Here is a 455,677-nt window from a genome sequence, read left to right as displayed (position 1 = left end):
TTTGGTCAGGTACGCCCAGAACTGCTTCGACACCTCGAACTGGGTGTTGATGTGCACGGCTTTCTTGATGTCGATGGAGCCGTCGCCAGCCTGCGGCGTGTAGTTCAGCTCACACAGCCCGGCGTGGCCGGTGCCGGCGTTGTTCCACGGGTTGGAACTCTCCGCGGCACCCGAATCCATCAGCTCAACGACTTCCAGCTTGAGGCCGGGGTCGAGCTCTTTGAGCAATACGGCCAGGGTGGCACTCATGATGCCGGCCCCTACCAGTACTACGTCGACTGCTTCGTTATGCGCCATTTAACGCGTCTCCAAAATCTGCAGCACCAAATTGACGGCATGGCTGCCAGGAGTGACGGGGCGGTTCACGTGTTGCCCCAGGTTACCCATGGCCAGGATCGCCATGTCCGTTTCGCAATTCTTTGCAACTTCAGCACACGCTTCCTGCCAGGCTAATCTGCCTATGAACGCATTCATGGGCGCCTGTGGCAATTCGACTTATGGTCAAAGCGTGCGATTTGTGCAATCAATCCGTAGCGGACAGGCTCAAGCTCCGGTGTTTGAGGAGTACTCGGTCCTGTGTGGTTGGGCTGTTCCAGACGCTGATGGTGCTTGTACAAACGCCAAACTATTCATTTGCTCGCCACACTCTTGTGAAGTTGTGAAAACCCGTTTTTTCACGCTCTTTTGAAGACGTGAACCTCAAAAAAGGGCTGCCCCAGCCTGGCACCTGGCCCGTAAACCCCTGCCGACACGCGGCAAGACGGGCAAACAACTCAAGTGGCCGAGCGCAATGGCAGCTCTGGCAGATTCGGTAAAGAGGGGTGGTTTGCAAAGAAAACAGCAAGCGCGCCAGCTTCACTCGATCTGTGTGGGCGGCTCTCTGTGGGCGATTGGGGGGTTAATACCGAGGCATTAACGATGCTGCGAGGCCCGATCAGGAGACGTCCTTATAATCGGGGGGAGATTGTAGCGAAGAACGCCAGGGAAATGGGCGTGTTTTGTGACTTTTATTAGGGCGTTCAGGAAGCCAGTGCGTGCCGCGAGTGCGTGTGGGCAACCCGTGGGCTGATTCGGGCGTTCATTGGCAGTGGGCGGTGCATCCAGCCCAGATGTGTTTCCGAGACTTCCACCCAGCCCTCGCCCACGGGTGGCAGGCTGCACTGCTTGAACGCCACGCAATGGCCATTGGCATCGAGCCGTGCGTAGTGGCGATGGCGGGGGTGGGACATGAACAATGATTTAAGAAGGCGCATGGCTTTGTACCTGTTACGTTACATGCTTGAAGGTTGCCAGTGTGCCATGACAGTGGAGTGACGAAATTATGCGAAATTGTAATTTCAGCCCGCCTTCAGCTGCCGTTCAGGATGGCTGGTGAGTGGCCCACATGCGCCGTTATACTGGCGGCCTGTTTGCACCTAGTCCTGGAGAAATGAGTATGTTGCAACGCCTGTTGTTCGGTTTGATCACTGTGACCAGTTTGACCCTGGTTGGCTGCGCCAACAGCCCGCAACAACTCAGCCCGCAACCTAAAGTCACGGCGCAACTGGCGCCTGTCGGCCACGGCCAGCCGGTATCGGTGCGCGTGGTAGATGGTCGTCCTTCGCCAACCCTGGGTTCCCGTGGTGGTCTGTACCCTGAGACCGCGCTGATTTCGGTACAAGGCCAGGACGTGCTGCCCAAGCTGCAAGCCCAGGCTGAAGCCGCCGTGCGCCTGCTGGGCTTCACCCCGGCCAACTCGCCGGGCGCGCCGCAGTTGACCATCACCCTGGCTGAGCTCAAGTACCAGTCGCCCAAAGAAGGCCTGTATGTGACGGAAGCCTCCATCGGCGCGACCTTCAAGTCCGACGTCAGCGCTGGCACACGCCGCTACAGTGGCCGCTACGGCGCGTCCCTGAACCAGCGCTTCGGTATGTCGCCGAACCAGGAAACCAACACCAAGCTGGTCAGCGACGTGTTGAGTGATGCCCTGACGCGCTTGTTCAAAGACCCGAGCATCGGTTCGCTTCTCAACGCGCAGTAACCGTCAGGCGGGCGCGCAACGCCCCGATCGCCGGGCTCAGCAATGAGCCCGGTTTTTTTATGCCTGTAGCCTTCATGCAGCCGTTTCGACATAAAAGTCCAGCACACTCACGCCAGTGAGCAGGTCCAGCTCCGGCAGGTCGGCATGTTGGTGCCCGCCGAGCGCGCAATACACCAGCCAGTGGCGGTCCTGGACGTTGAATGCGAGGCCGCCGACCAGCGCTTCCTGTTCATCGTTCTGGGCCATCAGGTACAGCCGATCCTGGTTTTGTGCGTGCAGCATGACAAGCTCCCAAGCGTTCGAAGGGCAACAGAGTGGCTTGTTAAGGTGACGTTCAGGTGACGCTGTAAATTACTGGATACATTAACCGTACATGGGGGACGGAACGTTTCAGCGGCAGGAGGCCAATATCATTCAGGTTTGTATCTGAATTGATACCAAGACACTCGTCTACCGAGGTTTGCGATGGCGCTGCCCGCACTGCTGATCAATGCTGTGGCTTTATTGGTGGCCTGCCCGGGTGCAGCGCTGCTGTTCATTACCCGCCTGCGCGAGCAGCGAGCGCTGGCCGACCTGACCGCCCAAAGCGAAGACCGCGCGATCGACCAACCGATGTTGTTTCTGGATGTGCGTACCGAACGGTCGCATCGCCTGGCTTACCGCGTCGGGTTTGCCTGCCTCGGCCTGGCGCTGGCCGTGTCCTGGCTCAGCACCCACCTCTAAAACCACCGAAAGACCAATGTGGGAGCTGGCTTGCCCGCGATAGCAGTGTGCCAGTCGATAGATTCGGTTCTGACACGCCGCCATCGCGGGCAAGCCCGCTTGTGTCTTGATCTGGGAATAAACTCTGAGGTGAGAGGGGTGGATGGCAAGCTGTGAGTCCGCGGTGCTAGAAGCACGAGTGGGAGCAAAGCTGCCATCCACCTTTCCACTCTGGCCGACAAGCCCGAACAGTTGGACGAGCACCACTCGAATCACAAGCGTGGGCATAGCCAGAGCACTCTCACTCCTGAGTGTAAGAGGGTTTTGCCATGATTTCCTGGGTCGGCATCGATATCTCTAAATTAAACCTTGTTGTCTGGGTTCAACCTCAGAAAGAAGGCTTCGAGATTCCAAACACATCTGAAGGCTTTGTTGAGCTGATCAAACGATTGAGCTGCTATGAGGTTGGCCGGGTATTGCTGGAGGCCACGGGAGGCTACGAGCGCCAGGTCATGGCGGCACTGCAACAGACGAATTTCCAAGTGCTCCGAATCAATCCTCGTCGGGCCAGAGCCTTCGCGGTGGCCATGGGCAAAAATGCCAAGACCGACCCGATTGATGCGGCAGTTCTGGCTGATTTTGCCGAAGTGCTGCATGGGTCTCACGAAAAGGTCATTTCTCCTGAGCGCGAAGCTCTGCGCGAACTGATCCAATTACGTGAGCACTTCGTTCAGCAGCGCGACGACAATAAGCGTCGACTTCAGCAGGCTCAGTTGCCAACCGTTGTCAGCGCTACCAAAGATCATATTCGCTACCTGCAAGCGCAGATCAAAGCCCTGGAAAAACACCTCGTTCAGGGCATGTTTGATTTGGATGCAGAAAAGGCCAGGCGACTCATGTCTGTGAAGGGGATTGGCAAAGTCGCGGCCGCCAGTTTGCTGGTTTACTTGCCGGAGTTGGGCGAGTTGGATCGCAGAGAAGTGGCGGCGTTAGCAGGCATAGCCCCTTACAACGACGACAGCGGAAACCACAATGGAAAACGGCAGATATACGGAGGAAGAACCCGTGTCAGGCATGCGTTATACATGTCGAGTTGGGTTGTTATCCGCTTTCAAGCAGACTTTAAAACGCGCTACGAGGCTCTAAGGGAGCGAGGCAAGAGCGCGAAAGTCGCGCTCATCGCCTGCATGCGGATACTGCTGATCAGACTAAATGCCATGCTGCGAGACGGTACAGAATGGCGCTGACGGACGGTGGGTTAAGACAGTTGCTCCCACATTTTGGTTTGGTATTTACAGAGGAATCCCGGCCTTGACCCGGTATTGATTCCTCACCGGCGTCGCATACTGCGTCACCAAGTACGGCCGGTGTTCCACCGGGCATTCATTCAAGCGCCGCTCCCACTCCGCTTTGGCCTTGGCCAGCTCATCGGCCGGGAACACCTCGGCTGCCGCCGGCACCTGCAATTGCGGGTCGGCGTCGCTCCACTGCGCATACGCCAGGTAATGCACCGGGAACAGGCGATAACCGCCGAGAATCTGGCGGTCCATTTCTACGGCCAACAGTTTGGTGTCTTCAAAGCGTTCGGTGATCGGCGGTGCGAAGTTCACGTGCACGCGGCCCTTGTAGCCGGTAATGCCCAGCGCAATGCTCACATCGTCTTCACCTGGCGCCTTGCTGTAGGTGCCGGTGGTGGCGCGGATATAAAGCTCGCGGGCCTTGGCGCTGTCGCATGGGTCGTATTCATAGCTGATCGACACCGGCGTCAGGTTCAGCGACTGGATCACCTCTGCAAACGGCTCGTCCTTGCGGCTGACGTGGAACATCTTGAGGATCGCCGACTCGGTGCGATCATCCCCGTCCTTGGCCCGCCCTTCGGCCTGGGCGATCCAGATCGACTGGCAGTCGTTGCGGATCGAATGGTTGATATAGGCCGACAGCAGGTTATACGCCGCCATCTTCTCCTTTCGCCCGGTGATCGAGCGGTGCACGATAAAGCTCTTGTTCAGGCGCATCAGGTCGCTGACAAACGGCTTTTGCAGCAGGTTGTCGCCGATGGCGATGCGTGGCGTCGGCAGGCCGGCGTGGTACACGGCATAGTTGACGAAGGCCGGGTCCATCACGATATCGCGGTGGTTGGCCAGAAACAGATAGGCGGTGCCGGACTTGAGCTGCTCGACGCCGGTATAAGTCACGCCGTCGGTCGCCCGATCTATGGTGTGATCGACGTAGTACTCGACTTTGTCCTGCAGCGTGGCCACGGTGGTGACGCCGGCAAATTCACGGCGCAGTTTGCGGGCGATCATCGGCTTGAGCAGCCAGCCCAGGGCGCCGGCAAAGCGCGGGAAGCGAAAGTGAGTCAGGATGTCCAGAAAGGCCTTGTCACTGAACAGGCGCGCCAGCACGGCCGGGACTTCGCTGTCGTTGTAAGGTCGGATGGTATCGAATTCGCCCATCATGCTCTCTTGTTAGAAACGGCTAGGGTAAGTAAAGGAAATATCAGGGTGCGGCCGCAATATTGGCTCTGCCGTGAATAGCCCTGTAAATAGACCGGCGATTATACGCACAAGTCACCTGGGAGACCGCGATGGAAGAGGAGTCGTACGAATGTCCTTATTGTGGAGAGGTGGTCACGGCGTTGCTGGACCTGTCGGGAGGCGATCAGCAATATATAGAGGATTGCCCGGTGTGCTGCCGGCCGATTACTTTCGAGCTACAGGTGCATGATGACGAATGGATGCTGAACGTGCGCAGCGAAAACGAGTAACAGGTACACCCCATGCAGCGAATCTACGAACCGGAAAACCTGATGGAGGGCGAGCTGCTGCAACAGATGCTTGCCAGTGAAGGCATCGAGGCGCACCTGGTGGGGCGCCATTTGCTGGGTGGGACCGGCGAGTTGCCGATCTTCGGCCTGTTGGGCCTGGAAGTCGACAACGACCAGGCCGCCTACGCCCGCGAATTGATTACGGCCTATAACGGCGCGCAACCCATGCCCGGCGATGAACCCGACAGCTTCCCCGACGTGTTGGTCTGTTAGGCTGTCGGTCGGTTTACCCCAAGAGTCGTGTTGCCCCATGTGTGGACGTTATGCCCTGTTTCGCTGGAACCCTTCCTTTGCTGCCTTGCCGGGCTTCCCGGCCGACCAGCAGGCCCAGTGGAACATCTCCCCGAATGATTCGGTGCTGATCCAGCGCCTGAGCGAAGGCCAGCGCACCCTGGCCCGTGCGCGCTGGGGCCTCACGCCACCGTGGCTCACCGACCTTTCGCGCACGCCAGCCCACGCGCGCGCCGAAACCCTGGCCGAACAACCGATGTTTCGCGAAGCCTTGCGTCAGCGCCGCTGTTTGCTGCCGGCCAACGGTTTCTACGAATGGCGCGGCACCCAGCGCAAACGCCCGTATTGGCTGACGCCGGGTGAAGGCTCGACACTGTTTTTTGCGGCGATCTGGGAGGCTTATCCGGTGCAGGAGCAGGTGTGGCTGAGTACGGCGGTGGTGACCCAGGCCGCGCAGAGTCAGCGGCGGCCGTTGATTCTGGATGCGGCAGGGCAAGAGGCGTGGTTGAATCCTGAGACGCCGCTGCACGTGTTGCAGGGCTTGTTGGCCAGCGAGCCTGCCGCGTTGCGCGAGCGGGTGTTGGCCAATATGGTCAATGATCCGAAGTTGAATGGGCCGGAGTGTCTGACCCCAGGTTGAGGTTGGCTTTGCTGGCCTCATCGCAGGCAAGCCAGCTCCCACATTTGAATTTGTGAATACATTCAACATGTGGGAGCTGGCTTGCCTGCGATAGCAGCCTTAAAACCTACGAAAACCTTAAACCTTGAACTGATTGATCAATCGCCGCTGCTGCTCCGCCAACTTGGTCAGATCCGCACTCGCTGCGCTGGACTCATCCGCACCGCCCGCCACCTCATTGGCCACCTGGCCGATATTGATCACATTGCGATTGATGTCCTCGGCCACGGCGCTCTGCTCTTCGGCCGCGCTGGCGATTTGCGTGTTCATGTCGTTGATCACCGACACCGCCTGGGTAATGGTCTCCAGCGCTTCGGCCGCTTTCGCCGCGTGCTGCACGCTTTCGTCGGTACGGTTCTGGCTGTCTTCCATCACCCGCACCACATCCCGCGTGCCTTGTTGCAGCTGCTGGATCATGGTCTGGATTTCTTCGGTGGCCTTCTGGGTTTTCTGCGCCAGGTTGCGCACCTCATCGGCCACCACCGCAAAGCCACGCCCTTGCTCACCGGCGCGGGCCGCTTCGATGGCGGCGTTGAGCGCCAACAGGTTGGTCTGCTCGGCAATCCCGCGAATCGCCGTGAGGATCGCGTTGATATTTTCGCTGTCCTTGGCCAGGGTTTGCACCACACCGACCGCCTTGCCGATTTCTTCAGCCAGCGCGCCGATGGAAGTGGACGTGTCGCGCACAATACGCATGCCTTGGCTTGCGGCCTGGTCGGCATGGCTGGCGGCTTGCGCGGCCTGGGTGGCGTTGCGTGCCACGTCTTGCGCAGTGGCGGTCATTTCGTGCACAGCGGTGGCCACCTGGTCGATCTCGACCATTTGTTTATGCACGCCCTGGTTGGTGCGAATCGCGATGTCGGCGGTGTGTTCTGACGAGTCGCTGACCTTCTGCACCGAACTCACCACCTGAGTGATCATGCCCTGCAACTTGATCAGGAAGGTATTAAAGCCGTTGGCAATCGCGCCCAGCTCATCGGCGCGATCACTGGTGAGGCGGCGGGTAAGGTCGCCTTCGCCCTGGGCGATATCGTTGAGCATGGCCACCATTTGCTTGAGCGGGCGGGCGATGCCATGGCCCACCAGCCAGATCACCAGCAAACCGATACCGGCGATCAACAGGCCGACCATGGCCATGCCGAAGGTGTCGGTCTTGCGCTGGGCTTGCAGGTCGCTTTGCAGCTTCTGCGAGTCGGCCATTACCGCACTCAGCGGCAGTTGCAGCATCAAGGTCCAGCGCGCTTCGGCCTGACCGATGTTGAAGGGCAGGAACAGCTCGATATGCCCGTGCTCCTTGTCGATGTCGTAGCGCACTTCGCCGACTTTCAACTGGCCGAGGTTGGCCAGCTCGTTGCTGTCGAGCAGGTCGCTGGCTTTTTCGCCAAGCTTGCTGGCGTCCTTGGTATAGGCCACCAGGCGACCGTTGCTGGAGATCAGCGCCAGTTCGCCGGCGCCGTTGTACAGGTTCTGGTCGGCGCGGGTGAGCATGTCCTGGATGAAGTTCACCGACAGGTCGGCGCCGACGATGCCCTGGAACGTGCCGTCGACCATGATCGGTTCGATAAACGAGGCGAGCATCACCATCGCATTCCCGACTTTATAAGGCGCCGGGTCGATGGCGCAGGGCTTCTTGCTCTCTTTGGAGCACAGGTAGTACTCACTGGCGCGCACGCCGGTGGACAGGATCTTCTGATCGTTGACGTCAGCGAGCTTATCCAGGCCCAGGCTGCCATCGGCGTTGCGGTACCACCACGGCAGGAAACGGCCGTCGGTGCCCATGCCGACAATCGTGGTGTTCACGTAGGCAGCGTCGTTATGGTCGATGGCATTGGGCTCCCAGCCGATGTAGGCGCCGAGGATTTTCGGGTTGCGCACCACGGTTTCATGCAGCAGGTTGATCAATTGCTCGCGGCCGACCTGCAGCGCGGGTTCGCCCTTGGCGTCTTTCATCGCCAGCAGGGCATTGGCGGTGGCCAGGCCTTTGGCGGTCACCAGTGGTGCCTCCAGTTCGCGCTGAATCAGCGTGGCCTGGGTTTGCGCCAAAGCGGTGAGGCGCTGCTCGATGATCTGCTCAAATTGCGCCTGGGTTCGCTCCTGCACCAGCTCCTGGGTGCGGGCACCGGCAAACACTGCATAGAGCACCAGCACTGCGACCACACTCAGCACGATGGCCCCGGTCAATGCGGCGACAGAAAACTGAATCGACTTGAATTTCATGGAGGCTCCAGGCGCAGGGCAGGTGGGCTGCCTTTTTGTATCGGCCATGGGCACTGGAGGCTTAAGGCTTGGCGGGCGAAATAGTGCGAGATGTCGCAAACGGGCAGTTCGCCGCCGCTGTGGGGGTGTGGGATGTATCTGAAAGTTAGTGGTTACACGTCGTGTGTATCTGGCGCAGATACACATGACCGCCTAGGATACGCGCCAGGATTTCAGGGAGAGCGTCATGAAAAAGTCATTGGTGGTAAGTGTACTCAGTGCAGCGATGCTGCTGGCCGGTTGCCAGGTGGTCAACACCACCAGTGGCGGTGCCGTTGGCGTTGAGCGCAAGCAATATATGTACAGCCTGTTGTCGAGTCAGGAAGTCGACCAGATGTATGCCCAGTCCTATCAAAAGACCTTGGGCGAGGCGAGCAGCAAAGGTGTCGTCGACAAGACGAGTGCCAACGCCAAGCGCGTGCAAGCGATTGCCAAGCGTTTGATCGTGCAAGTACCGGCGTTCCGCCCGGACGCGGCGCAGTGGCAATGGGAAGTGAACCTGATCAAAAGCGACGAGATCAACGCTAACTGCGGGCCAGGCGGCAAGATATTCGTATACAGCGCGCTGATCGACGACCTCAAATTGACCGATGACGAGTTGGCGGCGGTGATGGGGCATGAAATCGCCCACGCCTTGCGCGAGCACAGTCGTGAGGCCATGTCCAAAGCGTACGGTATCGAAATGGCCAAGCAGGGCGCCTCAGCCTTGTTGGGGTTGGGCCAAGACAGTATGGCGATTGGTGATGCTGCCGTTAAATACGGCCTGACGTTGCCCAACAGTCGCGGCAACGAGAATGAAGCCGACTTGATCGGCCTGGAGCTTTCGGCCCGCGCCGGCTACAACCCGAATGCCGCGATCACCTTGTGGAACAAGATGGCCAAGGCTTCCCAGGGCGGGACGCCCGAGTTCATGAGCACTCACCCGGCCTCCGACAGCCGAATCGCCTCGTTGCAGGCGGCGATTCCGAAGGTGATGCCGCTGTACCAGCAGGCCAAAAAGTCCTGAGTTAACGCGGTCCAGTGTGGGAGCCGGGCTTGCCCGCGATGCAGGCGACTCGGTTTGTAAGGTGTACCGAGGTGATGCCATCGCAGGCAAGCCAGCTCCCACAGGTTTACATCGGGTTTAGATCCAGCCGCTGCTTTGCATGGCCTTGTACACCGCCACCACCGCCAGGACGAAAAACGCCGTAGCCGCCAGTCGACGAATCAAAGTCAGCGGCAGTTTTTCCGCCGCAAAATTCCCCGCCAATACCACCGGCACGTTGGCAATCAGCATGCCCAGCGTGGTGCCGATAATCACCAGCCACAACTCCGGGTACTGCGCCGCCAGCATCACCGTGGCGATCTGGGTCTTGTCACCGATTTCTGCGAGGAAGAACGCAATCAGCGTGGTCAGGAACGGCCCGAACTTGCGCGTGGTACTGGCTTCGTCATCGTCGAGTTTGTCCGGCACCAAAGTCCACAGCGCGGTGGCACAGAAGCTCGCTGCGAGGATCCAGTGCAACACCGCATCCGAGAAGAAACTGCCGAACCAGGCCCCCACGGCACCGGCGGCCGCATGGTTGGCCAGGGTCGCGGCGACAATGCCGGCGATGATCGGCCAGGGTTTGCGAAAGCGTGCGGCAAGGATGAGCGCGAGCAGTTGCGTCTTGTCGCCGATTTCGGCCAAGGCAACGATTGCGGTAGGAACGAGTAATGAATCCAGCATCAGGTAGGTTTCCAGGGGCGGGCCGACACGGCTATGACACGTACAGCCTTCCCGCCCCGGGTAAGGTGTGCGTGTCATAGGTCTTGTCAAACCCCGGTCCGTCTGTGCGGACTCCTGGGTCGCATACGCCATGGTCTGTTGACCAAGTATGTTGACGTATGCCGGACGAGCATGGCGCTCGTGGGAGACTACTCCCCTAGGACGGAGCGGATTCTGCCTAGGCAAAACCCATTCGGCAAGCGTTCTTTTTCAAATCGCCCTCAGCCGCGTTTGGCACGGTAAATGCGAAAACCATTGCCCTCGGCCTTGATCGCACACACGCCCAGGTGCTCTTCGATCAATGGTTGATACTTGAGGAAACTGTTGGCGACCAAGCGAAGTTCGCCACCTTTTGCCAGGTGTTTCGCCGCTTTTCGCAGCAGGTTTTCCGTAGCGAAATAATCCGTATGTACACCGACATGGAACGGCGGGTTGCTTAAAATCGCGTTCAAACCCATCGGCGCGGCGTCGATACCGTCACCGGTCAACACCTCGGCTTCCAGACCGTTGGCCGCCAGAGTCAGGCGGCTGCTGGCGGCGGCGAAGGCGTCCACATCGAGCATCGTCACGCTGTTATGCGGGTAACGGCGCTTGACCGCCGCCCCGAGCACGCCGGCGCCGCAACCAAAGTCGAGCAGATGCCCGCTCGGTAGCTTATCCAGGTGCTCCAGCAGCAGCTCGGTGCCGCGATCCAGGCGACCATGGCTGAACACGCCGGGCAGGCTCACCACCTTCAGCGGCCCTTCGGCCAGCGGCACCTCGAAGACTTGCGCCAGGCTTTCCAGCTCGACCGCTTGCGGGGCGTTGGCCACGGTGACTTGCCACAGCTGGCAATGCCGCGCGTTGTCGAGCTTGCGCGGCTTGCCGTACGGAATCATCTGCTTGGCGGCACTTTCGATGCCGCCCTTTTTCTCCCCGACCAAAAACAGCTCGGCACCGGGCAAGCGTGCGGCCACGGCGTTGAGCAGGTAGTCGGTGAGGTCTTTGGATTTTGGAAGGAAAATCACTGCCGCATCAAACCCGCGTTCGGGCACGTTCACGCCGAACTGGCTGCGCTCGGGAAAGCGCGCATCCAGTGCGGCCTGATCGCCGGCATGCCAGCTCCAGCCGTGGGCATTGGGCAGTCGGCCGAGCAAGTCGTCAGCGGGCAAACCTACCAGCAGCAGGTTGCCTTGAAAAAGTTCGGCCTGACGAAGCAGTACTTCACTGCGCGGATCCATAGTCTGCTCCTTGAAAAGGGGCGCAGTTTATCAACTGACGACGCGCAGCGGGGCACCGCTGAAAAAGCCTCGGGCGTTTTCGGCCAGTTGGCCAACGATACGCTGGCGCGCTTCGCGACTGCCCCAGGCGTTGTGCGGGGTGACGATCAAGCGGGGAATGTCGCCGGCCAGCAACGGGTTGCCATTCACGGGTGGTTCCACGCTCAGCACGTCGGTGGCCGCGCCGCCCAAATGGCCGCTGCGCAAGGCATCTGCCAGCGCCTGCTCGTTGATCAAACCACCACGCGCGGTGTTGACGATAAACGCGCCCGGCTTGAGCAGTGCCAGTTCACGGGTGCCGATAAAGTCGCGAGTGTGTTCATTGAGCGGGCAGTGCAAGGTCAGCGCGTCGACCTGTGCGAGCAGCTCATCCAGCGGCACGCGGTCGGCGCGGGCAGGGCGCCCGGGAATGGCGCCGAGCACCACGCGCATGCCAAAAGCTTCGGCCAGGCGTGCCACCGCGCCGCCCAGTTCACCATGGCCGAGCAGGCCGAGGGTTTTGCCTTCCAGCTCGACAATCGGGTAGTCCAGCAGGCAGAACTGCTTGGCCTGTTGCCATTTGCCTGCCGTTACATCCTGTTGATAGTCCTTCAGACGCGTCGCCAGGTTGAGCAGCAGCATGATCGTGTGTTGCGCCACCGATGGCGTGCCGTAGCCGTGGCAATTACTCACGGTAATGCCGTGTGCGCGGGCGGCGTCGAGGTCGATGTTGTTGGTGCCGGTGGCCGACACCAGGATCAGCTTGAGCTCAGGGCAGGCCGCCAGGGTTTGCGCGTTGAGGGGGATCTTGTTACTGATCACCACCTGAGCGCCTTGCACGCGTTCAAGCACATTTTGTGGCGTGGTGTCGGTGAACAGCTGCAAATCACTGAAGCTGTTGCGCAGCTCGCTGAGGTCGAGGTCGCCCAGGTCCAGGGACGGGTGATCAAGGAAGACGGCGCGGCGATTGTTCATTCTCAACTGTACCTTTTGCGACGAGGTTCGAAGGCGTAATCTGCCGAGCCTATCAGATGAAATAATCAGTTACTTAATGGAGTGAGCATGTACGTCGCCGAGTTTTTGACCGTAGCCCTGATTCACTTGTTGGCAGTGGCCAGCCCCGGCCCGGATTTCGCCGTGGTGGTGCGTGAAAGTGTTACCCATGGCCGTCGCGCCGGCACCTGGACTGCGCTGGGCGTGGGCTCGGCGATTTTCCTGCACGTGGGGTACTCGCTGCTCGGCATCGGCTTGATCGTGTCGCAGTCCATTGTGCTGTTCAACGCGCTGAAGTGGGCCGCCGCTGCGTACCTGCTGTACATCGGCTTCAAGGCTTTGCGCGCGCAGCCGGCCAAGCCGCCCGCCGAGGGCGAGTTGCACCGTGAAGTCGGCGAGCGCACCCCACGCGGGGCGTTTACCGCAGGGTTTGTCACCAATGGTTTGAACCCGAAGGCCACGCTGTTCTTCCTGTCGCTGTTCACGGTGGTGATCAACCCGCACACGCCACTGGCGATCCAGGCCGGTTATGGCGTGTACCTGGCAGTGGCGACGGCGTTGTGGTTCTGCCTGGTGGCCATGCTGTTCAGCCAGCAGCGCGTGCGCGCCGGGTTTGCGCGGATGGGGCATTGGTTCGACCGGACCATGGGCGCGGTGCTGATTGCCATTGGTGTGAAGTTGGCGTTTACCAGCATGAAATAAACCCACACGGGTAACACACGGCCACTGTGGGAGCCGGGCTTGCCCGCGATGCAGGCGCCTCGGTGTATCAGTTGCACCGAGGCGACGCTATCGCAGGCAAGCCAGCTCCCACAGGGAATCGCTATAAGGCTCCAGTAGTGGCGCAAAGCTAGCATTCATTGGTCGCTGCAAATCATTCCTTTGGCTGATTTGGCTGAAACATTAGCGCTCTACAGTGCAGGTCTTAGCCAAGACCGTGCAGTCAGATAAGGGATTCGTATGTTGCAGACCCGTGTTATCCCGCCCGCCGAAGGCGCTTACCAATACCCGTTGTTGATCAAACGCCTGTTGATGTCCGGGGCGCGTTACGAGAAGACCCGGGAAATCATCTACCGCGACAAGCTGCGTTACACCTACCCGACCCTGATCGAGCGGGTCGCGCGCCTGGCCAATGTGCTGACCCAAGCCGGGGTCAAGGCCGGTGACACCGTGGCAGTGATGGACTGGGACAGCCACCGTTACCTGGAGTGCATGTTCGCCATCCCGATGATCGGCGCGGTGATCCACACCATCAACGTGCGCCTGTCGCCGGAACAGATTCTCTACACCATGAATCACGCCGAGGACCGCTTTGTGCTGGTCAACAGCGAGTTCGTGGGGCTCTACCAGGCGATTGCCGGGCACCTGACCACCGTCGACAAGACCTTGCTGCTCACCGACGCTGACGCCAAGACTGCCGAGTTGCCGAACCTGGTCGGCGAGTACGAAACCCTGCTGGCGGCCGCCAGCCCCAAGTACGACTTCCAGGACTTCGACGAAAACTCCGTCGCCACCACCTTCTACACCACCGGCACCACCGGCAACCCCAAGGGTGTGTACTTCACCCATCGCCAGTTGGTGCTGCACACCATGGGCGTGGCCACCATCATGGGCAGTGTCGACAGCGTGCGCCTGCTGGGCACCAACGACGTGTACATGCCGATCACACCGATGTTCCACGTCCACGCCTGGGGCTTGCCGTATGTGGCAACCATGCTCGGTTTGAAGCAGGTCTACCCCGGCCGTTACGACCCGGAATACCTGGTGGAGCTGTGGCGCAAAGAAAAGGTCACCTTCTCCCACTGTGTGCCGACCATCCTGCAAATGGTGCTCAACGCCAAGGCCGCCCAAAACGTGGATTTTGGCGGCTGGAAAATCGTCATCGGCGGCAGCGCGCTCAACCGCACGTTGTATGAAGCGTCCAAGGCGCGGGGCATTCAGCTGACTGCCGCGTATGGCATGTCCGAAACCGGGCCGCTGGTGTCCTGCGCCCATCTCAACGAAGAGTTGATGGCCGGCACCGAAGACGAGCGCACCACCTACCGCATCAAGGCCGGCGTGCCCGGGCCGTTGGTGGAAGCGGCAATTATCGACGGCGACGGCAACTTTTTGCCCGCCGACGGCGAGTCCCAGGGTGAACTGGTGCTGCGTGCGCCGTGGCTCAGTGAAGGTTATTTCAATGAACCGCAAAAGGGCGCCGAACTGTGGGAAGGCGGCTGGATGCACACCGGTGACGTGGCCACCCTGGACGCGTTTGGCGTGATCGATATTCGCGACCGCATCAAGGACGTGATCAAGACCGGCGGCGAGTGGATTTCGTCATTGGCCCTCGAAGATCTGGTCAGCCGTCACCCGGCGGTACGCGAAGTAGCGGTGGTGGGCATCGCCGACCCGCAATGGGGCGAGCGCCCGTTTGCGTTGCTGGTGGTGCGTGATGGCCATGTGATAGGTGCCCGAGAGCTTAAGGAGCACCTCAAGCCGTTCGTGGAGTTGGGGCACTTGAGCAAGTGGGCGATTCCAAGCCAGATCGCCGTTGTTACTGAAATTCCCAAGACCAGTGTCGGCAAACTCGACAAAAAACGTATCCGCGTTGACATCATCGAGTGGCAGGCCAACAACAGTACGTTCCTGTCCACGCTCTGACCCCCTTCGCCGCGCCCGTTCGGGCGCGGCAATGCTCTAACTCGCGGCTTCACTTGTGATTTCAGAATTTTCAGCCATCCTTCCCCCGCCGGCCTTCGTCGGCGTGGCGAAAGGGTTGTGGCAGACAGGTTGGTGATGCAAATCACACTTTAGAGGGATCAAGCGCTACCCCCTGCTGGCTATAGTCCCACTCAGAGTTTTTCACGGATGTTGCGCTGCGGGCCATGGGGGCCCGGTTGCCGTTCGGCATTGGGATCGTTGTATTCCGGCCGTTACATGCATCCAGAAGAAAGAACTCACTGCCATAACAATAATGCACATGGAGTAGCGTCGATGACCTCAGTAAACCAGTTCTGGCGCCGGGCAAGACTGCCCCTGGCCGTCAGTCTCGCTTCTACGCTCGCCGGGCCCGCATTCGGCGTCAGTTTCAACATCGGTGAAATCGAAGGCAGCTTCGACTCATCCCTGTCGGTGGGGGCGAGCTGGTCGACTGCCGGTCGCAATAAAGACCTGATCGGTGCCAACAACGGTGGCAGGGGGTTGTCGCAGACCTCCGATGACGGCCACTTGAACTTCGACAAGGGCGACTCCTTCTCGAAGATCTTCAAGGGTATCCATGACCTTGAGTTGAAATATGGCGACACCGGCATCTTTGTGCGTGGCAAGTACTGGTATGACTTCGCGCTGCAAAACGAAGACCTGGACTTCAAGAACGTCAGCAACAACAACCGCAAAGAGGGCGCCAAGTCTTCCGGTGGGCAGATCCTCGATGCCTTCATCTACCACAACTACACCATCGCCGATCAGCCGGGTAACGTGCGGTTTGGCAAGCAGGTGGTGAGCTGGGGTGAAAGCACCTTCATTGGTGGCGGTATCAACTCCATTAACCCGATCGACGTGTCCGCGTTCCGTCGTCCGGGCGCCGAGATCAAGGAAGGCTTGATTCCGGTCAACATGTTCTACGTCTCGCAGACGCTGACCGATAACCTCTCGGCCGAAGCGTTTTATCAGCTGGAGTGGGACCAGACCGTCACCGACAACTGCGGCACATTCTTCTCCCAGCCGGACGTCATCTCGGATGGTTGCAGCAATAACCTGCGGGTGCTGAACAAGCGCTCCACCATCCCTGGCGCGGCCTTGCCCACCCTTAACGCCCTGGGCGTGGACGTGAACAACGAAGGTGTGCTGGTACGTCGCGGCGGTGACCGTGATGCACGCGACAGCGGCCAGTTCGGCGTGGCCATGCACTACAACTTCGAGCCGCTGGACACGGAGTTCGGTGCGTACTTCATGAACTATCACAGCCGTGCGCCGATCTTCAGCGCCACCGGCGCGCCAAACTCGGCCTACACCCGTCCGTTGGGGCCGCTGGCGGCTTTGCGTCCGTTGATCGTGGCAGGCAGCTCCCAGTACTTTGTTGAGTACCCGGAAGATATCCGCCTCTACGGCTTGAGCTTCTCCACCACGCTGCCTACCGGCACCGCCTGGAGTGGTGAATTGAGCTACCGGCCAAACGCGCCGGTGCAACTGAGCACCACCGATATCCTGTACGCGGGCGTCACGCCGATTCCGGGCTTTGGCAATGCATCGGTGCTCAAGGGCACACCGGGCCAGGACCTGCACGGCTACAACCGTAAGGAAGTGACCCAGTTCCAGACCACCTTCACGCACTTCTTCGACCAGGTCATGGGCGCTTCTCGCCTGACAACCGTGGGCGAAATCGGCGTGACCCATGTGGGCGGCCTGGAGAGCAAAAACCAGGCACGTTATGGCCGTGATCCGGTCTTCGGCCCTGGCACGCTACCCGGCGGCTTCTGTAATGCGCTTAACAATTCGACAGCCAACGGCGCAGGCCTGCCCAATGCGTCCGGCCTGAACACCAATTGCAACAACGACGGCTACACCACCGCCACGTCCTGGGGTTATCGCGCCCGGGCCATTTGGGAATACCCGGATGTGTTTGCCGGTGTGAACCTCAAGCCCAACGTGGCCTGGTCCCATGACGTCAAAGGTTATTCGCCTGGCCCTGGCGGCAACTTTGAAGAAGGTCGCAAGGCCGTCAGCCTGGGTGTGGATGCCGAGTACCAGAACACCTACACCGTCAGCCTCAACTACACCAACTTCTTTGGTGGCAAGTTCACCACCGTGGATGACCGTGACTTCATCGCGCTGAGCGCCGGCGTGAACTTCTAAGCACAACCTCTTTAAGCAGTCTGTTTTCAGGAAGAACCAGAACATGAAAATAACTAAAAGTCTGTTGCACGTGGGTGTGCTTGGGCTGTCGATCCTGGCGAGCAACGTCATGGCGGCAGTCTCGGCGGATGAAGCCGCCAAGTTGGGCACGACCCTGACGCCGATGGGCGCTGAAATGGCCGGTAACGCGGCCGGCACCATTCCTAAATGGTCGCCGCTGCCTACCAATGCCGGCGCCGTGGATGCCCGTGGCTTCCTGGCCAACCCGTATGCCAGCGAACAGCCGCAGTTCACCATCACCGCGCAGAACGTCGAGCAGTACAAAGACAAGTTGGCGCCGGGGCAGTACGCGATGTTCAAGCGCTACCCTGACACCTTCAAGATGCCGGTCTACCCGACCCATCGCGGCGCTACCGTGCCGGCCGATGTGTTTGCCTCGATCAAGAAGAACGCCACCAGCACCAACCTGGTGTCCGGCGGCAACGGCCTGGAAAACTTCGAAACCGCGATTCCGTTCCCGATTCCGAAAAGCGGCGTGGAAGTTATCTGGAACCACATCACCCGCTATCGCGGTGGCAGCGTGACCCGCCTGGTAACCCAGGCCACGCCGCAAACCAATGGCTCGTTCAGCCTGGTGTACTTCCGCGATCAGTTCGTGTTCCGCGACAAAATGAAGGACTACGACCCGAAAAACCCGGGCAACGTGCTGTTCTACTTCAAGCAGCAAGTCACCGCACCGGCGCGTCTGGCCGGTGGCGTGCTGCTGGTGCACGAAACCCTGGACCAGGTGAAAGAGCCGCGTTCGGCGTGGGTCTACAACGCCGGCCAGCGCCGTGTGCGCCGGGCGCCGCAAGTGTCCTATGACGGGCCAGGTACCGCCGCCGATGGCCTGCGTACCTCCGACAACCTCGACATGTACAACGGTGCCCCGGATCGCTACGACTGGAAGCTCGAAGGCAAGAAAGAAATCTACATTGCCTCCAACAGCTACAAGATCGACGATCCGAAGCTCAAGTACGCCGACATCATCAAGGCCGGCCACATCAACCAGGACCTGGCCCGCTACGAGCTGCGCCGCGTCTGGCACGTGGTTGCGACCCTGAAGGAAGGCCAGCGCCACATCTATGCCAAGCGTGATTTCTTCATCGACGAAGACACCTGGCAAGCGGCGGTCATCGACCACTATGACGGTCGTGGCCAACTGTGGCGCGTCGCCGAAGCCCATGCCGAGAACTACTACGACAAGCAAGTGCCGTGGTACGCCATCGAAACCCTCTACGACCTGCAGTCCGGCCGCTACCTGGCCCTGGGCATGAAGAACGAAGAGAAACAGGCCTATGACTTCGGTTTCACCGCTTCCACCGCAGACTTCTCCCCGGCGGCCTTGCGCCAGGATGGGGTTCGCTAAGCTGCTTTAACTGAGGCCGCACCCTCAGCGTGAAGCCCCGACTGGTTCGGGGCTTTTTTATGTGGGGATATTTTTTGTCGCAGTTCTTTTTCAGGCAAATGCCGCAAAGATCTACAAACCCGCCGCTTTTACCGCTAGTCTGCGGACATCTGCAATGCCGACAACAGCCTTCTACAAGAGCCCGGCGATGACTGATCTGTCCCGAATCCAAGGGCCTGCGAGCGCGGTGATTCCGACCCTGGAAGCGCGTTTCTACAGGCCACCGCTGCCTGACGGCTACGTGCTGCGCCCTCGCCTGTGCGAACGCCTGAGTGCTGGCCTTGCGGGACGACTGTTGCTGGTAAGCGCCCCGGCCGGGTTCGGCAAGAGTTCGTTGGCGGTGGAGTTTTGTCAGAGTCTGCCGGCGCATTGGCAAAGCCTGTGGCTGGGCCTGAGCCCACGGGATAACGACCCCGGCCGCTTCCTTGAGCGCTTGCTCGACGGCTTGCAGCAATACTTCCCGCAACTCGGCGCCCAATCCCTGGGCCTGCTGAAAATGCGTCAGCGTCACCAACCCTTTGCCTTTGAAGAATGGCTCGACGGCTTGCTCGACGAGCTGACGTTGCACCTGTCCACACATGCGCCCTTGCTGCTGGTGCTGGATGACTACCATCTGGCCCAAGGCCCGGTGCTGGATCGCTGCCTGCAATTTTTCCTCAATCATTTACCCGATGGGCTGCTGGTTTTGGTCACCAGCCGCCAGCGCCCGGACTGGCACCTGGCGCGGCTGCGACTCTCGCGCCACCTGCTGGAGCTGCACGAACAAGACCTGCGCCTGACCCACGACGAATCGCTGGCCGTACTCGATAGGCACAGCAGCTCGTTGCGCGGCGAAGCCCTCGACAACCTGATTCGTCGCAGCGAGGGCTGGGTGGCTGGCCTGCGCTTCTGGTTGCTGGCCCTTTCCGAAGCTGGCAATGAAGCCGCGTTGCCGCAACATTTGCACGGTGGCGAAGGGCTGATCCGCGACTACTTGCTCGAAGAAGTCATTGATTGCCTGCCAGCAGAAGTTCAAGCCTTCCTCTACGACACTGCGCCTCAGGATCGTTTTTGCAGTGAGCTGTGCGACGCCGTGCGCGAAGCCCACGACAGCGCGCACATCCTCGGTTATTTACAGGCCCACCAAGTGTTTCTGGTGCCGCTCGATGAGCAGGGCCACTGGTATCGCTACCACCATCTGTTTTCCGACCTGCTGCGTACCCGCCGTGCGAGCAGTGCCACCGTGCCGATTGCCAGCCTGCACCTGCGTGCCTGCCGCTGGTTCAACACCCAGGGCTTGATCGATGAAGCGGTGGAACAGGCGTTGCGCGCCGGCCACCTGGATGTGGCGGCGAACCTGGTGCAGAACCTGTCGGAGGAGCAACTGCTGGCCGAACAGAACGTCGGCATGCTGCTGCGCTGGAAGATGGACTTGCCCGACAGCCTGCTGATCAGCACGCCGCGTTTGATCGTGCTCTACAGTTGGGCATTGGGGCTGGCCTGCCAACTGGATGCGGCCGAAGAACTGTCTGGCTACCTCAGCCGCTTCCTGCCGGCACCGTCGGCCACTGCGCAAAAGTCGATGCTGGCACAGTGGCTGGCGCTGAGCGGGATTATCGCTCGAGGCCGAGGCGATCGTGAGTCGACCCTGCGCTACTGCAGCGAGGCGTTGGAAAGCTTGCCGCAAAAACGTTACGGCCAGCGCCTGATGTGCCTGTCGACCCTCTCAAACCTGGCAATCGTCGATGCCGACCTGTGGCGTGCCCGTGGCCTGAATCGTGAATCCCTGGAGCTGGCGCAGCGCGTCGGTAACCCGCTGTTCGAGGCGTTGGCCCATTACGATCGCGCGCGGGTGTTGCAGGCGCGGGGCGAAATCCTGCGTTCCCTGGACGAAGTGCGCCAGGGGCTGCAACGTCTGCATGGCTTGGCGCCGCAGCGGCTGTACGCGGTGCGCGCGCGGTTGTCGCTGTACGAGGGCTATCTGCTGCTGGTGCGCTATCAGCCCGAGGCCGGCCTTGTACGTTTACGCGCGGGTCTGAACGAAGCCCGCGCCTGCCGGGATATCAGCGTGCTGATCGGGCATTGTGTAATTGCCAGCTTTGAAGGGCGCCGTGGGGACTTTCCCACAGCGTTTGCCGAGCTTGCCGAAGCTGAGCGCTTGATGCACATCTGGGATGTGCCGCCGATCTACTACCTGGCGATGATCACCCTGATCAAATGCGAGCTGTGGCTGGCTCAAGGCCGCACTGACTTGGCAGATGCCTGGTTGACCCGGCTGGGGCAAACCTACAACGGTGAACACGCAGCAGCAGCGCCGGAATTTCACCCGCACTTGCCACAACATATCGAGCTGCAACAGGCTGCGCTGGACGCCACCCGTCATCAGCCGGCCGCCGCGTTGCAACGCCTCGAGGAGCTGGCTCAGCAAGCGCATAACAGTGGGCGGCAAATGATTGCCCTAATGGCCCTGACCCAGCAGGTGCAGTTGCTGCTGGAGTGTGGGCAGCAAGACCAGGCCCGGCAAGTATTGGCTCGCGCCCTTGAGGCGGGCGCCGGTGGGGCGTTGCAACCCTTTCAGCGGCTGCTGGAGAGTTATCCGGACTGGATGCGTGAGCAGCTTGGCCGGGAGGCTCATGGCTTGCTGAACCAGAGTTTGTTGGCGCTGTTGCCGGTTGTAGCTGACGCCCAAGTACCGTCCGGCCAGGAAACCCTCAGCGTCCGCGAACTGGCGGTGCTGCAACTGATCGCCCAGGGGTGTTCGAACCAGGAAATCAGCAATCAGTTGTTTATCTCCCTGCACACGGTGAAAACCCACGCCAGCCATATCAACAGCAAACTGGGTGTAGAGCGCCGGACTCAAGCGGTGGCCCGTGCCAAGTCGATGGGGCTGCTGGCCTGATAATGGGCCAGCTTTCCTGTAGAAGCTGGTGTGTGTGGGAGCTGGCTTATGTGGGAGCTGGCTTGCCTGCGATGCAGGCACCTCGGTCTATCAGTCAAACTTAGGTGATGCTATCGCAGGCAAGCCAGCTCCCACACTGGTCTGACTGTCTCGCTACGGCGCAGTCGGGCACGCTTTCAGCGACGTGTCGGCGGTTTTGCTGACCAAGGCCGCGAAGCGCTTGAGGTTGTTCTGATGCGCCACCACCAGGTCATCAATGCTCGGGCCTGCGGGTGTCTGCAAGGTGGTGCGGCAAGTCAGCGGTGCGGCATCTCCCCCGCTTGTGGACCGCAGGCGCCAGCGCACATCGAGCAGCGCGTATTGGCCCGGCGCCGAGTCAAATCGCTGCACTTCAACGCGCAACGACAGGGGCTGCCGGGCGTGACTGTTGGCCAATTGATCCACCAGCGCGCTTTTCAGCTCATCGGCCAGGGTTGCGGCCCACCATTGGGTTTCCAGGATCGCCACGCCACTGTCGCCCTGGCGAATCACGATTTGTGCGCGGTCGACCTGAGGCGGCACGCTGATGCTTTCAATGCGGATATCGCTGGCCTGTGCCTGAGTGCTGTTATTCCAGTGCACCGGGGTGAGAGTGTGGAACGCAATCGGCTCACTGCGACAGGCCGCGAGCAACACCAGCGCGGCGACCAAGGTGATTTTCAGGGGAAAGCTCATGGCGGCTCCAATGGTCATTTGCGCGGTGGCCCTTGCAGGTCTGTTGGTGCGGCGCTGTCGGGGCGACCGCGAATCAGCGATTCCGGATGCCGGCCCAGGTAGTCCGACAGTTCGCGCAAGGAGCGCGACATACGCGCCAGTTCATCCAGGGTCTGGGTCAGTTGTTCACGCTGCGGCGAGTCTTCGGCCAGGGTTGAGTTGGCCGACTGCAAGGTCTTGCTCACGTCGCCCAGGGTGCTCTGCACGCCAGGCAGGGTCTTGGCGTTGAGCTGGGCAAGGCTTTTGCGCAGCTCAACCAGGCTGCCGTCGAGGTTGCCGGCGATGCGCTCCATCGGCAGTTGGTTGACCTTGTTGACGATGCCTTCGAGTTTCTCCTGCAACTGTTCCAGATTGCCGGGGATGGTCGGAATGTTGACCGGGCGCAGGTTCGGGTCAAACGTGACTTTGTCGGCTTTCGGGAAAAAATCCAGGGCGATGTACAGCTGGCCGGTCAGCAGGTTGCCGCTGCGGGCCTGAGCGCGCAGGCCGTTTTCGATAAAGGTGCCGATCAGGCGCACGCCGCCTGCTTCATCGTTAGGGTCATGGTTGGTGGCCTTGAGCAGCTTGGTGTTGGCTTCGCCGAGCAATTGCGGGTAAATCACGATGCCGACGTTGATCGGGAAACTGCGTTTTTTGGCATCGAAGTCCAGGTTGATCGACACCACTTTGCCGAACTCGACACCAAGAAATTCCACCGGCGCGCCGACCTTGAGCCCACGCAATGCCTGATCAAAACGCAGCGCCATGTATTGCCCTTGACCGTTGGGCGGGGCGAGGGCGCTTTGCTGGTCGTCGAACAGTTCATAGGGGTGATCTTCGCTGGCCGGTTTGTCGTTGGGGCTGTAGGGCGGTGCCTGGAATGCGATGCCGCCGGCCAACATCGATGACAAGGACTCGGTTTTCAGTGCGAAACCATTGGCGCCGACGCTCAGGTCAATACCGCTGGCATTCCAGAATCGCGTGTTTTCGGTGACGTACACATCATTGGGCGCATGCACAAAGACCTCGATCTTCACGCCCTTGCCATCGTCATCCAGCTCGTAGGCCACCACCTGGCCCACCGGGATCTTGCGGTAGTACACCGGCGAGCCGATATCCAGGGAGCCCAGGCCCTGGGTATGCAACGTGAAGCGTTTGCCCGGCTCGCCATAGGTGATAGGCGGCGGGTTTTCCAGGCCCTTGAACTGTTTGGCGCGGGTATCGGATTGGCCGATATCGGCACCGATATAGTCACCGGACAGCAGGGTATCGATGCCCGACACGCCACCGGCACCGATGCGTGGGCGCACCACCCAGAACTTGGAGTCTTCACGGGTGAAGCTTTCCGCCTGCTTGGCCAACTTGATGGTGGCGTTGACGCTTTTCTGGTCATCGCTCAAGGCCACATCCGAGACTTGGCCGATCACCACGTTGCGGTATTTGACTTCGGTTTTATTGGCGACCAGGCCGTTGCCGGTCTTGAAGTTGAGGACGATGACCGGCCCCTGTTGCAGCACGCTGTGTACCACCAGCGAGATGCCCACCAGCACCGCCACGATCGGCACGATCCACACCAGCGAAACGCTGAAGCGCCGCGTCTTGATCGCCGGTGAGCCGGCGGGGGTGTCAGTGTTGCGTGAACTCATCCGAGATCTCCTCGTTGTGTGGGTTTTCCCAGATCAGGCGCGGGTCGAAACTCATCGCCGCGAGCATGGTGAACACCACCACCAGACCAAAAAACAAAATGCCCAGGCGCGGCTCGATGGTGCCCAGCGCCTGGAACTTCACCAGCGCGGCCACCAGCGCGACCACAATCACATCGAGCATGGACCAGTAGCCGATCAGCTCCACAAACCGAAACAGCTTCGAGCGCTCCTTGCGCGCCCACTGGCTGTTGCGCTGCACGGTGACCAGCAACAGGGTCAGCGAGAGAAACTTGATGCCCGGCACCGCAATGCTGGCAATGAAGATGATCAGGGCAATGTCCCAGGCACCATGCTGCCAGAACTCCAGCACGCCGCTCATGATGGTGCTGTCCGCGCCGGAACCAAGCAGGGTGGTGTTCATCACCGGCAATAAATTCGCCGGGATATAAAACGCCAGTGCCGTGAGCATGTAGGCCCAGGTGCGGGTCAGCGAGTGGAGTTTGCGCCGATGCAGCGGCGCGCCGCAGCGTTCACACGCGCTGGGTTCGTCGCGCATGTCGCACGGCTGGCCGCAGGTATGGCACAGGCACAGGTTGAGTTCACGGGCGGTCGGTGGTGAGTTCATACGGCGTCCCACAAGTCGCGTACGTCACGCCCGGCGATGCGAATCAGCAGCAAGGCGAGGGCGGCGAGGGCGAACAGGCCGGTGCCGGGGATCACGTCGAGCATGCCGGCCAGCTTGAACACCGCGACCATGGCGCCCAGCAGGCAGACTTCGAGCATGCTCCACGGCCTCAGGGCTTCCAGCCAGCGCATGCACAGTTTGAACGCTGGCGAGCGCTTGCCGGCCAGGGCGAAACTCAGCACCCACATCAGCAAGAGCAACTGAAACACCGGCGCGATGATGATCGAGATCGCCGCCACCAGCGCAATAAAAGTGATCGGCCCCAGGCTCAGTGCGATCACCGAGTCCCACAGGGTCGCGCTGTTTTTCAAGCCTTTGAGGCTGATGCTCATCACCGGATAGAAATTGGCAAAGGTCCACAACACGGCTGCGGTAACGGTGAGCGCGAGGCGCTGTTGCACCGACAAACCGTTGTAGCGCTGCAACACGCCCGCGCAACGGGTGCACAGGGCTTTTTGATGTTTGGCGAGCGTGACCTTTTCGTACACGCAATCGCAGTGTTCGCAGATGATCCGAGGATTGGCCATACGTCTTGCTCCAAATGCGACGCTGCGGTGCGGGTTCCATGGCGCTGGAGTAGCTTAGTAGCCTAGACGCGCATCAGGCGTGGCCCAGTAAAAAGTGTTTGATAGTCGTTGCGTAAGGTTGCCAGCGAGTACTTTCGATTTCGTAGAGGAAGTATTCATTACGGTCGTCCTCATCCCACGATGCCAACTCTTCAATATCCTGATCCTTGATCTTCCGATAGCTGCGCACGGCATTGGCCCGGGCGCCAATCAATGCTCCATTGTCCAGGCCGAATACACGAATGGTCTCTGCTGCACGATGCTGCTCTTCAGCATTCAGTGAGCTGCGTGCACGCACCTCACCGGAGGAGTGGAAATAGAGGTAGAACTCAGGGTCATGCTCGTCCGGTTTGACGAGCTGGTCAGCATCATAGTGGGGGGCCGAGCGTCGGTCTTTATAGTGCCCGCAATGTTCGTCGGCTCCGCAGGCGAGGAAAAAATTACTCCATTCAAACGTCAACTCTGGGTAGCCATTAGGGTGCTTTTGGCTTTTTCGACGAAAATGTTCGATGTGGCCTTCGTGGTAAATAGCACTTTCGCAATAGGCACAACGCACACCGTATTCGGCCGCCTCTGCGGTGGTGATGCCGGGAATACCCTGTAACTGAACCAAGGCAAAACGCAGCTGTTTTTTACAAGCACCGCGAAAGTCATCCCAAGTTTGGGTGTGATAGTCGTATTCCGCCAAGCAGGCTGGGGCGTTGATAGAGGCGCGATCCAGTTTGAGCATGACGATCAGTCCTTCGTGTTCAAATGTTTGCGCAACTTGAATGTTTGAAAGCGAATGAGCCTGTCAGACTCGAGCATGACAAGGTTTCTTGGACCGTAGAAATCCAGCAGCTTTGAGCGTAGGGCGCAGCCGTCGGCGTCTTCATGGGTGCCGTTTTCAATTTTTGCGGTGTAGTCGGCCAGCCATTGCGCCTCCTCTACCGGTGGAATCGGGTTCACACCCATTACGTCGTTGAGTGCGACTGCGCTTTCAACGCCTTTGACTTCTTGCGATGGGCATACGGCCTGCCACTGTCCTTGAGCGTTTTGGTAAACAATTCGAGTGTTTTCGCGTTTTACAGTTGAGAGAACCTGAGGGCTGTGGGTGCTCACGATGAACTGTATTTTAGGAAACGCGCTGCGCAAGCTGGCAATGACACGTTGCTGCCAAGCGGGGTGCAGGTGCAGGTCGACTTCGTCAATCAATACGATGCCGGTCGTCTCACGCGGTGCTCTTTCTTTGAGGTGCCCATTAAGTCGAGCGCAGCGTAATGCCAGATCAGCTACCAATGTAATCATGGCGCGCACACCATCACTGAGCAAGCTGAGTGGCAGGGCCGCGTGATCTGGGTGCGACATGGACAACCCTTCAAATGTCAGGCTGTAATGGAAGTCGCTCCAGCCCTCTTCGGCCATCACGTTGTTTACGGCATCTCTGATGCCTTGCAAGCGGGGTTCCAAGTTGGAGTGCTCGTAACCAGGCTGCTGTTTTTGTTGCAGGGCTGCCAGTGTGGCTTTCCTCATCCATTCCTGTAGTTGAGCAAATGTAGAGAACACAGAGAGGCAATCTTCATAACCGGCGGTACGACTTTCAGTCAGTACCGCTTTACTCGATACATTTTTATGGCTTACCCACAGTCGCCTGGAACTGTAGTAGCGCACGATCGGAAGTGAAACCTCTGAAGTGTTTCGCAGCATCGTCTGAAGCGCTCGCCCCCATGCCGCCAGTGGTTCGGCTTCGCGGGTGGTCGTGCGACTTTTCGGGCCATTTAAGGCCCGCTGCCAATGCACTTCTGGATCGCCCAACTGGGCGTTGATAACAACAGGAAATTGTTGCTCGCTCTCGAAGCCCCCGCCAACTCTTACATAACGCGCATCGGTGCGCTCAATATGCTTGGATACGCCCTGATCAAATGCGCCAACGAAAGGTCCTAGAGCAGCCACGATAGCCTCTAGAACGGATGTCTTGCCTTGACCGTTGCGCGCCGCGATCACCGTCAGTTCGGGATCGAAGCTGATTTCGAATTCGTCAAAGCGGCGGTAGTTTTTCAGGCTTAGCTTTGTGAGATTCATAGGCTCTCTTCTGACTGAACAACGCGGCCCTGGCAGTTCTTGCAGCGCATCAATAATGGCTGTCCTGCGAGCGCGAAACTAATAGACGAGCATACTAACAGTGCTACACACCTGTGTGGGGGCGCTGAGATTCTCAATGCGCTTCGTCTTATAATGGCCTGCTAAAAAATGATTTTAATCAAAGGAATCTATATGGACGCCCCAGGGATTGCGTTGATCCGCGAAACCTTCCCCGTCGGCCCTTTGCAGTGCAACTGCACCATCATTGGCGATCCGATCAGCAAAAAAGCCATAGTGGTCGACCCGGGCGGCAATCACGAGCTGATCCTGGCGCGCCTCGATGCGCTGGGCCTCAAGGTGGTGAGCATTATCCACACCCACGCCCACTTGGATCACTTCCTGGCGTCCGGCCAGTTGAAAGAGAAGACCGGCGCCACGCTGCATTTGCACAAAGAAGACCAATTTCTTTGGGATAACCTGGAAATGCAATGCCAGATGTTTCGTGTGCCCTACACGCCGGTGCCGTCGCCGGACCGCTGGCTGGAGGACGATGAGGAGTTGGCGTGTGGTTGTGGGGTGGCGCTGCATACGCCGGGGCACACACCGGGTTCGATGAGCTTCTGGTTTGCCGATGCCAAGCTGCTGATCGCCGGCGATACCTTGTTCAAGCGCGGCGTGGGGCGTACCGACCTGTGGGGTGGCGACCAGGCGACTATCGTGCGCTCGATCAAGCAGCGGTTGTACACCCTGGATGAGGGCGCGACCGTGGTGACAGGGCATGGGCCGGACACCTGTTTGGGTGATGAGATGCGCGAGAACCCGTTTGTGCGGGCTTGAGGGTACGCCTGGAAATAATTCCTGGGCGGGGGCTGTTCTCTCTCAAGCACCGCAGTAGCAAAAAACGCAGGTCGCATTCAGCCTGCGTCTGCTACGGTTTCCCTGGCGGTGATAGGGGCCAGTATTTTGTTCTGGCTCGGGACGTGGCCACGGAATTTTTACCGTTTGTCGCGTTCCAAACTCCGCACAGGTCGATTGCCAATGTCCTCTGCACCACAGAATGCAAAAGTAGGAGCTCCCTTCATGTTCACTCCGCGTCGTCTGCTTGTTGTCGCTACCGCTGTAGCCCTGTTGTCCGGCTGCGCTTCACCTAATCCTTATGGCGGCAGCCAGGGACAGGCCAGCAACGGTTCCGAAGGGGGTATCAGCAAAACCGCCAAATACGGCGGCCTGGGTGCTCTGGCCGGTGCGCTGGCGGGTGCTGCCATCGACCATAACAACCGTGGCAAGGGCGCACTGATCGGTGGTGCTATTGCAGGCCTGGGCGCCGCCGGTTATGGCTACTACGCCGACCAGCAGGAAAAGAAACTGCGCGAAAGCATGGCCAACACCGGTGTTGAAGTGCAGCGCCAGGGTGACCAGATCAAGTTGATCATGCCGGGTAACATTACCTTCGCGACCAACTCCGACGCCATCGCCAGCAGTTTTTACCAGCCGCTCAACAACCTGGCCAACTCCCTCAAGCAGTTCAACCAGAACACCATCCAGATTGTCGGCTACACCGACAGCACGGGCAGCCGCCAGTTGAACATGGACCTGTCCCAGCGTCGTGCCCAGAGCGTGGCCAACTACCTGACCTCTCAAGGCGTCAGCCCGACCAACCTGAGCGCCCGCGGTGCCGGCCCGGATAACCCGATTGCCAGCAACGCCGATGTGAATGGCCGTGCCCAGAACCGTCGTGTAGAAGTTAACCTCGGCCCGATCCCCGGCCAGCAATACGGCCAGCCTGGTCAACAGCAGCAACAACAGGCGCCGCAGCAGAACAACCAGTTCCAGGGCAACCCGTACCAGCAATACCAGTAAACCCTGGGCAATAAAAGGGCGCCGTGCAGTCAATGCACGGCGCCCTTTTTTGTGGCTGGCGATTACATCAGTCGATGTATTCGAACACTTTCACGATCTTCTGCACGCCGGACACGCCCTGTACCAGGTTGGCGGCACGGGTGGCTTCTGCCTGGGTCAGCAGGCCCATCATGTAGACGATGCCATTATCGGTGACGATCTTGATGCGCGAGCCGGGTACACCGCTGTCGGTGAGCATCTGCGCCTTGATCTTGGTGGTCAGCAGCGCATCGTTGCTGATGGCCAGCAGGGTGATCGGGTCCATGACCTGCAGCTCGTTGTGGACCTTCTTGACCCGCTGGACCGTCGAGGCGGCTTGTTCGGCCTGGGCCTTGAGGTCGGCACGCGGCGTCTGCCCGGCCAGCAGTACCACGCCGTTGAAGCTGGTGACCACAATGCGCGAGGCGCCGTTGCCCAGGTCGGTAGCGGCCTTGGCGACGTTGACCTTGACCTTGGTTTCGATCAGCGAATCGTCGATGGTGCTGCCAAAAGTGCGTGTGCCCCGGTCATCCTGAATGGGTGTGTCACGTGTCGCAGTGATTGCCGTGCTGCACCCGCTGATGGCGAGGCACAGCGTAATGGCCAAAAGGCTGAGGCGGTTAACGGTCATTCTTCACTCCCGAACAGTTGGCTGTCGATCAGATCGCACAGGCAGTGGATCGCCAGCAGGTGGACTTCTTGAATGCGTGCAGTGACGTTGGCCGGGACACGGATCTCCACGTCCTCAGGCAATAACAGTGAGGCCATGCCGCCGCCGTCGCGCCCGGTCAAGGCTACGACAATCATTTCGCGGTCATGTGCGGCCTGGATCGCTTGAATAATGTTCGCCGAGTTGCCGCTGGTAGAAATAGCCAGCAACACATCGCCGGGTTGGCCCAGGGCGCGGATCTGCTTGGAGAAGATTTCGTTGTAGCTGTAGTCGTTGGCGATCGAAGTGATCGTCGACGAGTCGGTGGTCAGCGCGATGGCCGGCAGGCTCGGGCGTTCGCGCTCGAAGCGGTTGAGCAGCTCGGAGGAAAAGTGCTGGGCATCACCGGCCGAACCGCCGTTGCCGCACGAAAGCATCTTGCCCTCGTTGAGCAAGGCATTGACCATGACCTGACTGGCTTGCTCGATGTGCGGTGCAAGTACGTCCATCGCCTGTTGCTTGGTGTCGATGCTGGCCTGGAAAAGCTGGCGAATTCGGGATTGCATGTCCATCTGTGTGACCTTAAGTAGCGCGGCTGTTTGGCACAGAAATGTGCAGCCCGCAAAGCAAAGAGCAAAAGTGTGTGGTGAAGATATCCGGGCAATCAGCTGTCGAAGGCATTCTTGAGCCAGTTCAAATCAGCTGGGCCTGCCGGTGTGCTTTCCATGGCAACCACATCGAAACGGCAGGGGCTGTCAGCCCAGCGATGCTCTTTTTGCAGGAAAAACTGCGCGGCGAGTATCAGCTTCTGACGCTTGCGCCCATCGATACTGGCGAGCGCGCCACCCCATTGTGCGTGTTTTCTGTAGCGGACTTCGACGAATACTACTGTATCGCCGTCAAGCATGACCAGATCAAGCTCACCGCGTTTACATAACCAGTTCTGCGCCAGAAGGCGCAGACCCTGTTGTTGCAGATAGTTCAGAGCTTGCAGTTCGGCGTCCTTGCCGCTTTGTGCGCTGGACCGCTCGAGCATCAGCGCGGGGTGTCCGGCAGGCGTTGAATCTCGCCGCCGACGAACTTCGCCCATGGCATCTGGCGGTCAACACGCTGGTAGGCGCCGATACCCAGGTTGCCCGACAGGCCGTCAACGCGAGTGTCCGGCAGTGCCTTGAGTTGGCCCAGGCGCGGTGCCAGGCGGTAGGCGTCCACGCCCATCGCATACAGGCGGCCAAGGCTGCCATTGGCCTGTGGCCATTGCGCGGCAACCTGGTTGCGCAGCGGGTCGGTGGTGTTGAGCAGCCACGGGGTTTCGCAGAACATCACGTTGGTCATGTCCAGGTACTGGTTTTTGTCGCCGCTGGCGCTGAACACGTGGGACGTCGCATACACAGGCACATCACCGGCGTACTGGAAGTTAAGTGTCGGTTTGATCTGCTGGGCCAGTTGCGGCGTCACAGCCAGGAAGATGAACTCGATGTCCTGGCGGCGCGAAGGTTGCGCGGCGACGTCGGTGCCGACGGTGCTTTGCAGGCTCTTGGCGCGGCCTTCGCTTTTACGCAGTTGGAACAGGTCAGCAATCTGCTGGGCGAGGGCCACCGGCTGATCGACGTACTCAACGCCAACCACGGTGCCGCCGTTGGCTTCCCAGTCCTGACGGAAGGCTTTATAGACGCGCTCACCCCATTCGCCACGCGGCACCATGGCGGCGGCGCGGTGCAGGCCGTCGGCACGGGCGCGACGCGAGACTTCGCGGGCTTCGTCTTCAGCGGCCAGGCCGAACTGGAACAGTTGCGGCGGGTTTTCGTTAAGTTCGCTGTAGTTCAGGCCCAGGGTGGTGATCGGCAATTGCCCGCGGGAGGCGAGCTGCTTGACCAGTGGTTTCTCCAGCGGGCCGACTACCAGTTGCACGCCGGCAGCCTGGGCCTTGGCGTAGAAGTCGTCGAGGGAGGTCAGGCGCGAGCTGTCATAGAACTCGATCACCGGCGGCTTCTGCCCGGCTTGTTCAGCCTGGAAGTGCGCCGCCATGAAGCCTTCACGCAGCGCCTTGCCGACCGCCGCCAAAGGGCCTTCCTGCGGCAGCAGCAACGCGATTTTGGTCAACGGCTGGCTGGCCAGCTCCTTGAGCTTGGTCAGCGGGGTCGGCAGGTTGACTGCCGCCGGGTGGCCTGGGTTCTGCGCGCGCCAGGTATCAATGGCGGCTTGCTGTTGTTCCAGGGTGCCGGCGCCTTTGATTGCCTGGGCCAGGGTGATCCAGCCGTCGAGGGTCGGGTTGCCGCTGGCTTGCAGTTGCTCTGCAGGCAGCGCGGCGACCAGCGCCCAGATGGCTTCGTGGTTGCTCTTGGCGGCATCACCCGTCAGCAACGGGGCCATGGCCACCCGCTCACGCGCGGCAGCCATAGTCTGGCCATCGGCTTCATAGGCGCGAGCATGCACGGTGCCGGTACGGATCTGCTGGTCAGTCGGCAGCTCCTTCAGGCTTTGCAGGCTGGGGTGGTTCAGGGCGGCCAGAGCCGCTTTGGGTTGGTTGCGCGCCATGGCCAGTTCCGCGGCCAGGGTGCTGGCAAAGACTTGTGCGGCCGGCTTCAGGACATCCAGGGGCACCTGCGCAAGAATCTGCGACGAGCGGCCAGGGTTGTTCTGGTGGTAGGCCAGGTCTGCCGCACTCAGGCGCAGCATCGCGGCCTTTTCTGGCGTACTGGCCTTGGTGGCCTGTTCGAGCAGTTGCTCGATACTGGCATCCGGGGTCCGGGGGAGGTCGCCAAGGCTGGACGAGGGCGAGCTGGCGCACGCGGCCAGTAAGGCAGCGAGGCAGAGGGCGGAGAGCAGCCGCAGGCAAGCGATCATGTAAGTGTTCCTGATACCGATCAAATTAGCGTGGAATTGTACCCAAGCACTGGCCCAGGCGCGATGTTACTGGCGTGAAACCATCGATTTAGGTCGTGTAAATGTTGCGAGCCGGCATCGATGGCCGACCTCGAGGGCATATTATCGGGGCGCCTACGCGCTACAATGCGACTTTTCCTTACCATCGAGGTGTGCGTTTTGACTGCTCCAGGTCCTTTGAATTCCACTGCAGGCTCGCTTTTTGTCGTGGCGACGCCCATTGGCAACCTGGACGACATCAGTGCTCGGGCGCTGAAAGTGTTGCGTGACGTAAAATTGATCGCGGCGGAAGACACGCGGCACTCCCAGCGTTTGATGCAGCATTTTGGCATCAGCACGCCATTAGCCGCGTGCCATGAGCATAACGAGCGAGAAGAAGGCAGCCGTTTTATCACGCGCTTGCTGGCGGGTGACGATGTGGCGTTGATCTCGGATGCCGGCACTCCGTTGATTTCCGACCCTGGCTATCACCTGGTTCGCCAGGCGCGTGCCGCTGGTATCAATGTAGTGCCAGTTCCGGGAGCGTGCGCGCTGATTGCGGCATTATCGGCCGCCGGGTTGCCGTCGGACCGTTTTATCTTCGAAGGTTTCCTGCCCGCCAAGGCGGTTGGGCGCCGTGCGCGACTGCAAGCGTTAAAGGAAGAGCCGCGTACGTTGATCTTTTACGAGGCGCCGCACCGCATTCTCGAGTGCTTGCAGGACATGGAGCTGGTGTTCGGCGGCGAACGCCTGGCGCTGTTGGCTCGGGAGCTGACCAAAACCTTCGAGACCCTCAAAGGTTTGCCGTTGGAAGAACTGCGTGCGTTCGTTGAGGGCGACAGCAACCAGCAGCGCGGTGAGTGCGTGGTGCTGGTGGCCGGCTGGACCGCACCGGAAAATGAAGATGCGGTGGGCAGCGAGGCTATGCGCATCCTGGATCTGCTGCTTAAGGAAATGCCCCTGAAGCGTGCGGCAGCCCTGGCGGCTGAAATTACCGGCTTGCGTAAGAACGTGCTGTATCAAGTCGCGCTGGATAAGCAGAAAGCCGAATAGTTCCGGGGTTACGCCGGTATCCCGTCCGAACGTGATGGCATTGCTGCACTTTTAATACTTGTCCTCAAGCCGTCGTGCCGTTAACCTGCGCGGCGGAGAGTCGATTGGACAGTCGCTGCCCTCTATGAAAATTAGGGGGGGGAGGAAAGTCCGGGCTCCATAGGGCGAAGTGCCAGGTAATGCCTGGGAGGCGTGAGCCTACGGAAAGTGCCACAGAAAATAACCGCCTAAGCACTTCGGTGCCGGTAAGGGTGAAAAGGTGCGGTAAGAGCGCACCGCACGACTGGCAACAGTTCGTGGCTAGGTAAACCCCACTTGGAGCAAGACCAAATAGGGTCCCAAGGCGTGGCCCGCGCTGGGACCGGGTAGGTTGCTAAAGATGTCCAGTGATGGCCATCGTAGACGAATGACTGTTCAAGACAGAACCCGGCTTACAGATCGACTCTCCACCTTTTTTCCTTCTGCCCGAATCTCGTGCAGAAAACCGGTAGTAACGCAAGAATCCCTCCCTGCCAAATCATTGGCAGATGCATCTTCGTAATACCAAAAAAATCTTACTCTTAATAAATTACTTTAACTTTAAGCCGTAGCTCCATGAGCTATTTGCGGTTGCTGAGTCAAAAACATCGCCAAACTCGCGTTTCTCCTCCTTTTACGTTCCTAAATCTCCGTTCTGTAAGGCTTTTCCTTGAATCCGCGCCTTGACGGTGTGGTGGGCGCATTCCTATAGTGTGCGCAAGTGGCGGAAAGTGGCACAAAGTGGGTTTTTTGAACGTAAAACGCTAAAATTTGGAGAAGCGCATCTGTGTTTCGCGGAGCTAACGCTATCAGTCTCGATGCAAAAGGCCGTCTCGCCATGCCGAGCCGGTATCGTGACGAGCTCATTTCGCGAAGTTCAGGCCAGTTAATCATCACGATTGACGCCGTTGACCCTTGTTTGTGTGTTTACCCCCTCGATGAGTGGGAGTTGATCGAAACCAAGTTGCGCGCTCTGCCTTCATTGCGTGAAGAAAACCGCCGCCTGCAGCGTCTGCTGATCGGTAATGCCGTCGACCTTGAACTCGATGGCAGTGGTCGTTTCCTGGTGCCGCCGCGCTTGCGCGAGTACGCCAAGCTGGATAAGCGCGCAATGCTGGTGGGCCAGCTGAACAAGTTCCAATTGTGGGACGAAGATGCCTGGGATGCTGTTTCTGCAGCAGACCTGGCTGCTATTCAACAACCGGGCGCTATGCCTGATGAACTGCGTGATTTGATCCTGTGACTATTGATAGCGGCTTTAACCACATCACCGTACTGCTTGACGAAGCCGTTGAGGCTCTCGCCGTACGCGCGGATGGCTGCTATGTGGATGGCACCTTCGGCAGGGGCGGGCACAGCCGGTTGTTACTCAGCCAGCTCGGCTCCGACGGTAAACTCCTCGGGTTCGACAAAGACCCTCAAGCGATTGCCACCGGGCAAGCGCTAGCGGCCGAAGACGGCCGCTTTGTCGTTGTGCAGCGCAGCTTTGCCGAGCTGGGTGCCGAAGTCGCCGAGCGCGGCATGGCAGGTAAGGTAGCCGGGGTTTTGCTCGACTTGGGCGTATCTTCGCCACAGCTTGACGACCCCGAGCGCGGCTTCAGTTTCATGAACGACGGCCCTCTCGACATGCGCATGGACCCGACTCGTGGCATCAGCGCTGCGCAGTTCATCGCCACTGCGCCCCATGAAGAAATTACCCGCGTGTTCAAGGAATACGGCGAAGAACGCTTCGCCGGCCGCATGGCCCGTGCCGTGGTTGAGCGCCGTGAAATCCAGCCGTTCGAGCGCACCGCCGACCTGGCTGAAGTGCTCAAGGTCGCAAACCCTGCGTGGGAAAAGGGCAAGAACCCGGCAACCCGTGCGTTCCAGGGTTTGCGCATTCACGTCAATAACGAACTGGGCGATCTGGAAGCCGGCCTCGAAGCCGCACTGGATGCCTTGGAAGTGGGTGGTCGCCTGGTGGTGATCAGCTTCCACTCCCTGGAAGACCGCATCGTCAAACTGTTCATGCGTCGTCTGGTCAAGGGCGAGTCCGATAACCTGCCGCGCAACCTGCCGGTGCGTTTCGAAGCCTTTGTGCCGAAAATCAAAATCCATGGCAAAGCGCAGTTCGCCTCCGAAGCCGAACTCAAGGCCAACCCACGTTCCCGTAGCGCCGTTATGCGCGTCGCGGAGAAGCTGCGGTGAGCAAGCTTTTCGCCAAGCCCCTCCCGGGCGGCAGCTTCTTTATGTTGCTGTTGTTTGTCGGCGTGCTGGTGTCCGCAATTGCGGTGTCTTACAGCGCCCACTACAACCGTCAATTGCTTAACACCCTGTACGGGGAATTGAGCGTGCGTGACAAAGCGCAGGCGGAATGGGGCCGGTTGATCCTTGAGCAAAGCACCTGGACGGCCCATAGCCGTATTGAAGTGCTGGCCACCGAACAGCTGAAAATGCACATTCCTGGTGCGGCCGAAGTGCGGATGGTGGCGCCATGATGAAACTTGAAGGTGCACTTTACCCGTGGCGCTTTCGCCTGATGCTCGGCATCTTGGCTTTGATGGCTGGCGCGATTGCATGGCGGATTATCGATCTGCAAGTGATCGACCGCGACTTCCTGATCGGCGAGGGTAATGCCCGTAGCCTGCGGCATATCCCGATTCCTGCGCACCGCGGCCTGATCACCGACCGTAACGGCGAACCTCTGGCCGTGAGTACGCCGGTGACCACCCTGTGGGCCAATGCCAAGGAGCTGCAAACCGCCAAGGACAAATGGCCTGAGCTGGCTGCCGCGCTGGGCCAGGACCCTAAAGCCTTGAGCGAGCGTCTGGAAGCCCAGGCCAACAAGGAATTCATCTATCTGGTGCGTGGGCTGACGCCTGAGCAGGGCCAGCAAGTGCTCGACCTTAAAGTCCCCGGTGTCTATGGCATCGAGGAGTTTCGTCGTTTCTACCCGGCGGGTGAAACCACCGCGCATATGGTTGGCTTTACCGACATTGATGACCACGGCCGTGAAGGTGTGGAGCTGGCCTACGACGAATGGCTGGCCGGCGTGCCCGGCAAACGGCAGGTCATCAAGGATCGACGCGGCAGACTGATTAAAGATGTCCAGGTGACCAAAAACGCCAAGGCCGGTAAGCCCTTGGCGTTGTCGATTGACCTGCGTCTGCAGTACCTGGCCAACCGCGAGCTGCGTAACGCGATCATCGAGAACGGCGCCAAGGCCGGTAGCCTGGTGATCATGGACGTCAAGACCGGCGAGATCCTCGCCATGGTCAACCAGCCGACCTACAACCCGAACAACCGTCGCAACCTGCAACCGGCGATGATGCGTAACCGCGCCATGATCGACGTGTTCGAGCCGGGTTCGACCATGAAAGCCATTTCCATGAGTGCCGCCCTGGAAACCGGGCGCTGGAAGCCGAGCGACAAGGTCGAGGTTTACCCAGGCACCTTGCAGTTGGGCAAATACACCATTCGTGACGTGTCCCGCAGCGAAGGGCCGGTGTTGGATTTGACAGGCATCCTGATCAACTCCAGTAACGTCGGCATGAGTAAGGTCGCCTTCGATATCGGCGGCGAAACCATCTATCACCTGGCGCAAAAAATCGGCTTGGGCCAACCCACCGGCCTGGATTTCCCAGGCGAGCGCGTGGGCAACCTGCCGAACTACCGCGACTGGAAAAAAGCCGAGACTGCCACGCTCTCCTACGGCTACGGCCTGTCGGTAACCGCGATCCAGCTGGCCCATGCTTTCTCTGTATTGGCCAATAATGGCCGTATGGTTCCACTGAGCTTGATCCACGTCGACGAAGCGCCGAAAGCCACCCAGGTAATCCCGGAAAAAGTCGCCAAGACCATACAAGGCATGCTGCAACAAGTGATCGAAGCCCCGCGCGGTGTGTTCCGGGCACAGGTGCCGGCTTATCACGTGGCCGGCAAGTCCGGTACTGCACGTAAAACCTCGGTCGGCACCAAGGGCTACGCCGAAAACTCTTACCGCTCGCTGTTCGCCGGCTTCGGTCCGATGAGCGATCCGCGCTACGCCATCGTCGTAGTGATTGATGAACCGAGCAAGGCCGGCTACTTCGGTGGCCTGGTGTCGGCTCCGGTATTCAGCAAAGTGATGTCCGGCACCCTGCGCCTGATGAATATTACGCCGGACAACCTGCCGCCGACTCAACAAGCGAACGCAGGACCACCGGCCGCAGCTGTCAAAGCCAATGGAGGGCGCGGCTGATGTCTCTTAGCCTGAACAAGATTTTTGCCCACGCCGGACGCGATCTGCTGATTCGTGAATTGAGCCTGGACAGCCGTAATGTACGCGCCGGTGATCTGTTCCTGGCGGTGCCCGGCGGCAAGCTCGATGGCCGTGCACATATCGCCGATGCCCTGCAACGAGGCGCGGCCGCCGTGGCTTATGAAGTGGAAGGCGCCACCGTGCTGCCGATCACCGACGTGCCCTTGATTCCGGTCAAGGGCCTGGCCGCGCAACTGTCGGACATCGCCGGGCGTTTTTATGGTGACCCGAGCCGTCAGTTGAACCTGATCGGTGTGACTGGCACCAATGGCAAGACCAGCGTGACCCAATTGGTTGCGCAGGCACTCGACCTGCTGGGCCAGCATTGCGGCATTGTCGGTACCCTGGGCACGGGTTTTTACGGTGCGCTGCAAAGCGGCCTGCACACCACGCCGAACCCGATCGCCGTGCAAGCGACCCTGGCCGACCTGAAAAAGGCCGGTGCCAAGGCGGTTGCCATGGAAGTGTCATCCCACGGTCTGGACCAGGGCCGTGTGACTGCCTTGGCGTTTGACGTGGCGGTAATGACCAACCTGTCTCGCGACCACCTCGACTACCACGGCACCATGGAGGCGTACGCCGCCGCCAAGGCCAAGCTGTTCGCCTGGAATGACCTGAAGTGCCGGGTGGTAAACCTGGATGACGCATTCGGCCGCCAACTGGCTGCCGAAGACAGCGAAGCACGCCTGATCACCTACAGCCTGGAAGATTCCAGCGCGTATCTGTATTGCCGTGAAGCCCAATTTAATGACGAAGGCGTGCTCGCCACGCTGATCACGCCCCAGGGCGAACACCACTTGCGCAGCACCTTGCTTGGGCGTTTCAACCTGAGCAACGTGCTCGCGGCTGTTGGCGCATTGCTTGGCCTGGATTACGCCCTGGACGAAATCCTGCGCGTGCTGCCCAAACTCGAAGGCCCGGCCGGCCGTATGCAGCGTTTGGGTGGCGGCTCTCAGCCACTGGTGGTGGTCGATTACGCCCACACGCCGGACGCGCTGGAAAAAGTCCTCGAAGCCCTGCGCCCACACGCCAAGGGCAAATTGCTCTGCCTGTTCGGCTGCGGCGGTGACCGTGATCGCGGCAAGCGCCCGCTGATGGCTGAAATCGTCGAGCGCCTGGCCGATGGCGTGCTCGTGACCGACGACAACCCACGCAGCGAAGACCCGAACCAGATTTTCGACGACATCCGTGTCGGCTTTAAAGACGCCACCAAGGCCACCTTCGTTGCCGGTCGCGGCGCCGCCATTGCCCAGCTGATCGCCAGCGCCAGTGCTGAGGACGTGGTGGTACTGGCTGGTAAAGGTCACGAGGACTACCAGGAAATCAACGGCGAACGCCATGCCTTCTCCGATCTGGTCGAGGCTGATCACGCCCTGACTGCCTGGGAGGTCGCCCATGCTTAAAGCGATGAAGTTCAGCGAACTGACCCAGGCCTTGTCGGCCCGTGTAGTGTCGAGCGATTGCAGCTTCGACGGCGTCAGTATCGACAGTCGCAACATCAAGCCGGGGCAACTGTTTATTGCACTGGCCGGCCCACGTTTCGATGGGCACGACTACCTGAACGAAGTAGCCGCCAAAGGTGCCGTGGGTGCCTTGGTGCAGCGTGAAGTCACGGACTCGACGCTGCCGCAATTGCTGGTCGCCGATACCCGCCTGGCCCTCGGGCTGTTGGGCGCGCTGAACCGCGCCGCATTTGATAAGCCCGTTGCCGCCATCACTGGCTCCAGCGGCAAAACCACGGTCAAGGAACTGCTTGCCGGCGTGCTGCGCACACGCGGGCCGGTGCTCGCCACCCGTGGCAACCTGAACAATGATTTCGGCGCTCCATTGACCCTGCTCGAACTGGCCCCGGAACACACCGCGGCGGTAATCGAGCTGGGCGCTTCGCGCGTCGGCGAAATTGCTTACACCGTGGCGCTGACCAAGCCTCACGTGGCAATTATCAACAATGCCGGCACCGCCCACGTGGGCGAGTTCGGTGGCCCGGAAAAAATCGTCGAAGCCAAGGGCGAAATCCTCGAAGGCCTCGATGCCTCGGGCACCGCAGTATTGAACCTTGACGACAAAGCCTTCGAGACCTGGCGTGTGCGCGCCGCCGGTCGCAAGGTGCTGACGTTTGCCGTGCTCAACGCGGCGGCTGATTTCCACGCAGCCGACATCACCGTCGACGCCCGTGGTTGCCCGTCCTTCACCTTGCACACACCGCAAGGCAGCGAGCACGTGCAACTGAACCTGCTGGGCAACCATAACGTCGCCAATGCCTTGGCCGCCGCCGCTGCCGCCTCCGCCCTGGGCGTATCACTGTTCGGTATCGCCACCGGCCTGGGCGCGGTGCAGCCAGTCAAAGGCCGCACCGTGGCACAACTGGCGACCAATGGCATGCGTGTGATTGATGACACCTACAACGCCAACCAGTCCTCCGTCTGCGCCGCTATTGACCTGCTTAAAAGCTTCGCCGGGCGCAAGGTGCTGGTGCTGGGCGATATCGCCGAATTGGGCGACTGGGCCGAGCAGTCCCACCGTGAAGTCGGCGCCTACGCGAGCGGTAAAGTCGACGCGCTTTACGCCGTTGGCCCGAACATGGCCCACGCCGTTGACGCCTTCGGCCTCGGTGCGCGGCATTTCGCTACCCAGGCCGAGCTGATCCAGGCACTGGTGGCGGCTGAACACGACAAACACACAACCATTTTGATCAAGGGATCGCGCAGCGCGGTGATGGAAAACGTCGTCGCGGCCTTGTGTGGCTCAAGTACGGAGAAACATTAATGCTGCTGCTGCTGGCTGAGTATCTGCAACAGTTCCACAAAGGCTTCGCGGTCTTTCAGTACCTGACCCTGCGCGGGATCCTGGGTGTGCTGACTGCGCTGTCTTTGTCGCTGTTCCTGGGGCCGTGGATGATCCGCACCCTGCAGAACCTGCAAATTGGTCAATCGGTTCGTAATGACGGCCCGCAGTCGCACCTGTCCAAATCCGGCACCCCGACCATGGGCGGTGCGCTGATCCTGTCTTCCATCGGCATCAGCACCTTGCTGTGGGCCGACCTGCATAACCGCTACGTCTGGACGGTGCTGCTGGTGACCCTGTTGTTCGGCGCGATCGGCTGGGTCGATGACTACCGCAAAGTGATCGAGAAAAACTCCAAGGGTTTGCCCAGCCGCTGGAAGTACTTCTGGCAGTCGGTGTTTGGCCTTGGCGCCGCGATCTTCCTGTACATGACCGCGCCAAGCGCCGTCGAAACCACCTTGATCATTCCGATGCTCAAGGACGCCAGCATTCCACTGGGCGTTGGCTTTGTGGTGCTGACCTACTTCGTGATCGTCGGCTCCAGCAACGCGGTGAACCTGACTGATGGCCTCGACGGTCTGGCAATCATGCCGACCGTGATGGTCGGCGGTGCGCTCGGTATCTTCTGCTACCTGTCGGGTAACGTGAAATTCGCTGAATACCTGCTGATCCCGTATGTGCCGGGCGCAGGTGAGTTGATCGTGTTCTGCGGCGCCCTGATCGGTGCCGGCCTGGGCTTCCTGTGGTTCAACACCTATCCCGCACAAGTCTTCATGGGCGACGTCGGCGCGCTGGCGCTGGGCGCAGCCTTGGGCACCATCGCGGTGATCGTCCGCCAGGAAATCGTGTTGTTCATCATGGGCGGTGTGTTCGTGATGGAAACCCTGTCGGTGGTCATCCAGGTGGCCTCCTTCAAATTGACCGGGCGCCGCGTGTTCCGTATGGCGCCGATTCACCACCACTTTGAACTCAAGGGCTGGCCAGAGCCGCGTGTGATTGTCCGTTTCTGGATCATCACCGTGATTCTGGTACTGGTCGGCCTTGCCACCCTGAAACTGAGGTAGAAACGAGTGTCCCTGATCGCTTCAGACCACTTCCGCATCGTTGTCGGCCTCGGCAAGAGCGGCATGTCCCTGGTTCGCTTCCTGGCGAACCGGGGCACGTCGTTTGCCGTGGCCGATACGCGGGAAAATCCACCGGAGCTGGTCACGCTGCGCCGTGACTACCCGCACGTGGAAGTGCGTTGTGGCGAGCTGGATGTCGAGTTTCTGTGCCGTGCCGACGAGCTCTACGTGAGCCCCGGCCTGGCCTTGGCGACACCGGCCCTGCAAGCGGCAGCGGCGCGTGGCGTGAAGCTGTCCGGCGACATCGACCTGTTTGCGCGCTATGCGAAGGCACCGATCGTGGCCATCAGCGGCTCCAACGCGAAAAGCACCGTGACCACCCTGGTCGGCGAGATGGCGGCTGCGGCCGGCAAGCGCGTGGCCGTGGGCGGTAACCTCGGCACGCCAGCGCTGGACCTGCTCAGCGACGACATCGAGTTGTACGTGATGGAACTATCGAGCTTCCAGCTCGAAACCACCCACGATCTGGGGGCTGAAGTCGCCACCGTGTTGAACGTGAGTGAAGACCACATGGACCGCTACAGCGGCCTGCCGGCGTACCACCTGGCCAAGCACCGGATTTTCCGTGGTGCCAGGCAATTTGTGGTCAACCGCCAAGATGCCCTGAGCCGTCCGCTGATGGGCGAAGGCATGCCCTGCTGGACCTTTGGCCTGGGCAAACCGGATTTCAAAGCCTTCGGCATTCGCGAAGAGAACGGCGAGAAATACCTGGCCTTCGAATTCCAGAACCTGATGCCGGTACGTGAATTGAAAATCCGTGGCGCGCACAACCAATCCAATGCATTGGCGGCCCTGGCGTTGGGTCACGCCGTCGGCCTGCCATTTGATGCGATGCTGTCGAGCCTGCGCACCTTCGGCGGCCTCGAGCATCGCTGCCAGTGGGTGCGCGACCTCAATGGCGTGAGCTACTACAACGATTCCAAGGCCACCAACGTGGGTGCCGCACTGGCTGCCATCGAAGGGCTCGGCGCTGATATCGACGGCAAGCTTGTGCTGATCGCCGGTGGCGACGGCAAGGGTGCCGACTTCAAAGACCTTAAAGGCCCGGTGGCTGCACATTGCCGCGCCGTGGTGCTGATCGGCCGTGACTCGGACTTGATCGCCGCCGCGTTGGGCGACGCAGTACCGCAGGTACGCGCCACCTCGCTGGACGATGCGATTGCCCAATGCAAAGCCCTGGCCCAGCCGGGGGATGCGGTGTTGCTGTCGCCGGCGTGCGCCAGTTTCGACATGTTCAAGAACTACGAAGAGCGCGGCCAGCTGTTCGCACGCGCCGTGGAGGCCTTGGCATGAATTTCAGAAATATTATCAAGCCGTACCCATCGCCGATCATCACCGGTCGCGGTATCGACCTCGACTTCCCGATGCTCGCCGGCTGCCTGGCGCTGCTGGGCCTGGGGTTGGTCATGATCACTTCGGCGTCCTCGGAAGTGGCCGCAGTGCAGTCGGGCAACACCCTGTACATGATGATCCGTCACCTGGTGTACCTGGTGATCGGTCTCGGCGCCTGCATCGTCACCATGATGATCCCCATCGCTACCTGGCAGCGCCTGGGTTGGCTGATGCTGATCGGCGCGTTTGGTTTGTTGATCATGGTGATCCTGCCCGGCATCGGCCGTGAGGTGAACGGTTCGATGCGCTGGATCGGCTTCGGCGCGTTTAACGTGCAGCCGTCGGAAATCGCCAAGGTGTTCGTGGTGATCTACCTCGCCGGTTACCTGGTCCGTCGCCAGAAAGAAGTACGCGAAAGCTGGATGGGCTTCTTCAAGCCGTTCATCGTGCTGCTGCCCATGGCTGGCCTGTTGCTGATGGAGCCCGACTTCGGTGCCACCGTCGTAATGATGGGCGCGGCGGCGGCGATGCTGTTTCTCGGCGGTGTGGGCTTGTTCCGGTTCGCCATGATGGTGGTGCTGGCGGTGGTCGCGGTTTACCTGCTGGTGGAAGCACAACCGTACCGTATGGCGCGCCTGATTACCTTTACCGACCCCTGGTCCGATCAGTTCGGCTCCGGCTACCAGTTGACCCAGGCGCTGATCGCCTTTGGTCGCGGCGGATGGCTGGGTGTTGGGCTGGGCAATAGCGTGCAGAAGCAGTTTTACCTGCCGGAAGCGCATACCGACTTCGTGTTCTCCGTGCTGGCCGAAGAACTCGGTGCCGTGGGTTCGCTGTGCACCGTTGCACTGTTCATGTTCGTCTGCGTACGGGCGCTTTACATCGGTCTTTGGGCCGAGAAAGCCAAGCAGTTTTTCGCAGCTTATGTCGCCTACGGCTTGGCGTTTTTGTGGATTGGTCAGGTGCTGATCAACATCGGGGTAAACATCGGTCGCTTGCCGACCAAGGGTTTGACCCTGCCGTTTCTCAGCTACGGCGGCAGCTCGTTGGTCATCTGCTGCGTGTGCCTGGGCTTGCTGCTGCGCATCGAGTGGGAGAGTCGCACCCACCTGGGCAGCGAAGAGATGGAATTCAGCGAGAGCGATTTTGCCGAGGAGCCGGACCATGGGCGCTAACGTGCTGATCATGGCAGGCGGCACCGGGGGCCATGTGTTCCCGGCCCTGGCTTGCGCGCGCGAATTCCAGAACCGTGGCTACACCGTGCATTGGCTCGGTACGCCACGTGGCATCGAAAACGAATTGGTCCCGAATGCCGGCTTGCCGCTGCACTTGATCAACGTCACTGGTTTGCGTGGCAAGGGTAAGTTGTCCCTGCTCAAGGCGCCGTTCGTGTTGCTCAAGGCGGTGTGGCAGGCGCGCAAAGTGATTCGTGAGTTGAAGCCGGTGTGCGTGCTGGGCTTTGGTGGTTATGTGACTGGCCCTGGTGGTGTGGCCGCCAAGCTCGCTGGCGTACCGGTGATCGTGCACGAACAGAACGCCGTTGCCGGTACTGCCAACCGCCTGTTGGTGCCGTTGGCCAGCCGAGTGTGCGAGGCGTTCCCGAAGACCTTTGGCGCCTCGGACAAGTTGCGTACCACCGGCAACCCGGTGCGCACCGAACTGTTCATGGCCATTGCCCGTCAGGCGCTGGAGGGCCGTAAGCCACACTTGCTGATCCTGGGCGGAAGCCTGGGCGCGGAGCCGTTGAACAAATTGCTGCCCGAAGCCTTGGCGCTGCTGCCCGTGGACCTGCGTCCCGAAGTGTTCCACCAGGCCGGTAAAAACCACGATGAAATCACCGCTGCCCGCTATCGCGAGGCCGGTGTCGAGGCGAACGTACAGCCTTTTATCAAAGACATGGCCCATGCCTATGGCTGGGCCGACCTGGTGGTCTGTCGCGCTGGTGCGCTGACCGTCAGTGAATTGGCCGCCGCCGGTCTGCCGTCCTTGCTGGTGCCTTTGCCCCACGCCATCGACGATCACCAGACCCGCAACGCCGAATATTTGGCCGGGGAGGGCGCTGCCTTCCTGCTGCCGCAAAGAACGACTGGCGCCGCCGATTTGGCCGCACGCCTGACCGAGGTTTTGATGCAACCGGAACGACTCAACAGCATGGCGAGCACCGCAAGCCGCCTGGCTAAACCTGACGCAACCCGCACCGTGGTCGATATCTGCCTGGAGGTGGCCCATGGTTGAGAATCAGAAAGCCATGCCGCAGCCCGAAATGCGCCGCATCCGTCGTATCCACTTCGTCGGCATCGGCGGCGTGGGCATGTGCGGGATTGCCGAAGTGCTGCTGAACCTGGGTTATCAGGTATCCGGCTCGGACTTGAAAGAGTCGCCGGTGACCGATCGCCTGAAAACCTTCGGCGCACAGATCTTTATCGGCCACCGCGCCGAGAACGCCGCCGAGGCTGACGTGCTGGTAGTGTCCAGCGCCGTGAACACCTCCAACCCGGAAGTGGCCACCGCCCTTGAGCGCCGTATTCCAGTGGTGCCGCGCGCCGAGATGCTGGCCGAGCTGATGCGCTATCGCCACGGTATCGCCGTGGCCGGTACACACGGCAAAACCACCACCACCAGCTTGATCGCCTCGGTGTTCGCCGCCGGTGGCCTGGACCCGACCTTCGTGATTGGTGGTCGCCTGAATGCAGCCGGCACCAATGCCCAGCTCGGCACCAGCCGTTACCTGATCGCCGAAGCCGATGAAAGTGATGCGAGCTTCCTGCACCTGCAGCCGCTGGTCGCTGTGGTGACCAACATCGACGAAGACCACATGGCCACCTACGACGGTGACTTCAACAAGTTGAAGAAAACCTTCGTCGAGTTCCTGCACAACCTGCCGTTCTACGGTTTGGCCGTGGTGTGCCTGGACGATCCGGTGGTGCGTGAGATTCTGCCATCGGTCAAACGCCCAACCGTGACCTACGGCTTCAGCGAAGACGCCGACGTGCGCGCGATCAATGTGCGCCAGGAAGGCATGCAAACCTTCTTCACCGTGCTGCGCCCTGACCGCGAGCCGTTGGACGTATCGGTGAACATGCCGGGCAACCACAACGTATTGAACTCGCTGGCGACCATTTGCATTGCTTCCGATGAAGGCGTCAGCGATGAAGCCATCGTCGAAGGCCTGTCGCGCTTTGCCGGTGTCGGCCGGCGCTTCCAGGTCTACGGTCAACTGCCGGTAGAAGGCGGCGACGTGATGCTGGTGGACGACTACGGTCACCACCCAACTGAAGTTGCAGCCGTTATTAAAGCCGTGCGCGGTGGCTGGCCGGAGCGCCGTCTGGTGATGGTTTACCAGCCGCATCGCTACAGCCGCACCCGCGACCTGTACGACGACTTTGTGAATGTATTGGCCGATGCCAACGTGCTGCTGCTGATGGAAGTCTACCCGGCCGGTGAAGAGCCGATTCCGGGCGCCGACAGCCGCAAGCTGTGCAACAGCATCCGTCAGCGTGGCCAGTTGGACCCAATCTACATCGAGCGCGGTGTGGACCTGGCGCCGATCGTCAAGCCGCTGCTGCGTGCCGGTGACATCCTGCTGTGCCAGGGCGCCGGTGATATCGGTGGCCTTGCGCCCAAGCTGCTCGCCAGCCCGCTGTTTGCGGCTGCAAAGGGGAAGTCGAAATGATCACGCATTACGACACCCTGTTCTCGACCATCACGCCTGCCGACTTCGGCCGCGTAGCGGTATTGTTCGGCGGCAAGAGCGCTGAGCGCGAAGTCTCGCTCAAGTCCGGCAATGCTGTACTGGAAGCGCTGCAAAGCGCCGGCGTAAACGCATTCGGTATCGATGTGGGCGATGATTTCCTTGCCCGCTTGCAGGCCGAGAAGATCGACCGTGCCTTCATCATCCTGCACGGCCGTGGCGGTGAAGACGGCAGCATGCAAGGCTTGCTCGAGTGCGCTGGCATCCCTTACACCGGCAGCGGAATCCTCGCTTCGGCACTGGCCATGGACAAGTTGCGCACCAAGCAGGTGTGGCACAGCCTGGGTATTCCAACCCCACGTCACAGCGTGCTGTGCAGCGAAGACGATTGTATTTCTGCAGCCAAGGAACTGGGCCTGCCTTTGATCGTCAAACCTGCCCATGAAGGCTCCAGTATCGGCATGGCCAAAGTGAACTCGGCCGCCGAATTGATCGACGCATGGAAAGCGGCAAGTACCTACGATTCGCAAGTGTTGGTGGAACAGTGGATCCAGGGTCCCGAGTACACCATCGCCACCCTGCGTGGCCAGGTATTGCCACCTATCGCATTGGGCACGCCCCACACCTTTTACGACTACGACGCCAAGTACGTGGCTTCCGATACTCAGTACCGGATCCCGTGTGGCCTCGACGCAACCAAGGAACAGGAATTGATGGACCTCACGGCGAAAGCCTGTGAGGCACTGGGTATCGCCGGTTGGGCGCGGGCAGACGTGATGCAGGATGACCAAGGGAATTTCTGGTTCCTTGAAGTCAACACCGCTCCCGGCATGACCGACCACAGCCTGGTACCTATGGCAGCCCGTGCTGCCGGTCTGGACTTCCAGCAGTTAGTGCTGGCGATCCTGGCCGCAAGCATTGAGCCAAGAGGCTAACCCCATGAACGGCGCATCGCTTCGTCATCAGCAACCTCCAGTGCCCAGCCGCAAGCCGGTGCCTCGAGGTGCCAGCCGAATGGTGGCTAAAGAGCCGATGTCGGCGCGCCTGCCGAAAGCCAACTTTGGTTTTCTTAAAGCGCTGTTCTGGCCGGTGTTGCTGGTGGCGTTGGGCTTCGGCACTTACGAGGGCGCACAACGCTTGTTGCCGTATGCCGACCGGCCGATCACCAAGATCAGCGTGCAGGGCGACTTGAGCTACATCAGCCAGCAAGCGGTACAGCAGCGCATCGGCCCGTACCTGGCGGCGAGCTTCTTTACCATCGACCTGGCGGGTATGCGCGCAGAACTGGAACAGATGCCGTGGATCGCTCACGCCGAAGTCCGCCGTGTATGGCCGGACCAGGTGACGATCCGTCTGGAAGAACAACTGCCCGTGGCCCGTTGGGGTGATGGCGCGCTGTTGAACAACCAGGGCCAGGCGTTTGCGCCGCGTGAAGTGGCCAACTATGAGCACCTGCCGCAGCTGTTCGGGCCGCAGCGGGCGCAGCAACAAGTGATGCAGCAGTACCAGGCGCTGAGCCAGATGCTGCGGCCATTGGGTTTCTCCATCGCACGCCTGGAATTGCGTGAGCGGGGCAGCTGGTTTTTGACCACCGGGGCAGGCAGTTCCGGCCCGGGCATCGAGTTGTTGCTGGGACGCGACCGCTTGGTGGAAAAGATGCGCCGCTTTATTGCCATCTATGACAAGACCTTGAAAGAACAGATTACGAACATTGCGAGCGTCGACCTGCGTTACGCCAACGGCCTGGCCGTCGGCTGGCGTGAACCAGCTGCGCCGACGACAGCCAAACCCGCTGTCGCGAAGAATTAAGAAGAGGCAGGACCCATGGCAAACGTGCAAAGCGGAAAAATGATCGTCGGTCTCGATATCGGCACCTCCAAGGTGGTGGCGCTGGTCGGCGAGGTCGGGGAAGACGGTGTGATCGAAATCGTCGGTATCGGCACGCATCCGTCCCGGGGCCTGAAGAAGGGCGTGGTGGTGAACATCGAGTCCACCGTGCAGTCGATCCAGCGCGCCATTGAAGAAGCGCAGCTGATGGCCGGTTGCCGGATTCACTCGGCGTTCGTCGGCGTGGCCGGCAACCATATCCGTAGCCTGAATTCCCACGGCATCGTGGCGATCCGTGATCGTGAAGTCAGCTCTGCCGACCTTGAACGCGTACTCGACGCCGCCCAGGCCGTGGCGATCCCGGCTGACCAGCGCGTGCTGCACACCTTGCCGCAGGACTACGTGATCGATAACCAGGAAGGCGTACGTGAGCCGCTGGGCATGTCGGGCGTGCGCCTGGAAGCCAAGGTTCACGTGGTGACCTGTGCCGTCAACGCCGCACAGAACATTGAAAAATGCGTGCGCCGCTGCGGCCTGGAAATCGACGACATCATTCTTGAGCAGTTGGCCTCGGCCTACTCAGTACTCACCGACGACGAAAAAGAGCTGGGCGTGTGCCTGGTCGACATCGGCGGTGGCACCACCGACATCGCGATCTTCACCGAAGGTGCGATCCGTCACACCGCCGTGATCCCGATTGCGGGCGACCAGGTCACCAACGACATCGCCATGGCGTTGCGTACACCGACCCAGTACGCCGAAGAAATCAAGATCCGCTACGCCTGCGCCCTGGCCAAACTGGCCGGTGCCGGTGAAACCATCAAGGTGCCGAGCGTGGGCGACCGTCCACCGCGCGAACTGTCGCGCCAGGCCCTGGCCGAAGTGGTCGAACCACGCTACGACGAGCTGTTCACCCTGATCCAGGCTGAACTGCGCCGCAGCGGCTACGAAGATTTGATCCCGGCCGGCATCGTGCTGACCGGTGGCACCTCGAAGATGGAAGGCGCGGTCGAACTGGCCGAGGAAATCTTCCATATGCCAGTGCGCCTGGGCGTGCCCCATGGCGTCAAAGGCCTGGGCGACGTGGTGCGCAACCCGATTTATTCCACCGGCGTGGGCTTGCTGTTGTACGGGCTGCAAAAGCAGACCGACGGCATTTCCCTGTCGGGCCCGAGCATCCGTGACAGCTACCGTGGCGGCGACGATGAAGCCAAAGCGCCGTTGTTCGAGCGGTTGCAGGCTTGGGTAAAAGGCAATTTCTAAAGATTTACCGCAACACCGCAGTAAGTAGTAGGCGAAAAAACTAGAGAAAACGAAAGGAGAGGGAACATGTTCGAACTCGTAGACAACATCCCCGCAAGCCCGGTTATCAAAGTAATCGGTGTTGGCGGTGGCGGCGGCAACGCTGTCAATCACATGGTCAAGAGCAACATTGAAGGCGTTGAATTCATCTGCGCCAACACTGATGCCCAGGCGCTGAAAAGCATCGGCGCGCGGACCATCCTGCAATTGGGCACAGCCGTGACCAAGGGCCTCGGCGCTGGCGCCAACCCGGAAGTCGGCCGTCAAGCCGCGCTGGAAGACCGCGAGCGTATTGCTGAAGTGCTGCAAGGCACCAACATGGTGTTCATCACCACCGGCATGGGCGGCGGTACCGGTACCGGTGCTGCTCCGATCATTGCCGAAGTGGCCAAGGAAATGGGGATTCTGACCGTTGCTGTCGTGACGCGTCCGTTCCCGTTCGAAGGTCGCAAGCGTATGCAGATCGCTGACGAAGGTATCCGTCTGCTGTCTGAAAGCGTCGACTCGTTGATCACCATCCCCAACGAGAAGCTGCTGACCATCCTGGGCAAGGACGCAAGCCTGCTGTCCGCATTTGCCAAGGCTGACGATGTACTGGCCGGGGCCGTTCGCGGTATCTCCGACATCATCAAGCGCCCAGGCATGATCAACGTCGACTTTGCCGACGTGCGTACCGTGATGAGCGAAATGGGCATGGCGATGATGGGCACTGGCTGCGCCAGCGGTCCGAACCGTGCACGCGAAGCCACTGAAGCGGCGATCCGCAACCCGTTGCTCGAAGACGTGAACCTGCAAGGTGCACGCGGCATCCTGGTGAACATCACCGCCGGTCCTGACCTGTCCCTGGGTGAGTACTCCGACGTGGGTAGCATCATCGAAGCCTTCGCTTCCGAGCACGCGATGGTCAAAGTCGGTACCGTTATCGACCCGGACATGCGCGACGAACTGCACGTGACCGTGGTTGCCACCGGCCTGGGCGCAAAAATCGAGAAGCCTGTAAAGGTCATCGACAATACCGTTCACACCGGCCACAACAGCCACGCCAGCCAGCAAGCTGCCGCTCCAGCGCCTGCGCGCCAGGAACTGCCGTCTGTGAACTATCGTGACCTGGACCGTCCGACCGTGATGCGCAACCAGGCTCAGGCCGGTGCTGCGGCGTCCCGTAGCCCGAATCCGCAAGATGACCTGGACTACCTGGACATCCCGGCATTCCTGCGTCGTCAGGCCGATTAATGGAATGTATCAGGGCTATGAAGGTGATTGGTGTTCAGCAAAGGTCTGGTCTGTTATTATCGCCAGCCTTTGTTGATACCAGTTCGCAATTTGCGCTGAAGCGGTCCAAGCCATGATTAAACAACGCACCCTGAAGAATATTATCCGTGCCACAGGTGTAGGTCTGCACTCCGGGGAGAAGGTATACCTGACCCTCAAGCCCGCACCTGTCGACACCGGCATCGTGTTTGTTCGTGCCGACCTGGACCCTGTGGTGCAGATTCCTGCTCGCGCGGAAAATGTTGGCGAAACCACGATGTCGACCACGTTGGTCAACGGTGACGTCAAAGTGGACACGGTGGAGCACTTGCTCTCGGCCATGGCTGGCCTGGGCATCGATAACGCCTACGTCGAGCTCTCCGCGTCCGAAGTCCCCATCATGGATGGCAGCGCTGGACCCTTCGTATTCTTGATTCAATCTGCCGGCCTGGAAGAACAGGACGCAGCCAAGAAGTTCATTCGCATTCTGCGGGAAGTGACAGTAGAAGACGGCGACAAGCGCGCCACCTTCGTCCCGTTCGAAGGCTTTAAAGTGAGCTTTGAGATCGATTTCGATCACCCGGTATTCCGTGACCGCACCCAAAGTGCAAGCGTGGATTTTTCCAGCACTTCGTTCGTAAAAGAAGTCAGCCGCGCCCGTACCTTTGGTTTCATGAGTGACATCGAGTACCTGCGCAAGCACAACCTCGCACTCGGCGGCAGCGTTGAAAACGCCATTGTGGTCGACGCGGATGGTGTACTGAACGAAGACGGCCTTCGCTATGAAGACGAATTCGTGAAGCACAAGATCCTCGATGCAATCGGTGACCTCTACCTGCTGGGCAATAGCCTGATAGGCGAGTTCAAAGGCTTCAAGTCGGGCCACGCCCTTAACAACCAGCTGCTGCGCAAGTTGATTGAGCAGACAGACGCTTGGGAAGTCGTGACCTTCGAAGATGCCAGCACCGCACCGATCTCTTACATGCGTCCCGTTGCGGCGGTGTAAGTAACAACTCTCTTTCTTTAGTTTTGAAAGGCCACCTTCGGGTGGCCTTTTTTTATGCCGATCGTTCCCACGCTCCGCGTGGGAATGCAGCCCTGGACGCTCCGCGTCCCGAAGCCTGACGCAGAGCGTCAGAAGAGGCATTCCCACGCGGAGCGTGGGAACGATCACCTAGCGGGCCGCAGCCTCCACAATGCGGTTGCGCCCGGTGTGCTTGGCCTCATACAGCGCCTGATCAGCATTGAGCAGCAAGTCCTCAAGTGCCATGCGGCTGCGCTTTTGCCAGGTGCTCATGCCGATACTCACTGTAATAGGCCCGTCGGCACCGGCCACCCGTGGCAAATGCTCGACGCTGCTGCGGATATGTTCGGCAATCAACCAGGCACCCTTGGCGTCGGTATGGGGCAGCACCACTGCAAACTCTTCGCCACCGTAGCGCGCTGCCAGGTCAGCCGGGCGGCGGATGTTGTCTTCGATCACTTGGGCAACCGCGCGCAATGCCTCATCGCCGCCGTGATGGCCATGCAGGTCGTTGAAGGCCTTGAAGTGATCCACGTCGATCATCAGCAGGCTCAGCGGCTCGGTTGAGCGTTGTGCGCGGTCCCATTCCAGGCGCAGGCGCTGGTCCAGGGTACGGCGGTTGGCAAGGCCGGTGAGGGCGTCGGTGGCTGCCAGTTCTGACAGCACTTGTTCGGCACGATGACGGCGACGCAGTTCCTTGCTCAGCATCCAGGTCAGCCACAACAGGCCGATGCACAACACGCCCGTGGCCATGCTGACCAGCCACGCGGCACGCCGCCATGGGGCAAAGATTTCATCGCTGGACAACGCCACCGCGACAATTAAGGGCAAGCTGCCCACATTCGAGAAACTATAGAGCCGTGGCTGGTTGTCGACGCTGGAGACGCCCCGAAAGCTGCCATCGCGTTCACGCAGCATGCGCGCGACATTGGGGCGCTGGCTCAAGTCCTTGTCGATCATGTCCACTTCCAGCAGCGGTTGTTGCGCCAGCAGGATGCCTTGGTGGTTGATCAGGTTGATGGTGCCGTTGCTTCCGATGTTCAGGCCGCTGAACAACTGTTGGAAGTACGACAGGCGCATCGAGGCCACCGCCACGCCCAGGAAGCGCCCGTCCGGCGATGACACGCGGCGGCTGAATGCGATGCGCCACTGGTCATCACACACGCAACGGGCCAGGAATGGGCGGCTGATATACAGCCCCAGGTCGGGGTTTCTGCGGTGTGCCTGAAAATAGTCGCGATCAGCGAAGTTACCGATCTTGGGGGTGAGCAGCGAGGAGTCGGCGATCACTTCACCACTGGGGTCCAGCAGCAGAATGTCGCCCTTGAAGGGTGCAGCGGCAGAGCGATCGAACAGCACCAGATGGCGGATACTGGCGGACACACCCTGCAGGTCGCTGCGTTCGGTGGCGGCGATCAGGCCCTTGAGGGCCATGTCATAGAGTTCGACGTTACGCAGCACATCGGCGTCGATCAGTTGGGTGATGTTATTGGCGGTGCGCTTGGCGGTCTGCAAGGTGTTGGCATGTTCGCGAATCAGCAGCGCGGTGACGATCGCCACGATCACAAAGACCGTCAGGCAACTGCCCAGAATCAACAAGCGTTCCGGGCGACGGGTGGGTCGGTTGAGACTTGGGCTCATCGGGCGTACTTCTGCTTCGAGGATGCCAATAGCGTAGTAGGCAAACGCAGGTTTGGTGGGAGCTGGCTTGCCTGCGATGCAGACACCTCGGTACATCTATAACACCGCAGCGATGCTATCGCAGGCAAGCCAGCTCCCACACAAGCCAGCTCCCACATCAGCTATTCATCGTCTGGCAGATTTATGCCTAAAACACGTTGATCGGGTAATCCACAATCACGCGATATTCATCCACATCCCGGTCCACCGCCGAGTAGCCATTGCCACCGCGATTGGTTGCCCATTGCAGGCGCACGGCCAGGTCCTTGGCTTTGCCGCCTTGCACCACGTACTTCACGTCGATGTCGCGTTCCCAGTGCTTGGCGTCTTTGCCGTCGGCGCTGTACCAGGCGCTGTAGCCGCGGCTGTTGGGGTCGACCTTGGTCAGGTCGGTCTTGCCGCTGATATACGACACGGCGGACGTCAGCCCGGGCATGCCGAGGCCTGCAAAGTCGTAGGCGTACTTGAGCTTCCACGAGCGCTCGTTGGGGCCGTTGAAGTCCGAGTATTGCTGGGAATTGTCCAGGTACACGCTGTCGCCCTGGGTGATGTAGTCGAACGGCGTGTTGCCGTTGACCCGCTGGTACGCGGCGGTGACGCTGTGGTGACCAACACCTACGGTGAAATGCAGGCTGTAGGTGTTGTTGTCGATGCTGCCGAGCAACGACTGGCCGGTGTCCTGGGTGTGGTAGTAGTGCAGGCCTGGGTTGAGGCTGACAAGATCGTTCAGCGCGTAGGTGTAGTCCAGGTCGTAGTAGTACTGGTGCCATACATCCTTGAGTTCGGAGGCGTACAGGTTGCTGGTCAGGCCCGGGACGCCGCTGAAGGACACACCGGCCCAGTTCAGGTGCTGGCTGTCGGCGTTGGCGGGCAGGGTGCCGTAGCTGGTGCCGATGCGTCGGTGGCCGCTCTGGTTGTAGAGTTTGGTAAAGCTGGCCTGGCCACCTTCGAACATCCAGCCATCGAAGCTGTGGTTGGCCAGGCTCACACCCCGGAACGTCTGCGGCAACATGCGGGTCATGCCGCCGGCGATCACCGGGTTGTTGAGGAACAGGTCGCCGGCTTTGAGTTCGGTGTCGAAGGCGCGCATTTTCAAGGTGCCACCGGCGGTGGAGAACGAGCCAGGCGCTTTGCCGTTGCCGCTGCCGTAAGGGAGGATGCTGGAACCGTCAGTGCCACCGCCGCCGTCGAGCTTGAGGCCGAGCATGGCATTGAGGTCCAGGCCAAAGCCGACGGTGCCTTGGGTGTAGCCGGATTCGAATGTGCCGATGAAACCCTGGCCCCATTCTTTGCTGTCATCGGTGTGAGTGTCGCGGCGGTCGCGGTTCATGTAGTAGTTGCGGGTGTTGATCTTCAGGCTTGAGCCTTCGACGAAACCGTCAGCGGGGGTCGAGTCTGCCGCGTGGGCAAGGGGGACGATCGTTGCTGCAATCGCGAGGAATAACGGGGTGAACGTCAGCGAGTTCTTCACCGGTTTAGCTCCTTTGGTCAATCGAAAACGGCCAATGTCGTGGGGGTGTGCCTGGCCTTTTTTTACGGCAAAAAAAAGCCGCTGAAGTCAGCGGCTTTAAACAGATTCCCAGTGTAGAGCCCTGGAAATAAGTCGAGGGAAATTCGGGTGAGCGGGAAGCTGCCTTGCCGTCGCGCTCATCGGTGCGTCAAAGTAACGCAGGTGAGCGGTGCGATATAGAGTGTAACAAGATAATGACTGTTGCCCAAACCGCAACAGTCAGACCCTTGAGATCCAGTGGGGAAGCTGGCTAAGTGGGATCTGGCTTGTGTGGGAGCTGGCCCACACTGGATCGATGTGTTCTGGTGAGTCAGACCGGCAAGGTAATGCCAAAAGTATTGCCACCGCCCTCACTGCGCACAAACACATCACCGCCGTGCATCAATGCAATCGCTTTGACGATCGCCAGCCCCAGCCCATGATTTGCGCCGCTGTTACTGCGCGACGCGTCCACCCGGTAGAAGCGTTCAAACAAGCGCGGCAAATGCTCACGGGCGATCTCATCGCCGGGGTTGGTCACCCCGATCGCCACCCACTGCTCCTGCACCTCAATGCTCACTTCGATGATCTGCCCCGGCGCAGTGTGCTGCACCGCATTGCTCAGCAGGTTGATCAGCGCGCGGCGCAGGTGGGCTTTTTCGATGTGCACCAAGGCATCTCCGTGTACGCGCACTTTGACTTGGGCGTCCTCGAGGATGAAGTCCAGGTAGTCGAGGGTGGTGGCGACTTCATCGGCCAGGGAGCTTTCGATCAGTTTGGTGGCCTTGCTGCCCTGGTCGGCGCTGGCCAGGAACAGCATGTCATTGATGATCGAGCGCAGGCGTTCCAGCTCTTCGAGGTTCGATTGCAGCACCTCGAAGTAATGCTCGGCCGAACGACCACGGGTGAGCGCCACTTGGGTCTGGCCGATCAGGTTGGTCAGCGGCGAGCGCAGTTCGTGGGCCACATCGGCATTGAACGACTCCAGGCGCGAATACGCCTGTTCCACCCGATCCAGGGTGGAGTTGAATGAGTTGACGAACTGGCTCAGCTCCGGCGGCAAGGGCGACAACTGCAGGCGCCCGGAGAGTTTGGGCGGTGCGAGTTTTTGCGCTTCATCCGAAAGTTTGCCCAGCGGCTTGAGGCCGATACGCGAGACCCAAAAGCCCAACAGTGCCGCCAGTGCCACACCGACACAGGCCAGGCCGATCAAGGCCATCAACAGATGGTGCTGAGTGGCGCGGAAGTTCTCGGTGTCGATGGCGATCATAAAGCGCAGCGGCGGGCGTTGATCCTTGGCCGCGAACTGGCTGAGCAACACCTTGAACGGGTATTCATGCCCAGGCAGGCGCAAGTCGCGTTTGCCGGTCGGCCCTTGGGCGAATGCGCGGATCTGCGCGTCGGGGTTGCCGTATTCGTAGCTCGGGTCGCTGCTCACCACCCAGAAGCGAATGCGCGGGTCTTCTTCGCCGAGCAACTTCAACTTGGCGGTGATTTTTGCCCAGTGGTCCGGTGTGCCGAAGCGGTTCACCGAGGATTCCAGCACGCTGTAGCGCGCATCCAGTTCGGCGCCCGGCAACAAGCCCAGGCCGCGATCCACTTGCTGGTACAGCGCGCCGCCGATCAACACGAAGATCAGCAGCGCCACCAACGTGAACATGCCACTCAGGCGCAGGGCGATGGAGTTAGCCGACACTTCTGCTCTCCAGCACATACCCCATGCCACGAATGGTGTGCAGCAACTTGTGTTCGAACGGCCCGTCGAGCTTGGCGCGCAGACGCTTGATCGCCACTTCCACCACATTGGCGTCGCTGTCGAAATTGATGTCCCAGACCATTTCCGCAATCGCGGTCTTGGACAGGATTTCACCCTGGCGCCGTGCCAATACGCTGAGCAGCGAGAACTCTTTGGCGGTCAGGTCCAGGCGCAGGCCGTTGCGGCTGGCCTTGCGGCTGATCAGGTCGATCCACAGGTCGGCCACGGTGACTTGCACCGGCTCATGCCCGCCACTGCGGCGGGTCAGCGCTTGCAGGCGCGCCACCAGTTCGAGGAACGAAAACGGTTTGCCCAAATAATCATCGGCGCCTTCACGCAAGCCACGGATGCGGTCTTCCACACGCTCGCGAGCGGTGAGCATGATCACCGGCGTCTGCTTGCGTGCCCGCAGTGCGCGCAACACACCAAAGCCGTCGAGGCCGGGCAGCATCACGTCGAGTACTATCACCGCGTAATCGTTCTCCAGCGCCAGGTGCAAGCCCTCGATGCCTTCGCGCGCCACATCGACGGTGTAGCCTTGCTCCGTCAGGCCGCGGTGCAGGTAGTCCGCAGTTTTCTCTTCATCTTCAATAATCAGGACGCGCATGACCCCGCCTTTAGTGTGTGGTCGCCAGCGCCAGCGCTGGTTTGGGCCTGTGGAAAAACTTCTCAAGGTACAAGTATATGACCGGTGTGGTGAACAGCGTCAGCGCCTGGCTCACCAACAGGCCGCCGACCACCGCGATCCCCAGCGGCTGGCGCAGTTCGGCGCCTGGCCCGGAGCCCAGCATCAACGGCACGGCGCCGAGCAGGGCGGCGAGGGTGGTCATGATGATCGGCCGGAACCGGGTGACGCAGGCTTCATAAATCGCCTCCTCAGGTGGCAGCCCGCGCACGCGCTGGGCCTCCAGGGCAAAGTCGATCATCAGGATGCCGTTTTTCTTGACGATACCGATCAGCAGCACCAGCCCGATCAAGGCCATGATCGAAAAGTCCTGGCCCAGCAACCACAGCATGATCAACGCGCCCAAGCCCGCCGAGGGCAAGGTGGAGATGATCGTCAGCGGGTGCACGAAGCTCTCATACAGCACGCCCAAAATAATATAGACCGCCACCAGCGCCGCCAGGATCAGCCACGGTTGGCTGGCCAAAGAGCTTTGGAACGCCTGGGCCGCACCCTGGAAGGTGCCGATCAGGGTGGTCGGCATGCCGATTTCGTTTTTGGCCTGGTTGAGCATGATCACCGCATCACCCAATGCCACGCCGGGTGCCAGGTTGAACGACAGGTTGGCGGCCGGGAACATGCCGTCATGGCTGATGGACAACGGCCCCACGCTGGGTGGGTCGACCTTGGCCAGTGCCGACAGCGGCACCATCTCGTTGGTCAACGGTGAGCGCAGGTAAAAGTAGTTCAGGCTTTCGGCCTTGCCGCGCTGTTGAGTGTCGAGTTCCAGCACCACCTGGTACTGGTTGATCTCGGTCTGGAACTCGTTGATCTGGCGCTGGCCGAACGCGTCATACAGCGCCTGGTCGACATCGGTAGCGGTGAGGCCAAAGCGCGCCGCCGCCTGGCGGTCGATGCTTATGTGAGTGATGCTGCCGCCCAGTTGCAAGTCGTTGGACAGGTCGCGAAAGGCCGGGTTGGCGCGTAGTTTTTCGGTGAGGCGTTGGGTCCAGGTATTGAGCGTCGCGCCGTCGTTGCTCTTGAGCACATATTGATACTGGGCGCGGCTTGGGCCGGAACTCAAGTTGATGTCCTGGCCGGCGCGCAGGTACAAGACGATGCCCGGCACCTTGGCCAGTTTGGGGCGGATGCGGTCAATGAACTGGCTGGCGGATACATCGCGATCACCGCGGTCCTTCAAGGCGATCCAGAAACGGCCGTTGGCGATGGTCTGGTTGCTGCCGGTCACGCCCACCGAGTGGGAAAACGCGGCCACTGCCGGGTCGTCCTTGACGATCTCGGCCAGCGCCTTGTGCTTGGCGACCATGTCCGGGTACGACACGTCGGCCGCCGCTTCGCTGGTGCCGAGTACAAAGCCGGTGTCCTGCACCGGGAAGAAACCCTTGGGGATAAACACGTAGCCGACCACGGCCAACGCGAGGGTCAGCATAAAGATCGCTGCCATGCTGCGTTGATGCGCCAGCGCACGGCGCAGGTTGCGTGCGTAGCTGGCGAGCAGGCGCTCGCTGAAGCCCGGTTTGTCATGGGCATGATGAGTCGGCGCGCGCATGAACAGCGCGGCCAGGGTCGGCGCCAAAGTCAGCGAAACCACCACCGAAATCAGGATGGTCGAGGTGGCCGTCAGCGCAAACTCCTTGAACAGCCGCCCGACCACACCGCCCATGAACAACAGCGGAATAAACGCCGCCACCAGCGAGAAGCTGATGGACACCACGGTAAAGCCGATCTCGCCCGAGCCCTTGATTGCCGCCTCGCGTTTATCCAGGCCCGCCTCCAGGTGACGGTGAATGTTCTCCACCACCACGATGGCATCGTCGACCACAAAGCCCACGGCGATCACGATCGCCACCAGCGTCAGGTTATTCAAGCTGAAGCCCAGCACATACATCAGCGCGAAACTGGCGATCAGCGACACGCCGAGTACGCTGGACACAATCAGCGTCGCCGACAATTGGCGCAGGAACAGCGCCATCACCGCCACCACCAGCAGGATGGCGATCAGCAGGGTCACTTCTACTTCATGCAAGGACGCGCGGATGGTCTTGGTGCGGTCGGTCAACACGCTGACCTGCACCGAGGCGGGCAGCATGCCTTCCAGGCGCGGCAGTTCGGCTTGAATGCGGTCCACGGTCTCGACAATGTTGGCGCCGGGCTGGCGCGAAATCACCAGGTTGACCCCGGGCGTGTCACCGGACCAGGCCTGTACGTAGGCGTTTTCCGAACCGTTGATGACTTTGGCGACATCACGCAGCTGCACCGGCGCGCCGTTCTTGTAGGAGACGATCAGTTGGCCGTATTCCTCGGGGTGAAACAGCTGGTCGTTGGTCGATAGCGTCGACACGCTGTTCTTGCCGTAAATCGCACCTTTGGCCAGGTTCAGGCTGGACTGCTGGATGGCCAGGCGCACATCGGCGAGGGTCAGGCCGATGGCCGCGAGTTTGTCCGGTGAAGCCTGTACGCGAATCGCCGGGCGTTGCTGCCCGGTGATATTGATCTGGCCAACGCCGTCAATCTGGCTGATCTGCCGCGCCAGCAAGGTTTCTACATAGTCGCTCAGCTCGGTGCTGGGCATGCTGTCGGAGCTGACGCTGAGGATCAGCACCGGGCTGTCGGCCGGGTTGACCTTCTTCCAGGTCGGCAGGCTCGGCATGTCGCTGGGCAGCTTGCCGGAGGCGGTGTTGATCGCCGCCTGCACTTCCTGCGCGGCGGTGTCGATGCTTTTGTTCAGGGTGAATTGCAGGGTCAGCAGGCTTGAACCCAAGGCGCTGCTGGAGGTCATCTGGGTCATGCCAGGGATGGCGCTGAATTGCACCTCCAAGGGCGTGGCCACGGATGAGGCCATGGTGTCCGGGCTGGCGCCGGGCAAGGTGGCGGTGACCTGGATGGTCGGGAACTCCGCTTCCGGCAGCGGCGCCACAGCCAGGCGCGGGAAGGCAATCAGCCCCAGCAACACCAGCGCAAAGGTCAGCAACAGGGTGGCAACCGGATGGTCGACGCACCAGGCGGACGGGGAACGGCTGCCGCTCATGGTTGCACCTTGGTCTGGGCGGTCTGGATCACTTGTGGTGGCTCTTTGAGCACCTCGATTTGCGCACCGGCCTTGAGCCGCGACTGGCCGTCGCTGACCAGCACATCACCGGCTTGCACGCCCTTGATGATGGTCACGTCGCTGTCCTGATACGCCACCTGCACCGGCACAACCTCAACCTTGTCACCGTTGACGCGGTACACAAAATGCGCGTCGAGCCCACGTTGCACCACGGTCGGTGGCACCACCAGCGCGTTCTTGTCGAGGGCGGTCTGGATCTTGATAGTCACCAGTTGCCCCGGCCACAGACGCTGCGAAGCGTTGTTGAATTCAGCCTTGGCGCGCAGGGTGCCGGTGGTGGAGCTGATCTGGTTGTCGATCAGGCTCAGGTGGCCTTCGCCGAGCAGGTCGCCGGTCTGGCCGTCGGTGTCGGCGCCCATGTAGGCATCGACGCTGGCTTGGGTGGGCGCGGCGATCAAGCCTTGCAGGGTCGGCAACATTTGTTGCGGCAACGAGAACTCCACGGCGATCGGGTCGATTTGCGTCACAGAGAACAAGCCTTGAGTATCACTCATGCGCAGGAAGTTGCCTTCATCCACGGTGCGAATGCCGACACGGCCAGTCACCGGCGAGCGAATCTGGGTGTAGGAAAGCTGTACCAGGGCCGAATCAATGGCGGCCTGATTACCTTGCGCCGTGGCCTTGAGCTGGTTGACCAGGGCTTGCTGTTGGTCATAGGTCTGCTTGGATACGCCGTCGTCGACGCTCAGCTCTTTGTAGCGCTTGAGGTTCACCAACGCCACTTGCAACTGCGCCTGGCTTTCGCCCAACTGCGCCTTGGCCTGATCAAGGCTCGCGCGGATCGAGCGGTCATCGATGGTCGCCAGCAGGTCACCGGCCTTGACCAATTGGCCCTCCTTGACCAGCAGCTTGGTGAGGATGCCGTCGATTTGCGGGCGGATCACCACGCTGTGCAGCGACAGCACCGAGCCGATACCGCTGACAAATAGAGGAATGTCCTGCTGTGTGACGCTCACCACTCGCACCGGGATAGCGGTGGACACCGCCAGTTTGGTTTTCGCCGGTCGGTTGAAGGCCCAGGCTGCAACTGCCACGACCACCAGGGCAGCCACGATCAGGGCGGTTTTTCGTTGAATGTGCATGGGAGGACGCCGTAGGCGCAGTTGCAAGTTTAAAGTTGCAAGCTGCAAGTTAAAGTCTGGATCACTGCTTTATAGTCCTGTGACCCGGTCAGTATCGTGACGGCTAACTGACAGCCATGACAGCTAACGCTCTTAACTTGCCGCTTGAAGCTTACCGCTCGCAGCTCCGGCCCCGCTATACTCTTACTTTTACACCTATAAGCAGCGCCGGAGCCCTTATGCCTTCCCCGACACAACCCCCTGTTGACGCGGCCGACCTCGTCGATCCGGCCGACGCTCAAAGCGTTGAAAAAGCCGAGATCCCGGCGTTCAAGTTTCCGTTCAAGCCGGGTGAACTGGCTGGGGCCAAAAACGCCGCCCAGCCTTGGTACAAGAATGGCGCCAAGAACGGCCACACCAAGTCGCCAGGCATGGCGCCGCCGGGCACTCGCCGCTCGATGGGTAAACGCTGAGAATAGAACGACCAGCGTTTTATCAGGTGCGGACTACAACACCTGCTGACATTTCCGATTGAAGACCCGCGACCGTTTCTAGAAAGCTTGCACAGCCTTGATTCCATCCCGACCGTTCAGATCGGGCGGGTGGCCAAGGCTGGTCTTTCTGGAAAAGGATGTTTCCCGTGGCTCTGATACCCCTGTGTGCAGCACTTGCCCTTTTGCTGTCGATCGACGCCGTGGCCGACGATGATCAACCCCGGCGCGAAATCCGCTTCGCTGTTGCCGCGCAGTTTCCGCCCTTTCAGAGTCGTAGCCCGCAAGGTCAATTGGTGGGCTTGAACATCGACTTGGGCAATGCCCTGTGTACACAGTTGAATGTGCGCTGCACCTGGGTCGACCAGGTGTTTGTCGAAGACTTCCCGGCCCTCGAAGCCCGGCAGTTCGATGCGATCATGGGCATTGCCGCCACCTCGGGGCGGCGGCGGTGGGTAGGGTTCACCGATAATCTCTACCCTTTTACCACGCGTTTGGTGGCCCGTAAGGCGTCCGGCCTGTTACCCGACGCACGCTCGCTCAAGGGTAAGCGTGTCGGTGTGCTGCTGGGCAGCAATCGCGAAGCCTTTGCGCGGTCGCAGTGGGCACCGGCGGGCGTCATCATCAAAAGTTTCTGGCTCAATGACGAACTGGCCCGCAGTCTGGTAGCCGGCAAGATTGATGCGACGCTGCAAGGCACTGTGGAAATTCGCAGTGCACTGCTCGACACCCCGGTTGGCCAGGATTTCGACTTCATGGGGCCGCCCTTGTCCGGTGAACTCTTAGGCAATGGCATTGCCATTGCTGTGCGCAAGTTTGACTCCACTTTGCGCAACGACCTCAATCACGCGCTTGAGCAACTGATGCACAACGGTGAATACCAGCGGATTCTGGCGCCTTATCACTTGGATGAGCCGCCCTCCACTCAATGATGGCCAATTAATTGCGGCACGTGAGCAGGCCCCGTGTTTTGCAAGCCATGGCCAACAGGCGGGCCTACCCGTTCAACTGTGGGAGCTGGCTTGCCTGCGATGGCATCACTTCGGTGTACCTGGTGTGCCGAGTTGCCCGCATCGCAGGCAAGCCAGCTCCCACATCCACACTGGCCGCATCGAGCCTAAGCCGCCCTCAACGAGATAAACGCATAGTTGGCCGGCACCTCAGTGGCAATCTGCGCCCCCGCATCCAGCACCTGCTCGGCGATGTCCATGCCGGAGACGTGAAACACCCACTCATTAGCCACCGATGGTTGCTCAATCGCCAACTCAATCGCCTGCGCAAAGGCAGCCATATCCGGCAAATACGCGGTAAACCCATCGCCCTTGAGCGCCGTGGTACGAATACCCAGCAAGGCGCACACGGCCTCCTTGGTCTGCACATCGTCACGGTCGGCCTGGCGTGAGCGGCGGATCAGCTCAGCCAGTTCTGCATCCATCAACTCACCGCCGACGATCAGCGCCGGCCCCTGTTCCCAGGATTCTGGCGGGCAATCCTTGGCGGCGGGGTTCAATGGGATATGCGGGTTGATTTCCATCGGGTAGATGCGACACACCAGTGGGCGACGCTCATAGATGCCACAACGGTTGTCTTCGTCAAGATTGCGGCAACGCCCGGCGTTGTAGGCGGCAAAGGTGATTGCCACAAACGCCTCGGTATTGCCGCTCGGCACTACCACTGAACGGCGTTCGGCATGCTCGCGTTGTTGCACCGGCAAGCCCAGGCCGGTGCCAAGAAAGCCCTCCACCAGCACGATGACGTTACCACCGTCAGCCGCCCAACTGCGGGCTTCTTCGAGGGTCAGGGGAACGTGATGGTCGCTGCAGCATTTGCCGCAACCCACGCAGGAAAAGTGAGTATTCATGGAGGATCTGTCACCAGGCAAGGTCAGAGGGCACTCTTGAACGGTGACGGGTTTTTGCCTCTATTCACTGTTCAGACTCAGTGGAAGCAAGTTATGCGCCAGTGCCGGTCAATCCTCGGGTAGCTGGTCGCGCAGCACAAACACCATGCCGGCACTTTCATACAACTGCCGGGCGCGTTGGTTGGTTTCCAGCACCTTCAGGTCCACATAGGGCTCGCCGCGTTGCTTGAACACATGGAAGGTATGCAGCAACAAGGCACGCCCCAGCCCCTGGCCTTGGGCGCACGGATGGATCGAGAGGTTCTTGATAAACGCGCTGGTCCAGCACTGAGCCACGCCAAGAATGCCGTCTGCGTTACTGGCCACCAGGCATAGCGTGGGGTCGAACTCGGCGTCGGTGACGAACTGCCGGCGCCATTCTGCCAGACTGGGGACACGGCCGCCGCCCTGTTCCTGGGTCATGCGCAATACGGCGTGGATGGCCGGGGCCAGCTCATCGCGGTAATGATCCAGCCGGGTATTGGCCGGCCACTGCGGTGCTGGCAGGCTGGTAGTAAGGTCGCGGCGCAGCAGTTGGAAATACTCCGCCACCGCTTACAGGCCTTTTTGCGCCACAGTTTGCGCGGCAACCACCAGGCATTTGGTCAGCTCGGGCGACGAGAACTTGGTGAGCACCGCGTCGGCACCGGCCAGGCGGGCCTTCTCGCTGTTCATCGCGCTGTCCAGGGAGGTGTGCAGCAGCACGTAAAGCTCCTGGAAGTCCGGGGTTTCGCGCAGGGTGCGGGTGAGGGCGTAACCGTCCATTTCGGACATCTCGATGTCCGACACCACCACGTTGATCTGCTCGACCGTGCCTTGCAGCTCCAGCAGCACATCAATGGCTTCCTTGGCACTGCGCGCGGTGTGGCACGTCAGGCCGAGGTTGCGCAGGGTGTGTACCGATTGCTGCAGAGCCACCTGGCTGTCGTCCACCACCAGGATTCGCGCGTTGCCGAGCACTTCGGCTTCTTCCATGGTCAAGTCGGTCGGCGCCGCTTCAACGGGGGCCGGGGCAATGCCGTGGATGACCTTTTCGATATCCAGCACCTGCACCAGGCCGCCTTCGACCTGAGTCACGCCGGTGATAAACGAGCGATTGCCGCCGGAGCCATAGGGCGGCGGGCGGATGTCGGTGGTCAGGCAATGCACAATCTTGCTCACCGCCTGCACATGCAGGCCCTGCTTGGAACGGCTGACATCGGTGACGATCAGGCAGCCGCCGTTCGGATCTTGCAGCGGCATCTCACCGAGGGCGCGGCTCAGGTCGATCACCGACAGCGAGGCACCGCGCAGGGTGGCGATGCCTTTAACGTGCGGGTGCGACTCCGGCAGCTTGGTCAGCGGCGGGCAGGGGATGATTTCACTGACTTTGAGCAGGTTGATGGCCATCAGCTTGCCGCTGCGCAAGGTAAAGAGCAGAAGCGAGAGTGAATCTGCGCGGGCTTTGGTGGTGGACATAAAAACCTTCTGTGGATCAGGGATGACGATCTATGGAAGGTTATCGACTTGGGGGAGCCAGGCTTTAACCGGATTTTGTGTCGGGCTGGGCTTGTGTGGGAGCTGGCTTGCCTGCGATGCAGGCACCTCGGTCTACCAGTTGCACTGAGGTGATGCCATCGCAGGCAAGCCAGCTCCCACACAAAACCCATCCCATATGAGATCGGCGTCAGCCCTTCCAGACTTGCGGGTTGACCAGATCCTGCGGACGTTGCCCCAGCAAGGCGCTGCGCAGGTTGTCCAGGGCGCGATTGGCCATGGCTTCACGGGTTTCATGGGTGGCCGAGCCGATATGCGGCAGGGTCACCGCATTGCTCAGTTGGAACAGCGGCGATTCGGCCAGCGGCTCTTGCTCATACACATCCAGCCCGGCGCCACGGATTTTCTGGGTTTGCAGCGCCTCAATCAGCGCCGGTTCATCCACCACCGGCCCACGGGAAATATTGATCAGGATCGCACTGGACTTCATCAGCCCCAATTCGCGGGTGCTGATCAAGTGGCGGGTCTTGTCGCTCAACGGCACCACCAGGCAGACAAAATCCGCCTCGGCCAGCAACTGGTCCAGGCTGCGCAACTGCGCGCCCAGCTCTTGCTCCAGCTGGGTCTTGCGGCTGTTGCCGCTGTACAGAATCGGCATATTGAAGCCCAGGCGCCCGCGCCGGGCCACGGCTGCGCCGATATTGCCCATGCCCACTATGCCGAGGGTCTTGCCGTGTACATCGCAGCCAAACAGCGGCGCGCCAACGCTGGCTTTCCACTGGCCGGCCTTGGTCCAGGCATCCAGTTCGGCCACACGGCGCGCACTGCTCATCAGCAGGGCGAAGGCCAGGTCGGCGGTGCTTTCGGTGAGTACGTCCGGGGTGTTGGTGAGCATGATCCCGCGCTCGTTGAAGTACGGCACGTCGTAGTTGTCGTAACCCACCGACACGCTGGACACCACTTCCAGCTTGCTCGCGCCTTCCAGCTGCGCACGCCCCAGCTTGCGGCCTACGCCAATCAGGCCATGGGCGTGGGGCAGGGCTTCATTGAATTGAGCATTAATGTCACCCAGCTTGGGGTTTGGCGCGATGACCTCGAAGTCCTGTTGCAGGCGTTCGATCATTTGCGGGGTGACACGGCTGAAGGCGAGGACAGTCTTTTTCATTGCAGAACTCCGCTCAAAATGTGGGAGCTGGCTTGCCTGCGATGCTGGCGCCTCGGTGTATCAGCAGTACCGAGGCGATGCTATCGCAGGCAAGCCAGCTCCCACAGTAAATGGATGGTGTTTGTGGGTCCGTATTCCAAAATCAGTTCGCCAGGCGTGTGCCGCCCAGGCTGCCACTCAACTCATACGCCACCAACTCCGCCTGATGCGCCGCCAGAATCTCCGGCAACGACCCTCTAAGGTATTCCACCCAGGTCTTGATCTTCGCATCCAGATACTGGCGCGAGGGGTAGATGGCATACAGGTTCAGCTCCTGCGAGCGGTAGTTGGGCATCACCCGCACCAGCGTGCCGTTACGCAAACCCTCAATAGCCGCATACACCGGAAGCAGGCCGACGCCCATGCCGCTGGTGATCGCGGTTTTCATCGCATCAGCCGAGTTGACCAGGAACGGCGAAGTGTTGATCGCCACGCTTTCCTGGCCTTCGGGGCCGTTGAAGGTCCATTTGTCCAGCTGGATCACCGGGCTGACCAGGCGCAGGCAGGCGTGGTTGAGCAAATCCTGGGGCCGCTGTGCGCAACCTTTGGCCTTGACGTAATCCGGCGAGGCACACGCGATGCTGTAGGTGATGCCCAGGCGCTGGGACACAAAACCCGAATCCGGCAGTTCACTGGCCAACACGATGGACACGTCGTAACCTTCGTCGAGCAGGTCCGGCACGCGGTTGGCCAGGGTCAGGTCGAAGGTCACGTCGGGGTGGGTGCGACGGTAACGGGCAATTGCGTCAATCACGAAATGCTGGCCGATACCGGTCATGGTATGCACTTTCAGCTGCCCGGCGGGGCGTGCGTGGGCGTCGCTGGCTTCGGCCTCGGCTTCCTCGACATAAGCCAGGATCTGCTCACAACGCAGCAAATAGCGCTTGCCGGCCTCGGTCAGCGCGATGCGGCGAGTGGTGCGGTTGAGCAAGCGGGTTTGCAGATGGGCCTCAAGGTTGGAGACCGCGCGCGAAACGTTGGCGGTGGTGGTGTCCAGTTGCACGGCGGCGGCGGTGAAGCTGCCGGCCTCGGCCACGCAACTGAAGGCGCGCATATTTTGCAAAGTGTCCATGGAGTGTTCTCAAGGGAGATAGCAAATTGTGACAGAAAGTTACGCCGTCCAGTGATCCCTACCAACGGATTATCGCCTGAACGGTAACAAAGATTCACAGGAATGCCAGCTTATCGTTCCCCATGGCGCCCCCTAGAATTGCGCCACCTTCCCCGCCTCACCACCTCAGGAATTCGTTCGCCGTGCCGCGTCGCATCAGCAGAGAGCTGAAGGCTCTCATCAACAGAGCGCTGAAGGCTCTCAGTGTTTTGGCCTTATCGTTAGCAATCAGCGGCTGCATCGGAACCGGAGGAATCGCCCCCCAAGGCCAAGCCTTCAACGCCAATACCCTGGCCACCGACGCCGCCATCCAGAGCGCCGCGCAGGACGCCCACTGGCCCACCACACAATGGTGGCAAGCCTATGGCGACATGCAACTCAACCGCTGGGTCGACCTCGCCACGCAAAACAGCCCGAACATGGCCATGGCCGCCGCGCGGGTGCGGGAAGCGCGGGCCATGGCCGGGATCGCCGAGTCGGCTGAGTCGTTGCAGATCAACAGTGACAACACGCTCAAACGCCACAACTGGCCGAAAGATCAGTTCTACGGGCCGGGCGAATTGAGCGGTGCCAATACCTGGGACAACACCGCGTCCCTGGGCCTGAGCTACGCCCTCGACCTGTGGGGCCGCGAAAGCAATGCCAGCGAACGCGCCGTCGACCTGGCGCATATGAGCGCTGCCGAAGCGCGTCAGGCCCAGCTCGAATTGCAGAACAATGTGGTGCGCGCCTATATCCAGCTGTCGTTGCACTTCGCCAACCGCGATATCGTCGCCGCCACCCTGGCCCAGCAACAGCAGATCCTCGACCTGGCCAATAAGCGCCTGAATGCCGGCATCGGCACGCATTTCGATGTGAGCCAGGCCGAAACGCCCTTGCCCGAAACCCATCGCCAGCTCGACGCACTCGACGAAGAAATCGCCCTGAGCCGCAACCAGCTCGCGGCATTGGCCGGTAAAGGCCCAGGCGCAGGCGCGCAACTGCAACGCCCGAGTTTGTCCTTGGCCGCGCCGCTGAAGCTGCCCTCAAGCCTGCCCGCGCAATTGCTCGGCCAACGCCCGGATGTGGTTGCCAGTCGCTGGCAGGTCGCCGCCCAGGCGCGCGGTATTGATGTGGCGCACGCCGGTTTCTACCCCAACGTCGATCTGGTCGGCAGCCTCGGCTATATGGCCACCGGCGGCACGATGCTGGGGTTTCTCAGCGGGCAGAAATTCAACTACACCGTCGGCCCGGCGATCAGCCTGCCGATCTTCGACGGCGGTCGTTTGCGTGGGCAGTTGGGCGAAGCCAGCGCCGGTTATGACATCGCCGTGGCCAAGTACAACCAGACGCTGGTCAACGCGCTCAAGGGCATCAGCGACCAGTTGATCCGCCGCGAATCCATGGACAAGCAAGCCACCTTTGCCGCGCAGTCGGTGGCTTCGGCGCAGAAAACCTACGACATCGCCATGATCGCCTACCAGCGCGGCCTCACCGATTACCTCAATGTGCTCAACGCTCAGACCTTGTTGTTTCGCCAGCAACAGATCGAACAACAGGTGCAGGCCGCGCGCCTGAGTGCGCATGCCGAACTGGTCACGGCCCTGGGTGGCGGGCTCGGCGCCGGTAACGACGTACCACCGGACGCCAAGACACTGCCGAGCAAAACCCCGGCGGCGCTCGCCGTGTTTGATCACTGAGTAGACTGTAATGACTCCCTTGCCTGCCCCGCTGCGCTGGTTGCACTCCCTTGAGTGGCGCCGTGGTTTTTTCGACTGGGCACGCAGCGACGGCGTGACCTGGGTGTATATCTTCAAGGTGCTGATCGCTGCGTTCCTGACGTTGTGGCTGGCCATGCGCCTGGAGTTGCCGCAACCGCGCACGGCGATGATCACCGTATTTATCGTGATGCAACCGCAGAGCGGCCAGGTGTTTGCCAAGAGTTTCTATCGCTTCCTCGGCACCTTGGCGGGCTCGGCGGTGATGGTCTTGTTGATTGCCTTGTTTGCGCAGAACACCGAATTGTTCCTGGGCGCGTTGGCGATCTGGGTGGGCATCTGCACCGCTGGCGCCACGCGTAATCGCAACTTTCGCGCCTACGGGTTTGTACTGGCCGGCTATACGGCGGCGATGGTTGGTTTGCCGGCGCTGACAAACCCGGACGGCGCGTTTATGGCAGCGGTATGGCGCGTGCTGGAAATTTCCCTGGGGATTTTATGCTCCACCGTGGTCAGCGCCGCGATCCTGCCGCAAACCTCCAGCGCGGCGATGCGCAACGCCCTGTACCAGCGCTTTGGTGTGTTCGCGCTGTTCGTCACCGACGGCCTGCGTGGGCGCAGCCAGCGCGAAGGTTTCGAGGCCAGCAACGTGCGTTTTATCGCCGAAGCCGTGGGCCTGGAAGGGCTGCGCAGCGTCACCGTGTTTGAAGACCCGCACATGCGTCGGCGCAATGGTCGACTCAGCCGCCTCAACAGCGAATTCATGAGCATCACCACGCGCTTCAACGCCCTGCACCAGTTGCTCGAACGGTTACGTGCGCACGCGGCTGATCATGTGGTGGCTGCGATCAAGCCCGGCCTGCAAGGCCTTGCCGAAGTGCTCGACGGCTTCTCCGGTCGGGCGCTCACCAGCCCCGACGCCGAACGGCTGGTCAACCAACTCAGCGCCTACAAAGACGAGCTTCCCGCCACGGTGCGTGCCCTGCGTGCAAGCTTTCAGGAAGCCAACCCAAGCGAAGCTGAACAGCTGGATTTTCATACCGCCTACGAGCTGCTTTATCGCTTTGTCGATGACTTGCACAACTACGCGCTGACCCACGCTTCCCTGGCCGACCACAGCCATGAGCGCGAGCAGTGGAACGAGACCTTTATCCCCAAGACCAACTGGCTGGCCTGCGCGGCTTCGGGTATTCGTGCGTCGTTCATCCTCATTGTGCTCGGCAGCTACTGGGTGGCCACCGCCTGGCCCAGCGGCGCAACCATGACGCTGATTGCCGCCGCCACCGTCGGCCTGTCCGCCGCTACGCCCAACCCCAAGCGCATGGCCTTTCAAATGGCCTGCGGCACCTTGATCGGCGCACTGGTTGGCTTTGTCGAAATGTTCTTCGTGTTCCCCTGGATCGACGGCTTCCCGCTGCTGTGCGTGATGCTCGCGCCGGTGATCATCTTCGGCTCGTTCCTGGCCTCACGCCCGCAATACGCCGGGGTAGGGGTAGGCCTGTTGATCTTTTTCAGCACCGGCTCGGTGCCGGACAACCTCACGGTCTACAACCCCTACACCTTTATCAACGACTACATCGCCATGATCATCGGCATGCTGGTGTGCGCGGCGGCGGGGGCGATCATTCTGCCGCCCAACAGCCGTTGGTTGTGGCGCCGTTTGGAGCAGGACCTGCGCGAGCAGGTTGTGTATGCGATCAGCGGCAAGCTCAAGGGCCTGGCCTCGAGTTTTGAAAGCCGCACCCGCGATTTGCTGCACCAGGCCTACGGCCTCGCCGTTGGCCAGCCGCAGGTGCAGCGTGATTTGCTGCGCTGGATGTTCGTGGTGCTGGAGGTCGGCCACGCGATCATCGAACTGCGCAAGGAACAGGCGATTTTGCCGGTGCACCCGGCGTATGCCCAATCCCAGCCGTGGCGTCAGGCGATCCGCGTGATGGGGCGCTCGCTGGTGCGGCTGTTTTTGCAACCGAGCGCGAACAATCTGGAGCGTGGACTGGTGGCTGTCGACCATGCGATCAGCCGTGTGCAGGCCACCGACGAACCCTTCGCCCCGCATTTTGATACCTCGGCGCTGCGCCGGGTGAAAAGCTACCTGCACTTTATCCGCACCTCGCTGCTAGACCCGCAATCGCCATTGGCTGCTCTCAAAGGAGCCCCGCATGCCCCGTGAAATCGCCTTCCATGGCCTGTACATGCCGACCATGACCCTGTTGTTTTTTATCGCCGCAGGGTTGGCCTGGGCGTTGGACCGCTTCCTGGCCGGGTTCGACCTCTACCGTTTTTTCTGGCACCCGGCGCTGCTGCGCCTGAGCCTGTTCGTTTGCTTGTTCGGCGCGCTCGCGCTGACCGTCTACCGTTGAGAATGCCCCGATGAAAAAGTTTTTCAGCCTGCTCGCGACCTTGCTGGTATTGGCATTGGCGATCTGGATTGGCCGCACGTTGTGGGTGCACTACATGCAAACGCCGTGGACCCGCGATGGCCGCGTGCGCGCCGACATCATCAATGTGGCGGCCGACGTTACGGGCGAAGTGGTGGATGTACCGGTGCGTGACAACCAGTTGGTGAAGAAGGGCGACCTGCTGATGCAGATCGACCCCGAGCACTACCGCATTGCCGTCAAACAGGCGCAGTCGCTGGTGGCTTCGCGCAAAGCCACCTGGGAGATGCGCAAGGTCAACGCCCACCGCCGTGCCGACCTCGACGCGCTGGTGATCTCCAGGGAAAATCGCGACGACGCCAGCAACATCGCCGACTCGGCGTTGGCCGATTACCAGCATGCGTTGGCGCAACTGGAAGCCGCTGAACTTAACTTGAAACGTACGCAGGTGGTGGCGGCAGTGGACGGTTATGTCACCAACCTCAATGTGCACCGTGGCGACTATGCGCGTATTGGCGAGGCCAAGATGGCCGTGGTCGATATGAACTCGTTCTGGGTCTACGGCTTCTTCGAAGAGACCAAGCTGCCCCATGTGAAGGTGGGCGACAAAGCCGATATGCAACTGATGAGCGGCGAGACGCTCAAGGGCCACGTGGAAAGCATCTCGCGGGGTATCTACGACCGCGACAACCCCGAGAGCCGTGAGCTGATAGCGGATGTGAATCCGACCTTCAACTGGGTGCGCCTGGCCCAGCGGGTGCCGGTGCGGATTCACATCGATGAAGTGCCCGACGGCGTGCTGCTGGCGGCGGGGATCACCTGCACGGTGATCGTCAACCCAACGCAACATTAAACTGTGGGAGCTGGCTTGCCTGCGATAGCGCACTGTCAGTTGACCTGTTTTCAGCTGACCCACCGCCATCGCAGGCAAGCCAGCTCCCACAGTTTTGGCTGTGTTATGCCTTGATGAAGGTTTCATGCAGATGGCGCCACAGCAGCGCGCCGCTGGCCTGTTTTTCGAATACCACGGTGGCGCGGCGGTCAGTCTGGGTGCCGCTGTCATCAATCTGGTGTTCGCGGTAAGTCACCGTGGCGCCGCGCGCGTGCCGGTCGATCCCGGCCATTTCGCTCAAGGTGATCTTCAACCCCGGGCGCATACCGCCCAGGCGCGTGAACAACGCTTTAACCCCGGCTGTATTCACTCTCGTGCCGGTGGCGGGTGCGACCATACTGAAATCGGGTGAAAAGCGCGCAAGCAAGGTTTCCAGGGTGCCTTCAGGCGCAACCCCGGCAAACCATTGCTCGATCTCGACGTGGGTCTGGATCACTTCTTCAAAAAAATCGTTGTAATCAATCATGGCTGGGCTCGCTGGCAGGGTGAAGCAGCGTGCGGACTCTGGACGTATCCAGGCGCAACACGGCAAAAAGGGGCAGCAGTGTCAGGGCTGCGGCTATCGTGAAGGTTATGACGAAGGAATCCAAGGCCGACAACAACGCACTGAGGGCGGCAGCGCCCAGGCAGAAGCTGACTTGTCGGTTGATGTTCCACAGCGCACTGGCGTGGCCCATGCGCTCGGCGGGTATGTCGAGAAACGCCAAGGTCTGCGCCGTGCTGCTGCACAGGCTGCCGCCCAGGCCCATCAACGCGTAGGCCAGAATAATTACGGCCGGTTCGGGTTTTGTCAGCAGCAGGATGCCGATGCATTGCAGGGCCATGCCCGCCAGCAGCAAGGGTTTTGGGCCGTAGCGGTTGAAGCGTTTTTTGCTCAGGAAAATCGCCAGTGCCGACGCCAGCGCCCACGGCAACATCAGCGCGCCGGTGTGTGTCGCGTCGTAGCCCAGGCCTCGCAGGTAGAGAATAGCGATCAGGCTGGTGCCGATAAATATGCCGGGGATGAACAGATAGACCAACATCGCCACGCGCAGCATCGGGCTGCGGATCTGTTTGAAAATACTGCCCACATCCAGGGCCGGGCGCACCGTTACAGGTGCATCAGGTTTTATCCACAGCAGTGCCAGCAGCAATGTGAGCAACGCCAGCGGCAGGTTGGCGTAGAAGATCCAGCGCCATGACACACTGTCGACGATCAGCCCGCCCAAAGCCGGCGACAATGCCGGTACCAGCAGCGCCACCGACATCACGCTGGCTGTCAATTGGCTGCGTTCTGCCGCTGGATAGTGCCGGTAAGCCATGGCCTGGCCCACGGGGATCAGCAAGCCACCGCCCAAACCTTGCAACGCCCGCCAGCCAATCAGCGTTTCGATGGAACCCGCCTGGCCAACCATCACCGAGGCGCCCGCGAACAACAGCAGGCTCGCCGCGATCAGCGTCCGTTCGCCCATGATCGCCGCCAGCCACACACTTAACGGAATGATCACGGTCAGCCCGAGTACGTAGGCGTTGCTGATCCACGCCAATTGCGTGACCGAGGCGTGCAGTTCGCGGGCGATGTCCGGGTAGGCGACGGTGGCGACAAACATGTTCACCAGGTCCAGGGCAAAGCCGAGTAAAAAGATCCAGGCGACTTTCGAGCGGTAGTTCATAAACGCGATCCTGCGAGTGAAGCGGGCAGGGTAGGTCGCAAGCAGCGTTTGGGATACGGTGATTTGACTGTTAGTTTGTCAAAAATATTTTGACAAAGGAGCGCGCGGCCAATGGTCAGCCTGGACCGATTCGACACCTTCAAGGCCGTGGTCGAGGCCGGCTCGCTCACCGCCGCCGCCGATCGGCTGGGCCAGACCCGCGCCGTGGTCAGCTTCAACCTCAAGCGCCTTGAGGCAGAACTGGGCGTGACCCTGTTAACTCGCAGCACCCGCCAGTTGGCACTGACGGATGCCGGTGAGCGCTTTTACCTGCGTTGCACGCGCATGCTGGAAGAAGCCCGGCTGGCGGTGGAAGAAGCCCGCTCCGAACATGCGCAACTCAAAGGCACCTTACGCATCACCACCACGGTGGAATACGCGTTGGCAGTCGTTGCTCCTGCGGTGGAGGCTTTTCGGCGCCTGCACCCGGACTTGAACATTCACTTATCCACATCCTCCACCCATGCTGATTTGATCTCCGAGCGCTTTGACGTGGCGATTCGGTTGGGGCGACTGCTCGACTCCAATCACCGGGCGGTGCAGCTGTCGACCTTTGAGGTGTTTGCTGTCGCCGCGCCTGAGTTTGCCCTGGTGCAAACCCTGGATGCGTTGGAGCGCGTGCCCAAGTTAGGCCATGGCCGTTTGACGGAGCTGAGCCTGACCGACCCGGCCGGCGGCGAGCATCAATACCGTTCCGGCCCTGCGGCACTGGTGGCCGACAGTGCGTCGGTTCTCCAGACCTTCGCCGTGCGTGGGCATGGTGTGGCGGTACTGCCGCAATGGCTGGTGCAGGGTGATCTGGACGCGGGGCGGTTGGTGCGCTTGCTGGCGGACCATCGCTTCGCGCCGCAAGGGATTTACGCCATGTACCCGGATACACGGCATTTGCCGCTGAAGGTGCGGGCGTTTATTGATTTTATGAAGGGCTAGAGTGAGCCAGAGAGTCCGAACCGCTTCTTCAGGACTTTCTCCAGCAACCCTTTTGGCAACAGCGCCGCCATCAACGGCAACGCTCGGCTGCCATTGCCCGCACGCAACATCCGTGGCGGTGTTGGATGTTGCACAGCCTTGAGCACTTGAGCTGCAAATTGCTCGGCCGAAGTCGGGTTGCCCTGCGAGGCCTGGGAGCGTGCACGAATACCTTCGCGCACCGGCCACCAGGGCGAATGTTCGTTGATCAGCAGCTCGGCCTGGGCGCCGGCGTTTTTCGCGAAACTTGTGTCGATGGCTCCTGGCTGCACTTCCATCACCCGAATAGCAAACGGCGCCAGTTCCATACGCAATGCATCGCTCAAGGCATGCACCGCGGCTTTCGATGCGCAGTACGCACCCGCAAACGGCGTGACCAGCACACCCGAAACGCTGCCGATATTCACCACCAGCCCTTTACTGCGCCGCAGCGCGGGAAACAGTGCCTGGGTGACGCCGACGATGGAAAACACATTGGTCTCGAACTGTCGCTGCATGGCTTTGGTGCCGCCGTCGAGCAGCGGCCCCATGGCGCCGTAGCCGGCATTGTTGATCAACACGTCCAGTTCGCCGAGCTGTTCGGCCAGGCGCTGCAGCGCCGCACTGTCGTTGACGTCCAGTAGCACGGCATTGAAGCCGGCAGCAGCGAGAGCGGCGACGTCCGCTTCGCGACGGGCGCTGGCCCACACGTCGAAACCGGCGGATTTAAATGCGTCAGCCAGGGCGCGGCCAATGCCACTGGAGCAACCGGTGATGAGTACGTTGGGCATGGATCAATCCTTTGTCAGTCCGAGAAACTGCCTTGCAGGTGCTCGGCGCGAAATTCCAGGGTTTGCGGGCGGTAGCCGGGGCGCAGCGGCGGCGTGGGTAAACAGTCGTCCCAGGTGGCGCCGGCCTGTAATTCGCCGGGGCCGCGGTAGCGCGGCGCAGCATAAACGTTATCGGCCAGGTTCACTGTGTCCCCCGGCGCATACGCTGCGAGGCGCCAGCGCAATTCAGTGAGCGGCACGTCATTGCCGTTGATCAGCACCAGTTTCAACGGTCGGTCGGCCGGGCATTCCTGTGGCGCGTAGCTGATGCGCAGTTCCAGGCGTGCCAGTTGCGACGCTTCGCGGCTGTCCAGCCACACCACCCAGATGGCGACAAAACCCAGGCCGACGGCGGCGGCCAGCGATACCGGCAAGGCTTTGGCGGGGTAGCGCAGCAGCAGGATCAGCCAGGTGATGATCAGTAGAACGCCGAAGAACATGGAGACCACCTCGAATAGGGAACCAGCATCCTAACTTAAGCGTAGGTGGGATTGGGTAGCTTGAGATAAGTGTTGATTGGTCGGGCGCCATCGCAGGCAAGCCAGCTCCCACAGTTGGAATGCATTCCCCTGTGGGAGCTGGCTTGCCTGCGAAGACTTACTTACTGAGTAGAAGAGTCTGCCTGCAAGCCCTCGATGGAGGCCTCAACCAAAGCCAGTCCTGTTTCAGCCAATTGCAGGCTGGCCCAGTGCATGTTCGATGGGAATGCCGGGTTGTACGCAAAAAAGAGGTTCTTCACTGCGGTCGCTGGGGCCGAAGGGGGTGGGGCGGGTGGTTTGTTTGGACATGGTGGATCTCCTGATGAAAATGGGATCCTATGAGTTCGCGAGGCCGTCAAACCTCATCACGAATGAGTCGTGACAGGCGCGAGGATAGGCAGGATGGAGACAAGGGTCAATGCTGGCGGGATGCTTTCGGACGCCATCGCAGGCAAGCCAGCTCCCACATTCGACTGCATTCCAAGGGCATACCCGGTCCAACTGTGGGAGCTGGCTTGCCTGCGATGAGGCCCTTACGGTCACTGCAAAACCCAAGAAAAAGCCCCCACCCAGCCCACTGCGGATAGGGGACGCAACGGGCTGGATGAGGGCTTCTTGTACGACCGTGTTACTGCGCGATAGTTTTCACCGAAACGCCACGTTCAACCGGCGTCGAGCGACCGTAGATATCTTCAAAGCGCTCGATATCGTCTTCGCCCAGGTAGCTGCCCGATTGCACTTCGATGATCTCCAACGGGATCTTGCCCGGGTTACGCAGGCGGTGCACCGAGGCGATCGGGATGTAGGTGGACTGGTTCTCGCAGAGCAGGAACACGTTGTCGTCACAGGTGACTTCGGCCGTGCCGCTGACCACGATCCAGTGTTCGGCGCGGTGGTGGTGCATCTGCAGCGACAGGCACGCGCCCGGCTTGACCGAGATGTGCTTGACCTGGAAGCGCCCACCCATGTCCACCGAGTCGTAGGAACCCCACGGGCGGTAGACTTCGCAGTGGTTCTGGGTTTCGCTGCGGCCCTGGTCGTTGAGGGTGGAGACCATCTGCTTGACGCCCTGGACCTTGTCCTTGTGGGCAATCATCATCGCGTCCTTGGTTTCCACCACCACGATATTGTCCAGGCCGATCACCGACACCAGCTTGCCGTTGCCGTGGATCATGCAGTTGCGGCTGTCCTGGATCACCACGTCGCCTTTACTGACGTTGCCATTGACGTCTTTGTCATTGACCGCCCACAACGAGGCCCAGCAACCCACGTCGCTCCAACCGGCACTCAACGGCACCACGCAGGCGCGTTGGGTTTTTTCCATCACCGCGTAGTCGATGGAGTTGTCCGGGCAGCAGGCGAAGGTAGATTCGTCGAAGGTCACGGTGTCGGCATCCTGCTCGCTGCGCTCCAGGGTCAGCACACAGGTGTCGTAGATGTCCGGGTCGTGTTTTTTCAGCTCTTCGAGGAAGCGGCTGGCGCGGAACAGGAACATGCCGCTGTTCCAGAAGTAGCCGCCGCTTTTGACGAACTCGACGGCGCGTTTTTCATCGGGTTTTTCCACGAACTGTTGCACGCGGCTGACGCCTTCGGGCAGCAGCGAATCGTTGCTGGACTTGATGTAGCCGTAACCGGTTTCCGGGCGGGTTGCCGGCACGCCGAACAGCACCATCTCGCCACGCTCGGCCGCCACGGTGGCCAGGGCCAGGGCGCGTTGCAGGGCTTTCTGGTCGTCGATCACGTGGTCGGCGGGCAGCACCAGCATCAGCTCGTCGCGGCCTTCGTTGACCAGCATCATCGCAGTCAGGGCCACGGCCGGCGCGGTGTTGCGGCCGAACGGCTCCATCAGGATGCGTTGGCATTCGAGCTTACGCGTGCTCAGTTGCTCGTTGACGATGAAGCGGTGGTCCTTGTTGCAGACCACGATCGGGGCGTCCATGCCTTCGAACACCAGGCGCTCCAGGGTTTGCTGGAACAGTGTGTGTTCGCCGGTCAAGGCCAGGAATTGCTTGGGGAACTGTTTGCGGGAAAGCGGCCAAAGACGTGAGCCGCTACCACCGGAAAGGATTACTGGGATCATGGGTGTTTCTCCTTGAATCGATTTGGGTCAGAGCTACGAAGGTTTGTCGTTTCACTCTTGTTTTTGTCTCGGTCCGAATTGACTCCAGGGCCCTTGTTGGAACTGGGCTTGTGTGGGAGCTGGCTTGCCTGCGATAGCGGTGTTGGATTCACCACCGCCATCGCGGGCAAGCCCGGCTCCCACAGGGCCCTGTTTCCACAAGGGGAGTGGGTCAATTCGAGAAATTAATCAGCGGGTCGACACGGGGCGCTTGACCCACACTGGCGAAATGCTCGAGCCGGAACCGGTCACATACAGCACCGCCGCTTCACCGCGTTCCAAAGCCACCGGCTTCACATCGCCGACTTTCTTGTCACCGTCATATAACGCCAGGCTGACTTTCACCGGGTTGATTTCGCGCTCGCCACGGCCCTTGGCAGCCACCGACTTGACCACGTCGGTCTTGCCGTCGGCGGTTTTCAGGGTCAGGGCCTTGTCGCTGAGGTTCTGCACACGCACCAGGGATTTCTGCTTGTTCTTGAACGGCGGCTCTTCGATCAGCTGTGGCTGGCCGCTGCCGCTGTTAACCAGGGTGTAGTAGTGATCGGCCGCGAGCTTGACCGGTACGGTCTGGCTGCCGACCTTGGCGCTGTAGTCGCCGCCGGGCATGAAGCTGAAGTCACTGCTGGCCAGCGGCGCAACGTCGCTCAGGTTGGTGGCGCCGACGGTGGCGCTGACTTCCTGGTTCGATGCGTTGTAGATCCGCACGAAGCTGGAGCCTTTTGGTGCCGTCGGGCCGTACAGGGCGGCGTCGCCCCCGGCGAAGGCGGACATCGATACGAAGCTCAAGCCGGCAGCGATGGCCAGGGTCTTGGCGAGACGACGCGGAGTAGTAGTGAAAGTCATGTGAGTTACCTCTCTTTCAGTTTTGCGCCCGGTCGGGCGTCTCGGATTTTTGAGTGTTCAAAGCCATGTTCTGTTGGCGCGAACCGGCTTGTTTAAGCTGCGCAACCCACTGCGGGTCGGCATCACCGATTTCGTTGTTGACGGGCAGATAACGTTCCGGAAACTCCCAGATCAGCACTTGGGGCGGGCTGTTCTTGAAGTCATCGCTTTTCAGGTAGCTGAGCATCGGCAGGATCGGGCCGTGGCCGTCTTCGGAGTAGTTGATGACGTCGCTGTGCAAGGCTTGCTTGAGCGCGCCGACGAAGTTCCAGTTGGGGTTGGCGCTGTAGCTGGTGCCCACCAGTGCTACCGGCGTTTCACTGTCGGCAAACAGGGCGTCGTCGCCTTTGTTTTCCGCCAGGTGCGTGACGCGTTTTTGCAGCGGCTCTTTAGGCGGCATCAGGTTTTCAAACAGTGGGTCCAGCGGCAGGAACAGGCGCAGGTCGCCTTTGTGCGGTTCGGTTTTTTCGGCTTCGGTGACAAAGCGCTGTGGCTCGCCGCTCAACGGCGTCTTGTCGGCAATGGTCTTGGCCAATTGTTTGGCAGCGATTTCCGCACCGTCCGGGGTCCAGTGGGTATCGGTGCGCAGGAACACTTGCGTGCCGCCCAGCTTGGCCTGTTGCAGCGGGCCAAGCAGGTCAGGGGCGATGATCTTGTCGGCCGCCACACGGGCGTGGAAGTCCTCGTACAGGTTGGCGTGGATGCTCGCCGGTTTCACTTTACCCAGGTGTTCCGGGTACAAGCGCACCTTGGCCGGCACGATCGCCATCACCAGTTGGATGCCCTGGGCCTTGAGTTTTTGGCGCACGCCTTCGACCAGCGCGTAGTTGCCTTGCAGGTTCTGGTCTTCGTTGACGATGGGGTTGAATTCCTCGTCGCTGTACAACCAGTGGTCGCGGCCCAGCACCACGCCGGGGCGGCCTTCATTGAACAGCTTGTAGTCCAGCGCCGCCCAGAGGTTGGTGCCCAGGCGCTTGATCGGGAACTCATCGTCGTAGTGGGTCTCGACGGCCTTGGTCCAGCGGCCGTTGAGCACGGTGGCGTCGGCGTTGGTGCTGAAGCCGAAGAAGCTGCGCAGCGACCAGGCGCCCAGGGCCAGCAGCACCAGCAGGAACAGCGTGATATAGAGGACGCGAAATGAACGGGTCATGGTCGGCTCCCTCAAAATTGGAAGTAAAGGAACGGCGAGAAGCTCTGCGCCGACAGTTTCAGAATCGAGGCCACGAACAGCAGCAGCACGGTGGCGCGCATGGCGTAGCGTGGCCAGTCAGCGGTCCAGTAGGCCGGTTGCACGGCGGCGTCCTGGCCCACGCTGAAACCGGGCTGGTGGATGCTGCCTGGGTTGTCGCCCGGTACTGCCTTGATCAGGCTCGGGTCGGCGGGTTTGGCTTTTTCGGCAGGGCGATTGTTGTAGAAATCGCGCAGGCCAAAGAACGCCAGTGTTGCGTAGGCCACCACCAGGGTTGCCACTTGCAGGCCAGTGAGGCTGGCGCGGTTGAGTTCCGACAGCGACCACTCGCCAAAGCTGAACATCGCACCGTACATACGCCCGGCGACGTGCAGGTTTTCGGCGCGGAAGATCACCCAGCCCATCACCACCAGCAGGAAGGTGAAGGCCCAGCGCAGCAGATTGAAACTGCGTGGCGCGGTATTCAGGCCGATGGCTTTTTCAATCGCCAGCCACATACCGTGCCAGGCGCCCCACACGATGTAGGTGATGTTTGCGCCGTGCCACAGGCCACCGAGCAGCATGGTCAGGAACAGGTTGCGGTAGGTGATCAGCGTGCCTTTACGGTTGCCGCCCAGGGTGATGTACAGGTAGTCACGCAGCCAAGTGGACAGGCTGATGTGCCAGCGCCGCCAGAACTCGGTGATCGACTGGCTGATGTACGGCTGCTTGAAGTTCTCCATGAAGCGGAAACCCATCATCAAGCCCAGACCGATGGCCATGTCGCTGTAGCCGGAGAAGTCGAAGTACAGCTGCGCGGTGTAAGCCAGCGCGCCGAGCCAGGCATCGCCCGTGGTCGGGTTTTGCAGGGCGAAGCAATGGTCGGCCACCACCGCCAGGGTGTCGGCGATGAAGACTTTCTTGATGAAACCCTGCATGAACCGCGTGCAGCCCTCGGAGAACTTGTCGAGGGTGTGGGTGCGGTTGTTGAACTGGTCGGCCAGGTCACGAAAGCGCAACACGGGACCTGCAATCAGGTGCGGGAAGATCGCCACGAACGCCGCGAAGTCGATCAGGTTGCGGGTTGCCGGGGTATCGCCACGGTACACGTCGATGATGTAGCTGATGGACTCGAAGATGTAGAACGAGATCCCGATCGGCAACAGCACGTGGGTGAGGATAAACGGCTCCAGGCCCGCCGACTTCATCATCACATTGATGCTGTCGACGCCGAAGTTGGCGTACTTGAAGTAGCCGAGGATGCACAGGTCGACAGCCACGCCGAGCAACAGCCAGCGCTGCGCTGGTTTGGTGCGCACGCCGGCGGCACCGACCTTGAGGCCGATCCAGTAATTCCACAGCGTCACGGCGGCGAACAGCGCCAGGAAGTCCACTCGCCACCAGGCGTAGAACACGTAGCTGGCAATCAGCAGCAGCAGATTGCGATAGCGTTGCCCGCTCAAGTAGTACAAGCCGAGAAAGATCGGCAAGAACAAAAACAGGAACACATTGGACGAGAAAACCATCCCGATCTCTCCATGTTTAACCAACAGTCAAGGGCCAACGGCCCCCCCAAACCCCCCCACCCAATTTGGGGGAGGGCTGTATTGCAATTTCACTGAAGGAACCTGGTTAATTGTGGGAGCTGGCTTGCCTGCGATTGCTTTGTGTCAGTCGACATCAATGTTGAATGTCAGACCGCTATCGCAGGCAAGCCAGCTCCCACCCTTGGACCGAGTCCAACCATCAGGAACCTTTGTTGCCTTTTTCGTGCGTCGGGTCGTAGACCTTGGTCAGGTCACCGCCGAGGCGGAAGGTCTTGAACGGCTGCATGCCGTGCTTGCGCTCGATCACCTCCGGCGCGCAGGTGTAGAGGGTGCAGAAGGGTTCAAGCCAGGCAAATTTCATGTCCTCCTTGAGGTCCTTCATGTCCTGCTCTTTGCCGTTCTTCTTCTCGAAGATGTCCGGGTCTTTAACCCCGGCCAGCACCTTGTCGCCCAGGCGTTTGAGCGCGCCGTTATTTTCCTGGCGCAGGTCCACACCGTTGACCAGCGCAAAGCTGGCGATCATCGACAGCGGCGGCAGCGCGTAGTTGTGGTACGCCAAGGCGCGTTGCTGGCGCTTCAGTTCGTTGGGCAAGAACCCTTGGGCGTCCACCTGATTGGCGCCGACCTTGTATTCCTTCACCGCCCAATCAAACAGGTCGCGACGGTTGGTGGCGATGGACGTGGCCATCACCGACCACGCGGCCCAGTAGGAGTGGTTGTTGGTTTTATCCAACGGCAGGTTGTCCCAGTCGCTGACGACTTGATCGGCGAGCTTGTTGAACCAGGCTTCGATCAACTGCGACTCCTGCTGATGGTTGGCCAGCGGGTGCGAGTCGGAGAACTTCAGGCGCACATAGGCCGACGCCATGCTGCCCAGCGCCCATTTGCGCATGGACTTGCCGGTGTGGTTGAAGTCCTTGGACATCAACGCATCCGCTTTGGCCCAGCTCGTAAGCCAGTTGAGTGTGCATTCCAGCTGCTCCGGGCGGCCGTCGCGCATAAACTGCATCACGCGTTTGCTGGTGTCTTTTTCCAGCTTGGTGATGTCGGCAGTGCTGTCACGAAAGGCTTTTTCCGATCGCACATTCAGGGTGGCGCGGGCCTTGTCCGAGCCTTCGTACTTGCTGCGAAATTGCAGCGAGCCGGTGTACGGCGCCGGCATGGCGTCGCAGTCATTCTTGAAGTCGCCGGTCTTGAATGCTTCCACCGGGGCGAAATAGCCTTGAGGTGGACGCAGTGGTGCGGCGGCGTTTACTACACCTGCGAACATCGCCAGGCCCAGCAGCGTTGGAATCAATAATTTCTGCATAAGTAACCTCACTTCCCAAGCTGGGCGGTCTGTTGACCGCTCGCCGGGAACACGTTGCGTGTGCAAATTTTCGCTTCGACTTTCTGCGCGGCAGTGCCCGCTTCGGGGCCTTGCACTTCCACGGCCAGCAAGTTCTGCGAGGCCCAGTCTTCATCGGTGCGCAGTTCAAAGGCGAAACGCCCGTCTGTATCGGATGTTTCGGGTTTCTCGATCTTGATGTCCTCGTGGCGCCCGTTCATGTACCAGAGGATGGCTTGCAAGGTTTTCACCGACGGGTCGGCGAAGCGGATATCGACCTGATGGTTGGCGTTGCGCAGGTCTTTGTTCGAGCTGTTGACCATCAACTCGTTCTTGCCGGGTTTGAGCGTGGTGCTGGCGCTCATTTGCGCAGGCTTGCCTTCGCAGCCGTTGTCGAGCAGCGCCATCATCTGGCGGTAAATGGTTTCCTGGTCGAGGCGGTACAGCGGCGAGAATTCCCAGATAAGGATTTTCGGCGGCGTCTTCTGGAACTCGTCGCTGCCCAGGTACTGGATCATCGAACCTTCCAGGCCGCCGCCGGGGAAGGCGACGTTAAGGATGTCGGCACCGATTTCCTGCTCCAGGAAGCCGGCGAAGTTGTAGTTCTTGCCGCTGTGGCTGGTGCCCACCAGGGTGATCTGCGGGTTACCCGAATCGCCGAACAAGTCTCCATCACCGGCTTCGCCTTTAGGCTCGGTGGTGAACTGGTCCATGTACTGGATCGCGTAGCTGGTGCCGCACAGTTGCCCGGCCATGTTGTGCAGGGTGCCGGTCTTGCCCATGCGCCCGGAGCGTTTGGTTTCGAACTCGCGCTTGGGAATATCGGCAAACTCGGGCATGGCCCGCACTTTGGCGCCGACGATTTTTGCCGTGCGTTGGGCGCCGTATGGCGTCCAGTGCTGGTCACCACGGAAGTAGAAGTCGTGGGCCGGCAGTTCATCGGGCAACTGTTCGTTGGTCAGCGGCGACAGGTCCGGCACCACATAACCCATCTTGGCAAAGCGGCCGAGCATGCTTTTGTAATTGCCCAGCGCCTTGTCAAAATTGAACGCGGCTTTTTCCTCAGGGTTGAGCTTGTTGCGATTCACCAGGCCACGGGTCGGCTGATAGACCACCACCAGTTCCACGCCCTTGGCCTTGAACGCATCGTGCAGCTGCTGCATGCGTTTGTAGCCGGCGGGGCTGGTGTCGAATTCGGTGCGCAAATCTTCCTGGGTACGGAACAGCCAGTCGCCCTGGGCTTGCACCAGGGTGGTGAAGTTCTGCTGGTAGCGCGTGGTGTAGTTCTTCGCGTCATGGGCGGCCGGGCACAGGCTGCAGCACGGCTCGGCAGTGAAGGTCGGTGCCTTGATTTCATCGGCGCGCACGCCCTGGCTGGCCGCCAGCAGGCCGAGGGTCAGACCCGAGAGGCTCAGCAGTTTGATCATGTGTGGGTGCATAAGGGTCATCCTCAGTCCTGCATTTGGGTCTGGCGTTCGACAGGGTCGATCAGCACGGCTTTCTGCTGGCGCACCAGCAGGTCGAGAATCTCTTCCTGGCGATCGCCCAGCACACCGGCAAAGCTGATGCCGCTGGATTTGGTCGGCGCCAGCATCGACACGCGGTACAGCTCGATGCTCAATGGCGAATCAATCGACAGCGGCCCGCTGCCGTTGCCGGCCAGCTCGCCGCCGACCACGATCAGCGAGACTTTCGCGTCAAACGGGTCGAGGGCGATGTCGCGGTCGGTGTCGGTCAAATCCTTGATGTGCCCGTACACGCCGGTCAGCCCGTTGGCCATGGCGGAGTTCTCGTACAGGCGAATGTTCACGCTGTTACGCACGCGGATGCCGTGGCGACGGTTGGCGATGACCTTGTTGCCCCACAACAGGTTGTCGCCGCTCTCATAGAGGGTGATGCCGTCGGTGTGGTTGCGGTAGATCTCGTTGTCGGCGATCAGGTTGTTGACGCTGTTACGGTCGATCACCAGGCCCGAGAGCTTGTTGTCGTAGCTGCGGTTGTTGAAGATGAAGCTGTCGTTGACCTCACGGGAAATAATGATCCCGTGCTTCTTCTTGGTGCCGTAGACGGTGTTGTCAGCAATGATCAGACCGTGGGAACGGTCGTGCGGGTCGATGCCGTAGACGATGTTGTCTTTGTAGGTGTTGCCCTTGATCACAAAGCCCGTGGTCTCGTAGCAATAGAAGCCGTACCACATGTCCGAGAACTCGGAATCGATGATCCAGCCGGTCGGTTCCGCACGCTTGAGCACCTTGGCCATGTTCGGCGTGTACTGGGAAATACTCACGCCGTACGACTTACTGTTGGCGTAGCCGAAGCTGGCCATCTTGGTCTTGGAGATGTAGGTTTCGGTGCCGCCCCAGGCCAGCAGGAACGGGCGGAACTCCTTGGGCGACTTGAACAGCGCCGGGCCGTTGGTCTTTTCGTCCCAGCCGGTGATTTTGGTGTCACGTACAAACAGCTGGCCGTCGTTGATCAGGAATGAACCGGCTTGCTGGGACAGGCGCAGCTCCTGGGTCTGCTTGTCGATGTCGAGGATGCCTTTGCGCCCGACCACAATCGGCAGCTTGGCCAGAAACACCCCCGGCGAGGTTTCACTGAGGTACTGCTTGGGCACTTTACCGAGCAGGTCCTTGAGGTTCAGGTAGCCGTCGTCGACAAAGATCGCCTGGGGAATGCCGTGCTGGCGTACCACCCATTCGGCCATCTTGTTATCGCCGCCGATAAAGTCCTTGAGCGCGTCTTCCTGCATCATGCGGCGGATGCTGACTTTGCCCGGTTTGCTGCGCACGATCTTCTTTTCCATCGCCGCTGCGGTGTAGCCAGTCAGGTCGGGCAGCGCAGGCTTGGGCAGTTCCAGCGGCGCGGTGGGCGGGCTGGAAATGGTGTAGGTCTTGGCCTGTTGCAGTTCCTTGGCGATGGTCGGCGCCTTGGCCGCCGTATCGGCAAACGCTGTGGCGCTGGCCATCAGCATTGCCGCGACGAGTAGGCTTTGAGCATTCATTGCGCAGGCTCCCATCAGAATTTCCAGATCACGTCGACAAACGCGCGGTGCATGTACGAGTCAACCTGGCTGCCATAGGCATCGCCCGGCTTGAACACGCCTGCACGAAAGCGCACCAGTGCGGACGGCTCGTCGATTGACTGGCTGAGGGCGGCCGGCAACAGGCCCTTTTTGAAGTACTTGGTGACCACCAGGTCCATCTCCTGACCCAGGTCTTTTTTGCCGTCTTCCAGCGGTAACGAGGTGCTGGACAGGATCGCGCCGGTCACGTCGTCGGTGTTGTTCTGCACCGCATCGATGCCGTTGCTGCCCACCGGCTTGTTGCCGTCGACGCGCCAGAATTTGTGATAAACCAGGCTGGCGTCGTAGTCCTCGCGCAGCTGCCAGGAACCGAACAGGCTCATGGACTGCATGTTGTTCATCTCGCCGCGAAACGCTTCGCCAAAGCGATGCACGCGTGACTGGGTGCCGGTCCAGTTCGAACGGTTGCTTTGCAGGCCGTTCTGCTCGTACTCGGCGCTGGCACGGGAATAGGCCGCACCGACCTGCCACTGCGGGTCAAGGCGCAGGCGCACGCCGATGTCAGTGGCCCAGCCATTCACGTCGTCGCTGCGCTTGGCCTGGGTTGGGCGGGTGCCGTCGGCGTTGAGGGCGTTGACCGTGTCGCGGTTGCCTTTCATGCCGGTGACGCTGGCCCAGTAGTTGACGGTGTTGGTGTTGCGCCAGTTGTAGGCGTCGCTGTTGGCTTCGATGCCGAGCCAGGTCAGGTCGCCGTTTTCGCGCTTGTCCAACGAGTCGGTCGCCACGCCCGGTTCCGGGTAGTCGAGCTTACCGTTGTCATGGGTGTGGTGGGCGCGCAAGCCGATCCACTGGCCTGGGGTCCACTGGTAGGCGGCGTCGGCGTAGAGGTGCTGGCGGTCCTTGTCCTTGGGCGACAGTTCCTTGAGGTCGGTGCGGTATTCGCTGAAGCGTTCGGCGACGCCGACATTGGCCTTGAGCAGGGTGGTATCGAAGGTCCAGTTCAGCGCTTCGATATTGGTGTCGCGCCATTGGCCGTCGTCATTGCGCAGGCGTTGGCGACCCAGCTTGAGCAGCTCGCCCGGGTAAGGCGTGAAACCGCTGTAGCCGACCCAGAACTCGCGCATGGCCAGGTAGTTTTTCTTGGACTTGCGGTCGTTGTTGGTGGTTTGCTGATTTTCGTCATCGGCCGATTGTTGCAAGGGGTCGGTCTCGATGATGTCACTCGACACGACCGCCTGCCCCATGGCGTAGGCGCTCCACGCGCCGCTTTCGCCGTAGACCCACGGGCGCAGGTCGAGGCCGATGCCGTTCACATCGCCACCTTTTTGCGTGCCAAGGTCGCGGTCATCTTCGGACTGTGCGGTGGCTTTGACTTCCAGGCCGAAGTTCTTGGCTTCGGTGAGCGCGGCCAGGGTCGGGCACGACCACAGCAGGGCGAAGGTCAGGCCGATACCGGCCTTGACGAATGGGTTGAGCTTCATAGGGATTCCTCGCCGTCTTCTTCTTGCAGGGCGTGCAGTTGCAGCGTGCTCTGGGCCAGGGTGCCGCGCGTGGCCAGTTCCTGTTGCACCAGGCGTTGGCCTTCGGCGCGTTGTTCTGGCGTGAGCGGGGCTTCGAGCTGCGTGGCCAGGTCATTGGCCTCTGGCGTGTCCTGGGCTTTGGCCAATTGGCTGAAGACATAGGCGTTCAATGGGTCGGGCTTGGTGCCCTTGCCCTGGGAGAACAATTGCGCGATGGCGAAGTCGGCGCTGTTCTGGCCGTTGCGTGCAGCGGTCAGCAGGTGGTCGAGGGCTTTTTGCGAGTAGACCTTGCCCAGGTAGCCACGGCGGTAGATCTGGCCGAGGTAGTAATCGGCGGCGACTTCACGGCCCACGGCTTTCTCGAAATGCGCTTCGGCGGCCTTGGCGTCTGCCGGCACCCATTTGCCTTCGTAGTAGAGCTTGCCCAGCAACAGCTCGGCGCGCGGTTGGTCGGCGGCGCGGCCGTTGTCCAGGTACTTCATCATCTGGTCGACGTCGCCCAGTTCGGGGAAGTCGTAGAGCAGTTGCGCCAGGCTGACCCAGGAGGCCGGGTAGCCGGGGGCGATTTTTTCCAGCAGCGCCTGGGCGGTTTTTTCATCCGGCTGGCCGAGGGTCGCGTCACCCAATACGCGGGCCACGCTGTCGACACGCTGGGCGGTGACGGTGCCACGGGCGTAGCCGGCTTCGAGCTGCTTGAGCAGTTCGGCCTGTTTTTCCGGCTCGGCTTTTTTCTGGTAGACCGTGGCCAGTTCGACGTAGCAGATATCGGTGGTGTTCAGCGCCGCCTTGCAGATGCGCTCCACATCATCCAGGTGCTGGTCGTAGGTGCCCTGGGTGCGGTACAGCAGCACTTGGGCCAGGCCGGCTTCCGGATAACCCGCCGCTTGCCATTTGCTGATTTGCTGTTGGGCGTTCACGTTGGGGAAGCTGTGCGGGTATTGCAGGTACAGCATCGCCAGCGGGATCAGGGTGTTGCCTTCGCCATTGGCAAAGGCTTTTTTCAACAGGCCTTCGGCTTCGTGCTGTTCGGCTTCGGTAGCGCCGGGTTTGGCCACCAGCAGGCGACCCAGGCGGGCCTGGGCGCGCGGCGAGGTATCGGCGGCTGCGCGGTAGGTGGCCTCGGCCTGGCGGATCTGCTCGGGGTCGCGGGTGGTCACCTGGATATCCGCCAGGCCGACTTGAGCCTCGCTGTAACCCAGGTCTGCCAGCTGCTGATAGTTCTGCTGGGCGGTGACCGTGTCGCCACGTTTGAGCGCTTCGTTGGCCAGGCGCTGGTCGGGCAGGCCGGCGCAACCGGCGAGGCTGACCGCCAGTGCCAATGTGCAGAATGCAGAGGCGAAGTGCGACCCGCTCTGTGTGGGAGCTGGCTTGCCTGCGATGCGGGCAACTCGGTCTTTCAGGTGCACCGAGTCGATCCCATCGCGGGCAAGCCCGACTCCCACAGTGCTCTGTGTTGTGCTTGAAATAGGGTTCACAGGCATGTCCTCCGCTTACAGACCGTGAGCCATGGCTTTATCGATCAGCCAGTTCAGCGAAGGGCCGCGGTCGCTGGTGACTTCCACTGGGCGCCCGGCATAGGTGCTGTCCAGCGGCGCGTCCGGCTTGATCTGCACGCGAATGTCTGAGGACAAGTCGGCGCTGTTCAGGCTGGTGCTGCTGACAATGGTGCCGGTACGGATCTGTTCTTCGTCGGCGACCTGGAAGTTCACCTGGGTACCTGGGCGCACGTCAGCGAACTGGCGATAGGTAAAGCGCGCTTCCACATTGGCCTGGCTGCCGCGTGGCACCAGTTGGAAGATCACATCGCCCTTGCTGGCGTACTGGCCGTCAGCGACCAATTGCTGGGCGACCACGCAATCGCACGGCGAGGTCAGGGTGCCGGTCATTTGCTTGCCGAACAGCTCTTCAACCTTGGCCGGTTGCAGCTGGTCTTCGTCCAGATGGCCCTTGAGCACATCGAGCATGCTGGTGCTGAACGTTGCCAGTGGCGCACCTTTGGCTGCAACCGCGTCGCCTTTGAGCAGGCTCTGCACAGTGCCGTCGCGCGGCATGGTCACGTTCATGCCGGGCACGCTGACAAGGCCGGCCTGGGCGTGGCTGACGAAGTACATGCCGTACACCGACTTGAACACAAAACCGAACGCGGCGAGGCCGACAATGAAGATCCCGGCGCTGAACACCACCGCGCGCAAGCGACCGAACGCGGTCATGCCGCTGCCGCCGTCCTTGACCTTGCGCGCCTTGGTGAAGTTGTCGCGTTGCAGGGTGGCCAGCACGTCGCCCATGGTCACGATGTCGCCGGACAGGTGCGAAGTGATCAGATGTCGCAGGGTGGAAATATCCTGGGCGTCGAGGTTCTGGAACTGGCAACCGGTGCGGCCGCTCTGGCGGTCGTAGGAGCGAATCTGCAGCTCTACATCCATCGCCAGACCGAGGTTATCGATCACGAACTGCAGGCGGCCCTTGTGCACTTCACCGACGGTCAGCGGCTGGGTGGCGGTGAACGCCAGGCCACCGGCGGACAGGTCGATCACCCGTGCTTCGGTCTGGGTACGGTCGGTGTTGAAGAAGCGCAGCTTGGCCGGGATTTTGACCCGGGCATGTTGGCGCTGGGCTTCGGATTCGTGGACAACGTTGGCGTTTACTGGGCTGTTCATATGTTCGATTTCCTAGTTAATTCAGGCTTGGCTGGGTCAGACCATCATCAGCAACACGGCGACGAAAATGCTGCCGGCGGAGAAGGTCATGGTCCGAGACGACCAGGTGTTGAACCAACGTTGAAAGCTGGCCAAATCGCGGGTCAGTTTGGTGTCCTGGCGGGTCCAGGACTGTTGATCAAGGCGGAAGAACACGTAGATCTTCACCAGCGCGCCCATGATCTGGTTGTAATAGAGAATCACCGGGTAAGCCGGGCCGATCTTGTGGCCGGAGCACGACAGCAGCAGGGTCAGGATCAGGCGGGTGATACCGATCCACAGCAGGTACGCGAGGATGAACGCGCCGCCGTATTTGAAGGTGGCGATGATCGCCACGGTCAGGCCGAGCAGGGAGGTCCACATCGATACGCGCTGGTCGAACAACACGATGCTGGTGAACAGGCCCAACCGACGCATACCCAGGCCCAGGGCGCGGGAGTTCTGGCGCAGGTTGTTGCCGTACCAGCGGAACATCAGCTTGCGGCTGGCCTTGATAAAGCTCTTTTCCGGCGGGTGTTCCACGGTGTGGATTGCGGCGTCCGGCACGTAGAAGGTGTCGTAGCCCAGGCGCATCAGGCTGAACCAGCTCGACTTGTCATCGCCGGTCAAAAACTTGAAGCGGCCCAGGCGCCAGTGTTGCAGCGAGTCGCTTTCCACGTCGGCGATAAAGCCGGGGTCGGTCACCACGTTGGCGCGGAACACCGACATACGCCCGGTCATGGTCAGCACGCGCTTGGACAGGGCCATGGAGCACATGTTGATGTGGCGTTGGGCGAAGCGCAGCTTGTGCCATTCGCTCATGATGTAGCCGCCGCGTACTTCGCAGAATTCGTTGGTGGTCAGGCCACCGACATTGCCAAACAGCTGGAACCACGGCACGGTCTTGCGCACTACACCTTCGGCGAGCACGGTGTCGCCGTCGATCACCGCTACCACGGCGCGGTCATCCGGCAGGTGGCGCGAGATAGCGCGGAAACCGAAGGCCAGGCCGTCGCGTTTGCCGGTGCCGGCGATGCGCACGAAGTCGAGCTTTACGCGCTCCGGCGGGTTCATGCGTTCCCACAGGCTTTTCACCAGCAGCTCATCGGACATCTCCACCAGCGAGCACACCACAGTGGTCGGGAAGCCGCATTCGATGGCCTCGCGAATCACCGAGCTGTAGACCTGCGCGGTGGTCAGCGCGTCGATACGGAAGCTGGTGACCATTAGGAACACATGGGACGGGTCGGCCGCCTTGCCCAGCTTGCGCACCTTGCGGCGCAAGTGCGGGTAGACCACGTACAGGAACAGCATGCCGCGAAAGAAATGCGTAGCACCCATCGAGTAGCGCCAGATGCCGACGGCGCCAATCAGGAAAATAAAATTCTTCGACTGCGAGTCGAACGTACTGGCTGGCAGAGCCAGAGCTAGAAGCGCTAAAAGCGTCAGAAAAAGTAGCCAGCCAGCAGCTTGGTTTAGCCTTTGCATAGTTGCATCCGTCACAGAGAAGTAGGGCTGCAAGCTGCAAGCTACAAGCCTCAAAATCAGCGCTTTTAACTTGCCGCTTGCCGCTTAAAACTTACTGCTGCCCCTTACCAGCAAATGCCTTCGGTGCGGCCGGTCGTACTGGTGGCCTTGGACATGAAGCCCACCAGGTCGATGACTTGCTTGCCGTGCGGTGCGTTCTGCGCCAGGGCACGGAATTTCTCGTCACGGTTGCCGAGGATGATCACGTCGGAGTTGTTGATCACGTCGTCGAAGTCGGAATTGAGCAGCGACGACACATGCGGGATCTTGCCTTCGATGTAGTCCTTGTTCGCGCCGTGGACACGGGCGTATTCGACGTTGCTGTCGTAGATGCTCAGGTCAAAACCCTTGCCGATCAGCATTTCCGCCAGTTCGACCAGCGGGCTTTCGCGCAGGTCGTCGGTGCCGGCCTTGAAGCTCAGGCCCAGCAGGGCGACTTTGCGTTTGTCATGGCCGGCGACGATGTCGAAGGCGTTCTGTACCTGGGACTCGTTGCTGCGCATCAGCGAGTTGAGCAGCGGCGCTTCCACATCCAGCGAGCCTGCGCGGTAGGTGAGGGCGCGCACGTCTTTGGGCAGGCACGAGCCGCCGAACGCGAAGCCTGGGCGCATGTAGTACTGGGACAGGTTGAGGGTCTTGTCCTGGCACACCACTTCCATCACTTCACGGCCATCGACGCCGACGGCCTTGGCGATGTTGCCGATCTCGTTGGCGAAGGTGACCTTGGTGGCGTGCCACACGTTGCAGGTGTACTTGATCATCTCGGCGACGGCGATGTCCTTGCGGATGATCGGTGCATCGAGTTCTTCGTACAGCGACTGCAGGACATCGCCGGAGGCTTTGTCGAATTCGCCGATGACGGTCATCGGTGGCAAGTCGTAGTCGGCGATGGCCGTGGATTCACGCAGGAACTCAGGGTTCACCGCCACGCCGAAGTCGACACCGGCTTTTTTGCCGGAGCAGTCTTCCAGGATCGGGATCACCACATTGGCTACGGTGCCCGGCAATACGGTGCTGCGCACCACGATGGTGTGACGGGTGGTTTTGTCACGCAGGACAAAACCGATCTCGCGGCATACCGCTTCGATGTAGTTGAGTTCCAGGTCGCCGTTTTTCTTGCTCGGCGTGCCCACGCAAATCATCGACAGGTCGGTATCGCGGATGGCGTCGGCGAAGTTGGTAGTGCCGCGCAGTCGACCGTTTGCGATGCCTTGGCTCAACAGTTCGCCCAGACCCGGTTCAACGATCGGCGATTTACCCGCGTTGATCAGGTCGATCTTATCCTTGGAGATGTCTACGCCGACCACTTCATGGCCACGGGCAGACAGGCAACCGGCACAGACTGCGCCAACGTAACCCAAACCAAATATGCTGATGCGCATCGCAATTACCTCGTTGTTTAATACAGGCCATTAGATGGCTGGAGTTCATGTTTGCAAGCGTCACTGATGCCGCGAAAGTTGGGCGAATAGACGCCGACTTACCGCGTGCAGGCATGTTTAATGACGAGTGACTAAAAAGTGCACCCAAGGTGTGCGCAACGTGGCCTTGTTATTGGAGCTTGCCCTGAAATGCAGCCGGCCTTCCTGGGAGAAGGGCCTGGCGTCAGTGCCGCAGGGCCTTGATAGAGGCTGATAGCCTTTAAATATCAATGCCTTGGGTTGTATCACTGACCCATTAGGGGAAGCTTGGCCTTGGCCTTATAGTGCGTGGCAATTCATCCTTGTCGCCGCTATCAACTAATTAATTGGCAATATGACTCCTGAGTCAAAGTTGAAATATGACAACTTTGCTACTTCCGTGGGTTGGTCATGTAAGTCATCTCTTACAGCAACAGAGAATTTCGTTACCGGTGGTATGAGCGGTGCTTTAGGGTGAAGTTCCTGGCCGCTCATCCTGTTTCCGGAAATTTCTTGAAATATTAGAAAAGATGGCACTGGTACTATATTGATAGCACTTGCTATTTGGGCGAGTGGATATGGGGAGTTGAAGAGAGGGGATAGTTTTGTGCCACTAGTGTTTGAAAAAAGTGGTGCCACTACGAAAAAAAATGACGAATGTCGAGTGAAAGATTCGTTAGGAATCTGCCTGCGGATTTTTTGACGTCAAGTAAATGACTTTTCCGGCGTGGAATGCAGACAAAACTGTGGGAGCTGGCTTGTCGGGTCGCCGCATCGCTGCGATAGCGGTGGATCAGTCAGTATTTCTTTACCTGACACTCCGCCATCGCAGGCGAGCCAGCTCCCACAGTTCGAGTGCGGAGTGAGAGCGGGCGCTATTCCGGTGCGTGATCGCGCAGGAACACCAAATTATCCGGCTTGGACTGCTCCGCATTGAAGCGATAACCCTGCACATCAAACTGCTTCAGTTTGGCAGGATCATTGATGCGTTCTTCAATCACAAAACGGCTCATCATGCCCCGCGCCTTTTTGGCGTAGAAGCTGATGATCTTGTACTGGCCGTTCTTCAGGTCCTTGAACTCGGTGTTGATGATCCGTGCGTTCAGAGCCGTGCGCTTGACCGCCGAGAAGTACTCGTTGGAGGCCAGGTTGAGCAGCACGTCGTCGCCTTGATCGGCCAGCGCTTCATTGAGCCATTCGCTGATGCGCGTGCCCCAGAATGCGTAGAGGTCTTTGCCGCGGGCGTTGGGCAGTTTGGTGCCCATCTCCAGGCGGTACGGCATCATCAGGTCCAGCGGGCGCAGCAGGCCGTAGAGGCCCGAGAGCATGCGCAGGTGGTCCTGGGCGTAGCTGAAGTCGGCATCGCTGAAGGTTTCGGCATTCAGGCCGGTGTAGACGTCGCCCTTGAACGCCAGCAGCGCCTGCTTGGCGTTGGCCGGCGTGAAGGCCGGGGTCCAGCTGCCGAAACGGGCGGCATTGAGGCCGCCGATTTTGTCGGAGACGTGCATCAACTCGCTGATTTGCGCCGGGCTCAATTCGCGCAATTGTTCGATCAGTTCCTGGGAGTGGTCGAGGTATTGCGGTTGAGTGAAGCGTGGGGTTGCCGGCTTTGACTCGAAGTCGAGGGTTTTGGCGGGGGAAATCACCATCAGCATGAAGTTGGCTCCTGTAATCGTGGCAGGGATTCTAGGGGGTTGAGTGGTTTGACTCCACCTATGATGGCGATAGGCACGATCCGCTATGATGGGCGGTAACTCTGGAGAGGGAGACCCTGCGTGCGCCTAGCACTATTATTGTCAGCCTGCTTACTGTGCCTGAACGCCAGCGCCGCGCCGGTGGATGTCGCCAGCCTGGACCGTGGCATCTGGCCCGAAAAGCTCAGCAGCCCGGCGCTGTTCGATGTCGCTTCGCGCGCTGAAATCCTGATGTTCGCCCATAGCCTGCTGGCCAGCGAAAACCAGGATGAGGCCGCCCTCAAGCAGCGTCTTGGTCTGAAAAATATCAACCTCGCCGCCATCGACGACCTGCGTCGCCAGCTCTGGCAGCGCCTGCTGGAAAACTACACGGCGGCCCAGCAGAGCTGCGAAGAGGACGCCTCGTTCTGCTACCTGGTGGAAAACATGGACGATCTGCGCGAGCAGGCCGGCAAGTTCCAGGTCAGCGATAACTCCTTCTATATAGGCTGGGCCGGGCCTAGCCATAACTTCCATGAACGCTACCTGGAGGAGCTGTTGCGCAAAGCCGCGCTGTTCCCGCAGATCAGCAGCGAAGTGCTGCGCTTTGGTGACCACGAACGCAATGGCGACGAGTTCAACGACCGTCTGTTCCTGCTGACCTTCGACGGCGGCCCGGCGCCGGTCAGCGGCAATACCGACTGGCTCACCGACTACCTGCGCAAGCAGAAGATGAACGCCATGTTCTTTGCCCTTGGCAGCAGTTTGCAAACCCGTGTGGAGCGCAGTTCCAGCAGTGACGTGCAGGCCTTGTACCAAGGCCAGTGCGTGGGCACCCAGGGTTGGCAATACCGCTCCCACAGCCATTGGGTCGAGTGGCAAAGCTCGATTACGCGCAGCGCTGCGCTGGTGCAGAACCTGATGCCGGAAAACTACGTTCCGCTGTTTCGCCCGCCCTATGGCCAGCGCCGTGCCGACAGCCAGGGTTTCTTCCAATCCCAGGGTTTGCAGGTGGCGTTGTGGGACATCGACTCCCAGGACGAACCGGGCAAACTCAAGGCCGATGAGTCGGCGCAACGGGTGCTGACGTTGATGCTGCTGTGGCGCAAAGGCGTGATCGTGTTTCACGACACCCAGGACAAGGCGCGGGTGGCATTGCCGATGTTATTGCAGGCAACGGCGCAAAGTGGCTTGGGGTGGCAGGACTGCCGGGAGGCATTTCGCTGAAGTGCCCGGCCCTGTTAGGGATGGGGGAATTCAGGGGTGATTTTGTGCGACATTTCGATGCAGGCGGACTTCCGACTTTAACGGGGTCACTGGCACTCGGCTAGTGCTATTCGTCATCCTGAAAAATAAACTTCAAAAAAGCGTCAAAGTGCTTTTTCCTGTCATGGGTTTTGCGGTATTACGAAGTCAGATCGCCGAACCCTGCAACACAGGTGGCGTCTTCCAAGACTCCTCATGTGGGCACTGCACTTGACGTCACTCAGGTGCAGTCGGTGGTCGAATCGAGGCGCAGCACCGCCCAGGTATTGCGTCGAATGGCTCCCACAAAGGTGACCGAGTATGGATGATCATGGACGTAACCCTTCTTCCGACCAGCCAATCCTTTATGTGCTTGATACCAACGTATTGATCCACGATCCAAACGCACTGCTTAACTTCGAAGAACACCACGTCGCCATCCCGATGATCGTGCTTGAGGAGCTCGACAAACTCAAAAGCGGGCACCACAGCGTGGCTGCCGAATGCCGCCAGGCGATCCGCCTGATCGACAAGACCCTGGGCGAAGCCTCACCCGAGGACGTTGAAGTCGGCGTGCCGATCCAGCGCGGCAAAAGCGGGCCGAAGGGCTTGCTGTCGATTCTGATGAGCAAGCGCAGCGAGCCCAACAGCCTGCTGCCGGAAAACCTCAACGACAACAAAATCATCAACCAATTGATCGACCTGCACGCGCGCGACAAGGACCTGCGCCTGGTGCTGGTGACCAAAGACATCAATATGCGCCTCAAGGCACGAGCGTGTGGGATCGCTGCCGAGGACTACAGTACCGACCAGCTCGTCGACGACGTGTCGATGCTGTCGCGGGGTTATCACACCGTGACCGGTTCCTTCTGGGATCTGGTCAGCAAGGTCGAAACCCGTCAGGACCATGGCCGTACCTGGCACCAGGTGCAGTTGATCGACAACCTGCCGGCCGTGCACATCAATGAATTCATCATCGACGAACAGGGTTTTGTGGGCTGGATCAAAGAGATCCAGGTCGACAAGCTGCTGATCCTCGACCTGCATCAGGAACCCCTGTTGCACCAGGAAGCCTGGGGCCTGAAACCGCGTGACATCTACCAGAGCCTGGCGCTGTATGCGCTGCTCGACCCGGACATTCACCTGGTCAACCTGACCGGCGCTGCAGGCTCGGGGAAAACCATCCTCGCGCTGGCGGCCGCCATTGAGCAAACCATGGTGACCAAGCGTTATCGCCGCATCATCGCCACCCGCAGCGTGCAGGGCCTGGACCAGGAGATCGGCTTTCTGCCCGGCACCGAAGCGGAAAAAATGGAGCCGTGGCTGGGGGCGATCACCGACAACCTCGAAGCCTTGCACATGGATGACGAAAACACCCATGGCAGCGTCGACTACATCCTCAGCAAAGTGCCGTTGCAGTTCAAATCCCTCAATTACATCCGAGGTCGCAGCTTCCAGCAGAGCCTGATTTTGATCGATGAATGCCAGAACCTCACGCCGCACCAGATGAAAACCATCATCACCCGTGCCGGCGCCGGTTCCAAAGTGGTGTGCCTGGGCAACCTGGCACAGATCGACACCCCTTACCTGTCCGCGACCAGCTCCGGGCTGACCTACCTGACGGAACGCTTTAAAGACTTCCCGAACGGCGTGCACATCGCGCTGCAAGGGGTGCCACGTTCGATTCTGGCCGAGTACGCCGAATCCCATCTGTAATCGCCCGTGCTGTAGTTAGTGGCTAAATGCCACAAAACACCCCGGATTTCTCGCGAAGTCCGGGGTTTTTGTTATGGGCGACATTTGTCTTCGTTAATGCGTCCTGGGTGCTTGTAGGCTTTGTAATTATTTTGTTACATTTTTTATCGCCGAAAACTATAAGAAAACCGCGTAACCCCGTCGAAACGCGATTGCTTTGATTCGACGATTTATTCAAGACCCGGCGTTGGTCTTGTGCGTGATCCTGCCTATTACAAAAAGCCCGATACATCGCTCATTGACGAAGCACATATCCAAAGGGAAAGGAAAATGGACGCAGCAGGTAATGGCTTCACTTTGTCGCAAAAACGCAAGCGCGCTACAGGCTCCAAATCGATACCCCTTACACCCATCGCACTCGGCTTGGCCTTATGGCTGGGCCAGGGCTCCATGGCCTGGGCCGATGACGCCAACCCCTACACGTCGCCAGTGCTGGAGTCGGCCTTCAGAAAAGCCGTTGCCTCGTTTGGCCCCAACACCGATGTGTATAAAAACCTGCGGTTCGCCTACGCCGATATCGTCGACCTGGCCGCCAAGGACTTTGCCGCACAGTCCGGCAAGTTCGATTCGGCCCTCAAGCAAAACTACGAACTGCAACCGGAAAACCTCACCATCGGCGCCATGCTCGGCGATACCAAACGCCCGCTGGACTACGCCTCGCGCCTGGATTACTACCGCAGCCGGCTGTTCAGCAACAGCGGGCGCTATACCACCAATATTCTCGACTTCTCCAAGGCCATTATCGCCAACCTGCCGGCGGCCAAGCCCTACACCTACGTAGAGCCTGGCGTGAGCAGCAACCTCAACGCGCAACTGAATGCCGGCCAATCCTGGGCTGGCGCCACCCGTGACTGGAGCGCCAACGCGCAAACCTGGAAAACCCCCGAAGCCCAGGTCAACTCCGGCCTGGACCGCACCAACGCGTATTACGCCTATGCCCTGGGCATGACCGGCAAGGGCGTGAACGTCGGCGTGCTCGACTCAGGCATCCTCACTGAACACTTCGAGTTCCAGGGCAAGAATGCCCAGGGCCAGGACCGAGTGCAGGCAGTGACCTCCACTGGCGAGTACTACGCCACCCACCCGCGTTACATTCATGACACGCCGGACGGCCAGTTCCAAAAAGGCGAGCACTTCAGTATTTCCGGCGAGTACGACCCGAAGATCAATGACGGTCACGGCACGGAGATGTCCGGCGTACTGGGCGCCAGCCGCAACGGCACCGGCATGCATGGCATTGCGTTTGATGCGAATATTTTTGTCGCCAATACCGGCGGCACCGATGACAACCGTTTCCAGGGCTCCAATGACCTGGACTACAACGCGTTCATGGCCAGCTACAACGCGCTGGCGGCGAAGAACGTCTCGATCGTCAACCAGAGCTGGGGTCAGAATTCGCGCAATGATGTGGAAAACCACTTCGGCAACGTAGGCGACAGCGCGGCCGATAATTTGCGCGACATGACCGCTGCCTATCGCCCGTTCTGGGACAAGGCCCACGCCGGGCAAAAGACCTGGATGGACGCGATGGCTGACGCCGCGCGGCAAAACACCTTTATCCAGATTATCTCGGCGGGCAACGACAGCCACGGCGCCAACCCGGACACCAACGCCAACCTGCCGTTTTTCAAGCCGGATATCGAGAGCAAATTCCTCTCGATCACCGGCTACGACGAGACCAGCGCTCAGGTCTACAACCGCTGCGGCACGTCGAAGTGGTGGTGCGTGATGGGCGTTTCAGGCATCCCGTCCACCGGACCCGAAGGGGAAATTATCCCCAACGCCAACGGCACCTCTGCGGCTGCGCCGAGCGTTTCCGGGGCGCTTGCGCTGGTGATTCAACGCTTCCCTTACATGACCGCCAGCCAGGCGCGGGATGTGTTGCTGACCACCTCCAGCCTGCAAGCGCCGGACGGTCCCGATACGCCGGTGGGCGACCTGACCGGTGGCCGCACCTACGACAACCTGCAGCCGGTGCACGACGCCGCGCCAGGCACGCCGCAAGTGCCGGGCGTGGTCAGCGGTTGGGGCTTGCCCAACCTGCAAAAAGCCATGCAAGGGCCGGGGCAGTTCCTCGGCTCGGTGGCGGTGGCCTTGCCGGGTGGTACACGCGATATCTGGGCCAACCCGATTTCCGATGAGGCAATCCGCGCCCGCCGTGTAGAAGACACCGCCGAACAAGCCACCTGGGCTGCCACCAAGCAACAGAAGGGCTGGGTCAACGGCTTGCCCGCCAATGCCTCTGACGATGACCAGTTTGAATATGAAATCGGCCACGCCCGGGAACAGGCGACGCTGGCACGCGGCAAGGATTTGCTCACCGGCACGACCTACGTCGGCAGCCTGGCCAAGTCCGGCGACGGCGAACTGGTGCTCGAGGGCCAGAACACCTATTCGGGCAGCACCTGGGTACGCGGCGGCAAGCTGTCGGTAGACGGCTCGTTGACCTCCGCGGTGACCGTGGATGGCAGCGCGGTAGGCACCCGCAATGCGGATAACGGCGTGATGACCACGTTGGGCGGCACACTGGCCGGTAACGGCACGGTGGGTGCCTTGACCGTGAACACAGGCGGGCGCGTGGCGCCGGGCCATTCGATCGGCACGCTGCACACCGGCGACGTGACCTTCAACCCTGGTTCGGTGTATGCCGTGGAGGTCGGCCCGAACGGGCGAAGCGACCAGATTCAGAGCAGCGGCGTCGCCACCCTCAACGGTGGTGTGGTGACCGTGTCCCTGGAAAACAGCCCGAACCTGCTGTCGGCCACTGAGGCCCGTAGCCTGGTGGGCCAGCAGTTCAACATCCTGACGGCCAGCCAGGGCATCAACGGCCAGTTTGCAGCGATCACGCCCAACTACCTGTTTATCGGCACTCAGCTGAGCTATCAGCCGAACCAACTGAGCCTGGCGGTGGCGCGTAACCAGACGACGTTTGCCAGCATCGCGCAAACCCGCAATGAACGCGCCGTGGCGACGGCGGCCGAAGCCTTGGGCGCAGGCAGCCCGGTGTATGAAAGCCTGCTGGCTTCAGATTCGGCAGCTCAGGCACAGGCCGCATTCAAGCAACTCTCGGGGCAACTGCACTCGGACGTGGCCGCAGCGCAAATGGCGGACAGCCGTTACATTCGTGAAGCGGTCAACGGCCGTCTGCAACAGGCTCAGGCGCTGGACTCCAGCGCGCAGATCGACACTCACGACAACGGCGGCTGGGTACAGCTGCTGGGCGGTCGCAATAACGTCAGCGGTGACAACAACGCCAGCGGCTACTCCTCGTCTACCAGTGGCGTGCTGCTGGGCCTGGACACCGAGGTCGGCGACGGCTGGCGTGTGGGCGCCGCCACCGGCTACACCCAAAGCCACCTCAATGGCGAGTCGGCATCGGCAGACAGCGACAACTATCACCTGTCGATCTACGGCGGTAAACGCTTCGACACCATCGCCCTGCGCATGGGCGGTGCCACCACCTGGCATCGTATCGACAGCTCGCGCCGCGTGGCGTACGCCAACCAGTCGGACTACGACAAAGCTGACTACAACGCGCGCACCGACCAAGTGTTTGCCGAGATCGGTTACACCCAATGGAACCAGTTCGAACCCTTCGCCAACCTGACCTACCTGAACTACCAGAGCGATTCGTTCAAGGAAAAAGGCGGCGCCGCAGCCTTGCATGCCAGCAAGCAAAGCCAGGACGCCACGCTTTCCACCTTGGGCCTGCGCGCACATACCCAACTGCCGGTCAGCTCGACCTCGGCGGTAACGTTGCGCGGTGAGCTGGGCTGGGAGCATCAGTTTGGCGACACCGATCGCGACGCCTCGCTGAAGTTTGCCGGCAGCGACAACGCCTTTGCGGTCAATAGTGTGCCGGTGGCCCGCGATGGCGCGGTGATCAAGGCCAGTGCGGAAATGGCCCTGACCAAGGACACGCTGGTGTCGTTGAACTACAGCGGTTTGCTGTCCAATCGGGGTAACAACAACGGGATCAACGCCGGGTTTACTTTCCGGTTCTAACGGCCGATACCCTGTGGCGAGGGAGCTTGCTCCCGTTGGACTGCGAAGCAGTCCCATGCTCTTAAAGTAAAGAGCAGGGGCCGCTTCGCAGCCCAGCGGGAGCAAGCTCCCTCGCCACAGATGTTCTTCTTCAAGGATAAACAGCCCTGCGCAAAATTGACTCACAGGTTTACAATTGCCGCTCCTGATCAGGAGTATCCCTGTGCTGACTCATCTCGATTCCCAAGGTCGCGCCCACATGGTCGACGTCACTGACAAAGCCGTGACGTTCCGTGAAGCCGTGGCCGAAGCGCGGGTGCGCATGCTGCCCGAAACCCTGAAAATGATTGTCGACGGCGCCCACCCCAAGGGCGACGTGTTTGCCGTGGCTCGCATCGCCGGGATCCAGGCGGCGAAAAAAACCAGCGACCTGATCCCGTTGTGCCATCCGCTGATGCTGACCGGCGTCAAGGTTGAACTGCGCGCCGACGGTGTGGACGCTGTGCATATCCTCGCGCGCTGCAAACTCAGCGGCCAGACTGGCGTGGAGATGGAAGCGCTCACCGCCGCCAGCGTCGCCGCGCTGACGATCTACGACATGTGCAAGGCCGTGGACCGTGGCATGACCATCGAAAGTATTCGCCTGCTGGAAAAGCTTGGCGGCAAAAGCGGGCATTTCAAGGCGGACCAGGCATGAGCATCAACGTATTGTTTTTTGCGCGTTACGCCGAAGCGACAGGCTTCGATTCGCTGGAGATGGAAGGCGAGTTCGCTACCGTCGATGCGGTGCGACTGGCGTTGGCGGCAGACCCTGAGTTTGCGGTGCTCAACGAGAGCAGCCTGATGTGTGCGCGCAACGAGGAGCTGTGCAGCCTCGACGAGCCGGTGCAGGCCGGTGATGACGTGGCGTTTTTTCCGCCCGTGACCGGAGGATGAGCATGGCCATTCGTGTACAGGCCGAGGCATTTGACCCCGGCGCAGAGGTCAACGCCATGCACGCCGCCAATGTTGGCGTGGGCGCGGTGGTGAGTTTTGTCGGCTATGTGCGCGACTTTAATGAGGGGCGCGACGTGTCGGGGATGTTCCTTGAACATTACCCCGGCATGACCGAAAAAGCCCTGGCCAAGATCACCGTGGAAGCCGGGCAGCGCTGGCCGTTGCTCAAGCTGGAAGTGCTGCACCGGATCGGCGCGTTGGAGCCGGGCGAGCCGATTGTGTTTGTTGCGGCAGCCAGCGCGCATCGCCAGGCGGCGTTTGATGCCTGTGCGTTTGTGATGGATTACTTGAAGACGCGGGCGCCGTTCTGGAAGAAGGAAAACACGCCTGAGGGGCCACGTTGGGTGGAAGGGCGGGGCAGTGATCACGCGGCGGCGGAGCGTTGGAAGTGAGCATCTGCTGAAGATCGATGGAGATCCAAATGTGGGAGCTGGGCTTGTGTGGGAGCTGGCTTGCCTGCGATACAGGCACCTCGGTTTTTCCGTTGCACCGAGGAGATGCTATCGCAGGCAAGCCAGCTCCCACACAAGCCAGCTCCTACACAAGCCAGCCCCCACATCTCCTACTGCATTTCAGCTATTAAGGGCGTTTGCGTTCCACAGCCCGCAGCAAATGCGTCGGCGGCGTTTCGCAGCTGATCTTACGACCCAGCAACGTCTCAATCGACGGCAGCTGGTACGAGTCATCTTCCCCCGCAAAGCTGATCGAAACACCCGCCGCCCCGGCACGGCCAGTACGGCCAATGCGGTGCACGTAGTCGTCCGGTACTTCCGGCAGGGTGAAGTTGATCACGTGGCTGATGCCGTCGATGTGAATGCCGCGCCCGGCCACGTCGGTGGCCACCAGCACGCGGATCTTGCCTTCGCGGAAACCTTCCAGGGTCTTGATACGCTTGTGCTGCGGCACATCGCCGGACAGTTGCGCGGCATTGACGCCATCGCGCACCAGGCGTTCTTCGATGCGGCGTACTTCGTCCTTGCGGTTGGCGAACACCATCACGCGCTCCCAACCGTTGTCGTTGACCAGGTTGTAGAGCAGTTTGTACTTGTCGGCCCCGGCCACGGCATAGATGTGTTGCTCAACGTTTTCGCTGGCAACGTTCAGCGCTTCGATCTCGACGATGGACGGGTCGGTGGTCCACTGCTTGGCGAGGTTCATCACGTCTTCGGTGAAGGTCGCAGAGAACAGCAGGGTCTGGCGCTCGTTTTTCGGCGGGGTCTGGCGAATGATCTGGCGCACTTGCGGGATAAAGCCCATGTCGAGCATGCGGTCGGCTTCGTCCAGCACCATCACTTCAACCATGTCCAAATGCACGTCGCCGCGCTGGTTGAAGTCGAGCAGGCGGCCTGGCGTGGCCACCAGGATGTCGCAGTGACGGGCTTCGAGGTGCTTGAGCTGCTTGTCGAAGTCCATGCCGCCCACGAACGTCATGACGTTGAGGCCGGTGTACTTGGTCAGGTCGGCGGCGTCCTTGGCGATCTGTACCACCAGCTCGCGGGTCGGGGCGATGATCAGTGCACGCGGCTCACCCATGTAGCGTTCTTTGGGCGGTGGCGTTTGCAGCAGCTGGGTGATGATCGAGATCAGGAACGCGGCGGTCTTGCCGGTGCCGGTCTGCGCGCGGCCGATGGCGTCTTTGCCGGCGAGGGTGAAGCCCAACACCTGCGCCTGGATCGGCGTGCAGTACGGGAAGCCCAGGTCCTGGATGGCATGCATCAGTTCCGGGGCCAGTTTGAAGTCATGGAAGCGGGTCTTGCCTTCCTGGGGTTCAACCACGAAGTCTTCGAGTTTCCACGGGGTCACGGGCGGCTTCGGTGCACGTTCACGACGGGGCGCTTTCGGCGCCGGCGCGGGGGCTGCCTCGACAGGTTGGGCCTGTTCGGGCGCGGTCACCTTTGGCTTCTGCGGCTGTGCGGCAGGTGCGGTCCGGCCGGGCTGTTGGCCGTCATTGCGGCTGCCGGAGGAGGGCACAGGAGCACTGGGAACTGGCGCGAGCGGCTCAGCCTCGCTTTTGCCGAACATCTTCTTAAGTGCTTTGAGCACGGTGATCTCATTAATTGGTTAAGGAATGTACGCCGGCCAGTGTAATGCAAGAAACGGGCGCGGCGTAGTGCGTCTGTCATACGGCTACATAAACTGTGGTTTTCAGCCCAGCCGGGCGGTCAACCAGGCACCGATATCGGCGATCTCTTGAGGTAACACTTCGTGACCCATTGGGTATTCCTGCCATGTCACGGTGACACCACGGCTGTTTAAATGCTCGTAGGCGCTGCGGCCCATGGCGTTCTGCACCACGTCGTCGTATTGGCCGTGCAGGCACAGCGTTGGAATGCGCTGCTGGCTGGCGGACAACTCCAGCTCATCCCCGAAGGTCGGTGCATAAGTCGAGAGGGCGATTACGCCACCCAACGGTCCCTGCCATTTAAGGAAGGCGGTGTGGAAAACCACGGCGCCGCCCTGGGAAAAACCGGCGAGGAAAATTCGCGAAGCGTCTATTCCGGTTCTCTTCTGTTCTTCGATCAAATCCGTGACCATTTTGGCCGAGGCTTCCAGCTCTTCCAGGCTGATCGAGCGAGCCGGGCTCATGGCCTTGATGTCGTACCAACTCGGCATCTCGTAACCGCCATTTATGGTTACCGGACGTGTCGGTGCCTGGGGCAAAACGAAGCGGGTGCTCAACAGGCTTTCCTGCAACGCTTCGGCCACCGGCAAAAAATCGTAGCGATCGGCACCCAGGCCATGCAACCAGATAACGCAGGCGTCTGCGGGCTTGGCGGGCTGAAGAATCAAGGGTTCGGTCATATCTGCTCCATATATGTGCGTGCGCTCCGATTGGGTGCGTCGGAACGGTGCGCGACGGGTTGATCTGTTAAGAGAATGTCGCAACGTTGAATGTTTTTCTATTGACCAAGGGCTGAAACGACTCAGCCACCACTCTGGTACGCGCCTTGCTATGTGTAGGTCGATGTCAGAACTATCTTGGGACGGTAACACTATCAGTGACTGCCGCTTGTGGGATAGCAACTGGAATTACCGCGAAAACCTCATGCCGCTTGACCCTAAAAAAAGCCAACACGGGTTGATATCGCCTCATAAGGGTGCGCTGGGGTTTTAGCTCCGACACAACAAGAGCAACTGGAGGTTTGAATGAAGGTATTGAAATCCACCCTGGCCATCGTTTCCGCGGCTGCTGTACTGGGTGTCAGTGGTTTTGCCCAAGCTGGCGCCACCCTGGACGCCGTGCAGAAGAAAGGCTTTGTGCAATGTGGCGTGAGTGATGGCTTGCCGGGTTTCTCGGTGCCGGATGCCAGCGGCAAGATCCTCGGGATCGACGCTGACGTTTGCCGCGCTGTGGCCGCTGCCGTGTTCGGTGACGCAACCAAGGTCAAATTCAGCCAGTTGAACGCCAAGGAGCGTTTCACCGCGCTGCAGTCCGGCGAAGTCGACGTACTGTCGCGCAACACCACCATGACCAGTTCGCGCGATGCGGGCATGGGCCTGAAATTCCCAGGCTTCATCACCTACTACGACGGTGTTGGCTTCCTGGTGAACAACAAGCTGGGTGTTAAAAGCGCCAAGGAACTGGACGGTGCAACCATCTGCATCCAGGCCGGTACCACCACTGAGCTGAACGTTTCCGACTACTTCCGCGCCAACAACCTCAAATACACGCCGATCACCTTCGACACCTCCGATGAAAGCGCCAAGTCGCTGGAATCCGGTCGTTGCGACGTGCTGACCTCGGACAAATCCCAGCTCTACGCACAGCGCAGCAAGCTGGCTTCGCCGAAGGACTACGTGGTTCTGCCGGAAACCATCTCCAAAGAACCACTGGGCCCGGTCGTGCGTAACGGCGACGACGAGTGGCTGGCCATTGTGCGCTGGGTTGGCTACGCCATGCTCAACGCTGAAGAAGCTGGCATCACTTCGAAAAACGTTGAAGCTGAAGCCAAGTCCACCAAGAACCCGGACGTTGCGCGTCTGCTCGGTGCTGATGGCGAATACGGCAAAGACCTGAAAGTGAAAAAAGATTGGGTTGTACAGATCGTCAAGCAAGTCGGTAACTACGGTGAAGTGTTCGAGCGCAACCTGGGCAAGAGCACCCCACTGGAAATCGACCGTGGCCTGAACGCACTGTGGACCAACGGTGGCATTCAATACGCACCCCCTGTGCGCTGATCGCTGATGGTTCTATCACCCGGTGGGCCAACCACCGGGTGATGTTCTGTTCCATTCTTTGCGGGGCACTTCATGCAAAATCAAATCGGCGCACCCAAGCAGAAGCTCAGCTTCAGCGACCCTAAAGTGCGTGCGTGGCTCTTCCAGATCATCACGATTGTGGCGGTGGTCGCGCTGGGCTGGTACCTCTTCAACAATACGCAGACCAACCTTCAACACCGGGGTATCACCTCGGGTTTCGACTTTCTTGAGCGCAGTGCCGGCTTCGGTATCGCTCAGCATCTGATCGACTACACCGAATCGGACAGCTATGCCCGCGTCTTCGTGATCGGGCTGCTTAATACCTTGCTGGTGACTGTGATCGGTGTGGTCCTGGCGACTATCCTTGGCTTCATCATTGGCGTGGCGCGCTTGTCGCCCAACTGGATGATCAACAAGCTGGCGACGGTGTATGTGGAAGTGTTCCGCAACATTCCGCCGCTGCTGCAAATCCTGTTCTGGTACTTCGCGGTATTCCTGACCATGCCGGGGCCGCGCAACAGCCATAATTTCGGTGACACGTTCTTCGTCAGCAGCCGTGGCTTGAACATGCCGGCGGCGATTGCTGCCGATGGGTTCTGGCCGTTTGTGGCCAGTGTGGTGGTTGCCATTGTGGCAATCGTGCTGATGGCGCGCTGGGCCAACAAACGCTTTGAGGCCACCGGCGTACCGTTCCATAAGTTCTGGGCGGGCCTGGCGTTGTTTATTGTGATCCCGACATTGTGTGCCTTGGTCTTCGGCGCGCCGCTGCACTGGGAAATGCCCAAGCTTTCAGGTTTCAACTTCGTCGGCGGCTGGGTATTGATCCCTGAACTGCTGGCGTTGACCCTGGCGCTGACCGTGTACACGGCGGCGTTTATTGCCGAGATCGTGCGTTCGGGCATCAAGTCCGTCAGCCACGGCCAGACCGAAGCCGCACGTTCCCTAGGCCTGCGCCCTGGGCCAACGCTGCGCAAGGTCATCATCCCGCAAGCCCTGCGGGTGATCATTCCGCCGCTGACCAGCCAATACCTGAACCTGGCGAAAAACTCGTCGTTGGCCGCCGGTATCGGTTACCCGGAAATGGTTTCGCTGTTTGCCGGCACGGTGCTCAACCAGACCGGCCAGGCCATCGAAGTCATTGCCATCACCATGAGCGTGTACCTGGCGATCAGCATCAGCATTTCCCTGCTGATGAACTGGTACAACAAGCGCATTGCGCTGATCGAGCGGTGAGGAAACGCACATGAGTTCGCATACTTTCAAACCCGATATGCCGCCGCCGAACAAAGTCTTCGGACCGATGGCCTGGATGCGCGCCAACCTGTTTTCCAGCTGGCTCAACACCTTGCTGACGCTGTTGGCGTTCTATCTGATTTACCTGATCGTGCCGCCCATCCTGCACTGGGCCATCCTGGATGCCAACTGGGTCGGGACCACGCGCGCCGATTGCACCAAAGAGGGCGCCTGCTGGGTGTTTATCCAACAGCGCTTCGGGCAGTTCATGTATGGCTACTACCCCGGCGACCTGCGCTGGCGCGTGGACCTGACCGTGTGGCTGGCTATCGTGGGCGTGGCGCCGTTGTTCATCTCGCGGTTTCAACGCAAGGCTGTGTATGGCCTGGGTTTCCTGGTGCTGTACCCGATCATCGCCTACTGCCTGCTGCACGGTGGGGTTCTGGGCCTGACCAACGTGGCCACCAGCCAATGGGGCGGCTTGATGTTGACCCTGGTGATCGCCACTGTTGGTATCGCTGGCGCCTTGCCGTTGGGCATTGTGCTGGCGCTGGGGCGACGCTCGAACATGCCGGCGATTCGGGTGGTCTGCGTGACCTTCATCGAGTTCTGGCGCGGCGTGCCGTTGATCACCGTGCTGTTCATGTCCTCGGTGATGCTGCCGCTGTTCCTGCCTGAAGGCATGGGCATCGACAAGCTGTTGCGCGCATTGATCGGCGTGATCCTGTTCCAGTCGGCCTACGTGGCTGAAGTAGTGCGCGGTGGCTTGCAGGCGATTCCCAAGGGTCAGTACGAAGCGGCTGCGGCGATGGGCCTGGGTTACTGGCGCAGCATGGGCCTGGTGATTCTGCCGCAAGCCCTGAAGCTGGTGATCCCTGGCATCGTCAACACGTTTATCGCGTTGTTCAAGGACACCAGCCTTGTGATCATCATCGGCCTGTTCGACCTGCTCAACAGCGTCAAGCAAGCCGCTGCCGACCCTAAATGGTTGGGCATGGCCACTGAAGGCTACGTGTTCGCCGCCCTGGTGTTCTGGATTTTCTGTTTTGGTATGTCGCGCTATTCCATTCATTTGGAACACAAGCTCGACACAGGCCACAAGCGTTAGGAGTTGTTGTTATGAGCGAAGCGATCAAACAGCCTGTGAGCCCTGAAGGCATTATCCAGATGCAGGGCGTCAACAAGTGGTACGGCCAGTTCCACGTGTTGAAAGACATCAACCTCAACGTCAAGCAGGGCGAGCGTATCGTGCTGTGCGGCCCGTCGGGTTCGGGCAAGTCCACCACCATCCGCTGCCTCAACCGCCTGGAAGAACACCAGCAGGGCCGCATCGTGGTCGATGGTGTGGAACTGACCAACGACCTCAAGCAGATCGAAGCGATCCGCCGTGAAGTCGGCATGGTGTTCCAGCACTTCAACCTGTTCCCACACCTGACCATCCTGCAGAACTGCACGCTGGCGCCGATGTGGGTGCGCAAGATGCCCAAGCGCAAGGCCGAAGAAATTGCCATGCATTACCTTGAGCGCGTGCGCATTCCGGAGCAGGCGCACAAGTTTCCGGGGCAACTGTCCGGCGGCCAGCAACAGCGTGTGGCCATCGCCCGTGCCCTGTGCATGAAACCGAAAATCATGCTGTTCGACGAGCCGACTTCGGCACTCGACCCGGAAATGGTCAAGGAAGTGCTCGACACCATGATCGGCCTGGCCGAAGACGGCATGACCATGTTGTGCGTCACCCACGAAATGGGCTTTGCGCGCACCGTGGCCAACCGCGTGATCTTCATGGACAAGGGCGAGATCGTGGAACAGGCGGCGCCCAATGACTTCTTCGACAACCCGCAGAATGATCGGACCAAGTTGTTCTTGAGCCAGATTCTGCATTGATCGAAGCTTGAACCCATAAACCCAGCCTGCAGGCTGCATAACCTTTGGCGAACACAAACCAATGTGGGAGCTGGCTTGCCTGCGATAGCGGTACAGCAGTGCGTACATCTGCTGCTGACCCACCGCCATCGCGGGCAAGCCCGGCTCCCACATTTGATCGCCATTGCTCTGCAGAACACCCATAAAAAGCCTGCTGGTGCCGGGTTTATTTTTGCCTGTTCAAGACGCTTTGAGGGCTTCTTGTGTTTGGTTATGGGTCGTGCAAGTAAAGGCGTTGCGCAGGTCTGCGCCTTCGGCCAGCTCTTTGGCGTCGGCGAGCAAATGCGGGTAACGGTCCAGCAGGCGCATCAACACCATCAACGGTTTGGGCGGCGTTATTTCTCCGCGTTCGTAACGTGAGAATGCGTTGTGCCCGCCACCGGACAACAACTGCACGGTTTCTTTTTGCGTGAGGTGCAGCTTGCGGCGGATACGCTTGAGTTCGGCGCCCATCATCCGTCGCGCGGCGTGCAGCAGGTCATCACTTGCCTTGGCATGGCGTTCGCTGCTGTCGGGGTCATACATGCCGTCTTCGCACAGTTGGCACTCCCAGCCGGACAGGTCCTCAATGTGCTGTTCCATGCCTTTGATGCGCAGGGTTTCACTGCGGCCCTCAAAACGCACCATGGCGTCGGGGGCACCGCATATGAAGCAATGTTGGGTGTTCATAGGTTCATCCCTTTGAAGGAGATCACCGGTGGGTTACCGCCGGAGCAGTAAGTGACCTTGATGTAAATCTCCAGACCGTGTGAATGGATGTGGTAGACGTCCTGCCAGACGCGGTGATCGGCATAGGTGGTCATCGACTTGTACAGCATCCTGTTCTGTAGTTTGAAAACGACCGCCTGCATCTCGCTGATGTCGAGGTCGAGTTGCTTTCCCGCCTCCTTGGCTGCACGGGTGAATGCTTTTGCACCCAGTCGCCTGACATCCGCCTTGATCACGGCCAGATCGTAGTGAGGTGTGTACTTTTCCATAAGACACCTGAGTCCAATAATTACCCTTAAAGGGTAATTTTACCAATCGAAAATACTGCTCCTTTTGCTGCCTATGAACCCTAGTGCGTTGCCTTTGTGGGCAAGTCTGAATAGGCTGTAGGAAAATTCATCCTATGATTGGACGAAAGTGCAAAACTCATGACAGACATCGCCCCCCTGATCAAACGCTCCCTGGTCGATCAAGCGTTGGAGCAACTGCGCTGGCGTATAACTGAAGGCAAATGGGCCATCGGTGAGCGCCTGCCCACCGAGCCGGAGTTGTCCGCCGAGCTGGGCATCAGCCGCAATACCGTGCGTGAGGCCATGCGTGTGTTGGCGTTCTCGGGTCTGATCGAAATCCGCCAGGGCGACGGCAGTTACTTGCGCTCGATGACCGACCCGTTGGGGACGATGCGCGCACTGTCCCACTGCACGTTGGCGCAGGCGCAGGAGACGCGGCAGATTCTCGAAGTGGAGGCCATCGGCCTGGCGGCGTTGCGTCGTACCGAGGACGATCTCGAAGGGTTGCGTGAAGCCCTTGAGCGCAGCGGCGAGTTGTACCACGGTGACCTGGAGGCCTATATCAGCGCCGACCTGGTGTTCCACAAGCGCCTGGTGGATGCAGCGCACAACCCGGCGCTGAGCGAGCTGTACCAGTATTTCTCCAGCATTGTCGGCGCCCAGTTGCGTCAGACCCTGAACATCTCACCACGTCGCCAGGCGGTATTCGACCTGCATATCGCCTTGCTCGACGCGGTGGAAAACCAAGACCCCGAATGTGCCAAATCCCTCTGCCGGCAGTTGATCAATGAACCTTGAAGCCAAACGTACGACTGAACTCGAAGAACTGTTGATTGACGCCGAAGCCGATGACGAAGCCGTCCAGCAGGCCCCTCCGTTGGTGGCTCGCCCGTGGCTCCTGCTGCTGGGCCTGGTGCTGGTGGCATTGAACCTGCGCCCGGCGCTGTCGAGCATGGCGCCATTGCTGGCAGAAGTGTCCAGCAGCCTGGGGTTGTCCGCTGCCAAGGCGGGCTTGCTGACTACCTTGCCGGTGTTGTGCCTGGGCCTGTTCGCGCCCACTGCGCCGATCCTGGCCAGGCGTTTTGGCGCTGAGCGCGTGGTGCTGGGGATTCTGCTCACCCTGGCTGGCGGCATCATCCTGCGCAGTTCGTTCGGTGAAGTGGGGTTGTTCGCGGGCAGCCTGATCGCTGGCGCGAGCATCGGCATCATCGGTGTATTGCTACCGGGTATCGTCAAGCGTGATTTTGCCAGGCAGGCGGGCGCCATGACTGGCGTCTACACCATGGCATTGTGTCTGGGCGCCGCGTTGGCAGCCGGGGCCACGGTGCCCCTGAGTCAGTACTTCGCAGACAGCTGGGCCGTCGGACTGGGGTTCTGGGTTATCCCGGCGTTGCTGGCGGCGTTGTTCTGGTTGCCGCAAGTCGGACCAAAGCACGGCGCCCATCAGGTGGCTTACCGGGTCAAGGGCTTGCTGCGTGACCCACTGGCTTGGCAGGTGACTTTGTACATGGGCCTGCAATCGTCCCTGGCTTACATTGTGTTTGGCTGGTTGCCGTCAATCCTCATTGGCCGGGGGCTCAGCGCCACCGAGGCAGGGTTGGCGTTGTCCGGTTCCATCATCGTGCAACTGCTCAGTTCCCTGGCCGCACCGTGGCTGGCCACCCGCGGCAAGGACCAGCGCCTGGCGATTGTGGTGGTGATGCTGCTGACCCTTGGCGGCCTGTTCGGTTGCCTGTATGCGCCGCTGGATGGCTTGTGGGGTTGGGCGATTCTGCTCGGCCTGGGGCAGGGCGGCACCTTCAGCCTGGCGCTGACCCTGATCGTGCTGCGCTCGCGTGATTCCCATGTCGCCGCCAACCTGTCGAGCATGGCCCAGGGCATTGGCTACACCCTGGCGTCGATGGGGCCGTTTGCGGTCGGCCTGGTGCATGACTGGACCGGCGGCTGGTCGGCCATCGGCTGGATCTTCGGCGTGATCGGCCTGGGCGCGATTGTCGCGGGCCTGGGCGCCGGACGTGCGCGCTACGTTCAAGTGACCAGCGAGAAGCTCTAGAGGTACACCACCTCCAGGGTGGCCGAGCCATCGAGTGGGGTTTCCACACTCAAGTCGAGGTTCTGCCGGGCGTTGATTACGGTTTGCACCGTCACGGCGCCCACCAGGGTGCCGATGGCCGTGGGCCCGCTGACGCTGCCCTCGACCTCGGTAAAACCCAGGTAGCTTCGCGAGCCGATGTCGATAGGGTTGAGGTTGGACGTGCGCCACGCCAGGCCGCCGGTGGTGGACTCGGTGCCGAAGATCTGCGCGGTGTTGCTGGCTTGGGTCTGGCGCGGGTCGAAGGTCATGGAGTAAACCCCCAGGCGGTTGCCGCTGATATCAAACCCCAGCCCGTAGTAAATCTCACTGTTGACCATGGCCGAGCCGTCGCGGTTGTCGCGCATGCGCAGGGCATAGCGGGTAGGGCCGTTGCAGGCGATGCCTATACGCAGGGTCTGCACGGGCAGGCGCGTGGCGGTCGCCAGGTTCAAGTCTTGCTGGGCGATCTTGCCGTAGTCGATCAAGGCGCCGCCGGGGAATTGCGGCAAACAGGCGGCGGGCGTGATCAGGCCTTTGACGCTCAAGTCCACTGCCGAGGCAGCCAGTACCGAGGGGGCGCAGGCCAGTAACAGCAAGCTGTAAAGGACGTGGGTTTTCATGGGGCGGACTCCTTGCAGTGACGGGTTAGGGGTAGATGATTTCAAGGGTGCCGGAACCGTTGATATGAACCACATCGCGCAGATCCAGGCTTTGCATGGGCGCCAGGTAAGTCTTGATGCGCAGGGTGCCGGTCAGGGTCTGGATGGCGACCGGGCCGGTGGTGACACCGGTCTTGTCGGTAAACCCGAGGATGCTGTTGGCGGCCATCGGGATCTGGCGTGCGGTGGAGCTGCTCCACGCCACGCCATTGCTGGTGGAGTCGGTGCGGTACAGCGTGGGGAAGGTATCGGCGCTGAACTCCGCCGGGTCGATGGTCAGGTAAAAACGCCCGATCTTGTTGCGACTGGCGTCCAGGTCCAGGCCGTAAGCGGTTTCATCGGTGCCGCCGGTGGCCGAACCGTCGCGGTTGTCTTTCATGCGCAGGGCAAAGGGGATCGGCGCGTCGCAGGTCACGCTCAGGCGCAGGGTGCGGGTGGGCAGCGGCGATTCGTTGGTGGCACTCAAGTCCTTGGCGTACAAGGTGCCGTAGTCCACCACGCCGTGGTCCGACAGCGAGGGCAGGCAGGCGATGGGCGCAAAGTGCGCGCGCAGCGTCAGTTCCCGGTAACGCCCGTGCTTTGCACCGTACAAGGTTCCGGTGGTTTCCCAGGTGGTGGCATCGCGCACTTGTGTGGCGGCGATATCGGCCCAGGCGCGCAACGTCAGTTGCAGCGACAGGGTTTTACCCGTAGCCACCGTACCCTGTTCGACCGGTGCTATGCCGTGGCCGGGGCGCCACTCCAGCACGTTGCCATTGGTAACGGGCGCCAGGCCGGCGGCGGGCAGCAAACCCAGTTCTACGCTGCGGCCGTCGAGCACTGCGTTGCCGACTTCGATGGCATAACTGCCGTGCTCGGTAAATTGCAGGCGTTGCGGGTTGGCGGCCAGGGCACGGTAGAACAGGCTGAGGTCTTCAGCTTGCGGGCAATTGACGGTCACGCTCAGGCGCCGTTCGCCCAGCAGGCGTTGCGCCGCGCTGTCGTTTTGAGCCAGGCGGCTCATCACGCCGAAATCCACCAGCGGTTCGCTGACGTTGAGTTGGCATTCTTCCAAGGCCTGGGCAGTGCCGGCTACGCCGACCAGCAGCCACAGGCACAGTTGACGCATATAAGTTGTGATGGGCATGGCGGTCATCCTCAAGGCAGGTTGCAACGTGCGGGAGCGGTTTCGAAGTACACCGCCGGGTCGGCTTTTTCCGGCAGTTCGTAGCGCAACTCGCAACGCCCGCTTTGCGGCGTGGTGATCCACAACGTCGGCTGTTCCAGCACATTGGGCAGAAACACCTGGCTGCCGTCCTGCACCAAGGTGACGAATTCGCCACTGGCAGTGCTGACGGAGGCGCCCGCAGGCAGCGGCGCGCCCTGGTCGTTGCTGACGGTAAGCAGCACTCGACGGGTCAGGCCGACGCCAAATTCGACGCGGTCCACCGCGCCACGCCCGGCCGAGATCATCGCCAGGCCGTTATTGATATCGGCATTGCGCGGCAGTGAGCGTGTCTGCACTTCAACCGGGCTGCGCCCGTATGCGGCAACTTGCGGCACTACGGCCTGGCCCTGCCAGTCGGTCCACACCGGGCCGCTGGGGGTACTGAGCTTAATGCCGCTCATGTCGCCGACCGACACCACGGCAAAGGTGTCGCGCACCGGGTAGGGCGAAAAGGTCACGCCGTCGCCGTGCAGCACCACACCGCCACGAGCGCCGCCCTGGTAGCTCGAACGCTCGGCGTCGGAGCGGCTGTAGCTGAAATCGAGCTGGCTGTAGCGCGGCAGTGCCGAGACGCCTACGGAGGTTTCCACCTGATGGTCACTGCTGTCGTGTTCGGCGCTGACGCGGTAGCTGAGTTGGTCGTCGATCTGTTCGGTCAGGCCCAGGCCGGTACGGTTTTCACCGCCGGAATTGCGCACCCAGCTGCGTAGCCTGCGGCTTTCGCCCAGCGGTACGCTGATGTTGAGATAGACGGCGTTGTCTCGCTGCTCGCGGCCGCCCATTTGCCACTCGGCACTGGCCGACAACGACACGGCGCCGATACTGGTACCCCAGGACGCCAGCGCGCGGCTGCTGCTGTCACCGGCAAAGTTGGACGAGCGCGAAACCCCGGCACTGAAGGCGCCCAGCAGCGGATGCGACCAACCCAGGTTGAGGCTTTGCTGGTCGCGATAGCGGGAGTTGCGACGGCTGTCATTACTCTCATGGCTGTGGTCGCGCTCATAGGTGCTTTCTTCGAGTTCGCGGTAGCCGATGCTGCGCCAGGAGTTGGCGGCGCTGACCGACCACTGTTCACTCAAGCGCTGGGACCATGACAGGTCGGTCTGTACACCCGAGACTTTTTCCCAGCCCTGGGTGTTGGACAGTTGGGTTGACAGCTGGATCTGGCTGTCAAGCCACGGCAACCAGCCCAGGCTGGCGCCTACCGAACGGTATTCACTGGCGGCCAGCACGCCACTCCCCAGTGTCAGTTGCGGGTGCAAGGCGCCGGTCCAGCCGGCACTCACCACCCAAGGATCATTACCCTCGGCGTCACCCACATTGCGTACTCGGCCTGCGGCCACGGAGTAGCCCGGAGCCGGCAACCCGAGGCCAAGCATGGCGGCGGGCACGGTGAAACGTCGCTCACCGCCAACACTTTCCTTGACCGTGACTTCGACATCCGAGCGCGTGTTCAACCGACGTACATCGTTCAAGGTGAAAGGCCCGGCAGGCACCACGGTGGAGTGAATCAGTGCTCCGTTCTGACGTACTTCCACTTGCGCCGGGCTGTTGGCGATACCTTGGATCTGCGCGCCCTGACCCTGTTCTTGAAGTGCATGTTCGGTCAGCACCTGCACGCCGGTGATCTGCGCACCGGAGAGCACCGGGTTGTAGAGGTTGATCTGCCCGGCCTGCAGCACCGCCTGGTGGCTGGCGAAGGTGCGTTGCGCGTAGGCCTCCAGATGCGTACTGCGCGACAGGCCATCCTGCCAGGTCTGCACCTGGCGGCTGCGCACGATCCAGTCGCCGGCGTTGAACCCGACTTCGGTATTGGCCGAGCCAAAGCGGCTGGCGTCATCGCCGAAGCGGTTGTAAAAACCGCTGAGGTCATAGTTGAGCAGCCCGGCAAAACCGCCGGTTTCATACCCTGAAATATCCTGCTGCACGGGCCGCAGGGCTTCGGTGGGCACCACCAGTGACACCGTCAGTGTCGCCGGGTCCGGCTCCACCAGGGTTTGTGGATACTGCGCGAGAAAATCCCGGCAGCCTGGCGTCTCGCTGGGCGTCACCAGGTCAGCGGCGTCCAGCAAGGCGCGGTCCAGGCACAGGTTGCCCTGTTGATCGAAGGTCAGATCCTGTCGGCCACGGCGTTGGCCGTTGACCCGCAGGTTAACGGTGTGCCGCCCGGCAGCGAAGCGCGGTGCCGCCAGCAACAGGCTGGCCAGCTGTGGGTCAATGCCACGCTGATGCAAGGTCTGGGCGTCGAAGCCAACCGGGCTGGAATCGTCGGCCCAAGCCTTGTCGGGCACGAGGGCACACAGTAACAACACCAGCGGCAAGGTCTGGCAGACGGGGGTATCGGACACGGCTTCGCCGTCACGGTAACTCAATACTGTTTTCACGCAAGGTACTCGAGTAGTGAGTGCACTGGCCCCCGTTGTGTCGGGGATTCCAGGCGCTCTGGTGACGGTCAATAAGCCGTCACTTCGTTATCCAGGTGCCGGTCTGTCACGACACCTGTGGTTGTCAGTCAGAGGGTGATAGGGGCGTCGTAGGCCTTGACCGCAAACCCATACACCGTGGCCGGCTGTAGACGCACCGTTCTGGCCTGGCCACCGCTGGCCGGTACGCTCAAAGCTTCGCCCGGCAGCACATAGGTACGCGGCAGCATTGCCCTGCCGTCACCGGGCAACAGCAACAGCTCCTGTGCAAGGCGCACCACATAAGGCGTGTCGTTGCGCACCTGTAACTGGCCGTCGCGCAGCGTCCAGGTCAGGTCGGTCCAAGGGGTGCGGTTCGGCGCAAGGCCCTTGGGGTGCACGATCACGGGCAGGTTCTGGCGCACGGTCACGCCCACACGGGCGTGACCGGCGGCGGTGGCGGCGCGACCTTGGGGCATACCTTCGAACACTGCCCGTTTAAGCCGCTGGGTCAGCAACGGCTTCTGGTTTTGCAGAATGAAGCGCACCAGCTGGGTTTTGGACGCTTCTACCCGTGACAGCGGCGGTGTCACCACCAACAGCGGCTCGGTGTCTTCAGGAATGTCCTGCAAGGTCACATGCAGCAGCGCGAGCTGGCTGTCGGTATTGGTCACCGACACCGCCGCTTCGCCTTCGGCTTCATGCACGATCACCACGGAGGTGTCCGGGACCATGCCGTCGGCTTTGACTTGATTGCCAAGGATCAGCAGCAGGGCGACAAGGCCTACCACGGTGTTTGAGAATGACGTCGTCATGATGGGGTTTCCATTAGGCCAAAAGGGGGGCGGTCAGAGGTAGCGCAGGTCCAGGACAACGGCGCCGTCGAGCGGGACTTCCTGGTCCAGGGTCAGGTACTGCGAAAAATTGATGGCGGTGCTCACCTGAACCTGGACGGTCAACTGGCCGATGAAATCCGGTTGGCGGTCCCCGACTGGCGCAAAGGCCATATGCGCGCGTGGGTAGGCGTTGGGCTCCTGTGACCAGGTTTCGCCGTTGTCGTTGGACGCCAATACCTGCATGGGCTGCGCATCGCCCACTGCGTTGCGATAGGACAACGCCACGGATCCCAGGCGCTCCTCTGGGACGTGGATGTTCCTGCCCAGCCCGTAGAAATAATCGGGTGCCGACGAGGAGTCGGCACGATTATCAATACCTACCAGCGCAAACAACATGGGCCTGGCGCACTGCACGCGCAGATCGAGCATCTGGATAGGCAGCACGGTGAATTCGTCGGCGTTGAGGCTATGGGAAGGAATCTTGCCGTGATCGACGGTGCCTTCATTAGTCAGCTCGACATGGCAGGCGTCCGGCGTTATCCGGCCGGTTACCGTGAGGTCGACGATCGACGCCGCGTGGGCGTTGACTAAGGTGGCCAGGCAGAGCAGCGCAGCCACGCAACGGCCAACGGTGTTCAGTACCGGCACAGGTAGGCGCAGCCCATGCCCGGCGGTAGTCAAGGGATGGGCGGCCATGGGTTACAGGTACTTCACTTCAACGGTGGCCGAGCCATCGATGGTTACCTCATTGCTGAGGTCCAAGTTGGCGGCGGCATTGATGATAGTAAGCACTTCCAGATCGACGCTCAGGTTTTGGATCGGCAGCGGCTGGGTGTCGTCGCTCATCGACGCTGCCGCCATGAACATGTTCGGCTCCCAGAATTTTTCGGGGGCCCAGGTTTTGCCCTGGTCCAGCGATGCGATGGGTTGAACGGTCACGCCGTCGGCAACCATGCCGCGCCAGGTGAGGGAGAAGTGGCCCAGCTTCTGGGTTTCGTTGATAAAGCCCAGGCCGAAGTCCGTGGTTAGACCTGAGGCTGCGCGGTTATCGATGGGGTGCAGAGCAAACTGGATCGGCGCGTCACAGTCGACGGTCATCGACAGGGTATGCACGCCAATCGCGGTGCCCCAGTTCGGGTTCAGGTCCTTGGCAGACACTTTGCCGTGGTCGATCATGCCACCGCCGGACAGGCTGGGCGTACAGGCGCTGGGCACAATCAGGCCTTTGACGGTCAGGTCGACGCTGGAGGCGGCAAAAGCAGTGGCCGAACTGAGCAGCAGTGTGCTGACGGCCAGGGTGGTCAAGCGAGTGTTCATCGAGAGGTTCCTTAGAGGTAATTGACTTGCACGGTTGCGTGACCGTCGATAGGCACATCGTCGGTCAGCGTCAGGCTGCTGGCGGGCGCAATGTGGGTGATCAGGCGTATCTCGGCGTCCAGTTCCTGGATCGCAATCGGCACCACGCCGTCGTTGTCGGCGACCGCCGTCAACACGGTATGGCTGAGCATCACTGAAGGCATCCAGGTGACGCCGCCATCCCGTGAGGTGATGGTGCGCACCGGTACGCCGTCGGCCACCGGCTGGTAGAGACCAAGCCCGGCATCGCCGAGTTTTTCATCGCTGGGGGTCAGGCCCAGGCCGTGCCAACTGAAGTGGCTGGCGGTGGTGCCGGCGCGGTTGTCGATGGTGTTCAAGGTAAAAAACGTCGGCCCTTCGCAGCGCACGCTCAAGAGCATGGTTTCTCTGGGCAGGTCGGTGTAGGTATCAGCATTGAGGTCCTTGACCGACACCTTGCCGAAGTCGACATTGCCGCCGCCGGAAACCACTGGCGCGCAGGCGCTGGGCGTGATGATGCCCTTGACGGTAAGGTCCAGGCTGCTGGCGGCCAGCGTGAGAGACGAGGTGCCCAACAACAGGGCGGCCAGGGGCGCCGCTCTTAAGTAAGTCATCGTTTAAACCTTCCTTAGTAAGAGGATGAGGGGTTACAGGTACATCACTTCCAACGTGGCGGAGCCATCGACAGGTTGTTCCTGGGTCAATGTCAGGCCACTGGAAGGGGCGATAGTGGGGTGAACCACCAGATTGCTGGTCAGTGCCTTGATCGCGATGGGCGCCCAGGTGCCACTTGCGTTGTTGCCGAAGGCGGCGAGCCTGCCGCGCATCCAGATGGAGTCCTCACTGTTTTCGCTCCAGGTGGCGCCGTTGTCACGGGAGGCCAGCTTGCTGACCGGCAGGTTGTCGGCGAGGTAGTTGGTGATAATGATCACGTAGTCGCCGACCCGCTCTGTTTCGTTGATGAACCCCAGGCCATACGAGTAATCGTTGGGGCTGCTGGCTGAGCCGGCGCGGTTATCCACACCATTGAGTGCAAACAGCGTGGCGGCCTCGCAGCTGAGGTTGAATGGCAAGGTAGTGGGCGGCAACGGAGTAGCCTGGTTTTCTTGCAGGTCCTTGGCGGCGATCTTTCCGTAGTCGGCAACACCGCCTTGGGCCAGTGTCGGGGTGCAGGCGCTGGGTGTGATCAGCCCCTTGACTGTCAGGTCCACACTGCTGGCGGCGAACACTGACGAGGCGCTTGTGAGCAACAGCGCAGCGCTGAGCAGGGACAGCGAGGTCTTCATTTCAAAGGTCTCCATTTACAGGTACATGACTTCAAACGTTGTGGAGCCGTCCAGCGCCACTTCGTTGGCCAGGCTCAAGCCGTTGGCAGGCGCAACGGCGGTGTGCACGGTGATGTCCATGAGCGCGTCCTGCACGGGGTGCGGGGCCCAGCCGGAATCGCCACGGCTGCCCAGGGCCACCAACATATCGTCTTGTACGGGGTCCTCTGGATAGAGCGGCGCCCAGTCGCGCTGTTCGTACTGGTAGAGCAAGGTCGAAGGCGTTTCGGCGACGGGGTTGCTGAACATCAGTTGATACCCGCCGAGCTTTTCTGTGCCGTTGGCCAGACCCAGGCCGTAAGCGCCAAAGGTTGAAGAACCGGCTCGATTGTCGATGGGGTTGATGGCAAACAGCGTCGCCGCCTCGCAGTTCACGCTCAACTGCAATGTCTGGTCCTCAAGCCAGGTGTGGCTGTCGGGGTTCAGGTCTTTTGCTGCGATTTTTCCGTAGTCCACGGCGCCCGGCAGGTTGGGAGTGCAGGCGCTGGGGGTGATCAAACCCTTGACGGTCAGGTCCACGGAACTGGCGGCGAAGGCGGATGAGGTAATGGCGAGCAACAGCGCGCTGCTCAACAGGGGCAGGCAGGTCTTCATTTGGGAAATATCCATTTACAGGTACTTCATTTCAAAGGTCGCAGAGCCGTCGATTGCCACTTCGCTGGTCAAGGTCAGGTTTCTTGCCGGTGCAATTGAGGTGTACAGCGTCATGTCCATGATCGCGTCTTTTATCGGGTGGGGTGCCCAACCGCTGTCGCCCCGGCTGCCCAGCGCCACCAGATCGTTGGGAGCGATGGCGTCATCTGCAAGGATCTCCGTCCATAGGCCCGCGGAGTTGAACATCGCAATCAGGGTGGAGGGCGTTTCGGCGGTGGGGTTGGTGAACGCCAGCTGATATACGCCGAGCTTCTGGTTTCCGTTGATCAAACCCAGGCCAAAGGCGGCGCCGTGAGCGGCGGAACCGGCTCGATTGTCGAGGGGGTGGATTGCAAACAGTGTCGCCGCGTCGCAATTGACGCTCAGTTGCAGGGTCTTTCTCTCAAGCGGCGTATAGCTGTCTAGATTCAGGTCTTTTGCCGCGATTTTTCCATAATCGACGTCACCTGGCAGGTTGGGTGTGCAGGCGCTGGGCGTGATGATGCCCTTGACGCTGAGGTCGACGCTGCTGGCGGCGAACACCGATGAGTTCATGGCGAGCAGCAGGGCACTGCTCAGCAGGGATACAGAGATCTTCATTTCATTTGTTCCATTACAGGCTGGCAGATTGAGGCGCGTGCGGGGCCACGCCCGACCCGGTATGAACGGGTGGTTGGCCAAGCGGCGGTCTCGGTGTTTATTGGCTGTTGCCTGGGAGTGGCAAGCCGACCCTCTTTGGGGTGGGCACAATTTAGCGAGGGGGGCGAGCAGGGGAAATACAACTAATACGACATTGGCAGGGCGGTGTGAAGGCGATGATTCAGGGGGGATTTTCGTAGTTGTTGTATGGGCTTTGGTTAACTCAAAAGGTTATTTGTTTTCGGCCGATAGCATTCAGAAGAATGCGTCGACCATTGCTGCATGATAGGCCTCAAGAGCTATTGCATCAGTGCTGCGGATTGCTGCTGGATCAATAGTTGCGATAGAGGTACTGATGGGTTCGCTGGTAGGTTCCACAGCAGGAGCGAGCCACAACCTGAAGCCGCCAACCCTTCCCCCGTTTCATTGGCGGCAGTTGAGTGTGCTGGTTGTGGATGATCATTCTGCCTACCGCCTGTTGTTGGGTGGTTTGTTGCAGAAACTGGGGCTGGGGCACGAGACGGCCGCCGACGGCTACCTCGGGCTGGTGGCCTTTACCACCCGACCCTTCGACCTGGTAATCAGCGATTGCCAGATGCCCTTCATGGACGGGTACAGCATGGCCCGCGCCATTCGCCAGCATGAGTGCGATACCGGGATGAGGCGAGTGCCGATCATTGCCTTGACCGCTAACCTGCAAAATGACAGTCCCAAGCGTTGCCGCGATGCCGGCATGGATGCCTGGTTGCTCAAACCCTTGACCCTTGAACAATTGCATGCGGTGTTGGTGCGCTGGTTGCCTGGCGTGGATGATCGGTATGTCGAACAGGCGGCCATTGTACCGCTCGCCGGCTGGCCAACGCGTGCCACGTTGGTCGCGACGTTTGGCAGCGAGCCTGTCGTCGATCAATTGTTGGAAACCCTGCTGTTCGAGGCGTGGGAGGACCATCGTTTGTTACGCCATGCCTGTGCGACGTTGAACGCATCATTGACGGCTGAACGCCTGCATCGCTTGGTGGGCAGCCTGGTGTTTTTGGGCGGCACCGGCCTTGAACCCATGGCGGTGAGGCTGATTGAGCAGGTCCGGTCCCAGGGCGTTGCTGCGCACAAGGTGCAATTGGAGTTGTTCCTGGCTCGGTTGTACGTCTATCTCGAGTACCTGTCCGATGTCTGAGGAGTGGTGTTTTCACTGAGCGTTTGCAATCCGACGATCTAGTTTTGGCTGTAGGTTTTTTCCTGTTGTTATGTAGGCAAAAAAATGTGAACGAGTGAACATTGGGGTTGGCTGTAAGCGGCTGTTTGTTAGCGGTTGTTGATGAGCGCCAGCGGGGGTATTTTGCGCGGATTCAAGTTGCCATCATTCGTGGGAATTTATGCTTCGAGTAATTATTGCTGACGATCACCCCATTGTTCGTATCGGGCAGAAAGTCGTGATTGAGGCGCATGGCCGCTGCAAAGTGGTCGCGGAGGCCGATGGACCCGATCAATTGCTCGACGTGTTAAGTACGACGCCGTGCGACTTGCTCATCACCGACTTCGCCATGCCCGGCGGTCAGCAGGCCGATGGCTACGGGCTGTTGAGCCTGCTGCACCGCCAGTATCCGAAGTTGCCGGTGATTCTGGTGACCATGTTCGCCAGCGTCGCCACCCTGCGCGCTTCCTTCGCCCATGGTGCCAAGGCAGTGGTGGCTAAAAGTGCTTCGGCCAAGGAGCTGCCCCTGGCGATCAAGGCCGTGTGTGCCGGCCAGACGTTCGCCAGTGAATCCCTGCGGGTGCAAATGGTCGAGGCGGGCACGGGCGATCAGTCCCAGGAGCCGCAATTATCCGGCAAGGAGCGCGAGGTGGTGCGCATGTTGGCCAGCGGCATGACCGTCAGCGAGATCGCGGCACAGGTCAATCGCAGTATTTCCACGATCAGCAAGCAGAAAAGCACGGCCATGCAACGGCTGAGTATTTCCACCGATGTTGACCTGTTCGCCTATGCTCGCAGTGTTGGGATGGTGCCGTAGGCTCATCATTTGCGTGGCGAATGTCAGTAGCCAGCGCAGTGTGGGCAGCTTATCGTGCGCCTATTCTTTCGACGCCTGCGGAGCCTGCCCATGAGTGATGCCCATAACGCCCTGATCACCGAGTTCTACAGTGCTTTCCAGCGCCTGGACGCCGAAGCCATGGCCGCCTGCTACACCGACGACGTGGTGTTCAGCGACCCGGCCTTTGGTGAGTTGCGCGGGCGCGACGCCGGGGACATGTGGCGCATGCTCACCACGCGGGCCAAGGATTTCTCCCTGACCTTCGACCATGTGCGCAGTGATGACAGCACGGGCAGCGCGCACTGGGTGGCGACTTACCTGTTCAGCGCCACCGGTAATACGGTAGTCAACGATATCGGTGCGCGGTTTGTGTTTCGCGATGGCAAAATCTGCGCGCACCACGACCACTTCGACCTGTGGCGTTGGTCGCGCCAGGCGTTGGGCTTGAAGGGCTTGCTGCTGGGCTGGTCGCCGGCATTGAAGAACGCTGTGCGTGCCCAGGCGCTTAAAGGCTTGAAGGCATTTCAGGCCGGTCGTTGATAAGATTGGTGTTCTTTTGGTTTGCAGCAATCGTCCCGTGACTGATCTTCCTGAACCCAAACCCTGGTTCGTCTACCTGGTGCGTGCCGCCAATGGTTCACTCTATTGCGGCATCAGCAACGATCCGGTGCGTCGCTTTGCTTCCCACCAGAGCGGCAAGGGCGCGCGGTTCTTCCTGTCCAGCCCGGCCGTGGCACTGGTGTACACCGAGCAGTGTGCTTCCAAGGGCGAGGCGCTGCGTCAGGAGCGGCTGATCAAAAAACTCAAGAAAAGCGCCAAGGAATGCCTGGCGGCGAGCGGCTCATTGATTTGACTGATGGGTTCCCATCGTCCCCACGCACGGTTTTGCAGGCTAAGCTGGCGGCTCACCTATCGAGCGGAGCCTGGCATGTCTGAGTTGATCCTGCACCATTACCCGACCTCACCCTTTGCAGAAAAAGCCAGGCTGCTGCTGGGTTTCAAGGGGTTGTCCTGGCACTCCGTACACATATCACCCGTCATGCCCAAACCCGACTTGACAGCCTTGACCGGCGGCTACCGGAAAACCCCGGTACTGCAAGTCGGCGCCGATATCTATTGCGACACTGCCCTGATCGCCCGTCGCCTTGAGCAGGAAACGTCCTCGCCGGCGCTGTTCCCGCTGGGCCAGGAAATGATCACGCAGACGTTCGCCACCTGGGCCGACAGCGTTGTGTTCGCCCATGCCGTCAGCCTGGTATTCCAGCCGGAGTCAGTGGCGGTGCGCTTTGGCAAATTGGCGCCGGAAGCGATCAAGGCGTTTATCGCTGACCGTGCCGCATTGTTCAGTGGCGGCACGGCCAGCAAGCTCCCGGCCGAGCTGGCCAAGCACCAATGGCCGGCGATCATGGCGCGTCTGGAGTTCCAGCTGCAGCACGCGCCGGGAGACTTTCTGTTCGGTGAACCGTCGATTGCCGACTTTGCCTTGGCCCACCCGATGTGGTTCCTCAAAGCCACTCCCGTGACGGCTCCATTGGTGGATGCTTATCCGGCCGTCTTGGCTTGGCTGGCGCGCGTGCTGGGTTTTGGTCACGGCAGTGCGAGTCAAATGACGGCGGAGCAAGCATTGGCGATCGCCCGTAATGCCACGCCTGCGGCATTGCCGGATGACGAGTTCGAGGACTTGAATGGTTTCAAGGCGGGTCAGTCGGTAACGATTGCGGCCATTGATTACGGGGTTGATCCCGTTGCCGGTGAACTGCTGTTTGCCGGGCGTGAAGAGCTGATCCTGCGCCGTACCGACGAACGGGCGGGCACCGTGCACGTGCACTTCCCACGCATGGGTTTCCGCATTCAGGCGCAATAAATAAAAATTTCTGTAAACAAAGGTGAGGTAAATCGCCCGCCCATCCGTGTAGTGCATGAAACTGCGAGCTATTCGCATTAACAGCGTTTTCTACACGGGTTATCACAGCATGAAGTCGACGGCGGGCGGTTGGGTAAAACAGTGGCTGGGAGCCTCGGTATTGGCGGCATCAGGCCTGGCGTTGCTGCCTCTGGCGATTGCGCAGGCGCAGGCGCAACAAAGCGCCCAGTTCAATTTTGCCCTGGCAGCCAAGCCGCTGCCCCAGGCGCTGAGCGATTTCAGCCGGGTCACCGGCATCAGCGTGATCTACACCGACGAAGCGCCCTATGGCCTTAGCGCCCCGGCTGTCAGCGGGCAGATGAGTGCCACCCAGGCCCTGCAACGGCTGCTCGGCAACTCAGGCTTTACCTTCCGCCAGATCGACGCCCGCACTCTGGCGCTTGAGCCTGTGCCCACCGACGGCGCAGTCAACCTGGGCGCCACCACCATCAGCGGCGCGAGCCAAGCCCAGGACACCACCAGCTATCAGCCCCCGCCCACCAGTTCGGTGATGCGCTCCCACGGCCTGCTGCTGGAAACCCCGCAAACCGTCAACGTCGTGCCGGCCCAAGTGCTGCGTGACCAACAGCCGCGCAACCTGGATGACGCCCTGGGCAATATCAGTGGCATCACCCAGGCCAACACCCTCGGCAGCACCCAGGACGCGGTGATGCTGCGCGGTTTTGGTGACAACCGTAACGGCTCGATCATGAAGGACGGTATGCCCGTGGTGCAGGGCCGGGCGCTGAATGCCACCGCCGAGCGCGTCGAAGTGCTCAAAGGCCCGTCGTCTTTGCTGTATGGCATCCAGGACCCGGGCGGCGTGGTCAATATCGTCAGCAAGAAGCCCGAGCTGGTGCAGTCCACCTCGTTGACCGCGCGCGGCTCGACCTTTGGTGACGGCAAGAACGGCAGCGGCGGCAACCTCGACACCACCGGCCCGATTGGTGACAGCGGCCTGGCCTATCGCCTGATCGTCGACCACGAAGACGAAGATTACTGGCGCAACTTCGGCACCCACCGCGAAACGTTGGTGGCGCCGTCGCTGGCCTGGTACGGCGACACCACCCAAGTGGTGTTCGCCTATGAGCACCGCGAATTCCTCTCGCCGTTCGACCGTGGCACCGCCATCGACCCCAAGACCAACCACCCGTTGAACATCCCCGCGACCCGTCGGCTGGATGAGCCGTTCAACAATATGCAAGGCCGCTCCGACCTGTATCGCCTGGAAGTCGACCACGACTTGAACGACGACTGGAAAGCGCACTTCGGCTACAGCTGGAACCGCGAGACCTACGACGCCAGCCAGGTGCGCGTAGTCAAGGTCAACACCAACGGCACCCTGACCCGCAGCATGGACGGCACCCAGGGTGCGCTGACCACCGACCGCTTCGCCACCACCAGCCTGGAAGGCAAGGTCAATGTCGGCGGCATGCAGCACGACCTGGTGTTCGGGCTCGACGACGAGTACCGCAAGATCTACCGTGCCGACCTGATTCGCCAGGCGCCGCGTGGTGTCTTCAACTATAACGATCCGGTGTACGGCAACGAAGTCGCGGGCACCAAAGTCAGCGCGCCGGACAGCAACCAGACCGACCTGCTGCGCAGCGATTCGCTGTTCTTCCAGGACGCCATCCACCTCAATGACCAGTGGATTCTGGTCGGCGGTGCGCGCTACCAGATGTACGACCAATACGCCGGCAAGGGCGTGCCGTTCACCGCCAACACCGATGGCAACGGCCAGAAGTGGGTGCCGCGTGCCGGCCTGGTGTATCGCTACACCGATCAACTGTCGTTCTACGGCAGCTACACCGAGTCGTTCAAACCCAACTCCACCATCGCGCCGTTGGCGAACAAAAGCGTATTGGATGGCAGCCTGGAACCGGAGCAGTCCAAAGCCTGGGAGCTGGGCACCAAACTCGACATACCGGGGCGTATAACCGCCAGTGCGGCGCTGTTCAATATCGAAAAACGCAACGTGCTGGTGCAGGTCGGTGACGGTTTGGCAGCGGTCTACAGCGTGGCGGGCAAAGTGCGTTCCCGTGGCCTTGAGCTGGACGCCAGCGGCCAGTTGACCGACAACTGGAGCCTGATCGGCAGCTATGCCTACACCGATGCCGAGGTGATTGAAGACCCGACGCTTAAGGGCAATCGCCTGCAAAACGTTGCGAAAAACACCGCTTCGTTGTCGGCCGTGTATGACTTCGGCAGCATCTTTGGTGGTGACCAGCTGCGTGTGGGTGCCGGTGCCCGTTACGTGGGCGAGCGGGCCGGGGACGCGGCCAACAGCTTCGAGCTGCCGAGCTACACCGTGGCCGATGCGTTTGCCAGCTACGACACCAAAATCGACGGGCAGAAGGTCAAGTTCCAGCTCAACGTGAAGAACCTGTTTGATCGCACCTACTACACCTCGTCGGTGAACACGCAGTTTGTGTCCATCGGCGATGCGCGGCAGGTGTCGGTTTCCAGCACGCTGCAGTTTTAAGGCAAGCGACCTCTTGTGGCGAGGGAGCTTGTTGTGGCGAGCGGGCTTGCCCCGCGTTGGGCTGCGTAGCGGCCCCAAAACCTGGCACAGCGTGAAGCCTGAAAAAATGCGGTGGGCTTACTAGGGGCCGCTACGCAGCCCAACGCGGGGCAAGCCCGCTCGCCACAACAGCCCAGCTCCCACAACAGCCCCGATCCCACCACAGCCACACTCGCCACAACGGCAATGAGCTGGTAGCGTTGCCGCCACTGAAGGCTTTGCGGGAAAACGGTACTGATGCAGTTGGGTCGATGGATACACACCAGCGCGATGCTGGTGGGCTTGAGTTTGTTACTGGGCGGTTGCGCCACGCCTTCCAAGACGGCCACCGGGCACAGCCTCGACCAGTTGCTGGCCGACCCGGCGCTGCACGGCGCCTCGGTCTCGCTGATGGTGCGGGACGCCAACAGTGGCGCCACGCTGTATCAGCACAACCCGCGCACGCGGCTGGTGCCGGCTTCCAACCTCAAACTGCTGACCACGGCCGCGGCCATGGATGTGCTTGGGCCGCAGTACCGTTTCGCCACGCAACTGCTGAGCAACGGCATTCGCCAGGGCGACCGCTTGACCGGCAACCTGTACCTGCGCGGCCTGGGTGACCCGACCATTCAGTTCGCCGATTACCAGGCGTTGGCGGCGCAGTTGGCCAGCCAGGGCGTGCGTCAGGTGCAGGGCGACCTGGTGTTTGACGACACTTGGTTTGACGCCGAGCGGCTGGGCGTCGACTGGTCCCATGACGATGAAACCACCTACTACGGCGCACAGATTTCGGCGCTGACCGTGTCGCCCAATACCGATTTCGATGCTGGCAGCGTGCTGGTCACCGCCAAGGCGCCAGCGCGGGCCGGGCAGCCTGTGAGTGTCGACATCTTCCCGCCGACCAACTACCTGCAACTGAGCAACCGCGCTATCAGCGGGCCGGGCAACACCTACGGGATCAACCGTCGCCATGGCACCAACCTGCTGCAGCTCAGTGGGGCCGTGGCGCCGGGGCGACAGAGCGAGCAACTGGTAAGTGTCTGGGAGCCAACGCAACTGGTGGCCAACCTGTTCGAGCAAGCGCTGGCGCAGCAAGGCATCACAGTGCTTGGCCGTCGAGTGATGGGCGGTGCCAGCCCGGTTGCGGTGACGGTACTGGCCGAGCACAAGTCGGCGCCGTTGCAGGAATTGATTACGCCGCTGCTCAAACTTTCGAACAACAACATGTCCGAAGCCTTGCTCAAGGCGATGGGCCGCCAGACGGCCAACAGCGGCACGGCGGCGGCGGGTGCGGTGGCAGTGGCCGGGTTTCTCAAGCGCCAGGGGCTGGATACGGCGACATTGAGCCAGGTCGATGGTTCGGGGCTGTCGCGGCGTAACCTGGTGTCGTCGCAAAACCTCACCGACCTGCTGCTGGCCGCGAGTAAACAGCCGTGGTTCAACGCCTGGTACAACGCGTTGCCGATTGCCGGCAACACCGACCGCATGACCGGCGGCAGCCTGCGGTATCGCCTGCGCGGCACACCGGCCGAGAACAACCTGCATGCCAAGACCGGCTCCATGGGCGGCGTGTCGTCCTTGAGCGGTTACATCACCGATAGCAAGGGGCGCAAGCTGGTGTTCTCGATGCTGAGCAACAACTACGTGGTGGGTGGCGCGCAGGTCAAAGCCGTGGAAAACCGCGTGGCGCTGGCTTTGTCAGGCTGGGACGAGTGATTCAGGGCTGATAGCCCATGCGCCAACTTACGGCCCGAGTCGCCGCCAGCAAGTGCTGCGCCGCCGGGCCGTCTTCATCGGCATGGAACAGTGAGGTGGGGCCGACCACGGTCATCACCGCCGCGACGTGCCCAACCGCATTGAACACCGGCGCCGACAACGCATCGACGCCGGGCATCAGCAAACCATGCACGAAGTGCAGGCCCCGGCGGCGAATCTGTTCACAGGCGCTGGCGTAAGCCTCGTCGTCCGCCAGGGCATGGGCAGTCCCGGCCTGAATCTCGCGTTCGCGCAATTCCACGGTTTCCCGCGACGGTAAATAGGCGCTGAACACCAGCCCGGTGGACGAGCTGAGCAGCGGCAGCACCGAACCCAGCTGCGTCACCACGGTGACGGCGCGCACCGCCGGCTCGATCTGCACCACGGTCGCGCCCTGGTTGCCCCACACCGCCAAAAAGCAGGTTTCATTCAATTCATCGCGCAGTTCTGCCAGCGGCATTGCGCCGACTTTCAACACATCCATGCTGCCCAGCGCTGCCAAGCCCACGCGCAAGGCCTCGCGACCCAAGCCGTAATGGTTGGTGGCGGCGTTCTGCTCGGCGAAGCCCGAGGCGATCAGTGCCTGCAAATAGCGGTGGACCTTGCTCGCCGGCATCTGCACATGGTCGGCCAGGCGCGACAGCGAAGTGGCCGGGGACAGCTCGGCCAGCGCCTTGAGGATATCGGTGCCCACTTCGGCCGAGCGGACTTTCTGTTTACCGGTGTCGCGGGGCTTTTCCATGGAGGGGCGAGAATCCGAGAGATGAATGGGCGTCTTTATAGCTTGACGGTCGATAGTGATCAAATTACGTTATGCGTAACTGGATTACGATAAAAACAACTTCCGCACAGAGGATGATCCATGAACCTCGAATACCTGTCGGGCTTCGGCAATGAATTCGCCAGCGAAGCCCTGCCCGGCGCGCTGCCCGTCGGCCAGAACTCCCCGCAAAAAGCCCCCTACGGCCTGTACACCGAACTGTTCTCCGGCACCGCCTTTACCATGGCGCGCAGCGAAGCCCGCCGCACCTGGCTGTACCGCATTCAGCCATCAGCCAACCACCCGGCGTTTATCAAGCTGGAACGGCAATTGGCCGGTGGGCCGTTGGGCGCGGTGACGCCGAATCGCTTGCGCTGGAACCCGCTGGATAGTCCAAGTGAGCCGACCGACTTTGTCGACGGCCTTGTAGGCATGGTCGCTAACTCCGGGTCGGAAAAACCCTCAGGCATCAGCATCTACAACTACCGCGCCAACCGTTCCATGGAGCGGGTGTTCTTCAACGCCGATGGCGAACTGTTGATCGTCCCCGAGCAGGGCCGTCTGCGTATCGCCACCGAATTGGGGGTGCTGAACGTTGAACCACTGGAAATCGTGGTGCTGCCTCGTGGTTTGAAGTTTCGCATCGAACTGTTGGATGCGCAGGCTCGCGGCTATGTCGCGGAAAACCATGGTGCGCCACTGCGCCTGCCAGACCTTGGGCCGATCGGCAGTAACGGCCTGGCTAACCCGCGTGACTTCCTCACGCCGGTTGCCCACTACGAAGACAGCAAAAAGCCGACCACGCTGGTGCAGAAATTCCTCGGCGAACTCTGGGCCTGCGAACTGGACCATTCGCCGTTGAACGTAGTCGCCTGGCACGGCAATAACGTGCCGTACAAGTACGACCTGCGCCGCTTCAACACCCTCGGCACGGTGAGTTTCGATCACCCGGACCCGTCGATTTTCACCGTATTAACCTCGCCCACCAGTGTGCACGGCTTGGCCAACCTAGACTTCGTGATCTTCCCGCCGCGCTGGATGGTGGCCGAGAACACCTTCCGTCCGCCGTGGTTCCATCGCAACCTGATGAACGAATACATGGGCCTGATCCAGGGCGCCTACGACGCCAAGGCCGAGGGTTTCCTGCCGGGTGGCGCGTCGCTGCACAGCTGCATGAGCGCCCATGGCCCGGACGGCGAGACCTGCACCAAAGCCATCAACGTGGACCTGGCGCCGCACAAGATCGATAACACCATGGCCTTCATGTTTGAGACCAGCCAGGTGCTGCGCCCGACACAGTTCGCCCTTGAGTGCCCACAACTGCAACCTTCCTACGATGCGTGTTGGGCTTCGCTGCCCGCCACCTTCAACCCGAACCGGAGATAACCCATGACTCAGCCAACACTTGCCCGCAGCTGGGTAGCCTCCGCCAACGGCCACCGCGATTTCCCCTTGCAGAACCTGCCGCTGGGCGTGTTCAGCATCAATGGCTCGGCGCCGCGCAGTGGCGTGGCGATTGGCGATTCGATTCTCGACCTGCACGCCGCGCTGGATGAGTTCGAAGGTGAAGCACGGCGTGCCGTTGAAGCCACTGCCGGTGGTCAACTGAACGCGTTTTTTGAACTCGGCCGTGGCCCGCGCGTAGCCTTGCGCGAGCGCCTGCTGGAGCTACTCGCCGAAGGCAGCAAGCTGCACACCCGTGAGGCGCAGGTGCTGCACCGCGCGGCTGATTGCCAGATGCATCTGCCGGCAAAAATCAGTGATTACACCGACTTTTATGTGGGCATCGAACACGCGCAAAACGTCGGCAAACTGTTCCGTCCCGACAACCCGTTGCTGCCCAACTACAAGTACGTGCCGATTGGCTATCACGGCCGCGCCTCGACCATTCGCCCCTCGGGCACGGACGTACGTCGGCCTAAAGGCCAGACGCTGCCGGCCGGCCACACCGAGCCCACCTTCGGCCCGTGCGCGCGCCTGGATTATGAGTTGGAACTGGGCATCTGGATCGGCCAGGGCAATGCCATGGGCGACTCGATTGCCATTGGCGACGCCGCCGAGCATATCGCCGGTTTCTGCCTGCTCAACGACTGGTCGGCGCGGGATATCCAGGCCTGGGAATACCAGCCGCTCGGCCCGTTCCTGTCGAAAAGCTTCATCACCAGCATTTCGCCGTGGGTGGTCACCGCCGAAGCCCTGGAGCCGTTTCGCAAAGCCCAGCCGGCGCGCCCCGAAGGTGACCCGCAGCCGCTGCCTTACCTGCTGGACACGCGTGACCAGGCCGCTGGCGGTTTCGACATCGAACTGGAAGTGCTGCTGACCACCGCCGCGATGCGCGAGCAAAACTTGCCGGAACACCGCCTGACCCTGAGCAACACCCAGCACATGTACTGGACCGTAGCGCAAATGGTTGCTCACCACAGCGTCAATGGCTGCCAGTTGCAGGCCGGTGACCTGTTTGGTTCGGGCACTTTGTCCGGGCCGCAGCCGGGGCAGTTCGGCAGCCTGCTGGAAATTACCGAAGGCGGCAAAAAGCCGATTGAACTGGCCTCCGGCGAGGTGCGCAAGTTCCTTGAAGATGGTGACGAAATCATCCTGCGCGCCCGTTGCAGCCGTGAGGGGTTTGCCTCCATCGGTTTCGGCGAATGCCGTGGCACTGTGATCGCAGCACGCTAAGAGGGCAGGGCGATGGAACTCTATACCTACTACCGTTCTACGGCGTCGTACCGGGTGCGTATCGCCCTGGCACTCAAGGGGCTGGACTTTACCGCCGTGCCGGTGAACCTGCTGGTGCCGCCGGGCGGTGCGAATCGCCAGCCGGCTTACCTGGCGATCAACCCGCAGGGCCGCGTGCCGGCGCTGCGTACCGATGAGGGTGAACTGTTGATTCAATCACCGGCAATCATTGAGTACCTGGAAGAGTGTTATCCACAGGCGCCGCTACTCTCCAAGGACTTGGCGACCCGCGCCCATGAGCGCGCGGTGGCGTCGATCATTGGCTGCGATATACATCCGCTGCACAACTCCAGCACGCAAAACCTGCTGCGCAAATGGGGGCATGACGAGGCGCAAGTGCTCGAGTGGATCGGGCATTGGATCAGCCAGGGCCTGGGCGCGGTGGAGCAGTTGATTGGGGATGAAGGCTTTTGTTTTGGTGACCAGCCGGGGATCGCGGATGCGTTTCTGATCCCGCAGTTGTACGCGGCTGAGCGTTTCAAGGTGCCGTTGGGCGCGTACCCACACATTGGACGCGTGGCGGCGCTGGCGGCGCAGCATCCGGCATTTGTGCAAGCGCATCCGGCCAACCAACCCGACACACCCTAAATCAATGTGGGAGCTGGCTTGCCTGCGATAGCGGTCTATCAGTTGATCATTCACTGGCTGACACACCGTCATCGCAGGCAAGCCAGCTCCCACAGTTTGATCCGCGTCATCCTTATAAAAATAACAGGTACCTTGCGATGCACAATCAGATTGCCAGCTTTCGCGCGGCACTCGACGCCCGTCCGGTGTCGCGCTACCAGTGGTTGATTCTCCTGTTGCTGGCGTTGCTGCTGGTAACCGACGGCTATGACGCCCAGGTGCTGGGCTACGTAGTGCCGGCATTGGCCAAGGATTGGGGGCTGGAAAAAGCCGCGTTCGGCCCGGTATTCAGCGCCAACCTGTTGGGCCTGACCCTGGGTTCGTTATTGGTAACGCCGCTGGCCGACCGCTTTGGTGTGCGCCGTATCCTGCTCGCCTGCGTGCTGATCTACGCGAGCCTCACCGTGCTGATGGTGTTCGCCAACTCCCTGACCACACTGATGGCCGCGCGGTTTATCTGCGGCATTGGCATGGGCGGCGCGATGCCCAGCGCCATGGCGTTGATGTCGGAATATTCCCCGCCGCGCATGCGCACCTTGATGGTGACCCTGGCCGCCTGCGGCTTCTCGTTCGGTGGCGCGGCGGGTGGGTTTGTAGCCGCAGGTTTTATCGAAGGCTACGGCTGGCAGGCGGTGTTTCTGGCAGGCGGGGTGACGCCGTTGCTGCTGTTCCCCTTCCTGGTGTGGTTGCTGCCGGAATCCTTGCCGCGTTTGCTGCGGGATGCGCCGCCGTATGCGCGACTGCATAAGGTTACGGCGCGCATGCTGCCCGACTGGCAGCCGCCGCTGGCGAGCGAGGCAGAGAATCTTCAGGAGCAGGGCAGCAAACTCACAGTGGTGGAGCTGTTTCGCAACGGCTACGCGCGTCCGACCATACTGATTTGGGCCACTTTTTTTGTCAGCCTGATCCTGCTGTATTTCATGATCAGCTGGCTGCCGACGCTGTTGCTGGAAAGCGGCCTGACGTTGAAGCAAGCGAACCTTGTGACCTCGATGTTCCTGTTTGCCGGCACTTTGGGCGCCATCGGCATGGCCTGGTTTGCCGACCGCCTGAAAAGCAAAGTGCGGCTGCTATCCGGCGTGCTGGCGGCGGCTGCGGTGTGCACGATTTTGCTCGGGCTGAACCACGACAACCCGCGTTATCTGGTGGCCTGCGTGTTCGCGGCCGGCTTCTGCATTATTGGTGGGCAACTGACCCTCAACGCCTTCGCCAGCAACTTCTATCCGGCGCATGTGCGTGCTACCGGCACTGGCTGGGCGTTGGGCGTGGGGCGCTTTGGTTCAATCCTGGGGCCGTTGTTTGGCGGCATGTTGCTGGCGATGCATATTCCGGTGGAGCAGATTTTCTTCTTCTGCGCGATTCCGGCGGTGATTGCGGCGCTGCTGATCATTCAAGTGCGCTCGCCTGGCTCCAACGCGCCGCAGGGCCCGTTGCACATCGATATCCTCAAGGCGCCGGCCAATCATTGATTCAACGCAGATCAAATGTGGGAGCTGGCTTGTTGTGGCGAGCGGGCTTGCCCCGCGTTGGGCTGCGAAGCGGCCCCAAAACCTGCCACTGCGGTGTGTCTGGAGAAATGCGGTGACTGTCTTGGGGCTGCTGCGCAGCCCAACGCGGGGCAAGCCCGCTCGCCACAATAAATCCTGATCGCCAAAAATAAGTATGTCAGTGCACCACGGTGTTAGGCGGCAAATGCCCCAGCCGCTCGGTCAGGCGCAGGCGCTGGATCGGGTCTTCGCTGAGCAGCAGTGCGTGTTCGAGGTCAAAGCGCTCGGCGCTCGGGCAGTCCAGGCGCTGGTAAAGGCTGGCCCGCGCCAGGTAATCCGCAGCGCTGGCGTTGCCCAACTCCAGCACGCGCTCGGCATCAATCAGGGCCGACAGCGGGTGGTCATTGGCCAGGTGCAGTTGGCGCAGGTTACGTGACAGCCGTTGCAGTATCGCGCGCGGTTCGGCGGTGAGCAGGTGCTCGGCCTGCAACTTGAGGTTTGGCCCGTACTGGCGGTGCAACAGCTCGCGGCAGTCGTTGGGGTACAGGCGCCGGCCGCCGCAGGGGTCCAAGAGGTGGTCGGCACCGGGCACTCGCAGCAGGAAATGGCCGGGGAAATTAACCCCCACCATGGGGATATCCAGGCGCCGCGCCAGCTCCAGCGCGATCAGGCCCATGGCCAAGGGCTGGCCGCGTTTGCGCTGCAGCACCTTGTCGAGCAGCGCGGCGGCGGGGCGCAGCGGTGTGGAGTCATCCTGGGCAAACCCCAAGTCATTCATGCGCCGCAGCAACGGCTGGCCGAGCTCATCCGCTGGCAGCATGGGCATACCGACGCTGACCTGTTGTTGCAGCAAGGTCAGGTCTTGCAGGATCAGCACGGGTTGCACGCTCGGATCGTGTTCAGCCGCCATCCACAACGCAGCTTCAAACAGCGCAGGCGGTGAGCGGTCCAGGCAGGCGAAAAAGGCTTTGCGGGGATTCATTGCATTCTCCGGCGGATGCCCACGTTTTAGCCTTGCTGTGAATTTTCGTCCAGTAACTTAAGAAATGTCCTGCGTGCTTATGTCGTGATGCCTACGAAACCTGGCGGCTTATTCCAGCGTGATTCAGCAGTTTTCTACCGCAAGCCTATACTGGGGCCTCTACCAGAAGTGATTCGGGAGCCTGACGATGTTTGCGCTTATGCACAGCACCCGCCTTGAATCGCTGCACCTGAGCATCGACCCGGTCACCGGGTTGAAGGCCGTCATCGCCATCCACAGCAGCCGCCTCGGCCCTGCCTTGGGCGGTTGCCGTTATCTTGCTTACCCCGACGATGAAAGTGCCGTAGCCGATGCCGCGCGCCTGGCCCAAGGCATGAGCTACAAAGCCGCCCTGGCCGGCTTGCCGGTGGGCGGTGGCACGGCGGTGATTATCCGCCCCGTGCACGTGGAAAGCCGCGCCGCGCTGTTTGAAGCGTTTGGCCGTTGCATTGAAAAACTCGACGGCCGTTTTGTGACCTCGATCGACAGCGGCACCAGCGTTGCCGACATGGACTGCATCGCCCAACACACCCGTTTTGTCACCAGCACCACGGCCGCCGGCGACCCGGCACCGCATGCCGCCATGGGCGTGTTCACCGGCATCCGCACCACTGCCATGGCGCGCCTGGGCAGCGATAACCTCGAAGGTTTGCGCGTCGCGATCCAGGGCCTGGGCAATGTCGGTTATGCCCTGGCCGAACAGCTGCACGCGGCGGGCGCCGAACTGTTGGTCAGCGACATCGATCACGGCAAGGTGCAATTGGCCATGGAGCAGTTGGGCGCACACCCTATCGCCAACGATGCGTTGCTCAGCACACCCTGTGACATCCTGGCGCCGTGCGGTGTGGGCGCGGTGTTCAATCGCCACACGGTCGGCCAATTGCGCTGCGCTGCCGTGGCGGGCTCCGCCAGCGCGCAACTGAGCAGCCTGGACATCGCCGACCAGTTAGAGGGACGCGGCATCCTCTACGCCCCGGACTACGTGATCAACTCCGGCGGCCTGATCTACGTCGCCCTCAAACACGCCGGCACCGAGCTGCCAGGTATCACCGCGCACCTGTCAAATATCGGCACACGCCTCACCGAGATCTTTGCCCACGCCCAGGCCGAAAAACGCTCCCCTGCACGGGTGGCCGATGAACTGGCCGAGCGCCTGCTCTATAAATAATCCAGGCATTAAAAAGGCCCTGAATCAATGATTCAGGGCCTGTTCAATTCGGGCTTTACTCTGCCGCCGGGTTCAGCAACTCGGACAATGCATCCGGCTGGCTCTTGAACGCCTTGGCAAACACATCGCGATTCTTCGCCATGTAGATCCCGGCTTCTTCCACCTGCTGCTCGCTCAGGGACGGCACGGCTTTTTGCAACACTTCTGCCAGCAACTCAGCGAGTTCAAGCATCTTGTCATGACGATCAGCTTCGGCTTTATCCATGAACAAACGCTCCAGATCTCGGCTGCTGCGGTATACCACTTCGACGGCCATTCACCACCTCACATGCCTTCACGATAGTTGTCTTATGCGACTACTGTATTCATATACAGTAAAAAGGGTAAGCCAAACCACGGGGTTTGGGTAGCAGTTTTTTAATGTAGCCGGTAAATAGGGGTTTGCAGTGCCTCATGTCACCCCGCCATCATCTTATACCTGCCGCTGGCCTTTTTTCTGCATGCAGAACAACCGTCACGTCTAACCCGCAATATCCGGTCGAATCGACCTAAGGAAGCTTCATCGTGAAAATTAACTGGGCCGAAAAGCTGCGTCAGCAAGTCCATGGGCTGGCCGAGTCGCTGGGCAATCTGTTTGTCGAGACGTTCCACTACCTGGCGTTGTTCGCCATTGGTGCGGTGACGGCCTGGGCGGCGGTGATGGAGTTTCTGGGGATGCTGGAGACGGGGCACATCAAGATCGATGACATCTTGCTGCTGTTCATCTACCTGGAATTGGGCGCAATGGTCGGGATTTATTTCAAGACCAACCACATGCCCGTGCGCTTCCTGATCTACGTGGCAATCACCGCGCTGACGCGCCTGCTGATCTCCAACGTGTCGCACCACAACCCGCCGGACATCGGCATCATCTACCTGTGCGGCGGCATTCTGTTGCTGGCGTTCTCGATTCTGGTGGTGCGCTACGCCTCGTCGGCGTTCCCGTCGGTGAAGGTCGAAGGCCCGCGTCGCAAGGGCGAGGCGAGCCTGGAAACCGAGAAGGGCGAGCTTTAAAGCCCGACGCTGAAGGGCAAGGTGCGGGCGGGCGGTGGCTGCAATAATTTGTGGCTGTCGCCGTCCGTCATCACCGCCAGAATCTCCATGGCGCTGTGGCCCTGTTCGATGGCGATGCCGAACTGAATGCTTTGCACCAGGCGCTTGAGTCGTTGCGGGTCGTTGCGTTGTTCGGCGCTGATCATGCGTTTGGCCACCACGCCCGTCTCGTCCGAGAGGGTGAGCATGATGCTGCCGTCGAGCCGTTGGATGCTCAGGTTGACGCGGTAGGTGGGCGTGAAGGTGTCAGTGATGATCTGAAAAGGATTGTCCATGGTGCGTTACCGCCTGATAAGAACATGCAGTCATTGACGACCGGTGCCTGGTTTAGTTCGCGTTGCCTGACCACCGGCCACTCCGTCGCTGAGGTTTCACAAGGTCCGTTTGCCTCGGTAGCTGTAGAGCAAGGGGCGTGCCGTATAGCGCTCTACCAGGCGCTGCAATGCCCATGTGGGAGCGGGCTTGCCCGCGATTGCGGTGTATCAGCAGAATAATTTCTGACTGACAGACCGTTATCGCGGGCAAGCCCGCTCCCACAGGGGATGTGGGTTGTGTTCGATTTCAGGGCAAAACCGAAAAAACGATCGCAGACAGCGCAATCAACCCGATCAGCACCACAAACACATTCGACACCTGACCCGAATACTGGCGCAGAGATGGCACGCGGCGGATCGCGTACATTGGCATCAGGAACAACAGGCACGCGATGATCGGCCCGCCCAGGGTTTCGATCATGCCCAGGATGCTCGGGTTGAAGGTCGCCACGGCCCAGCAGGTCAGGACCATGAACAGTGCGGTGCAGCGTTCCAGCCCTTTGGACGACATCGAGCGGTTGCGCCCACGCAGGGATTTGACGATCAAGCCCTGGAAGCCTTCGCTGGCGCCGATGTAGTGGCCGAGAAAGGACTTGGTGATGGCCACCAGCGCGATCAACGGCGCGGCGTAAGCAATCACTGGCGTCTGGAAGTGGTTCGCGAGGTACGACAGGATCGAAATGTTCTGCGCCTTGGCAGCCGCCAGGTCAGCCGGCGACAGGGCCAGTACGCAGCTGAAGCAGAAGAACATCACCGTCAGCACCATCATGCCGTGGGCGGTGGCGAGGATGCCGCTGCTTTTGCGTTCGGCTTGTGGGCCGTAGACGCGCTTCTGGTCAACGGCAAAGGCGGAAATGATCGGCGAATGGTTGAAGGAGAACACCATCACCGGGATCGCCAGCCACAGGGTCTTGAAGAACAGCGGCAACGGCATGCCTTCGCTGGCGGAAGCGAAGAACGCGCCGTTCCAGTTGGGGATCAGGCTCACGGCCAGCAACAGCAGGGCGGCGACGAAGGGGTAAACCAGCACGCTCATGGCTTTGACGATCACGCCCTGGCCGCTGCGCACAATGGCCATCAGGCCGAGGATCAACACCAGCGACAGAATCGCCCGAGGCGGCGGGGCCATGTGCAGTTGGTGTTCCATGAAGCTGCTGAGGGTGTTGGTCAGCGCCACGCTGTACACCAGCAGGATCGGGAAAATCGCGAAAAAGTACAGCAGCGTGATCAACTTGCCCGCGCCCACGCCGAAGTGTTCTTCGACCACTTCGGTGATATCACCGGATTTGCCCGACAGCACAAAGCGCGTCAGCCCACGGTGAGCGAAGAAGGTCATGGGGAAGGCCAGCAACGCCAGCACGATCAGCGGCCAGAAACCGCCAACGCCGGCGTTGATCGGCAGGAACAAGGTGCCCGCGCCAATGGCCGTGCCGTAGAGGCCGAGCATCCAGGTGGTGTCGTGTTTGGTCCAGCCGGTGGTTACGGTGTTATCTAAAACGTTATCTACAGCAACAGCAGGGTTTTCAGCGGCAGGTGTACGTACATCAGTCATCGATATTGCCTCGTTATTATTTTTGCGCGGGCTCACGTAGGGGGCGGGTAGAAGTGCTCCGATCAGCACTCCACCCAGCTGACCGCCAGGCCGCCCCGTGAAGTTTCTTTGTATTTGTCATGCATATCGGCGCCGGTATCGCGCATGGTGCGGATGACCCGGTCCAGGGAAATAAAGTGTTTGCCGTCACCGCGCAGGGCCATTTGCGTGGCGTTGATCGCCTTGACCGCCGCGATGGCGTTGCGCTCGATGCACGGCACTTGCACCAGGCCGCCGACCGGGTCGCAGGTCAGGCCGAGGTTGTGTTCCAGGCCGATTTCGGCAGCGTTTTCCAATTGCTCCGGTGTGGCGCCGAGGATGTCGGCCAAGCCGGCAGCGGCCATGGCGCAGGCCGAGCCGACTTCGCCCTGGCAGCCGACTTCGGCACCGGAGATCGAAGCGTTCTTCTTGCAGAGAATGCCCACGGCAGCGGCTGCCAGGAAGAAATTGACCACATCGTCATCCGACGCATCGGCGTTGAACTTCATGTAGTAATGCAGCACGGCCGGGATGATCCCTGCTGCGCCGTTGGTCGGCGCGGTGACCATGCGCCCACCGGCGGCGTTTTCTTCGTTGACGGCGAGGGCGAACAGGTTGACCCATTCCATGGCCGACAAGGTGGAAGTGATCACGTTGGGTTTGCCGATTTCCAACAGGCTGCGGTGCAATTTCGCCGCCCGGCGCGGCACGTCCAGGCCGCCTGGCAAGATGCCTTCATCGCGCAGGCCTTGCTCCACGCACTCGCGCATCACCGACCAGATATGCAGCAGGCCACTGCGGATTTCGTCATCGCTGCGCCACGCGCGTTCATTGGCCATCATCAGCTCGGAAACCCGCAGGCCGTGCTTGTTGCACAAGGCCAGCAGTTCGACGGCGCTGGAAAAGTCGTAGGGCAATTCAACATCGCTGGTAGGCGCGATGCCCGAGGCTGCTTCAGCCGCTTCGATGATGAAACCGCCGCCTACCGAATAATAGGTTTGTTCGCTCAGCAGGCCGTTTTCGCCATAGGCGTGCAGGGACATGGCGTTGGGATGGTAGGGCAGGCTCTCATCGAGCAGCAGGAGGTCGGTGTGCCAGTTGAAGGCAATGTCCTGCGAGCCTGCGAGCAGCAATCGGCCGGATTCGCGCAATTGCTGAATACGCGCATTGATCGAGGTGGGGTCGACCTTGTCTGGCCATTCGCCCATCAGCCCCATCACGGTGGCGCGGTCGGTGGCATGGCCCACGCCAGTGGCGGACAGCGAACCGTACAGGCGCACTTCGATACGTCGCGTTTCACTGAGCAAATGCTGGTCGGTCAGGGCTTGGGCGAAGGTCGCCGCTGCGCGCATCGGGCCGACGGTATGGGAGCTGGACGGGCCGATGCCCACTTTGAATAGATCGAAAACACTGATAGCCATGCTAAAGCCTTACAAGCAATGGAGTAGAAATCGCTGCCATGTTTTGTAGAGCAGGCGGAATTGGCGCGATACTGAGCCTCTGGATCGGCACTGACCAACGAATTATCCTAAGACACCCTTTAGCAGGACTAAACGCTATGACTCGCCCTCTCCATGGCCAGACCTATGTCTGGCTGCACGTGTTTTCTTGCGCCGCGCGGCATTTGTCGTTCACCCGCTGCGCCGAAGAACTGCACATCACGCCGGGGGCGGTGAGCCAGCAAATTCGCCAGTTGGAAGAGCGCCTGGGCTTTCGGCTGTTTCATCGGCGCGCCCGTGGCGTGGAGTTGAGTGCCGAAGGGCAGAGGCTGGCGGCGACGGTGGGCGAGGCTTACGGCAGCATCGATGCGGAGTTGCAGCGGCTGGACGCGGGGATGATCAGCGGTACGTTGCGATTGCGTTCAATCCCGTCGTTTCTCGGCAAATGGCTGACCCCACGTTTGCCGCGTCTGCAGCAGCGCTTCCCGGATATCCAACTGCGCATGGTCGCCGAAGACAGCAGCATCGCCCTGCACGAGGGCGACTTCGACCTGGCCATCGACTTGAACGACGGCAGCTACCCCGGCCTGTTATCCACAGCCCTGCTCGATGAACAGATCTTTCCGGTGTGCGCGCCGAGCCTGCTGCGCGGGAGGCCGCCGCTGCATGGCCCGGCGGACCTGGTGCATTTCCCGCTGTTGCACGACATCACCGCGTGGCGTGGGAGTTATGAATACGCCGAGTGGGAGTTTTACCTGAATGCTATCGGCTACCACGACGCCGACGTGCGGCGCGGCCACACCTTCAACCGCAACCACCTGACCATCGAGGCGGCTATCGCGGGTATGGGCGTGGCGATTGCGCGGCGTACCTTGCTCAACGATGAGCTGGAGCGCGGCACCTTGATCGTGCCCTTTGGCCTGGCTGTGCCCAACCACAAACGTTATGTGCTGCTGTATGCACCGGGCGCGTTGAGCCACCCGGGTGTGCGTGCGGTGCATGACTGGCTGGTAGAGGAAGCAGGGATTTTTCGCGGATTGCACCCGTTGGGAGAGGGGCAATTGTAAGGTTCGCTGAGCGTAAGAAGATGTAACCAACTCCCCACCCTAACAGCGTTTTTGTTCGTCGTCAGGGTTAATTTGTAATGTGGGATTTATCTTTGCAAAGGGGTTGAAATGTTCTTCTGACTGCTCAATTGTGTAATCAAGAGGTCATGGTTTCACCACCCCGGTGTCGCAGTTGTGACCTCTCGCGAGCTAGCTGAAATAAGGGAAGAACTATGCAAATCCAAGTCAATAGCGATAACCATATTGAAAGCAGCATCCGACTGGAGGAGTGGGTACGTACTACCATTGAGAGCACGCTCGAACGTTATGAGGAAGACCTGACCCGCGTTGAGGTCTATCTGAAAGATGAAAACGGCGATAAGCCCGGCCCCCACGATCTGAGTTGCCGTCTGGAAGCACGGCCAAAGGGCCATCAACCACTGTCGGTCCTGCATAAGGCCGATACGCTGGAACAGGCGATCGATGGCGCCGCCACCAAGCTTGAGCATGCGCTGGAACATCTGTACGGCAAACTGCGCGGCAAACCACGCGCCGCAGGGCAGAGCCTGCCTGATACCAAGGCTGACGAGGCCGAGCTGGAAGAGGAATTTCTGGAAAACGAACAGGCTGCGCTTAACAGCTGATAGCTGAGTGTTTTTTCAACCCCAATAAACGGGCCTGCATCTGCAGGCCCGTTTTCGTTTAGCGGCGCTGCTGGAAGAAGTACCGGCTCAAGCCTGCCAATCCGCAAGCACCGAGGCCGGCAAAGAGCATGGCCCAGCCGGCGCCATGGCGCAGCGCGGCCTGGGCTTGCGCAGGTTCCAGTCCTGCTATATCCAGCTTGCCTGCTGCAATGTTCTGGCTGATGGTGGGCCAATCCAACGCCGTGGTGGCAGGCAGCAGGCTGGAAAGGTGATGGCCGATGCCCAGCAGCAGCACCAGCCCCATCAAGGCGATGTTCAGCGCCAGCGTGATCAGCCGCGCGCTGAGGTCGATACCCGAGGCCATGCCTGCGCGGTCGGCCGAGACGGCTCCGGTGGTGGTGTTGGTGGTCGGTGAGTTGGTCAGCGCCAGTCCCACGCCTGCTAACACACAGCTCAACAGCACTAAGACGATACTCGGTTGCTGCGCCGCATTGATCGCCGCCATGGCGATAAAACCTGCGCCCATCAAACCCAGGCCCAGCGGGATAATACGTTCGGCGCCGAAGCGCAGGGCCAGGCGTTCAGCCAGCGGCGGCACCAGCAAGGTCGGCAGCGTGTAGGCCAGCAAGGCCGCGCCGGTGGTCAGCGTGTCGTAGCCCAGGCCGGCCTGGAAGTAGAGCGGCAGGTAGATCATGAAGGGCCAGAAACTGAAATTCATGCCGATCGACCCCATCAGCGCGCCGTTGAAGCGCTGGATGCGCAACACCGAGAAATCGAACATCGGGTGCGCGCTGCGTCGCTCAACCACGATGAACAGCAACAGCCCGACCAGCGACAAACCGGCCCAGCCAAGCATCGCCGGGCTGCCGAAGCCGTTTTCGCTGCCCTGAGTAATGAAATACACCAGGGCGAACACCGACAGCGTCAAGGTCAGCATGCCGGCGATATCCAGCCGATGGCCGGCCGGGTCGCGGGATTCCTGCACACTGATGCGCAGCAGCAGCAAGGTCAGCAGCGTAAGCGGCACATGCACCAGGAACACCCAACGCCAGTCCGCGACTGCCAGAATCAAAGCGCCGACCATCGGCCCGAAGCCCAGGCCCACGCCTGCGATCACGCCCCATACTGCGAAGGCGCGCGCGCGTGCCGCCGGTTCGCGGAACTGGTGCGACAGAATGGCGAACTGGCAGATCATCATCGCCCCGGCGCCTATGCCTTGCACAAAGCGCGCGGCGATCAGTGTGGAAGCCTCATTGGCCAGCCCGCAGGCCAGCGAAGCCAATCCAAACAGCCACAGGCACAACACCAGCATGCGCCGCCGTCCAAAGCGGTCGGCCAGGGTGCCGGCGGCCATCAAGACGCTGGTGCAGGCCAGGGTGTAGGCGTTCATGATCCATTGCGCATCCTGAAAACCGGTGCCCAACTGCTGTTCCAGGGTTGGCAGGATGACCGGCACGCTGGAGATCTCCAGGCCGAACATCAATGCCACAAGGCACACGGCGGTGAGTGCCAGGCCATCTCTGGCGGTGCGCGGGGCACTGACGGCGGATACGGCGGCGGCGGGCGGCATGGGATATTCCTTTTGCTTGGGGGAGAGCGCTATTCTCGCGGGAGCAGAATTCTTTATTCGTGATAAGTTTTCCTTTGATAAGGGAATTAAGGGCGACAATTAAGCATGGCCACTCCGCGTTTTGATGGTGTTGAGCTCTTTCTGCAAGTCGTCGAGAGCGGCAACCTGACCGAGGCTGCCGAACGACTGAACCTTACGCGTTCGGCCGTGGGTAAAGGCCTGGCGCGCCTCGAAGCGCGCTTGGGCACTCGCCTGTTGCAGCGCTCCACCCGCCGCCAGCGTCTGACTGAGGATGGGCAGGCGTACTACGAACATTGTTTGCGTGCGCTGGCAGAGCTGGAAGCTGCCGAATCGGTGTTGGAGAGCGGCCGGCAACAGCCACGCGGGCGTTTAAGGGCGAGCTTGCCTTTGGCTTTCGGCCATCATTACGCGGCGCCAGCGTTGTGGGGGTTGATGGACCGTTACCCGGCGTTGGAGATCGAGATCTCGTTCTCTGACCGGCTGATCGATCTCGCACAGGAAGGCTTCGACGTGGCCGTGCGTATTGGTCCGCTGCCGGACACTGACCGCCTGAGTGCGCGTCGCCTGGGCGAACAGTCTGTTGGGCTGGCAGCTTCGCCGGCCTATTTGCAGCGGGTCGGGCCTATCGACTCTATCGATGACCTCGCCGCCCACCGAGGCATTGCCTACCGCTGCAATACCTCGCAGCGCCCCGGTGTGCCTTCGCTGTTGATGCTCGACGACCTCCAGGCCGTGGCCGATGCCGCGATTGCGGGCGTGGGCCTGGCCTGGTTGCCGAGCTGGTTGATTGCGCATTACGTGCTGCGCGGGCAACTGGAAGCGGTACTGCCAAGCCACCGCGACCAGCCTGCGCCGATCCACGTGATCTGGCCGACGGCCGCACACATGCCAGCCAAGACGCGCTGCGCCATCGACGCCTTGGTGGCCGGCACCCCGAGTTGCCTGGCAGGCAGTTAGAGTCGGCCAATGCAGATCTAAACGACAATGCCGATCCCCTGTGGGAGCTGTCGAGCTTTAGCGAGGCTGCGAAAGCGGTGGGGCAGGCAACTTATGTGTCGCCCGTGCCGCCGCCTTCGCAGCCTCGCTGGGGCTCGACAGCTCCCACATTGGATCTTTGTCGCTGGCGGGATTTGTGTATGACGCGATGGCCCTATGAACTGAGCTCTAACCGACACAGCCGATCCCCTGTGGGAGCTGTCGAGCTTTAGCGAGGCTGCGAAAGCGGTGGGTCAGGCAGCTTATGTTTCGCCAGTGCCGCCGCCTTCGCAGCCTCGCTGGGGCTCGACAGCTCCCACATTGGATCTTTGTCGCTGGCGGGATTTGTGTATGACGCGATGGCCCTATGAACTGAGCTCTAACCGACACAGCCGATCCCCTGTGGGAGCTGTCGAGCTTTAGCGAGGCTGCGAAAGCGGTGGGTCAGGCAACTTATACTTCGCCAATGCCGCCGCCTTCGCAGCCTCGCTGGGGCTCGACAGCTCCCACATTGGATCTTTGTCACTGGGGGGATTTGCGCATGCCTCGATGGCCCTGCGAACTGAGATCTAACCAACACAGCCGATCCCCTGTAGGAGCTGTCGAGCTTTAGCGAGGCTGCGAAAGCGGTGGGTCAGGCAGCTTATGTTTTGCCAGTGCCGCCGCCTTCGCAGCCTCGCCGGGGCTCGACAGCTCCCACATTGGATCTTTGTCGCTGGCGGGATTTGTGTATGACGCGATGGCCCTACGAACTGAGATCTAACCAACACAGCCGATCCCCTGTGGGAGCTGTCGAGCTTTAGCGAGGCTGCGAAAGCGGTGGGTCAGGCAGCTTATGTTTTGCCAGTGCCGCCGCCTTCGCAGCCTCGCCGGTACCTAAAACGCGATGGAGGTCTGCACGTACACCGTGCGCGGCTCGCCTACATATTTGCCTTTGTTGTTGTCGTCGAACGAGCGCGTGAAGTACTGCTTGTTGAAGATGTTTTTCACTCCGACCGCCACGTTCAAGTCCGACAGTTGCGGGCCGAAGTCATACGCTGCGCGGCTGCTGAACAGCATATAGCCGGGGATACGCCCGTTGGCGCCGTCGGCAGTTTCGGCCTGGGTGTTGGCGTTGTCGGCGAACTGGCTGCTCTGGTAGCTGCTGTCCACATTGAGTTTCCAGCGGCCTTCGGTGTAACCCACGCCCAGCGTGCCTTTGTGCTTGGACGAGAAGGGCACGCGGTTGCCTTTGTTCGGGCCGTCTTCGCGGATGGTCGCGTCCACATAGGCGTAGGTGGCGTACACGTCAAAGCCCGCGAGCGCGGGGCTCAAGCCGTCGAGGGCGTAGTTGATGCTCGACTCGACGCCCTGGTGGCGCGTTTCGCCACGGGCGATCACGGTGTCGTTGGTCTGGTTGCTGTCGTACTGGTTGTCGAAGTTGATCAGGAACGCGCCGATCTCCGCACGCAGGCTGCCGTTGTCGTAGCGCGTGCCGAGTTCCCAGGTGCGGGCTTTTTCCGGTTTTACTTCGCCGCTGCTCACACGGTTGGGCATCTGGCTGTATTGCACGCTGCCGAACGAACCTTCGGTGTTGGCGTAGAGGTTCCAGTCTTCGGTGAGGTGATAGAGCAGGTTCAACGCCGGCAGCGCGGTGTTGTAGTCGCCTTTGTATTTGACGTTGCTCAAGTTGTTGGTCTGCTGGGACTCGATCATCTCGTAGCGCACGCCCGGGGTGATGGTCCACTTGCCGATATCAATGCGGTCGTCGATGAAGAACGCATTGGCTTCGGTGGCGCCACGGGTGTCGCGGTCGTTGCGGCTGTTGGTGTTGGGCAGTTGCTGGTTGGCGCTGATCGGCGTGCGGTAGCGCATCTCATGGCCGGCTTCGCTGATGTAGCGGTAGCCAACGCCCACTTCATGGCTGGTAGGGCCAAGATCGAAGCCTTGGGCGAAGCGCGTTTCCAGGCCACGTACCCAGTATTCGCGCGGAGACAACGAGAGGAAGTTGCCCTGGTCCAGGTAGCCATTACGCAAGGTGGTGGTGAAGAAGGTGTTGGCAGTGAATTCGCGGCGGTCTTCCTGGTAACGGTAACCGGCGTTGAACATTGTGCGGCGGCCCCAGAACTTGTCGTAAGGGCGGGTGGATTGGTACGGGTCAGCCTTGTAGTCCTTGACGTTCAAGCCGCCGGGCATATCGGCCTGGCCTTCGTAGTACTGCGCCATGGCGTTGAAGCTGTTGGCGTCGTCCAGCTGGTATTTGCCCTTGAGGATCAGGTCGTCGATGCGCGTGTTGCTGTTTTCGCGCCAGTCGCCGCCACGCGTGCCGGAGTACAGGATCGCACCACCCAAACAGTTATCCGCGGTGCCGCCAGCCAGCAGGTTACCGGTGGTCTTGAAGCCGTCATGGCTGGAGGACGGGCTGGTCTCGGTCTGCAAACCGCCTTTGACGGTCGGCGCATCCGGGATTGCACGGGTCACGAAGTTGACGATGCCGCCGACGTTCTGCGGGCCGTAGCGCACGGCACCGCCACCGCGAACCACGTCTACGGCGTCCATGTTGCCCATGCTGATCGGCGCGAAGGACAACTGCGGCTGGCCATAGGGCGCGAACGGCACCGGAATGCCGTCCATCAACACGGTGGAGCGCGAGGCCAGGCGCGGGTTGAGGCCACGAATACCAAAGTTAAGCGCCATGTCATGGCTGCCGGTGCCGTTGTTTTCCGGGGCGTTGACGCCGGGGATGCGGTTGAGCACATCGCGGGCCTGGGTGGCACCTTGGCGTTCGAACTCTTCGCGGCGGATCACATCACGGGCGCCAGGGTGCTCGAACACATTGGTTTGCGCCGCATCGCCAAGCCAGTTACCGACCACGCTGGAGGTTTGCAGCTCCACGGTCGCAGCCGCACTGGCCGGTTGCAGGCTGTAGGCCTTGTCGCCCTCGGCGCGGGCTTGCAGGCCGGTGCCTTCCAGCAGTTTTTGCAGGCCTTCGTCGGCGCTGTAATTGCCCGACAAACCACGGCTCTGCAGGCCGGCCGTGACTTGCGAACCGAACGAAATCAGCACGCCAGCTTCGCGACCAAATTGATTCAGCGCCGCTTCCAGCGAGGCCGGTGCGATGTGATACGGCTTGGCCTCGGCCGCCACCACCTGAGGCAGTACGGTAAAACTGAGGCTGGCGCCCAGTAACAGTTGGCGCAAGGTGCGGGCGAGAGGGGTCGGCTGCTGGGGCATGACGTGCGGTCCTGAGAAGGAAGGATCAAGGTGGCTTTCCTTCTCTGTCACGCGAGGTGTGGAAAACGGCTCACTGTTATTGAAAATAATTTTTCAGGCGCGGGCCTGAACGGTCACCCAGTAACGGGTAAAGCGCCGCACTTTGACCGGCAGGCTGACTTCCAACAGGTCGAGAATGCGCTCGCTGTCATCCAATGGATAACTGCCGGACAACAGCAGGTTGGCCACTTGCGGGTCACAGTTGAGCTGGCCCCGGCGATAACGGCCAAGCTCTGTGAGGAAATCTTCCAGGCGCATATGCGCCGCCACCAGCATGCCTTCGGCCCAGGCGCCGCTGTTGGCGTCGTTCGGGCGCGGCGTGTCCCAGCCTTTGCGGGTGAAATTGACCTGGCGCGCGGCCTCGACGGTCAACGGCAAACCGCTGTAGCTGTTGGGCATGACCTCAACATTCCCTTCAAACACCGCCAGTTGGGTATGGTCGTTGAACTGGCGTACGTTCAGCCGGGCCGCCTGGCTGCTGAGCAAACCCTGGCCGGTGAGTACGCGCAGTGGTGTATCACCTGTGCGTGCAGTCAGCAGGATCTCGCCTTCAAGCAAGCGGATCAGGCGCTGCTGCCGATCAAAATGCACATCCACCGCACTGCCGGTATTGAGCTGCAACTGGCTGCCATCGGCCAATTGCACCTTGCGTCGTTGGCCCACAGGGCTTCGGTAGTCGGCGCTCAAGGGCGGCAAAATATGCTGTTGGCGCAAGCCCCATGCGGCGGCTGAACCCGCGCCGAGAATCAGCAACAGCTTCAGGGCCTGGCGTCGGCTACTCGATTGCGGCGCGTTCAGCGCTGCGTGAGCGAGAGGCGAGGGCATGCCACGCAGGCGCTGGTTGACGCGTTGGATATGGTCCCATGCGCGCTGATGTTCACTGTGGGCATTCAGCCAGTGCTGCCACGCCGCTTGCTGGCGCGGGTTAAGCGCACCTTGCTGCATTTTCATCAGCCAGTGCACAGCCTGTTCCGCAACCTGGGTAGAAAAGTTCATAGGGCGAAGTAGCAGCGCATCGCTGCTTTATTCAGATGGCGTTTGACCGTGGCAATGGAGATGCCCAGTTCGGCGCCGATTTGCGCGTAGGTCAGGCCGTCGAGCTGGGCCAGCAGGAAGGCGCGCTTGACCTGCACGGGCAGGCCGTCGAGCAGTTGGTCCAGCTCCACCAGCGTTTGCAGGATGATGGCGCGGTCTTCTTCCGAGGGCGCCACGTGTTCGGGCATCTGCGCGAGGGCATCGAGGTAGGCGCGCTCCAGGTCCTGGCGGCGGTAGAAGTTGAACAGCACACGTTTGGCCACGGTGGTGAGGAAGGCGCGTGGCTCGATCAGCGTGGGGGCTTCGCGGGCCGTGAGCACTCGGATGAAGGTGTCTTGCGCCAGGTCCGCCGCGCTTTGCGGGCAGCCGAGTTTGCGTCGCAACCAGCCGGTAAGCCAGAGGTGATGGTCGTGGTACAGGACTTCGACGGTGTTGGACGGCTGCAACGCGTTCACTCCGAAAGTATCAATGCACTTTAGAGAACAAGAATTGTTCGCATTGTAAGGGGCGTGATACGCGTTCGGCAATCCATGCGGGCAGGTGATTCATCCGTTCTCTTTTGCTTATGAGAATATTTATCATTAATATTGCGCGCTGATGAATCTGGCGTCTCCCCGATGAAAAGCAAACCCTCACTGGCCGTCTCTTACCGCCTCGCCGTCACCTCGCGTGCATTGGCCGCTGTGGTCGGCGGCTATCTGATGGCGTCCTTGGCGGCCGTGTGTATGGCGCTGTGGATGCCCACCTCGCGCGCCGACGCGGTGATCACCGGGATGATGAGTTCGTTTGTGTTCTATCTGCTGGCCGTCATCTGGTGCTTCGCCTGCCGCACAGCCTCGCGCGCCTGGTTTGGCGTGATGCTGCCGAGCGCGTTATTTGCCACCCTGGCGGGCGTGGGTTTTTGGATGGCACGCACATGAAAGAGGGCTTTCGCCAGGCGATGGCCTGGTTGCACACCTGGGCCGGCCTGATCTTCGGCTGGCTGCTGTTTGCGATTTTTCTGACCGGCACCCTGGCCTATTTCAAGGACGAAATTACCCACTGGATGCAGCCCGAAGTGCAGGCCCATCCGCTGGACGCGGCGCGCAGCCTCGCCGCCGCGCAAACCTATCTGCAGCAACAGGCGCCCAACGCCGCGCGCTGGTTTATCACCCTGCCCAACAGCCGTGACCCTGGCCTGTCGGTGATGTGGCAAGACAAGATCGACCCCGGCAAACGCGGCAACTTTATCCAGAAAGTCCTCGACCCTGTCAGCGCTCAACCGGTCCAGGCTCGCGAAAGCATGGGCGGCGATTTCTTCTACCGCTTCCACTTCCAGCTGCAAATGCCTTACCCATGGGGCCGCTGGCTGTCGACGATCGCCGCGATGGTGATGTTCGTCGCGCTGATCACCGGGATCATCACCCACAAGAAAATCTTCAAGGACTTCTTCACCTTCCGCCCACGCAAGGGCCAGCGCTCCTGGCTCGACGGGCATAACGCGGTGGGCGTACTGGTGCTGCCGTTTCACCTGATGATCACCTACAGCAGCCTGGTGATCTTCATGAACATGGTGATGCCTGCGCCGATCCTTGCCTCGTATGGCGACGACAGCCGTGCGTTCTTTAATGAAGTGTTCCCCAATACCAACAATGCGCCGGCGCTCGGCCAGCCGGGTAAGTTGCTGCCATTACTGCCGATGTACGAGCAGGCGCGCACGCAATGGGCCGGTGGGCATGTGGGCCGTTTGGTGGTTAACAACCCTGGCGATGTGAACGCGTCGGTCAATGTGGTGCGCGCCGGCTCCGACCGTGTGGTACATGATTTTGGCAGCAGCGTGTCATTCAGCGGCACCACCGGCGAGTTGCTGCGGGTCAGTGGCGAACAATCGCTGCCGGCGGCGATTGGCGGCAGTTTCTATGGCCTGCACATGGGCCATTTCGCCGGCCCGGTGCTGCGCTGGCTGTACTTTATCTGCGGTCTGGCGGGCACGGCGATGATCGGCACCGGCCTGGTGATCTGGCTGGGCAAGCGCCAGCTCAAGCACGCTAAAACCGGGGCGATGCCGTTTGAACTGCGGCTGGTGGAAGTGCTCAACATCGCCAGCATGTCTGGCTTGATGATCGCCATCGCGGCGTTTTTCTGGGCCAACCGCCTGTTGCCGATCAGCTTCGCCGAGCGTTCCGATTGGGAAATACAAACATTCTTTATCGCCTGGGGCCTGAGCCTGCTGCACGCCGTATTGCGCCGTGGTCGCCAGGCTTGGGTCGAGCAACTGAGCTTCGCTGCGCTGCTGTTTGTGGCGATCCCTCTGCTCAACGCACTGACCACCTCGCAGCACTTGGGTACGTCATTGGCCAACGGTGACTGGGCCATGGCCGGCTTCGACCTGACCTGCCTGGCCAGCGGCCTGTTCCTCACCTGGGCGGCGTGGAAGATGCAACACCGCACGCAACCCAAGGCCGAACGTGTGCGGGCAATGACGCTCAAGCAGGAGGCGCACTGAATGCTGCTCGCCCTGTTGATGTGCTACGCCGGGTTTACCGCGTTGTGCCTGGCCACCGACCGCCATCACGGCGAGTTGCTGCACAGCAAGCCGTCGCCCGCGCGGCGCTCAAGCCTGCGCATGGCCGGTTGGTTGTTGCTGGGCGTGTCGATCTGGCCCGCCGTCGCCGCTTCAGGTTGGGCTCAAGGGTTGGTGGAGTGGTGCGCGGTGTTGATGCTCAGCGCGCTGCTGCTGGTGTTGCTGTTGCCGTATCGGCCAAGGCTGGTCTTGATTCTGGCGGGCGCCGGCCTGCTGGTCAGCCCTGTGGCGGCCTTCGCCTTATGCTGAGCCAGTGATGATGATCAGCACGCCACCCGAATCCCAGGACAGCCCGCACACCGATGCGGCCGGTGGACGTGCGCATTTTTTGCAGGTGTTTTTGTCCCAGCGTTCGCAAATGGAAGCCTTGGTCAGCCGCCGGGTGGGGTGCCGCGCCACGGCGGCTGATTTGGTACAGGATTTATTCCTGCGGTTCTGGCGCCGCCCGTTGGTGCAGGTCGAAGAACTCAGCACTTACTTGCTGCGCTGCGCCGGCAACATTGCCATCGACCATTTGCGCAGCGAAGGCGCCCGCGTGCGCAGCAGCGAAGGCTGGCTGCCGGAGCAACAGGACAATCAGGGCTGCGAACCCCAGGCGGCACTCGAAGCGGGCAATGATCTGCGCCATGTCGAAGCCGCCTTGCGCAGCCTGCCGGAGCGCACGCGGCAGATTTTTTTGCTCAACCGTATTCATGGCCGCAAGTACGCCGAAATCGCCAAGGCCATGGGCTTGTCCCAAAGCGCAGTGGAAAAACATATGATGCGTGCCCTTGAAGCCTGCAAGGCCAGCCTTCGCGAACCATCGCCCCCACGCACGCCAGGGAAAGCACCGTGAACGTCACCCCCACGCCCGCCCAGGAGCAGGCCGCACTCGACTGGCTGAGCCTGTTACACGACCAGCCCAGCAGTGGCGACCAGGCCACCTTCAGCCGCTGGTTGCGGGCCGATCCTGCCCACGTCGAGGCTTATTCCCAGGCCCAGGTGCTGTGGGAGTTAAGCGAAGTACCGGCGCGCACACTGGCGGGCGAAGACGCCCTGGCCTTGCAGGGTTACCTCAACGCGATGAACACCTCGAAACGTTCGCGCGGCGTTCGCTGGTCCGGCGCCTTGGCCATGGCCGCGTGCCTGCTGGTGATGGTGTCGATGGGCGCCGGGTGGCAGCCGTCGCGTTGGGTTGATGACTTCGGCGCCGATTACGTGACCGCACCGGGGGAAGTGAAGACCGTGACCCTGGCCGACCAGTCCCAAGTGACCCTGGATGCCGACAGCGCCATCGCCGTGGATTTCAGCCACGGTGAGCGGCATATCCAGCTGCGTCGCGGTGCCGGTTTTTTTAGCGTGACCCACACCGGCCAGTCCTTTGTGGTCGAGGCCGGCAGTGGTGAAGCGCGGGTGTTGGGCACACAGTTCGAAGTGCGCCTGCAACCGGCGGGCGCGCAAGTGACGGTGTTGTCCGGTCGGGTTGGCGTGACGCCATCCTGGCAAGGCCAACAGCAAATTCTGACCGCAGGCCAGCAAGTGGCTTACGCCGACGGCGTGGTCGAAGCGATGCACGCGGTCGACAGTGAATCCCGCCTGGCCTGGCGTGACGGTTGGCTCAATTACTACAAAGCGCCGTTGGCTGACGTGGTCGAGGACCTGAGTCGTTACTATCCGGGGCGCATTCTGTTGCTGAACGACGAGATGGGCGCCAAGCGTGTCAGTGGCAGCTTTCCGAGCAAGGACCCAGTGGCGGTTTTAAATGCCCTGCAGGCGGTGCTGGGTTTTGAACAGCACACACTATTAGGCCGAATGATTGTGTTGCGTTAGACACGAACGGTTTGCTGGCCACCTTCTTTTACAACTGTTTCCCTCGCGATCATTTCCTGCCGGCAGTTACAGGCCAGGTATCACGCTGCCTGTAGATCCTTCACTTAACCTTCATCGCAATTGCCAAAACCTGTCACCAAACCGTTACACGTGCCAAGGATGATCCTCGGATTCCTGAGCAGATGGTCAGGAAGGCTGGCGTCGCCGTTCACCCGGTTCTGACAGCCAGTACCGCCCTCCATAACAACAGATAGATGCACGTAAGGGATCTACTTGTGAAGATCAACACACTCTCTGCCCTGCTGTTTGCATCGGGCCTAGGTAGCTTTGCGCCATTGGTTTTGGCAGACACCACGCAGGACGTTGGTTCGGTAGACATCGCGGGTAAACAGACCCTCGGCAACGGCCATATGATCCGCGAAGAAAGTGCCAAGGCGCGGTCGACGGTGACCAAGGAAGCCATGGACCAGATGTCGTCGACTGCCAACGCCATCGACAAGCTCAAATACACGCCGGGCATCAACGTTTCCAGTGATGACGCCAGTGGCACCAGCGGCACCAACTTCACCATGCGCGGCATGAACTCCGACCAGATCGGGGTTTCTGTCGACGGCGTGCCGATCAACGATTCGGGCAACTACAGCGTCTACTCCAACCAATTGGGCGACCCGGAAAACCTTGCGGAAGTATTCGCAACCCAGGGATCTTCGGAAGCAGACGGCCCGCACATCGGTTCCAGTGGCGGCAACATCGGCATGATCACGATTCGGCCGACCAAAGAGGCCGGATTGTTCGCCAAGCAGATCGTCGGCGCCAACGACTTGCGCAAGACGTTCGTGCGGGTCAATACCGGCGATTTCGGCGGCCTCAAGACCTGGGTCTCGGCGTCGCACCTGGAAGGCGACAAGTGGCGTGGCAAAGGCACCCTGCGCAGCGACAAGGTCGAGTGGAGCAGCCTGTTCGAAGACGGCAGCGGCAACTCCACACTGGCCACGATCAAGTACAACAACCAGGAAAACTACAACTACAACTCCTTGAGCAAGTCGCAGTTCGACACGGATGGGCGGCGCAAGGACTACTCGGAAACCCCGGTGTACAAATCCGGTTTGCTGTCGTCTTCCTACAAGCTCAATCGCAACCCCTTCGAAAGCGTCAACGCCACGCTCACCCAGCGCTGGCAGTTGCAGGACAACCTGGCGCTGACGGTCACGCCCTATTACTACTGGGCTAACGGTGGCAGTTTCAGCGGCCAGACCGCATCGAACCTGGGGCCGAAGTCCGACAAGGCTGGCAACTACGACCTGAGCAACCTCAAATCGCTCAACTACTACCGCCCTTCGTGGACCGAAACCTGGCGCCCAGGCGTTACCGCCAAAATGAAATGGGACATCAACGAAGAACACAGCCTGGACTACGGCTACTGGTATGAGCGCGCACGCCAGCGCCAGAGCCAGCCGTTTATCGGCATCAACGGCGAAGGCGCACCCGATGACGTGTGGGGCGACTACAACGGCGGCGGCCAGGTGGTCGACAAGAACGGCGCGACGGTACAAGGCCGTCATTACTACACCGTCACGCCGGCGCAGAAGCTCTGGGTGCAGGACAGCTGGCAAGCCACGCCAGACCTGAGTTTTGTCGGCGGCGTGGCCTATCAGTACGTCGAGCGTGACGGCAACAACCTGGGCAGCCTCTACGACAAGCCGGAAAAACGTAACACCCGTTACCACCAGTTCCTGCCGAACTTCAGCGCCAAGTACCAGATCGACGAGAGCAACCAGGCGTTCTACAACGTCACCCGCAACATGCGCACACCGCCGAACTACGTGCTGTACAACAAAGGCGATTCGGTAAGCCTCAAGCCTGAGTTGAGCTGGAACCAGGAACTGGGCTGGCGCTTCACCGAAGACGATGTGGCGCTGAGCGCGACGCTGTTCTACATCAGCTTCAAGGACCGCCAGTTGTCGACCACCGACCTCAACGGCGACTACGCGGTAATCAACGTCGGCAAAGTCGACAACAAAGGCCTGGAGCTGGAGTGGAGCGGGCTGTTGCCGCATCACTTCAACTACTACGCGTCCTACACCTACACCCAGTCTGAACAGAAAGACAATCTGCTCAGCAAGAACGTGTTGTTGCCCACCGCCGGCAAGCAGCTGGCCAACGTGCCGGAAAACATGTTCAACCTGGTGTTTGGCTACGACGACTCGCGCTTCTACGGCAACGTTGCCGGCAAATACGTAGGCAGTTTCTACGGCGATTTGACCAACGACGAAAAAATCTCCGGGCGTACCGTGGTCGACCTCAACGCGGGTATCTATTTGCCGGTGGACAAGAAAGTCATCAAATCCGCGACCCTGCGGCTGTCGATGCTTAACGTCTTCGACAAGGAATACCTGAGCTCGGCACGCACCGTGTCGTTTAACTCGGCGCCGGTAAAAGGCCTGGCGCCAAGTACGGCGTATTACAACGTGGGTGAAGAGCGCACGGCGATGGTGTCGCTGGAAGCCAACTTCTAAAGACGCTGCAGAACTGAATGTGGGAGCTCGCTTATGTGGGAGCTGGCTTTTTGTGGGAGCTGGCTTGCCTGCGATGCAGGCAACTCGGTCTGTCAGTTACTGCGCGGTGATGCTATCGCAGGCAAGCCAGCTCCCACACAAGCCAGCTCCCACACAAGCCAGCTCCCACAAAAGCCAGCTCTCCTACAAACCAGCTCCCACACAAGCGGGATGCTGCAACGGTGGGGTTATTTCAAGGCAGCCATGATCGCATCCGGGTTGTAATCGCGAATGAGCGTGCCATTGACCTCCACAAACGGAATCCCGCCGCCGCCCAGCGCCTCATACGCCTTGCGCGCCTGGGCATCCTTCTCGATATCGAACGCCTGGTACGGCACACCTTTCTGATCCAGAAAGCGCCGGATCTGCTTGCAGTAGCCGCACCACTCGGTGGAGTAGAGCACCACGCGCGCTGAGGCGCGTACCTGCTCCGAAACCACCTGCGAGGGGTTGAACAGCCGCTCGATCTTGCCCCAGTGCTGAATCACCACCACCACCAGCAATACCAACAGGACTTTCTTGAGTACCCCGCCCAGCATCAGTTACGGCGCTTGAGCTGGTCGGTCAGTTGGGTCGGCAGGCCCTTGATGATCAAGGTGCCGGCGGCTTCGTCGTACTCGATCTTGTCACCCAACAGGTGCGCCTCAAAGCTGATGGACAAGCCTTCGGCGCGGCCGGTGAAGCGGCGGAACTGGTTGAGGGTGCGCTTGTCGGCCGGAATTTCCGGCGACAGGCCGTAGTCCTTGTTGCGGATATGGTCGTAGAACGCTTTTGGCCGATCTTCATCGATCAAGCCCGACAGCTCTTCCAGGCCCATCGGCTCGCCGAGCTTGGCCTGGCTGCTCGCGTAGTCCACCAGGGTTTTGGTCTTTTCGCGGGCGGATTCGTCCGGCAGGTCTTCGCTTTCAACAAAGTCACTGAAGGCCTTGAGCAGGGTGCGGGTCTCGCCCGGGCCGTCGACGCCCTCCTGGCAGCCGATAAAGTCGCGGAAGTACTCCGAAACCTTCTTGCCGTTCTTGCCCTTGATAAACGAGATGTACTGTTTGGACTGTTTGTTGTTCTGCCACTCGGAGACGTTGATGCGCGCCGCCAGGTGCAACTGGCCAAGGTCCAGGTGCCGCGACGGGGTCACGTCCAGCTCATCGGTCACTGCCACGCCTTCGCTGTGGTGCAGCAGGGCGATGGCCAGGTAATCGGTCATGCCTTGTTGATAGTGGGCAAACAGCACGTGGCCGCCGGTGGAGAGGTTGGATTCCTCCATCAGCTTTTGCAGGTGCTCGACCGCCGTGCGGCTGAAGGTGGTGAAATCCTGGCCACCGTCGAAATACTCCTTCAACCAGCCGCTGAACGGGTGCGCGCCGGATTCGGCATGGAAGAAACCCCAGGCCTTGCCTTGTTTGGCGTTGTAGCTCTCGTTGAGGTCGGCCAGCATGTTCTCGATGGCGGCCGATTCGGACAACTCAGAATCGCGGGCATGCAGAACTGCAGGTGTGCCGTCGGGTTTTTTGTCGATCAAGTGAACAATGCAATGACGGATCGGCATAGGCTTCTCGGCTGGTTGAAGGGGAGCGGTGGGCCTCCCCCAAAAGTCGCCCAGTGTACCGCACCCATTGGCCAAGACGCGCCTGCAAGGCGGTTTTGGACGACCTCCGACGGCCCATATGCCTTTTTTTCACGGTTTAGAGCGATAAAGCTGACCAAATGGGTATGTTGAGGCGGATATTTCCCCGTCTCTGTGCTAGTTTTGCCCCGTCTTACGCCAAGTCTCGGCGTTAAGCGTGCATTCAGCATCTGTCAGGTCGAACCAATCCCCGTTTCAAGCATCTATAACCCCGATCTCCGTGGTTATGGCCGGGGGTGCCAGGCCATGACGGTCGGGCTCGACGGCTGACACTGCACTCTGCAATCCATATGAATTTGATAGGGAAGGAACACCACAATGGCTATTACTAAAGACCAACTGATCGCTGACCTGGCTGAAGCAGTAGACGCACCGAAAACTACCGTGCGCGCTCTGCTGGACCAACTGAGCCAAGTTGTTGCTGATCAGCTGGAAAACGGCGGCGAAATCACTCTGCCAGGCGTTGGCAAACTGAAAGTGACCGAGCGTCCAGCCCGTACTGGCCGTAACCCTTCGACTGGCGCTGCCATCGAAATCGCTGCCAAAAAAGTTATCAAGCTGGTTGTGGCCAAAGGCCTGACCGACGCTGTTAACAAGTAAGACGCAGCAAAAAAAACCGTGCCTCGGAGCGATCCGGGCACGGTTTTTTGTTGCCTGCGATTTGTGATGTGCTTTGTGTGGCGAGGGAGCTTGCTCCCGCTGGACCGGGCTGGCGCTCCAGTGCTAAGCGCTCCCAGGATTTTGGGGCCGCTGCGCAGCCCAGCGGGAGCAAGCTCCCTCGCCACAATGATTCAGTCGCGAACCCAGCGCTGGCGCCAGATCTGCTGCTCGTTCTTGGTCTGGAACGTCCAGGCCACAAAACGGCTTTGCTTCTGGCCCTGGGACATCTCCACCACCTGGCTTTCCAGCACGCCGGCTTTTTTCAGGGCTGTCTCGATCGCGGGCAAGTTCGACGCTTTTGACACCAGCGTGCTGAACCACAGCACCTTGTGGGCAAAGTGCGCGCTCTCGGCGATCAGCTGCGTCACAAAACGCGCTTCGCCGCCTTCACACCACAGCTCCGCCGATTGACCGCCGAAGTTCAGCACCGGCAGCTTGCGCTTGGGATCGGCCTTGCCCAGGGCGCGCCATTTGCGCTCGCTGCCCTTGGTGGCTTCGTCCATGGACGCGTGGAAGGGCGGGTTGCACATGGTCAGGTCAAAACGCTCGCCCGGCTCCAGCAGGCCCAGCAGGATCTGTTTGGGGTTGGGTTGCTGGCGCAACTGGATGACCTTGCTCAGGTCATTGGACTGCACGATGGCCTTGGCGGCGGCCACAGCGATTGGGTCGACCTCGGAGCCGAGGAAATTCCAGCGGTACTCCATATAGCCGATCAGCGGGTAGACGCAGTTGGCGCCCATGCCGATGTCCAGCACTTTGACGATGGAGCCGCGCGGAATCTTGCCGTCGTTGACGCTGGCCAGCAGGTCGGCGAGGAAGTGCACGTAGTCGGCACGCCCCGGCACCGGCGGGCAGAGGTAATCCTGCGGGATATCCCAATGCTGGATGCCATAGAACGACTTGAGCAGTGCCCGGTTGAACACCCGCACCGCGTCCGGGCTGGCGAAGTCGATGCTCTCTTTGCCATACGGGTTGATGATCACGAACTTCGCCAGTTCCGGCGTGGTCTTGATCAGCGCCGGGAAGTCGTAACGGCCTGTGTGGCGATTGCGCGGGTGCAGGGTGGCCTCTTTGCGCGGCGCGACGGGCTTGGCCGGGGCTGCGGTTTTAGGCTTCTTGCGCGGTGGTTTGGGTGTGCTGGGGGCGGTCATGTTGATTCTGGTGTTGGCTCAAAGTGGTGGGCATTGTCACACATTCCTGACTGAAAACAGGAATATCTATCTTTTGGGGGAGTAACCTGGATGTGCGTGTAATCGTAATTATAACGTGACGACTTATTCTTTAATGATTAGTTGACCTGTTACTTCTGACAGTAGATTGATGGTTTTTCAGTGTGTTAGTTTTTTATTGAAATATCAGGTTGGCCTCAATCTACTTAAGGTGATAACACAATGAATAAGCACTTTTCTGTAATTTTAGTTGGATCGATGTTGCTGGCGATGAATGCGTGGGCGGCTGAGGAGTCTCCTTCGGAGAATACGATGAATGGTAAAGCCGCCGGGACTATTATTGTAGAGTCAGACGGCGCATCTGTGTTTAGGGTCAGTGATGGCGACTTTGCCGATCCGCTCACTATTGGAGTGGCTGGGTCTTTGCTCCGAGAAGGTAAAAACCTCTATATCGAAAACAAAGGTTCAAAGGCGACTAATATTAATATCCAGAATACGACACTTACTTCTCCGCTGAATCTTCCAGCGGAGTCAAATGTCCAGTTTACTGTTACCTCTGGGAAATGGGTTTCTAAGGGGGTCAGGGCGAATGAGAAAGTGGGCGCTCCGGGTACAGGCCAGGTAACTGTTCCGCCTGTATCGAAATAATACACAGCCCTCCAGCTGCTGCTCGCTCGTGGCAAGTTGATAGTTGCCATATTGATCAAAAAGCGCCCATAAAAAAGAGACCTGAGAAGGTCTCTTTTTTACATGGTTTCCAGCTTACAGACTGGAGATCCACACATGTGCTCGGCCAGCTTACCCAACGCCCGCTCAGCCTCGGCCAACTTGGCGGGTTCCTTCTCGATCACTTCAGCCGGCGCATTGTCCAAAAACGCCGAGTTGGACAGCTTGCCGTCCACTTGCTGCACGGCCAAGCTCGTACAAAGAGCATGGCAAAGACATAGTGATCGGCAGTGTGCTACGCGGGTTTGAGTATGCGAAAGCGCAAGTCAGAGCCAAGGTTGAGCATCCGTTTCGGGTGATCAAGCGCCAGTTTGGCTATACGAAAGTGCGCTTTCGTGGTCTGACGAAAAACAGTGCTCAGCAGACGACGTTGTTCGCCTTGTCGAACTTGTGGATGGTGCGAAAACGATTGTTGAATACTGGAGAGGTGCGCCTGTAATGCGGGCTAATCGCCCAGAAACAGCGCGACTTAGAGGAAAATCATGAATTAAGAAGTGGAAAGGTCTAATGATTCGACCGAATCAGCGCTTTTTGAACCTCACGCAAAGAGGGGATCAAAAAACGGTGGGTACTTCAGACCTTCCTTAGGGGGTGCACTTTCAACTTGGTGGCGGCGTGTATCAGGCCGATGCCGGCTCCCGAGTGCATCGGGAGCGCGGTGTTAGCGAGGTCTCCATCGTGAGTAGGAGATGTTGCTTGGTTAAACTCGATTAGCCAATGAGGCGTCCATGTCCAGTACGAACATGCGCCATTTTGAATGTCTTATTCTTTTGATTTCTGCGACGCCAACGAAATCCCGAATAGGACCCCGGCAAAACGAGCCGTATATTTTTTTGTAGTTCTGCGCTTGAAGTGACGTGATCAATTCGCTGAGCGGTATCTGACCCTTTGGGCGAATAATATCGATACTATGGGTCGCTGCTAATTGTTTCATTACTTTGTCCAGGTCTTGCGGCGTTTTGAGAATATCGTTGGTTACCATGTCTTTAGGCTTGAACTCGGTCAAGATATAGTCGGGTGCTAATTTGGGGTTAAGTGAATTGTGTGCTTTGCTTATATAGTTTCCATTCAGCCTTCCCGAAAGATGCTGTATCAATCGGCTATCATCTGTCGCAATTGACGCGCCTTTAGGTGCGAAAAAATGAAGGTCCACTCCTGATGGAAGAGCGAATCGGAACTTCTCGGCACGCGACGCTCCGTGGCTGTAAATATACGCTTTAGTAGCGTTCGGACCTCCGCTGTAAAGCTCATATGAAGCGGGTCCATTGTGAAAACCAAGACTCCGTGTCTTAACGGTCAGCGTTTCAACGCCCATCTGGCCTTTGGCTATGCTGCTGTGTTGATACGCGAGACTGGTTTCCCTGGCTGCCCCCTTTGCCCCTGCTCTTGCAGCGCGCAAAGCTAGCCCGGCGCCTGCGCCTGCTTCGAGCAGACCGGTCCCGAGTGCAGCCCAACCTAATGCTTCTGAGAGGTCAGGGTCACTTTCTCGTAGTGCCGCAGAGGCGATACCAAAGCCCGCGGACACAGTAGCTAAACCTACCGCTGCTACCGTCCACCCTATTGAAGCACCGCCGGTAAAGGGTGCCAGTGCGATACCGACTACGCCGATCCCCACAGCGGCTACAACCGGGTTTTCGATCGCTGGCGCGTGGGTAATGACAGAGTATTGGTTCAAGACCTCCGCGAACCCAGAGGGGTCACTTTTATTGACCGGGTCGTTGCTGCAATACCGATATCGATTTGATCCACCTGCACCAAACGGACTGATAGGGTCAGGAGCGTCAAAGCTTTGTTTCGCGGGATTGTAGACTCTCGCTCCGTTCCCCAGAGGATAATTACCGGTAACGCTGTCCATGGGGTGGCCGTTAAACCCAACCCACGAGCGCTGATCGATGGTATGAGGGCGATAGCCGTATGGCGTGTAAACAAAGTATGAAATTGAATTGGTAGACAGGTCGTAACTGGCAATCACCGAGCCTTTGATGTCTTTTACCTCGAAACTGCGGCTTGTTGTTGGCATGTTGCTGTCTTGGTTGATACTCTGCTGCAGCAATAAGCAGGAAGTACTCTGGTTCATCAAAATAGAAGTGCGGTAGCTAAAAACTCCATTGCTGCTAAATACACCTTTCCGAGCGTATTGGAAGTCATCTTTATAATAGTACTGGTCGTAGTGGCCCGTACCTGAGCACCCAGCGAGTCGGCCAATGTTGTCGTAATGGTAGTCGAAAAGTTGTTGTGCGTCACGGTGAACGGTTAATTGACCCTGGATATTGTAAGTGAGTGGGAAGCCGTCTTTGTTTATTAAATAACCAAGGCTGTCATATTTATAAGAATGGGTTTGTTGAGTCGTACCTCTCTGAAGTGTAGTGGATTGAGGTTGGCAGGGGTCTGCAGCCCCAAATGTGTATTTATCGATAAACGTACTGCCATTGCTTGTCACGGTACATTGAATCAGGTTGCCGGCCATGTCGTATATAAAATCCTGTCGGTCAATCACATAGCGGTCAGGCGTGGAGGGTTTATGGGGGCCGCTGCACAGATAGGTTTCGAGTTGCCCTCTGAAATCGTAACGGTACTCTTCCTTGCGCAACAGTGATGCATCTTGCAGTATTTCCATTTCAGCGATTAAAGAGGTGGTATACGTTGTTTTTAATGTAAGGGGTGGAAAACCTGTGGCATTGAATTGACGTTGAATTTCTTGACCGGATGCGTTGTAAGTGTACGCAGTCGTCATGGTCTTACCATGGGTTAGATCATTCAATGTTTCGGATTCCAGTCTACCTAGCGGGCCATATATAAAGTCTACGGTCAGCGTTGCGCTGGCGCTGTTCAGTAGACGGCCTTGGGTGTCGTAAGTGTATTGAGTGCTGTTACCGAACGCATCAGTTGATCGCAGTAAGAGGCCTTGAATGGAGTATTCGTATCTTGCTTGAGAGGTAGTTGAATCACTACCTCGGTTAATGCCTCCGGTAATGGTTTCAGTAAGGGTACGGGTTTGCGCGTCCCAAGCATTGCTCAGCTGAATGCGAGTAGATGAGGTGTTCGTTGCGCTGGGTTGAGTATCTGCTTTGCCCCAATTCCCGCTGCCGATATAGGCATAGTTCACTTTAGTGCCGCCGAGTACGGTAGCCGTCACGCGGCTCAGGCCATCTACTGTCTGGGTGCCCAGTGAAACTGTTTGGCCGCTGGATTCCAGCTTGGCAGCTGTCGCTACGGGTGCTTGGATATGGGCAGGAAAGTCATTAATCGTTGTGATACCGGCGGTTTCCATACGGCTTACGCGACCAAAAGCGTCGTAATTACGGTGAATCGCATATGCCTCGCTTGAAGCCTCGGTGGTCAGACGACCTAGGGCGTTGTAGCGATACGTCTGTGAGCTCACGAACTTACCATTGGCATGAAGATACGACTCGTGGCGTTGTTCTCCACCGGGTTCGTCGAATACCTGTATGGTGCGCCCGCCCGTTTCACTGCCTTGTGCTACCCAGGTTGAGGTCTTGCGGTTGACCGGGTCGTACGAAAAATTCTCGGTCTCACCACTCGCGGCCCACTTGATTTCTGAGAGCTGCCCCCAGCGGTCATAGCTGAAGTTACGTGTTTGCGGGGGCAATTGCGTTTTATTGGCGGTGTAGTCGAATTGTGTCGTGGACGCCTCTCGACCTTGGGCGTCGTAAGTTATTTCGTATAACTTCAGCCATGAACCATCAGTGTGTAGCCACTCGTTTCGGATGGGGCGGCCCAACGTATCAAATACGTCTCTGCTTTGTTCTCCGAACGGGCTGGTACGCGTTACTTGAGTTTCGGTGCCAGCGTCTACGTAGGTGAAAGTGGTCGTGCCTTTGAGCTCGGGCTCGCCGGCATATACGGTTTGTTGGATTATACGGCGCTGCGCGTCGTATTCATAAAGGGTCGTATTGTCTTGGGCATCAATGTGGGCCTTAAGCAAGCCGGTGAGCGTTTGAATGACTTGAGTTCCGGTGACTGCAGGTGCAGTGCCCGCGGTCACATAAGTGGTTGTAGTGAGTTGATTGTTGGAAAGCCCGTAGCCGATCGCAGTACTGACTACAGAGCCCGGAACGACCTTGCCGGCGGCGTCAAGGATAGATTGTGTGCTGTTCAATAACCGCCCATGGTGAGGTGAATTAATGTCAGTATCATAAGTATTCTCTTCAAGCACCATGTTGCCGTTCGCCCATGATGAGAGCCTGCCATTGGCATCCCCAACCGGGTTATAGATTGTCAATTTTTTCGAAGGTTTGAGGGTTGGACCTTTTACCAGGGCGTCTTTGACCGGCAGCCCATCGTAACTGTAGAAGGTCCACTGCAAGTCAGTCCGTTGGCCGTTGTTCAGGGTATAGACCTTTTCGGATTCGACGTGAACCTTGAAGTAATTTGGGTCGCCAGGGCAACGAATGGCCACCGGGAGGTTGAAGGTCTGTTGACCGTTACTGGTGACGTAAGGCGAAATAACCTTTTGGCGCAGCTCACGTGTACCCCAGGTCAACCCGGCTTTACCGAACAGCAGGTATCCCCAGCCGATAGGGTTTGCGTAATCACCTATGCCCGCAATAACACTCAAAGGCGTTGTGGGAGTGTTAACTCTTTCTGTTTTGACGAGTATGTCTTCTTCCAACATTCCCCGATAATAAGTCCACTCCGTTGTTACGCCGTTTTCTGTCTTTGAAATGATGTTGCCTAAGGTGTCCATTGTGATAACGACGACTTCCGTGCGAGCGGTCAGGTCGGGGTTGGTGTAGGTCGTGCTAGTGGTGCTTTCCATACGGTCTGGGAGGGGGTCATTAGCGGCACCCGTGAGGACCGTCCCTCCGTTTTTCAGGGTTCTACTTAACTCAACGGTTTTCAATAATAAGCCATCTACCCAAGTTGTTTCTTTTGTCGGTAGGCGGTTGGTCGAAAACTGATATTCAGTTTTTTTATTGCCTATCTCCGTTACTGAGGTGATTTGGTTGCCTTTTGAGGTGGTGTAAATATATTGAGTGTTTTGTATGATGGTCGCGTTGTTGTCGGTAATAAGGTGGTTGGAAACTTTGCCGTTCTGATAACTAATTGCCTCCGTGAGTCCGCTGCTGTGTTTTATTTTGCTGATAGAGCCGGTGTACTCGAACGCTGTCGTGTCTATCTGGTTGCTCTGCCGTACTGTACTCAACAAGCCCTTGGTAAATTGAAAATCCATCGTGTAATTGTCGTTGGTTCCTGGCCATACATCGAAAGTGACCTGCATTATGCTGCCGAGCATGGTGTAATCAACGGTCAATAGGGTTCCTGACTCGTCGGATACTGACTGTAGGCGTGGGAGCCACCGGTTCTTGAGTGAGTTGGTTTCTTTAATCAAATCCCATTGGAGGTAAATTTTATGCCCAGAGGGTGAACTTATTGTAGTTGGAAGGTAATAGCCTTCATATATTAGTATTAGCGGGTTGGATGAGGGGGCTCGGAATTTGGTAAGACGTTCTTGTTGTCCACTTTTATGTGTGAATTTAAGTTGCTCGCCATCCCGGCTGATAACGACGTGGGGTAAGGCAATATCGCTTTTTCCGTCCCATGTCCAACTGGCTCCGTTCTCTAAGTAAATTTTGCCGAAATTGTTGCTCAGATTTTTTGGTAGAAGGTCTTCGTAAAAATAAGCATGGTTAAATCGGATACTACAATTTTCGAGGTAGTGGGTGCCGCGGCCCGACGTGTGGTAAACCTTCAGATCCAAAGTCGGGCCCAACCCATTATTTCCAACTAATTCAGCTATCGGGATAAATGTGCAAAATGCGCCCGAAAAGGGGTCGACCCCATGAATATTCGGGCTACCTTCGTCAACGACACTTTGTTTAACAGCTGTCGAATTAGCCATCTGGAAACTCCTTAAAAAGTAGGCTGCCTCCGTGCTTCAAAATGATGCACGGCAGAGAGCTTTGTTTCAGAGTAATGCCGCTTTCCAGTGGGTTGATACTGTCAATGTTGACAGTTTTTTATAACTTTTCGCGCTTAAGTGTCTCCATAGTTAGACCAGTTAATTTTGCGCAAAAAAAGAGACCCGAAGGTCTCTCTTTTTATTCCAGCATTGACTTACAAGCTGGCAATCCGACTGCGTTGCTCCGCCAACTTGCCCTGAGCCTGTTCAGCTTCAGCCAACTTGGCGCGCTCCTTATCGATCACCTCCGCCGGCGCCTTGTCGACGAACGCCGCGTTGGACAGCTTGCCGCCCACTCGCTGCACTTCGCCTTGCAGGCGCAGGATTTCCTTATCGAGACGGGCCAATTCCGCGCCTTTGTCGATCAGGCCGGCCATCGGCACCAGCACTTCCATCTCGCCGACCAGCGCGGTCGCGGACAGCGGTGCTTCGGCGCCGTCAGCCAATACCGTGATCGACTCCAGCTTCGCCAGCTTCTTGAGCAGTGCGTCGTTCTCGCTGAGGCGACGCTGATCTTCGCTGCTGGCGTTCTTCACAAACACTGCCAACGGCTTGCCCGGCCCGATGTTCATTTCGGCACGGATGTTACGCGTGCCCATCATCAGGGTCTTGAGCCATTCGATATCACTTTCGGCCGCTTCATCGATGCGCGCTTCATTGGCCACCGGCCAAGGTTGCAGCATGATGGTCTTGCCTTCGATACCGGCCAGCGGCGCGATGCGCTGCCAGATCTCTTCGGTGATGAACGGCATGAACGGGTGCGCCAGACGCAGCGCCACTTCGAGTACGCGCACCAGGGTGCGGCGGGTGCCGCGCTGGCGTTCGATCGGCGAGTTTTCGTCCCACAGTACCGGCTTGGACAGTTCCAGGTACCAGTCGCAATACTGGTTCCAGATGAACTCGTACAAGGCCTGGGCGGCGAGGTCGAAACGGAACTGGTCGAGCTGGCGGGTAACTTCGGCTTCGGTGCGCTGCAGCTGCGAGATGATCCAGCGATCAGCCAGGCTCAGCTCATAGGCTTCGCCGTTCTGGCCGCAGTCTTCGCCTTTATCCAGCACGTAACGTGCAGCGTTCCAGATCTTGTTGCAGAAGTTGCGATAGCCTTCGACGCGGCCCATGTCGAACTTGATGTCGCGACCGGTGGACGCCAGCGAGCAGAACGTGAAACGCAGGGCGTCGGTGCCGTAGCTGGCAATGCCATCGGCAAACTCGTCGCGGGTCTGCTTCTCGATCTTTTTGGCCAGTTTTGGCTGCATCAGGCCCGAGGTGCGTTTCTGCACCAGGGTTTCCAGGTCGATGCCGTCGATGATGTCCAGCGGGTCCAGGACGTTGCCTTTGGACTTGGACATCTTCTGGCCCTGGCCATCACGCACCAGGCCGTGCACGTACACGGTCTTGAACGGTACTTGCGGGGTGCCGTCCTCGTTCTTCACCAGGTGCATGGTCAGCATGATCATCCGGGCAACCCAGAAGAAAATAATGTCGAAGCCGGTCACCAGTACATCGGTGGAGTGGAATTTCTTCAGGAACTCGGTCTGCTGCGGCCAGCCCAGGGTGGAGAAGGTCCACAGGCCGGAGCTGAACCAGGTGTCCAGTACGTCGTTGTCCTGTTGCAGCGCAACGTCCGGGCCGAGGTTGTGCTTGGCGCGCACTTCGGCTTCGTCGCGGCCTACATAGACTTTGCCCGACTCGTCGTACCAGGCCGGAATGCGATGGCCCCACCACAGTTGACGGCTGATGCACCAATCCTGGATATCGCGCATCCACGAGAAGTACATGTTTTCGTACTGTTTAGGCACGAACTGGATGCGGCCGTCTTCCACGGCAGCAATCGCAGGCTCGGCCAGCGGTTTGGTGGACACGTACCACTGGTCGGTCAGCCACGGCTCGATGATGGTGCCGGAACGGTCGCCCTTCGGCACTTTGAGGCCGTGGTCGTCAACGCTCACCAGCAAGCCGGCAGCGTCAAAGGCGGCCACGATCTGCTTGCGCGCTTCGAAACGGTCGAGGCCGGCGTATTCGGCCGGGATCTTGCCGTCGATGCTATCGTTCAGCGTGCCGTCCAGATTGAACACCTGACAGGCCGGCAATACGGCGGCGTTTTTGTCGAAGATGTTCAACAGCGGCAGGTTGTGGCGCTTGCCGACTTCGTAGTCGTTGAAATCGTGGGCCGGGGTGATTTTCACGCAGCCGGTGCCGAATTCAGGGTCGCAGTAGTCGTCCGCGATGATCGGGATACGACGGCCGACCAATGGCAGCTCGACGAATTTGCCGATCAGTGCCTGGTAGCGTTCATCGTTCGGGTTAACCGCCACGGCGGCGTCTCCGAGCATGGTTTCCGGACGGGTAGTGGCGACGATCAGGTAGTCGTTGCCCTCAGCGGTCTTGGCGCCATCGGCCAGCGGGTACTTGAGGTTCCACAGGAAGCCTTTCTCGTCGTGGTTTTCCACTTCGAGGTCGGAAATGGCCGTGTGCAACTTGGTGTCCCAGTTGACCAGGCGCTTGCCGCGGTAGATCAGGCCGTCTTCGTGCAGGCGCACGAAGGCTTCTTTCACCGATTCCGACAGGCCGTCGTCCATGGTGAAGCGCTCGCGGCTCCAGTCCACAGACGAACCCAGGCGACGGATCTGACGGCTGATATTGCCGCCGGACTGGTCTTTCCACTCCCAGATCTTCTCCAGGAATTTTTCGCGACCCAGGTCGTGACGGTTTTGGCCGGTGGCTTCGAGCTGGCGTTCCACCAGCATCTGCGTGGCGATACCGGCGTGGTCGGTGCCCGGTTGCCACAGGGTGTTACGGCCCTGCATGCGGCGGAAACGGATCAACGCATCCATGATCGCATTGTTGAAGCCATGGCCCATGTGCAGGCTGCCAGTGACGTTCGGTGGCGGAATCATGATGGTGTAGGACTCGCCCGCACCTTGCGGGGCGAAATAGTTCTCGGACTCCCAAGTGTTGTACCAGGAAGTTTCAATGGCGTGCGGCTGGTAGGTCTTATCCATGCGCGGCGGGACCCTATTGGCATTTATTCAGGAAAAGCCGGGAAGTATAGCGGGGATGAGCCAGCGCGCGTAGGGCGAGGTGATGGGCGATGTAAAAAACTGCATCACCCAGTTGAACTCGATGTGGTTTACATAGGCTGGCACTATGTTTTTGAGCGGGGGTAATTGTTACGTAAGCCCATTCTGGCAATACGCTGCCGTTCAGACCGCTTTAGCCCCGTGAAATGGGCGCTTGGTCGCTGGTATCGCACGCTGAGTCATTGCGCTTCGCGCGTCACCAGGTACCGTGCGACCAGACTGGTTTATGTCTTGCTCATGGTCAGGGTAACTGCTGTCCAGCCAGACATCAGAGCACCGTTGGCATTGAATTCCGCCAGGGACAGCGGCGTCGAGCTGGAGTAGATGTCCTGACTCAGTTGCAGTTGCCAATCACCGTTGCTGTCAGCTTGAGGTTTGCCAAACAACACGCTGCCGCCTTCAAGATAAACGTAGACGATGGCATTGGGCGCCGCTTTGCCGGTCAGCAAGGGGCGCAGTGAGTTGACGGTGGTGGGGCTGGTGAGTTGAGGCGCGCTGCCCGGCGGCAGGGCGTTGCCAGAACCAGATAGTGCGATGTTAAGCGTATGGGCCGTATCGGCCGATAGCCTAGCGGATTGACTGAACTGGCCGAACTTCAACGTGACCTGGCCAGGAGCAAGATCTTGAGGAAATGGGTAGGTCCAGTTGCCGTTGGCGTCGGCATAACAATCGCCGTAGTAGACGTTGACGGCATCATTGTGTACACCAATCCTGGCGTTGGGCGCGGCTTTGCCGGTGAATGTTGGTCGGACTGTCTGGACGGAGCTGTTGTTGGCCGGGCTGTTGATGACAGGTGGGGTGCCATCGGCCATGGCGCCGCCCCCAGTGCTCATGGTCAGGGTAACTGCTGTCCAGCCAGACATCAGAGCACCGTTGGCATTGAATTCCGCCAGGGACAGCGGCGTCGAGCTGGAGTAGATGTCCTGACTCAGTTGCAGTTGCCAATCACCGTTGCTGTCAGCTTGAGGTTTGCCAAACAACACGCTGCCGCCTTCAAGATAAACATAGACGATGGCATTGGGCGCGGCTTTGCCGGTCAGCAAGGGGCGCAGTGAGTTGACGGTGGTGGGGCTGGTGAGTTGAGGCGCGCTGCCGGAAGGCAAGGCGTTACTGGTGGGTGCAGCGCTCATGGTCAGGGTAACGGCTGTCCAGCCAGACATCAGAGCACCGTTGGCATTGAACTCCGCCAGGGCCAGTGGCGTCGAGCTGGAGTAGATGTCCTGACTCAGTTGCAGTTGCCAATCACCGTTGCTGTCAGCTTGAGGTTTGCCAAACAACACGCTGCCGCCTTCAAGATAAACGTAGACGATGGCATTGGGCGCCGCTTTGCCGGTCAGTAAGGGACGCAGTGAGTTGACGGTGGTGGGGCTGGTGAGTTGAGGCGCGCTGCCCGGCGGCAGGGCGTTGCCAGAACCAGATAGTGCGATGTTAAGCGTATGGGCCGTATCGGCCGATAGCCTAGCGGATTGACTGAACTGGCCGAACTTCAACGTGACCTGGCCAGGAGCAAGATCTTGAGGAAATGGGTAGGTCCAGTTGCCGTTGGCGTCGGCATAACAATCGCCGTAGTAGACGTTGACGGCATCATTGTGTACACCAATCCTGGCGTTGGGCGCGGCTTTGCCGGTGAATGTTGGTCGGACTGTCTGGACGGAGCTGTTGTTGGCCGGGCTGTTGATGACAGGTGGGGTGCCATCGGCCATGGCGCCGCCCCCAGTGCTCATGGTCAGGGTAACTGCTGTCCAGCCAGACATCAGAGCACCGTTGGCATTGAATTCCGCCAGGGACAGCGGCGTCGAGCTGGAGTAGATGTCCTGACTCAGTTGCAGTTGCCAATCACCGTTGCTGTCAGCTTGAGGTTTGCCAAACAACACGCTGCCGCCTTCAAGATAAACGTAGACGATGGCATTGGGCGCCGCTTTGCCGGTCAGTAAGGGACGCAGTGAGTTGACGGTGGTGGGGCTGGTGAGTTGAGGCGCGCTGCCGGAAGGCAAGGCGTTACTGGTGGGTGCAGCGCTCATGGTCAGGGTAACGGCTGTCCAGCCAGACATCAGAGCACCGTTGGCATTGAACTCCGCCAGGGCCAGTGGCGTCGAGCTGGAGTAGATGTCCTGACTCAGTTGCAGTTGCCAATCACCGTTGCTGTCAGCTTGAGGTTTGCCAAACAACACGCTGCCGCCTTCAAGATAAACGTAGACGATGGCATTGGGCGCCGCTTTGCCGGTCAGTAAGGGACGCAGTGAGTTGACGGTGGTGGGGCTGGTGAGTTGAGGCGCGCTGCCCGGCGGCAGGGCGTTGCCAGAACCAGATAGTGCGATGTTAAGCGTATGGGCCGTATCGGCCGATAGCCTAGCGGATTGACTGAACTGGCCGAACTTCAACGTGACCTGGCCAGGAGCAAGATCTTGAGGAAATGGGTAGGTCCAGTTGCCGTTGGCGTCGGCATAACAATCGCCGTAGTAGACGTTGACGGCATCATTGTGTACACCAATCCTGGCGTTGGGCGCGGCTTTGCCGGTGAATGTTGGTCGGACTGTCTGGACGGAGCTGTTGTTGGCCGGGCTGTTGATGACAGGTGGGGTGCCATCGGCCATGGCGCCGCCCCCAGTGCTCATGGTCAGGGTAACTGCTGTCCAGCCAGACATCAGAGCACCGTTGGCATTGAATTCCGCCAGGGACAGCGGCGTCGAGCTGGAGTAGATGTCCTGACTCAGTTGCAGTTGCCAATCACCGTTGCTGTCAGCTTGAGGTTTGCCAAACAACACGCTGCCGCCTTCAAGATAAACATAGACGATGGCATTGGGCGCGGCTTTGCCGGTCAGCAAGGGGCGCAGTGAGTTGACGGTGGTGGGGCTGGTGAGTTGAGGCGCGCTGCCCGGCGGCAGGGCGTTGCCAGAACCAGATAGTGCGATGTTAAGCGTATGGGCCGTATCGGCCGATAGCCTAGCGGATTGACTGAACTGGCCGAACTTCAACGTGACCTGGCCAGGAGCAAGATCTTGAGGAAATGGGTAGGTCCAGTTGCCGTTGGCGTCGGCATAACAATCGCCGTAGTAGACGTTGACGGCATCATTGTGTACACCAATCCTGGCGTTGGGCGCGGCTTTGCCGGTGAATGTTGGTCGGACTGTCTGGACGGAGCTGTTGTTGGCCGGGCTGTTGATGACAGGTGGGGTGCCATCGGCCATGGCGCCGCCCCCAGTGCTCATGGTCAGGGTAACTGCTGTCCAGCCAGACATCAGAGCACCGTTGGCATTGAATTCCGCCAGGGACAGCGGCGTCGAGCTGGAGTAGATGTCCTGACTCAGTTGCAGTTGCCAATCACCGTTGCTGTCAGCTTGAGGTTTGCCAAACAACACGCTGCCGCCTTCAAGATAAACGTAGACGATGGCATTGGGCGCCGCTTTGCCGGTCAGTAAGGGACGCAGTGAGTTGACGGTGGTGGGGCTGGTGAGTTGAGGCGCGCTGCCCGGCGGCAGGGCGTTGCCAGAACCAGATAGTGCGATGTTAAGCGTATGGGCCGTATCGGCCGATAGCCTAGCGGATTGACTGAACTGGCCGAACTTCAACGTGACCTGGCCAGGAGCAAGATCTTGAGGAAATGGGTAGGTCCAGTTGCCGTTGGCGTCGGCATAACAATCGCCGTAGTAGACGTTGACGGCATCATTGTGTACACCAATCCTGGCGTTGGGCGCGGCTTTGCCGGTGAATGTTGGTCGGACTGTCTGGACGGAGCTGTTGTTGGCCGGGCTGTTGATGACAGGTGGGGTGCCATCGGCCATGGCGCCGCCCCCAGTGCTCATGGTCAGGGTAACTGCTGTCCAGCCAGACATCAGAGCACCGTTGGCATTGAATTCCGCCAGGGACAGCGGCGTCGAGCTGGAGTAGATGTCCTGACTCAGTTGCAGTTGCCAATCACCGTTGCTGTCAGCTTGAGGTTTGCCAAACAACACGCTGCCGCCTTCAAGATAAACGTAGACGATGGCATTGGGCGCCGCTTTGCCGGTCAGTAAGGGACGCAGTGAGTTGACGGTGGTGGGGCTGGTGAGTTGAGGAGGGCTGCCGGAAGGCAAGGCGTTACTGGTGGGTGCAGTGCTCATGGTCAGGGTAACTGCTGTCCAGCCAGACATCAGAGCACCGTTGGCATTGAATTCCGCCAGGGACAGCGGCGTCGAGCTGGAGTAGATGTCCTGACTCAGTTGCAGTTGCCAATCACCGTTGCTGTCAGCTTGAGGTTTGCCAAACAACACGCTGCCGCCTTCAAGATAAACGTAGACGATGGCATTGGGCGCCGCTTTGCCGGTCAGTAAGGGACGCAGTGAGTTGACGGTGGTGGGGCTGGTGAGTTGAGGCGCGCTGCCCGGCGGCAGGGCGTTGCCAGAACCAGATAGTGCGATGTTAAGCGTATGGGCCGTATCGGCCGATAGCCTAGCGGATTGACTGAACTGGCCGAACTTCAACGTGACCTGGCCAGGAGCAAGATCTTGAGGAAATGGGTAGGTCCAGTTGCCGTTGGCGTCGGCATAACAATCGCCGTAGTAGACGTTGACGGCATCATTGTGCACACCAATCCTGGCGTTGGGCGCGGCTTTGCCGGTGAATGTTGGTCGGAGTGCCTGGACGGAGCTGTTGTTGGCCGGGCTGTTGATGACAGGTGGGGTGCCATCGGCCATGGCGCCGCCCCCAGTGCTCGTCAATAAAACCGTCAACTGCACACCCACCCAAGACGATAAGGCTTTGCCCTCGGCATCTTTCGCGATTAGAGCAAGGTCTACCCAGTTATTGGCATCAACGACAAGGTCAGTAGTCGGCGTGGCTTCCCAATAGCCATTACTGTCCGCACCCACTGAAGCGTAGTAAACGCTGCCACCCGAATGGGCAATCACGACCGTCGCATTCGGTGGAGCCGTCCCTGTAAGCCATGGACGAAGGGAGTCAACGATAGTCAGGCTGGTGAGAACGGGGGAGTTATCTGACTCGGAGGGGCCGTTTCCTGCCATTGGAGAAGGGTCGCCAACGTGAAAGGCAAGATTGGGTGCATACCCTTGGCTCAGGTCGTAATAGGCGGAGACAGAATAGGGGCCCAAAGGTAGCGCTATATCGGATTGAGTCAGCCAGTTACCGTTTTCATCGACGGTTGTTTGTGCAACGACTAGACCGGTATTTGATTGGCATATGGTGACAGGCTGGCCTGGAATTCCTTCGCCGAAGAAAATCGGGAATTGCGCAGGTGTCCATTCGGTAATTGGATAAAATTGAGTAGGAACGCCCATCATCTAAATCTCCGACAAGGAATAATTTCAGATGAGCTTTGTCCAAAATCGCTGGTGCATCTACTGTTAGAAATACCAGTTACGACAGGTGGTCATGTCATGATGTGAGTGGATGCATGCCCTCCTTGGCACCGACCGCATCGCGACATAGGCATTCTGGACAGGCATCCTGGCTCAGGACTGGTATTGGCTGAGCAACCGCTCCATCCGCGCATCCATCCGCCGTTTGATCTCGGCTTCAATATGCGGAGCAAAGTCGTCGATCACATCCTGCATGATCAGTTGCGCGGCGGCACGCAGTTCATTGTCCAGGTGCAGCAGCAACGCGTCGGGGGCTTTTTCTGCGGCGGGTGCCGGTTCGGCAGCGGGGGCTGGTGTGACAGGTTCAGGTGCGGCAGGTTTGCCACCGACCATGTCGAACAACAGCGGAATCTGTACCTCGCCCTCGACCGATTCGGTCAGCAGCGGCGGTTGCAACTCATCATCACCGAGCAATTGACGGATCGACTCCAGGTCGTCCAGCAAGTGGTCGTCTTTTTTCAGCGGGTTTGGAGTGTCCATCGTGTGCTCAAAGTCGTTGTAGCCGGTGATCTTGCAGAGGATAGCCCTGTTCGCGGTAGAAACGGAAACTCTCCCGCGCGGCCTGACGAATAGCCGGGTCTTCGACCACCACTTCCGCCACGCGGGCAAAAGCCTTGGCAAAGGCCGGTACTTTCAGGTCGAGGTTCACCAGCAGGTCTTGGTGATCGCCGCAGTTGTCGCCCAAACCCAGCACAATCAGGCCTTCGGGTTCGGACTCGGCGGGGCCGTGGGGCACGAAGCTTTCGCCCTTGAAGCGCCACAGGCGGGCGTCAAGGTCTTCACGCTGAGCGGCATCGCTGCAATGCAGGTAGATGCGGTGGCCCATGCGCCAGGCTTTTTCGGTAAGTTTGCAGGCAAAGTCCAGGCGCGCAGAGGGATCGGCGCTGGGCAATATATAGAAGTCGACTTGGGTCATTGCGGTTCCTGAGACCGGGGCGCCGTGAAGGCCGCCCCGGAATCTTCAGTTTCAGGCTTTGGCGCGATCCAGCAGGTACTGGGTCAACAGAGGAACCGGACGGCCACTGGCGCCCTTGTCCTTGCCGCCGCTGGTCCAGGCCGTGCCGGCGATGTCCAGGTGCGCCCAGTTGAAGTTCTTGGCGAAGCGCGACAGGAAGCAGGCGGCGGTGATGGTGCCGGCTTTTGGGCCGCCGATGTTGGCGATGTCGGCGAACGGGCTGTCCAGTTGTTCCTGGTACTCGTCGAACAGCGGCAGTTGCCAGGCGCGGTCGTCGGCAGCCTTGCCGGCGCTGAGCAGTTGCTCGATCAACTCGTCGTTGTTACCCAGCAGGCCCGAGGTGTGAGCGCCCAGGGCGACCACGCAGGCACCGGTCAGGGTGGCAATGTCGATCACGGCCTGTGGCTTGAAGCGTTCGGCGTAGGTGAGGGCATCGCACAGCACCAGACGGCCTTCGGCGTCGGTGTTGAGGATCTCGACAGTCTGGCCGCTCATGGTGGTGACGATGTCGCCCGGGCGTGCAGCACCACCGCTCGGCATGTTCTCGGCGCAGGCCAGGATGCACACCAGGTTGATCGGCAGCTTGAGTTCCAGCACGGCACGCAGGGTGCCGAACACGCTGGCGGCGCCGCCCATGTCGTATTTCATTTCGTCCATGCCGGCGCCCGGCTTGAGGCTGATGCCGCCGGTGTCGAAGGTGATGCCTTTGCCGACCAGCGCGTAAGGCTTCTCGGACTTCTTGCCGCCGTTGTATTGCATCACGATCAGGCGTGGCGGCTGGTCGCTGCCCTGGCCCACGGCATAGAACGAGCCCATGCCCAGTTCCTTGATCTTCTTCTCGTCCAGCACTTCAACCTTCAGGCCCTTGAACTCCTTGCCCAGCGCCTTGGCTTGTTCGCCCAGGTAGGTTGGGTGGCAGATGTTCGGCGGCAGGTTGCCCAGGTCACGGGTAAACGACATGCCGTTGGCGATGGCGGTGGCGTGGGTGACGGCGCGCTCGACTTCAGCCTGGGCGGCTTTGATGGTCAGCAGGGTGATTTTCTTGATGGCGCGCGGTTCGGCCTTCTGGCTCTTGAACTGGTCGAAGACGTAACCGCCGTCCACCAGGCTTTCGGCCAGCAGGCGGGTCTTGCCGTAGCTGTCGCGGCCTTTTACTACGATTTCATCGAGGGCCAGCGCCGCATCGGTGCCGCCCAGGCCTTTAAGAGTGGTGAGGATACCGCTGATGATTTTGCGGAACGGGCGGTCGCCCAGTTCGGCGTCCTTGCCCACGCCCACCAGCAATACACGGTCGGCTTTGAGGTTGGGCAGGCTTTGCAGCAGCAGGCTTTGGCCGACTTTGCCGGCCAGGTCGCCGCGCTTGAGGACCGCGCTGATGGCGCCGCCGCTCAGTTCGTCCAGTTGCTTGGCGGCGACGCCGAGCTTGCGCCCTTCGCCGACGGCGACCACGAGGGTGGCGGTTTTCAACGTTTCGGGGCTAACGCTTTTTACAACCAATTCCATTTTCGGGTCCCTTATTTAAGGTCTGTGAGCCTGGCGTCTGTACGCAGGCTTTGATGCTTGGCAGCTTTGTAAACCGCCCGCGACAAAGGCCGCAGTTTGAACCTCGCCAGAGCAGCCTGACAACCCTTGCAGCACGCTTTGTGCGCGCGTATGAGCAAGCACCGTGACAGGCGCGGTCAATCACAGGATAATGCGCAATCTTTTTAGCCGGCCCGTGCATGTGGGTCGACTCGGTATGCTTGCTTGTTTGGCCGCCTTAGCCTGACAACCCTGGAGTGTCTGGTTTGATCGTCTTCCGTTATCTGTCCCGCGAAGTCCTGTTGACCCTGAGTGCCGTGAGTGCGGTATTGCTGGTCATCACCATGAGTGGTCGTTTCGTCAAATTCCTCGCTCAGGCGGCCTCGGGCGCCCTGGATCCGGGCTCGTTGTTCCTGATCATGGGCTTTCGCCTGCCGGGTTTTTTGCAGCTGATCCTGCCGCTTGGCCTGTTTCTCGGCATCCTGCTGGCTTATGGCCGGCTTTACCTTGAAAGTGAAATGACCGTGCTTTCGGCCACCGGCATGAGCCAGCAGCGTCTGCTGGCCATGACCATGGTGCCGGCCACCGGCGTTGCGCTGGTGGTGGCCTGGTTGAGCATGAGCCTGGCGCCCCAGGGCGCCATGCAGTTCCAGCTGCTGCTGAACAAGCAGGACGCGATGACCGAGTTCGATACCCTGGAGCCCGGGCGCTTCCAGGCGCTCAACGACGGCACGCGGGTCACCTATACCGAAACCATGACCGACGACCGCTCTAACCTTGGCGGTGTGTTCATCTCGCAGAAAAACCTCGGCCTGAACCAGAAGGACCGCGGTATTTCGATTCTGGTAGCCAACAGCGGGCGCCAGGAAATACGCCCTGACGGTAACCGCTACCTGATCCTGGAAAATGGCTACCGCTACGACGGCAGCCCTGGGCTGGCGGAATACCGGGCGGTCAAATACGACACTTATGGCGTAATGCTGGCCAAGCCTGACATCAGTGAAGAGGTCACCGACCGCGATGCACTGCCGACGCTATCGCTGATCGGTAATCCCGAGCTGCGCTCCGTTGCCGAGCTGCAATGGCGACTCTCCCTGCCGCTGCTGGTGTTCATCGTGACGTTGATGGCGGTGCCGCTGTCGCGCGTCAACCCGCGCCAGGGCCGCTTCCTCAAGCTGTTGCCGGCGATCCTTTTGTACATGGCTTACCTGACCATCCTGATTTCCGCCCGTGGCTCCCTGGAGAAGGGCAAGCTGTCGCCAACCCTGGGCCTGTGGTGGGTGCACGGGATCTTCCTGGTGATCGGCCTGGGGCTGCTCTACTGGGAACCTATCCGTTTGAAAATGAAGAGCCGTCGTGGCCTGAAGGAGTTGGCTCGTGGCTAAGCTCGACCGCTACATTGGTAGCAGCGTACTGATCGCCATCCTGGCGGTATTGGGCATCATCCTTGGCCTGGCTTGCCTGTTTGCCTTTATTGATGAAGTGGGCAACGTCACCGACACCTATACCGTCACCCACGTATTGAGCTACGTGGCGCTGACCGCACCGCGTCGCCTCTACGACATGATGCCGATGGCGGCGCTGATCGGCTGCCTGATCGGCCTGGGCAGCCTGGCCAGCAGCAGCGAATTGACCATTATGCGAGCGGCGGGCGTTTCCATCGGCCGCATCGTCTGGGCCGTCATGAAACCCATGCTGTTGCTGATGGCGTGCAGTGTGCTGATCGGCGAGTACGTAGCACCACCGACCGAAGCCACGGCCCAGGCCAATCGAGCCCTGGCCCAGGGTTCGGGGGATGCGCAGAGCGCCAAGCACGGCCTGTGGCACCGCCAGGGTGATGAGTTTATTCACATCAACGCCGTGCAACCGGGCGGTTTGCTGGTGGGTGTGACGCGTTATACGTTCGACAAAGAGCGGCATATGCTGACCTCCAGTTTCTCCAAGCGTGCGCAGTACGACGAGGGGAAATGGGAGCTGTACGATGTCACCACGACGTATTTCCGTAATGTGGGGCAGGGCATCAAGGCCTACACCGAAGTGATCAATGTGCCGTCTGAACAGTGGGACATTGCCCTGAAGCCGGAACTGCTCAATACCGTGGTCATGATCCCGGAAAGCCTGCCGATCTCCGGTTTGTGGAGTTACATCCACTACCTCAAGGATCAGGGCCTGAACAATGGCCGTTACTGGTTGGCATTTTGGGTCAAGGTGTTGCAGCCGCTGGTCACCGCCGCGCTGGTGCTGATGGCTATTTCGTTCATCTTCGGCCCGCTGCGTTCGGTAACGCTCGGCCAGCGTGTGTTTACCGGCGTGCTGGTGGGCTTTACCTTCCGCATCGCCCAGGACCTGCTTGGCCCGTCGAGCCTGGTATTCGGTTTCTCGCCGCTGTTTGCGGTGCTGGTACCGACGGCGGTCTGCGCCGTGGCCGGGTTCTGGCTGTTGCGCCGGGCCGGTTGATACCGCGCTTATGCACAAAAAATGCCCCGCTCATATGACCGGGGCATTTTTGTTCTGGTCAGCAAAGATGACGCCCGGCCCGAGCATCAGGTACAATTCCCGGCTATTTTTCAGCGGGCAATCTGCCTGCAGCCTTTTTGAGTGTTGATCCGTGAGTGATTTGAGTCATATCCGCAATTTCTCCATCATCGCCCACATTGACCATGGTAAGTCGACGCTGGCCGATCGATTCATCCAGATGTGCGGCGGCCTTGCCGAGCGTGAAATGGAAGCCCAGGTCCTGGACTCCATGGACCTCGAGCGCGAGCGCGGCATCACCATCAAGGCCCACAGCGTTACCCTGTACTACACCGCAAAAGACGGTATCAAGTACCAGCTGAACTTCATTGACACCCCTGGCCACGTTGACTTCACCTACGAAGTCAGCCGTTCGCTGGCCGCCTGTGAAGGTGCCTTGCTGGTGGTCGATGCCGGCCAGGGTGTTGAAGCCCAGTCCGTGGCCAACTGCTACACCGCGATCGAGCAGGGCCTTGAGGTCATGCCGGTACTGAACAAGATCGACCTGCCCCAGGCCGATCCTGACCGCGTTAAAGAAGAAATCGAAAAAATCATCGGCATTGACGCCACCGACGCCGTCGAGTGCAGCGCCAAGACCGGCCTGGGCGTTGACGAAGTGCTCGAGCGCCTGGTCAAGACCATTCCTGCGCCTACCGGCAACTACGAAGATCCGCTGCAAGCGTTGATCATCGACTCCTGGTTCGACAACTACCTGGGCGTTGTTTCCCTGGTACGCGTGCGCCACGGCCGTGTGAAGAAGGGCGACAAGATCCTGGTCAAATCCACCGGCAAGATCCACCTGGTGGACAGCGTCGGTGTATTCAACCCGAAACACACCGCCACCACCGACCTCAAAGCCGGTGAAGTGGGCTTCATCATCGCCGGTATCAAGGACATTCACGGTGCGCCAGTGGGTGACACCCTGACCTTGAGCTCCACCCCTGACGTCGACGTGCTGCCGGGCTTCAAACGCATCCAGCCGCAGGTTTACGCCGGCCTGTTCCCGGTCAGCTCCGACGACTTCGAAGACTTCCGCGAAGCGCTGCAGAAGCTGACCCTCAACGACTCGTCGTTGCAGTACACCCCGGAAAGCTCCGACGCCCTGGGCTTCGGCTTCCGCTGCGGGTTCCTGGGCATGCTGCACATGGAGATCATCCAGGAGCGCCTCGAGCGCGAATACGACCTGGACCTGATCACCACGGCGCCGACGGTTATTTTTGAGCTGGCGCTGAAAACCGGTGAAACGATTTACGTCGACAACCCGTCCAAGCTTCCGGATCTGTCCTCCATCGAAGACATGCGCGAGCCGATCGTGCGGGCCAATATCCTGGTTCCGCAAGAGCACTTGGGCAACGTTATTACCCTGTGTATCGAAAAACGTGGCGTGCAGCACGACATGTTGTTCCTCGGTACCCAGGTGCAAGTGACCTACGATTTGCCGATGAACGAAGTGGTTCTGGACTTCTTCGACCGTCTCAAATCCACCAGTCGCGGCTATGCTTCGCTGGATTACCATTTCGACCGTTACCAATCGGCTAATCTGGTGAAACTGGATGTGCTGATCAACGGCGACAAGGTGGATGCACTGGCGCTGATCGTGCACAAGGACAACGCGCACTACAAAGGTCGCCAGTTGACCGAAAAGATGAAAGAACTGATTCCGCGCCAGATGTTCGATGTCGCGATCCAGGCCGCCATTGGCGGGCAGATCATTGCACGGACCTCCGTCAAGGCACTCAGAAAGAACGTACTGGCCAAATGCTACGGCGGTGACGTAAGCCGTAAGCGCAAGCTGCTTGAGAAGCAAAAGGCCGGTAAGAAACGCATGAAGCAAGTGGGCAACGTGGAAATTCCACAAGAAGCCTTCCTTGCAGTGCTCAGGTTGGATAGTTAGGTCCTATGTCACTAAATTTCCCGCTGTTGCTGGTCATCGCCGTTGCCGTTTGCGGTCTCCTGGCGTTGCTCGATCTGGTGTTCTTCGCCCCGCGTCGGCGGGCGGCGATCGCCTCGTATCAGGGCAGCGTCAGCCAGCCCGATGCGGTGGCAATCGAGAAACTGAACAAAGAGCCTTTGCTGGTTGAATACGGCAAGTCGTTCTTCCCGGTGTTGTTCATCGTGCTGGTGCTGCGTTCGTTCCTGGTGGAGCCGTTTCAGATCCCTTCGGGGTCGATGAAACCTACCCTGGACGTGGGCGACTTCATCCTGGTGAACAAGTTCTCCTACGGGATCCGCCTGCCGGTGCTCGACAAGAAAGTCATCCCGGTCGGTGACCCGCAGCGCGGCGATGTGATGGTGTTTCGCTACCCAAGCGACCCGAACGTCAACTACATCAAGCGTGTCGTGGGCCTGCCGGGCGACGTGATTCGCTACACCAGCGACAAGCGCCTGTTCGTCAATGGTGAGTCGGTAGCCGAGAAGTTGATCGGCACCGAGCCGAACACCCTGGGCAGCGCTGAGCTGTATCAGGAAAAACTCGGCGCAGTAGAGCACCAGATCCGCAAGGAAATGAGCCGCTATCGCTCGCCGCCCGACACCGAATGGAAAGTGCCGGCCGGGCACTACTTCATGATGGGCGACAACCGTGACAACTCCAACGACAGCCGGTATTGGGATGACCCTAATATCCCCAAGGACCTGCTGGGCATGGTTCCCGACGAGAACATTGTCGGCAAGGCCTTTGCGGTCTGGATGAGCTGGCCGGAACCCAAGCTCAGCCACCTGCCGAACTTCTCGCGGGTCGGGCTGATCAAGTAATACAGGCGGCGCTGTGAACACAGCGCCGAATGCTTTTCTGGGGTTGGGACAATTATTGGCCCAACTCCTTGCTGTACCAATCAGGATTTGAATTTGAACACTGCGTCAATCGTCGATGGCCGCCGGTGCCACCAAACAGAAATGGGTAAACCGTGAGCGTTTCTCTAAGCCGTCTCGAGCGCCAGCTCGGCTACACCTTCAAGGACCAGGAATTGATGGTCCTTGCCCTCACACACCGCAGCTTTGCAGGGCGCAATAACGAGCGCCTGGAATTCCTCGGTGATGCCATCCTCAACTTTGCCGCCGGTGAGGCGCTGTTCGAGCGTTTCCCGCAAGCGCGCGAGGGCCAGCTGTCACGCCTGCGTGCACGCCTGGTAAAAGGCGAGACCCTGGCCGTGCTGGCCCGTGGTTTCGGCCTGGGCGAGTACCTGCGCCTGGGGTCCGGCGAGCTGAAAAGCGGCGGCTTTCGCCGCGAGTCGATCCTGGCCGATGCCCTCGAAGCGTTGATCGGTGCGATCTACCTGGATGCAGGCATGGAGACCGCCAAGGAGCGCGTAGTCGCCTGGCTGGCGTCGGAGATCGAGAGCCTGACGCTGGTCGACACCAACAAAGATCCCAAGACCCGCCTGCAGGAATACCTGCAGTCGCGTGGTTGCGAACTGCCACGTTACGAAGTGGTGGATATCCAGGGTGAACCCCATTGCCGCGTGTTCTTCGTGGAATGTGAAATCACCTTATTGAATGAAAAAAGCCGAGGTCAGGGTGTGAGCCGTCGTATTGCCGAACAGGTAGCGGCCGCTGCAGCACTGATTGCCCTGGGCGTGGAGAATGGCCATGACTGATTCAACCGCAACACGCTGTGGCTATGTTGCCATCGTCGGCCGCCCGAACGTGGGCAAGTCCACGCTGCTGAACCACATCCTCGGCCAGAAGCTGGCGATCACCTCGCGCAAGCCGCAGACCACCCGCCACAACATGCTGGGCATCAAGACCGAAGGCAATGTGCAAGCGGTCTACGTCGACACCCCAGGCATGCACAAAGGTGGCGAGAAGGCGCTGAACCGCTACATGAACAAAACCGCTTCGGCGGCGTTGAAAGACGTCGACGTGGTGATCTTCGTGGTCGACCGCACCAAGTGGACCGACGAAGACCAAATGGTTCTGGAGCGCGTGCAGTACGTCACTGGCCCGTTGATCGTCGCGCTGAACAAGACCGACCGCATCGAAGACAAGGCTGAGCTGATGCCGCACCTCAGCTGGCTGCAGGAGCAACTGCCGAACGCCCAGATCATCCCGATCTCGGCCCAGCACGGCCACAACCTCGACGCTCTGGAACGTGTGATCGCCGAGCACCTGCCGGAGAACGAGCACTTCTTCCCGGAAGACCAGATCACCGACCGCAGCAGCCGTTTCCTGGCCGCTGAACTGGTACGCGAGAAAATCATGCGCCAGATGGGCGCCGAGCTGCCGTACCAGATCACCGTCGAAATCGAAGAGTTCAAGCAGCAGGGCAAAACCCTGCATATCCACGCGTTGATCCTCGTTGAACGTGACGGCCAGAAGAAAATCATCATTGGCGACAAGGGCGAGCGCATCAAACGCATCGGCACCGAAGCGCGCAAGGATATGGAATTGCTGTTTGATTCCAAGATCATGCTTAACCTGTGGGTGAAGGTTAAAGGTGGTTGGTCCGATGATGAGCGCGCGCTGCGTTCCCTGGGCTACGGCGACCTGTAACACCCCGCAGTATCTCTGTGGGAGCGGGCTTGTGTGGGAGCTGGCTTGCCTGCGATAGCATCACCTCGGTGCAACTGAATGACCGAGGTGCCTGCATCGCGGGCAAGCCCGCTCCCACATTGGTTTGTCGCTGTTCTTAAGTTCTGCGAAGAGACTTGCATGTCCCAAACCCCACCCCCCAGCCAACTCGCCTACGTCCTGCACAGCCGCGCCTACCGCGAGACCAGCGCTTTGGTGGATTTCCTCACGCCCCAAGGCCGCTTGCGCGCGGTGTTGCGCAGTGCGCGGGGCAAAGCGGGTACGTTGGCACGGCCGTTTGTGGCGCTGGACGTGGAGTTTCGTGGCAAGGGCGAGCTGAAAAACGTCGGCCGCCTGGAAAGCGTCGGCACCTCGGCCTGGCTCAATGGCGAAGCGCTGTTCAGTGGCCTCTACCTAAACGAACTGTTGATCCGCCTGCTGCCCGCCGAAGACCCGCACCCCGCCGTCTTCGATCACTACGCTGCCACGCTGGTGGCCCTGGCCGAAGGTCGCCCGCTGGAGCCGCTGCTGCGCGCCTTCGAATGGCGCCTGCTCGATGACTTGGGCTACGGCTTCGAACTGAGCAATGACCTGCACGGCGACCCCATCGCCGCCGACGGTATGTACCGCCTGCAAGTCGACGCCGGCCTTGAGCGCGTATACCTGCTGCAACCGGGCCTGTTCCAGGGCACCGAGCTGTTGGCCATGAGCGAAGCGGACTGGACCGCGCCTGGCGCCTTGTCCGCCGCCAAGCGCCTGATGCGCCAGGCGCTGGCCGTGCATTTGGGCGGGCGCCCGCTGGTCAGTCGCGAGTTGTTTCGAAAGCCCTGACAAGCCCGTGTATGCTGTGCAGCGTTTCTTTCCCTTTTCAGGAGCGCTTCCGTGACCACCAGCAATCGCATTCTTCTTGGCGTCAACATCGACCACGTCGCCACCCTGCGCCAGGCCCGGGGCACCCGTTACCCCGACCCGGTCAAGGCCGCGCTGGACGCCGAAGAAGCGGGTGCCGACGGCATCACCGTGCACCTGCGCGAAGACCGCCGCCACATCCAGGAGCGCGATGTACTGGTGCTCAAGGACGTGCTGCAAACCCGCATGAACTTCGAGATGGGCGTCACCGAAGAAATGATGGCGTTCGCCGAGCGCATCCGCCCGGCGCATATCTGCCTGGTGCCGGAAACCCGCCAGGAACTCACCACCGAAGGCGGCCTCGATGTGGCCGGCCAGGAAGCGCGGATCAAGGCGGCGGTGGAGCGCCTGTCGAAGATCGGCAGCGAAGTGTCACTGTTCATCGACGCCGACGAGCGCCAGATCGAAGCGTCGCGTCGCGTCGGCGCGCCGGCGATCGAACTGCACACCGGCCGTTACGCCGATGCCACCACGCCCACCGAAGTGGCTGAGGAACTGCAGCGCATCATCGACGGCGTCAAGTGCGGCCTCAACGAAGGCCTGATCGTCAACGCCGGCCATGGCTTGCACTACCACAACGTCGAAGCCGTGGCCGCGATCAAGGGCATCAACGAGCTGAACATCGGCCATGCGCTGGTGGCGCATGCGCTGTTCGTCGGTTTCAAAGGCGCGGTTGCCGAAATGAAAGCCCTGATTCTGGCGGCTGCCAAGCACTGATCAGACACTGGAAATCTCCTGTGGAGCGGGCTTGTGTGGGAGCTGGCTTGTGTGGGAGCCGGGCTTGCCCGCGATGCAGGCGCCTCGGTTTTTCAGTTTTACCGAGGTGATGCTATCGCAGGCAAGCCAGCTCCCACACAAGCCAGCTCCCACAGGAAATCTTCAGAGTCTTCATCGGCGTTTTCGCCATGCGGCAATGCGAAGCCTTACTGTTTAGCCGATGCAGGTGTATCGTATCTGCCCTTTGCGGGCCTCTGGCCTGCGGCAGATACGTGAGGTTGTTGTGTCCCGATCCTTTTCCCGTCGACAAATCCTGGGTGGCCTGGCAGGCCTGGCCGTCGTGGGCGTCGGTGCCGGTGGCGCCTATCGCTACTGGCTGGGGAAAGTCGCCGAGGCCAACGTGGGCCACGATTACGAGCTGATTGCCGCACCGTTGGACGTGGAACTGGTGCCCGGCCACAAGACCGAAGCCTGGGCGTTCGGCCCCTCGGCGCCAGGCACCGAGTTGCGTGTGCGCCAAGGCGAGTGGCTGCGGGTACGTTTTATCAACCACCTGCCGGTCGCCACCACCATTCACTGGCACGGCATCCGCCTGCCGCTGGAAATGGACGGCGTGCCCTACGTCTCGCAACTGCCGGTACTGCCCGGTGAATATTTCGACTACAAATTCCGCGTGCCCGATGCCGGCAGCTACTGGTATCACCCCCATGTGAACAGCAGCGAAGAACTCGGCCGTGGCCTGGTCGGCCCGCTGATTGTCGAAGAGCGCGAGCCCACCGGTTTCAAACACGAATGCACCTTGAGCCTGAAAAGCTGGCACGTGGACGAAGAGGGCGCCTTTGTCGCCTTCAGCGTGCCCCGTGAAGCGGCGCGTGGTGGCACGGCCGGGCGGTTGTCGACCATCAATGGCGTGCCCCAGGCGGTGATCGATCTGCCTGCCGGGCAGATCACCCGCGTGCGCTTGCTCAACCTCGACAACACCCTGACGTATCGCCTCAACATCCCCGACGTTGAAGCGCAGATCTACGCACTGGATGGCAACCCCATCGAGCCGCGCCCGTTGGGCAAGGAATACTGGCTGGGCCCGGGCATGCGCATTTGCCTGGCGATCAAGGCGCCACCGGCGGGTCAAGAGCTGTCGATCCGTAACGGCCCGGTGCGTCTCGGCACTTTCCGTTCAGTTGCCAATACCGACGCGCCGAGCGAATGGCCGCCAGCACTGCCCGCCAACCCGATTGCCGAGCCGGACCTGGCCAATGCCGAGAAACTCAACTTCAATTTCGAGTGGGTCGGCAGCGTGTCGGTGGATGACGGCAAACCGCCGAGCCTGTGGCAGATCAACGGCAAGGCCTGGGACATCACCGACAAGACCTGCGCCGACCGCCCGATTGCCAGGCTTGAGAAGGGCAAGAGCTACATTTTTGAATTGAAGAACATGACCCAGTACCAGCACCCGATTCACCTGCACGGCATGAGCTTCAAGGTGATCGCCTCGAACCGCCACAAGGTGATTCCGTATTTCACCGACACCTACCTGCTGGGCAAGAACGAGCGTGCGCGCGTGGCGTTGGTGGCCGATAACCCAGGCGTGTGGATGTTTCACTGCCACGTGATCGACCATATGGAAACCGGCCTGATGGCCGCCATCGAGGTGGCGTGATGCGCCAGATTCGCCCCGCAGCGATTATCGACCGCAGCCGCGACCAGCACTTCATGCGTGAGGCTCTGGCCCTTGCCGCCCAGGGCGCGGCACTTGGCGAAGTGCCCGTGGGCGCGGTGCTGGTGCAAGGCGGTGAAATCATCGGCCGTGGCTTTAACTGCCCGATCAGCGGCAACGACCCCAGCGCCCATGCCGAGATGGTCGCCATTCGCGCCGCTGCGCAGGCGATCAGCAACTACCGGCTGGTGGGCAGCACGCTGTACGTGACGCTGGAGCCGTGCAGCATGTGCGCTGGTTTGATTGTGCATTCGCGTATCGCGCGGGTGGTGTACGGCGCGCTGGAGCCCAAGGCCGGGATTGTGCAAAGCCAGGGGCAGTTTTTTACCCAGGGCTTTCTCAACCATCGGGTGCTGTATGAAGGCGGGGTGTTGGCCGAGGAATGCGGCACGGTACTGAGTGAATTCTTCAAGGCCCGCAGAGCCAAGCCCACACTCTAAAGAACACCGAGGAGCCAATGTGGGAGCTGGCTTGCCTGCGATAGCGGTGTATCAGTCACTGATGAGTTGTCGGGCTGGCCGCCATCGCAGGCAAGCCAGCTCCCACATTTTGATCCCCATTTAGTCAGGGAAATCAGTGTTTATTTCTTGGCGATAATCACCGCCCGCATCGGCGCCGGCAGCCCTTCGATGGTCTTGCTGTGATCATCCGGGTCCAGGAAATCACTCAGCGACTGATACTTCATCCACTCGGTGCCGCGTTGTTCTTCAACCGTGGTCACACTCACATCCACACAACGCACTTCACTGAAACCCGCGCGGCGCAGCCACAGCATCAGTGCCGGCACCGACGGCAGGAACCACACGTTGCGCATTTGCGCATAACGGTCTTCCGGCACCAGCACCTGCTGCTGATCGCCTTCGACGACCAGGGTTTCCAGGACCAACTCGCCGCCTTTGACCAAGGTGTCCTTGAGCGCCAGCAAGTGCTCAATGGGCGAACGACGATGGTAGAACACGCCCATGGAAAACACCGTGTCGAAGCCTTCCAGGTTCGACGGCAGGTCTTCAAACGGGAACGGCAAGTGCCAGGCCTTTGGCTCGTTCAGGTAGCGCTGCACGGCCTGGAACTGGCAGAAGAACAGCCAGTTCGGGTCCACGCCAATGACGCTGTCGGCCCCCGCGCCGAGCATGCGCCACATGTAATAGCCGTTGCCGCAGCCCACATCGAGGATGCGCTTGCCCTTCAAGTCCAGGTGCGGTGCAACCCGCGACCACTTCCAGTCTGAACGCCACTCGGTGTCCACATGCACGCCAAACAGGTTGAACGGGCCTTTGCGCCATGGGCTCAGGCCCATCAGCGCGGTGTGCATTTGCGCGCGGGTGGCGTCGTCGCAATCGGTATCAAGCGTCAGGCCATTGAGCAAATCGACTTCGCTGGGCTGGATCTGCGGCAGTGCGTCCAGCGCACTTTGCCAGCGCTCCAGGTCGCCATGGCCCTTTTCCATTTTGCTGTCGAGCTGCGCTTGCAGGCCCTGGGCCCATACGGCCAGAGGAGTACCGACCAAGTGGCGGGCGAGGGGGGACAAATCAATCATGGCAAGGCAATCAACGAGGCAAAGTTAAGACACTGGAACCACGGCACGACTTTCGAGAACCCGGCCGCCAGCAGGCGTTCGCGGTGTTCTTCGAGGCTGTCGGGCTTCATGACGTTTTCGATGGCGCTGCGCTTCTGGGCAATTTCCAGTTCGCTGTAGCCGTTGGCGCGTTTGAACGCGATATGCAGGTCGGTGAGCAATGCGTGTTCTTCGGGATCGTTGAAACGCAGCTTTTCCGAAAGGATCAACGCCCCGCCTGGCAGCAGCGACTGGCGGATACGCCCGAGTAACGCCAGGCGTTGGTCAGGCGCGATAAATTGCAGGGTGAAGTTCAACGCCACCACCGAAGCAGGCTTAAATTGCAGCGCGAGAATGTCGCCCTCAACCACCTCAACCGGCAGCAACTCCTGGAACATCGAGTCCTGACCGTTGAGGTATTCGCGGCAGCGCTCGACCATGGCGGCGGAGTTATCCACTGCAATCACCCGGCAGCCGTCGGTGCGCACGTGGCGACGCAAGGCTTGGGTCACAGCGCCTAGGGACGAACCGAGGTCGTAAAGCACGCTGCCCGGCTGGGCAAATTGCGCCGCAAGCACGCCGAGGTTCTCGACGATGGTCGGGTAACCCGGCACCGAGCGCTTGATCATGTCCGGGAACACCCGCACCACGTCCTCGTTAAAGGCGAAGTCCGGCACCTGGGGCAGGGGCTGGGCGAATAGGCGATCGGGTTCTTTGCTCACGGTTGTTCCGGCGACGAGGGGGGAAAGGCCGGCATTTTAGCCAAGTTGGCCCTCATGTGCGCGGGTTGTCTGATGGAAAGCCGAAGCGGTAATACCCCACTGACCCAGCCAATAGGTGGTGATCAGCAAATACGGTGCCGCATCGAAGGCCAACACAAACCGGTTGATGCCGATCAGCGTGTCGGAAAACACAAACGACACCGCCCCCGCTGCCGCAAGCCATGCCGAGCGTTTGGGCACTTCACTGCCCAGCCGTGCGAGCGCACGCCAAAGCATGGCACTGATCACCAGGGCGTAAACCACCACTGGAATCAGCAAGTCGCCGAGGCCGTGGGAAATCAAAATACTCAGCAGGATTGCCCCCACACCCAGCGCCAATACCAATGGCAACACCGCCAGGCGGCGGCAATCGCTGAAATAGGCTTTCAGATACGCCAGGTGCGCAAACAGGAACGCGCCGAGGCCAAAGATAAACAGGTCGCCCGGCCAAGCGAGCAGCACATCACCGACCAGGGAAAAAATCAGCCCCAGGCTGATCCAGCGTCGATAGTCAGTGGGCGGCGCATCATGCAGCCAGCCCAGCAGTGCCAGCACCGGCAGTGGTTTGACCAGCAGGCACAACAAGGTGGCGTGGGTGGTCAGGCCGTAGATAAAGGTGCCGGCGCCCATCAGCGCAAGGATCAGCCATGGCATATCAGTTCACCGTAATGGCGCAGTCGAAGGTTTCGGCCGGTTCGGCTTCCGGCTCCCAGGGTTGCTGGGATGTCAGGCGCAAACGGCCCTGGCCGGCTGCGAAGGCCTGGAAGCGCCAGGTGGAGTGGCCACCGCCGCCGATCACACCGGATTCCGCGCTGCTGTAGACCTCCGGGCTCAAGGCACGCAGCACACCGCCGGCGGAATCCTGGATGGCCCAGCGGTAGCCGGTGGTGGGGTTGCTCAGCAGGGTGAGGATCAGGTTTTGTCCGGTTTTAAGCTGCAGCGGGCAGGCGCTCTGGTTGTCCACTGTGACGTTTTGCTTGGGGGCACTGGCGCATCCGGCCAGCAGGGCAAGGCTCAAGGGGAGAAGCAGGCGGGCAGCGGTCATGGAGGCTCCGTTGTGTGGCGACGAAGGGCGAGCATAACCGAAGATGAGACAAGGTGTGACAAGCAGACAGTGACAGAAACCTTTGTGGCGAGGGAGCTTGCTCCCGCTGGCCGCGAAGCGGCCCCGGCTTTGTTGGGACTGCTGCGCAGTCCAGCGGGAGCAAGCTCCCTCGCCACAGGGTTGGAGTGAAATTTAGAAGAGCACCTTCGCCACATCCGCAAAGCGCTTGGCAAAGTGTACCGTCATGCCTTCCTTCAGGTACTCCGGCAACTCCTCAAAGCTCCCGCGATTCGGCTCCGGCAAGATCAGCTCGTGAATCTTCTGGCGGCGCGCCGCAATCACCTTCTCGCGCACGCCGCCAATCGGCAGCACATGCCCGGTCAAGGTCAGCTCGCCGGTCATGGCCACACCTTTTTTCGGCGGCTGGTTGCGTGCCAGCGACAGCAGCGCACTGGCCATGGTGACACCCGCGCTCGGGCCGTCTTTTGGTGTGGCGCCTTCCGGCACGTGCAGGTGTACGAAGGCTTCATCGAAGAACTTCGGATCGCCGCCAAACGACTTCAGGTTCGAGCTGATGTAGCTGTAGGCGATCTCGGCGGACTCTTTCATCACTTCACCCAACTGCCCGGTGAGTTTGAAGCCGCGATTGAGCGTGTGGATGCGCGTCGCCTCAATCGGCAAGGTCGCGCCGCCCATGCTGGTCCAGGCCAGGCCAGTGATCACACCAGTGCCCGACAGCACTTGCTCGTTGCGGAACACCGGCATGCCCAATGAGCTTTCCAGGTCCTTGTTGCCGATCTTGATCACCGAGTTCGGCTCATCCAGCAACTTGACCACGGCCTTGCGCACCAGTTTGCCCAGCTGTTTCTCCAACTGGCGCACCCCGGCTTCCCGCGCATAACCGTCGATCAACGCACGCAGGGCGCCGTCGCTGATGCTCAGGCTGGTTTTCGCCACGCCGGCTTTTTCCAGCTGCTTGGGCCACAGGTGACGCTTGGCGATGGCGACTTTTTCTTCGGTGATATAGCCCGACAGGCGAATCACTTCCATACGGTCCAGCAACGGGCCGGGGATCGAGTCCAGGGTGTTAGCGGTACACACGAACAGCACTTTGGACAGGTCCAGGCGCAGGTCCAGGTAGTGATCGAGGAATTCGACGTTCTGCTCAGGGTCGAGGGTTTCCAGCAGCGCAGACGCCGGGTCGCCCTGGAAGCTCTGGCCCATCTTGTCGATCTCGTCGAGCATGATCACCGGGTTCATCACTTCCACATCTTTAAGCGCCTGCACCAGCTTGCCCGGCAGGGCGCCGATGTAGGTGCGGCGATGGCCCTTGATCTCGGCCTCGTCGCGCATGCCGCCAACGCTGAACCGATAGAACGGCCTGCCCAGGGATTCGGCGATGGATTTACCCACACTGGTCTTGCCCACGCCCGGCGGGCCGACCAGCAGCACGATGGAACCGGCGACTTCGCCTTTGTAAGCACCGACCGCGAGGAATTCAAGGATGCGACTTTTGATGTCGTCCAGGCCTGCATGGTGCTTATCCAGCACTTTGCGCGCGTGTTTCAGGTCGAGCTTGTCCTCGCCATATACGCCCCACGGCACGGAAGTGGCCCAGTCCAGGTAGTTGCGTGTGACCGCGTATTCCGGCGAACCGGTTTCCAGGATCGACAGCTTGTTCATCTCTTCGCCGATGCGTTTTTGCGCCTGGGCCGGCAGCACTTTGCCCACCAGGCGTTGCTCGAACTGTTCGACGTCAGCGCTGCGGTCATCTTTGGTCAAGCCCAACTCTTGCTGGATGACCTTGAGTTGTTCCTTGAGGAAGAACTCGCGCTGATGCTCACCGATCTTGCGGTTTACCTCGGCGGAGATTTCCTTCTGCAGGCGCGCGACTTCAACTTCCTTGCGCAGCATTGGCAATACTTTTTCCATGCGCTTGAGCATGGGGACGCAGTCGAGCACTTCCTGCAACTCGTTACCGGTTGCCGAGGTCAACGCGGCGGCGAAGTCGGTGAGCGGCGAGGGGTCGTTGGGGCTGAAGCGGTTGAGGTAGTTCTTCAACTCTTCGCTGTACAGCGGGTTGAGTGGCAGCAGTTCCTTGATCGCATTGATCAGCGCCATGCCGTAGGCCTTGACCTCGTCGGTAGGCTGGGTGGGCTGGTGCGGGTATTCGACTTCCACCAGGTATGGCGGGCGATGGTGCTTGAGCCAGGTCTTGATGCGCACGCGGGTCAGGCCCTGGGCGACGAACTGCAGCTTGCCGTTCTCGCGGCTGGCGTGGTGCACCTTCACCAGCGTGCCGTACAGCGGCAGGCTGGAGGTGTCGAAGTGGCGCGGGTCTTCGGGTGGTGTGTCCATGAAAAACAGCGCAAGCGAGTGGTGGTCGGATTTGCTCACCAGCTCCAGGGTTTCGGCCCACGGATCTTCGTTGACGATGACCGGCAATACCTGCGCCGGGAAGAACGGCCGGTTGTGGATCGGGATGATATAGACCTTGTCCGGCAGGTTTTGCCCAGGCAGGGCCAGGCCGGTGTTGGACGAGGTTTCGTGCTCAGCGTTTTCGGGGTCGGCGTAATCGTTCAGGTCGATGTCCGGGAATTCTTGCTGGTCGCTCATGGGGCACCTGCATAAGGAAGTATGCAGGTTAGATGGGGCGGGGTAGCGGTGGTTTCAATGGTGGGCGTGAGATAGCAACATATTGCATGAAATTTCTAAAACGACGCTGAGTCCATGTGGGAGCTGGCTTGCCTGCGATAGCGGTGTGCCAGTTGATACATCGGGTGACTGATACACCGCCATCGCAGGCAAGCCAGCTCCCACATGTCAGACCGAGTGGCGTCAGCTGATTTTGTGCAGGTAAGCCGGCAGCGGCTGCTCCGGTAACACCGACAGCACCTTCAGGCGCTGCAACATCCGCTGCCGCGCCCGCTGCAAATGCTCGCGCAAATTCAGCGCTGCCGCATCAAATGCCCCATGCAGCAACAACTCCAGAATCAAGCGATGTTCGGCGAGCATGGCGGGATCTGCGCCGATTCCCAGTAAACGGTAAAAAATACGACTGATGATCATCGGGCTTTGGCCCTGGCGGATCAGCGCGGCGATCTTGCGGTTTTGCAGGCCGGCCAGGCAGCGTTGGTGCAAGTCCTCTTCGATCTGTTCGATGGTTTCCAGGCTGCAGTGTGGGCTTTGCTGGGCATCCAGCACGCGCTGCAACATCGCTTCGAGCATCTCGCGGTCCAGGTTCGGCGCGCTCTGGCGCAGCGCTTCGGGTTCCAGGCAGGCGCGTAGTTCGTAGTCTTCGGTGACTTCCCGCGCGGTCAACGGCCCGGCCAGCCACTGGGAGTAGGGTTCTTTTTCCACCAGGCCACGGTCGCGCAGGCGCATCAGCGCTTCACGCACCACCGCGCGGCTGACGCTGTAGTGGTCAGCGGCGGCTTGCTCGTCCAGGCGGTAGTGGCCAAAAGCGATACACGTGGACAGCGCCGCGCCGATTTCCTCGACGATCCGCTCACCCAGCGGCCGCGTATCCACCAACTCAGCTTCGCCATCAAGGCCCAGGTGCGCATGGCTCAGGGGCAAGCGCAGCGGCTCCATGACCAGGCCTTTGGGGTTGATCAAGTAACCTCGGCCATTGAAACGGCAGATCAAGCCCTCGTCATGCAGCAGGTCCAAAGCCTTGCGGACTGGAACGCGGCTGGTGCCGAACAGCTCGGCCAGCGGCGCTTCCAGCAACACCAGCCCGTGGCGCGCAGTGCCGTTAACGATCGCATCACGCAACAGTTGGTGAATCATCGCGTAACGGGAGGCCGAGGCGGACACTGCTTTCATCGTGTTCTCTTGGGCGTGTAGGAAATTGGTCAGGGATTCTCTCATAGATGCACCTGTCACTCTGCGCTACAGCGGTGGCACTTTTTTGGGGCCGCCAAGAGAGAAACGTTACTTTTTGCACCAAAATGTATTTATTAACAAAAGATACATTATTTCAATTCGAGCTAGGCTCAGCACGTGCGCCGATATTTTTTGCAGCCTGAAAAACCATCTATCTCGCTGGTGTTGACGTTATGGCTTAGGAACACCACAACACGTCCAAAGAGACTGGCACGAAATCTGCCTTTGTAAAACGTACATTTTATTAATATGTACGTTTTGTGAGGGTCATCTTGATGTCAGACGCCACCTCAATGGCCCAAGCGTTCGCCAGCGGTCGCAACGACCCGGTGCAGGCACTGGAGCAGGCACTCGTCCACGCGAGCATGGCGCCCAGTGTCTTTATTTCCCTGACCGCCGAGCGCGCACGCCGTGAGGCCGAGGCTGCCGCCGCGCGCTGGCGTGCCGGGCAGCCTTTGAGCGCATTCGATGGCGTGCCACTGGCCTGGAAAGATTTGTTCGACGTGGCCGGCAGCATCACCACCGCAGGCGCCGCCTATCGCCGCAAGGCTGCGCCGGCCTTGGTCGATGCGCCCAGTGTCGGGCTGTTGTGCCGCGCCGGAATGGTCAGCCTGGGCAAGACCAATCTCAGTGAACTGGCGTATTCCGGCCTGGGCCTGAACCCGCATTTCGGCACGCCCCATAACCCCAATGGCAGCGATCAACCGCGCATTCCCGGCGGCTCGTCGTCGGGCTCGGCGGTCGCTGTGGCGGCGGGGATCGTGCCCATCGCCATGGGCACCGACACTGCCGGCTCGATCCGCATCCCCGCAGCGCTCAATGGTGTGGTGGGCTACCGCAGCAGCTGTCGGCGCTACAGCCGTGACGGTGTATTCCCGCTGGCGCACACCCTCGACAGCCTCGGCCCGCTGACCCGCAGCGTGCGCGATGCGCTGGCCATCGACGACCTGCTCAACGGCCGCACGCAACAGCACGTCGCCCGTAGTCTCAAGGGCCAGCACTTCGTCCTTGAGCAGGGCACGTTGGAAGACATCGAGCCCGCCGTGCGCAATAACCTGCTGCGCGCGGTGGACCAGCTCAAGGCTGCCGGTGCGCTGATCGAGGTGCGCGCGTCAGCCACCTTCCAGGCCACCCTCAACCTGATCAAGCAGGACGGCTGGCTCGGCTCATTCGAAGCCTTCGCCCTGCACGAAAACTTGTTGGACAGCAGCGATGCCGAGCAACTCGACCCGCGTGTACGCCGTCGCCTGGAGGCCGCGCGTGAATTGCCTGCCAGCCAATTACTGCACCTGATCGACGCGCGTCGCCGCTTGCAACTCCAACTGGTCGATGAACTCGACGGTGCCGTTCTCATTACCCCGACCGTCGCCCATGTCGCCCCGGCCCTTGCACCGCTGCAAGCCGATGACGAGCTGTTCGTCAAAACCAACCTCGCCACCCTGCGCCTGACCATGCCCGGCAGTTTGCTCGACATGCCTGGCGTCAGCCTGCCCAGCGGCCGTGATGCCCTGGGTTTACCCACCGGCCTGCTGCTCAGCGCCCCAAGCGGCGAAGACGCACGTCTGCTCAGGGCCGCACTGTCGGTCGAAACCACCCTGAATTTTTAAGGAGACATACCATGGCTAAAGACATTCTCTGTGCATTTGGCGTCGACGTAGACGCCGTCGCCGGCTGGCTCGGCTCCTACGGCGGTGAAGACTCGCCGGACGACATCTCCCGCGGCTTGTTCGCAGGTGAAATTGGCGCGCCGCGCCTGCTCAAACTGTTCGAACGCTACGGCCTGCGCACCACCTGGTTTATTCCCGGTCACTCAATGGAAACCTTCCCCGAGCAGATGAAAGCGGTGGCCGACGCCGGCCACGAAATCGGCGTGCACGGCTACAGCCACGAAAACCCGATCGCGATGACCGCCGAGCAGGAAGAAATCGTCCTCGATAAGTCGATCGAGCTGATCACCCAGGTCACCGGCAAGCGCCCGACCGGTTATGTCGCACCCTGGTGGGAATTCAGCAAGGTCACTAACGAGTTGCTGCTGAAAAAAGGCATCAAGTACGACCACAGCCTGATGCACAACGACTTCCATCCGTACTACGTGCGCAAGGGCGACAGCTGGACCAAGATCGATTACAGCCAGCACCCGGATACCTGGATGAAACCTTTGGTGCGCGGCGAAGAAACCGACCTGGTGGAAATCCCGGCCAACTGGTACCTCGACGACCTGCCGCCGATGATGTTCATCAAAAAAGCCCCCAACAGCCACGGCTTCGTCAACCCGCGCCACCTGGAAGAGATGTGGCGCGACCAGTTCGACTGGGTTTACCGCGAACACGAACACGCGGTGTTCACCATGACCATCCACCCCGACGTGTCCGGCCGCCCGCAAGTGCTGTTGATGCTCGAGCGCCTGATCGAACACATCCAGAGCCATGCCGGCGTGCGCTTCGTCACCTTCGACGAAATCGCCGACGACTTTATCCGCCGCCAACCGCGTACCTGATCTGAGTCATCCGTTACCTGTGGTTCAGGTTCCACCTTGGCTAGTCGGCATTTGCCCCAACCCTGCGAGGCGCGATTTATGTCCATCTACAACAAGCTTGACCTGACTGGCTGGAAACCCCGGCAACTGACGTCGCAAGAGGTGCGCTTTGCCACCTGGATCGCGTTTTTCGCCTGGGTGTTTGCGGTGTATGACTTCATCCTCTTCGGCACCTTGCTGCCGGAGATCGGCCGGCATTTTGGCTGGGGTGAAGTGGAGCAAGCTGAAATCGCAACATGGGTGGCGGTGGGCACAGCGGTGGTCGCCTTTGCGATTGGCCCGGTAGTGGACAAGTTGGGCCGGCGCAAAGGCATTATTTTTACCGTGGCAGGTTCCGCGCTGTGCTCGGCACTTACCGCGATTGGCGGTGCGTGGGGCAAGTCACCGCTGATTCTGATTCGTTCGCTGGGCGGCCTGGGCTATGCCGAGGAAACCGTCAACGCCACGTACCTGAGCGAACTGTATGGCGCCTCGGAAGACCCACGACTGACCAAGCGCCGCGGGTTTATCTACAGCCTGGTGCAGGGCGGCTGGCCGGTGGGCGCGTTGATCGCTGCCGGGTTGACCGCGCTGTTGCTGCCGATTATCGGCTGGCAGGGGTGTTTCATTTTTGCAGCGATCCCGGCCGTCGTGATCGCGATCATGGCGCGCAAGCTAAAGGAGAGCCCGCAGTTCCAGATCCATCAGCGCATCAGCGAACTGCGTAAAAGCGGCGCGGTAAAAGAAGCGCAAAACGTCGCTGTGACTTACGGCGTCGACTACGACGAACACAGCAAGGCTGGCCTTAAAGCTGCCTTCCGTGGTCCGGCACGGCGCGCCACGCTGGTGATCGGCGCCGCGTTGTTGCTCAACTGGGCAGCGATTCAGGTGTTCAGCGTGCTCGGCACCTCGGTGATCGTCAGCGTGCACCATATTTCGTTCGAGAACTCGCTGATCATCCTCGTGCTGTCGAACCTGGTGGGTTACTGCGGCTACCTGACCCACGGCTGGATGGGCGACAAGATCGGCCGCCGCAACGTGATCGGCCTGGGCTGGATGCTCGGTGGCCTGGCATTTGCCGGGATGCTGTTTGGCCCAAGCAATATGCCGATGGTGGTGGGGCTGTACAGCCTGGGCCTGTTCTTCCTGATCGGGCCGTACTCGGCGGCGTTGTTCTTTATCAGCGAGAGTTTCCCGACCAGCATCCGTGCCACCGGCGGCGCGATCATCCATGCCATGGGGCCGATTGGTGCAGTGGTCGCAGGGTTTGGCGCCACCCAGGTGTTGTCCGCCGGCAGTGACTGGCAGACCGCCGCGCTGTGGTTCGGCGCGCTGCCGTGCTTCTTGTCCGGTGCGCTGATGTTTGCCGCACGCCATGTGCGTCCGGAAACCGTTCAGTAAGGAGTGTTAGATGAGCCGTAAAGTTGCCTTGATTACCGGTGCCGCCAGCGGCATCGGCCAAGCCCTCGCCGTGGCGTATGCGCGCAGCGGCGTGGCGGTGGTCGGCGGGTATTTCCCGGCCGATCCCCATGACCCGCATACCACCGTGGCCCTGGTGAAAGAAGCCGGAGGCGAATGCCTGATGTTGCCGCTGGACGTGGGCAATAGTGCCTCGGTAGACGCCCTGGCCGAGGCCGCCGTGCAGCACTTCGGCCGCCTCGATTATGCCGTGGCCAACGCCGGTTTGCTGCGCCGCGCGCCGTTGCTGGAGATGACCGATGAGCTGTGGGACGAGATGCTCAATATCGACCTGACGGGAGTGATGCGCACCTTCCGCGCTGCAAGCCGGCACATGAAAGAGGGCGGCGCGCTGGTGGCGATTTCATCGATTGCCGGCGGTGTGTATGGCTGGCAGGAACACAGCCATTACGCGGCGGCAAAAGCCGGCGTGCCGGGGTTGTGCCGTTCGCTGGCGGTGGAGTTGGCGGCGTTGGGGATTCGTTGCAATGCGGTGATTCCGGGGTTGATCGAGACGCCGCAGTCGTTGGATGCGAAGAATTCTTTGGGGCCGGAAGGCTTGGCCAAGGCCGCCCGGGCAATTCCGTTGGGCCGGGTAGGGCGGGCGGATGAGGTGGCGTCGCTGGTGCAGTTTTTGACCAGTGAGGCGTCGAGCTACCTCACAGGCCAAAGCATCGTCATCGACGGTGGTTTAACTGTGCGCTGGCCCGACTGACGGTACTCGATCTAAACATGTGGGAGCTGGCTTGCCTGCTCCCACAGGAGACCGTGTTTGCCTTAGGAGATTTGTGTATGTCTCAATTGAACAACCGCCGCGCCGTGATCACCGGCGCCGGCAGCGGCATCGGTGCCGCCATCGCCCGTGCCTACGCCGCTGAAGGCGCACGCTTGCTGCTGGCCGACCGTAACGCCGCCAGCCTCGCCGAAACCGCGATCACCTGCCGCAACCTCGGCGCCGAGGTGGTCGAGTGCCTGGCCGATGTCGGCAGCGTTGAAGGCGCCCAGGCCAGTGTCGACCGCTGCGTCGAGCACTTCGGCGGCATCGATATTCTGGTCAACAATGCCGGCATGCTCACCCAGGCACGCTGCGTCGACCTTTCCATCGAGATGTGGAACGACATGCTGCGCGTCGACCTCACCAGTGTATTTGTCGCCAGTCAGCGCGCCTTGCCGCACATGCTGGCGCAGCGTTGGGGCCGCATCATCAATGTGGCCTCGCAACTGGGTATCAAGGGCGGCGCCGAGTTGACCCACTACGCCGCGGCCAAGGCTGGGGTGATCGGCTTCACCAAATCCCTGGCGCTGGAAGTGGCCAAGGACAACGTGCTGGTCAATGCCATTGCGCCCGGCCCGATCGAGACGCCGTTGGTGGGCGGCATCAGCGAAGACTGGAAACGCGCCAAAGCTGCCGAGTTGCCCCTGGGCCGCTTTGGCCTGGCCGATGAAGTGGCGCCGACCGCTGTACTGCTTGCCAGCGAGCCGGGAGGCAACCTGTTTGTCGGCCAGACACTCGGCCCGAATTCCGGCGATGTCATGCCATGAGTGAGGTGTAAGCATGTGCGGACTCTGCGGCTTGCTCGGCGAAGACCTGCACTGGAGCAACCCCTTGGGCGATGAACTGCCCAGGCGCCGTGAGCGTCTGCGCCGGATTGCGGCGATCAATCAAGTGCTGGCGGTGTTCCGACTCAAGGTCGAAGACTTCCAGGGCGCGTCCTACCTGTTGTTGGGCGCGACCGGCAAACAGGCATTGGCCAGTGGCCTGGATCAACTGTGGCAGGCGGCGGAGACCATGCTCGGGCGCCCGCTGGACCCGCTGGACCCGCGTTTGCTCGATCATCTGGAGTTGTCATGAGCATCGCCCTTAATGTCATCACCGGCTTTCTCGGCAGCGGTAAAACCACCTTGCTCAAGCGTTTGCTGCAAGGCGAAAGCCTCGGTGATACCGCCCTCTTGATCAATGAATTCGGTGATATCGGCATCGACCATCTGTTGGTGGAAGAGGTCGCGCCAGACACCGTGTTGCTGCCCAGCGGCTGTGTGTGCTGCTCGATTCGCGGCGAGTTGAAAGACGCGCTGCTTGGCCTGTTGCAACGCCGTGAACGCGGTGAGATCCCGGCGTTCAAGCGCGTGATCCTGGAAACCACCGGCCTGGCCGACCCGGCGCCGATCCTCGCCACCCTGAATAACGATGTGCAACTGCGTGGGCGTTTTCATATTGGCCTGGTGATCACCTTGGTGGATGCCAGCCACGCCCAATTGCAAGAGCGCCTGCACCCGGAATGGCTGGCCCAGGTGGCGGCGGCGGATCGTTTGCTGCTGAGCAAAACCGACCTGGCCGGCGATTGCTCCGCGCTACGGGCGCACTTGCGGGCATTGAATGCCGGCACGCCAATCCTCGATACCCATGCGGTTCACAGCGGCGACCAACTGTTGCTCGGTGAGGGGTTGCGCAGCGCCGAGCCTTCGGTTGAAGTCAGCCGCTGGCAACTGCACCGCACCACCACGGCGAGCCACGGCGCTGCCCAAGTCTGCTGCCTGACCTTTGAGCAGCCGCTGGATTGGGTGGGCTTCGGGGTGTGGTTGTCGATGCTGTTAAGATGCCACGGCGAACGAATCCTTCGCGTCAAAGGACTGCTTAACGTGAACGCAAGCTCGGCCCCCATTGTTATCCATGGCGTGCAGCATTGCCTGCATACTCCGGTGCATTTGCCTGCATGGCCAGGCACCGACCGCCAGTCACGCCTGGTGTTTATCCTGCGCGGTCTCGACCCGGCGTTGTTGCAGCGCTCCTTTGATGTGTTCTCACGGCGGTTCGCGGCATGATCACATTGCGTGTCCTCGGTACTTCCGTGACCTTGCTGGAATGCCTGCGCGTGCGCGCCGAGCAAGAGCTGGGCATTCGCCTGGTGTACCAGGTACACGATGTGGAGCAGGCCCAGCGCATTGCGGTGATGCAACCCGAGAGTTACGACCTGTACGACCAGTGGTTTCACAACGTCGACTTCGTATGGCCGGCGCGGGCGATCCAGCCCATCGACACACGGCGTATTGCGTTGTGGCATGAGATCAATGACCTGCCCAAGCGCGGCCGGCTGTCGGCCAGCGACCGCCTGGGCAGCGGCAGCGTGCCCAGTGAGCGCCTGTTCGTGCAGCACGACGGCAGCCTCGGCAGCACGGTGACCGAGCGCATCAGCATGCTGCCGCTGACCCACAACGCCGATAGTTTTGCCTACCGCCCCGAGCGTTTGCCCGATGGCTTCAGCCACGGCAATGAAAGCTGGGGCTGGCTGCTCGACCCGGCCTGGCGCGCGCGTACCGCGTTGCAAAGTGACGCGGCGATTGGCGCGCTGGATGCCGCGCTGGCCGTGCAAGGCGCGGGGCTGGCGCAGTTCAAGGACATCGGCAATATGAGCATCGAAGAGATCGATGTGCTGGCCGACATCCTGGTGCGCAAGCAGAAGGAAGGGCACTTCGCCGCGTTCTGGTCCGATGATGAAGAAGCCGCGCAGTTGATGCTCAGCCCAAGCATCGATATCCAGAGCCTGTGGTCGCCGACCTTGATGCGCCTGCACCGTGCGGGGGTGAAGTACCGGTTGGCGGTGCCGCGTGAAGGCTATCGCGCCTGGTTTGGCGGCTTGTCGTTGTCACGCCATGCCCAAGGCCCGGTGTTGGATGCGGCGTATGCCTATCTCAATTGGTGGTTGTCCGGCTGGCCGGGCGCGGTGATGGCGCGCCAGGGTTACTACATCGGCAACCCGGCGCGCACCCGCGACCATTTGAGCAGCGCCGAGTGGGATTACTGGTACGCGGGCCTTCCGGCCCGCGAGGAGTTGCCGGGCAGCGATGGGTTGCCGTTGATCGACATCGGTGACGTGCGCGATGGCGGTTCCTACGAGCAACGCATGGGGCATATCGCGGTGTGGAACTCGGTGATGGATGAGCACAACTACTTGGTGCGCCGTTGGGGGGACTTTATGCGCGCGCGCAGCGTTTAAGCCGGATATTTCCCACGCTCCGCGTGGGAGTGCCTTCCCGGACGCTACGCACGCCTTTACCGCCAATAAAATGACATTCAAGTCCCCGCTCCAATTGGGTGTACTTATCCCAAGTCCCAGCTAATCTGCTAAAACCAAATATTCAGTTTAAATGGATGTTTTTTTGACGCCAGATCAGCTTCGTCAGGGATGCGTATGACCAAGGAACCCAGTGGCACAGAGAGGCGAACGCGGCCGCAGGGTTCGGCCATGCAGTGGCGCCACACGTTCCAGACCCGTATCGCCGGGGTGCTGGCGCTGTTGTTGCTGGTGGTGGTGGCGGCCACTTACTTTGCAGTCAAGGCTGCTACCACTCGTGCCGTGGAGAACCAGGCCCAGGTTCAGCTCAGTACCGGCATCCAGGTCTTTGAGCGCCTGTTGGACCTGCGCGGGCGTCGCCTGCAATACGGCCTGGACTGGCTGACGGCGGACGGCCCTTTCAAACAGGCAGTGATCGACGCCAAGGCTGATTCGATCCTGACTGCGCTGCGCCGGCATGGCACCGGTATCCACTCCACCGAGGTGTTTGTCCTCGACCTGGATGGCAAGGTGATGATCAGCACCTTGCCGGTGTTGGTACAGGGCGCGGTGTTTCCTTATGAGCAGGCCTTGCGCCATGCGCGGCGCAGTGGCCAGCAAATGTTCATCGTCGCCATGGACGGGCAGCCGTATTTGCTGGTGCAGGATGAAGTACTCGACCCGGAGCCCATTGCCCGCGTGGTCATGGGTTTCCCCATGGACAAGTTGTTCGCCAATGAATTGCGCTCCATGAGCAACCTTGAAGTGTCGTTCCTTGGTGAGCAGGACGGCCTTGTCGGCCAGTTGTTCAGCACCCAGCCTGAAGCCTATCAAGACACCGTCATCAGCCTGATGCGCGAAAGCCCTCCCAACCCTGAGGCGCAGATCAATGTGTTTCACGGGCAACGTGCACTGAGCCAGGTGCTGCCGCTGGCCAATACCGGCGATGGCGATCAAGTACGCGTGTTGCTGCAAAGCCCGCTGGACCATGCGCTGGAATCCTTTGCGCCGCTGGACCGGCAGTTCCTCGGGATTGCCCTGGCGGTGCTGCTGGTGTCATTGGCGGCGGCGTTGTTGCTGGCGCGCCGTGTGTCGCGCCCGCTCACTGCCTTGGTGGAGGCCGCTGAACGCATTGGCGCCGGTGACTACCGCACGCCAGTGCGGGTGCGCAGTCATGACGAATTCGGCTTGCTGGCCCGTGCCTTCAACGCCATGCAAAGCGGCATCGCCGTGCGCGAGCGGCAACTGGCGCATAACGCCTTGCATGATCCGCTCACCGGCTTACCCAACCGCGCCTTGGCTATGGAGCGCCTGGGCAGTGCGATCAGTGCGCGGCGGCCAGTTGTGTTGCTGTACGTGGGGATCGAAAACTACCGGGTGATCAACGAAGGGTTTGGCCCTCAGGGCGTCGAAGAAATGCTGCGTGAAGCCAGCCGGTGTTTGTCCATGAGCCTGTTGGCCAGCGACACCGCGGCGCGCATCGCCGGCAGTGAGTTTCTGCTGTTGCTGGAAAACACCGAGATCGACCGCGCCGTGGCCCGCGCCGATCGCCTTTACGGGCTGCTTACCGAACCCCAGCGTATCGGCAATGACGAAGTGCGCCATGAAGTCAGCATCGGCATCGCCGCGTACCCCACCGACGGCCAACAGGTCGAAGAGTTGATCAGCCGCGCGGCCATTGCCCGGCATGATGCGGCGAGCCTGCCGGGGCATTTGCAGATCTACCAGCAAGACCGCGACCTTGCACACCAGCGCCAGATCACCCTGATCCGCGACCTGCGCCGGGCGGTGGTCGAGGGCGAATTGTTCCTGTGTTACCAGCCCAAGCTCGACCTCAGGCACGGCCATGTGCGTCAGGCAGAAGCCTTGCTGCGCTGGCAGCATCCGACCCTTGGGCAGGTGTCGCCCACCGAATTCATTCCATTGGCCGAGCGCACCGGCAGCATGGGCAGCCTGACCTTGTGGGCAATCGAGGAAGCCATCCGCCAAATGGCCGAGTGGGCGCAACGGGGTTTGCACCTGCAACTCTCGGTCAATATCTCGGTGGATGATTTGGCTGATGATGACTTGGCCATACGCGTCACCGCCTTGTTGATGCAGTACAAGGTCTCGGCCGACCAACTGATTTTCGAGATCACCGAAAGCGCGATCATGCATAACCCGCAACAGGCCCTCAGTGTGCTGGAGCAACTGCGTGGCTGCGGCATCAGCCTGTCGGTGGATGACTTCGGCACAGGCTATTCATCGCTGGCGCAATTGCAGCGTTTGCCGGTGCAGGAATTGAAGATCGACCAGTCGTTTATCCGCAACCTCGACAGCGCCAGTGGCGACGGTGTGATCGTGCGTTCGACCATTGAAATGAGCCACAACCTGGGGCTCAAGGTGGTGGCAGAGGGCGTGGAGTTTGAGCCCAGCCTGAAGTTGCTCAGGCAGTGGAAGTGCGACACGGCGCAGGGGTACTTGATCAGTCGGCCGTTGAATGCCATGGCATTTGAAATGTGGATGCGGCGCGAGCGGATGGTGTTGTAAATCGTGATCTCCAGGCATTCCTGTGGGAGCTGGCTTGCCTGCGATGGCGGTTGGGCAGACGACCTGAGTGTTGAAGCCGTACTCGGTCAAAATGGTTTCCAGCAGGGCATAAAAAAGGCGGCTACCCATCAGGTAGCCGCCTTTGTTTTACCGCCGGTTCAGCTTAATCCGGCAGTTTGAACGCCATCACATAGTCACCCTGTTTGGTGCCCAGCGAGCCGTGACCGCCGGCCATGACCAGCACGTACTGCTTGCCGTCCTTGCCGGTGTAAGTCATCGGTGTGGTCTGCGCGCCTGCAGGCAGGCGGCCTTCCCACAGTTGCTTGCCGTTTTTCACGTCATAGGCACGCAGGTACTGGTCGAGGGTGCCGCTGAGGAACGCGACGCCACCGGCGGTGGTGAACGTACCGCCCAGGCTAGGCACGCCCATGGTCAGCGGGATCGGAACCGGCGAGCTGTCGCGCACGGTGCCGTTCTTGTGCATCCAGATGGTCTGGTGGTTGGTCAGATCGACCGCCGCCACATAACCCCACGCTGGCGCCTGGCACGGCAGGCCCAAAGGCGACAGCAGTGCTTCGAGGATCACGCCATACGGCGCGCCTTTGTTCGGCTGCACACCTTCGGTTTCGCTGACGCGTGGGCCTTGCTTGGCAATTTCGGCCGCCGGGATCAGTTTCGATTTGAACGCCATGTAGCTTGGGTTCACGAAAGCGATCTGGCGAACCGGGTCAACCGAGATACCGCCCCAGTCGAACACGCCGAAGTTACCCGGGTAAACGATCGAGCCTTGCAGCGATGGCGGGGTGAATGGGCCGTCGTAGCGCATGGATTTGAAATCGATGCGGCACAGCATCTGGTCAAACGGCGTCACGCCCCACATGTCGCGTTCTTTCAGCGGCGGCGGCATGAAGTTGAGGTCGGACTTCGGCTGGGTCGGCGAGGTGTGATCACCGGCCACTGCGCCTTGCGGTACAGGGATTTCGTTGATCGGCACCACCGGCTTGCCGTTGCTGCGGTCCAGCACGTAGATGCTGCCTTGCTTGGTCGAGGCCATGACTGCTGGCTTGACGCCGTCAGCGGTCTTGATGTCGATCAGCGAAGGCTGGCCGCCCACGTCCATGTCCCAAAGGTCATGGTGAGTGAACTGGAAGGTCCACTTCACGTGGCCGCTGTCGATGTCCAGAGCGGTCAGGCCGGCGCTGTATTTTTCCGAGTCTTCGGTACGGTCGCCGCCGTATTGGTCAGGCATCTGGTTGCCCATCGGCAGGTAGAGCATGCCGAGTTTTTCATCGACGCTGAACATGGACCACATGTTCGGCGAGTTGCGGGTGTAAGTCTTGCCCTCGGCCAACGGCGTGGTGTCGTCCGGGTTGCCGCTGTCCCAGTTCCACACCAGTTTGCCGGTGTGTACGTCGAACGCGCGGATCACGCCGCTAGGCTCGTCGGTGGAGACGTTGTCGGTCACGTGACCGCCGATCACGACCAGGTTCTTGGTCACGGCCGGTGGCGAGGTGGAGTAGTAACCGCCTGGGGCGAAGCTGCCGATGTTGGCACGCAGGTCGACCTGGCCTTTGTCACCGAAGTCTTCGCACATCTTGCCGGTGTCGGCGTTCAGGGCGATCAGACGGGTGTCGGCAGTCGGCACGAAGATGCGTTTAGGGCAGACAGCGCTGACAGGTGCAGTGCTGGCGCTGCCGGTAGGGCTTTGCGCGGAAGCGTAGACGGTGTCATCGTGATACGACACGCCACGGCAGGTCATGTGCGCCCAACCTTTGAAGTTCGCGGCACCCTGGCTGCTGATCTTCGGGTCGAAACGCCAGATTTCCTTGCCGGTGTCCGGGTCCAGGGCAATCACCTGGCTGTGCGGCGTGCACACATAGAGCATGCCGTTGACTTTCAGCGGGGTGTTTTCTGCGGTGGTTTCACCGGGATCGCCTGGGCCAGGGATGTCACCGGTGCGATAGGTCCACGCCGGCACCAGCTTGTGGGCGTTTTCCGGGGTGATCTGCGCCAGAGGCGAGTAACGATCACCGAAGGCCGAGCGGCCATAGGAATTCCAGTCGCCATCGGCCTGGGCCGGTGCAGTGCTGGCCATGCCAGGCGCGGCGTCGCGGTCCAGTTGGCCGGTCTTGACCATCTCACCCGGGTTGGTGAATTGGCTGGCCAGGGCGGCAGCGCCCGCCAGCACCACGGCTACGCTCAGCGCGCCAGTGCCCAGCGGCGCAGGTTGACCACGCAGCAACGGACGGCGAAACCACGGCAGCAGCAGGACGATGCCCAAGGCGAACAGCAGGGCCAGGCGCGGCACCAATTGCCACCAGTCCAGGCCGACTTCCCACAGTGCCCACACGGTACTGGCGAACAGCACCAGTGCGTACAGGCCCAGCGCTGCGCGGCGGGTGGCCAGCAGCAACACGCCGGTGAGGGCGATGCCGATACCGGCCAGCAGGTAGTACAGCGACCCGCCGAGCATGCTCAGCTTGACGCCGCCAGCCAGCAAGGCCAGCCCCATGATCAGCAGCAAGACGCCTAGCAGCCTGGGCAGCAGGCGGCTTGGGCTTGAAGCACCATCAGTGCTCATAGTGTGTTTCTCCGTGACGTTGGAATTATGTAACCCCGTGCTTCACTGTAGATGACGATTCGGCGCGGGCTTGGTTCAGCGTTAAATTGGGTTTTTCTGGGGATAAGTCGGTTATCCACAGGCGGGCGATTGAACCCCACGCGCGGGTCGGTTTAAGACAGCGCTGTCTTTAAGGCAGGGAATATTCGGCAAGATGGGATCGACCGCAGGCGTGAAACGTTTCAGTTTGTTGCGGCAAGGATAAAGCGCCTTCTCATTTTGAGAAAGCGTAATTAGAGAGATGCATCATTTCAGATCTGGTAACAGTGACAGAACGTCGCTGCAAGAATGCTTGTAGCGGCTAGTGTCTGTGGGAGCTGGCTCGCCTGCGATAGCAGTTGTGGCGAGCAGGCTTGTCCTGCGTTGGGGCGCGAAGCGGCCCCGGTAAAGGCACTGTAACTTTCCTGAAGGAACTCAGCGTCTGGGTCTGGGGGCTGCTTCGCAACCCAACGCAGGACAAGCCTGCTCGCCACAGGAGAAATTGGCAGCCTTAAAAAGTGTGTAGATACCTATGGCTATCGCGGGCAAGCCCGGCTCCCACAGAAGCCGGCTGCCACAGGGGATTTGCGCTGCTGTTTAGAAGGTGGTGCGCACGCCGAACTGCACGCTGCGCCCAGGCGCCGGGGCGATATCGCGCAGGATCGAACTGGCATAGCGCACGGTCTGGTTGGTGAGGTTTTCGCCATTGACGAACGCCAACCACTGGCTGCCACCCACATTGAAGTGATAACCGGCGCTGGCGCCCAAGGTGGTGTAGCCGTCGGTGCCGCTTTCGTTATCCGGCACACGCCCTTGGCCTGCGGCGTGTTCCACGTCGATCCGCGCCTGCCAGCGGTCCAGTTCCCACAGTAAGCCGCTGTTCAAGCGCAGAGGCGCAATACGCGGCAAGGCTTCGCCCGTGTCCAGGTTGGTGGCGCGGGTGTAATCGCCCGACAGCTCCAGGGCGAACTTGCCGTAGGCGCTTTCGCCCAACTTCCAGTGATCCTGGGCTTCGAAGCCGGCGAAACGTGCGCGTACACCGGAATATTTGTATTCCGGGATACCGCCCGCGTCTTCTTCGCCTTCATCGTTCAGCGTGCGCCCTGTGCCCAGTAAACCGATGTAGTTGGAGAAGCGACTATAGAACACGCCGAAACTGCCTTTGTGCGTGCCGTTGTCAAAGCGCAGTGCCAGGTCGCTGGACACGGCTTTCTCTTTCTTCAGGTTGGCGTCACCCAACTCGTAAGTGCCGGTGGCGACGTGGGCGCCGTTGGCGTACAGCTCGTAGAAAGTCGGTGCGCGCTCGGTGTAGCCCAGTGTCGCGGCCAGCGACCAGACCGGCGTGAGGCTGTATACCGCGCCGGACGACAGGCTGCCGGCGGTAAAGTCATTGGATTTATCGGCACCGGCAAAGCGCGCATTGCCCTTGGCATTCGGGTCGACATTGGTGTGTTCCACACGCCCGCCAAGGCTGAGCTTGAGACGCTCGGTGGCCTGCATCTCTTCGAGAATAAACAGCGCGCCGGCGTTGGTGTCGGTCTGCGGTACAAAGGCCTCTTCACCCAGTGCCGAGAACTCATTGCGCGTCACTTGGGCGCCGACCACACCCTCGAACGGGCCGAGCGGCTGGTGGCGCGCTTCAACGCGGGCTTCATAGCCCTTGTTCTTGAAGATCGTGCCGGTTTCGCCGCCTTCGATTTCACGGTGTTCGTAATCGGTGTAGCCCGCGTCGAGTTTTACCGAGGTGAACGGGCCTTGCAGGTTGCGGATCTCGGACGCAAAGGCGTAGTGATCCTGCTTCATGCGGATGCGCACATCTTGCTCGGCGGGTGAACCGTAGTTGCTGTCATAGTTGCTGTAGGACAGCCCGGCATAACCGTCGTCCCAGGTGTAGGAACCGCCGACCGCGCCGCCATCCTGACGCCCGTCGCTGTTGCCCAGTCGACCATTTTTGCCAGGGCCATCCTCGGTCTCCGGGGCATGGCGGCTGCGGGCCTGGCCTGGGATTTTGAGGTCGTTGAATTCCCGCGCGTTCGCGTCCAGGTGCAAGGCGAAGGTGCCGTTGCCGGCTTCCAGTTTACCGGCGCTGCTGCGGGTGGTGTCGGCGCCGCCGTAGCGCAGTTCACCGGCACCGTGGATGCCTTCGATGGCTTCTGTGGGAATACGGTTGTCGAAGGTGTTGACCACACCACCGATGGCGCTGCCGCCGTAGAGCAAGGCTGCCGGGCCACGTACGATTTCGATGCGGTCGACGTTGATCGGGTCCAGGGGCACGGCGTGGTCATAGGACAGCGACGAGGCATCCAGTGCACCCACGCCGTTGCGCAGGATGCGAATGCGGTCGCCATCCTGGCCACGAATGATCGGGCGGCTGGCGCCTGGGCCAAAGTACGACGACGACACGCCTGGCTGCTTATTCAGGGTTTCGCCGAGGCTGCCTTTTTGTTGCAGGGTCAGGTCATCGCCTTCCAGCACCGTGGTGGGCGAGGCGAGTTGTTCGCTGCCCAAGGGGTTGCCGGTAATGACTTGGGGTTGCAGTTCCAGGGCGTGGGCTTCGGAGCCGATCAACAGGGCGGCGGCAAGCGGGGTCAAGCGCCACAGAGTAGAGAGGGACATCAAACATTCCTTGGTAAAAGGCACAGAAAAGAGAAGGCTTAAAACGGTATCGATTTTGATAAGTATCGTTACAATATAACATCACTTTTTTGCCTGAAAAGGGGAACTTTTTTCCAGGGGCTATATTCAATGCAGTGCTTCCACCTCTACGCCCCGTCGGCTAAGGTGCGCGGCTGTGTTTCCTCTTTTTGCAAAAGGCCTGGCATGACCGCGACAAGCAACGACCCACTTCACGGCGTGACCCTGCAGCACGTGCTCACCACTTTGGTGGAACACTACGAATGGAGCGGTCTGGCCGAACGCATTGATGTGCGCTGTTTCAAGAGCGACCCAAGCATCAAGTCGAGCCTGACCTTCCTGCGCAAAACGCCGTGGGCGCGGGAGAAAGTCGAAGGTTTGTACGTCAAGCTGATGCGTACCAAACGCCCGCTGGATTGAGGCCATGAAGCGGTATGTGGCCACGGCGGCGCTGGCTGGCTGGACAGGGCTGGCGATTCAGCAGTACTTGATTTTCTATTCGCGCTGGGAGGCCGGCGCGAGCCTGTTGGGCGGGCTGATCAACTTTTTCAGTTTCTTCACGGTGCTGACCAACACCCTGGTGGTCGTGGTGTTGAGCTATGCACTGGTCAATCGCGAGTCGGCGGCAAAACGTTTCTTCCTGGCGCCCGCTGTCAGTAGCGGTATTGCCGCGAGCATCGTGGTCGTGAGCCTGGCCTACAACCTGTTGCTCCGACATTTGTGGAGCCCCACCGGCTTTCAATTTATCGCCGACGAGTTGTTGCACGACGTGATGCCGCTGCTGTTCGTGATCTATTGGTGGCGGTGTGTGCCCAAGGGCACGTTGCACTTCAAGCACATTGGCGGGTGGGTGATTTACCCGCTGGTGTACTTCGGCTATGTGCTGCTGCGCGGGCATTTGCTGGGGCAGTATCAGTACCCGTTCATCGATGTGGACAGCCTCGGTTATCCACAGGTGTTTGTGAATGCCGGGGGGATTTTGGCGGGGTTTGTTGGGATTGCGTTGGCGATGGTGGGGTTGGACAAAATCTTGAAGACACCGGCGAACTAATGTGGGAGCTGGCTTGCCTGCGATTCAGGCACCTCGGTACATCAGGTACACCGAGTTGCTGTCATCGCAGGCAAGCCAGCTCCCACAGTTGAATCGCGTCAGTTTTTATTCTTCTTCGCTGCCTTCCGCACGCCAGTATCCCACGGCCTTGAGGAACGCCTCATTGACCTGGTGCGTGTCCAGCAACACGCGGCGCAGCTGGCGCGACAGTTTGGTTTCCGTCGCGACAAAGCTGTACAGCGAACCGCCCGGCAGGGTCAGGTTGCGCACCGTCTCAAGCAGGTCGTCCTGGCCGCGCACCACCCAAACCACCTGCACATCGGCGGCACTGTTCAGTGGTTGCTGTTCCGCCGCGTTGGCGATTTCAATCACCGCCAGCACCTTGCGCCCGGCCGGCAATTCTTCCAGGCGACGGGCGATGGCCGGGATCGCGGTTTCATCACCAATCAGCAAATAGCTGTCGAAGATGTCCGGCACGATCATCGAGCCGCGCGGCCCGCCGATGTACAGGTGCTGGCCAACCTGCACCTGTTCGGCCCAGGTAGAGGCTGGGCCATCGCCGTGCAGCACGAAGTCGATATCCAGCTCGCCGATGCTCAGGTCGAAGCGCCGTGGCGTGTAGTCGCGCATGGCCGGTTGCGGGCCGTCGCCCTTGATGTTGAAGGTCGGGCTTTCCAGCGCAGCCTGTTCGGCGGCGTTCTGGGGGAACAGCAGCTTGATGTGGTCGTCACTGCCCAGGCTGATAAAACCGGCCAGTTCCGGCCCGCCCAAGGTGACGCGGCGCATGCGTGGGGTGATGTCGACCACACGCAGCACTTGCAGTCGGCGGCGTTTGATTTCGTGGGTAACGCGATGGATAGCTTGAGTATTCATTGGTCTTTCCCGTCGGCAATGGCTTGCGCGGTGCCGTTGAGCAGCGCCGCGACACGAACGATTTCTTCCGGGCTCCAGCGCCCGTGGTGCGAATGCAAGGCGTGGCGCAGGTTATGCACCGCCTCGTGAATCTCGGGTGGGCGGTCGTGGCCACGCAGCGAGCGCTTGCTGACATCAATGCGCATGCGCACGCCTTCCAGGGCAACGGCTTGCTCGCTTAAGAAGAGACGACCGGCGTCGGTGATTGTGTAGCGTTTTTTTCCATTCTCGGCGTCGCCGCTGATCAACTCGCTCTCTTCCAGAAAGGTCAGCGTGGGGTAGATCACACCGGGGCTGGGGCTGTAGGCGCCGTCGAACAGGCTTTCGATCTGGCGGATCAGGTCATAGCCATGGCAGGGCTGCTCGGCGATCAAGGCCGGTAGCAGCAACTTCAGGTCGCCAGGGGCAAATACCCGAGGGCCGCGCCCGCCGCGTTTTTCAAACTCGCTGCGATATTCGTGTCGCATCTGCAGGCTCTCCGTCACGTCAAGATATAACTTAAGATACAACTTAAGATATATCTTAAATTGACGGTAGCCCGAAACGACCAACGGTCATGATCAGTGCTGACATGCGCTCTGACTGCCGCCTTGCAGGTAAGGCGTCAAGATCGGCGCCATGCCTTTGAGCACCTGCACCGGCAGCGCCGAGGTGAATTTGAAGTTTTGCGCCGAACTGCCTGGCACAAAGGCGGTGAGGGTGCCGAAGTAGCGCTCGCCGATGTAGAACACGAACGTGGCGGTGCGGTTGATCGCTTTGGAGCTGATCACTCGGCCGCCGGCGCCCATCGCTTCGATGCGGTTGTCGCCGGTGCCGGTCTTGCCGCCCATGGCCATCGGCGTGCCGTCGGCCTGCACGAAACTGCCGGAAACACGCTTGGCCGTGCCCGCGTCCACCACTTGCGATAACGCGCCGCGCAGCGCGGTAGCGACCTCGGACGGCATCACTCGTTTACCCGCATCGGGCGTGTTGACCACGCGGGTTTCGTACGGCGTATCGGCGGCAAAGTGGAGACTGTCGATGCGCAGCACTTTGCCGCGCACGCCGTCGTTGAGGATGATGCCCATCAGTTCGGCGAGCGCGGCGGGGCGATCGCCCGAGCTGCCAATCGCGGTGGCCAGCGACGGCACCAAGTGGTCGAACGGGTAACCCACCGCCTGCCAGCGCTGGTGAATATCCAGGAACGCCTCGACCTCCAGTATGGTGCGAATACGACTGTCGCGCGCGCTTTGGTGACGGCTCTTGAACAGCCAGCTGTAGACCTCCTGGCGTTCAAATTGGCTGGCCTTGACCACTTCGCTGAAGGTCGCGTCGGGGTGGTTGAGCAGGTAACCGAGCAACCACAGGTCCAGTGGGTGGACCTTGGCGATGTAGCCCTGGTCGGGCAAATCATAGCGGCCCGGGCCGTAGTCGGTGTACAGGCGTTGCAGGCGTTCGTCGGTGAGTTTGTCGCTGGTTTTGGCATTCACCAGATGTGAACGCACGAAGCGATTAAAGGTGTCCTGGTCGGCCTCGGGGAACAGGTAGCGATGCACAGCCGCCATACGGATCGCCGTGGGGTGCAGCCCGTCAAGAAAGGTCTCAAGGCGCGCCTGGGTGTCTTTTTTCTGGTACTTCTTCCAGAACTTGAGCAGGAAGGTGGTGCCTTCGCGATCAGCGAATTGGGCCAGGTATTCCTGGCGCCGTGGGTCGTTATCGTCCTTGAGCAATTGCGCACTGTTGTTGGGGCCTGCGTAAGTAACGTAGCGCTCCAGGTCACGCATCAGCCGGATAAATGGCAGGTTGATCGACTCGCGCAAGGCGTCTCGCAGCGACGGGCTGCGGCCATTGTCCTGGTTGCGGAAGTTGTGGAAGTGGTGCATGCCGCCGCCGGTGAAAAAGCCTTCGTTGGGGTTGGCCGAGTAAGTCCGGTCGAGGGCGGCATCGAGCATGTTGGCCAGGGACTTATCGGGATTCTGGATCAGGTAATCGACCGCCCACCGGCTGATGCGGTCCTGCTCGGCAATCTCGGTTTTTTTCAACGCGGCGGGTGTTTGCGCCGCGTAGCGATCATGCAGCTCGCTGATGATTTGCAGGTAAGTGGTGAGCACTCGCAGCTTGGCAGTGGAGCCCAGCTCCAGCTTGCTGCCCTCATTGATGTCGAAGGGCTGGTCGGTGTTGTCGGTTTGCACGCGCACCCGCGAGCCATCCGGGGTCAGTTCGAACAGGGTGAAGCTGTAGCGCACCTGGGGCGTGCTGGCGGGCGTGAGCAGGCGTTCGCCGAGCAGGCCCATTTTGCCGGCGAAGGCGGGGTCGGCCAGTTGCTTGAGGTAGTCGGTGGCCTGGCTTTGCAGCTCGGCTTGCAGGGTGCTGGTGGCCGACAGGTCCAGGCGGTCGAGGTCGTACAGCGGCCGGTTGAGCAGGTCGGCGAGACGGCTGCGGGCAACGCTGATGCCCTTGTTGGTGTCGATGGGTTGCACGGTCGGCTGTTGCTGCCAGTCGCGGTAAGTGACGTGGGATGCCAGGGCGGCCTTGAGCAACGGCGGGTCGATCACGGCGTTCTGCGCCAGCAGGCGCAGGTGGCTGTCGGTGAGTTGCGCCAGTTCATCGCGGCCGTTGGCCAGGTAATGAGACGGCCGGCGTTGGGCGATCATCAGCGACAGCACCTGGCGCAAAGCCAGGCCACGTTGCGCCACATGGACCGCATCATTTTCAGTGCCGCTAAGGGCCAGGTTCACCTGCTTGAAGTCAGCGCCGTACCACACGCGCAAACCCTCGGCCATGCCATGCACTTCGCCATGCCCCGGCACGGCGGACAGCGGCACGCTGTTGAGGTAGTCGCGCACGATATTCTGGCGTGCCACCTGGGTGTCAGGCCCAGGCTGGTAGGCGCGCACACCGGCGGACAGCATCTGGCGCAGTTTTTCACTGCCGGACAAGGTCAGGCCGTCGGGCGAATGCCGGTATTTTTCCAGCTGGGTGGCCAGGGTACTGCCGCCGGCACTCTGACCGGGCAGGTGCAATACCTTCGCGACTTGCGACCAGGCCGCCATGGCAAAGCGCGGCCAGTCCACCGCCGGGTTGGCCTGGGGCTGGGCAGGGTCGAGCAGGTCACGGTTCTCGATGAACAACAGGCTGTGGACCACCAGCGGCGGGATGGCGGCAAAACTTGAGTACAGCTGCTGCGGGTACTCGAACTGGTACAGGGGCAAGGCGCGACAGTCGGTGATCGAAAGGCCGGCCTGGATTTTCTCCGGGTAAGGCACGAAGAGACCGTGGCCGGCGTAGCTCATTAGCGCTGGCGAAAACTGCACCTGGGACTGGATCACATAACCGCGCTTGAGCAGGCGCGGCAAAAAGGTGCCGAGGTCGCTGTAGCCCAAGCGGCGATCGAACGGGCCGGCGCCGGGGTAAACCATTGCCTGGCTGGGGCCGGGTTCCAGCCGGTAGGTGAGGTCGTGGGCCAGCCGGCTCAGTTGCCGGGCTTGCAGTGCGGATGTGCGTATCTCTTTGGCGGCGGCGAACCCCAGCGCAATCACCACCATCAACACAATCAGCCAGAACAGGCGACGTATGTAACGGGGCCTGGGTTTATTTTTGGGTAAAGGCGCTGGGTCCGAACTGCCTTGTAATTTCGCAGCCTTGGTCGATTCGGTTTGCCACAGTGCGCCCATAGTCGATTGATCCTGCACGCAGATTGATCGGACTTGCCTGAAGCTTAGTCGCTGGGCGACAGGTGTGAGGGAATTGTGGTTGGGTAGTCGGAATCTTCTTGGATGGCGTGTGAATGCAGGGTGGGTTGCGACGTTTTGTCGCTCAGCGCAGGTAATATGCTCCTGTAAAGTGGCTTTTTAGCCGGGTCTTTCACTGAATTGCATGGTTTTTATAGTGAAAGACCCTGGTCCCGGCTTTTTATACTGCACGTCCCGCTGATCTTGCCCGGCAAGAAGGGCCCGTCCATGAGGCGGCCCCGGTTTCAACAAGGGCACAGGCTTACCGGCCTGGCCCCGGAAACTCGACGGACAATCCAATAACAAAATGAGGTTGTTTCCCTATGCCTGTCGGCAAACCACTGCCCCCTGGCGAGACCGCTCAAGGCGGCCCGCTCAAACGTGAACTGGGTGAACGACACATCCGTTTGATGGCGCTCGGCGCCTGCATCGGTGTGGGCCTGTTCCTCGGTTCGGCCAAGGCCATCGAGATGGCCGGCCCGGCAATCATGCTCTCCTACATCATCGGCGGCCTGGCCATTCTGGTGATCATGCGCGCCCTTGGTGAGATGGCCGTGCACAACCCGGTAGCCGGCTCGTTCAGCCGTTATGCCCAGGATTACCTCGGCCCGTTGGCGGGCTTTCTCACAGGTTGGAACTATTGGTTCCTGTGGCTGGTGACCTGTGTCGCGGAAATCACCGCCGTGGCGGTGTACATGGGTGTCTGGTTCCCCGACACGCCGCGCTGGATCTGGGCCCTGGCGGCGCTGATCAGCATGGGCACGATCAACCTGATCGCCGTCAAAGCCTTTGGTGAGTTCGAGTTCTGGTTTGCGCTGATCAAGATCGTCACGATTATTGCCATGGTGATCGGCGGCGTCGGCATCATTGCATTCGGCTTCGGTAACGACGGTGTGGCCTTGGGTATTTCCAACCTGTGGGCTCACGGCGGCTTCATGCCCAATGGCGTGCAGGGCGTGTTGATGTCCTTGCAGATGGTGATGTTCGCCTACCTGGGCGTCGAGATGATCGGCCTGACCGCCGGTGAAGCACGCAACCCGCAGAAGACTATTCCAAGCGCCATCGGCTCGGTGTTCTGGCGCATCCTGCTGTTCTACGTCGGTGCGCTGTTCGTGATCCTGTCGATCTACCCGTGGAACGAAATCGGCACCCAGGGCAGCCCGTTCGTGATGACCTTTGAACGTTTGGGCATCAAGACCGCCGCAGGCATCATCAATTTCGTGGTGATCACCGCCGCGCTGTCGTCCTGCAACGGCGGCATCTTCAGCACCGGGCGCATGCTCTACAGCCTGGCGCAGAACGGCCAGGCGCCGGCGGCTTTCGGCACCACCTCCAGCAATGGCGTACCGCGCAAGGCGCTGCTGCTGTCGATCTTTGCCCTGCTGCTGGGCGTGTTGCTCAACTACCTGGTACCTGACCAGGTATTTGTCTGGGTAACCTCCATCGCCACCTTCGGCGCGATCTGGACCTGGCTGATGATCCTGCTGGCCCAGCTCAAGTTCCGCAAAGGCCTGAGCCCGGCCGAAGCGGCGGGCCTCAAATACCGCATGTGGCTGTACCCGGTCAGTTCCTATCTGGCGCTGGCGTTCCTGGTGTTGGTGGTGGGCCTGATGGCGTACTTCCCGGATACGCGGGTGGCGCTGTATGTGGGGCCTGCGTTTCTGGTGCTGCTGACCGTGCTGTATTACGTGTTCAAGTTGCAGCCGACCAATGCGGCGGCACGCTCCGTAGCCTGACGGCCTGGCGCACAACAAAAAGCCCCTTGATCGGGGCTTTTTGTTTTCAGGCGGCGGCCATGCGTGTCGATTGGTCCAGCCGTTTGTTGAACTCCAGCCAGGCGCCCAACATCGCCATCAAGCCAGCGCCCACAAGCGCGGTAAAAATTTGCATGGCAAAGGCATCGCCGGCCATGGCGTTGACCATGTCCGCCAACGGCGCCAACAACACGCCAAGGCAGAACACTTCCAGCGAAAAGCGGCCCATCCGGCAGGTCTGCTGTGCCAGCCAGTTTTGCGTCCAGGCACGCCCCGGCAACAGTTTGGCGGTGACATAGGCCAAGGCCAAAAAATGCAGCAGACGCACCGGCGACAGGTCGGTCTTGCTGATCGGGTACAACAGTTCGCTGAGCGCGTGCGGCATCAGTGCGTCATGCACCTCGGGCCAGCGCCAGCCGATCGTGATCACGCCGGCCATCAATGCGTAGGTCGCGGCCATCATAAATAACGGCTGCCGCAGCAGTGGCCGATTGTTCTGCGCGCGGGGTTGTTGCCCATGAATCGCCGCCGCGCCACCCAGCACGAACAGGAACTGCCAGGTAACCGGGTTGAAGTACCACACCCCGTCGGCAATCGCGGCCAGGTTCCAACCCAGGTGTGGCGCCAGCAGGTACACCGCCATCGACCCCGCCACCACCCACCCGGTTTTGCGCAAGAGCCACGGCAACACCAGCGGCAGGCCGGCCAGCAGCACGATATACAAGGGCAACGGGTCCATCAGGTTGGGCTTGAAGCGCAGCAGCAATTCATCCACCAACGCTTGCTGTGGTTGGGTGACAAAGTGCGTCAGGCCCATCTCCTGCACCAGATCGCGGGTTTCCACATGGCTGTTGGCGAAGAACACGATGCCCATCAGCATCGCCAGCAAGAAAATATGCACCACGTAAAGCACCCAGGTGCGCCGCAGGATCTTCAGGCAGGCCATCCAGTAGCCTTCGCGTTGCAAGACCTTGCCATAGGCCAGCACTGAGGCATAACCGGCAAGAAATACAAACACTTCAGCGGCATCGCTGAAACCGATATTGCGCAGGGTGATCTGGCCGAGTGGGTTGTGGGGGACGTGATCCCAGAAAATGAAGATCAACGCCAAGCCCCGAAAAAAATCGATGCGCGGGTCGCGTCCGTTCAGCATGGCAGCGGGCTCTTGAACAGGGGTTTAAGTCATGACAGGCGAATGCGCGTGTTGTCACACGCCGCACGTCGGGCGCGCGCAGGTTGGCGGTATTTGTAAGCAATTGCAAAGGCTGGGTATTACTGAATGTCTCTATACATCGATGATGACCAACGTGCCCCGGCTGCCGGGGCTTACAGCATGGGGAGTGCCGGCTTCTACGAGGTACATCTGGCCGGCAGCAACGCGTATTTGCTCGGTGCCAATGCTCAGGCACAACTGGCCGCTGACTACCAATAACCCCTCGTTGTAATCATGGGTTTCCTCTTTATAAGCTTGGTCATCCATACGCAACACCTTGATCCGCGCTGGGCCGACCTGGCCCAGGCGTGCGGATTTCCAGCTGTCGGGCAGTTGCGCCGCAATGGCGCTGAAGTCGAGTAACGGCATGTGAGGCTCCTTGTTTCAACGATGCCGTCGGTGGTCCGGTTCAGCAGGGAGTGGGTGTTTTCAGAACGCGTCCATCAGCAAGACACGACAGGGCTTGGCCTGGTACTCGTTGATTTTCGGCACCAGCCGGGTGAAGTGTTCGGTCTGGCAATGAGCGTCCAGCGCCGCCTGGTCGGGCCACTGCTCGATAAAGATGAAGTGCCCCGGGTCTTTTTGATCGATAAACAGATCGTAGGCGATGCACAGTGGTTCCTGGCGGGTTTTCTCCACCAGTTCGGTGTACCACGGGCGCACGGTGTCCAAGTGTTCAGGCTGGATAAAATCTTCAGCGATGACTTTCAACATGGCAGGCATTCCTTACGCAGCGGCGACTTCCTGCGGCTCAAAACTGTCCGCCCGTGCCATTTGCCACATGCGCGAATAGAACTCGCCGTTCACCTCGCCGGTGAGCAACTCGCCGGGCTTGAGGAACACATGCAGCTGCGAGAACAGTTTGATCTCGGTTGCCGACATGCGCCGTACCAAATGCTTGGCCGACAACTGCGACGGATGATCCAGGCCGGCCGCAGCGAGCATTTCCGCCAAGGCGTGCAGCGTGTTGCGGTGGAAGTTGAACACGCGCTGGGCTTTGTCGGGCACCACCAGCGCACGCTGGCGCAGCGGGTCTTGGGTGGCGACGCCCGTCGGGCATTTGTTGGTGTGGCAGCTTTGCGACTGGATGCAGCCGATGGCGAACATAAAGCCGCGCGCCGAGTTGGCCCAGTCGGCGCCGATGGCCAGCACGCTGGCGATATCGAAGGCGCTGACGATTTTGCCGCTGGCGCCCAGCTTGATCTTGTCGCGCAGGTTCAGGCCCACCAGGGTGTTATGCACAAACAGCAGGCCTTCACGCAGCGGCACGCCGATATGGTCGGTGAACTCCACCGGCGCGGCGCCGGTGCCGCCTTCCTTGCCGTCGACCACGATAAAGTCCGGGAGGATGCCGGTCTCGAGCATGGCCTTGGCGATGCCCATGAACTCCCACGGGTGGCCGAGGCAGAACTTGAAACCCACCGGTTTGCCGCCGGACAGTTCACGCAATTGCGCGATGAACTGCATCATCTCGATCGGTGTGGAAAACGCGCTGTGGCGCGATGGCGAGATGCAGTCTTCGCCCATCATGATGCCGCGTGTCTCAGCAATTTCCTGGGTGACTTTGTGCTTGGGCAGAATCCCGCCATGGCCGGGTTTGGCACCCTGGCTCATTTTGATTTCGATCATGCGCACTTGCGGGTTCTGTGCCTGTACGGCAAAGCGCTCCGGGTCGAAACGGCCGTCGCTGGTGCGGCAGCCAAAGTAACCGCTGCCCAGTTCCCAAGTCAGGTCGCCGCCGTTTTCGCGGTGGTAGGGGCTGATGCTGCCTTCGCCGGTGTCATGGGCAAAGTTGCCGAGCTTGGCGCCTTGGTTCAACGCGCGAATCGCATTGGCGCTCAGCGAGCCGAAGCTCATCGCCGAGATGTTGAAGACCGAGGCCGAGTAAGGTTGCGTGCACTGCGGGCCGCCGACCATCACGCGAAAGGCGCTGGGGTCGCTGAGCGGCGCCGGTCGCATGGAGTGGCCGATAAACTCGAAGCCCGACTGGTACACGTCGATCAGGGTACCGAACGGCTTGTCGGCGGTTTCGTTTTTGGCGCGCGAGTAAACCAGCGAGCGCTGAGCCCGGGAGAAGGGCAGGGCGTCGCTGTCGGATTCGAGCAGGTACTGGCGGATCTCCGGGCGAATGGCTTCCACCAGGTAACGGATATTGCCCAGGATCGGGTAGTTGCGGCGCACCGCGTGGGGGCTTTGCAGCAGGTCGAAAACGCCGATCAGGCTGAGGATGCCGGTGACCACGGTGATAGGCCACAGCCATTCATGTTCGATAAACGGAAGGCTGGCGAGGGTGAAAATGACGCACACGGCAAAGAAGGCGTAACGGCTTAGCAACGACAGGCTCATACGGTTTTTCCTCAGGTTCAACTCTATAGGTCGATCGGGCATTCTGCGCCTGTACGGAAACCATAGACAACCTGTGGGAATAATCAGTTTGGCTGCACCTGTGGGACAGACTGGCCCGGAATAGACAACTGGCGGCTATCGGTGACGTCGAATTGCGCCTGTTGGGTGGCGGTCGAGTCGGCCCCGACGAAGACGGTAAAGGTGCCCGCTTCGACCACTGGCGAGAGGTTCATATCCAGCAAGGCGAAGTCCTCTTGATCGAGGGTGAAAGTCACGCTCTGCGCCTCGCCGGGGGCCAGGTGCACTTTGCTAAACCCGCGCAGCTGTCGGACCGGGCGGGTCACACTGGCGACGTCATCGCGCAGGTACAACTGGGCGATTTCATCGCCGGCACGCTTGCCGGTGTTGGTGACGGTGACCTCGACGGTCAGGGTTTGGGTGGACTCAAGCCGGGTGCTACTCAGTTTGGGCGTTGAGTAGCTGAACGTCGTGTAGCTCAAGCCGAAGCCAAATGGATAGGCTGGCGTGTCATTGATGTCCATGTAGTTGGAGCGATAGCCGGACGGCGAACCGTCGATATTGCTGTTGGGGCGGCCAGTATTTTTGTGTGCGTAGTAAAGGGGGACCTGCCCGATGCTGCGTGGGAAGGTGATCGGCAATTTGCCGCTGGGGTTGACATCGCCAAACAACACATCCGCCACGGCATGCCCCATTTCGCTGCCGAGAAACCAGGTTTCAAGCAATGCAGGCGCCTGTTGAAGGGGCTGCGTGAACACCAATGGGCGGCCGTTCATCAGGATGACTACCACGGGTCTTCCGGTGTCCAGAAGCGCGCGCAATAGCGCATCCTGGCCGCCGGGCAAGCCAAGTTCGGCGCGGCTCTGACCTTCGCCGCTGTACTCGGCATTTTCGCCCAGTACGGCGACCACTACGTCGACGTCGCGGGCGGCTTTTTCGGCGGCTGCGATACCTTGGGTGTCGGCGCTGCTGGGGGAGGCGCCGGGCAGGTAGGTTACGTCGGTGTCGGTGGAGACGGCGTTCTGTATGCCTTGCAGGACTGTTACCGCGCCGATGGGGGTGCCTGGCCAGGACGCCGGGCCGAGCGTGGCGGCGGCATCTTTGGCCAGGCTGCCGACCACCAGCAACCGGCGCAGTTTCTTTGACAGAGGCAGTAATTGACCGCTGTTTTTCAACAATACGATAGACTTTTGCCCCGCCTCACGGGCCAAAGCACGATGCTGCGGTATATTCGCGCTATTGGCTTCGCGGATCGGGTCACTGTAGCGGTAAGGGTCTTCAAACAGTCCCAGGCGCTGCTTGGCCTTGAGTACGCGGCGCACGGCTTCATCCACGTCTGCCATTGAAACCTGGCCGTTGCGTAGGAGCGTCGGCAGGTGTTGCCGGTAAGTCTGGCTGGCCATTTCAATATTGATGCCAGCGTTAAAGCTTAACCATGCCGCATCCGATGGGGTGCGGGCGATGCCGTGCTGAATCAGTTCCTCTACGGCGGAGTAATCGCTGACGATAATACCGGTGAAGCCCAACTTCTGACGCAACAGCCCTGTCAGTAGGGCCTTGTTGCTGTTCATGGGCGTGGCGGCGACCTCGTTGAAGGCGGGCATGATTGCGTCAACGCCCGCGGCTACGGCCGCCTGGAAAGGGGGCAGGTAGACCTCCATCAAGGTTCGTTCCGACAGATCGGCGACGTTGTAATCCCGCCCGCCCTCGCCAGCCCCATAGGCAACAAAGTGTTTAGCGGTAGCCATCATGTACGAGTTGTCAGGCCGGCCTGAGCCGTGAAAACCGCGCACCCGCGCAGCCGCCAGGATCGAGCCGAGAAACGGGTCTTCACCAGCACCCTCCACCACGCGTCCCCAACGTGGGTCACGCGCTATGTCGACTACGGGAGCGTAGGTCCAGTGCACACCGCTGGCGGTGGCTTCAACAGCTAACGCGCGGGCACTTCGTTGCGTCAGTTGAGCGTCCCAGGCCGCAGCCTCCGCCAGTGGCACCGGGAACACGGTGCGAAAGCCATGAATGACATCGAGGGTAAACAACAGCGGTATATGTAAGCGCGAACCTTGTACCGCCTGTTTTTGCAGCTGGCGAGTCAGGTCGGCACCGTAGGCTCCGATGACAGAACCGACGGTTATCGTTGGCCGTTCTTCCAAGCCGTTTTGATCAACGACAGTGCCGGTCGGTGTTTCCTTGATGCCGAGCAGGCTGAGTTGGGCGACTTTTTCCTCCGGCGTCATTTGCGCCAGTAGGCGTTCGACAACATCATCCTGGGCGGTTGCTGCCAAGGCCAAAAAGCTCAGTAATAGCATCAAGAGGCGAGTAGACATGGGTATCAACGCTGGCCGAAATATGCACATAAGTGTTCAGCGCGCAGGCAAACCCAGCTACTGTCAGAAATAACAGTTCATCAACGGTTTCAGACAAACGGTCAGGCGTTTTGCGCCTGAAGAAAGATCGAGAACAGCTCCGACTGGGATTTGATCCCCAGCTTGCTGTACATGTGTTTCTTATGGACTTTTACGGTTTCAACAGAGATTTCCAGCTTGCGGGCGATCTCCTTGCTGGAGCAACCGCTGAGCATCAAACGGCCTACGTCCAGCTCACGGGCGGTGAGTTGTGCGCCCCAGCCATCATTTTGAATCGGCGGTTGCGGCGCGCTCACCTGGTTCAGTTCATGGGGCAGGCGCTGGCGCAGCAGGCTCACCACCCACGGCTGGATCAGTGACAGCAGGGCAATTTGCTGTGGGTCAAAACGCTGTTTCGAACCCAGCGACAGGCACAGGGTGCGCCCGTCCGGCAGGTGGTAATTGAACTGTATTTCATCGGCCACCACGTTCAGGCGAAAGTAGCGCTGGTAGTACTCGGTCAGCTCGAAATGCTCCGGCGCCACGTCTGCCAGGCGCAACAGGCCGGTGCGCGCGTGTTCGCGGCTGGCGATGTAGAACGGGTCGAGCAGGTACAGGCCGTTGAGGTAGTCCTGGAACAGAGGGTCCGGCGTGCCATCGGCGCCCGGGGATTCGGCGAACACCAGCGGGCGGTGCTGACTGCTGAACAGCAAGGCCACCCAACTGTCGGACGGCACGTATTGGTCCAACAGCCGCACAAGCTGGGTCCAGAAATTGGGCTGGTCCAGGGCGTCTATCATTTGCCCCACCGAACGGTGCCAGGCGATGTCTTGCAGCGTCATGCTCATCAATCTACCCCTATCGGGTTACCTCGGCCGCGTAATTCCCTGGCCGGTGTTGGCTGCGCATACTGCGACACGGATAAAGAACAAGGAATACCCATGAAGGTCGAATTTGCCCAATTGGCAGGCCGCGATAACGGTACAGCTTACAACCTTGAGCGCGCCTTGGCGGCCATAGCTGCGTGCGCCGCCGACACGCAACTGATCGTCTTCCCGGAAACCCACCTGATGGGCTTCCCGTCGGCCGAGACCGTCGCCACTATCGCCGAGCCGGTAGACGGCCCCACCGTACAAGCGGTTATCCAGGCGGCCCGTGCGCGCAATATCGCCGTGGTCATCGGCATGGCCGAACACGACGGTGGCCAGTTCTATAACACCACCTTGCTGATCACCCCCGAGGGCATCGCCCTGCGTTATCGCAAGACGCATCTGTGGGCTTCGGATCGCGGCGTGTTCACCGCTGGTGATCGTTACGCCACATGCCTGTGGAACGGCGTGCGCGTCGGCCTGCTGATTTGCTACGACATCGAGTTCCCGGAAACCGCCCGCGCCCTGGCGCAACTGGGTGCCGAACTGCTGATCGTCACCAACGGCAACATGGACCCTTACGGCCCCACGCACCGCACCGCGATCATGGCCCGCGCCCAGGAAAACCAGGCGTTTGCGCTGATGGTCAACCGGGTCGAAGAGGGCGACGACGACCTGTTGTTCGCCGGTGGCAGCGCCCTGGTGGACCCGATCGGCACCTTGCTGTTTGAAGCGGGGCGTGAGGAAGGGCAATTCACCGTCGAGCTGGATCTTGACCAATTGGTGGCGGCTCGCAAGGACTACCGCTACCTGGATGACCAGCGCTTGAAATTGCCCGGCGAGGTGATTGAGCGCAGCGATGGGACGCGCGAATTGCTGATCCCCCACGTTTAAGACTGGCCCCTAGTGGCGAGGGAGCTTGCTGTGGCGAGCGGGCTTGCCCCGCGTTGGGGCGCGAAGCGGCCCCAAACCCTGCGACCGTGATTTAACTGGGAAAAAGCGTTGGCTTTATTGGGGATGCTACGCAGCCCAACGCGGGGCAAGCCCGCTCGCCACAAAAAAGCCTTCTACACAAAAGCGACATCATTCATAAAAATAGTTTGCGCTTCACCGACTTCAGTTCTGCCATAAATCTAATAAATCAGCGGAGAATCGCTCATGGCTCGTTTGCAACGCACCCTGTCGTTAGGGTCGGTGGTGCTGTTTGGCATCGCCTATATGACGCCGATCATTGTGCTCGGCACCTTCGGCATCCTCGCGCAATCCACCGGCGGTATGGTCCCGGCCGCGTACCTGGCGGCCCTGGTGGCGATGTTCTTTACCGCCATGAGCTACGGGCGCATGGCCTCGGCATTCCCGGTGGCCGGTTCCGCCTACAGCTATGTGCGCAAGGCCATCAGCCCCAAGCTGGGCTTTATCGCCGGTTGGGCGGTGTTGCTCGACTACCTGTTCTTGCCCATGGCCATCTGGCTGATCGGCGCTGCGTACCTGCATTCGGCGTTCCCGGCGGTGCCGCAGTGGGTGTGGGTGCTGGCCTTTATCGGTATCACCACGGCAATCAATATCATCGGGTTGAAGCTCGCCAACGGCATCAACGCGCTGCTGATGCTGGTGCAATTTCTGGTGCTGATCGCATTCGTCGCGCTGTGCATCCACTACATCGGCGGTGACGCGAGCAAGCCACTGTGGACGCTTGCCCCGTTCTTCAACGGCCAGATGCACATGCCATTGATCATGAGCGGCGCGGCCATCGCCTGTTATTCGTTCCTGGGCTTTGACGCGGTCAGTACCCTCACCGAAGAAACCCGCGACCCACGCCGCACCATCCCACGGGCGATCATGCTGATCACCTTGATCGGCGGGCTGATCTTCGTCGGTGTGTCGTACTTCGTGCAGATCGCGCACCCGTCGTTTGAGTTTGCCGATGTGGACTCGGCGGCCTATGAGATTGCCCGCAACGTGGGCGGTGACCTGTTTGTGTCGATCTTCCTGATCGGCCTGATCGTCGGCCAGTTCGCCTCGGGGCTGTCGGCCCAGGCCAGCGGTTCGCGGCTGTTGTTTGCCATGGGCCGTGACGGTGTGTTGCCCAAGTCGTTCTTCGGCACCTTGCATGCGCGCTTCGGCACGCCGGTCAACAGCATCCTGTTGTGTGCGGTGGTGGCCTTGCTGGCGTTGAAGCTCGACGTGACCACCTCAACTTCGTTCATCAACTTCGGTGCGTTCCTGGCGTTCAGCCTGGTGAACCTGTCGGTGATCTTTCACTACTGGATCGGCGCCAAACAGCGCGGTGTGCGTGAGCTGATCCTGTTCCTGGTATTCCCGACCATCGGCTTGCTCGCGGACGTGTGGCTGATGGTCAGCCTTGATCACCTGGCGATTTACCTGGGCGCGGTGTGGTTGGCGATTGGCCTGGTGTACCTGGGCTTTCTCACACGCGGTTTCTCGAAACAACCCCCGGAAATAGACTTCCAGGAAGCGGCATAGAAGCAGTCGGCCTATTCTTATTGCAATCGGTTCTCGTTTGGGTGCATGATTTGTGTTACTGTATAACACTTGAGTTGCACCCATACGCCCCGGAGGCCTTATGAAAGCTGGTATCCATCCCGACTACCGCACTGTGCTGTTCCACGACACCGCCGCAGACGCGTTCTTCCTGATCGGCTCCACCGCCGACAGCGACCGCACCCATACACACAGTGACGGCAACACTTACCCGTATATCCCGCTTGATGTGTCCAGCGCCTCGCACCCGATCTACACCGGCCAGCAGCGCAAGACCCAGGTCGAAGGCCGGATCGCCGGCTTCAACAAGCGTTTCGCTTCGTTTGGGTCGAGCCCAAAAAAGGCGGATGCATAACCCCGACTCGGCGGCGTGCCCTACGCCGCCGTTTGCCGAATCGGCAGCACCACCCGAAAGGTTGTGCCCTTGCCCAACTCACTGCTGACCGAGATTGAGCCCTGGTGTTTCTTGACGATGCCGTAGGAGAGTGACAACCCCAGGCCAGTGCCTTCGCCGACGGGTTTGGTGGTGAAAAAGGGGTCGAAAATCTTCTGCACGGTTTCCGGCGCAATGCCACAGCCGTCGTCCGCCACTTCCAGCCAGATGTTCTCACCTTCCACGCCGTTGCTGATGGTAATGGTCCCGCGTTCCGGGCCCATGGCTTGTGCGGCATTGATTACCAGATTCATCACCACTTGATTGAGCTGCGACGCCAGGCACTCTATGTCCGGCAGCGGCATGTAGTGCTTGACCACATCAGCCCTGTACTTCAGTTCGCTGGCGACGATGTTCAGCGTCGAATCAATGCCTTGTTGCAGATTGGTGAATTGCCAGGTCTGGTCGTTGTCCACCCGCGAAAAATTTTTCAGGTCTTTGACGATTTGCACCACGCGGCCAATGCCATCCTTGGATTCGCGGATCAGGATCGGGATGTCCTCCTTGAGAAAGTCCAGCTCCAACGTCGTGCGCAAAGCCTTTAGCTGGTCGCGCTGTGGTTGCGAAGCGATTATTTCCTCGCTGTGTCGATAAGCTTCAAGCATCTGTTGCAGCTGGTTGAAGTAGCCATCGAGGGTGCTGAGGTTGGACGAAATGAAGCCTACCGGGTTGTTGATCTCATGGGCGACACCAGCGGCAAGCTGACCCAGCGACGCGAGCTTTTCCGACTGCACCAGCTGGCTTTCCAAGTGCTTGCGCTCGTCGATTTCCAGTTGCAGCGCCTGGGTACGTTGTTCCACCAGCTGTTCCAGATGGGAGGTTTGCATGGCGGCGCGACGGGCCATGTCCCACTTGTTGGCCAAGGTGTTGGCCATTTGCTGGACCTCAATGTTGTCGAAGGGTTTTTTCAGGATCAGCAAGCGGTCATGGGCGTGCAGGCGAAAGAGCAGGTCCTCCCAGGAGTAATCCGAGTACGCGGTGCACACCACCACTTGCAGGTCGGGGTCGACCTTCCACAATGCCTCGATGGTCTTCGCACCGTCCCAGCCCTGGGGCATGCGCATGTCCACAAAAGCCAGCGCATAGGGCCGTTGTTCTGCCATGGCCGTGGTCAGCAAGCCCAGGCCTTCTTCGCCGCCGTACGCCGAATGCAGGTCAAATACCTGAGCCTGAGGCGTGGCGGCGGCGCCGAACAGCGCTGACTCCAGGTCGTCCAGTGCAGGGTTGGCGGCCACGCTCGGCATCAGAATCTTGCGAAAGTCTTCATGAATTGACGGTGTGTCATCAATCAACAGAATGCGCCGGTTGGGAGTCTGGTTCATGGGGCAGTTCCGGCAAGGGTAAGAGGAATCGTCAAGGTGAACACTGCGCCAAGGCCTGGCCCATCGCTGTGGGCGCTGAGTTGGCCGTGCATTTCCACAGCGGCCAGGGCGCAGCTGTGCAGGCCGAAGCCGTGGCCTTCTTTGCGCGTGGTGAAGCCGTGGGTGAATATCCGGGTCATGTTCTCGGCGGGTATGCCCTCGCCATCGTCCCTTACACTGATTTTCAGCGTCTCTTCAGCCGCCGGTTGCACGGTCAGGGTCATTTGCCGTGGCCGGTCACTGAGGTTGGACATGGCGTACTTGGCGTTGCTGATCAGGTTGACCATGATCAGCAATAGCCGGTGTTTGTCGCCCAGAATCTCCGGTACTTGCGCGTACTCCTTGACCACCGTGACGTGATGACGGCTCAAAGCGCCGGCGTTCATGCGCAGGGCGTCTTCCATCAACGCGCTGATGTTGACGGGTTCGAGCAGTGTGGAGGCGCCGGCATAGGATTGCTGGGTCGAGACGATGTCCTTGATGTGGTCAACGCTTTTGCTCAGTTGCGTCAGTTCCTCGCTCATGTCTTGCTGTTCGACTGCAATCGCTTCGACCAATTGGTTCAGGTAGCCCGGCAGCAACTTGCCCTTTTCATCCTCGCTGAGGAAGGTGCCCAGGTCGCCCTGATGCGCGTTGATCAATTGCATGGCTTTGCCCAGGCCCTGGGCCTTGCTGTTGCGCAATTTGCGCCCCACCAGGTCGGCGGAAATGTTCACACTGTTGAGCACGTTGCCGACGTTGTGCAGCACGTTCGTGGCGATTTCCGCCATGCCCGCCTGGCGGGCGCTGTCCATCAGCTCGCTCTGGGCGTCCTTGAGCTGTTGCGTGCGCCGCTCCACCCTTTGTTCCAGGGTTTCGTTGGCGGCCTGCAAGGCACGATTGATCCGGTTGATCTCGGCGAAACTGCGCAACAGGCGTACCGCCAGGTACAGCAGCAACACCACCAGCAAGGTTGAGAAAATCAACAGGTAGCGGTGGTATTGATGATCAATGAGGTCGGCCGCCTGCTGGTCCTGGTTGAGGTGGGTGGTCAAGTCATCCAGGCGCTCGGCCACGGGCACTGCGGCAATTCGTTCGAGGAGGCTGTTGACCACCGGTTGCTCGCGCAGGATCAGCGAAATGTGGTTGCTGAGGATCTCGACCGGGGCCTGGAACTCAATGGGCAGGCGTTCCTTGTTAATTTCCAGTTTGCCCAGGCCCACCAGAATATCGGCGGCGCGGTCGTCGCTGGTGACCTGGGCGAACTCCAGGCTGCTGAGCAGCAGGTCGTAGGTGTCGGTGGCCACGCTTTGCAGTTGCAGCCGCCCTCCATCGTCAACACGATTGAACTGGGCCTGGATATCGTCTTCAGCGGTCGGCAGAAATGCCAGCGAGTTGCGCAGCACCGCATTGTGGGATTTGAACCGGTCTACCAGCCGCGCCTTTTCCTGGATGGCGGTTTCATACGCTAGCTGGATGGTGCGCCAACGGGGCAGGTCGACGCTGTTGTGGTAGGTGCTGCGGCTGCTAAGTTCGGCCCATATACGCGTCATTTCGGTGAGCGGTGTCACCAGCGGATCGTAGTTGTGGGTAATCGCAATCCGGGCCTTGAGCACTTCGCTGTCCCATTGTGCGTTGAGTTGCTGGAGCTGGCGGATCAGGTCCCGTGACTGGGTGTAGCTGGCTGTTTGGTCGCGGGAGGACATGAGGTACAAAAAGACCAGGGTCGAGGCCAGCAGCAGGGTCATCAACCCCAGCAACAGCTGACTGATACGGCGGCGGGACAGGCTCGGCAGTCGGCTCATAACGGCTTGCCCGCCCATTGGCCAGTCAGGGTCTTGAGAAACAGGATGATCAGGTCCTTGTCTTCCTGGGTCGGAGTGCGCCCCAGCTGATACTTGAACATCACGTCCACAGCCTCTTCCAGGCTCTTGGCCGAAGCGTCGTGAAAGTAGGGCGCGGTGACCGCCACATTACGCAGGCTGGGCACCTTGAACACATAGCGGTCCTCTTCATCCTTGGTCAACAGGTAACGCCCCAGGTCCGACTCGACCGGGTTGCCGCGGTCCTTGAAGTAGTCAGCCATCACGCCGAATTTTTGAAACATGTTGCCGCCGATGTTCACACCCTGGTGGCAGGCTATACAGCCGTAATCTTTGAAACGCTGGTAGCCGTACTTTTCCTTGAGGGTCAGGATCTCCGTATTGCCCTTCAAGTATTGGTCAAACCGTGAGTCGGGCGTGAGCAGCGTGCGCTCATAGGTGGCCAGGGCGTTTTGCACATTGGCTGCGGTGACCCCATCGGGATAGGTCCGCTGGAATGCGTTCTGGTAGGCGGGCACGGCGGCGAGGTTCTGCACCACGGTTTTCCAGTCGCTGCCCATTTCTGCCGTGCTGGTGACCACGTGTTCGACTTGCGCCTCCAGCGTGTCGACACGACCATTCCAGAATTGTTTGAAATTCAGGCTGGCGTTGAACACCGATGGGGTGTTGACCTCTACCGGTTTGCCGTCAAAACCGATCGAAAACGGCTTGTCGTCGGCGCCGCCGGACGCCAGGCGATGGCAACTGGCGCAGGACAGGGTGTTGTTGGCTGACAGGCGCGGCTCATTGAACAGTTGCCGGCCCAGTTCGACTTTGGCCGGGTCCAGCGTCGGCACGTCCGGCAAGGGTTTGAGTGCCTCGTCCAGCGGTGCGGCTGCCAGTGGCAGACTCGCGCCTAACCATAAGGTGAAAATGAGCCCTTGGGTTGATACTTCGCTCAAGCGAGCACTCCTTGCAATCGGCTATTGATCGGGCATCAGGGCAGGGTGACCGGCTTGCATCAACTGCGCAAAATCCTTTGGGGGTACGGCTTTGCTGAATAGAAAACCCTGGCCTTCTTCGCACCGCTGAGCTTGCAGGAAGTTCAGTTGTTCGATCGTCTCCACGCCTTCGGCAATGATGCTCATGTTCAGACTTTTGCCCATGCCGATGATAGCGCTGATCAGTTGCGCGTCCTGGCTATTTACGCTCATGCCGCGTACGAAAGATTGGTCGATTTTCAGCACGTCGATGGAAAAGCGCCGCAGGTAGCTGAGGCTGGAATAACCGGTGCCGAAGTCATCCAGGGCCAGACGCACGCCCATGGCCTTGATGGTGTTCAAGGTGGTGACGGTGTCGTCGACATTCTGCATCAACACGCTTTCGGTGATTTCCAACTCCAATTGGGCAGGCGGCAGGCCGGTCTGTGTGAGTATCTCGGCCAGGTTGTCGGTAAAGTCCCGCTGGCGAAAGTCGATGGCCGAGACGTTCACCGAGATGCACAACGGGCTCAAGCCCATGGCGCGCCAGGCTTGCCCTTGCTCGCAGGCCCGGCGCAGCACCCACTGGGTCAAGGGCACTATCAGCCCACTGTCTTCGGCCACCGGAATGAACTCAGACGGACTGACCCATCCGGAGCGCGGCGCAAACCAACGTATCAAGGCTTCGGCACCGACGATTTTGCCGGTTTTCAATTCCAGTTTCGGTTGGTAGTGCAGCACGAACTCGTCACGCTCCAGGGCCTGGCGGATCGCGCTTTCCAGGCCTTGCTGGTGTTGCGCGCGCAGGTTCATGGTCTCGGTATAAAAGCTGAAGTCACCCGGGCCGCGCTCCTTGCTGGTGTGCATGGCGGTTTCGGCATGTTTGATCAGTTCCACCGCCGTGCTGCTGTCATTGGGGTAAATACTGATGCCCAGGCTGGCGGTGACGCTCAGGTCGTGCCCGGCGACGTGGCGGGTTGTGCGCACGGCCGTGAGCAACTTTTGCGCAATATGCTGGGTTTGTTGCGGGTGCTGGATATCGTTGAGCAGAATCACAAACTCGTCGGCCCCGTAGCGAAACACTGAATCCGAGTCTCGCACCGTCGCCACCAGGCTCTGGCTGACCTGCTGGAGCACCTCGTCGCCCGCCGGATACCCCAAGGCATTGTTGATGCGCTTGAAGCGGTCGAGCCCGATAAATATCACCGCCAGTTGTGTGTCATGCCGTCGGCCCAAGGCGATGGCCTGGGTCAGGCGGTCACCCAGCAACGTGCTGTTGGGCAACTGCGTGAGTGCGTCGTATTGCAACAGGTGCGACACTTTGAGCAGTTCCTGCACGCGTTCTTCAATGGTGCGCTCCAGGCCCAGTACCTTGAGGGCGAGGTCTTGGGCGAGCTGCCATTTCCAGGTCAGGGCGCTGGCCATCTGGCGGATTTCCAGGTGGTCAAAGGGTTTTTTCAGGATCAGTAGCTGGTCGTTGTACTTCAATCGCGCTTCGATGGCCTCAAAGGAGTAATCGGAGTAGGCGGTGCACAGGGCAATCTGCAGGTTGGGGTCGACGTTCCACAACTGTTCGATGGTGTGCAGGCCATCCCAGCCGGGCGGCATGCGCATGTCGATAAACACCATGGCGTAGGGCGCACCGTCCGCCAGGGCTTTGTTCACCAGGGCAAGGGCCTCCTGGCCCTGATAGGCCGAATCCAGCAAAAACGCCTGGCGCACCGGCGCCGCGGTGCCGAACAGGGCTTCTTCAGGCTGTCCAGTGAGGGGGCATCGTTGGGATTGGCGCACAGAATCTTGCGGAAATCTTCGTGGATAGAGGCGGTGTCATCCACGATCAGAATGCGTCGGTTGGCCCGCCCTGAATCCGGGTTCATGGCGCACTCTGCATTGGCAACAGGGTTGATGGCATAACACTTCCTTCCTTGGTTTGACATCCGGGAGGAGTACGTACCGGTTGAGACAGCATAGTTGAGTTCCCTTGAAATCGACGGCAAGTTGGCGTCAAATCAGCGGCGTGGCTGCGTGCATCAAGCGCAGAAACGCGGCGGGATACCAGGGTTCAATTTAGCTCTATTACGTTTATTTTTAAGGCGCAGTAACCATGGATGAACAGCTTGCGACCCCACCCACGATTCTGCTGGTTGATGATGAAGAATCGATCCTCAACAGCCTGCGCCGCCTGTTGCGCGGCCAACCCTTCAATGTCGTACTCGCCGGCAGCGGCGCCCAGGCCCTGGAGATCATGGCGGCCCAGCCCATCGACCTGGTGATGAGCGACGCGCGCATGCCCGGCATGGACGGCGCGCAGTTGCTGGCTGAAGTCCACCGGCTGTACCCGGCCACCAGCCGCATCCTGTTGACCGGCTATGCTGACCTTGCGACGATCATCAAGGCGATCAACGAAGGGCAGATTCACCGTTACATCAGCAAACCCTGGAATGACGAAGAACTGCCGCTGGTGTTGCGCCAGGCCCTGGAGCATCAGCGCCTGGAGCGCCTGGCCCATGAGCAGAACGATCAGCTCAAGGTGTTGAACGCCAACCTGGAAAAGCGCGTGGCAGCCCGTACCAGCGAGCTGCAACAGACCGCCGACATGCTCGATCTGGCCTACGAAGAGCTCAAGCGCAGCTACGTGACCGGTACCGAAGTGTTTTCGCTGTTGGCCAACCTGCGCTTGCCCAAGGACAAACAGACCAACCGCGCCTTGATCGAACTGATCCGGGTCTACTGCGCGGCCCAGTCCATCGACGAAGCCAGCACCCGCGACCTGACCATGGCCGCTGCGCTGTACAACATTGGCAAGCTGAGCTGGAGCGACAGCATGATGGTTGCGCCGTCGGACAAGCTGCACAGCACCGACCGTGGTCTGTATCGCGAGTACCCGACCCAGAGCGAATCGCTGCTGATGACCCTGGAACCGATGAAGGATGCGGCGCGGATCATTCGCCACCACCAGGAGCGTTGGGACGGTACAGGGTTTCCCGATCACCTCAAGGGCGATGCGATCCCGCCCGGCTCGCGCTTGCTTAAACTGGCAGTGGACTTCATCGAACTGCAAAAAGGCTTGATCCTTGAACGGCATCTGAACAGCGACGAAGCGTTGCTGTATATCCGCAAGTACGCCGGTCGCCTTTACGATCCGGAGCTGGTGGAAGACTTCGTGCAGGCCTGCGCGGCCTTCCTCAGCGATGTGACCTTGGGCGACCCCAGCGTCAAGGTCCTCTCCACCCGAGAGCTGGAAGCCGGCATGGTGCTGGCCCGCAACCTCAATGCCGATAACGGCATGCTGTTGCTTAACGCCGGCAAGGTGTTGAATCTGCCGCTGGTGGACAAGCTGATTGCGTTCGAGGCGATGGAAGGCGCGAAATACAGCGTATTTATCAAACAACCTGAAGAGACACCGATCCTTTCATGAGCATTTCCACTATTCGAATCGCCGCCGCCCTGCTGATCGGCAGCGACGGTCAAACCCTGCTGGTACGCAAACGTGGCACCCAGGCGTTCATGCAGCCCGGCGGCAAGATCGACGCCGGTGAGCAACCCGCCGAGGCGCTGGCCCGTGAGCTGTACGAAGAACTGAACCTGTGTATCAAACCGAGTGATGCCGTGTACTTGGGCCACTTCTCGGCGCCTGCCGCCAACGAACCGGGTTTTACGGTGCACGCCGAGTTGTTCCAGGTGCACATCGATGTGCCGGTAGCGCCCGCTGCCGAGATTGAAGAAGTGCGCTGGATCGACCCGGCCGGTGACGGCGGCTTGCAACTGGCGCCTTTAACGCGGGATTTGATCCTGCCGTTTTACCGAAAGTCGCTCACCGCATGCTGATTCGCCCACTGGGTGCCCACGACGCCGAGGCATATCGAGCGCTGATGCTTGAGGCCTACGGCGCCTATCCGCAAGCGTTTACCTCCAGCGTCGCCGAGCGCGCGCGGATGCCTATGAGTTGGTGGGAAAAGCGCCTGGACAATCCGTTGGACCGGGTACTCGGCGCGTTCGCGGCTGACACCTTGGCCGGGATTGTCGGCCTGGCCTTCGAACCCCGGGAAAAGGCCCGGCACAAAGTCACGCTGTTCGGCATGTTCGTGACCGAGGCTTATCAGCGCAAGGGCCTGGGCCGTGAGTTGCTGGAGGCGGCGCTCGATGCCGCGCGACGCCAGCCCGGCGTCAAACTGATCCAACTGACCGTCACCGCCGGCAACGACGCAGCCTTCGCGCTGTACCAGCGCTGCGGTTTTATTCAATACGGCCTGGAGCCGTTGGCGGTGCGGGTGGGGATCGAGTATTTCGACAAGGTCCACATGTGGCGTGAACTCAAAGGCGACTGAAGTTCCATAGGGGAACCATAGTTCTGTGTGGGAGCTGGCTGCGATAGCATCAACTCTGTGTACCTGACACACCGAGGTGTCTGCATCGCAGGCAAGCCAGCTCCCACATTAGAGTCCTCATTGTGTTCACCTTGGTGCGTGATTAACGCACGGCGCTGACTCCATCCAAGGTCGAAAACGACGTGTCTTTCGCCGTCAGCAAGAAGTCGCGCATATACGGCGCATCCAGCATGTCCGCACGGATCCCCGCATACAACGTCGCGAACAAGCCTTTTTCGCCCAAACGCTTGGCCTTCACATACCCACGCGCGCTGTATTCATGCAGCGCCCAATGGGGCATGCCGCACACGCCACGGCCGCTGGCGACCAATTGCATCATCATCACCGTCAGCTCCGAGGTGCGCACCTGGGCCGGCTCCACGTCGGCCGGTTCCAGGAAGCGCGTGAAAATGTCCAGGCGGTCGCGCTCAACCGGGTAGGTGATCAGGGTTTCGCTGAGCAAGTCTTGCGGCACGATGTACGACTTGTTCGCCAGCGCATGCTGGTTGGCCACGGCCAACATGGCTTCGTAGGTAAACAAGGGCACATAGGTGATGCCCGGCAGTTCCAGCGGGTCGGAGGTCACCACCAGGTCCAGGTCGCCACGGGCCAGGGCTGGCAGCGGCGCGAAGGCAAAGCCTGAGGCCAGGTCCAGTTCGACTTCCGGCCAGGCATCGCGGAACTGGTCGATGGTCGGCATCAGCCACTGGAAGCAGCTGTGGCATTCGATCGCCATGTGCAAGCGCCCGGCGGTGCCACCGGCCAAACGCGCAATGTCACGCTCGGCGCCGCGCAACAAGGGCAGGGTGGCATCGGCCAGTTGCAGCAGGCGCAAGCCGGCGCTGGTAAAGCGCAACGGTTTGGTTTTGCGCACGAACAGCGGCATGCCCAGGCGCTCTTCCAGTTCTTTGAATTGGTGGGACAGCGCCGATTGCGTCAGGTGCAGGCGTTCGGCGGCTTCGACCAGGCTGTCGGCTTCGCGCAACGCGTGCAGGGTCTTGAGGTGGCGGATTTCGAGCACGGGCGCTCCATGAAGATAATTTGTGATGATTAGATATATCGTGAGTTTGCCTCATGTTACCCGTCATGTCGACCATGACCGTTGGGCGCACTTCATCAAACTGTCACGCAACTGTGGCAGCGCGCTTGTACAAACTTCATCAGACTCGCGCTCTACTGGGGTTCTGCGTTTCGGTGTTTTTCATGCGCGTGTTGTTTTTATTGGCCGCTCTAGTGTTCGGCCTGCCGTCTTTTGCGGCTTCTCGATGTGATGTCAATGTCCCGACCCAAACGGTCGACCTGGAAAAAGTCAGCATCGCCTATCAGAGCATCGGCCGAGCGTCGGACCCGGCGTTGCTGTTGGTCATGGGCCTGGGCGGGCAGTTGATCCACTGGCCGGATGAAGTGGTGGTGGCCTTGTGTGAACAGGGTTTTCGCGTGATCCGCTACGACAACCGTGACGTTGGTTTGTCCACCTGGCGCCAGGCTCCCGCCAGCGCCAACCTGACGTTCGAAGTGCTGCGCTACAAGCTCGGTTTGCCGGTGGCGGCGCCGTACACGCTGACCGACATGGCCGACGATGCATTGGGCTTGATGGACGCGCTGCAGATCCAGCAATTCCACGTGCTGGGCGCGAGTATGGGCGGCATGATCGCCCAGCACCTGGCAGCCATGGCGCCGCAGCGGGTCGAAAGCCTGACGCTGGTGATGACCAGTTCCGGCGCCGAAGGCCTGCCGGCGCCCAATGCGGCGTTGGTGCAGTTGCTGTCGCGGCGCAGCGCGCCGAACCGTGAAGTGGCGTTGGAGCAACAAGCCGATTTGCTCGCAGCCCTGGGCAGCCCCAACGTGAAAGATGATCGCCAGGCGCTGCTGCACCAGGCCGCGCTGTCCTACGACCGCGCCTTCAACCCGGACGGCGTGAAGCGTCAGATCATGGCGATTTTGGCTGAGCCGAGCCGCGTTCCTTTGCTTAACCAATTGCGCGTGCCGACCCTGGTGGTGCACGGCACCGCCGACCCGTTGTTGCCGGTGATGCACGGCGTACACCTGGCCGCGCATATTCAGGGCAGCCAGCTGAAGCTCATACCGGGCATGGCCCACCGCTTCCAGGAAGCCTTCAAGGCACCGCTGCTGACGGCTGTGTTGCCGTATCTGAAAGCCCATCGCGAAGATGCCGCGCATTGGGCGCAGATTGATCTGGGCGAGCCTTCGAAGGTGCTGTGAAGTTGGTGTATGGTGCAACCTTTATGGCGCACATTAATGCCAGCGAGGTTGCCTACCATGAGTACTCCCCTGAAAATCGATTTCGTCAGCGACGTGTCTTGCCCCTGGTGCATCATCGGCCTGCGCGGCCTGACCGAAGCCCTCGACCAACTGGGTAGCGAGGTGCAGGCCGAGATTCATTTCCAGCCGTTTGAGCTGAACCCGAAGATGCCGGCCGAAGGGCAGAACATCGTCGAGCACATCACCGAAAAGTACGGCTCCACCGCCGAGCAATCCCAGGCCAACCGTGAGCGTATCCGCGACATGGGCGCGGCGCTGGGCTTTGCCTTTCGCACGGACGGGCACAGCCGTATCTACAACACCTTCGATGCGCACCGGTTGCTGCATTGGGCGGGGCTTGAAGGGTTGCAGTACAACCTCAAGGAAGCGCTGTTCAAGGCGTATTTCAGTGATGGGCAAGACCCGTCCGACCACGCGACGCTGGCGATCATCGCCGAAAGTGTTGGGTTGGATATCAAGCGTGCGGCTGAAATTCTGGCGTCTGACGAGTACGCTGCTGAAGTCCGTGAGCAGGAAGAATTGTGGATTACACGCGGTGTGACTTCAGTACCCACCATCGTGTTCAACGACCAGTACGCGGTCAGCGGTGGGCAGCCGGCTGAAGCCTTTGTCGGGGCTATTCGTCAGATCATCCAGGAAGCCAAGGCCTGATGATCGTTCCCTTGCTCTGCGTGGGAACGCCGCCCCGGACGCTCCGCGTCCTGCCCTTGAAGTTATGACGCAGAGCGTCACAGGATGCGTCAGTCGAACTTGTAGCTGATCGCCGTCTGGACCTGGCCCTGGTTTACCTTGCCGGTTTCCTTGACGATGGTGCTGTTCGCCGCCGACCCCACCAGGCGAGTCCAACTGGCGCTGGTCAACAGTGACCAGTGGCTGTCCAGTGGGAATTCGAAGCTCTCGGTCAGCGTCAGGTTCTGAAAGCCTGCGCTGGCGTTATAGGTGCGGATGCCGGACGCAACGGACTCTTTATCATCAACGCCAAAAAACGCCTGGGTCTGGCGCGCATCAGCAAAATGCGCCATCAAGCCAGTGCTGCCGATAATACCGCCGCCCAGCGGGTAGCCCAACTCGCCGCCCAGTTTGCCGAGCACGCCACTTTGGTCACGCGAGCCGCCGACGGCTTGGCCAACCTGGGCGTATACGCGCCAGAACTCGGCCGGTGAGTACTGGACGAACCCCCCGACTTCGGCCATGTCCGGCACATCCCGCAAGCCACGCAGTGAACCGTTGGCCGTGCGGCCCGGCAGGTAATTGATATACGGGCCTGCGGTGAAACCGTTGGTATTGAGTGCGCTCCAGGTCAGGCCGTCGTCGGTGCCCAGGCTCACATTGCCCCAATCCAGATCGAAATAAGGAATCGGCCGGGTTTCGTAGCGGCTGCCTGTCGGGTCATGGGGCTCATAGCTGACGCCCGCGCCGACTTCGCCGGTAATACCTTCGGCCAATACCGAGCTGGAAAAGCTCCACAGCCCCAGCAAACCGGCGAATACAGCAGAAGTAACCTTGAACATGGAGCGTTTCCTTATCTGAACCTGCGCGCATTCACGCGCGAAGAGCGTCCCTGAGGCAAGCACTCATCTTGTTTGTAGCAAGCTACAAAAATTGTAGCTCCTGCGACACAAATCACCCTGTTTATCGACCAAAACCCCAGCCCCGCTGGGCTTTGGCCAGTTGGCACAGTCTCTGCAATACCTCTGGCACAAGCGCACAGAGCGCTCCTCTTCCAGGTAAACGCAATGATCCAGTGGCATATCGTGTGCGACTTCGACGGGACCATCACCCCCACCGACGTCATCGACAACGTCCTCCAGCGCTTCGCCGGCCCTGAGTGGGAAACCATCGAACAGGAATGGCTGGATGGGCATATCGGTTCCCGCGAATGCCTGAGCCGTCAACTGGCGCTGATCAAGGCCACCCCGGCTGAACTGCTGGCGTATTTCGACAGCGTTGAAATCGACCCGGACTTCCCGGACTTTGTCGATCACGTCATGGGCCTGGGCGCGACCATCGAAGTGGTCAGCGACGGCATCGAGCAAGGCATCGCGCGCATTCTGTCGCGCAACTACGTGACCTTGCTGCCGATCCTCGCCAACCGCCTGCGCCAGGTCGACCAGAGCAGCTGGCGCATCGACTTCCCGTATTCCAGCGATGCCTGCCGCGCCGCCTCCGGCAACTGCAAGTGCAAATCCACGCCGCGCAACAAGCGCGTGCTGGTGATCGGCGACGGCAAGTCCGACATGTGCGTGGCTTCCACCGCCGACTTCGTTTTCGCCAAAGGCAGCCTCGCCAAGTACTGCGAAGCCAACAACATTCCGCATGCGCGCTTCGACACCTTTGCCGAATTGCCCGCACTGCTGACCGCTTTGCCACAAGGCATCGCCGCTAACTCCGGCACCTTTGCCGCCGACCTCTCTGTTGAAAATCAGGAACTCTTCCACCATGTCTGATATTCGTATCGCTACCGCCGAAGACCAGATTCTTCTGGATAAAGAAGCCAAATACTGCTCCTACGGCGACACCGTTCACTACATCGAGCCGCCGCGTATTTTCAGCCGTTGCGAAGGCTCCTACGTGTGGGACACCGAAGACCAGGCCTACCTCGACCTGCAAATGTGGTACTCGGCCGTTAACTTCGGCTACGCCAACCCGCGCTTGAATAATGCGCTGAAACAGCAGATCGACACCCTGCCGCAAATCGCCAGCCAGTACCTGCACAAAGGCAAGATCGAGCTGTCGGAAATGATCGCGGTCGATGCCAAGAACAAATTCGGCCTCGACGGTCGCGTGCACTTCAACGTCGGCGGTTCGCAGTCGATCGAAGACTCGCTGAAAGTGGTGCGTAACGCCTCCAACGGCAAGAGCCTGATGTTCGCCTTCGAAGGCGGCTACCACGGCCGTACCCTCGGCGCTTCGTCGATCACCTCGAGCTTCCGCTACCGTCGCCGCTACGGCCATTTTGGCGAGCGCGCCAACTTCATCCCGTTCCCGTACCACTTCCGCGGCCCTAAGGGCATGACCAAAGAAGAATACGGCAGCCACTGCGTGCAGCAATTCGCGCGTTTGTTCGAGACCGAATACAACGGCGTCTGGGACCCGAAAACCAACCAGTGCGAATACGCAGCGTTCTACGTCGAGCCGATCCAGGGCACCGGCGGCTACGTGATCCCGCCGATGAACTTCTACCGCGAATTGAAGCAAGTGCTGGATCAGCACGGCATCCTGATGGTGTCCGACGAAATCCAGATGGGCTTCTACCGTACCGGCAAACTGTGGTCGATCGAACACTTCGACGTACAGCCGGACGTGATCGTCTTCGGTAAGGCGCTGACCAACGGCCTCAACCCGCTGGGCGGCATCTGGGCGCGTGAAGAGCTGATCAACCCGAAGGTCTTCCCGCCAGGTTCGACCCACTCCACCTTCGCCTCCAACCCACTGGGTACGGCGGTAGGCCTGGAAATGTTCAAGATGACCAGCGAAGTCGACTACGGCGCAATGGTCATGGCCAAGGGCAAATACTTCCTGGAAGGCCTGCAAGACCTGCAGAAACGTTTCCCGATCATCGGCGACGTCGATGGCCTGGGCCTGGCCCTGCGCTGCGAAATCTGCGGCCCGGATGGCTTCACGCCGGATAAGGCGACCCTGGACTACATGGTCGAAGAAGGCATGAAGGGCGACATGATCGTCGATGGCCAGAAACTCGGCCTGATCCTCGACGTGGGCGGCTACTACAAAAACGTGATCACCCTGGCACCGTCCCTGGAAATCAGCTACCCGGAAATCGACCTGGGCCTGAAACTCCTCGAGCAACTGCTGGTGCGGGCGACCAAGCGGTGAACAACATCGGGATCGACCTCGGTGAAGGTGATGCCGGCTTCGTTCTCGGTGAAGGTCCGGTCGGGATCCTGTTGATCCACGGCCTGACCGGCACCCCGACGGAATTGCGCCAGGTCGCCAAAGGCCTGGCCAAGGCGGGTAACTGCACGGTGTATGTGCCCACACTCGCTGGGCACTGCGGCGATAACAGCGACCTGCAGGCCACCGGCTGGCTAGACTGGTACGAAGGCGTGCGCAAGACCTTTGCGCAGGTCAAGCAGCGCCATGAGCAGGTGTTTGTCGGTGGCTTGTCCATGGGCGCGGTGATGTCGATGTACGTGGCCGCCGAGCACCCTGGGCAAGTGGCCGGGCTGCTGATGTATTCGACCACCTTGAAGTACGACGGCTGGAGCATTAACAAGCTGGCGTTTTTGACGCCGTTGCTGATGAAGATCCCGTTCGGCGTGCACATCTGCCGCTTCGAAGAGAAGCCGCCTTACGGCATCAAGAACGAGCGCCTGCGGGCGATCGTCGAGCGTCAGATGAAGGAAGGCGAAAGCAGCGAGGCCGGTTTGCTGACGATGGAAGGCATCACGGTGCGCGAGTTGCACCGCATGAACGCGGTGGTCAAAAAGCGCATGCCCGAGGTCAAGGTGCCGGCGCTGGTGCTGCACTCCATCGAGGACGACATCACCAGCCGCTGGAACGCCGATTATGTCGAGCGCCACCTGGGCGGCCCGGTGACCAAGATCCTGCTGGATAACTGCTACCACATGATCACCGTCGACCTGCAATACCGCCGAGTGATCGAGTTGAGCGCAGAGTTTGTCGAGCAACACGCCGCCCCGGCTGTGCAGGCGCCCGTGGATTATCGACAGCGGGCCTCAGCCTAAGGACTAGACGTGATCACCGCCCAAGCCTTCTCGACTATCCGGGCCATCCCGCGTTGCGCCTGGAATGACTGCTTTCCCGCAGCCCTGGAGGATTGGGATTTTTACGTTGCCGTGGAAAACGCCGCGATCGATGATTTCAAGTGGCGTTACCTGGCCGTCTACGACGATGAAACGCTGGTGGCCGTTGCCGCCGCGTTCATCACTTATTATCGCCTCGACACCACGGTGTCGGGCGCCGGCAAGCGCTTTACCGAGCGCCTGGAGCGACTGTGGCCGGGTGTTTTGCGCTTGCAGTTGTATGCCATCGGCTCGCCGGTGGCCGAGCGTTGCGATGCGGGCATCGCCAGTCACGTGCCCCAGGGGCAGCGCCGACTGTTGATCAAGCATTTGCTGGAGGCGGCACGTGAGGATGCCACTACCTTCGGGATTGGCCTGGTGGCGGTCAAAGACGTGCCGACCAGTGACCTGGACTGGGCAGAAAATTGCCGCCAGGCAGGCTTTCAGAGTATGCCAAGCTTACCCAGGGGTTGGTTGACGGTGCCTTACGGCTCGGTGGAGGCCTACCTGGGCTCGCTGTGCAAGGCGACCCGCAAAGACTTGCGCCGCAAGTTGCGCGCGCCAGGCCCACGGGTCGAGTGGCGGCACACTATTGATGATGTGTTGCCCGAGGTGATGCGCCTGTACGAAGACACGCTCAGCCGCGCCGATTTGCAGTTCGAACGCCTGCCGGCGCGTTATTTCACCGGTATTCTTGAACAGCTGCAAGGGCGTGCGGTCTGTGCTCTTTACTGGGTGGATGAGCGTCTGGTGGCGTTCAACCTGGTGCTGTTGGACCAGCATCGGCTGATCGACAAGTTTTTCGGGCATGACCGTGAGTTCAGCCGTGCGTACAGTTTGTACTTTCGCTACTGGTTGACCAATGTCGACTACTGTATTGCACACAAGATCCCGGTGTACGAGTGCGGTCAGGAGGGCTATGCCAGTAAGCTGCGCCTGGGGTGCGAGTTCCAGGGCAACAGCATGTTCTTCCGTCACCGTAACCGGCTGGTCAACGGCCTGCTCAAACTCGTGAAAATGTACATAAGACCGGACCGTTCCGACCCTGCCATGGCTGCTGCGATAAGCGAAACCTGATGATCACCAAGACCCGCCCAAAAGCCCGCCCCTTTGCCATTTCGCGTTGGAGCGTCCAGCGCAAGCTGGTGCTGGCGTTCTGGCTGGTCAGCGTTATCCCGACCATGATCGCGGCCGAACTGGCGGCGACCACGTTGTCGCAGATTTTTGACAGCAACGTGCGCATCTGGCTGCAAGAGTCGACCAAGATCGTCAAGGACGAAATCGGCGACATCCTGCATGACAACGCGCGCATGGCCAAGCTGTTCCTGCGCTACACGGCTCCGCCGTTGAACAAACAAGCCGCCAAGCATGACCGGCTCACCGCCGATATTGCCGAGGCCACCGATATCGACGTGGTCTCGCTGATTCGTGTCAGTGACCACAAAATTGTGTTCAGCACGGCCCCTGACGATGTCGTCAAGCAGATCAACCTGACCAGCAACGCAGTGTTGCAAACCATCCAGGTGGCCGGCGTGACGACGGGCCTGGTGGTCTCAACGTTCGAAACCACCCAAGAGGGCGTCGACTACGTGCTGTTGGTGGCCACGTACCTGGACAGCAGCTTCCTCACCAGCGTGGCCGATGTGCACTCCCTCGACCTGCGCCTGTACCTGGCCAACCCTACGGGGTTTTCCGAGATATTCTCGACCCAGCGCTTTGAGAATCATCCGTCACGCATTCCCACGAATGTTGAAACGGCGATGCGCGCCACCAAGCAACCGAGCGAGCAGTTCACCAATAACTACAGCGGTTTGTACTGGCCGATCTTCAATGATGGCGGCGAACTGCAAGGCGTGATTTTCAGCGGCCTGTTGCGCCATACCAGCCTGGTGGGGCTGGTGAACCAGAGCAACCTGTTCGTGCTGATCTTCTTGCTGAGTTCGGCGTTGTCGCTGGGCGCCGGTGTCTTGGTGTCACGCCGCCTGACCAAACCGTTGCGCGATTTATCCCAGGGCGTGGACGCAGTGATCTCGGGCAATTACGAGCATCGCGTGCTGGTCAGCGGCGGCGATGAGCTGGCGCAACTGAGCAGCACCTTCAACCACATGACCGAACGCCTGGGCGAGTTGCACCACCTCGAGGCCCAGCTGCGCCGCCGCGACCGGCTGCATGCTTTGGGCGAAGTCGCCATGGGCCTGGCACACGAGATTCGCAACCCGCTGGGCATCATCAAGACCGCCACTCAACTGCTGCACCGTCGCGTCGACCTGCCGGACACCGACAAGCGCCACCTCGAATACGTTATCAGCGAAGTCAGCCGCATCAACGACCTGATCACCGAGTTTCTGGATTTCGCCAAACCCAACCCGCCCCTGCGTGTGTTGCAGGCGGCGCGCCCGGTGGTGGAAGAGATCCTCGGCTTTTGCAGCCCGGAGCTGGTCACCCATAACATCGATGCGCACATCGATGACCAGGCGCCCGGCGCGACGATTTATGCCGATGCCAAGCAACTCAAGCAGGCATGCCTGAACCTGATCCTCAACGCCATTGATGCGATGCCCGAAGGCGGGCGCCTGACCTTGGGCATTCGCAGTGTGGACGGCAATACGGTGATAAGTATCGCTGACACCGGCCAAGGCATTCCGGCCGATATGATCGAGCGAATCTTCACGCCATTCGTCACCACCAAGGCCTCGGGCACGGGCCTGGGGCTGGCTAAAGTCTATTCGATCATGGAAAGTCATGACGGCAGCATCGAATGCGCCAGTGAGAAAGATGCCGGCGCCACCTTCAGCCTGTACATTCCGGCTCATGGCGAAGACGACGGTGACGATGAGGAAGTTCATGACGCATAACGTATTGGTAGTCGACGACGAGCCCAAGCTCTGCGACTTGTTGTCATCGGCTTTGAGCCAGAACGGCATCCAGGTATTTACCGCTGGCAATGGCCTGCACGCGCTCAAGGTGCTGGAGCAGGAAGACATCGACCTGGTGATCAGCGACTGGCGCATGCCAGGCATGGACGGGCCGGCGCTGTTGGCCGAGATAAAAGTGCGCTTCCCGGAGTTGCCGGTGATCGTGATGACCGCCTACAGCACGGTAAAAAACGCCGTGCAGTCGATGCGTAATGGCGCCTATGACTACATTGCCAAGCCGTTCGATATCGACGAGCTGGACATCACCGTGGCCAAGGCCCTGCAGTTTCGCGACATCATGCGCGACAACGCACGCCTGCGCGCCGAGCTGGATCACCATGCGCAGTTCGACAGTCTGGTGGGCGACAGCCCGGCGTTTCGCCAGGTGTTGCACGCGGTCGATTCGGTACGCGACAGCAACGCCACTATCCTGCTGACCGGCGAGAGCGGCACCGGCAAGGAAATGGTCGCCCGCGCGATTCACAAACATGGCAGCCGCGCCGACAAGCCGTTCGTGGCGGTCAACTGCGCGGCCATCCCCGAAGGCTTGCTGGAAAGCGAGATGTTTGGCCATCGCAAAGGCGCCTTTACCGGCGCCGTGGCCGATCGGGTAGGGCGCTTTATGCAGGCTGACCAAGGCACTTTGTTTCTGGATGAAGTGGGCGACATGCCGTTGGCGTTGCAGGCCAAGATCCTGCGGGCCTTGCAGGAGCGGGTGATCGAGCCGGTGGGTGACCCGCGCGAGCGCAAGGTGGATGTGCGCGTGATCGCTGCCACCAACAAGAACCTGCTGGATGCGGTGGCCAATAAAGAATTTCGCGAAGACCTGTATTACCGCCTCAATGTATTCCCGATCCCGTTGCCGGCCTTGCGCGAGCGCGCCGAAGACATCGTGCCCCTGGCCCGGCACTTCGCCCAGACCCTGAGCGCTACCGCGGGCAAACGCATCACCGGCTTCAGCCCCGAGGCATTGCAGGCGATGGCGGCTTACCACTGGCCGGGCAATATTCGTGAGCTGCAGAACTGCGTGGAGCGGGCGACCATCGTGGCGGCTTCGCCGGTGATCGAAGACATTGACCTGCCGGCTTACCTGTTTGCGTCCAAGCCTGCCGAAGACGGCGTGACGGCGCTGCTCGGTGACACACCGGGCGTGCCTGCCGACCTGGATGCGGCGCTGGCTGAGGTCGAGAAAACCTACATCATGGCGGCGTTGAACGAGAGCAACGGCGTGCAGGCTGCGGCGGCGGCGAAGATCGGGATTTCCGAGAGGAGTTTTTGGTATCGGCTGAAGAAGCTGGGGATTCAGGTCGAGAAGATCATCCGCTGATCTATCAGGCTCACCATGAACCCCAATGTGGGAGCTGGCTTGCCTGCGATAGCGGTATGTCTGTGCCAGATAAGTTGGCTGATACACCGCCATCGCAGGCAAGCCAGCTCCCACAGGTTTAACCGCGGTGTGTCAGGCGTGGACGCGCACCCACACACTCACCAGAATCGTCGCCGCCATCAACCATGCCACTGCCGCCACGGCGAGTGACGCCTCCAGGCGCATGCGGTCGACCATCACATACAGCGTCGCCAAATACACAAAATACGGAATGATCGACCACATCCCAAACAGGATGGTGGTCTTCAAGTCGTCCACCGAACGGCCCTTGCCGACGATGTAATGCGCGATCAGCGCGAAGGTCGGAAACAGCGGCACCAGCCCTGCGATATAGTAATTTCTGGTCTTGGCCAGCGCCGCCAGGATCAGCACCACCGCCGCGCCCAGGGCGGCTTTCAAGAGTAAGTCCATCAGTGGCTCAACCCGTATTTCTTGACCTTGTCGAACAGCGTGGTCTTGGCCATTCCGAGTTCCAGGCTCGCCTGGGTGAGGTTGCCGCCGCTGCGTTGCAGGGCGTCGTTAAGCAGGTTGCGCTCGAAGGCTTCCACCGCTTCGGTAAAGGCCAGGCCGTGGTTGCTGCTGCTGGCGCCGCTTTTCTTGAAGGCTGGCAAGCCCAGCGCAAAGCGCTCGGCGACGTTGCGCAGTTCACGCACGTTGCCTGGCCAGTCGTGGCTCATCAGGGTCGATACGGTCTGGTTGTCCAGCTCCGGCACACTGCGGTCAAAACGCAGTGACGATTGCTGCAGGAAGTGTTCGAACAGCTGCAGGATGTCTTCACGGCGCTCGCGTAACGGTGGCAATTCCAGGGTCACGACGTTGAGGCGGTAGTAAAGGTCGCTACGGAATTGGTTGGCGCGGCTCAGTTCATCCAGGTCGGATTTGGTCGCGGCAATGACTCGGCAATCCACCGCCACACTCTGGTTCGAGCCCAGGCGTTCCAAGGTGCGTTCCTGCAACACACGCAGCAGTTTGATCTGCAGGTTGATCGGCATGCTTTCCACTTCGTCGAGGAACAGCGTGCCCTCATGGGCGTGTTCGATCTTGCCGATGCGCCGCTTGCCCGCGCCGGTAAAGGCGTTGGCTTCGTGGCCGAATATTTCGCTTTCGAACAGGTTCTCCGGCAGGCCGCCGCAGTTCAGGGCAACGAACTGATGGTCGTGGCGTCGGCTGAAATCGTGCAAGCAACGCGCAACCAGTTCCTTGCCGGTGCCGGTTTCGCCTTCGATCAGCACGTTGGCCGAGGTATCAGCGACGTTGGCGATCAGTTCGCGCAGGTTTTGCATGGCGGGCGAGCGGCCGATGATGCGGCCTTCCAGCGAGTCGCGCTCGGCCAGTTGGCGGCGCAGCGACCAGACTTCCCGCGCCAGCCCACGTTGCTCAAGCGCACGGCGCGCCACATCGACCAGGCGCTCGGGGGAGAAGGGTTTTTCCATGAAGTCGTAGGCGCCGTTACGCATGGCACCGACTGCCATCGAAATATCCCCGTGGCCGGTGATCAGCACCACCGGCAGGCTTTTATCCAGGGCCTTGAGGCGGGTGAGCAGCTCCAGGCCATCGATGCCTGGCAGGCGAATATCGCTGATGACGATGCCGGCAAAGTTCTCACCGATGCGCTTGAGCGCTTCCTCGGCACTGCCCACACCCACGCTGTGAATGTCTTCCAGCGCCAGGGCTTGCTGGCAGCCGAGCAGCACATGGGGGTCGTCTTCGACGATCAGAACGGTGAGGTCTTTAGGATCGGTACTCATCATGTCGACTCAGCTTTTTGGGTGCCCACCAACGGCAGGCACAAGACGAAGGCAGTACCACCACTGGCCGGGTGTTCCACGGCGAGGTTGCCGCCGGTGGCCGCCGCCAGGCTGGCCGAAAGTGTCAGGCCCAGGCCCAGGCCTTGTTCGCCGGGTTTGGTGGTGAAGAACGGTTCAAATAAATGTTTGCGCGCTTCGGGGTCGATGCCGTGGCCATTGTCGCGCACTTGCAGGCGGTACTTGCCCTCGCTGCTGTGGCCGTCCAGCCATAGTTCGGGGGCCGGTTGTGCCTGCATGGCGTCGAGGGCGTTGCCGATCAGGTTGACCAGGATCTGTTCCAGGCGGGTCTGGTCGATCTGCAATTGCGCGCTGACAAAGTCACGGTGCACGGTCAACGGCAAGCCGTCCAGGCGCGCGCCCAGAACCTGGAAGGCGGCGTCCACGGCTTTGCCTAGGTTGGCCTCGCCCTGATCATCGCCGCGCCGGGCAAACGAGCGCAGGCTGGCGGTGATGCGGCCCATGCGGTCGATCAGCTCGTTGATGGTCTTGAGGTTGGCGCTGGCGGTGTCGAGGGCGCCACGCTCCAGGAAGCGCACGGTGTTACCCGACAGCGTGCGCAATGCCGCCAGCGGCTGGTTGAGTTCATGGGCAATGCTGGTGGACATCTGGCCGATGGCCGCCAGCTTGCCGGCCTGCACCAGTTCATCCTGGGCGCGACGCAGGGTTTCTTCGGCCTGGCGGCGTTCGCGGATCTGGCCCTTGAGCCGTTCGTTACTGGCGCGCAGGTCGGCGGTGCGTTCGGCAATTCGCCGTTCCAGCTGGCTGTTGGCTTCCTGCAAGGCTTCGCGCGCAGCGAGGCGGGTGGCGATGACTTTGCGCCGCTCGTTCCAGGCAATCAGCAGGAACGCGACCAGGCCAAATGCGACCGCCACCAGAATGCCCTGATTGATCGCGGCGCGACGCAGGTCGTTAAGTGGAGTCAGCAGGGTGAAGTTCCAGGGCGTGTCGCTGAGCGGGCGGGTCTGGGCCAGGTAGCTGACTTCGCGCTCGTCGTTGACCACTTCGCTGTTGGCCGGAAAGGTGAGTTTCTCGGTGCCTTCGTTGAGACGCTCGCGGGCCAACGGCTCCAGCTCGTTCAATGTCGCCCAGTAATATTGCAGGCTGTGGGCCAGGCGTTCCTTGGTGTCATCGCTCAGCGGGCGCACGGCCTTGAGACGCCGGGCCGGGTCGCTGGAGAGGATGATGATGCCGTTCTCATCGCTCACAAAGGCTTCGAGACGCGCGCGCTGCCAGCGTTCTTCGAGTGCTTCAAGGCGCACTTTGACCACGGCCACGCCGATGATCTTGCCGTGCTCTTCGAGGCCGTGCGCCAGGTAGTAACCGGGTTCGCCGTTGGTGCTGCCAATGCCATAGAAACGGCCGGGCTGGCCGCGCACGGCGTTTTGGAAATAGGCTCGGAAGGACAGGTCTTCACCCTGGTAACTGTCGGCATCGCGCCAGTTACTGGTGGCCAGCACGCGGCCGGTGGTGTCCATCACGTAGATGGCCCGACTGCGACTGCGTCGGTTCAGGCCTTCGAGGTAACCGTTGACCGTTTGCCGGGTTTCCTGGCTCGGGTCGGCCAGCAGCCTGGAGACGCTGGATTCCAGCTCCAACAGGCTGGGCAGGTAGGTGTATTTGCTCAGTTCGCTTTCGACGGTACGGGCATGCAGCTCCAACTGGCGTTCGCCGTTGTCGCTGAGGGTGCGGATGCCATAGTACTCACTGACCCAGAAGCCGATATAACCCAAGCCGATCATCAGGGCGATGATCAACGGCGGCAGGAACAGTTGGCGAATCAGACGAGGTTTCACGGCAAGTGATGGCGGTGCGGCGCGAAATTGGTTGGGGTCGCATTTCATCACAGATGCCTTGGGTCAACCAGCGCTGTCAGCCCTGTTGCGAAGCCGGTTGTGTGGGCAATTTGATCATGTGGGAGCCGGGCTTGCCCGCGATGCAGGCGCCTCGGTGTATCAGTTGCACCGAGGTGATGCTATCGCAGGCAAGCCAGCTCCCACACAAGCCGTCTTCCACACAAGCCCGGTTCCCACAGGGAGAACAGTGCTGCTTTTTAGTGCTGCAGGATTTTCTCAAGGAAGTGCTGCGCGCGTTCGGAGCGGGCGCTGATATCGCCGAAGAACTCCTCTTTCGGGCAGTCTTCGATGATCTTGCCGGCGTCCATGAAGATCACGCGGTCGGCCACTTTGCGCGCGAAGCCCATTTCGTGGGTCACGCACATCATGGTCATGCCTTCGTGGGCCAGTTGCACCATCACGTCGAGCACTTCGTTAACCATCTCCGGGTCGAGCGCGGAGGTCGGTTCGTCGAACAGCATGACGATCGGGTCCATGGCCAGGGCGCGGGCAATGGCCACACGTTGTTGCTGGCCGCCGGAGAGCTGGCCCGGGTGCTTGTGGGCGTGCGCCGACAGGCCCACACGGTCAAGCAACTGCAGGCCCTTCTTGGTGGCTTCTTCCTTGCTGCGGCCCAGCACTTTGATCTGTGCGATGGTCAGGTTTTCGGTGATGGTCAGGTGCGGGAACAGCTCGAAGTGCTGGAACACCATGCCCACGCGCGAGCGCAGTTTGGGCAGGTTGGTCTTCGGGTCGGCGATGGAGGTGCCGTCGACCACGATGTCGCCCTTCTGGAACGGTTCCAGCGCGTTGACGCACTTGATCAGGGTGGATTTGCCCGAACCCGATGGGCCGCACACCACGATCACTTCGCCTTTTTTGACATCAGTGCTGCAATCGGTCAGCACCTGGAAGTCGCCATACCACTTGTTGATGTTCTTGATAGAGATCATACGGCAAACCTTTTTTGCAGACGCTTGACCAGCAGCGAGGCGGAAAAGCTGATGATGAAGTAGACGACACCGGCGAAGATCAGGAACTCATTGGAGCGGCCGATGATGTCGCCGTTGGAGCGGGCGGAGTTGAGGAAGTCCACCAGGCCCACGGTGTAGACCAGCGAGGTGTCCTGGAACAGGATGATCGACTGTTGCAGCAGCAACGGGGTCATCTTGCGGAACGCCTGGGGCAGGATGATCAGACGCATGGTCTGGCCATAGGTCATGCCCATTGCCTGGGCTGCGCCCATCTGGCCCTTGGGGATCGACTGCACGCCGGCCCGCACGATTTCACAGAAGTACGCAGCTTCGAACATCATGAAGGCCACGACGCAGGAAGTGAACGCGCCGATCGGGGTGTCTTCGCCGGTGATCCAGCGCAACACGAACGGCACCGCCAGGTAGAACCAGGTGATCACCAGCAGCAGCGGGATCGAGCGGAAGTAGTTCACGTAGGCGCCGGCCAGGCGCGACAGCAGTTTGCTGGACGACAGGCGCATCAGCGCCAGGACCGTACCCAGTGCGATGCCGCCGACCACGCCCATGACCATCAACTGCAAGGTCATGACCATGCCGTTCCACAGGCCCGGAATGGCGGGGATGATACCGCTGAAATCGAAGTCCATTATTTACCCCCCACGGAGATCAGGCCGGGCACCGCGACTTTCTTCTCGATCACGCGCATCAGCAACATCAGGCTCATGTTCAAGGTGAAGTAGATCAACGTGGCCAGGGTGAAGGCTTCAAACAGGTTGGCCGAAAACTCGGCGGTCTGTTTGGTTTGCGCCAGCAGTTCCATCAAGCCGATCAAGGACGCCACGGAGGAGTTCTTGAACACGTTGAGGAATTCGGAGGTAAGCGGCGGAATGATGATGCGGTAGGCCTGGGGCAGCAGCACGTTCCAGTAGATCTGTGGCAGCTTGAAGCCCATGGCGCGCGCCGCAGCTTCCTGGCCACGTGGCAGCGCCTGGATGCCGGTACGCACTTGTTCGCACACACGGGCGGCGGTGAACAGGCCCAGGCACACGACAACGCTCAGGTAGGCCGAGGTGGTCGGGTTGAGGTCCTGTTTGTACCAGTCCTGCAGGTTCTGCGGCAGCATATCGGGCACCAGGAAGTACCAGATAAACAGCTGCACCAGCAGCGGCACGTTACGAAACAGCTCCACGTAGCAGGTCGCGATGCCCGCTACGATGCGGTTTGGCACGGTGCGCATGACCCCCAGAATGGAGCCAAGCAACAAGGCGATAATCCATGCCACGACAGCGATGGCGATGGTCCAGCCCAAGCCGGCGATGTACCAGTCGAGATAAGTCTCGCTGCCCACGCCAGTGGACTTGAAGAACACGCCCCAGTCCCAGTTGTAATTCATTAGGGTCTCCCCTCGAGATCGATCGATGTACAAGCACCCGCTTGGGGAAGATCCTTTCCCGCCTGACGGTGAACGCCAGGCACACGCGATCGGCTCGAAAACCGCCAGGTCGAGTGTTCCACATTAATGCCAGCAGGTAGTAACAGACGCCTGAGGGAGGGTTGGCTCCCTCAGGACATAAGCTTAGTCAGGTATCAGATTTTTACGTCAGGGGCTGGCTTGTCGCTTGGGTTGGCGATCAGCTCCTTAACCTTTTCGCTCATCGGGAAGTTCAGGTTCAGGCCTTTTGGTGGGATCGGGCTCTCGAACCATTTGCTGTAGATCTTGTTGATCTCGCCGGATTTGTACAGGGCAACGATGGCGTCATCCACGGCTTTCTTGAAGGCCGGGTCGTCTTTACGCACCATGCACGCGTAGGCTTCGAAGGACTGTGGAGTACCGGTGATGACCCAGTCGTCCGGCTTCTTGGCCTTGGCTTCTTCGCCGGCCAGCAGGGCGTCGTCCATCATGAACGCAACGGCACGGCCGCTTTCGAGCATCTGGAAGGATTCGCCGTGGTCTTTGGCCGAGATAACGTTCATGCCCATCTGCTTGTCGGCGTTCATCGCTTTGATGATGCGCTCGGACGTGGTGCCAGCGGTGGTCACGACGTTTTTGCCTTTCAGGTCGGCAAAGTCAGCGTAGGACGGCTTGCCATCCTTGTCCTTCTTGACCAGCAGACGGGTGCCGATTTCGAAGATGTTGACGGTGAAATCAACTTGCTGGGCGCGTTCGGCGTTGTTGGTGGTGGAGCCGCACTCAAGGTCCGCAGTGCCGTTCTGGATCAGCGGGATACGAGTCTGCGAAGTCACCAGGTTGTACTTGACCTTCAGGTCGGGCTTGTTCAGGTCTTTTTTCAGGGCTTCAACCACAGCCAACTGAACGTCGTGGGAGTAGCCCACGGGTTTGCCCGAGCCATCCGCGATGTAGGAAAACGGAATGGAGCTGTCGCGGTGAGCGAGGGTGATGGTGCCGGAGTCGTTGATTTTCTTCAGTGTGCCGGTGAGTTCGGCGGCGAAAACTGGAGTGCTGATCAGAGCAGCAGCGATAGCTGCGCCCAGGATATGGGGAACGATGCGCATCAATACTTCCTCGACATTTGTTTTTTTTATGAAGCCGGCTTAGCGGCTCTCTTTGTACTGCGAATGCCCATGACGGCTCCTAAGGCGCCTCAGGCAATCGTCAGGGAGTGTAGAGCATGAGTCGTGCCATACCAGAAATAAAAGGTTATTTGATTGATTTATAAGGAGATTAACTTTGTGTTACGAGGAATTTGTAACGGTTTGGTCCGGCAAACCGAATGGGGTGGGGTGTGGCGTTCGGAAAACCGAATGGTCAGCAAGGTATTCCGAGCCAGGCTTGTTGTGGGAGTTGGCTTGCCCGCGATGCCTGCACCTCGGTCTTTGATTGAACCGAGGTGATGCAATCGCAGGCACCGGCGGCCTATCCGGTGCTGCTGGGCTCGGCCTTCAGCGTGATTCGCGACATGGGCCTGCGCTATGCCAGGACACACCCCATAAAAAAGCCCCTGGACCTTGCGGTACAGGGGCTTCTCGTCACTGCCTGCGATCAGGCTGCTTCAATCTTCGCGCGGTTTTGCTCGACCTTGGACAGGTAGCGCTGCACGTTTTCCTGCTCTTGCGGTGTGGTGAACAAGCCCAGCTTGGTCCGGCGCCACAGCACGTCCTGCGGTTGCGTCACCCATTCTTCGGCGCACAGGTAATCGACTTCGCGGGTGTACAGGCCGCCACCCAGGTGTTCGCCCAAGTCAGCAAGCGATTGCACGCCTTCGAGCAAGCGCCAGGTACGGCTGCCGTACGTGGTGGACCAACGGCGTGCGATTTCGCTTGGCACCCAGTCAAATTTGGCGCGAATCGCTTCGGCCAAGGCTTCTGGCGTAGTCATGTTCTCGCCGCCCGGCAGGCTCGCCGTGGCGGTCCAGCTTGGGCGCATCTGCGTGAAAAACGGCGCCAGTTGCGCCATCGCCGATTCGGCCAGCTTGCGGTAGGTGGTCAACTTGCCACCGAACACCGACAGGATCGGCGCTTCACCGTTACCGCCAGACAGCGACAGGGTGTAGTCGCGGGTGATGGCCGACGGGTTGTCCGATTCGTCGTTGCACAGCGGGCGCACGCCGGAGTAGGTGTGCACGATGTCGTCGCGGCTCAACTGCTTCTTGAAGTGCGCGTTGACCACTTTGAGCATGTAGTCGGTTTCACCTTCGGTAATCGCAACCTTCGCTGGGTCACCGGTGTACTCACGGTCGGTGGTGCCGATGATGGTCAGGTGGTTCAGGTACGGAATCGTGAAGACAATGCGCTGATCTTCGTTCTGCAGGATGTGCGCGTGCGCACCTTCGTAGAGTTTCGGCACGATCAAGTGGCTGCCCTGGATCAGGCGGATGCCGTAAGGCGAGTCCAGCTTCAGGTCTTCCTTGATGAACTTGGCGACCCACGGGCCGGCGGCGTTCACCAAGGCGCGAGCGCGGATCGAGAACAGGCTGCCATCGGCGCGTTCCATGTTCATTTCCCACATGCCGTTGCTGCGATGTGCGCTGATGCAACGGGTCTGGGTGTGGATATGCGCGCCTTTTTCACGGGCGGCCATGGCATTGAGTACCACCAGGCGGGCGTCATCAACCCAGCAGTCGGAGTATTCGAAGCCTTTGGTGATTTCACTTTTCAACGGGCTGTCGGGGCCGAACTTAAGGCTCTTGGAACCGGCGAGTTTCTCGCGCTTGCCCAAGTGGTCGTACAGGAACAGGCCCGCGCGAATCATCCACGCCGGGCGCAGGTGCGGGCGGTGCGGCAATACAAAGCGCATCTGCTTGACGATGTGCGGGGCCTTGGCCAGCAGCACTTCACGTTCGGCCAGAGCCTCGCGCACCAGGCGGAATTCGTAATGTTCGAGGTAGCGCAGGCCGCCGTGGATCAGCTTGCTGCTGGCGGAAGATGTGTGGCTGGCCAAGTCGTCCTTTTCGCAAAGGAATACCGACAAACCGCGCCCGGCTGCGTCTGCTGCAATGCCGACGCCATTGATTCCGCCGCCAATTACGGCAACGTCATAGACTTCGGCAAGCGGTGGAGCAGGCAAGGTGGAAGGGTTCATCGGCTGGCCTCGCGATCTTTTCGTCTTGGAATTCGAACATTAATGTTCATTTGCGAAAATGGTAGCTGATAAACGCGCGCACAGCCACCCGACTTCGATTGAAAAAACTCATCGAAGGGCTGAAAAAGGAAGAATTGTGAACATGAGCCTAGGGCCGGCTCGGGAGTTGTGGTGTCGGAACTATCGCCATCGCGGGCAAGCCCGGCTCCCACAGTTGACCGAGTGCCTGCATGAGAATGCGGTCAACTGTGGGAGCGGGCTTGCCCGCGATGGCGGTGTTACAGACTCTAAACCACTTCCAGCCGAACCTTATGCTGGTTCAACAACTGCACCAACGCCGGCACCGGCTGCTGATCAGTCACCAAGCAATCCACCAGACTGATCGGCCCCAAGCGAATCATGGCATTGCGCCCGAATTTGCTTGAGTCGGCCGCCAGGATCACCTGGCGTGCATTGGCGATGATCGCCTGGGAAACCCTGACTTCCTGATAGTCAAAGTCCAGCAGGCTGCCGTCTTCATCAATGCCACTGATGCCGACCAAGGCAAAGTCGACCTTGAACTGGTTGATAAAGTCGACACTCGCCTGGCCCACCACACCGCCGTCACGGCGCACGTTGCCGCCGGTCAACAGCACATCGAAGTCGTCCTTGGCACTGAGCATGGTCGCAACGTTGAGGTTGTTGGTGATGATTTTCAGGTGGTTGTGATTGAGCAGCGCACGCGCGATGGATTCGGTGGTGGTGCCGATATTGATAAACAACGAGGCGTGATCAGGGATTTGCGCGGCAATGGCTTCGCCGATGCGTTGTTTTTCGTCACGCATCTGGTCGGCACGCATGGCGTACGCGGTGTTCTCGACACTGGAGTCATAGGCCGCGCCGCCGTGGTAGCGGCGCAGCAGGTTGGCGTCCGCCAGCTGGTTGATATCGCGGCGGATGGTTTGCGGGGTGACAACGAATAGCTGCGCCATCTCCTCGATACTGACGTAGCCGCGTTCGCGCACCAGTTCGAGGATTTGTTGTTGGCGGGGAGGCAGATTCATGGGGCGTCCTTTGGGCTGCCATACAAAAGTGGCCCATGATGCCGCAGCAATCGACTCCCCGCCAGTTACAACCCGATTTGGGTCCGACGGTTGGCTTATTCAGCGCCTTCGTGCGGTTCCCAGTCGCGGGTGCGGCTGACTGCTTTTTGCCAGCCGGCGTAGAGCTTCTCTTTGGCGGCTTCATCAAGCTGTGGTTCGAATTCGCGCTCGATGACTGCCTTGCCACGCAGTTCTTCCAGGCTGCCCCAGAAACCGCAGGCCAGGCCTGCCAGGTACGCGGCGCCAAGTGCCGTGGTCTCGCGCATTTGCGGGCGCTCGACCTGAGTGCCGAGGATGTCGGCCTGGAACTGCATCAGGAAGTTGTTGGCCACCGCACCGCCGTCCACACGCAGAGCTTTGAGGCGTTCGCCCGAATCCTGTTGCATGGCGTCCAGCACGTCGCGGGTCTGGTAGGCAATCGACTCCAGGGCGGCACGAATAATGTGGTCCACGCGCACGCCACGGGTCAGGCCGAACAGTGCGCCACGGGCATACGGGTCCCAGTACGGAGCGCCCAGGCCGGTAAAGGCTGGCACCAGGTACACGCCGTTGCTGTCCTTGACCTTGCCGGCGAAGTATTCGGTGTCGGTGGCGTCGGCGATGATTTTCAGCTCGTCACGCAGCCATTGCACGGTGGAACCACCGTTGAAGACCGCGCCTTCGAGGGCGTAAGCCACTTCGCCACGCGGGCCGCAAGCGATGGTGGTGAGCATGCCGTGCTTGGATTTCACCGCTTTGTCGCCGGTGTTCATCAGCAGGAAGCAACCGGTGCCGTAAGTATTCTTGGCCTGGCCGGCTTCTACGCACATCTGGCCAAACAGCGCCGCTTGCTGGTCACCGGCAATACCGCCGATGGCGATGCCGCTTTTGGTGCGGCCGTAGATTTCCGAGGAGGACTTGACTTCCGGCAGCATTTCGCGCGGCACGTCGAGAATCTCCAGCATCTTCGCATCCCACTCCAGGGTGTGGATGTTGAAGAGCATGGTGCGCGAGGCGTTGGTGTAGTCGGTGACGTGGGTCTTGCCGCCGGTAAATTTCCAGATCAGCCAGCTGTCGACGGTGCCGAACAGCAGTTCGCCATTGCGCGCACGCTCGCGGCTGCCTTCGACGTTGTCGAGGATCCACTTGAGCTTGGTGCCGGAGAAGTACGGGTCGGTGACCAGGCCGGTGGTGTCGCTGATGTATTGCTCGTGGCCATCGCGCTTGAGCTGCTGGCAGATCTCGGTGCTGCGGCGGCACTGCCACACGATCGCGTTGTAGATCGGGCGGCCGGTGATCTTGTCCCATACCACGGTGGTTTCACGCTGGTTGGTGATACCGATGGCAGCAACCTGGTCATGGTGCAGGCCGGCTTGTGCCAGGGCTTCAACCATTACCGCGCTTTGGGTGGCGAAGATTTCCATCGGGTCATGTTCGACCCAGCCGGCTTGCGGGTAATGCTGAGCGAATTCACGCTGGGCGGTGCAGACCACGTTGGCGTCACGATCGAAGATGATCGCCCGCGAACTGGTGGTGCCCTGATCGAGGGCAATGATGTAGTTCTTATTCTGAATGTCGGTCATGTCAATTGCCTTGGACGAAATAAGGAAGTCAGAAATCAGCCTGGGCCGCGAAGGGCAGGGGCACCAGGCCGGCGCTTTCAGGAAATACGAGTCTTGCCGTTGACAGCCGTGTCAGGTGTTTCTTCAGCTATAGCAGGTGCGGCGCTCGGCAGGTGGCGGGCAATCAGCCCGCGATATGCCGCAGCGCCGAGGCAGGCGCCGACAATCGGCGCGAAAATCGGTACCAGGAAGTAAGGAATATCGCGGCCGCCAGTGAAGGCCATTTCACCCCAGCCGGCGAAAAAGGTCATCAGCTTGGGGCCGAAATCCCGCGCCGGGTTCATCGCAAAGCCGGTCAGCGGGCCCATGGCACTGCCGATAACTGCAATCAGCAGGCCGATTAACAGCGGGGCCAACGGGCCGCGGGGCAGGCCATTGTTATCGTCGGTCAGGGCCATGATCACGCCCATCAGGATGGCGGTGATGACCATTTCCACCAGGAATGCCTGGGCCGTGCTCAGCAGCGCGTGCGGGTAGGTGGAGAACACCGACGCCAATTCCAGGCTGGCCTGAGAGCCGCGAATCATGTGGTGAGTTTGTTCGTAATCGAAAAAGAGGTTGCTGTACAGCGTGTAAACCAACGCCGCCGAGCAGAACGCGCCGGCGATTTGCGCGAGGATATAGAAGGGCAGTTTGCGTTTTTCGAAATCGGCAAAAATGCACAGCGCGATACTTACCGCCGGGTTGAGGTGCGCCCCGGAAATACCGGCGCTCAGGTAGATCGCCATGCTCACGCCGACCCCCCAGATAATACTGATTTCCCACAGCCCGAAGCTGGCACCCGCGACCTTGAGCGCAGCGACGCATCCTGTACCGAAGAAGATCAGAAGCGCAGTCCCCAGGAATTCGGCCATGCATTGGCTCGAAAGTGAAGGCTGTTGAAGAGCAGTAGTCATGGCAAACCTCGATTGTTGTTCTTGTTGGCGCACAGCCTCAACGGGCCGTTGCGCGATTTTCACCGTAATCAGGATCCCCATCCTGACTGCAGCTTCCCGCTGGAACACTGGAGCACTATTCCTACAGTATTCGGAAACGAAAAAATATAGACAAGAATGACCGCTGTCAAAGGTCGAAAGTGAACCATTGGTCATTTTCGAACTATTGGTCTGGTGAATGATCACGGGTGAGGCTGCAAGCGCGCATGGCGGGAGGGGCGCACTAGAGCGTTTTGCGCGGGCTTGGCCTAGAATTGGCGATCTTTTTGCTGCGCCAGGAGTAGTCATGACCCCCGCACTGGACCTGTTGAAAAAAGTTCGCGCCGAACATCGCATCCACAGTTACGAGCACGACCCCAAGGCAGCGTCTTATGGCCTGGAGGCCGCGGAAAAATTGGGGCTCGACCCGGCGCAGGTGTTCAAGACCTTGCTGGCCAGCAGTGAGAAAGGCGAACTGTTGGTGGCGGTGGTGCCGGTCGTCGGAAGTCTGGACCTTAAGGCCCTGGCCCATGCGGCCGGCGTTAAAAAAGCCGAGATGGCCGACCCGGCGGCAGCGCAACGCTCTACCGGTTACCTGTTGGGGGGCATCAGCCCTTTAGGGCAGAAGAAGCGTTTGCGCACATTTATCGATGAGACCGCGCAACAGTTTGCGACGATTCATGTAAGCGCCGGCAGAAGGGGATTGGAAGTGGAACTGGCCGCAGCGGTGTTGGCCGAGCATACCCAAGCCAAGTTCGCGCCGATTGGGCGGGGCTGAAACTCACGTCTGAATGCACTAAAAAACCTAATGTGGGAGCTGGCTTGCCTGCGATGCAGACACCTCGGTCTATCAGACAGACCACAGTGATGCCATCGCAGGCAAGCCAGCTCCCACATTTTTTACCCGGTTTAGTCAGTTGCTCAGTGGGCGGCGCTGTAACGTCGCACGCCGGATTCCACCTGAGGAATCTGCGCCGCCGTGCTGCCCGATGCCTGAAACAACACCAGATGCTCCGCCGCCACCCGAATCCCCACCTGCGCACCCACCTGATGGTCCGCATGGCTGGGGAAAATCGACTCCAGCTGTGCGCCGGTTGGCAGTTGCAGGCGGTACAAGGTCGAAGCGCCAAGGAAGGTCTTGCCGACGATCCGTGCCTTCAACGTACTGTCCGGTGCGTAAACGATGTCATCCGGGCGTAGCAACACATCCACCGCGCCACCGGTTGGCCAGGTGTAGGCACGGTTGCCACGCAAGTCACCCAGTTCGGTGCTGACCGATTCCGGTGAGCTCAATTGCCCACGAATGAAGTAACCCTGGCCGATAAAGCTGGCGACATAGGGCGTCTGCGGTTCGTGGTAGAGGTTGTAGGGCGTGTCCCACTGCTCAAGACGGCCTTCCTTGAATACGCCCACCTGATCACTCACAGCGAAAGCTTCTTCTTGATCATGGGTGACCAGAATCGCACTGGTGCCGCGTGCCTTGAGAATGTCGCGCACCTCATGGCTGAGCTTGCGCCGCAGTTCGCCATCGAGGTTGGAGAAGGGTTCGTCGAGCAGCAACAGTTGCGGTTCCGGCGCCAGCGCGCGGGCGAGGGCAACGCGTTGTTGCTGGCCGCCGGAAAGTTCGTGGGGGAAACGCTTGCCGAGGTTTTTCAGGTTGACCAGTTCCAGCAGTTCGCCAACCACGCGGTCTTTTTGCGGGTGCTTGCGAATGCCAAAGGCGATGTTGTCGGCCACGCTCAAATGCGGAAACAGCGCGTAGTCCTGAAACACCATGCCAATGCGACGTTTCTCCGGCGCCAGGGTGAACCCGGCACTGGAGATTACTTCACCGGCCAGGCTGATCTCACCTTCATGCACCGGCTCAAACCCGGCGATCGCGCGCAAAGTTGTGGTTTTTCCGCAACCCGAGGAGCCCAGCAGGCAGCCGATGTCACCGGCGTTGAGGTGCAGGTTGAGGTGCTGCACCACGCGTTGATCTTGATAGCCGCATGCCAGATTGCGCAGGTTCAGCAGTAATGGCTGGCTCATGCGTGGTGGTACGACGGCGGGACGAGGAATTCGAGCAGCGCCTTTTGCGCATGCAGGCGGTTCTCAGCCTGGTCCCACGCCACCGAACGCTCATCGTCGAGCAGGTCGAGGCTGATTTCTTCGCCCCGGTGCGCGGGCAGGCAGTGCATGAACAGCACGTCTGGCGCGGCCAGGTCGAGCAGGGCACGGGTCACCTGGAACGGCGCGAACAGCGCCAGGCGCTTGGCGGTTTCTTCTTCCTGGCCCATGGAGGTCCACACGTCGGTGCTCACCAGATGCGCGCCGATGACCGCGTCACGCGGGTCGCGCACCACGGTCACGCGATCGCCCGCCTGGGCCAGGAAACGTGCATCCGGCTCGTAGCCTTCGGGGCAGGCCACACGCAGTTGGAAGTCGAACTGGATCGCCGCTTCTATATAGCTGTTGCACATATTGTTGCCGTCGCCGATCCAGGCCACGGTCTTGCCCTGGATCGAACCACGGTGTTCAAGGAAGGTTTGCATGTCGGCCAGCAACTGGCACGGGTGCAGGTCATCGGACAGGCCGTTGATCACCGGTACACGGGAGTTGGCGGAAAATTCGGTCACGGTGCTGTGGGCAAAGGTGCGGATCATCACCGCATCGAGCATGCGCGACATCACGCGGGCAGCGTCGGCGATCGGTTCGCCGCGGCCCAGTTGGGTGTCACGCGAGGACAGGAAGATGGCTTGGCCACCCATCTGGATCATGCCGGCTTCGAACGACACGCGGGTGCGGGTCGACGACTTCTCGAAAATCATCCCGAGCACACGGTTTTTCAAAGGCTCGAACAGTACGCCGCGGTTACGCAGGTCTTTAAGCTCAATGCCTCGACGGATCACGCTGACCAGCTCTTCGGGCGTGCAATCCATCAGGGAGAGAAAGTGCCTTGCGCTCATCATTAACTACCTTTTTGCAACAGACCGCAGATACTCAAAGCCTTGTTTATTGTGACAACGGGCGAGACCTGCGGCGAAAGCCGCACGGGGCGACGAAATAGGGGAAGGCGCGATCTTATAATTAAATGTCGCGTCTTACCAATAGGGCTACAGTTTTTAAGGGCGTTCAAGAGGGGCGCCGAAGCGCTTTTGAAGACTGATTCCTGACAGCAGCGCCCCATTTGTTCACTGGCGCCAAGACCTTTTGCAATGTGTGGGGCGGGCCTGGAGCGGGTTGTGTCGGTTTCGGAGCGCCTATGCAAAGATTTGAAACACTTGCCCATGGCCTGGCCTGATGCCCCTCGATTCACAGAACGAACGTTGCTGGTGCGCGTTCAGGTGTCGAGCCATAGTTGGGCCAAAGCCCAATAAAGAGACTGGCCATGACCAAGACTCTCCACCACCGTGCCTGCCATCTGTGTGAAGCCATCTGCGGCCTGACCCTGGAAACCACCCAGGCGGACGACGGCAGCCTGGCGATCACCTCTATCAAGGGCGACCCGCTGGACACGTTCAGTCGCGGACACATTTGCCCAAAAGCCGTGGCGCTGCAGGATATTCAGAACGACCCCGACCGCCTGCACCAGCCCATGCTGCGAGTGGGCAGCGACTGGCAGCCGATCCCGTGGGACGAGGCCTTTGCACTGGTAGCCGAACGCCTCGCAGGCATCCAGGCCCGGCATGGGCAGAACGCGGTGGCGGTGTATCAGGGCAACCCCAGCGTGCATAACTACGGGTTGATGACCCACAGCAACTACTTCCTTGGCCTGCTGAAGACGCGCAATCGGTTTTCCGCCACCTCGGTAGACCAGTTGCCCCATCACCTCACCAGCCACCTGATGTACGGCCATGGCTTGTTGCTGCCGATTCCGGATATCGACCACACCGATTTCATGCTGATCCTGGGCGGCAACCCGCTGGCGTCCAACGGCAGCATCATGACCGTGCCCGATGTGGAGAAACGCCTCAAGGCCATCCAGGCCCGCGGCGGCAAAGTGGTGGTGGTTGACCCCCGGCGCAGCGAGACGGCGGCGATTGCCGATCAGCATGTGTTCGTGCGGCCCGGTGGCGACGCGGCGCTGCTGTTCGGGCTGCTCAACACCTTGCTCAGCGAAAACCTGACCCGCGACAGCCATTTGCCGATTGCTGGCCTGGAGGATGTGCGCCAGGCGATCGCTGGGTTTACCGCCGAAGCCATGAGCCGCCAGTGTGCGGTGCCTGCCGAACAGATCCGCCAGTTGGCGCGGGACTTTGCGGCGGCGGACAAGGCCGTGTGCTACGGGCGCATGGGCGTATCGACCCAGGCCTTCGGCACGCTGTGCCATTGGCTGGTGCAATTGATCAATCTGGTCACGGGCAACCTCGACCGTGTCGGCGGCGCCTTGTGCACCACGCCGGCGGTGGATCTGGTGGCCTCCACTGGCGGCGGGCACTTCAATCGCTGGCAAAGCCGGGTGTCCGGGCGGCCGGAGTACGGTGGCGAGTTGCCCGTTTCGGCCCTGGCCGAAGAAATGCTCACCGAAGGCGAAGGGCAGATCCGCGCCCTGGTGACGGTGGCCGGAAACCCGGTGCTGTCCACGCCTAACGGTCGCCAACTGGAGAAGGCCCTGGACGGTTTGGAGTTCATGGTCAGCGTCGATCTGTATATCAACGAAACCACGCGCTATGCCGACCTGATCTTGCCGTCCACCTCAGCGTTGGAAAACGATCACTACGACACCACGTTCAATATGTTCGCAGTGCGTAACGTCACCCGCTTCAATCGCGCGATCCTGCCCAAGCCGGCCGGCGCGTTGCATGATTGGGAGATCTTTGTCGGCTTGGCCAAGGCCTTCGCTGCGCACACTGGCGTCGTGCTCAAGCCGACCATGGCGCCGGCACAGATGATCGACTTTGGCTTGCGTGCCGGGGTCTATGGCGATGCGTCCGAGCACAAACTTTCGGTGGCCATGCTCGCCGATCATCCCCATGGCGTGGATCTGGGGGCGCTCAACCCCAACTTGGCCGCACGCTTGAAAACCGCCGACGGCCACGTGCAGGCAGCGCCTGCGGTGATCCTGGCAGACCTGGCGCGCTTTGCGGCCCAGCCGGTGCCAATGGTCAATGAGCTGTTACTGATCGGCCGTCGGCATGTGCGCAGCAACAATTCCTGGATGCATAACTATCACCGCCTGGTGAAGGGCAAGCCGCGTCATCAACTGCATATGCATCCCGACGACCTTGCCAGCCGACAATTGAGTGATGGGCAGTGGGTGCGCGTCAGCTCACGCGTTGGCGAGATCGAAGTGGAAGTGGTGGCCAGCCTGGACATGATGCCTGGCGTGGTCAGCCTGCCACACGGCTGGGGCCACGGTCGCCCAGGCGTGCGCATGACCATCGCCAGTGGGCAGCCTGGGGCCAGTGCCAATGACCTGACCGACGAGCGGCAATTGGATGAATTGTCTGGAAACGCCGCGCTCAATGGCGTGCCGGTGCAGGTGGCCGCCGCATAAGGCCCGAGCACTGCGCTGGAATTTTGCGTTACAATGCGCCACCGTGCCGACCTGTGAGTCGCAAAGTTCCAGCCGAGGTGTTCCATGGATATCATCGAAACGATCAAAGAGCAGATTGCCAATAACACCATTCTGCTTTACATGAAGGGCGCCCCGAACGCTCCTCAGTGCGGTTTCTCCGCGAAGGCTTCCCAGGCCATCATGGCGTGCGGCGAGAAATTCGCTTACGTGGATATCCTGCAAAACCCGGAAATCCGTGCCAACCTGCCGAAGTACGCCAACTGGCCAACTTTCCCACAGCTGTGGGTAGCCGGTGAGCTGGTCGGCGGTAGCGATATCATCACTGAGATGGCTGCTGACGGTTCGCTGCAAGCGCTGATCAAAGAAGCAGCGGTAAACGCGGCGGCCAAGACTGACGCTTGACCCGAATGCAATAAAAAGCCCCGCTTCTCGAAAGAGAGCGGGGCTTTTTTGTGATCGTTCCCACGCTCCGCGTGGGAATGCATCCTGTGACGCTCTGCGTCACCATGCTCAAGTGGGAACGATCTTCAGCGCTTACTCACCCATCTGCGATTGCAGGTAGTTTTCCAGGCTGACTTTAACGATCAAGCCCAGCTGGGTTTCCAGCCAGTCGATATGTTCTTCCTGATCTTCCAGGATATCTTCCAGCAGCTCACGGCTGCCGAAGTCACCTTTGGTTTCGCAGTGAGCGATGGCGGCCTTGAGGTCGCTGTGGCTCTTCTGCTCGAACTTCAGGTCGCTGCTGATCATTTCCTGGGTGTGCTCGCCAATGTTCAGCTTGCCCAGGTCCTGTACGTTCGGCAGGCCTTCCAGGAACAGGATGCGCTTGATCAGCGCGTCTGCGTCCTTCATGGCCTTGATCGATTCTTTGTATTCACGCTTGCCGAGCTTTTCCAGGCCCCAATCGTCATACATGCGCGCATGCAGAAAGTACTGATTGATCGCGACCAGTTCATTGGCAAGGATTTTGTTGAGTTGCTGGATGACTGAGATGTCGCCTTTCATGACTGGGGTCCTGCCCTGTAATAGCTGTGTATAGGGCGGAGTTTGAGCGGCGAAATCCCTAGTGTCAAACCTAAGTTATTGAATAATAAATGAAAATTAATCGGAATAAGAATGTTTGTGTTCCGCGTCTTGACGCTAACTAATTGAATTACGGGCATAAAAAAACCGGACATTAAGTCCGGTTCTTCAAAACACGCCTATTTAAGCGTGTGTAAATTCTGCTGAGTAGGGGAGTGCGGCCTGGGCTGTTTGCAGCTGCGTCAGGGTTTCCCGTACCACTTGCTTGGCGAGGCAAGCACATTTGCCGCACTGGCTGGCAACGCCGGTGGTTTCACGTACTTCCTTGTAGCTGCAGCAACCTTCATAGATTGCTTCGCGGATTTGTCCGTCGGTGACGCCAGTGCAGAGGCAGACATACATAAGGGAGAACCATCGCGGGTTTAAGGCTTAAGTGCGATGGATCTTAATGTTAACGAGAATGATTGTCAAAGTAGATTCGCAGGGTATTGCCAGGTACCTGCGGCGCGCTGACGAACGGTTTTTTCAGTGTATGATGGTCGGTCTTCACGAAGCGTGACCGCGTCACAGGCCTGTCGCTTAACTGCGCCAGACTTGGGCTGGTCCTTTTACTTCAATCGTCACCCTTACATCAGGAGATACCCAATGAGCGTACTCGTCGGCAAACAAGCCCCGGATTTCGACGTACCTGCCGTCCTCGGCAATGGCGAAATCGTAGACAGCTTCAAACTGTCTGAAGCCATCAAAGGCAAATACGGCCTGGTGTTCTTCTACCCTCTGGACTTCACCTTCGTGTGCCCGTCGGAGCTGATCGCTCTGGACCACCGCATGGACGATTTCAAGGCGCGCAATGTTGAAGTGGTAGCCGTTTCCATCGACTCCCATTTCACCCACAACGCCTGGCGCAACACCGCCATCAATGATGGCGGCATCGGCAAAGTCAAATACACCATGGCTGCCGACATGAAGCACGACATTGCCAAGGCCTACGACGTTGAGTCCGAAGGCGGCGTGGCGTTCCGTGGCGCGTTCCTGATCGACGACAAGGGCGTTGTACGCTCGCAGATCATCAACGACCTGCCGCTGGGCCGTAACATGGAAGAGCTGATCCGTCTGGTTGACGCCCTGCAATTCCACGAAGAGCACGGCGAAGTCTGCCCTGCCAACTGGAAAAAAGGCGACAAAGGCATGAACGCTTCGCCAGAAGGCGTTGCGGCTTACCTGACCGAGAACGCTGGCAAGCTGTAAGCCAGGTTCGCGGCACAAAAAAACCGGCCTGAAAAGGCCGGTTTTTTTGTGCGCTGCATTTGGTTCTGTGGCGAGGGAGCTTGCTCCCGCTGGGCTGCGAAGCGGCCCCATAACCTGACACCGCGGTTTAACAGGTTAACCGCGGCGGTCTTATTGGGGCCGCTGCGCAACCCAGCGGGAGCAAGCTCCCTCGCCACAACCACAAAGGCGTCAGCCTCAGTCGTTGAAGTCTTCCCAGCCGCCCATTTGCTTCCACCGATTGACGATGCCGCAGAACAGCTCGGCAGTCTTCTCGGTGTCGTAGCGGGCCGAGTGGGCCTCACGACCGTCAAAGTCGATACCGGCCGCCTGGCAGGCCTTTGCCAGCACGGTCTGGCCGTAAGCCAGGCCCGCAAGCGTGGCGGTGTCAAAGCTGGAGAACGGGTGGAACGGGTTGCGCTTCATGTCCAACCGCGTCACGGCAGCATTCAGGAAGCCCAGGTCGAAGCTGCTGTTATGGCCCACCAGGATCGCGCGTTTGCAGCCATTGGCCTTCAACGCTTTACGCACACCACGGAAGATATCGGTCAGCGCCGCTTCTTCACTCACGGCCATGCGCAGTGGGTGATCGAGCTTGATGCCGGTGAACTCCAGGGCTGCAGCTTCGATATTCGCGCCTTCAAACGGCTCAACACGGAAGAAGTGGGTGTGTTCCGGGAACACAAAACCCTGTTCATCCATGCCGATAGTGGTCGCGGCGATTTCCAGCAATGCGTCGGTGGCGCAGTTGAAACCACCGGTTTCTACGTCGATGACAACCGGCAGATAACCGCGAAACCGCTCGGCCATCGGGTGGCGGGAGCCGCCACCACTGTGCTCGTGTTCGTCGTCGTAATGGTCTTCACTCACTTGCTTTCCTCCAGCAGGCGCCAGCGCAGTGTTTCACCGGCGCGCAGCGGGATAACAGTCAGCTCGCCAAACGGCAGGCTGGCAGGGGCGGTCCAGTCTTCACGAACCAGGGTAATGCGGTCGGTATTCGCCGGCAGGCCGTAGAAGCGCGGGCCGTTGAGGCTGGCGAAGGCTTCGAGCTTGTCCAAGGCGTTGCGCTGTTCAAACGCTTCGGCATACAGCTCGATGGCGGCATACGCGGTGTAGCAACCGGCACAGCCGCACGCAGCTTCTTTGGCGTGCTGGGCGTGGGGCGCCGAGTCGGTGCCGAGGAAGAACTTCGGGCTGCCGCTGGTAGCGGCGTCCAGCAGGGCCACCTGGTGGGTGTTGCGCTTGAGGATCGGCAGGCAATAGAAGTGCGGCCGAATCCCGCCCACCAGCATGTGGTTGCGGTTGTAGAGCAGGTGATGCGCGGTGATGGTCGCGCCGACGTTGGCCGAAGCCTCGTTGACGAACTGCACGGCGTCGGCGGTGGTGATGTGTTCGAACACGACCTTGAGGGTCGGGAACAGCTCGACCACGCGGCGCATATGCTCGTCGATGAAGATCTTTTCACGATCAAACACATCCACATCGCCACGGGTGACTTCACCGTGGATCAGCAGCGGCATGCCGACTTCAGCCATGGCTTCGATTGCCGGCAGGATCTTGTCGATACTGGTCACGCCGGAGTCGGAGTTGGTGGTCGCGCCCGCCGGGTACAGCTTGGCGGCGTACACAAAACCGCTAGCCTTGGCCTCGCGGATTTCGGCAGGCTGGGTACGGTCGGTGAGGTAGAGCACCATCAACGGTTCGAAGCGGCTGCCGGCCGGGCGCGCAGCGAGGATACGCTGGCGATAGGCATCGGCTTGCTCGGCATTACGCACCGGAGGTACCAGGTTAGGCATGATAATCGCGCGGCCAAACGTGCGCGCTACATCGGCCACGGTTTGGGGTAACGCAGCACCATCGCGAAGATGAATATGCCAGTCGTCGGGACGCAGCAGGGTCAGGCGGTCGGACATTGGGGATTCCAGGCGGGTCAATCTGGTGGGAATGCTACCGGAAAAGACTCTTGCAGGCACTCGCTATCAAGTTTTGCCGCACGTGTCCGATATCCCTGGGTATGCCTTAACGACGTATGACGCTTTGAAGTGTTGTAGAAACCAGTGGAGCCTCCCGTGCGCCAGCATTATCTAGCCCTGCTCAGTGTGTTCGCCAGCCTGCCTGCGATGGCACTCACATTCCAGACACGTCTGGAGAATATTGAGTGGAAGGTGGAAGGCGACCAATTCGAGTGCCGCCTGGCCCAGCCGATCACCGATTTCGGTTCGGGTGAGTTCGTGCGCCGGGCCGGCGAGCAGGCGACATTTCGCCTGAAAGCCTATAGCGGCGCGCTCGGAGCGGGCTCGGCGACCTTGCTGGCTGCGGCTGCACCCTGGCAACCGGGCCGTGGTGATATCAACCTGGGCGCCGTGCGTGTTGGCAGTGGCGACGTGCTGTTCAACAGCTCCCAGGCCCAGGCCGGGCGTTTGTTCACGGGTTTGCTGGAGGGGCGTAGCCCGACGGTGCGGCATTACGGGCGTGAGGGCGGCTACTCGGAAGTCCGCCTGTTGCCGGTGAAATTCAACAAGGCCTTCAACGACTATCAACTGTGCACCACCAAGCTGTTGCCGATGAATTACGATCAGGTCAAACAGACTGAAGTCGGCTTCCCCGGAGGCGGTATCGAGCTGGACGCCGCTGCCAAGAAGAAGCTGGACGTGATTCTCGCGTTCATGAAAGCCGACCCGACGGTTAATCACGTCGAGCTCAATGGTCATTCCGACAACAGCGGTAACCGCCTGACCAACCGTGACGTCTCGCGCCGTCGTGCCCTAGCGGTGATGGACTACTTCAAGGCCAATGGCATTCAGGAATCGCAGATCACCCTGCGTTTTCACGGTGAAAGTTACCCACTGGCGCCCAATACCAATGCCGCCAACCGCGCTCGCAATCGTCGCGTGAATATTCAGCTCGAACGCGTGGCTGCCCCCGAGAAACCGGCACCCCAGGCCACTGGCCCGAGCAGCGCGGCACACACGTCATAAGGTGCGACCATCGGTCGCCCGCTCGACATAATCTGTCGCTTTATCTTCATTTGCTGTCGCGCCTCTGTAAATTCACGGTTTTGGTCGGTAGAATCGACGGCTTTCCGTACAACCCCGTGGAGTGATGGCATGGCCGACGTAAACAAGGTCGTTCTCGCGTATTCCGGCGGCCTGGACACTTCGGTGATCCTCAAGTGGCTGCAGGATACTTATAACTGTGAAGTGGTGACCTTCACCGCTGACCTGGGTCAGGGCGAAGAGGTCGAACCTGCACGTGCCAAGGCGCAAGCCATGGGCGTGAAAGAGATCTACATTGACGACCTGCGCGAAGAATTCGTCCGCGATTTCGTCTTCCCGATGTTTCGCGCCAACACCGTCTACGAAGGCGAGTACCTGCTGGGTACTTCCATCGCACGCCCGCTGATCGCCAAACGCCTGATCGAAATCGCCAACGAAACCGGCGCCGACGCCATTTCCCATGGCGCTACCGGCAAGGGCAATGACCAGGTGCGTTTCGAACTGGGCGCCTACGCCCTCAAGCCAGGCGTGAAAGTGATTGCTCCTTGGCGTGAATGGGACCTGCTGTCCCGTGAAAAGCTGATGGATTACGCTGAAAAGCATGCAATCCCGATCGAGCGTCACGGCAAGAAGAAGTCCCCGTACTCGATGGACGCCAACTTGCTGCACATCTCCTATGAAGGCGGCGTGCTGGAAGACACCTGGACCGAGCACGAAGAAGACATGTGGAAATGGACCGTCTCCCCGGAGAACGCTCCAGACAAGGCCCAGTACCTGGAACTGACCTACCGCAACGGCGACATCGTTGCACTGGACGGCGTCGAAATGACCCCGGCCACCGTGCTGGCGACCCTGAACCGTATCGGTGGCGAACACGGTATCGGCCGTCTCGACATCGTCGAGAACCGCTACGTGGGCATGAAGTCCCGTGGTTGCTACGAAACCCCAGGCGGCACCATCATGCTGCGCGCTCACCGCGCCATTGAGTCGATCACCCTGGACCGTGAAGTGGCTCACCTCAAAGACGAGCTGATGCCCAAGTACGCCAGCCTGATCTACACCGGTTACTGGTGGAGCCCGGAGCGTCTGATGCTGCAACAGATGATCGACGCCTCCCAGGTCCACGTGAACGGCGTTGTGCGCCTGAAGCTGTACAAGGGCAACGTGATCGTCACCGGTCGCAAGTCTGATGAGTCGCTGTTCGACGCCAACATCGCCACCTTCGAAGAAGACGGCGGCGCCTACAACCAGGCGGACGCGGCAGGCTTCATCAAGCTGAACGCGCTGCGTATGCGCATCGCCGCCAACAAGGGTCGCAAGCTGTTCTGAGTGCGACCCTCGTTGTAAAAATGGCCCCTAGTCCAAGGGGCCATTTTTTTTGCCTGCATATAAAGACGGGCGCATTTAAAAGCAAGCTGATGTTTAAACGCGGTCTGACTGTTTAAGGTTTGTTGAATGTTGAAGTTGAATTCGGCCGTTTCAGCGATGGCGTGTTTATTTCTGTACGGTTGAATGAATTTTTTACACCTGCACAGGAACTATGTCTTACGGAAAATTCACTACATAAGTACAGCGAGTATGTAGGGCGCTGAAACTTCTGTAGGAAATAGGGATGTAAACAGGTATGTTGAGTGGAACTAAATCAGTTGATTTCTTTTCAGCTGCTCACTGGCCTAGCTGCCATAAGCAAGGGGTATTTCCTGAAAGTCATGTGCGGTACATTTACCTCGTACCCATTCTGCGGCGTATATTTCACTCGAAATATGTATGGCCCCGGAAAGTTCTGAAGGGTTGCATAAAATTCCCTGCACCTGAGTTTGTGTTTTTTTGTAGGTTAATTCCTATATCGTTGTGGGTTGGGTCTCTGCTTGCTGTTGCTTGGGGGGGAGCGCTATGCCAACTAGGAAACGACTAGGCTATTGTGCTTGCTCTAAATAATTCGAACAGCGAAATTGGACTTTCTCATGAATAAAGTGCTGATCGTGGATGATCATCCCGTCATTCGACTTGCTGTGCGCATGCTAATGGAACGTCATGGTTATGAAGTCGTTGCCGAGACTGATAACGGCGTCGATGCGCTGCAACTTGCACGGGAACATATGCCGGACATTGTCATACTGGATATCGGGATACCCAAACTCGATGGCCTGGAAGTTATCTGTCGGCTGGCGTCTACCAAGCAGGCTACACCCGTCAAGGTGCTGGTGCTGACGTCTCAGGCACCCGGCCATTTCTCCATGCGCTGCATGCAGGCGGGGGCGGCGGGCTACGTATGCAAGCAGCAGGACCTGACCGAGCTGCTGAGCGCCATCAAGGCTGTACTCTCCGGCTACAGCTATTTCCCCAACCAGGCGCTCAACTCGGTACGCTCGACCATGGGCAATGCCAGCGAGGCGGACATGGTTGAACGCTTGTCGGGTCGCGAGATGATGGTGTTGCAGCAACTGGCCCGAGGCAAAACCAACAAGGAAATTGCCGATGGCATGTTCCTGAGCAACAAAACCGTCAGCACCTACAAGACCCGCCTGTTACTCAAGCTCAATGCACGCTCCCTTGTGGACCTGATCGAGCTGGCCCAGCGCAACGGCCTCGTGTAGACGCGGTGCGGTTTTGCACCAAAACCCGAAAACCCGGCAAAAAAAAAGCCTCCGTCAGGGAGGCTTCCGGCCGTCAGCGCATCGATCAGAGGTCGAAGTCGTAATCGGCGAGTTGTTTTTGCAAGCGTCGCTCTTCCAACAGGTTGTCGATAGTGCGGCGTTTGCTCAAATTGGTCTTGGCCACCTCTGCCACAGGGGCGTCCCCTTCGTCTTCCGCCACATCAACGAGATCGTCTTCTACATCCAGTTGTTCTTTGCCAGTGCTCATAAGGTTAACTCCAGGCTAAGACTGCCGTTGGCGCTCCTTATAACGATAATCCACGAACGGGTAAAAAAGATTTTTTCAATCGACTGATCGAGAAAACCAATGAACCCTCAATCGTCCGAGGTTTTGTCCTTGTACTCGCACAGGTCTTCGATGCGGCAACTCCCGCAGCGAGGCTTGCGGGCCTGGCACACATAGCGCCCGTGAAGGATCAGCCAGTGGTGGGAGTCGAGCAGATAGGGCTTGGGCACAAACTTCATCAACTGCTTTTCTACCTCGACCACATTTTTGCCACGCGCGATGCCGGTTCGGTTGCTGACGCGGAAAATATGCGTGTCCACTGCCATGGTCAGTTGCCGGAACGCGGTATTGAGTACCACGTTCGCAGTTTTGCGGCCTACGCCGGGAAGGGCTTCCAGGGCTTCGCGGGTTTGTGGCACTTCACTGCCGTGCAGCTCAACCAACAAGCGGCAGGTCTCAATGACATTCTTGGCCTTGCTGTTGTACAGGCCGATCGTCTTGATGTACTCCGACAAACCCTCCACTCCCAAGGCATAAATGGCCGCTGGCGTATTGGCCACTGGGTACAGCTTGGCCGTAGCCTTGTTGACGCCCACGTCCGTGGATTGTGCTGACAGGATCACCGCAATCAGCAACTCGAACGGCGACGAGTAGGCCAGCTCGGTCTTGGGTTCCGGATTGTCTTCATGAAACCTGCGGAAAATTTCCAGGCGTTTTGCGGCGTTCATGGGGCAGGTGGTTCCTTGCAGGCGATCAGCGCGATTGTAGTAATACACACAGCAGGGTTTATTTTCGGTTTAAGCGCTGTTATGAGCATCCACGTGGCGTTGTGCGTCATCGAGTTTGCTTTGCGCCTCGGCCAGTTGCTCTGGGGCGGCGTTTTGATTCTGGGCTTTGTGCAATTCTGCGCGACGCATGGCCAGCTGGATTTTAGCGCGCTTGAGATCGGCGCTGTTACTCGGCGCAACTGCTGGCGCCGGTGTGTCATGTACTTCCATGGCGGCCAGCGCCTGCTCCGCCGCTTCGAACTGCTGTTGCAGCAGGATCAACTGCGACTGCTGCTCAAAGGTCGGTGGATGTCCAAATGCCTTGAGTGATTTATGCAGTTGGGCGCGACTCATGGCAACGGTGATCTTGGCCTTCTTGACCGCTGTATCCCGGGCCGCCTGAGCGTCATCGGCTTGCACAGGGGCAACCGGCGGGGCCAAACGTTTAGCCCGCGCCAGGCGCTCGGCGAGTTTATGCGCTTCCTCGCGTTGCAGCCGCGCATTGCGTTGCTCAAAGCGCCGCCGTGCGCGGTCGCGCTTGAGGCCGCGCTCATGGCGTTGCCCATCATCGACCGCCAGGCCGCCGACAATCGCCAGCACAGTGGTCGCTGGACGCATTTCAATGCAATCCACAGGGCAGGGCGCAACACACAGGTCGCAGCCGGTGCATTCATCCATGATCACGGTGTGCATCAACTTGGCGGCGCCGACAATCGCATCCACCGGGCACGCCTGGATGCACTTGGTGCAGCCGATGCATTCGGCTTCGCGGATGTAGGCGACCTGGGCCGGGGCTTCGCCGCGACTGGTGTCCAGTTCCAACACCGGCACGCGCAACAGCTGGGCCAGGCCAGCAATGGTTTCCTGCCCTCCGGGCGGGCACTTGTTGATTGCCTCACCCAACGCGATGCCCTCGGCGTAAGGCTTGCAACCCGGATGCCCGCATTTGCCGCATTGGGTCTGCGGCAGCAGCGCGTCGATACGTTGAATCAAGTTCATGGGGTGATCATTGGTATGCCGGATGAACAAACAGGGCCTGTAGTTAGTGGCGAGCGAGCTTTCTGTGGCGAGCGGGCTTGCCCCGCGTTGGGGCGCGGAGCGGCCCTTGGTACAGACACTTGGCTTAACAGGCCAAATGCGGCGACTTTATTGGGGCTGCTGCGCAGCCCAACGCGGGGCAAGCCCGCTCGCCACAGGCAGCCCGTTTGCCACGGGAGGCCCGTTTGCCGCAGACGGGCTTTGCGGGCTTACTTGATACGCTGACCCGGCTTGGCACCGCTGTCAGGGCTCAACAGGTAGATCTCTTCGCCGCCTGGGCCGGCTGCCATCACCATGCCTTCGGAGATACCGAACTTCATTTTGCGTGGCTTGAGGTTGGCGATCATCATGGTCAAGCGACCGTCGAGCTTGGAAGGATCCGGGTAGGCGCTCTTGATGCCGGAGAACACGTTACGTTGCTCGCCACCCAGGTCCAGGGTCAGGCGCAGCAGCTTGTCGGCACCCTCCACGGCCTCGGCCTTGACGATCAGCGCAACGCGCAGGTCTACAGCGGCAAAGGCGTCGAAGTCGATTTCTGCCGAGATCGGATCCTTGGCCAGCTCACCGTTACCGGCGGGCGCAGCCGAACCGGTGTCGGTCTGGCTGGCGACCAGGTCTTCTTTCGAAGCGTCGGTCATGGCCTGGACTTTCACCGGATCAATACGCGTCATCAACGGCTTGAACTCATTCAACTGATGGTTGCTGAGCAAGGTGGTGTGGTCGTTCCAGGTCAGCGGCGCGACGTTGAGGAACGCCTCGGCATCAGCGGCCAGCAATGGCAGCACCGGCTTGAGGAAAATCACCAATTGACGGAACAGGTTGACGCCCGTGGCACAGATAGCCTGGACTTCAGCTTGCTTGCCTTCCTGCTTGTTCAGCGACCACGGTGCCTTGTCGGCGATCCAGGCGTTGGCGCGGTCGGCCAGGCCCATGATCTCGCGCATGGCGCGGGCAAAGTCACGGGCTTCATAGGCGTCGGCGATGCTCGGCGCGGCGGCCAGGAAGGCTTCGGTCAGTTCCGGTGCGGCGTTTTCAGCCACCAGTAAACCGGCATTGCCCTTGTGGATAAAACCGGCGCAACGGCTGGCGATGTTGACCACTTTGCCGACCAGGTCCGAGTTGACCTTCTGCACGAAGTCTTCCAGGTTCAGGTCGAGGTCGTCGACACCACGGCCCAGCTTGGCGGCGTAGTAGTAGCGCAGGTATTCCGGCGACAGGTGGTCCAGGTAGGTGCGCGCCTTGATAAAGGTGCCACGGGACTTGGACATTTTCTGGCCATTGACCGTCAGATAGCCGTGCACGGCGATACCGGTCGGCTTGCGATAGCCCGAACCTTCGAGCATGGCCGGCCAGAACAGCGCGTGGAAGTTGACGATGTCCTTGCCGATGAAGTGGTACAGCTCGGCGGTGGAGTCCTTGGCCCAGAACGCGTCGAAGTCCAGCTCAGGCGTGCGGTCGCAGAGGTTTTTGAAGCTGGCCATGTAGCCAATCGGCGCGTCCAGCCACACATAAAAGTACTTGCCCGGCTCGCCCGGGATCTCGAAGCCGAAGTACGGCGCATCGCGGGAGATGTCCCACTGCTGCAGGCCGCTGTCGAGCCATTCGGAGAGTTTGTTGGCCACGGCGTCCTGCAAGGTGCCGCTGCGGGTCCAGGTTTGCAGCATTTGCTGGAAATCCGGGAGCTTGAAGAAGAAGTGCTGGGAATCCTTGAGCACCGGGGTGGCGCCGGAGATTGCCGACTTCGGGTTCTTCAAGTCCGTCGGTGCATAGGTCGCGCCACATTTTTCGCAGTTGTCGCCGTACTGGTCTTCGGTGCCGCATTTAGGGCAGGTGCCCTTGATGAAGCGGTCGGCCAGGAACATTTTCTTTTCCGGGTCGAAATACTGGGTCACCGAACGCTGGTCGATGTGCCCGGCTTCCTTCAAGCGCAGGTAGATCTGGCTCGACAGCTCGCGGTTTTCTTCGGAGTGGGTCGAGTGGAAGTTATCGAAGTCCACCAGGAACTCGGCAAAGTCGGCGCTGTGTTCAGCCTGCACATTGGCGATCAGTTGTTCCGGGGTGATGCCTTCCTTCTCGGCACGCAACATGATGGCCGAACCGTGGGCGTCGTCCGCGCAGACATAAATGCATTGATTGCCGCGATGCTTCTGGAAGCGCACCCACATATCGGTCTGGATGTACTCAAGCATATGGCCAAGATGGATGGAACCATTGGCATAGGGCAGGGCGCTGGTGACGAGGATCTTGCGTGGCTCGGACATGGGGCTCGGCTACTTGATGAAACGGAGGTCGGCCACTATAAAGCGCCGGGAAATATATTTCACCCCGTGGTGCTGTTTCTGAATCTTCCCAGGTCTCGAAAGCATGCCGCTGGGCGGCCGGAACGGTTAGGATAGCCGCCTGTTTCAGTCAGTCTTTTTTCGGGAGTAGCCCATGAGCGCCGTCAATCGCGCAGCGGTGGAAGCCGTTCTTCGCCAGTACACCGACCCCTATTTGAACCAGGACCCGGTCAGCGCCGGCTGTGTACGTGCCATTGAAGTCCAGGGCGACCAGGTGTCGGTCCAGTTGGAACTGGGCTATGCCGCCGGTTTGTTCAAGAGTGGCTGGGCGCAGATGTTGCAAATGGCCATCGAAGGCCTGGAGGGCGTGCGTTCGGCCAAGGTCGACATCCAGTGCGTGATCGCCGCGCACAAGGCCCAGGCGCAGATTCCGGGCCTGGCCAACGTCAAGAATGTTATCGCCGTGGCCTCCGGCAAGGGCGGTGTGGGTAAGTCCACCACCGCCGCCAACCTGGCGCTGGCGCTGGCCCGAGAAGGTGCGCGTGTGGGCATCCTCGACGCCGATATCTACGGCCCGAGCCAGGGCGTGATGTTCGGCATTGCCGAAGGCACGCGGCCCAAGGTCAAGGACCAGAAGTGGTTTGTGCCGATCGAGTCGTTGGGTGTAGAGGTCATGTCCATGGCCTTCCTCACTGATGACAACACGCCGATGGTCTGGCGCGGGCCGATGGTCTCCGGCGCCTTGCTGCAACTGGTCACCCAGACTGCCTGGGGCGACCTGGATTACCTGGTGATCGACATGCCGCCAGGCACAGGTGATATCCAGCTGACCCTGGCGCAAAAGGTGCCGGTGGCCGGTTCGGTAATCGTGACCACACCCCAGGACCTGGCGCTGCTGGATGCCAGAAAAGGCGTGGAGATGTTCCGCAAGGTTAACATCCCGGTGCTGGGCGTTGTTGAAAACATGGCGGTACACATCTGCTCCAACTGCGGCCACGCCGAGCATTTGTTTGGCGAAGGCGGCGGTGAGAAGTTGGCGACCCAATACGGGGTTGAGTTGCTGGCGTCGTTGCCGCTGGCGATGGAAATTCGTGAGCAGGCCGACGGCGGCAAGCCCACCGTGGCCGCAGAGCCCGATGGACCGATCGCTATGGTGTACCAGGAGTTGGCCCGGCATGTGGGCGCGCGGATCGTCCTGCAGGAAGCCGCAGCACCGGCAATGCCGACCATCACCGTCAGCGACGACTGAACCTGCTGAAGGAAAACAGCCTCGGCGTTGTCGGGGCTTTTTTATGCCTGCCGATCAGTCAATGGTTCCGAATCATGCGTTTGCGCAATTGCGCGTGTAAGCATTTGCTTACTTTTTCGTAAGTGTTTGGTTTTTTTACCGGGCATGTCCATCTCGAAACGGTGAACGAATTTTCTATCCATCTGAAAAATAACAATTATTTATACTTGAATGAGCGTTCAAGTCTGTCAGCCGATCACTTGGATCCCGTTGAACTTCCCCCGGAACTCTCTAAGATCAGCCCTGTGTCCACGGATTGGCACAGCCATCAAGGAACGATGGTTGAAGGAACGTCGCAGGATGCGATTCATCAGGATGATGAAAAGGAATACAGGGACTAGGGAAAAAATGTGGGCGGGTCATACCGCCCCTTTTTTTTGCCTGCAGAAAAGTGAAACCGACCACTCGGAAATGCAAAAAGGCCCGCAAGGGGCCTTTTCGATGCAGCAAGTTGATCAGCGTTCCAGATCGGCGATCTTGCCTGGCTTGCCATCCCACTCTTTAGCGTCTGGCAGTGCATCTTTACGCTCTGTGATGTTTGGCCAAATGTCAGCCAACTCTTGGTTCAATTCGATAAAGTTTTCCATACCCGCCGGGACTTCATCTTCGGAGAAGATCGCATTGGCCGGGCATTCTGGTTCACACAGGGCACAGTCAATGCACTCATCCGGGTGGATAACCAGGAAGTTCGGGCCTTCGTAGAAGCAGTCCACCGGACACACTTCGACGCAGTCGGTGTACTTGCACTTGATGCAGTTGTCGGTAACGACGAAGGTCATTTCTAATTCTCTCCTCAGGCGGCGGCAGCGAAACCCTTTGTGGCAGGGCTCGCGAGGTTCGGGAGCGATAGTCTGCAGGCCAGGCTAATAACCCGCAGCATCCCAAACCGCGCGAGAGTCTACCAGCTTGCAAGCCTGTGCGTTATATCCGAACTTGCAGTGCATATAACATTTCGAGCGCTTTACGCGGCGTCAAGCCGTCCAAGTCAAGCTTTGCCAGCTCATCCAGCACCGGATGGGGCAGGCTGGCGAACATATCACTCTGGTGCGGCGCGCTGGGTTTGCTGCTGGTTTTGGCCGGGCTTGCCACAGGAATCTCGTGGGGCAGGGCGGTTTCTTCCAGGCGGCTCAAGTGTTCGCGGGCACGGGTGATGACTTGCGCGGGAACCCCCGCCAACTGCGCCACGGCCAAGCCGTAACTCTGGCTCGCCGGCCCCGGCAGCACGTGGTGCAGGAACACGATGCGCTCGTTGTGCTCAGTGGCATTGAGATGCACGTTGGCCACCAGCGGCTCGCTTTCCGGCAACACCGTCAGCTCGAAATAGTGCGTGGCGAACAGCGTATAGGCGCGCAAATGCGCCAAACGCTCGGCTGCCGCCCACGCCAGCGACAGACCATCGAAGGTGCTGGTGCCGCGCCCCACTTCGTCCATCAGCACCAAACTGCGTTCGGTGGCGTTGTGCAGGATGTTGGCGGTTTCGCTCATTTCCACCATAAAGGTCGAACGCCCGCCGGCCAGGTCATCACTGGAACCGATCCGGGTGAAAATGCGGTCCACCAGCGACAACTCGCAACTGGCTGCCGGCACAAAGCTGCCGATATGCGCCAGCAACACGATCAAGGCGGTCTGGCGCATGTAGGTGGATTTACCACCCATGTTGGGACCTGTGATCACCAGCATGCGCGTGTCGTCATCCAGCGACAGGTCGTTGGCCACAAACGGCGTGGTCAACACCTGCTCCACCACCGGGTGGCGCCCCTGCACGATGCGCATGCACGGCTCACTGACGAAACGCGGGCAATTGAGGTCAAGGTTCAGCGCACGTTCGGCCAGGTTGCTCAGCACATCCAGTTCCGCCAGGGCGGCGGCGGTGTCTTGCAGCGGCGCCAGGCGGCTGATCAAATCTTCGAGCAACGCTTCATACAGCATCTTTTCGCGCGCCAGGGCACGGCTCTTGGCCGACAGTGCCTTGTCTTCAAACTCTTTGAGCTCCGGCGTAATGAAACGCTCGGCGCCCTTAAGGGTTTGGCGACGCTGATAGTCAATCGGCGCCGACTCGGCCTGTTTGCTCGGCAACTCAATAAAGTAGCCGTGCACGCGGTTGTAGCCGACCTTCAAGTTGGCCAGGCCGGTGCGGGCTTTTTCGCGGGCTTCCAGGTCAATCAGGAACTGCCCGGCGTTTTCGCTCAGCGATTGCAGCTCGTCCAGCTCGCTGTCGTAACCGGTTTTAAGCACGCCGCCGTCACGGATAATCGCCGGCGGGTTGTCGATAATGGCTTTTTCCAGCAGCGCCGCGAGGTCCGGGTAAGTGCCGGCCGTGACGGCGAGTTGTTGCAGGTGCGGCGTGTCCAGCTCGGTCATCGCCACTTGCAGCTGCGGCAGCGCGCTCAAGGCATCGCGCAGGCGCGCCAGGTCACGTGGCCGCGCATTGCGCAGGCCAATTCGCGCCAGGATGCGCTCGATATCGCCGATTTCCTTGAGCTGCGGCTGCAGGTTTTCAAAACGATAGCGATCCAGCAGGCAAGTAATCGATGTCTGGCGCGCTTGCAGCACGGTCAGGTCGCGCAGCGGACGGTTCAACCAACGGGTCAGCAAACGGCTGCCCATGGCCGTCTGGCAACGGTCGACCACTGATTGCAGGGTGTTATCGCGGCCACCGGCCAGGTTGGTGTCCAGCTCGAGGTTGCGACGGCTGGCGCCATCGAGCACCACGGTGTCATCCAGGCGCTCATGGCGCAGGCTGCGCAAATGCGGCAGGGCGGTGCGCTGGGTTTCCTTGGCATAGCTGAGCAAGCAACCGGCAGCGCCGATGGCCAGGGTCAGGGTTTCGCAGCCGAAGCCTTTAAGGTCCTGTACCGAGAACTGCTGGCACAGACTTTTCAGCGCCGTGTCGCGCTCAAAGTCCCACGGCGCACGCCGCTTGGTCCCACGACGCTTTTCCGCCGGCAAATCCTTGGGCCAATCATCCGGAATCAACAACTCCACCGGGTTGATGCGTTCCAGTTCCGCCAGCAGGTTCTCCCAGCCCTTGATCTCCAGCACACTGAAGTTGCCACTGGTGATATCCAGCACCGACAGGCCAAACAAACGCTCATCGCCCAGCACTGCTGCGATCAGGTTGTCACGACGCTCATCCAGCAACGCCTCATCACTCACCGTGCCCGGCGTGATAATGCGCACCACCTGACGTTCCACCGGCCCTTTGCTGGTCGCCGGGTCGCCGATCTGCTCACAGATCACCACCGACTCGCCCAACTTCACCAGCTTGACCAGATAACCTTCCAACGAATGGTAAGGAATCCCACACATCGGAATCGACTGCCCCGCCGACTGCCCACGCGCGGTCAGGGTGATGTCCAGCAGCTTGGCGGCCTTCTTCGCGTCTTCGTAGAAGATCTCGTAGAAATCGCCCATGCGATAGAACATCAACTGATCAGGGTGCTTTTTTTTCAGGCGCCAGTACTGCTGCATCATCGGGGTGTGGGAAGACAGATCGGAGGTGTTTTTACTCATCAGATAGTTAGCAAATTCGTTGAAAGGAGTGGGGCAAAGGTGGGGCGCTTGGCCCTGCTAATTTTGCGATGGCGGCAAGGTTAACACGCGAGGTCGAGGGTTCGCAGGTCACAAACAGCCAGGTAAAAGCCAAAAATGGCGCAGCGCCCAATGGCCATCACTCTCAAGAATGAACACCGAACCCGTGGCGAGCTCCCACGCCACAGGTTAGCGTTGCTTGAGCTATCTCTTGAGTGATCGGAATCAGGCGCCGCACCGGTTTTTCATTCGCCCCTTACTGAAGGTTACCGGGCGAACCCAACACCTTCGCCACATCATCAACCACCGCCTTGACCATCTCCTGCAAGTAATGCGACGCCCAGGCGTAACGGTCCGTCTCCTTGGTCATCGCCGCATCTTCGGCGAGTTGCTTGGCGACGTGGAGGAGGTCGGAGGCATGGTGCAAGGCTTCGTGCAGGGAGACGCCGCTGTTGACGCGGAATAGCGGTTGGTCGCAGTGGAAGGAGAAGGGGGTGACGCCGAGGGTGGTTAACGCAGACGGATCTGTAGCGGTCATCGGTAAAACTCCCATATCAATTGAGAGCTGCCACATTCGTTATCAGGCGAATTGGGTGGCAGCTGTGCGCAGGCTGATAAACCGGAGATACAGGAACCCGGCAGACCCGAAGGTCTCCCACGCACAGCCGCCATTGCACGAAATGGTGGGCGAAAAAAAAACGCCAGCAAATCGGGTTTTGGGGGCGCTAGGTGCGCCTGCATCTTGCCGGGTTATCAGGCCCGGTCGCTGAATTGGCAGCGATGTAGTGGTCTAATGAAACCGGACACCCATTTAGGCGAGAATGCTCGCTAGATCGAGGTGTCAGATGACCAAACAACGCCGCTCCTTTACTCCTGAATTCAAGCGCGAGGCTGCCGACCTTGTGCTCAAACAAAACTACAGCTACATCGAAGCCAGCCGTTCACTCGGCATTGGTGAATCGGCATTGCGCCGCTGGGTTGACCAGATTCAGAAAGAACATAAAGGCGTTACCCCGCAGAGCAAGGCACTGACTCCGGAACAGCAAAAAATTCAGGAGCTGGAAGCCCGGATTGCTCGGCTTGAGCGAGAGAAATCAATACTAAAAAAGGCTACTGCGCTCTTGATGTCGGAAGATCACGAGCGTTCGCGCTGATTGACCAGTTGAGCGCCCATGAGCCGGTTGATTGGCTGTGCAAGGTGTTTGACGTCACTCGCTCGTGTTACTACGCCCAGCGCCTGCGGCGCCGCACGCCGGATGTTGAACGGCTTCGATTGCGTAGTCGCGTCAGTGAGCTGTTCTCGCAAAGTCGCAGCTCTGCGGGCAGTCGCAGCATCCTGTCGCTGATGCGTGAAGACGGTGAGCAACTCGGTCGATTCAAAGTGCGTAGCTTGATGCGCGAGCTTGATTTAGTCAGCAAACAACCCGGCTTCCATGCCTACAAACGAGCAACAGTAGAAAGACTGGATATCCCGAACACATTGAACCGCGAGTTCGACGTGCCAGCGCCCAATCAAGTCTGGTGCGGCGATATCACCTACATTTGGGCGCAAGGAAAGTGGCATTACCTGGCTGTCGTCCTGGATCTTTGTACGCGTCGGATCGTGGGCTGGGCGCTGTCGGAAAAGCCAGACGCTGAGCTGGTGATCAAAGCGCTGGATATGGCTTACGAGCAGCGTGGCAGGCCTTCGGATCTGCTATTCCACTCGGACCAGGGATCGCAATATGCAAGCCGACTCTTTCGCCAGCGGTTGTGGCGATACCGCATGCGCCAGAGCATGAGTCGACGAGGAAACTGCTGGGATAACGCACCGATGGAGCGCGTATTTCGCAGCTTGAAAACAGAATGGATACCGACCGTGGGCTATCGAACTGCGCAGGAAGCACAGCGCGATATCAGCCATTTTTTGATGCATCGCTACAACTGGATTCGGCCTCACCAATTCAACGATGGGTTGGCGCCAGCGCGGGCCGAGGAAAAACTTAACGTCGTGTCCGGGATTAGTTGACCACTACAGCGACGGAGGGGAGGGTAGCGTGGTGGGGGTATGAGGGCAACTGGGGATATTGCCTCACAGAAATGAATTTCCCCCCTTAACTATTCCCGCACGAAGGCAAACCCACTCAAAGCGCCGCATAGACCGGGGCGGCAAGGGGACAGATCTTAATTATTATCCAGAAAATAAATCAGTCCCCTTCGTTGTACTTCCCCCATTATCTAAGGCCCGCACGCGGGTAAAGCCGAGAATCACGGTAAAGCGTTGTTGCTCGAGCACCACTTCAATCTGCCAGCCCAGTTTTGCACATAGCTGGCGCATCAACTGCAGCCCCAGCCCGTAGCCAAAATCGTTGGATTCCTGCCGCGACTTGATCTCCCTGATGTGGTTGACGATGCGCAACTGAGGGTACTTGAAACTGATTTCCACGCTGCCGTCTTCTGCGTATTGCAGCGCATTGCGCAGGAAGTTACCGATCACAATGCGACACGCCGTGGGGGGCAATAGGCAGGGCTCGGTAGGGATGTTGATCATCAAGTCGATATCTCGGTTACCGATCAGGTAGCGATGCTGTTGAATCAACTCGCCAACCAACTCGCTGACGTCAATGTGTTCCTGCGGCAATGGCTCGGGGTTCTCGCGGCTCATCCACAGCAAGGTCTCGGCGATCAGTTGCATGTTCAGCACCGAACGTTCGATACGCTGCAAGGGCGGTGGCAGGACGCCGCCGGACTGCATGGCCAGCAATTCAATATTGGCCTTGAGCACGGCCAGCGGGGTCCGAAGTTCATGACTGGTATAGCGCAACAAGCGCTCTTCGCGCAGGCTGGCGGCCTGAACCTGCTCAACGCTTTGGGCCAGTACATCAGCCAGCATGTTGAACTCTTTGAAGCTGAAGTCCGGCCGCTTGCCGGACAAGGCTTCCGGATTTTTCAGCGTACTGGACCATTGGGCCAGACGCCCCAGCGGGCGGACCAACCACCAGACCAGTAATGCGATGATGATCAACGCCGGCACAAACACCGCCAGGCTGATCAGCGCAACGCTACGCAGTACCTGGTCAAAGTAGGCGTCGGACAGCGGCGTCTCGACCTCACCTCCGGCTTCATGATCATGGTCGACGTCGTACATATAAAGAATTTTGCCATCACCCAGGGGCTGCTCGAGGATTATCTGAATCGGCGCGTCGTCGTCATCGGAGTACAGGTCGCCAAAGATATGCACCGCGCCGAAGGACAGACTCGGTGGTGTCGCCAGTATCTGGCGAACGTTTTCCGGCAACGCCTGCTTGCCGATGACGCCGGTATAGAAGTAGTTGCTTGGAGGCGGCGTGGTCGGGTCGTTGTTGTAGTGCCTGGTGAAATACTGGGCTTCTTCTTCCATCATTGCACTGGCGGTGTAGAGCAACCCGCGCACAGTGAATGCAGGTAGCAGTTGGCTGTAAATCACTAGGACCACAGTAATCAGCAGCAGAAAGCTCCCGCTGATCACCCACTTCAGACTCAGGGCGTTACGCATGGGGTTTTACCTGAATACCGACCCCGGGAAGCGTGTGGATCAAGGGTCGACCAAAGGGTTTGTCTACCGTCTTGCGCAGTCGATGCATATGGACTTTAAGCGTATTGCTGTCGGGTGGCTCGTCGCCCCAGATGCTTGTTTCCAGGCGTTCCCGTGGTACGGGTTCTGGGCTGGCACGCATCAGGTGCTCCAATAAGGTCCAGCAAATGGGCGACAAATGCAGTGTTTGCCCGGCGCGACTGACTTTACGGGTGCTCAACTCCATCACCAAGTCATCCACCTGCAGGCGACTGGCCTGGCCGCTGCGGCGCAGGCTCAGTGCTCGAATCCTGGCCACCAGTTCGGCCAGCTCGAATGGCTTCACCAGGTAGTCATCAGCGCCCGCAGCAAAGCTGGCGAGTTTGTCCGACAGCGCATCCAATGAAGTGAGCATCAAGATGGGCGTCTGACTGCCTTGCTGGCGTAACCGTTCACACAATTGCTGGCCGTCCAGACGCGGCAACATGATGTCCAGGAGAATGACGTCGTAGTGCTGCTCAAGTGCCAGGTTAAGACCGGTCTGACCATTACTGGCGTGGTCGCAGACGATGCCGCTGATCTCCAGGTATTCAATGACGGTAGTGGCCAGATCGAGATTGTCTTCGACCAGCAGCAGGTGAATATGCACGGGATGTCCCCTTGGACGCTTGTCATTTATGGCCCGAAGGATAGCGGAAGTCGGCAGGGGTTCTCTGCAGGTTTACCTGACGTTAACCCGTCCCTGTTTAAGCTCAGGCTCTTCATATCCAGAGAGCGGCACAGCCATGAACCTGTCCTCGATGATCAAAGGCGCTTTGTTAGCCTTGATTTTTTTCGGCCTGATGGTCAGCGCCCTGCCGTCTCGGGGGCAGTTTGTGCGTCTGGGAGGTGGCGTCTGGTTTCTGATGGGCCAGCACATCGAGCAGGCACGTGCGTACGGCGTTGCCAATGCACAGCCATAACGACCGCGTCAGCTACGCCTGGCAGGTAGCCATATGCCTCACAGTGATTGTGTGTGTTACGGTGTCCATGGGGATCTATATCGTTCGCTTGAATACGCAGGTTGATAAGCAACGAGAACTGTCGCCGGTGTATCTGCACGATTGTGACAAAGGGCTCGGGGGCTTTGTGGTCTACACCGACGGCAGGCGTAGCGCGGACAGTTGCTACATAGTCAATGAAAGTGAATCAGAGGGCGTCGACGGGGCGCAGGACCCAACAAGACTCACCGCGTGGTGAACGGCTCAAATACACCCTTTAGTACAATAAATCCGCCCCCTGATCGGTTGGCACATTCCAGGCACCAAGAACTCCACCCGCAGGTCAACCCGCTCAAAGCGCTGCATACACCAGTGATGACAGCCTTCCAGGCCGAGGATCAATCATCGAATGACTGCCCGAAGTCGTGGTGACAAACCCAAAGCTCACTCGCCTCTCGGGGTCGGCGAAGCTGATCGGACCACCCAGCCCGATATGGCCAAAGGTGCCCGGGCCCATTGCGTGGGAAGCCGTCGGGTCACGTTGCTGTTCCAGCATGCAGCCCAAGCCATAACGCATTGGGCGCATCCAGACCCGGTCCATGCCGTGACTGTGTTCTCGTGTGAACTCATTGAGCAGTTCGCGACCGATAAAGTGTCCGGCCATCAATGCCGTGTAAAAACCGGCTAAACCGTGCGCTGTGCCATGCCCGCACACGGCCGGTTGCTGATAGGCCCACCAGCGTGGGTCACTGGTCCGCCTGGGCACCATACCGGGGTTGGTGAAGGCGAGTGTCGCAATGTGCGATGGCTCGTTTTTGAGCACCGTGCGCAACGCTTGCGAGTAACTGTCACCAATGCGTCCGCTGGCAGCGTCGAAACGAGCAATGCGATGAAAGTCTTTTGCGTCCACGCCAAGGTGAACGTCGAGGGCATGGGGATCCAGAATCTCTTCATGAATAAAGACACAGGGATCACGCCCGTCCACCCGGCGAATCAGCTCTCCCAGGATCCAGCCAAACGTCGTGGTGCCATACCCAAGGTCTGTTCCCGCTTCCCACCAAAGCGGCTCGGCCTCCAGGACCCGCACCATATGCTCCCAGTCATACATCATGGCGTTATGGTCGGGGGCTCGCAGTGCCGGCAGGCCCGCGGTGTGATTCATCACCTGACGCAAGGTCACCTTGGCTTTGCCGTTTTGGGCGAACTCAGGCCAGTAGCGGGCCACGGATGCATCCAACTCCAGCTTGCCCTGTTCAACCAACATCAGCACGGCCACCGCGACGTAGGGTTTTACCACGCAAAAGGTATTGGCCAGCGTGTCGTGGCGCCAGGGCGTGGTGCCTTCCTGATCCGCCGTACCGGCCCATAAGTCGATAACCTTCTTTCCGTCTACTTGCACACACAGCCCTGCACCACGCTCCTGCGGATCATCAAAAATGTCCTCGAAGGCTTGCCTGACCGCTGCGAACTGCTGCGCACAGATCCCTTGTGCTTTCATACTTCAGACTCCTTGTCGTTGTAGTGCTGCCCTTGATACGTGCGAGCGCGATGGCACTCACCCCCGCGACCGAGTGTGTGCGTGCTTCGTGGAATAACGGTTCGCGCGCTTGTAGGTGCCGAAGTCATTGAACCTGACACCGGCTTGCGCCATAACTTTATGCGCATGGGGTGCCGTCATCTGGCGAAGGTAGAACGGGTCTCTGACCACAAAGTGATGAATGCTGTGCGTGCTGCCGAAGTTGAAACAGAACATCTGGAACGGCCACAACCACCAGGGGTTCATCACCTGAGTTTGTTGTAACGGATTGCGCGCGGCAACATCGCCATAATAGTGCATGTTTGAACTGATGAAAAACAGGCAGAACTGGCGTATTAAGTTAGGCGCGATCAGAATAACAACGGCGCTGTTAACTATCTCGATTAACCCCGGCGTTGCAGCGGAAGGGTGAACCTCCTGGCCCATGATTGAGCCAAACCAGACAGTTGCGTGGTAGCCAAGGAACACATACCAGCACCCCCAATACAACAGGCCGAAAGGTGTGTTGAGCCGAATAATCTTGCCTAACAACTTAATCTTTTGCCGCCATCCAGGTGCAAAAATCGCGTTTAGAAAACCAAATATAAAACCATCCATCAGTTTCAATAAGCGCAGTATTCCCCACGGGCTACCACTGGTCGTTATCCAGGCCTCGACATCTGAATCAGTTCCGGACTCTTTGTGATGGTGAAAATGCAGACTGCGTCTTAACCAAGGACTGGGCATGCCCGGTCGGGCCAGCCAGCAAAAAAACATCATGGCATTATGGGCCAGTGGCTTTTTCCTGAAATAAAGACGATGAATCAAGTCATGCTCGATTTCATGAATAAGCGAAGTCAGTAGCGCATTGATAAAAATGCACAGCCATGCGGGGATAAAACCCTTGATGTAGAGACCTCCTGTGATAACCATGCCCACCAGTGAAAACACCATGACACTTGCGCCCAGCGCATCCTGGCGCAGCAAGATCGGATAACGTTCGCGCAGGTAATTGCCATGCTCGGTAATGCTGCGGGTAACCGTATCGATCTTTTCCTGATCGGTAGTTAGCCGATCAACTTCAACGGCTTTTTCCAAGACTTTCATCCATTCATCCTCTGCTTGCGTCAGGGAATTGCCAGCCTTGTCAAGCCGGCCACGTCAACTGTTTGAACTGGAAAACAATGGGTATTTAACGCTGTTGCGTAAATCCAATGAATGCAAAATCGACGCTGTGTCAAAAACTTGTTAGGATTAATCCAGGCCTCAAAATGATAAGACAAGTTCAAGTCTTTGCAACTGTGTATTTTGGGTGGCTTCAGTGTTACGGATGTGTAAGGATTTAGTGATTTAGTTACAGTTTGTACAAGTATAAAAAGGACTTTGTACAACTATTGCCAAGGAGGCACCATGAGATCTTATCGCATTAGATATTTCCGGCACTCTCTGCAAGCGCCCTGCGATAGCATCGAGAACATACCCAGCCGTGATGTATTTGACGCGGTGTTTTGCGATGAGGCAGCAGACGAGGCGGTAAATCGCGCTGGCCTGGAAAGACTCATTCGCTACCTGCAGTGCGGGGATACCGTGGTGGTCGATAGCATGACCTCGCTGACTTCCAGTACCGAACAACTGTGTACTCTTATTCGACGGCTGATTGAAAAGCAGGTAACGCTGGAGTTTCTAAACGAAAACCTGATTTTCCGGCATGACTGTCTTGAGGTTGTGGAGACCATCATTGCGGTAATGGAGCGGATTGCGGCGTTCGAACGCGCCACAAGAAGGGAGAAACAGGCAACCGGAATCGCTGCCGCAAAGGTCCGTGGGTGCTACGGCGGTCGCAAGAAAAAACTGTCTGGCAATCAGGTGGTCAGTTTGATTGGCCGAGCCAGCGCAGGAGAAAACAAATCTAAATTGGCGCGTGATTTTGATATCAGTCGTCAGACACTTTATCGCTATTTGAAACCCTCATAGGGCGTGTCAGCGGCCGAACGCAGCCGGGCAGAGGTTGAAAATTTTTGATATTGCATAAAATATGCAATTTAGCATTTGCCAACCCCAAAAACTCCCGGCACTATCGCCGTTATGCAAAAACGCAACGTTTCAACCGTCTTAAGAGAGCTGCTGGACCGCGACCGGATCTCCCCCACGGAGCTTCACCGGCGTACCGGCGTGCCTCAATCCACACTCTCGCGGATCCTCAGCGGCAAGATCGTTGATCCGTCGGACAAGCACATCTCGCGCATCGCCGAGTACTTCCGCGTCAGCACCGACCACTTGCGCGGGCGCGCGGCGATGGGTGCTGGGCGCGATGACGGGCGCGACCCGATGCATTCGGAACTCAAGGACATAAGCCTGTGGGACGACGACACGCCCGTTAATGATGACGAGGTGTCGATCCCCTTTTTGCGCGAGGTTGAATTGGCTGCTGGATCAGGAAGATTCGTCATCGAGGAAAGCGAGAAGGCCAGCCTGCGGTTCGGCAAGCGCAGCCTTCGCCACAACGGTGTGCAGTTCGACCAGGCCAAATGCGTGACAGTGCGTGGCAACAGTATGTTGCCGGTGCTGCGCGACGGCGCGACGGTTGGGGTGAATGCGGGCAAGAGCGGCATTGGTGATATCGTCGACGGCGACTTGTATGCCATCAATCACAATGGCCAGTTACGGGTGAAACAGCTCTACCGCCTGCCTTCCGGGATTCGCCTGCGCAGTTTCAATCGCGATGAGCACCCGGACGAGGACTACAACTTCCAGGATATCCAGGATGAGCAAATCAGCATCCTCGGCCATGTGTTCTGGTGGGGCATGTACGCCCGTTAACCTCCTTGCGTAAGATAAAGCCCGCCCATGTGCGGGCTTTTTTTCGACCGTAGAAAACCGGTAAACCCCTGGCCCATAAGGTTCGAAATGCGCTGGTGCATTCCGATAGCAAAAATAAATGCATTTGTGCATTGACTGTATATGCATACATGCATATTCTCCATCTCAAGCCAGCCAACAAGGTGGTGGAGGCGGCAAGGATGCTGCCAAGGAAAGTGACAAGGAAGGCACGCAACATCGGCAAGGACGCCATCGAAGCGATGGCAGGGATGCCAGGCAACACCGGCAAGGATGCCGACGCTCTTTAGTTACACCGCTTTAAAAAAACAGGCAGCGATGAACCGGCCTTAACGGTTCAGAGGGTTGGCAACTGACCCGGGTGTGCAGCGTAAAGCACCAGAAGCAGTTATCCGGCAGACAGGGATCGTGGTCGGAAAAACATTGAGGAAAGAACCGTACCGCGCCAGTAGCGCCGAACGTTCGAGGACATCATTACTGAAAAGCCCGGGCAACCGGGCTTTTTGGAATGCCGACCTATCGAAGCATGTGTAAATGAAAAATGGACTATTGAGTGCTCAGCCAGGAGGCGTGACATGACAAATGAACAGCAAGCGTTAGCGGAAATGCCTATCTGGCTGGTCATCGTATTGGCAGTGATCGGCGGTGTATCCGGCGAAATGTGGCGCGCCGACAAGGAGGGCGCACGTGGTTGGTCGCTGATCCGCCGCCTGGCCCTGCGCTCCGGCGCGTGCATGGTCTGCGGGGTTTCAGCCCTGATGCTGTGCTACGCCGCCGGCATGTCGATCTGGACCGCCGGTGCCATTGGTTGCCTCACCGCAATGGCCGGTGCCGACGTCGCCATCGGCCTTTATGAACGCTGGGCGGCCAAGCGCATCGGGGTCAACCAAGGCTCCGGCCAAGACCCGCAGTAACCGTTGCAAGGACGCTACTTAATATGACCCTTATCGAAAAACCCTCCCAACTGCCCCTTGCCATCGGCGCGGCGCTGCACGCGGCCTTCCCGAACTTGAAGGTCGGCAATCACCAGGATTTTCAGGGCGCCTTGGATAAAACCGGCGTGTTGATCACGGTCGAAGGCAATGGCCCAGGCATTCGCTCTCGCGAAGGGCGCAAGGCTCACGCCCTGACGATTTCGCTCCGGGCCATGGTGGCGCCGGGTGCGCTGCCGTTTGATGCCTGCGACCTGGCCAGCCAACTAATGGACCAAGTGCTGGATAACCGTTGGGGCCTGCCATTGGCCCAGTGCGATTTGCCGATAAATATCGTCGCCGCTCCGGTTGCTTCAACAGCAGCAGAAACGGACTACGACACTTGGACTGTCTCCTTCACCCAGACCGTCTACATCGGGCCGGTATTACTCACAGATCCTACCGGCCAGCCGCTGTTTGCCCGCACCTGGGAAGTGTCGAACATCGACGATCCCGACCAATACAAACCACTGGCGGAGTAGCCCATGTTCGACGCGCTGTTACGCATGCAGCTGGGGCCGATTGTCGAGCGCCTGGCAGAGATGGAAACCCAACTTGAAGACCTGTATCGACGCGCCGAGAGTTTTTGTCGGATCGGCACGTGTCAGTCGGTCGATGCCGCCAGCAATACCTGCAAGGTCAGCCACGGTGATTTGCTCACCCCGGCGATCCGCTTTTTCAACCCCAGCGCAGGCGCACAAACCGAAACGCGTATCCCGTCCGTGGGTGAACAATGCCTGTTGCTCAACTACGGCGGCGGCGAAGGCGGTGGGCAGTCTGTGGCTTTGTTCGGCCTCAACAGTCGTCAGTTTCCGCCCGTCTCCAGTGTTGCCACATTGACCCGACGACGCCACCAGGACGGCACCCAAAGCGACTATGACGATGCCAGCCACATTTTCAATTGGGTCAACGGCCCCACCACGTTCAGCGGTTCGCGCGAACAGGTAGACGTCAAAGTCGGCGCCGCCAGCTTGGTCATGAGCGCCCAGAACATCACCCTGCAAATCGGCGGCACCAGCCTGGTACTGGACGCTGGCGGCGCGCACTTCAGCGGCCCGCTGGTGGACCATCAAGGCCGCGTCATCAGCCCTCGATAAGGACATCCCATGCTCGGCATCGATCGAAACACCGGGGCAGCCGTCGATGACTGGCTGCAGTTCGTGCAGCGCGCCACCCGAGCGCTGACCACCCCCGTGGGCACTCGGCAGAAACGCCCGCTATATGGCTCGCTGATCCCGCAACTGCTCGGCCAGAACCTCGGCGACGACCTGCTGATACTCGCCCAAAGCCACGCCGCGCAGGCGTTCTACAACAGCCACAACGGCATCGGCGATTTTCAACCCCAGGTCATCGTCGCCACCCGCCAAGGCGCCGGCCTGCTGTTGCGCTTCGCCGGCACCTGGCAAAACCGCCAACAAACCTTCGAGGTCGTGACATGAGCATGCTGATCCCCGGCCAGAACCAACTGGCAGAACCGGCCATCATTGCGGTGGATGAGTTCGAGCCGTTGTTGGCCGAATTCAAGGCGTTTGTTGTGGACTACGTCGCCACCCGAGCACCGCAAAGCGCGGCCAAACTCAAGGTCAGCCTCGACAACGAAAGCGAGTTGCTGACCCTGGCCCTGGAAGCCTTTTGTGTAAGGCTGCAAACCCACGAACGCAAATACAATGCCCGTATCAAGCAGATGCTGGCGTGGTGGGCCACCGGCAGCAACCTGGATGCGCGCCTGGCGGACATGGGCCTGGAACGCCAAGTGCTCGATCCAGGCGACCCGGCGGCGTTTCCGCCGGTGCCGCCGACGTTGGAGAGTGACGACGACGCTCGCTTGCGTTATTACCTGGCGCCCCATGCACCGGCAGCCGGCTCGCGGATGCAGTATCGGCGAGAGGTTTTTACCCTGGGTGAACGGCCGTCGGTGAAGGTGCAAAGCGCGACGCCGGGCGTGGTGACGGTCAGCTACACCTTTGATCCCGACGGTTATGCCGCGCAGGTCAAGGACGGTAACGCTCGTCGAACAGCGCCCGGTGAAGTGATGGTGACTGTGCTTGCTCGTGAGAGCGACGGCACGCCGTCCGCCGATTTGCTTGACGGGGTTCGTCGCCATTTCGCACGGCCGGATGTGCGGCCGGAGACCGATCTGGTTAGCGTGCAAGGTGCGCAGATCCTGCCTTATAAAATCCGTGTGGTTGCGAAGATCAATGCCGGCCCGGATTCGGGGCTCACGCAAGTTGCCGCGCAGAAACTGCTACAGGACTATGCAGAGTCTTGTCATCGGCTGGAGGGGCGGGTGGATCCGAGTTGGATTGACTATGCGATTCACAGCGCCGGGGCGGCGCAGTTACAGATCTTTGAACCCTTGGCACCGATTATTGCGACGGCCTTTCAGGCGCCTTATTGCACCGGGGTGGAAGTACAGGTACGCACGCTATGAGTGAGCGCATACCGAGCCTGCTCCCCGCCAACAGTTCGCCCTTGGAAAAAGCGTTGGACCAAGGCTTCGGTCAGTTACTCGAGCGAGTAACCCCACCGTTCCCCGCGTTGATGGACCCCTCGCAAACGCCTACGGATTTTTTACCTTATCTCGCAGCGGATCGTGGCGTGAACGAATGGAGTTCTACTGCCGCCGGGGCTGAAAAGCGTGCGACGGTAAAACTCGCCTGGCCAACCGCTCGACAGGCCGGTACCCGTACAGCACTCGAAAATGCTGCCAAAGGCCTGCAACTGATCCCTGAGGTAAGGGCCTGGTATGAGCAGTCGCCGCGAGGTAATCCTTTCAGTTTTTCCATCAGGGCTTACTCCGAACTGCCGTACAGCGAAGAAATCGACGCGAGGCTGGATCTGCGTCTAGCAGAGGCCAAAAGCGAGCGTGACATTTTCACCGTCACGGTCGGGTTGAGCGCGTTTGGTAGCCATTCAGTCGGCGCTGCGACTGTCTGCGGTGAGCTGACCACTATCTATCCGATTGTTATCGAGGGGCTTGAAGCGTCCGGCATGGCCTTTTTGGCAGCCGGGTTCTACAGCGTCGAAACCGTCACTATCTATCCACAGGGGTCCTAAATGGCCGACTTTTATACCTTGCTGACCAACGCAGGGATTGCTTATGAAACTGCCTGCAAGGCTGCTGGTGTGCCTATCAAACTTGCGCAAATATCGGTCGGTGATGGCAATGGCGCTGTCTACAACCCCGATGCCACCGCAAAAGCGCTGAAACGTGAAGTGTGGCGCGGGCCATTGAATGCGTTGTTTCAGGATGAAAAAAATCCGAGCTGGTTGCTGGCTGAAGTGACTATTCCACCCGAGGTGGGTGGCTGGTATGTGCGTGAGGCTGGGCTTTGGACGGATACCGGAGTTTTGTACGCCATCGTTAAGTATCCGGAGTCGTTCAAGCCGGTGTTGGCAACGTCTGGCTCGGGGAAAGAGTTTTATATTCGGTCGATTTTCGAGACCAGTAATGCGTCGCTGGTGACGTTGTTGATTGATGACTCAGTGGTTAAGGCAACGCGGGCTTGGGTGACGGGGTATGTGGCTGATGAGTTGGCCAAGCTTGATGCCAAGCAGTCGGTTCGCGTGGCGACCACGGCAAACATCTCCTTGAGTGCAGCGCAAACAATTGATGGTGTGGCTGTTATTGCGGGGGACCGGGTTCTTGTCAAAAACCAGTTGGCTGCGAAAGATAACGGGCTTTATGTTGTGACGAACACTGCGTGGGTTCGGGCTAAAGATGCGGACTCCAGCACCAAAATGACACCTGCGATGACGGTGACTGTTGAGCAGGGTGCAACGCTCGCCGATACGATTTGGCAGCTGATTACCGACGGTTCGATTGTTGTCGGTAGCACTTCGCTGGTCTTTCAGAACATAACGTTTGGTTTTGCACCGCTCAGGTCGCCGGCATTTATTGGTCCTTCGGCGAATACTCCTGCACGATTTGACAACAGTAAGGCGTTGGCAACGACCGAGTTTGTCAAACAGGCTGGAGGCAGTTTTATCGGTATTCGTAATATTACTACCGCGACGCAATTTACCGTTGAGGACGTGGGTTTCGCCTGTGGTTTGGGGGGGAACTCTGGCTATACGGTGACCTTGCCGGATATCGCCGATGTGCCAGATGGTTCGGTTATTGCGATGCACTGTCGAAGTAACGGCACCGTTGTTGTGGCCAGTAAGTCAGGCCAGCAGATTAGTCCGCAAGGTGCTTATCTTAGCTCGATAACAATGGCTGCTGGCGAGAGCGCTTCCTTCGTTAAAGAGTGGGGTGTGTGGTGTGTCTATGGTACCGCAGCGCTGAAATACTCAGCCCAATTCTCTGCCAGTACGGGGGAAAATGGCTTTGAGAAGAAACCATCTGGCCTTATTGAACAATGGGGCTATGGAGTAAGCGATTCCTCTGGAAATCTCTATGTCACCTTCCCTGTCTCCTTTCCCGGGGCGATGCGCAACATTGTGGCAACTCATGTGGGCGGGGCAGGTGCAATTGTTATTTGTGTTGGCGGTAGTGCAACAAAGCAGGGGGTAACCTTAAGAATTCAAGAAGGGGTCTCGGGTTCACCTGGTGTTTGGAATATCTTCTGGCGGGCTATTGGAGTTTAAAATGACAGAAAAAATCCTGTTTAGCCCGAGTACGCTCGGCGCCTACTTGCCGACTATCAACGGCGACGATATTCCTGACGACGCAGTTGAGCTGCCATTGATCCAGTGGCAATCGGTACTTGCCGAACTAGCGGTCAGTCCTAAAAGAATAGGTGCTGACGCTGATGGTTTTCCTATTTTGATTGACCCGCCGCCACTGAGTAATGAGTTGCTTGAATCAGTAGAGCGGACGTGGCGGGATGTGCGGCTATCCTGGACTGACTCGATTGTGTCAAGGCATCGGGACGAGTTAGAACTTGGCGGAATGGCTACACTCAACGACGTGCAATACGCTGAACTGCAACTTTACCGACGCAAGCTACGTGACTGGCCGCAAGGAGCCGAGTTTCCTTTGGCTGATCACCGTCCAACTAGCCCTGTTTGGCTGACCACCTCACTTAAGTAAACGCCTCGCACAGACGGGGCGTTTTCTTTTCTGGCGCTCACTTATTCATAACCCACTAAAACCGCCCTGCGGTTTTTTTTATACCCGGAGATCCACCTATGGCCAATCGCCAAACCTACACCGTCCTCATCCCATTCCCCACCGGAGGTGGCCACTGGTCCACCGCCGGCGAGGAGCTTGAACTTCTGGACGTCGAAGCATCCGCCCTGCGCACCGCCGGCCGCCTGGAACTGACCAGCGTCCTTAACTCCACCCCCAAGAAGGCTGACTAATCATGGCTGAGGTTTTGAACTTCGAGCACAACGGCATCACCGTGAATGCCACCGAATCCCCCGAGGCCATGGGTGGCCTGGGCGACAACGTTATCGGCCTGGTCGGCACCGCGCCGAATGCCCACGCGTCGATCCCGAAAAACGCGCCGTTTCGCATCAACAGCTTCACCACCCAGGCGCTGCTGGACCCTACCGGCGCCGAGTCGGGCACGCTGTTTCAGGCGGTGTACCAGATCCTCAAAGTGGTAAAGGTGCCGGTCTATGTGGTGATCGTGGAGGAGGGCGCAACCCCGGCTGACACGATCAACAATGTGATCGGCGGCAACGAGCCGACCACCGGCCGCAAGCTGGGCCTGGCTGCACTGGCCAGTGTCCCTGAAGACCTGACCATCATCGGTGCCCCAGGCTTCACCGGCACCAAGGCTGTGGCCGGTGAGTTCGCCTCCTTCGGCAAGCGCATCAAGGCCCGTGTGGTGCTGGACGGCAAGGACGCGTCCGTCGCTGACCAAGTGACCTACAGCGGCGAGCTGGGCGGTGCCGACCTCGGCTTCGACCGTTGCATGCTGGTGCACAACATGCCGTCGGTGTACTCCAAGGCGGCGAAGAAAAACGTGTTCCTGTCGCCATCCTCGCTGGCCATCGCCGCACTGGCCAAGGTCAAGCAATGGGAAAGCCCAGGTAACCAGGTGACCTTCGCCGAGGACGTTTCCCGTGTGGTCGAGTACAACATCCTCGACACCTCCACCGAAGGCGACCTGCTCAACCGTTACGGCGTGAGCTACTACGCGCGCACTATTCTTGGCGGTTTTTCGCTGCTGGGTAACCGCTCCCTCACCGGCAAGTTCATCAGCTATGTCGGCCTGGAAGATGCCATCAGCCGCAAGCTGGTCAAGGCCGGCCAGAAAGCCATGGCCAAGAACCTCACCAAGTCGTTCATGGACCAGGAGGTCAAGCGCATCAACGACTGGCTGCAAACCCTGGTGGCCGACGAAACCATTCCCGGCGGCAGCGTGTACCTGCACCCGGAATTGAACAGTGTCGAGAAATACAAGAACGGCACCTGGTTCATCGTCATCGACTACGGCCGCTACGCGCCGAACGAACACATGATTTATCAACTCAATGCCCGCGATGAAATCATCGAGCAGTTCCTGGAGGACGTTCTCTAATGTTTACCAACCGTGTAAGACAGGCCATTGCGGCCACCCTTCAAGGCCTGCCGTTGTCCGCGACGGTGGAAGAGTTCACCCCACCGAAGATCGAGTTCGACATGGAATCCATGTCCGGTGGGCGCTTCATCGCCGAAGAAATGGCCAAGAGCGGCAAGGTGCTCAATGCCAAATTGGTTCTGCAAGGTGCCGGGCCGGAAATCATGTTGGCCCTGGGCGTGCGCTTGGGTGACGACATTCTGCTGAACGTACGAGAAGCCGGTCAGGATCAGGATGGCAAAACCTACTTCACCTACCACACGGTCGGCGGCAAACTCAAATCCTTGGAGGAGGCGAAGCTGAAGATGGGCGACAAGGTCACCACCACTTTGGAACTGTCCTGCCGTACCTACAACCGTCTGGAAAACGGCATTTCGGTGATCGACATCGACGTGCGCACCCAGAAGTTCGTGCTCAACGGCGTCGACATTCTCGGCGATGCACGCCGCGCGGTGCTGATGCCTTAAAGGCGAAGCGGGCACGGACAATGTGGGAGCTGGCTTGCCTGCGATGGCATCACCTCGGTGCACCAGACATACCGAGTCGCCTGCATCGCGGGCAAGCCCGGCTCCCACATTGACTGTGTTTAACCTCAAAAATGCTTAACAAGGAATTGCCCCATGGCCTGGATGCCACCGCTGCACATTCTGCTGTCCCCGATCACCGCCGATACTGGCGCGACGATCCAGCAGATTCAACTCAAGCCGTTGTTTTACGCCGCGCAAAAAGACGCGCTGGCCCGGGCCGGTGATGACGAGGACGACCAGTTTTTTGAACTGGCGAAACTCGCCACCGGCCTGTCGGAAAAAGAGCTCGACCAGCTCAAGCGCCCGGACTACGTGAGCATCGCTCAGTACGTACATGACATGTCGACACGCCCTGCGTCATTCTTCCTGGATCAGCCTGACGAAGCGACCCACGACCAGCCTGTTCAGCTGCTGCTGGCCCTCGACGCGGCCGGTCGCAGCCTGACCGAACTGCCCCTGGAAATGCCCGCCCTGCGCGCCACCAAGGTGATGAAAAAACTCGCCACCAACAAAGAACGCGCCGAGTTCATCACCGCGCACTGCACCGGCCTGATGATCCCCGATCTCGCTGGCCTGACCGTACCCGACTGGACGGAACTGCAGGAGCGCATCGACGATTTTTTAAATCAACCGGCGGACTTCTTTCGCAGCGCGACATCGAAGTAATCCTCGATGTGGTGCCGCTGATTTACTCGGTCAATGAGGCAGAGATCCTCGACTGGGACGCCGGCAAAGCATTGCGCCGCTACGACATTGCGATCACTCGCCTTGGCGTTAAACAGGAGTAAGCGGGATGCAAAACAAGTATTCGCTCGCGTATGCCATGGCCAAGGATGGCCAAGGTATTTTTAGCAACGCAGACAACGCAAAGGGGGGCGAGATTGTCAGCCCAGGCCCTTTGGTCTCTGGTGCTCTCGCAGAAGCGCCGTCGTTGTCCTCGATGAGTCTGGCGCTGACCAATGCAGGCTTGCAACTCAATGGCCTCTCGCTGTCCCTGGGGTTAGTGCGCAACAGCGTGGACGCGCTGGAAGACGCCTTGTCGCGGCTGAAGGCGGTGGACGTTGAACCGTCTAAAATCGATCAGCGTAGTGAGCAGAAGACGACCACCGAGGTTAAGTCGAGCGCATCGCAAGATCGGAGCTTGGTCCGTGACGCCATGACGTTGCGCGATGTAAAGAGCCTCGATCCGGTCGCAGCCTTCCAGCAATCGTTTGCTGCACCCGCCGTTGTGGAAAAAACTACCACTCAATTGCGAGAGGAGTCGTCAAAGAGTGAGGAGCGGCTCTCCACCACGCTGAAGCTCGCGCCGGTGCTCGGGGAGGACTGGTGGCTGCAAGCCAAGACCCATGTGATGGACCGCGCCAACACCATAGCGGGTGAGTCGCCCACAGCTGTCACCGCTGTAAAAATGGCTGAGGTGGTCGTTTTGCCGGTTATTTCACCCGTCATTACTGGCTTTTTTTCGGGCTTGGGAGAGACGATCAAAACCCGGGTAACGGGTAACTTGGTTGATGTAACGCTTGGCAAGTTGCCTGGAGTCGCCGGCAAGCTATTCAAGAGTGATGGCTTTAAAAAGGATAAGTCCTGCTGCTGTGCTGCTGCTGTTCAAGCCTCACCCAGTAGCCGCCGCGTCAGCCGTAGACGTTCTTCTGCCAGGAAGAAGAATACCCAACCGCCAAAATCGCAGAATAAGAAGACGCAGCGCGCGCAGAACAAGCAAGGTTCGCAGAAGAAACAGGCTTCCGTGGCCAAGCCAGCTGCCACCAGGCTTGCATCCACAAAAAGCGGCGGCGTGATGGCAACGCTGCGCGGTGTGTCCGAGCGCTTTGCCAAGTCCTTTTTCCCTGCGCAGTCGAATGGTTTTCACGCCGGTGGCCCTACTCAGGGGATGCAACTGCGCGAGGTCCAGGCAAATAGTCGAAAGCAGGGCGCTGATTACCGTCAACCGGCTGCTGGCAGAGGGCCGGGGCTGATGGAGGCCTTGGAGCGAGGGCTTGTCCCCCTGCCTTCTGATGGGCGTATGACTGCTCTGCCAAACACACAGACCTTCAGCCATGAGCGCTCAACTGAGGCGCTGCCTCACGCGCCGAAGCTGCCGGCCTCCGGCCTGTCAGGCGCGGTGAGCAAGCTGGAGTCCTCCGCCGCCCGCCGCCTCGGCCCGATGAGGTATGTCGACACTGCCATGGATGTGGCCGAGGGTATCCGCAACGGCGACGCCAAAGCCGTCGGTGCAGGCCTCACCACTGCAGGTGGCGCCTGGGCAGGAGCCTCCGCCGGCGCGGCCATTGGCACGCTGATTTTTCCCGGTGTCGGCACCGCGGTCGGCGGCGCCATTGGTGGTTTGCTTGGCAGTGAAGCGGGCACCTGGTTGGGTGACAAATTGTTCGGCTCAACCGACCGACTGCCTGCACCCGGTGCAGTGAGCAAAGAGCTCAACGCCGCGCGTACCGACAATGTGCAAGTCACCCTCGCGCCGAGCATTCAGATTACCGGCGTGAACCCCGCCGATGCCCAGCAAGTCGTCAACCAGGTGATCCAGGCCCTGCAATTTCAGTGCATGCCGATGGTCACCGACACCCTTGGCATTCGGCGCAACGCGGCGCTGGCCGATCCACCAGGAGGTGATTGATGCAACAACAAATGGTCCTCGGCGACTTTATTTTTGGCCTGTCCCGTGGCTTTGCCTATTCCGGGCTGGTGCGTACCACTGACGGCGGCTGGAGTGACCTGGCGATTATTGCCAGCAAACCCCAGTCGCGGCAAAGCGGGCAGAAGCTGGAGAAGCTCACGTTCACCGGCACAGCGATGTATGCCATCGGCATGCAGCGCCTGGACGAGTTGCGCGCCCTGCAAAATGCGCGTGCGCCCTTACCGCTGGTCGATGGAATCGGCCGTAACTGGGGCCTGTGGCGGATCAATTCGGTGATGGAAACCCAGAGCAACGTGATCGATGACGGCACTGCCATGGTCATGGCCTGGACTATGGAACTGGAGGAATTCGTCAATGCGTAGAGTGCGAAGTATTGCCGGTGATTCGGTCAACCTGTTGCTCTACCGCGAATTGGGCCGTTGCGATGACGCAGCGGAGGAAACCCTTTGGCGTCTGAACCCCGAGCTTGCCGAGTACGGGCCGGTACTGCCCGCTGGTGTGTGGGTCATCGTGCCGGAAATGCAAGCGCGGCCGGCTGCTGTGCGGCCGGTTCTGGCGTGGGATTAAGGAGGCAACATGGCACAGGGATTTACGCCGATCGTGGAGTTTTATGGCGCTAATGCCGCGCTGCTTAATCAACGCTTGATGCGTTGGAGCCATACCGACGCCGCAGGTATCGAGTCGGACCGGCTGGAGTTGACCCTCAATATCGAAGGGCTGGACGGTTTGCCCAGCCTGAGCGGCAAGATCGGTTTGCGCGTGGGTTATCAGGAGTCCGCGCTGGTGGAGAAAGGCGAGTTCGTGATCACCCAGCGCACGCCCGTGCTGTTTCCCATGCGCTTGATGATCGTGGCGACTGCCGCGCCTTTCAGCATGCTCGACGCCAGCGGTTATCGCCAGCGACGGTCGGCCAGTTACGGCCCAACCACGCTGGGCGCACTGTTTCGCCAACTGGTCAGTCGTCACGGTTTTTCACCGCGTGTTGCACCTGCGTTGGAAGGCATTGTGATTGCCCATATCGACCAGTCCAATGAAAGCGACATGGCGTTTATCACCCGCCTTGCCAAGCGCTACAGCGCGGTCACCAAACCAATCAACGAGCTGTATGTGCTGGCCGAAGCGGGGCAGGTCAAATCGCTGTCCGGGCAACTATTACCGCAGGTGAAGCTGTCCGTGACCCAGGACAATCGCCCCGGTGATCAAGCATTCATCACCGCCAAGCTCGACGAAACGTCTCGCTCCAAATACATGGGCAGCCGCGTGACCTGGTGGGATGCCGCAGGTGGCAAACAACAGGTCGTCGAGGTGGGAGTGGCCCCATTCAAAACCTTGCGCCAGCGCTGCCAGAACCAAGCCGAGGCGCGTGCCGTGGCTGAAGGCGAACTGCGACGTGTGGGACGCGAAGGTTTGAAACTGGTGATCGATTGCCCTGGCAACCCTTTGTTGGCTGCCGAAGGCGTGTTGTTGCTGGATGAAACCTGGCCTTCGTATATGCAGGGCCAGTGGTCGATGAAACAGGTGGTGCATGTTGGCGATCCGGCGACGGGGTATCGCAGTTCGATCACGGCAAATGGGTTGTCGGCGTGAACAGGTAAGTCATTCGCAGCAGCAGTTCACTGATGTTGGAGGAACTTATGTTGAAAGAGCTTCGATGCGGAAACTGCAAAAAACTCCTTGCTCGAATTGGCGAGGTTACAGAACTCCAGATCAAATGTTCCCGATGCGGGGCATTGAACCATGTGAAGGCCACGCGCCTCGAGCAATCGCCCATGAGCGCCATACGCCCAATATAGAGGCCTGAACTTAAATCAGCTCAGTAACGGAGTTTAAAATGGAAAACGCAAACTCAGCGTCTCAAACCTTGCAAGATCTTTGGACTCAAGTACAACCGGTGGATAACACCGGCATGCTTAGGCGCGTGGTTTTTGCGCAAGGCAAGTTTTATGCGGTTGGTGGCAACGGTCTTACCACAACCACTCAGGTTGTCAGCGGAGGCGCAACTGGTACCGCGTGGACCAAGCTTAAGGGCGCCCTCACCTCTGATAGCGGAAAGGTCCTCAACGAGCTGTACTGGAACGGTATTGGGTCATCTCTTCAAGCCCTTTCTCAATCCGGCAATCTGATCTTCGGCAGCGCAGACCACCCTGAAAGGGCTTGGACAGACCTTACGGCAACTGTTCGCGCGTCCGGAGACTTGCAAGGCATTGTGTTTTATTGGCCAATTTACGGCGAGAATTACACCTGGATACTGGTTGGGTCTAACGGTAAAGTCTTTTCCCGTTATGGCGATTGGTCAGGCCAGGTGGAGCGCACTACGACCTTCACTTCTAGCGAGACTGTGTACTGCGTCAACGTCATTGGCAGTTTTGTGTTGATTGCGGGATCGAATGGGAAGCTGCTTAGCGCTGTGAAGATGGCGACGGATAATCCGCAAACATTCACGACCAGAACCAGCACCTTCGGCTATAGCACCATCCTTTCCATGAAGCTTTGCAACGGGAAAATGTTTATCGTTGGTGCGGATGGCAAGATGGCATATTCATCCGATGGGCTTAGCTGGACTGCTGTTGAAGATACCAGTTTCGGTGGAACCATCATCCGCGACATTGCTTACGGTAATGGCAAGTATGTAGCTGTCGGCGACGGCGGCAAGACAGCCGTTTCCGAGGATGGGATCGGCTGGGTTCAGCAAGCCAACACTTTCGCAGGAACCGATATCCGGAGCGTTGCCTACGGCAACGGCAATTTTGCAGCTGTTGGTGCAGGCGGCAAGATTGCTTACTGGACTCCATGATCTTCTATCTCCTTGCGTAATAGAGCCCAGCCGTCGCGCTGGGCTTTTTATTGCCTAATTTTCCCCAAGCCCTCAAAGCCTCTGACTTGTCACGCTGATGAGGGACCTATTCAGGGCCTCAGCATTCGCTGGGGCTTTTCGTGTCTGGAGGTTCAGCATGCTGCTCAGAAGTCTCGAAGAGGCGAAGCTATTTGTGGTGGTCGACGGCATCGCATGCGCCTACTACGCGCAGATCGGTGCAACCGAAATCGAAAATGCAAAACAGGCCGACTCGATTACACCAGAGCAGCGCTGGTTCCTGAAAGGGCTCACCTTCGGACCTATCAATCGTTAATTCCAGGCCTCGCCATTGAACGGGGACGTTTGCCTTAAGCCGTTCGTCCATTGATTGGCACTGACCATGACCTGCCAGCCTCCCATGTTCAAGCGCGGATATCCCGAGCATAAAAACGGAGAGTCAGCATGGACATCGATAAGAATGCGCCAGGCAATATTTCTCAGCAGGAAGTCACACGCGGCACTGATAACGAGACAGGGCATGACCCAAGGCGTGATGAGGACAAGATCCCGCTGCCGCCTGACGACGATGCACCTCTCGAAGAGGATATGTCGGATGTGGACGCCGCTGATTCAGTAGCGAGCGAGCATCCTGACAACTGAGTAAAATCAGCTAACAAACCCGGCGATTGTGTCGGGTTTTTTATTGCCCACGGAAAGGGTAATTCAGCAAAAGGAATTTGCAGATGTTGAAAGAATTCAGATGCAGTAACTGCAAAAGACTTTTCGCCTGCACGGGTGGGTTTACAGAGCTCCAGATCAAATGTTCCCGATGTGGGATGCTGAATCATGTGGAGGCCGCGAGCCTCGAGCAATCGCCTTTGAGCGACATGAAAGCGGAATCTTCCGCGACAAGTCATTCGACTCCATAGGTGAATACACATGAGCACTATATTGAACTTCATCGTCTCTGAGAGCGCCAGGTCGCAGCATTCGCGTGCGGTTAATTCAAGGCGTGCGTGCTGCGTATTAGCTAAAGGATGGATAGGAAAGAGGGAGGCTCTATGTTTACGATTGACTACAACACTTATCGCACGCTTAAACCTTACGGCAAACGTGTACGTTTCCTGGTGTTGCACTACACCGCGTTGGACTTTTCTGGCTCGGTCAAATCGCTGACCACCGGGGCTGCAAGTGCGCATTATCTGATCCCGGATCCAACCGATCCGAGCTACATTGCGGCGGGCTTCAAGGGGCAGAAGATTTTCAGTCTGGTGGCGGAAGAGGACCGTGCGTGGCACGCAGGTGTCAGCCAGTGGGCCGGTCGTTCAGGGTTGAACGACACCTCTATCGGTATCGAGATTGTTAACCAGGCCACGGATGTCGACGGTGTTTTCACGTTCCCTGACTACCAGGCTTCGCAAATCAGAGCCCTCAAGCAATTGGCGAGGAACATCCTGCAACGTTACCCGGACATGTCGCCGAAAAACGTGGTAGGCCATTCCGATATTGCGGTCGGTCGCAAATCAGACCCGGGCCCCAAGCTTCCCTGGAAAGACCTTGCGCAGGCAGGTATCGGCGCCTGGTACGAGGATTCAGTCAAAGACAAATACCTCCAGCAATTCAGTGGCGAAACTCCTGAGCGTGAGCAAGTGGTTCAGGCATTTTCCCGCTATGGCTATGGCATTGAAACGCCCACTTCTGATGGTTTTTTCAGTGCGCTGGTACGGGCTTTTCAACTGCACTTTCGGCCTGAAAACCATGATGGCGTGCTGGATTGCGAAACCTGCGCGATCTTGTATGCACTGAATGAAAAATACGCCTGAGTTCGTGCGGCACTCAAAGCTCGATCTTCATTTCGAAGCGCCGAGGAGGGCAACATGGTCTTGTCCGAGCAACAGTTAGTTAAAGTCTTACCACGCTCACGGCTTAAAGCCGGCGTTTTCATTTCTGCGTTAAACGCGGCCATGTCACACCACCAAATCATCACACCTGAGCGCATGGCCGCATTTCTTGCTCAAGTCGGCCACGAATCCGGCCAGTTGCTCTATGTGCGAGAACTGGGCAGCGATCAATACCTGAGTAAATACGACACCGGCACCCTGGCCGCGCGTTTGGGCAACACCCCCGATGCCGACGGCGATGGTCAGAAGTACCGGGGCAGGGGGCTTATCCAGATCACGGGGCGGCGCAATTACCTGGCCTGCAGCCAAGCGTTATTCGGCGACGACCGCCTGTTGCAGCAACCGCAACTGCTGGAGCAGCCGCAATGGGCGTGTGCGTCCGCTGCCTGGTTCTGGCAGAGCAATGGTTTGAACGAACTTGCTGACAAAGACCAGTTCACCACCATTACCAGGCGCATCAACGGTGGGTTGAACGGGTTGGAGGAACGTCTGCAATTGTGGGCGCGGGCCAAGGCCGTGTTAGGCGTTTCCCAAGCGCGTTAGTGTCTTGATGCACTCTGCAACTTGCATGGCCGATAGGCTCCTGTAGGGTAGGCAAACCCCCGCCCATTCCTGGAGACGACCGTGAAGGAAATCACTCAACTGGCCGCTGAACTGGGTCGCCGTTTGCAGGTGCTCAATGCCCACGTCACCACTGCCGAGTCTTGCACCGGTGGCGGTATCGCCGAAGCCATTACGCGTATTCCGGGCAGTTCGGCGTGGTTCGAGGCCGGATATGTCACTTACTCCAATCGGCAGAAGACCCGCCAGTTGGGTGTGCCTGAGGCGCTGTTCCCCAAGGTCGGCGCCGTCAGCCAGGAAGTGGTGGAGGCGATGGTGCGCGGTGCGCAGGAAAAAAGCCTGTCGCGCTTTGCCGTGGCGGTCAGCGGTGTGGCGGGGCCGGATGGCGGTTCGCCGGACAAACCGGTGGGCACCGTATGGCTGGCGTTCGGCGTGGGCGATGAGGTAACGGCCGAGCTGGCGCACTTCCCCGGCAACCGCGACGAGGTCCGCCGACAAACGGTAAAAGCCGCGCTTGAGGGCTTGTTGCGACGAGCTGCAGCAGAAATCGAAAATCAGGGGTAGGCGATCCCGGATCTTTGTGGAACAATACTGTCTACTTATACAGGTGTTGGCCGTCAGGCCTTATTGATTACGTGAGGACTTTAATGGACGACAACAAGAAGAAAGCCTTGGCTGCGGCCCTGGGTCAGATCGAACGTCAATTCGGCAAGGGTGCCGTAATGCGTATGGGCGATCACGACCGTCAGGCGATCCCGGCTATTTCCACTGGCTCTCTGGGTCTGGACATCGCACTCGGCATTGGCGGCCTGCCAAAAGGCCGTATCGTTGAAATCTACGGCCCTGAATCTTCCGGTAAAACCACCCTGACCCTGTCGGTGATTGCCCAGGCGCAAAAAATGGGCGCCACCTGTGCGTTCGTCGACGCCGAGCACGCCCTGGACCCGGAATATGCCGGCAAGCTGGGCGTCAACGTTGACGACTTGCTGGTTTCCCAGCCGGACACCGGTGAGCAAGCCCTGGAAATCACCGACATGCTGGTGCGCTCCAACGCCATCGACGTGATCGTGGTCGACTCCGTGGCTGCCCTGGTACCGAAAGCTGAAATCGAAGGCGAGATGGGTGACATGCACGTGGGCCTGCAAGCCCGCCTGATGTCCCAGGCGCTGCGTAAAATCACCGGTAACATCAAGAACGCCAACTGCCTGGTGATCTTCATCAACCAGATCCGTATGAAGATCGGCGTAATGTTCGGCAGCCCGGAAACCACCACCGGTGGTAACGCGCTGAAGTTCTACGCTTCGGTCCGTCTGGACATCCGCCGTACCGGCGCGGTGAAGGAAGGTGACGAGGTTGTTGGTAGCGAAACCCGCGTTAAAGTCGTGAAGAACAAGGTGGCTCCGCCATTCCGTCAGGCTGAGTTCCAGATCCTCTACGGCAAGGGTATCTACCTGAACGGCGAGATGATCGACCTGGGCGTACTGCACGGTTTCGTCGAGAAGTCCGGTGCCTGGTATGCCTACAACGGCAGCAAGATCGGTCAGGGCAAGGCCAACTCGGCCAAGTTCCTGGCGGACAACCCGGATATCGCCGCCACGCTTGAGAAGCAGATTCGCGACAAGCTGCTGACCCCAGCACCAGACGTGAAAGCTGCTGCCAACCGCGAGCCGGTTGAAGAAGTAGAAGAAGTCGACACTGACATCTGAAGCAAACGATGACTGTTGTACTGGATACACTCGTCGCCGTTCGGCGCACTGCCATGGACCTGCTCGCTCGCCGCGAGCATGGTCGAGTCGAGCTGACGCGTAAACTGCGTCAGCGCGGTGCAGAGCCCGAGATGATCGAAACAGCCCTGGACCGTTTGACGGAAGAGGGGCTGCTTTCCGAAGCCCGTTACCTTGAAAGCTTTGTCTCCTACCGTGCGCGCTCCGGCTACGGCCCAGCGCGAATTCGTGAAGAACTGAGCCAACGTGGCCTGCAACGTGCCGATATCGACCTCGCCCTGCGTGAGTGCGGTATTAGTTGGCAGTCGCAGTTGGAAGATACCTGGCGGCGCAAGTTTGCTGGCCATCTGCCGATTGATGCCCGTGAGCGTGCAAAGCAAGGGCGCTTCCTGAGTTATCGCGGGTTTTCGATGGACATGATCAGCCGTCTACTCAGCGGTCGAGACTTGGACGATTGAGTCTTCAGGCTGGTTAAAATCCAAATGTGGGAGCTGGCTTGCCTGCGATAGCTGTGGGTCAGCAACCTATAAGCTAGCGGGCGAACCGCTATCGCAGGCCAGCCAGCTTCCACATTGGATTGTGTTGGCTGCTGGGATGCCAAATCCCGGTAAAACAAAAGGCCCACTACGACAGTAGTGGGCCTTTTTTTTTGCCTTAAAAATCACGCCGGCTCTGGCGCCGCCCGCTGCTGTGTCTTCCCCTGAGCCTGTGCCCAGTTCTCCGGCAAGTTGATGTAATCCACCAACTCCCGCAACCGGCCCTGATCACGACCGTTGAAGTTGAACACCAGCCGCGTCAAATGGCTGAACCTTGGTTCATCATGTTCCTCGCCTGTGTAAGCAAGCTGCTGGAACTCTCCACTTAGCCGCAAGCTGGCAAACTCGCTCTGCAAGTGGGTCAGTGCACGATCACTGAGCGGATGATTCATGCGCACCACAAACTCACGCTTCAACCAGCGCGTGGAGTGGAAGTTGGCATAGAACTGGTTGATCTCCGCCACCGCCTCTTCAGCGCTGTAGACCAGGCGGATCAGCTTGAGGTCGGTGGGCAGGATATAGCGATTGGCTTCCAACTGACTGCGAATGAAGTCCAGTGCGCCTTGCCAGAAACCACCGCCTGGGGCATCCAGCAGCACCACCGGCACCAGCGGGCTCTTGCCGGTCTGGATCAGGGTCAGCACTTCCAGCGCTTCATCCAGCGTGCCAAAACCGCCCGGGCACAGCACCAACGCGTCGGCTTCCTTGACGAAGAACAGCTTGCGGGTAAAGAAGAAGTGGAAAGACAGCAGGTTCTCGGTGCCATCAATGGTCGGGTTGGCGTGCTGTTCAAACGGCAGGTTGATGTTGAACCCCAGGCTGTGTTCCAGACCTGCGCCCTCGTGGGCAGCGGCCATGATGCCGCCGCCACCGCCGGTGATCACCATCAGGTCGGATTGCGCCAGCAGCGTGCCGACTTCCCTTGCCAAGGCGTACAGCGGGCTTTCGACCGGCGTGCGCGCCGAGCCAAACACCGTGACCTTGCGGCGGCCCTTGAACTGTTCCAGCACGCGGAAGGCGTTATCCAGCTCGCGGATCGCCTGCAGCGTGATTTTTGCATTCCAACGGTTGCGGTCATCCTTGGCCATGCGCAGCACGGTGAGGATCATATCGCGATAAAGGGGGATGTTCGGGCTGTTGGGAGCGACCAGCTGGAGTTGTGCGTCGACCTGCTGGGTGAGGTCAGCGCCGTTTGCTTCAAAATGACGGAGCAGGCGGTCATTCGGTTCGTAAGGCATTCAACTTCTCCTTCTTCACAGAACCTGGGCCATCGGCGAGAGATTCGTCCGCGGCCACGACACTGCGTGTGTCGCTGCACGCCTTAAGCGTTGCACGGTGTTCGCCAGGCGGCAAAACGGGCTCTGTATGTTCCTTGTGATTTGGAAACCTTTGCACTGCAAGTCGCAGGAGGGCAACCCTCTTTTGCCCTGGAAATGTTACAGAACGGCGTGAGAAACGCAGTAGATGGGCTGCCGGGATAGCTTGATCATGAGCCGAAAAACCCTTGGCTGGCAACCGCTTATTGGTCACTCATCAAGCAGTTTAGTTGGCGGCTGGCCAATAAGGCGAGGGAGGTGCGCGCCACCGGACAGCAGCGCGCGATGATCGAGCAACAGTTACTTTTTCTTCTTCGCCGCAGCGGGTGCCGGGCAATCGGCTTCCACGAACTTGACCGACGCTACCGGGCGGTTGGTCTTGTTCTCGGTGATCTCATAACGCATCACGGCGCCCTTGGCCATCAGCTCGCGATAGCCTTTGTTCAGGCATACGCTTTGACCCAGCTGGAAATACACAGCTTTGGGGTTTGCGCGCATCTGTTCGGCACGGTCAGGTAGCACACTGAGGTGATCAATCAGTTGCATGCCTTCAACGGTGTAGGCCACTTCCAGGGTCTTTGCATCGATTTCCCGGGGCAGGTCCTTATTGCTCTCGGCCGCGACGCTCTGCAGTTTCCTGTTCATTTGGGCCTCCAGCAGCGACGCCGCGTGGGCGCCCATGGGCAGAACCAGCGCAAGGGCGACGGATGGGGCAACAAGGCGCAGCATGGAACGCAGCATGAAACTCTCCTGATTCGGTTACTGGTGCATAGACCAGCCACTGCGCTGTGCGTTCAGTGGCGCGCAATTATAGGGGACCGCTTGCCACTACAGCCAGGCGTATCGCTGGTAAACTGCGGCCACTTAAGCCTGATTCGAGTTTTGCCTGTGTCGATTGACCTCTGCTTGCGGTGCGCCCGATGAGCCACGCCGTCTCCCGCTTGCGTACCCAGCGTCTGGCGCGCGCCGTCCGGCCGTTTCTCAACCGTGGTTCACGCGCCGAACGTTGCCCCGGTTGCCGGGTGATTCCCGAGTACTGCCTGTGCGCCTGGCGCCCAACAGTGCAGGCCCGCTCGGCCATGTGCCTGTTGATGCATGACGTGGAACCGATGAAACCCAGCAATACCGGCTGGCTGATCGCCGATGTGATCGATGACACCACCGCGTTCGCCTGGTCGCGCACAGAAGTGGACCCTGAGTTGCTGACCCTGTTAGCCGACCCGCAATGGCAACCGTATATCGTGTTTCCGGGCGAATTCGTTGCGCCTGAGCGAGTGTGCAGTGAGGTGAGGGTGCAGGACGGCAAGCGCCCGTTATTCATCCTGCTGGACGGCACCTGGAGCGAGGCGCGCAAGATGTTCCGCAAAAGCCCTTACCTTGCGCACTTGCCGGTGTTGAGCCTGGCGCCCGAACAGCTGTCACGCTACAAGCTGCGCCGGTCCAAGCGCGATGATCATTTCTGTACCGCCGAAGTTGCGGCGCTGTGCCTGGAGTTGGCCGACGACCCAGCGGCCAGCGAAGTGCTGGACGCCTACCTCGATGTGTTCAGCACGCATTACCTGGCCGCTAAATTTCAATTGCCGCTGGACCCGGCGGACAGCGTGCACATGCGGCTCGCGCCCCATATCCCTACGGTATAACCAGACGACGTTTGCATGATGGCACCGTAAACCCGCAACCGGCTAAAATGCCCACGGGCGTAGTGCTTGACCCCCCTGGCTGCGCTGGGCATGCTGGGCGCCGATTGGGGCGTAACCGTGACTTTTCAGTGTCGTTTCAGGTGTTTTTGATGCTGAGTGTGCCCTGTGGCGATGGCTGCCTGGCTATTGCCTTGTGTACTGGCGAACCCTGAACCCATCAGGGCTCCCATAAAAAACAGGATCATTTAATCAATGGCCACATACGAAATCCTGATAGCCGATGACCATCCGCTGTTTCGCAGTGCGCTGCATCAGGCCGTTACCTTGGGCCTTGGCCCTGACGTGAGCCTGGTCGAAGTGGCCAGCATTGCCGAACTGGAAGCCCGCCTCAACGAAAAATCCGACTGGGACCTGGTGCTGCTCGACCTGAACATGCCGGGTGCCTATGGCTTCTCGGGATTGGTGCTCTTACGCGGGCAATACCCGCAGATCCCGGTAGTAATGGTTTCAGCCCAGGAAGAAGCCGACGTGGTGGTGCGCTCCAAGGAGTTTGGTGCCAGCGGTTTCATTCCCAAGTCCAGCTCTATGGAAGCGATCCAGAAAGCCGTGCGCACCGTGCTGGATGGCGACGTGTCATGGCCGCCGCAAGCGTTTGAAGAAATCAACGTGTCCGACGAAGCCAAAGCCGCCCGTGATGGCCTTGCCAGCCTGACGCCCCAGCAATTTCGGGTGCTGACCATGGTTTGCGAAGGCTTGTTGAACAAGCAGATTGCGTATGAGTTGAGTGTGTCGGAAGCGACCATCAAGGCCCACGTGACGGCGATCTTTCGCAAGCTCGGCGTGCGTACCCGCACTCAGGCGGCGCTGCTCTTGCAACAACTTGAGTCAATTTCGCAGCATTAAGCTGTACCCGATTCACGCTTTTTTGACTTTGCGTGATCTAGTTTCCCCACTTCTTTGGTTCAGTTGCCTACATCTATGTCGCCTTTCAAGGGTCAAACCGGTATCAAACGTATCTTCAACGCAGGGGGCTATTCCCTGGATGGCCTGCGCGCAGCTTTCACCGGCGAGGCGGCATTCCGTCAGTTGGTGTTGCTGAACGTGATCCTGATCCCGCTGAGCTTCTTCCTGCACGTCAGTCGGGTCGAGCGCGCCTTGCTCATCGCGGTCTGCCTCCTGGCCTTGATCGTTGAGTTGCTCAACTCGGCAGTGGAAGCGGCTATCGACCGGATTTCCCTCGACCGCCACCCGCTGTCGAAAAACGCCAAGGACATGGGCAGCGCCGCGCAATTCGTAGCGCTGACCATGATTACCCTGGTGTGGGCCGTGATCCTGATCTAAGCCTCAGGCAATGTTTGGCAGCACGATCTCGTCGCTGCGCTGAACCCCGGCGGTGAAGGCGCGGCACAGTTCCAGAAACTCGCGCATCGCCGAGGTCTGGTACTTCTGTTTATGCCAGATGAAGTAAAACTGCCGGGCCAGGTCCAGGTCCGGGGTTTCAACCGGCACCAAACTGCCACGGCGGAACGCATCGCGCAGGGCCAGCCGGGAAATACAGCCAATCCCCAACCCTGACTCCACTGCACGCTTGATCGCCTCAGTGTGTTCAAGCTCCAGGCGGATATTCAGCGCGCTACGGTGATGGCGCATGGCCTGGTCAAAGGTCAGGCGCGTGCCCGAGCCCTTTTCGCGCAGGATCCACGCTTCATGGGTCAGCTCTTCCATCGTCGCCACACCGCGCTTGGCCAAGTGATGCTGCGGCGCACAGAACACCACCAACTCATCCTCGACCCAGGTTTGTACCTCGATGTCCGGGTGGCTGCAGTCGCCTTCGATTAGACCCAGGTCAATTTCGTAATGCGCCACTTGGTGCACGATATTGGCAGTATTCTGCACATGCAGTTTCACCTGGCTCTCGGGGTGCTGCTGCATGAAGCTGCCGATCAGCAGGGTCGCCAGGTAATTGCCGATGGTCAGGGTGGCGCCGACCGCCAGGGAACCAAAGCCGGACTTGCCGTTGAGCAAGTCTTCAATCTCCTTGGCCTGGTCCAGCAGCGCAACGGCCTGCGGTAATAACTGATGGCCGAGAGCGTTGAGGCTCAGGCGCTTGCCTGCGCGGTCGAATAATTGGCAGCTGGATTGACGCTCCAGCTCGGTGATTGAGGTGCTGGCGGCGGATTGAGATAAGGCCAGAAGGCCAGCAGCGCGTGAGACGCTTTCCTGCTGGGCGACGGCGACGAAGACTTGCAGTTGACGTAGAGTAAATCGCATATCGATATAACCGATAACCCTTATCTTAATAATCCAGTTAACAGATATTGTCGCCGCCATTAGAATGCTGTGCAATTGCGCATCTCATCTTTGGCGCAGACCCATTTCCAGGAGTTCCCCGTACATGAGCAACATGAACCACGAACGTGTCCTCAGTGTTCATCACTGGAACGACACGCTGTTCAGCTTCAAGTGCACCCGCGATCCGGGCTTGCGCTTTGAGAATGGTCAGTTCGTGATGATCGGCCTGCAACAGCCCAACGGCCGCCCACTCATGCGCGCTTACTCCATTGCCAGCCCGAACTGGGAAGAGCATCTGGAGTTCTTCAGTATCAAGGTGCCCGATGGCCCGCTGACTTCCCAATTGCAGCACTTGAAGGAAGGCGACGAGATCATCATCAGCAAAAAACCGACAGGCACCCTGGTGCTTGACGATTTGAAGCCGGGCAAACATCTGTACCTGCTCAGCACGGGTACCGGTCTGGCGCCGTTCATGAGCGTGATCCAGGACCCGGAAACCTACGAGCGCTTCGAAAAAGTGATCCTGTGCCACGGCGTGCGTTACGTCAATGAAGTCGCCTACCGCGAATTCATCACCGAGCACCTGCCGCAGAACGAATTCTTCGGCGAGGCGTTGCGTGACAAGTTGATCTACTACCCAACGGTGACCCGCGAGCCGTTCGAAAACGAGGGCCGCCTGACCGACCTGATGCGCAGCGGCAAGCTGTTCAGCGACATCGGCCTGCCGCCGATCAACCCCGAGGACGACCGCGCCATGCTGTGCGGCAGCCCAAGCATGTTGGACGAGACCAGCGAAGTGCTGAACAGCTTCGGCCTGAAAGTTTCGCCACGTATGCGTGAGCCGGGTGATTACCTGATCGAGCGCGCGTTCGTCGAGAAGTAAACACTGCTCAAAAAAATGTGGGAGCTGGCTTGTGTGGGAGCTGGCTTGCCTGCGAAAGCATCACCTCAGTTCAACTGAACGACCGAGGTGTCTGCATCGCAGGCAAGCCAGCTCCCACATGAGCGGCTCCCACATTTGATTTCGGCGTTTACTTGGCTGGAACCACTTCAAGCACACAAATCAGGCCCGCCTCTGGATAGTGCCAACGCACATCCACATCCCAGAACTGCGCGCCGTACTCACGCTCAGGCCCTGGCGTCTGATACGCCGGCCGTGGGTCCTGGGCCAGACACTGCTCGATCAATGCCACCAGCGGCTCATCAAGGCGCTGCGCATGGCCTTGTGCCTGGTGCAGTGCCGTCTTCAGCCACTGCACGGGAATCAGCTGCGGCGCACTGCTGGCAATATCATTGGTGGCGGTGTCAATGATGTCCGCGTACGGCACGTACGGCTTGATATCCAGCACCGGCGTGCCGTCGAGCAAATCGATCCCGGAAACCCACAAGCGGCCCGGCTCGACCTTATCCAGCTTCACCACCGACTGGCCAATGCCATTGGGCCGGTGTGTCGCGCGGGTGGCAAACACGCCCATGGAGGTATTGCCGCCCAGGCGTGGCGGCCGCACCTTGAGGCGCGGCTTGTCTTCCAGGGCCTGGTGGAACAGAAACAGCAGCCACACATGGCTGACCTGCTCCAGGCCCTGCACCGCCTCGCCCTGATCGAACGGCGCCACCAGCTCCAGCACGCCGCGTGCGGCCGGGGCCAGCTGCGGCTGGCGCGGGATGGCGAACTTCTCCTTGAAGCAGGAGCGCACGAAGCCGACGGGCGAGACGTGGTAGGTCATTTCTGATGCCTCAAGTTACAAGCTGCAAGCCACAAGCTTCTAACTTGCAGCTTGAGGCTCGTCGCTGTTCTTAAGCTCTGACGCGCAGGGTCAGGCCCTTAAGGAAATTGCGCAGCAACTGGTCGCCACAGGTGCGGTAGTTGGTGTGGCCGAACTTGCGGAACAGTGCGCTCAACTCAGGCTTGGACACCGGGAACTCAGCGGCCTTGAGGATGGCGTGCATGTCGTCTTCCTTCAGTTCGAAGGCCACGCGCAGCTTCTTGAGGATGATGTTGTTGGTCACCGGGGTTTCGATCGGCTGCGGCGGACGGCTTTCGTCCTTGCCACGCTTGAAGATCACCAGGCCATCGAGGAAGTGCGCCATGACATCGTCCGGGCAGAACACAAAACCTTCTTCCTCATCTTTCTTGAGGTAGGTCAGCAGGTCTTCCTTGGTGACGTCCATGCCGCCGAGCTTGATGATCTCGACCATCTTGTTGTCGCTGATGTCGAGCATGTAGCGCACGCTGCGCAATACGTCGTTGTGAATCATGGTGGGCAATCCTGGTATTCAACTGAGGGCACCGCGCAGAGTTGCCGGTGCCGGGAAAAGGGGAGCGGCTTAGAATTTCTCTTTGCCGGACAGGTAGCGCCATTGGCCGACCGGCACCTTGCCGATGGACACGCCGCCAATACGGATGCGGCGGATGGCGATGACTTTCAGGCCGACCGCTTCACAGAACAGGGCAATTACACCCGGCTGCGGGTTTTTCAGCGCAAACCGCAGGCGGTTTTCGTTCTGCCAGCTGGCTTTGACGGCCGGCAGCTCTTTGCCTTTGTAGGTCAAACCGTGGTTCAGGCGGTTGAGGCCATGGGCAACCATGTCACCCTCGACCTCAACCACGTATTCCTGCTCGATCTTGGCGGCATCGGCGGTCAACTTGCGCAAAATCTTCCAGTCCTGGGTGAACACCAGCAGGCCGCTGGCCTTGGCCTGCAGATCGGCGCTGGCGGTCAGGCGCAGGAAGTGGCCCTTGAGCGGGCGCTTGCTGAAACGGTGCTCTTCGGACAGCGTCTCGGCGCTGATCGAGGCCATTGCTGTTTCCACATCCACGCCCACCGGGGCGTGCAGCAGAATGGTCACCGGTTCCGGCACAGTGGCTTTAGCCTCTGGGTCCAGCTCGACCTTCTGGGTGGTGACCTTGAATTGCGGCTCATCGATCACTTCACCGTCCACCGAGACCCAGCCGCCTTCGATAAACAGCTCAGCCTCCCGACGGGAGCAACCGACCAGTTCGATAAGGCGTTTGGAAAGGCGTATGGGGTCAGTCATGACAAGGGCCGTAGCAAAAGGGGGCGGCTATTGTACCTGTGTGGGCGCGGTTAATCCCGGACCCATTTCAGCGTAGTGGCTTTTTGTGGGCGCTGGCTTGTGTGGGAGTCGGGCTTGCCCGCGATGCAGACACCTCGGTCGTGCATTTGGAATCGAGGTGATGCCATCGCAGGCAAGCCAGCTCCCACACAAGCCCGCTCCCACATTGGCGCTGTGTTGTGTCAGCCACTGCGCCGTTGCTGTTGGCGCAAGCGCATATGCAGCAACGGATACGGCTGGCCCAAGCCATCATGTTCCGCCCGTCCGACCACCTCGAAACCCTGCTTGAAGTAAAACCCCAGGGCCTGCGGGTTTTGCTCGTTGACGTCCAGCGCATCGGCATTCAGGTGCTCGATCGCGTACCGCAGCAATTGCCGGCCCAAGCCCTGGCCACGGTGTTGCGGGTCGATAAACAGCATCTCGACCTTGCCCGCCGCCACCCCGGCAAACCCGGTGATGCGCTGGCGCGCGTCCTTGGTGCAGATCAGCATCACCGCGTCCAGGTAGCGCGTCAGCACCAGCTCCTTGAGCAGTACGATGTAGCTGTCCGGCAAAAAGTCATGGGTCGCTCGCACTGAGTCTTCCCAGATCTGCGCCAATTGCTGGTAGTCGCTGGTTTTAGGTGTGTGGATAACCGAATGCTGACGCATGCCCGCTGCCCCTTGCCGATGATCGGCGCTGATGGGCAAACGATAGACCTAAAAAAGCCCCGCATCTTGTTCAGAGGCGGGGCTTTTAAGGTTTTTTTGATCAGTCGCGCTTTTCAGCCCACAGGTCGTACTCGTCGGCATCCGTCACGGTGCACCAGACCTTGTCGCCCGGCTTCAAGCCGCTGGCATCGTCGATAAACACGTTACCGTCGATTTCCGGCGCGTCGAAGAAGCAACGGCCCACTGCGCCTTGCTCGTCGACTTCGTCGATCAGTACTTCGATTTCCTTGCCGATGCGCAGTTGCAGGCGTGCGGAGCTGATGGCCTGCTGATGCGCCATGAAGCGCTCCCAGCGGTCCTGCTTGACGTCGTCCGGCACGATGGCCGCATCCAGCAGGTTGGCCGGGGCACCTTCGACCGGCGAGTACTGGAAGCAACCGACGCGATCCAGCTGCGCTTCGGTCAGCCAGTCCAGCAGGTACTGGAAGTCTTCTTCGGTTTCGCCAGGGAAGCCGACGATGAAGGTCGAACGGATGATCAGCTCCGGGCAGATCTCGCGCCAGTTCTTGATGCGCGCCAGGGTCTTGTCTTCGAAGGCCGGGCGTTTCATGGCCTTGAGGATTTTCGGGCTGGCGTGCTGGAACGGAATGTCCAGGTACGGCAGGATCTTGCCGGCGGCCATCAACGGGATCAGCTCGTCCACGTGCGGGTACGGGTAAACGTAGTGTAGGCGCACCCACACGCCCAGGCTGCTCAAGGCTTCGCACAGTTCGGTCATGCGGGTTTTCACCGGCGCGCCGTTCCAGAAGCCGGTGCGGTATTTCACGTCGACGCCGTAGGCGCTGGTGTCCTGGGAGATCACCAACAGCTCTTTCACGCCGGATTTGACCAGGCGCTGGGCTTCGTCCAATACATCACCCACCGGGCGGCTGACCAGCTTGCCGCGCATCGACGGGATGATGCAGAAGCTGCAGCTGTGGTTGCAGCCTTCGGAAATCTTCAGGTACGCGTAGTGGCGCGGCGTCAGCTTGATGCCTTGCGGCGGCACCAGGTCGATCAGCGGGTTGTGGTCCTGACGCGGCGGCACCACGTCGTGCACGGCGTTGACCACCTGCTCGTACTGCTGCGGGCCGGTTACCGCCAGCACGCTTGGGTGCACGTTGCGGATATTGCCTTCTTCCACGCCCATGCAGCCGGTGACGATGACCTTGCCGTTTTCCTTGATGGCTTCGCCGATCACTTCCAGCGATTCAGCCTTGGCCGAGTCGATGAAGCCGCAGGTGTTGACCACCACCACGTCGGCGTCCTGATAAGTGGACACGACGTCATAGCCTTCCATACGCAGTTGCGTGAGGATGCGCTCGGAGTCAACGAGAGCCTTCGGGCAACCCAGGGATACAAAGCCGACCTTTGGGTTGGCTTTTGCGATGGTGGTGGACATGTCTAACCTCGGTATTGAATGACGCCGCCAGTCGGGCACGACATGGCGGTAGACGGGCGCTTGGTGCGCCTCTGATCAAAAAGTGCGCAATTCTATCGACGGGCAGCGCGCTTGACCAGCTTTATACGGGGAAATGCGACGAGTGCTGCGCTATGCTTCGCGCCGTTGCGCACGGGTGAAACCCCGGGGTCAATAAAACGTCTGTTACGAGAAGTAAAACAGCGCATGCTAGGGTCAGCTTAGGCGCGTTGTTTATAAAAGACCTCAGGTCAAAGGGCAGGAGTGGTTGATGGGTCAGGCAAATAGTCAGGCAGCAGGTGCCGAGCATTCCAATGCAAAGCCGATTGGCATGTTGGTGGCAGCAGTCGGGGTGGTTTACGGCGATATCGGTACCAGCCCGCTCTATACCCTTAAAGAAGTGTTTACCGGTGGTTATGGGGTTCAAGTCAATCACGACGGGGTCTTTGGCATTCTGGCGCTGATTTTCTGGTCGCTGGTGTGGGTCGTGTCGATCAAGTACGTGCTGTTTATCCTGCGCGCGGACAACCAGGGCGAAGGCGGCATCATGGCCCTGACGGCGCTGGCGCGACGGGCGGCGTCGCCGTACCCCAAGTTGCGTTCGGTGCTGGTGATCCTCGGCTTGATAGGTGCGGCGCTGTTCTACGGCGACAGCATGATTACCCCGGCGATCTCGGTATTGTCGGCGGTTGAAGGCCTTGAACTGGCCTTTGACGGGATTGAACGTTGGGTGGTGCCGCTGTCGCTGGTGGTGCTGGTGGGGCTGTTCCTGATCCAGAAACACGGCACTGACCGCATCGGCAAGCTGTTCGGGCCGGTGATGGTGGTGTGGTTCCTGGTGCTGGGCGGTCTTGGCGTGCACGGCATCCTGCAACATCCCGAGGTGCTCAATGCGCTGAACCCCGTGTGGGGCGTGCGTTTCTTTGTGTCCCATCCGGGCATGGGCGTCGCGATTCTTGGCGCCGTGGTGCTGGCCTTGACCGGTGCCGAAGCGCTGTACGCCGACATGGGCCACTTCGGCCGCAAGCCGATCGCCCGCGCCTGGTTCGCCCTGGTGCTGCCGGCGCTGGTGCTCAATTACTTCGGCCAGGGCGCGTTGCTGCTGGAAAACCCCGAAGCGGCGCGCAACCCGTTCTACTTGCTCGCGCCGGAATGGGCCTTGGTGCCATTGGTCGCGCTGTCGACCCTGGCCACCGTGATTGCATCCCAGGCGGTGATTTCCGGTGCGTTCTCGCTGACGCGTCAGGCGATCCAGTTGGGTTACATCCCGCGCATGCATATCCAGCACACCTCCAGCGCCGAGCAAGGCCAGATCTACATCGGCGCGGTGAACTGGTCGCTGATGGTCGGCGTGATCCTGCTGGTGCTCGGCTTCGAATCCTCCAATGCCCTGGCCTCCGCCTACGGCGTGGCAGTCACCGGCACCATGTTGATTACCAGCATCCTGGTGTCGGCGGTGATGCTGCTGCTCTGGAAGTGGCCGCCGGTGCTGGCGATTCCGGTGCTGATCGGCTTCCTGTTGGTGGACGGCCTGTTCTTCGCCGCCAACGTGCCAAAGATCGTGCAGGGCGGTGCCTTCCCGGTGTTGGCGGGGATTGTGCTGTTTGTGCTGATGACCACCTGGAAGCGCGGCAAGGAACTGTTGATGGACCGCCTCGACGAAGGCGGGCTGCCGTTGCCGATCTTTATCAGCAGTATCCGCGTGCAACCGCCTCATCGCGTGCAGGGCACTGCGGTGTTCCTCACCGCGCGGCCCGATGCCGTGCCCCACGCGCTGTTGCACAACCTGCTGCATAACCAGGTGTTGCATGAGCAAGTGGTGATGCTCACGGTGGTCTACGAAGACATTCCGCGTGTGCCTGCCTCGCGGCGCTTTGAGGTGGACGCCTACGGCGAAGGCTTCTTCCGGGTGATCCTGCATTTTGGCTTTACCGATGAGCCGGACGTGCCCGAAGCGCTGAAGCTGTGCCACCTGGACGATCTGGATTTCAGCCCGATGCGCACCACCTACTTCCTCAGCCGTGAAACGGTGATCGCCTCGCGCATCAAGGGCATGGCCCGTTGGCGTGAGAGCTTGTTTGCGTTCATGTTGAAAAACGCCAACGGCAACCTGCGCTTCTTCAAACTCCCGGTAAACCGGGTGATCGAGCTGGGCACCCAGGTCGAGATGTAATCTTTTGCAACACGGGAGCCGGCATTCGGCTCCCGCTTTCCTTTCTGAACCCTGTGCAATCCACCGTTGTCGACTAGGCTCTAAGCACTGTTTGAATAGTGCCCACAGAACCCAGAAGAGGTGCGCCATGAGTCAGCTGCTCGAACCCTACACCCTCCGTCAATTGACCTTGCTCAACCGCATCGCCGTCTCGCCGATGTGCCAATACTCGTCCGACGATGGCCTGGCCAATGACTGGCACCTGGTGCACCTGGGCAGCCGCGCCGTCGGTGGTGCCGGGCTGATTTTTACCGAAGCCACCGCCGTCACCGCCGATGGCCGCATCACCGCCCAGGACCTGGGCCTGTGGAACGACGCGCAGATCGAACCGCTGCAGCGCATCACCCGCTTTATTGCTGCTCAAGGCGCGGTGGCGGGCATCCAGCTGGCACATGCCGGGCGCAAGGCCAGCACCCATCGGCCGTGGATCGGCAAGCACGGCAGCGTCAAGCCGGAGGAGGGCGGCTGGGTGCCGGTTGGCCCTTCGCCGATTGCCTTTGACCCGAACCACACGCAACCCAGGCCACTGGATGAAGGGCAGATCCAGCAGGTGATTGCCGACTTTGTCGCCGCCGCCAAACGCGCGCTGACCGCCGGTTTCGAAGTGGTGGAGATCCACGCTGCCCACGGTTACCTGTTGCATCAATTCCTCTCGCCGATCAGCAACCAGCGCCAGGACCACTACGGCGGCTCGTTTGAAAACCGTATCCGCCTGGTGCTCGAAGTGACCACCGCCGTGCGCGCCGTCTGGCCCCAGGAGCTGCCGCTGTTTGTGCGGGTATCGGCCACCGATTGGGTCGAAGACGGCTGGAACCCCGATGAAACCGTAGAGCTGGCGCGCCGCCTCAAAGAACTCGGCGTGGACCTGATCGACGTGTCCTCCGGTGGCACCGCCGCCAACGCCGAGATTCCCACCGGCCCGGGCTACCAGACACGGTTTGCCGAGCGCGTGCGCAAAGAGTCGGGTATCGCCACCGGCACGGTGGGTATGATTACCGAACCGGCCCAGGCTGAACACATACTGCGCACCTGCCAGGCCGACATCATCTTCCTCGCCCGTGAGCTGTTGCGTGACCCTTACTGGCCGCTGCATGCCGACGATGACTTGGGTGGGCGCAAAGCCATCTGGCCCGCGCAGTACCAGCGGGCGACTCACCGTGATCAGCCGATTCACGAGTCTGACCTGAGGGATTGAACCCGCGTCTGCCTGCAATAAACCCACCCGACTCGGTGGGTTTTTTGTTGCCCGCGTTTAACGCCTGCCTGATCCGCAGCTGTATGCGCAAGAGCTTCCCGATATCCACCTTTACCGGTCGCTGCGTGAGAAAGGGTTGTAGGTATTTGTTACTGAAGTAATTTTTTAAGTGAATACTCTAAAAAAATCCCACACGTGACGAGATTGTTTCTACGCTTAGGGTAAGTGTGATTTCTGGCCCAGGGAGTCAGGCTGTTTGTCCTCGAAGCCATTGCGCTTCGCGAGCATTGGGAATGGGCACCAGGAGTATTTGACTGATATCAGGAGTAACGGTCCATGACCAAATCCTATGGCGTAGTGGGTGCGGTGGCGTCTTTTTGGAGTCGCCGGATGTCCTTGCGAGGGCGAAGGTTGAGTTCGGATGAGGTGGAGTTGCTGGCGCAATATCGCGCCCTGACCGAAAACGATCAGGTGGCGATGCGCTATTTGATCGGCGCAATGAAGAGCGTGTCGCGGTTTTAACGGCATAAGCTCGTTCCCACGCTCTGCGTGGGAATTCAGCCCAGGACGCTCCGCGTCCTGCTATCACCACGGGATGCGCTCCCACGCGGGAGCGTGGGAGCGCTCTGTTGGCGCGTATCAGCTGTACTTACGCTGGTCCGGTGCCGGCGGGAAGTACTGATACAGCCAGGTTTCACTCAAGGTGCGGTCCTGGGTGCGGATAAACAGCCGCAGTTCAACCGGTTCCACACTGTCGCTGGTCGGGTACCAATCGAACAGAATGCGATAGCCCTTGATGTTGTCCAGCACCAGCACACTGAAGTCTTTGACTTCACCGTGGGAGCAGGTTACCACCGGCTCGATCCCGGTGCCGGCCGGCAGGCGATCCAGACCACCGCCCTTGAAGTCCACGGCAAAGCGGCGCGCCCACACTTCGGGGTAATGCTCGCCCGGTGCCCAGCCTTCGGTAAAACCGCCCATGCCGGAACGGGTGGCATCCACTTGCGCCAGCGGTGTGCTCACCGGCGGCAGCGCGCTCCAGTACAGCTTGTAGCCATAGTTGAGTGATTCGCCTGCGGCCACGGGCTTTTTTGGGGTCCAGAAGGCCACGATGTTGTCCAGGGTTTCGCCGGTGGTGGGGATTTCCAGCAGGTCGATCGAGCCTTCGCCCCAGGCGGTGGTGGGTTCCACCCACAGGCTAGGGCGCTTGCTGTACCAGTCCACAGTGTCCTGGTAGCTGGCGAACTCATGGTCGGTCTGTACCAGGCCGAAACCTTTCGGGTCGGTGTCGGCAAAAGCGTTGAACTGCAGCTTGGCCGGGTTGTTCAGTGGACGGCAGATCCACTCGCCGTTGCCACGCCACATGGCCAAACGGTCCGAGTCGTGGATTTGCGGGTGGATGGTGTCGCACATCCGGCGTTCATGGGTACCGCAGCTGAACATGCTGGTCATCGGCGCGATGCCCAGTTGCTCGATGGCGGTGCGCGCATTGATGTGCGCGTCGATGGCCATCACCACTTGGCTGGCCTGGCAGTCGATGTCAAAGCGATAGGCGCCGGTGGCGCTTGGCGAGTCGAGCAGGGCGTAGACCACAAAACGCGTGGCGTCCTTGCTCGGGGTTTCGAACCAGAATTGCGTGAAGTCGGGGAATTCCTCGCGTTTTTTCGCGTAGGTATCAATCGCCAGGCCGCGTGCGGAGAGGCCGTACTGGCCGGTTGCGTCCACCGCACGGAAGTAACTGGCGCCGAGAAACGACAGCACGTCATGGCGATCCAGTTCCGGCGCCTTGAACAGCTTGAAACCGGAGAAACCCAGGTCGCCGGTCAGCTGCTTGGTGTCCACCGTGGTCTTGGCATAGTTGAACAGCGACGGGCGGAAATGCACCTCGCGGGCTTCGCGGGTCTTGGGGTCGACGCTGTGCATGCGTACTGGCGTCTTGAAGCCCATGCCGACGTGGAAAAATTGCACGTCGAGCTGGCCGTTCAGCTCCTTCCACAGCGAATGGTTGCCGTCGTAGCCGATGGCATTGAAGTTCTGCGGGGTCATGGTTGCCAGCGTCGGTGGCAGCACCTGTTTGGTGTCTTTATACGCGTTGGCGGCGAGCTGCCTGGCCTGGGCCTTGAGCGTTTCGAAGTCGAACGCCACGGCCTTGCCATCGGCGGCACGGTTTCCCGCCCAAGCCTGCGCGGCCAACAGGCCACTGGCCGACAAGCCGGTGTAAGCCGCAATGGCCATGGACGCTTTGAGCAAATTCCTGCGGTGCATAGAGACAACCTGTCGTGAGCAAATCCCGCGCCGTTCCTGGCACGTAACGGATCATAAATAACGGTTCGGACATGCCTTCGACCAAACGCAACGGACAATAAACAGACGCCGGATAGCTTAAGCGGTTCGATGCAGAAGGAAAATTGATTGATGGCGGGGTGATGGCGTTGCATGTGAAACAAGACGTTTCAAATACGCGCTGCCGGCGTTACATCTGGAAGCACTCTAGATCGCGGCTTTTTGGCACTTAGTTTTACGCTGGGAGCCTATTGGTCCTACGAACCCAAGTGTCTGGAGGCTACGCATGAATACACGTGGATTGCTCGATCAGTTGCTCAAATCCGGCCAGGACCTGTTGCAAAACAAGGCGGGCGGGCAACACAAATCGGACGACAAAAGCGCCCTTGGCGGCTTGCTCGGCGGCGGTGGGCTCGGCAGTTTGCTTGGCGGTGCGGGTGGCGGTGCCCTGGCGGCGGGCGCGATGGGGCTGCTGCTGGGTAACAAGAAGGCGCGCAAGTTCGGTGGCAAGGCGCTCACCTATGGCGGGCTGGCAGCACTCGGAGTGATCGCCTACAAGGCTTACGGCAACTGGCAGGCGCAGCAGGCCGGCGCACCCCAAGGCGAGCCGCAAACCATCGACCGCCTGCCGCCGGCCCAGGTCGAACAACACAGTCAGGGCATTCTCAAGGCGCTGGTCGCCGCCGCCAAAGCCGACGGGCATGTAGACGAGCGTGAGCGCGCTTTGATTGAAGGCGAATTCACCAAGCTGGATAACGACCGTGAACTGCAAAACTGGCTGCACGCCGAGCTGAACAAGCCTCTGGATCCCGCTGATGTGGCGCGCGCAGCGAGCACTCCGGAAATGGCTGCCGAGATGTACATCGCCAGCGTGATGCTGGTGGACGAAGAGAACTTCATGGAAAAAGCTTACCTGGACGAGCTGGCGCGCCAGCTCAAACTTGAACCCGGCTTAAAGGCCGAGCTGGAAAAACAGGTACGCCAAGCCACGCTCTGACCTCCTGAATGATCGCTCCCACGCTCTGCGTGGGAGCGCAGCCCGTGACGCTCTGCGTCACCTGCACAGTGTTTTTGCGTTCTGTGAGCGCTACATCAAAACCTGTTGATAAATGCGGGCACCCGCTCAGCTATACTCCTCGGCATTTGATCGGCCCTTCGAGGAATTACTGTGAAGAACTGGACCTTGCGCCAAAGGATTTTGGCGAGCTTTGCGGTAATTATCGCGATCATGCTGTTGATGGTCGTGGTCTCGTATTCGCGCCTGCTGAAGATTGAAGTCAGCGAAAACTCGGTCCGGGATGACGCCGTACCCGGGGTGTTTTTCAGTTCGATGATCCGCAGCGCCTGGGTCGACAGCTACCTGCAAACCCAGGAATTGGTCGGTGCCCACCGAAGTCAGGGCATCTCGGAAGCCGACAAACAGGACTACAAGTCGTTTGAGGCACGTTTGGAACAGCACATGGCCAGTTACGCGAGCACGATCAATATTGATCAGGATCGCACTGAGTTCGACGCCTTCGAAAAGCTCCACCAGAACTACAACAAGATTCTTGCCCTGGTACTGGACGCCCATCAGGCTAACAACGGCGTTGAGGCGCAAAAGCTGTTCGACGAGCAACTCACGCCCGCCTGGACCGCAGGCCGCATGAAGCTCAATGACATTATCAATGAAAACAAACAGGTCGCCGATAACGCCACCGCCGCCATCGATGACGCGGTGGCCGCCGCCAAAGTCAGCATGTTCGTATCGTTGGTCGTGGCCATTCTCGCAGCGGGCCTGTGCGGCCTGCTGCTGATGCGCGCGATCATGGCGCCGATGAATCGCATCGTCGAAATCCTCGAAACCATGCGCACGGGCGACCTGAGCAAGCGCTTGAACCTTGAGCGCAAGGACGAATTCGGCGCTGTCGAAACCGGCTTCAACGACATGATGACCGAGCTGACCGCCCTGGTTTCCCAGGCCCAGCGTTCGTCGGTGCAGGTGACTACCTCGGTGACCGAGATTGCCGCCACCTCCAAGCAACAACAGGCCACGGCCACCGAAACGGCGGCCACTACCACCGAGATCGGCGCGACATCGCGGGAAATTGCCGCCACGTCCAAGGACTTGGTGCGCACCATGACCGAAGTGTCCACCGCCGCCGACCAGGCGTCGGTCGCTGCCGGCTCCGGCCAGCAAGGCTTGGCGCGTATGGAAGAAACCATGCACTCGGTGATGGGCGCCGCTGACCTTGTGAACGCCAAGCTGGCGATCCTCAATGAGAAGGCCGGCAACATCAACCAAGTGGTGGTGACCATCGTCAAGGTGGCCGACCAGACCAACCTGCTGTCGCTCAACGCCGCCATTGAAGCCGAGAAGGCTGGCGAGTACGGACGCGGGTTTGCCGTGGTGGCCACCGAAGTGCGCCGTCTGGCCGACCAGACCGCCGTGGCCACCTACGACATTGAGCAGATGGTGCGCGAGATCCAGTCGGCGGTGTCGGCGGGCGTGATGGGCATGGACAAGTTCTCCGAAGAAGTGCGTCGCGGCATGTTCGAAGTGCAGCAAGTGGGCGAACAGCTGTCGCAGATCATCCATCAGGTACAGGCCTTGGCGCCGCGGGTATTGATGGTCAACGAAGGCATGCAGGCCCAGGCCACCGGCGCCGAACAGATCAACCATGCGTTGGTGCAACTGGGCGATGCCAGCAGCCAGACCGTGGAATCCCTGCGCCAGGCCAGTTTTGCCATTGATGAACTGAGCCAGGTTGCGGTCGGTCTGCGCAGCGGCGTGTCGCGTTTCAAAGTCTGATGAGCGACCTTGCGGCTAAACGCGGCGTCGTCCCGGCAGCGAAAAAGGCGTTGTTTCTGGTGTTCCACATCGGCGGCGAACGTTATGCCCTCAAAGCCACGGAGGTGGCCGAGGTGCTACCGCGCCTGCCACTCAAACCCATCGCCCATGCACCGCTGTGGGTGGCGGGGATCTTTGCCCATCGTGGCGCGCTGGTGCCGGTTGTCGACCTGTGTGCGTTGACCTTCGGCAAACCGGCCCAGGCCCGCACCAGCACACGGCTGGTGCTGGTCAATTACCAGCCACAACCTTGGATCGAGTCACGCTGGCTGGGGTTGGTCCTGGAGCAGGCCACCGACACCCTGCGTTGCGACCCGGCCGAGTTCCAGCCTTATGGCCTGGATAACCGCGAGGCGCCGTACTTGGGGCCGGTGCGTGAAGATGCGTTGGGCTTGATGCAGTGGATCGGCGTGGCCGACTTGCTCACCGACGACGTGCGCGCCTTGCTGTTTGCCAGCGAGCTAAGCTTATGAGCAACGACCCACGCTTTTTTGCCTTCTTGAAGGACCGCATTGGTTTGGACGTCGCCTCGGTGGGCGAAGCGATCATTGAGCGTGCGGTGCGCCAGCGCAGCCAGGCCGTGCAGGCGCAGACCGTGCAGGATTACTGGCAGCATTTGCAGAGTTCGCAGGATGAGCAGCAGGCGCTGATCGAAGCGGTGATCGTTCCCGAGACCTGGTTTTTCCGCTATCCCGAGTCCTTTGCCACCTTGGCGCGTTTGGCCAGGGAGCGCCTGGCGGCGATCAAGCAGATGCGCGCCCTGCGCATTCTCAGCCTGCCGTGTTCCACGGGCGAGGAGCCTTATTCGATTGCCATGGCCTTGCTCGATGCCGGGCTGGCGCCGCACCAGTTCAAAGTGCTGGGGCTGGACGTCAGCCCATTGTCGGTGGAGCGCGCCAAGCGTGGGGTGTATGGCAAGAACTCCTTTCGCGGCGGCGATATCGAGTTTCGCGAGCGTCACTTCAGCGAACAGCCCGATGGTTACCACATTGCCGAGCGGGTGCGCGAACAAGTGCGTCTGCAAGTCGGCAATTTGCTCGACCCGGCGTTGCTGGCCAATGAGCCCACCTACGATTTTGTGTTCTGCCGCAACCTGCTGATCTACTTCGACCAGCCCACCCAGAAGCAAGTGTTCGATGTGCTCAAGAGCCTGACCCATGAGGACGGCGTGCTGTTTATCGGCCCCGCCGAGGGCAGCCTGCTGGGGCGCCATGGCATGCGCTCGATTGGCGTGCCGCAATCCTTTGCATTCAGTCGGCATACCGAGCCGGTCAAGCCTGAACCGGTATTTGTGCCCCTGCCCATCCCCCAGCGCAGCGCAGCACCGATTCCTGCCAAGCCGCGCCCGTTCAGCACCGCGAGCGCCCAAGTGGTGCCGATCAAGGCGCCGCACAGCGATGCGGGCGATTTGCTCAGCCGCATCGCTACGCTGGCTAACGAAGGCAAAAGTGCTGAGGCCCGTGCCGCGTGTGAACAGTATTTGAGTAACCACCCGCCGGCAGCCCAGGTGTTTTACTGGCTGGGGCTGCTCAGCGACGTGGCCGGCAGCGCCCTGGAAGCCCAGGGTTATTACCGCAAAGCCTTGTACCTGGAACCGCAGCACCCGCAGGCCTTGATGCACCTGGCCGCATTGCTCGAGTCCCAGGGTGACAGTGCGGGCGCGCGTCGCTTGCAGGCGCGCGCCGCGCGTAGCGAGCGTGCAGACAGTGAGTCCAAACGATGAATAACCTTGATGCGCTCGACACCGCAGGTCTGGACCTGACCCTGGCCGACACCCAAGCCATCGATGACTGCTGGAACCGCATCGGCATCCATGGCGACAAGTCCTGCCCGTTGCTTGCCGAACATATCCACTGCCGCAACTGCTCGGTGTATTCCGCCGCCGCCACGCGCCTGCTTGACCGTTATGCGTTGCAGCAGGACGACCGACAGGCGTATGCAGCCGCGGAAGTTGACGAAGACATCGTCACCCGTTCGATCCTGATGTTTCGTCTGGGTGAAGAGTGGCTGGGCATTGCCACGCGATGCCTGGTGGAGGTGGCGCCACTGCAGCCGATTCACTCGTTGCCGCACCAACGTTCCCGCGCATTACTGGGCGTTGCGAATGTGCGCGGTGCGCTGGTGGCGTGCCTGTCACTCGTGGAACTGCTGGGGCTGGACCCGGCCAGCACAGGCGCTACCGGCGCGCGAGTGATGCCGCGCATGTTGATTATTGCTGCCCAGGACGGCCCGGTGGTGGTACCGGTGGATGAAGTCGACGGCATCCATGCCATCGATGAGCGCACCTTGAAGGCTGCGTCGGCTTCCGGCACCCAGGCCAGCGCGCGCTTTACCCAAGGCGTGTTGCAGTGGAAAGGCCGCAGCCTGCGTTGGCTGGACGAGGCGCAATTGTTGTCTGCCGTGACCCGGAGCCTCACATGACCCCCGACCAGATGCGCGATGCCTCGCTGCTGGAGCTGTTCAGCCTGGAAGCCGATGCGCAGACCCAGGTATTGAGCGCGGGCCTGCTGGCCCTGGAACGCAACCCCACCCAGGCTGACCAGCTTGAGGCATGCATGCGCGCCGCGCACTCGCTCAAGGGCGCGGCGCGGATTGTCGGCGTGGACGCCGGGGTCAGCGTGGCCCATGTGATGGAGGACTGCCTGGTCAGCGCCCAGGAAAACCGCCTGTACCTGCAACCTGAGCATATCGACGCCTTGCTGCAGGGCACCGACCTGCTGATGCGCATCGCCACGCCGGGCAATAATGTCGGGCCAGCGGACATTCAAGGCTATGTAGCGCTGATGGAACGCCTGCTGGATCCGTCGCAGCCGATCGTCAACGCCACACCAGCCCCCGCCGCTCCCGAACCTGCGCCGGTGATTGAAGCGTTGCCGCCGGAGCCTGAGCCAGAGCCTGTGCCGCCGGTCAGCACTGACCTGCCGCGCCCGAACAAACGCCTGACCGAAGGCGGGGAGCGCGTGCTGCGCGTCACCGCCGAGCGCTTGAACAGCCTGCTCGACCTGTCGAGCAAGTCTTTGGTGGAGACCCAGCGGCTCAAGCCTTACCTGGTGAGCCTGCAGCGCCTCAAGCGCATTCAAAGCAACAGCGCGCGCGCCTTGGACACGCTCGATGGCCAACTCAAGGCCATGAACTTGAGCCTGGAAGCCCAGGAAGCCCTGGCCGACACGCGCCGCCTGTTGAGTGAAGCCCAGGCGTTGCTGGCGGATAAGACCGCCGAACTGGATGAGTTCGGCTGGCAGGCCGGGCAGCGTGCCCAGGTGCTTTATGACACCGCGCTGGCCTGCCGCATGCGACCGTTTGCCGATGTGCTCGCCGGCCAGGTGCGCATGGTGCGTGACCTTGGCCGCAGCCTTGGCAAGCAGGTGCGCCTGGAGATCGAGGGTGAAAAGACCCAGGTCGACCGCGACGTACTGGAAAAACTCGAAGCGCCGCTCACGCATTTATTGCGCAATGCCGTCGACCACGGCATCGAAATGCCCGAGCAGCGGGTGTTGGCGGGCAAACCCGCCGAAGGCCTGATCCGCCTGCGCGCCTCCCATCAAGCCGGTTTGCTGGTGCTGGAGTTAAGCGACGACGGCAATGGCGTCGACCTGGAGCGTCTACGTGGCACCATCGTCGACCGGCACCTGTCACCGCTGGAAACCGCGCTGCGCTTGAGTGAAGAAGAGCTGCTGACTTTCCTGTTCCTGCCGGGTTTCAGCCTGCGCGACAAGGTCACCGAAGTGTCCGGGCGCGGCGTCGGCCTGGATGCGGTGCAGCACATGGTCCGCCAACTGCGTGGCGCGGTGGTGCTGGAGCAGACGGCGGGGCAGGGCAGCCGCTTCCACCTGGAAGTGCCGTTGACCCTGTCGGTGGTGCGCAGCCTGGTGGTGGAGGTCGGCGAGGAAGCCTATGCCTTCCCGCTGGCGCACATCGAACGCATGTGCGACTTGGCGCCGAATGACATTGTGCAACTGGAAGGGCGCCAGCATTTCTGGCACGAAGGCCGGCATGTCGGTCTGGTGGCCGCCAGTCAATTGCTGCAGCGCCCGCCGGGGCAGAGCAATGACGAAACCTTGAAGGTGGTGGTCATCCGCGAGCGCGATGCGGTGTATGGCATTGCGGTGGAGCGTTTTATCGGTGAGCGCACCCTGGTGGTATTGCCGCTGGATGACCGCCTGGGCAAGGTCCAGGATATTTCCGCCGGTGCTTTGCTGGACGACGGCTCGGTGGTGTTGATCGTCGACGTCGAAGACATGCTGCGTTCGGTGGATAAATTGCTCAACACCGGGCGCCTGGAACGTATCGCACGGCGCAGCCAGCAGGCGACCGAAGCACCGCGCAAACGCGTGCTGGTGGTGGACGATTCGCTCACCGTGCGTGAGCTGCAACGCAAATTGTTGCTTAATCGTGGTTATGAAGTGGCGGTCGCGGTCGATGGCATGGATGGCTGGAACGCGCTGCGCTCCGGAGACTTCGACCTGCTGATCACTGACATTGATATGCCTCGTATGGACGGGATCGAATTGGTCACACTCTTGCGCCGTGATAGTCGCCTGCAATCGTTGCCGGTGATGGTGGTGTCGTACAAGGATCGCGAAGAAGACCGGCGCCGTGGACTGGACGCCGGCGCCGACTATTATCTAGCTAAGGCCAGTTTCCATGATGATGCGTTGCTGGATGCCGTGATGGAGCTGATTGGAGGCGCCCGGGCATGAGGATTGCGATCGTCAATGACATGCCCCTGGCGGTAGAGGCCTTGCGCCGCGCGTTGAGTTTAGAGCCGGCCCACGAGGTTGTGTGGGTGGCCAGCAATGGCCTGGAAGCTGTGCAGCGCTGCGCCGAATTGACCCCGGACCTGATCCTGATGGACTTGATCATGCCGGTGATGGACGGCGTGGAGGCCACGCGGCAGATCATGGCCGAGACCCCATGCGCTATTCTGCTGGTGACCGTCGACCGCCAAGCGAATATGAGTCGCGTGTTCGAAGCCATGGGCCATGGCGCCCTGGATGTGGTGGACACCCCGGCGCTGGGCGTGGGCAACCCCAAGGATGCGGCGGCGCCGTTGCTGCGCAAAATCCTCAATATTGGCTGGCTGATCGGCCAGCGTGGCAGTCGTGTACGCGCCGAAACCGCGCCGGCGCGCACCACTGGCAAACGTCAGAGGCTGGTGGCGATTGGTTCCTCTGCGGGCGGCCCGGCCGCCCTGGAAATCCTGCTCAAGGGTTTGCCCCGCGACTTTCCCGCCGCCATTGTGCTGGTGCAGCATGTGGACCAGGTGTTTGCCACCGGCATGGCCGAATGGCTGAGCAGCGCCTCCGGCCTGCCGGTGCGCCTGGCATGCGAGGGCGAACCGCCTCAAAACGGCGTGGTGCTGCTGGCTGGCACCAACCACCACATTCGCCTGTTGAAAAATGGCACGCTAGCCTATACCGCGGAGCCTGTGAACGAGATTTACCGGCCTTCCATCGACGTGTTCTTCGAAAGCGTCGCCAGCCACTGGAATGGTGATGCCGTCGGCGTACTGCTGACCGGCATGGGGCGCGACGGGGCTCAGGGCCTCAAGATACTGCGTGAACAAGGATATTTGACCATCGCCCAGGATCAGCAGAGCTGTGCGGTGTATGGCATGCCAAAAGCGGCGGCGGCGATTGATGCTGCTGTTGAAATCCGCCCACTGGACAGAATTGCGCCCCGATTGCTGGAGGTATTTGCAAAATGATCAAGACCTCTCGCAGTGCCGGCTTGCAGGAAAGTAATTCAGGTGACTGCACATGAATGATTTACAGATCGACGACATCAAGACCGACGAAAACGCTGCCATGGTGTTGCTGGTCGACGACCAGGCCATGATCGGCGAAGCTGTGCGGCGCGGCCTGGCTCACGAAGAAAACATCGACTTTCACTTTTGCGCCGACCCGCATCAGGCGATTGCCCAGGCGATCCGCATCAAACCGACGGTGATCCTGCAAGACCTGGTGATGCCCGGTCTTGATGGCCTGACACTGGTGCGCGAATACCGTAACCACCCGGCCACGGCGAATATCCCGATCATTGTGCTTTCGACCAAGGAAGACCCGCTGATCAAGAGCGCGGCGTTTTCGGCCGGGGCCAATGATTACCTGGTCAAGCTGCCGGATAACATCGAGCTGGTGGCGCGCATTCGCTATCACTCGCGCTCATATATGACGCTGTTGCAGCGCGATGCGGCTTATCGCGCGCTGCGTGTGAGCCAGCAGCAATTGCTGGACACCAACCTGGTGCTGCAACGGCTGATGAACTCCGATGGCCTCACCGGGCTGTCCAACCGCCGCCACTTTGACGAATACCTGGAGCTGGAATGGCGCCGTGCCATGCGTGACCAGACCCAGCTGTCGTTGTTGATGATCGATGTGGACTTCTTCAAGACCTACAACGACAGCTTTGGCCACGTCGAAGGTGATGAAGCCCTGCGCAAAGTCGCCGCGAGCATCCGTGAAGCCAGCAGCCGACCTTCGGACTTGCCGGCGCGGTACGGCGGTGAAGAGTTTGCGTTGGTGCTGCCCAATACCTCGCCGGGCGGTGCGCGCCTGGTGGCCGAGAAGCTGCGCATGGCGGTTGCGGGGCTGAAGATCCCGCACATTGCCCCGGCAGAAGGGGCGAGCCTGACTATCAGCATCGGCCTGTCGACCATGACGCCGTTGCAGGGTACGGATTGTCGGCAGTTGATCATGGCGGCGGACAAGGGGTTGTACACGGCCAAGCATAACGGGCGCAATCAGGTCGGTATCGAGTAAGCAGAACACCGCCGAACCCTTGTGGGAGCTGACTTGCCTGCGATAGCGGTCTGTCAGTTACCACATCTGTACCTGATACACCGCTATCGCAGGCAAGCCAGCTCCCACATTTGATCTCAATCGTTCTGGAGATCGTCAACAACCCCGCCTTTTCGCCAAGCGGGCTGCCGTTAGCGCCGGTTTGTCGTTATACTCGTCGGCTTTCAAAAGTTCGCCAACGAGTGCTGCCCGCCATGGAAATCAACCCGATCCTTAACACCATCAAGGACCTGTCCGAGCGCTCCGAAACTATTCGGGGGTATCTTTGACTACGATCAAAAGCATGAGCGTCTGACCGAAGTCAATCGCGAGCTTGAAGATCCGGCTGTCTGGAACAAACCTGAATACGCCCAGGAACTGGGCCGCGAGCGCGCTGCGCTGGCGCAGATCGTCGACACCCTCGACGAGTTGAACACCGGTCTGGGCGATTGCCGCGACCTGCTGGACATGGCCGTCGAAGAAAACGACGAAGGCGCAGTGGGCGATGTCGTCGCCGAGCTGGCCCGTCTCGAGGAAAACCTCGCCAAGCTTGAATTCCGCCGCATGTTCAGCCACGAAATGGACCCGAACAACGCCTACCTGGACATCCAGGCCGGTTCCGGCGGCACCGAGGCCCAGGACTGGGCCAACATCCTGCTGCGCATGTACCTGCGCTGGGCGGATAAGCGCGGTTTCGACGCCACTATCATGGAACTGTCCGCCGGTGAAGTCGCCGGTATCAAAGGCGCGACCGTGCACATCAAGGGCGAATACGCCTTTGGCTGGTTGCGGACCGAGATCGGCGTACATCGCCTGGTGCGCAAGAGCCCGTTCGACTCCGGCAACCGCCGCCATACCTCGTTCTCCGCCGTTTTCGTCTCGCCAGAGATCGACGACAAGGTGGAAATCGAGATCAACCCGGCCGACCTGCGGATCGACACCTACCGTTCCTCCGGTGCCGGTGGCCAGCACGTAAACACCACCGACTCGGCGGTGCGTATTACCCACGTACCGACCAACACCGTGGTCAGCTGCCAGAACGAACGTTCCCAGCACGCCAACAAGGACACCGCCATGAAAATGCTGCGGGCCAAGTTGTACGAGCAGGAAATGCAGAAGCGCAACGCCGCTTCCCAGGCGCTGGAAGACACCAAGTCGGATATCGGCTGGGGCCACCAGATCCGTTCGTATGTGCTTGATGCATCGCGGATCAAGGATCTGCGCACTAACATCGAACGCAGCGATTGCGACAAGGTGCTCGACGGTGATATCGACGAATACCTGGAAGCCAGCTTGAAATCGGGGCTGTAAACCGTCAGCCAAGACCTTAAGTCCCCTGCCACCGGTGGGGGCAACGAACCTGTGATGGAATTTCAAAAGACATGAGCGACCAACAACTCGACCCGCAAGCCCTGCAACAGGAAGAAAACTCCCTGATCGCCCTGCGCAAGGAAAAGCTTGCTGCCGAGCGCGCCAAGGGTAATGCCTTCCCGAACGACTTCCGCCGTGACAACTACTGCGATGCCTTGCAGAAACAGTACGCGGACAAGACCAAGGAAGAGCTGGCAGAGGCTGCAATCCCGGTCAAGGTGGCGGGTCGCATCATGCTTAACCGTGGCTCGTTCATGGTGATCCAGGACATGACCGGTCGCATTCAGGTGTACGTCAACCGTAAAACCCTGCCTGAAGAAACCCTGGCCTCGGTGAAAACCTGGGACATGGGCGACATCATTGCCGCCGAAGGCACCCTGGCGCGTTCCGGCAAGGGCGACCTTTACGTTGAAATGACCAGCGTGCGCCTGCTGACCAAGTCGCTGCGCCCGCTGCCGGACAAGCACCACGGCCTGACCGACACCGAGCAGCGCTATCGCCAGCGCTACGTCGACCTGATCGTCAACGAAGACGTGCGCCAGACCTTCCGCGTGCGTTCGCAAGTGATTGCGCACATTCGCAGCTTCCTGATGGCGCGTGACTTCCTCGAAGTGGAAACGCCGATGCTGCAAACCATCCCCGGTGGTGCCGCAGCCAAACCGTTCGAAACCCACCACAACGCGCTGGACCTGGAAATGTTCCTGCGTATCGCGCCGGAGCTGTACCTCAAGCGCCTGGTGGTTGGCGGCTTCGAGAAAGTGTTCGAGATCAACCGCAACTTCCGTAACGAAGGCGTCTCGACCCGTCACAACCCTGAATTCACCATGTTGGAGTTCTACCAGGCCTACGCCGACTACGAAGACAACATGGACCTCACCGAAGAACTCTTCCGCGAGCTGGCGCAGCTGGTACTGGGCAGCACTGACGTGCCGTACGGCGACAAGGTGTTCCACTTCGGCGAGCCGTTCGTGCGTCTGTCGGTGTTCGACTCGATCCTCAAGTACAACCCTGAGCTGACCGCTGACGACCTGACCGACATCGACAAGGCCCGCGCCATCGCCAAGAAAGCTGGCGCCAAGGTGCTGGGCTTCGAAGGCCTGGGCAAACTGCAGGTGATGATTTTCGAAGAACTGGTGGAGCACAAGCTGGAACAGCCGCACTTCATTACCCAGTACCCGTTCGAAGTGTCGCCGCTGGCACGTCGCAACGATGACAACCCGAACGTCACCGACCGTTTCGAGCTGTTCATTGGCGGCCGCGAAATCGCCAACGCCTACTCCGAGCTTAATGATGCAGAAGACCAGGCCGAACGCTTCATGGCCCAGGTGGCCGACAAGGACGCCGGTGACGACGAGGCGATGCACTACGACGCCGACTTCGTTCGCGCCCTGGAATACGGCATGCCGCCGACCGCCGGTGAAGGTATCGGTATCGACCGGTTGGTGATGTTGTTGACCAACTCGCCGTCGATCCGCGATGTGATCTTGTTCCCGCACATGCGGCCACAAGCGTAACCGTAGCGAAATCCGAAGCCGCCTTTTATAAGGCGGCTTTTTTGTGTGACGAATTCAGCCGTCAGCAGAACGGCGCCAAGAGGCACGCGCTGAGCGTTCCCACGCTCTGCACAGGAATGCAGCCCGTGACGCTCCGCATAACTCATTAAAGGAAGATCTGTCGTGAACCGCGTAATGGCTCAAGAAGGCGCCGCCGGCATTGCTGCTGCCGTGGCTGATAGTGTCCAGTACCAGGGCCGCAAGGCCAGCCGTCGAGGCAGCGAGCAACGCCGGCAAGACATTCTCGATGCGGCCATGCGCATCGTCGTGCGTGATGGGGTACGCGGTGTGCGCCATCGCGCGGTGGCAGCAGAGGCCGGCGTGCCGTTGTCGGCCACCACCTATTACTTCAAGGACATTGATGACCTGCTCACCGATACCTTCGCCCAATACGTGGAGCGCAGCGCTGCCTTCATGGGCAAGCTGTGGGTGCGCAATGAAGGCCTGCTGCGCGAGATGGTCGCCTATGGCGATGGCAGCTCGCAGTCACGCTCACAACTGGCCGATGACATTGCACGGCTGACCGCCGACTACGTGATGCGCCAACTGACCAATCGCCGCGAACACTTGATGGCCGAACAGGCCTTTCGCCAGGAAGCCTTGCTTAACCCGCGCCTGGCTGAGCTGGTGCGCTCGCACCAGCAGATTCTGTTGCAGGGCACCGGGCAGTTTTTCCAGGTATTGGGTTCCCGCGAGCCGCAACAGGATGCCAGAGTGTTGACGGCGATAATCGGTCGGATGGAATATCAGGGCCTGCTCGGCGGCCCTGAGCCTCTGACGGGTGAAGAGATGCTTGAGATTCTCAAGCGTTACATGCATTTGGTGTTGGCCTCGGTCTAGCCCCGTGCGCAATCTGCTTTATGTGGGAGCCAGCTCCCACACTTGATGGGGTGCCCAATGAAAGCCTGGCGTGTCATTGCAATCGCCTTGTCCTTCCTGCTGCTCAGCGGTTGCCTGGTCACCTTCAAGGATCCACTGGCGGCCCGTGAAGCCGCGCCCGACGCCTTGCTCGGCCACTGGTCAAGTAAAAACGCCTGGGGCGAACCGCTGAATCTGCAGATCACCCGTGTCGATCAGCAGCATTACAAGGCCGTGAGCTACCCTAAAGCCAAGCCGGGCCAGCGTGATGAGTACCTGTTTACGGTGTCGCGCCATGGCAACCGCTGGTACCTTTCTGCGCCGTTGCCGGCGGCCTTGGGTGGCAATTACTTCCTGGCCGGTTTTGACTTTGAAGGTAAGGGCGACAAAACGCGTGAATTGGTGGTCTACAACCTCGACCTTGAGCAGATCCATCAAGCCATAGGCCAAAATGCCTTGCGCGGCAGCACCGTGGAAACCGTCGAAGGTGACGGCGTGCGGGTCGACAGCCCCATGGACCAGGTATTTGCCTACCTGGATGACCCGGCCAATGCCGATGTGTTCGTTGAAGCCGTGCGCTACCGGCGCGCGGGCAAATAACGTTTAAAGAGGAAGCACCGGGTGGACGATTACCAGCAGACGATACGCACCTTGTCCGATCGCATTGTGCTGGCACAAACACCGATTCGCGTCCTCGACGCCGTGAAGTGGGACGAGAACATTCGCCAGGGGTTTCTCAAGGCCAAGGGCAAGGCCATGCCGGCGGTGGACCGCGATTACTACCTGGGCCGACCGCTGTCGTTCGACTCCAGCGCGGTGAAGCTGGAGTTCCAGAACATCGAGCGCGACATCACCCGCCGCCTCGGCCAGTTCAGCCCGGTGGGACAGATCATGCGCCGCATGTGCCGCGAGTACCGCATGGTGGTGCGCATGCTCGAAGCGCGGGGCACCGAGGACTTCGGCCTGATTTCACAGGAACTCTACGGCGCCGCCTCGGACGCGTTCCACGCCGGTGACCCGACGCTGGCCGACCTGGGCCTGATGATGTCCGACTACCTCAACCAGATCGACGGCCGTGGCGACCTCAAGGACGAAGCCAAGACGCTCACGGCCAAGCATGCCGTGGCCTTGCTGCAAACCCGTTTGAACAAGGTGTTCGGTGAGGCCGAAGAGACCATCCGCGTCTTCGAGTCCGATGGTATCGTCGCCGATGCGGCGGCGGGCGCCGACTACATCAAGATCCGCGCCGACGCGATGTTCAACGAGCGTGATGTGCGCGCGCTGGAAGTGCACGAAGGCCTGGTGCACGTCGGCACCACGCTCAATGGCCAGAACCAGCCGATCTGCACCTTTCTGTCCAAAGGGCCGCCCTCGTCAACGGTGACCCAGGAAGGCCTGGCGATTCTGATGGAGATCATCACCTTTGCCTCCTATCCCAGTCGCCTGCGCAAACTGACCAACCGCACCCGTGCCATCCATATGGTCGAAGAGGGCGCCGACTTCCTGCAGGTATTCGAGTTCTTTCGCGAGCAAGGCTTTGAGATGGCCGAAAGCTATGGCAATGCCAGCCGCGTGTTCCGTGGTTCGACGCCGACCGGTCTGCCGTTTACCAAGGATTTGTCCTACCTCAAGGGCTTTATCATGGTTTACAACTACATCCAGTTGGCCGTGCGCAAAGGCAAGTTGGAACAAGTGCCGCTGCTGTTCTGCGGCAAGACCACCCTGGAAGACATGCGCACCTTGCGCCAACTGGTCGACGAAGGCCTGGTGGTGCCACCCAAGTACCTGCCCGAGCAGTTTCGCGACATGAACGCCCTGGCGGCGTGGATGTGCTTCTCCAACTTCCTCAACCACCTGAGCCTGGACCGGATTGAGGCGGATTACTCGAATATCCTGTAGAGATTTCCCTGACACAACCGAATCAAAAAGGTGGGAGCTGGCTTGCCTGCGATAGCGGTGTATCAGTCACCGCTGTTTTAACTGAAAGACCGCTATCGCAGGCAAGCCAGCTCCCACATTTGATCTCATTGGTTCTTGAGAAATGAGTACAACCTATCAGCGAGGCTTCAACGGATGAGAATCCTCGGCATTCTTTGCCTGCTACTCACTTTAAACGGCTGCAGCTCACTGCTGTTCTACCCCGAACCCGGCCTGCCGTTCACGCCGGAAAAAGCCCGCCTGGCCTATCGCGACGTCACCCTCACCACCGTCGACGGCGTAAAGCTGCATGCCTGGTGGCTGCCGGCCAAACCCGGTGTGCCGCTCAAAGGCACGGTGCTGCACCTGCACGGCAATGGCGGCAACCTGGCCTGGCATCTGGGTGGCAGCTGGTGGTTGCCGGAGCAGGGCTATCAAGTGCTGTTGCTGGACTATCGCGGTTATGGCCTGTCTGAAGGCAAGCCGTCCTTGCCGGCGGTGTATCAGGACATCGATGCCGCATTCGGCTGGATCGACAAGGCCCCCGAAACCCAAGGCCAGCCGCTGATCGTGTTGGGCCAGAGCCTGGGCGGTGCGCTGGCGGTGCATTACTTGGCGGCACACCCGCAGCGCCAAGCCCAGCTCAAGGCCCTGGTCCTGGACGGCGTGCCCGCCAGTTATCGTGATGTAGGACAATTCGCCCTCAGCACCTCCTGGTTAACATGGCCGTTTCAGGTGCCGCTGTCGTGGCTGGTGCCCGACGCCGACAGTGCGATCAATGCCATGCCCCAGCTTACCGGCGTGCCCAAGCTGCTGTTCCATAGCCTGGATGATCCGATTGTGCCGGTGGCCAACGGCATTCGCCTGTATCAGGCCGCGCCGCCGCCGAGGGTGTTGCAGTTGACCCGTGGCGGCCATGTGCAGACCTTCGCCGACAAGACCTGGCAAACCGTGATGCTGCGCTATCTGGACGACCCGCAGCACTTCAATGGCCTGCGCCGCCTGGGCGAGATACCGAATTACCCTATTCCTAAAGTTGATTCATCAGAGAGCCCGCAATGAGCGAAGAACGCAACATGATCCCGCTGATCCTCACCGGCATCGGCACCATCATCGGCACCGTCGGCTGCCTGTGGTTTTACGGCTACTTGCACTTCGCCAAGCCGGAAGATGCCTTGTTGCTCAGCGACTTCACCATGCTCAAGACCGTGCCGGGCGAGGACTACAAGGTCTCGCTGACTCCGGCTGCGCAGGTGGCGCAATGCATTGATGGCGTATTGGTGATGTTTGATACCGAACAGAAAGGCTTGAGCGGCGTACTGGTCAATAACAAGAAACAAGCCGTGCGTTGCATGGGCCAGGAAACCCCGCAACTTCAAGAGTAAAGCGCTTCAATGCAGCGATACTGAAATATCTGGAACCGTATTCCGTAGGATGCCACTTAAGGGCTTGTCAGCGCTGCTGATGGATAACTTATGAATGGCCAGCCAAGGGAGAGTTACGGTGAATATTGCTGCGATAGACAGGATGTTGGATATGGCCCGGGCGCAGCAAAGTTTGGATGAGTTCAGCGAGTGGGACGCAGAGCTTTCCCAAAAGGAGCAGGACGAAACCAGGCGGCGCACGGAGTTCGAGCTGGCGGGCGGCGACGACAGCAACCGTCAGATCCAATTCTGAAGCAAAAAAAACCACCGTTTCCGGTGGTTTTTTTCATCCTGCGTCAATCAATCAGTTAGCAACGGAAGAGCGTGGCTTGACTGGCTGGTTGTCGTTGGAGATGGTCACTTCAACGCGGCGGTTCATGGCACGGCCCGAAACGCTGCCGTTGTCGGCAACCGGGTATTCCTTGCCGTAACCCTGGGTCACGATGCGCGAGATATCCACGCCTTGTTGAGCCAGTGCACGTTGTACCGAAGCGGCACGACGCTCGGACAGGCTCTGGTTGTACGAGTCCGAACCGGTGCTGTCGGTGTAGCCTTCGACGATCACTTTACGGTCCGGGTTGTCGCGCAGGAACTGAGCCAGTTTGGTGATGTTCACCAGGCCACTGGATTTCAGGTCGGACTTGTTGGTGGCGAACAGCACGTCACCGAAGGTCACCAGAGTGCCGCGATCAGTCTGCTTGGCGTTCAAGCTGTCTTGCAGTTGCTTGATCTGTGCATCACGGGCTTGCAGCAGGGCGCGGGCACGTTCGTCGCCGGCGTTTTTCAGCTTGGCTTCGGATTCACGCAGCGAGATGGTGTCTTTGGCCACTTCCACACGCTGGTTGGTCAGGTAGGCCAGTTGGTCGACCTTCTTCTCGTCTTCCTTGTCGCGGTAGGCCTTGTCAGCCTTGTCCAGCCAATCCTGCGCGTCCTTGGTTTCCAGCGCCGCTACCTTGGTGGCTTGCGGGTTGGATTGCAGGGCCGAGAAGTTGGTCCGTGCGTTTTCCAGGTTCTGGTTCGGCGGGGTGGAGCACGCCGCCAGAGCAACGCTCATCGCCAGCAGGGCAGGGATCATCAATTGTTTACGCATAGTCGTGTCGTCCTTTCAATTCGATATCGGGTGCAATGCAATCAGTGGCGGCGGCTTATTGCTGTTTGATAACAGCCGGGCGCATGCCTTCCTGACGCAGTTCCTGCACAGCTTTCTGGGAATCCTTCACAGCCTGGTCAGCCTTGGCAGCCTGGGCCTTGCGCTCTGCGACTCGGGCATCCCACTCGGCTTGCTCAGCCAGTTGACGCGCTTTGTCGTAGTTTTTGTCATGCATGGCCAGTTCGGCAGCTTTGAGCTTGTCCTGGGCCGACTTCATTTCTACCGCTGCGTACTCGGTGCCGCCGGCGCTGACTGCGCTGTTTACGGCGGACTGGGTCACGGCGTATTGCTCGGTCGGAGGGTTGCCGGCGCAGCCCGCCAGAACGAAGCTGGTGCCGATTGCCAGCGCGGCCAATTTCAGCCCGCGCAGATGGTTAAACGAGGATTTGGCAGTGCTGGTCTTCATCGTCTTCAACTCCATTGGATAACTCCTGAAAAAATCAAAATCCACTTCATTGGTTGGCGGTTGCAGGCCCGGCGGTAAAGCACCAAATGCCCTTTCAAACGGCCGTTCCAAGTGATGGCTTACTGGCTGTGACCGGAGCGTTTTTTCAAAAGTTCAGCGGAGATGGCGATTTGCCTAAAAAAATATCTGACTGTTTGGTCAGCGTTTAAAAGTTTGAACTTTCGCGTTGCGCAGAGGTACTCCGAGCCTCTGTGAGGCCCGGAATACAGGGGTTAAACGGGGGGTGTCGAAGGTTTGTCAGTGTTGCTGTTTATCGGCGGTGGCTGATAAATCATGCAGATAGCGGCGTGACAGAGTCAGAAAGCGCGGCGTCGGGCCGACGTCCTCGTACAGTGGGTCACCCTCTTCATCGGTGGCGATCACATGCTGGCCCTTGATGTAGGGGAAGCTCGCTTCCAGCTCTTCAAGGGCCGCGCCGATCAGTTCACCGAGCAATTCTTCGGTGCTGCGCTTGGGGTACATCTCGGCGATAGCGGCCAGGCGCGCTGCGGACTCGACGTCCAAGTGGATCGCGTACTCGGTTTTGGTCAGGCGACCCTTGGCGTTCTCTTCCCAATGTTGGGCCAGTTCTCGAATTTTCATGGCAACCTCAATAAGCCCGCGATGGCAGGCGGTGATGGGTGTCCAGTCGCCTGCGTGGGTAACACGACGACTCACTGTTGAGACTAGCTGCAAGTCGCAAGGTTTAAAGTGTCTTGTCAGAAACTGACGCGGGCGGCACTCTGGAAGGCCTGCGCGTCCCGGATTTCTGGCTGGAGATTGGCTGATGAGTGATATCGATGCACGCTTGCGTGAGGATGTTCACCTGCTGGGTGAGCTGCTGGGCAACACCATTCGAGAACAGTACGGCGATGCTTTTCTCGACAAGATCGAGCAGATCCGCAAAGGCGCCAAGGCTGACAGGCGAGGTGCTGGCGATGAGCTGAGCACCCGCCTCAATCAGTTACAGGAAGATGAATTGCTGCCCGTGGCCCGGGCCTTCAACCAGTTTCTCAACCTGGCCAATATCGCCGAGCAGTACCAACTGATCCATCGGCGCGATGAATCGCAACCAGCGCCCTTCGAGTCTCGCGTATTACCGGAGTTGCTGGCGCGCCTGCAAAGCGAAGGTCACAGCAATGAGTCCCTGGCCCGTCAGTTGGCGCGCCTGGAGATTGAGCTGGTGCTCACCGCCCACCCGACCGAAGTGGCGCGCCGCACCTTGATCCAGAAATACGATGCGATTGCCGCACAACTGGCGTTGCAGGATCACCGCGACCTCACCAGCGCCGAGCGCGAGCAGATCCGACAGCGCTTGCAGCGGCTGATCGCCGAAGCCTGGCACACCGAAGAGATCCGCCGCATCCGGCCCACGCCGGTAGACGAAGCCAAGTGGGGCTTTGCGGTGATCGAGCATTCGCTGTGGCATGCCATTCCCAATTATTTGCGCAAGGCCGACCAGGCCTTGCACGCCGCCACCGGCCTGCGCCTGCCACTTGAGGCGGCGCCGATCCGCTTTGCTTCGTGGATGGGCGGCGACCGTGACGGCAACCCGAATGTCACCGCGCCGGTCACCCGCGAAGTGTTGCTGCTGGCGCGCTGGATGGCGGCGGATCTGTACCTGCGAGATGTCGATCATCTGGCCTCTGAGCTGTCGATGCAGCAGGCCAGCCCTGCATTGCAGGCCAAGGTCGGTGATAGCGTCGAACCTTACCGTGCCTTGCTCAAGCAACTGCGCGAACGCCTGCGCGCCACGCGCCAATGGGCGCATACCTCACTGACCGCCAGCACGCCTGCGCCTGCCGATGTGTTGCAAAACAACCGCGACCTGCTCGACCCGTTGGAGCTGTGCTACCAGTCGCTGCATGAGTGCGGCATGGGCGTGATCGCTGATGGCCCGTTGCTCGACTGCCTGCGCCGTGCCGTGACCTTCGGCTTGTTCCTGGTGCGCCTGGACGTGCGTCAGGATTCCAGCCGTCACTCGGCGGCCATGACCGAAATCACTGATTACCTGGGCTTGGGCCGTTATGAAGACTGGGACGAAGAAGCGCGCATCAGCTTCCTGAGCAAAGAGCTGACCAATCGCCGGCCGCTGCTGCCGGGTTATTTCAAACCGTCGGCAGACACCGCCGAAGTGTTGAACACCTGCAAGGAAGTCGCCGCCGCACCGGCAGCATCACTCGGTTCTTATGTCATTTCCATGGCGGGTGCCGCGTCGGATGTGCTGGCCGTGCAACTGTTGCTTAAAGAGTCGGGCGTGCAACGGCCGATGCGCGTGGTGCCGCTGTTTGAAACCCTGGCCGACCTGGATAACGCCGGGCCGGTGATGGAGCGTCTGCTGCAATTGCCGGGTTATCGCGCGCGCTTGCAAGGCCCGCAGGAAGTGATGATCGGCTATTCGGACTCGGCCAAGGATGCCGGCACCACCGCCGCTGCCTGGGCACAGTACCGGGCGCAGGAACGGCTGGTGGATATCTGCCGCGAGCAACAGGTGGAGTTGCTGTTGTTCCATGGTCGCGGCGGCACCGTTGGCCGTGGCGGCGGCCCGGCGCATGCGGCGATCCTGTCGCAGCCGCCAGGCTCGGTGGCGGGGCGTTTCCGTACGACCGAACAAGGCGAGATGATCCGCTTCAAGTTCGGCCTGCCGGACATTGCCGAGCAGAACCTCAACCTTTATCTGGCTGCCGTGCTCGAAGCCACGCTGCTGCCACCGCCGCCACCTGAGCCGGCCTGGCGGCATCTGATGGATGAATTGGCAGCAGACGGTGTCAGTGCTTACCGCGCCGTGGTGCGGGAAAATCCGCAGTTCGTCGAATACTTCCGCCAGTCCACACCCGAGCAGGAGTTGGGCCGCTTGCCATTGGGCAGTCGCCCGGCCAAGCGCCGTGCGGGCGGTATCGAGAGCCTGCGCGCGATTCCGTGGATCTTCGGCTGGACCCAAACCCGCCTGATGCTGCCCGCCTGGCTTGGTTGGGAAGCGGCATTAAGCAAGGCGCTGGAGCGTGGCGAAGGTGAGTTGCTCGGCCAGATGCGCGAGCAATGGCCGTTCTTTCGCACCCGCATTGATATGCTGGAAATGGTGCTGGCCAAGGCAGATGCCGATATTGCGCGGCTGTATGACGAGCGTTTGGTGCAGCCGGACTTGCTGCCATTGGGTGCGCACTTACGCGACCTATTGTCGCAGGCGTGCGACGTGGTACTTGGCCTGACCGGCCAGTCGCAACTGCTGGCCCATAGCCCGGACACGCTTGAGTTCATTCGCTTGCGCAACACTTACCTCGACCCGCTGCACCTGTTGCAGGCCGAATTACTGGCACGCTCGCGACAGCAGGAGGCGGCGCAGGACAGCCCTCTGGAACAGGCGCTGCTGGTGTCTGTAGCCGGTATTGCCGCCGGTTTGCGCAACACTGGCTGAGGTTTTCTGCGTGTTCTCAATGGCTTGCAGATAAACAACGACGGCCGCCCGGAAACGGGCGGTCGGCGTTTAGGAGGCGGGGTTGCACTCAGGCACACCCTACCTATGACTGCATGGCGGGCGCGGTTCTTGCGACTTTTGGCGGCTTGTATGGATAGAGCCCGCTGTGTATCTTGATCAGCCTTTGGCCGTTTGATCGGCCAGGACCCACATTTTTACGAGATTGGCCCCACGCGGCGAATCCGAGCGTCATCTCTATAAAAAATTGAGGAGCACATCGATGCGCGTCATTCTGCTGGGAGCTCCCGGGGCCGGTAAAGGTACTCAGGCAAAGTTCATCACTGAAAAATTCGGCATTCCACAAATCTCCACCGGTGACATGCTGCGTGCCGCCGTCAAGGCCGGCACCGAGCTGGGCCTGATCGCCAAGAGCGTAATGGACAGCGGCGGCCTGGTCTCCGATGACCTGATCATCAACCTGGTCAAGGAACGCATCAGCCAGGAAGACTGCGAGAACGGTTTCCTGTTCGACGGTTTCCCACGCACCATTCCCCAGGCAGAAGCCTTGGTGAAAGCCGGCGTTGAGCTGGACGCTGTGGTTGAAATCGCAGTTGAAGACGAAGAAATCGTTCAGCGTATTGCGGGCCGTCGCGTTCACGAAGGCTCGGGCCGCGTGTACCACATCGTCTACAATCCGCCAAAGGTTGAAGGTAAAGACGATGTGACCGGTGAAGACCTGGTACAGCGTAAGGACGACACCGAAGAAACCGTGCGCCATCGCCTGTCGGTCTACCATTCGCAGACCAAGCCGCTGGTGGATTTCTACCAGAAGCTTTCGGCTGCCCAAGGCAAGCCGAAGTACAGCCACATCCCTGGCGTGGGTTCGGTAGAATCCATCACTGCCAAGGTGCTTGAAGCACTGAGCTGATCCTTCGATCGGCTTTGCGTACAACGGCCCGCTTGCGGGCCGTTGTTGTTTATACTGGCGCACTTTTTTTCGACTTGGACACCTACACCGATGAGCACCCTGCTGGCCCTGGACACCGCGACTGAAGCTTGCTCCGTCGCCTTGCTGCACGATGGCAAGGTAACGAGCCACTACGAGGTGATCCCGCGTCTGCATGCGCAGAAGCTGTTGCCGATGATCAAGCAACTGCTGGAAGAGGCGGGCACCACGCTGTCTGCCGTGGACGCGATTGCTTTCGGGCGTGGCCCGGGCGCCTTTACCGGCGTGCGTATCGCCATCGGCGTAGTGCAAGGCCTGGCCTTTGCGCTGGAGCGCCCGGTGTTGCCGGTGTCCAACCTTGCGGTATTGGCCCAGCGTGCATTGCGTGAACACGGTGCCACGCAGGTGGCGGCTGCGATTGATGCGCGCATGGATGAAGTGTATTGGGGCTGCTACCGCGAAACCGCTGGCGAAATGCGTCTAGTGGGCGTGGAAGCCGTACAGCCTCCGGAATCGTCGGTGTTGCCTGCTGATGCCAGCGGCGAGTGGTTCGGCGCCGGCACTGGCTGGGGTTACGGTGAGCGCATCGACGTAAAGCTGGCTGGCCAAGATGCAACAATGTTGCCGCATGCCGAAGACTTGCTGACCCTCGCACGTTTCGCTTTTGAGCGCGGCGAAGCGATTCCTGCTGACCAGGCTGCACCGGTTTACCTGCGCGATAAAGTTGCGCAAACCAAGGCTGAGCGCGGCCTTTAACGGTGGCGAGGGAGCTTGCTCCCGTCGGGCCGCGAAGCGGCCCCGCTGTTAATAGATCGGGACTGCTGCGCAGTCCAGCGGGAGCAAGCTCCCTCGCCACATTTAGTGCAGCGCACCGGCAAAAATCCCCAATCGTCAGAATTTGCCTCGGTTTGTAAACCTTTTACAAATTATGTGTTCTAGTTATCACCAGAGCATTTGCGCGCTACGGAAAGTGCCGCTAAATTGCCATCATTGATACCGAGTCTGCATGTATGCGTATAGACGGCTTTTCCTCACAGTCCTACCCACTCAAGCGTAAGCCGCGCAAGGCGAACGTCACGGTAGACGAGTCCGTCGAAGATTCGCCGGACTTCATCGAGGTTCAGTCAGAGTCGCAACCCAGTGCCCAAGGTTCTGGCGCTGCACGCATCAGTGGCCTTCCTGCCCGTCAGCAAGACATGGTCTTCCCCCGTTCCATGAGCAAAAGCGTCGCCACCGCGCTGGCCAGCTACCTGACCACCGCCGGCTTTGTCGAATGGGATATGGAAGTGCTGGGTCTCGACATCCACATCTGATGCGCCTGCCTTACTACATCGGCTGCCCGTCCTGGAGTGAAAACGCCTGGCGCGAGTACCTGTACCCGGCCGATGCCCGTTCCAGCGACTACCTTGCCCTGTATTCCCAGGTCTTTAACGCCGTTGAAGGCAACACCACCTTTTATGCCCGCCCCTCGGCCGCCACGGTGCAGCGCTGGGCTGAAATCATGCCTGAGGGTTTTCGTTTCACCGCCAAATTCCCCGGAGATATCAGCCACGGCGGCGACTTGCGCGAGCAATTGCCGGCAGCGGAAAGTTTTGTCGGCTTGATGAGCCCTTTGGGCGAGCGGGTTTCGCCGCTGTGGTTGCAATTGTCGGCGAGCTTTTCGCCGCAACGCCTGGGCGAACTGGCGGGTTTCATTGACGGCCTGGAACGCCCGCTGGCCGTGGAAGTGCGTCACCCTGAGTTCTTCGCCAAGGGCGATGCCGAGCGCAGGCTCAACCGGCTGTTGCGCGACCGTGGTGTGGAGCGTATTTGCCTCGATCCACGTGCGCTGTTCAGCTGCACTTCAACGTCGGCGGCCGTGCTGCACGCCCAATCGAAAAAGCCCAAGGTGCCAACACGGCCGGCGGCGCTGACTCAATTTCCCCAGGTGCGCTTCATCGGCCATCCGGAACTGGAAGCCAATGACCCGTTCCTGGTCCCGTGGGTAGAAAAAATTGCTGGCTGGATCGAAGAGGGGCGCACGCCATATGTGTTCCTGCACACCTCGGATAACCGCCTCGCCGCGCAACTGGCGCTGCGCTTTCACCAACAGTTGATGCTGCGTTTGCCGGGTTTGCCAGCGCTGCCAACCTTGCATCGGGAACCCGCAGCGGAGCAACTGGGGTTACTCTAGGGCTCCTTTTTCCGACAGGAGTCAGCCATGGATGCCCAAACCCTTCGCGCCGAAACCTTCAAGGCCTTGCATGAGCGTGACCGCGCATTCGTGATGCCCAACCCGTGGGATGCCGGCTCCGCCATCATGCTCGCCAGCCTGGGTTTCGAGGCGTTGGCCACGACCAGTGCGGGCTATGCGTTCAGCCTCGGGCGCCCGGATGCGGAAGGCGCATTATCGCTTGAAGACACCTTGGCCAATGCCTCGGCGATTGTGCAGGCCACTGCGCTGCCGGTAGCGGCTGATCTGGAGAACGGCTTCAGCGACACCCCCGAAGGCTGCGCCCAGACCATCCTGCGCGCCGCGGCCAGCGGTATTGTGGGTGCCTCTATCGAAGACGCCACAGGCATTGCGGTCGACCCGATCTATCCGTTTGACCTGTCGGTGGAGCGCGTGGAAGCCGCCGTCGCCGCTGCCCGCAGCTTGCCATTTGCCTTTACGCTCACCGCCCGTGCAGAAAACCTCCTGCATGGGCGCCTGGATTTGCCTGACACTATTCGCCGCCTGCAAGCCTACGCCGAAGCCGGGGCGGACGTGCTCTACGCTCCCGCCTTGCGCAGTGCCGAAGAAGTGCTCGCGGTGGTCAAGGCGGTGGCGCCCAAACCGGTAAATGTACTGATGTCCGGTGGTTTGAACCTGAGCGTGGCGCAGTTGAGCGAAATGGGCGTGCGCCGCATCAGTGTAGGCTCAGCCATGGCGCTGGCGGCGTATGGCGAGTTCTATCGGGCGGCGCAGGAGGTGTATGAGCTGGGCACTTTTACCTTCACTGAACGCAAGATGCCGTTCAGCCAGGCCAACGGTTTTTTCAAAGACTGAATCAGGCCGCCAGGCGCAGGTTGTTGAGGACCAGCGGGCGCGCCCAGTGATAATCGAAGTCCAGCGCCTTCTGTTGCGCCTCCAGCTCCTCGGCCGGGTAAGGCGTGGCAGGCGGTGGCAGCAGGTCCAGTTCGAATTCGGCAATCGGCAGGTGCAGCGGCTGGGGCTGCGGCGCCGGGCCAGGCTCAGGCGGCGGGTTGCCGGCATTGAGCACAATCGGGCGGACCCAGCCGCTTTCGAAGTTTTGCTGGCGCTGCTGTGCGATGATTTCTTCTGCCGGGAACGGCGTGGCAGGCGGCGGCAGCAGCTCGGTTTCAAATTCGGCGATGGGCAGGAACAGCGGCTCCGGCGGGGCGACCTCGGTGTCGTGTACGTCGCATTCACGCTGGGTGAGGATCTGTGACAACAGGTCGGCGCCTTCGCTGGGTTCTACCGCCGGGTCCCTCGGCGCCGGGGCTTTGGCCGCCAGCGCACCCGGCGTATCGCCAAGCTGCTCGGCCAACGCACGGGCGAAGAAGTCCTGCCACACATGGCTCACCCCAGCCAGCGCTTGAGTATTGCGCAGGCCGTAGTGGTTGTGGGTCGGCAGTACACCGATGGTTAGGGGAAGAATGTCTGACATTTTTCTCGGTCGACGCTCAGCTCTGGCAAAATACCTGACTGTTGTTTTTATCGGCCGTTGTTTGCCGATCCTTAATATTTTTGAGCGTAGCGATTGATGAGCGAACAACCAGCGGCCAGCCGCATTCGGGTCGAGGCTTTGGCCGACGGTTTCAAGGCCCGCGCCGAGCACTGGGCCGCGCAGCTTGGCCTGCCTTTACAGCTGGAGGAGGCGGACTTTTCCCTGCAAGTCGGGGAACACGGCCTGCAACTGCAACAGCTCGGGCCTGACGCGCCGGGGCCGGTGCGCGTGGACTTCGTCGAAGGCGGCGCGGCGCATCGGCGTCTCTACGGCGGTGGCAGTGGGCAGATGATCGCCAAGGCGGTCGGTGTTGCCCAAGGCGTGCGTCCACGGGTGCTGGACGCTACGGCGGGCTTGGGCAAGGACGCGTTCGTACTCGCCAGCCTGGGCTGCGAGATGAGCCTGATCGAGCGTCAGCCGTTGATCGGCGCCTTGCTCGAAGACGGCCTGGCCCGTGGTGCGGACGACTTTGAAGTGGCGCCGATTGTGGCGCGCATGCAGTTGCTCAAGGGCAACTCGATCGAGGTGATGCGCAACTGGGAGGGCGAGCCGCCGCAGGTGATCTACCTGGACCCGATGTTCCCGCACCGTGAGAAAACGGCGCTGGTGAAGAAGGAAATGCGCCTGTTTCGCCCCTTAGTGGGCGATGATCCGGACGCACCGGCCTTACTCGCTGCCGCTTTGGCGTTGGCCAGCCACCGCGTGGTGGTCAAGCGCCCGCGCAAGGCGCCGTGCATTGACGGGCCCAAACCGAGCCATGCGTTGGATGGCAAGTCCAGCCGGTATGACATCTATCCAAAGAAAGCGCTCAAGTCCTGAATCATTGTTGTTCTTTCGGGCCTCATCGCAGGCAAGCCAGCTCCCACCTTTTGATTTGCAAACACAGTCAAAGGTGGGAGCTGGCTTGCCTGCGATAGTGCCCGATCAGGCAGCTCAAACCCTCAAGGCCGATACGCCCGCATAAACAACCCCACCACCTCCTGCACATGCGCTTCGGCAGCTTCTTCACTCAGCTGCCCGCCACACCCATACAACAAGCAAAAATTTGCCGTGCCCTTGAGCAGGCAAAAGAAGTGCTCAGCCGCCGTAAATGGTTTGTCGATGCTCAAGGCGCCGCTCTGGTCAATGCGGCTGAGCAGGCGCTCCATGCCTTGCAGCATGCGCATAGGCCCGGCTTCAAAGAAGATCTGCGAGAGTTTCACGTCCTGGTTGCCGGTGGTCATCATCAGACGGTGCAGGTTCACCGATTCTTCGCTGTTGATCAGCCGATGAAAGCCGCGCGCGATGTTCAGCAGCACGGTGTGCACCGGCATGCCCTCGGGCAACTCGAAATACATCACCGGCAACTGCTCCTCGCACTTGGCCACGACGGCGGCGGTGAACAAGGTCTCTTTATCCGTGAAGTGGCTGTAGACCGTCAGTTTTGACACGCCGGCCTCAAGGGCCACGGCATCCATGCTGGTGCTGGCGTAGCCATTGCTCAAAAACAGGATTTTGGCTGCTTCGAGGATTGCCTGGCGTTTTGCCATGTCCTTGGGACGCCCGGGGCTATTGGTGTTTACAGGATTGTCGGACATTTTCACCTTTAATACTGGACTGGTGAGTTTGGTATTAATAACATACCGGCCAGTATAATTATTCCTAGCTCCATTTGCGAAAGGTCCTTCAGCATGCGCAGTACTTTCCTGCCCCTTGCGTTGCCTGTCAGCCTGATCTTCCTGTTGACCGCCTGCGGTCATGAAGAAGCGGCCCAAACCACCATCCGCCCGGCCATGGTGGTGCAACCGCAGCCGTCGGCGCTGGCGATGGACAGTTTTCCGGGGGAAGTACGCGCCCGTTATGAGCCGGACCTGGCCTTTCGCATCGGCGGCAAAGTCAGTAAGCGCCTGGTGGAGGAGGGCGAGCGGGTCAAGGCCAACCAGCCATTGGCAGAGCTCGACCCACAGGACGTGCGCCTGCAACTGGAAGCCACCCGCGCCCAGGTTGCCGCCGCCGAAGCCAACCTGAGCCTGGTGCGCGCCGAACGCGACCGCTACAAGACCCTGATGGACCGTCAGATGGTCAGCCGCTCGCAGTACGACAATTCCGAAAACCTCTACCGATCCGGTGAAGCGCGTCTTAAGCAGATCAAGGCCGAGTTCGACGTATCGAGCAACCAGGCCGGCTATGCCGTGCTGCGTGCGCCCCAGGACGGTGTAGTGGCCAAGCGTGCGGTTGAAGTCGGCCAAGTGGTGTCCGCCGGCCAAACGGTGTTTACCCTGGCCACCGATGGCGAGCGCGAAGTGTTGATCAGCCTGCCCGAGCAAGGCTTTGGCCGCTTCAAGATCGGCCAACCGGTATCGGTGGAGTTGTGGAGCCAGCCCGACCAACGTTTTGCCGGGCGCATTCGTGAGCTCTCACCGGCAGCCGACCCAAAATCCCGCACCTTCGCTGCGCGCGTTGCCTTCACCGGCGGCAAAGTCCCCGCCGAGCTGGGCCAGAGCGCCCGCGTCTTCATCCAGGCTGATGGCATCGTCCCACTGTCAGTGCCGCTGTCGGCCCTGAGCGCGGAGAACGGTGCGTCCTACGTCTGGCGGGTACAGCCGGACAACACGCTCAAACGAACGCCGGTGCGCATCGGTGCTTTCGGTGAAAAAACCGTGCCGGTGCTCGAAGGCTTGGCCCCCACCGATTGGGTGATCGCGGCGGGTGTGCATGTGCTCCATGAGGGCCAGCAAGTGCGCCCGGTGGATCGCGCCAACCGAGTAGTGAATCTGGCGGCCAAGGAGTAGTCCCCGATGGGTTTCAATCTTTCCGAATGGGCGTTGCGTAATCGCCAGATCGTACTGTTCCTGATGATCCTGCTGGCAGTGGTCGGCACGTTGTCCTACACCAAGCTGGGGCAAAGTGAAGACCCGCCGTTTACCTTCAAGGCCATGGTCATCAAGACCAACTGGCCGGGCGCCACGGCCCAGGAAGTTTCGCGCCAAGTCACCGAACGTATCGAGAAGAAGCTGATGGAGACGGGCGAGTACGAGCGCATTGTCTCGTTCTCACGGCCCGGTGAGTCGCAGGTCACCTTCATGGCCCGCGATTCGATGCACTCGGCGCAAATCCCGGAGCTGTGGTATCAGGTGCGCAAGAAGATCAGCGATATTCGCCAGACCTTGCCGCCGGATATCCAGGGGCCGTTTTTCAACGATGAATTCGGCACCACCTTCGGCAATATCTACGCCCTGACCGGTGACGGTTTTGACTACGCGGTGCTCAAGGACTACGCCGACCGCATCCAGATTCAACTGCAACGCGTGCCGGATGTGGGCAAGGTCGAGTTACTGGGCCTGCAGGACGAGAAGATCTGGATCGAACTGTCCAACCTCAAGCTCGCCACCCTCGGCCTGCCATTGGCTGCAGTGCAGCAGGCACTGCAGGAGCAGAACGCCGTCTCCACCGCCGGTTTCTTTGAAACCCCGACGGAACGCGTGCAACTGCGCGTCTCGGGTAACTTCAAAACGGTCGATGAGATCCGTAACTTCCCGATCCGCGTCGGTGACCGCACCTTCCGCATCGGTGACGTGGCGCAGATCCATCGCGGCTTCAACGACCCACCGGCGCCGCGCATGCGCTATATGGGCGCGGACGCCATCGGCCTGGCCGTGGCGATGCGTGACGGCGGCGACATTCTGGTACTGGGCAAGGCCCTTGAAGGCGAATTCGCACGCCTGCAGAAGAACCTTCCGGCAGGCATGGAACTGCGCAAGGTCTCGGACCAACCGGCCGCGGTGAAAACCAGCGTCGGCGAATTCGTCCAAGTATTGGCTGAAGCCTTGGCCATCGTGCTGCTGGTGAGTTTCTTCTCCCTTGGTGTACGCACCGGCATGGTGGTCGCCCTGGCGATTCCGCTGGTACTGGCGATGACTTTTGCGACCATGTATTACCTGGGCATCGGCCTGCACAAAATCTCCCTCGGTGCCTTGGTGTTGGCCCTGGGCTTGTTGGTGGACGATGCGATCATCGCCGTGGAAATGATGGCGATCAAAATGGAGCAGGGCTACGACCGGCTCAAGGCCGCGAGTTTTGCCTGGACCAGCACCGCGTTCCCGATGCTCACCGGCACATTGATCACCGCCGCAGGTTTCCTGCCGATTGCCACCGCGCAATCGAGTACCGGTGAATACACCCGTTCGATTTTCCAGGTGGTGACCATTGCCCTGCTGGCCTCGTGGGTTGCGGCGGTGGTGTTTGTGCCGTACCTGGGGGAAAAGCTCCTGCCGGACCTGGCGAAGATTCATGCGACCAAACACGGCACCGATGGGCCTGATCCCTACGGCACGCCGTTCTATCAACGTGTAAGACGCTTGGTCGAATGGTGTGTGCGTCGGCGCAAAACCGTGATCGTGTTGACCTTGTTGTTGTTTATCGGCTCGGTGGCGCTGTTCCGTTTTGTGCCACAGCAGTTCTTCCCGGCCTCCGGCCGACTGGAGTTGATGGTCGACCTGAAACTGGCTGAAGGTGCTTCGCTGAGCAACACCGCCGACCAGGTCAAGCGCCTGGAAGCCTTGCTCAAGGAACATGCCGGTATCGACAACTATGTGGCCTATGTGGGCACCGGTTCGCCGCGCTTCTACCTGCCGCTGGACCAACAACTGCCGGCCGCTAGCTTTGCGCAGTTTGTGGTACTGGCCAAAACCATCGAGGAACGCGAGAGCCTGCGCACCTGGCTGATCGAGACCCTTAACGAACAATTCCCCGACCTGCGTTCACGCGTCACGCGCCTGGAAAACGGCCCGCCCGTGGGCTACCCGGTGCAGTTTCGCGTGACCGGCGAGCACATCGAAGAAGTCCGTGCCCTGGCGCGCAAGGTCGCGGCCAAGGTTCGCGAAAATACCCACGTGGTCAACGTGCACCTGGACTGGGAGGAACCGAGCAAGATCGTTTACCTGAATATCGACCAGGACCGTGCCCGTGCGCTGGGCGTCAGCACTGCCAACCTGTCGAAGTTCCTGCAAAGTTCCTTGACCGGCTCCAGCGTCAGCCAGTACCGCGAGGACAACGAGTTGATCGAGATCCTGCTGCGCGGCACCGTGCATGAACGTACCGAGTTGTCGCTGCTGCCGAGCCTGGCGGTGCCGACCGACAACGGCAAAAGCGTAGCGCTGTCGCAGATTGCGACCCTCGAATATGGCTTTGAAGAAGGCATCATCTGGCACCGCAATCGCCTGCCGACGGTGACCGTGCGTGCCGATATCTACGGCAAGGAACAACCGGCAACCTTGGTCCAGCAGATCCTGCCGACCCTGGAAGGCGTGCGCGCCGAACTGCCGGACGGCTACCTGCTCGAAGTGGGCGGCACCGTCGAGGATTCGGCCCGTGGCCAGAACTCGGTCAAGGCCGGCGTGCCGCTGTTTATCGTGGTAGTGCTGACCTTGCTGATGCTGCAACTGCGCAGTTTCTCACGCACTGCAATGGTGTTTCTGACGGCGCCGCTGGGCTTGATCGGCGTGACCTTGTTCCTGCTGGTGTTCCGCCAGCCCTTCGGCTTTGTCGCCATGCTCGGCACCATCGCGCTGTCGGGCATGATCATGCGTAACTCGGTGATCCTGGTGGACCAGATTGAACAAGACATCAAGGCCGGGCTCGCACCCTGGCAGGCGATCATCGAAGCCACCGTCCGACGCTTTCGCCCGATTGTGCTGACGGCGCTTGCGGCGGTATTGGCAATGATTCCGCTGTCGCGCAGCGTGTTCTTCGGGCCGATGGCGGTGGCAATCATGGGCGGGTTGATTGTGGCGACCGCGTTGACGTTATTGTTCTTGCCAGCCCTGTATGCGGCATGGTTTCGCATTAAGAAGGAGGCGCACTAGTTCATAACGGGAGGCGTGAAGGCGTATCGATAGTATTGACGGGTGTGGGAAAAGCCTGAAATTCGATAACTGCTGTTTAAGCCTGAATGTCTCCCACTTGTTTATTTAGAATATTGGCAGTTTCTTCTCGACGGTTTTTATAATGGAGGTGTTGGTGTCGGCCAACGGCGTTATTTTTTGCAAGGTTTGATCAAGGTGGTTAACGGAATGTGTGTACAGATGGCAGACGAAACTGTCTTCCCCGGTGATCTTGTAACAGACAATACATTCAGGCATGTCTGACAGTAGCTGCTCCACTGTTTGAAAATTTCCCGTCAGCGGTTTTACCCGCACCAGTGCCTGCAGCGCAAACCCCAGTGCCTGTGCGTCCAACTCTACGCTGAACCCACTTATAACCCCTGCCACTTCCAGGCGTTTGAGACGCTCACTGCAACCAGGAGCGGACAATCCCACCTGCCGGCTGAGCGCGCGGATAGAGGCACGGGCATTCTGATGCAGGGCGACCAGCAGCGCGCGATCAATGGCATCGAGTGTCTGATCGTTTTTTGTAAGCCTTTTCATTAGATGAACCTTACGAACATTGATGAAATAGCGTGAAAATCTTACATACCACAGATCCCTGACAAAAGAATGGATTTTTAAAAGGTTTCCATCTATTTTTTTATTCTTGAATGTGCGAATTACAGCTGCGTTCAAAAGTTACCGCCGGCTAAGCGATGCGGCTGTGTTTGAGTGAGTGTTTTTAACTTGCTATAAATTTTATTGAATGGGTGTATGAAAGTGCAAAGCGGTCCAGTGCGTGGTGGTTGTGAGGGGTGCTAACGTTGAGTTACAACTACAAGGCGGTGCGGTTTCATTAAGTTTTGAATAAAGCTACCGAGGCGCTTCACATGTTTGATGTCACGCTAAGTGTTTACCAGGCGATATTCACCTTTACCCTCGCAGCTATCGCCTTACTGGCCAGCCCCGGCCCCGCGACTCTGGCGCTGGCTGCCAGCGGCGCGGCGTATGGCATGCAACGCTCGTTTCAGTTTTTTGTCGGGATCACCCTGGGTTTAGTGATTGCCATGGCGTTGGTTGTTTCTGGGCTGTATGTGGTCTTGCACAGCTTTCCCGGGTTGGCGGTGGCGCTGACGGTCATCTCCATTGTTTATATTTTTTGGTTGGCTTACCGCATTGGTACGGCACCGCCCATTCAGGATGAGCAAGCTGTGGTCACGCCGGGCTGGGGTGCCGGTTTTGTGCTGGGGGTTGCAAATATCAAGGCGTATGCCGCGTTTGCAGCGTTACTGGGCAGTTTCACCTTGGGCACTTCGCCCGCCTGGGAGCAGGGCACAAAGTCGCTTATTTGCTTATTGGTTTGCGTGGTATTCGATTTTTTGTGGCTTTTTGCAGGCAGCCGGATGCGCAAGTTGTTCATCCATCCCGTTTGGAGTCGACGACTTAACGTAAGCTTCGCGATTTTGATGGTAGCGACGGTCGCCTGGTCATTCACGCTGACGTAGTAGCGCTATCGGTGGGAGGGCCCGTGATCATTCCGACCGAGGAGAACCTTCATGTTTGGGACCGTTTCTGCACTGGTGTTGTTACTGGTCGTACCTGGGCCGACAAACACGCTGCTGTTACGCGCGGGTGTGTTGTTTGGGTTTGCCGCTTCGTGGCGTATGGCATTGATAGAGTGCCTGGCGTATTTGCTGCAAGTATCTGTCTGGGGCGTGGCGTTGTTTTACCTCTCGGCCTGGTCGCCATGGGCGGTGAAAGCCACGCAACTGGCGGCTGCCTGCTACCTGCTCAAATTGTCTTACGCGCTGTGGCAACGCCATTACAGCATCGCCGATTCAAGCCACGATCGATTTTCCAGCCTGCATTTTTTCTGGCTCACGGTGATGAACCCCAAAGGCTTGCTGATTGTTTCGTTTATCGCGCCGCTCGGCACCTTCACTTCGCTGCCAGGCTATGTCGGGTTTATGACCCTGCTGGCGATGGTGGTGCTACCGGTAGGCACCGCCTGGATCGTACTGGGCAGCCGGTTTGAAGGCGTTCAGAAAGCCTGGTTAACCCCCTTGAAGATCAACCGCATCGCCTCCGTGGCCATTGGTTGTTTTGCCACGATCATGATGGGGCGATTGGCAGGGGCGGTGATTCACTGATTCACATGCTGATGCAAATAGGCGTGTGCGGCTTTGGAACGTTTGTTTTTTTTACTCCACTCAGAATTGCCTGATGGACAGGCACAGGTTTGGACTTTGCCAATTCGGCAGTCTGGCCTTTTTGAATGAGTTTATGGAGTTTTATATGGCTTTTTTAGATGCTATTGCTGCTTTCAAAGGTGCGTTTCTCGGTGCCTTGCTGGGCAATAATGTACCGCGCAATGATTTTGGAACGGGGTATAGGTCAGGGCACGCAACAAACGATCACCACCATCATCAACAACATCGTCCTCATACAGTCCGGCCGAACGTGGGCCATACCTATCCAACCCAGACCAACCATGGCAGGCCGTATCCACAGCAGCACACGTTCCACGAGCCGTCACCCTACAGGCCTACCTATCCGCTTTTTACGCTGAATCGTTAATGGGCTTTGCCTGAAACAACTGCGCCAAGGCCCGTGGTAAGCGGCCTTGGCGCAGTAGGTCCAGCGTGTTCGGAGCTTACAGCGCGCCAAACACCTTCTTGGCCAGGCTGGTGGCCGCGGCCGCCGGGTTTTTGCGAATGGTTTCTTCCTGCTGCGCGATCATCTTGAACAAGCCGTCCAGCGCCTGTTCGGTCACGTAGTTTTCAACGTTGGCACTTTTGGCATCCACTGCGCCAAATGCTGCCGCCTTGCCAGCCAGGGCGTTGTACTGTTGCGCAACCCCAACCTTGTCGGTAGCGGCCTTGACGATCGGCAGGAACTTGGCGCGAATCTGCTCACGGCTGCTTTTGTTCAAGTACTGCGTTGCCGAGTCCTGGCCACCGCTGAGAATGCCCTTGGCGTCAGTCACGCTCATGTTTTTGACGGCATTGACCAGGATCGGTTGCGCCTGGGTCACGGCCGTTTCGGCGGCCTTGTTCATGCTGGTTTCCAGCTGCGTGACCTGGTCACCCATGCCGAACATCTTCAGCTTGTCGGCGACTTTGCCGAGTTTGCCTGGCAAGCCGATCTTCACTTCGGGGTTGTTGCTGAAGCCACCGGGCACGCCCAGTTGTTTCACGGCGATCTGGGCGCCTTGGGTCAGAGCGTCTTTGAGACCGCCGCTGGCGTCGCCCTGGGACAGGCTGCCAAGGTCCAGGGCCATGGCGTTGGCACCGAGCAGCAAGCCGGCACACAGGGCAGTGAGGCGAAGAGAGTTACGGAGCATGAGCGCTTCCTTATGTTCGGGCTTATGGTCTGGAAAGGTCAGTGTGCGACAGCATCAACGCGCAGACGCAGTGGCTGTTCGTCCTTGCCGTCGAGCTGCACCGCGTGGCGTTCGGTGGTAATAAACAGTAGCTTGCCGTCCAGCTCGATGCGAGCGCTCACCGAGTAAGTGTGGCCGGGTTTGACCTGGGCCGGGTCGTAACTCAGGTGAAACGGCAGCGGCACCTGGCCTTTGACCGGGCCTTTCTGTTCGGCCAGGGTCACCGCCGGCGCGTCCATCAGCGACACGTCCTGCAGGCTGACGCTCAGGGTGGCCGCGGGCGGCAAGGCGATGCGTTGCAGGTAGAACACTTCGCCGTCGAGGCTGGCCTTGGGGGCTGGGGTCATGGATTGGCAGGCTCCGAGCAGGGCGGTAAGGCCCAGGAGGATGATCTTTTTCATGGTACAGCTCCTTTTCAACGGCGCCGGAAACAGCCCGGCGCCTCAGTCAATCTAGCGGCTTTCTGCCGGTTCCACAGGCGCTTCAACTGCGCCGTCGACGCGATGCAAGGCCACCTGGCGAATCGACAGACGAATCTCGGCAGGCAGCACGCGTTTGGCCGCGCCTTCCGCCAGCTCACCCAGCAGGTCGTGGTAACTCAATTTCCCGGCCTCGTCGCGGCGCAGCACATCTTGCTCCAGCAATGTCTGGATAAAATGTCGGAAAAGACTCTTGTCGAAGAACTCCGGCGCGTTCAGGCCATGCAGGATCGACAGGCGCTGGGCCATGATCGTGCACAGGTCTTCCAGCTCTTCGGCGCTGATGCTGTTCTGGCCGCTGTTAAGCAGCAGCGAGATCGCCATGTAGAAGCGTTGCAGGGTCTGGGCGATGCTCTTGGACAACAGCGTCAGCAGCACAAAGTGCCGCGAACTCGGGGCCGGGCGCAGGTACACGTTGTTTTCAAAACGCAGCAGGCCTTGCTCGACAAAGGCTTCCAGCCATTGGTCGACGACGGCGTCCAACTCTTCCAGCGACCAGCGGATAAACAACTCCGATTGCAGGTAAGGGTAGAGCGCGCGAGTAAAGCGCAGGATCTGCTCGCGGCTCATGCGCGAGCTGCTCTGGAAGAAGCTCGCCAGCAGCGCCGGCAGGGCAAAAATATGCAGCACGTTGTTGCGGTAATAGGTCATCAGGACGGCGTTCTGCTCATCCAGATACACAATTTTGCCCAGGGCGTCACTCTGCTCCGAGAGCAGGTTCATGTCCTTGACGTGTTTGATCAGCGCCAGCCCATCGCCTTCCGGCAAGGTGGTGTGCGGCGAGTAGGGCACACGGCGTAGCAGTGCCAGGTACAGGTCCAACTGGCGGGCCATGGCCTGTTCATCCAGGGCCAGGCGTGTGGTCGAAAGCAGCGCCAGGGCCACCAGGTTTACCGGGTTGACCGCTGCGGCTTCGTTGAGGTGGCGTGCCACCTGTTCGCCGAGGCGGTTGGTGGTTTCGTTGAGCCACGCCGGTTTGTAGTTCGGGCCCAGCTCTTGGGCACGCCAGTCCGGCTGCTCGGCGTCGAGGAACTCGGCCAGCTTGATCGGCTCGCCGAAGTTGACCGCGACCTGACCAAAGCGCTGCTTGAGCGCGCCGACCACTTTGAAAATATCGAAGATCGATTCTTTCTTCTTGCTCGCACCGCGCAACTCGCCCAGGTAGGTACGGCCTTCGAGCACGCGTTCATAGCCGATATACACCGGCACGAACACGATCGGCATGCGTGAGGAGCGCAAGAAGCTGCGCAAGGTGATCGCCAGCATCCCGGTTTTCGGTTGCAGCATGCGCCCGGTGCGCGAGCGTCCGCCTTCGACGAAGTACTCTACCGGGAAGCCCTTGGTGAACAGGGTGTGCAGGTACTCGTTGAACACCGAGGTGTACAGCGGGTTGCCCTTGAAGGTGCGGCGCATGAAAAATGCACCGCCACGGCGCAACAGGCTGCCGATCACCGGCATGTTCAGGTTGATGCCGGCGGCAATGTGCGGCGGGGTCAGGCCGTTTTTGAACAGCAGGTACGAAAGCAGCAGGTAGTCGATGTGGCTGCGGTGGCAAGGCACGTAGATCACCTCGTAACCCTGGGCAACCTTTTGCACACCTTCGATATTGTTGACCTTGATGCCGTCGTAGATCTTGTTCCAGAACCAGCTCAATACCACTTCCAGAAAGCGAATCGCGGTGTAGGTGTAGTCCGAAGCGATCTCGTTGCCGTAGCGCAGGGCCTGGGCCTTGGCTTTTTCCGGGGTGATTTTCTCGCGCTCGGCTTCATCGGCGATGGCCTGGCGCACCAGCGGCATGTTGACCAGGCCTTTGACCAGGTTACGGCGGTGAGACAGGTCGGGGCCGATCACCGCAGTCTTCAGGTTACGAAAGTGCACACGCAGGATGCGCTGGGCCATGCGCACGGTGCGTTCGTGGCCTTTATTGTGCTCGATCAATTCACGCAGGTTGATAGGCGCGGAGAATTGCACACGGGTCTTGCGGCCCAGGATCAGGATGCTCAACAAGCGGCGCAGGCGGCCGGTGACGGCCCAGCTGTCGGCAAACAGCAGTTTCCACGGGCTGGACTCGCTTTCGGGCGACTGCCCCCAGAACACGCTGACCGGAATGATTTGTGCATTCTCTTCGGCGTGCTCGGTCAGGGTGTTGACCAGGCGGGTCAGGGTTGGCGGCGCGCCGCGCTTGTCCTGGCGGCCGAGCCAGTCGGGTTCGGGCGTGAGGTAGAAGAACGCGGCGGGTTCGATCAACGAACCCACCGACACCGGCAGCACCGGGCGCGGCAGGCCGGCCTTGGTGCATTCCTTGTCGACCACCGCCAATTCGGTGAGAGAGGGCGATTGCAGGACGTAAAACACCGGCCGGCTGCGGTCCAGGTTAAGGGTTAGGGACGACTGATTGATCGTCTCCGAGCGAACCCAGAGGTACAACAGTCGGCGCAAGGTGCCAAACACCAGACGGCGGAACGGGGAGCGGGTCATAGGCGTGCTGCTTCAAGTGGAAAAAACCGAGCAGGTGCTCGGGTGGGTAGTGTGCCGTATTCGCCGAAAATCGGCAAAAAAGCAGCGATGTAAACTTGAGTTGATCGTTTTTGAGCCTGTCTTATACTCGGCAGTTCAATGCGAGCGACTCAACAATAAAAATGCATGTGGGAGTAAGACAGATGGCAACGCGTGAAACCGGCAATGTGAAGTGGTTCAACGATGCAAAGGGCTATGGCTTTATCCAGCGTGAAGACGGCAAGGATGTGTTTGTGCACTACCGCGCCATTCGCGGTGAGGGCCACCGCTCATTGGCCGAGGGCCAGCAGGTGGAATACGCCGTGGTGACCGGCGAGAAGGGCTTGCAGGCTGAGGATGTGGTGGGTCTGTAACACCCTTGTCCTGCCAACCCAATCAACTGTGGGAGCTGGCTTGCCTGCGATGCAGACACCTCGGTCTATCAGTCGGACCGCGGTGATGCTATCGCAGGCAAGCCAGCTCCCACATTGATTGGGTTTTCCGGTTTGGATCAGGCAGTTTTCCAGGTGATCTGCTCTTCGCCGTCAGCACTGATGCGAATCCAGCTATCAGCGCTTTCCTCGCCTTCCTCCTCAACCCAGGTACCCGGCGCGCAGCGCACTTCGACGTTCAGCGCGGCAAAGGCGGCGCGGGCGCAGGCGATGTCGTCATCCCACGGCGTCTGGTCGCTTTCCAGGTACAGGCTGTTCCACTTGCCCACGGCTTTTGGCAACCAGGTGACCGGTACAGTGCCGGCCTTGCACTTGTAGGTCTGGCCTTTCTGAACCCAGTCGGTGCATGGGCCCAGAGCGGCACCCAGCCAGGCGGCGATGGCCTTGTAGTCGACGTCGGCGTCTTTCAGGTAAATCTCGATATCAGGTTGGCGCATGGATGTTCCTCGTTGCGGGATTCGAAAATCCATTCGCGGATACTTAAAAGTCGGTTATTGAAGCACGAAATAATCGTAGCGCATCGACACGGTGACCAGCAGCGGCTCGGCGGCCTCGATCACTTCAGCACGGCGCTCGGCACTCGCGCGCCAGCCATGGGGCGTCATCGCCAGCAGGTTGGCGCGGTCCTGGGGTTCGATCAGGCTCAGGGTGAATTCCAGCGTTTCACTGTGCGCCAGGCGCATGCCTTGCGGCACCAAAGCCAAATGCTTGTCGTCGGTGTATTCACGCACTTCGTCGTACAGGCGTTCGCGCAATTCCATCAGGTGGCCGGCAGTCGGGCCAACCTTCATCAAACCGCCGCCGGGGCTGAGCAGGCGCTTGGCCTCTTCCCAGTCCAAAGGGCTGAACACGCTGGCGAGAAACTGGCAACTGCCCGACGCCAACGGCACGCGGGCCATGCTGGCGATCAACCAGGTCAGCGCCGGGTTGCGTTTGCACGCGCGTTTCACCGCTTCCTTGGAGATATCCAGCGCATAACCGTCAGCGTGGGGCAGGGCGTCGGCGATTTGCGCGGTGTAGTAACCCTCGCCACACCCGATGTCCACCCAGCGCTGCGGCGCGCGCTCGGCGGCCAGTTCGGCCAGGCGCCTGGCCACTGGCGCATAGTGCCCGGCATTGAGAAAGTCGCGGCGTGCCTCGACCATGGCCAGGTTGTCGCCTGGGTCGCGGCTGTTCTTGTGCTGCACCGGCAACAGGTTCAGGTAACCCTGGCGCGCACGGTCGAAACGGTGCCCAGCGGGGCACGCCACGCCATTATCCACCGCGTTGAGCGGTGCGCTGCAAAGGGGGCACGCGAGCATCAGGCGAGCAACTTGATCAGGGTTTGGTAGTAGATTTCGGTCAGCACATCGAGGTCGCTGGCCAGAATGCGTTCGTTGACCTGATGAATCGTCGCGTTGACCGGGCCCAGCTCCACCACTTGAGTGCCGAGGGTGGCAATGAAGCGCCCGTCGGACGTGCCGCCGCTGGTGGACGCTTTGGTCTCGCGGCCGGTAATTGCCTTGATGCTGGCCGAGACAGCATCCAGCAACGCGCCCGGCTCGGTGAGGAATGGCAGGCCAGACAAGGCCCAATCAACGTGCCAGTCCAGGCCGTGTTTATCCAGAATCGCCGCAACCCGCTGTTGCAGGCCTTCGACGGTGGATTCGGTGGAGAAACGGAAGTTGAACACTGCTGTCAGGTCACCCGGAATCACGTTGGTGGCGCCGGTGCCGGAATTGAGGTTGGAGATTTGAAAGCTGGTCGGTGGGAAGAAGGTGTTGCCATCGTCCCAATGCTCGGCAGCCAGTTCCGCCAGCGCCGGTGCTGCCAGGTGGATCGGGTTTTTCGCCAGGTGCGGGTATGCCACGTGGCCCTGCACGCCGCGCACGGTCAAGGTGGCGCCGAGGGAGCCGCGACGGCCGTTCTTCACAACATCGCCCACCAGCGTGGTGCTCGACGGTTCGCCGACGATGCACCAGTCCAGACGCTCCTTGCGTGCCGCCAGACGCTCAATCACCGCTTTGGTGCCGTGGTGCGCCGGGCCTTCTTCATCACTGGTGATCAGAAAAGCCACCGAGCCCTTGTGGTCCGGGTAGTCGGTGACAAAACGCTCCGAAGCCACCAGCATTGCCGCCAGGCTGCCTTTCATGTCCGCTGCGCCACGCCCGCAGAGCATGCCGTGCTCGTCGATCAACGCATCGAACGGGTCGTTCTGCCAGGCCTGCACCGGGCCGGTTGGCACCACGTCGGTGTGGCCGGCAAAGCACAGCACCGGGCCTTCGTGCTTGCCATGGGTGGCCCAGAAGTTGTCCACATCTTCGATACGCATCGGCTCAAGTGCAAAACCTGCGTCGCCCAGGCGCTGCATCATCAGCTTCTGGCAGTCGGCATCAATCGGCGTCACTGAGGGGCGACGGATCAAGTCGATGGCAAGTTGAAGGGTCGGCGAAAGGTCGGCATGGGCCGTCATGGGAAAACTCCGGGAAGCGTGTAATGGGCGCGCAGGACGAATGTGGAATACAGAACCTGAATCGGCGCAAATCTAATGTGGGAGCTGGCTTGCCTGCGATACAGACGCCTCGGTCTGGCAGCTACACCGCGGCGCTGCTATCGCAGGCAAGCCAGCTCCCACAGAAAGCAGGGCCTGGCCAAGTCTCGTAAAACGGCCGTTATCTTATAGCAAAACGGCGGCCAGAGGCCGCCGTTTAGTGCATTGCGCAAGTTTTTACTCAGCGGTTGTCGGCTCAACCTTAGGTGCAGGTTTTGGCAGCGACGACAGGAACGCCATGATCAGCGCCGCCACATACGGCAGCGATTGCACCAGCAGCATCACCACCCAGAAGCGTATGTCATTGCTCGGCAGGCCCTGCACCAGGTAAATCCCGAGTGCGGCGCCCCACAACAGCAACATGATGAACATCTCTTCGCGGGCTTCGGAAATGGCTACCCAGAAGCCGTGGTTATCGGCGTTTTTCGGTGTGCGAAAGAACGGAATACTGGTGGTGAAGAAGCCATACAGCACCGCCTTGGCGATGGTGTGTGACAACGCCAGCCCGGCCAGCGCCGCGCAGAATGCGTCTTTCAAGTTCACACCCACCGCACGGCGGTAGAGGAAGATGATCTTGCCGACCTTGAACACAAACAACGCCAACGGCGGGATCGCGAAAATCAGCAGCGGCGGGTCAACACGGGTCGGCACGATGATCATCGCCGCCGACCACAACAGGGCGCCGACTGTGAAGAAGATGTTCATGCCATCCGCCACCCACGGCAACCAGCCCGCGAGGAAGTGGTAGCGCTGGCCGCGGGTCAGCTCGGTGCCCTTGCCGCGCAACAGGCTGGCGGTGTGGCGCTTGATGATCTGGATCGCGCCGTAGGCCCAGCGGAAACGCTGCTTCTTGAAGTCGATAAAGGTATCCGGCATCAAGCCCTTGCCGTAGCTGTCGTGGTAATACGCGGCCGACAGGCCTTTCTCGAATACCCGCAGGCCGAGTTCGGCGTCTTCACAGATGCACCAGTCGGCCCAGCCCAGTTCCTCGAGCACCGAGCGACGGGTCATGGTCATGGTGCCGTGCTGGATGATCGCGTCACGGTCGTTGCGGGTGACCATGCCGATATGGAAGAAGCCTTTGTATTCGGCGTAGCAGAGCTTCTTGAAAGTGCTCTCGTTCTGGTCGCGGTAGTCCTGCGGCGACTGCACCACGGCGATTTTCGGGTCGGCGAAGTGCGGCACCATGTGCTTGAGCCAGTTGGGCGACACGCAGTAGTCCGAGTCGATCACCGCGATCACTTCGGCATCCTTGGCGGTATGCGGAATCAGGTAGTTCAGCGCGCCGCCCTTGAAACCGGCCAGGGGCGAGACGTGGAAGAACTTGAAGCGCGGGCCGAGGGTTTCGCAGTAGTCGCGCACCGGCTCCCAGACGGCCGGGTCCTTGGTGTTGTTGTCGATGATCAGGACTTCGAAGTCCGGGTAATCGAGGGCGGCCAGGGCGTCGAGGGTCTGTTTGACCATCTCTGGCGGCTCGTTGTAGCACGGCACATGGATCGAGACTTTCGGGCGGTAGTCCGAATCGCCTTCCACCGGCAGGAATTCACGCCGGCGTTTGTGGGTCCACACCGCTTCCGCCAGTTCGTGGGCTTCGGTGAGCAATACGATAAACACGCCCAGCGCGCCGAGGGCCAGCAAAATGCCGACGGTGACGCTGAACCAGGTGCTGTATTGCTGGCTGTAGTCGTAACCGATCCAGACCAATACCGAACCACAGAGGAACGCGATAAAGGTCAGGAAGGTGCGGCCACGCTGGCGCAGGGCCGAGCCGTCGATCATCAGCAGGGTCAGCGACAGCAGCGCCAGCACCACCGAGCCGATGGCCAGCACGCGCCATTGCGGGATCGCGACGACCGGTCCTTCAAAGTTGAATTTCTGCTGGCGTGCGGCGTTGTACACGCCCCAATAAGCGCCCGCCGAGCCTTCGTCGCTGACTTTCCACGGCTGGTCGAAGGCCTCGATTACGAAGTAGTTGTAACCCTGGCGGTTCAGTTTGTTCACCAGCGTACGCAGGTAAATCGCCTGGTCTGCCGGCGAGCTTTCATTGCCACCGCGCATACGGCCGTTGCTCGGCCAGCCCACTTCCGAGAGCAGCAGCGGTTTTTTCGGGAACAGCTTTTTCAGATCCCGTGCACGGTCCAGTACGTACTGGCCGGCCTTGTCCATCGGGATGAACTCCCAGAACGGCAGGATGTGCGCGGCGATCAGGTCGACGTGCTTGGCCAGTTGCGGGTTCTTTTCCCAGATGTGCCATTGCTCGGAGGTGGTCACCGGCACTTTCACGGCGGCGCGCACCCGGTCCAGCAGCACGATCAGCGCCTCCGGGGTGATTTCTTCGCGGAACAATGCCTCGTTACCGACCACCACGCGCACGACACTGCGCGAGTTGTTGGCAATCTCGATGGCGCGCTGGATTTCACGCTCGTTGCGTTCCAGGTCCGGGCTGATCCAGATCCCCAGGGTCACGCGCAGGCCGAACTCTTCGGCCAGTTTGGGGATATCGCCCAAGGTGCCGTCGACCGAGTAAGTACGGATGTTGTCCGTCAGCTTGCTCATGATCGCCAGGTCCTGGCGCATCTGGTCGTCAGTGGGGTACTGGTCTTTCTGCGGGAACTGGCCTTGTTGGAACGGCGAGTAGGAGAACCCGGAGATCTGTTCTGGCCAGTTAGGGGTGGTGACCGGGCGGTTTATCAGCGCCCAGAAGCCGGTAAACAGCGCGGCAATTGCCAGCACTACCACCAGGTTGAGTCCAAATTTACGCGATGACATGGCTATTTCGGGTTCCAAAGGGTGTGGAACGAAAAGAGGTGTCGGCCTACGCCGAACGGCGCGCATCCTACACCGGCCTTCAACTGAGCGTACAGCAGACAGAGAAAAGCCGGACGTTAGTCCACGAATGTTCACCTAAGTTCTTAACTTGTAACTTGTAGCTTAAAACTTGCCGCTGCGTAGCCCATAATGCGCGCCGGTTTTTGGGGTAATGGTCATGAGCACAGAAGATCCGCGGTTTGCAGGCGTCGCCCGCTTGTATGGCATTGAAGGCCTGGAACGCTTGAAAGCGGCCCATGTGGCGATCGTCGGCGTCGGCGGCGTGGGCTCCTGGGCGGCGGAAGCCATGGCCCGTTGCGGCGTGGGCGAGATTTCGCTGTTTGACCTGGACGATGTCTGCGTCAGCAACAGCAACCGCCAGTTGCACGCCCTGGACAGTACCGTGGGCAAGCCCAAGGTCGAGGTAATGGCCGAACGCCTGCGCGGCATCAACCCGGACTGCACGGTGCACGCGGTGGCGGACTTCGTGACCCGTGACACCATGGCTGAGTACATCACGCCGAATATCGATTGCGTGATCGACTGCATCGACGCCGTGAACGCCAAGGCCGCGCTGATCGCCTGGTGCAAGCGCCGCAAGATCCAGATCATCACCACCGGCGGCGCCGGCGGGCAAATCGACCCGACGCTGATCCAGGTCTGCGACTTGAACCGCACCTTCAACGACCCGCTGGCCTCGAAAGTGCGCTCCACGCTACGCCGCGACTACGGCTTTTCGCGCACCGTGACCCGCCATTACAGCGTGCCGTGTGTGTTCTCTACCGAGCAGCTGCGCTATCCCAAGCCGGACGGCAGCATTTGTTTGCAGAAAAGTTTTGTCGGTGACGGCGTGAAGCTGGACTGTGCGGGCGGGTTTGGCGCGGTGATGATGGTCACGGCCACGTTTGGCATGGTGGCGGCGACCAAGGCGGTGGACAAGATTGTGGCCGGGGTGCGCAGGCCGTCGGAGCGGGTTAAACCTACCCAGATCTAGCTGTCCTGCACAAAACAAAATGTGGGAGCTGGCTTTGACTGATAGACCGAGGTGCCTGCATCGCAGGCAAGCCAGCTGTCACACAAGCCAGCTCCCACATTAGTTTTGCGTACAGGTCAGCTCTTGCATGCGCTGCAGTACAGCATTAAGACCATTGCTGCGCGACGGCGACAGCTGGCGCGAAAGCCCCAGTTGATTGAACCAGTCCGGCAAGTCAACCGCCTGCAACTCACTTGCCGACAACCCATTGACCCGTGCCAGCAGCAACGCCACCAACCCCCGGATCATTCGCGCATCGCTGCTCGCGGCAAACTGCCAATGGCCGTCCTGTAAACGGCCGACCAACCACACCAGGCTTTCACAGCCCTGCACGAGGTTGGCCTCGACCTTTTCGTCAGCCGCCAACGCCGGCAGCCGCTCGCCCCACTGCATCAGCATGCGGGCGCGTTGTTCCCAACTGCCTACTGCCTGAAACGACTCAAGCGCGCTGATGGCATCCGCAGGCAAGCTCATCGCAACATATCCAGCGCCTGATCCAGCGCTTCAAAGAAGCGCTCCAGGTCATCGGAGTCGTTATACAGCGCCAGGGACACACGGATCGCTCCGGACAAGTGCATGGCCTTGAGCAATGGCATGGCGCAATGATGGCCAGCTCGCACGGCAATGCCTTGTTCGGTCAACAGATGAGCCAGGTCGGCGTTATGCACGCCCTCCACCACGAAACTGGCGAGTGCCACCTGGGGCGAGCCCAGTACGCGCACGCCATTGCGTGCTTTCAGGCCGCGCAGCAGGTAGTCATGCAGGGCTGCTTCATGGGCGACCACGGCCGGCTGGTCCAGAGAGTTCAGGTAGTCCAGCGTGGCACCCAGGCCGATCACACTTGCAATCGGCGGCGTGCCCGCTTCGAAACCCAACGGGGCAGGGCGAAAGCTCGCACTTTGATACTCGGCCTGCTGCACCATCTCGCCGCCAAACTGCCAGTGGCGCAGGTGATGCAGCGCTTCGTTGCGGCCATACAGCACGCCGACGCCGTCCGGGCCGTAGAGCTTATGACTGGAAAACACGTAGAAGTCGCAACCCAGCGCCTGTACGTCGTGGCGACCATGGACAATGCCTTGGGCGCCATCGACCACGGTCAAGGCACCGTGGGCCTTGGCCATTGGCAGCAAGACCTCCAAAGGTTGCCAGGCGCCGAGTACGTTGGACAGCTGGCTCACTGCCAGCAAGCGCGTGCGCGGGCTGATCAATTCGGCGGCGGCTTGCAGGTCAATCACGCCATCATCGCCAAGGGGCAAGACCACCAGCGTCAGCGCGCGACGTTTGGCCAGTTGTTGCCAGGGCAGCAGGTTGGCGTGGTGTTCCAGGGCGCTGATGACAATTTCATCACCCGCATTGAATAAGTGCTCAAGGCCATAGGCCAGGAGGTTCAGCGCAGACGTCGCGCCGTGGGTAAACACGATCTGCCCGCTGTCACCTGCATTCAACCACTGCGCGACCTTGCTGCGACTGTCTTCAAACGCCTGGGTCGCGTGGGCACCCGGCAAATGCTGGGCACGGTGCACATTGGCTGCGCCATTGGCGTAGTAATGGCTGATGGCATCCAACAGGGCTTGGGGTTTTTGCGTGGTGGCGGCGTTGTCCAGGTAGGTCTGGTCTTGCCGTTGCAGGGTGGCGATGGCCGGAAAATCGGCGCGCCAGGGGGAGGGCACAAGCATGGTCTTAAGACTCGTATAAGCGAGCCCCAGGTGTGGGGCCCGCTAGTGGCATCGAGTGGCTGCTTAGTTGTGAGCGTGCAGCGCTTCGTTCAGTTCGATCGCCGATTTGTGGGTTTTGCACTCCACGGCACCGGTCTGGGAATTGCGGCGGAACAGCAGGTCCGGCTGGCCGGCCAGTTCGCGCGCCTTGACCACTTTGACCAGTTGGTTGTGCTCGTCTAGCAGAGCAACCTTGGTACCGGCAGTCACGTACAGGCCCGACTCCACGGTATTGCGGTCGCCCAACGGGATACCGATACCGGCGTTGGCGCCGATCAGGCAGCCTTCGCCCACCTTGATCACGATGTTGCCGCCGCCCGACAGGGTGCCCATGGTGGAGCAACCGCCGCCCAGGTCCGAACCCTTGCCGACGAATACACCTGCCGATACACGGCCTTCGATCATGCCCGGGCCTTCGGTGCCACCGTTGAAGTTGACGAAACCTTCGTGCATCACGGTGGTGCCTTCGCCCACGTAGGCGCCCAGGCGGATGCGCGCGGCATCAGCGATACGCACGCCAGCCGGCACTACGTAGTCAGTCATTTTCGGGAACTTGTCCACCGAGAACACTTCCAGCAGCTCGCCACGCAGGCGTGCTTCCAGCTGGCGCTCGGCCAGCTCGTTGATGTCGATTGCGCCCTGGCTGGTCCACGCCACGTTCGGCAGCTGCGGGAACACACCGGCCAGGCTCAGGCCGTGGGGCTTGACCAGGCGGTGGGACAGCAGGTGCAGCTTGAGGTAGGCCTCAGGCGTGGAGGTCAGTGCGGCGTCTTCGGCCAACAGGGTGGCGACCAACGGGGTGTGGCTTTCAGCCAAACGGCTGAGCAGCGCGGCCTGGGCCGTGTCGACACCTTTGAGCGCGTCAGCCAGTTGCAGCGCCTGGCTCACGGTGAAAGTAATGGCCTGGTTGCCTTCGGTATAACCGAGGATCGGCGCGATGGCGGCAACGATCTCGGCCGACGGGTTGAGCAGCGGTTGTGCGTAAAACACTTCCAGCCAAGCACCTTGGCGGTTCTGAGTGCCGACGCCGAAGCCCAGGCTGAACAGGGAATTGGACATGCTGTTACCTCTACAAAAATGGAAGGCTGGCCTACTTGAGGGCCGCCGAATAACTATCTGGCTTGAAGCCAATCAGGGTTCTGTCACCGAGATCGAGCACCGGGCGCTTGATCATCGAGGGTTGTGCGAGCATCAATTCAATGGCTTTCGACTGATCGAGATCGGCTTTGCGTTCGTCTTCGAGTTTGCGAAAGGTGGTGCCCGCACGGTTCAAAACCACCTGCCAACCGTGCTCGTTGCACCATTGGGTCAAGTGTTCGCGGTCGATACCGGCTGTTTTGTAGTCGTGGAACTCATAGCTCACAGCGTGCTCATCGAGCCAGGTGCGCGCCTTTTTCATGGTGTCGCAGGCTTTGATGCCGAAAAGGTGCAAGGTTGTGCTTGAAGCGGTCAAGGAATTGCCCCCCTTTGGACGTATGAAAGTTAAAGGTCACGGATTATGCCACGACCAGCGGGTTTGGGTGCCGCTCGTCATACTTGCCGATGATTCAGTGCGACTTATGTGCAAAAGCCGTTGCGCAGCCAAGCGGGTAACATAGCCGGTTAATATGGCACTTCAACGGCCAGTTGTTGCCAGATCGGTGTCATAGCAAGTCGATTGTCCGGGAAACCCGCGTTATGCAAACCGCCTATACCGTTCTTATCCTGCTGATGCTGGTCAGCGTTTCGCGCCTTGTCGGGCGCATTATTCCCCTGCCGTTGCCCTTGGTGCAGATCGCCGCCGGCGCCTTGCTGGCCTGGCCTACGCTGGGGTTGCACGTGGCGCTGGACCCGGAGCTGTTCCTGTTTTTGTTCCTGCCGCCGTTGCTGTTCTCCGATGGCTGGCGCATGCCCAAGCGCGAATTGTGGCGGCTCAGAGGCCCGATCCTTACGCTGGCGGTGGGTCTGGTGCTATTTACCGTGGTGGGCGCCGGTTACTTCATCCATTGGATATTGCCCACGATCCCGTTGCCGGTGGCCTTCGCCTTGGCGGCCGTATTGTCCCCGACTGACGCCGTGGCGGTGTCGGCCATTTCCCAAAATCGCCTGCCAAAACCTTTGATGCATATGCTTCAAGGCGAGGCATTGATGAATGATGCCTCGGGCCTGGTGACCTTCAAGTTCGCCCTGGCGGCGGCGTTGACCGGCGTGTTTTCCCTGGCCGATGCCAGCCTGACTTTTGTGCTGGTAGCGGTGGGCGGCCTCGCGGTAGGCGTGGCGCTGAGCTGGTTGGTCGGCCGTTTACGCGCCTGGATGATTGCCCGTGGTTGGGACGACCCGGCCACCCACGTGGTGTTTATGTTGCTGCTGCCGTTCGCAGCCTACGTGCTGGCCGAGCGCCTGGGTGCATCCGGCATCCTGTCGGCGGTGGCGGCGGGCATGATGCAAAGCTGGCTCGACTTGCTGCCACGCCAGACCAGCACGCGTTTGCTTAACCGCAGTGTGTGGTCGCTGCTGGAGTTTGCGTTTAATGGCCTGATCTTCCTGCTACTGGGCCTGCAACTGCCGGACATCATCAAGGCCGTGGTCAGTCACGAACCGACACTGTGGCCAACGCTGTTGTATCGCTGCCTGGATGTGGTTGCGATCTTCCTGGTGCTGGTGGTGCTGCGCTTTATCTGGGTGCAAAGCATCTGGCGTTTGTCGGGCCTGTTACGGCGGCTGCGTGGGAAAAGCGAGCTGACACTCGTGCCTACGGCCCGGTCCTGCTGGCTATTGACCGTGGGTGGCGTGCGCGGTGCGGTCACTTTGGCGGGTGTGATGTCGGTGCCTTTATTGCTGGCGCCTGGCCAGGATTTTCCCGAGCGCGACCTGCTGATCTTTATCGCCGCCGGCGTGATCCTACTGTCGCTGGTGGCCGCCTGCATCGCCTTGCCGCTGCTATTGCGTGGCATCGAGCAGAGCCCCGATGAAAAGCGCCATAACGAAGTGCGTGAGGCGTGGAAAAAAACCGCGGTAGCCGCCATCCACGCGCTGGAAGCGGACGAGCCTGCCGAAACCGAAACCCCAGACGCCGCCCAGGCAGCACTCGCGACCGAGCTAAAGGCGCGGCTGATGTCGGAATACCGTCATCAGTTGGAAGTATTCAACGATTCAGCCGAAGCCCAGGCACTGGCGCATCAGATGGACCTGCTTGAACGCAAATTGCGCCTCAAGGCCCTGCGCGCGCAGCGCTTGGAGTTGTACAGCCTGAGCCGTCATCACCAGATTGGTGATGACGTGTTGCGCGAGGTCCTGGCGGATCTGGATATGAGTGAGGCGAATCTGGGTGTGATGAAGTAGTTGTCCACACCGCGGTGCCTTAAGGTTTGGGGTACTGCTCGGCTATGAAAGACTTATCCAGTTCTGTCAATCGGGTGGGCCAAGGGATTGCCGGCTGCTTCCATAGTTCGTCTCTGGTGAAGCCGTAATGCATGATTGAGTTTCTATCGTATTTGGAGGCAGCGACGTTTTTTCCAGTGAGGCGCTGGAGAATGTCTTTATGGATGGCTTCATTCGATCCATGGCCTTTAAAGTGTCTGTAGATGGTTGGCGTATTAAAATCAATCGTTCTATTGGGGTGTTTATGTTCGTGATGCAACCCTAGGGCATGCCCGAACTCATGGGCTGCAATGGCTTCGAATCTTGGGTTGTCGTAAGGGTTTGGCAACACCATGGTCGGTAGGTAGAGGGGTACCTTTTGCGCGTCGGTTCCAAGTGCAGAGCTGCCTGATTGAGTCTCCCCATAGTCCAGCGCGATGCGTATATCTCCCTCTTCCCCTGAAACAAATTCAAAGGTCAGGTTGATATGCGACAGCCAAAGATTCGCAGCCTTTTTTATGTGCTCCAGTGCTTCTTCGTCGGCATCATAGACAGCAATCTTCAGCGTGGAATTTTGCGGCCAGTATTTGTCGGGTGCTGAAACAGCGCGGGTTTTTCTTGAGTGGGATTTATCCGGGGGCGCTTGATATATATCAATGTCGTGAGTGCGTGTGGAGGTGAAACCGAGAGTTGCTGTGCTCAGGTTTGTCATCGTGCCATGCCTACATTGTTCAAGACGTTAATGAACATTGAGTGGCACTTGTCGTTGATAGGATTCCACCGATTATCGTTTTTAAGCAAATGGCTACTTATGCAGCGCAGTGTCGATCGTGTGGCGCTGCCCGCACTTTATTACAGTGCGGGCATTGTGGGGTGTTCAGCGACGGTTTATGAAGTCCCGAATCCGTTCCGCCGCTTCCACACACTCCGACAACGGCGCAACCAGCGCCAGGCGTACGCGACCGGCGCCAGGGTTGAAGCCGTCGACTTCGCGCGACAGATACGAACCCGGCACTACGGTCACGTGTTCTTCCACGAACAAGTCACGGCAGAACGCGGCATCGTCGCCCTTCACATTCGGCCACAGATAGAAGCCGCCGTCTGGGGCTTGTACATCCAGCACCGGCTTGAGAATCGCCAGCACGGCGTCGAATTTCTCCCGATACAGGTCACGGTTGGCCAATACGTGAGCTTCATCCTGCCAGGCAGCAATGCTGGCCAGCTGGGTTTGCACCGGCATCGCGCAACCGTGATAGGTGCGGTACAGCAGGAAGGCCTTGAGGATATCGGCATCGCCAGCCACGAAACCCGAGCGCAGGCCTGGCAGGTTGGAGCGCTTGGACAGGCTGTGGAACACCACGCAACGCTTGAAGTCCTGGCGGCCCAGTTCGACACAGGCGCTGAGCAGGCCTGGCGGCGGGGTCTGTTCGTCGAAGTACAGCTCGCTGTAGCACTCGTCGGCGGCGATCACGAAGTCATACTCGTCGGCCAGGGCGATGAGCTTTTTCAGGGTCTCGACCGGGATCAGCGCGCCGGTCGGGTTGCCGGGTGAGCACAGGAACAGGATCTGGCAGCGTTTCCAGATGTCTGGCGAAACGGCGTCGAAGTCCGGGTTGAAACCATTGCTGTTCAGGCACGGCAGGTAATGCGGCTTGGCCCCGGCCAGGAACGCAGCGCCTTCATAGATCTGATAGAACGGGTTGGGGCTGACCACCAGTGCATCGTCAGCGCGGTTGACCACGGTTTGTGTGAAGGCAAACAGCGCCTCGCGGGTGCCGTTGACCGGCAAAATGTTGCGCGCCGGGTCGAGCCAACCTTTGGGCACGTTGAAGCGCCGTTCGCACCAGGCGCCGATGGCCTCGCGCAGGGCCGGGATGCCCAGGGTGGTCGGGTACACCGCCATCTGGTCGAGGTTATCCGCCAGGGCCTTGGCTACGAAGGCCGGGGATTTGTGCTTCGGCTCGCCGATGGACAGCGCGATCGGGCGTTTATCCGGGTTCGGTGTAACGCTGCCGAGCAGGGCGCGCAGTTTTTCGAACGGGTAGGGCTGGAGCTGGTTCAGGGCGTTGTTCATGTAAGCCTCGATCAAGATGAGTGCGGCCTTTTGTGGGAGCTGGCTTGCCTGCGATCACATCGCTGCGGTGTACCAGATGCACCGCGGCGCCCGCATCGCAGGCAAGCCAGCTCCCACAGGGACCGTGCCCACTGGGAAGTTAAAAATCAAATGGTCAGTCTGGTCAGCTCGACACCCGGTTCCTGGCTCACGCTCAATTGCTGCACGATGGCTTCCTGCAAACGCAGGCACAGCTGCGGGTCGGACAGCGGCTGGTTGTCGGCGTCGGTAATGAAGAACACGTCTTCCACGCGTTCCCCCAGGGTCGCAATCTTGGCGTTTTGCAGCGACAGGTCGAACTCCAGGAAGATCCCGCCGATGCGCGCCAGCAAGCCTGGGCGGTCCGGTGCGCTGAGTTCCAGCACGGTCACTGGGCGCTGGGCGTCGTTGGAAATGGTCACCTGGGGCGCAAACGCAAAGTGCTTGAGCTGGCGCGGCACCCGGCGCTGGATGATGGTCGGGTAGTCATCAGGGTTGCGCAGGGCCTCGGTAAGGCCTTCGCGGATCTTTTTCACGCGCACCGGGTTGTCGCCGATCGAGTCACCGTCGGTGTCGAGCACAATGTAGGTGTCGAGGGTGAACTGGCTGCTGGAGGTGATAACCCGCGCATCATGGATGTTCAGGTTGAGCTGGTCCATGGCGGCCACGGTTACGGCGAAGAAGTCGTGCTGGTCCGGCGCGTAGATGAAGATCTGCGTGCCGCCCTCGAATTCGCGCTGGGTGGTTTCCTTGATCAGCACCAGTGGGCCGCCGTCGGCCGGCTGTTGCAGGATCGCGTCACTGTGCCAGGCCACGTCGCCGGCGGTGTGGCGCAGGAAGTAATCATCGCCCAGTTGCGACCATAGCTGCTCGACGTCATCCGGGTCGTTGCCGCCGCGCACGAGGATATCCAGGGCCGCGCTTTGGGTGCGGCGGATCTGCTCCTCGCGGTCCACCGGGTTTTCCAGGCCACGGCGCAGCGCGCGCTTGGTCTCGGTGTAGAGCTGGCGCAACAGGCTGGCGCGCCAGGAATTCCACAGTGTCGGGTTGGTGGCGTTGATGTCGGAGACGGTCAGCACGTAAAGATAGTCGAGGCGGGTTTCATCACCGACGATCCCGGCAAAGTCGTGGATCACCTGCGGGTCGGACAGGTCCTTGCGCTGCGCGGTCGTCGACATCACCAGGTGGTTCTGCACCAGCCACACGATCAGGCGGCTGTCCCACTGCGGCAATTGGTGGCGCTGGCAGAAGGCTTCGGCATCGACCGCGCCGACTTCAGAGTGGTCGCCATGCCGGCCTTTGCCAATGTCGTGGTACAGGCCGGCCAGATAGATCAGTTCGGGTTTGGGTAGCTTGGCCATGAGTTTACTGGCCAGCGGGAATTTTTCTGACACCTGGGTGTACTGCAACTTGCGCAGGTGTTTGATCAAATTGAGGGTGTGGGCGTCGACGGTATAGATGTGGAACAGGTCGTGCTGCATCTGCCCGACGATAAAGCCGAACTCCGGCAGGTAGCGGCCGAGGATGCCGTAACGGTTCATGCGCCGCAGGTTGCGGTGAATGCCGATCTTGCACTTGAACAGTTCGATAAACAGGCTGGTGTTACGGATGTCGTTGCGAAAATCATCGTCGATCAGGTGACGGTTTTCCCGCAGCAGGCGGATGGTATCGGCGCGCACGCCTTTGATTTCCGGCTGCTGGGCCATCAGCACAAAGATTTCCAGCATGGCGAACGGCGTGCGACGGAATACATTGTCGTTGCGCGCCTCAATATAGCCGTCGTGCAGTTGGAAGCGCGAGTTGATCGGCTGCGGCGGGGCTTCGTCTTCCGGCGCCAGGATCACCTCTTCGAAGTGCTGGATGATCAGGTCGCTGAGCTGGGCAATGCTCATGACCACGCGGTAATACTGCTGCATGAAGCTTTCGATGCTGGTTTTCGCGTCCTCGCCTTCAAACCCCAGCAGGGTGGCGATGGAGCGCTGGTGGTCGAACAGCAGGCGGTCTTCGGAGCGCCCGGCGAGCATGTGCAGGGCGTATCGCACCTTCCACAGGAACTCCTGGGACGAGGCCAGCAGCGCATTTTCGCTCTCGACCAGAAAGCCTTCACCGGCCAAGGCGCGCAGGTTGAGGGTGCCGTACTGGCGGCGGGCCACCCATAAGATGGTCTGGATGTCGCGCAGCCCGCCCGGCGAGCCTTTGACGTTGGGTTCCAGGTTGTATTCGGTGTCGTTGTACTTGTGGTGCCGGGCTTTTTGCTCGGCACGCTTGGCCAGGAAGAACTCCTTGCTTGGCCACATATGCGCGGTGCTGGTGACCTCCAGCATGCGCTGGCGCAGGCGTTCCGGCCCGGCGATGGTGCGGCTTTCCATCAGGTTAGTGATGACGGTGAGGTCGGCGCGTGCCTCTTCGGCGCATTCGTCCACCGAGCGCACGCTCTGGCCGACCTCCAGGCCGATGTCCCACAACAGCGTCAGAAAACGCTCGATGGAATCGCGAAAGATCTCATGATCGGCACTGTCCAGCAGGATCAGCAGGTCGATGTCGGAGTAGGGGTGCAACTCACCTCGACCGTAGCCGCCGACCGCTACCAGGGCGATGTCGGCGTCTTCGCTCCAACTGAACTGCTCCCAGGCTTTTTGCAGGATATTGTCGACGAACCAGGCGCGGTCCTCGATCAGCCGACGAATGTCCCGGCCGCTGCGAAAGCGCTCATCGAGCACCTCGCGGGCCTGGCGGATAGCCTTCTTGAAGGCGGCGATGGGGCTTGCCTTCAGGGCCAGTTCGGCCTGGAACTGGCCACGGTCGAAGAGTTCGGGGTCCACCTGGGGCATCGATCGGCTTTCCTATCTGTCTATTGAGTCAGTCACAACGGTGTAGCTGGAAAACCGAGGCAACCATCACGCCGAAACGCGAGGGATCGTGTCGTCTGCGCGCAGGGTGAAGATCTCGTAGCCGGTTTCGGTGACCAGCAGGGTATGTTCCCACTGGGCCGAGAGCTTGCGGTCCTTGGTGATGGCGGTCCAACCGTCGCCCAGCACCTTGGTGTCGGCTTTGCCCTGGTTGATCATTGGCTCGATGGTGAAGGTCATGCCTGCCTTGAGCTCCATGCCGGTGCCGGCGCGGCCGTAGTGCAGGATCTGTGGTTCTTCGTGGAATACGGTGCCGATACCGTGGCCGCAGAATTCGCGCACCACCGAAAAGCCGTTCTTTTCTGCGTGCTTCTGGATCACTTCACCGATATCGCCCAGGCGGCAACCAGGTTTTACGATCTCGATGGCCTTGTACATGCATTCCTGGGTGACCTGGGACAGGCGCTCAGCCCAGACCGGCACGTTGCCGACGTGGAACATACGGCTGGTATCGCCGAAATAGCGGTCCTTGATCACGGTGACGTCGATGTTCAGGGTGTCGCCGTCCTTCAACGGCTTGTCGCCTGGAATCCCGTGGCAGACCACGTGGTTGACCGAGGTGCAGATCGATTTGGGGAAGCCCTTGTAGTTCAGTGGGGCAGGGATGGCCTTTTGCACGTTGACTATATAGTCGTGGCAGATCTGGTTCAGAGTGTCGGTGGTGACGCCTGGCTTGACATGCTCGGCAATCATTTCCAGCACGTCGGCAGCCAGTTTGCCGGCAATGCGCATGCCGGCGATGTCTTCGGCGGTTTTCAAACTAACGGTCATACAGGCTCTCTCTAGCGCGACGCGCTGAAATCAATACGGTTTACGGGCGTGCGACAAATGGTTACGAAATTCGCACAAGCCTCAAAAAACGCGATTCTAACAGACGATGGCGTCAAATCATGATCCTCTGATAATCGCATCTCTCTATAGAGTAGGGGTATGTCGGCTCTATTCAAGGGGTTACACGAACACGGTTGCTGGCAAATGTGATTGCAGGTTTCGTTTTCGTCCTTCGTGTGGTATAAAATGCGCCGCTTTCCGGGGATACCCCGCAAAGCTTAAATCCACACACGTGTCGACACGATGACCTGGGTGCCGGAGGCCTTGATGCCGCTGGTTGGTCATTGGGATACGTGGAGGCCAAACCCGACTTATTAAGGAACTATCATGTCCCAAGTCAACATGCGCGATATGCTGAAGGCCGGTGTGCACTTCGGTCACCAGACCCGTTACTGGAACCCGAAAATGGGTAAATACATTTTCGGCGCGCGTAACAAGATCCACATTATCAACCTTGAAAAAACCCTGCCAATGTTCAACGAAGCTCTGACTTTCGTAGAGCGTCTGGCCCAGGGCAAAAACAAGATCCTGTTCGTCGGCACCAAGCGTTCCGCTGGCAAGATCGTTGCTGAAGAAGCAGCACGTTGCGGTTCGCCGTACGTCGATCACCGCTGGTTGGGCGGCATGCTGACCAACTTCAAAACCATCCGTGCTTCCATCAAGCGTCTGCGTGACCTTGAAGTGCAAGCCGAAGACGGTACTTTCGCCAAGCTGACCAAGAAAGAAGCGCTGATGCGCTCCCGTGACCTGGAAAAGCTCGATCGTTCCCTGGGTGGTATCAAGGACATGGGCGGTCTGCCTGACGCACTGTTCGTTATCGACGTTGATCACGAGCGCATCGCGATCACCGAAGCCAACAAGCTGGGCATCCCGGTTATCGGCGTAGTCGATACCAACAGCAGCCCGGAAGGCGTTGACTACATCATCCCAGGCAACGATGACGCAATCCGCGCTATCCAGCTGTACATGGGTTCGATGGCTGACGCTGTAATCCGTGGTCGCAACCACGTTGCTGGTGGTACCGAGCAGTTCGTTGAAGAAGCTCCGGTAGCTGCCGCTGAGTAATTAGCGCCCTGGCGTTGACTCAGTAAGCAAAAAGGGGGCTTGGCCCCCTTTTTGCCACCTCGAAAACCATTTGTCGGCAGCGCAGCTACAACTTCTGTAACGTGCAGCGGCCTACAAGGGTGATTCGGGAAGAATTGATCGCCCGTTTGATCGGGTGGAATGGTTGAAAACCTATCCAAGAGGATTTTGAAATGGCAGAGATTACTGCAGCGTTGGTTAAAGAACTGCGTGAGCGTACCGGCGAAGGCATGATGGATTGCAAAAAGGCCTTGACCAAGGCTGGCGGCGACATCGAAAAAGCCATTGATGACATGCGTGCTTCCGGCGCTATCAAGGCTGCCAAGAAAGCAGGCAACGTTGCTGCTGAAGGCGCTATCGCTCTGGTTGAAGACGGCAAGGCTGCCGTTCTGCTGGAAGTGAACTCCCAGACCGACTTCCTGGCTCTGCAGGACGACTTCAAGGCATTCGTTGCTGCCAGCGTCAAGAAAGCATTCGACGACAAGCTCACTACCGTTGAGCCGTTGATCGAAGCTCAAGAAGCTGATCGCCTGGTACTGGTCGGCAAGGTTGGCGAAAACGTCAACATCCGTCGCCTGACTCGCGTTGAAGGCGATGTTGTTGGTGGTTACCTGCACGGTAACAAAATCGGCGTCGTAGTTGCCCTGAAAGGCGGCGACGTTGAGCTGGCAAAAGACATCGCTATGCACGTAGCGGCCAGCAACCCGGAATTCCTGCTGCCATCGGAAGTGTCCGCTGACGCAATCGAACGCGAAAAAGCCGTGTTCCTGAGCCTCAACGCTGACAAGATCGCCGGCAAGCCGGAAAACATCGTTGAAAACATGATCAAAGGCCGTATCAGCAAGTTCCTGGCTGAAGCGAGCCTGGTTGAGCAGGCGTTCGTCAAGAACCCTGAAATCAAGGTTGGCGAACTGGCCAAGAAAGCCGGTGCTGAAATCGTTTCCTTCACCTACTACAAAGTAGGCGAGGGCATCGAGAAGCCGGTCGACAACTTCGCTGAAGAAGTTGCTGCCCAGCTGGCTGCCGCCAAGCAGTAAGACAGTTTTCAACTGTCGCCGAAAGAGGCTGCCCGCTCACGCGCGCAGCCTCTTTTCAAATGGGAAGGCCAATTTTTATTTGGCTTCCTTTCGGAACTGGCTTACAAAGCCGTGTTCCGATGGCGCTGTAATAGCGTCCAGCTAGAGTGAATGCAAGCCGTAAACGGCTCGCCAAGAATTTTTAAAAAATACGCCGCAGGAGAGATTCGCAATGGCTCAGCAGGGCAGTGGTTATCAGGCTCGCTATAAACGCATTCTACTCAAGCTCAGCGGCGAGGCCCTGATGGGCTCGGAAGAGTTCGGGATCGATCCCAAGGTGCTCGACCGCATGGCGCTCGAAGTCGGCCAACTGGTCGGCATCGGCGTTCAAGTCGGCCTGGTGATTGGCGGCGGTAACCTGTTCCGTGGCGCGGCACTGAGTGCTGCCGGTATGGACCGGGTCACTGGCGACCACATGGGCATGCTGGCCACTGTGATGAACGCCCTGGCCATGCGCGACGCCCTGGAGCGCGCCAATATCTCGGCCATCGTGATGTCGGCTATTTCCATGGTTGGTGTGACTGATCATTATGATCGTCGCAAAGCCATGCGCCACCTGAACGCCAAGGAAGTCGTGATCTTTGCCGCAGGCACGGGTAACCCGTTCTTCACGACCGATTCGGCTGCCTGCCTGCGTGCCATCGAAATCGATGCTGACGTGGTGCTCAAGGCCACCAAGGTAGACGGCGTCTATACTGCCGACCCATTCAAAGACCCGCATGCCGAGAAGTTCGATCATCTGACCTACGATGAAGTGCTGGATCGCAAGCTGGGTGTGATGGACCTGACGGCTATTTGCCTGTGCCGCGACCACAAGATGCCGCTGCGCGTATTTAACATGAACAAGCCCGGCGCCCTGCTGAATATCGTACACGGCGGCGCGGAAGGGACTCTGATCGAGGAAGGCCAACAATGATCAACGAAATCAAGAAAGACGCTCAAGAGCGTATGCAGAAATCCCTGGAGTCTCTGGCCCATGCATTTGGCCAGATTCGTACCGGCAAGGCTCACCCAAGCATCCTGGGTAGTGTGATGGTGCCGTACTACGGCGCAGATACCTCCATCACTCAGGTAGCCAATATCACCGTAAAAGACTCGCGCACCCTGCAAGTCGTGGCTTTTGAGCGCAACATGCTCGGCGCTGTCGACAAGGCCATCCAGAGCGCTGGCTTGAACCTCAACCCGACCAACCTGGGCGAGTTGCTGTTGATCTCCATGCCGGCCCTGACCGAAGAAACCCGTAAGGGCTTCACCAAGCAGGCGAGCGCTGCGGCTGAGGATGCACGGGTTGCCATGCGAAACATTCGCCGTGATGCCATGGGTGAGCTGAAGAAGCTGGTCAAGGATAAAGAAATCAGTGAAGACGAAGAGCGTCGTGCTGCTGCTGATATCGACAAGCTGATCAAGGATTTCGAAGGCAAGATCACCAAGGCCTTCGAGGAGAAAGAAAAGGACCTGATGGCCGTATAAGGGGTCAGGACACCTTCATGGAAAAGACCAAGCAGACTGTGCCCTCTGTGGTGCCGCGCCATGTCGCGATCATCATGGACGGGAATAATCGCTGGGCGAAAAAACGCTTTATGCCGGGTGTCGCCGGGCATAAAGCGGGTGTCGATGCAGTGCGCGCGGTGATTGAGGTATGTGCCGAGGCCAAGGTCGAAGTGTTGACCCTGTTTGCCTTCTCCAGTGAGAACTGGCAACGGCCGGCCGAAGAAGTCAGCGCCTTGATGGACCTGTTCTTCAAGGCTTTGCGTCGTGAGGCCAAGCGCCTCAACGACAACAACATCAGCCTGCGTATCATCGGTGACCGTTCGCGGTTTCATCCGGAGCTGCAGGCGGCCATGCGCGAAGCTGAAGCCATCACCGCTGGCAGCAACCGTTTTGTACTGCAGATCGCGGCCAACTATGGCGGCCAGTGGGATATCGCCCAGGCCGCGCAGCGCCTGGCTCGCGAAGTACAGGCCGGGCACCTGCGGCCCGACGACATCACGCCCGAATTGTTGCAAACCTGCCTGGTGACCGGTGACCTGCCGTTGCCGGACCTGTGTATCCGCACCGGTGGCGAGCACCGCATCAGCAACTTCCTGTTGTGGCAGTTGGCCTACACCGAGCTGTACTTCTCCGACCTGTTCTGGCCGGACTTCAAACACGATGCCATGCGTAATGCACTGGCCGATTTCGCTTCCCGTCAGCGCCGCTTCGGTAAAACGAGCGAGCAGATCGAAGCTGGAGCCCGGGTTTAAATGCTTAAACAACGAATCATCACCGCACTGATCCTGCTGCCGATCGCCTTGTGTGGGTTTTTCCTGCTCGACGGTTCCGGCTTTGCGCTGTTTATCGGCGTGGTCGTGACCCTGGGTGCCTGGGAGTGGGCGCGTCTGGCGGGCTTTAATGCGCAATTGCCACGCGTGGTCTACGCCGCTGTTGTAGCGCTGTTGCTGTTTCTGATGCATACCCTGTCGAGCATCGTGGTGCCTTGGGTATTGGGCGCTGCGGTGCTGTGGTGGGCGCTCGCGACCTTCCTGGTGCTGACCTTTCCGCGCACCAGTGGCCATTGGTCCAGTGTTGCCAGCAAATTGGTGATTGGCTTGTTGATTTTGCTGCCGGCCTGGCAAGGCCTGGTGGAAATCAAGAATGCACCGATGGGCAACTGGCTGATCATGGCGGTGATGGTGTTGGTGTGGGGCGCCGATATTGGCGCCTACTTCTCTGGTCGCGCCTTCGGCAAGCGCAAGCTGGCCCCGGCTGTCAGTCCCGGCAAGAGCTGGGAAGGCGTCTACGGCGGCTTGGCGTTGACCTTGTTGATCACGCTCGTAGTGGGTGTTGTGCGCGACTGGTCGGTGAAGGAAATACTCCTGGCCCTGCTGGGTACGGCGGTCGTGGTGTTCATCTCGGTGGTGGGCGACCTGACTGAAAGCATGTTCAAGCGCCAGGCCGGGATCAAGGACAGCAGCAACCTGCTGCCGGGCCATGGCGGCGTGCTGGATCGTATCGATAGCCTTACCGCTGCTATCCCGATCTTTGCAGTGCTGTTGTGGATGACGGCTTCGTGAGCCGCCTGCAACAGGTGACCGTGCTGGGGGCAACCGGCTCGGTGGGGTTGAGCACCCTGGATGTGATCGCTCGCCATCCTGACCGTTATCAGGTGTTTGCCTTGACCGGGTTCACCCGTTTGGCCGAGCTGCTGGCCCTGTGCGTGCGTCATACGCCGCGCTTTGCCGTAGTGCCTGAAGTGGCGGCAGCACGTGGCTTGCAGCAACAGTTGCAGGCTGCCGGGCTGGCTACGCAGGTGCTGGTGGGTGAGGAAGGGCTGTGCCAGGTGTCGGCCGATGCCGAGGTGGACACCGTGGTGGCGGCCATCGTCGGCGCAGCGGGTTTGCGCCCGACGCTGGCAGCGGTGGGTGCCGGCAAGAAGATCCTGCTGGCCAATAAAGAAGCGCTGGTCATGTCCGGCACGCTCTTTATGCAGGCGGTACGCAAGAGCGGCGCGGTGTTGCTGCCCCTCGACAGTGAGCACAACGCAATTTTCCAGTGCATGCCCGGCGATTTTGCCCGCGGCTTGAGCCAGGTGGGTGTGCGGCGGATTCTTCTTACGGCATCCGGTGGCCCGTTCCGGCAAACTCCACTGGCTGATCTGGAGCACGTGTCGCCTGATCAGGCCTGTGCACACCCGAACTGGTCCATGGGGCGCAAGATTTCCGTGGACTCGGCGAGCATGATGAACAAAGGCCTGGAGTTGATCGAGGCGTGCTGGTTGTTCGACGCTCGGCCGGATCAGGTTGAAGTGGTGATCCATCCGCAAAGTGTGATTCATTCCCTGGTCGACTATGTGGACGGCTCGGTGCTGGCGCAGTTGGGTAACCCGGACATGCGCACGCCGATCGCCAATGCCCTGGCCTGGCCGGAGCGGATTGACTCGGGGGTCGCGCCGTTGGACCTGTTCGCCGTTGCGCGCCTGGACTTCGAGGCGCCGGACGAACAACGCTTCCCGTGCCTGCGTTTGGCGCGGCAAGCAGCAGAGGCGGGCAACAGTGCGCCGGCGATGCTTAATGCGGCTAACGAGGTGGCTGTGGCGGCGTTTCTTGACGGGCGTATTCGCTTCCCGCAGATCCCGAGTATCATCGAGGAGGTTTTGAGCCTTGAGCCCGTTGTGGCAGTGGAAGATTTGGGTGCAGTGTTCGAGGCCGATGCAAAGGCCCGTGCCCTGGCCGAGCAATGGTTGAACCGCAACGCGCGTTAGCCTGTGGGCAGGTTTGAGCCTTCAGGCACTGGATTGGAATGCGGAGAAATTAGATGAGTGCGCTCTACATGATTGTCGGCACCCTGGTTGCTCTGGGTGTGCTGGTCACCTTCCACGAATTCGGCCACTTTTGGGTGGCGCGTCGTTGCGGCGTCAAGGTACTGCGCTTTTCCGTCGGTTTCGGCATGCCGTTGCTGCGTTGGCACGATCGTCGTGGCACCGAATTCGTAATTGCGGCCATTCCGCTGGGTGGCTACGTCAAAATGCTCGATGAGCGTGAAGGCGAAGTGCCGGCTGATCAATTGGACCAGTCCTTTAATCGCAAGACCGTTCGTCAGCGTATCGCGATTGTGGCTGCCGGTCCGATCGCCAACTTCCTCTTGGCGATGGTGTTCTTCTGGGTCTTGGCCATGATGGGCAGCCAGCAGGTGCGCCCGGTCATCGGCGCGGTCGAAGCGGACAGCATGGCGGCCAAGGCCGGTCTGGTCGCAGGGCAGGAAATTGTTTCCATTGATGGCGAATCGACCACGGGGTGGGGCGCGGTCAATTTACAGCTGGTACGCCGCATGGGTGAAAGCGGCACCATTAATGTGGTGGTGCGCGAACAGGATTCCACCGCCGAGACGCCTCGCGCCCTGGCCCTGGATCACTGGCTCAAGGGCGCAGATGAGCCTGATCCGATCAAGTCGCTGGGGATTCGGCCTTGGCGCCCGGCCTTGCCGCCGGTGCTGGCTGAGCTGGATCCGAAAGGCCCGGCGCAAGCCGCAGGTCTGAAAACCGGCGACCGTTTGTTGGCCCTTGATGGCCAGGCGCTGGGCGACTGGCAGCAAGTGGTTGATCTGGTGCGTGTACGCCCTGATACCAAAATTGTGCTGAAAGTTGAGCGCGATGGTGCTCAAATCGACGTCCCTGTGACCCTGGCGGTACGCGGGGAAGCCAAGGCCGCTGGGGGTTACCTGGGTGCCGGGGTGAAAGGTGTCGACTGGCCACCCTCGATGGTGCGGGAGGTCAGCTTCGGGCCGTTGGCGGCGATTGGCGAGGGTGCAAAACGCACTTGGACCATGAGTGTGCTGACCCTCGAATCGCTCAAGAAAATGTTGTTCGGCGAGCTCTCGGTAAAAAACTTGAGTGGACCGATAACCATTGCTAAAGTGGCGGGCGCTTCTGCCCAGTCGGGTGTCGCGGATTTCCTGAATTTCCTGGCTTATCTGAGTATTAGCCTTGGAGTTCTGAATTTGCTGCCCATTCCAGTATTGGATGGGGGGCATCTGTTGTTTTATCTGGTCGAGTGGGTGCGTGGTCGCCCCTTGTCGGATCGGGTGCAGGGTTGGGGGATACAGATCGGTATCAGTTTGGTGGTTGGAGTGATGTTGTTAGCTCTGGTCAACGATCTGGGACGACTGTAACGCTTCGCTGAATTGCGAATCTGCCGCATTTTGCGGCAGTTTGTTTATTGCCAGTTGGAATAAGAAAGGACTTCATGAAACGTCTGCTGCTAACTGCGGTTCTCACCGTATTGATGATCGCCGAAGTTCACGCCGAGTCCTTCACTATCTCCGATATTCGCGTCAACGGCCTCCAGCGGGTTTCCGCCGGTAGCGTCTTTGGTGCCTTGCCGTTGAACGTCGGGGAACAGGCGGATGATCGTCGCCTGGTGGAATCCACTCGTGCGCTGTTCAAAACCGGGTTCTTTCAAGATATCCAACTGGGTCGCGAAGGTAACGTCCTGGTCATTACTGTCGTTGAGCGACCTTCCGTCGCCAGTATCGAGATCGAGGGTAACAAGGCGATCTCCACTGAAGACTTGATGAAGGGTCTCAAGCAATCCGGCCTGGCCGAAGGCGAGATCTTCCAGCGCGCCACCCTCGAGGGTGTGCGTAACGAACTGCAACGTCAGTACGTCGCCCAGGGTCGCTATTCCGCGTCCGTGGAAACCGAAGTGATTCCGCAGCCTCGTAACCGTGTTGGCCTCAAGGTCAAGATCAACGAAGGCACCGTGGCGGCGATCCAGCACATCAACGTGGTGGGGAACACCAAGTTTGCTGATGACGACCTGATCGACCTGTTCGAACTCAAGACCACCAACTGGCTGTCGTTCTTCAAGAACGATGACAAGTACGCCCGTGAAAAACTCTCCGGTGACCTGGAACGTCTGCGTTCCTACTACCTGGACCGTGGCTATATCAACATGGATATCGCTTCGACCCAGGTGTCCATCACCCCGGACAAGAAACACGTCTACATCACCGTCAACGTCAACGAAGGTGAGAAATACACCGTGCGTGACGTCAAGCTCAGCGGCGACCTGAAAGTCCCTGAAGACCAGGTGAAGTCGCTGTTGCTGGTGCAGAAAGACCAGGTGTTCTCGCGCAAGCTGATGACCACCACGTCCGAACTGATCACCCGTCGCCTGGGTAACGAAGGCTATACCTTCGCCAACGTCAACGGCGTGCCGACCCCGCACGACGAAGACCACACCGTGGACATCACCTTCGTTGTCGACCCAGGCAAGCGTGCCTACGTGAACCGCATCAACTTCCGTGGCAACACCAAGTCTGCGGACGAAGTGCTGCGCCGTGAGATGCGTCAGATGGAAGGTGGCTGGGCGTCGACTTACCTGATCGACCAGTCCAAGACCCGTCTTGAGCGCCTGGGCTTCTTTAAGGAAGTCAACGTCGAAACCCCGGCCGTACCGGGTGTGGATGACCAGGTTGACGTGAACTACGCCGTTGAAGAACAGGCCTCGGGTTCGATCACTGCCAGCGTCGGTTTTGCACAGAGTGCCGGTCTGATCCTCGGTGGTTCGATCACCCAGAACAACTTCCTCGGTACCGGTAACAAGGTCTCCATCGGCCTGACCCGAAGCGAATACCAGAGCCGCTATAACTTCGGTTATGTCGACCCCTACTGGACAGCTGACGGTGTGAGCCTGGGCTACAACGCCTTCTATCGCACCACCGACTACAAAGACCTGAACGTTGACGTTGCCAGCTACGCGATCGACAGCCTCGGCGCCGGTGTCAACATCGGTTACCCGATCAGTGAGACTTCGCGTCTGACCTTCGGTTTTACTGCGCAACAGGACAAAATCAAGACCGGTGTGTACACCACGGATGAGATTTTCGACTTCGTGCGCCGTGAAGGTGACCAGTTCCTGAACTTCAAGGCGTCGGTTGGCTGGTCGGAATCGACCCTGAACAAAGGTGTGCTGGCGACACGTGGCCATTCCCAAAGCCTGACTGCTGAAGCCACCACGCCGGGCAGCGACCTGTCGTTCTTCAAGCTCGACTACCGTGGCCAGTTGTTCCAGCCGCTGAGCGACAACTACACCGTGCGCCTGCACACCGAATTGGGTTATGGCGACGGTTATGGTTCGACCAGTGGTCTGCCGTTCTATGAGAACTACTATGCAGGCGGTTTCAACTCGGTTCGTGGCTTCAAGGACAGTACCTTGGGCCCGCGTGGTACGCCGAGTCGTGGTCAAGGCGTAACCGGTAACCAAGGCACGCTTGCTGATTCCAACAATGACGCTCTGGCATTCGGTGGTAACGTACTGATCCAGGGTGGTGCTGAGCTTCTGTTCCCGCTGCCATTCGTCAAAGATCAGCGTTCGCTGCGTACTTCGGTCTTCTGGGACGTGGGTAACGTGTTCGACTCCAAGTGCCAACAGGTCAACAACCCGGCTCCTGTTCCTGGTCCTGGTTCTGTGTCCCAAACCCAGTGCAACGACGTCAGTCTGGCCAACCTCGCCAGCTCCGTAGGTGTTGGCGTGACGTGGGTGACCGCGCTTGGCCCATTGAGCTTTGCTCTGGCCATGCCGATCAAGAAACCGGATAACGCTGAAACCCAGATTTTCCAATTCTCCCTCGGCCAGACGTTCTAAGCGTCTGACCCAAGATAACGACAACGGATTCTGTAGGAGTACATCGTGCGTAAGTTGACTCAATTGGTTCTGCTGGCCACCGTGCTGGTAACCACACCGGCCTTCGCCGAAATGAAAATCGCCGTCCTGAACTATCAGATGGCCCTGCTGGAATCCGACGCGGCCAAGCGTTACGCCGTGGATGCCGAGAAGAAGTTCGGTCCGCAACTGACCAAGCTCAAGACTCTGGAAAGCAGTGCCAAGGGTATCCAGGATCGGCTGGTAGCCGGTGGCGACAAAATGCAGCAAGGCGAGCGTGAGCGTCTGGAGCTTGAATTCAAGCAAAAGGCCCGCGACTACCAGTTCCAGTCCAAGGAACTGAACGAAGCCAAAGCCGTTGCTGACCGTGAAATGCTCAAGCAGCTCAAGCCTAAGCTCGACAGCGCTGTGGAAGAAGTCATCAAGAAAGGTGCCTTTGACCTGGTGTTCGAGCGCGGCGCCGTGATTGACGTCAAGCCTCAATACGACATCACCCGTCAGGTGATCGAGCGCATGAACCAGCTGAAGTAAGCCATGACCGCGACTATCAAGCTCGGCGAGTTGGCCGAGTTCCTGGGGGCCACCTTGCGTGGCTCCAAGGAGAAAGAAATCACTGGGCTAGCCACCTTGCAGGAGGCTGGCCCAGCTCAGTTGAGCTTCCTCGCAAATCCCCAATACCGTAAATACCTGGTCGACAGCCAAGCCGCAGCCGTGTTGCTGAAGGCCGCTGACGCCGAAGGGTTTACCGGGGATGCGCTGGTGGTTGCCGACCCGTACCTGGCGTATGCCCGGGCGTCGCACCTGTTCGATCCCAAACCCAAGGCGGCGGCTGGTATTCACCCGTCGGCCGTGATCGCCGATGATGCTCAGGTTGACCCTGCGGCCAGCATTGGCGCGTTTGCCGTGATCGAGAGTGGTGCGCGCATTGCTGCCGGCGTCACGGTGGGCGCGCATTGCTTTATCGGTGCGCGTTGCGAAATCGGCGTCGATGGTTGGCTGGCGCCTCGCGTTACCCTTTATCACGACGTGCGTATTGGTGAGCGGGTTGTCATTCAGTCAGGCGCAGTGATCGGTGGCGAAGGTTTCGGTTTTGCCAACGCCAAAGGCATCTGGCACAAAATTGCCCAGGTCGGCGGCGTATTTATCGGCGACGACGTGGAAATCGGTGTCAACACCGCTGTAGATCGCGGGGCCTTGGCCGATACCGTGCTCGGTAACGGGGTGAAGCTCGACAACCAGATCCAGATCGCCCACAACGTGCAGATTGGCGATCACACCGCCATGGCGGCGTGCGTGGGTATCTCCGGCAGTACCAAGATCGGCAAGCATTGCATGCTCGCCGGTGGCGTTGGGCTGGTGGGGCATATTGAAGTTTGCGACAACGTCTTCATCACCGGCATGACCATGGTGACCCACTCGATTACCGAGCCGGGTGCCTACTCTTCCGGTACGGCCATGCAGCCTGCGGCTGAATGGCGCAAAAGTGCGGCACGTTTGCGCAAGATCGACGACATGGCCCGACGCCTCAAGCAGGTCGAAAAGCGTGTCGAGGACGTGACCCCTGGCGGTAATGCTTCATCAGAAGGCTGATACCATTTCCATATCAAGTGTGCACAGCCGCTAGACTGCCTCCTTGATTTGCTAGCGGGGCGTGCGTTTAGTTCGCCCGCCCCCAATCTTTATTACAGGCTTCCCCCCGAAATGATGGACATCAACGAGATTCGCGAATACCTGCCTCACCGTTACCCGTTCCTGCTGGTGGACCGTGTAGTGGACCTCAATGTCGAGGAAAAGCGCATTCGTGCCTACAAGAATGTCAGCATCAACGAACCGTTCTTCAATGGTCACTTCCCCGCGCATCCGATCATGCCGGGCGTGCTGATTATCGAAGCGATGGCCCAGGCTGCCGGTATCCTTGGTTTCAAAATGCTCGACCTCAAGCCTGCCGACGGCACGCTTTACTATTTCGTGGGCTCCGACAAACTGCGCTTTCGCAACCCGGTCACTCCGGGTGACCAGTTGATCCTGGAAGCCAAGTTCATCAGCTGCAAGCGCCAGATCTGGAAGTTCGAATGCCAGGCCTCGGTGGACGGCAAGCCGGTGTGTTCCGCTGAGATCATCTGTGCGGAACGCAAACTATGAGTTTGATTGACCCTCGCGCAATCATCGATCCGTCGGCCGTTCTGGCCGCCGACGTTGAGGTCGGCCCTTGGTCGATCATCGGCGCAGGTGTTGAAATCGGCGAGGGGACTGTCATCGGGCCACACGTGATCCTCAAAGGTCCGACCCGCATTGGCAAACACAATCGTATCTACCAGTTTTCCTCGGTAGGCGAAGACACCCCGGACATGAAGTACAAGGGTGAAGAAACACGCCTGGTAATCGGTGATCACAACATCATCCGTGAAGGTGTGACCATTCACCGTGGCACTGTGCAGGATCGTGCCGAAACCACGCTGGGTGATCACAATCTGATCATGGCCTATGCGCATATCGGCCATGACAGTGTGATCGGCAACCATTGCATCCTGGTCAACAACACGGCGCTGGCCGGCCATGTGCACGTTGACGATTGGGCGATCCTGTCCGGCTTCACCCTGGTCCACCAGTACTGCCATATCGGCGCCCACAGCTTTTCCGGCATGGGTACCGCGATCGGCAAGGATGTTCCGGCATTTGTCACGGTGTTCGGCAACCCTGCCGAAGCCCGCAGCATGAACTTCGAAGGCATGCGCCGTCGCGGTTTCAGTGAAGACGCGATTCACGCTCTGCGCCGCGCCTATAAGACGGTTTACCGTCAGGGGCTGACGGTTGAGCAGGCACTGACTGAACTGACCGAGCCAGCAGCGTTGTTCCCGGAAGTCGCGGTGTTCCGCGACTCTATCCAGGCATCGACGCGCGGCATCACCCGCTGATCATGGCGACTCTGCGTATTGCGCTGGTGGCCGGTGAGGCTTCCGGCGATATCCTGGGCGCTGGCCTGATGCGGGCGCTCAAGGCCCAGCATCCAGCGGTGGAGTTTATTGGCGTGGGCGGCCCGCTCATGCAGGCCGAAGGTCTGACATCCTACTTTCCCATGGAGCGCCTGTCGGTCATGGGGTTGGTGGAGGTGCTGGGCCGACTGCGTGAGTTGCTGGCGCGCCGCAAGCTGCTGATTCAAACCCTGATCGAAGAAAAGCCCGACGTCTTTATTGGCATCGATGCGCCGGACTTCACCCTCAATATCGAACTCAAGTTGCGTCAGGCCGGCATCAAGACCGTGCATTACGTTAGCCCGTCCGTATGGGCGTGGCGGCAGAAGCGTGTGCTGAAGATCCGCGAAGGCTGCGACTTGATGCTGACCTTGCTGCCGTTCGAAGCCAGGTTCTACGAAGAGAAGGGCGTACCGGTGCGGTTTGTCGGGCATACCTTGGCCGACACCATCCCGCTACAAGCTGACCGCGCCGCCGCGCGCGCCCAGCTGGGCTTGCCTGACGGTCCGCTGGTGGCATTGATGCCAGGCAGTCGTGGCGGCGAAGTCGGGCGTCTGGCCAGTGTGTTTTTCGAGGCTGCCGAACGCCTTCAAGCCCTGAAGCCAGGCGTGCGTTTCGTATTACCTTGCGCCAGCCCGCAACGGCGTGCGCAAATCGAGACGTTGCTCGAAGGCCGCAATCTGCCGTTGACCTTGCTCGATGGCCAGTCGCACCTGGCGCTTGCCGCCTGTGATGCGGTATTGATTGCCTCGGGCACCGCGACCCTGGAGGCGCTGCTGTACAAACGCCCGATGGTCGTGGCTTATCGCCTGGCGCCGCTGACGTTCTGGATTCTCAAGCGCATGGTCAAGAGCCCTTACATCTCCTTGCCTAACCTGCTGGCCCAACGCCTGCTGGTACCGGAGTTGTTGCAGGACGATGCAACGCCCGAAGCCTTGGCACAAACCCTACTACCCTTGATCGACGGCGGCGAAGAGCAGACCCGTGGTTTTGACGACATCCACCGCACCCTGCGGCGTGATGCATCGAACCAGGCGGCCGATGCTGTATTAACCTTGATCGGGCAAAAACAGGACGCTTTATGACCACGCAAATGGGCCTGGATTTCAGTCTGGTCGCACACGCCGACGCACTGGTCGCCGGTGTGGATGAAGTGGGGCGTGGCCCGTTGTGTGGCGCGGTGGTGACGGCGGCGGTGATCCTCGACCCAAATCGCCCGATCCTCGGTCTCAATGACTCGAAAAAACTCACCGAAGCGCGCCGTGAAAAGCTCTACGACGAGATCTGCGAAAAAGCGTTGAGCTGGCACATCGCCCGGGCCGAAGTCGAAGAGATCGATGAGCTGAACATTCTTCACGCCACCATGCTGGCCATGCAGCGCGCCGTTGAAGGGCTGCACATCACACCGAAAATGGCGATGATCGACGGCAACCGCTGCCCCAAACTGGCGATGCCTTCAGAAGCCGTGGTCAAAGGGGATAGCAAGGTTCCGGCGATTGCCGCCGCCTCGATCCTGGCCAAAGTCAGCCGCGACCGCGAAATGGCGGCGTTTGAATTGATCTATCCGGGCTACGGCATCGGTGGTCATAAAGGTTACCCGACGCCCGTTCATCTGGAAGCCTTGGCTCGCCTGGGCCCGACGCCGATCCACCGTCGTTCGTTCGCCCCGGTCCGTCAGGCTTACGAGGCGCGTGAGAGTCTCAGCGAGGTTTAGTCGCGAGGCTGATGTTTTGCTCAAGGCCCGGTACAATCCCGGGCCTTGTTGTTTCTAAGTTTTTAGACAGGATCACTATGCCGGCTTCATTCGTTCACCTGCGCCTGCACACTGAATACTCCCTGGTCGACGGCCTGGTACGGATCAAACCGCTGGTCAAAACCCTGGTGGGCATGAACATGCCTGCGGTGGCGGTTACCGATCAGAACAACATGTGTTCCCTGGTCAAGTTTTACAAGAACGCCATGGGCGCCGGCATCAAGCCGATTTGCGGCGCCGACCTGTGGCTGTCGAACAAAGACCCGGATAACCCCCTGAGCCGCATCAGCCTGCTGGCGATGAATGGCGTGGGTTATCGCAACCTCACCGAATTGATCTCGCGCGGTTTTATCGACGGCCAGCGCAACGGCTCGATCATCATTGAGCGTGAGTGGGTGGCTGAGGCGAGTGAGGGCGTGATCATGCTCTCGGCCGCCAAAGAGGGCGAGATCGGTATCGCGCTGCTGGGCGGCAACCCCCAGGAAGCCGAAGTGTTGGCCCGCGAGTGGATGGACGTGTTTCCCGACCGCTTCTACCTGGAAGTCCAGCGCACCAATCGCCCCAATGACGAAGAACACCTGCACGCCGCCGTGGCCCTGGCCGACAAGCTGGGCGCGCCGCTGGTTGCGACCAACGATGTGCGCTTTATCAAGAAAGAAGATTTCGAGGCCCACGAAACCCGCGTGTGCATTGGCGAAGGCCGGGCACTGGATGACCCGCGCCGCTCCAAGAACTACAGCGAAGAGCAGTACCTCAAAAGCGCCGATGAAATGGCCGAGCTGTTCAGCGACCTGCCTGAGGCGCTGGAAAACTCGGTCGAAATCGCCAAGCGCTGCAATATCGAAGTGAAGCTGGGCAAGCACTTTTTGCCCAACTTCCCGATTCCCGATGGCATGACCATCGATGAGTACTTTCGCAAGGTGTCGTTCGACGGCCTGGAAGAGCGTTTGAGCGTTCTGCTGCCCAAGGACACCACCGAAGACTATGACGCCAAGCGCCAGGTCTACGTCGACCGGCTGAATTTCGAGCTGGATATCATTATCCAGATGGGGTTCCCCGGTTACTTCCTGATCGTGATGGACTTTATCCAGTGGGCCAAGAGCAACGGCGTGCCCGTAGGCCCAGGCCGGGGTTCGGGTGCCGGGTCGCTGGTGGCCTATGTGCAGAAGATCACCGACCTTGACCCGCTGGAATACGACCTGCTGTTCGAGCGGTTCCTGAACCCGGAACGGGTTTCCATGCCCGACTTCGACGTCGACTTCTGCATGGACGGTCGCGACCGTGTGATCGAGTACGTGGCCGAGAAATATGGCCGCAATGCCGTGAGCCAGATCATCACCTTCGGTTCCATGGCGGCCAAGGCCGTAATCCGTGACGTGGCGCGGGTGCAGGGCAAGTCCTACGGCCTGGCGGACCGTCTTTCGAAGATGATTCCGTTTGAAGTCGGCATGACCCTTGAGAAGGCTTATGAGCAGGAAGAAATCCTGCGCGACTTCATCAAGATCGATGAAGAAGCCGCCGAAATCTGGGACATGGCACGCAAACTCGAAGGCGTGGTGCGTAACGTCGGCAAACACGCCGGTGGTGTGGTGATTGCGCCAACCAAGCTCACCGACTTTTCGCCGATTTATTGCGATGAAGAAGGCGATGGCCTGGTCACCCAGTTCGATAAGGATGACGTGGAGGCAGCCGGCCTGGTGAAGTTCGACTTCCTCGGCCTGCGAACCCTGACGATCATCGACTGGGCGCTCAAGACCATTAACCGCGAACGCGCCAAGGTCGACGAGGAGCCGCTGGATATCGCGTTCATCCCGCTGGATGACAAACCTACCTACCAGCTGCTGCAAAAAGCCGAAACCACCGCGGTGTTCCAGCTTGAGTCGCGCGGCATGAAAGAGCTGATCAAAAAGCTCAAGCCCGACTGCCTGGAAGACTTGATCGCACTGGTGGCCTTGTTCCGCCCAGGCCCGCTGCAGTCGGGCATGGTGGATGACTTTATCAACCGTAAGCACGGCCGCGCCGAACTGGCGTACCCGCACTCCGATTACCAGTATGAAGGCCTAAAACCGGTACTGGCGCCGACCTACGGCATCATCCTGTATCAAGAACAGGTGATGCAGATTGCCCAGGTCATGGCCGGTTACACCCTTGGCGGTGCGGACATGCTGCGTCGCGCCATGGGTAAGAAAAAGCCCGAGGAAATGGCCAAGCAACGCGGCGGTTTCATTGAGGGTTGCGCCACCAACAATATCGACGCGGACCTGGCCGGTAACATTTTCGACCTGGTAGAGAAGTTCGCCGGTTACGGCTTCAACAAATCCCACTCCGCCGCCTACGGCCTGGTGTCGTACCAGACCGCCTGGCTGAAAGCCCACTACCCGGCGCCGTTCATGGCGGCGGTACTCTCGGCGGATATGCACAACACCGACAAGGTCGTGACCTTGATCGAGGAAGTGCGCACCATGAAGCTGCGCCTCGACGCGCCGGACGTGAACGCCTCGGAGTTCAAGTTCACGGTGAACGACGAAGGCCGCATCATCTATGGCCTGGGCGCCATCAAGGGCGTGGGCGAAGGGCCGGTTGAAGCAATCACCGAAGCGCGTCAGCATGGGCCGTTCGAGGATTTGTTCGACTTCTGCGCACGGGTTGACCTCAAGCGTATCAACAAGCGCACCCTCGATGGTTTGATCCGCAGTGGTGCGCTCGATCGTCTCGGCCCGTATTTCCATGATGAACCGAAGGCTTACCAGGCGAACATCGACCGCAACCGGGCGGTGCTGCTCACCGCCATGGAAGAAGCGATCAAGGCCGCCGAACAGACCGCCCGCACCCATGACAGTGGCCACGCCGACCTGTTTGGCGGGCTGTTTGTCGAGGAAGATGCCGACGTTTATGCCAACCATCGCAAGGCCAAGGAGCTGACCCTCAAGGAGCGTCTCAAAGGTGAGAAAGACACCCTGGGCCTGTACCTGACCGGTCACCCGATCGACGAGTACGAAGGTGAAATACGCCGTTTCGCCCGTCAGCGCATCATCGACCTGAAGCCAGCGCGCGATACCCAGACCGTCGCCGGCATGATCATCGCCCTGCGTGTGATGAAAAATAAGAAGGGCGACAAGATGGGCTTTATCACCCTCGATGACCGCTCGGGCCGCATCGAGGCGTCGCTGTTTGCCGATGCGTTTCACTCCGCGCAGTCGCTGCTGCAGACCGATGCCATGGTGGTGGTGGAAGGCGAGGTCAGCAACGATGACTTCTCCGGCGGCCTGCGCCTGCGGATCAAGCGGGTGATGAGCATGGAAGATGCGCGCACCAACCTGGCCGAAAGCCTGCGCTTGAAGGTCAAGACCGAAGCCCTTAAAGGCGATCAGCTACGCTGGTTGGGTGACTTGCTCAAACGTCACCGTGGCGCGTGCCCGGTGACCATGGAATACACCGGCAATGACGCCAAGGCGATGTTGCAGTTTGGTGAGACGTGGCGAATTGATCCCGCTGATGGCTTGATTCAAGCTTTGCGTGACCAGTTCGGGCGAGACAACGTCTTCCTCCAATACCGCTGACGGTCAGATACGTCTGATCTCGGCTGAACATTTAATCTCGACCTAAACGCGCCTCTCCCTTAAGGTAGGGCGCGAATAGACAACCGGCTGGCCAGGCACTCCTTGGCCGTCGACCCAAGACGGACGCTTATGAACCCGAATTTTCTTGATTTCGAACAGCCGATCGCTGACCTGCAAGCCAAGATTGAAGAACTGCGCCTGGTCGGCAATGACAATTCGCTGAATATCGGCGATGAGATCGCTCGCCTGCAAGACAAGAGCAGCACGCTCACCGAAGACATCTTCGGCAAGCTGACCAGCTGGCAGATCGCGCGCCTGGCCCGCCACCCGCGCCGTCCGTACACCCTGGATTACATTCAGCACATTTTCACCGAATTCGACGAGTTGCATGGCGATCGCCACTTTTCCGACGACGCGGCCATCGTGGGCGGTATTGCCCGCCTGGACGACCAGCCAGTGATGGTGATCGGTCACCAGAAAGGCCGTGAAGTGCGTGAAAAGGTTCGCCGTAACTTCGGCATGCCGCGCCCGGAAGGCTACCGCAAGGCGTGCCGCCTGATGGAAATGGCCGAGCGCTTCAAGATGCCGATCCTGACCTTCATCGACACCCCGGGTGCTTACCCCGGTATCGATGCCGAAGAGCGCAACCAGAGCGAAGCGATCGCGTGGAACCTGCGCGTCATGTCCCGTCTGAAAACCCCGATCATCGCCACCGTGATTGGTGAGGGTGGTTCCGGCGGTGCACTGGCCATTGGCGTCTGCGACCAACTGAACATGCTGCAATATTCGACCTACGCGGTGATTTCGCCGGAAGGTTGCGCCTCGATCCTGTGGAAAACCGCCGAAAAAGCGCCGGACGCTGCCGAAGCCATGGGCATCACCGCCGATCGCCTGAAAGGCCTGGGCATCGTTGACAAGGTTATCGCCGAGCCATTGGGCGGCGCCCACCGCGATCCGGCTGCCGCTGCTGCGACTATCCGTGCCGAGCTGGGTTCGCAACTGGCGATGCTCAAGAAGCTGGACAACGAAGCGCTGCTCAAGCGTCGTTATGAGCGCCTGATGAGCTACGGCCTCTAAGTCCTCGCAGTACCCAATGTGGGAGCTGGCTTATGTGGGAGCTGGCTTGCCTGCGATAGCATCAACTCGGTGTAACAGATGAACCGAGTTGTAAGCCCGGCTCCCACACATGCCCGCTCCCACATTTGCTTTGTGTATGCTTGGCTGCCGTATTCCAGTTCTGCGCCGGTATTTTTGATGAGCCCGACTTTACCCGCCAAACTTCTGCAAAACCTCGCCCCTTGGCGCAACGCCCCCGCCTGGCATATTGCCTTCTCTGGCGGCCTTGATTCCTCCGTCCTGCTGCACCTCCTGGCCTCCCTGGCAAACACCGAAACCCTGCCGCCCCTCAGCGCAATCCATGTCCATCATGGTCTGCAAGCTGCCGCCGATGCCTGGCCAAGTCATTGCCAGGGCGTATGTGACGAGCTGGACGTGCCCTTGCAGGTGGTGCGTGTGCAAATCCAGTCGGGTGCCAGCGTTGAGCGCGCAGCGCGGGAGGCGCGCTACCGGGCGTTTACCGAAGTGACCGGGGCAGGGCAGGTGATGCTCACCGGCCAGCATCGTGACGATCAAGCCGAAACCCTGCTGTTTCGCCTGTTGCGTGGCGCGGGGGTGCGAGGCTTGGCGGCCATGCCGGTGCATCGCCCATTGGGGGGAGGGCACTTGCTGCGGCCGTTGCTGGATGTCTCACGCGTCGAGCTGCAAGCCTATGCGCACCAGCACCAGTTGCAGTGGATCGAAGACCCATCCAACGCCGATTCCCGATTTTCGCGCAATTACCTGCGCAATCGTGTGTTCCCGCTGCTGAGCGAGCGTTGGCCCCAAGCGGTCGCCAGCCTGGCCCGCGCTGCCGAGCACCTGAGCGAAGCCCAGGGCTTGCTCGACGAATTGGCCGTCATTGACCTGCAAACCGCCGACCAGCCTTCGCCGTTTCCCTGGCTGGCCTTGCCGTCATTGGCCCTCGCTCCCTTGCGCGAACTTTCTGATGCCCGCCAACGCAATGCCCTGCGCCACTGGCTCACGCCGCTGACGCGCTTACCCGACAGCGACCACTGGGCCGGTTGGTATTCCTTGCGGGATGCCAAGGGTGATGCGCAACCGCTGTGGCGCCTGGCCGATGGTCAATTGCACCGCTGCGGCGAGCGTGTGTGGTGGCTGCCTTCCACCTATTCAGCGTTTTCCGACACGCCGGTGAGCTGGCCCCATCCGCAAAACCCACTAGAGTTACCGGGTAATGGTCAGCTTGAACTTATCGGAGAGGCGCCTGCAGGCCCGTTGGTGATTCGTTATCGCCAGGGCGGCGAAATCATCGATGTGCCTGGTCGGGGCCGGCGGGACTTGAAGCGCCTGCTGAATGAAAGTAGCTTGCCGGGCTTCATCCGTGGCAGATTGCCGCTGCTCTATCAGGGCGAGCAATTGCTGGCTGTCCCAACCCTTGCGGGGCTATGGGCCTGCTCGACTGGCAAGTGGCAATTACATTGGATGCCACAGAGGTGCGATCAAGGTTTGAGCTGATAGAGGCTTTCCGGTAGACTACGCTCCCTTCTTGATACAACTTCTGTGGATTCAACTGAATCGCAGCAGTTGCCGATTACCAAGCAGTCTTTGCTGGGCGATTCCAAAAAATGTGTAGCGATCAACGTACCGGTGTTTCATTGCTGGTCTGTCACCACGCGGCGGTTTTTTTGAAAGGTGCACTGTGATTAATGCAGGTGATCGGGGGCTTCGGCCTTCCTTCGCTTTCCCCGGCGGCTCGGACCGCTTTAACGCAGACTTCTAGGGTTTTTCATGACGCGCTACATATTCGTCACGGGCGGTGTTGTTTCTTCATTGGGGAAAGGCATTGCCTCCGCTTCATTGGCGGCCATCCTGGAGGCGCGGGGACTTAAGGTCACCATGCTCAAGCTGGACCCGTACATCAACGTTGACCCGGGCACCATGAGCCCGTTCCAGCACGGTGAAGTGTTCGTCACCCACGACGGCGCCGAAACCGACCTGGACCTGGGCCACTACGAGCGGTTCATCCGCACGACCATGACCCAGAACAACAACTTCACCACCGGTCGTGTCTACGAGCACGTGCTGCGCAAAGAGCGCCGTGGTGACTACTTGGGTGCAACCATCCAGGTGATCCCGCACATTACCGACGAAATCAAACGCCGCATCATCAAGGGTGCAGGCGATGCCGACGTGGCAATGGTCGAGATCGGTGGCACCGTGGGTGACATCGAATCCCAACCGTTCCTCGAAGCCATCCGCCAGCTGCGTTTCGAAGTCGGCGCCAAGCGCGCGATGCTGATGCACCTCACGTTGGTGCCGTACATCGCTACCGCCGGCGAGACCAAGACCAAGCCAACCCAGCACTCGGTAAAAGAGCTGCGTTCGATTGGCCTGCAGCCGGACGTGCTGGTGTGCCGCTCCGATCACCCGATCGACATTTCCTCGCGTCGCAAGATCGCGCAATTCACCAACGTTGAAGAACGTGCGGTCATCGCGCTGGAAGACGCCGACACCATCTACAAGATCCCGGGCATCCTGCACTCGCAAGGCCTGGACGATTTTGTGGTCGAGCGTTTCGGCCTGCAGTGCAATGGCGCAGACCTGTCCGAGTGGGAAGCCGTGGTTGACGCCAAGCTCAACCCTGAGCACGAAGTCACCATCGCCATGGTCGGCAAGTACATGGAACTGCTGGACGCGTACAAGTCGCTGATCGAAGCGATGAGCCACGCGGGTATCAGCAACCGTACCAAGGTCAACCTGCGCTACATTGATTCCGAAGACATCGAGAACCAGGGCACTGCACTGCTCGAAGGTGTTGACGCGATCCTCGTGCCAGGCGGTTTCGGCCTGCGTGGCGTGGAAGGCAAGATCACCGCGGTTCAATACGCTCGTGAAAACAAAGTGCCGTACCTGGGTATCTGCCTGGGCATGCAAGTGGCCGTTATCGAGTTCGCCCGTAACGTGCTGGGCTGGAAAGACGCCAACTCCACCGAGTTCGATCACACCAGCGGCCACCCGGTCGTGGGCCTGATCACCGAGTGGGAAGACGCCACCGGCGCCGTTGAAACCCGTACCGAAACCTCCGACCTGGGCGGCACCATGCGCCTTGGCGCACAGGACTGCCTGCTGGAGCCGGGCTCGCTGGTTCACGACTGCTACGGCAAGGACGTGATCGTCGAGCGTCACCGTCACCGCTACGAAGTGAACAACAACCTGCTGCCGCAGATCAAAGAAGCCGGCCTGAAAATCTCCGGTCGCTCCGGTGATGGCAAGCTGGTTGAAGTGGTCGAGGCGCCTGATCATCCGTGGTTCGTGGCCTGCCAGTTCCACCCTGAGTTCACCTCGACGCCGCGCGATGGTCACCCGTTGTTCAGCGGTTTCGTTAAAGCAGCACTGACGCAACATCAGAAGAAGGCGTAAACCTGATGGCCCAGAAGATCATTCGCGTAGGCGACATCGAGATTGCCAACGACAAGCCCATGGTGCTGTTCGGCGGCATGAACGTGCTGGAAAGCCGCGACATGGCGATGCAGGTCTGTGAAGAGTACGTAAAAGTGACCGAGAAACTCGGTATCCCTTACGTGTTCAAGGCCAGCTTCGACAAGGCCAACCGTTCGTCCGTGACCTCCTATCGTGGCCCCGGCCTTGAAGAAGGCATGCGGATCTTCCAGGACATCAAGCAAGCCTTCGGCGTGCCGATCATCACCGACGTCCACGAGCCTGAACAGGCTGCCGTGGTCGCCGAGGTGTGCGACATCATCCAGTTGCCGGCCTTCCTGTCGCGCCAGACCGATCTGGTCGTTGCGATGGCCAAGACCGGCGCTGTGATCAATATCAAAAAAGCCCAGTTCCTCGCGCCTCAGGAAATGAAACACATCCTGAACAAGTGCGTGGAAGCGGGTAACGACCAGTTGATCCTCTGCGAGCGTGGTTCGAGCTTCGGCTACAACAACCTCGTGGTGGACATGCTCGGTTTCGGCATCATGAAACAGTTCGAATACCCGGTATTCTTCGACGTGACCCACGCGCTGCAAATGCCCGGTGGTCGCGCCGATTCTGCTGGCGGGCGACGTGCCCAGGTGCTGGACCTGGCCAAGGCGGGCATCAGCCAGTCGCTGGCGGGCCTGTTCCTGGAAGCTCACCCGGACCCGGACAACGCCAAGTGCGACGGCCCTTGCGCCCTGCGCCTGGACAAGCTGGAGCCGTTTTTGGCCCAGTTGAAGCAGTTGGACGAACTGGTCAAGAGTTTTCCGACGGTAGAGACCGCGTAAGCCGCGTTTCTCCGGTAAAGTATCCCACGCTAAACGCTCAGGCCTGCGGGCCTGAGCCTTGTCGCCTGCAAGTCTGCCCTGTTGTTCCACCCTTGCGGTCGGTCAAAAGATTTCCTACAGCTGCGTCGTTTTCGTCAACTTTGGAGTGTTTACAACAATGGCAAAAATCGTCGACATCAAAGGTCGTGAAGTTCTCGACTCCCGTGGCAACCCCACCGTCGAAGCCGACGTGCTTCTCGATAACGGCATCATCGGCAGCGCTTGCGCGCCGTCCGGTGCGTCTACCGGTTCGCGCGAAGCGCTGGAACTGCGTGATGGCGACAAGAGCCGTTACCTGGGCAAAGGTGTACTCAAAGCTGTAGCCAACATCAACGGCCCGATCCGTGACCTGTTGCTGGGCAAAGACCCGCTGGACCAGAAAGCCCTGGACCACGCGATGATCAAGCTCGACGGCACCGACAACAAAGGCAGCCTGGGCGCCAACGCCATCCTCGCCGTGTCCCTGGCCGCTGCCAAGGCGGCTGCACAGGACCAGGACCTGCCGCTGTACGCACACATCGCCAACCTGAACGGTACCCCGGGTGTTTACTCGATGCCGGTGCCGATGATGAACATCATCAACGGTGGCGAGCACGCCGATAACAACGTCGACATCCAGGAATTCATGGTGCAGCCGGTTGGCGCCAAGACCTTCTCCGAAGGCCTGCGCATGGGCACCGAGATTTTCCATCACCTCAAGGCTGTGCTGAAGGCCCGTGGCCTTAGCACTGCGGTGGGTGACGAAGGTGGCTTTGCACCGAACCTGGCGTCCAACGAAGATGCACTTAAAGTCATCTCCGAAGCTGTGGCCAACGCTGGCTACAAGCTGGGCACCGACGTGACCCTGGCCCTGGACTGCGCGGCCAGCGAATTCTACGAAGACGGCAAGTACAACCTGTCCGGCGAAGGCCACGTGTTTACGTCGGAAGGTTTTGCTGATTACCTCAAAGGCCTCACCGAGCGCTACCCGATCATCTCGATCGAAGACGGCCTGGACGAGTCCGACTGGGATGGCTGGAAAGTCCTCACCGACAAGATCGGCGAGAAAATCCAGCTGGTGGGCGACGACCTGTTCGTCACCAACACCAAGATCCTGAAAGAAGGCATCGATAAAAAGATCGCCAACTCGATCCTGATCAAGTTCAACCAGATAGGCACCCTGACCGAAACCCTGGAAGCCATCCAGATGGCCAAGGCTGCGGGCTACACTGCCGTGATCTCGCACCGCTCCGGCGAAACCGAAGATTCGACCATTGCCGACCTGGCTGTGGGCACCTCGGCGGGCCAGATCAAGACCGGCTCCCTGTGCCGTTCCGATCGTGTGTCCAAGTACAACCAATTGCTGCGTATCGAAGAGCAACTGGCAGGTAAAGCCAAGTACAACGGTCGCAGCGAGTTTCGCGGCTGATTGTTAAGTGGTAAAAGTCTAAGGATTGTGTCGGAAAGTTCACGACAGTGTGTATTTCGGCGCTAATCTGATGGCTATCAAGCACAAGCCTGGGTCTTCCAGGCTTCGTGCTATCAGTTGCTGTAGAAGTTTTGCATGGCTGTCTTTTTTTACTGGATACCCGGATTTCGATGCGCAGTCCCAATTGGTTGTTCCTCGTCTTGCTCTTGTTGCTGGCTGGCCTGCAATACCGCCTATGGGTGGGTAATGGCAGCTTTGCGCAGGTAAAAGAGTTGACCCAGCAGATTGCCGACCAGCATGCCGAAAACGAACGTCTGCTGGAGCGCAACCGCGTCCTCGATGCCGAAGTGCTTGAGCTGAAAAAAGGTACGGAGACCGTTGAAGAGCGGGCTCGCCATGAGTTGGGCATGGTCAAGGAGGGTGAAACCCTCTACCAGTTGGCCCAATGAGTAACGATTTACCGGCCTTCTGGGCCGTGATTCCTGCCGCGGGCGTCGGTGCCCGTATGGCTGCGGACCGTCCCAAGCAGTATCTGCAACTGGGCGGGCGCACTATTCTGGAACACAGCCTTGGCTGTTTTCTCGACCATCCAGGCCTCAAGGGGCTGGTGGTCAGCCTTGCTGTCGATGATCCCTATTGGCCAAACCTGTCGTGTGCCAACGACCCTCGCATCGTGCGTGCGGACGGCGGCGACGAGCGCTCGGGCTCGGTGCTCAATGCGCTGTTGCAACTCAATGCCCTGGGCGCCAGTGATGATGATTGGGTGCTGGTGCACGATGCCGCGCGGCCAAACCTGAGCCGTGATGACCTCGACACACTCTTGGCTGAACTGGCGGATGATCCGATCGGCGGCCTGCTGGCGGTGCCGGCGCGCGACACCCTCAAGCGCGTCGACAAACATGGACGTGTGGTTGAAACCGTCGACCGCAGCCTGATCTGGCAGGCGTATACGCCGCAGATGTTTCGTCTGGGTGCGTTGCATCGTGCCTTGGCCGATAGCCTGGTGGCCGATGCGGTGATCACTGATGAAGCCTCGGCCATGGAATGGTCCGGTCAAGCGCCGCGCTTGATCGAGGGGCGTGCGGACAACATCAAGGTGACCCGGCCAGAGGATCTTGAATGGCTCAGGTTACGGTGGGCTAACCGCAGGTAGTCAGTTAAACCGTGTCGACTTCATCGCAGGCAAGCCAGCTCCCACCTTTGAAATGCATTCCCCTGTGGGAAGCAAGCCAGCTCCCACCTTTGAAATGCATTCCCCTGTGGGAAGCAAGTTAGCTCTACCTTTGAAATGCATTCCCCTGTGGGAGCCGGGCTTGCCCGCGATGAGGCCGGTACAGGCGCCGAATAATCAGCCACAGTACTCCGGCCTTTCAGCCAACCCAGCCTTCAAAAAGTCCACCAGCTTCCTGACCTTCGGCGATAAATGCCGCTGCTGCGGATACAGCGCCCACACCGCCGTATTCGGCGGCTGATGCGCCTCCAGCAACGACACCAGCGCGCCAGTGTGCAAATGTTCCAGCACGTAATAATCCGGCAGTTGGCACAACCCAACCCCTTGCAGCGCCGCATCCAGTACCGCCTGCCCACTGTTACAGCGCCAGTTTCCCTGCACTCGCTGGGAAAATTCCCGTCCATCCTGAGCCAGTTGCCAGATATCCGAGCTGCCGATCAGACAGTTATGCCGACTCAATTCCGACAAACTATGTGGCCGACCATACCGCGCTAAGTAGGACGGCGATGCGCAAAGGTACATGCGCCGAGGTGCCAGGCGGCTGGCGACCATGCGTGAGTCTTGCAAGCGCCCCAGGCGAATCGCCAGGTCCAGCCCCTCGTGCACCAGGTCCAACTGGCGATTACTCAATTCGATATCCACGCGCAACTGCGGGTACAGCCCCATGAACCGCGTGACCAACGGCACGATGAAGCGCTCGCCGTAAGCCACCGCGCAGGTCATGCGCAACATGCCCTTGGGTTCGCTGGTGAGGTCGCCCACCGCGCGCAACGCTTCTTCACGACCATCTTGCAAACGCTGGCAATGTTGCAGAAAGGTCTGGCCGGCTTCGGTGAGCGTCACCTTGCGCGTACTGCGATACAGCAAGCGCGTTTGCAGCCGTTCTTCCAGGCGCGCCACCTGCCGGCTGATATGCGATGAAGACACGCCAAGCCGCTCGGCCGCCGCGGTGAACTGGCTGCATTCAGCCACGGCGACGAACTCATCTATGCCTTCCCAGCGGTTTTCCAGCATGTTGATTGTCCCTGTGCAGCAATAATGTTTTGCTTTTGCCTGGATTATTCATCAGTGAGCCATGTTTTACACTCACTGCCTCAGTTTTTAACTCCCTGGAGAAACCCGGATGATCAAGTCCCGCGCCGCCGTAGCCTTTGAAGCTAAAAAGCCCCTTGAGATCGTTGAAGTGGATGTCGCCATGCCCAAGGCCGGCGAGGTGCTGTTGCGTGTGGTTGCGTCCGGCGTGTGCCATACCGACGCCTACACCTTGTCGGGCGCCGACCCGGAAGGCATCTTCCCGTCGATCCTCGGCCACGAAGGCGGTGCGGTGGTTGAAGCGATCGGCGAAGGCGTGACCTCGGTAGCGGTTGGCGACCACGTGATCCCGCTGTACACCCCGGAATGCGGCAAGTGCAAATTCTGCCTGTCGGGCAAGACCAACCTGTGCCAGGCCATTCGCTCCACCCAGGGCAAAGGCCTGATGCCCGACGGCACCACGCGTTTCTCCTACAAGGGCCAGCCGATTTTCCACTACATGGGCACCTCGACCTTCTCCGAGTACACCGTGTTGCCGGAAATCTCCGTGGCCAAGATCCCTAAAGAAGCGCCGCTGGAAAAAGTCTGCCTGCTGGGCTGCGGCGTCACCACCGGCATTGGTGCAGTGATCAACACTGCCAAGGTCAAGCCGGGCGACACCGTGGCCATCTTCGGCCTCGGCGGCATCGGCCTGTCGGCGGTGATTGGCGCGGTGAAAGCCAAGGCCGGTCGCATCATTGCCATCGACATCAACCCGGCCAAGTTCGAAATCGCCAAGCAACTGGGCGCCACCGACTGTATTAACCCGAAAGACTACGACCGCCCGATCCAGGACGTGATCGTCGACTTGACCGACGGCGGCGTGGACTTCTCCTTCGAGTGCATCGGCAACGTACAACTGATGCGCGCCGCCCTCGAGTGCTGCCACAAAGGTTGGGGCGAGTCGGTCATCATCGGTGTGGCCGGTGCCGGCCAGGAAATCTCCACCCGCCCATTTCAACTGGTCACCGGTCGCGTCTGGCGCGGTTCGGCGTTCGGCGGTGTGCGCGGTCGTACCGAATTGCCAAGCTATGTGGAAATGGCCCAGACCGGCGAAATCCCGCTGGACACCTTTATCACTCACACCATGGGCCTGGAAGACATCAACAAAGCGTTTGATCTGATGCATGAAGGCAAGAGCATTCGTACCGTCATCCACTTTTGAAACAGCGGCAAGCTACAAGCTACAAGCCGCAAGTGGGCGTACGCCTTCTTGCCGCTTGAGGCTTGCGGCTTGCAGCTAGGAGCACGCCCATGACCCTGGAAAATATCTCCTGCCAAAAGAGTTTTGGTGGCTGGCATAAACGGTACAAGCACAGCTCCCACGTGCTCGGTTGCGACATGACTTTCGCCGTCTACCTGCCGCCGCAAGCGGAGCAGGGCGGCAAGTTGCCAGTGCTGTACTGGCTGTCGGGGCTTACCTGCACCGATGAGAACTTCATGCAAAAGGCCGGCGCCCAGCGCATGGCCGCCGAGCTTGGGTTGATCATTGTCGCACCCGACACCAGCCCGCGTGGGCCGGGTGTGCCGGGCGACCCGGACAACGCCTGGGATTTTGGCCTGGGTGCCGGCTTCTACCTGAATGCCACGCAGGAACCGTGGGCCAAGCACTATCGGATGCATGATTATGTCGTGCAGGAATTGCCTGCCTTGGTTGAAGCGCATTTCCCGGCTTCAGACAAGCGCGGCATCAGCGGCCACTCCATGGGCGGTCACGGTGCGCTGGTGTGTGCCTTGCGCAACCCGGGGCGTTACCAATCGGTGTCGGCGTTTTCGCCGATCAACAATCCGATGGATTGCCCGTGGGGCCAGAAAGCTTTCTCCCGTTACCTGGGCGAAGAGCGCTCCAAATGGCGCGAGTGGGATGCCTGCGTGCTGATCAGCGAAGCCTCGGAAAAACTGCCGCTGCTGGTGGATCAGGGCGATCGCGACGATTTCCTTGCCGTGCAGCTTAAGCCTGAGGCGTTGCAGCAAGCGGCCAAGGCTGCCAACCATCCGCTTGAACTGCGCCTGCAGCCGGGTTATGACCACAGTTACTTCTTTATCGCCAGCTTCATCGAAGATCATTTGCGACATCATGGTCGTGCTTTGCTCGGTTAATGTGAGGCAAAAGTAGGTAGAATCACGCCCTGAATTAAATCGGGGCGTTTTTTTATGCGTATTGGCCACGGCTACGATGTGCACCGTTTCGCTGAAGGCGATTTCATCACCTTGGGCGGCGTGCGCATTGCACACCACCATGGGTTGCTGGCTCATTCCGACGGCGACGTTGTGCTGCATGCCTTGAGTGATGCCTTGCTCGGCGCGGCTGCGTTGGGCGATATCGGCAAGCACTTTCCAGACACCGACCCGACCTTCAAGGGCGCGGACAGCCGTGTCTTGCTGCGCCACGTGGTCGGTTTGATCCATGCCAAGGGCTGGAAGGTCGGCAACGTCGACAACACCATCGTGGCCCAGGCACCGAAAATGGCACCCCACATCGAATCGATGCGCGCGCTGATTGCCGCCGACCTGCAAATTGAATTGGATCAAGTCAACGTGAAAGCCACCACCACCGAAAAGCTCGGGTTTACCGGCCGGGAAGAAGGCATCGCGGTGCACTCCGTCGCCTTGTTGCTGCGCGCATGAATGATCTGCAATTGCTGGGCCCGCGTGCCTATGGCGAGGCTCTGGGCCGCGCGGTTTTGAAAGCGACGGCTGAAGATTTCCAGGTCGACGAAGTGCTGGACATTCCCCTGAGCGGCGACGGTGAGCACCTGTGGCTGTGGGTAGAAAAGCGCGGCCTGAATACCGAAGAGGCTGCGCGCCGTATCGCCAAGGCTGCTGGCGTGCCCTTGCGCACCGTCAGCTATGCCGGGCTCAAGGACCGTCAGGCGTTGACCCGTCAGTGGTTCAGCGTGCAACTGCCGGGCAAGGCCGACCCGGACATGAGCGGGGCCGAAAACGACACCCTCAAGATCCTCAAAATGGGCCGCCACAAGCGCAAGCTGCAACGCGGCGCGCATTCGGCCAACGGGTTTACCCTGCGCCTGACGCAATTGGCCGGCGATACCGCCGCCATCGACGCACGCTTGCAACTGATCGCCCAGCACGGCATCCCGAACTACTTCGGTGCCCAGCGTTTCGGGCATAACGGCGGCAACGTGGTGGATGCCCGTGAGTGGGCGGCACGCAAGGCGTTGCCCGAGCAGCGCAATGTGCGTTCGCGGCTGCTGTCGACCGCGCGCAGCTTTCTGTTTAACAAAGTGTTGGCGGCGCGGGTCGCGGACGGCTCCTGGCAACGTGCCCAGGTCGGTGACCTGCTGGCGTTTACCGACAGTCGCAGTTTTTTTCCGGCGGGTGAGGCTGAATGCAGCGACCCGCGCCTGGCGATTCTGGATCTGCACCCCACCGGCCCACAGTGGGGCGAGGGTGATTCACCGGCTGGCGGCGCGACCCACACGCTTGAGCAAACCATTGCCGCGAGCGAGCCAGAGCTGCGCGATTGGCTGGTGAACGCCGGCATGAGCCAGGAACGTCGCATTCTGCGACTGCCCATTGGCGGGTTGACGTGGCATTATCCCGGTCCTGACATTCTGCAATTGGAATTCGTCCTGCCGGCCGGATGCTTCGCCACTGTGTTGGTGCGCGAGCTTGTTGATCTGGTGCCGGTGGGGCCGACGGACAACCCATGCGTATTCTGATATCAAACGATGACGGTGCCACCGCACCCGGTCTTGCCGCGCTTTATGCTGCGCTGCAGGATTACGCCGAGTGTGTGGTGGTTGCCCCGGACCAGGACAAGAGCGGCGCCAGCAGTTCGCTGACGCTCGACCGTCCGCTGCACCCGCAGGTTCTGGCCAATGGCTTTATCAGCGTGAACGGCACCCCCACCGACTGCGTGCACCTGGCAATCAACAGCTTGTTGGACCAGGAGCCGGATCTGGTGGTGTCGGGCATCAACCTGGGCGCCAACCTGGGCGATGACGTGCTGTATTCCGGCACCGTGGCGGCGGCCCTTGAAGGGCGTTTCCTGGGGCGCACCTCATTCGCTTTTTCGTTTGCCTCACGGCAACTGGATAACCTGGCGACGGCGGCGTATTTCGCCCGCAAGCTGGTGGAGGCTCACGGCTCGCTGGACTTGCCACCGCGCACGGTGCTCAACGTTAATATCCCCAATTTGCCCCTCGACCATATCCGCGGCATCCAGCTGACGCGCCTGGGCCATCGCGCTCGTGCGGCAGCACCGTTGAAGGTGGTCGACCCGCGTGGCAAGGAAGGTTACTGGATTGCCGCCGCCGGCGATGCCGAAGACGGCGGCCCCGGCACCGACTTTCATGCGGTGATGCAAGGTTATGTTTCGATTACCCCGTTGCAGCTCGATCGCACCTTCAGTGATGCCTTCAGTAGTCTGGATGGCTGGCTTGAGGGGTTGCGTTAATGGCGCGTGAACAAGACGACCTGTTGCGTCGTGGTATCGGGATGACCTCCCAGCGTACCCGCGAGCGTTTGATCCAGCGTCTGTATGAAGAAGGCCTGTCCAACGCCCAGGTGCTGGAAGTCATCCGGCGCACGCCTCGGCATCTGTTCGTGGATGAGGCGCTGGCGCATCGTGCCTATGAAGACACTGCGTTGCCAATCGGCCATAACCAGACCATCTCGCAACCTTATATGGTCGCGCGCATGAGTGAACTGCTGCTGGCGGCGGGGCCGTTGGACAAGGTGCTGGAGATCGGCACCGGTTCGGGTTACCAGACCGCCGTGCTCTCGCAGCTGGTGGAACGGGTGTTCTCGGTGGAGCGCATCAAGGTCCTGCAGGACCGCGCCAAGGAGCGCCTGGTGGAGCTCAACCTGCGCAACGTGGTGTTCCGTTGGGGCGACGGTTGGGAAGGCTGGCCGGCGCTGGCGCCGTATAACGGCATTATCGTCACGGCGGTCGCCACCGATGTGCCCCAGGCGTTGCTCGATCAGCTCGCCCCTGGCGGGCGCTTGGTCATCCCGGTGGGCTCTGGCGAAGTGCAACAATTGATGCTCATTATTCGCGAGGACGAAGGCTTTTCCCGGCATGTACTGGGTGCTGTGCGCTTCGTTCCGCTGCTCAATGGCCCGCTGGCCTGATCATTTCTTTGCAAACAGTGAATTCTGTTGATGGGGATGTGTCTTACGGCGGGGCTTATTGAGTCAACATGATTGGAAGCCGGGTTTAAACGCGATGAATTTTTCGTTTCAGTCGTGTACCGGTAAAAAGCCAATGCCCAGTTATACTTGCGACATATTTCAAGCCTGATACAGGCATTCATGTTCGGCCAGCACAAAGGGAGCGGCGGGTGAGTCTCACAGGTCTAGCGCAGCGTATGAGTAAAACAAGTTTTCAGCGACTGGTGCTTGGCCTTGTCTTGAGTTCCTTATTGGTGGGTTGCTCAAGCTCTCCGTCCAGTGGCGCTCGGGTTGTCGACCGAAACGGTGCCAGCGCCGTGCCGCAAAAACCGACAGTCACCACCGGGCAATATGTAGTGCGAAAGGGGGACACGATGTTCTCAATCGCCTTCCGTTACGGCTGGGATTACAAGGCGCTCGCAGCTCGTAACAATATTCCTGTGCCGTATACGATACATCCCGGGCAAACCATCCGTTTCGATGGGCGTACCGGTTCGGCGTCTACGGCAGTTGTGACAAAGTCCGGATCTTCGGCCTCGTCCTCAAGCAAAACCACAATCATCACCAGGCCTGCAGGCACCGCTGCGCCTACGGTTGCGAGCAAGCCGGCAGCCACGCCGTTGCCACCTGCCGGGCCGGCGCCGACCGGTTGGGGATGGCCTTCAAACGGGGTGCTGATTGGAAAATTCTCTTCAAACGGTAGTTTGAATAAAGGCATTGATATCGCCGGGGATTTGGGACAGCCTGTTTTAGCTGCGTCTGATGGGACAGTGGTTTACGCCGGGAGTGGTTTACGGGGCTACGGCGAGCTGGTCATCATCAAACACAGCGATACCTACGTCAGTGCCTACGGTCATAACCGCAGGCTGTTGGTTCGGGAGGGGCAGCAGGTCAAAGTCGGACAGACAATTGCCGAAATGGGGTCAACTGGTACAGACCGGGTGAAACTGCACTTTGAGATTCGCCGTCAAGGGAAGCCTGTAGATCCGCTGCAATTCCTACCCCGTCGTTGATGTGTTGCACAGCCTGTTCCCTCACGTAGAAGGAACAGGCTCCAGCGTTGCCAAGGATAAAGGCGTCGCTTGAGCTTGAGGTCGAACTCACCAAAGGACTATAACAATGGCTCTCAGTAAAGAAGCGCCGGAGTTTGACATCGACGATGAGGTTCTCCTTGAAATGGAGATCCTCACCGAAAAGGAATCGATGTCGAATGATGAAGGAGCTGCTAAACCTTCAGTTCGCACCAAATCCAAAAACGCCACCGCGTTAAAGCAGCACAAGTACATTGACTACACGCGGGCGCTCGACGCTACGCAGTTGTACCTCAATGAAATTGGCTTTTCCCCTTTGCTGACTCCCGAAGAAGAAGTCCATTTTGCGCGCTTGTCGCAAAAGGGCGATCCGGCTGGGCGCAAGCGCATGATTGAAAGTAACTTGCGGCTGGTGGTGAAAATCGCCCGACGCTACGTCAATCGTGGCCTGTCGCTGTTGGACCTGATCGAGGAGGGCAACCTGGGCTTGATCCGGGCAGTGGAGAAGTTCGACCCTGAGCGGGGCTTCCGCTTCTCTACCTATGCCACCTGGTGGATTCGCCAGACCATCGAACGGGCGATCATGAATCAGACCCGTACGATCCGGTTGCCGATCCATGTGGTCAAGGAGCTCAACGTCTACCTGCGGGCGGCACGTGAGCTGACACAAAAACTCGATCATGAACCCTCGCCTGAAGAAATCGCCAACCTGCTGGAAAAGCCAGTGGGCGAGGTTAAACGCATGCTCGGCTTGAACGAGCGCGTGTCTTCGGTCGATGTCTCGCTGGGTCCGGATTCGGATAAAACCCTGCTGGACACCCTGACAGATGATCGCCCGACAGATCCTTGTGAGCTGTTGCAGGACGATGATCTTTCCCAAAGCATTGACCAGTGGCTGTCCGAACTCACGGACAAGCAGCGCGAGGTGGTGATTCGCCGCTTCGGCTTGCGCGGCCATGAGAGCAGCACCCTGGAGGATGTAGGCCTGGAGATCGGCTTGACCCGTGAGCGGGTGCGGCAGATTCAGGTGGAGGGCCTCAAGCGCTTGCGTGAGATCCTCGAGAAGAACGGCTTGTCGAGTGAGTCGTTGTTCCAATAAAGACGCAGTACAAAGTGTGGGAGCGGGCTTGTGTGGGAGCTGGCTTGCCTGCGATAGCATCACCTCGGTGTACCTGATACACCGAGGTGTCAGTATCGCAGGCAAGCCAGCTCCCACATAAAGCTCGCTCCCACATTTTTTTGTGCCTGGTATTACCTGGGGGCCGGGACTAAATCCCAGGCATAAAAAAACCCCGCTTTTAAGGGCGGGGTTTTTTCGACTAAGTCAGTACAAGTTAGATAACTTGAACTTCTTCAGCTTGCATGCCTTTCTGACCGCGGGTAGCGATGAAAGAAACCTGTTGGCCTTCTTTCAGGCTTTTGAAGCCGTCGGATTGGATAGCTTTGAAGTGAACGAACAGGTCGTCACCGGATTGTGGAGTGATGAAGCCGAAGCCTTTTTCATCGTTGAACCACTTAACGGTACCAGTTTGGCGATTAGACATGGTGTATCTCCTTGGACAAAGTTAACTGCGACTCAGGAAAAGCCCTGGCCGAGACTGAGTGCAAAGAGCAGGAAAAATTCTTGGAGATGGTTGGATCGAAATTCAACATATCGTGTAGAGATTCTCAGTGACACAAGCAGCACAGTGGCGCCACCTTAACCCTTTTTCCGGGACGTGCCAATGGTATTTCCGAAGGTTTCTCTATTTTCGTGACTGGCGGTGGTATTTACAGTCACCTGGCACTGTAATGTGGGGCCCGGCCCCGCTGGCTGCCGCTTATAGACGGCTGCACATTCATCAACAAATGCCCTGCGCCCTTTGAACCCCAGGGCCAGCCCCGGTAAGATGCCCAACAGAATTTTTCCACCTCGCTATTCAGGACACCCGCCATGAGCATCAAATCGGACAAGTGGATTCGCCGCATGGCGCAAGAACACGGCATGATCGAACCTTTCGTTGAACGCCAGATCCGTGGCGAAGGCGCGGCTCCCGTGATTTCCTACGGTGTTTCCAGCTACGGCTACGACGTACGCTGTGCCGATGAATTCAAGGTGTTCACCAACATCAACTCGGCGATCGTCGATCCGAAAAACTTCGACGAAAAGAGCTTCGTCGACGTTAAAAGCGACGTGTGCATCATTCCGCCAAACTCCTTTGCCCTGGCGCGCACCGTGGAATTCTTCCGTATTCCACGTGACGTGTTGACCATCTGCCTGGGTAAAAGCACCTACGCGCGCTGCGGCATCATCGTTAACGTGACGCCGCTTGAGCCGGAGTGGGAAGGCCACGTGACCCTGGAGTTCTCCAACACCACCACCTTGCCGGCAAAGATCTACGCCAACGAAGGCGTGGCGCAGATGCTGTTCCTGCAGTCCGACGAAGCCTGTGAAGTGTCCTATAAAGACCGCGCCGGCAAGTATCAGGGCCAGCGTGGCGTTACTCTCCCACGCGCTTGATCGAAAGGTCTTACACGCAAAGGGAATTAGTCTGCGTGAAGTGACTCTATTGGGTGTACTGCCTCGGTGCGTGCAAAACGCGCCGAGCCACGCTTGAGGAGTACTTTATGAAGATCGACCCGCGAATCAGCGCCGAACTCGCCCGGCTTGAACCCAACCAGATTGGTGTTCTGGCCTGGTCCCTGATGGCCGACCCAGCGTATGCGGGTGGCATCCCTGGCCAACCTGACGAAGATTGGCCGCAGCAGCCCACCGAGCCCGGTGAGCCAGTCCTTCCCGATGAGCCGCCTCCCGCGCCTGTCGCCTGACTTATCAAAAGACATGGCTGGCGCTTCAGCACACCGGCCATACGTCTTGATCGCCGATCACAAATACTCGCCGATCGTCGCTTTTCTCTACGGAGTAACCGCCGGTAAAAGCTCCGAACGCCGGCAGCAAGCTGATCTTCGAGCCGATCTGGAAGCACGGCAAACGCAAACTCTGCCGACCTTTGCCGCGCAACCGGTACACAGGATGCACATGCCCGGCCAGCACATGCTGGCTGGGGTGGGCATCCGGCTCATGCTGCAATGCAAACGGCCCCATCAATAGCGGCTCGGCCACCACTTCAATCCTCAAGTCGGCAGGCGGGTCGCCAGCGCGTTTATCGTGATTGCCGCGAATCAAGGTCAGGTTCAGTGCGTGATTGCGCTCGCGCCAGGTTCTCAAGGCGCTCAGGGTGCCGCTGGCGTGCGAACCCGGGCCGTGCAGGAAGTCACCGAGAAAGATCACCTGCGTGCACGGCAGGGCCGATAACAGGCGGTCCAGGCGCTGCAGGTTGTCGGTAGTGGTGCCCTGCGGCACCGGTTGCCCGAGGCTGCGATACGCCGAGGCCTTGCCAAAATGCGCATCGGCGATCAGCAGGCACTGGCGGGCGGGCCAGTAAATCGCCTTTTCCGCCAGCAGCCACAACTCCTCACCCTCAAGCGTCAGCAAATAATGCATCAACGTTTCCCGGTATCCGCGACTTTTTCCAGGTCCTTGACCATGCGTGCAATACGCTCGGACAGCTTCTCCGAACTCATGCTCTCGCGCATTCGCTCAACCAGCAGTGGAAAAGCCAGCGGCGTCGGCCGTTCGATCATGTGCAGGTCGAGTTTCAGCGCCGACAAATGACGCAATGTCTCTTCCAACCGACGAATATCCAACTCATCACGCAGGACTTCTTCTCCGGCCTGGGTCAGCAAAAGGTTCTCTGGGTCGTATTGTTTGAACACCTCAAAGAACAAGCCGCTGGAAGCCTGCACCTGCCGTGTGCTTTTCGGCGCGCCAGGGTAACCGGCAAACACCAGCCCGGCGATGCGGGCGATTTCGCGAAAGCGGCGCAGCGCCAGCTCACCGGCATTCAAGCTGGCCGCCACGTCCAACAGTAAGTTCGTTGGGCTCAGCAACGCTTGATTCAACACAACCGGCCAGTCCACCGGCGTAGCGCTCAATAGTTCCAGCCCGTAATCATTCACCGCAATCGAAAAGGTCACCGGCTGGCCTTGGCTGACCCGCCACGCCAGCAGGCTCGCCAGCCCCAGATGCACCTGGCGACCGGCGAACGGGTAGAGAAACAGGTGCCAGCCTTCCCGCGACTTCAGGGCTTCCGCCAGCAAGTACGCACGTGTCGGCAGGCCAGACCAGCGCAACTGGGTTTGTAACAGGGGTTGCACTGCCCGCATCTCCGGGCCATCGAAGTGCCCGTGGGCGGCTGCATCAAAGCGCTCGACCACCGCCTGCGCCAATTCATTGGATAGCGGCATGCGCCCGCCATTCCAGCGCGGCACGGCCGCCTTTTTCGCGGTGCTGCGCCGTACATACGCGGTCATGTTTTCCACACGCACCAACTCCAGCAAACGCCCTGCAAACAAAAAACCGTCGCCAGGCTTGAGCCGGGCGATAAAACCTTCCTCGACACTGCCCAGATTCTTGCCGCCGCCGCCCTTGCTCCAGAATTTCAACTGGATACTCGCATCGCTGACGATAGTGCCCACGCTCATGCGATGACGCCGCGCCAGGCGTGCATCCGGCACGCGCCACACGCCATGCTCATCGGGCTCCACTCGGCGGTAATCCGGATAGGCCGTCAACGACAGGCCGCCATGGCGCACAAACCCCAGCGCCCAGGCCCAGTCGGCGTCAGTCAGGTCACGATAAGCCCAGGCATCACGCACCTCCGCCAACAGCGCATCCGGGGTAAAACCACCGCCCAGGGCCATGCTCACCAAGTGTTGTACGAGCACATCCAATGGCTTGTAGGGCGATTCGCGAGCTTCGATGCGCCGCTGCGCTATCGCGTCCTGGGCGGCGGCGGCTTCCACCAGTTCCAGGCTATGGGTTGGCACCAACGTCACCCGTGATGGCCTGCCTGGCGCATGACCAGAGCGGCCGGCGCGCTGCATCAGGCGCGCCACGCCTTTGGCCGAGCCGATTTGCAGCACGCGCTCCACTGGCAGGAAATCCACACCCAGGTCCAGGCTCGAGGTACACACCACGGCCTTGAGCTGGCCGTCTTTCAGGGCCCGCTCCACCCAGTCGCGTGTTTCACGCGACAGCGAGCCATGGTGCAGGGCAATCACGCCGGCCCAATCCGGACGCGCCTCCAGCAACGCCTGGTACCAGATCTCCGACTGTGCCCGCGTATTGGTAAACACCAGGCAACTGCTGCTGGCCTCCACTTCGGCCACCACCTGCGGGAGCATCTTCAAGCCGATATGCCCAGCCCAGGGAAATCGCTCGGTGGTCGGCGGTAACAAGGTGTCGACCTTCAGTTCTTTAGCCGTTTGGCCCTGCACATTGATCCCGCCGCCTTGTGGGACCAGAACCTCAAGGGCGTGGGACTGATTGCCCAAGGTCGCGGAAATCCCCCACACCATCAAATCCGGATGCCAGCGCCGCAAGCGCGCCAACGCCAGTTGCAGTTGCACGCCACGCTTGTTGCCGATCAGTTCGTGCCACTCATCCACGATCACCATGCGCAGGTGCGCCAGGCTGGTCTCACTGTCGGCACGCGCGAGCATCAATGTCAGGCTTTCCGGGGTGGTCACCAGCGCGGTGGGCTGACGCCGGGTTTGGCGCGCGCGTTCGCTGCTGCTGGTGTCGCCGGTACGCAGGCCGACACTCCATGGAATCTCCAGTGCCGCCAGTGGCGCCTCCAGGGCGCGCGCCGTGTCGGCGGCCAAAGCTCGCATGGGCGTGATCCACAACACCGTCAGTGGCTCAGCGGGCGCTTTGCGTTTACCGGTGGCGGGCGGGCGAGTGACGGCGAAGCGGTTGAGGGCGGCAAACCACAGCGCATAGGTTTTACCCGCGCCGGTGCTGGCGTGCAGCAGGCCTGATTGGCCGTCTTTAACCGCCGCCCACACGGCTTTTTGAAAGGCGAACGGCTTCCAGCCCTTGGTGGCAAACCATGTTTTGGCGAAATCGAGGGGTTTTGCCATTCGGCAGCTGACGCTCTGGAGGCTCTATGTCAGAGACCCTCCAGGCGTCGCAAAGGTTTACTTCAAGTTACCGCTCAGAAATTGCTGCAGGCGCTCGCTCTTCGGGTTGCCCAACACATCTTCGGGCGTGCCTTGCTCTTCCACCAGGCCCTTGTGCAGGAACAGCACCTGGTTCGACACCTTGCGCGCAAAGCTCATCTCGTGGGTGACCATGATCATGGTGCGGCCTTCCTCGGCCAGGCCCTGGATCACTTTCAACACTTCGCCGACCAGTTCGGGGTCGAGGGCCGAGGTGGGTTCGTCAAACAGCATCACCTCCGGCTCCATGGCCAGGGCGCGGGCGATGGCCACCCGTTGCTGTTGGCCACCAGAAAGGAACGCCGGGTATTGATCGGCCACGCGTGCCGGCAGCCCGACCTTATCCAGGTAGCGACGGGCACGGTCTTCGGCGTCCTTCTTGCTGCAACCCAGTACCCGGCGCGGTGCCATGGTGATGTTTTCCAGCACGCTCATATGGCTCCACAGGTTGAAGTGCTGGAACACCATCGCCAGCCGCGTACGCAGGCGTTGCAATTCGGCGTCGTCGGCCACGCGCATGCCATGGCGATCGCTGACCATGCGGATCTGCTGACCATCTAGGGTCATGGCGCCGTCGTTGGGCGTTTCCAGAAAGTTGATGCAGCGCAAAAAGGTGCTTTTGCCCGAGCCGCTGGCGCCGATCAGGCTGATCACATCACCGGTGTTGGCCTTGAGCGAGACACCTTTGAGCACTTCATTGTCGCCATAGCTTTTATGCAGGCCTTCAACGGTCAATTTGTACATGGGGCGTGCATCCTCAAGGCGAAAGTAGGTAGCCGCTGCGGTAGGCTTGCGTGCCTGCAACATGGCTGATCACCATGCCGGCAGTGGCCATGCGCCGCAGCGAACGGGCGTAAAGCAGGCCGGCATGTTTGCAGTGCACAGGCGTTACGCGGTCAGTAATGGGGTCGATGATTTCGGCGATCAGTTGCCCGGCTTCCAGGTATTCACCGGGCAGGGCGCTGAACACCAGCAAGCCGCCGACCGGCGTGGCCACCGGTTCCACGCCCGCCAGCGGCGTGGCCGGGTAGGGCAGCTCGGGCAGGGGCGCCGCGTCACCTTTAATGGCACCGAAGTGAGTCAGGTAATCGATGATCGCCTGGCAATCCAGCGCCGCCAGGCCGTGGTTGACGTCGCCCTGGCCGCGCAGTTCGACGGTCACCGAAAAACTGCCCATTGGGATCGGGAAGCGCTCGCCGAAGCGTTGCTGTAACTGCCACCACACCAGCGTGAAGCACTCGTCGAACGACTGCCCGCCGGAGTCGGTCGCCAGCAAGTTGGCTTCCGAGCCGATATAGCGCGCCAGCGGCTCCACCTGCGGCCAGGCCTCGGGCGTGGTGTACAGGTGCGCCACGGCTTCGAAGTCGCAATGCAGGTCCAACACCATGTCGGCATCGCAGGCCAGGCGTTGCAACACCAGGCGTTGGGATTGCAGCTGGGTAGCAGGCGTTTGCGCCGCAAGGGCCAGGCTCAGGGCGTCGCGAATAAGCTCGACGTTGTGCGTGGGGTCGTCGCCCAGCAGGTCTTCGACCTGATTGCCGACCTCCTCACTGAGGTCGACAAACAGGCGATTGAAATTTTGCCCGCTTTCCAGCTCGTAGCGGCCCAACGGAATGTCCATCAACACCTGCTCAAGTCCCACCGGATTGGCGATGGGCACCAGCACGATCTCACTGCGCAGGCGCCCAGCCGCCGCCAGCTCCGCCAGGCGCAGCTTCAGGTGCCAGGCCACCAGCATGCCCGGCAGCTCATCGGCATGCAGTGATGACTGGATATAGATCTTGCCTTCAGCCTGTTCCGGGCCGAAGTGGAAACTGTGAACCTGCCGCGCCGTGCCCGGCACCGGCGCGATCAGTTCATGCACCTGATGACGCATGACGACTCCTTAGTGGCTCGGCCCGAGAAAGGCCAGCCAGCGACGTTCCGCCAGACGAAACAGCCCGACCAGCGCGAAGGTCACGGTCAGGTAGATCAGCGCGGCGATGCCGAATGATTGAAAGGTCATGTAGGTGGCCGAGTTGGCATCCCGCGCCACCTTGAGAATGTCCGGCACCGTCGCGGTAAACGCCACCGTGGTCGAGTGCAGCATCAGGATCACTTCGTTGCTGTAGTAGGGCAGCGAGCGGCGTAGGGCCGAGGGCATGATCACATAGGCATACAGCTTCCAACCGCTCAGGCCGTAAGCCTTGGCCGCTTCGACTTCGCCATGAGCCATGCTGCGGATCGCGCCGGCGAAAATTTCCGTGGTGTATGCGCAGGTGTTGAGGGCGAAGGCCAGAATGGTGCAGTTCATCGCATCGCGAAAGAACGCATCCAGCACCGGTTGCGCGCGCACGGCGGCGATGCTGTAGATGCCGGTGTAGCAAATCAACAGTTGGATATACAGCGGCGTGCCACGAAACAGGTAGGTGTAGAACTGCACCGGCCAGCGTATGGAGCGTTTGCGCGAAACGCGGGCGATGGACAGCGGAATCGAGACCAGAAAGCCGATCACCAGCGCCGCGCTGAGCAGCCACATGGTCATCGCCAGCCCGGTGATGTGCTGACCGTCGCTATAAAGGAAAGGCCGCCAGTATTGCTGGATAAGTTCGATCATCGCACGGCCTCCCGGGACCCAGCGGAGTAGCGGCGCTCAAGCCAGCGCAGGACGACGTTGGATGCACTGGTGATCAGCAGGTAGATCAGCGCCGCGATGACCAGAAAATAGAACAGCTGATAAGTACTCTTGCCCGCATCCTGCGCGGCCTTGACCAGGTCCGCCAGACCGATGATCGACACCAGCGCGGTGGCCTTGAGCATCACCATCCAGTTGTTGCCGATGCCCGGCAAGGCAAAACGCATCATCTGCGGGAAGGTCACGAAGCGAAACCGCTGCCCTCGCGTGAGCCCGTAGGCGGTCGCCGCTTCCAGCTGGCCACGCGGCACGGCGAGGATCGCGCCGCGAAAGGTCTCGGTGAAATAGGCGCCATAGATGAAGCCCAGGGTGATGACCCCGGCGCTGAATGGGTCGATCTCGATGTAGTCCCATTCCATAAAGTCGGTAAAGCCGGTCAGCCAGATTTGCAGGCTGTAGAAAATCAGCAGCATCAGCACCAGGTCGGGCACGCCGCGAATCAAGGTGGTGTAGAGCTGGGCGGGGATGCGGATCAGGCTGACGCTGGACAGTTTGGCGCTGGCGCCGAGCAGGCCCAGCAGGACGCTGACGGCCAGGGAGGCGACCGACAGTTTCACGGTCATCCACGTACCTTGCAGCAACAGCGGGCCGAACCCCTTCAAGCTGAAGGCACCCAGCCCCAGGGTTTGCAAAAGATCTTCAAACATGAATTCAGGACCTAATGGCGATAAAAAAGCGCCCACCGCAAACCGGTGGGTGCCGGGGTGTTATTTACCGCTGTAGAGGTTCAGGTCGCCGAAGTGTTTCTTCTGGATGGTGGCGTAGGTGCCATCATCGTGTAACGCTTTGATACCTTTATCGAGCAAGGCCTTGAGGTCTTTGTTACCTTTTTTGATACCGACCGCAGTTTTGGATGGCAGCAGTGGGTCATCGATGGCCTTGCTGACTTCGTAGTCAGCGCCGGCTGGCGACTTCAAAAAGCCCAGTTCGGCTTGCAGCATGTCCTGTACGGAAGCATCCAGGCGGCCTGAGGTCAGGTCGGCGTAGACCTGGTCCTGGTTGGCGTAGGCCTTGGTGGTCACACCGGCTTTGTCCAGCACGGCCTTGGCGTAGGCTTCCTGGATGGTGCCTTGCTCGTAGCCCACGGATTTGCCCTTGAGGGACTCAGGCGTGGAGAAGTTCGCGCCCTTTTTGAACACCAGGGACGTCGGGCCGGAGAACAGCTCGCTGGAGAAATCGATCGCCTTTTCACGGGCTTCGGTCACGGTCATCGAGGAAATCACGCCGTCGAACTTGTTGGCGTTGAGGCCTGGAATCATGCCGTCGAAGTCGCTTTCAACCCACTTGCACTTCACTTTCAGCTCGGCACAGATCGCATTGCCCAGGTCGATATCGAAGCCTACCAGGCTGCCGTCGGCGGCCTTGGACTCGAATGGCGCGTAGGAAGGATCGACACCAAAACGCAATTCCTTGTATTCCTTGGCCAGCGCGGTACCAGCAGCCATGCACAGAGCCAGTGCAGAAAGGGTCAGCAATGCTTTTTTCATTATGTAATCCCTGGAAACCAAGATAAGCGCTTGTGGCGCGGTTAGGACTGTTACTGAACGGTGTCAGACGGATCACAAGTAGCAATTTCTGCACCATAGTTCCGAATGAGTGTTTTAAAAGGTGGGATAAGGGAGATGTGAGTGTAGGAGATGCCCGAAAATGGGCATGGAAAATTCAGCGCACCATTTTGAAGCAAATTAAATTCAAAATGTTGGAGCGGGCTTGCCCGCGATAGCGGTGTGTCTGCCCAATCTCTCTAAGCTGACCCACCGCCATCGCGGGCAAGCCCGGCTCCCACAGGGTTTTGCAGTGTTTGGGGGGAAGGGGTCAGGTCAACAAATCCTGCAACGTGCCGAGGTTGTCGGCTTCTTCCACTGTCTTATCCTGCCGCCACCGCAACATCCTGGGAAACCGTACGGCAATCCCGCTCTTGTGGCGTTTGGACAAGGCAATCCCCTCAAACCCCAGCTCAAACACCATGCTCGGCGTCACGCTGCTGACCGGGCCGAATTTTTCCACCGTGGTCTTGCGCACGATGGCGTCGACCTTGCGCATTTCTTCGTCAGTCAGCCCTGAATAAGCCTTGGCGAATGGCACCAGCGTGCGTTCAGTGCCGGGCGGGCCGTCCCACACTGCAAAGGTGTAGTCGCTGTACAGACTGGCGCGGCGGCCATGGCCGCGCTGGGCGTAAATCAGTACGGCATCGACACTGAACGGGTCGACTTTCCACTTCCACCACACGCCCATGTCCTTGGTGCGGCCCACGCCGTACAGGCCATCGCGGGCTTTTAGCATCATGCCTTCCACGCCGAGGCGGCGAGAGTCTTCGCGTTGCTCAGCCAGGTCCTTCCAGCTCTTGCCCGTCAGCAAGGGCGATGGCAACAGCACGGGCTGGTTGCACTGCGCAATCACTTGCTCAAGCTGGACGCGGCGCTTGGCCTGGGTGTGGTTGCGCCAATCGTCGCCCTGATGCTCCAGCAGGTCATAGGCCAGGACCGCGACCGGCGCATCCTCCAGGACCTTTTTGCTCAAGGTTTTGCGGCCGATGCGCTGTTGCAACAGCGCGAAGGGTTGCACCGCGTCTTTCCACACGACAATTTCGCCATCGATCACCGTGCCATCCGGCAGGCCGCTGACCAGGCTGTGCAGTTCGGGGAAGCGCTCGGTGACCAGCTCTTCCCCGCGCGACCAGACCCACAGGCGACCGTCGCGCTTGACCAGTTGCGCGCGAATGCCGTCCCACTTCCATTCCACCTGCCAGTCGGCGGGTGCGCCGAGCAAGGCGTCGAACTGCTCCACCGGTTGCGCCAGCCCATGGGCCAGAAAAAACGGATACGGCTGACCGCCGCGTTGCGCATGCTCGTCGGCCGATTCGGCGGCGATCAGCTTGAGGTAGCCTTCGGCCGTAGGCCGGTTGGACAAATCGGTGTAGCCCACCAAGCGTTGTGCCACACGTTTGCTGTCCAGGTCGGCCATGGCGGCGAGGGCGCGGGTGACCAGCAGTTTGGACACGCCGACACGAAAACTGCCGGTGATCAATTTGATGCACACCATCAGGCTCGGCTGATCGAGCTGCGCCCATAACGCCGGCAGGCGTTCGGCCAATTCCAGCGGCGGCAGGCCACGCAGGGGCAGCAGCTTTTCCTCCAGCCACACTGCCAGCCCGTCTTCCGAGGTATAGGAGGATTCGGGCAACAACAGGGAAATGGTCTCGGCCAGGTCGCCTACCGACTGGTAACTTTCTTCGAATAACCAAGGTTCTATGCCCGATGCTGCGGTGGCCATGTCGCGCAGCAGACGGGTCGGCACCAATTGCCGAGGTCGGCCGCCGGAGAGGAAATACACCGCCCAGGCCGCATCTTTGGGTGGCGCCTGGCGGAAGTAGGCTTGCAGCGCGGCCAGCTTGGCGTTGCTGGAGGTGGTGGCGTCGAGGTTGGCGTACAGCTCGGCGAAGGCTTTCATGCCGTGGCCTCTTCTTCGTCATCGCCGTATTCGGTGGTGAAACCTTGGGCATCCAGGCCTTTTTCCCGCAAGTGGCGCACCAATACGCCGACAGAGCCATGGGTGACCATCACCCGTTCGGCGCCGGTCTGTTCGATGGCCCACAGCAGTCCGGGCCAATCGGCGTGGTCCGAGAGCACAAAGCCTCGGTCCACACCGCGCCGCCGTCGCGTGCCACGCAGGCGCATCCAGCCGCTGGCGAAAGCGTCGCTGTAGTCGCCGAAGCGCTTGATCCAACTGCTGCCACCGGCGGACGGCGGCGCAATGATCAGTGCCTGACGCAGCAATGGGTCAGTCTTTTTGAAGTCCCCGGCATATAAGGTTTCGGGGATATAGATGCCGGCCTCGCGGTACACGCGGTTCAGCGGTTCCACCGCGCCATGGCTGAGAATCGGGCCGATGCTGGCGTCGATGCCATGCAGGATGCGCTGGGCTTTGCCAAAGGAATAACAAAACAACACGCTGGCTTTGCCGACCGCGATATTGGCCTGCCACCAGTCATTGATCCCGGCAAAAATCTGCGCCTGGGGTTGCCAGCGGTAAATCGGCAGGCCGAAGGTGGATTCAGTAATAAAGGTGTGGCAACGCACCGGCTCAAAGGGCGCACAGGTGCCATCGGGTTCGACTTTGTAGTCGCCGGAGGCTACCCAGACTTCGCCCAGGTATTCCAGGCGCACCTGCGCGGAACCGAGCACATGCCCGGCGGGATGGAAACTCAGGGTGACGCCGTGGTGTATGAGTTTTTCGCCGTAGGCCAGGGTTTGCAGGTTGATGTCCTGGCCCAGTCGCGAACGCAGGATGCCTTCGCCGGGAGCGGCGGCCAGGTAATGCTGGTTGCCGGTGCGGGCGTGGTCCCCATGGGCGTGGGTGATGACGGCGCGGTCCACCGGGCGCCATGGGTCGATGTAGAAATCTCCCGCAGTACAATAGAGGCCTTCGGGGCGGGCGATGACAAGGTCCATGGGCGTGCCGGGGCAGTGGGCTTATCAGGTATGAGGGGAGCGAGACTTGAGAAGTTCTATCTAAATGCAGGCGATCAAATGTGGGAGCTGGCTTGCCTGCGATTGCGGTGTGTCAGTCGATTAATTAGTGACTGACACACTGTTATCGCAGGCAAGCCAGCTCCCACATTTTTATCCGGTTCCCTCAGCGGGAACCGGGTTACTTGCCGGGTGTGAGGGTCAAGCGGGTTTTCCCGTACACCTTGTCAAAGTTCTGCGGCTGCATCGGGAAGCTCAGGTATTGCGCCTTGAGCGACGCATCGATGCCGTTCGCATAACTCGGGCTGGCCGGGTTGCCGGATTGGCCGATGCCACCTTGACCCATCATCGGTTCGATTTGGCTGAAGTCGACGATCATGCGCAGCGCCGGCACTTGGGTGGTGACAAAATCCTGCCCCCAGCTGTACGGCGCCGGGTTCAGGGTGTTGTGGTCGCCGCCACTGGCAAACGGCCCGCGGATCACCTGGCCATTGGTGTTTTTCCAGGTGGTGGTGTGCAGTTTGCCCCACTGCCAGGCCTTGTGATCGCCACCCAATTGGCTGTCGCCAGCGGTGATGGCGGCGGCAAGGCTGCGGGCGAGGATCGCCGGTTTGTCTTCTTTTTGCGCGGTGCGCACGTCGTCCCAGAAGGGGCTGTCTTCGCGGCCCAGCAGGTGGTCGGCGTTGGCGGAATAGGACAGGTTGGCGTTGCTGACAAAGGCTTTCCAGCTGGCGCTGGTTTCCGGGCCGAGTTCGTCGAGGAAGATCTGCTTGGTGCTTTCCTGCAGGAACAACTCATAGATCGCCGCGTCTGCGGAGGTCGGTGCCAGGCGGCCATCAAACGCCATCAAGCGACTGAGCGCTTCGCGTGCCTTCACAGCTTCGGCTGCCGGCAGCGCATCGATTGCCTGTTTCAGTGGCTGGGCCATACCCGGCGCCTGGAACATGGTCTTGAGCTTGGCGGCAAACGTGGTGGTCTGGTCGTACTGCATGGCGATCATGCTGCGGCTGTCATGCTTGCCGGCGTTGGCCAGTTGTGCCAGGCGCTCGCTGCGCTCCGGGGCGTCCCAGGAATTGGACAACTGCATGCCATAACCGCGTGGCGCGGTGCGCTGGTTGGCCGTGCCGATCCAGCCTTGGGCCGGGTCCTGATCGTAAGGGTGCAGCATCGCGTCGGCGTAGCCGTCCCAGTCAAAGCGCGCGTCCCAGCCCGGCGAGGGCAGCAGGCCTTCGCCTTCGCGACGGTTGGGGAAGCGGCCAGTGACTTGCCAGCCAATGCTGCTCGCGTCGGCAAAGATCATGTTGAGGGCGATGGCGCGGATTTCCCGGGTTGCGTCCGAGGCCTTGCCGGCGCTTTGGGCGCGGGACAGGTCGAAGAATGCGTCCAGGCTCTTGTCGTCCTTGAGGTCGGCGGTTTGCAGGGCCAGGCCGAATCCGGTGGTGAGTGCCTGGCTGCTGTTGAGCAGGGCGCCGTGGCGGGTTTCGTACACCACTTCGCGAATCGGCCGCTGGCCCTTGGCGAAGTAGGTTTCGTTGCGCACGACGGCCGGTAGCCATTTGCCGTTGTTCTCGTAGTACAACGCGCTGCCTTGGCGTTTGACCTTCTCCAGGAACAGGTCCTGGGTGTCGCCTTTTACCGCGCTCATGCTCCACGCCACTTTGCCGTTGAAGCCGGACAGCAGGGTCGGCAAACCGGCAATCGAGACGCCGACCGCCTGGTATTTCGGGGCACGGATCTGCACGTAGTTCCACGGCGATGGCGCTTGTGGCTGGGCCGCCAGGTCGCTGGCCAACAGGCTTTTGCCACTGCGGCTGCGTTGCGGGCCGATGGCCCAGTTGTTAGAGGTGGTGACGGCCAGTGCGTTGAGGCTGTTCAACTGCTGGCCGACGCTTTCAAGCCCTGCAAGGCCGGTGATCTGGCTGAGGTTCACGCCCTTGAGCTTGTCGGCTTCGTCCATCGGGATCGGCTCGTCCGGCGCACTCGGCGTCAGCCAGGCGAGCTTGTCGGCCCCGACTTTCTGCGCCAGCACCAGCGACGAGAGTTCTTCCTGCAGGTTGCTCGACTCGCTGAAATTCAGCAGGCAGAACAGCAGCGCCGAATCTTCCGGCTTCCAGTACTCGGGCTTGTAGCCGGTCTGGGCCAGGTCCGGCGGCAGCTTGTCGCGGTAGCGGAACAGGTAGGCGTTGACGCCACGGGCATACACTTCAAAGAAGCGCTTGAGGCGCGGCGACGAAGCGTTATACAGCTCGCCGGCGCTTTTTTTCAGGTTGACCGCGCGCATGAAACGGTCGACATCCAGCACTTGCGGGCCGGACATCTCCGCCAGGCGGCCCTGGGCCAACAGGCGCAAAGTGACCATCTGCGTGATGCGGTCGCTGGCATGTACATAACCGAGGCTGAACAGCGCGTCATGGAAGGTGTTGCTTTCGATCAACGGCATGCCCTGGGCATTGCGGCGCACTGACACATTCTGTGCCAGGCCCTTGATCGGTTGCACACCGGCCACCGGCGGCAGGGTGTCCTGGGTGCTCTGGAGCTGGCAACCGGCCAGGCTTAAAGCACTGGCCACTGCCGCGGCAACGCCGAACCGGGGGATAAAGTGTGAGAGGGCTGGCGAGGCCATGGCAAAGCTCCTGCGGGGGTAGCGTCATTAAAGGCGCTACGTTAGTGAGCGCGGCGAAACGACGCAAGCAGGAGTTTGGGTTAAGCGTGAGATCTTGAGACCGGTAGAGAACAATGTGGGAGCTGGCTTGCCTGCGATGCTGACGCCTCGGTGTGTCAGTTACACCGAGGTGATGCTATCGCAGGCAAGCCAGCTCCCACATAGATCAGGATTTTGGCGGATTCACTTTCTGCACCAGTTCATACGCCCGCACCGTCGCCGGCCGTTCCTTAATGCTGTTGAACCAGCGCTGCACGTGCGGGAAGTCCTCCAGACGCTGGCTCTGCCACTTGTGGGAAACGATCCACGGGTAGATCGCCATGTCGGCGATGCTGTAGTCCTCACCCGCCACGAACGCGCGGTCCGCCAGGCGTCGGTCCAACACGCCGTACAGGCGCGCGGTTTCGTCCACATAGCGCTTGATCGCGTAAGGAATCTTTTCCGGTGCGAATTGGCTGAAGTGATGATTCTGACCCGCCATCGGCCCCAGCCCGCCCATTTGCCAGAACAGCCATTGCAGCGCTTCCTGGCGGCCGCGCAGGTCTTTTGGAATGAATTGGCCGGTTTTTTCCGCGAGGTACAGCAAGATCGCGCCGGATTCGAACAGCGAAATCGGCGCGCCGCCGTCGGTCGGGCTGTGATCGACGATGGCCGGGATGCGGTTGTTGGGAGCGATCTTCAGGAAGTCCGGCTTGAACTGCTCGCCCTGGCCAATGTTGATCGGGTGCACCGTGTAGGGCAAACCGGCTTCTTCCAGGAACAGCGATACTTTGTGACCGTTGGGGGTGGTCCAGTAGTACAGGTCGATCATGAAGCTCTCCAAATGAGCGAATGCCTGTCTCTATAGGTGATGATCAAGGGGCAATAATTCAATCAAACATTTGCGTCTAACCTTAGAAGCCAATCACACCGCCCCATCGACCAACACCTGCAATGACTGCTGCGAGCACCGCTCAATGCGCACCTGTACGCCATAGACCTCGGCAAACAACGCCGGGTCGAGCACCTCATCCGCCACGCCGCTGGCGTACAACCTGCCCTGGCGCAGCACGGCAATATGGTCGGCGAAGCGTGCAGCCAGGTTGATATCGTGCAGCACCACCACGGCGATCAAATTGTGTTCGCGCACCAGCGTGCGCACGCAGCCCATGACTTTTAATTGGTAATTAAGGTCGAGCGCGCTGGTGGGTTCGTCTAGCAGCATCACTTGCGGGCGACGCGCAATCAACTGGGCGAGGCCGACCAATTGGCGCTGGCCGCCGGACAACGTGCTCAGCAGTTGATCGGCCAAATGCGCGATGCCGATACGCTGCAACGCTTCGAAGGCTTCGCCCAGGCAGGCCTCGCTGGACAATGGAATGCCGGCCACATTGGCCACACGTAGCGCGGCGATCACGCTTTCCATCACGCTGAGGCTCAGGCCCGGCGGCAGGTTTTGCGGCATGTAAGTCACGCGGCGCGCACGCTCGGCCACCGACATGGCTGACAGGTCGAGGTCACCCAGCCTTACTACGCCTTGCATCTTTTCCAGCCCGGCAATGGCCCGCAGCAGCGTGGATTTACCCGCGCCATTAGGGCCGATCAAGGCGGTGAGGCTGCCGTGGGGCAGGGTCGGCAAGCTCAGCTCATGCACAATCTGCCGACGCCCGTAGCTGACCGTGGCGTTGTGTACCGATAACCCCGCACTCATAACTGCCTCCCGCGCTTGAACACCAACACCACAAAAATCGGTACGCCCACCAAGGCGGTGACAATGCCCACCGGCACAATCACGCCGGGCATGATCAGTTTGCTGGCAATCGACGACAGCGCCAGCAGCAAGGCGCCGGTCAACGCACTGGCGGGCAGGAGGAAACGCTGGTCTTCACCCACGAGAATCCGCGCGATATGCGGCCCTACCAAGCCGATAAAGCCGATGGTGCCTACAAACGCCACGGCGGTGGCCGACAGCAGGCTGATGCGCAACAACGAGAAAAACCGCAGGCGCTTCACGTCCACGCCAAAGCTTTGTGCGCGGTCCTCGCCCATGCGCAGCAGGGTCAGGCGCGGCGCGGCGGCGAAGGAAAACGGCAGCACCACGGCAACGACAAAGGCGAGGATGCCGAGCTTGTCCCAGTTGGCGCGGGTCACGCTGCCCAAGGTCCAGAACACCAATTGTTGCAGCACGTCTTCGGTGGCCACCAGTTGCAGCAAAGCCACCACGGCGTTGCAACTGAACACCAGTGCGATGCCGAACAGCACCAGGCTTTCCACGCCCGCACCGCGCAGGCGTGACATGGCTTGCAGCAAAAACACCGAGGCGGCGGCAAAGATAAACGCCGAGATGGAAATCGCGGTGTTGGCCGACACCCACAGCGTGGTCACCGGAAACACGATGACCAGCGAGGCGCCCAAGGCCGCCGCCGACGACACGCCCAACGTAAACGGGCTGGCCAGCGGGTTATTGAGGATCGCCTGCATCTCGGCCCCGGCCAGAGACAGCGCGCAACCCACCAGCACCGCCATCAGCGCGTAGGGCAGGCGCACGTTCCAGATGATCACCTGGTCGGTGGTGCTCAGGTGCGACGGATGCAGGATGCCGTCGAGCAACGCCAGCAGGCCCATGCCCGACGGGCCGCTGGCCAGGTCCACCAGAATGGCGCAGACCAGCGCGATGCCGAGCAGCGCCAGCAGCCAGGCACGCCGGGCCAGCAAACGGCGATAGCCGTGAGTGGCGCTGGCAAGGTCGAGGGTTTGAGTGGTCATGGGGGCTCACACAATGTTGAAAACAACGAAAATCCACATGTGGGAGCTGGCTTGCCTGCGATAGCGGTGTGCCAGTCGATTAATTCAGTGACTGACACACCGCTATCGCAGGCAAGCCAGCTCCCACACTGACTGCATTCCTGCATTCCTGCATTCCTGCATTCCTGCATTTGTGCATGGCGATTGGGGTTACTTGGTTCTGGCGTCAATCCAATAAGCACCCTGCAACGGCATCCCCAAAAACTGCTGGTTGATCTGTTCCATAGTCGCTTGCGGGTCGAGCTTGGTGAACAGTTCCGGGTGTACCCATTTGGCCAATACTTCAATCGCCAGCAGGTTGTACGGCGAGTTGTAGAAATCGTGCCACAGGCCGTGGGCATTGCCTTCGCGGATGGCACGGAGGCTGGCGAACTCCGGCCGCGCCAATACCCGATCAAACGCCTCACGGGCTTCATCGGTGCTCACGCCAGCGCCGAGAATCAGCCCAGGCTTGTGGTTGCCGGTGGCCACGTACACATCCGGGTCGGCCTTGAGCGCGTATTCAACGCTGATATCCCCCAGCGCACCCGGCACCACCTCGGCGGCGATATTGCGCCCGCCGACCAGCTTGATCACTTCACCCATGCCGCTTTTGCCGGTGGTGTGCCCCGGCGCCTGCCAGGCACCGGCCAGTAATTCGAGGAACACACTCGGGCGCGGGCCGGCAGGCAAGGTGGCAACGGCGTCGGTGATGGCCTTGATGTGCTGGTCATAGAAACCCAGAAACGCCTTGGCCTGGGCTTCACGGCCCAAGGCCTGGCCCAGCGCGTTCATGCTGGTGTGGGTGCCTTGCACCGGGTTGATGCGAAAGTCGACGAACAACACCGGGATGCCGGCTTTGGCCAGCACGTCTGCCACCGCGCTGTGTTCGGTCGGGCCGTGGCCGGAAATGCTGAACACCGCCAGATCCGGTTTCAGCGAGAGAATCTCCTCAGCACTGACACTCTGCTCCGACGCTTGCCCGATCAACGGGATGTCTTTCACCGTAGGAAACTTCGCCACATAGGCGTTGTAAGTGTGCTGGTCCAGCAGCTTCAAATCGTTCTGCCAGCCGACGATGCGCTGGAACGGCGCGTCCTTGTCGAGCAAGGCAAACGCCGAAATCAAGCGGCCTTCGCCCAGCACCACACGTTTGACGTGGTCTTTGACCTCGACCTTGCGGCCCAACACGTCGGTGACTTCATGGGCAGCGGCAGTTTCGGCGTGGCCGAGGACCAGCGCGGCGCACAGCACGCCGAGCTTAAGCACGTTACGAGGTTTGAACATGGAAAGGACTCCGGGTGAGGGGCAATCAGAATTCATAATCGACACTGGCGGTGAGCGTGCGACCGGCACCTGGGATGCCGTAGAGCTGGAAGCCGTCAAGGGACGCGCCAACCTGGCTGTAGTAGAACGTGTTGAACACATTGTTGAGGTTGAGGTTGACCGTGGTGTCCTTGTTCACCTTGTATTGCGCCGCCAGGTTGCTCAGCCAGTAACCCGGGGCTTTTTCGTGGTCGCGGGTGTAGATCGCATACACGCCGGACGGGCCGTTGGCGTAGCTGCTGTTGTTGTTCAAACCGCCGACATCCTTGTTGTCGCTGTAGCGGCGACGGCCCACGTATTGCTCGCCGTAGCTGAGGCTCAGGGCGTCGGTGACGGCGTAGGTGGTCCACAGGTTGGCGGTCAGGTCGGGGACGTTCTTGGCTTCCGCACCTTTATTGATACCTTTGGTCTGCGTGCTTTTGAGCGCCGAGAAGCCGGTGTAGACGGTCCAGCGCGGGGTGATGTTGCCTTGCAGGCCGAGTTCGATGCCGTCCACACGCTTGGCGGGCAGGGCGCGCACCGGGGCGGATTCGCCGTCCTGGTATTCCCAGGCGTTGTCCAATTCGGTGCGGAAGATCGCCGCCGTGACATTGAGCATGTCGTGGGCAATGTCCCACTTGGTGCCGATCTCGTAGGTTTTCGACTTGGCCGGGCTGTAGTTGCTGGTGGTGGACGCGCCGTAGATCTGGTTGTTGGTGGACGCGCCCAGCGCCGACGGTTGCGCCGCCTCGCTGTAGGACACGTAAATGCTGCCGTTCGGCAATGGCTTGTACACCGCGCCGACGCGACCGCTCACTGCGCCGTCGGTGCTGCTGATGTCGGCCTGGCCGCGCTGGCTGGTTTGCGCGCGCCAGTTGTCGTAGCGCAGCGAGCCGAGCACTTGCCATTGCTCGTTGAGGGTGACGGTGTCGCCCGCGTAGATGCCGGCGTTATCGATCACCGAGCGCGGGTCGCCTTCGCCTTTGGTCACGTAGGTGCTGGCGAAGCTGTGGCTGGGGTCGTTCATGTTGAAGAACAGATCGCCGGCCGGCACTTCGGCGTTGCGTTTCAGGCCGCCGTAGGTCTCGTGATAGAACTCCAGGCCGCTGACCACGGCGTGCTGCAGGCTGCCGGTGTTGAACGTGAAGCTGAAGTCGGTCTGGTTATCCAGGATGGTGTAGCGCTTGGACAGGCCAAAATCGCTGCCCCGCAGGATGCCGTAGCCGGTGTTGCTGTTGTTCACGTAGTCGGTGTAGGCATTCACCATGCTGCCGGGCACTTGGCTGATAGGCCCTACGCCGGTGTAGCCCAAGGTCGCACAGCGGGCGCCGGTGCAGGTTTTTTTACCGCTGGCATCGGCGACGAAGAAGCGTGCTGGCGACAGCACGGCGAAGTTGTCGCTGCGTTCCCAGCGCGTCTGGTTGCGCAGGTAGGCGTCGTGCCAGTCAAAATCATGCTCGAAGCGGGCGGTCAGCGAGGTGGTTTCGTTCTCCTGGGTATAAAGGCTGGAGTCGCCGTACCAGTCGGAGCGTTTGACGCCAGGCATGCGGTGGCCGTCGGTGCCACGCTGGATCGGCACGCCGCCGTCCGGCGTATTGGTGTCTTTCTGGTAAAAGGTGTCGACGAAAAAGCGCGTGTCGGTGCCCAGGCCGAAGCCGAATGAGGTGGCGATGCCCCAGCGGTCGTAGTCCACGTCGTCGCGGTCGGCCACTTGGTTGTAGTGCTTCATCAGGTTGATACGTACGGCGGTGGTGTTGGTCAGCTGTTTATTGAGGTCGGCGGTGAGGCGACGGTAGCTGTCGGTGCCGATCCCGGCGGACACCTTGTTGGCATCGCCCAGGTGCGCTTCTTTGCTCACCAGGTTGACGCTGCCGCCCACGGCGGAAACGCCGGACTCGATCGAACCCGTGCCCTTGAACACTTCGGCCTGTTGCAGGTTGAAAGTGTCGGTGCGTGTGGACATGCCCGCGTCGCGCACGCCGTCGACGGTCAGGCTTTGCTCGGAGGAAAAACCGCGAATCGAAAACAGATCGCCCCAGCCCAGGTTGCCTTCGCCGGACATGAAGGTGATGCCGGGCACGTTGCGCAACACTTCCTGCAAGGTCTGCGCGTTCTGCTCCTTGAGCACCTGCTGCGGCACGATGGTCACGCTTTGCGGGGCGTCGAGCAGCGGCTGGCTGATTTTGGCGGAGGTCACGCGGTCGACTTTGAAGGTGGAGGTGGCTTCCTGGCCGTCGACCTTGATTTGCGGCAGGCTTACCACCGAATCATTCGGCGTGGCGGCCGGCGCATCGGCCCAGGCGGTCGGCGCAACACTGCCGGCGGCGAGGAAACCGAACATCGGTGCCAGGGTTGTGTGCAGCGTGTGACGTTGGGGCGTGGGCAATGACATAGGTGATGATCCGAGTCTAAATTACAATTACTCTCATTTAGGTTCGGTAGTCTAAAGAGCGATTCCGCCTGCCATGCCCTGGCTTTGTATCGCTGATGCGTGATTATGGTTTCCCACAACATTCCATTACATTTGCGTGTATCGCTGGATGAACTTTCGGCTATCTCCTGCGTTTTGAGTTTTCGGATTGACTGCCCATGGCCAAGCTTGACCACCTGCTGATCGTTGATGATGACCCGCAAATCCGTCAGTTGCTTTGCGACTACTTGAGTGACGCGGGGTTTCAGGTGTCCACCGCCGCCGACGGCAAGGAAATGCGCCGCCGCCTGGCGCTGAATGTGATCGACCTGATCGTGCTTGACCTGATGCTGCCTGGCGAAGACGGCTTGAGCCTGTGCCGCGAACTGCGCGTCAGTTCCAACACGCCGGTGGTGATGCTCACCGCCAAAGGCTCGTTGATCGACCGCATCGTCGGCCTGGAAATCGGCGCCGACGACTACCTGCCCAAGCCGTTCGACCCGCGTGAGTTGCTGGTGCGAATCAAGGTGGTGTTGCGCCGGGTGCAGAGCTTTCCCGATCGAGCACGCCTGGATGAAGCACCGAGTATTCGTTTTGCCGGCTGGCAGCTCGACACACGGGCGCGGCAATTGCTCACGCCCGAGGGCGTGGTGGTGAGCCTGGGCAACTCGGATTACCGTGTGCTGCGCCTGCTGTTGCAGCACCCCAACCGGCCGTTGAGTCGCGACTTTTTGCTCAACCATGTGTTCGACAAGGACAGCACGCCGTTCGACCGCTCCATCGACGTGTGTGTCAGCCGCCTGCGCTCGCAGCTGCCGGTGGGGCTGATCAAAACCGTGCGCAATGAGGGTTACATGCTGACCGCCGATGATGTGGTGCTGGAGTCGTGAGACTGCTGCCGCGTTCGCTGTTCGGGCGGCTGGTGCTGATTCTGGTCAGCGGCATGCTCGCGGCCCAGGCGCTGACCAGCAGCATCTGGTACGACCGTCGGCATGGCCAGGTGCTGGAGATTCCTGCGCGGTTGATCGCCACACGCCTGGCAGACGTGGTGCGCCTGGTACACAGCGACCCGCAGCAGGCCGACCAGTTGATCAAACTGCTCAATACGCCGCATTTTCAGCTGACCTTAAGCGATCAGGCCAGCAACACGCCGAGCACGTTGACCGACAGTGACCGGCCCACCGAGCGGCTGATCAAGCAGGTGCTGACGGAGAAAACCGGTTCTGCCCAGACCCTGATGTTGCTGCGCCTGTCTCTGGTTGATGGCGAAGGGCAAGGCGCCGGGCTCTCGACCCTGCTCAGTTCCAAGCCGGTCATCGGGCAGTTCCTGATCGACCTGCGCCTGCCCGATGGGCGCTGGTTGCAGGTGGACGCCAGTGAGGAGCAGGGCTGGACCAGCACGTCGCCGCTGGACTTGCTGTTCGACTACGTGATGCGCATCTATTTGCTGCGCGTGCTGGTGCTGGTGATCATCGCGTTGGTGGCGGTGCGCCTGGCCATCCGCCCGCTCAATGCCTTGGCCAAGGCCGCCGAAGCCCTGGGCCGGGATATCCAGCGCCCGCCGTTAGCGTTGGACGGCCCCACCGAAGTGCGCCGCGCCGCCCAGGCGTTTAATGCGATGCAGCAACGGCTGATAGCCAATATTGCCGAGCGCACGCGCTTTCTGGCGGCGATTTCCCACGACCTGCGCTCGCCGATCACACGCCTGCGCCTGCGCACCGAAATGCTCGAAGGCACGCGCACCAAGGAGCGGTTTCGCAGTGACCTGGAAGAAATGGAACACATGGTGTCCAGCACCCTGGATTTTGTCAGCAGCGGCGAAATCAACGAGACGCGGCAGAACATCGACATCAATGCCTTGCTGCAAAGCCTGCAGGCCGACCTTGAAGACGTGGGCGAAAGCGTGACCATTGTCGGTCGCGCCCGGCAACCGCTGCCGGGCTATGCACGCAGCCTCAAGCGTTGCGTGCAGAACCTGCTGGAAAATGCGGTGCGTTATGGCCGAGAAGTGGTGGTGCGGGTTGAGGATCAGGTGGACAGTTTGAAAATCGTCATCAGTGACCGTGGCCCAGGGATTCCCCAGGAGCAACTGGAGCAGGTGATGGAACCGTTTTACCGCATCGAAGGCTCACGCAATGCCGACACGGGCGGTTACGGGTTGGGGCTAAGCATTGCGCACACGATTGCGCGGGCGCATGAGGGGCGGTTGAGTTTGAGTAATCGGGAAGGCGGGGGGTTGGAGGTGGTGTTGCAGTTTCAGAGAAAGCTCTGATCTGAAATGCTGAGCAAATGTGGGAGCTGGCTTGCCTGCGATGGCGGAGGGTCAGCTGACACATTGTTAACTGTCAGACCGCTATCGCAGGCAAGCCAGCTCCCACACTGACTGCATTCAGGGCATCAGGCCCCGTGGCACTTCTTGAATTTCTTCTCACTGCCGCACGGGCACGGATCGTTGCGACCCACGTCCTTCAACGCGTTGCGCACCGGCTCCTGGTGAGCGTGGCCGCAGTTCGGGCCGTGGACATGGCCGTGGTCGTGATCATGGCCGTGATCATGCTGATCGTGATCGTGGTTGCAGTCAGGACCATGGACATGGGGTTGCTGAGTCATCGATGTCGCTCCGGAATAAAATCGCCGGGGATTATCTCGCCATTGTGGGCGACCTGCACGTCATTACCGATGAATAATCCGGTTTTCAGCTCGCCTTCCAGGCGATAGGGCACGGGTTTGGTCGGGTTTTTGAGCATTTGCACCACATCGCGGATCTTCGGCCAGAGGTTGGTGCGCACCTTCACCCGAAAAAACCCATGACTGCGCGGCGGTATGGTCAGCCATTCGTTGGACTCGCCTTCGGTGAGCACAAAACCGCCCAGGCTGACCTTATAGATCAGGCCGCGCACCGTGAGGTCGGCGTCGTCGCGGTTATCGACGCGAAACCACAGTTTGAACTTCTGCTCCAGCAGCTTGGCCCGTACCACCTCGACTTTCACCAGGGCGACGTGGGGCGTAGGCGCATCGTCTTCAAACCACGACGCGCAGCCGCTGAGACTCAAGGTCAACGCCAGCATCAAGCTGTACATCCGAAGCATGGCGTTTTCCCTGTGGGTGATTAGAGGTAGCTGGAACAGCACTTCTTGAATTTTTGGCCACTGCCGCACAAACATACATCATTGCGCCCGGCCTTGAACTCAACCGTCGGATCGATGAAGTACCAGCGCCCGTCATTCTGTACGAAAGACGACTGCTCACGGTGGCTGTGTTCGCCGGTGCTGTCATGCCAGCGTGCGGTAAAGGTCACGAATGCATGTTCCGGCTGGCCGCCGAACACTTCCGAACTTTCCACCTCCAGGCCCAGCCAGGTGCTCTGCGCGCTCCAGGCGCTGATCGCAATGCGGTCCAGGCCGGCTTGCTGCGCGGGCAAGGTTGTGGCCACCAGGTAGTCCACCAGGCCCAGTACATAGGCGCTGTAGCGCGAGCGCATCAGCGCGGTGGCGCACGGCGCCGGGTGGCCGGCGTGATAGTGGCCGCAGCAGGCATCCAACAGGTTGCCGCTGCCGCAGGGGCAAATGGATGTACTCATCGGGTTACCACCAATACTTTCCAAAATTTTCCGGGTTGGCCCAGAAACGGGCGTTGAGCCAGTCGGGCACCTGTTTGTAGTCAAGCAGATCATAGGTAAACAGTGTCAGTACCTGCTCGTCGCGCTGGAAACGCTCGCCGGCTTGCAGGGCCAGGGAGAAGAAGTCGGTGTCTTTCCAGCCGCAGGCGCCCAGGTCCACCAGCACCGCAATGCGGCTGCTATTAAGGTTGCGAATGCCGCCGAGCAAGGTCAGGCCTTGCGGTTTTGACAGGTGCTCCAGGCAGTCGACCACCAGCGCCAGGTCAAAACGCTGCGCCGCCAGTTCTGCCGGCAACGGCCCGGGCGGGGCGATGGCCACGATGGTGTCCGGGTGCTCGGCCTGGAACGCCTCCAGCGCCGGAAACTGGCTGGCGCCCAACAACAACAGGCGTTTGGGCTGGTGTAAATCGAGCAAAGCGGCCAGGGCTTGCTGGGGTGTACGGGAAGAAATACCAGCGGTCATCACAGATCCTCACATCAGAACCCTAGAGACTAGCGCGGCTGAGCGTGCGGGCCTAGAGCGGGCGGCAGCGAAAAGTCCTACAAATGCGGCGATCCTCAATGAAACCGGGGGTGTGGCGTACTGGCGCAGATGAAAAGAGCGGTCTTTACTCCACCTGTCGGCCCCCGCCGATCCCCTCAGGAGAAATCACATGAGCATCATGCGGACAGCTCTACCCTTGGTTCTGCTAACCGGAGTATTGACAGGTTGCGCAGGGTTGCAAAAAACCGATTGGCCACCTGTGCAGCAGTCGGTGGTGTGACGGGCGCTGCCATTGGCGCCACTGAAAGTTCAGCCTATGCGGGCGCAGGCGCGCTGTTGATCGGCGGCATGGCCGGCGCCTATTGCTGGGTGCATGGCGACGGCGACGAAGATGGTGACGGTGTGCCGGACAGCCGCGACAAGTGCCCTGGCACGCCAAAAGGCGTGCAGGTCGATGCCAATGGTTGCCCACCCGCACCGCCGGCCGCAGTGGTTGAGGAAGTGGTGGTGGTCAAGGAAGAAACCATCGTGATTCGCGATGTGCACTTCCAGTTCGATTCGGCCAAGTTGACGGCAGCGGACAAAACCAAGCTCGACATCATTGCCACTCGCCTGAAAAAAGAAGCCCCAGGCGCGCAACTGCGGGTCAGTGGGCATACCGACAGCGTCGGTAAAGATGCCTACAACCAGAAACTCTCGGAAAAACGCGCCCACTCGGTGACGGATTACCTGGTGAGCTCCGGTGTGCCTCGCAGCAACTTTGTCTCGGTGACCGGTGCTGGCGAAAGCCACCCAGTGGCCGACAACAAAACCGCTGAAGGGCGTGCGTTGAACCGTCGCGTGGAAATCCAGATCAACCGCTGACAGCCCTTGCCCCTGCGGGCACCGCAGGGGCATTGCCGGCGAGCCCTGGCAAGTTTTTTCATCCTTCACTGGCAAATCGCCTGCAGAAGTCGGTACTGTGCGCCCAAAGAATAATAGGCAGGGGCATGCGGGATGAAGGTGTTTTGGGGGCTGGGAAAGTTTCTGACGTTGTTGTTCTGGGTAGTGGTGCTGGTCAACCTGTTCCGGCCGCTGACGAATCCGTTTCACCTGTTGGTCAGCCTGGCCGGCAGTCTGTTGATGCTTACCCACCTGCTTGAATTGCTGTTGTTCAACAGCAGCTTGAAACACCGTGCCCACCCTTGGCGTGACCGCTTGCAGATTCTGCTGGTGGGGATGTTCCATGTGCGGGGCCTGTCGGCGCCTGCTGCGGTTAATGAAACGAACGAGGAGGCCAATCATGCGTAAGGTTTTTCTGTTGGCCCTGTTGGTCAGCCCCATTGCTATGGCGCAGAGCGTCAGTGTTGAAACCAACTCGCTGATGCGCCTGCCCAGCAGCACCAGCCTGTTGCAACTGGAGCGCCTGGATGTGGCGGACTACGGCACGTTGCTGGTGCCGGCGACCATCAGCCAAGTGACCGTGGATGAGTTGCACCTGGGTCGCGAGGCGCGTATCACCATCGCCCCCGGCAATACCGCGCTGCAATTGCAGGTGCGTAATGCGCAACTGGAACATGGCAGCCAGATCACGTCGCGCGGCGCCCCCGGTACCCACGAAAAGCCGGCCAAGGCCGGGCGTGACCTGGTGCTGCGCATTAATGCGCTGACCGCCGAAGAGCTGTCGGTGGACGCGCGTGGCGGCGCCGGTGCCCAAGGTTATGCCGGCCTCGATGGCGCCAACGGTGTGGACCCAGGCTGCACCTGGGGTTCCGCCGGGCGTGGTGCCAATGGCGATAACGGCGGCGACGGCCTGCCGGGCGCGTCGGGGGCGACTGTGCGGGTCGAGCTGCCACAGAGCTTCCCGGCAGAGCAGATCAAAGTGTGGGTCGACGGCGGGCCGGGTGGCTTGGCCGGTACGGCGGGCAAACCGGGCAAAGGCGGGCAATCCAAAGGGTGCCTGGTGTACCGCGCCGACGGTGGCGATAAAGGCCGGCCAGGGCTGGAAGGCCAGCCGGGGCCGGCTGGGCCTGCGGGCGCTGTGACTATTCAGCGGTTGTGAGTCGCTTGAACTGACGCTATCGCGGGCAAGCCCGGCTCCCACAGGTTGGAATGCATTCCAAATGTGGGAGCCGGGCTTGCCCGCGATGGCGGACTAACTGCCGCCTCAGAACATCGGCCGCGCCGAAGCAATCGCCACCACCACCAACCCCACGATCAAATTAATCCCCACCAGTTTGCGGATCTGCCCCAGCGCAGCCGCGCCCGCCGGCCAATCCTCAGCCGCCACCGCTGTGCGCAGTTCCGGGAACTTCAGTGCCTGGATGCGGATAAACAGCGCCGTCATCACCAGATACAGACCCATCATCACCTGCACATAGCGCGGCGCAGTCTCAAAACCACTGAAGCGCAGTTGCAACAGGCCGATGCCGCTGATCGGCAAAATCAGCACCGCGACCCAGACCCACACAAAAAAACGCTGAAACACATTTGCCCACAGCTTGAGCCGGGCAGGGCCTTCAAGTGCCGCCATGGCGGCGGGACGCAGGATCATCCAGGCGAAAAACATACCGCCGACCCAAACCAGGGCGGCCAATACATGCAGGGTGTAAGCGAGGCTAAACGCGGTCATTGTGGTACTCCGTTCTGCGCGGGATTAATTAGCGGGGTATGATAGCGGCCGATCCGAACCACTGAAAATTTATCCAGCGTTTTTTGCGCCCGACTATCCATGATCAGCACTGAACTCAAAACCACGATCCAGGGCGCCTATTCGCGTTTTCTCGAAGCCAAGAGCTTGAAACCGCGCTACGGCCAACGCCTGATGATCGCCGAAGTGGCCAAGGTCCTCGGGGATATCGACACCGACGACGAAGGGCGGCGCAGTGGCGACCCTGCGATTGTGGCGGTCGAGGCCGGCACCGGCACCGGCAAGACCGTGGCCTACAGCCTGGCCGCGATCCCTACTGCCAAGGCTGCCGGCAAGCGCCTGGTGATCGCCACCGCCACTGTCGCCCTGCAAGAGCAGATCGTCTACAAAGACCTGCCCGACCTGATGCGCAACAGCGGTCTGAACTTCACTTTCGCCCTGGCCAAGGGGCGTGGGCGCTACATGTGCCTGTCCAAGCTCGACGTGTTGCTGCAGGAAGGCCATGCGCAAACCGCCACTGCCTCCTTGTTCGAAGAAGAAGGCTTCAAGATCGAGGTGGATGAAGTCAGCCAGAAGCTGTTTACCAGCATGATCGAGAAGCTGGCCGGCAATAAATGGGACGGCGACCGCGACAGCTGGCCCACCGCTCTTGAAGATTCGGACTGGGCGCGCCTGACCACCGACCACAGCCAGTGCACCAACCGCCATTGCCCCAACTTCGGCCAGTGCGCCTTTTACAAGGCCCGCGAAGGCATGGGCAAGGTCGACGTGATCGTCACCAACCACGACATGGTACTGGCCGACCTGGCCCTGGGCGGCGGCGCGGTGTTGCCGGACCCGCGCGACACCCTCTACGTATTCGACGAAGGCCACCACCTGCCGGATAAGGCAATTGGCCACTTCGCCCATTACACGCGCCTGCGTTCCACGGCCGACTGGCTGGAAACCACTGCCAAGAACCTCACCAAACTGCTGGCCCAGCATCCGCTGCCCGGCGATTTGGGCAAGTTGATCGAGCAAGTGCCGGAGCTGGCGCGGGAGATCAAGACTCAGCAGCAGTTCATGTTCAGCGCCTGTGAACAGGTCGCCGACTTCAAGCCCGGCGAAGACGTGGAGGGCCGTGAGCGGCCGCGCCACCGCTTTGTCGGCGGGTTGATCCCCGAGCATATGCGCGAAATGGGTATTGAGCTGAAGAAGGGCTTTTCACGCCTCACCGACCTGTTCACACGCCTCACCGACTTGCTCAAGGAAGGCATGGATGGCGAGGTCAATATCGGCATCGCCAGCAACCAGGCCGAGGAGTGGTACCCACTGTTCGGCAGCCTGTTGTCACGCTCCCAGGGCAACTGGGAGCTGTGGACCGCCTTCACCGTCGAAGACCCGGAAGACAACCCGCCGATGGCGCGTTGGCTGACCCTGTCGGAAAGCGGTGCGCTGTTCGATATCGAGGTTAACGCCAGCCCCATCCTCGCCGCCGAAATGCTGCGTCGCAACCTGTGGAACGTGGCTTATGGCTGCCTGGTGACCTCGGCCACGCTGACGGCCCTGGGCACTTTCGACCGTTTCCGCATGCGCGCCGGGCTGCCGAAAAAAGCAGTGACGGCCGTGGTGCCGAGCCCGTTCCACCATGCCGATGCTGGCGTGCTGCGCGTACCGGACCTCAAGGCCGACCCACGGGATGCGGCCGCGCACACGGCGGCGATCATCCGCGACCTGCCCGAATTGGTCGAAGGTTCGCGCGGCACACTGGTACTGTTTTCGTCACGCAAACAGATGCAGGACGTGTTTGACGGCCTCGACCGTGACTGGCGCAAACAGGTGTTTATCCAGGGCAACCTGTCCAAGCAGGAAACCCTCAACAAACACAAGGCGCGGGTTGATGGCGGCGATTCCAGCGTGCTGTTCGGCCTGGCCAGTTTTGCCGAAGGCGTGGACTTGCCCGGCGCCTATTGCGAGCACGTGGTGATTGCCAAGATCCCGTTCTCGGTACCGGATGACCCGGTCGAGGCAGCCTTGGCCGAGTGGATCGAGGCGCGGGGCGGTAACCCGTTCATGGAAATCTCGGTGCCGGATGCGTCCTTGAAGCTGGTCCAGGCCTGCGGTCGCTTGCTGCGTACCGAGGAAGACCGGGGCACCATCACCTTGCTCGACCGCCGCTTGGTCACGCAGCGCTATGGCAAAGCTATTCTCAATGCCTTGCCGCCGTTCAGGCGCGAAATTTCTTAAGCCACTCATTTATTAAGCTGCTGTGGGCGAAGTCGCCCACTTCGTGGTCTATCTCACTGCCAACGCTTTATGTCATCAGGCCAGTTATCGGCCGATTGGGAGAACCTTGTTCGTATGATTCGCACGCTGCCTGCTCTTTTTGCCCTGTTATTCGCTGCGCCCTTGATGGCCGCGCCTGCCGGGCAACAAACGCTGTTCAACTTCGTCCGACCTGCCGATGTGGTCAAGGTGGCGACTCAGGACGCCAGCCTGCCGCAATACAACGCCGAACAAACCCCCGAAGGCGAGGTGTTGCGCCGCATCACCTTCAACCCGGCGGCCGAACCGAGCCTGGTGCTCAGCCCGCAGGCCGGGAGCTGGGACTGGTCGCAATCCGGCGCCATGAGCCTGCGTATCCAGAGCGCCATGGACTGGGCGTTGACCCTCTATGTCAAAGTACAGAGCGTCGACGGCAAGACTCTGGTCAGCCGTATCGACCTGCCGGCCGGCCCGGCCCAGACCCTGTTGATCCCGTTGCAAGCCAACTCGCCGCTGAGCCAGGGCATGAAGGCCGGCCCGCCCATGCCGATCACCCTGGACGGCCAGCGTGTATTGCTGGCCGCCAGTGCTGGCGAGATCGACCGCAGCCAAGTGGCCTCGGTCACCTTGTCGATGCTCAAGCCCAATGCCGCCCAAAGCATTTTGCTTGAGCGTTTTGGCGTGCAGGACAGCGAGCCGGTGCTGAAGGCGGTCTACAGTGAGCTGGTGGACGCTTATGGCCAGTCCACCCGTGCACGCTGGCCGGAAAAGGTCAGCACTGACGAGCAACTCAAAGCCGCAGCGGCCAAGGAGCAGCAACAGCTCAAGGGCTGGCTGGCCGAGCGTGACAAATCCGCTCTGGACCCATACGGTGGCTGGAACAAAGGCCCGGCGTTCGACGCCAGTGGTTTTTTCCGTACCGAGAAGCGTGACGGTCGCTGGTACCTGGTGACGCCGCAAGGCCATCCGTTCTATTCGTTGGGTGTTAACACCGTGGCACCGGACAACAACCAGACCTACGTGGCCGGCCGCGAGTGGATGTTCGCCGCGCTGCCCAAGGCTGGCGAACCGTTCGACAAGTACTACGGCAGTGGCGATAACCGGGGCGGCAACGGTGCCGATCAGGGCCGCGGCTTCAATGTCGGGCGTTGGTACGATTTTTACGGCGCCAACTTGCAGCGTACTTATGGCGGCGAAGGTTTCGACCAGAAGCGCTGGGTCAGCCACACCCTCGACCGCCTGCAAGCCTGGGGCTTCAACACCGTGGGCAACTGGAGTGATGAGGACCTGGCCCGCGCCGACCGTGTGCCCTACACCTTGCCGCTGTCGATTGTCGGTGACTACGCCAGCATCAGCACTGGCACCGACTGGTGGGGCGGCATGCCCGACCCGTTCGACCCGCGCTTTGCCATGGCCACCGAACGCGCCGTGGCCATTGCCGCCCGCGACCACCGTGATGACCCGTGGCTGATCGGCTACTTTGCCGACAACGAGCTGGCCTGGGCCGGCCCCGGCGATGATCCAAAATCCCGTTACGCCTTGGCCTATGGCACGTTGCGCATGACCACCGACGTACCGGCCAAACGCGCATTCCTCAAACAACTGCGCGACAAGTACCGTAACGAAGAAGGCCTGTCGAAAGCCTGGGGCATCCACCTGGCGGGTTGGGAGCTGATGGAAGACCCAGGCTTCGAGCCGCCGATGCCGAGCCCCGAGCACCCGGAAATCGAAGCTGACTTCAAATATTTCCAGAAGACCTTCGCTGATGCCTACTTCAAAACCATCTCCGATTCGTTGAAATGGCACGCGCCCAACCAGTTGCTGCTGGGTGGTCGGTATGCCGTCAGCACGCCCGAGGCCGTGGCGTCCTGCGCCCAGTATTGCGACGTGCTGAGTTTCAACATGTACACCCTGAAGCCGCAGGACGGTTATGACTTTGCTGCCTTGCGCGCGCTGGACAAGCCGGTGCTGATCACCGAGTTCAACTTCGGCTCGGCCGACCGTGGCCCGTTCTGGGGCGGCGTGACACAGTTGGCCCGTGAAGAAGACCGTGGCGTGGCGTACAGCAACTTCCTCAAGCAGGCCATGGCCGAGCCATCGATTGTCGGCGTGCATTGGTTCCAGTACCTGGACCAGCCGGTCACCGGGCGTCTGCTGGATGGTGAGAACGGCCACTTCGGGCTGGTGGGCATCACCGATGTGCCGTTCCAGGGCTTTGTCGAGAGTGTGCGTAAAAGCAACCTGGCGGCGGTCGACCAACTGGGCAAGGAAGCCGAAAAAGCCAAGGCGGCCAGCAAGGTTCGCGAGAACGAAGGCGGCAAGTCCGGGCAAGAAGGCAAAGGCGCGGGGCAGGGCGCCGGGCATGCGGGTGGACACTCTGGAAATGGCCATTGATTCATCACTGACGGGTTCACAAAACCTGCAATGACTGGAACAATGTCGGCCACTTCTTACGGTGTTTTCCAAGGCGGCTTAGGTGCAGATTCAGGGTCATTACGAGCTCCAGTTCGAAGCGGTACGTGAAGCCTTTGCCGCGTTGTTCGATGACCCGCAGGAGCGTGGTGCCGGGCTCTGTATCCAGATCGGCGGCGAAACCGTCGTCGACCTGTGGGCCGGTACCGCCGACAAGGACGGTGCCGAGGCCTGGCACAGCGACACCATCGTCAACCTGTTCTCCTGCACCAAGACCTTCACTGCCGTCACGGCCCTGCAGCTGGTTGCCGAAGGCAAGCTGAAACTGGATGCGCCAGTTGCCGACTACTGGCCCGAGTTTGCAGCGGCGGGTAAAGAAACCATCACGCTGCGCCAGTTGCTCTGCCACCAGGCCGGGCTGCCGGCGATTCGCCAGATGCTGCCGACCGAAGCCCTGTATGACTGGCCACTGATGGTCGACACCCTGGCGGCCGAAGCCCCCTGGTGGACGCCGGGCGAAGGGCATGGCTACGAGGCCATCACTTATGGCTGGTTGGTCGGCGAGTTGCTGCGCCGTGCCGACGGGCGCGGGCCGGGCGAGTCGATTGTGGCGCGGGTTGCGCGGCCCCTGGGCCTGGACTTCCATGTCGGTTTGGCGGACGAAGAGTTTTATCGGGTTGCGCATATAGCGCGCAGCAAAGGCAATATGGGCGATGAAGCCGCGCAACGTTTACTTCAAGTAATGATGCGCGAACCTAATGCCATGACCACCCGTGCATTTGCCAACCCACCGTCTATTCTGACCAGCACTAATAAGCCCGAATGGCGGCGGATGCAGCAGCCAGCGGCAAATGGTCACGGTAATGCGCGCAGCCTGGCAGGGTTTTATAGCGGATTGTTGGACGGTAGTTTGCTTGAGAGCGACATGCTCGAACAATTGACCCGCGAACACAGTATCGGGCCAGACAAAACATTATTGACTCAAACCCGTTTCGGTTTGGGGTGCATGTTGGATCAACCGCAACTGCCCAATGCGACCTTTGGCCTTGGCCCGCGTGCGTTTGGCCACCCTGGCGCCGGTGGTTCGGTGGGGTTTGCCGACCCTGAGCGCGATGTAGCATTTGGTTTCGTGACTAATACACTGGGCCCTTATGTACTTATGGACCCGCGTGCGCAGAAGTTGGTCGGAATATTGGCCGGTTGTCTGTAAAGAGCTTGCTGTTTCACGTTTTTTTGTTACAAAGGCAAGTATAAGAAGGCGCTGAACGAAATTGTGTAACTTTACTGTTCTCTAAGCGTCTGTTTAACGGGTCAACCAGGCCCCCCGTTTTTTTCTCATTTTGTGGATACCTCATGTTATCGAACAAGTCCTTGGCACTGGCGCTGTGCCTCACTATTACTGGCTGCGCACAAACACCACAAAGTGATGCCGAAGGTGGGCACTGGTGGTCATTTGGATCTGACAAGGCTGCTACCAAGGACGCCGTGACACAAACCGACGCCAAGCCGGATGCCAAACCTGCCGCCGGCGCCAAGCCCGTCGACCCTGTGGCCGCCGCTGCTGCTCCAGCGCCTGCACCGGTAGCCAAGGCTGACACCGGCTTCAACTGGTGGCCGTTCGCTGCCAAAAGCGCCGACGAAAAAGCGGCGGATGCCAAAGCCGACCTGAAAGCCGACCTCAAGGCCGCAACCCCTGCTTCCACGCCGGATGCTGCGCCTGCCGTCGCCAAGACCGACACCGAAACCAAATGGTGGTGGCCGTTCGAAAGCAAGCCAAAGCCACTGGCCAAGGTTGATGTGACCAACGTGCAGATGCCGGACCCGAAAATCACCCAAGCCTGGCTGGATGATTATGAGCCGCGTCTGCGCGCCGCCATCAAGGACAGCAACCTGCAACTGGAACGTCGTGACAACGTATTGGTCGTGATTGCCCCGGTGGACGGCTCCTACAACCCGAAACGCCCGGCAATGCTGCTGCCGGTCACACTCGGCCCGTTCACACGCGTTGCCAAAGCTGTTGAAGCTGACCCCAAGACCGCGGTCCTGGTCCTGGGTCACGTTGATGCCACAGGTACCGCCCCGGCCAGCCAGGCGTTGACCAAAGAACGCGCGCAATCCATCGCCTCTATCTTCAGCCTCAGCGGCTTGAAGCAGGATCGCTTGATGCTGCGCGGTATGGGCGACCTGATGCCGCGTGCCGCCAACGACAGCAATCAGGGGCGTGCGCTGAACCGTCGCATGGAAATCATG

Annotated in this window: 409 protein-coding genes, 1 other RNA gene, 5 pseudogenes and 1 riboswitch (2 of these 416 only partly in view); of the genes and pseudogenes, 230 read left to right on the top strand and 185 right to left on the bottom strand. The window is 60.0% G+C overall.

Annotation, left to right across the window (positions count from 1 at the left end; translation table 11 throughout):
• Positions 1 to 297 carry the 5' portion of a malate dehydrogenase (quinone) gene (gene mqo, locus ACQY47_RS10000; protein ID WP_428557032.1) on the bottom strand. The gene continues 1,212 nt to the left of window position 1, outside the view, so 297 of the gene's 1,509 nt are visible here — the first part of the coding sequence; it begins with the start codon at positions 295 to 297; its stop codon lies beyond the left edge, outside the window.
• 722 nt (positions 298 to 1,019) lie between these two features.
• Positions 1,020 to 1,253 carry a hypothetical protein gene (locus tag ACQY47_RS09995; RefSeq protein WP_428557031.1) on the bottom strand — a complete coding sequence of 78 codons (234 nt, stop codon included), beginning with the start codon at positions 1,251 to 1,253 and terminating at the stop codon, positions 1,020 to 1,022.
• Positions 1,254 to 1,435: 182 nt separating this feature from the next.
• On the opposite strand from ACQY47_RS09995, the gene ACQY47_RS09990 reads away from it, so the two are divergent.
• Positions 1,436 to 2,020, top strand: a complete 585-nt coding sequence (locus tag ACQY47_RS09990) for a YajG family lipoprotein (protein ID WP_017138217.1) — start codon at positions 1,436 to 1,438, stop codon at positions 2,018 to 2,020.
• 72 nt (positions 2,021 to 2,092) lie between these two features.
• Here the strand turns inward: ACQY47_RS09990 and ACQY47_RS09985 are convergent, their stop codons facing one another.
• On the bottom strand, positions 2,093 to 2,302 hold the full coding sequence (locus tag ACQY47_RS09985) for a hypothetical protein (protein WP_056859008.1): 210 nt from the start codon (positions 2,300 to 2,302) through the stop codon (positions 2,093 to 2,095).
• A gap of 183 nt (positions 2,303 to 2,485) precedes the next feature.
• Here ACQY47_RS09985 and ACQY47_RS09980 point away from each other — a divergent pair, with 183 nt between their 5' ends.
• Positions 2,486 to 2,743, top strand: a complete 258-nt coding sequence (locus ACQY47_RS09980; protein WP_017138215.1) for a hypothetical protein — start codon at positions 2,486 to 2,488, stop codon at positions 2,741 to 2,743.
• Positions 2,744 to 3,051: 308 nt separating this feature from the next.
• Positions 3,052 to 3,969, top strand: coding sequence for an IS110 family transposase (locus tag ACQY47_RS09975; RefSeq protein ID WP_017139096.1), 918 nt, complete (start codon positions 3,052 to 3,054; stop codon positions 3,967 to 3,969).
• A gap of 45 nt (positions 3,970 to 4,014) precedes the next feature.
• Here ACQY47_RS09975 and ACQY47_RS09970 read toward each other — a convergent pair whose 3' ends face one another.
• The gene (locus tag ACQY47_RS09970; protein WP_026013785.1) at positions 4,015 to 5,178 is read right to left on the bottom strand and encodes a 1-acyl-sn-glycerol-3-phosphate acyltransferase; all 1,164 of its coding nucleotides are present in this window, start codon (positions 5,176 to 5,178) and stop codon (positions 4,015 to 4,017) included.
• A 131-nt stretch (positions 5,179 to 5,309) separates the two neighbouring features.
• On the opposite strand from ACQY47_RS09970, the gene ACQY47_RS09965 reads away from it, so the two are divergent.
• From ACQY47_RS09965 to ACQY47_RS09955, 3 genes are read left to right on the top strand one after another with little or no spacing between them, the layout of a single operon-like run.
• The gene (locus ACQY47_RS09965) at positions 5,310 to 5,489 is read left to right on the top strand and encodes a CPXCG motif-containing cysteine-rich protein (protein ID WP_017138213.1); all 180 of its coding nucleotides are present in this window, start codon (positions 5,310 to 5,312) and stop codon (positions 5,487 to 5,489) included.
• Between the two features lie 12 nt (positions 5,490 to 5,501).
• Positions 5,502 to 5,762 carry a putative signal transducing protein gene (locus tag ACQY47_RS09960; protein ID WP_017138212.1) on the top strand — a complete coding sequence of 87 codons (261 nt, stop codon included), beginning with the start codon at positions 5,502 to 5,504 and terminating at the stop codon, positions 5,760 to 5,762.
• Between the two features lie 37 nt (positions 5,763 to 5,799).
• Positions 5,800 to 6,420, top strand: coding sequence for an SOS response-associated peptidase (locus tag ACQY47_RS09955; RefSeq protein WP_056859005.1), 621 nt, complete (start codon positions 5,800 to 5,802; stop codon positions 6,418 to 6,420).
• Positions 6,421 to 6,537: 117 nt separating this feature from the next.
• On the opposite strand, the gene ACQY47_RS09950 is transcribed toward ACQY47_RS09955, so the two are convergent.
• On the bottom strand, positions 6,538 to 7,281 hold the full coding sequence (locus ACQY47_RS09950; protein WP_371319328.1) for a methyl-accepting chemotaxis protein: 744 nt from the start codon (positions 7,279 to 7,281) through the stop codon (positions 6,538 to 6,540).
• A 114-nt stretch (positions 7,282 to 7,395) separates the two neighbouring features.
• A pseudogene (locus ACQY47_RS09945) lies at positions 7,396 to 7,590 on the bottom strand (HAMP domain-containing protein); the annotation flags it as partial.
• Positions 7,591 to 8,902: 1,312 nt separating this feature from the next.
• On the opposite strand from ACQY47_RS09945, the gene ACQY47_RS09940 reads away from it, so the two are divergent.
• Positions 8,903 to 9,721, top strand: a complete 819-nt coding sequence (locus ACQY47_RS09940; RefSeq protein WP_017138210.1) for a M48 family metallopeptidase — start codon at positions 8,903 to 8,905, stop codon at positions 9,719 to 9,721.
• A gap of 117 nt (positions 9,722 to 9,838) precedes the next feature.
• On the opposite strand, the gene ACQY47_RS09935 is transcribed toward ACQY47_RS09940, so the two are convergent.
• From ACQY47_RS09935 to ACQY47_RS09925, 3 genes are all read right to left on the bottom strand, one after another.
• Positions 9,839 to 10,423: a TMEM165/GDT1 family protein gene (locus tag ACQY47_RS09935; protein WP_016974259.1), complete on the bottom strand. Its 585-nt coding sequence runs from the start codon at positions 10,421 to 10,423 to the stop codon at positions 9,839 to 9,841.
• Positions 10,424 to 10,511: 88 nt separating this feature from the next.
• Positions 10,512 to 10,633, bottom strand: a riboswitch (yybP-ykoY riboswitch).
• 50 nt (positions 10,634 to 10,683) lie between these two features.
• The gene (locus tag ACQY47_RS09930; protein WP_017138209.1) at positions 10,684 to 11,682 is read right to left on the bottom strand and encodes a class I SAM-dependent methyltransferase; all 999 of its coding nucleotides are present in this window, start codon (positions 11,680 to 11,682) and stop codon (positions 10,684 to 10,686) included.
• A 30-nt stretch (positions 11,683 to 11,712) separates the two neighbouring features.
• A complete protein-coding gene (locus tag ACQY47_RS09925; protein WP_138449571.1) occupies positions 11,713 to 12,675 on the bottom strand; it encodes a 2-hydroxyacid dehydrogenase in 963 nt (320 codons plus the stop codon).
• An 87-nt stretch (positions 12,676 to 12,762) separates the two neighbouring features.
• Here ACQY47_RS09925 and ACQY47_RS09920 point away from each other — a divergent pair, with 87 nt between their 5' ends.
• The 5 genes from ACQY47_RS09920 (at position 12,763) to ACQY47_RS09900 (ending at position 21,854) form a co-directional block, all read left to right on the top strand.
• Complete coding sequence (locus ACQY47_RS09920; protein WP_056859000.1) at positions 12,763 to 13,395, top strand: LysE family translocator; 633 nt, start codon at positions 12,763 to 12,765, stop codon at positions 13,393 to 13,395.
• A 258-nt stretch (positions 13,396 to 13,653) separates the two neighbouring features.
• Positions 13,654 to 15,336: a fatty acid--CoA ligase gene (locus tag ACQY47_RS09915; protein ID WP_017138206.1), complete on the top strand. Its 1,683-nt coding sequence runs from the start codon at positions 13,654 to 13,656 to the stop codon at positions 15,334 to 15,336.
• Positions 15,337 to 15,669: 333 nt separating this feature from the next.
• Positions 15,670 to 17,529, top strand: coding sequence for a DUF1302 domain-containing protein (locus tag ACQY47_RS09910; protein WP_017138205.1), 1,860 nt, complete (start codon positions 15,670 to 15,672; stop codon positions 17,527 to 17,529).
• A gap of 43 nt (positions 17,530 to 17,572) precedes the next feature.
• Entirely contained in the window at positions 17,573 to 18,937 is a 1,365-nt protein-coding gene (locus tag ACQY47_RS09905; protein WP_017138204.1) for a DUF1329 domain-containing protein, read from the top strand.
• Positions 18,938 to 19,124: 187 nt separating this feature from the next.
• Complete coding sequence (locus ACQY47_RS09900) at positions 19,125 to 21,854, top strand: LuxR C-terminal-related transcriptional regulator (protein WP_017138203.1); 2,730 nt, start codon at positions 19,125 to 19,127, stop codon at positions 21,852 to 21,854.
• Between the two features lie 153 nt (positions 21,855 to 22,007).
• Here the strand turns inward: ACQY47_RS09900 and ACQY47_RS09895 are convergent, their stop codons facing one another.
• The 6 genes from ACQY47_RS09895 to ACQY47_RS09870 all read right to left on the bottom strand — a co-directional run bounded on the left by ACQY47_RS09895 (position 22,008) and on the right by ACQY47_RS09870 (position 27,544).
• Positions 22,008 to 22,568: a PqiC family protein gene (locus ACQY47_RS09895; RefSeq protein WP_428557030.1), complete on the bottom strand. Its 561-nt coding sequence runs from the start codon at positions 22,566 to 22,568 to the stop codon at positions 22,008 to 22,010.
• 14 nt (positions 22,569 to 22,582) lie between these two features.
• Positions 22,583 to 24,232, bottom strand: coding sequence for an intermembrane transport protein PqiB (locus ACQY47_RS09890; RefSeq protein ID WP_428557029.1), 1,650 nt, complete (start codon positions 24,230 to 24,232; stop codon positions 22,583 to 22,585).
• On the bottom strand, positions 24,213 to 24,857 hold the full coding sequence (locus tag ACQY47_RS09885) for a paraquat-inducible protein A (protein ID WP_428557028.1): 645 nt from the start codon (positions 24,855 to 24,857) through the stop codon (positions 24,213 to 24,215). The genes ACQY47_RS09890 and ACQY47_RS09885 overlap by 20 nt, the downstream gene beginning before the upstream one ends.
• Positions 24,854 to 25,444, bottom strand: coding sequence for a paraquat-inducible protein A (locus tag ACQY47_RS09880; RefSeq protein WP_428557027.1), 591 nt, complete (start codon positions 25,442 to 25,444; stop codon positions 24,854 to 24,856). Before ACQY47_RS09880 ends, ACQY47_RS09885 begins: the two co-directional genes overlap by 4 nt.
• Before the next feature lie 73 nt (positions 25,445 to 25,517).
• Entirely contained in the window at positions 25,518 to 26,213 is a 696-nt protein-coding gene (locus tag ACQY47_RS09875; protein ID WP_428557026.1) for a retron system putative HNH endonuclease, read from the bottom strand.
• 5 nt (positions 26,214 to 26,218) lie between these two features.
• Positions 26,219 to 27,544, bottom strand: coding sequence for an AAA family ATPase (locus ACQY47_RS09870; RefSeq protein ID WP_428557025.1), 1,326 nt, complete (start codon positions 27,542 to 27,544; stop codon positions 26,219 to 26,221).
• A gap of 192 nt (positions 27,545 to 27,736) precedes the next feature.
• On the opposite strand from ACQY47_RS09870, the gene ACQY47_RS09865 reads away from it, so the two are divergent.
• Both ACQY47_RS09865 and ACQY47_RS09860 read left to right on the top strand, forming a co-directional pair.
• Positions 27,737 to 28,381 (top strand): MBL fold metallo-hydrolase, encoded by a 645-nt coding sequence (locus ACQY47_RS09865; RefSeq protein WP_428557024.1) that lies wholly within the window; start codon positions 27,737 to 27,739, stop codon positions 28,379 to 28,381.
• Between the two features lie 243 nt (positions 28,382 to 28,624).
• Positions 28,625 to 29,404 (top strand): OmpA family protein, encoded by a 780-nt coding sequence (locus ACQY47_RS09860; RefSeq protein WP_017138197.1) that lies wholly within the window; start codon positions 28,625 to 28,627, stop codon positions 29,402 to 29,404.
• A gap of 67 nt (positions 29,405 to 29,471) precedes the next feature.
• On the opposite strand, the gene ACQY47_RS09855 is transcribed toward ACQY47_RS09860, so the two are convergent.
• The 4 genes from ACQY47_RS09855 to ACQY47_RS09840 form a co-directional block, all read right to left on the bottom strand.
• A complete protein-coding gene (locus ACQY47_RS09855; RefSeq protein ID WP_017138196.1) occupies positions 29,472 to 30,053 on the bottom strand; it encodes a BON domain-containing protein in 582 nt (193 codons plus the stop codon).
• Entirely contained in the window at positions 30,050 to 30,643 is a 594-nt protein-coding gene (locus tag ACQY47_RS09850) for a phosphoheptose isomerase (RefSeq protein ID WP_007904374.1), read from the bottom strand. The genes ACQY47_RS09855 and ACQY47_RS09850 overlap by 4 nt, the downstream gene beginning before the upstream one ends.
• 92 nt (positions 30,644 to 30,735) lie before the next feature.
• Positions 30,736 to 31,107, bottom strand: coding sequence for a YraN family protein (locus ACQY47_RS09845; protein ID WP_017138195.1), 372 nt, complete (start codon positions 31,105 to 31,107; stop codon positions 30,736 to 30,738).
• Positions 31,107 to 32,918: a penicillin-binding protein activator gene (locus tag ACQY47_RS09840; RefSeq protein ID WP_017138194.1), complete on the bottom strand. Its 1,812-nt coding sequence runs from the start codon at positions 32,916 to 32,918 to the stop codon at positions 31,107 to 31,109. Before ACQY47_RS09840 ends, ACQY47_RS09845 begins: the two co-directional genes overlap by 1 nt.
• A 165-nt stretch (positions 32,919 to 33,083) precedes the next feature.
• Here ACQY47_RS09840 and rsmI point away from each other — a divergent pair, with 165 nt between their 5' ends.
• From rsmI to lpxC, 18 genes are all read left to right on the top strand, one after another.
• Positions 33,084 to 33,989, top strand: a complete 906-nt coding sequence (gene rsmI / locus ACQY47_RS09835) for a 16S rRNA (cytidine(1402)-2'-O)-methyltransferase (RefSeq protein WP_017138193.1) — start codon at positions 33,084 to 33,086, stop codon at positions 33,987 to 33,989.
• A 96-nt stretch (positions 33,990 to 34,085) separates the two neighbouring features.
• An RNA gene (gene rnpB / locus ACQY47_RS09830) (RNase P RNA component class A) lies at positions 34,086 to 34,439 on the top strand.
• Between the two features lie 355 nt (positions 34,440 to 34,794).
• On the top strand, positions 34,795 to 35,250 hold the full coding sequence (mraZ, locus tag ACQY47_RS09825; protein WP_003171868.1) for a division/cell wall cluster transcriptional repressor MraZ: 456 nt from the start codon (positions 34,795 to 34,797) through the stop codon (positions 35,248 to 35,250).
• Entirely contained in the window at positions 35,247 to 36,194 is a 948-nt protein-coding gene (gene rsmH, locus ACQY47_RS09820; RefSeq protein WP_428557023.1) for a 16S rRNA (cytosine(1402)-N(4))-methyltransferase RsmH, read from the top strand. Before mraZ ends, rsmH begins: the two co-directional genes overlap by 4 nt.
• Positions 36,191 to 36,484, top strand: a complete 294-nt coding sequence (ftsL, locus tag ACQY47_RS09815) for a cell division protein FtsL (RefSeq protein WP_003216203.1) — start codon at positions 36,191 to 36,193, stop codon at positions 36,482 to 36,484. Before rsmH ends, ftsL begins: the two co-directional genes overlap by 4 nt.
• Positions 36,484 to 38,226 carry a peptidoglycan D,D-transpeptidase FtsI family protein gene (locus ACQY47_RS09810; RefSeq protein ID WP_169986985.1) on the top strand — a complete coding sequence of 581 codons (1,743 nt, stop codon included), beginning with the start codon at positions 36,484 to 36,486 and terminating at the stop codon, positions 38,224 to 38,226. The genes ftsL and ACQY47_RS09810 overlap by 1 nt, the downstream gene beginning before the upstream one ends.
• A complete protein-coding gene (locus ACQY47_RS09805; protein ID WP_428557022.1) occupies positions 38,226 to 39,689 on the top strand; it encodes a UDP-N-acetylmuramoyl-L-alanyl-D-glutamate--2,6-diaminopimelate ligase in 1,464 nt (487 codons plus the stop codon). Before ACQY47_RS09810 ends, ACQY47_RS09805 begins: the two co-directional genes overlap by 1 nt.
• Complete coding sequence (locus ACQY47_RS09800; protein WP_017138189.1) at positions 39,682 to 41,052, top strand: UDP-N-acetylmuramoyl-tripeptide--D-alanyl-D-alanine ligase; 1,371 nt, start codon at positions 39,682 to 39,684, stop codon at positions 41,050 to 41,052. The genes ACQY47_RS09805 and ACQY47_RS09800 overlap by 8 nt, the downstream gene beginning before the upstream one ends.
• Positions 41,052 to 42,134: a phospho-N-acetylmuramoyl-pentapeptide-transferase gene (gene mraY, locus ACQY47_RS09795; protein ID WP_017138188.1), complete on the top strand. Its 1,083-nt coding sequence runs from the start codon at positions 41,052 to 41,054 to the stop codon at positions 42,132 to 42,134. Before ACQY47_RS09800 ends, mraY begins: the two co-directional genes overlap by 1 nt.
• A gap of 6 nt (positions 42,135 to 42,140) precedes the next feature.
• Positions 42,141 to 43,487 (top strand): UDP-N-acetylmuramoyl-L-alanine--D-glutamate ligase, encoded by a 1,347-nt coding sequence (gene murD / locus ACQY47_RS09790; RefSeq protein WP_170036289.1) that lies wholly within the window; start codon positions 42,141 to 42,143, stop codon positions 43,485 to 43,487.
• Positions 43,484 to 44,701, top strand: a complete 1,218-nt coding sequence (gene ftsW / locus ACQY47_RS09785) for a putative lipid II flippase FtsW (RefSeq protein WP_020372698.1) — start codon at positions 43,484 to 43,486, stop codon at positions 44,699 to 44,701. The genes murD and ftsW overlap by 4 nt, the downstream gene beginning before the upstream one ends.
• Positions 44,691 to 45,761: an undecaprenyldiphospho-muramoylpentapeptide beta-N-acetylglucosaminyltransferase gene (gene murG / locus ACQY47_RS09780; RefSeq protein ID WP_017138185.1), complete on the top strand. Its 1,071-nt coding sequence runs from the start codon at positions 44,691 to 44,693 to the stop codon at positions 45,759 to 45,761. The genes ftsW and murG overlap by 11 nt, the downstream gene beginning before the upstream one ends.
• A complete protein-coding gene (gene murC / locus ACQY47_RS09775) occupies positions 45,754 to 47,199 on the top strand; it encodes a UDP-N-acetylmuramate--L-alanine ligase (protein WP_017138184.1) in 1,446 nt (481 codons plus the stop codon). The genes murG and murC overlap by 8 nt, the downstream gene beginning before the upstream one ends.
• The gene (locus ACQY47_RS09770) at positions 47,196 to 48,152 is read left to right on the top strand and encodes a D-alanine--D-alanine ligase (protein ID WP_017138183.1); all 957 of its coding nucleotides are present in this window, start codon (positions 47,196 to 47,198) and stop codon (positions 48,150 to 48,152) included. The genes murC and ACQY47_RS09770 overlap by 4 nt, the downstream gene beginning before the upstream one ends.
• 4 nt (positions 48,153 to 48,156) lie before the next feature.
• The gene (locus tag ACQY47_RS09765) at positions 48,157 to 49,026 is read left to right on the top strand and encodes a cell division protein FtsQ/DivIB (RefSeq protein WP_017138182.1); all 870 of its coding nucleotides are present in this window, start codon (positions 48,157 to 48,159) and stop codon (positions 49,024 to 49,026) included.
• A gap of 15 nt (positions 49,027 to 49,041) precedes the next feature.
• Positions 49,042 to 50,307 (top strand): cell division protein FtsA, encoded by a 1,266-nt coding sequence (ftsA, locus tag ACQY47_RS09760; RefSeq protein WP_017138181.1) that lies wholly within the window; start codon positions 49,042 to 49,044, stop codon positions 50,305 to 50,307.
• A gap of 66 nt (positions 50,308 to 50,373) precedes the next feature.
• Positions 50,374 to 51,579, top strand: a complete 1,206-nt coding sequence (gene ftsZ, locus ACQY47_RS09755) for a cell division protein FtsZ (protein WP_017138180.1) — start codon at positions 50,374 to 50,376, stop codon at positions 51,577 to 51,579.
• 112 nt (positions 51,580 to 51,691) lie between these two features.
• The gene (gene lpxC, locus ACQY47_RS09750) at positions 51,692 to 52,603 is read left to right on the top strand and encodes a UDP-3-O-acyl-N-acetylglucosamine deacetylase (RefSeq protein ID WP_003171886.1); all 912 of its coding nucleotides are present in this window, start codon (positions 51,692 to 51,694) and stop codon (positions 52,601 to 52,603) included.
• 168 nt (positions 52,604 to 52,771) lie between these two features.
• Here lpxC and ACQY47_RS09745 read toward each other — a convergent pair whose 3' ends face one another.
• The 6 genes from ACQY47_RS09745 to ACQY47_RS09720 form a co-directional block, all read right to left on the bottom strand.
• Positions 52,772 to 54,262, bottom strand: coding sequence for a diguanylate cyclase (locus ACQY47_RS09745; protein WP_428557352.1), 1,491 nt, complete (start codon positions 54,260 to 54,262; stop codon positions 52,772 to 52,774).
• Between the two features lie 187 nt (positions 54,263 to 54,449).
• Complete coding sequence (locus ACQY47_RS09740) at positions 54,450 to 55,772, bottom strand: OprD family porin (protein WP_186616761.1); 1,323 nt, start codon at positions 55,770 to 55,772, stop codon at positions 54,450 to 54,452.
• 349 nt (positions 55,773 to 56,121) lie between these two features.
• A complete protein-coding gene (locus tag ACQY47_RS09735; protein ID WP_099548413.1) occupies positions 56,122 to 57,486 on the bottom strand; it encodes a heavy metal sensor histidine kinase in 1,365 nt (454 codons plus the stop codon).
• Entirely contained in the window at positions 57,476 to 58,153 is a 678-nt protein-coding gene (locus ACQY47_RS09730; protein WP_236460321.1) for a heavy metal response regulator transcription factor, read from the bottom strand. The genes ACQY47_RS09735 and ACQY47_RS09730 overlap by 11 nt, the downstream gene beginning before the upstream one ends.
• 10 nt (positions 58,154 to 58,163) lie before the next feature.
• Positions 58,164 to 61,259, bottom strand: a complete 3,096-nt coding sequence (locus ACQY47_RS09725; RefSeq protein WP_428557021.1) for a multidrug efflux RND transporter permease subunit — start codon at positions 61,257 to 61,259, stop codon at positions 58,164 to 58,166.
• Positions 61,256 to 62,422, bottom strand: coding sequence for an efflux RND transporter periplasmic adaptor subunit (locus tag ACQY47_RS09720; RefSeq protein WP_428557020.1), 1,167 nt, complete (start codon positions 62,420 to 62,422; stop codon positions 61,256 to 61,258). The genes ACQY47_RS09725 and ACQY47_RS09720 overlap by 4 nt, the downstream gene beginning before the upstream one ends.
• Positions 62,423 to 62,640: 218 nt before the next feature.
• On the opposite strand from ACQY47_RS09720, the gene ACQY47_RS09715 reads away from it, so the two are divergent.
• Positions 62,641 to 62,874, top strand: a complete 234-nt coding sequence (locus tag ACQY47_RS09715; protein ID WP_428557019.1) for a hypothetical protein — start codon at positions 62,641 to 62,643, stop codon at positions 62,872 to 62,874.
• Positions 62,875 to 63,041: 167 nt separating this feature from the next.
• Entirely contained in the window at positions 63,042 to 63,824 is a 783-nt protein-coding gene (locus ACQY47_RS09710) for a transporter substrate-binding domain-containing protein (RefSeq protein ID WP_177033637.1), read from the top strand.
• Between the two features lie 185 nt (positions 63,825 to 64,009).
• Here ACQY47_RS09710 and ACQY47_RS09705 read toward each other — a convergent pair whose 3' ends face one another.
• The 5 genes from ACQY47_RS09705 to ACQY47_RS09685 all read right to left on the bottom strand — a co-directional run bounded on the left by ACQY47_RS09705 (position 64,010) and on the right by ACQY47_RS09685 (position 68,544).
• Positions 64,010 to 64,753: a YkgJ family cysteine cluster protein gene (locus ACQY47_RS09705; RefSeq protein ID WP_017138171.1), complete on the bottom strand. Its 744-nt coding sequence runs from the start codon at positions 64,751 to 64,753 to the stop codon at positions 64,010 to 64,012.
• 108 nt (positions 64,754 to 64,861) lie between these two features.
• Complete coding sequence (locus tag ACQY47_RS09700) at positions 64,862 to 65,344, bottom strand: GNAT family N-acetyltransferase (RefSeq protein WP_428557018.1); 483 nt, start codon at positions 65,342 to 65,344, stop codon at positions 64,862 to 64,864.
• A gap of 3 nt (positions 65,345 to 65,347) precedes the next feature.
• Entirely contained in the window at positions 65,348 to 66,250 is a 903-nt protein-coding gene (locus ACQY47_RS09695) for a chemotaxis protein CheV (RefSeq protein ID WP_017138169.1), read from the bottom strand.
• Between the two features lie 208 nt (positions 66,251 to 66,458).
• Positions 66,459 to 67,433: a 2-hydroxyacid dehydrogenase gene (locus ACQY47_RS09690; RefSeq protein WP_017138168.1), complete on the bottom strand. Its 975-nt coding sequence runs from the start codon at positions 67,431 to 67,433 to the stop codon at positions 66,459 to 66,461.
• Between the two features lie 142 nt (positions 67,434 to 67,575).
• Positions 67,576 to 68,544: a LysR family transcriptional regulator gene (locus tag ACQY47_RS09685; protein ID WP_017138167.1), complete on the bottom strand. Its 969-nt coding sequence runs from the start codon at positions 68,542 to 68,544 to the stop codon at positions 67,576 to 67,578.
• A 182-nt stretch (positions 68,545 to 68,726) separates the two neighbouring features.
• Between ACQY47_RS09685 and ACQY47_RS09680 the strand changes: the two genes are divergently transcribed.
• From ACQY47_RS09680 to ACQY47_RS09665, 4 genes are read left to right on the top strand one after another with little or no spacing between them, the layout of a single operon-like run.
• Positions 68,727 to 70,262: an efflux transporter outer membrane subunit gene (locus ACQY47_RS09680; RefSeq protein ID WP_428557017.1), complete on the top strand. Its 1,536-nt coding sequence runs from the start codon at positions 68,727 to 68,729 to the stop codon at positions 70,260 to 70,262.
• Positions 70,263 to 70,272: 10 nt separating this feature from the next.
• The gene (locus ACQY47_RS09675; protein WP_428557016.1) at positions 70,273 to 72,450 is read left to right on the top strand and encodes an FUSC family protein; all 2,178 of its coding nucleotides are present in this window, start codon (positions 70,273 to 70,275) and stop codon (positions 72,448 to 72,450) included.
• Positions 72,440 to 72,640 carry a DUF1656 domain-containing protein gene (locus ACQY47_RS09670; RefSeq protein ID WP_017138164.1) on the top strand — a complete coding sequence of 67 codons (201 nt, stop codon included), beginning with the start codon at positions 72,440 to 72,442 and terminating at the stop codon, positions 72,638 to 72,640. Before ACQY47_RS09675 ends, ACQY47_RS09670 begins: the two co-directional genes overlap by 11 nt.
• 10 nt (positions 72,641 to 72,650) lie before the next feature.
• Positions 72,651 to 73,511, top strand: coding sequence for an efflux RND transporter periplasmic adaptor subunit (locus tag ACQY47_RS09665; RefSeq protein ID WP_017138163.1), 861 nt, complete (start codon positions 72,651 to 72,653; stop codon positions 73,509 to 73,511).
• Positions 73,512 to 73,614: 103 nt separating this feature from the next.
• On the opposite strand, the gene ACQY47_RS09660 is transcribed toward ACQY47_RS09665, so the two are convergent.
• Together ACQY47_RS09660 and ACQY47_RS09655 are read right to left on the bottom strand one after the other, a co-directional pair.
• Complete coding sequence (locus ACQY47_RS09660; protein WP_017138162.1) at positions 73,615 to 74,016, bottom strand: nuclear transport factor 2 family protein; 402 nt, start codon at positions 74,014 to 74,016, stop codon at positions 73,615 to 73,617.
• Positions 74,009 to 75,202 carry an MFS transporter gene (locus ACQY47_RS09655; protein WP_428557015.1) on the bottom strand — a complete coding sequence of 398 codons (1,194 nt, stop codon included), beginning with the start codon at positions 75,200 to 75,202 and terminating at the stop codon, positions 74,009 to 74,011. Before ACQY47_RS09655 ends, ACQY47_RS09660 begins: the two co-directional genes overlap by 8 nt.
• 111 nt (positions 75,203 to 75,313) lie before the next feature.
• Here ACQY47_RS09655 and ACQY47_RS09650 point away from each other — a divergent pair, with 111 nt between their 5' ends.
• Positions 75,314 to 76,171, top strand: a complete 858-nt coding sequence (locus ACQY47_RS09650; protein WP_428557014.1) for a LysR family transcriptional regulator — start codon at positions 75,314 to 75,316, stop codon at positions 76,169 to 76,171.
• Here the strand turns inward: ACQY47_RS09650 and ACQY47_RS09645 are convergent.
• The 16 genes from ACQY47_RS09645 to yaaA all read right to left on the bottom strand — a co-directional run bounded on the left by ACQY47_RS09645 (position 76,168) and on the right by yaaA (position 96,346).
• Positions 76,168 to 76,980, bottom strand: coding sequence for an SDR family oxidoreductase (locus ACQY47_RS09645; RefSeq protein ID WP_428557013.1), 813 nt, complete (start codon positions 76,978 to 76,980; stop codon positions 76,168 to 76,170). The two genes, ACQY47_RS09650 and ACQY47_RS09645, sit on opposite strands and share 4 nt — an antisense overlap.
• Before the next feature lie 14 nt (positions 76,981 to 76,994).
• Positions 76,995 to 77,459, bottom strand: coding sequence for a multidrug transporter (locus tag ACQY47_RS09640; RefSeq protein WP_069786112.1), 465 nt, complete (start codon positions 77,457 to 77,459; stop codon positions 76,995 to 76,997).
• 225 nt (positions 77,460 to 77,684) lie between these two features.
• Positions 77,685 to 77,807: a hypothetical protein gene (locus ACQY47_RS09635; RefSeq protein ID WP_428557012.1), complete on the bottom strand. Its 123-nt coding sequence runs from the start codon at positions 77,805 to 77,807 to the stop codon at positions 77,685 to 77,687.
• A gap of 319 nt (positions 77,808 to 78,126) precedes the next feature.
• Positions 78,127 to 79,578, bottom strand: a complete 1,452-nt coding sequence (locus ACQY47_RS09630; protein WP_017138155.1) for a mannose-1-phosphate guanylyltransferase/mannose-6-phosphate isomerase — start codon at positions 79,576 to 79,578, stop codon at positions 78,127 to 78,129.
• Positions 79,579 to 79,806: 228 nt separating this feature from the next.
• Positions 79,807 to 80,463: an alginate O-acetyltransferase AlgF gene (locus ACQY47_RS09625; RefSeq protein ID WP_017135222.1), complete on the bottom strand. Its 657-nt coding sequence runs from the start codon at positions 80,461 to 80,463 to the stop codon at positions 79,807 to 79,809.
• Positions 80,464 to 80,479: 16 nt separating this feature from the next.
• Positions 80,480 to 81,652 carry an alginate O-acetyltransferase gene (locus tag ACQY47_RS09620; RefSeq protein WP_138452514.1) on the bottom strand — a complete coding sequence of 391 codons (1,173 nt, stop codon included), beginning with the start codon at positions 81,650 to 81,652 and terminating at the stop codon, positions 80,480 to 80,482.
• An 11-nt stretch (positions 81,653 to 81,663) separates the two neighbouring features.
• Positions 81,664 to 83,196, bottom strand: coding sequence for an MBOAT family O-acyltransferase (locus ACQY47_RS09615; protein ID WP_017135220.1), 1,533 nt, complete (start codon positions 83,194 to 83,196; stop codon positions 81,664 to 81,666).
• Between the two features lie 220 nt (positions 83,197 to 83,416).
• Positions 83,417 to 84,526 (bottom strand): mannuronate-specific alginate lyase, encoded by a 1,110-nt coding sequence (locus tag ACQY47_RS09610; RefSeq protein ID WP_428557011.1) that lies wholly within the window; start codon positions 84,524 to 84,526, stop codon positions 83,417 to 83,419.
• Positions 84,527 to 84,534: 8 nt separating this feature from the next.
• On the bottom strand, positions 84,535 to 85,983 hold the full coding sequence (locus ACQY47_RS09605; RefSeq protein WP_428557010.1) for an alginate O-acetyltransferase: 1,449 nt from the start codon (positions 85,981 to 85,983) through the stop codon (positions 84,535 to 84,537).
• Between the two features lie 11 nt (positions 85,984 to 85,994).
• The gene (gene algG / locus ACQY47_RS09600) at positions 85,995 to 87,563 is read right to left on the bottom strand and encodes a mannuronan 5-epimerase AlgG (protein WP_236447606.1); all 1,569 of its coding nucleotides are present in this window, start codon (positions 87,561 to 87,563) and stop codon (positions 85,995 to 85,997) included.
• Positions 87,563 to 89,050, bottom strand: coding sequence for an alginate export family protein (locus tag ACQY47_RS09595; RefSeq protein ID WP_017135216.1), 1,488 nt, complete (start codon positions 89,048 to 89,050; stop codon positions 87,563 to 87,565). The genes algG and ACQY47_RS09595 overlap by 1 nt, the downstream gene beginning before the upstream one ends.
• On the bottom strand, positions 89,047 to 90,570 hold the full coding sequence (algK, locus tag ACQY47_RS09590) for an alginate biosynthesis TPR repeat lipoprotein AlgK (RefSeq protein ID WP_225933030.1): 1,524 nt from the start codon (positions 90,568 to 90,570) through the stop codon (positions 89,047 to 89,049). Before algK ends, ACQY47_RS09595 begins: the two co-directional genes overlap by 4 nt.
• Before the next feature lie 9 nt (positions 90,571 to 90,579).
• Positions 90,580 to 91,746: an alginate biosynthesis protein Alg44 gene (locus ACQY47_RS09585; RefSeq protein WP_017135214.1), complete on the bottom strand. Its 1,167-nt coding sequence runs from the start codon at positions 91,744 to 91,746 to the stop codon at positions 90,580 to 90,582.
• Between the two features lie 36 nt (positions 91,747 to 91,782).
• Positions 91,783 to 93,252, bottom strand: a complete 1,470-nt coding sequence (gene alg8 / locus ACQY47_RS09580) for a mannuronan synthase (RefSeq protein ID WP_428557009.1) — start codon at positions 93,250 to 93,252, stop codon at positions 91,783 to 91,785.
• A gap of 104 nt (positions 93,253 to 93,356) precedes the next feature.
• Positions 93,357 to 94,673 carry a nucleotide sugar dehydrogenase gene (locus ACQY47_RS09575; RefSeq protein ID WP_428557008.1) on the bottom strand — a complete coding sequence of 439 codons (1,317 nt, stop codon included), beginning with the start codon at positions 94,671 to 94,673 and terminating at the stop codon, positions 93,357 to 93,359.
• 893 nt (positions 94,674 to 95,566) lie between these two features.
• The gene (gene yaaA, locus ACQY47_RS09570; protein WP_017135211.1) at positions 95,567 to 96,346 is read right to left on the bottom strand and encodes a peroxide stress protein YaaA; all 780 of its coding nucleotides are present in this window, start codon (positions 96,344 to 96,346) and stop codon (positions 95,567 to 95,569) included.
• 120 nt (positions 96,347 to 96,466) lie between these two features.
• On the opposite strand from yaaA, the gene ACQY47_RS09565 reads away from it, so the two are divergent.
• From ACQY47_RS09565 to moaE, 6 genes are all read left to right on the top strand, one after another.
• Entirely contained in the window at positions 96,467 to 97,591 is a 1,125-nt protein-coding gene (locus ACQY47_RS09565) for a polysaccharide deacetylase family protein (RefSeq protein WP_099548425.1), read from the top strand.
• Positions 97,592 to 97,930: 339 nt separating this feature from the next.
• A complete protein-coding gene (locus ACQY47_RS09560; RefSeq protein WP_012722339.1) occupies positions 97,931 to 99,325 on the top strand; it encodes a PhoH family protein in 1,395 nt (464 codons plus the stop codon).
• 309 nt (positions 99,326 to 99,634) lie between these two features.
• A complete protein-coding gene (locus ACQY47_RS09555) occupies positions 99,635 to 103,369 on the top strand; it encodes an autotransporter domain-containing protein (protein WP_428557007.1) in 3,735 nt (1,244 codons plus the stop codon).
• 202 nt (positions 103,370 to 103,571) lie between these two features.
• Positions 103,572 to 104,045, top strand: a complete 474-nt coding sequence (gene moaC / locus ACQY47_RS09550) for a cyclic pyranopterin monophosphate synthase MoaC (RefSeq protein ID WP_017135207.1) — start codon at positions 103,572 to 103,574, stop codon at positions 104,043 to 104,045.
• Positions 104,042 to 104,284 (top strand): molybdopterin converting factor subunit 1, encoded by a 243-nt coding sequence (gene moaD, locus ACQY47_RS09545; RefSeq protein WP_428557006.1) that lies wholly within the window; start codon positions 104,042 to 104,044, stop codon positions 104,282 to 104,284. The genes moaC and moaD overlap by 4 nt, the downstream gene beginning before the upstream one ends.
• Positions 104,285 to 104,286: 2 nt before the next feature.
• Positions 104,287 to 104,736, top strand: a complete 450-nt coding sequence (gene moaE, locus ACQY47_RS09540) for a molybdopterin synthase catalytic subunit MoaE (RefSeq protein ID WP_236460840.1) — start codon at positions 104,287 to 104,289, stop codon at positions 104,734 to 104,736.
• 187 nt (positions 104,737 to 104,923) lie between these two features.
• Here the strand turns inward: moaE and rhlB are convergent, their stop codons facing one another.
• Together rhlB and ACQY47_RS09530 are read right to left on the bottom strand one after the other, a co-directional pair.
• A complete protein-coding gene (rhlB, locus tag ACQY47_RS09535) occupies positions 104,924 to 106,393 on the bottom strand; it encodes an ATP-dependent RNA helicase RhlB (RefSeq protein ID WP_026013543.1) in 1,470 nt (489 codons plus the stop codon).
• A gap of 96 nt (positions 106,394 to 106,489) precedes the next feature.
• Positions 106,490 to 107,146: an alpha/beta hydrolase gene (locus ACQY47_RS09530; protein ID WP_017135203.1), complete on the bottom strand. Its 657-nt coding sequence runs from the start codon at positions 107,144 to 107,146 to the stop codon at positions 106,490 to 106,492.
• 345 nt (positions 107,147 to 107,491) lie between these two features.
• On the opposite strand from ACQY47_RS09530, the gene ACQY47_RS09525 reads away from it, so the two are divergent.
• The 4 genes from ACQY47_RS09525 to ACQY47_RS09510 all read left to right on the top strand — a co-directional run bounded on the left by ACQY47_RS09525 (position 107,492) and on the right by ACQY47_RS09510 (position 111,661).
• Positions 107,492 to 108,523, top strand: a complete 1,032-nt coding sequence (locus tag ACQY47_RS09525; protein WP_056858938.1) for an amino acid ABC transporter substrate-binding protein — start codon at positions 107,492 to 107,494, stop codon at positions 108,521 to 108,523.
• A gap of 72 nt (positions 108,524 to 108,595) precedes the next feature.
• Positions 108,596 to 109,777 carry an amino acid ABC transporter permease gene (locus tag ACQY47_RS09520; protein ID WP_017135201.1) on the top strand — a complete coding sequence of 394 codons (1,182 nt, stop codon included), beginning with the start codon at positions 108,596 to 108,598 and terminating at the stop codon, positions 109,775 to 109,777.
• Positions 109,778 to 109,787: 10 nt separating this feature from the next.
• A complete protein-coding gene (locus ACQY47_RS09515; RefSeq protein ID WP_017135200.1) occupies positions 109,788 to 110,885 on the top strand; it encodes an amino acid ABC transporter permease in 1,098 nt (365 codons plus the stop codon).
• Between the two features lie 11 nt (positions 110,886 to 110,896).
• Entirely contained in the window at positions 110,897 to 111,661 is a 765-nt protein-coding gene (locus tag ACQY47_RS09510; protein WP_003171943.1) for an amino acid ABC transporter ATP-binding protein, read from the top strand.
• A 219-nt stretch (positions 111,662 to 111,880) separates the two neighbouring features.
• On the opposite strand, the gene ACQY47_RS09505 is transcribed toward ACQY47_RS09510, so the two are convergent.
• Both ACQY47_RS09505 and ACQY47_RS09500 read right to left on the bottom strand, forming a co-directional pair.
• Positions 111,881 to 112,369 carry a type II toxin-antitoxin system MqsA family antitoxin gene (locus tag ACQY47_RS09505; protein WP_138449595.1) on the bottom strand — a complete coding sequence of 163 codons (489 nt, stop codon included), beginning with the start codon at positions 112,367 to 112,369 and terminating at the stop codon, positions 111,881 to 111,883.
• Entirely contained in the window at positions 112,366 to 112,677 is a 312-nt protein-coding gene (locus ACQY47_RS09500; RefSeq protein ID WP_170036301.1) for a type II toxin-antitoxin system MqsR family toxin, read from the bottom strand. Before ACQY47_RS09500 ends, ACQY47_RS09505 begins: the two co-directional genes overlap by 4 nt.
• 159 nt (positions 112,678 to 112,836) lie before the next feature.
• Here ACQY47_RS09500 and ACQY47_RS09495 point away from each other — a divergent pair, with 159 nt between their 5' ends.
• On the top strand, positions 112,837 to 113,496 hold the full coding sequence (locus ACQY47_RS09495) for a FadR/GntR family transcriptional regulator (RefSeq protein WP_428557005.1): 660 nt from the start codon (positions 112,837 to 112,839) through the stop codon (positions 113,494 to 113,496).
• Entirely contained in the window at positions 113,486 to 114,751 is a 1,266-nt protein-coding gene (locus ACQY47_RS09490) for a CynX/NimT family MFS transporter (protein WP_428557004.1), read from the top strand. Before ACQY47_RS09495 ends, ACQY47_RS09490 begins: the two co-directional genes overlap by 11 nt.
• Here the strand turns inward: ACQY47_RS09490 and ACQY47_RS09485 are convergent.
• The 10 genes from ACQY47_RS09485 to ACQY47_RS09440 all read right to left on the bottom strand — a co-directional run bounded on the left by ACQY47_RS09485 (position 114,748) and on the right by ACQY47_RS09440 (position 123,769).
• Positions 114,748 to 115,392, bottom strand: a complete 645-nt coding sequence (locus tag ACQY47_RS09485; RefSeq protein ID WP_138816743.1) for a DUF1120 domain-containing protein — start codon at positions 115,390 to 115,392, stop codon at positions 114,748 to 114,750. The genes ACQY47_RS09490 and ACQY47_RS09485 overlap by 4 nt on opposite strands.
• Before the next feature lie 25 nt (positions 115,393 to 115,417).
• The gene (locus ACQY47_RS09480; RefSeq protein WP_428557003.1) at positions 115,418 to 116,557 is read right to left on the bottom strand and encodes a DUF1120 domain-containing protein; all 1,140 of its coding nucleotides are present in this window, start codon (positions 116,555 to 116,557) and stop codon (positions 115,418 to 115,420) included.
• A gap of 11 nt (positions 116,558 to 116,568) precedes the next feature.
• Complete coding sequence (locus tag ACQY47_RS09475; RefSeq protein ID WP_428557002.1) at positions 116,569 to 119,022, bottom strand: fimbria/pilus outer membrane usher protein; 2,454 nt, start codon at positions 119,020 to 119,022, stop codon at positions 116,569 to 116,571.
• A gap of 128 nt (positions 119,023 to 119,150) precedes the next feature.
• Positions 119,151 to 119,855: a fimbria/pilus chaperone family protein gene (locus tag ACQY47_RS09470; RefSeq protein WP_099548442.1), complete on the bottom strand. Its 705-nt coding sequence runs from the start codon at positions 119,853 to 119,855 to the stop codon at positions 119,151 to 119,153.
• Positions 119,856 to 119,888: 33 nt separating this feature from the next.
• A complete protein-coding gene (locus ACQY47_RS09465) occupies positions 119,889 to 120,572 on the bottom strand; it encodes a DUF1120 domain-containing protein (RefSeq protein WP_428557001.1) in 684 nt (227 codons plus the stop codon).
• Positions 120,573 to 120,575: 3 nt separating this feature from the next.
• On the bottom strand, positions 120,576 to 121,193 hold the full coding sequence (locus ACQY47_RS09460; protein ID WP_428557000.1) for a DUF1120 domain-containing protein: 618 nt from the start codon (positions 121,191 to 121,193) through the stop codon (positions 120,576 to 120,578).
• An 11-nt stretch (positions 121,194 to 121,204) separates the two neighbouring features.
• Positions 121,205 to 121,825 (bottom strand): DUF1120 domain-containing protein, encoded by a 621-nt coding sequence (locus ACQY47_RS09455; protein WP_017135189.1) that lies wholly within the window; start codon positions 121,823 to 121,825, stop codon positions 121,205 to 121,207.
• 33 nt (positions 121,826 to 121,858) lie between these two features.
• Positions 121,859 to 122,497 (bottom strand): DUF1120 domain-containing protein, encoded by a 639-nt coding sequence (locus ACQY47_RS09450; RefSeq protein ID WP_428556999.1) that lies wholly within the window; start codon positions 122,495 to 122,497, stop codon positions 121,859 to 121,861.
• Positions 122,498 to 122,512: 15 nt separating this feature from the next.
• Positions 122,513 to 123,130, bottom strand: coding sequence for a DUF1120 domain-containing protein (locus ACQY47_RS09445; RefSeq protein WP_177033741.1), 618 nt, complete (start codon positions 123,128 to 123,130; stop codon positions 122,513 to 122,515).
• Positions 123,131 to 123,145: 15 nt separating this feature from the next.
• Positions 123,146 to 123,769 (bottom strand): DUF1120 domain-containing protein, encoded by a 624-nt coding sequence (locus tag ACQY47_RS09440; protein WP_428556998.1) that lies wholly within the window; start codon positions 123,767 to 123,769, stop codon positions 123,146 to 123,148.
• Between the two features lie 394 nt (positions 123,770 to 124,163).
• Here ACQY47_RS09440 and ACQY47_RS09435 point away from each other — a divergent pair, with 394 nt between their 5' ends.
• The 7 genes from ACQY47_RS09435 (at position 124,164) to dacB (ending at position 131,960) form a co-directional block, all read left to right on the top strand.
• Positions 124,164 to 124,982 carry a response regulator gene (locus tag ACQY47_RS09435; protein WP_017135184.1) on the top strand — a complete coding sequence of 273 codons (819 nt, stop codon included), beginning with the start codon at positions 124,164 to 124,166 and terminating at the stop codon, positions 124,980 to 124,982.
• A gap of 199 nt (positions 124,983 to 125,181) precedes the next feature.
• Complete coding sequence (locus ACQY47_RS09430; protein ID WP_017135183.1) at positions 125,182 to 125,817, top strand: response regulator transcription factor; 636 nt, start codon at positions 125,182 to 125,184, stop codon at positions 125,815 to 125,817.
• Between the two features lie 90 nt (positions 125,818 to 125,907).
• On the top strand, positions 125,908 to 126,378 hold the full coding sequence (locus ACQY47_RS09425) for a nuclear transport factor 2 family protein (RefSeq protein WP_428556997.1): 471 nt from the start codon (positions 125,908 to 125,910) through the stop codon (positions 126,376 to 126,378).
• Between the two features lie 37 nt (positions 126,379 to 126,415).
• Complete coding sequence (locus ACQY47_RS09420; protein ID WP_025855645.1) at positions 126,416 to 126,691, top strand: GIY-YIG nuclease family protein; 276 nt, start codon at positions 126,416 to 126,418, stop codon at positions 126,689 to 126,691.
• Positions 126,692 to 126,766: 75 nt separating this feature from the next.
• The gene (locus tag ACQY47_RS09415) at positions 126,767 to 127,702 is read left to right on the top strand and encodes a glutathione S-transferase family protein (protein WP_428556996.1); all 936 of its coding nucleotides are present in this window, start codon (positions 126,767 to 126,769) and stop codon (positions 127,700 to 127,702) included.
• A 109-nt stretch (positions 127,703 to 127,811) separates the two neighbouring features.
• Positions 127,812 to 130,226, top strand: a complete 2,415-nt coding sequence (locus ACQY47_RS09410; protein WP_428557351.1) for a TonB-dependent siderophore receptor — start codon at positions 127,812 to 127,814, stop codon at positions 130,224 to 130,226.
• A gap of 276 nt (positions 130,227 to 130,502) precedes the next feature.
• On the top strand, positions 130,503 to 131,960 hold the full coding sequence (gene dacB / locus ACQY47_RS09405; RefSeq protein WP_428556995.1) for a D-alanyl-D-alanine carboxypeptidase/D-alanyl-D-alanine endopeptidase: 1,458 nt from the start codon (positions 130,503 to 130,505) through the stop codon (positions 131,958 to 131,960).
• Position 131,961: 1 nt separating this feature from the next.
• On the opposite strand, the gene ACQY47_RS09400 is transcribed toward dacB, so the two are convergent.
• Positions 131,962 to 132,741, bottom strand: coding sequence for an IclR family transcriptional regulator (locus ACQY47_RS09400; protein WP_428556994.1), 780 nt, complete (start codon positions 132,739 to 132,741; stop codon positions 131,962 to 131,964).
• A gap of 120 nt (positions 132,742 to 132,861) precedes the next feature.
• Here ACQY47_RS09400 and hmgA point away from each other — a divergent pair, with 120 nt between their 5' ends.
• The 4 genes from hmgA to ACQY47_RS09380 all read left to right on the top strand — a co-directional run bounded on the left by hmgA (position 132,862) and on the right by ACQY47_RS09380 (position 137,591).
• The gene (gene hmgA, locus ACQY47_RS09395) at positions 132,862 to 134,145 is read left to right on the top strand and encodes a homogentisate 1,2-dioxygenase (RefSeq protein WP_017135178.1); all 1,284 of its coding nucleotides are present in this window, start codon (positions 132,862 to 132,864) and stop codon (positions 134,143 to 134,145) included.
• A gap of 3 nt (positions 134,146 to 134,148) precedes the next feature.
• Positions 134,149 to 135,435, top strand: coding sequence for a fumarylacetoacetase (gene fahA / locus ACQY47_RS09390; RefSeq protein ID WP_428556993.1), 1,287 nt, complete (start codon positions 134,149 to 134,151; stop codon positions 135,433 to 135,435).
• Between the two features lie 12 nt (positions 135,436 to 135,447).
• Positions 135,448 to 136,083 carry a maleylacetoacetate isomerase gene (maiA, locus tag ACQY47_RS09385; RefSeq protein WP_428556992.1) on the top strand — a complete coding sequence of 212 codons (636 nt, stop codon included), beginning with the start codon at positions 135,448 to 135,450 and terminating at the stop codon, positions 136,081 to 136,083.
• 137 nt (positions 136,084 to 136,220) lie between these two features.
• Positions 136,221 to 137,591 carry an MFS transporter gene (locus ACQY47_RS09380; RefSeq protein ID WP_428556991.1) on the top strand — a complete coding sequence of 457 codons (1,371 nt, stop codon included), beginning with the start codon at positions 136,221 to 136,223 and terminating at the stop codon, positions 137,589 to 137,591.
• 196 nt (positions 137,592 to 137,787) lie between these two features.
• Here ACQY47_RS09380 and ACQY47_RS09375 read toward each other — a convergent pair whose 3' ends face one another.
• On the bottom strand, positions 137,788 to 138,591 hold the full coding sequence (locus ACQY47_RS09375; protein ID WP_169986956.1) for a SirB1 family protein: 804 nt from the start codon (positions 138,589 to 138,591) through the stop codon (positions 137,788 to 137,790).
• Between the two features lie 187 nt (positions 138,592 to 138,778).
• On the opposite strand from ACQY47_RS09375, the gene ACQY47_RS09370 reads away from it, so the two are divergent.
• Positions 138,779 to 139,798 carry a Glu/Leu/Phe/Val dehydrogenase dimerization domain-containing protein gene (locus ACQY47_RS09370; protein WP_428556990.1) on the top strand — a complete coding sequence of 340 codons (1,020 nt, stop codon included), beginning with the start codon at positions 138,779 to 138,781 and terminating at the stop codon, positions 139,796 to 139,798.
• Between the two features lie 55 nt (positions 139,799 to 139,853).
• Here ACQY47_RS09370 and ACQY47_RS09365 read toward each other — a convergent pair whose 3' ends face one another.
• Positions 139,854 to 140,114, bottom strand: a complete 261-nt coding sequence (locus ACQY47_RS09365; protein WP_003188807.1) for a YebG family protein — start codon at positions 140,112 to 140,114, stop codon at positions 139,854 to 139,856.
• A 248-nt stretch (positions 140,115 to 140,362) separates the two neighbouring features.
• Here ACQY47_RS09365 and ACQY47_RS09360 point away from each other — a divergent pair, with 248 nt between their 5' ends.
• Entirely contained in the window at positions 140,363 to 140,851 is a 489-nt protein-coding gene (locus ACQY47_RS09360; RefSeq protein WP_017135172.1) for a phosphate-starvation-inducible protein PsiE, read from the top strand.
• On the opposite strand, the gene ACQY47_RS09355 is transcribed toward ACQY47_RS09360, so the two are convergent.
• From ACQY47_RS09355 to ACQY47_RS09345, 3 genes are all read right to left on the bottom strand, one after another.
• Entirely contained in the window at positions 140,848 to 141,165 is a 318-nt protein-coding gene (locus tag ACQY47_RS09355; RefSeq protein WP_099548463.1) for a DUF3509 domain-containing protein, read from the bottom strand. The two genes, ACQY47_RS09360 and ACQY47_RS09355, sit on opposite strands and share 4 nt — an antisense overlap.
• 286 nt (positions 141,166 to 141,451) lie before the next feature.
• Positions 141,452 to 142,756, bottom strand: a complete 1,305-nt coding sequence (locus ACQY47_RS09350; RefSeq protein WP_428556989.1) for a serine/threonine transporter — start codon at positions 142,754 to 142,756, stop codon at positions 141,452 to 141,454.
• 62 nt (positions 142,757 to 142,818) lie between these two features.
• Positions 142,819 to 144,195, bottom strand: coding sequence for an L-serine ammonia-lyase (locus ACQY47_RS09345; protein ID WP_099548465.1), 1,377 nt, complete (start codon positions 144,193 to 144,195; stop codon positions 142,819 to 142,821).
• Between the two features lie 137 nt (positions 144,196 to 144,332).
• Between ACQY47_RS09345 and ACQY47_RS09340 the strand changes: the two genes are divergently transcribed.
• Positions 144,333 to 145,280, top strand: coding sequence for a LysR substrate-binding domain-containing protein (locus ACQY47_RS09340; protein WP_017135169.1), 948 nt, complete (start codon positions 144,333 to 144,335; stop codon positions 145,278 to 145,280).
• A gap of 212 nt (positions 145,281 to 145,492) precedes the next feature.
• Positions 145,493 to 145,903, top strand: a complete 411-nt coding sequence (locus tag ACQY47_RS09335; protein ID WP_017135168.1) for an HPF/RaiA family ribosome-associated protein — start codon at positions 145,493 to 145,495, stop codon at positions 145,901 to 145,903.
• A gap of 58 nt (positions 145,904 to 145,961) precedes the next feature.
• Here the strand turns inward: ACQY47_RS09335 and ACQY47_RS09330 are convergent, their stop codons facing one another.
• The gene (locus tag ACQY47_RS09330; RefSeq protein WP_428556988.1) at positions 145,962 to 147,473 is read right to left on the bottom strand and encodes an MFS transporter; all 1,512 of its coding nucleotides are present in this window, start codon (positions 147,471 to 147,473) and stop codon (positions 145,962 to 145,964) included.
• Between the two features lie 105 nt (positions 147,474 to 147,578).
• On the opposite strand from ACQY47_RS09330, the gene ACQY47_RS09325 reads away from it, so the two are divergent.
• The gene (locus ACQY47_RS09325) at positions 147,579 to 148,451 is read left to right on the top strand and encodes a LysR family transcriptional regulator (protein WP_138452567.1); all 873 of its coding nucleotides are present in this window, start codon (positions 147,579 to 147,581) and stop codon (positions 148,449 to 148,451) included.
• Between the two features lie 894 nt (positions 148,452 to 149,345).
• Here ACQY47_RS09325 and fecA read toward each other — a convergent pair.
• From fecA to ACQY47_RS09310, 3 genes are all read right to left on the bottom strand, one after another.
• On the bottom strand, positions 149,346 to 151,682 hold the full coding sequence (gene fecA, locus ACQY47_RS09320; protein WP_428556987.1) for a TonB-dependent Fe(3+) dicitrate receptor FecA: 2,337 nt from the start codon (positions 151,680 to 151,682) through the stop codon (positions 149,346 to 149,348).
• A gap of 93 nt (positions 151,683 to 151,775) precedes the next feature.
• On the bottom strand, positions 151,776 to 152,717 hold the full coding sequence (locus ACQY47_RS09315; RefSeq protein ID WP_428556986.1) for a FecR domain-containing protein: 942 nt from the start codon (positions 152,715 to 152,717) through the stop codon (positions 151,776 to 151,778).
• Positions 152,714 to 153,202 carry a sigma-70 family RNA polymerase sigma factor gene (locus ACQY47_RS09310; RefSeq protein ID WP_099548693.1) on the bottom strand — a complete coding sequence of 163 codons (489 nt, stop codon included), beginning with the start codon at positions 153,200 to 153,202 and terminating at the stop codon, positions 152,714 to 152,716. The genes ACQY47_RS09315 and ACQY47_RS09310 overlap by 4 nt, the downstream gene beginning before the upstream one ends.
• Before the next feature lie 171 nt (positions 153,203 to 153,373).
• On the opposite strand from ACQY47_RS09310, the gene ACQY47_RS09305 reads away from it, so the two are divergent.
• From ACQY47_RS09305 to ACQY47_RS09280, 6 genes are all read left to right on the top strand, one after another.
• The gene (locus ACQY47_RS09305) at positions 153,374 to 153,676 is read left to right on the top strand and encodes a DUF3649 domain-containing protein (protein WP_026013535.1); all 303 of its coding nucleotides are present in this window, start codon (positions 153,374 to 153,376) and stop codon (positions 153,674 to 153,676) included.
• Positions 153,673 to 155,241 (top strand): PepSY-associated TM helix domain-containing protein, encoded by a 1,569-nt coding sequence (locus ACQY47_RS09300; RefSeq protein WP_428556985.1) that lies wholly within the window; start codon positions 153,673 to 153,675, stop codon positions 155,239 to 155,241. Before ACQY47_RS09305 ends, ACQY47_RS09300 begins: the two co-directional genes overlap by 4 nt.
• Entirely contained in the window at positions 155,242 to 155,568 is a 327-nt protein-coding gene (locus ACQY47_RS09295) for a DUF3325 domain-containing protein (RefSeq protein WP_017135159.1), read from the top strand.
• A 7-nt stretch (positions 155,569 to 155,575) separates the two neighbouring features.
• On the top strand, positions 155,576 to 156,154 hold the full coding sequence (locus ACQY47_RS09290; protein ID WP_017135158.1) for an RNA polymerase sigma factor: 579 nt from the start codon (positions 155,576 to 155,578) through the stop codon (positions 156,152 to 156,154).
• Complete coding sequence (locus ACQY47_RS09285) at positions 156,151 to 157,128, top strand: FecR family protein (RefSeq protein WP_428556984.1); 978 nt, start codon at positions 156,151 to 156,153, stop codon at positions 157,126 to 157,128. Before ACQY47_RS09290 ends, ACQY47_RS09285 begins: the two co-directional genes overlap by 4 nt.
• A gap of 275 nt (positions 157,129 to 157,403) precedes the next feature.
• Complete coding sequence (locus ACQY47_RS09280) at positions 157,404 to 159,644, top strand: TonB-dependent receptor (RefSeq protein WP_428556983.1); 2,241 nt, start codon at positions 157,404 to 157,406, stop codon at positions 159,642 to 159,644.
• A 227-nt stretch (positions 159,645 to 159,871) separates the two neighbouring features.
• Here ACQY47_RS09280 and ACQY47_RS09275 read toward each other — a convergent pair whose 3' ends face one another.
• The gene (locus tag ACQY47_RS09275) at positions 159,872 to 160,222 is read right to left on the bottom strand and encodes a glutaredoxin family protein (RefSeq protein WP_099548478.1); all 351 of its coding nucleotides are present in this window, start codon (positions 160,220 to 160,222) and stop codon (positions 159,872 to 159,874) included.
• On the bottom strand, positions 160,222 to 161,226 hold the full coding sequence (gene yejK, locus ACQY47_RS09270; RefSeq protein WP_003171997.1) for a nucleoid-associated protein YejK: 1,005 nt from the start codon (positions 161,224 to 161,226) through the stop codon (positions 160,222 to 160,224). The genes ACQY47_RS09275 and yejK overlap by 1 nt, the downstream gene beginning before the upstream one ends.
• Before the next feature lie 396 nt (positions 161,227 to 161,622).
• Between yejK and ACQY47_RS09265 the strand changes: the two genes are divergently transcribed.
• Positions 161,623 to 161,904 carry an HU family DNA-binding protein gene (locus ACQY47_RS09265; protein WP_003188840.1) on the top strand — a complete coding sequence of 94 codons (282 nt, stop codon included), beginning with the start codon at positions 161,623 to 161,625 and terminating at the stop codon, positions 161,902 to 161,904.
• A 191-nt stretch (positions 161,905 to 162,095) separates the two neighbouring features.
• Here ACQY47_RS09265 and rlmF read toward each other — a convergent pair whose 3' ends face one another.
• Entirely contained in the window at positions 162,096 to 163,115 is a 1,020-nt protein-coding gene (rlmF, locus tag ACQY47_RS09260; RefSeq protein ID WP_069551850.1) for a 23S rRNA (adenine(1618)-N(6))-methyltransferase RlmF, read from the bottom strand.
• Between the two features lie 240 nt (positions 163,116 to 163,355).
• On the opposite strand from rlmF, the gene ACQY47_RS09255 reads away from it, so the two are divergent.
• Positions 163,356 to 163,781 carry a hypothetical protein gene (locus ACQY47_RS09255; protein ID WP_428556982.1) on the top strand — a complete coding sequence of 142 codons (426 nt, stop codon included), beginning with the start codon at positions 163,356 to 163,358 and terminating at the stop codon, positions 163,779 to 163,781.
• A gap of 114 nt (positions 163,782 to 163,895) precedes the next feature.
• Here the strand turns inward: ACQY47_RS09255 and ACQY47_RS09250 are convergent.
• A pseudogene (locus tag ACQY47_RS09250) lies at positions 163,896 to 164,044 on the bottom strand (hypothetical protein); the annotation flags it as partial.
• Here ACQY47_RS09250 and ACQY47_RS09245 point away from each other — a divergent pair.
• Positions 164,035 to 164,298, top strand: a pseudogene (locus ACQY47_RS09245) (transposase); the annotation flags it as partial. The pseudogenes ACQY47_RS09250 and ACQY47_RS09245 sit on opposite strands and share 10 nt — an antisense overlap.
• A gap of 261 nt (positions 164,299 to 164,559) precedes the next feature.
• On the opposite strand, the gene ACQY47_RS09240 reads toward ACQY47_RS09245, so the two are convergent.
• The 6 genes from ACQY47_RS09240 to ACQY47_RS09215 form a co-directional block, all read right to left on the bottom strand.
• Complete coding sequence (locus ACQY47_RS09240) at positions 164,560 to 169,722, bottom strand: RHS repeat domain-containing protein (RefSeq protein ID WP_428556981.1); 5,163 nt, start codon at positions 169,720 to 169,722, stop codon at positions 164,560 to 164,562.
• 215 nt (positions 169,723 to 169,937) lie between these two features.
• Positions 169,938 to 172,784, bottom strand: a complete 2,847-nt coding sequence (locus tag ACQY47_RS09235) for a valine--tRNA ligase (RefSeq protein WP_078827789.1) — start codon at positions 172,782 to 172,784, stop codon at positions 169,938 to 169,940.
• 302 nt (positions 172,785 to 173,086) lie between these two features.
• A complete protein-coding gene (locus ACQY47_RS09230) occupies positions 173,087 to 177,748 on the bottom strand; it encodes a hypothetical protein (RefSeq protein ID WP_428556980.1) in 4,662 nt (1,553 codons plus the stop codon).
• Between the two features lie 561 nt (positions 177,749 to 178,309).
• Positions 178,310 to 178,696 (bottom strand): DNA polymerase III subunit chi, encoded by a 387-nt coding sequence (locus ACQY47_RS09225; RefSeq protein ID WP_428556979.1) that lies wholly within the window; start codon positions 178,694 to 178,696, stop codon positions 178,310 to 178,312.
• Between the two features lie 7 nt (positions 178,697 to 178,703).
• Positions 178,704 to 179,132, bottom strand: a complete 429-nt coding sequence (locus ACQY47_RS09220; RefSeq protein ID WP_017136290.1) for a DNA polymerase III subunit chi — start codon at positions 179,130 to 179,132, stop codon at positions 178,704 to 178,706.
• 51 nt (positions 179,133 to 179,183) lie between these two features.
• The gene (locus tag ACQY47_RS09215) at positions 179,184 to 180,674 is read right to left on the bottom strand and encodes a leucyl aminopeptidase (protein WP_395600281.1); all 1,491 of its coding nucleotides are present in this window, start codon (positions 180,672 to 180,674) and stop codon (positions 179,184 to 179,186) included.
• Positions 180,675 to 180,958: 284 nt separating this feature from the next.
• Between ACQY47_RS09215 and lptF the strand changes: the two genes are divergently transcribed.
• The 10 genes from lptF (at position 180,959) to tadA (ending at position 191,498) form a co-directional block, all read left to right on the top strand.
• The gene (lptF, locus tag ACQY47_RS09210; RefSeq protein WP_017136292.1) at positions 180,959 to 182,077 is read left to right on the top strand and encodes an LPS export ABC transporter permease LptF; all 1,119 of its coding nucleotides are present in this window, start codon (positions 180,959 to 180,961) and stop codon (positions 182,075 to 182,077) included.
• Complete coding sequence (gene lptG, locus ACQY47_RS09205) at positions 182,070 to 183,149, top strand: LPS export ABC transporter permease LptG (protein ID WP_017136293.1); 1,080 nt, start codon at positions 182,070 to 182,072, stop codon at positions 183,147 to 183,149. Before lptF ends, lptG begins: the two co-directional genes overlap by 8 nt.
• Positions 183,150 to 183,300: 151 nt before the next feature.
• A complete protein-coding gene (lepA, locus tag ACQY47_RS09200) occupies positions 183,301 to 185,100 on the top strand; it encodes a translation elongation factor 4 (protein ID WP_003210439.1) in 1,800 nt (599 codons plus the stop codon).
• Positions 185,101 to 185,105: 5 nt separating this feature from the next.
• Positions 185,106 to 185,960, top strand: a complete 855-nt coding sequence (gene lepB, locus ACQY47_RS09195) for a signal peptidase I (RefSeq protein WP_017136294.1) — start codon at positions 185,106 to 185,108, stop codon at positions 185,958 to 185,960.
• A gap of 152 nt (positions 185,961 to 186,112) precedes the next feature.
• A complete protein-coding gene (rnc, locus tag ACQY47_RS09190; RefSeq protein WP_017136295.1) occupies positions 186,113 to 186,802 on the top strand; it encodes a ribonuclease III in 690 nt (229 codons plus the stop codon).
• Complete coding sequence (era, locus tag ACQY47_RS09185; RefSeq protein WP_016978271.1) at positions 186,795 to 187,697, top strand: GTPase Era; 903 nt, start codon at positions 186,795 to 186,797, stop codon at positions 187,695 to 187,697. Before rnc ends, era begins: the two co-directional genes overlap by 8 nt.
• 159 nt (positions 187,698 to 187,856) lie before the next feature.
• Complete coding sequence (gene recO / locus ACQY47_RS09180) at positions 187,857 to 188,546, top strand: DNA repair protein RecO (protein ID WP_017136296.1); 690 nt, start codon at positions 187,857 to 187,859, stop codon at positions 188,544 to 188,546.
• A gap of 51 nt (positions 188,547 to 188,597) precedes the next feature.
• A complete protein-coding gene (pdxJ, locus tag ACQY47_RS09175; RefSeq protein WP_017136297.1) occupies positions 188,598 to 189,341 on the top strand; it encodes a pyridoxine 5'-phosphate synthase in 744 nt (247 codons plus the stop codon).
• A gap of 283 nt (positions 189,342 to 189,624) precedes the next feature.
• A complete protein-coding gene (locus tag ACQY47_RS09170; protein WP_428556978.1) occupies positions 189,625 to 191,001 on the top strand; it encodes a multicopper oxidase family protein in 1,377 nt (458 codons plus the stop codon).
• On the top strand, positions 191,001 to 191,498 hold the full coding sequence (gene tadA / locus ACQY47_RS09165) for a tRNA adenosine(34) deaminase TadA (protein WP_017136300.1): 498 nt from the start codon (positions 191,001 to 191,003) through the stop codon (positions 191,496 to 191,498). The genes ACQY47_RS09170 and tadA overlap by 1 nt, the downstream gene beginning before the upstream one ends.
• 140 nt (positions 191,499 to 191,638) lie before the next feature.
• On the opposite strand, the gene cmoB is transcribed toward tadA, so the two are convergent.
• From cmoB to ACQY47_RS09135, 6 genes are all read right to left on the bottom strand, one after another.
• Complete coding sequence (cmoB, locus tag ACQY47_RS09160; RefSeq protein WP_236447623.1) at positions 191,639 to 192,595, bottom strand: tRNA 5-methoxyuridine(34)/uridine 5-oxyacetic acid(34) synthase CmoB; 957 nt, start codon at positions 192,593 to 192,595, stop codon at positions 191,639 to 191,641.
• Positions 192,592 to 193,335 (bottom strand): carboxy-S-adenosyl-L-methionine synthase CmoA, encoded by a 744-nt coding sequence (cmoA, locus tag ACQY47_RS09155; protein WP_428556977.1) that lies wholly within the window; start codon positions 193,333 to 193,335, stop codon positions 192,592 to 192,594. The genes cmoB and cmoA overlap by 4 nt, the downstream gene beginning before the upstream one ends.
• A gap of 36 nt (positions 193,336 to 193,371) precedes the next feature.
• Positions 193,372 to 194,028, bottom strand: a complete 657-nt coding sequence (locus ACQY47_RS09150; protein WP_099548485.1) for a lysoplasmalogenase — start codon at positions 194,026 to 194,028, stop codon at positions 193,372 to 193,374.
• Position 194,029: 1 nt separating this feature from the next.
• On the bottom strand, positions 194,030 to 194,419 hold the full coding sequence (locus tag ACQY47_RS09145; protein WP_428556976.1) for a protease inhibitor I42 family protein: 390 nt from the start codon (positions 194,417 to 194,419) through the stop codon (positions 194,030 to 194,032).
• A gap of 192 nt (positions 194,420 to 194,611) precedes the next feature.
• Positions 194,612 to 197,035: an endopeptidase La gene (gene lon / locus ACQY47_RS09140; protein WP_017136305.1), complete on the bottom strand. Its 2,424-nt coding sequence runs from the start codon at positions 197,033 to 197,035 to the stop codon at positions 194,612 to 194,614.
• A 222-nt stretch (positions 197,036 to 197,257) separates the two neighbouring features.
• Positions 197,258 to 198,247, bottom strand: a complete 990-nt coding sequence (locus ACQY47_RS09135; RefSeq protein ID WP_017136306.1) for a GntR family transcriptional regulator — start codon at positions 198,245 to 198,247, stop codon at positions 197,258 to 197,260.
• Positions 198,248 to 198,582: 335 nt separating this feature from the next.
• Between ACQY47_RS09135 and ACQY47_RS09130 the strand changes: the two genes are divergently transcribed.
• From ACQY47_RS09130 to ACQY47_RS09090, 9 genes are all read left to right on the top strand, one after another.
• On the top strand, positions 198,583 to 199,914 hold the full coding sequence (locus ACQY47_RS09130) for an amidase (protein ID WP_428556975.1): 1,332 nt from the start codon (positions 198,583 to 198,585) through the stop codon (positions 199,912 to 199,914).
• An 11-nt stretch (positions 199,915 to 199,925) separates the two neighbouring features.
• Positions 199,926 to 200,804, top strand: coding sequence for a polysaccharide deacetylase family protein (locus tag ACQY47_RS09125; RefSeq protein ID WP_003234086.1), 879 nt, complete (start codon positions 199,926 to 199,928; stop codon positions 200,802 to 200,804).
• A gap of 78 nt (positions 200,805 to 200,882) precedes the next feature.
• Complete coding sequence (locus ACQY47_RS09120; RefSeq protein ID WP_065912690.1) at positions 200,883 to 202,223, top strand: MFS transporter; 1,341 nt, start codon at positions 200,883 to 200,885, stop codon at positions 202,221 to 202,223.
• Positions 202,224 to 202,233: 10 nt separating this feature from the next.
• On the top strand, positions 202,234 to 202,995 hold the full coding sequence (locus ACQY47_RS09115; RefSeq protein ID WP_099548488.1) for an SDR family NAD(P)-dependent oxidoreductase: 762 nt from the start codon (positions 202,234 to 202,236) through the stop codon (positions 202,993 to 202,995).
• A 77-nt stretch (positions 202,996 to 203,072) separates the two neighbouring features.
• Entirely contained in the window at positions 203,073 to 203,822 is a 750-nt protein-coding gene (locus ACQY47_RS09110; protein WP_138451092.1) for an SDR family NAD(P)-dependent oxidoreductase, read from the top strand.
• 13 nt (positions 203,823 to 203,835) lie between these two features.
• Positions 203,836 to 204,132: a hypothetical protein gene (locus ACQY47_RS09105; RefSeq protein ID WP_428556974.1), complete on the top strand. Its 297-nt coding sequence runs from the start codon at positions 203,836 to 203,838 to the stop codon at positions 204,130 to 204,132.
• The gene (locus ACQY47_RS09100) at positions 204,129 to 205,103 is read left to right on the top strand and encodes a CobW family GTP-binding protein (RefSeq protein ID WP_428556973.1); all 975 of its coding nucleotides are present in this window, start codon (positions 204,129 to 204,131) and stop codon (positions 205,101 to 205,103) included. Before ACQY47_RS09105 ends, ACQY47_RS09100 begins: the two co-directional genes overlap by 4 nt.
• Positions 205,100 to 206,275 carry an ABC transporter substrate-binding protein gene (locus tag ACQY47_RS09095; protein WP_099548491.1) on the top strand — a complete coding sequence of 392 codons (1,176 nt, stop codon included), beginning with the start codon at positions 205,100 to 205,102 and terminating at the stop codon, positions 206,273 to 206,275. Before ACQY47_RS09100 ends, ACQY47_RS09095 begins: the two co-directional genes overlap by 4 nt.
• 249 nt (positions 206,276 to 206,524) lie before the next feature.
• Complete coding sequence (locus tag ACQY47_RS09090) at positions 206,525 to 208,861, top strand: putative bifunctional diguanylate cyclase/phosphodiesterase (RefSeq protein ID WP_428556972.1); 2,337 nt, start codon at positions 206,525 to 206,527, stop codon at positions 208,859 to 208,861.
• 163 nt (positions 208,862 to 209,024) lie between these two features.
• Here the strand turns inward: ACQY47_RS09090 and ACQY47_RS09085 are convergent, their stop codons facing one another.
• Positions 209,025 to 211,442: a glucose/quinate/shikimate family membrane-bound PQQ-dependent dehydrogenase gene (locus ACQY47_RS09085; protein WP_428556971.1), complete on the bottom strand. Its 2,418-nt coding sequence runs from the start codon at positions 211,440 to 211,442 to the stop codon at positions 209,025 to 209,027.
• A 615-nt stretch (positions 211,443 to 212,057) separates the two neighbouring features.
• Positions 212,058 to 214,076, bottom strand: coding sequence for a TonB-dependent receptor (locus ACQY47_RS09080; protein WP_428556970.1), 2,019 nt, complete (start codon positions 214,074 to 214,076; stop codon positions 212,058 to 212,060).
• A 204-nt stretch (positions 214,077 to 214,280) separates the two neighbouring features.
• Here ACQY47_RS09080 and ACQY47_RS09075 point away from each other — a divergent pair, with 204 nt between their 5' ends.
• Positions 214,281 to 214,514: a VF530 family DNA-binding protein gene (locus tag ACQY47_RS09075; protein ID WP_010212838.1), complete on the top strand. Its 234-nt coding sequence runs from the start codon at positions 214,281 to 214,283 to the stop codon at positions 214,512 to 214,514.
• A 4-nt stretch (positions 214,515 to 214,518) separates the two neighbouring features.
• The gene (locus ACQY47_RS09070) at positions 214,519 to 215,145 is read left to right on the top strand and encodes a Pr6Pr family membrane protein (RefSeq protein ID WP_428556969.1); all 627 of its coding nucleotides are present in this window, start codon (positions 214,519 to 214,521) and stop codon (positions 215,143 to 215,145) included.
• A 105-nt stretch (positions 215,146 to 215,250) separates the two neighbouring features.
• Here the strand turns inward: ACQY47_RS09070 and ACQY47_RS09065 are convergent, their stop codons facing one another.
• The 3 genes from ACQY47_RS09065 to ACQY47_RS09055 form a co-directional block, all read right to left on the bottom strand.
• A complete protein-coding gene (locus ACQY47_RS09065) occupies positions 215,251 to 216,018 on the bottom strand; it encodes a siderophore-interacting protein (RefSeq protein ID WP_428556968.1) in 768 nt (255 codons plus the stop codon).
• The gene (locus tag ACQY47_RS09060; RefSeq protein WP_200434437.1) at positions 216,015 to 216,524 is read right to left on the bottom strand and encodes a PadR family transcriptional regulator; all 510 of its coding nucleotides are present in this window, start codon (positions 216,522 to 216,524) and stop codon (positions 216,015 to 216,017) included. The genes ACQY47_RS09065 and ACQY47_RS09060 overlap by 4 nt, the downstream gene beginning before the upstream one ends.
• Before the next feature lie 93 nt (positions 216,525 to 216,617).
• Complete coding sequence (locus ACQY47_RS09055; RefSeq protein WP_428556967.1) at positions 216,618 to 219,710, bottom strand: transglycosylase domain-containing protein; 3,093 nt, start codon at positions 219,708 to 219,710, stop codon at positions 216,618 to 216,620.
• Positions 219,711 to 220,090: 380 nt separating this feature from the next.
• Between ACQY47_RS09055 and ACQY47_RS09050 the strand changes: the two genes are divergently transcribed.
• On the top strand, positions 220,091 to 221,503 hold the full coding sequence (locus ACQY47_RS09050) for an amino acid permease (protein WP_065928876.1): 1,413 nt from the start codon (positions 220,091 to 220,093) through the stop codon (positions 221,501 to 221,503).
• A gap of 46 nt (positions 221,504 to 221,549) precedes the next feature.
• Here ACQY47_RS09050 and ACQY47_RS09045 read toward each other — a convergent pair whose 3' ends face one another.
• The 6 genes from ACQY47_RS09045 to ACQY47_RS09020 all read right to left on the bottom strand — a co-directional run bounded on the left by ACQY47_RS09045 (position 221,550) and on the right by ACQY47_RS09020 (position 228,291).
• The gene (locus ACQY47_RS09045; RefSeq protein ID WP_428556966.1) at positions 221,550 to 222,674 is read right to left on the bottom strand and encodes an OpgC family protein; all 1,125 of its coding nucleotides are present in this window, start codon (positions 222,672 to 222,674) and stop codon (positions 221,550 to 221,552) included.
• Between the two features lie 132 nt (positions 222,675 to 222,806).
• Positions 222,807 to 223,103, bottom strand: coding sequence for a cupin domain-containing protein (locus tag ACQY47_RS09040; RefSeq protein WP_099548502.1), 297 nt, complete (start codon positions 223,101 to 223,103; stop codon positions 222,807 to 222,809).
• Positions 223,104 to 223,163: 60 nt separating this feature from the next.
• Positions 223,164 to 223,448 carry a putative quinol monooxygenase gene (locus ACQY47_RS09035; protein ID WP_428556965.1) on the bottom strand — a complete coding sequence of 95 codons (285 nt, stop codon included), beginning with the start codon at positions 223,446 to 223,448 and terminating at the stop codon, positions 223,164 to 223,166.
• A 12-nt stretch (positions 223,449 to 223,460) separates the two neighbouring features.
• Positions 223,461 to 225,080 (bottom strand): FMN-binding glutamate synthase family protein, encoded by a 1,620-nt coding sequence (locus ACQY47_RS09030; RefSeq protein ID WP_169985314.1) that lies wholly within the window; start codon positions 225,078 to 225,080, stop codon positions 223,461 to 223,463.
• 83 nt (positions 225,081 to 225,163) lie between these two features.
• The gene (locus tag ACQY47_RS09025; protein WP_428556964.1) at positions 225,164 to 227,425 is read right to left on the bottom strand and encodes a glycoside hydrolase family 3 N-terminal domain-containing protein; all 2,262 of its coding nucleotides are present in this window, start codon (positions 227,423 to 227,425) and stop codon (positions 225,164 to 225,166) included.
• A gap of 101 nt (positions 227,426 to 227,526) precedes the next feature.
• The gene (locus ACQY47_RS09020; protein WP_428556963.1) at positions 227,527 to 228,291 is read right to left on the bottom strand and encodes a response regulator transcription factor; all 765 of its coding nucleotides are present in this window, start codon (positions 228,289 to 228,291) and stop codon (positions 227,527 to 227,529) included.
• Between the two features lie 93 nt (positions 228,292 to 228,384).
• Between ACQY47_RS09020 and ACQY47_RS09015 the strand changes: the two genes are divergently transcribed.
• From ACQY47_RS09015 to ACQY47_RS09005, 3 genes are all read left to right on the top strand, one after another.
• On the top strand, positions 228,385 to 229,206 hold the full coding sequence (locus ACQY47_RS09015) for a carbon-nitrogen hydrolase family protein (RefSeq protein WP_099548506.1): 822 nt from the start codon (positions 228,385 to 228,387) through the stop codon (positions 229,204 to 229,206).
• Positions 229,207 to 229,470: 264 nt separating this feature from the next.
• Positions 229,471 to 230,796, top strand: a complete 1,326-nt coding sequence (locus ACQY47_RS09010) for an APC family permease (RefSeq protein ID WP_428556962.1) — start codon at positions 229,471 to 229,473, stop codon at positions 230,794 to 230,796.
• A 100-nt stretch (positions 230,797 to 230,896) separates the two neighbouring features.
• Positions 230,897 to 231,169, top strand: coding sequence for a type B 50S ribosomal protein L31 (locus tag ACQY47_RS09005; protein ID WP_428556961.1), 273 nt, complete (start codon positions 230,897 to 230,899; stop codon positions 231,167 to 231,169).
• 20 nt (positions 231,170 to 231,189) lie between these two features.
• On the opposite strand, the gene ACQY47_RS09000 is transcribed toward ACQY47_RS09005, so the two are convergent.
• The 4 genes and pseudogenes from ACQY47_RS09000 to ACQY47_RS08985 form a co-directional block, all read right to left on the bottom strand.
• Positions 231,190 to 232,569, bottom strand: a complete 1,380-nt coding sequence (locus ACQY47_RS09000; protein WP_428556960.1) for an ATP-binding protein — start codon at positions 232,567 to 232,569, stop codon at positions 231,190 to 231,192.
• Positions 232,566 to 234,392 carry a DAHL domain-containing protein gene (locus ACQY47_RS08995; protein WP_032865483.1) on the bottom strand — a complete coding sequence of 609 codons (1,827 nt, stop codon included), beginning with the start codon at positions 234,390 to 234,392 and terminating at the stop codon, positions 232,566 to 232,568. The genes ACQY47_RS09000 and ACQY47_RS08995 overlap by 4 nt, the downstream gene beginning before the upstream one ends.
• Positions 234,389 to 235,351, bottom strand: coding sequence for a cytochrome-c peroxidase (locus ACQY47_RS08990; protein ID WP_428556959.1), 963 nt, complete (start codon positions 235,349 to 235,351; stop codon positions 234,389 to 234,391). Before ACQY47_RS08990 ends, ACQY47_RS08995 begins: the two co-directional genes overlap by 4 nt.
• A gap of 21 nt (positions 235,352 to 235,372) precedes the next feature.
• Positions 235,373 to 237,246: pseudogene (locus ACQY47_RS08985) on the bottom strand (putative bifunctional diguanylate cyclase/phosphodiesterase).
• A 227-nt stretch (positions 237,247 to 237,473) separates the two neighbouring features.
• Here ACQY47_RS08985 and ACQY47_RS08980 point away from each other — a divergent pair.
• From ACQY47_RS08980 to ACQY47_RS08970, 3 genes are read left to right on the top strand one after another with little or no spacing between them, the layout of a single operon-like run.
• Positions 237,474 to 238,787 carry an HD domain-containing phosphohydrolase gene (locus ACQY47_RS08980; protein WP_428556958.1) on the top strand — a complete coding sequence of 438 codons (1,314 nt, stop codon included), beginning with the start codon at positions 237,474 to 237,476 and terminating at the stop codon, positions 238,785 to 238,787.
• Positions 238,784 to 239,197: an NUDIX hydrolase gene (locus ACQY47_RS08975; protein WP_169985324.1), complete on the top strand. Its 414-nt coding sequence runs from the start codon at positions 238,784 to 238,786 to the stop codon at positions 239,195 to 239,197. Before ACQY47_RS08980 ends, ACQY47_RS08975 begins: the two co-directional genes overlap by 4 nt.
• Entirely contained in the window at positions 239,191 to 239,697 is a 507-nt protein-coding gene (locus ACQY47_RS08970; RefSeq protein ID WP_099548509.1) for a GNAT family N-acetyltransferase, read from the top strand. Before ACQY47_RS08975 ends, ACQY47_RS08970 begins: the two co-directional genes overlap by 7 nt.
• Positions 239,698 to 239,839: 142 nt before the next feature.
• Here ACQY47_RS08970 and metR read toward each other — a convergent pair whose 3' ends face one another.
• Positions 239,840 to 240,757 (bottom strand): transcriptional regulator MetR, encoded by a 918-nt coding sequence (metR, locus tag ACQY47_RS08965; protein WP_017137016.1) that lies wholly within the window; start codon positions 240,755 to 240,757, stop codon positions 239,840 to 239,842.
• Between the two features lie 182 nt (positions 240,758 to 240,939).
• Here metR and ACQY47_RS08960 point away from each other — a divergent pair, with 182 nt between their 5' ends.
• Together ACQY47_RS08960 and ACQY47_RS08955 are read left to right on the top strand one after the other, a co-directional pair.
• Positions 240,940 to 241,959, top strand: coding sequence for an alpha/beta fold hydrolase (locus ACQY47_RS08960; RefSeq protein WP_099548510.1), 1,020 nt, complete (start codon positions 240,940 to 240,942; stop codon positions 241,957 to 241,959).
• Between the two features lie 57 nt (positions 241,960 to 242,016).
• Positions 242,017 to 242,670, top strand: coding sequence for a DsbA family oxidoreductase (locus ACQY47_RS08955; RefSeq protein ID WP_017137018.1), 654 nt, complete (start codon positions 242,017 to 242,019; stop codon positions 242,668 to 242,670).
• A gap of 89 nt (positions 242,671 to 242,759) precedes the next feature.
• On the opposite strand, the gene ACQY47_RS08950 is transcribed toward ACQY47_RS08955, so the two are convergent.
• Entirely contained in the window at positions 242,760 to 243,530 is a 771-nt protein-coding gene (locus tag ACQY47_RS08950; RefSeq protein WP_026013708.1) for a MipA/OmpV family protein, read from the bottom strand.
• 225 nt (positions 243,531 to 243,755) lie between these two features.
• Here ACQY47_RS08950 and ACQY47_RS08945 point away from each other — a divergent pair, with 225 nt between their 5' ends.
• From ACQY47_RS08945 to ACQY47_RS08920, 6 genes are read left to right on the top strand one after another with little or no spacing between them, the layout of a single operon-like run.
• A complete protein-coding gene (locus ACQY47_RS08945) occupies positions 243,756 to 244,466 on the top strand; it encodes an MtnX-like HAD-IB family phosphatase (protein WP_428556957.1) in 711 nt (236 codons plus the stop codon).
• Positions 244,459 to 245,853, top strand: coding sequence for an aspartate aminotransferase family protein (locus ACQY47_RS08940; protein ID WP_017137021.1), 1,395 nt, complete (start codon positions 244,459 to 244,461; stop codon positions 245,851 to 245,853). The genes ACQY47_RS08945 and ACQY47_RS08940 overlap by 8 nt, the downstream gene beginning before the upstream one ends.
• The gene (locus ACQY47_RS08935; RefSeq protein ID WP_236447473.1) at positions 245,850 to 246,725 is read left to right on the top strand and encodes an alpha/beta hydrolase; all 876 of its coding nucleotides are present in this window, start codon (positions 245,850 to 245,852) and stop codon (positions 246,723 to 246,725) included. The genes ACQY47_RS08940 and ACQY47_RS08935 overlap by 4 nt, the downstream gene beginning before the upstream one ends.
• Before the next feature lie 9 nt (positions 246,726 to 246,734).
• Positions 246,735 to 247,859, top strand: a complete 1,125-nt coding sequence (locus ACQY47_RS08930; RefSeq protein ID WP_170036375.1) for a GNAT family N-acetyltransferase — start codon at positions 246,735 to 246,737, stop codon at positions 247,857 to 247,859.
• Positions 247,859 to 249,637, top strand: coding sequence for an ATP-binding protein (locus tag ACQY47_RS08925; protein ID WP_428556956.1), 1,779 nt, complete (start codon positions 247,859 to 247,861; stop codon positions 249,635 to 249,637). The genes ACQY47_RS08930 and ACQY47_RS08925 overlap by 1 nt, the downstream gene beginning before the upstream one ends.
• On the top strand, positions 249,627 to 251,024 hold the full coding sequence (locus tag ACQY47_RS08920; protein WP_056858830.1) for a sigma-54-dependent transcriptional regulator: 1,398 nt from the start codon (positions 249,627 to 249,629) through the stop codon (positions 251,022 to 251,024). Before ACQY47_RS08925 ends, ACQY47_RS08920 begins: the two co-directional genes overlap by 11 nt.
• 132 nt (positions 251,025 to 251,156) lie before the next feature.
• On the opposite strand, the gene ACQY47_RS08915 is transcribed toward ACQY47_RS08920, so the two are convergent.
• The 11 genes from ACQY47_RS08915 to ACQY47_RS08865 all read right to left on the bottom strand — a co-directional run bounded on the left by ACQY47_RS08915 (position 251,157) and on the right by ACQY47_RS08865 (position 263,817).
• The gene (locus ACQY47_RS08915; RefSeq protein ID WP_177032773.1) at positions 251,157 to 251,495 is read right to left on the bottom strand and encodes a GlpM family protein; all 339 of its coding nucleotides are present in this window, start codon (positions 251,493 to 251,495) and stop codon (positions 251,157 to 251,159) included.
• Positions 251,495 to 252,832 carry a sigma-54-dependent transcriptional regulator gene (locus ACQY47_RS08910; protein ID WP_017137027.1) on the bottom strand — a complete coding sequence of 446 codons (1,338 nt, stop codon included), beginning with the start codon at positions 252,830 to 252,832 and terminating at the stop codon, positions 251,495 to 251,497. Before ACQY47_RS08910 ends, ACQY47_RS08915 begins: the two co-directional genes overlap by 1 nt.
• Positions 252,832 to 254,733: a sensor histidine kinase gene (locus tag ACQY47_RS08905; RefSeq protein ID WP_428556955.1), complete on the bottom strand. Its 1,902-nt coding sequence runs from the start codon at positions 254,731 to 254,733 to the stop codon at positions 252,832 to 252,834. The genes ACQY47_RS08910 and ACQY47_RS08905 overlap by 1 nt, the downstream gene beginning before the upstream one ends.
• 209 nt (positions 254,734 to 254,942) lie before the next feature.
• Complete coding sequence (locus ACQY47_RS08900) at positions 254,943 to 255,677, bottom strand: amino acid ABC transporter ATP-binding protein (RefSeq protein WP_017137029.1); 735 nt, start codon at positions 255,675 to 255,677, stop codon at positions 254,943 to 254,945.
• Positions 255,674 to 256,345, bottom strand: a complete 672-nt coding sequence (locus ACQY47_RS08895; RefSeq protein WP_017137030.1) for an amino acid ABC transporter permease — start codon at positions 256,343 to 256,345, stop codon at positions 255,674 to 255,676. The genes ACQY47_RS08900 and ACQY47_RS08895 overlap by 4 nt, the downstream gene beginning before the upstream one ends.
• Positions 256,345 to 257,091, bottom strand: a complete 747-nt coding sequence (locus ACQY47_RS08890) for an amino acid ABC transporter permease (protein ID WP_099548514.1) — start codon at positions 257,089 to 257,091, stop codon at positions 256,345 to 256,347. Before ACQY47_RS08890 ends, ACQY47_RS08895 begins: the two co-directional genes overlap by 1 nt.
• Before the next feature lie 194 nt (positions 257,092 to 257,285).
• Positions 257,286 to 258,212 (bottom strand): glutamate/aspartate ABC transporter substrate-binding protein, encoded by a 927-nt coding sequence (locus ACQY47_RS08885; RefSeq protein WP_428556954.1) that lies wholly within the window; start codon positions 258,210 to 258,212, stop codon positions 257,286 to 257,288.
• Positions 258,213 to 258,699: 487 nt separating this feature from the next.
• Entirely contained in the window at positions 258,700 to 260,238 is a 1,539-nt protein-coding gene (gene glpD, locus ACQY47_RS08880; RefSeq protein WP_017137033.1) for a glycerol-3-phosphate dehydrogenase, read from the bottom strand.
• 287 nt (positions 260,239 to 260,525) lie between these two features.
• Positions 260,526 to 261,281: a DeoR/GlpR family transcriptional regulator gene (locus tag ACQY47_RS08875; RefSeq protein ID WP_010212755.1), complete on the bottom strand. Its 756-nt coding sequence runs from the start codon at positions 261,279 to 261,281 to the stop codon at positions 260,526 to 260,528.
• Positions 261,282 to 261,376: 95 nt separating this feature from the next.
• Positions 261,377 to 262,882 (bottom strand): glycerol kinase GlpK, encoded by a 1,506-nt coding sequence (gene glpK / locus ACQY47_RS08870; RefSeq protein WP_138453704.1) that lies wholly within the window; start codon positions 262,880 to 262,882, stop codon positions 261,377 to 261,379.
• Positions 262,883 to 262,959: 77 nt separating this feature from the next.
• The gene (locus ACQY47_RS08865; RefSeq protein WP_169985840.1) at positions 262,960 to 263,817 is read right to left on the bottom strand and encodes an MIP/aquaporin family protein; all 858 of its coding nucleotides are present in this window, start codon (positions 263,815 to 263,817) and stop codon (positions 262,960 to 262,962) included.
• A 325-nt stretch (positions 263,818 to 264,142) separates the two neighbouring features.
• Here ACQY47_RS08865 and ybaK point away from each other — a divergent pair, with 325 nt between their 5' ends.
• Positions 264,143 to 264,613, top strand: coding sequence for a Cys-tRNA(Pro) deacylase (gene ybaK, locus ACQY47_RS08860; RefSeq protein ID WP_428556953.1), 471 nt, complete (start codon positions 264,143 to 264,145; stop codon positions 264,611 to 264,613).
• A 143-nt stretch (positions 264,614 to 264,756) separates the two neighbouring features.
• Here ybaK and ACQY47_RS08855 read toward each other — a convergent pair whose 3' ends face one another.
• Complete coding sequence (locus ACQY47_RS08855) at positions 264,757 to 265,866, bottom strand: ABC transporter ATP-binding protein (RefSeq protein WP_428556952.1); 1,110 nt, start codon at positions 265,864 to 265,866, stop codon at positions 264,757 to 264,759.
• Positions 265,863 to 266,783, bottom strand: coding sequence for an ornithine carbamoyltransferase (gene argF, locus ACQY47_RS08850; RefSeq protein WP_428556951.1), 921 nt, complete (start codon positions 266,781 to 266,783; stop codon positions 265,863 to 265,865). The genes ACQY47_RS08855 and argF overlap by 4 nt, the downstream gene beginning before the upstream one ends.
• A 422-nt stretch (positions 266,784 to 267,205) precedes the next feature.
• Here argF and ACQY47_RS08845 point away from each other — a divergent pair, with 422 nt between their 5' ends.
• Positions 267,206 to 269,314, top strand: coding sequence for a molybdopterin oxidoreductase family protein (locus ACQY47_RS08845; RefSeq protein WP_428556950.1), 2,109 nt, complete (start codon positions 267,206 to 267,208; stop codon positions 269,312 to 269,314).
• A gap of 84 nt (positions 269,315 to 269,398) precedes the next feature.
• A complete protein-coding gene (grxD, locus tag ACQY47_RS08840; RefSeq protein WP_058421605.1) occupies positions 269,399 to 269,737 on the top strand; it encodes a Grx4 family monothiol glutaredoxin in 339 nt (112 codons plus the stop codon).
• A gap of 132 nt (positions 269,738 to 269,869) precedes the next feature.
• Here the strand turns inward: grxD and bfr are convergent, their stop codons facing one another.
• Positions 269,870 to 270,340, bottom strand: a complete 471-nt coding sequence (gene bfr, locus ACQY47_RS08835) for a bacterioferritin (RefSeq protein ID WP_017137040.1) — start codon at positions 270,338 to 270,340, stop codon at positions 269,870 to 269,872.
• A 201-nt stretch (positions 270,341 to 270,541) separates the two neighbouring features.
• Complete coding sequence (locus tag ACQY47_RS08830) at positions 270,542 to 270,760, bottom strand: bacterioferritin-associated ferredoxin (RefSeq protein WP_010564137.1); 219 nt, start codon at positions 270,758 to 270,760, stop codon at positions 270,542 to 270,544.
• Positions 270,761 to 271,003: 243 nt separating this feature from the next.
• Here ACQY47_RS08830 and ACQY47_RS08825 point away from each other — a divergent pair, with 243 nt between their 5' ends.
• On the top strand, positions 271,004 to 271,606 hold the full coding sequence (locus ACQY47_RS08825) for a peroxiredoxin (protein ID WP_003172097.1): 603 nt from the start codon (positions 271,004 to 271,006) through the stop codon (positions 271,604 to 271,606).
• Positions 271,607 to 271,822: 216 nt separating this feature from the next.
• Here ACQY47_RS08825 and rnt read toward each other — a convergent pair whose 3' ends face one another.
• Positions 271,823 to 272,494 carry a ribonuclease T gene (gene rnt / locus ACQY47_RS08820; RefSeq protein WP_017137041.1) on the bottom strand — a complete coding sequence of 224 codons (672 nt, stop codon included), beginning with the start codon at positions 272,492 to 272,494 and terminating at the stop codon, positions 271,823 to 271,825.
• Complete coding sequence (gene pyrC, locus ACQY47_RS08815) at positions 272,491 to 273,537, bottom strand: dihydroorotase (RefSeq protein ID WP_017137042.1); 1,047 nt, start codon at positions 273,535 to 273,537, stop codon at positions 272,491 to 272,493. The genes rnt and pyrC overlap by 4 nt, the downstream gene beginning before the upstream one ends.
• A 156-nt stretch (positions 273,538 to 273,693) precedes the next feature.
• Here pyrC and ACQY47_RS08810 point away from each other — a divergent pair, with 156 nt between their 5' ends.
• The 3 genes from ACQY47_RS08810 to ACQY47_RS08800 all read left to right on the top strand — a co-directional run bounded on the left by ACQY47_RS08810 (position 273,694) and on the right by ACQY47_RS08800 (position 277,217).
• Positions 273,694 to 274,602, top strand: a complete 909-nt coding sequence (locus ACQY47_RS08810; protein ID WP_099548518.1) for a flagellar protein MotY — start codon at positions 273,694 to 273,696, stop codon at positions 274,600 to 274,602.
• 129 nt (positions 274,603 to 274,731) lie between these two features.
• Entirely contained in the window at positions 274,732 to 275,949 is a 1,218-nt protein-coding gene (locus ACQY47_RS08805; RefSeq protein WP_003208700.1) for an argininosuccinate synthase, read from the top strand.
• A 635-nt stretch (positions 275,950 to 276,584) separates the two neighbouring features.
• Positions 276,585 to 277,217, top strand: coding sequence for a response regulator transcription factor (locus tag ACQY47_RS08800; RefSeq protein ID WP_017137044.1), 633 nt, complete (start codon positions 276,585 to 276,587; stop codon positions 277,215 to 277,217).
• A gap of 85 nt (positions 277,218 to 277,302) precedes the next feature.
• Here ACQY47_RS08800 and ACQY47_RS08795 read toward each other — a convergent pair whose 3' ends face one another.
• From ACQY47_RS08795 to metG, 4 genes are all read right to left on the bottom strand, one after another.
• Complete coding sequence (locus ACQY47_RS08795) at positions 277,303 to 277,485, bottom strand: PA3496 family putative envelope integrity protein (protein ID WP_017137045.1); 183 nt, start codon at positions 277,483 to 277,485, stop codon at positions 277,303 to 277,305.
• 107 nt (positions 277,486 to 277,592) lie between these two features.
• Positions 277,593 to 278,231, bottom strand: a complete 639-nt coding sequence (gene nth, locus ACQY47_RS08790) for an endonuclease III (RefSeq protein WP_017137046.1) — start codon at positions 278,229 to 278,231, stop codon at positions 277,593 to 277,595.
• A 69-nt stretch (positions 278,232 to 278,300) separates the two neighbouring features.
• Positions 278,301 to 279,269, bottom strand: coding sequence for an electron transport complex subunit RsxB (gene rsxB, locus ACQY47_RS08785; RefSeq protein ID WP_428556949.1), 969 nt, complete (start codon positions 279,267 to 279,269; stop codon positions 278,301 to 278,303).
• 248 nt (positions 279,270 to 279,517) lie between these two features.
• Entirely contained in the window at positions 279,518 to 281,569 is a 2,052-nt protein-coding gene (metG, locus tag ACQY47_RS08780) for a methionine--tRNA ligase (RefSeq protein ID WP_428556948.1), read from the bottom strand.
• Between the two features lie 172 nt (positions 281,570 to 281,741).
• On the opposite strand from metG, the gene apbC reads away from it, so the two are divergent.
• Positions 281,742 to 282,836, top strand: coding sequence for an iron-sulfur cluster carrier protein ApbC (gene apbC, locus ACQY47_RS08775; protein ID WP_017137049.1), 1,095 nt, complete (start codon positions 281,742 to 281,744; stop codon positions 282,834 to 282,836).
• A 494-nt stretch (positions 282,837 to 283,330) separates the two neighbouring features.
• Here apbC and fdxA read toward each other — a convergent pair whose 3' ends face one another.
• The 3 genes from fdxA to ACQY47_RS08760 all read right to left on the bottom strand — a co-directional run bounded on the left by fdxA (position 283,331) and on the right by ACQY47_RS08760 (position 286,944).
• Positions 283,331 to 283,654: a ferredoxin FdxA gene (fdxA, locus tag ACQY47_RS08770; RefSeq protein WP_428556947.1), complete on the bottom strand. Its 324-nt coding sequence runs from the start codon at positions 283,652 to 283,654 to the stop codon at positions 283,331 to 283,333.
• 142 nt (positions 283,655 to 283,796) lie between these two features.
• Entirely contained in the window at positions 283,797 to 286,388 is a 2,592-nt protein-coding gene (gene mutS, locus ACQY47_RS08765) for a DNA mismatch repair protein MutS (RefSeq protein WP_428556946.1), read from the bottom strand.
• Positions 286,389 to 286,662: 274 nt separating this feature from the next.
• Positions 286,663 to 286,944, bottom strand: coding sequence for a DUF3077 domain-containing protein (locus ACQY47_RS08760; RefSeq protein ID WP_428556945.1), 282 nt, complete (start codon positions 286,942 to 286,944; stop codon positions 286,663 to 286,665).
• Between the two features lie 307 nt (positions 286,945 to 287,251).
• On the opposite strand from ACQY47_RS08760, the gene ACQY47_RS08755 reads away from it, so the two are divergent.
• Positions 287,252 to 288,414, top strand: a protein-coding gene (locus tag ACQY47_RS08755) for an IS3 family transposase (RefSeq protein ID WP_085985966.1) whose coding sequence is annotated in 2 segments (ribosomal slippage) — positions 287,252 to 287,507 and positions 287,507 to 288,414 — 1,164 coding nt in all. Because the reading frame shifts where the segments join, the coding sequence is not laid out codon by codon here.
• A 162-nt stretch (positions 288,415 to 288,576) separates the two neighbouring features.
• Here the strand turns inward: ACQY47_RS08755 and ACQY47_RS08750 are convergent.
• Positions 288,577 to 289,920, bottom strand: coding sequence for a sensor histidine kinase (locus ACQY47_RS08750; protein WP_428556944.1), 1,344 nt, complete (start codon positions 289,918 to 289,920; stop codon positions 288,577 to 288,579).
• Positions 289,913 to 290,587, bottom strand: coding sequence for a response regulator transcription factor (locus tag ACQY47_RS08745; RefSeq protein WP_428556943.1), 675 nt, complete (start codon positions 290,585 to 290,587; stop codon positions 289,913 to 289,915). Before ACQY47_RS08745 ends, ACQY47_RS08750 begins: the two co-directional genes overlap by 8 nt.
• A 136-nt stretch (positions 290,588 to 290,723) precedes the next feature.
• On the opposite strand from ACQY47_RS08745, the gene ACQY47_RS08740 reads away from it, so the two are divergent.
• Complete coding sequence (locus ACQY47_RS08740) at positions 290,724 to 290,900, top strand: hypothetical protein (protein WP_428556942.1); 177 nt, start codon at positions 290,724 to 290,726, stop codon at positions 290,898 to 290,900.
• 370 nt (positions 290,901 to 291,270) lie between these two features.
• Here ACQY47_RS08740 and ACQY47_RS08735 read toward each other — a convergent pair whose 3' ends face one another.
• Positions 291,271 to 292,416, bottom strand: coding sequence for a serine hydrolase domain-containing protein (locus tag ACQY47_RS08735; RefSeq protein ID WP_428556941.1), 1,146 nt, complete (start codon positions 292,414 to 292,416; stop codon positions 291,271 to 291,273).
• Between the two features lie 57 nt (positions 292,417 to 292,473).
• Positions 292,474 to 293,541: a fatty acid desaturase gene (locus ACQY47_RS08730; protein ID WP_236460183.1), complete on the bottom strand. Its 1,068-nt coding sequence runs from the start codon at positions 293,539 to 293,541 to the stop codon at positions 292,474 to 292,476.
• A 303-nt stretch (positions 293,542 to 293,844) separates the two neighbouring features.
• Between ACQY47_RS08730 and ACQY47_RS08725 the strand changes: the two genes are divergently transcribed.
• The 29 genes from ACQY47_RS08725 to recX all read left to right on the top strand — a co-directional run bounded on the left by ACQY47_RS08725 (position 293,845) and on the right by recX (position 313,373).
• Complete coding sequence (locus ACQY47_RS08725) at positions 293,845 to 294,408, top strand: recombinase family protein (RefSeq protein ID WP_170036395.1); 564 nt, start codon at positions 293,845 to 293,847, stop codon at positions 294,406 to 294,408.
• Between the two features lie 111 nt (positions 294,409 to 294,519).
• Entirely contained in the window at positions 294,520 to 295,254 is a 735-nt protein-coding gene (locus tag ACQY47_RS08720) for a LexA family transcriptional regulator (RefSeq protein WP_428556940.1), read from the top strand.
• Positions 295,255 to 295,403: 149 nt separating this feature from the next.
• Positions 295,404 to 295,562 (top strand): hypothetical protein, encoded by a 159-nt coding sequence (locus tag ACQY47_RS08715; protein ID WP_017137056.1) that lies wholly within the window; start codon positions 295,404 to 295,406, stop codon positions 295,560 to 295,562.
• A 285-nt stretch (positions 295,563 to 295,847) separates the two neighbouring features.
• Entirely contained in the window at positions 295,848 to 296,186 is a 339-nt protein-coding gene (locus tag ACQY47_RS08710) for a phage holin family protein (RefSeq protein WP_053254660.1), read from the top strand.
• 23 nt (positions 296,187 to 296,209) lie between these two features.
• On the top strand, positions 296,210 to 296,725 hold the full coding sequence (locus ACQY47_RS08705; protein ID WP_428556939.1) for a hypothetical protein: 516 nt from the start codon (positions 296,210 to 296,212) through the stop codon (positions 296,723 to 296,725).
• A 3-nt stretch (positions 296,726 to 296,728) separates the two neighbouring features.
• Positions 296,729 to 297,340 (top strand): phage baseplate assembly protein V, encoded by a 612-nt coding sequence (locus tag ACQY47_RS08700; RefSeq protein ID WP_428556938.1) that lies wholly within the window; start codon positions 296,729 to 296,731, stop codon positions 297,338 to 297,340.
• A 9-nt stretch (positions 297,341 to 297,349) separates the two neighbouring features.
• Positions 297,350 to 297,682, top strand: coding sequence for a phage baseplate protein (locus ACQY47_RS08695; protein ID WP_428556937.1), 333 nt, complete (start codon positions 297,350 to 297,352; stop codon positions 297,680 to 297,682).
• On the top strand, positions 297,679 to 298,674 hold the full coding sequence (locus ACQY47_RS08690; protein WP_428556936.1) for a baseplate J/gp47 family protein: 996 nt from the start codon (positions 297,679 to 297,681) through the stop codon (positions 298,672 to 298,674). The genes ACQY47_RS08695 and ACQY47_RS08690 overlap by 4 nt, the downstream gene beginning before the upstream one ends.
• On the top strand, positions 298,671 to 299,300 hold the full coding sequence (locus ACQY47_RS08685) for a phage tail protein I (protein WP_169985340.1): 630 nt from the start codon (positions 298,671 to 298,673) through the stop codon (positions 299,298 to 299,300). Before ACQY47_RS08690 ends, ACQY47_RS08685 begins: the two co-directional genes overlap by 4 nt.
• Positions 299,301 to 300,833 carry a phage tail protein gene (locus ACQY47_RS08680; protein ID WP_428556935.1) on the top strand — a complete coding sequence of 511 codons (1,533 nt, stop codon included), beginning with the start codon at positions 299,301 to 299,303 and terminating at the stop codon, positions 300,831 to 300,833.
• Position 300,834: 1 nt separating this feature from the next.
• Positions 300,835 to 301,278, top strand: a complete 444-nt coding sequence (locus ACQY47_RS08675) for a phage tail assembly chaperone (protein WP_099548526.1) — start codon at positions 300,835 to 300,837, stop codon at positions 301,276 to 301,278.
• Positions 301,279 to 301,376: 98 nt separating this feature from the next.
• Positions 301,377 to 301,550: a hypothetical protein gene (locus ACQY47_RS08670; RefSeq protein ID WP_163005422.1), complete on the top strand. Its 174-nt coding sequence runs from the start codon at positions 301,377 to 301,379 to the stop codon at positions 301,548 to 301,550.
• Positions 301,551 to 301,552: 2 nt separating this feature from the next.
• Complete coding sequence (locus tag ACQY47_RS08665) at positions 301,553 to 302,719, top strand: phage tail protein (RefSeq protein ID WP_428556934.1); 1,167 nt, start codon at positions 301,553 to 301,555, stop codon at positions 302,717 to 302,719.
• Entirely contained in the window at positions 302,719 to 303,225 is a 507-nt protein-coding gene (locus ACQY47_RS08660; RefSeq protein WP_099548528.1) for a phage major tail tube protein, read from the top strand. Before ACQY47_RS08665 ends, ACQY47_RS08660 begins: the two co-directional genes overlap by 1 nt.
• A 153-nt stretch (positions 303,226 to 303,378) precedes the next feature.
• Positions 303,379 to 303,951: a phage tail assembly protein gene (locus tag ACQY47_RS08655; RefSeq protein ID WP_428556933.1), complete on the top strand. Its 573-nt coding sequence runs from the start codon at positions 303,379 to 303,381 to the stop codon at positions 303,949 to 303,951.
• A 127-nt stretch (positions 303,952 to 304,078) separates the two neighbouring features.
• The gene (locus tag ACQY47_RS08650) at positions 304,079 to 305,914 is read left to right on the top strand and encodes a phage tail tape measure protein (RefSeq protein WP_428556932.1); all 1,836 of its coding nucleotides are present in this window, start codon (positions 304,079 to 304,081) and stop codon (positions 305,912 to 305,914) included.
• Positions 305,914 to 306,297 carry a phage tail protein gene (locus ACQY47_RS08645; RefSeq protein ID WP_017137070.1) on the top strand — a complete coding sequence of 128 codons (384 nt, stop codon included), beginning with the start codon at positions 305,914 to 305,916 and terminating at the stop codon, positions 306,295 to 306,297. Before ACQY47_RS08650 ends, ACQY47_RS08645 begins: the two co-directional genes overlap by 1 nt.
• On the top strand, positions 306,290 to 306,502 hold the full coding sequence (locus tag ACQY47_RS08640; RefSeq protein WP_017137071.1) for a tail protein X: 213 nt from the start codon (positions 306,290 to 306,292) through the stop codon (positions 306,500 to 306,502). The genes ACQY47_RS08645 and ACQY47_RS08640 overlap by 8 nt, the downstream gene beginning before the upstream one ends.
• 9 nt (positions 306,503 to 306,511) lie before the next feature.
• Entirely contained in the window at positions 306,512 to 307,522 is a 1,011-nt protein-coding gene (locus ACQY47_RS08635; RefSeq protein ID WP_428556931.1) for a phage late control D family protein, read from the top strand.
• A gap of 47 nt (positions 307,523 to 307,569) precedes the next feature.
• On the top strand, positions 307,570 to 307,728 hold the full coding sequence (locus tag ACQY47_RS08630; protein WP_138451102.1) for a Com family DNA-binding transcriptional regulator: 159 nt from the start codon (positions 307,570 to 307,572) through the stop codon (positions 307,726 to 307,728).
• A gap of 38 nt (positions 307,729 to 307,766) precedes the next feature.
• Positions 307,767 to 308,729 carry a hypothetical protein gene (locus ACQY47_RS08625; protein ID WP_428556930.1) on the top strand — a complete coding sequence of 321 codons (963 nt, stop codon included), beginning with the start codon at positions 307,767 to 307,769 and terminating at the stop codon, positions 308,727 to 308,729.
• 157 nt (positions 308,730 to 308,886) lie between these two features.
• Positions 308,887 to 309,063, top strand: a complete 177-nt coding sequence (locus ACQY47_RS08620) for a hypothetical protein (RefSeq protein ID WP_170036415.1) — start codon at positions 308,887 to 308,889, stop codon at positions 309,061 to 309,063.
• Between the two features lie 128 nt (positions 309,064 to 309,191).
• Complete coding sequence (locus tag ACQY47_RS08615) at positions 309,192 to 309,389, top strand: hypothetical protein (protein ID WP_056857599.1); 198 nt, start codon at positions 309,192 to 309,194, stop codon at positions 309,387 to 309,389.
• Positions 309,390 to 309,472: 83 nt separating this feature from the next.
• The gene (locus ACQY47_RS08610) at positions 309,473 to 309,658 is read left to right on the top strand and encodes a Com family DNA-binding transcriptional regulator (protein WP_428556927.1); all 186 of its coding nucleotides are present in this window, start codon (positions 309,473 to 309,475) and stop codon (positions 309,656 to 309,658) included.
• A 132-nt stretch (positions 309,659 to 309,790) separates the two neighbouring features.
• Entirely contained in the window at positions 309,791 to 310,552 is a 762-nt protein-coding gene (locus ACQY47_RS08605) for an N-acetylmuramoyl-L-alanine amidase (RefSeq protein WP_428557350.1), read from the top strand.
• Positions 310,553 to 310,606: 54 nt separating this feature from the next.
• On the top strand, positions 310,607 to 311,173 hold the full coding sequence (locus tag ACQY47_RS08600; protein ID WP_428556925.1) for a glycoside hydrolase family 19 protein: 567 nt from the start codon (positions 310,607 to 310,609) through the stop codon (positions 311,171 to 311,173).
• Positions 311,174 to 311,254: 81 nt separating this feature from the next.
• Positions 311,255 to 311,755, top strand: coding sequence for a CinA family protein (locus ACQY47_RS08595; RefSeq protein ID WP_099548533.1), 501 nt, complete (start codon positions 311,255 to 311,257; stop codon positions 311,753 to 311,755).
• Positions 311,756 to 311,838: 83 nt separating this feature from the next.
• A complete protein-coding gene (gene recA / locus ACQY47_RS08590) occupies positions 311,839 to 312,897 on the top strand; it encodes a recombinase RecA (protein ID WP_017137075.1) in 1,059 nt (352 codons plus the stop codon).
• Between the two features lie 8 nt (positions 312,898 to 312,905).
• Positions 312,906 to 313,373, top strand: coding sequence for a recombination regulator RecX (gene recX, locus ACQY47_RS08585; protein ID WP_428556922.1), 468 nt, complete (start codon positions 312,906 to 312,908; stop codon positions 313,371 to 313,373).
• Between the two features lie 203 nt (positions 313,374 to 313,576).
• On the opposite strand, the gene ACQY47_RS08580 is transcribed toward recX, so the two are convergent.
• Both ACQY47_RS08580 and ACQY47_RS08575 read right to left on the bottom strand, forming a co-directional pair.
• Entirely contained in the window at positions 313,577 to 314,689 is a 1,113-nt protein-coding gene (locus ACQY47_RS08580; RefSeq protein WP_138452052.1) for a TIGR00730 family Rossman fold protein, read from the bottom strand.
• 378 nt (positions 314,690 to 315,067) lie between these two features.
• Positions 315,068 to 315,508: a PA3611 family quorum-sensing-regulated virulence factor gene (locus tag ACQY47_RS08575; protein ID WP_017137078.1), complete on the bottom strand. Its 441-nt coding sequence runs from the start codon at positions 315,506 to 315,508 to the stop codon at positions 315,068 to 315,070.
• Positions 315,509 to 315,687: 179 nt separating this feature from the next.
• Between ACQY47_RS08575 and ACQY47_RS08570 the strand changes: the two genes are divergently transcribed.
• The 3 genes from ACQY47_RS08570 (at position 315,688) to ACQY47_RS08560 (ending at position 317,748) form a co-directional block, all read left to right on the top strand.
• Positions 315,688 to 316,407 carry a tRNA-uridine aminocarboxypropyltransferase gene (locus ACQY47_RS08570; protein ID WP_099548534.1) on the top strand — a complete coding sequence of 240 codons (720 nt, stop codon included), beginning with the start codon at positions 315,688 to 315,690 and terminating at the stop codon, positions 316,405 to 316,407.
• Between the two features lie 252 nt (positions 316,408 to 316,659).
• The gene (erdR, locus tag ACQY47_RS08565; protein ID WP_017137080.1) at positions 316,660 to 317,310 is read left to right on the top strand and encodes a response regulator transcription factor ErdR; all 651 of its coding nucleotides are present in this window, start codon (positions 316,660 to 316,662) and stop codon (positions 317,308 to 317,310) included.
• Positions 317,311 to 317,385: 75 nt separating this feature from the next.
• Entirely contained in the window at positions 317,386 to 317,748 is a 363-nt protein-coding gene (locus ACQY47_RS08560) for a diacylglycerol kinase (RefSeq protein WP_017137081.1), read from the top strand.
• 3 nt (positions 317,749 to 317,751) lie between these two features.
• Here the strand turns inward: ACQY47_RS08560 and ACQY47_RS08555 are convergent, their stop codons facing one another.
• The gene (locus ACQY47_RS08555) at positions 317,752 to 318,678 is read right to left on the bottom strand and encodes a LysR family transcriptional regulator (RefSeq protein WP_428556918.1); all 927 of its coding nucleotides are present in this window, start codon (positions 318,676 to 318,678) and stop codon (positions 317,752 to 317,754) included.
• A gap of 124 nt (positions 318,679 to 318,802) precedes the next feature.
• Between ACQY47_RS08555 and fpr the strand changes: the two genes are divergently transcribed.
• Positions 318,803 to 319,582, top strand: a complete 780-nt coding sequence (gene fpr / locus ACQY47_RS08550) for a ferredoxin-NADP reductase (protein WP_003189055.1) — start codon at positions 318,803 to 318,805, stop codon at positions 319,580 to 319,582.
• A 148-nt stretch (positions 319,583 to 319,730) separates the two neighbouring features.
• On the opposite strand, the gene tsaA is transcribed toward fpr, so the two are convergent.
• The 5 genes from tsaA to rimO form a co-directional block, all read right to left on the bottom strand.
• Positions 319,731 to 320,426, bottom strand: a complete 696-nt coding sequence (gene tsaA, locus ACQY47_RS08545; protein WP_428556916.1) for a tRNA (N6-threonylcarbamoyladenosine(37)-N6)-methyltransferase TrmO — start codon at positions 320,424 to 320,426, stop codon at positions 319,731 to 319,733.
• Between the two features lie 70 nt (positions 320,427 to 320,496).
• Complete coding sequence (locus ACQY47_RS08540) at positions 320,497 to 320,958, bottom strand: DUF1456 family protein (protein ID WP_003189058.1); 462 nt, start codon at positions 320,956 to 320,958, stop codon at positions 320,497 to 320,499.
• A gap of 69 nt (positions 320,959 to 321,027) precedes the next feature.
• Positions 321,028 to 321,738, bottom strand: coding sequence for an rRNA pseudouridine synthase (locus ACQY47_RS08535; protein WP_058421638.1), 711 nt, complete (start codon positions 321,736 to 321,738; stop codon positions 321,028 to 321,030).
• 221 nt (positions 321,739 to 321,959) lie between these two features.
• A complete protein-coding gene (locus ACQY47_RS08530; RefSeq protein WP_428556913.1) occupies positions 321,960 to 322,427 on the bottom strand; it encodes a GNAT family N-acetyltransferase in 468 nt (155 codons plus the stop codon).
• A 100-nt stretch (positions 322,428 to 322,527) separates the two neighbouring features.
• A complete protein-coding gene (gene rimO, locus ACQY47_RS08525) occupies positions 322,528 to 323,868 on the bottom strand; it encodes a 30S ribosomal protein S12 methylthiotransferase RimO (protein WP_017137087.1) in 1,341 nt (446 codons plus the stop codon).
• 289 nt (positions 323,869 to 324,157) lie between these two features.
• Between rimO and ACQY47_RS08520 the strand changes: the two genes are divergently transcribed.
• From ACQY47_RS08520 to ACQY47_RS08510, 3 genes are all read left to right on the top strand, one after another.
• A complete protein-coding gene (locus ACQY47_RS08520) occupies positions 324,158 to 326,059 on the top strand; it encodes a potassium transporter Kup (protein ID WP_099548536.1) in 1,902 nt (633 codons plus the stop codon).
• Positions 326,060 to 326,186: 127 nt separating this feature from the next.
• Entirely contained in the window at positions 326,187 to 327,293 is a 1,107-nt protein-coding gene (locus tag ACQY47_RS08515; protein ID WP_017137089.1) for an NADH:flavin oxidoreductase/NADH oxidase, read from the top strand.
• A gap of 336 nt (positions 327,294 to 327,629) precedes the next feature.
• On the top strand, positions 327,630 to 327,815 hold the full coding sequence (locus ACQY47_RS08510; RefSeq protein ID WP_200432982.1) for a hypothetical protein: 186 nt from the start codon (positions 327,630 to 327,632) through the stop codon (positions 327,813 to 327,815).
• 117 nt (positions 327,816 to 327,932) lie between these two features.
• Here the strand turns inward: ACQY47_RS08510 and ACQY47_RS08505 are convergent, their stop codons facing one another.
• Positions 327,933 to 329,558, bottom strand: a complete 1,626-nt coding sequence (locus ACQY47_RS08505; RefSeq protein WP_428556910.1) for a glucan biosynthesis protein D — start codon at positions 329,556 to 329,558, stop codon at positions 327,933 to 327,935.
• Between the two features lie 304 nt (positions 329,559 to 329,862).
• Here ACQY47_RS08505 and ACQY47_RS08500 point away from each other — a divergent pair, with 304 nt between their 5' ends.
• The 16 genes from ACQY47_RS08500 to ACQY47_RS08425 all read left to right on the top strand — a co-directional run bounded on the left by ACQY47_RS08500 (position 329,863) and on the right by ACQY47_RS08425 (position 346,561).
• Positions 329,863 to 330,573: a tellurite resistance TerB family protein gene (locus ACQY47_RS08500; RefSeq protein WP_428556908.1), complete on the top strand. Its 711-nt coding sequence runs from the start codon at positions 329,863 to 329,865 to the stop codon at positions 330,571 to 330,573.
• 171 nt (positions 330,574 to 330,744) lie between these two features.
• Entirely contained in the window at positions 330,745 to 332,367 is a 1,623-nt protein-coding gene (locus ACQY47_RS08495; RefSeq protein ID WP_428556906.1) for a methyl-accepting chemotaxis protein, read from the top strand.
• The gene (locus ACQY47_RS08490; RefSeq protein WP_428556904.1) at positions 332,367 to 332,879 is read left to right on the top strand and encodes a chemotaxis protein CheW; all 513 of its coding nucleotides are present in this window, start codon (positions 332,367 to 332,369) and stop codon (positions 332,877 to 332,879) included. The genes ACQY47_RS08495 and ACQY47_RS08490 overlap by 1 nt, the downstream gene beginning before the upstream one ends.
• Complete coding sequence (locus ACQY47_RS08485; RefSeq protein ID WP_017137095.1) at positions 332,876 to 334,129, top strand: CheR family methyltransferase; 1,254 nt, start codon at positions 332,876 to 332,878, stop codon at positions 334,127 to 334,129. The genes ACQY47_RS08490 and ACQY47_RS08485 overlap by 4 nt, the downstream gene beginning before the upstream one ends.
• A complete protein-coding gene (locus tag ACQY47_RS08480; RefSeq protein ID WP_017137096.1) occupies positions 334,126 to 334,827 on the top strand; it encodes a chemotaxis protein CheW in 702 nt (233 codons plus the stop codon). The genes ACQY47_RS08485 and ACQY47_RS08480 overlap by 4 nt, the downstream gene beginning before the upstream one ends.
• Positions 334,824 to 337,106: a hybrid sensor histidine kinase/response regulator gene (locus ACQY47_RS08475; protein WP_428556902.1), complete on the top strand. Its 2,283-nt coding sequence runs from the start codon at positions 334,824 to 334,826 to the stop codon at positions 337,104 to 337,106. The genes ACQY47_RS08480 and ACQY47_RS08475 overlap by 4 nt, the downstream gene beginning before the upstream one ends.
• Positions 337,103 to 338,113, top strand: a complete 1,011-nt coding sequence (locus ACQY47_RS08470) for a chemotaxis response regulator protein-glutamate methylesterase (RefSeq protein WP_428556900.1) — start codon at positions 337,103 to 337,105, stop codon at positions 338,111 to 338,113. The genes ACQY47_RS08475 and ACQY47_RS08470 overlap by 4 nt, the downstream gene beginning before the upstream one ends.
• A 52-nt stretch (positions 338,114 to 338,165) precedes the next feature.
• Complete coding sequence (locus ACQY47_RS08465) at positions 338,166 to 339,167, top strand: response regulator (protein ID WP_017137099.1); 1,002 nt, start codon at positions 338,166 to 338,168, stop codon at positions 339,165 to 339,167.
• A 233-nt stretch (positions 339,168 to 339,400) separates the two neighbouring features.
• A protein-coding gene (gene prfB / locus ACQY47_RS08460) for a peptide chain release factor 2 (protein ID WP_096236834.1) occupies positions 339,401 to 340,496 on the top strand; the annotation gives its coding sequence in 2 pieces (ribosomal slippage) (positions 339,401 to 339,472 and positions 339,474 to 340,496; 1,095 coding nt in all).
• A 71-nt stretch (positions 340,497 to 340,567) separates the two neighbouring features.
• Entirely contained in the window at positions 340,568 to 342,070 is a 1,503-nt protein-coding gene (lysS, locus tag ACQY47_RS08455) for a lysine--tRNA ligase (RefSeq protein WP_017137101.1), read from the top strand.
• Between the two features lie 162 nt (positions 342,071 to 342,232).
• Entirely contained in the window at positions 342,233 to 342,949 is a 717-nt protein-coding gene (locus ACQY47_RS08450; RefSeq protein WP_138453145.1) for a TetR/AcrR family transcriptional regulator, read from the top strand.
• A gap of 57 nt (positions 342,950 to 343,006) precedes the next feature.
• Positions 343,007 to 343,567, top strand: coding sequence for a hypothetical protein (locus tag ACQY47_RS08445; RefSeq protein WP_138453144.1), 561 nt, complete (start codon positions 343,007 to 343,009; stop codon positions 343,565 to 343,567).
• A 21-nt stretch (positions 343,568 to 343,588) separates the two neighbouring features.
• Positions 343,589 to 344,866, top strand: coding sequence for a flavohemoglobin expression-modulating QEGLA motif protein (locus ACQY47_RS08440; protein WP_017137104.1), 1,278 nt, complete (start codon positions 343,589 to 343,591; stop codon positions 344,864 to 344,866).
• A gap of 174 nt (positions 344,867 to 345,040) precedes the next feature.
• Positions 345,041 to 345,946 carry an alpha/beta hydrolase gene (locus ACQY47_RS08435; protein ID WP_428556897.1) on the top strand — a complete coding sequence of 302 codons (906 nt, stop codon included), beginning with the start codon at positions 345,041 to 345,043 and terminating at the stop codon, positions 345,944 to 345,946.
• Positions 345,943 to 346,269, top strand: a complete 327-nt coding sequence (locus tag ACQY47_RS08430; protein ID WP_017137106.1) for a hypothetical protein — start codon at positions 345,943 to 345,945, stop codon at positions 346,267 to 346,269. The genes ACQY47_RS08435 and ACQY47_RS08430 overlap by 4 nt, the downstream gene beginning before the upstream one ends.
• Before the next feature lie 118 nt (positions 346,270 to 346,387).
• Complete coding sequence (locus ACQY47_RS08425; protein ID WP_157786501.1) at positions 346,388 to 346,561, top strand: hypothetical protein; 174 nt, start codon at positions 346,388 to 346,390, stop codon at positions 346,559 to 346,561.
• A gap of 51 nt (positions 346,562 to 346,612) precedes the next feature.
• Here the strand turns inward: ACQY47_RS08425 and ACQY47_RS08420 are convergent, their stop codons facing one another.
• From ACQY47_RS08420 to ACQY47_RS08410, 3 genes are all read right to left on the bottom strand, one after another.
• Positions 346,613 to 347,398, bottom strand: a complete 786-nt coding sequence (locus ACQY47_RS08420) for an OmpA family protein (RefSeq protein ID WP_017137108.1) — start codon at positions 347,396 to 347,398, stop codon at positions 346,613 to 346,615.
• Positions 347,399 to 347,453: 55 nt separating this feature from the next.
• A complete protein-coding gene (locus ACQY47_RS08415; protein WP_017137109.1) occupies positions 347,454 to 347,879 on the bottom strand; it encodes a DUF4398 domain-containing protein in 426 nt (141 codons plus the stop codon).
• Positions 347,880 to 348,161: 282 nt separating this feature from the next.
• Positions 348,162 to 348,506 (bottom strand): pilin assembly protein, encoded by a 345-nt coding sequence (locus tag ACQY47_RS08410; protein ID WP_099548541.1) that lies wholly within the window; start codon positions 348,504 to 348,506, stop codon positions 348,162 to 348,164.
• A 184-nt stretch (positions 348,507 to 348,690) separates the two neighbouring features.
• Between ACQY47_RS08410 and ppc the strand changes: the two genes are divergently transcribed.
• The 6 genes from ppc (at position 348,691) to ACQY47_RS08380 (ending at position 355,292) form a co-directional block, all read left to right on the top strand.
• Complete coding sequence (ppc, locus tag ACQY47_RS08405; RefSeq protein ID WP_176991290.1) at positions 348,691 to 351,318, top strand: phosphoenolpyruvate carboxylase; 2,628 nt, start codon at positions 348,691 to 348,693, stop codon at positions 351,316 to 351,318.
• Between the two features lie 280 nt (positions 351,319 to 351,598).
• Positions 351,599 to 352,246: an adenylate kinase gene (adk, locus tag ACQY47_RS08400; RefSeq protein ID WP_428556893.1), complete on the top strand. Its 648-nt coding sequence runs from the start codon at positions 351,599 to 351,601 to the stop codon at positions 352,244 to 352,246.
• 90 nt (positions 352,247 to 352,336) lie between these two features.
• Positions 352,337 to 353,020: a tRNA (adenosine(37)-N6)-threonylcarbamoyltransferase complex dimerization subunit type 1 TsaB gene (tsaB, locus tag ACQY47_RS08395; RefSeq protein WP_285683006.1), complete on the top strand. Its 684-nt coding sequence runs from the start codon at positions 352,337 to 352,339 to the stop codon at positions 353,018 to 353,020.
• A gap of 254 nt (positions 353,021 to 353,274) precedes the next feature.
• Positions 353,275 to 353,577 carry a hypothetical protein gene (locus ACQY47_RS08390; protein ID WP_017137114.1) on the top strand — a complete coding sequence of 101 codons (303 nt, stop codon included), beginning with the start codon at positions 353,275 to 353,277 and terminating at the stop codon, positions 353,575 to 353,577.
• On the top strand, positions 353,577 to 354,437 hold the full coding sequence (locus ACQY47_RS08385) for a DUF72 domain-containing protein (protein ID WP_099548543.1): 861 nt from the start codon (positions 353,577 to 353,579) through the stop codon (positions 354,435 to 354,437). Before ACQY47_RS08390 ends, ACQY47_RS08385 begins: the two co-directional genes overlap by 1 nt.
• Positions 354,438 to 354,464: 27 nt before the next feature.
• Entirely contained in the window at positions 354,465 to 355,292 is an 828-nt protein-coding gene (locus tag ACQY47_RS08380) for an isocitrate lyase/PEP mutase family protein (protein WP_428556890.1), read from the top strand.
• Between the two features lies 1 nt (position 355,293).
• On the opposite strand, the gene ACQY47_RS08375 is transcribed toward ACQY47_RS08380, so the two are convergent.
• Complete coding sequence (locus ACQY47_RS08375) at positions 355,294 to 355,914, bottom strand: energy transducer TonB (RefSeq protein ID WP_428556888.1); 621 nt, start codon at positions 355,912 to 355,914, stop codon at positions 355,294 to 355,296.
• A 96-nt stretch (positions 355,915 to 356,010) separates the two neighbouring features.
• Between ACQY47_RS08375 and ACQY47_RS08370 the strand changes: the two genes are divergently transcribed.
• On the top strand, positions 356,011 to 356,793 hold the full coding sequence (locus ACQY47_RS08370) for a class I SAM-dependent methyltransferase (RefSeq protein ID WP_017137118.1): 783 nt from the start codon (positions 356,011 to 356,013) through the stop codon (positions 356,791 to 356,793).
• 122 nt (positions 356,794 to 356,915) lie between these two features.
• Here the strand turns inward: ACQY47_RS08370 and ACQY47_RS08365 are convergent, their stop codons facing one another.
• Positions 356,916 to 357,551, bottom strand: coding sequence for a TetR/AcrR family transcriptional regulator (locus ACQY47_RS08365; RefSeq protein WP_017137119.1), 636 nt, complete (start codon positions 357,549 to 357,551; stop codon positions 356,916 to 356,918).
• A gap of 93 nt (positions 357,552 to 357,644) precedes the next feature.
• Here ACQY47_RS08365 and ACQY47_RS08360 point away from each other — a divergent pair, with 93 nt between their 5' ends.
• On the top strand, positions 357,645 to 358,745 hold the full coding sequence (locus tag ACQY47_RS08360) for an efflux RND transporter periplasmic adaptor subunit (RefSeq protein ID WP_395600198.1): 1,101 nt from the start codon (positions 357,645 to 357,647) through the stop codon (positions 358,743 to 358,745).
• A 6-nt stretch (positions 358,746 to 358,751) separates the two neighbouring features.
• Entirely contained in the window at positions 358,752 to 361,817 is a 3,066-nt protein-coding gene (locus tag ACQY47_RS08355; RefSeq protein ID WP_428556885.1) for an efflux RND transporter permease subunit, read from the top strand.
• A gap of 105 nt (positions 361,818 to 361,922) precedes the next feature.
• Here ACQY47_RS08355 and ACQY47_RS08350 read toward each other — a convergent pair whose 3' ends face one another.
• Positions 361,923 to 362,513: an Lrp/AsnC family transcriptional regulator gene (locus ACQY47_RS08350; protein ID WP_428556883.1), complete on the bottom strand. Its 591-nt coding sequence runs from the start codon at positions 362,511 to 362,513 to the stop codon at positions 361,923 to 361,925.
• Positions 362,514 to 362,707: 194 nt separating this feature from the next.
• Between ACQY47_RS08350 and ACQY47_RS08345 the strand changes: the two genes are divergently transcribed.
• On the top strand, positions 362,708 to 363,322 hold the full coding sequence (locus ACQY47_RS08345) for a LysE family translocator (RefSeq protein ID WP_428556881.1): 615 nt from the start codon (positions 362,708 to 362,710) through the stop codon (positions 363,320 to 363,322).
• Positions 363,323 to 363,373: 51 nt separating this feature from the next.
• Positions 363,374 to 363,967, top strand: coding sequence for a LysE family translocator (locus ACQY47_RS08340; protein WP_428556879.1), 594 nt, complete (start codon positions 363,374 to 363,376; stop codon positions 363,965 to 363,967).
• Positions 363,968 to 364,470: 503 nt separating this feature from the next.
• Here ACQY47_RS08340 and ACQY47_RS08335 read toward each other — a convergent pair.
• Genes ACQY47_RS08335 through plsB form a run of 3 tightly spaced genes read right to left on the bottom strand, consistent with a single transcriptional unit; the run spans position 364,471 to position 368,156 of the window.
• Positions 364,471 to 365,160 (bottom strand): DUF4197 domain-containing protein, encoded by a 690-nt coding sequence (locus ACQY47_RS08335; RefSeq protein ID WP_200433330.1) that lies wholly within the window; start codon positions 365,158 to 365,160, stop codon positions 364,471 to 364,473.
• A 38-nt stretch (positions 365,161 to 365,198) separates the two neighbouring features.
• Positions 365,199 to 365,600, bottom strand: coding sequence for a YbaY family lipoprotein (locus tag ACQY47_RS08330; RefSeq protein ID WP_236460205.1), 402 nt, complete (start codon positions 365,598 to 365,600; stop codon positions 365,199 to 365,201).
• A gap of 51 nt (positions 365,601 to 365,651) precedes the next feature.
• A complete protein-coding gene (gene plsB, locus ACQY47_RS08325; RefSeq protein ID WP_186616809.1) occupies positions 365,652 to 368,156 on the bottom strand; it encodes a glycerol-3-phosphate 1-O-acyltransferase PlsB in 2,505 nt (834 codons plus the stop codon).
• Between the two features lie 182 nt (positions 368,157 to 368,338).
• Between plsB and ACQY47_RS08320 the strand changes: the two genes are divergently transcribed.
• Positions 368,339 to 368,548, top strand: coding sequence for a cold-shock protein (locus ACQY47_RS08320; protein WP_003219353.1), 210 nt, complete (start codon positions 368,339 to 368,341; stop codon positions 368,546 to 368,548).
• A gap of 137 nt (positions 368,549 to 368,685) precedes the next feature.
• Here the strand turns inward: ACQY47_RS08320 and ACQY47_RS08315 are convergent, their stop codons facing one another.
• From ACQY47_RS08315 to ACQY47_RS08300, 4 genes are all read right to left on the bottom strand, one after another.
• Positions 368,686 to 369,063 (bottom strand): hypothetical protein, encoded by a 378-nt coding sequence (locus ACQY47_RS08315; RefSeq protein ID WP_236460206.1) that lies wholly within the window; start codon positions 369,061 to 369,063, stop codon positions 368,686 to 368,688.
• A gap of 54 nt (positions 369,064 to 369,117) precedes the next feature.
• Positions 369,118 to 369,927: a putative RNA methyltransferase gene (locus ACQY47_RS08310; RefSeq protein ID WP_170036449.1), complete on the bottom strand. Its 810-nt coding sequence runs from the start codon at positions 369,925 to 369,927 to the stop codon at positions 369,118 to 369,120.
• Positions 369,927 to 371,078: a succinyl-diaminopimelate desuccinylase gene (dapE, locus tag ACQY47_RS08305; protein ID WP_017137129.1), complete on the bottom strand. Its 1,152-nt coding sequence runs from the start codon at positions 371,076 to 371,078 to the stop codon at positions 369,927 to 369,929. Before dapE ends, ACQY47_RS08310 begins: the two co-directional genes overlap by 1 nt.
• Before the next feature lie 255 nt (positions 371,079 to 371,333).
• The gene (locus ACQY47_RS08300; RefSeq protein WP_428556875.1) at positions 371,334 to 373,925 is read right to left on the bottom strand and encodes a glycosyltransferase; all 2,592 of its coding nucleotides are present in this window, start codon (positions 373,923 to 373,925) and stop codon (positions 371,334 to 371,336) included.
• Positions 373,926 to 374,142: 217 nt separating this feature from the next.
• Between ACQY47_RS08300 and tcdA the strand changes: the two genes are divergently transcribed.
• Positions 374,143 to 374,958, top strand: coding sequence for a tRNA cyclic N6-threonylcarbamoyladenosine(37) synthase TcdA (gene tcdA, locus ACQY47_RS08295; RefSeq protein WP_017137131.1), 816 nt, complete (start codon positions 374,143 to 374,145; stop codon positions 374,956 to 374,958).
• A gap of 99 nt (positions 374,959 to 375,057) precedes the next feature.
• Here tcdA and ACQY47_RS08290 read toward each other — a convergent pair whose 3' ends face one another.
• The 4 genes from ACQY47_RS08290 to ACQY47_RS08275 form a co-directional block, all read right to left on the bottom strand.
• Entirely contained in the window at positions 375,058 to 375,471 is a 414-nt protein-coding gene (locus ACQY47_RS08290) for a SufE family protein (protein ID WP_017137132.1), read from the bottom strand.
• Positions 375,468 to 376,673: an aminotransferase class V-fold PLP-dependent enzyme gene (locus ACQY47_RS08285; protein ID WP_169985372.1), complete on the bottom strand. Its 1,206-nt coding sequence runs from the start codon at positions 376,671 to 376,673 to the stop codon at positions 375,468 to 375,470. The genes ACQY47_RS08290 and ACQY47_RS08285 overlap by 4 nt, the downstream gene beginning before the upstream one ends.
• A gap of 63 nt (positions 376,674 to 376,736) precedes the next feature.
• Complete coding sequence (gene dapD / locus ACQY47_RS08280) at positions 376,737 to 377,771, bottom strand: 2,3,4,5-tetrahydropyridine-2,6-dicarboxylate N-succinyltransferase (RefSeq protein WP_017137134.1); 1,035 nt, start codon at positions 377,769 to 377,771, stop codon at positions 376,737 to 376,739.
• A 31-nt stretch (positions 377,772 to 377,802) separates the two neighbouring features.
• Positions 377,803 to 378,111 carry an arsenate reductase gene (locus ACQY47_RS08275; protein ID WP_231982825.1) on the bottom strand — a complete coding sequence of 103 codons (309 nt, stop codon included), beginning with the start codon at positions 378,109 to 378,111 and terminating at the stop codon, positions 377,803 to 377,805.
• A gap of 278 nt (positions 378,112 to 378,389) precedes the next feature.
• On the opposite strand from ACQY47_RS08275, the gene ACQY47_RS08270 reads away from it, so the two are divergent.
• Positions 378,390 to 380,033, top strand: a complete 1,644-nt coding sequence (locus tag ACQY47_RS08270; RefSeq protein ID WP_017137136.1) for a Na+/H+ antiporter — start codon at positions 378,390 to 378,392, stop codon at positions 380,031 to 380,033.
• 19 nt (positions 380,034 to 380,052) lie between these two features.
• Here ACQY47_RS08270 and ACQY47_RS08265 read toward each other — a convergent pair whose 3' ends face one another.
• From ACQY47_RS08265 to map, 4 genes are all read right to left on the bottom strand, one after another.
• Positions 380,053 to 380,763 (bottom strand): M12 family metallopeptidase, encoded by a 711-nt coding sequence (locus tag ACQY47_RS08265; RefSeq protein WP_099548552.1) that lies wholly within the window; start codon positions 380,761 to 380,763, stop codon positions 380,053 to 380,055.
• Between the two features lie 165 nt (positions 380,764 to 380,928).
• On the bottom strand, positions 380,929 to 382,125 hold the full coding sequence (dapC, locus tag ACQY47_RS08260) for a succinyldiaminopimelate transaminase (RefSeq protein WP_428556871.1): 1,197 nt from the start codon (positions 382,123 to 382,125) through the stop codon (positions 380,929 to 380,931).
• A gap of 146 nt (positions 382,126 to 382,271) precedes the next feature.
• Positions 382,272 to 384,974, bottom strand: a complete 2,703-nt coding sequence (locus tag ACQY47_RS08255) for a [protein-PII] uridylyltransferase (RefSeq protein ID WP_017137139.1) — start codon at positions 384,972 to 384,974, stop codon at positions 382,272 to 382,274.
• Positions 384,975 to 385,040: 66 nt separating this feature from the next.
• Positions 385,041 to 385,823 carry a type I methionyl aminopeptidase gene (gene map / locus ACQY47_RS08250; RefSeq protein ID WP_017137140.1) on the bottom strand — a complete coding sequence of 261 codons (783 nt, stop codon included), beginning with the start codon at positions 385,821 to 385,823 and terminating at the stop codon, positions 385,041 to 385,043.
• Positions 385,824 to 386,210: 387 nt separating this feature from the next.
• Here map and rpsB point away from each other — a divergent pair, with 387 nt between their 5' ends.
• The 23 genes from rpsB to ispD all read left to right on the top strand — a co-directional run bounded on the left by rpsB (position 386,211) and on the right by ispD (position 412,398).
• Positions 386,211 to 386,948 (top strand): 30S ribosomal protein S2, encoded by a 738-nt coding sequence (rpsB, locus tag ACQY47_RS08245; protein ID WP_003189158.1) that lies wholly within the window; start codon positions 386,211 to 386,213, stop codon positions 386,946 to 386,948.
• A gap of 191 nt (positions 386,949 to 387,139) precedes the next feature.
• Positions 387,140 to 388,003 (top strand): translation elongation factor Ts, encoded by an 864-nt coding sequence (tsf, locus tag ACQY47_RS08240; RefSeq protein ID WP_177032712.1) that lies wholly within the window; start codon positions 387,140 to 387,142, stop codon positions 388,001 to 388,003.
• Positions 388,004 to 388,214: 211 nt separating this feature from the next.
• Entirely contained in the window at positions 388,215 to 388,958 is a 744-nt protein-coding gene (gene pyrH / locus ACQY47_RS08235; protein WP_003172271.1) for a UMP kinase, read from the top strand.
• Entirely contained in the window at positions 388,955 to 389,512 is a 558-nt protein-coding gene (gene frr, locus ACQY47_RS08230) for a ribosome recycling factor (protein ID WP_017137142.1), read from the top strand. The genes pyrH and frr overlap by 4 nt, the downstream gene beginning before the upstream one ends.
• A 17-nt stretch (positions 389,513 to 389,529) precedes the next feature.
• Positions 389,530 to 390,285: a polyprenyl diphosphate synthase gene (gene uppS, locus ACQY47_RS08225; protein WP_017137143.1), complete on the top strand. Its 756-nt coding sequence runs from the start codon at positions 389,530 to 389,532 to the stop codon at positions 390,283 to 390,285.
• Positions 390,286 to 391,095, top strand: coding sequence for a phosphatidate cytidylyltransferase (locus ACQY47_RS08220; RefSeq protein WP_065928976.1), 810 nt, complete (start codon positions 390,286 to 390,288; stop codon positions 391,093 to 391,095).
• Entirely contained in the window at positions 391,092 to 392,282 is a 1,191-nt protein-coding gene (ispC, locus tag ACQY47_RS08215; RefSeq protein ID WP_138454083.1) for a 1-deoxy-D-xylulose-5-phosphate reductoisomerase, read from the top strand. Before ACQY47_RS08220 ends, ispC begins: the two co-directional genes overlap by 4 nt.
• A 53-nt stretch (positions 392,283 to 392,335) precedes the next feature.
• Entirely contained in the window at positions 392,336 to 393,688 is a 1,353-nt protein-coding gene (gene rseP / locus ACQY47_RS08210) for a sigma E protease regulator RseP (RefSeq protein ID WP_428556865.1), read from the top strand.
• A gap of 74 nt (positions 393,689 to 393,762) precedes the next feature.
• Positions 393,763 to 396,165 carry an outer membrane protein assembly factor BamA gene (bamA, locus tag ACQY47_RS08205; RefSeq protein WP_428556863.1) on the top strand — a complete coding sequence of 801 codons (2,403 nt, stop codon included), beginning with the start codon at positions 393,763 to 393,765 and terminating at the stop codon, positions 396,163 to 396,165.
• A gap of 45 nt (positions 396,166 to 396,210) precedes the next feature.
• On the top strand, positions 396,211 to 396,714 hold the full coding sequence (locus ACQY47_RS08200; RefSeq protein WP_003189173.1) for an OmpH family outer membrane protein: 504 nt from the start codon (positions 396,211 to 396,213) through the stop codon (positions 396,712 to 396,714).
• 3 nt (positions 396,715 to 396,717) lie between these two features.
• On the top strand, positions 396,718 to 397,773 hold the full coding sequence (lpxD, locus tag ACQY47_RS08195; protein ID WP_428556861.1) for a UDP-3-O-(3-hydroxymyristoyl)glucosamine N-acyltransferase: 1,056 nt from the start codon (positions 396,718 to 396,720) through the stop codon (positions 397,771 to 397,773).
• Positions 397,774 to 397,884: 111 nt separating this feature from the next.
• Entirely contained in the window at positions 397,885 to 398,325 is a 441-nt protein-coding gene (fabZ, locus tag ACQY47_RS08190; protein WP_003172281.1) for a 3-hydroxyacyl-ACP dehydratase FabZ, read from the top strand.
• Complete coding sequence (lpxA, locus tag ACQY47_RS08185; RefSeq protein ID WP_017137149.1) at positions 398,322 to 399,098, top strand: acyl-ACP--UDP-N-acetylglucosamine O-acyltransferase; 777 nt, start codon at positions 398,322 to 398,324, stop codon at positions 399,096 to 399,098. The genes fabZ and lpxA overlap by 4 nt, the downstream gene beginning before the upstream one ends.
• A 2-nt stretch (positions 399,099 to 399,100) precedes the next feature.
• Positions 399,101 to 400,240 carry a lipid-A-disaccharide synthase gene (gene lpxB, locus ACQY47_RS08180; protein ID WP_099548557.1) on the top strand — a complete coding sequence of 380 codons (1,140 nt, stop codon included), beginning with the start codon at positions 399,101 to 399,103 and terminating at the stop codon, positions 400,238 to 400,240.
• The gene (rnhB, locus tag ACQY47_RS08175) at positions 400,237 to 400,869 is read left to right on the top strand and encodes a ribonuclease HII (protein WP_017137151.1); all 633 of its coding nucleotides are present in this window, start codon (positions 400,237 to 400,239) and stop codon (positions 400,867 to 400,869) included. Before lpxB ends, rnhB begins: the two co-directional genes overlap by 4 nt.
• A gap of 77 nt (positions 400,870 to 400,946) precedes the next feature.
• Positions 400,947 to 404,468, top strand: a complete 3,522-nt coding sequence (gene dnaE / locus ACQY47_RS08170; RefSeq protein WP_017137152.1) for a DNA polymerase III subunit alpha — start codon at positions 400,947 to 400,949, stop codon at positions 404,466 to 404,468.
• A gap of 129 nt (positions 404,469 to 404,597) precedes the next feature.
• On the top strand, positions 404,598 to 405,545 hold the full coding sequence (locus ACQY47_RS08165) for an acetyl-CoA carboxylase carboxyltransferase subunit alpha (protein WP_017137153.1): 948 nt from the start codon (positions 404,598 to 404,600) through the stop codon (positions 405,543 to 405,545).
• A 177-nt stretch (positions 405,546 to 405,722) separates the two neighbouring features.
• Entirely contained in the window at positions 405,723 to 407,042 is a 1,320-nt protein-coding gene (tilS, locus tag ACQY47_RS08160) for a tRNA lysidine(34) synthetase TilS (RefSeq protein ID WP_428556856.1), read from the top strand.
• 273 nt (positions 407,043 to 407,315) lie between these two features.
• Complete coding sequence (locus tag ACQY47_RS08155) at positions 407,316 to 408,947, top strand: CTP synthase (RefSeq protein WP_078741105.1); 1,632 nt, start codon at positions 407,316 to 407,318, stop codon at positions 408,945 to 408,947.
• Positions 408,948 to 408,952: 5 nt separating this feature from the next.
• On the top strand, positions 408,953 to 409,798 hold the full coding sequence (gene kdsA / locus ACQY47_RS08150) for a 3-deoxy-8-phosphooctulonate synthase (protein ID WP_010212442.1): 846 nt from the start codon (positions 408,953 to 408,955) through the stop codon (positions 409,796 to 409,798).
• A 157-nt stretch (positions 409,799 to 409,955) separates the two neighbouring features.
• On the top strand, positions 409,956 to 411,245 hold the full coding sequence (gene eno / locus ACQY47_RS08145) for a phosphopyruvate hydratase (protein WP_017137156.1): 1,290 nt from the start codon (positions 409,956 to 409,958) through the stop codon (positions 411,243 to 411,245).
• 170 nt (positions 411,246 to 411,415) lie between these two features.
• Positions 411,416 to 411,694 (top strand): cell division protein FtsB, encoded by a 279-nt coding sequence (ftsB, locus tag ACQY47_RS08140; protein WP_017137157.1) that lies wholly within the window; start codon positions 411,416 to 411,418, stop codon positions 411,692 to 411,694.
• Positions 411,691 to 412,398, top strand: a complete 708-nt coding sequence (gene ispD / locus ACQY47_RS08135) for a 2-C-methyl-D-erythritol 4-phosphate cytidylyltransferase (RefSeq protein WP_428556853.1) — start codon at positions 411,691 to 411,693, stop codon at positions 412,396 to 412,398. Before ftsB ends, ispD begins: the two co-directional genes overlap by 4 nt.
• Before the next feature lie 195 nt (positions 412,399 to 412,593).
• Here the strand turns inward: ispD and ACQY47_RS08130 are convergent, their stop codons facing one another.
• A complete protein-coding gene (locus ACQY47_RS08130; RefSeq protein WP_017137159.1) occupies positions 412,594 to 413,490 on the bottom strand; it encodes a LysR substrate-binding domain-containing protein in 897 nt (298 codons plus the stop codon).
• A 109-nt stretch (positions 413,491 to 413,599) separates the two neighbouring features.
• Between ACQY47_RS08130 and ACQY47_RS08125 the strand changes: the two genes are divergently transcribed.
• From ACQY47_RS08125 to rpoS, 8 genes are all read left to right on the top strand, one after another.
• Positions 413,600 to 414,712, top strand: coding sequence for an S-(hydroxymethyl)glutathione dehydrogenase/class III alcohol dehydrogenase (locus ACQY47_RS08125; RefSeq protein WP_017137160.1), 1,113 nt, complete (start codon positions 413,600 to 413,602; stop codon positions 414,710 to 414,712).
• 89 nt (positions 414,713 to 414,801) lie between these two features.
• Positions 414,802 to 415,647 carry an S-formylglutathione hydrolase gene (gene fghA, locus ACQY47_RS08120; RefSeq protein ID WP_034109074.1) on the top strand — a complete coding sequence of 282 codons (846 nt, stop codon included), beginning with the start codon at positions 414,802 to 414,804 and terminating at the stop codon, positions 415,645 to 415,647.
• A gap of 54 nt (positions 415,648 to 415,701) precedes the next feature.
• A complete protein-coding gene (gene ispF, locus ACQY47_RS08115; protein WP_012722614.1) occupies positions 415,702 to 416,175 on the top strand; it encodes a 2-C-methyl-D-erythritol 2,4-cyclodiphosphate synthase in 474 nt (157 codons plus the stop codon).
• Positions 416,172 to 417,230, top strand: coding sequence for a tRNA pseudouridine(13) synthase TruD (gene truD / locus ACQY47_RS08110; protein WP_017137162.1), 1,059 nt, complete (start codon positions 416,172 to 416,174; stop codon positions 417,228 to 417,230). Before ispF ends, truD begins: the two co-directional genes overlap by 4 nt.
• Positions 417,218 to 417,967 (top strand): 5'/3'-nucleotidase SurE, encoded by a 750-nt coding sequence (gene surE / locus ACQY47_RS08105; protein WP_017137163.1) that lies wholly within the window; start codon positions 417,218 to 417,220, stop codon positions 417,965 to 417,967. Before truD ends, surE begins: the two co-directional genes overlap by 13 nt.
• A 41-nt stretch (positions 417,968 to 418,008) precedes the next feature.
• Positions 418,009 to 418,644: a protein-L-isoaspartate(D-aspartate) O-methyltransferase gene (locus tag ACQY47_RS08100; protein WP_169850588.1), complete on the top strand. Its 636-nt coding sequence runs from the start codon at positions 418,009 to 418,011 to the stop codon at positions 418,642 to 418,644.
• Positions 418,645 to 418,853: 209 nt separating this feature from the next.
• On the top strand, positions 418,854 to 419,696 hold the full coding sequence (locus ACQY47_RS08095) for a peptidoglycan DD-metalloendopeptidase family protein (RefSeq protein ID WP_017137164.1): 843 nt from the start codon (positions 418,854 to 418,856) through the stop codon (positions 419,694 to 419,696).
• Between the two features lie 106 nt (positions 419,697 to 419,802).
• The gene (gene rpoS, locus ACQY47_RS08090; RefSeq protein ID WP_017137165.1) at positions 419,803 to 420,813 is read left to right on the top strand and encodes an RNA polymerase sigma factor RpoS; all 1,011 of its coding nucleotides are present in this window, start codon (positions 419,803 to 419,805) and stop codon (positions 420,811 to 420,813) included.
• A 235-nt stretch (positions 420,814 to 421,048) separates the two neighbouring features.
• Here the strand turns inward: rpoS and ACQY47_RS08085 are convergent, their stop codons facing one another.
• Positions 421,049 to 421,258: a cold-shock protein gene (locus ACQY47_RS08085; protein ID WP_002554837.1), complete on the bottom strand. Its 210-nt coding sequence runs from the start codon at positions 421,256 to 421,258 to the stop codon at positions 421,049 to 421,051.
• Between the two features lie 389 nt (positions 421,259 to 421,647).
• On the opposite strand from ACQY47_RS08085, the gene dcd reads away from it, so the two are divergent.
• Positions 421,648 to 422,214: a dCTP deaminase gene (gene dcd / locus ACQY47_RS08080; RefSeq protein WP_017137166.1), complete on the top strand. Its 567-nt coding sequence runs from the start codon at positions 421,648 to 421,650 to the stop codon at positions 422,212 to 422,214.
• 107 nt (positions 422,215 to 422,321) lie between these two features.
• Positions 422,322 to 422,522 carry a hypothetical protein gene (locus tag ACQY47_RS08075; protein ID WP_017137167.1) on the top strand — a complete coding sequence of 67 codons (201 nt, stop codon included), beginning with the start codon at positions 422,322 to 422,324 and terminating at the stop codon, positions 422,520 to 422,522.
• A 25-nt stretch (positions 422,523 to 422,547) separates the two neighbouring features.
• Here the strand turns inward: ACQY47_RS08075 and pdeM are convergent, their stop codons facing one another.
• From pdeM to ACQY47_RS08000, 15 genes are all read right to left on the bottom strand, one after another.
• Entirely contained in the window at positions 422,548 to 423,198 is a 651-nt protein-coding gene (gene pdeM / locus ACQY47_RS08070; RefSeq protein ID WP_428556847.1) for a ligase-associated DNA damage response endonuclease PdeM, read from the bottom strand.
• On the bottom strand, positions 423,198 to 425,678 hold the full coding sequence (locus tag ACQY47_RS08065) for a ligase-associated DNA damage response DEXH box helicase (RefSeq protein ID WP_428556845.1): 2,481 nt from the start codon (positions 425,676 to 425,678) through the stop codon (positions 423,198 to 423,200). The genes pdeM and ACQY47_RS08065 overlap by 1 nt, the downstream gene beginning before the upstream one ends.
• Positions 425,679 to 425,735: 57 nt before the next feature.
• Positions 425,736 to 426,500, bottom strand: a complete 765-nt coding sequence (locus ACQY47_RS08060; RefSeq protein ID WP_017137170.1) for an ABC transporter ATP-binding protein — start codon at positions 426,498 to 426,500, stop codon at positions 425,736 to 425,738.
• Positions 426,501 to 426,513: 13 nt separating this feature from the next.
• Positions 426,514 to 427,632 (bottom strand): succinylglutamate desuccinylase/aspartoacylase family protein, encoded by a 1,119-nt coding sequence (locus ACQY47_RS08055; protein WP_428556842.1) that lies wholly within the window; start codon positions 427,630 to 427,632, stop codon positions 426,514 to 426,516.
• A gap of 9 nt (positions 427,633 to 427,641) precedes the next feature.
• Complete coding sequence (locus ACQY47_RS08050; protein WP_017137171.1) at positions 427,642 to 428,352, bottom strand: ABC transporter permease; 711 nt, start codon at positions 428,350 to 428,352, stop codon at positions 427,642 to 427,644.
• Complete coding sequence (locus ACQY47_RS08045; protein WP_017137172.1) at positions 428,349 to 429,077, bottom strand: ABC transporter permease; 729 nt, start codon at positions 429,075 to 429,077, stop codon at positions 428,349 to 428,351. The genes ACQY47_RS08050 and ACQY47_RS08045 overlap by 4 nt, the downstream gene beginning before the upstream one ends.
• Before the next feature lie 60 nt (positions 429,078 to 429,137).
• Entirely contained in the window at positions 429,138 to 429,917 is a 780-nt protein-coding gene (locus tag ACQY47_RS08040) for a transporter substrate-binding domain-containing protein (protein WP_017137173.1), read from the bottom strand.
• Between the two features lie 328 nt (positions 429,918 to 430,245).
• Complete coding sequence (locus tag ACQY47_RS08035) at positions 430,246 to 431,880, bottom strand: ATP-dependent DNA ligase (RefSeq protein WP_428556839.1); 1,635 nt, start codon at positions 431,878 to 431,880, stop codon at positions 430,246 to 430,248.
• A complete protein-coding gene (locus tag ACQY47_RS08030; RefSeq protein ID WP_428556837.1) occupies positions 431,877 to 432,881 on the bottom strand; it encodes a ligase-associated DNA damage response exonuclease in 1,005 nt (334 codons plus the stop codon). Before ACQY47_RS08030 ends, ACQY47_RS08035 begins: the two co-directional genes overlap by 4 nt.
• 199 nt (positions 432,882 to 433,080) lie before the next feature.
• A complete protein-coding gene (locus ACQY47_RS08025) occupies positions 433,081 to 435,522 on the bottom strand; it encodes a penicillin acylase family protein (protein WP_428556836.1) in 2,442 nt (813 codons plus the stop codon).
• Positions 435,523 to 435,727: 205 nt separating this feature from the next.
• Positions 435,728 to 436,372: a glutathione binding-like protein gene (locus ACQY47_RS08020; RefSeq protein ID WP_170036474.1), complete on the bottom strand. Its 645-nt coding sequence runs from the start codon at positions 436,370 to 436,372 to the stop codon at positions 435,728 to 435,730.
• 93 nt (positions 436,373 to 436,465) lie between these two features.
• On the bottom strand, positions 436,466 to 437,251 hold the full coding sequence (locus ACQY47_RS08015; RefSeq protein ID WP_138453526.1) for an ABC transporter ATP-binding protein: 786 nt from the start codon (positions 437,249 to 437,251) through the stop codon (positions 436,466 to 436,468).
• On the bottom strand, positions 437,248 to 438,306 hold the full coding sequence (locus ACQY47_RS08010) for a FecCD family ABC transporter permease (protein ID WP_428556833.1): 1,059 nt from the start codon (positions 438,304 to 438,306) through the stop codon (positions 437,248 to 437,250). The genes ACQY47_RS08015 and ACQY47_RS08010 overlap by 4 nt, the downstream gene beginning before the upstream one ends.
• Before the next feature lie 189 nt (positions 438,307 to 438,495).
• Positions 438,496 to 439,611: an ABC transporter substrate-binding protein gene (locus ACQY47_RS08005; RefSeq protein WP_428556831.1), complete on the bottom strand. Its 1,116-nt coding sequence runs from the start codon at positions 439,609 to 439,611 to the stop codon at positions 438,496 to 438,498.
• A 25-nt stretch (positions 439,612 to 439,636) separates the two neighbouring features.
• Positions 439,637 to 442,021: a TonB-dependent receptor gene (locus ACQY47_RS08000; protein WP_428556829.1), complete on the bottom strand. Its 2,385-nt coding sequence runs from the start codon at positions 442,019 to 442,021 to the stop codon at positions 439,637 to 439,639.
• A 197-nt stretch (positions 442,022 to 442,218) separates the two neighbouring features.
• Between ACQY47_RS08000 and ACQY47_RS07995 the strand changes: the two genes are divergently transcribed.
• A complete protein-coding gene (locus tag ACQY47_RS07995) occupies positions 442,219 to 442,929 on the top strand; it encodes a response regulator (RefSeq protein WP_017137182.1) in 711 nt (236 codons plus the stop codon).
• Entirely contained in the window at positions 442,926 to 444,311 is a 1,386-nt protein-coding gene (locus ACQY47_RS07990; protein WP_428556826.1) for an ATP-binding protein, read from the top strand. The genes ACQY47_RS07995 and ACQY47_RS07990 overlap by 4 nt, the downstream gene beginning before the upstream one ends.
• 125 nt (positions 444,312 to 444,436) lie before the next feature.
• Here ACQY47_RS07990 and ACQY47_RS07985 read toward each other — a convergent pair whose 3' ends face one another.
• Genes ACQY47_RS07985 through ACQY47_RS07970 form a run of 4 tightly spaced genes read right to left on the bottom strand, consistent with a single transcriptional unit; the run spans position 444,437 to position 446,121 of the window.
• Complete coding sequence (locus tag ACQY47_RS07985) at positions 444,437 to 444,649, bottom strand: SEC-C metal-binding domain-containing protein (protein WP_017137184.1); 213 nt, start codon at positions 444,647 to 444,649, stop codon at positions 444,437 to 444,439.
• A complete protein-coding gene (locus ACQY47_RS07980; RefSeq protein ID WP_017137185.1) occupies positions 444,646 to 445,128 on the bottom strand; it encodes an LEA type 2 family protein in 483 nt (160 codons plus the stop codon). The genes ACQY47_RS07985 and ACQY47_RS07980 overlap by 4 nt, the downstream gene beginning before the upstream one ends.
• Positions 445,129 to 445,148: 20 nt before the next feature.
• Entirely contained in the window at positions 445,149 to 445,619 is a 471-nt protein-coding gene (locus ACQY47_RS07975) for a YchJ family protein (protein ID WP_017137186.1), read from the bottom strand.
• A gap of 4 nt (positions 445,620 to 445,623) precedes the next feature.
• Positions 445,624 to 446,121: a DUF6231 family protein gene (locus ACQY47_RS07970; RefSeq protein ID WP_017137187.1), complete on the bottom strand. Its 498-nt coding sequence runs from the start codon at positions 446,119 to 446,121 to the stop codon at positions 445,624 to 445,626.
• Between the two features lie 190 nt (positions 446,122 to 446,311).
• Here ACQY47_RS07970 and ACQY47_RS07965 point away from each other — a divergent pair.
• From ACQY47_RS07965 to ACQY47_RS07955, 3 genes and pseudogenes are all read left to right on the top strand, one after another.
• Positions 446,312 to 447,006: pseudogene (locus tag ACQY47_RS07965) on the top strand (OmpA family protein).
• 132 nt (positions 447,007 to 447,138) lie between these two features.
• On the top strand, positions 447,139 to 447,432 hold the full coding sequence (locus ACQY47_RS07960) for a DUF1145 domain-containing protein (protein ID WP_017137189.1): 294 nt from the start codon (positions 447,139 to 447,141) through the stop codon (positions 447,430 to 447,432).
• Positions 447,425 to 448,183 (top strand): collagen-like protein, encoded by a 759-nt coding sequence (locus tag ACQY47_RS07955; RefSeq protein ID WP_428556823.1) that lies wholly within the window; start codon positions 447,425 to 447,427, stop codon positions 448,181 to 448,183. Before ACQY47_RS07960 ends, ACQY47_RS07955 begins: the two co-directional genes overlap by 8 nt.
• Positions 448,184 to 448,288: 105 nt before the next feature.
• On the opposite strand, the gene ACQY47_RS07950 is transcribed toward ACQY47_RS07955, so the two are convergent.
• Positions 448,289 to 448,753, bottom strand: a complete 465-nt coding sequence (locus ACQY47_RS07950) for a CopD family protein (RefSeq protein ID WP_017137191.1) — start codon at positions 448,751 to 448,753, stop codon at positions 448,289 to 448,291.
• A 99-nt stretch (positions 448,754 to 448,852) separates the two neighbouring features.
• Here ACQY47_RS07950 and dinG point away from each other — a divergent pair, with 99 nt between their 5' ends.
• The 4 genes from dinG to ACQY47_RS07930 all read left to right on the top strand — a co-directional run.
• Positions 448,853 to 450,997, top strand: a complete 2,145-nt coding sequence (gene dinG / locus ACQY47_RS07945) for an ATP-dependent DNA helicase DinG (protein WP_017137192.1) — start codon at positions 448,853 to 448,855, stop codon at positions 450,995 to 450,997.
• A 114-nt stretch (positions 450,998 to 451,111) separates the two neighbouring features.
• A complete protein-coding gene (locus tag ACQY47_RS07940) occupies positions 451,112 to 453,409 on the top strand; it encodes a beta-galactosidase (RefSeq protein WP_017137193.1) in 2,298 nt (765 codons plus the stop codon).
• 82 nt (positions 453,410 to 453,491) lie between these two features.
• On the top strand, positions 453,492 to 454,637 hold the full coding sequence (locus tag ACQY47_RS07935; RefSeq protein ID WP_017137194.1) for an EstA family serine hydrolase: 1,146 nt from the start codon (positions 453,492 to 453,494) through the stop codon (positions 454,635 to 454,637).
• Positions 454,638 to 454,780: 143 nt separating this feature from the next.
• On the top strand, positions 454,781 to 455,677 hold the 5' portion of the coding sequence (locus tag ACQY47_RS07930) for an OmpA family protein (protein ID WP_428556820.1). The gene runs 261 nt beyond the window's last position; the window shows 897 of its 1,158 coding nt (coding positions 1–897); it begins with the start codon at positions 454,781 to 454,783; its stop codon lies beyond the right edge, outside the window.

It is taken from the genome of Pseudomonas edaphica (genome assembly GCF_965277385.1).
GTDB lineage: Bacteria > Pseudomonadota > Gammaproteobacteria > Pseudomonadales > Pseudomonadaceae > Aquipseudomonas > Aquipseudomonas edaphica.
This window is presented reverse-complemented; position numbering and strand designations above follow the sequence as displayed.

Excerpts from the sequence above, each read along its gene's own strand:
- ACQY47_RS09995 (WP_428557031.1), bottom strand. The coding sequence starts at position 1,253 with ATGCGCCTTCTTAAATCATTGTTCATGTCCCACCCCCGCCATCGCCAC.
- ACQY47_RS09990 (WP_017138217.1), top strand. The coding sequence starts at position 1,436 with ATGTTGCAACGCCTGTTGTTCGGTTTGATCACTGTGACCAGTTTGACC.
- ACQY47_RS09985 (WP_056859008.1), bottom strand. The coding sequence starts at position 2,302 with ATGCTGCACGCACAAAACCAGGATCGGCTGTACCTGATGGCCCAGAAC.
- ACQY47_RS09980 (WP_017138215.1), top strand. The coding sequence starts at position 2,486 with ATGGCGCTGCCCGCACTGCTGATCAATGCTGTGGCTTTATTGGTGGCC.
- ACQY47_RS09975 (WP_017139096.1), top strand. The coding sequence starts at position 3,052 with ATGATTTCCTGGGTCGGCATCGATATCTCTAAATTAAACCTTGTTGTC.
- ACQY47_RS09970 (WP_026013785.1), bottom strand. The coding sequence starts at position 5,178 with ATGGGCGAATTCGATACCATCCGACCTTACAACGACAGCGAAGTCCCG.
- ACQY47_RS09965 (WP_017138213.1), top strand. The coding sequence starts at position 5,310 with ATGGAAGAGGAGTCGTACGAATGTCCTTATTGTGGAGAGGTGGTCACG.
- ACQY47_RS09960 (WP_017138212.1), top strand. The coding sequence starts at position 5,502 with ATGCAGCGAATCTACGAACCGGAAAACCTGATGGAGGGCGAGCTGCTG.
- ACQY47_RS09955 (WP_056859005.1), top strand. The coding sequence starts at position 5,800 with ATGTGTGGACGTTATGCCCTGTTTCGCTGGAACCCTTCCTTTGCTGCC.
- ACQY47_RS09950 (WP_371319328.1), bottom strand. The coding sequence starts at position 7,281 with ATGGTCGAGATCGACCAGGTGGCCACCGCTGTGCACGAAATGACCGCC.
- ACQY47_RS09940 (WP_017138210.1), top strand. The coding sequence starts at position 8,903 with ATGAAAAAGTCATTGGTGGTAAGTGTACTCAGTGCAGCGATGCTGCTG.
- ACQY47_RS09935 (WP_016974259.1), bottom strand. The coding sequence starts at position 10,423 with ATGCTGGATTCATTACTCGTTCCTACCGCAATCGTTGCCTTGGCCGAA.
- ACQY47_RS09930 (WP_017138209.1), bottom strand. The coding sequence starts at position 11,682 with ATGGATCCGCGCAGTGAAGTACTGCTTCGTCAGGCCGAACTTTTTCAA.
- ACQY47_RS09925 (WP_138449571.1), bottom strand. The coding sequence starts at position 12,675 with ATGAACAATCGCCGCGCCGTCTTCCTTGATCACCCGTCCCTGGACCTG.
- ACQY47_RS09920 (WP_056859000.1), top strand. The coding sequence starts at position 12,763 with ATGTACGTCGCCGAGTTTTTGACCGTAGCCCTGATTCACTTGTTGGCA.
- ACQY47_RS09915 (WP_017138206.1), top strand. The coding sequence starts at position 13,654 with ATGTTGCAGACCCGTGTTATCCCGCCCGCCGAAGGCGCTTACCAATAC.
- ACQY47_RS09910 (WP_017138205.1), top strand. The coding sequence starts at position 15,670 with ATGACCTCAGTAAACCAGTTCTGGCGCCGGGCAAGACTGCCCCTGGCC.
- ACQY47_RS09905 (WP_017138204.1), top strand. The coding sequence starts at position 17,573 with ATGAAAATAACTAAAAGTCTGTTGCACGTGGGTGTGCTTGGGCTGTCG.
- ACQY47_RS09900 (WP_017138203.1), top strand. The coding sequence starts at position 19,125 with ATGACTGATCTGTCCCGAATCCAAGGGCCTGCGAGCGCGGTGATTCCG.
- ACQY47_RS09895 (WP_428557030.1), bottom strand. The coding sequence starts at position 22,568 with ATGAGCTTTCCCCTGAAAATCACCTTGGTCGCCGCGCTGGTGTTGCTC.
- ACQY47_RS09890 (WP_428557029.1), bottom strand. The coding sequence starts at position 24,232 with ATGAGTTCACGCAACACTGACACCCCCGCCGGCTCACCGGCGATCAAG.
- ACQY47_RS09885 (WP_428557028.1), bottom strand. The coding sequence starts at position 24,857 with ATGAACTCACCACCGACCGCCCGTGAACTCAACCTGTGCCTGTGCCAT.
- ACQY47_RS09880 (WP_428557027.1), bottom strand. The coding sequence starts at position 25,444 with ATGGCCAATCCTCGGATCATCTGCGAACACTGCGATTGCGTGTACGAA.
- ACQY47_RS09875 (WP_428557026.1), bottom strand. The coding sequence starts at position 26,213 with ATGCTCAAACTGGATCGCGCCTCTATCAACGCCCCAGCCTGCTTGGCG.
- ACQY47_RS09870 (WP_428557025.1), bottom strand. The coding sequence starts at position 27,544 with ATGAATCTCACAAAGCTAAGCCTGAAAAACTACCGCCGCTTTGACGAA.
- ACQY47_RS09865 (WP_428557024.1), top strand. The coding sequence starts at position 27,737 with ATGGACGCCCCAGGGATTGCGTTGATCCGCGAAACCTTCCCCGTCGGC.
- ACQY47_RS09860 (WP_017138197.1), top strand. The coding sequence starts at position 28,625 with ATGTTCACTCCGCGTCGTCTGCTTGTTGTCGCTACCGCTGTAGCCCTG.
- ACQY47_RS09855 (WP_017138196.1), bottom strand. The coding sequence starts at position 30,053 with ATGACCGTTAACCGCCTCAGCCTTTTGGCCATTACGCTGTGCCTCGCC.
- ACQY47_RS09850 (WP_007904374.1), bottom strand. The coding sequence starts at position 30,643 with ATGGACATGCAATCCCGAATTCGCCAGCTTTTCCAGGCCAGCATCGAC.
- ACQY47_RS09845 (WP_017138195.1), bottom strand. The coding sequence starts at position 31,107 with ATGCTCGAGCGGTCCAGCGCACAAAGCGGCAAGGACGCCGAACTGCAA.
- ACQY47_RS09840 (WP_017138194.1), bottom strand. The coding sequence starts at position 32,918 with ATGATCGCTTGCCTGCGGCTGCTCTCCGCCCTCTGCCTCGCTGCCTTA.
- rsmI (WP_017138193.1), top strand. The coding sequence starts at position 33,084 with ATGCGACTTTTCCTTACCATCGAGGTGTGCGTTTTGACTGCTCCAGGT.
- ACQY47_RS09810 (WP_169986985.1), top strand. The coding sequence starts at position 36,484 with ATGAAACTTGAAGGTGCACTTTACCCGTGGCGCTTTCGCCTGATGCTC.
- ACQY47_RS09805 (WP_428557022.1), top strand. The coding sequence starts at position 38,226 with ATGTCTCTTAGCCTGAACAAGATTTTTGCCCACGCCGGACGCGATCTG.
- ACQY47_RS09800 (WP_017138189.1), top strand. The coding sequence starts at position 39,682 with ATGCTTAAAGCGATGAAGTTCAGCGAACTGACCCAGGCCTTGTCGGCC.
- mraY (WP_017138188.1), top strand. The coding sequence starts at position 41,052 with ATGCTGCTGCTGCTGGCTGAGTATCTGCAACAGTTCCACAAAGGCTTC.
- ftsW (WP_020372698.1), top strand. The coding sequence starts at position 43,484 with ATGAATTTCAGAAATATTATCAAGCCGTACCCATCGCCGATCATCACC.
- murG (WP_017138185.1), top strand. The coding sequence starts at position 44,691 with ATGGGCGCTAACGTGCTGATCATGGCAGGCGGCACCGGGGGCCATGTG.
- murC (WP_017138184.1), top strand. The coding sequence starts at position 45,754 with ATGGTTGAGAATCAGAAAGCCATGCCGCAGCCCGAAATGCGCCGCATC.
- ACQY47_RS09770 (WP_017138183.1), top strand. The coding sequence starts at position 47,196 with ATGATCACGCATTACGACACCCTGTTCTCGACCATCACGCCTGCCGAC.
- ACQY47_RS09765 (WP_017138182.1), top strand. The coding sequence starts at position 48,157 with ATGAACGGCGCATCGCTTCGTCATCAGCAACCTCCAGTGCCCAGCCGC.
- ftsA (WP_017138181.1), top strand. The coding sequence starts at position 49,042 with ATGGCAAACGTGCAAAGCGGAAAAATGATCGTCGGTCTCGATATCGGC.
- ftsZ (WP_017138180.1), top strand. The coding sequence starts at position 50,374 with ATGTTCGAACTCGTAGACAACATCCCCGCAAGCCCGGTTATCAAAGTA.
- lpxC (WP_003171886.1), top strand. The coding sequence starts at position 51,692 with ATGATTAAACAACGCACCCTGAAGAATATTATCCGTGCCACAGGTGTA.
- ACQY47_RS09745 (WP_428557352.1), bottom strand. The coding sequence starts at position 54,262 with ATGAGCCCAAGTCTCAACCGACCCACCCGTCGCCCGGAACGCTTGTTG.
- ACQY47_RS09730 (WP_236460321.1), bottom strand. The coding sequence starts at position 58,153 with ATGCGCGTCCTGATTATTGAAGATGAAGAGAAAACTGCGGACTACCTG.
- ACQY47_RS09725 (WP_428557021.1), bottom strand. The coding sequence starts at position 61,259 with ATGAGCGGCAGCCGTTCCCCGTCCGCCTGGTGCGTCGACCATCCGGTT.
- ACQY47_RS09720 (WP_428557020.1), bottom strand. The coding sequence starts at position 62,422 with ATGCACATTCAACGAAAAACCGCCCTGATCGTGGCTGCCCTGGTGGTC.
- ACQY47_RS09715 (WP_428557019.1), top strand. The coding sequence starts at position 62,641 with ATGCCTTCCCCGACACAACCCCCTGTTGACGCGGCCGACCTCGTCGAT.
- ACQY47_RS09705 (WP_017138171.1), bottom strand. The coding sequence starts at position 64,753 with ATGAATACTCACTTTTCCTGCGTGGGTTGCGGCAAATGCTGCAGCGAC.
- ACQY47_RS09695 (WP_017138169.1), bottom strand. The coding sequence starts at position 66,250 with ATGTCCACCACCAAAGCCCGCGCAGATTCACTCTCGCTTCTGCTCTTT.
- ACQY47_RS09690 (WP_017138168.1), bottom strand. The coding sequence starts at position 67,433 with ATGAAAAAGACTGTCCTCGCCTTCAGCCGTGTCACCCCGCAAATGATC.
- ACQY47_RS09685 (WP_017138167.1), bottom strand. The coding sequence starts at position 68,544 with ATGGACACTTTGCAAAATATGCGCGCCTTCAGTTGCGTGGCCGAGGCC.
- ACQY47_RS09675 (WP_428557016.1), top strand. The coding sequence starts at position 70,273 with ATGACTCCCTTGCCTGCCCCGCTGCGCTGGTTGCACTCCCTTGAGTGG.
- ACQY47_RS09670 (WP_017138164.1), top strand. The coding sequence starts at position 72,440 with ATGCCCCGTGAAATCGCCTTCCATGGCCTGTACATGCCGACCATGACC.
- ACQY47_RS09665 (WP_017138163.1), top strand. The coding sequence starts at position 72,651 with ATGAAAAAGTTTTTCAGCCTGCTCGCGACCTTGCTGGTATTGGCATTG.
- ACQY47_RS09660 (WP_017138162.1), bottom strand. The coding sequence starts at position 74,016 with ATGATTGATTACAACGATTTTTTTGAAGAAGTGATCCAGACCCACGTC.
- ACQY47_RS09655 (WP_428557015.1), bottom strand. The coding sequence starts at position 75,202 with ATGAACTACCGCTCGAAAGTCGCCTGGATCTTTTTACTCGGCTTTGCC.
- ACQY47_RS09650 (WP_428557014.1), top strand. The coding sequence starts at position 75,314 with ATGGTCAGCCTGGACCGATTCGACACCTTCAAGGCCGTGGTCGAGGCC.
- ACQY47_RS09645 (WP_428557013.1), bottom strand. The coding sequence starts at position 76,980 with ATGCCCAACGTACTCATCACCGGTTGCTCCAGTGGCATTGGCCGCGCC.
- ACQY47_RS09640 (WP_069786112.1), bottom strand. The coding sequence starts at position 77,459 with ATGTTCTTCGGCGTTCTACTGATCATCACCTGGCTGATCCTGCTGCTG.
- ACQY47_RS09635 (WP_428557012.1), bottom strand. The coding sequence starts at position 77,807 with ATGTCCAAACAAACCACCCGCCCCACCCCCTTCGGCCCCAGCGACCGC.
- ACQY47_RS09630 (WP_017138155.1), bottom strand. The coding sequence starts at position 79,578 with ATGATCCCAGTAATCCTTTCCGGTGGTAGCGGCTCACGTCTTTGGCCG.
- ACQY47_RS09625 (WP_017135222.1), bottom strand. The coding sequence starts at position 80,463 with ATGACTTTCACTACTACTCCGCGTCGTCTCGCCAAGACCCTGGCCATC.
- ACQY47_RS09620 (WP_138452514.1), bottom strand. The coding sequence starts at position 81,652 with ATGACCCGTTCATTTCGCGTCCTCTATATCACGCTGTTCCTGCTGGTG.
- ACQY47_RS09615 (WP_017135220.1), bottom strand. The coding sequence starts at position 83,196 with ATGGTTTTCTCGTCCAATGTGTTCCTGTTTTTGTTCTTGCCGATCTTT.
- ACQY47_RS09610 (WP_428557011.1), bottom strand. The coding sequence starts at position 84,526 with ATGCAGAAATTATTGATTCCAACGCTGCTGGGCCTGGCGATGTTCGCA.
- ACQY47_RS09605 (WP_428557010.1), bottom strand. The coding sequence starts at position 85,983 with ATGCACCCACACATGATCAAACTGCTGAGCCTCTCGGGTCTGACCCTC.
- algG (WP_236447606.1), bottom strand. The coding sequence starts at position 87,563 with ATGGGAGCCTGCGCAATGAATGCTCAAAGCCTACTCGTCGCGGCAATG.
- ACQY47_RS09595 (WP_017135216.1), bottom strand. The coding sequence starts at position 89,050 with ATGAAGCTCAACCCATTCGTCAAGGCCGGTATCGGCCTGACCTTCGCC.
- algK (WP_225933030.1), bottom strand. The coding sequence starts at position 90,570 with ATGCCTGTGAACCCTATTTCAAGCACAACACAGAGCACTGTGGGAGTC.
- ACQY47_RS09585 (WP_017135214.1), bottom strand. The coding sequence starts at position 91,746 with ATGAACAGCCCAGTAAACGCCAACGTTGTCCACGAATCCGAAGCCCAG.
- alg8 (WP_428557009.1), bottom strand. The coding sequence starts at position 93,252 with ATGCAAAGGCTAAACCAAGCTGCTGGCTGGCTACTTTTTCTGACGCTT.
- ACQY47_RS09575 (WP_428557008.1), bottom strand. The coding sequence starts at position 94,673 with ATGCGCATCAGCATATTTGGTTTGGGTTACGTTGGCGCAGTCTGTGCC.
- yaaA (WP_017135211.1), bottom strand. The coding sequence starts at position 96,346 with ATGCTGATGGTGATTTCCCCCGCCAAAACCCTCGACTTCGAGTCAAAG.
- ACQY47_RS09560 (WP_012722339.1), top strand. The coding sequence starts at position 97,931 with ATGGATGATCATGGACGTAACCCTTCTTCCGACCAGCCAATCCTTTAT.
- ACQY47_RS09555 (WP_428557007.1), top strand. The coding sequence starts at position 99,635 with ATGGACGCAGCAGGTAATGGCTTCACTTTGTCGCAAAAACGCAAGCGC.
- moaD (WP_428557006.1), top strand. The coding sequence starts at position 104,042 with ATGAGCATCAACGTATTGTTTTTTGCGCGTTACGCCGAAGCGACAGGC.
- moaE (WP_236460840.1), top strand. The coding sequence starts at position 104,287 with ATGGCCATTCGTGTACAGGCCGAGGCATTTGACCCCGGCGCAGAGGTC.
- ACQY47_RS09530 (WP_017135203.1), bottom strand. The coding sequence starts at position 107,146 with ATGACCGAACCCTTGATTCTTCAGCCCGCCAAGCCCGCAGACGCCTGC.
- ACQY47_RS09525 (WP_056858938.1), top strand. The coding sequence starts at position 107,492 with ATGAAGGTATTGAAATCCACCCTGGCCATCGTTTCCGCGGCTGCTGTA.
- ACQY47_RS09520 (WP_017135201.1), top strand. The coding sequence starts at position 108,596 with ATGCAAAATCAAATCGGCGCACCCAAGCAGAAGCTCAGCTTCAGCGAC.
- ACQY47_RS09515 (WP_017135200.1), top strand. The coding sequence starts at position 109,788 with ATGAGTTCGCATACTTTCAAACCCGATATGCCGCCGCCGAACAAAGTC.
- ACQY47_RS09510 (WP_003171943.1), top strand. The coding sequence starts at position 110,897 with ATGAGCGAAGCGATCAAACAGCCTGTGAGCCCTGAAGGCATTATCCAG.
- ACQY47_RS09505 (WP_138449595.1), bottom strand. The coding sequence starts at position 112,369 with ATGAACACCCAACATTGCTTCATATGCGGTGCCCCCGACGCCATGGTG.
- ACQY47_RS09500 (WP_170036301.1), bottom strand. The coding sequence starts at position 112,677 with ATGGAAAAGTACACACCTCACTACGATCTGGCCGTGATCAAGGCGGAT.
- ACQY47_RS09495 (WP_428557005.1), top strand. The coding sequence starts at position 112,837 with ATGACAGACATCGCCCCCCTGATCAAACGCTCCCTGGTCGATCAAGCG.
- ACQY47_RS09490 (WP_428557004.1), top strand. The coding sequence starts at position 113,486 with ATGAACCTTGAAGCCAAACGTACGACTGAACTCGAAGAACTGTTGATT.
- ACQY47_RS09485 (WP_138816743.1), bottom strand. The coding sequence starts at position 115,392 with ATGAAAACCCACGTCCTTTACAGCTTGCTGTTACTGGCCTGCGCCCCC.
- ACQY47_RS09480 (WP_428557003.1), bottom strand. The coding sequence starts at position 116,557 with ATGCCCATCACAACTTATATGCGTCAACTGTGCCTGTGGCTGCTGGTC.
- ACQY47_RS09470 (WP_099548442.1), bottom strand. The coding sequence starts at position 119,855 with ATGACGACGTCATTCTCAAACACCGTGGTAGGCCTTGTCGCCCTGCTG.
- ACQY47_RS09465 (WP_428557001.1), bottom strand. The coding sequence starts at position 120,572 with ATGGCCGCCCATCCCTTGACTACCGCCGGGCATGGGCTGCGCCTACCT.
- ACQY47_RS09460 (WP_428557000.1), bottom strand. The coding sequence starts at position 121,193 with ATGAACACTCGCTTGACCACCCTGGCCGTCAGCACACTGCTGCTCAGT.
- ACQY47_RS09455 (WP_017135189.1), bottom strand. The coding sequence starts at position 121,825 with ATGACTTACTTAAGAGCGGCGCCCCTGGCCGCCCTGTTGTTGGGCACC.
- ACQY47_RS09450 (WP_428556999.1), bottom strand. The coding sequence starts at position 122,497 with ATGAAGACCTCGCTGTCCCTGCTCAGCGCTGCGCTGTTGCTCACAAGC.
- ACQY47_RS09445 (WP_177033741.1), bottom strand. The coding sequence starts at position 123,130 with ATGAAGACCTGCCTGCCCCTGTTGAGCAGCGCGCTGTTGCTCGCCATT.
- ACQY47_RS09440 (WP_428556998.1), bottom strand. The coding sequence starts at position 123,769 with ATGAAGATCTCTGTATCCCTGCTGAGCAGTGCCCTGCTGCTCGCCATG.
- ACQY47_RS09435 (WP_017135184.1), top strand. The coding sequence starts at position 124,164 with ATGGGTTCGCTGGTAGGTTCCACAGCAGGAGCGAGCCACAACCTGAAG.
- ACQY47_RS09430 (WP_017135183.1), top strand. The coding sequence starts at position 125,182 with ATGCTTCGAGTAATTATTGCTGACGATCACCCCATTGTTCGTATCGGG.
- ACQY47_RS09425 (WP_428556997.1), top strand. The coding sequence starts at position 125,908 with ATGAGTGATGCCCATAACGCCCTGATCACCGAGTTCTACAGTGCTTTC.
- ACQY47_RS09415 (WP_428556996.1), top strand. The coding sequence starts at position 126,767 with ATGTCTGAGTTGATCCTGCACCATTACCCGACCTCACCCTTTGCAGAA.
- ACQY47_RS09410 (WP_428557351.1), top strand. The coding sequence starts at position 127,812 with ATGAAGTCGACGGCGGGCGGTTGGGTAAAACAGTGGCTGGGAGCCTCG.
- dacB (WP_428556995.1), top strand. The coding sequence starts at position 130,503 with ATGCAGTTGGGTCGATGGATACACACCAGCGCGATGCTGGTGGGCTTG.
- ACQY47_RS09400 (WP_428556994.1), bottom strand. The coding sequence starts at position 132,741 with ATGGAAAAGCCCCGCGACACCGGTAAACAGAAAGTCCGCTCGGCCGAA.
- hmgA (WP_017135178.1), top strand. The coding sequence starts at position 132,862 with ATGAACCTCGAATACCTGTCGGGCTTCGGCAATGAATTCGCCAGCGAA.
- fahA (WP_428556993.1), top strand. The coding sequence starts at position 134,149 with ATGACTCAGCCAACACTTGCCCGCAGCTGGGTAGCCTCCGCCAACGGC.
- maiA (WP_428556992.1), top strand. The coding sequence starts at position 135,448 with ATGGAACTCTATACCTACTACCGTTCTACGGCGTCGTACCGGGTGCGT.
- ACQY47_RS09380 (WP_428556991.1), top strand. The coding sequence starts at position 136,221 with ATGCACAATCAGATTGCCAGCTTTCGCGCGGCACTCGACGCCCGTCCG.
- ACQY47_RS09375 (WP_169986956.1), bottom strand. The coding sequence starts at position 138,591 with ATGAATCCCCGCAAAGCCTTTTTCGCCTGCCTGGACCGCTCACCGCCT.
- ACQY47_RS09370 (WP_428556990.1), top strand. The coding sequence starts at position 138,779 with ATGTTTGCGCTTATGCACAGCACCCGCCTTGAATCGCTGCACCTGAGC.
- ACQY47_RS09365 (WP_003188807.1), bottom strand. The coding sequence starts at position 140,114 with ATGGCCGTCGAAGTGGTATACCGCAGCAGCCGAGATCTGGAGCGTTTG.
- ACQY47_RS09355 (WP_099548463.1), bottom strand. The coding sequence starts at position 141,165 with ATGGACAATCCTTTTCAGATCATCACTGACACCTTCACGCCCACCTAC.
- ACQY47_RS09350 (WP_428556989.1), bottom strand. The coding sequence starts at position 142,756 with ATGACTGATGTACGTACACCTGCCGCTGAAAACCCTGCTGTTGCTGTA.
- ACQY47_RS09345 (WP_099548465.1), bottom strand. The coding sequence starts at position 144,195 with ATGGCTATCAGTGTTTTCGATCTATTCAAAGTGGGCATCGGCCCGTCC.
- ACQY47_RS09340 (WP_017135169.1), top strand. The coding sequence starts at position 144,333 with ATGACTCGCCCTCTCCATGGCCAGACCTATGTCTGGCTGCACGTGTTT.
- ACQY47_RS09335 (WP_017135168.1), top strand. The coding sequence starts at position 145,493 with ATGCAAATCCAAGTCAATAGCGATAACCATATTGAAAGCAGCATCCGA.
- ACQY47_RS09330 (WP_428556988.1), bottom strand. The coding sequence starts at position 147,473 with ATGCCGCCCGCCGCCGCCGTATCCGCCGTCAGTGCCCCGCGCACCGCC.
- ACQY47_RS09325 (WP_138452567.1), top strand. The coding sequence starts at position 147,579 with ATGGCCACTCCGCGTTTTGATGGTGTTGAGCTCTTTCTGCAAGTCGTC.
- fecA (WP_428556987.1), bottom strand. The coding sequence starts at position 151,682 with ATGCCCCAGCAGCCGACCCCTCTCGCCCGCACCTTGCGCCAACTGTTA.
- ACQY47_RS09315 (WP_428556986.1), bottom strand. The coding sequence starts at position 152,717 with ATGAACTTTTCTACCCAGGTTGCGGAACAGGCTGTGCACTGGCTGATG.
- ACQY47_RS09305 (WP_026013535.1), top strand. The coding sequence starts at position 153,374 with ATGAAAAGCAAACCCTCACTGGCCGTCTCTTACCGCCTCGCCGTCACC.
- ACQY47_RS09300 (WP_428556985.1), top strand. The coding sequence starts at position 153,673 with ATGAAAGAGGGCTTTCGCCAGGCGATGGCCTGGTTGCACACCTGGGCC.
- ACQY47_RS09295 (WP_017135159.1), top strand. The coding sequence starts at position 155,242 with ATGCTGCTCGCCCTGTTGATGTGCTACGCCGGGTTTACCGCGTTGTGC.
- ACQY47_RS09290 (WP_017135158.1), top strand. The coding sequence starts at position 155,576 with ATGATGATCAGCACGCCACCCGAATCCCAGGACAGCCCGCACACCGAT.
- ACQY47_RS09275 (WP_099548478.1), bottom strand. The coding sequence starts at position 160,222 with ATGCTGGGCGGGGTACTCAAGAAAGTCCTGTTGGTATTGCTGGTGGTG.
- yejK (WP_003171997.1), bottom strand. The coding sequence starts at position 161,226 with ATGCCGATCCGTCATTGCATTGTTCACTTGATCGACAAAAAACCCGAC.
- ACQY47_RS09265 (WP_003188840.1), top strand. The coding sequence starts at position 161,623 with ATGGCTATTACTAAAGACCAACTGATCGCTGACCTGGCTGAAGCAGTA.
- rlmF (WP_069551850.1), bottom strand. The coding sequence starts at position 163,115 with ATGACCGCCCCCAGCACACCCAAACCACCGCGCAAGAAGCCTAAAACC.
- ACQY47_RS09255 (WP_428556982.1), top strand. The coding sequence starts at position 163,356 with ATGAATAAGCACTTTTCTGTAATTTTAGTTGGATCGATGTTGCTGGCG.
- ACQY47_RS09240 (WP_428556981.1), bottom strand. The coding sequence starts at position 169,722 with ATGGCTAATTCGACAGCTGTTAAACAAAGTGTCGTTGACGAAGGTAGC.
- ACQY47_RS09235 (WP_078827789.1), bottom strand. The coding sequence starts at position 172,784 with ATGGATAAGACCTACCAGCCGCACGCCATTGAAACTTCCTGGTACAAC.
- ACQY47_RS09225 (WP_428556979.1), bottom strand. The coding sequence starts at position 178,696 with ATGGACACTCCAAACCCGCTGAAAAAAGACGACCACTTGCTGGACGAC.
- ACQY47_RS09220 (WP_017136290.1), bottom strand. The coding sequence starts at position 179,132 with ATGACCCAAGTCGACTTCTATATATTGCCCAGCGCCGATCCCTCTGCG.
- ACQY47_RS09215 (WP_395600281.1), bottom strand. The coding sequence starts at position 180,674 with ATGGAATTGGTTGTAAAAAGCGTTAGCCCCGAAACGTTGAAAACCGCC.
- lepB (WP_017136294.1), top strand. The coding sequence starts at position 185,106 with ATGTCACTAAATTTCCCGCTGTTGCTGGTCATCGCCGTTGCCGTTTGC.
- era (WP_016978271.1), top strand. The coding sequence starts at position 186,795 with ATGACTGATTCAACCGCAACACGCTGTGGCTATGTTGCCATCGTCGGC.
- recO (WP_017136296.1), top strand. The coding sequence starts at position 187,857 with ATGTCCCAAACCCCACCCCCCAGCCAACTCGCCTACGTCCTGCACAGC.
- tadA (WP_017136300.1), top strand. The coding sequence starts at position 191,001 with ATGCGCCAGATTCGCCCCGCAGCGATTATCGACCGCAGCCGCGACCAG.
- cmoB (WP_236447623.1), bottom strand. The coding sequence starts at position 192,595 with ATGATTGATTTGTCCCCCCTCGCCCGCCACTTGGTCGGTACTCCTCTG.
- ACQY47_RS09150 (WP_099548485.1), bottom strand. The coding sequence starts at position 194,028 with ATGCCATGGCTGATCCTTGCGCTGATGGGCGCCGGCACCTTTATCTAC.
- ACQY47_RS09145 (WP_428556976.1), bottom strand. The coding sequence starts at position 194,419 with ATGACCGCTGCCCGCCTGCTTCTCCCCTTGAGCCTTGCCCTGCTGGCC.
- lon (WP_017136305.1), bottom strand. The coding sequence starts at position 197,035 with ATGAGCGACCAGCAAGAATTCCCGGACATCGACCTGAACGATTACGCC.
- ACQY47_RS09135 (WP_017136306.1), bottom strand. The coding sequence starts at position 198,247 with ATGAAAGCAGTGTCCGCCTCGGCCTCCCGTTACGCGATGATTCACCAA.
- ACQY47_RS09130 (WP_428556975.1), top strand. The coding sequence starts at position 198,583 with ATGTCAGACGCCACCTCAATGGCCCAAGCGTTCGCCAGCGGTCGCAAC.
- ACQY47_RS09125 (WP_003234086.1), top strand. The coding sequence starts at position 199,926 with ATGGCTAAAGACATTCTCTGTGCATTTGGCGTCGACGTAGACGCCGTC.
- ACQY47_RS09120 (WP_065912690.1), top strand. The coding sequence starts at position 200,883 with ATGTCCATCTACAACAAGCTTGACCTGACTGGCTGGAAACCCCGGCAA.
- ACQY47_RS09115 (WP_099548488.1), top strand. The coding sequence starts at position 202,234 with ATGAGCCGTAAAGTTGCCTTGATTACCGGTGCCGCCAGCGGCATCGGC.
- ACQY47_RS09110 (WP_138451092.1), top strand. The coding sequence starts at position 203,073 with ATGTCTCAATTGAACAACCGCCGCGCCGTGATCACCGGCGCCGGCAGC.
- ACQY47_RS09105 (WP_428556974.1), top strand. The coding sequence starts at position 203,836 with ATGTGCGGACTCTGCGGCTTGCTCGGCGAAGACCTGCACTGGAGCAAC.
- ACQY47_RS09100 (WP_428556973.1), top strand. The coding sequence starts at position 204,129 with ATGAGCATCGCCCTTAATGTCATCACCGGCTTTCTCGGCAGCGGTAAA.
- ACQY47_RS09095 (WP_099548491.1), top strand. The coding sequence starts at position 205,100 with ATGATCACATTGCGTGTCCTCGGTACTTCCGTGACCTTGCTGGAATGC.
- ACQY47_RS09090 (WP_428556972.1), top strand. The coding sequence starts at position 206,525 with ATGCAGTGGCGCCACACGTTCCAGACCCGTATCGCCGGGGTGCTGGCG.
- ACQY47_RS09085 (WP_428556971.1), bottom strand. The coding sequence starts at position 211,442 with ATGAGCACTGATGGTGCTTCAAGCCCAAGCCGCCTGCTGCCCAGGCTG.
- ACQY47_RS09080 (WP_428556970.1), bottom strand. The coding sequence starts at position 214,076 with ATGTCCCTCTCTACTCTGTGGCGCTTGACCCCGCTTGCCGCCGCCCTG.
- ACQY47_RS09075 (WP_010212838.1), top strand. The coding sequence starts at position 214,281 with ATGACCGCGACAAGCAACGACCCACTTCACGGCGTGACCCTGCAGCAC.
- ACQY47_RS09070 (WP_428556969.1), top strand. The coding sequence starts at position 214,519 with ATGAAGCGGTATGTGGCCACGGCGGCGCTGGCTGGCTGGACAGGGCTG.
- ACQY47_RS09065 (WP_428556968.1), bottom strand. The coding sequence starts at position 216,018 with ATGAATACTCAAGCTATCCATCGCGTTACCCACGAAATCAAACGCCGC.
- ACQY47_RS09060 (WP_200434437.1), bottom strand. The coding sequence starts at position 216,524 with ATGCGACACGAATATCGCAGCGAGTTTGAAAAACGCGGCGGGCGCGGC.
- ACQY47_RS09055 (WP_428556967.1), bottom strand. The coding sequence starts at position 219,710 with ATGGGCGCACTGTGGCAAACCGAATCGACCAAGGCTGCGAAATTACAA.
- ACQY47_RS09050 (WP_065928876.1), top strand. The coding sequence starts at position 220,091 with ATGCCTGTCGGCAAACCACTGCCCCCTGGCGAGACCGCTCAAGGCGGC.
- ACQY47_RS09045 (WP_428556966.1), bottom strand. The coding sequence starts at position 222,674 with ATGCTGAACGGACGCGACCCGCGCATCGATTTTTTTCGGGGCTTGGCG.
- ACQY47_RS09040 (WP_099548502.1), bottom strand. The coding sequence starts at position 223,103 with ATGCCGTTACTCGACTTCAGCGCCATTGCGGCGCAACTGCCCGACAGC.
- ACQY47_RS09035 (WP_428556965.1), bottom strand. The coding sequence starts at position 223,448 with ATGTTGAAAGTCATCGCTGAAGATTTTATCCAGCCTGAACACTTGGAC.
- ACQY47_RS09030 (WP_169985314.1), bottom strand. The coding sequence starts at position 225,080 with ATGAGCCTGTCGTTGCTAAGCCGTTACGCCTTCTTTGCCGTGTGCGTC.
- ACQY47_RS09025 (WP_428556964.1), bottom strand. The coding sequence starts at position 227,425 with ATGTCTACTCGCCTCTTGATGCTATTACTGAGCTTTTTGGCCTTGGCA.
- ACQY47_RS09020 (WP_428556963.1), bottom strand. The coding sequence starts at position 228,291 with ATGAGCATGACGCTGCAAGACATCGCCTGGCACCGTTCGGTGGGGCAA.
- ACQY47_RS09015 (WP_099548506.1), top strand. The coding sequence starts at position 228,385 with ATGAAGGTCGAATTTGCCCAATTGGCAGGCCGCGATAACGGTACAGCT.
- ACQY47_RS09010 (WP_428556962.1), top strand. The coding sequence starts at position 229,471 with ATGGCTCGTTTGCAACGCACCCTGTCGTTAGGGTCGGTGGTGCTGTTT.
- ACQY47_RS09005 (WP_428556961.1), top strand. The coding sequence starts at position 230,897 with ATGAAAGCTGGTATCCATCCCGACTACCGCACTGTGCTGTTCCACGAC.
- ACQY47_RS09000 (WP_428556960.1), bottom strand. The coding sequence starts at position 232,569 with ATGAACCAGACTCCCAACCGGCGCATTCTGTTGATTGATGACACACCG.
- ACQY47_RS08995 (WP_032865483.1), bottom strand. The coding sequence starts at position 234,392 with ATGAGCCGACTGCCGAGCCTGTCCCGCCGCCGTATCAGTCAGCTGTTG.
- ACQY47_RS08980 (WP_428556958.1), top strand. The coding sequence starts at position 237,474 with ATGGATGAACAGCTTGCGACCCCACCCACGATTCTGCTGGTTGATGAT.
- ACQY47_RS08975 (WP_169985324.1), top strand. The coding sequence starts at position 238,784 with ATGAGCATTTCCACTATTCGAATCGCCGCCGCCCTGCTGATCGGCAGC.
- ACQY47_RS08970 (WP_099548509.1), top strand. The coding sequence starts at position 239,191 with ATGCTGATTCGCCCACTGGGTGCCCACGACGCCGAGGCATATCGAGCG.
- ACQY47_RS08960 (WP_099548510.1), top strand. The coding sequence starts at position 240,940 with ATGCGCGTGTTGTTTTTATTGGCCGCTCTAGTGTTCGGCCTGCCGTCT.
- ACQY47_RS08955 (WP_017137018.1), top strand. The coding sequence starts at position 242,017 with ATGAGTACTCCCCTGAAAATCGATTTCGTCAGCGACGTGTCTTGCCCC.
- ACQY47_RS08950 (WP_026013708.1), bottom strand. The coding sequence starts at position 243,530 with ATGTTCAAGGTTACTTCTGCTGTATTCGCCGGTTTGCTGGGGCTGTGG.
- ACQY47_RS08945 (WP_428556957.1), top strand. The coding sequence starts at position 243,756 with ATGATCCAGTGGCATATCGTGTGCGACTTCGACGGGACCATCACCCCC.
- ACQY47_RS08940 (WP_017137021.1), top strand. The coding sequence starts at position 244,459 with ATGTCTGATATTCGTATCGCTACCGCCGAAGACCAGATTCTTCTGGAT.
- ACQY47_RS08925 (WP_428556956.1), top strand. The coding sequence starts at position 247,859 with ATGATCACCAAGACCCGCCCAAAAGCCCGCCCCTTTGCCATTTCGCGT.
- ACQY47_RS08920 (WP_056858830.1), top strand. The coding sequence starts at position 249,627 with ATGACGCATAACGTATTGGTAGTCGACGACGAGCCCAAGCTCTGCGAC.
- ACQY47_RS08915 (WP_177032773.1), bottom strand. The coding sequence starts at position 251,495 with ATGGACTTACTCTTGAAAGCCGCCCTGGGCGCGGCGGTGGTGCTGATC.
- ACQY47_RS08910 (WP_017137027.1), bottom strand. The coding sequence starts at position 252,832 with ATGAGTACCGATCCTAAAGACCTCACCGTTCTGATCGTCGAAGACGAC.
- ACQY47_RS08905 (WP_428556955.1), bottom strand. The coding sequence starts at position 254,733 with ATGAAATGCGACCCCAACCAATTTCGCGCCGCACCGCCATCACTTGCC.
- ACQY47_RS08900 (WP_017137029.1), bottom strand. The coding sequence starts at position 255,677 with ATGATCTCTATCAAGAACATCAACAAGTGGTATGGCGACTTCCAGGTG.
- ACQY47_RS08895 (WP_017137030.1), bottom strand. The coding sequence starts at position 256,345 with ATGGACTTCGATTTCAGCGGTATCATCCCCGCCATTCCGGGCCTGTGG.
- ACQY47_RS08890 (WP_099548514.1), bottom strand. The coding sequence starts at position 257,091 with ATGAATTACAACTGGGACTGGGGCGTGTTCTTCAAGTCCACTGGCGTG.
- ACQY47_RS08885 (WP_428556954.1), bottom strand. The coding sequence starts at position 258,212 with ATGCGCATCGTTCCCCATATCCTGGGCGCAGCTATCGCTGCTGCTCTG.
- glpD (WP_017137033.1), bottom strand. The coding sequence starts at position 260,238 with ATGAACCCTTCCACCTTGCCTGCTCCACCGCTTGCCGAAGTCTATGAC.
- ACQY47_RS08875 (WP_010212755.1), bottom strand. The coding sequence starts at position 261,281 with ATGAATCTGCCTCCCCGCCAACAACAAATCCTCGAACTGGTGCGCGAA.
- glpK (WP_138453704.1), bottom strand. The coding sequence starts at position 262,882 with ATGACCGACATTCAGAATAAGAACTACATCATTGCCCTCGATCAGGGC.
- ACQY47_RS08865 (WP_169985840.1), bottom strand. The coding sequence starts at position 263,817 with ATGACTACTGCTCTTCAACAGCCTTCACTTTCGAGCCAATGCATGGCC.
- ybaK (WP_428556953.1), top strand. The coding sequence starts at position 264,143 with ATGACCCCCGCACTGGACCTGTTGAAAAAAGTTCGCGCCGAACATCGC.
- ACQY47_RS08855 (WP_428556952.1), bottom strand. The coding sequence starts at position 265,866 with ATGAGCCAGCCATTACTGCTGAACCTGCGCAATCTGGCATGCGGCTAT.
- argF (WP_428556951.1), bottom strand. The coding sequence starts at position 266,783 with ATGAGCGCAAGGCACTTTCTCTCCCTGATGGATTGCACGCCCGAAGAG.
- ACQY47_RS08845 (WP_428556950.1), top strand. The coding sequence starts at position 267,206 with ATGACCAAGACTCTCCACCACCGTGCCTGCCATCTGTGTGAAGCCATC.
- grxD (WP_058421605.1), top strand. The coding sequence starts at position 269,399 with ATGGATATCATCGAAACGATCAAAGAGCAGATTGCCAATAACACCATT.
- bfr (WP_017137040.1), bottom strand. The coding sequence starts at position 270,340 with ATGAAAGGCGACATCTCAGTCATCCAGCAACTCAACAAAATCCTTGCC.
- ACQY47_RS08830 (WP_010564137.1), bottom strand. The coding sequence starts at position 270,760 with ATGTATGTCTGCCTCTGCACTGGCGTCACCGACGGACAAATCCGCGAA.
- ACQY47_RS08825 (WP_003172097.1), top strand. The coding sequence starts at position 271,004 with ATGAGCGTACTCGTCGGCAAACAAGCCCCGGATTTCGACGTACCTGCC.
- pyrC (WP_017137042.1), bottom strand. The coding sequence starts at position 273,537 with ATGTCCGACCGCCTGACCCTGCTGCGTCCCGACGACTGGCATATTCAT.
- ACQY47_RS08805 (WP_003208700.1), top strand. The coding sequence starts at position 274,732 with ATGGCCGACGTAAACAAGGTCGTTCTCGCGTATTCCGGCGGCCTGGAC.
- ACQY47_RS08800 (WP_017137044.1), top strand. The coding sequence starts at position 276,585 with ATGAATAAAGTGCTGATCGTGGATGATCATCCCGTCATTCGACTTGCT.
- ACQY47_RS08795 (WP_017137045.1), bottom strand. The coding sequence starts at position 277,485 with ATGAGCACTGGCAAAGAACAACTGGATGTAGAAGACGATCTCGTTGAT.
- nth (WP_017137046.1), bottom strand. The coding sequence starts at position 278,231 with ATGAACGCCGCAAAACGCCTGGAAATTTTCCGCAGGTTTCATGAAGAC.
- rsxB (WP_428556949.1), bottom strand. The coding sequence starts at position 279,269 with ATGAACTTGATTCAACGTATCGACGCGCTGCTGCCGCAGACCCAATGC.
- metG (WP_428556948.1), bottom strand. The coding sequence starts at position 281,569 with ATGTCCGAGCCACGCAAGATCCTCGTCACCAGCGCCCTGCCCTATGCC.
- apbC (WP_017137049.1), top strand. The coding sequence starts at position 281,742 with ATGAGCGCCGTCAATCGCGCAGCGGTGGAAGCCGTTCTTCGCCAGTAC.
- fdxA (WP_428556947.1), bottom strand. The coding sequence starts at position 283,654 with ATGACCTTCGTCGTTACCGACAACTGCATCAAGTGCAAGTACACCGAC.
- mutS (WP_428556946.1), bottom strand. The coding sequence starts at position 286,388 with ATGAGTAAAAACACCTCCGATCTGTCTTCCCACACCCCGATGATGCAG.
- ACQY47_RS08760 (WP_428556945.1), bottom strand. The coding sequence starts at position 286,944 with ATGACCGCTACAGATCCGTCTGCGTTAACCACCCTCGGCGTCACCCCC.
- ACQY47_RS08750 (WP_428556944.1), bottom strand. The coding sequence starts at position 289,920 with ATGCGTAACGCCCTGAGTCTGAAGTGGGTGATCAGCGGGAGCTTTCTG.
- ACQY47_RS08740 (WP_428556942.1), top strand. The coding sequence starts at position 290,724 with ATGAACCTGTCCTCGATGATCAAAGGCGCTTTGTTAGCCTTGATTTTT.
- ACQY47_RS08735 (WP_428556941.1), bottom strand. The coding sequence starts at position 292,416 with ATGAAAGCACAAGGGATCTGTGCGCAGCAGTTCGCAGCGGTCAGGCAA.
- ACQY47_RS08730 (WP_236460183.1), bottom strand. The coding sequence starts at position 293,541 with ATGAAAGTCTTGGAAAAAGCCGTTGAAGTTGATCGGCTAACTACCGAT.
- ACQY47_RS08725 (WP_170036395.1), top strand. The coding sequence starts at position 293,845 with ATGAGATCTTATCGCATTAGATATTTCCGGCACTCTCTGCAAGCGCCC.
- ACQY47_RS08720 (WP_428556940.1), top strand. The coding sequence starts at position 294,520 with ATGCAAAAACGCAACGTTTCAACCGTCTTAAGAGAGCTGCTGGACCGC.
- ACQY47_RS08715 (WP_017137056.1), top strand. The coding sequence starts at position 295,404 with ATGCATATTCTCCATCTCAAGCCAGCCAACAAGGTGGTGGAGGCGGCA.
- ACQY47_RS08710 (WP_053254660.1), top strand. The coding sequence starts at position 295,848 with ATGACAAATGAACAGCAAGCGTTAGCGGAAATGCCTATCTGGCTGGTC.
- ACQY47_RS08705 (WP_428556939.1), top strand. The coding sequence starts at position 296,210 with ATGACCCTTATCGAAAAACCCTCCCAACTGCCCCTTGCCATCGGCGCG.
- ACQY47_RS08700 (WP_428556938.1), top strand. The coding sequence starts at position 296,729 with ATGTTCGACGCGCTGTTACGCATGCAGCTGGGGCCGATTGTCGAGCGC.
- ACQY47_RS08695 (WP_428556937.1), top strand. The coding sequence starts at position 297,350 with ATGCTCGGCATCGATCGAAACACCGGGGCAGCCGTCGATGACTGGCTG.
- ACQY47_RS08690 (WP_428556936.1), top strand. The coding sequence starts at position 297,679 with ATGAGCATGCTGATCCCCGGCCAGAACCAACTGGCAGAACCGGCCATC.
- ACQY47_RS08685 (WP_169985340.1), top strand. The coding sequence starts at position 298,671 with ATGAGTGAGCGCATACCGAGCCTGCTCCCCGCCAACAGTTCGCCCTTG.
- ACQY47_RS08680 (WP_428556935.1), top strand. The coding sequence starts at position 299,301 with ATGGCCGACTTTTATACCTTGCTGACCAACGCAGGGATTGCTTATGAA.
- ACQY47_RS08675 (WP_099548526.1), top strand. The coding sequence starts at position 300,835 with ATGACAGAAAAAATCCTGTTTAGCCCGAGTACGCTCGGCGCCTACTTG.
- ACQY47_RS08670 (WP_163005422.1), top strand. The coding sequence starts at position 301,377 with ATGGCCAATCGCCAAACCTACACCGTCCTCATCCCATTCCCCACCGGA.
- ACQY47_RS08665 (WP_428556934.1), top strand. The coding sequence starts at position 301,553 with ATGGCTGAGGTTTTGAACTTCGAGCACAACGGCATCACCGTGAATGCC.
- ACQY47_RS08660 (WP_099548528.1), top strand. The coding sequence starts at position 302,719 with ATGTTTACCAACCGTGTAAGACAGGCCATTGCGGCCACCCTTCAAGGC.
- ACQY47_RS08655 (WP_428556933.1), top strand. The coding sequence starts at position 303,379 with ATGGCCTGGATGCCACCGCTGCACATTCTGCTGTCCCCGATCACCGCC.
- ACQY47_RS08650 (WP_428556932.1), top strand. The coding sequence starts at position 304,079 with ATGCAAAACAAGTATTCGCTCGCGTATGCCATGGCCAAGGATGGCCAA.
- ACQY47_RS08645 (WP_017137070.1), top strand. The coding sequence starts at position 305,914 with ATGCAACAACAAATGGTCCTCGGCGACTTTATTTTTGGCCTGTCCCGT.
- ACQY47_RS08640 (WP_017137071.1), top strand. The coding sequence starts at position 306,290 with ATGCGTAGAGTGCGAAGTATTGCCGGTGATTCGGTCAACCTGTTGCTC.
- ACQY47_RS08635 (WP_428556931.1), top strand. The coding sequence starts at position 306,512 with ATGGCACAGGGATTTACGCCGATCGTGGAGTTTTATGGCGCTAATGCC.
- ACQY47_RS08630 (WP_138451102.1), top strand. The coding sequence starts at position 307,570 with ATGTTGAAAGAGCTTCGATGCGGAAACTGCAAAAAACTCCTTGCTCGA.
- ACQY47_RS08625 (WP_428556930.1), top strand. The coding sequence starts at position 307,767 with ATGGAAAACGCAAACTCAGCGTCTCAAACCTTGCAAGATCTTTGGACT.
- ACQY47_RS08620 (WP_170036415.1), top strand. The coding sequence starts at position 308,887 with ATGCTGCTCAGAAGTCTCGAAGAGGCGAAGCTATTTGTGGTGGTCGAC.
- ACQY47_RS08615 (WP_056857599.1), top strand. The coding sequence starts at position 309,192 with ATGGACATCGATAAGAATGCGCCAGGCAATATTTCTCAGCAGGAAGTC.
- ACQY47_RS08610 (WP_428556927.1), top strand. The coding sequence starts at position 309,473 with ATGTTGAAAGAATTCAGATGCAGTAACTGCAAAAGACTTTTCGCCTGC.
- ACQY47_RS08605 (WP_428557350.1), top strand. The coding sequence starts at position 309,791 with ATGTTTACGATTGACTACAACACTTATCGCACGCTTAAACCTTACGGC.
- ACQY47_RS08600 (WP_428556925.1), top strand. The coding sequence starts at position 310,607 with ATGGTCTTGTCCGAGCAACAGTTAGTTAAAGTCTTACCACGCTCACGG.
- recA (WP_017137075.1), top strand. The coding sequence starts at position 311,839 with ATGGACGACAACAAGAAGAAAGCCTTGGCTGCGGCCCTGGGTCAGATC.
- recX (WP_428556922.1), top strand. The coding sequence starts at position 312,906 with ATGACTGTTGTACTGGATACACTCGTCGCCGTTCGGCGCACTGCCATG.
- ACQY47_RS08580 (WP_138452052.1), bottom strand. The coding sequence starts at position 314,689 with ATGCCTTACGAACCGAATGACCGCCTGCTCCGTCATTTTGAAGCAAAC.
- ACQY47_RS08575 (WP_017137078.1), bottom strand. The coding sequence starts at position 315,508 with ATGCTGCGTTCCATGCTGCGCCTTGTTGCCCCATCCGTCGCCCTTGCG.
- ACQY47_RS08570 (WP_099548534.1), top strand. The coding sequence starts at position 315,688 with ATGAGCCACGCCGTCTCCCGCTTGCGTACCCAGCGTCTGGCGCGCGCC.
- erdR (WP_017137080.1), top strand. The coding sequence starts at position 316,660 with ATGGCCACATACGAAATCCTGATAGCCGATGACCATCCGCTGTTTCGC.
- ACQY47_RS08560 (WP_017137081.1), top strand. The coding sequence starts at position 317,386 with ATGTCGCCTTTCAAGGGTCAAACCGGTATCAAACGTATCTTCAACGCA.
- ACQY47_RS08555 (WP_428556918.1), bottom strand. The coding sequence starts at position 318,678 with ATGCGATTTACTCTACGTCAACTGCAAGTCTTCGTCGCCGTCGCCCAG.
- fpr (WP_003189055.1), top strand. The coding sequence starts at position 318,803 with ATGAGCAACATGAACCACGAACGTGTCCTCAGTGTTCATCACTGGAAC.
- tsaA (WP_428556916.1), bottom strand. The coding sequence starts at position 320,426 with ATGACCTACCACGTCTCGCCCGTCGGCTTCGTGCGCTCCTGCTTCAAG.
- ACQY47_RS08540 (WP_003189058.1), bottom strand. The coding sequence starts at position 320,958 with ATGATTCACAACGACGTATTGCGCAGCGTGCGCTACATGCTCGACATC.
- ACQY47_RS08535 (WP_058421638.1), bottom strand. The coding sequence starts at position 321,738 with ATGACTGACCCCATACGCCTTTCCAAACGCCTTATCGAACTGGTCGGT.
- ACQY47_RS08530 (WP_428556913.1), bottom strand. The coding sequence starts at position 322,427 with ATGCGTCAGCATTCGGTTATCCACACACCTAAAACCAGCGACTACCAG.
- rimO (WP_017137087.1), bottom strand. The coding sequence starts at position 323,868 with ATGTCCACCACCATCGCAAAAGCCAACCCAAAGGTCGGCTTTGTATCC.
- ACQY47_RS08520 (WP_099548536.1), top strand. The coding sequence starts at position 324,158 with ATGGGTCAGGCAAATAGTCAGGCAGCAGGTGCCGAGCATTCCAATGCA.
- ACQY47_RS08515 (WP_017137089.1), top strand. The coding sequence starts at position 326,187 with ATGAGTCAGCTGCTCGAACCCTACACCCTCCGTCAATTGACCTTGCTC.
- ACQY47_RS08510 (WP_200432982.1), top strand. The coding sequence starts at position 327,630 with ATGACCAAATCCTATGGCGTAGTGGGTGCGGTGGCGTCTTTTTGGAGT.
- ACQY47_RS08505 (WP_428556910.1), bottom strand. The coding sequence starts at position 329,558 with ATGCACCGCAGGAATTTGCTCAAAGCGTCCATGGCCATTGCGGCTTAC.
- ACQY47_RS08500 (WP_428556908.1), top strand. The coding sequence starts at position 329,863 with ATGAATACACGTGGATTGCTCGATCAGTTGCTCAAATCCGGCCAGGAC.
- ACQY47_RS08490 (WP_428556904.1), top strand. The coding sequence starts at position 332,367 with ATGAGCGACCTTGCGGCTAAACGCGGCGTCGTCCCGGCAGCGAAAAAG.
- ACQY47_RS08485 (WP_017137095.1), top strand. The coding sequence starts at position 332,876 with ATGAGCAACGACCCACGCTTTTTTGCCTTCTTGAAGGACCGCATTGGT.
- ACQY47_RS08480 (WP_017137096.1), top strand. The coding sequence starts at position 334,126 with ATGAATAACCTTGATGCGCTCGACACCGCAGGTCTGGACCTGACCCTG.
- ACQY47_RS08475 (WP_428556902.1), top strand. The coding sequence starts at position 334,824 with ATGACCCCCGACCAGATGCGCGATGCCTCGCTGCTGGAGCTGTTCAGC.
- ACQY47_RS08470 (WP_428556900.1), top strand. The coding sequence starts at position 337,103 with ATGAGGATTGCGATCGTCAATGACATGCCCCTGGCGGTAGAGGCCTTG.
- ACQY47_RS08465 (WP_017137099.1), top strand. The coding sequence starts at position 338,166 with ATGAATGATTTACAGATCGACGACATCAAGACCGACGAAAACGCTGCC.
- lysS (WP_017137101.1), top strand. The coding sequence starts at position 340,568 with ATGAGCGACCAACAACTCGACCCGCAAGCCCTGCAACAGGAAGAAAAC.
- ACQY47_RS08445 (WP_138453144.1), top strand. The coding sequence starts at position 343,007 with ATGAAAGCCTGGCGTGTCATTGCAATCGCCTTGTCCTTCCTGCTGCTC.
- ACQY47_RS08435 (WP_428556897.1), top strand. The coding sequence starts at position 345,041 with ATGAGAATCCTCGGCATTCTTTGCCTGCTACTCACTTTAAACGGCTGC.
- ACQY47_RS08430 (WP_017137106.1), top strand. The coding sequence starts at position 345,943 with ATGAGCGAAGAACGCAACATGATCCCGCTGATCCTCACCGGCATCGGC.
- ACQY47_RS08420 (WP_017137108.1), bottom strand. The coding sequence starts at position 347,398 with ATGCGTAAACAATTGATGATCCCTGCCCTGCTGGCGATGAGCGTTGCT.
- ACQY47_RS08415 (WP_017137109.1), bottom strand. The coding sequence starts at position 347,879 with ATGGAGTTGAAGACGATGAAGACCAGCACTGCCAAATCCTCGTTTAAC.
- ACQY47_RS08410 (WP_099548541.1), bottom strand. The coding sequence starts at position 348,506 with ATGAAAATTCGAGAACTGGCCCAACATTGGGAAGAGAACGCCAAGGGT.
- ppc (WP_176991290.1), top strand. The coding sequence starts at position 348,691 with ATGAGTGATATCGATGCACGCTTGCGTGAGGATGTTCACCTGCTGGGT.
- adk (WP_428556893.1), top strand. The coding sequence starts at position 351,599 with ATGCGCGTCATTCTGCTGGGAGCTCCCGGGGCCGGTAAAGGTACTCAG.
- tsaB (WP_285683006.1), top strand. The coding sequence starts at position 352,337 with ATGAGCACCCTGCTGGCCCTGGACACCGCGACTGAAGCTTGCTCCGTC.
- ACQY47_RS08390 (WP_017137114.1), top strand. The coding sequence starts at position 353,275 with ATGCGTATAGACGGCTTTTCCTCACAGTCCTACCCACTCAAGCGTAAG.
- ACQY47_RS08385 (WP_099548543.1), top strand. The coding sequence starts at position 353,577 with ATGCGCCTGCCTTACTACATCGGCTGCCCGTCCTGGAGTGAAAACGCC.
- ACQY47_RS08380 (WP_428556890.1), top strand. The coding sequence starts at position 354,465 with ATGGATGCCCAAACCCTTCGCGCCGAAACCTTCAAGGCCTTGCATGAG.
- ACQY47_RS08375 (WP_428556888.1), bottom strand. The coding sequence starts at position 355,914 with ATGTCAGACATTCTTCCCCTAACCATCGGTGTACTGCCGACCCACAAC.
- ACQY47_RS08370 (WP_017137118.1), top strand. The coding sequence starts at position 356,011 with ATGAGCGAACAACCAGCGGCCAGCCGCATTCGGGTCGAGGCTTTGGCC.
- ACQY47_RS08365 (WP_017137119.1), bottom strand. The coding sequence starts at position 357,551 with ATGTCCGACAATCCTGTAAACACCAATAGCCCCGGGCGTCCCAAGGAC.
- ACQY47_RS08360 (WP_395600198.1), top strand. The coding sequence starts at position 357,645 with ATGCGCAGTACTTTCCTGCCCCTTGCGTTGCCTGTCAGCCTGATCTTC.
- ACQY47_RS08355 (WP_428556885.1), top strand. The coding sequence starts at position 358,752 with ATGGGTTTCAATCTTTCCGAATGGGCGTTGCGTAATCGCCAGATCGTA.
- ACQY47_RS08345 (WP_428556881.1), top strand. The coding sequence starts at position 362,708 with ATGTTTGATGTCACGCTAAGTGTTTACCAGGCGATATTCACCTTTACC.
- ACQY47_RS08340 (WP_428556879.1), top strand. The coding sequence starts at position 363,374 with ATGTTTGGGACCGTTTCTGCACTGGTGTTGTTACTGGTCGTACCTGGG.
- ACQY47_RS08335 (WP_200433330.1), bottom strand. The coding sequence starts at position 365,160 with ATGCTCCGTAACTCTCTTCGCCTCACTGCCCTGTGTGCCGGCTTGCTG.
- ACQY47_RS08330 (WP_236460205.1), bottom strand. The coding sequence starts at position 365,600 with ATGAAAAAGATCATCCTCCTGGGCCTTACCGCCCTGCTCGGAGCCTGC.
- plsB (WP_186616809.1), bottom strand. The coding sequence starts at position 368,156 with ATGACCCGCTCCCCGTTCCGCCGTCTGGTGTTTGGCACCTTGCGCCGA.
- ACQY47_RS08320 (WP_003219353.1), top strand. The coding sequence starts at position 368,339 with ATGGCAACGCGTGAAACCGGCAATGTGAAGTGGTTCAACGATGCAAAG.
- ACQY47_RS08315 (WP_236460206.1), bottom strand. The coding sequence starts at position 369,063 with ATGCGCCAACCTGATATCGAGATTTACCTGAAAGACGCCGACGTCGAC.
- ACQY47_RS08310 (WP_170036449.1), bottom strand. The coding sequence starts at position 369,927 with ATGCTCGCGTGCCCCCTTTGCAGCGCACCGCTCAACGCGGTGGATAAT.
- dapE (WP_017137129.1), bottom strand. The coding sequence starts at position 371,078 with ATGACGGCCCATGCCGACCTTTCGCCGACCCTTCAACTTGCCATCGAC.
- ACQY47_RS08300 (WP_428556875.1), bottom strand. The coding sequence starts at position 373,925 with ATGTCATCGCGTAAATTTGGACTCAACCTGGTGGTAGTGCTGGCAATT.
- tcdA (WP_017137131.1), top strand. The coding sequence starts at position 374,143 with ATGAGCACAGAAGATCCGCGGTTTGCAGGCGTCGCCCGCTTGTATGGC.
- ACQY47_RS08290 (WP_017137132.1), bottom strand. The coding sequence starts at position 375,471 with ATGAGCTTGCCTGCGGATGCCATCAGCGCGCTTGAGTCGTTTCAGGCA.
- ACQY47_RS08285 (WP_169985372.1), bottom strand. The coding sequence starts at position 376,673 with ATGCTTGTGCCCTCCCCCTGGCGCGCCGATTTTCCGGCCATCGCCACC.
- dapD (WP_017137134.1), bottom strand. The coding sequence starts at position 377,771 with ATGTCCAATTCCCTGTTCAGCCTGGGCTTCGGCGTCGGCACTCAGAAC.
- ACQY47_RS08275 (WP_231982825.1), bottom strand. The coding sequence starts at position 378,111 with ATGAAAAAGGCGCGCACCTGGCTCGATGAGCACGCTGTGAGCTATGAG.
- ACQY47_RS08270 (WP_017137136.1), top strand. The coding sequence starts at position 378,390 with ATGCAAACCGCCTATACCGTTCTTATCCTGCTGATGCTGGTCAGCGTT.
- ACQY47_RS08265 (WP_099548552.1), bottom strand. The coding sequence starts at position 380,763 with ATGACAAACCTGAGCACAGCAACTCTCGGTTTCACCTCCACACGCACT.
- dapC (WP_428556871.1), bottom strand. The coding sequence starts at position 382,125 with ATGAACAACGCCCTGAACCAGCTCCAGCCCTACCCGTTCGAAAAACTG.
- ACQY47_RS08255 (WP_017137139.1), bottom strand. The coding sequence starts at position 384,974 with ATGCCCCAGGTGGACCCCGAACTCTTCGACCGTGGCCAGTTCCAGGCC.
- map (WP_017137140.1), bottom strand. The coding sequence starts at position 385,823 with ATGACCGTTAGTTTGAAAACCGCCGAAGACATCGCCGGCATGCGCATT.
- rpsB (WP_003189158.1), top strand. The coding sequence starts at position 386,211 with ATGTCCCAAGTCAACATGCGCGATATGCTGAAGGCCGGTGTGCACTTC.
- tsf (WP_177032712.1), top strand. The coding sequence starts at position 387,140 with ATGGCAGAGATTACTGCAGCGTTGGTTAAAGAACTGCGTGAGCGTACC.
- pyrH (WP_003172271.1), top strand. The coding sequence starts at position 388,215 with ATGGCTCAGCAGGGCAGTGGTTATCAGGCTCGCTATAAACGCATTCTA.
- frr (WP_017137142.1), top strand. The coding sequence starts at position 388,955 with ATGATCAACGAAATCAAGAAAGACGCTCAAGAGCGTATGCAGAAATCC.
- uppS (WP_017137143.1), top strand. The coding sequence starts at position 389,530 with ATGGAAAAGACCAAGCAGACTGTGCCCTCTGTGGTGCCGCGCCATGTC.
- ACQY47_RS08220 (WP_065928976.1), top strand. The coding sequence starts at position 390,286 with ATGCTTAAACAACGAATCATCACCGCACTGATCCTGCTGCCGATCGCC.
- rseP (WP_428556865.1), top strand. The coding sequence starts at position 392,336 with ATGAGTGCGCTCTACATGATTGTCGGCACCCTGGTTGCTCTGGGTGTG.
- bamA (WP_428556863.1), top strand. The coding sequence starts at position 393,763 with ATGAAACGTCTGCTGCTAACTGCGGTTCTCACCGTATTGATGATCGCC.
- lpxD (WP_428556861.1), top strand. The coding sequence starts at position 396,718 with ATGACCGCGACTATCAAGCTCGGCGAGTTGGCCGAGTTCCTGGGGGCC.
- fabZ (WP_003172281.1), top strand. The coding sequence starts at position 397,885 with ATGATGGACATCAACGAGATTCGCGAATACCTGCCTCACCGTTACCCG.
- lpxA (WP_017137149.1), top strand. The coding sequence starts at position 398,322 with ATGAGTTTGATTGACCCTCGCGCAATCATCGATCCGTCGGCCGTTCTG.
- lpxB (WP_099548557.1), top strand. The coding sequence starts at position 399,101 with ATGGCGACTCTGCGTATTGCGCTGGTGGCCGGTGAGGCTTCCGGCGAT.
- rnhB (WP_017137151.1), top strand. The coding sequence starts at position 400,237 with ATGACCACGCAAATGGGCCTGGATTTCAGTCTGGTCGCACACGCCGAC.
- dnaE (WP_017137152.1), top strand. The coding sequence starts at position 400,947 with ATGCCGGCTTCATTCGTTCACCTGCGCCTGCACACTGAATACTCCCTG.
- ACQY47_RS08165 (WP_017137153.1), top strand. The coding sequence starts at position 404,598 with ATGAACCCGAATTTTCTTGATTTCGAACAGCCGATCGCTGACCTGCAA.
- tilS (WP_428556856.1), top strand. The coding sequence starts at position 405,723 with ATGAGCCCGACTTTACCCGCCAAACTTCTGCAAAACCTCGCCCCTTGG.
- ACQY47_RS08155 (WP_078741105.1), top strand. The coding sequence starts at position 407,316 with ATGACGCGCTACATATTCGTCACGGGCGGTGTTGTTTCTTCATTGGGG.
- kdsA (WP_010212442.1), top strand. The coding sequence starts at position 408,953 with ATGGCCCAGAAGATCATTCGCGTAGGCGACATCGAGATTGCCAACGAC.
- eno (WP_017137156.1), top strand. The coding sequence starts at position 409,956 with ATGGCAAAAATCGTCGACATCAAAGGTCGTGAAGTTCTCGACTCCCGT.
- ftsB (WP_017137157.1), top strand. The coding sequence starts at position 411,416 with ATGCGCAGTCCCAATTGGTTGTTCCTCGTCTTGCTCTTGTTGCTGGCT.
- ispD (WP_428556853.1), top strand. The coding sequence starts at position 411,691 with ATGAGTAACGATTTACCGGCCTTCTGGGCCGTGATTCCTGCCGCGGGC.
- ACQY47_RS08130 (WP_017137159.1), bottom strand. The coding sequence starts at position 413,490 with ATGCTGGAAAACCGCTGGGAAGGCATAGATGAGTTCGTCGCCGTGGCT.
- ACQY47_RS08125 (WP_017137160.1), top strand. The coding sequence starts at position 413,600 with ATGATCAAGTCCCGCGCCGCCGTAGCCTTTGAAGCTAAAAAGCCCCTT.
- fghA (WP_034109074.1), top strand. The coding sequence starts at position 414,802 with ATGACCCTGGAAAATATCTCCTGCCAAAAGAGTTTTGGTGGCTGGCAT.
- ispF (WP_012722614.1), top strand. The coding sequence starts at position 415,702 with ATGCGTATTGGCCACGGCTACGATGTGCACCGTTTCGCTGAAGGCGAT.
- truD (WP_017137162.1), top strand. The coding sequence starts at position 416,172 with ATGAATGATCTGCAATTGCTGGGCCCGCGTGCCTATGGCGAGGCTCTG.
- surE (WP_017137163.1), top strand. The coding sequence starts at position 417,218 with ATGCGTATTCTGATATCAAACGATGACGGTGCCACCGCACCCGGTCTT.
- ACQY47_RS08100 (WP_169850588.1), top strand. The coding sequence starts at position 418,009 with ATGACCTCCCAGCGTACCCGCGAGCGTTTGATCCAGCGTCTGTATGAA.
- rpoS (WP_017137165.1), top strand. The coding sequence starts at position 419,803 with ATGGCTCTCAGTAAAGAAGCGCCGGAGTTTGACATCGACGATGAGGTT.
- ACQY47_RS08085 (WP_002554837.1), bottom strand. The coding sequence starts at position 421,258 with ATGTCTAATCGCCAAACTGGTACCGTTAAGTGGTTCAACGATGAAAAA.
- dcd (WP_017137166.1), top strand. The coding sequence starts at position 421,648 with ATGAGCATCAAATCGGACAAGTGGATTCGCCGCATGGCGCAAGAACAC.
- ACQY47_RS08075 (WP_017137167.1), top strand. The coding sequence starts at position 422,322 with ATGAAGATCGACCCGCGAATCAGCGCCGAACTCGCCCGGCTTGAACCC.
- pdeM (WP_428556847.1), bottom strand. The coding sequence starts at position 423,198 with ATGCATTATTTGCTGACGCTTGAGGGTGAGGAGTTGTGGCTGCTGGCG.
- ACQY47_RS08065 (WP_428556845.1), bottom strand. The coding sequence starts at position 425,678 with ATGGCAAAACCCCTCGATTTCGCCAAAACATGGTTTGCCACCAAGGGC.
- ACQY47_RS08060 (WP_017137170.1), bottom strand. The coding sequence starts at position 426,500 with ATGTACAAATTGACCGTTGAAGGCCTGCATAAAAGCTATGGCGACAAT.
- ACQY47_RS08055 (WP_428556842.1), bottom strand. The coding sequence starts at position 427,632 with ATGCGTCATCAGGTGCATGAACTGATCGCGCCGGTGCCGGGCACGGCG.
- ACQY47_RS08050 (WP_017137171.1), bottom strand. The coding sequence starts at position 428,352 with ATGATCGAACTTATCCAGCAATACTGGCGGCCTTTCCTTTATAGCGAC.
- ACQY47_RS08045 (WP_017137172.1), bottom strand. The coding sequence starts at position 429,077 with ATGTTTGAAGATCTTTTGCAAACCCTGGGGCTGGGTGCCTTCAGCTTG.
- ACQY47_RS08040 (WP_017137173.1), bottom strand. The coding sequence starts at position 429,917 with ATGAAAAAAGCATTGCTGACCCTTTCTGCACTGGCTCTGTGCATGGCT.
- ACQY47_RS08035 (WP_428556839.1), bottom strand. The coding sequence starts at position 431,880 with ATGAAAGCCTTCGCCGAGCTGTACGCCAACCTCGACGCCACCACCTCC.
- ACQY47_RS08030 (WP_428556837.1), bottom strand. The coding sequence starts at position 432,881 with ATGGACCTTGTCATCGCCCGCCCCGAAGGCCTCTATTGTACTGCGGGA.
- ACQY47_RS08025 (WP_428556836.1), bottom strand. The coding sequence starts at position 435,522 with ATGGCCTCGCCAGCCCTCTCACACTTTATCCCCCGGTTCGGCGTTGCC.
- ACQY47_RS08020 (WP_170036474.1), bottom strand. The coding sequence starts at position 436,372 with ATGATCGACCTGTACTACTGGACCACCCCCAACGGTCACAAAGTATCG.
- ACQY47_RS08015 (WP_138453526.1), bottom strand. The coding sequence starts at position 437,251 with ATGAGTGCGGGGTTATCGGTACACAACGCCACGGTCAGCTACGGGCGT.
- ACQY47_RS08010 (WP_428556833.1), bottom strand. The coding sequence starts at position 438,306 with ATGACCACTCAAACCCTCGACCTTGCCAGCGCCACTCACGGCTATCGC.
- ACQY47_RS08005 (WP_428556831.1), bottom strand. The coding sequence starts at position 439,611 with ATGTTCAAACCTCGTAACGTGCTTAAGCTCGGCGTGCTGTGCGCCGCG.
- ACQY47_RS08000 (WP_428556829.1), bottom strand. The coding sequence starts at position 442,021 with ATGTCATTGCCCACGCCCCAACGTCACACGCTGCACACAACCCTGGCA.
- ACQY47_RS07995 (WP_017137182.1), top strand. The coding sequence starts at position 442,219 with ATGGCCAAGCTTGACCACCTGCTGATCGTTGATGATGACCCGCAAATC.
- ACQY47_RS07985 (WP_017137184.1), bottom strand. The coding sequence starts at position 444,649 with ATGACTCAGCAACCCCATGTCCATGGTCCTGACTGCAACCACGATCAC.
- ACQY47_RS07980 (WP_017137185.1), bottom strand. The coding sequence starts at position 445,128 with ATGCTTCGGATGTACAGCTTGATGCTGGCGTTGACCTTGAGTCTCAGC.
- ACQY47_RS07975 (WP_017137186.1), bottom strand. The coding sequence starts at position 445,619 with ATGAGTACATCCATTTGCCCCTGCGGCAGCGGCAACCTGTTGGATGCC.
- ACQY47_RS07970 (WP_017137187.1), bottom strand. The coding sequence starts at position 446,121 with ATGACCGCTGGTATTTCTTCCCGTACACCCCAGCAAGCCCTGGCCGCT.
- ACQY47_RS07960 (WP_017137189.1), top strand. The coding sequence starts at position 447,139 with ATGAAGGTGTTTTGGGGGCTGGGAAAGTTTCTGACGTTGTTGTTCTGG.
- ACQY47_RS07955 (WP_428556823.1), top strand. The coding sequence starts at position 447,425 with ATGCGTAAGGTTTTTCTGTTGGCCCTGTTGGTCAGCCCCATTGCTATG.
- ACQY47_RS07950 (WP_017137191.1), bottom strand. The coding sequence starts at position 448,753 with ATGACCGCGTTTAGCCTCGCTTACACCCTGCATGTATTGGCCGCCCTG.
- dinG (WP_017137192.1), top strand. The coding sequence starts at position 448,853 with ATGATCAGCACTGAACTCAAAACCACGATCCAGGGCGCCTATTCGCGT.
- ACQY47_RS07940 (WP_017137193.1), top strand. The coding sequence starts at position 451,112 with ATGATTCGCACGCTGCCTGCTCTTTTTGCCCTGTTATTCGCTGCGCCC.